This is a genomic window from Burkholderia sp. Leaf177 (assembly GCF_001424345.1).
In the GTDB taxonomy this organism is placed as follows: Bacteria; Pseudomonadota; Gammaproteobacteria; order Burkholderiales; family Burkholderiaceae; genus Caballeronia.
The window spans coordinates 229,798-691,170 of sequence record NZ_LMPF01000021.1 but is presented as its reverse complement, the minus strand read 5'-3'; the positions used below and the strand labels follow the sequence as shown (position 1 = coordinate 691,170).

General features: G+C 59.1%; 393 protein-coding genes, 1 tRNA gene and 13 pseudogenes (2 of these 407 cut by a window edge). 242 read left to right on the top strand and 165 right to left on the bottom strand.

The window, feature by feature from the left end:
- From ASG35_RS18525 to ASG35_RS18515, 3 genes are all read right to left on the bottom strand, one after another.
- Nucleotides 1-43: the 5' portion of a ParA family protein gene (locus ASG35_RS18525; RefSeq protein ID WP_056360481.1), read on the bottom strand. The gene continues 1,154 nt to the left of window position 1, outside the view; only the first 43 of its 1,197 coding nucleotides appear in the window; it begins with the start codon at nt 41-43; its stop codon lies beyond the left edge, outside the window.
- A gap of 283 nt (nt 44-326) precedes the next feature.
- Nucleotides 327-2,195: a phage integrase family protein gene (locus ASG35_RS18520; protein WP_056360478.1), complete on the bottom strand. Its 1,869-nt coding sequence runs from the start codon at nt 2,193-2,195 to the stop codon at nt 327-329.
- Nucleotides 2,196-2,366: 171 nt separating this feature from the next.
- Nucleotides 2,367-3,221: an SDR family oxidoreductase gene (locus tag ASG35_RS18515; RefSeq protein WP_056360475.1), complete on the bottom strand. Its 855-nt coding sequence runs from the start codon at nt 3,219-3,221 to the stop codon at nt 2,367-2,369.
- Nucleotides 3,222-3,325: 104 nt separating this feature from the next.
- On the opposite strand from ASG35_RS18515, the gene ASG35_RS18510 reads away from it, so the two are divergent.
- From ASG35_RS18510 to ASG35_RS18495, 4 genes are all read left to right on the top strand, one after another.
- A complete protein-coding gene (locus ASG35_RS18510) occupies nt 3,326-3,739 on the top strand; it encodes a winged helix-turn-helix transcriptional regulator (protein WP_082508441.1) in 414 nt (137 codons plus the stop codon).
- 74 nt (nt 3,740-3,813) lie between these two features.
- Nucleotides 3,814-4,269, top strand: coding sequence for an antitoxin Xre/MbcA/ParS toxin-binding domain-containing protein (locus ASG35_RS18505; RefSeq protein ID WP_056360471.1), 456 nt, complete (start codon nt 3,814-3,816; stop codon nt 4,267-4,269).
- On the top strand, nt 4,266-4,736 hold the full coding sequence (locus tag ASG35_RS18500; protein WP_156393233.1) for an RES family NAD+ phosphorylase: 471 nt from the start codon (nt 4,266-4,268) through the stop codon (nt 4,734-4,736). The genes ASG35_RS18505 and ASG35_RS18500 overlap by 4 nt, the downstream gene beginning before the upstream one ends.
- Before the next feature lie 111 nt (nt 4,737-4,847).
- Nucleotides 4,848-5,612: an IclR family transcriptional regulator gene (locus ASG35_RS18495; RefSeq protein WP_056360464.1), complete on the top strand. Its 765-nt coding sequence runs from the start codon at nt 4,848-4,850 to the stop codon at nt 5,610-5,612.
- Here ASG35_RS18495 and ASG35_RS18490 read toward each other — a convergent pair.
- The 9 genes from ASG35_RS18490 to ASG35_RS18450 all read right to left on the bottom strand — a co-directional run bounded on the left by ASG35_RS18490 (nt 5,600) and on the right by ASG35_RS18450 (nt 13,348).
- A complete protein-coding gene (locus ASG35_RS18490) occupies nt 5,600-6,424 on the bottom strand; it encodes a citryl-CoA lyase (protein ID WP_056360461.1) in 825 nt (274 codons plus the stop codon). The genes ASG35_RS18495 and ASG35_RS18490 overlap by 13 nt on opposite strands.
- A 1-nt stretch (nt 6,425) precedes the next feature.
- Nucleotides 6,426-7,625 carry a CaiB/BaiF CoA transferase family protein gene (locus ASG35_RS18485; RefSeq protein ID WP_056360458.1) on the bottom strand — a complete coding sequence of 400 codons (1,200 nt, stop codon included), beginning with the start codon at nt 7,623-7,625 and terminating at the stop codon, nt 6,426-6,428.
- A 52-nt stretch (nt 7,626-7,677) separates the two neighbouring features.
- Nucleotides 7,678-9,111 carry an MFS transporter gene (locus tag ASG35_RS18480; protein ID WP_056360455.1) on the bottom strand — a complete coding sequence of 478 codons (1,434 nt, stop codon included), beginning with the start codon at nt 9,109-9,111 and terminating at the stop codon, nt 7,678-7,680.
- A gap of 139 nt (nt 9,112-9,250) precedes the next feature.
- Nucleotides 9,251-9,586, bottom strand: a complete 336-nt coding sequence (locus ASG35_RS18475; protein ID WP_442854848.1) for a c-type cytochrome — start codon at nt 9,584-9,586, stop codon at nt 9,251-9,253.
- A 27-nt stretch (nt 9,587-9,613) separates the two neighbouring features.
- On the bottom strand, nt 9,614-9,937 hold the full coding sequence (locus ASG35_RS18470) for a ribbon-helix-helix domain-containing protein (RefSeq protein WP_056360950.1): 324 nt from the start codon (nt 9,935-9,937) through the stop codon (nt 9,614-9,616).
- Nucleotides 9,938-10,000: 63 nt separating this feature from the next.
- A complete protein-coding gene (locus tag ASG35_RS18465) occupies nt 10,001-11,569 on the bottom strand; it encodes a GMC family oxidoreductase (RefSeq protein ID WP_056360452.1) in 1,569 nt (522 codons plus the stop codon).
- A gap of 38 nt (nt 11,570-11,607) precedes the next feature.
- Nucleotides 11,608-12,228, bottom strand: a complete 621-nt coding sequence (locus ASG35_RS18460; protein WP_056360449.1) for a twin-arginine translocation signal domain-containing protein — start codon at nt 12,226-12,228, stop codon at nt 11,608-11,610.
- Between the two features lie 40 nt (nt 12,229-12,268).
- Entirely contained in the window at nt 12,269-12,664 is a 396-nt protein-coding gene (locus ASG35_RS18455) for a VOC family protein (protein WP_056360446.1), read from the bottom strand.
- Nucleotides 12,665-12,838: 174 nt separating this feature from the next.
- Nucleotides 12,839-13,348, bottom strand: a complete 510-nt coding sequence (locus ASG35_RS18450) for a DUF1993 domain-containing protein (protein WP_056360442.1) — start codon at nt 13,346-13,348, stop codon at nt 12,839-12,841.
- 246 nt (nt 13,349-13,594) lie between these two features.
- Here ASG35_RS18450 and ASG35_RS18445 point away from each other — a divergent pair, with 246 nt between their 5' ends.
- From ASG35_RS18445 to ASG35_RS18380, 15 genes are all read left to right on the top strand, one after another.
- On the top strand, nt 13,595-14,311 hold the full coding sequence (locus tag ASG35_RS18445; RefSeq protein ID WP_056360439.1) for a GntR family transcriptional regulator: 717 nt from the start codon (nt 13,595-13,597) through the stop codon (nt 14,309-14,311).
- 362 nt (nt 14,312-14,673) lie between these two features.
- Nucleotides 14,674-16,431, top strand: a complete 1,758-nt coding sequence (gene oxc / locus ASG35_RS18440) for an oxalyl-CoA decarboxylase (RefSeq protein ID WP_056360436.1) — start codon at nt 14,674-14,676, stop codon at nt 16,429-16,431.
- Nucleotides 16,432-16,454: 23 nt separating this feature from the next.
- Nucleotides 16,455-17,705, top strand: a complete 1,251-nt coding sequence (gene frc, locus ASG35_RS18435) for a formyl-CoA transferase (RefSeq protein WP_056360433.1) — start codon at nt 16,455-16,457, stop codon at nt 17,703-17,705.
- 239 nt (nt 17,706-17,944) lie between these two features.
- On the top strand, nt 17,945-18,184 hold the full coding sequence (locus tag ASG35_RS18430; protein WP_056360430.1) for a hypothetical protein: 240 nt from the start codon (nt 17,945-17,947) through the stop codon (nt 18,182-18,184).
- A gap of 281 nt (nt 18,185-18,465) precedes the next feature.
- A complete protein-coding gene (frc, locus tag ASG35_RS18425) occupies nt 18,466-19,713 on the top strand; it encodes a formyl-CoA transferase (RefSeq protein ID WP_056360427.1) in 1,248 nt (415 codons plus the stop codon).
- 87 nt (nt 19,714-19,800) lie between these two features.
- Nucleotides 19,801-20,580 (top strand): fumarylacetoacetate hydrolase family protein, encoded by a 780-nt coding sequence (locus tag ASG35_RS18420; RefSeq protein ID WP_056360424.1) that lies wholly within the window; start codon nt 19,801-19,803, stop codon nt 20,578-20,580.
- 1 nt (nt 20,581) lies between these two features.
- Nucleotides 20,582-22,129, top strand: a complete 1,548-nt coding sequence (locus tag ASG35_RS18415; RefSeq protein ID WP_056360420.1) for a Re/Si-specific NAD(P)(+) transhydrogenase subunit alpha — start codon at nt 20,582-20,584, stop codon at nt 22,127-22,129.
- A gap of 11 nt (nt 22,130-22,140) precedes the next feature.
- The gene (gene pntB, locus ASG35_RS18410; protein ID WP_056360418.1) at nt 22,141-23,535 is read left to right on the top strand and encodes a Re/Si-specific NAD(P)(+) transhydrogenase subunit beta; all 1,395 of its coding nucleotides are present in this window, start codon (nt 22,141-22,143) and stop codon (nt 23,533-23,535) included.
- Nucleotides 23,536-23,553: 18 nt separating this feature from the next.
- Complete coding sequence (pyk, locus tag ASG35_RS18405; RefSeq protein ID WP_056360415.1) at nt 23,554-24,966, top strand: pyruvate kinase; 1,413 nt, start codon at nt 23,554-23,556, stop codon at nt 24,964-24,966.
- 364 nt (nt 24,967-25,330) lie between these two features.
- Nucleotides 25,331-26,338 (top strand): 2-dehydropantoate 2-reductase, encoded by a 1,008-nt coding sequence (locus ASG35_RS18400; protein ID WP_056360412.1) that lies wholly within the window; start codon nt 25,331-25,333, stop codon nt 26,336-26,338.
- Nucleotides 26,339-26,441: 103 nt separating this feature from the next.
- Nucleotides 26,442-26,795, top strand: a complete 354-nt coding sequence (locus ASG35_RS18395; RefSeq protein ID WP_056360948.1) for a DUF1428 domain-containing protein — start codon at nt 26,442-26,444, stop codon at nt 26,793-26,795.
- A gap of 58 nt (nt 26,796-26,853) precedes the next feature.
- Nucleotides 26,854-27,609 (top strand): AAA family ATPase, encoded by a 756-nt coding sequence (locus ASG35_RS18390; RefSeq protein ID WP_056360409.1) that lies wholly within the window; start codon nt 26,854-26,856, stop codon nt 27,607-27,609.
- 237 nt (nt 27,610-27,846) lie between these two features.
- Nucleotides 27,847-28,110: a hypothetical protein gene (locus tag ASG35_RS30840; RefSeq protein ID WP_327019651.1), complete on the top strand. Its 264-nt coding sequence runs from the start codon at nt 27,847-27,849 to the stop codon at nt 28,108-28,110.
- A gap of 16 nt (nt 28,111-28,126) precedes the next feature.
- Entirely contained in the window at nt 28,127-28,306 is a 180-nt protein-coding gene (locus ASG35_RS31460) for a hypothetical protein (RefSeq protein WP_156393231.1), read from the top strand.
- A 127-nt stretch (nt 28,307-28,433) separates the two neighbouring features.
- Entirely contained in the window at nt 28,434-28,913 is a 480-nt protein-coding gene (locus ASG35_RS18380; RefSeq protein ID WP_056360944.1) for a ferritin-like domain-containing protein, read from the top strand.
- 4 nt (nt 28,914-28,917) lie between these two features.
- Here the strand turns inward: ASG35_RS18380 and ASG35_RS18375 are convergent, their stop codons facing one another.
- Nucleotides 28,918-30,069, bottom strand: a complete 1,152-nt coding sequence (locus ASG35_RS18375) for an epoxide hydrolase family protein (RefSeq protein ID WP_056360403.1) — start codon at nt 30,067-30,069, stop codon at nt 28,918-28,920.
- Between the two features lie 112 nt (nt 30,070-30,181).
- Here ASG35_RS18375 and ASG35_RS18370 point away from each other — a divergent pair, with 112 nt between their 5' ends.
- The gene (locus ASG35_RS18370; RefSeq protein ID WP_056360400.1) at nt 30,182-30,586 is read left to right on the top strand and encodes a GFA family protein; all 405 of its coding nucleotides are present in this window, start codon (nt 30,182-30,184) and stop codon (nt 30,584-30,586) included.
- Nucleotides 30,587-30,682: 96 nt separating this feature from the next.
- Nucleotides 30,683-31,081, top strand: coding sequence for an FKBP-type peptidyl-prolyl cis-trans isomerase (locus ASG35_RS18365; RefSeq protein WP_056360399.1), 399 nt, complete (start codon nt 30,683-30,685; stop codon nt 31,079-31,081).
- Nucleotides 31,082-31,171: 90 nt separating this feature from the next.
- Here ASG35_RS18365 and ASG35_RS18360 read toward each other — a convergent pair whose 3' ends face one another.
- Complete coding sequence (locus ASG35_RS18360) at nt 31,172-31,900, bottom strand: GntR family transcriptional regulator (protein ID WP_056360395.1); 729 nt, start codon at nt 31,898-31,900, stop codon at nt 31,172-31,174.
- A gap of 156 nt (nt 31,901-32,056) precedes the next feature.
- On the opposite strand from ASG35_RS18360, the gene ASG35_RS18355 reads away from it, so the two are divergent.
- The 5 genes from ASG35_RS18355 to ASG35_RS18335 all read left to right on the top strand — a co-directional run bounded on the left by ASG35_RS18355 (nt 32,057) and on the right by ASG35_RS18335 (nt 39,846).
- Entirely contained in the window at nt 32,057-33,277 is a 1,221-nt protein-coding gene (locus ASG35_RS18355) for a pyridoxal-phosphate-dependent aminotransferase family protein (protein ID WP_056360940.1), read from the top strand.
- Nucleotides 33,278-33,290: 13 nt separating this feature from the next.
- Nucleotides 33,291-36,314 carry an FAD-binding and (Fe-S)-binding domain-containing protein gene (locus ASG35_RS18350; protein WP_056360392.1) on the top strand — a complete coding sequence of 1,008 codons (3,024 nt, stop codon included), beginning with the start codon at nt 33,291-33,293 and terminating at the stop codon, nt 36,312-36,314.
- A 191-nt stretch (nt 36,315-36,505) separates the two neighbouring features.
- Nucleotides 36,506-37,798 (top strand): MFS transporter, encoded by a 1,293-nt coding sequence (locus ASG35_RS18345; RefSeq protein ID WP_056360937.1) that lies wholly within the window; start codon nt 36,506-36,508, stop codon nt 37,796-37,798.
- Between the two features lie 13 nt (nt 37,799-37,811).
- Complete coding sequence (locus ASG35_RS18340; RefSeq protein WP_235527586.1) at nt 37,812-38,594, top strand: enoyl-CoA hydratase/isomerase family protein; 783 nt, start codon at nt 37,812-37,814, stop codon at nt 38,592-38,594.
- 64 nt (nt 38,595-38,658) lie between these two features.
- Nucleotides 38,659-39,846: a CaiB/BaiF CoA transferase family protein gene (locus ASG35_RS18335; RefSeq protein ID WP_056360934.1), complete on the top strand. Its 1,188-nt coding sequence runs from the start codon at nt 38,659-38,661 to the stop codon at nt 39,844-39,846.
- 45 nt (nt 39,847-39,891) lie between these two features.
- On the opposite strand, the gene ASG35_RS18330 is transcribed toward ASG35_RS18335, so the two are convergent.
- Nucleotides 39,892-40,521: a LysE family translocator gene (locus ASG35_RS18330; RefSeq protein ID WP_056360386.1), complete on the bottom strand. Its 630-nt coding sequence runs from the start codon at nt 40,519-40,521 to the stop codon at nt 39,892-39,894.
- Between the two features lie 246 nt (nt 40,522-40,767).
- Between ASG35_RS18330 and ASG35_RS18325 the strand changes: the two genes are divergently transcribed.
- Nucleotides 40,768-41,028 carry a type II toxin-antitoxin system Phd/YefM family antitoxin gene (locus tag ASG35_RS18325; RefSeq protein ID WP_056360383.1) on the top strand — a complete coding sequence of 87 codons (261 nt, stop codon included), beginning with the start codon at nt 40,768-40,770 and terminating at the stop codon, nt 41,026-41,028.
- Complete coding sequence (locus tag ASG35_RS18320; RefSeq protein ID WP_056360380.1) at nt 41,025-41,288, top strand: Txe/YoeB family addiction module toxin; 264 nt, start codon at nt 41,025-41,027, stop codon at nt 41,286-41,288. The genes ASG35_RS18325 and ASG35_RS18320 overlap by 4 nt, the downstream gene beginning before the upstream one ends.
- Before the next feature lie 16 nt (nt 41,289-41,304).
- Here ASG35_RS18320 and ASG35_RS18315 read toward each other — a convergent pair whose 3' ends face one another.
- The gene (locus tag ASG35_RS18315) at nt 41,305-41,895 is read right to left on the bottom strand and encodes an NUDIX domain-containing protein (RefSeq protein WP_442854845.1); all 591 of its coding nucleotides are present in this window, start codon (nt 41,893-41,895) and stop codon (nt 41,305-41,307) included.
- Nucleotides 41,896-41,986: 91 nt separating this feature from the next.
- Here ASG35_RS18315 and ASG35_RS18310 point away from each other — a divergent pair, with 91 nt between their 5' ends.
- Nucleotides 41,987-42,742: a DeoR/GlpR family DNA-binding transcription regulator gene (locus ASG35_RS18310; protein WP_056360377.1), complete on the top strand. Its 756-nt coding sequence runs from the start codon at nt 41,987-41,989 to the stop codon at nt 42,740-42,742.
- Here the strand turns inward: ASG35_RS18310 and ASG35_RS18305 are convergent.
- On the bottom strand, nt 42,739-43,428 hold the full coding sequence (locus ASG35_RS18305; RefSeq protein ID WP_082508440.1) for a nucleoside 2-deoxyribosyltransferase: 690 nt from the start codon (nt 43,426-43,428) through the stop codon (nt 42,739-42,741). The genes ASG35_RS18310 and ASG35_RS18305 overlap by 4 nt on opposite strands.
- Nucleotides 43,429-43,894: 466 nt before the next feature.
- Between ASG35_RS18305 and ASG35_RS18300 the strand changes: the two genes are divergently transcribed.
- Nucleotides 43,895-44,938, top strand: a complete 1,044-nt coding sequence (locus ASG35_RS18300) for a GGDEF domain-containing protein (protein WP_327019650.1) — start codon at nt 43,895-43,897, stop codon at nt 44,936-44,938.
- An 18-nt stretch (nt 44,939-44,956) separates the two neighbouring features.
- Here the strand turns inward: ASG35_RS18300 and ASG35_RS18295 are convergent, their stop codons facing one another.
- Nucleotides 44,957-45,244, bottom strand: a complete 288-nt coding sequence (locus ASG35_RS18295) for a hypothetical protein (protein WP_056360371.1) — start codon at nt 45,242-45,244, stop codon at nt 44,957-44,959.
- 273 nt (nt 45,245-45,517) lie between these two features.
- On the opposite strand from ASG35_RS18295, the gene ASG35_RS18290 reads away from it, so the two are divergent.
- The gene (locus ASG35_RS18290; protein WP_056360368.1) at nt 45,518-46,168 is read left to right on the top strand and encodes a YukJ family protein; all 651 of its coding nucleotides are present in this window, start codon (nt 45,518-45,520) and stop codon (nt 46,166-46,168) included.
- Here ASG35_RS18290 and ASG35_RS18285 read toward each other — a convergent pair.
- Nucleotides 46,165-46,506 carry a zinc ribbon domain-containing protein YjdM gene (locus ASG35_RS18285; RefSeq protein WP_056360365.1) on the bottom strand — a complete coding sequence of 114 codons (342 nt, stop codon included), beginning with the start codon at nt 46,504-46,506 and terminating at the stop codon, nt 46,165-46,167. The two genes, ASG35_RS18290 and ASG35_RS18285, sit on opposite strands and share 4 nt — an antisense overlap.
- Nucleotides 46,507-46,596: 90 nt before the next feature.
- A complete protein-coding gene (locus ASG35_RS18280) occupies nt 46,597-47,781 on the bottom strand; it encodes an alpha-hydroxy acid oxidase (protein ID WP_056360362.1) in 1,185 nt (394 codons plus the stop codon).
- Between the two features lie 71 nt (nt 47,782-47,852).
- Here ASG35_RS18280 and ASG35_RS18275 point away from each other — a divergent pair, with 71 nt between their 5' ends.
- Nucleotides 47,853-48,680 carry an IclR family transcriptional regulator gene (locus ASG35_RS18275; RefSeq protein ID WP_056360357.1) on the top strand — a complete coding sequence of 276 codons (828 nt, stop codon included), beginning with the start codon at nt 47,853-47,855 and terminating at the stop codon, nt 48,678-48,680.
- A gap of 9 nt (nt 48,681-48,689) precedes the next feature.
- Here ASG35_RS18275 and dapA read toward each other — a convergent pair whose 3' ends face one another.
- The 5 genes from dapA to ASG35_RS18250 form a co-directional block, all read right to left on the bottom strand.
- The gene (gene dapA, locus ASG35_RS18270; protein ID WP_056360354.1) at nt 48,690-49,595 is read right to left on the bottom strand and encodes a 4-hydroxy-tetrahydrodipicolinate synthase; all 906 of its coding nucleotides are present in this window, start codon (nt 49,593-49,595) and stop codon (nt 48,690-48,692) included.
- A gap of 26 nt (nt 49,596-49,621) precedes the next feature.
- Nucleotides 49,622-51,382 carry an ABC transporter permease subunit gene (locus tag ASG35_RS18265; RefSeq protein ID WP_056360923.1) on the bottom strand — a complete coding sequence of 587 codons (1,761 nt, stop codon included), beginning with the start codon at nt 51,380-51,382 and terminating at the stop codon, nt 49,622-49,624.
- Nucleotides 51,383-51,427: 45 nt separating this feature from the next.
- Nucleotides 51,428-52,525 (bottom strand): ABC transporter ATP-binding protein, encoded by a 1,098-nt coding sequence (locus tag ASG35_RS18260; protein ID WP_056360350.1) that lies wholly within the window; start codon nt 52,523-52,525, stop codon nt 51,428-51,430.
- Between the two features lie 43 nt (nt 52,526-52,568).
- On the bottom strand, nt 52,569-53,675 hold the full coding sequence (locus tag ASG35_RS18255) for an ABC transporter substrate-binding protein (protein WP_056360347.1): 1,107 nt from the start codon (nt 53,673-53,675) through the stop codon (nt 52,569-52,571).
- Between the two features lie 90 nt (nt 53,676-53,765).
- A complete protein-coding gene (locus ASG35_RS18250; RefSeq protein WP_056360344.1) occupies nt 53,766-55,193 on the bottom strand; it encodes an FAD-binding oxidoreductase in 1,428 nt (475 codons plus the stop codon).
- Nucleotides 55,194-55,902: 709 nt separating this feature from the next.
- On the opposite strand from ASG35_RS18250, the gene rpoD reads away from it, so the two are divergent.
- Entirely contained in the window at nt 55,903-57,801 is a 1,899-nt protein-coding gene (gene rpoD, locus ASG35_RS18245; protein ID WP_235527584.1) for an RNA polymerase sigma factor RpoD, read from the top strand.
- Nucleotides 57,802-57,961: 160 nt separating this feature from the next.
- Here rpoD and ASG35_RS18240 read toward each other — a convergent pair whose 3' ends face one another.
- Nucleotides 57,962-59,518, bottom strand: coding sequence for an acid phosphatase (locus tag ASG35_RS18240; protein ID WP_056360339.1), 1,557 nt, complete (start codon nt 59,516-59,518; stop codon nt 57,962-57,964).
- Nucleotides 59,519-59,731: 213 nt separating this feature from the next.
- Between ASG35_RS18240 and ASG35_RS18235 the strand changes: the two genes are divergently transcribed.
- Both ASG35_RS18235 and ASG35_RS18230 read left to right on the top strand, forming a co-directional pair.
- Nucleotides 59,732-61,000: a cytochrome-c peroxidase gene (locus ASG35_RS18235; protein ID WP_056360336.1), complete on the top strand. Its 1,269-nt coding sequence runs from the start codon at nt 59,732-59,734 to the stop codon at nt 60,998-61,000.
- Nucleotides 61,001-61,133: 133 nt separating this feature from the next.
- Nucleotides 61,134-61,595: an Lrp/AsnC family transcriptional regulator gene (locus ASG35_RS18230; RefSeq protein ID WP_056360333.1), complete on the top strand. Its 462-nt coding sequence runs from the start codon at nt 61,134-61,136 to the stop codon at nt 61,593-61,595.
- Here ASG35_RS18230 and ASG35_RS18225 read toward each other — a convergent pair.
- Together ASG35_RS18225 and ASG35_RS18220 are read right to left on the bottom strand one after the other, a co-directional pair.
- Entirely contained in the window at nt 61,592-63,274 is a 1,683-nt protein-coding gene (locus ASG35_RS18225; RefSeq protein WP_056360331.1) for a S10 family peptidase, read from the bottom strand. The genes ASG35_RS18230 and ASG35_RS18225 overlap by 4 nt on opposite strands.
- An 88-nt stretch (nt 63,275-63,362) precedes the next feature.
- Entirely contained in the window at nt 63,363-64,286 is a 924-nt protein-coding gene (locus tag ASG35_RS18220) for a LysR substrate-binding domain-containing protein (protein WP_056360328.1), read from the bottom strand.
- 137 nt (nt 64,287-64,423) lie between these two features.
- Between ASG35_RS18220 and ASG35_RS18215 the strand changes: the two genes are divergently transcribed.
- From ASG35_RS18215 to ASG35_RS18160, 12 genes are all read left to right on the top strand, one after another.
- A complete protein-coding gene (locus tag ASG35_RS18215; protein WP_056360326.1) occupies nt 64,424-65,503 on the top strand; it encodes an ABC transporter substrate-binding protein in 1,080 nt (359 codons plus the stop codon).
- A gap of 30 nt (nt 65,504-65,533) precedes the next feature.
- The gene (locus ASG35_RS18210; RefSeq protein ID WP_056360323.1) at nt 65,534-66,613 is read left to right on the top strand and encodes an ABC transporter ATP-binding protein; all 1,080 of its coding nucleotides are present in this window, start codon (nt 65,534-65,536) and stop codon (nt 66,611-66,613) included.
- On the top strand, nt 66,600-67,472 hold the full coding sequence (locus ASG35_RS18205) for an ABC transporter permease (RefSeq protein ID WP_056360320.1): 873 nt from the start codon (nt 66,600-66,602) through the stop codon (nt 67,470-67,472). The genes ASG35_RS18210 and ASG35_RS18205 overlap by 14 nt, the downstream gene beginning before the upstream one ends.
- 13 nt (nt 67,473-67,485) lie before the next feature.
- On the top strand, nt 67,486-68,283 hold the full coding sequence (locus ASG35_RS18200; RefSeq protein ID WP_056360317.1) for an ABC transporter permease: 798 nt from the start codon (nt 67,486-67,488) through the stop codon (nt 68,281-68,283).
- On the top strand, nt 68,280-69,422 hold the full coding sequence (locus ASG35_RS18195) for an NAD(P)/FAD-dependent oxidoreductase (protein WP_056360313.1): 1,143 nt from the start codon (nt 68,280-68,282) through the stop codon (nt 69,420-69,422). The genes ASG35_RS18200 and ASG35_RS18195 overlap by 4 nt, the downstream gene beginning before the upstream one ends.
- A 54-nt stretch (nt 69,423-69,476) precedes the next feature.
- Nucleotides 69,477-69,836 (top strand): (2Fe-2S)-binding protein, encoded by a 360-nt coding sequence (locus ASG35_RS18190; protein WP_056360311.1) that lies wholly within the window; start codon nt 69,477-69,479, stop codon nt 69,834-69,836.
- Nucleotides 69,826-71,220, top strand: coding sequence for an FAD/NAD(P)-dependent oxidoreductase (locus ASG35_RS18185; protein ID WP_056360308.1), 1,395 nt, complete (start codon nt 69,826-69,828; stop codon nt 71,218-71,220). The genes ASG35_RS18190 and ASG35_RS18185 overlap by 11 nt, the downstream gene beginning before the upstream one ends.
- The gene (locus ASG35_RS18180; RefSeq protein ID WP_056360305.1) at nt 71,213-72,364 is read left to right on the top strand and encodes an NAD(P)/FAD-dependent oxidoreductase; all 1,152 of its coding nucleotides are present in this window, start codon (nt 71,213-71,215) and stop codon (nt 72,362-72,364) included. Before ASG35_RS18185 ends, ASG35_RS18180 begins: the two co-directional genes overlap by 8 nt.
- Nucleotides 72,365-72,397: 33 nt before the next feature.
- On the top strand, nt 72,398-72,754 hold the full coding sequence (locus ASG35_RS18175) for a RidA family protein (RefSeq protein ID WP_056360302.1): 357 nt from the start codon (nt 72,398-72,400) through the stop codon (nt 72,752-72,754).
- A 168-nt stretch (nt 72,755-72,922) separates the two neighbouring features.
- The gene (locus ASG35_RS18170) at nt 72,923-73,975 is read left to right on the top strand and encodes a phytoene/squalene synthase family protein (RefSeq protein WP_056360299.1); all 1,053 of its coding nucleotides are present in this window, start codon (nt 72,923-72,925) and stop codon (nt 73,973-73,975) included.
- Between the two features lie 136 nt (nt 73,976-74,111).
- Nucleotides 74,112-74,804 carry a YceH family protein gene (locus tag ASG35_RS18165; protein WP_056360297.1) on the top strand — a complete coding sequence of 231 codons (693 nt, stop codon included), beginning with the start codon at nt 74,112-74,114 and terminating at the stop codon, nt 74,802-74,804.
- 1,239 nt (nt 74,805-76,043) lie between these two features.
- Nucleotides 76,044-77,627 carry a hypothetical protein gene (locus tag ASG35_RS18160; protein ID WP_056360294.1) on the top strand — a complete coding sequence of 528 codons (1,584 nt, stop codon included), beginning with the start codon at nt 76,044-76,046 and terminating at the stop codon, nt 77,625-77,627.
- A gap of 582 nt (nt 77,628-78,209) precedes the next feature.
- On the opposite strand, the gene ASG35_RS18155 is transcribed toward ASG35_RS18160, so the two are convergent.
- A complete protein-coding gene (locus ASG35_RS18155; RefSeq protein ID WP_082508465.1) occupies nt 78,210-79,085 on the bottom strand; it encodes an ATP-grasp fold amidoligase family protein in 876 nt (291 codons plus the stop codon).
- Nucleotides 79,086-79,224: 139 nt separating this feature from the next.
- Nucleotides 79,225-80,196, bottom strand: a complete 972-nt coding sequence (locus ASG35_RS18150) for a helix-turn-helix domain-containing protein (protein WP_156393230.1) — start codon at nt 80,194-80,196, stop codon at nt 79,225-79,227.
- A 1,063-nt stretch (nt 80,197-81,259) separates the two neighbouring features.
- Here ASG35_RS18150 and ASG35_RS18145 point away from each other — a divergent pair.
- The 7 genes from ASG35_RS18145 (at nt 81,260) to ASG35_RS18115 (ending at nt 91,054) form a co-directional block, all read left to right on the top strand.
- A complete protein-coding gene (locus ASG35_RS18145; RefSeq protein ID WP_056360291.1) occupies nt 81,260-81,994 on the top strand; it encodes a Crp/Fnr family transcriptional regulator in 735 nt (244 codons plus the stop codon).
- 324 nt (nt 81,995-82,318) lie between these two features.
- Nucleotides 82,319-84,637, top strand: a complete 2,319-nt coding sequence (locus ASG35_RS18140; RefSeq protein ID WP_235527583.1) for a polysaccharide biosynthesis tyrosine autokinase — start codon at nt 82,319-82,321, stop codon at nt 84,635-84,637.
- 62 nt (nt 84,638-84,699) lie between these two features.
- Nucleotides 84,700-85,824: a glycosyltransferase family 4 protein gene (locus tag ASG35_RS18135; RefSeq protein WP_056360288.1), complete on the top strand. Its 1,125-nt coding sequence runs from the start codon at nt 84,700-84,702 to the stop codon at nt 85,822-85,824.
- A gap of 30 nt (nt 85,825-85,854) precedes the next feature.
- Nucleotides 85,855-87,318: a hypothetical protein gene (locus ASG35_RS18130; RefSeq protein ID WP_056360285.1), complete on the top strand. Its 1,464-nt coding sequence runs from the start codon at nt 85,855-85,857 to the stop codon at nt 87,316-87,318.
- A 38-nt stretch (nt 87,319-87,356) separates the two neighbouring features.
- Nucleotides 87,357-88,367 (top strand): glycosyltransferase family 2 protein, encoded by a 1,011-nt coding sequence (locus tag ASG35_RS18125; RefSeq protein WP_056360283.1) that lies wholly within the window; start codon nt 87,357-87,359, stop codon nt 88,365-88,367.
- A gap of 40 nt (nt 88,368-88,407) precedes the next feature.
- Complete coding sequence (locus ASG35_RS18120; RefSeq protein ID WP_056360280.1) at nt 88,408-89,718, top strand: lipopolysaccharide biosynthesis protein; 1,311 nt, start codon at nt 88,408-88,410, stop codon at nt 89,716-89,718.
- A 148-nt stretch (nt 89,719-89,866) separates the two neighbouring features.
- Nucleotides 89,867-91,054, top strand: coding sequence for a glycosyltransferase family 4 protein (locus ASG35_RS18115; RefSeq protein WP_056360276.1), 1,188 nt, complete (start codon nt 89,867-89,869; stop codon nt 91,052-91,054).
- Nucleotides 91,055-91,092: 38 nt separating this feature from the next.
- Here the strand turns inward: ASG35_RS18115 and ASG35_RS18110 are convergent, their stop codons facing one another.
- Both ASG35_RS18110 and ASG35_RS18105 read right to left on the bottom strand, forming a co-directional pair.
- A complete protein-coding gene (locus tag ASG35_RS18110; protein WP_056360273.1) occupies nt 91,093-91,683 on the bottom strand; it encodes a phosphatase PAP2 family protein in 591 nt (196 codons plus the stop codon).
- Between the two features lie 55 nt (nt 91,684-91,738).
- The gene (locus tag ASG35_RS18105; RefSeq protein ID WP_056360270.1) at nt 91,739-92,947 is read right to left on the bottom strand and encodes an O-antigen ligase family protein; all 1,209 of its coding nucleotides are present in this window, start codon (nt 92,945-92,947) and stop codon (nt 91,739-91,741) included.
- Nucleotides 92,948-94,188: 1,241 nt separating this feature from the next.
- Between ASG35_RS18105 and ASG35_RS18100 the strand changes: the two genes are divergently transcribed.
- The 3 genes from ASG35_RS18100 to ASG35_RS18090 all read left to right on the top strand — a co-directional run bounded on the left by ASG35_RS18100 (nt 94,189) and on the right by ASG35_RS18090 (nt 98,889).
- Nucleotides 94,189-95,703: a mannose-1-phosphate guanylyltransferase/mannose-6-phosphate isomerase gene (locus tag ASG35_RS18100; RefSeq protein ID WP_056360915.1), complete on the top strand. Its 1,515-nt coding sequence runs from the start codon at nt 94,189-94,191 to the stop codon at nt 95,701-95,703.
- A gap of 30 nt (nt 95,704-95,733) precedes the next feature.
- Nucleotides 95,734-97,110: an undecaprenyl-phosphate glucose phosphotransferase gene (locus ASG35_RS18095; protein ID WP_056360266.1), complete on the top strand. Its 1,377-nt coding sequence runs from the start codon at nt 95,734-95,736 to the stop codon at nt 97,108-97,110.
- 282 nt (nt 97,111-97,392) lie between these two features.
- Nucleotides 97,393-98,889 (top strand): SulP family inorganic anion transporter, encoded by a 1,497-nt coding sequence (locus ASG35_RS18090; protein WP_056360263.1) that lies wholly within the window; start codon nt 97,393-97,395, stop codon nt 98,887-98,889.
- 20 nt (nt 98,890-98,909) lie between these two features.
- Here ASG35_RS18090 and ASG35_RS18085 read toward each other — a convergent pair whose 3' ends face one another.
- From ASG35_RS18085 to ASG35_RS18065, 5 genes are all read right to left on the bottom strand, one after another.
- Nucleotides 98,910-102,086, bottom strand: a complete 3,177-nt coding sequence (locus tag ASG35_RS18085) for an EAL domain-containing protein (RefSeq protein ID WP_056360913.1) — start codon at nt 102,084-102,086, stop codon at nt 98,910-98,912.
- Between the two features lie 245 nt (nt 102,087-102,331).
- Complete coding sequence (gene speG / locus ASG35_RS18080; RefSeq protein WP_156393229.1) at nt 102,332-102,865, bottom strand: spermidine N1-acetyltransferase; 534 nt, start codon at nt 102,863-102,865, stop codon at nt 102,332-102,334.
- Between the two features lie 81 nt (nt 102,866-102,946).
- On the bottom strand, nt 102,947-103,567 hold the full coding sequence (locus ASG35_RS18075) for a hypothetical protein (protein ID WP_156393228.1): 621 nt from the start codon (nt 103,565-103,567) through the stop codon (nt 102,947-102,949).
- Nucleotides 103,568-103,571: 4 nt separating this feature from the next.
- The gene (locus tag ASG35_RS18070; protein ID WP_056360258.1) at nt 103,572-104,966 is read right to left on the bottom strand and encodes a selenium-binding family protein; all 1,395 of its coding nucleotides are present in this window, start codon (nt 104,964-104,966) and stop codon (nt 103,572-103,574) included.
- Nucleotides 104,967-105,090: 124 nt separating this feature from the next.
- Nucleotides 105,091-105,981 carry a LysR family transcriptional regulator gene (locus ASG35_RS18065; RefSeq protein WP_056360255.1) on the bottom strand — a complete coding sequence of 297 codons (891 nt, stop codon included), beginning with the start codon at nt 105,979-105,981 and terminating at the stop codon, nt 105,091-105,093.
- Between the two features lie 128 nt (nt 105,982-106,109).
- Between ASG35_RS18065 and ASG35_RS18060 the strand changes: the two genes are divergently transcribed.
- The 3 genes from ASG35_RS18060 (at nt 106,110) to ASG35_RS18050 (ending at nt 109,341) form a co-directional block, all read left to right on the top strand.
- On the top strand, nt 106,110-106,853 hold the full coding sequence (locus ASG35_RS18060) for an SDR family oxidoreductase (protein ID WP_056360907.1): 744 nt from the start codon (nt 106,110-106,112) through the stop codon (nt 106,851-106,853).
- A gap of 129 nt (nt 106,854-106,982) precedes the next feature.
- A complete protein-coding gene (locus tag ASG35_RS18055) occupies nt 106,983-107,786 on the top strand; it encodes an alpha/beta fold hydrolase (protein ID WP_056360252.1) in 804 nt (267 codons plus the stop codon).
- A gap of 13 nt (nt 107,787-107,799) precedes the next feature.
- On the top strand, nt 107,800-109,341 hold the full coding sequence (locus ASG35_RS18050) for a hybrid sensor histidine kinase/response regulator (RefSeq protein WP_056360248.1): 1,542 nt from the start codon (nt 107,800-107,802) through the stop codon (nt 109,339-109,341).
- 90 nt (nt 109,342-109,431) lie between these two features.
- Here the strand turns inward: ASG35_RS18050 and ASG35_RS18045 are convergent, their stop codons facing one another.
- On the bottom strand, nt 109,432-110,976 hold the full coding sequence (locus tag ASG35_RS18045) for a methyl-accepting chemotaxis protein (RefSeq protein WP_056360904.1): 1,545 nt from the start codon (nt 110,974-110,976) through the stop codon (nt 109,432-109,434).
- Nucleotides 110,977-111,440: 464 nt separating this feature from the next.
- Between ASG35_RS18045 and ASG35_RS18040 the strand changes: the two genes are divergently transcribed.
- Both ASG35_RS18040 and ASG35_RS18035 read left to right on the top strand, forming a co-directional pair.
- On the top strand, nt 111,441-112,397 hold the full coding sequence (locus ASG35_RS18040) for a DMT family transporter (protein WP_056360901.1): 957 nt from the start codon (nt 111,441-111,443) through the stop codon (nt 112,395-112,397).
- Between the two features lie 44 nt (nt 112,398-112,441).
- A complete protein-coding gene (locus ASG35_RS18035; protein ID WP_056360244.1) occupies nt 112,442-112,663 on the top strand; it encodes a hypothetical protein in 222 nt (73 codons plus the stop codon).
- On the opposite strand, the gene ASG35_RS18030 is transcribed toward ASG35_RS18035, so the two are convergent.
- From ASG35_RS18030 to ASG35_RS18020, 3 genes are read right to left on the bottom strand one after another with little or no spacing between them, the layout of a single operon-like run.
- Nucleotides 112,664-114,121 carry an efflux transporter outer membrane subunit gene (locus tag ASG35_RS18030; RefSeq protein ID WP_056360898.1) on the bottom strand — a complete coding sequence of 486 codons (1,458 nt, stop codon included), beginning with the start codon at nt 114,119-114,121 and terminating at the stop codon, nt 112,664-112,666.
- A gap of 22 nt (nt 114,122-114,143) precedes the next feature.
- Nucleotides 114,144-115,748, bottom strand: coding sequence for a DHA2 family efflux MFS transporter permease subunit (locus tag ASG35_RS18025; RefSeq protein WP_056360240.1), 1,605 nt, complete (start codon nt 115,746-115,748; stop codon nt 114,144-114,146).
- On the bottom strand, nt 115,741-116,880 hold the full coding sequence (locus tag ASG35_RS18020; RefSeq protein WP_056360235.1) for an HlyD family secretion protein: 1,140 nt from the start codon (nt 116,878-116,880) through the stop codon (nt 115,741-115,743). The genes ASG35_RS18025 and ASG35_RS18020 overlap by 8 nt, the downstream gene beginning before the upstream one ends.
- A gap of 99 nt (nt 116,881-116,979) precedes the next feature.
- Between ASG35_RS18020 and ASG35_RS18015 the strand changes: the two genes are divergently transcribed.
- Entirely contained in the window at nt 116,980-117,783 is an 804-nt protein-coding gene (locus ASG35_RS18015; protein WP_056360233.1) for a CerR family C-terminal domain-containing protein, read from the top strand.
- A 45-nt stretch (nt 117,784-117,828) separates the two neighbouring features.
- On the opposite strand, the gene ASG35_RS18010 is transcribed toward ASG35_RS18015, so the two are convergent.
- From ASG35_RS18010 to ASG35_RS18000, 3 genes are all read right to left on the bottom strand, one after another.
- Nucleotides 117,829-118,884 carry a class I SAM-dependent methyltransferase gene (locus tag ASG35_RS18010; RefSeq protein ID WP_056360230.1) on the bottom strand — a complete coding sequence of 352 codons (1,056 nt, stop codon included), beginning with the start codon at nt 118,882-118,884 and terminating at the stop codon, nt 117,829-117,831.
- 248 nt (nt 118,885-119,132) lie between these two features.
- Nucleotides 119,133-120,407 (bottom strand): MFS transporter, encoded by a 1,275-nt coding sequence (locus tag ASG35_RS18005; RefSeq protein WP_056360226.1) that lies wholly within the window; start codon nt 120,405-120,407, stop codon nt 119,133-119,135.
- A 22-nt stretch (nt 120,408-120,429) separates the two neighbouring features.
- Complete coding sequence (locus tag ASG35_RS18000; protein ID WP_056360223.1) at nt 120,430-121,614, bottom strand: M20 aminoacylase family protein; 1,185 nt, start codon at nt 121,612-121,614, stop codon at nt 120,430-120,432.
- A 117-nt stretch (nt 121,615-121,731) separates the two neighbouring features.
- Between ASG35_RS18000 and ASG35_RS17995 the strand changes: the two genes are divergently transcribed.
- Nucleotides 121,732-122,694 carry a LysR family transcriptional regulator gene (locus ASG35_RS17995; RefSeq protein ID WP_056360220.1) on the top strand — a complete coding sequence of 321 codons (963 nt, stop codon included), beginning with the start codon at nt 121,732-121,734 and terminating at the stop codon, nt 122,692-122,694.
- Here ASG35_RS17995 and ASG35_RS30835 read toward each other — a convergent pair.
- Together ASG35_RS30835 and ASG35_RS17990 are read right to left on the bottom strand one after the other, a co-directional pair.
- Nucleotides 122,691-122,789 (bottom strand): annotated as a pseudogene (locus ASG35_RS30835) (carboxymuconolactone decarboxylase family protein); the annotation flags it as partial. The gene ASG35_RS17995 and the pseudogene ASG35_RS30835 sit on opposite strands and share 4 nt — an antisense overlap.
- 56 nt (nt 122,790-122,845) lie before the next feature.
- Nucleotides 122,846-123,733 (bottom strand): LysR family transcriptional regulator, encoded by an 888-nt coding sequence (locus ASG35_RS17990; protein ID WP_056360217.1) that lies wholly within the window; start codon nt 123,731-123,733, stop codon nt 122,846-122,848.
- A 124-nt stretch (nt 123,734-123,857) separates the two neighbouring features.
- On the opposite strand from ASG35_RS17990, the gene ASG35_RS17985 reads away from it, so the two are divergent.
- Nucleotides 123,858-124,928: an NAD(P)H-dependent flavin oxidoreductase gene (locus ASG35_RS17985; protein ID WP_056360214.1), complete on the top strand. Its 1,071-nt coding sequence runs from the start codon at nt 123,858-123,860 to the stop codon at nt 124,926-124,928.
- Nucleotides 124,929-124,931: 3 nt separating this feature from the next.
- On the opposite strand, the gene ASG35_RS17980 is transcribed toward ASG35_RS17985, so the two are convergent.
- The gene (locus tag ASG35_RS17980) at nt 124,932-126,329 is read right to left on the bottom strand and encodes an aminotransferase-like domain-containing protein (RefSeq protein WP_056360210.1); all 1,398 of its coding nucleotides are present in this window, start codon (nt 126,327-126,329) and stop codon (nt 124,932-124,934) included.
- A 108-nt stretch (nt 126,330-126,437) separates the two neighbouring features.
- Between ASG35_RS17980 and ASG35_RS17975 the strand changes: the two genes are divergently transcribed.
- A complete protein-coding gene (locus ASG35_RS17975) occupies nt 126,438-127,334 on the top strand; it encodes a DMT family transporter (RefSeq protein WP_056360208.1) in 897 nt (298 codons plus the stop codon).
- Between the two features lie 9 nt (nt 127,335-127,343).
- Here the strand turns inward: ASG35_RS17975 and ASG35_RS17970 are convergent, their stop codons facing one another.
- The gene (locus ASG35_RS17970) at nt 127,344-128,330 is read right to left on the bottom strand and encodes a zinc-dependent alcohol dehydrogenase family protein (protein ID WP_056360896.1); all 987 of its coding nucleotides are present in this window, start codon (nt 128,328-128,330) and stop codon (nt 127,344-127,346) included.
- A gap of 110 nt (nt 128,331-128,440) precedes the next feature.
- Between ASG35_RS17970 and ASG35_RS17965 the strand changes: the two genes are divergently transcribed.
- The gene (locus ASG35_RS17965; protein ID WP_056360205.1) at nt 128,441-129,295 is read left to right on the top strand and encodes a LysR family transcriptional regulator; all 855 of its coding nucleotides are present in this window, start codon (nt 128,441-128,443) and stop codon (nt 129,293-129,295) included.
- A 463-nt stretch (nt 129,296-129,758) separates the two neighbouring features.
- Entirely contained in the window at nt 129,759-130,049 is a 291-nt protein-coding gene (locus ASG35_RS17960; protein WP_056360894.1) for an H-NS histone family protein, read from the top strand.
- Nucleotides 130,050-130,288: 239 nt separating this feature from the next.
- On the opposite strand, the gene ASG35_RS17955 is transcribed toward ASG35_RS17960, so the two are convergent.
- Nucleotides 130,289-131,059 (bottom strand): hypothetical protein, encoded by a 771-nt coding sequence (locus tag ASG35_RS17955; RefSeq protein WP_056360202.1) that lies wholly within the window; start codon nt 131,057-131,059, stop codon nt 130,289-130,291.
- 2 nt (nt 131,060-131,061) lie between these two features.
- Nucleotides 131,062-131,664 (bottom strand): nitroreductase family protein, encoded by a 603-nt coding sequence (locus tag ASG35_RS17950; RefSeq protein ID WP_056360891.1) that lies wholly within the window; start codon nt 131,662-131,664, stop codon nt 131,062-131,064.
- Nucleotides 131,665-131,807: 143 nt separating this feature from the next.
- Here ASG35_RS17950 and ASG35_RS17945 point away from each other — a divergent pair, with 143 nt between their 5' ends.
- Nucleotides 131,808-132,455 carry a 4'-phosphopantetheinyl transferase family protein gene (locus ASG35_RS17945; RefSeq protein WP_056360198.1) on the top strand — a complete coding sequence of 216 codons (648 nt, stop codon included), beginning with the start codon at nt 131,808-131,810 and terminating at the stop codon, nt 132,453-132,455.
- Between the two features lie 38 nt (nt 132,456-132,493).
- On the top strand, nt 132,494-132,985 hold the full coding sequence (locus ASG35_RS17940) for a GAF domain-containing protein (RefSeq protein ID WP_056360195.1): 492 nt from the start codon (nt 132,494-132,496) through the stop codon (nt 132,983-132,985).
- Between the two features lie 19 nt (nt 132,986-133,004).
- Here ASG35_RS17940 and ASG35_RS17935 read toward each other — a convergent pair whose 3' ends face one another.
- The 6 genes from ASG35_RS17935 to ASG35_RS17910 form a co-directional block, all read right to left on the bottom strand.
- Nucleotides 133,005-134,054: a HoxN/HupN/NixA family nickel/cobalt transporter gene (locus tag ASG35_RS17935; protein ID WP_056360192.1), complete on the bottom strand. Its 1,050-nt coding sequence runs from the start codon at nt 134,052-134,054 to the stop codon at nt 133,005-133,007.
- A 125-nt stretch (nt 134,055-134,179) separates the two neighbouring features.
- Nucleotides 134,180-135,475 carry an L-fuconate dehydratase gene (locus ASG35_RS17930; RefSeq protein ID WP_056360189.1) on the bottom strand — a complete coding sequence of 432 codons (1,296 nt, stop codon included), beginning with the start codon at nt 135,473-135,475 and terminating at the stop codon, nt 134,180-134,182.
- 162 nt (nt 135,476-135,637) lie between these two features.
- A complete protein-coding gene (locus ASG35_RS17925; RefSeq protein ID WP_056360186.1) occupies nt 135,638-135,940 on the bottom strand; it encodes a 4Fe-4S binding protein in 303 nt (100 codons plus the stop codon).
- Complete coding sequence (locus ASG35_RS17920; protein ID WP_056360182.1) at nt 135,937-136,254, bottom strand: hypothetical protein; 318 nt, start codon at nt 136,252-136,254, stop codon at nt 135,937-135,939. Before ASG35_RS17920 ends, ASG35_RS17925 begins: the two co-directional genes overlap by 4 nt.
- Before the next feature lie 11 nt (nt 136,255-136,265).
- Nucleotides 136,266-136,841, bottom strand: coding sequence for an RNA polymerase sigma factor (locus ASG35_RS17915; protein ID WP_056360179.1), 576 nt, complete (start codon nt 136,839-136,841; stop codon nt 136,266-136,268).
- 146 nt (nt 136,842-136,987) lie between these two features.
- Nucleotides 136,988-137,947 carry an SDR family NAD(P)-dependent oxidoreductase gene (locus ASG35_RS17910; RefSeq protein ID WP_056360177.1) on the bottom strand — a complete coding sequence of 320 codons (960 nt, stop codon included), beginning with the start codon at nt 137,945-137,947 and terminating at the stop codon, nt 136,988-136,990.
- A 98-nt stretch (nt 137,948-138,045) separates the two neighbouring features.
- Between ASG35_RS17910 and ASG35_RS17905 the strand changes: the two genes are divergently transcribed.
- On the top strand, nt 138,046-138,942 hold the full coding sequence (locus tag ASG35_RS17905) for a LysR family transcriptional regulator (RefSeq protein WP_056360173.1): 897 nt from the start codon (nt 138,046-138,048) through the stop codon (nt 138,940-138,942).
- 29 nt (nt 138,943-138,971) lie between these two features.
- Here the strand turns inward: ASG35_RS17905 and ASG35_RS17900 are convergent, their stop codons facing one another.
- The 4 genes from ASG35_RS17900 to ASG35_RS17885 form a co-directional block, all read right to left on the bottom strand.
- Nucleotides 138,972-139,736, bottom strand: a complete 765-nt coding sequence (locus tag ASG35_RS17900) for a hypothetical protein (protein WP_056360170.1) — start codon at nt 139,734-139,736, stop codon at nt 138,972-138,974.
- Between the two features lie 517 nt (nt 139,737-140,253).
- On the bottom strand, nt 140,254-141,117 hold the full coding sequence (locus tag ASG35_RS17895) for a cytochrome c oxidase assembly protein (protein ID WP_056360166.1): 864 nt from the start codon (nt 141,115-141,117) through the stop codon (nt 140,254-140,256).
- Nucleotides 141,118-141,420: 303 nt separating this feature from the next.
- Nucleotides 141,421-142,908 (bottom strand): monocarboxylate uptake permease MctP, encoded by a 1,488-nt coding sequence (mctP, locus tag ASG35_RS17890; protein ID WP_056360163.1) that lies wholly within the window; start codon nt 142,906-142,908, stop codon nt 141,421-141,423.
- Nucleotides 142,908-143,111 carry a DUF3311 domain-containing protein gene (locus ASG35_RS17885; protein ID WP_056360160.1) on the bottom strand — a complete coding sequence of 68 codons (204 nt, stop codon included), beginning with the start codon at nt 143,109-143,111 and terminating at the stop codon, nt 142,908-142,910. Before ASG35_RS17885 ends, mctP begins: the two co-directional genes overlap by 1 nt.
- Before the next feature lie 283 nt (nt 143,112-143,394).
- Here ASG35_RS17885 and ASG35_RS17880 point away from each other — a divergent pair, with 283 nt between their 5' ends.
- From ASG35_RS17880 to ASG35_RS17860, 5 genes are all read left to right on the top strand, one after another.
- Entirely contained in the window at nt 143,395-144,810 is a 1,416-nt protein-coding gene (locus tag ASG35_RS17880) for a cache domain-containing protein (protein WP_056360157.1), read from the top strand.
- The gene (locus ASG35_RS17875; RefSeq protein ID WP_056360153.1) at nt 144,807-145,457 is read left to right on the top strand and encodes a response regulator; all 651 of its coding nucleotides are present in this window, start codon (nt 144,807-144,809) and stop codon (nt 145,455-145,457) included. Before ASG35_RS17880 ends, ASG35_RS17875 begins: the two co-directional genes overlap by 4 nt.
- A 267-nt stretch (nt 145,458-145,724) precedes the next feature.
- Nucleotides 145,725-146,654, top strand: coding sequence for a LysR family transcriptional regulator (locus ASG35_RS17870; RefSeq protein ID WP_056360149.1), 930 nt, complete (start codon nt 145,725-145,727; stop codon nt 146,652-146,654).
- A 199-nt stretch (nt 146,655-146,853) separates the two neighbouring features.
- The gene (locus ASG35_RS17865) at nt 146,854-148,056 is read left to right on the top strand and encodes an NAD-dependent formate dehydrogenase (RefSeq protein WP_056360146.1); all 1,203 of its coding nucleotides are present in this window, start codon (nt 146,854-146,856) and stop codon (nt 148,054-148,056) included.
- A 58-nt stretch (nt 148,057-148,114) separates the two neighbouring features.
- Nucleotides 148,115-148,621 carry an HPP family protein gene (locus tag ASG35_RS17860; protein ID WP_056360143.1) on the top strand — a complete coding sequence of 169 codons (507 nt, stop codon included), beginning with the start codon at nt 148,115-148,117 and terminating at the stop codon, nt 148,619-148,621.
- 53 nt (nt 148,622-148,674) lie between these two features.
- Here the strand turns inward: ASG35_RS17860 and ASG35_RS17855 are convergent, their stop codons facing one another.
- Nucleotides 148,675-149,463, bottom strand: coding sequence for an aldolase (locus tag ASG35_RS17855; protein ID WP_056360139.1), 789 nt, complete (start codon nt 149,461-149,463; stop codon nt 148,675-148,677).
- Between the two features lie 81 nt (nt 149,464-149,544).
- Nucleotides 149,545-150,462 carry a LysR family transcriptional regulator gene (locus tag ASG35_RS17850; protein ID WP_056360137.1) on the bottom strand — a complete coding sequence of 306 codons (918 nt, stop codon included), beginning with the start codon at nt 150,460-150,462 and terminating at the stop codon, nt 149,545-149,547.
- 108 nt (nt 150,463-150,570) lie between these two features.
- On the opposite strand from ASG35_RS17850, the gene ASG35_RS17845 reads away from it, so the two are divergent.
- Nucleotides 150,571-151,491 (top strand): DMT family transporter, encoded by a 921-nt coding sequence (locus tag ASG35_RS17845; protein ID WP_056360135.1) that lies wholly within the window; start codon nt 150,571-150,573, stop codon nt 151,489-151,491.
- Nucleotides 151,492-151,493: 2 nt separating this feature from the next.
- Here ASG35_RS17845 and ASG35_RS17840 read toward each other — a convergent pair whose 3' ends face one another.
- Entirely contained in the window at nt 151,494-152,378 is an 885-nt protein-coding gene (locus ASG35_RS17840) for a LysR family transcriptional regulator (RefSeq protein ID WP_056360132.1), read from the bottom strand.
- A 123-nt stretch (nt 152,379-152,501) separates the two neighbouring features.
- On the opposite strand from ASG35_RS17840, the gene ASG35_RS17835 reads away from it, so the two are divergent.
- From ASG35_RS17835 to ASG35_RS17815, 5 genes are all read left to right on the top strand, one after another.
- Nucleotides 152,502-153,350, top strand: a complete 849-nt coding sequence (locus ASG35_RS17835; RefSeq protein WP_056360129.1) for a transporter substrate-binding domain-containing protein — start codon at nt 152,502-152,504, stop codon at nt 153,348-153,350.
- 13 nt (nt 153,351-153,363) lie between these two features.
- On the top strand, nt 153,364-154,047 hold the full coding sequence (locus ASG35_RS17830) for an amino acid ABC transporter permease (RefSeq protein WP_056360126.1): 684 nt from the start codon (nt 153,364-153,366) through the stop codon (nt 154,045-154,047).
- On the top strand, nt 154,037-154,699 hold the full coding sequence (locus tag ASG35_RS17825) for an amino acid ABC transporter permease (protein WP_056360123.1): 663 nt from the start codon (nt 154,037-154,039) through the stop codon (nt 154,697-154,699). Before ASG35_RS17830 ends, ASG35_RS17825 begins: the two co-directional genes overlap by 11 nt.
- Nucleotides 154,700-154,759: 60 nt before the next feature.
- Nucleotides 154,760-155,725 (top strand): agmatinase, encoded by a 966-nt coding sequence (locus ASG35_RS17820; protein ID WP_056360121.1) that lies wholly within the window; start codon nt 154,760-154,762, stop codon nt 155,723-155,725.
- Nucleotides 155,726-155,794: 69 nt separating this feature from the next.
- Nucleotides 155,795-156,202, top strand: coding sequence for a RidA family protein (locus ASG35_RS17815; protein WP_056360118.1), 408 nt, complete (start codon nt 155,795-155,797; stop codon nt 156,200-156,202).
- A gap of 57 nt (nt 156,203-156,259) precedes the next feature.
- Here ASG35_RS17815 and ASG35_RS17810 read toward each other — a convergent pair whose 3' ends face one another.
- Nucleotides 156,260-157,129 (bottom strand): DMT family transporter, encoded by an 870-nt coding sequence (locus ASG35_RS17810; RefSeq protein ID WP_056360114.1) that lies wholly within the window; start codon nt 157,127-157,129, stop codon nt 156,260-156,262.
- Here ASG35_RS17810 and ASG35_RS31455 point away from each other — a divergent pair.
- Nucleotides 157,128-157,283: a hypothetical protein gene (locus ASG35_RS31455; protein WP_156393225.1), complete on the top strand. Its 156-nt coding sequence runs from the start codon at nt 157,128-157,130 to the stop codon at nt 157,281-157,283. The genes ASG35_RS17810 and ASG35_RS31455 overlap by 2 nt on opposite strands.
- A 253-nt stretch (nt 157,284-157,536) precedes the next feature.
- Here ASG35_RS31455 and ASG35_RS17805 read toward each other — a convergent pair whose 3' ends face one another.
- Genes ASG35_RS17805 through ASG35_RS17795 form a run of 3 tightly spaced genes read right to left on the bottom strand, consistent with a single transcriptional unit; the run spans nt 157,537 to nt 160,474 of the window.
- Nucleotides 157,537-158,790 (bottom strand): MFS transporter, encoded by a 1,254-nt coding sequence (locus ASG35_RS17805; protein WP_056360111.1) that lies wholly within the window; start codon nt 158,788-158,790, stop codon nt 157,537-157,539.
- A gap of 52 nt (nt 158,791-158,842) precedes the next feature.
- Nucleotides 158,843-159,658 carry a siderophore-interacting protein gene (locus ASG35_RS17800; RefSeq protein ID WP_056360108.1) on the bottom strand — a complete coding sequence of 272 codons (816 nt, stop codon included), beginning with the start codon at nt 159,656-159,658 and terminating at the stop codon, nt 158,843-158,845.
- 27 nt (nt 159,659-159,685) lie between these two features.
- On the bottom strand, nt 159,686-160,474 hold the full coding sequence (locus tag ASG35_RS17795) for a PadR family transcriptional regulator (protein ID WP_056360104.1): 789 nt from the start codon (nt 160,472-160,474) through the stop codon (nt 159,686-159,688).
- Nucleotides 160,475-160,679: 205 nt separating this feature from the next.
- On the opposite strand from ASG35_RS17795, the gene ASG35_RS17790 reads away from it, so the two are divergent.
- Nucleotides 160,680-161,675: an ABC transporter substrate-binding protein gene (locus ASG35_RS17790; RefSeq protein WP_156393224.1), complete on the top strand. Its 996-nt coding sequence runs from the start codon at nt 160,680-160,682 to the stop codon at nt 161,673-161,675.
- 53 nt (nt 161,676-161,728) lie between these two features.
- Here the strand turns inward: ASG35_RS17790 and ASG35_RS17785 are convergent, their stop codons facing one another.
- From ASG35_RS17785 to ASG35_RS17775, 3 genes are all read right to left on the bottom strand, one after another.
- Nucleotides 161,729-162,538 carry a class II aldolase/adducin family protein gene (locus ASG35_RS17785; RefSeq protein ID WP_056360099.1) on the bottom strand — a complete coding sequence of 270 codons (810 nt, stop codon included), beginning with the start codon at nt 162,536-162,538 and terminating at the stop codon, nt 161,729-161,731.
- 135 nt (nt 162,539-162,673) lie between these two features.
- Nucleotides 162,674-164,716, bottom strand: a complete 2,043-nt coding sequence (locus ASG35_RS17780; RefSeq protein WP_056360096.1) for a 2Fe-2S iron-sulfur cluster-binding protein — start codon at nt 164,714-164,716, stop codon at nt 162,674-162,676.
- 51 nt (nt 164,717-164,767) lie between these two features.
- Nucleotides 164,768-165,424, bottom strand: a complete 657-nt coding sequence (locus ASG35_RS17775) for a glutathione S-transferase family protein (protein ID WP_056360094.1) — start codon at nt 165,422-165,424, stop codon at nt 164,768-164,770.
- Between the two features lie 115 nt (nt 165,425-165,539).
- On the opposite strand from ASG35_RS17775, the gene ASG35_RS17770 reads away from it, so the two are divergent.
- Both ASG35_RS17770 and ASG35_RS17765 read left to right on the top strand, forming a co-directional pair.
- On the top strand, nt 165,540-166,451 hold the full coding sequence (locus ASG35_RS17770; protein WP_056360091.1) for a LysR family transcriptional regulator: 912 nt from the start codon (nt 165,540-165,542) through the stop codon (nt 166,449-166,451).
- Between the two features lie 111 nt (nt 166,452-166,562).
- The gene (locus ASG35_RS17765) at nt 166,563-166,943 is read left to right on the top strand and encodes a DUF1090 domain-containing protein (protein ID WP_082508438.1); all 381 of its coding nucleotides are present in this window, start codon (nt 166,563-166,565) and stop codon (nt 166,941-166,943) included.
- Between the two features lie 37 nt (nt 166,944-166,980).
- On the opposite strand, the gene ASG35_RS17760 is transcribed toward ASG35_RS17765, so the two are convergent.
- A complete protein-coding gene (locus tag ASG35_RS17760; protein WP_056360087.1) occupies nt 166,981-168,294 on the bottom strand; it encodes a leucine-rich repeat-containing protein kinase family protein in 1,314 nt (437 codons plus the stop codon).
- A 52-nt stretch (nt 168,295-168,346) separates the two neighbouring features.
- Nucleotides 168,347-169,258 (bottom strand): LysR family transcriptional regulator, encoded by a 912-nt coding sequence (locus ASG35_RS17755; protein ID WP_056360084.1) that lies wholly within the window; start codon nt 169,256-169,258, stop codon nt 168,347-168,349.
- Between the two features lie 148 nt (nt 169,259-169,406).
- Here ASG35_RS17755 and ASG35_RS17750 point away from each other — a divergent pair, with 148 nt between their 5' ends.
- Entirely contained in the window at nt 169,407-170,285 is an 879-nt protein-coding gene (locus tag ASG35_RS17750; protein WP_056360079.1) for an NmrA family NAD(P)-binding protein, read from the top strand.
- On the opposite strand, the gene ASG35_RS17745 is transcribed toward ASG35_RS17750, so the two are convergent.
- On the bottom strand, nt 170,286-171,182 hold the full coding sequence (locus ASG35_RS17745) for a LysR substrate-binding domain-containing protein (RefSeq protein WP_056360076.1): 897 nt from the start codon (nt 171,180-171,182) through the stop codon (nt 170,286-170,288). It abuts the gene before it with no gap.
- Between the two features lie 105 nt (nt 171,183-171,287).
- On the opposite strand from ASG35_RS17745, the gene ASG35_RS17740 reads away from it, so the two are divergent.
- Nucleotides 171,288-172,340, top strand: a complete 1,053-nt coding sequence (locus ASG35_RS17740; RefSeq protein ID WP_056360074.1) for an NAD(P)-dependent alcohol dehydrogenase — start codon at nt 171,288-171,290, stop codon at nt 172,338-172,340.
- A 111-nt stretch (nt 172,341-172,451) separates the two neighbouring features.
- Here ASG35_RS17740 and ASG35_RS32750 read toward each other — a convergent pair.
- From ASG35_RS32750 to ASG35_RS31450, 10 genes and pseudogenes are all read right to left on the bottom strand, one after another.
- A pseudogene (locus tag ASG35_RS32750) lies at nt 172,452-173,551 on the bottom strand (CMD domain protein).
- On the bottom strand, nt 173,548-174,855 hold the full coding sequence (locus tag ASG35_RS17725; protein WP_056360065.1) for an acyl-CoA thioesterase/BAAT N-terminal domain-containing protein: 1,308 nt from the start codon (nt 174,853-174,855) through the stop codon (nt 173,548-173,550). Before ASG35_RS17725 ends, ASG35_RS32750 begins: the two are co-directional and overlap by 4 nt.
- Nucleotides 174,856-174,862: 7 nt before the next feature.
- Nucleotides 174,863-176,410: an ABC transporter substrate-binding protein gene (locus ASG35_RS17720; RefSeq protein ID WP_056360886.1), complete on the bottom strand. Its 1,548-nt coding sequence runs from the start codon at nt 176,408-176,410 to the stop codon at nt 174,863-174,865.
- A 70-nt stretch (nt 176,411-176,480) separates the two neighbouring features.
- The gene (locus ASG35_RS17715) at nt 176,481-177,476 is read right to left on the bottom strand and encodes an ABC transporter ATP-binding protein (RefSeq protein ID WP_056360063.1); all 996 of its coding nucleotides are present in this window, start codon (nt 177,474-177,476) and stop codon (nt 176,481-176,483) included.
- A complete protein-coding gene (locus ASG35_RS17710; RefSeq protein WP_056360060.1) occupies nt 177,473-178,510 on the bottom strand; it encodes an ABC transporter ATP-binding protein in 1,038 nt (345 codons plus the stop codon). The genes ASG35_RS17715 and ASG35_RS17710 overlap by 4 nt, the downstream gene beginning before the upstream one ends.
- The gene (locus ASG35_RS17705) at nt 178,507-179,424 is read right to left on the bottom strand and encodes an ABC transporter permease (protein ID WP_056360058.1); all 918 of its coding nucleotides are present in this window, start codon (nt 179,422-179,424) and stop codon (nt 178,507-178,509) included. The genes ASG35_RS17710 and ASG35_RS17705 overlap by 4 nt, the downstream gene beginning before the upstream one ends.
- Complete coding sequence (locus tag ASG35_RS17700) at nt 179,421-180,395, bottom strand: ABC transporter permease (RefSeq protein WP_056360055.1); 975 nt, start codon at nt 180,393-180,395, stop codon at nt 179,421-179,423. The genes ASG35_RS17705 and ASG35_RS17700 overlap by 4 nt, the downstream gene beginning before the upstream one ends.
- Nucleotides 180,392-181,870, bottom strand: a complete 1,479-nt coding sequence (locus tag ASG35_RS17695) for a flavin-containing monooxygenase (protein WP_056360051.1) — start codon at nt 181,868-181,870, stop codon at nt 180,392-180,394. The genes ASG35_RS17700 and ASG35_RS17695 overlap by 4 nt, the downstream gene beginning before the upstream one ends.
- The gene (locus tag ASG35_RS17690; RefSeq protein WP_056360049.1) at nt 181,867-182,856 is read right to left on the bottom strand and encodes a LysR family transcriptional regulator; all 990 of its coding nucleotides are present in this window, start codon (nt 182,854-182,856) and stop codon (nt 181,867-181,869) included. The genes ASG35_RS17695 and ASG35_RS17690 overlap by 4 nt, the downstream gene beginning before the upstream one ends.
- 136 nt (nt 182,857-182,992) lie before the next feature.
- A pseudogene (locus tag ASG35_RS31450) lies at nt 182,993-183,122 on the bottom strand (manganese catalase family protein); the annotation flags it as partial.
- A 177-nt stretch (nt 183,123-183,299) separates the two neighbouring features.
- Here ASG35_RS31450 and ASG35_RS17685 point away from each other — a divergent pair.
- Nucleotides 183,300-185,204, top strand: a complete 1,905-nt coding sequence (locus tag ASG35_RS17685) for an AAA family ATPase (protein ID WP_056360046.1) — start codon at nt 183,300-183,302, stop codon at nt 185,202-185,204.
- Between the two features lie 35 nt (nt 185,205-185,239).
- Here ASG35_RS17685 and ASG35_RS17680 read toward each other — a convergent pair whose 3' ends face one another.
- Nucleotides 185,240-186,253, bottom strand: a complete 1,014-nt coding sequence (locus tag ASG35_RS17680; protein WP_056360041.1) for a hypothetical protein — start codon at nt 186,251-186,253, stop codon at nt 185,240-185,242.
- Between the two features lie 440 nt (nt 186,254-186,693).
- On the opposite strand from ASG35_RS17680, the gene ASG35_RS17670 reads away from it, so the two are divergent.
- On the top strand, nt 186,694-187,101 hold the full coding sequence (locus tag ASG35_RS17670) for a hypothetical protein (protein ID WP_156393223.1): 408 nt from the start codon (nt 186,694-186,696) through the stop codon (nt 187,099-187,101).
- Nucleotides 187,102-187,918: 817 nt separating this feature from the next.
- Here the strand turns inward: ASG35_RS17670 and ASG35_RS17665 are convergent.
- Nucleotides 187,919-189,145, bottom strand: coding sequence for an MFS transporter (locus ASG35_RS17665; RefSeq protein WP_056360031.1), 1,227 nt, complete (start codon nt 189,143-189,145; stop codon nt 187,919-187,921).
- Between the two features lie 139 nt (nt 189,146-189,284).
- Between ASG35_RS17665 and ASG35_RS17660 the strand changes: the two genes are divergently transcribed.
- Together ASG35_RS17660 and ASG35_RS17655 are read left to right on the top strand one after the other, a co-directional pair.
- The gene (locus ASG35_RS17660) at nt 189,285-189,731 is read left to right on the top strand and encodes a winged helix-turn-helix transcriptional regulator (protein ID WP_056360028.1); all 447 of its coding nucleotides are present in this window, start codon (nt 189,285-189,287) and stop codon (nt 189,729-189,731) included.
- A 170-nt stretch (nt 189,732-189,901) separates the two neighbouring features.
- Nucleotides 189,902-190,120 carry a hypothetical protein gene (locus ASG35_RS17655; RefSeq protein WP_056360025.1) on the top strand — a complete coding sequence of 73 codons (219 nt, stop codon included), beginning with the start codon at nt 189,902-189,904 and terminating at the stop codon, nt 190,118-190,120.
- Here the strand turns inward: ASG35_RS17655 and ASG35_RS17650 are convergent.
- From ASG35_RS17650 to ASG35_RS17640, 3 genes are all read right to left on the bottom strand, one after another.
- Nucleotides 190,117-190,464, bottom strand: a complete 348-nt coding sequence (locus ASG35_RS17650; RefSeq protein ID WP_056360022.1) for a chaperone modulator CbpM — start codon at nt 190,462-190,464, stop codon at nt 190,117-190,119. The genes ASG35_RS17655 and ASG35_RS17650 overlap by 4 nt on opposite strands.
- Before the next feature lie 6 nt (nt 190,465-190,470).
- Nucleotides 190,471-191,400, bottom strand: coding sequence for a DnaJ C-terminal domain-containing protein (locus ASG35_RS17645; protein ID WP_056360019.1), 930 nt, complete (start codon nt 191,398-191,400; stop codon nt 190,471-190,473).
- Nucleotides 191,401-191,508: 108 nt separating this feature from the next.
- Nucleotides 191,509-192,186 carry a TetR/AcrR family transcriptional regulator gene (locus ASG35_RS17640; protein ID WP_156393222.1) on the bottom strand — a complete coding sequence of 226 codons (678 nt, stop codon included), beginning with the start codon at nt 192,184-192,186 and terminating at the stop codon, nt 191,509-191,511.
- A gap of 145 nt (nt 192,187-192,331) precedes the next feature.
- Here ASG35_RS17640 and ASG35_RS17635 point away from each other — a divergent pair, with 145 nt between their 5' ends.
- From ASG35_RS17635 to ASG35_RS30820, 7 genes are all read left to right on the top strand, one after another.
- Nucleotides 192,332-193,456, top strand: a complete 1,125-nt coding sequence (locus ASG35_RS17635; protein ID WP_162244418.1) for an HlyD family secretion protein — start codon at nt 192,332-192,334, stop codon at nt 193,454-193,456.
- A 2-nt stretch (nt 193,457-193,458) separates the two neighbouring features.
- Nucleotides 193,459-194,988 (top strand): DHA2 family efflux MFS transporter permease subunit, encoded by a 1,530-nt coding sequence (locus tag ASG35_RS17630; RefSeq protein ID WP_056360010.1) that lies wholly within the window; start codon nt 193,459-193,461, stop codon nt 194,986-194,988.
- Nucleotides 194,978-196,528 carry an efflux transporter outer membrane subunit gene (locus ASG35_RS17625; RefSeq protein ID WP_056360006.1) on the top strand — a complete coding sequence of 517 codons (1,551 nt, stop codon included), beginning with the start codon at nt 194,978-194,980 and terminating at the stop codon, nt 196,526-196,528. The genes ASG35_RS17630 and ASG35_RS17625 overlap by 11 nt, the downstream gene beginning before the upstream one ends.
- A gap of 290 nt (nt 196,529-196,818) precedes the next feature.
- Nucleotides 196,819-199,023 carry an OsmC domain/YcaO domain-containing protein gene (locus ASG35_RS17620; RefSeq protein ID WP_056360004.1) on the top strand — a complete coding sequence of 735 codons (2,205 nt, stop codon included), beginning with the start codon at nt 196,819-196,821 and terminating at the stop codon, nt 199,021-199,023.
- Nucleotides 199,024-200,394: 1,371 nt separating this feature from the next.
- Complete coding sequence (locus tag ASG35_RS17610) at nt 200,395-201,744, top strand: reverse transcriptase family protein (RefSeq protein WP_056359998.1); 1,350 nt, start codon at nt 200,395-200,397, stop codon at nt 201,742-201,744.
- A 306-nt stretch (nt 201,745-202,050) separates the two neighbouring features.
- Nucleotides 202,051-203,205 (top strand): CC0125/CC1285 family lipoprotein, encoded by a 1,155-nt coding sequence (locus tag ASG35_RS17605; protein ID WP_056359995.1) that lies wholly within the window; start codon nt 202,051-202,053, stop codon nt 203,203-203,205.
- A gap of 434 nt (nt 203,206-203,639) precedes the next feature.
- Entirely contained in the window at nt 203,640-204,110 is a 471-nt protein-coding gene (locus ASG35_RS30820) for a ribonuclease (RefSeq protein WP_082508436.1), read from the top strand.
- A 94-nt stretch (nt 204,111-204,204) separates the two neighbouring features.
- On the opposite strand, the gene ASG35_RS31950 is transcribed toward ASG35_RS30820, so the two are convergent.
- Complete coding sequence (locus ASG35_RS31950) at nt 204,205-204,345, bottom strand: hypothetical protein (protein WP_200945745.1); 141 nt, start codon at nt 204,343-204,345, stop codon at nt 204,205-204,207.
- A 744-nt stretch (nt 204,346-205,089) separates the two neighbouring features.
- Between ASG35_RS31950 and ASG35_RS17595 the strand changes: the two genes are divergently transcribed.
- Nucleotides 205,090-206,769, top strand: coding sequence for an ABC-F family ATP-binding cassette domain-containing protein (locus ASG35_RS17595; RefSeq protein WP_056359989.1), 1,680 nt, complete (start codon nt 205,090-205,092; stop codon nt 206,767-206,769).
- 84 nt (nt 206,770-206,853) lie between these two features.
- Here ASG35_RS17595 and ASG35_RS17590 read toward each other — a convergent pair whose 3' ends face one another.
- On the bottom strand, nt 206,854-207,285 hold the full coding sequence (locus ASG35_RS17590) for a winged helix-turn-helix transcriptional regulator (RefSeq protein ID WP_200945744.1): 432 nt from the start codon (nt 207,283-207,285) through the stop codon (nt 206,854-206,856).
- A 106-nt stretch (nt 207,286-207,391) separates the two neighbouring features.
- On the opposite strand from ASG35_RS17590, the gene ASG35_RS17585 reads away from it, so the two are divergent.
- The 6 genes from ASG35_RS17585 to ASG35_RS17565 all read left to right on the top strand — a co-directional run bounded on the left by ASG35_RS17585 (nt 207,392) and on the right by ASG35_RS17565 (nt 212,644).
- Nucleotides 207,392-208,165 carry an SDR family oxidoreductase gene (locus ASG35_RS17585; protein WP_056359985.1) on the top strand — a complete coding sequence of 258 codons (774 nt, stop codon included), beginning with the start codon at nt 207,392-207,394 and terminating at the stop codon, nt 208,163-208,165.
- Nucleotides 208,166-208,314: 149 nt separating this feature from the next.
- Entirely contained in the window at nt 208,315-208,956 is a 642-nt protein-coding gene (locus tag ASG35_RS17580) for a glutathione S-transferase family protein (protein ID WP_056359983.1), read from the top strand.
- A gap of 58 nt (nt 208,957-209,014) precedes the next feature.
- Nucleotides 209,015-209,638 (top strand): FMN-dependent NADH-azoreductase, encoded by a 624-nt coding sequence (locus ASG35_RS17575; protein WP_056359980.1) that lies wholly within the window; start codon nt 209,015-209,017, stop codon nt 209,636-209,638.
- A gap of 274 nt (nt 209,639-209,912) precedes the next feature.
- The gene (locus ASG35_RS17570) at nt 209,913-211,598 is read left to right on the top strand and encodes an arylsulfatase (RefSeq protein ID WP_056359978.1); all 1,686 of its coding nucleotides are present in this window, start codon (nt 209,913-209,915) and stop codon (nt 211,596-211,598) included.
- 93 nt (nt 211,599-211,691) lie between these two features.
- The gene (locus ASG35_RS31440; protein WP_156393220.1) at nt 211,692-211,868 is read left to right on the top strand and encodes a hypothetical protein; all 177 of its coding nucleotides are present in this window, start codon (nt 211,692-211,694) and stop codon (nt 211,866-211,868) included.
- 11 nt (nt 211,869-211,879) lie between these two features.
- Nucleotides 211,880-212,644: a bestrophin-like domain gene (locus ASG35_RS17565; RefSeq protein WP_056360884.1), complete on the top strand. Its 765-nt coding sequence runs from the start codon at nt 211,880-211,882 to the stop codon at nt 212,642-212,644.
- Between the two features lie 65 nt (nt 212,645-212,709).
- Here the strand turns inward: ASG35_RS17565 and ASG35_RS17560 are convergent, their stop codons facing one another.
- The gene (locus ASG35_RS17560; RefSeq protein WP_056359975.1) at nt 212,710-213,486 is read right to left on the bottom strand and encodes an AraC family transcriptional regulator; all 777 of its coding nucleotides are present in this window, start codon (nt 213,484-213,486) and stop codon (nt 212,710-212,712) included.
- Between the two features lie 96 nt (nt 213,487-213,582).
- Here ASG35_RS17560 and ASG35_RS17555 point away from each other — a divergent pair, with 96 nt between their 5' ends.
- From ASG35_RS17555 to ASG35_RS17545, 3 genes are read left to right on the top strand one after another with little or no spacing between them, the layout of a single operon-like run.
- Nucleotides 213,583-213,843 carry a hypothetical protein gene (locus ASG35_RS17555; RefSeq protein WP_056359972.1) on the top strand — a complete coding sequence of 87 codons (261 nt, stop codon included), beginning with the start codon at nt 213,583-213,585 and terminating at the stop codon, nt 213,841-213,843.
- A 10-nt stretch (nt 213,844-213,853) separates the two neighbouring features.
- Complete coding sequence (locus tag ASG35_RS17550) at nt 213,854-214,813, top strand: quinone oxidoreductase family protein (protein ID WP_056359970.1); 960 nt, start codon at nt 213,854-213,856, stop codon at nt 214,811-214,813.
- A gap of 60 nt (nt 214,814-214,873) precedes the next feature.
- Nucleotides 214,874-215,389: a MarR family winged helix-turn-helix transcriptional regulator gene (locus tag ASG35_RS17545; RefSeq protein ID WP_082508435.1), complete on the top strand. Its 516-nt coding sequence runs from the start codon at nt 214,874-214,876 to the stop codon at nt 215,387-215,389.
- A 42-nt stretch (nt 215,390-215,431) separates the two neighbouring features.
- Here ASG35_RS17545 and ASG35_RS17540 read toward each other — a convergent pair whose 3' ends face one another.
- From ASG35_RS17540 to ASG35_RS17500, 9 genes and pseudogenes are all read right to left on the bottom strand, one after another.
- Nucleotides 215,432-216,016 carry a hypothetical protein gene (locus ASG35_RS17540; protein WP_056359967.1) on the bottom strand — a complete coding sequence of 195 codons (585 nt, stop codon included), beginning with the start codon at nt 216,014-216,016 and terminating at the stop codon, nt 215,432-215,434.
- Nucleotides 216,013-217,125 (bottom strand): PAAR domain-containing protein, encoded by a 1,113-nt coding sequence (locus ASG35_RS17535; protein WP_082508434.1) that lies wholly within the window; start codon nt 217,123-217,125, stop codon nt 216,013-216,015. Before ASG35_RS17535 ends, ASG35_RS17540 begins: the two co-directional genes overlap by 4 nt.
- Nucleotides 217,118-217,273, bottom strand: a complete 156-nt coding sequence (locus ASG35_RS31435) for a hypothetical protein (protein WP_156393219.1) — start codon at nt 217,271-217,273, stop codon at nt 217,118-217,120. The genes ASG35_RS17535 and ASG35_RS31435 overlap by 8 nt, the downstream gene beginning before the upstream one ends.
- A gap of 370 nt (nt 217,274-217,643) precedes the next feature.
- Nucleotides 217,644-218,561: pseudogene (locus tag ASG35_RS17525) on the bottom strand (molybdopterin cofactor-binding domain-containing protein); the annotation flags it as partial.
- 23 nt (nt 218,562-218,584) lie between these two features.
- Nucleotides 218,585-219,901 carry an MFS transporter gene (locus ASG35_RS17520; RefSeq protein ID WP_056359957.1) on the bottom strand — a complete coding sequence of 439 codons (1,317 nt, stop codon included), beginning with the start codon at nt 219,899-219,901 and terminating at the stop codon, nt 218,585-218,587.
- A 200-nt stretch (nt 219,902-220,101) separates the two neighbouring features.
- Entirely contained in the window at nt 220,102-220,740 is a 639-nt protein-coding gene (locus tag ASG35_RS17515; protein WP_056359954.1) for an N-carbamoylsarcosine amidohydrolase, read from the bottom strand.
- A gap of 34 nt (nt 220,741-220,774) precedes the next feature.
- Nucleotides 220,775-221,809, bottom strand: a complete 1,035-nt coding sequence (locus ASG35_RS17510; protein ID WP_056359952.1) for a hypothetical protein — start codon at nt 221,807-221,809, stop codon at nt 220,775-220,777.
- A gap of 9 nt (nt 221,810-221,818) precedes the next feature.
- Nucleotides 221,819-222,646, bottom strand: coding sequence for an alpha/beta fold hydrolase (locus ASG35_RS17505; RefSeq protein WP_056359949.1), 828 nt, complete (start codon nt 222,644-222,646; stop codon nt 221,819-221,821).
- 53 nt (nt 222,647-222,699) lie between these two features.
- Nucleotides 222,700-223,452, bottom strand: a complete 753-nt coding sequence (locus ASG35_RS17500) for a maleate cis-trans isomerase family protein (protein WP_056360878.1) — start codon at nt 223,450-223,452, stop codon at nt 222,700-222,702.
- 308 nt (nt 223,453-223,760) lie between these two features.
- On the opposite strand from ASG35_RS17500, the gene ASG35_RS17495 reads away from it, so the two are divergent.
- From ASG35_RS17495 to ASG35_RS17465, 7 genes are all read left to right on the top strand, one after another.
- Nucleotides 223,761-224,921: an FAD-dependent monooxygenase gene (locus ASG35_RS17495; protein WP_056359946.1), complete on the top strand. Its 1,161-nt coding sequence runs from the start codon at nt 223,761-223,763 to the stop codon at nt 224,919-224,921.
- 15 nt (nt 224,922-224,936) lie between these two features.
- A complete protein-coding gene (locus ASG35_RS17490) occupies nt 224,937-225,443 on the top strand; it encodes a (2Fe-2S)-binding protein (RefSeq protein ID WP_056359943.1) in 507 nt (168 codons plus the stop codon).
- Between the two features lie 75 nt (nt 225,444-225,518).
- On the top strand, nt 225,519-228,203 hold the full coding sequence (locus ASG35_RS17485; RefSeq protein WP_235527603.1) for a cytochrome c: 2,685 nt from the start codon (nt 225,519-225,521) through the stop codon (nt 228,201-228,203).
- A gap of 375 nt (nt 228,204-228,578) precedes the next feature.
- Nucleotides 228,579-230,501, top strand: coding sequence for an ABC transporter permease (locus tag ASG35_RS17480; protein ID WP_056359940.1), 1,923 nt, complete (start codon nt 228,579-228,581; stop codon nt 230,499-230,501).
- Nucleotides 230,498-231,286 (top strand): ABC transporter ATP-binding protein, encoded by a 789-nt coding sequence (locus tag ASG35_RS17475; RefSeq protein WP_056359937.1) that lies wholly within the window; start codon nt 230,498-230,500, stop codon nt 231,284-231,286. The genes ASG35_RS17480 and ASG35_RS17475 overlap by 4 nt, the downstream gene beginning before the upstream one ends.
- Nucleotides 231,283-231,993, top strand: a complete 711-nt coding sequence (locus tag ASG35_RS17470) for an ABC transporter ATP-binding protein (protein WP_056359933.1) — start codon at nt 231,283-231,285, stop codon at nt 231,991-231,993. Before ASG35_RS17475 ends, ASG35_RS17470 begins: the two co-directional genes overlap by 4 nt.
- A gap of 39 nt (nt 231,994-232,032) precedes the next feature.
- Nucleotides 232,033-233,253 (top strand): ABC transporter substrate-binding protein, encoded by a 1,221-nt coding sequence (locus tag ASG35_RS17465; protein WP_056359930.1) that lies wholly within the window; start codon nt 232,033-232,035, stop codon nt 233,251-233,253.
- Nucleotides 233,254-233,334: 81 nt separating this feature from the next.
- Here ASG35_RS17465 and ASG35_RS17460 read toward each other — a convergent pair whose 3' ends face one another.
- The 3 genes from ASG35_RS17460 to ASG35_RS17450 all read right to left on the bottom strand — a co-directional run bounded on the left by ASG35_RS17460 (nt 233,335) and on the right by ASG35_RS17450 (nt 235,758).
- The gene (locus ASG35_RS17460) at nt 233,335-233,523 is read right to left on the bottom strand and encodes a hypothetical protein (protein ID WP_056359927.1); all 189 of its coding nucleotides are present in this window, start codon (nt 233,521-233,523) and stop codon (nt 233,335-233,337) included.
- A gap of 155 nt (nt 233,524-233,678) precedes the next feature.
- Nucleotides 233,679-234,881: an N-methyl-L-tryptophan oxidase gene (solA, locus tag ASG35_RS17455; RefSeq protein WP_056359924.1), complete on the bottom strand. Its 1,203-nt coding sequence runs from the start codon at nt 234,879-234,881 to the stop codon at nt 233,679-233,681.
- A 67-nt stretch (nt 234,882-234,948) separates the two neighbouring features.
- The gene (locus tag ASG35_RS17450) at nt 234,949-235,758 is read right to left on the bottom strand and encodes a hypothetical protein (RefSeq protein ID WP_056359921.1); all 810 of its coding nucleotides are present in this window, start codon (nt 235,756-235,758) and stop codon (nt 234,949-234,951) included.
- A 219-nt stretch (nt 235,759-235,977) separates the two neighbouring features.
- Between ASG35_RS17450 and ASG35_RS17445 the strand changes: the two genes are divergently transcribed.
- Together ASG35_RS17445 and ASG35_RS17440 are read left to right on the top strand one after the other, a co-directional pair.
- Complete coding sequence (locus ASG35_RS17445; RefSeq protein ID WP_056360873.1) at nt 235,978-236,739, top strand: SDR family oxidoreductase; 762 nt, start codon at nt 235,978-235,980, stop codon at nt 236,737-236,739.
- A gap of 60 nt (nt 236,740-236,799) precedes the next feature.
- Nucleotides 236,800-237,183, top strand: coding sequence for a hypothetical protein (locus tag ASG35_RS17440; protein ID WP_056359918.1), 384 nt, complete (start codon nt 236,800-236,802; stop codon nt 237,181-237,183).
- Between the two features lie 93 nt (nt 237,184-237,276).
- Here ASG35_RS17440 and ASG35_RS17435 read toward each other — a convergent pair whose 3' ends face one another.
- From ASG35_RS17435 to ASG35_RS17415, 5 genes are all read right to left on the bottom strand, one after another.
- Complete coding sequence (locus tag ASG35_RS17435) at nt 237,277-238,389, bottom strand: porin (protein ID WP_056359915.1); 1,113 nt, start codon at nt 238,387-238,389, stop codon at nt 237,277-237,279.
- A gap of 167 nt (nt 238,390-238,556) precedes the next feature.
- Nucleotides 238,557-239,141: a DUF2894 domain-containing protein gene (locus ASG35_RS17430; RefSeq protein WP_056359913.1), complete on the bottom strand. Its 585-nt coding sequence runs from the start codon at nt 239,139-239,141 to the stop codon at nt 238,557-238,559.
- A complete protein-coding gene (locus ASG35_RS17425) occupies nt 239,138-239,782 on the bottom strand; it encodes an OmpA family protein (protein WP_056359911.1) in 645 nt (214 codons plus the stop codon). Before ASG35_RS17425 ends, ASG35_RS17430 begins: the two co-directional genes overlap by 4 nt.
- Nucleotides 239,779-241,875, bottom strand: coding sequence for a DUF802 domain-containing protein (locus ASG35_RS17420; protein ID WP_056359907.1), 2,097 nt, complete (start codon nt 241,873-241,875; stop codon nt 239,779-239,781). The genes ASG35_RS17425 and ASG35_RS17420 overlap by 4 nt, the downstream gene beginning before the upstream one ends.
- Nucleotides 241,876-241,885: 10 nt before the next feature.
- On the bottom strand, nt 241,886-242,641 hold the full coding sequence (locus tag ASG35_RS17415) for a DUF3348 domain-containing protein (protein WP_056359903.1): 756 nt from the start codon (nt 242,639-242,641) through the stop codon (nt 241,886-241,888).
- 394 nt (nt 242,642-243,035) lie between these two features.
- On the opposite strand from ASG35_RS17415, the gene ASG35_RS17410 reads away from it, so the two are divergent.
- Both ASG35_RS17410 and ASG35_RS17405 read left to right on the top strand, forming a co-directional pair.
- On the top strand, nt 243,036-243,314 hold the full coding sequence (locus ASG35_RS17410) for a type II toxin-antitoxin system RelE/ParE family toxin (protein WP_056359900.1): 279 nt from the start codon (nt 243,036-243,038) through the stop codon (nt 243,312-243,314).
- A gap of 117 nt (nt 243,315-243,431) precedes the next feature.
- Nucleotides 243,432-243,740 carry a HigA family addiction module antitoxin gene (locus ASG35_RS17405; RefSeq protein WP_056359897.1) on the top strand — a complete coding sequence of 103 codons (309 nt, stop codon included), beginning with the start codon at nt 243,432-243,434 and terminating at the stop codon, nt 243,738-243,740.
- Between the two features lie 6 nt (nt 243,741-243,746).
- Here ASG35_RS17405 and ASG35_RS17400 read toward each other — a convergent pair whose 3' ends face one another.
- Nucleotides 243,747-246,125 (bottom strand): DNA polymerase II, encoded by a 2,379-nt coding sequence (locus ASG35_RS17400; protein WP_056359893.1) that lies wholly within the window; start codon nt 246,123-246,125, stop codon nt 243,747-243,749.
- A gap of 180 nt (nt 246,126-246,305) precedes the next feature.
- Here ASG35_RS17400 and ASG35_RS30815 point away from each other — a divergent pair.
- Together ASG35_RS30815 and ASG35_RS30810 are read left to right on the top strand one after the other, a co-directional pair.
- A pseudogene (locus ASG35_RS30815) lies at nt 246,306-246,398 on the top strand (glutathione S-transferase N-terminal domain-containing protein); the annotation flags it as partial.
- A pseudogene (locus ASG35_RS30810) lies at nt 246,389-246,796 on the top strand (DUF899 family protein); the annotation flags it as partial. The pseudogenes ASG35_RS30815 and ASG35_RS30810, both read left to right, overlap by 10 nt.
- A 14-nt stretch (nt 246,797-246,810) precedes the next feature.
- Here the strand turns inward: ASG35_RS30810 and ASG35_RS17390 are convergent.
- Nucleotides 246,811-247,002: a YqaE/Pmp3 family membrane protein gene (locus tag ASG35_RS17390; RefSeq protein ID WP_056359886.1), complete on the bottom strand. Its 192-nt coding sequence runs from the start codon at nt 247,000-247,002 to the stop codon at nt 246,811-246,813.
- A gap of 275 nt (nt 247,003-247,277) precedes the next feature.
- Between ASG35_RS17390 and ASG35_RS17385 the strand changes: the two genes are divergently transcribed.
- The 4 genes from ASG35_RS17385 to ASG35_RS17370 are packed head-to-tail and all read left to right on the top strand — an operon-like array spanning nt 247,278 to nt 252,466.
- Entirely contained in the window at nt 247,278-248,933 is a 1,656-nt protein-coding gene (locus tag ASG35_RS17385) for an ABC transporter substrate-binding protein (RefSeq protein ID WP_056359883.1), read from the top strand.
- A gap of 1 nt (nt 248,934) precedes the next feature.
- Nucleotides 248,935-249,864: an ABC transporter permease gene (locus ASG35_RS17380; RefSeq protein WP_056359879.1), complete on the top strand. Its 930-nt coding sequence runs from the start codon at nt 248,935-248,937 to the stop codon at nt 249,862-249,864.
- Nucleotides 249,861-250,718 (top strand): ABC transporter permease, encoded by an 858-nt coding sequence (locus tag ASG35_RS17375; protein WP_056359877.1) that lies wholly within the window; start codon nt 249,861-249,863, stop codon nt 250,716-250,718. Before ASG35_RS17380 ends, ASG35_RS17375 begins: the two co-directional genes overlap by 4 nt.
- Complete coding sequence (locus tag ASG35_RS17370) at nt 250,715-252,466, top strand: dipeptide ABC transporter ATP-binding protein (RefSeq protein WP_056359874.1); 1,752 nt, start codon at nt 250,715-250,717, stop codon at nt 252,464-252,466. Before ASG35_RS17375 ends, ASG35_RS17370 begins: the two co-directional genes overlap by 4 nt.
- An 8-nt stretch (nt 252,467-252,474) precedes the next feature.
- On the opposite strand, the gene ASG35_RS17365 is transcribed toward ASG35_RS17370, so the two are convergent.
- Nucleotides 252,475-253,830: an LLM class flavin-dependent oxidoreductase gene (locus ASG35_RS17365; protein WP_056359872.1), complete on the bottom strand. Its 1,356-nt coding sequence runs from the start codon at nt 253,828-253,830 to the stop codon at nt 252,475-252,477.
- Between the two features lie 297 nt (nt 253,831-254,127).
- On the opposite strand from ASG35_RS17365, the gene ASG35_RS17360 reads away from it, so the two are divergent.
- Together ASG35_RS17360 and ASG35_RS17355 are read left to right on the top strand one after the other, a co-directional pair.
- On the top strand, nt 254,128-254,343 hold the full coding sequence (locus ASG35_RS17360; RefSeq protein ID WP_056359869.1) for a TOBE domain-containing protein: 216 nt from the start codon (nt 254,128-254,130) through the stop codon (nt 254,341-254,343).
- A gap of 26 nt (nt 254,344-254,369) precedes the next feature.
- Nucleotides 254,370-255,653: an acyl-CoA dehydrogenase family protein gene (locus ASG35_RS17355; RefSeq protein ID WP_082508432.1), complete on the top strand. Its 1,284-nt coding sequence runs from the start codon at nt 254,370-254,372 to the stop codon at nt 255,651-255,653.
- Nucleotides 255,654-255,763: 110 nt separating this feature from the next.
- Here the strand turns inward: ASG35_RS17355 and ASG35_RS17350 are convergent, their stop codons facing one another.
- The 3 genes from ASG35_RS17350 to ASG35_RS17345 form a co-directional block, all read right to left on the bottom strand.
- Complete coding sequence (locus tag ASG35_RS17350; protein WP_031356584.1) at nt 255,764-255,967, bottom strand: cold-shock protein; 204 nt, start codon at nt 255,965-255,967, stop codon at nt 255,764-255,766.
- A 312-nt stretch (nt 255,968-256,279) separates the two neighbouring features.
- Nucleotides 256,280-256,645, bottom strand: a complete 366-nt coding sequence (locus tag ASG35_RS31430; RefSeq protein WP_156393217.1) for a hypothetical protein — start codon at nt 256,643-256,645, stop codon at nt 256,280-256,282.
- A gap of 343 nt (nt 256,646-256,988) precedes the next feature.
- On the bottom strand, nt 256,989-258,479 hold the full coding sequence (locus tag ASG35_RS17345; protein WP_162244417.1) for an FAD/NAD(P)-binding protein: 1,491 nt from the start codon (nt 258,477-258,479) through the stop codon (nt 256,989-256,991).
- A 1,294-nt stretch (nt 258,480-259,773) separates the two neighbouring features.
- Between ASG35_RS17345 and ASG35_RS17340 the strand changes: the two genes are divergently transcribed.
- The 5 genes from ASG35_RS17340 to ASG35_RS17320 all read left to right on the top strand — a co-directional run bounded on the left by ASG35_RS17340 (nt 259,774) and on the right by ASG35_RS17320 (nt 263,581).
- Nucleotides 259,774-260,067 (top strand): HU family DNA-binding protein, encoded by a 294-nt coding sequence (locus ASG35_RS17340; protein ID WP_268761130.1) that lies wholly within the window; start codon nt 259,774-259,776, stop codon nt 260,065-260,067.
- Nucleotides 260,068-260,394: 327 nt separating this feature from the next.
- Nucleotides 260,395-261,276: an RNA polymerase sigma-70 factor gene (locus ASG35_RS17335; RefSeq protein ID WP_056359860.1), complete on the top strand. Its 882-nt coding sequence runs from the start codon at nt 260,395-260,397 to the stop codon at nt 261,274-261,276.
- 149 nt (nt 261,277-261,425) lie between these two features.
- Nucleotides 261,426-261,905, top strand: coding sequence for a carboxymuconolactone decarboxylase family protein (locus tag ASG35_RS17330; protein ID WP_056359858.1), 480 nt, complete (start codon nt 261,426-261,428; stop codon nt 261,903-261,905).
- A gap of 253 nt (nt 261,906-262,158) precedes the next feature.
- Complete coding sequence (locus tag ASG35_RS17325) at nt 262,159-263,181, top strand: LysR family transcriptional regulator (protein ID WP_200945750.1); 1,023 nt, start codon at nt 262,159-262,161, stop codon at nt 263,179-263,181.
- The gene (locus ASG35_RS17320) at nt 263,159-263,581 is read left to right on the top strand and encodes a DUF3331 domain-containing protein (RefSeq protein WP_235527580.1); all 423 of its coding nucleotides are present in this window, start codon (nt 263,159-263,161) and stop codon (nt 263,579-263,581) included. Before ASG35_RS17325 ends, ASG35_RS17320 begins: the two co-directional genes overlap by 23 nt.
- Here the strand turns inward: ASG35_RS17320 and ASG35_RS17315 are convergent.
- On the bottom strand, nt 263,578-264,156 hold the full coding sequence (locus tag ASG35_RS17315; protein WP_082508429.1) for a TetR/AcrR family transcriptional regulator: 579 nt from the start codon (nt 264,154-264,156) through the stop codon (nt 263,578-263,580). The genes ASG35_RS17320 and ASG35_RS17315 overlap by 4 nt on opposite strands.
- A gap of 106 nt (nt 264,157-264,262) precedes the next feature.
- On the opposite strand from ASG35_RS17315, the gene ASG35_RS17310 reads away from it, so the two are divergent.
- The 3 genes from ASG35_RS17310 to ASG35_RS17300 all read left to right on the top strand — a co-directional run bounded on the left by ASG35_RS17310 (nt 264,263) and on the right by ASG35_RS17300 (nt 267,245).
- The gene (locus tag ASG35_RS17310; RefSeq protein ID WP_056359852.1) at nt 264,263-265,003 is read left to right on the top strand and encodes an SDR family NAD(P)-dependent oxidoreductase; all 741 of its coding nucleotides are present in this window, start codon (nt 264,263-264,265) and stop codon (nt 265,001-265,003) included.
- Between the two features lie 103 nt (nt 265,004-265,106).
- Nucleotides 265,107-265,832 carry a FadR/GntR family transcriptional regulator gene (locus ASG35_RS17305; RefSeq protein ID WP_056359849.1) on the top strand — a complete coding sequence of 242 codons (726 nt, stop codon included), beginning with the start codon at nt 265,107-265,109 and terminating at the stop codon, nt 265,830-265,832.
- On the top strand, nt 265,833-267,245 hold the full coding sequence (locus tag ASG35_RS17300; RefSeq protein WP_056359846.1) for an FAD-binding oxidoreductase: 1,413 nt from the start codon (nt 265,833-265,835) through the stop codon (nt 267,243-267,245). It abuts the gene before it with no gap.
- Nucleotides 267,246-267,273: 28 nt separating this feature from the next.
- Here ASG35_RS17300 and ASG35_RS17295 read toward each other — a convergent pair whose 3' ends face one another.
- Nucleotides 267,274-268,266: a 2-dehydropantoate 2-reductase gene (locus ASG35_RS17295; protein ID WP_156393216.1), complete on the bottom strand. Its 993-nt coding sequence runs from the start codon at nt 268,264-268,266 to the stop codon at nt 267,274-267,276.
- A gap of 143 nt (nt 268,267-268,409) precedes the next feature.
- Here ASG35_RS17295 and ASG35_RS17290 point away from each other — a divergent pair, with 143 nt between their 5' ends.
- The 6 genes from ASG35_RS17290 to ASG35_RS17265 all read left to right on the top strand — a co-directional run bounded on the left by ASG35_RS17290 (nt 268,410) and on the right by ASG35_RS17265 (nt 275,548).
- Nucleotides 268,410-268,862: a MarR family winged helix-turn-helix transcriptional regulator gene (locus ASG35_RS17290; RefSeq protein WP_056359841.1), complete on the top strand. Its 453-nt coding sequence runs from the start codon at nt 268,410-268,412 to the stop codon at nt 268,860-268,862.
- 265 nt (nt 268,863-269,127) lie between these two features.
- Nucleotides 269,128-270,474: a glycerophosphodiester phosphodiesterase family protein gene (locus ASG35_RS17285; protein WP_056359839.1), complete on the top strand. Its 1,347-nt coding sequence runs from the start codon at nt 269,128-269,130 to the stop codon at nt 270,472-270,474.
- 394 nt (nt 270,475-270,868) lie between these two features.
- Nucleotides 270,869-271,393, top strand: a complete 525-nt coding sequence (locus tag ASG35_RS17280) for a Csu type fimbrial protein (RefSeq protein WP_056359837.1) — start codon at nt 270,869-270,871, stop codon at nt 271,391-271,393.
- A gap of 17 nt (nt 271,394-271,410) precedes the next feature.
- The gene (locus ASG35_RS17275; RefSeq protein ID WP_056360867.1) at nt 271,411-272,136 is read left to right on the top strand and encodes a fimbrial biogenesis chaperone; all 726 of its coding nucleotides are present in this window, start codon (nt 271,411-271,413) and stop codon (nt 272,134-272,136) included.
- 200 nt (nt 272,137-272,336) lie between these two features.
- Entirely contained in the window at nt 272,337-274,589 is a 2,253-nt protein-coding gene (locus ASG35_RS17270) for a fimbria/pilus outer membrane usher protein (RefSeq protein WP_056359834.1), read from the top strand.
- Entirely contained in the window at nt 274,586-275,548 is a 963-nt protein-coding gene (locus tag ASG35_RS17265) for a Csu type fimbrial protein (RefSeq protein WP_082508426.1), read from the top strand. Before ASG35_RS17270 ends, ASG35_RS17265 begins: the two co-directional genes overlap by 4 nt.
- A 29-nt stretch (nt 275,549-275,577) precedes the next feature.
- Here ASG35_RS17265 and ASG35_RS17260 read toward each other — a convergent pair whose 3' ends face one another.
- Complete coding sequence (locus tag ASG35_RS17260; protein ID WP_056359828.1) at nt 275,578-275,877, bottom strand: hypothetical protein; 300 nt, start codon at nt 275,875-275,877, stop codon at nt 275,578-275,580.
- A gap of 230 nt (nt 275,878-276,107) precedes the next feature.
- Here ASG35_RS17260 and ASG35_RS17250 point away from each other — a divergent pair, with 230 nt between their 5' ends.
- The 3 genes from ASG35_RS17250 to ASG35_RS17240 all read left to right on the top strand — a co-directional run bounded on the left by ASG35_RS17250 (nt 276,108) and on the right by ASG35_RS17240 (nt 280,313).
- Nucleotides 276,108-277,025, top strand: a complete 918-nt coding sequence (locus ASG35_RS17250) for a LysR substrate-binding domain-containing protein (RefSeq protein WP_056359822.1) — start codon at nt 276,108-276,110, stop codon at nt 277,023-277,025.
- 245 nt (nt 277,026-277,270) lie between these two features.
- Entirely contained in the window at nt 277,271-278,698 is a 1,428-nt protein-coding gene (locus ASG35_RS17245) for a gamma-aminobutyraldehyde dehydrogenase (protein ID WP_156393215.1), read from the top strand.
- Nucleotides 278,699-278,795: 97 nt separating this feature from the next.
- Nucleotides 278,796-280,313 (top strand): amino acid permease, encoded by a 1,518-nt coding sequence (locus ASG35_RS17240; protein ID WP_056359816.1) that lies wholly within the window; start codon nt 278,796-278,798, stop codon nt 280,311-280,313.
- Here ASG35_RS17240 and ASG35_RS17235 read toward each other — a convergent pair.
- From ASG35_RS17235 to ASG35_RS17225, 3 genes are read right to left on the bottom strand one after another with little or no spacing between them, the layout of a single operon-like run.
- Nucleotides 280,310-281,071 (bottom strand): alpha/beta fold hydrolase, encoded by a 762-nt coding sequence (locus ASG35_RS17235; protein ID WP_056360864.1) that lies wholly within the window; start codon nt 281,069-281,071, stop codon nt 280,310-280,312. The genes ASG35_RS17240 and ASG35_RS17235 overlap by 4 nt on opposite strands.
- On the bottom strand, nt 281,068-282,102 hold the full coding sequence (locus ASG35_RS17230) for a M14 family zinc carboxypeptidase (RefSeq protein WP_056359813.1): 1,035 nt from the start codon (nt 282,100-282,102) through the stop codon (nt 281,068-281,070). Before ASG35_RS17230 ends, ASG35_RS17235 begins: the two co-directional genes overlap by 4 nt.
- A 56-nt stretch (nt 282,103-282,158) precedes the next feature.
- A complete protein-coding gene (locus tag ASG35_RS17225) occupies nt 282,159-282,611 on the bottom strand; it encodes a hypothetical protein (RefSeq protein ID WP_056359810.1) in 453 nt (150 codons plus the stop codon).
- 180 nt (nt 282,612-282,791) lie between these two features.
- Here ASG35_RS17225 and ASG35_RS17220 point away from each other — a divergent pair, with 180 nt between their 5' ends.
- On the top strand, nt 282,792-283,859 hold the full coding sequence (locus tag ASG35_RS17220) for an SDR family oxidoreductase (RefSeq protein WP_056359807.1): 1,068 nt from the start codon (nt 282,792-282,794) through the stop codon (nt 283,857-283,859).
- 68 nt (nt 283,860-283,927) lie between these two features.
- Here the strand turns inward: ASG35_RS17220 and ASG35_RS17215 are convergent, their stop codons facing one another.
- Nucleotides 283,928-286,246, bottom strand: a complete 2,319-nt coding sequence (locus ASG35_RS17215) for an FdhF/YdeP family oxidoreductase (RefSeq protein WP_056360862.1) — start codon at nt 286,244-286,246, stop codon at nt 283,928-283,930.
- A gap of 136 nt (nt 286,247-286,382) precedes the next feature.
- Between ASG35_RS17215 and ASG35_RS17210 the strand changes: the two genes are divergently transcribed.
- Complete coding sequence (locus tag ASG35_RS17210; RefSeq protein WP_056359804.1) at nt 286,383-287,816, top strand: aminotransferase-like domain-containing protein; 1,434 nt, start codon at nt 286,383-286,385, stop codon at nt 287,814-287,816.
- A complete protein-coding gene (locus ASG35_RS17205; protein WP_056359801.1) occupies nt 287,806-288,090 on the top strand; it encodes a helix-turn-helix domain-containing protein in 285 nt (94 codons plus the stop codon). The genes ASG35_RS17210 and ASG35_RS17205 overlap by 11 nt, the downstream gene beginning before the upstream one ends.
- Nucleotides 288,091-288,134: 44 nt before the next feature.
- Here ASG35_RS17205 and pncA read toward each other — a convergent pair whose 3' ends face one another.
- Nucleotides 288,135-288,851 (bottom strand): bifunctional nicotinamidase/pyrazinamidase, encoded by a 717-nt coding sequence (pncA, locus tag ASG35_RS17200; RefSeq protein ID WP_056359798.1) that lies wholly within the window; start codon nt 288,849-288,851, stop codon nt 288,135-288,137.
- Nucleotides 288,852-289,024: 173 nt separating this feature from the next.
- Between pncA and ASG35_RS17195 the strand changes: the two genes are divergently transcribed.
- Nucleotides 289,025-289,447 (top strand): GNAT family N-acetyltransferase, encoded by a 423-nt coding sequence (locus ASG35_RS17195; RefSeq protein WP_056359795.1) that lies wholly within the window; start codon nt 289,025-289,027, stop codon nt 289,445-289,447.
- A 49-nt stretch (nt 289,448-289,496) separates the two neighbouring features.
- On the opposite strand, the gene ASG35_RS17190 is transcribed toward ASG35_RS17195, so the two are convergent.
- Both ASG35_RS17190 and ASG35_RS17185 read right to left on the bottom strand, forming a co-directional pair.
- Nucleotides 289,497-290,711 carry a YeeE/YedE family protein gene (locus tag ASG35_RS17190; RefSeq protein WP_056359792.1) on the bottom strand — a complete coding sequence of 405 codons (1,215 nt, stop codon included), beginning with the start codon at nt 290,709-290,711 and terminating at the stop codon, nt 289,497-289,499.
- A gap of 119 nt (nt 290,712-290,830) precedes the next feature.
- Nucleotides 290,831-292,150: an Nramp family divalent metal transporter gene (locus tag ASG35_RS17185; RefSeq protein WP_056359787.1), complete on the bottom strand. Its 1,320-nt coding sequence runs from the start codon at nt 292,148-292,150 to the stop codon at nt 290,831-290,833.
- Between the two features lie 252 nt (nt 292,151-292,402).
- On the opposite strand from ASG35_RS17185, the gene ASG35_RS17180 reads away from it, so the two are divergent.
- The 9 genes from ASG35_RS17180 to ASG35_RS17140 all read left to right on the top strand — a co-directional run bounded on the left by ASG35_RS17180 (nt 292,403) and on the right by ASG35_RS17140 (nt 303,425).
- Nucleotides 292,403-293,377, top strand: a complete 975-nt coding sequence (locus ASG35_RS17180; RefSeq protein WP_442854847.1) for a YVTN family beta-propeller repeat protein — start codon at nt 292,403-292,405, stop codon at nt 293,375-293,377.
- A 39-nt stretch (nt 293,378-293,416) separates the two neighbouring features.
- A complete protein-coding gene (locus ASG35_RS17175) occupies nt 293,417-294,397 on the top strand; it encodes a sterol desaturase family protein (protein ID WP_056359781.1) in 981 nt (326 codons plus the stop codon).
- 290 nt (nt 294,398-294,687) lie between these two features.
- Complete coding sequence (locus ASG35_RS17170; RefSeq protein WP_056359778.1) at nt 294,688-294,783, top strand: potassium-transporting ATPase subunit F; 96 nt, start codon at nt 294,688-294,690, stop codon at nt 294,781-294,783.
- The gene (gene kdpA / locus ASG35_RS17165; protein ID WP_056359776.1) at nt 294,780-296,588 is read left to right on the top strand and encodes a potassium-transporting ATPase subunit KdpA; all 1,809 of its coding nucleotides are present in this window, start codon (nt 294,780-294,782) and stop codon (nt 296,586-296,588) included. The genes ASG35_RS17170 and kdpA overlap by 4 nt, the downstream gene beginning before the upstream one ends.
- Before the next feature lie 120 nt (nt 296,589-296,708).
- Entirely contained in the window at nt 296,709-298,766 is a 2,058-nt protein-coding gene (gene kdpB / locus ASG35_RS17160; RefSeq protein WP_056360859.1) for a potassium-transporting ATPase subunit KdpB, read from the top strand.
- Between the two features lie 85 nt (nt 298,767-298,851).
- A complete protein-coding gene (gene kdpC / locus ASG35_RS17155; protein ID WP_056359773.1) occupies nt 298,852-299,433 on the top strand; it encodes a potassium-transporting ATPase subunit KdpC in 582 nt (193 codons plus the stop codon).
- Entirely contained in the window at nt 299,433-302,228 is a 2,796-nt protein-coding gene (locus tag ASG35_RS17150; RefSeq protein ID WP_056359769.1) for a sensor histidine kinase, read from the top strand. Before kdpC ends, ASG35_RS17150 begins: the two co-directional genes overlap by 1 nt.
- Nucleotides 302,225-302,923: a two-component system response regulator KdpE gene (gene kdpE / locus ASG35_RS17145; RefSeq protein ID WP_056359765.1), complete on the top strand. Its 699-nt coding sequence runs from the start codon at nt 302,225-302,227 to the stop codon at nt 302,921-302,923. The genes ASG35_RS17150 and kdpE overlap by 4 nt, the downstream gene beginning before the upstream one ends.
- A gap of 157 nt (nt 302,924-303,080) precedes the next feature.
- Nucleotides 303,081-303,425, top strand: a complete 345-nt coding sequence (locus ASG35_RS17140) for a hypothetical protein (protein WP_442854844.1) — start codon at nt 303,081-303,083, stop codon at nt 303,423-303,425.
- Between the two features lie 13 nt (nt 303,426-303,438).
- Here ASG35_RS17140 and ASG35_RS17135 read toward each other — a convergent pair whose 3' ends face one another.
- Complete coding sequence (locus tag ASG35_RS17135; RefSeq protein WP_235527577.1) at nt 303,439-303,795, bottom strand: beta-xylosidase; 357 nt, start codon at nt 303,793-303,795, stop codon at nt 303,439-303,441.
- A gap of 232 nt (nt 303,796-304,027) precedes the next feature.
- On the opposite strand from ASG35_RS17135, the gene fdnG reads away from it, so the two are divergent.
- From fdnG to ASG35_RS17060, 13 genes are all read left to right on the top strand, one after another.
- Nucleotides 304,028-307,096, top strand: a complete 3,069-nt coding sequence (gene fdnG / locus ASG35_RS17125) for a formate dehydrogenase-N subunit alpha (protein WP_082508460.1) — start codon at nt 304,028-304,030, stop codon at nt 307,094-307,096.
- A 9-nt stretch (nt 307,097-307,105) separates the two neighbouring features.
- Entirely contained in the window at nt 307,106-308,029 is a 924-nt protein-coding gene (gene fdxH, locus ASG35_RS17120) for a formate dehydrogenase subunit beta (protein ID WP_056359759.1), read from the top strand.
- The gene (locus ASG35_RS17115; RefSeq protein WP_056359756.1) at nt 308,016-308,672 is read left to right on the top strand and encodes a formate dehydrogenase subunit gamma; all 657 of its coding nucleotides are present in this window, start codon (nt 308,016-308,018) and stop codon (nt 308,670-308,672) included. The genes fdxH and ASG35_RS17115 overlap by 14 nt, the downstream gene beginning before the upstream one ends.
- A 100-nt stretch (nt 308,673-308,772) precedes the next feature.
- Nucleotides 308,773-309,768 carry a formate dehydrogenase accessory protein FdhE gene (fdhE, locus tag ASG35_RS17110; RefSeq protein ID WP_056359754.1) on the top strand — a complete coding sequence of 332 codons (996 nt, stop codon included), beginning with the start codon at nt 308,773-308,775 and terminating at the stop codon, nt 309,766-309,768.
- 13 nt (nt 309,769-309,781) lie between these two features.
- Nucleotides 309,782-311,212, top strand: a complete 1,431-nt coding sequence (gene selA, locus ASG35_RS17105; RefSeq protein ID WP_082508423.1) for an L-seryl-tRNA(Sec) selenium transferase — start codon at nt 309,782-309,784, stop codon at nt 311,210-311,212.
- Complete coding sequence (gene selB / locus ASG35_RS17100; protein WP_056359750.1) at nt 311,209-313,122, top strand: selenocysteine-specific translation elongation factor; 1,914 nt, start codon at nt 311,209-311,211, stop codon at nt 313,120-313,122. Before selA ends, selB begins: the two co-directional genes overlap by 4 nt.
- 39 nt (nt 313,123-313,161) lie before the next feature.
- Nucleotides 313,162-313,257 (top strand) — tRNA-Sec (locus ASG35_RS17095).
- Between the two features lie 298 nt (nt 313,258-313,555).
- A complete protein-coding gene (locus tag ASG35_RS17090) occupies nt 313,556-314,287 on the top strand; it encodes a hypothetical protein (RefSeq protein WP_056359749.1) in 732 nt (243 codons plus the stop codon).
- A gap of 202 nt (nt 314,288-314,489) precedes the next feature.
- Entirely contained in the window at nt 314,490-315,107 is a 618-nt protein-coding gene (locus ASG35_RS17080) for a hypothetical protein (RefSeq protein ID WP_156393214.1), read from the top strand.
- Between the two features lie 273 nt (nt 315,108-315,380).
- A complete protein-coding gene (locus ASG35_RS17075) occupies nt 315,381-316,043 on the top strand; it encodes a response regulator (protein WP_056359740.1) in 663 nt (220 codons plus the stop codon).
- Complete coding sequence (locus ASG35_RS17070) at nt 316,040-317,416, top strand: ATP-binding protein (protein ID WP_056359736.1); 1,377 nt, start codon at nt 316,040-316,042, stop codon at nt 317,414-317,416. Before ASG35_RS17075 ends, ASG35_RS17070 begins: the two co-directional genes overlap by 4 nt.
- A gap of 229 nt (nt 317,417-317,645) precedes the next feature.
- Nucleotides 317,646-318,413: a DUF4118 domain-containing protein gene (locus ASG35_RS17065; protein ID WP_056360845.1), complete on the top strand. Its 768-nt coding sequence runs from the start codon at nt 317,646-317,648 to the stop codon at nt 318,411-318,413.
- Complete coding sequence (locus ASG35_RS17060) at nt 318,413-319,288, top strand: alpha/beta hydrolase (protein ID WP_156393249.1); 876 nt, start codon at nt 318,413-318,415, stop codon at nt 319,286-319,288. Before ASG35_RS17065 ends, ASG35_RS17060 begins: the two co-directional genes overlap by 1 nt.
- 15 nt (nt 319,289-319,303) lie before the next feature.
- Here ASG35_RS17060 and ASG35_RS17055 read toward each other — a convergent pair whose 3' ends face one another.
- Genes ASG35_RS17055 through ASG35_RS17045 form a run of 3 tightly spaced genes read right to left on the bottom strand, consistent with a single transcriptional unit; the run spans nt 319,304 to nt 325,221 of the window.
- Nucleotides 319,304-320,752, bottom strand: coding sequence for an efflux transporter outer membrane subunit (locus ASG35_RS17055; protein ID WP_056359728.1), 1,449 nt, complete (start codon nt 320,750-320,752; stop codon nt 319,304-319,306).
- An 11-nt stretch (nt 320,753-320,763) separates the two neighbouring features.
- On the bottom strand, nt 320,764-321,954 hold the full coding sequence (locus tag ASG35_RS17050) for an efflux RND transporter periplasmic adaptor subunit (protein WP_056359725.1): 1,191 nt from the start codon (nt 321,952-321,954) through the stop codon (nt 320,764-320,766).
- A gap of 57 nt (nt 321,955-322,011) precedes the next feature.
- On the bottom strand, nt 322,012-325,221 hold the full coding sequence (locus ASG35_RS17045; protein ID WP_056360842.1) for an efflux RND transporter permease subunit: 3,210 nt from the start codon (nt 325,219-325,221) through the stop codon (nt 322,012-322,014).
- A gap of 276 nt (nt 325,222-325,497) precedes the next feature.
- On the opposite strand from ASG35_RS17045, the gene ASG35_RS17040 reads away from it, so the two are divergent.
- The 8 genes from ASG35_RS17040 (at nt 325,498) to ASG35_RS31425 (ending at nt 333,286) form a co-directional block, all read left to right on the top strand.
- On the top strand, nt 325,498-325,779 hold the full coding sequence (locus tag ASG35_RS17040) for a DUF4148 domain-containing protein (RefSeq protein ID WP_056359722.1): 282 nt from the start codon (nt 325,498-325,500) through the stop codon (nt 325,777-325,779).
- A gap of 132 nt (nt 325,780-325,911) precedes the next feature.
- On the top strand, nt 325,912-326,589 hold the full coding sequence (locus ASG35_RS17035) for a heavy metal response regulator transcription factor (RefSeq protein WP_056359718.1): 678 nt from the start codon (nt 325,912-325,914) through the stop codon (nt 326,587-326,589).
- Nucleotides 326,589-328,031 (top strand): heavy metal sensor histidine kinase, encoded by a 1,443-nt coding sequence (locus ASG35_RS17030; protein WP_056359714.1) that lies wholly within the window; start codon nt 326,589-326,591, stop codon nt 328,029-328,031. Before ASG35_RS17035 ends, ASG35_RS17030 begins: the two co-directional genes overlap by 1 nt.
- Nucleotides 328,032-328,570: 539 nt before the next feature.
- On the top strand, nt 328,571-329,167 hold the full coding sequence (locus ASG35_RS17025) for an undecaprenyl-diphosphatase (RefSeq protein WP_056359711.1): 597 nt from the start codon (nt 328,571-328,573) through the stop codon (nt 329,165-329,167).
- Nucleotides 329,168-329,425: 258 nt separating this feature from the next.
- Complete coding sequence (locus tag ASG35_RS17020; RefSeq protein ID WP_056360839.1) at nt 329,426-330,223, top strand: COG4705 family protein; 798 nt, start codon at nt 329,426-329,428, stop codon at nt 330,221-330,223.
- 44 nt (nt 330,224-330,267) lie between these two features.
- Nucleotides 330,268-330,672: a hypothetical protein gene (locus ASG35_RS17015; RefSeq protein ID WP_056360836.1), complete on the top strand. Its 405-nt coding sequence runs from the start codon at nt 330,268-330,270 to the stop codon at nt 330,670-330,672.
- A 260-nt stretch (nt 330,673-330,932) separates the two neighbouring features.
- A complete protein-coding gene (locus ASG35_RS17010) occupies nt 330,933-333,137 on the top strand; it encodes a TonB-dependent siderophore receptor (RefSeq protein WP_082508458.1) in 2,205 nt (734 codons plus the stop codon).
- Nucleotides 333,138-333,139: 2 nt separating this feature from the next.
- Nucleotides 333,140-333,286, top strand: a complete 147-nt coding sequence (locus ASG35_RS31425) for a hypothetical protein (protein WP_156393213.1) — start codon at nt 333,140-333,142, stop codon at nt 333,284-333,286.
- Nucleotides 333,287-333,552: 266 nt separating this feature from the next.
- On the opposite strand, the gene ASG35_RS31420 is transcribed toward ASG35_RS31425, so the two are convergent.
- Nucleotides 333,553-333,711, bottom strand: a complete 159-nt coding sequence (locus ASG35_RS31420; RefSeq protein ID WP_156393212.1) for a hypothetical protein — start codon at nt 333,709-333,711, stop codon at nt 333,553-333,555.
- A gap of 343 nt (nt 333,712-334,054) precedes the next feature.
- Between ASG35_RS31420 and ASG35_RS17005 the strand changes: the two genes are divergently transcribed.
- Both ASG35_RS17005 and ASG35_RS17000 read left to right on the top strand, forming a co-directional pair.
- Nucleotides 334,055-335,062, top strand: a complete 1,008-nt coding sequence (locus tag ASG35_RS17005) for a YncE family protein (protein ID WP_056359707.1) — start codon at nt 334,055-334,057, stop codon at nt 335,060-335,062.
- A 182-nt stretch (nt 335,063-335,244) separates the two neighbouring features.
- Nucleotides 335,245-336,033 (top strand): COG4705 family protein, encoded by a 789-nt coding sequence (locus ASG35_RS17000; protein WP_056359704.1) that lies wholly within the window; start codon nt 335,245-335,247, stop codon nt 336,031-336,033.
- 131 nt (nt 336,034-336,164) lie between these two features.
- Here the strand turns inward: ASG35_RS17000 and ASG35_RS16995 are convergent, their stop codons facing one another.
- Nucleotides 336,165-337,010: an oxidoreductase gene (locus tag ASG35_RS16995; protein ID WP_056360833.1), complete on the bottom strand. Its 846-nt coding sequence runs from the start codon at nt 337,008-337,010 to the stop codon at nt 336,165-336,167.
- Between the two features lie 175 nt (nt 337,011-337,185).
- Here ASG35_RS16995 and ASG35_RS16990 point away from each other — a divergent pair, with 175 nt between their 5' ends.
- Together ASG35_RS16990 and ASG35_RS16985 are read left to right on the top strand one after the other, a co-directional pair.
- The gene (locus tag ASG35_RS16990; RefSeq protein WP_056359701.1) at nt 337,186-338,136 is read left to right on the top strand and encodes an AraC family transcriptional regulator; all 951 of its coding nucleotides are present in this window, start codon (nt 337,186-337,188) and stop codon (nt 338,134-338,136) included.
- Nucleotides 338,137-338,198: 62 nt separating this feature from the next.
- On the top strand, nt 338,199-339,929 hold the full coding sequence (locus ASG35_RS16985) for an IlvD/Edd family dehydratase (protein ID WP_056359698.1): 1,731 nt from the start codon (nt 338,199-338,201) through the stop codon (nt 339,927-339,929).
- Between the two features lie 7 nt (nt 339,930-339,936).
- Here ASG35_RS16985 and ASG35_RS16980 read toward each other — a convergent pair whose 3' ends face one another.
- The gene (locus ASG35_RS16980) at nt 339,937-340,767 is read right to left on the bottom strand and encodes an SDR family oxidoreductase (protein WP_056359694.1); all 831 of its coding nucleotides are present in this window, start codon (nt 340,765-340,767) and stop codon (nt 339,937-339,939) included.
- Between the two features lie 112 nt (nt 340,768-340,879).
- On the opposite strand from ASG35_RS16980, the gene ASG35_RS16975 reads away from it, so the two are divergent.
- The 11 genes and pseudogenes from ASG35_RS16975 (at nt 340,880) to ASG35_RS32715 (ending at nt 348,247) form a co-directional block, all read left to right on the top strand.
- Entirely contained in the window at nt 340,880-341,779 is a 900-nt protein-coding gene (locus tag ASG35_RS16975; protein WP_056359691.1) for a LysR family transcriptional regulator, read from the top strand.
- Nucleotides 341,780-342,347: 568 nt separating this feature from the next.
- Nucleotides 342,348-343,712, top strand: coding sequence for an esterase/lipase family protein (locus tag ASG35_RS16970; RefSeq protein ID WP_156393211.1), 1,365 nt, complete (start codon nt 342,348-342,350; stop codon nt 343,710-343,712).
- Between the two features lie 35 nt (nt 343,713-343,747).
- Nucleotides 343,748-344,536, top strand: a pseudogene (locus ASG35_RS32745) (T6SS immunity protein Tli4 family protein); the annotation flags it as partial.
- A 5-nt stretch (nt 344,537-344,541) separates the two neighbouring features.
- Nucleotides 344,542-344,895 carry a T6SS immunity protein Tli4 family protein gene (locus ASG35_RS32740; RefSeq protein ID WP_056359680.1) on the top strand — a complete coding sequence of 118 codons (354 nt, stop codon included), beginning with the start codon at nt 344,542-344,544 and terminating at the stop codon, nt 344,893-344,895.
- Complete coding sequence (locus tag ASG35_RS32735; protein ID WP_162244416.1) at nt 344,873-345,004, top strand: T6SS immunity protein Tli4 family protein; 132 nt, start codon at nt 344,873-344,875, stop codon at nt 345,002-345,004. Before ASG35_RS32740 ends, ASG35_RS32735 begins: the two co-directional genes overlap by 23 nt.
- Nucleotides 345,005-345,132: 128 nt before the next feature.
- Nucleotides 345,133-345,465, top strand: a complete 333-nt coding sequence (locus ASG35_RS16955) for a hypothetical protein (RefSeq protein WP_056359678.1) — start codon at nt 345,133-345,135, stop codon at nt 345,463-345,465.
- A gap of 35 nt (nt 345,466-345,500) precedes the next feature.
- Nucleotides 345,501-346,086, top strand: a pseudogene (locus ASG35_RS32730) (hypothetical protein); the annotation flags it as partial.
- Nucleotides 346,087-346,090: 4 nt separating this feature from the next.
- Nucleotides 346,091-346,619, top strand: a pseudogene (locus ASG35_RS32725) (T6SS immunity protein Tli4 family protein).
- Between the two features lie 129 nt (nt 346,620-346,748).
- Entirely contained in the window at nt 346,749-347,078 is a 330-nt protein-coding gene (locus ASG35_RS16940; RefSeq protein WP_056359668.1) for a hypothetical protein, read from the top strand.
- Nucleotides 347,075-347,699: pseudogene (locus ASG35_RS32720) on the top strand (hypothetical protein); the annotation flags it as partial. The gene ASG35_RS16940 and the pseudogene ASG35_RS32720, both read left to right, overlap by 4 nt.
- Before the next feature lie 11 nt (nt 347,700-347,710).
- The gene (locus tag ASG35_RS32715) at nt 347,711-348,247 is read left to right on the top strand and encodes a T6SS immunity protein Tli4 family protein (protein ID WP_442854846.1); all 537 of its coding nucleotides are present in this window, start codon (nt 347,711-347,713) and stop codon (nt 348,245-348,247) included.
- A 145-nt stretch (nt 348,248-348,392) separates the two neighbouring features.
- Here the strand turns inward: ASG35_RS32715 and ASG35_RS16930 are convergent, their stop codons facing one another.
- The 9 genes from ASG35_RS16930 to ASG35_RS16890 form a co-directional block, all read right to left on the bottom strand.
- On the bottom strand, nt 348,393-348,581 hold the full coding sequence (locus tag ASG35_RS16930; RefSeq protein WP_235527576.1) for a hypothetical protein: 189 nt from the start codon (nt 348,579-348,581) through the stop codon (nt 348,393-348,395).
- A gap of 207 nt (nt 348,582-348,788) precedes the next feature.
- The gene (locus tag ASG35_RS16925) at nt 348,789-349,682 is read right to left on the bottom strand and encodes a ribokinase (protein WP_056359657.1); all 894 of its coding nucleotides are present in this window, start codon (nt 349,680-349,682) and stop codon (nt 348,789-348,791) included.
- A complete protein-coding gene (locus ASG35_RS16920) occupies nt 349,679-350,524 on the bottom strand; it encodes a BtpA/SgcQ family protein (protein ID WP_056359654.1) in 846 nt (281 codons plus the stop codon). The genes ASG35_RS16925 and ASG35_RS16920 overlap by 4 nt, the downstream gene beginning before the upstream one ends.
- A gap of 30 nt (nt 350,525-350,554) precedes the next feature.
- Nucleotides 350,555-351,199: a TenA family protein gene (locus ASG35_RS16915; protein WP_235527575.1), complete on the bottom strand. Its 645-nt coding sequence runs from the start codon at nt 351,197-351,199 to the stop codon at nt 350,555-350,557.
- A 135-nt stretch (nt 351,200-351,334) separates the two neighbouring features.
- Entirely contained in the window at nt 351,335-352,324 is a 990-nt protein-coding gene (locus tag ASG35_RS16910; protein ID WP_235527574.1) for a LacI family DNA-binding transcriptional regulator, read from the bottom strand.
- A gap of 111 nt (nt 352,325-352,435) precedes the next feature.
- On the bottom strand, nt 352,436-353,899 hold the full coding sequence (locus ASG35_RS16905; protein WP_056359650.1) for an efflux transporter outer membrane subunit: 1,464 nt from the start codon (nt 353,897-353,899) through the stop codon (nt 352,436-352,438).
- On the bottom strand, nt 353,896-357,225 hold the full coding sequence (locus ASG35_RS16900; RefSeq protein WP_056359648.1) for an efflux RND transporter permease subunit: 3,330 nt from the start codon (nt 357,223-357,225) through the stop codon (nt 353,896-353,898). Before ASG35_RS16900 ends, ASG35_RS16905 begins: the two co-directional genes overlap by 4 nt.
- On the bottom strand, nt 357,222-360,356 hold the full coding sequence (locus ASG35_RS16895) for an efflux RND transporter permease subunit (RefSeq protein ID WP_056359645.1): 3,135 nt from the start codon (nt 360,354-360,356) through the stop codon (nt 357,222-357,224). The genes ASG35_RS16900 and ASG35_RS16895 overlap by 4 nt, the downstream gene beginning before the upstream one ends.
- An 18-nt stretch (nt 360,357-360,374) precedes the next feature.
- A complete protein-coding gene (locus ASG35_RS16890) occupies nt 360,375-361,649 on the bottom strand; it encodes an efflux RND transporter periplasmic adaptor subunit (protein ID WP_056359643.1) in 1,275 nt (424 codons plus the stop codon).
- Nucleotides 361,650-361,801: 152 nt separating this feature from the next.
- Between ASG35_RS16890 and ASG35_RS32140 the strand changes: the two genes are divergently transcribed.
- Together ASG35_RS32140 and ASG35_RS16880 are read left to right on the top strand one after the other, a co-directional pair.
- Nucleotides 361,802-362,341, top strand: a complete 540-nt coding sequence (locus tag ASG35_RS32140; protein WP_235527573.1) for a type II toxin-antitoxin system CcdA family antitoxin — start codon at nt 361,802-361,804, stop codon at nt 362,339-362,341.
- Nucleotides 362,341-362,661, top strand: a complete 321-nt coding sequence (locus ASG35_RS16880; protein WP_056359640.1) for a CcdB family protein — start codon at nt 362,341-362,343, stop codon at nt 362,659-362,661. Before ASG35_RS32140 ends, ASG35_RS16880 begins: the two co-directional genes overlap by 1 nt.
- Before the next feature lie 46 nt (nt 362,662-362,707).
- Here the strand turns inward: ASG35_RS16880 and ASG35_RS16875 are convergent, their stop codons facing one another.
- Nucleotides 362,708-363,859, bottom strand: a complete 1,152-nt coding sequence (locus ASG35_RS16875) for a peptidyl-alpha-hydroxyglycine alpha-amidating lyase family protein (RefSeq protein WP_056359637.1) — start codon at nt 363,857-363,859, stop codon at nt 362,708-362,710.
- Nucleotides 363,860-364,014: 155 nt separating this feature from the next.
- Here ASG35_RS16875 and ASG35_RS16870 point away from each other — a divergent pair, with 155 nt between their 5' ends.
- The 3 genes from ASG35_RS16870 (at nt 364,015) to ASG35_RS16860 (ending at nt 369,630) form a co-directional block, all read left to right on the top strand.
- The gene (locus tag ASG35_RS16870) at nt 364,015-366,396 is read left to right on the top strand and encodes a penicillin-binding protein 1A (RefSeq protein ID WP_056360823.1); all 2,382 of its coding nucleotides are present in this window, start codon (nt 364,015-364,017) and stop codon (nt 366,394-366,396) included.
- Nucleotides 366,397-366,469: 73 nt separating this feature from the next.
- On the top strand, nt 366,470-367,372 hold the full coding sequence (locus tag ASG35_RS16865) for a ketopantoate reductase family protein (RefSeq protein WP_056359634.1): 903 nt from the start codon (nt 366,470-366,472) through the stop codon (nt 367,370-367,372).
- Nucleotides 367,373-367,554: 182 nt separating this feature from the next.
- A complete protein-coding gene (locus ASG35_RS16860) occupies nt 367,555-369,630 on the top strand; it encodes a putative bifunctional diguanylate cyclase/phosphodiesterase (RefSeq protein ID WP_056359630.1) in 2,076 nt (691 codons plus the stop codon).
- A 17-nt stretch (nt 369,631-369,647) separates the two neighbouring features.
- On the opposite strand, the gene ASG35_RS16855 is transcribed toward ASG35_RS16860, so the two are convergent.
- Nucleotides 369,648-370,805 carry a porin gene (locus tag ASG35_RS16855; RefSeq protein WP_056360820.1) on the bottom strand — a complete coding sequence of 386 codons (1,158 nt, stop codon included), beginning with the start codon at nt 370,803-370,805 and terminating at the stop codon, nt 369,648-369,650.
- A 211-nt stretch (nt 370,806-371,016) separates the two neighbouring features.
- On the opposite strand from ASG35_RS16855, the gene ASG35_RS16850 reads away from it, so the two are divergent.
- The 3 genes from ASG35_RS16850 (at nt 371,017) to ASG35_RS16845 (ending at nt 373,201) form a co-directional block, all read left to right on the top strand.
- A complete protein-coding gene (locus ASG35_RS16850; RefSeq protein ID WP_056359626.1) occupies nt 371,017-371,820 on the top strand; it encodes an exodeoxyribonuclease III in 804 nt (267 codons plus the stop codon).
- Between the two features lie 311 nt (nt 371,821-372,131).
- On the top strand, nt 372,132-372,380 hold the full coding sequence (locus tag ASG35_RS31415; RefSeq protein WP_156393206.1) for a hypothetical protein: 249 nt from the start codon (nt 372,132-372,134) through the stop codon (nt 372,378-372,380).
- A gap of 86 nt (nt 372,381-372,466) precedes the next feature.
- Nucleotides 372,467-373,201 (top strand): Crp/Fnr family transcriptional regulator, encoded by a 735-nt coding sequence (locus ASG35_RS16845; protein ID WP_056359623.1) that lies wholly within the window; start codon nt 372,467-372,469, stop codon nt 373,199-373,201.
- A gap of 24 nt (nt 373,202-373,225) precedes the next feature.
- Here ASG35_RS16845 and ASG35_RS16840 read toward each other — a convergent pair whose 3' ends face one another.
- Nucleotides 373,226-373,636, bottom strand: a complete 411-nt coding sequence (locus tag ASG35_RS16840) for a cupin domain-containing protein (protein ID WP_056360816.1) — start codon at nt 373,634-373,636, stop codon at nt 373,226-373,228.
- 14 nt (nt 373,637-373,650) lie between these two features.
- The gene (locus ASG35_RS16835; RefSeq protein WP_056359622.1) at nt 373,651-373,962 is read right to left on the bottom strand and encodes a hypothetical protein; all 312 of its coding nucleotides are present in this window, start codon (nt 373,960-373,962) and stop codon (nt 373,651-373,653) included.
- A 252-nt stretch (nt 373,963-374,214) separates the two neighbouring features.
- On the opposite strand from ASG35_RS16835, the gene ASG35_RS16830 reads away from it, so the two are divergent.
- Nucleotides 374,215-374,631, top strand: a complete 417-nt coding sequence (locus tag ASG35_RS16830; protein ID WP_056359619.1) for a response regulator transcription factor — start codon at nt 374,215-374,217, stop codon at nt 374,629-374,631.
- Complete coding sequence (locus tag ASG35_RS16825) at nt 374,628-376,868, top strand: PAS domain-containing sensor histidine kinase (RefSeq protein WP_056359615.1); 2,241 nt, start codon at nt 374,628-374,630, stop codon at nt 376,866-376,868. The genes ASG35_RS16830 and ASG35_RS16825 overlap by 4 nt, the downstream gene beginning before the upstream one ends.
- A 7-nt stretch (nt 376,869-376,875) precedes the next feature.
- Here the strand turns inward: ASG35_RS16825 and ASG35_RS16820 are convergent, their stop codons facing one another.
- Entirely contained in the window at nt 376,876-377,529 is a 654-nt protein-coding gene (locus tag ASG35_RS16820) for a response regulator transcription factor (protein WP_056360813.1), read from the bottom strand.
- A 335-nt stretch (nt 377,530-377,864) separates the two neighbouring features.
- Here ASG35_RS16820 and ASG35_RS16815 point away from each other — a divergent pair, with 335 nt between their 5' ends.
- The 4 genes from ASG35_RS16815 to ASG35_RS16800 all read left to right on the top strand — a co-directional run bounded on the left by ASG35_RS16815 (nt 377,865) and on the right by ASG35_RS16800 (nt 382,538).
- Nucleotides 377,865-378,410, top strand: coding sequence for an RNA polymerase sigma factor (locus tag ASG35_RS16815; RefSeq protein WP_056360810.1), 546 nt, complete (start codon nt 377,865-377,867; stop codon nt 378,408-378,410).
- A gap of 98 nt (nt 378,411-378,508) precedes the next feature.
- Nucleotides 378,509-379,303, top strand: coding sequence for an alpha/beta hydrolase (locus ASG35_RS16810; RefSeq protein WP_056359612.1), 795 nt, complete (start codon nt 378,509-378,511; stop codon nt 379,301-379,303).
- A 178-nt stretch (nt 379,304-379,481) separates the two neighbouring features.
- Nucleotides 379,482-380,687, top strand: coding sequence for a multidrug effflux MFS transporter (locus ASG35_RS16805; RefSeq protein WP_056359608.1), 1,206 nt, complete (start codon nt 379,482-379,484; stop codon nt 380,685-380,687).
- A gap of 54 nt (nt 380,688-380,741) precedes the next feature.
- Nucleotides 380,742-382,538 (top strand): ABC transporter transmembrane domain-containing protein, encoded by a 1,797-nt coding sequence (locus ASG35_RS16800; RefSeq protein WP_056359606.1) that lies wholly within the window; start codon nt 380,742-380,744, stop codon nt 382,536-382,538.
- A 23-nt stretch (nt 382,539-382,561) separates the two neighbouring features.
- Here ASG35_RS16800 and ASG35_RS16795 read toward each other — a convergent pair whose 3' ends face one another.
- Nucleotides 382,562-383,293 carry a hypothetical protein gene (locus ASG35_RS16795; protein WP_156393205.1) on the bottom strand — a complete coding sequence of 244 codons (732 nt, stop codon included), beginning with the start codon at nt 383,291-383,293 and terminating at the stop codon, nt 382,562-382,564.
- 121 nt (nt 383,294-383,414) lie between these two features.
- On the bottom strand, nt 383,415-384,749 hold the full coding sequence (locus ASG35_RS16790) for a cellulase family glycosylhydrolase (protein WP_056359597.1): 1,335 nt from the start codon (nt 384,747-384,749) through the stop codon (nt 383,415-383,417).
- A 1,172-nt stretch (nt 384,750-385,921) separates the two neighbouring features.
- Here ASG35_RS16790 and ASG35_RS16785 point away from each other — a divergent pair.
- Nucleotides 385,922-386,248 (top strand): superinfection immunity protein, encoded by a 327-nt coding sequence (locus ASG35_RS16785; protein ID WP_056360807.1) that lies wholly within the window; start codon nt 385,922-385,924, stop codon nt 386,246-386,248.
- Between the two features lie 17 nt (nt 386,249-386,265).
- Here ASG35_RS16785 and ASG35_RS16780 read toward each other — a convergent pair whose 3' ends face one another.
- The 4 genes from ASG35_RS16780 to ASG35_RS16765 form a co-directional block, all read right to left on the bottom strand.
- Nucleotides 386,266-387,189, bottom strand: a complete 924-nt coding sequence (locus tag ASG35_RS16780) for an ABC transporter permease (protein ID WP_056359594.1) — start codon at nt 387,187-387,189, stop codon at nt 386,266-386,268.
- Nucleotide 387,190: 1 nt separating this feature from the next.
- Complete coding sequence (locus tag ASG35_RS16775) at nt 387,191-388,105, bottom strand: ABC transporter permease (protein WP_056359593.1); 915 nt, start codon at nt 388,103-388,105, stop codon at nt 387,191-387,193.
- A 69-nt stretch (nt 388,106-388,174) separates the two neighbouring features.
- The gene (locus ASG35_RS16770) at nt 388,175-389,491 is read right to left on the bottom strand and encodes an ABC transporter substrate-binding protein (RefSeq protein ID WP_056359590.1); all 1,317 of its coding nucleotides are present in this window, start codon (nt 389,489-389,491) and stop codon (nt 388,175-388,177) included.
- Between the two features lie 73 nt (nt 389,492-389,564).
- On the bottom strand, nt 389,565-390,623 hold the full coding sequence (locus ASG35_RS16765) for an ABC transporter ATP-binding protein (RefSeq protein WP_056359587.1): 1,059 nt from the start codon (nt 390,621-390,623) through the stop codon (nt 389,565-389,567).
- 366 nt (nt 390,624-390,989) lie between these two features.
- Between ASG35_RS16765 and ASG35_RS16755 the strand changes: the two genes are divergently transcribed.
- The 3 genes from ASG35_RS16755 to ASG35_RS16745 are packed head-to-tail and all read left to right on the top strand — an operon-like array spanning nt 390,990 to nt 393,290.
- Nucleotides 390,990-391,967 (top strand): polysaccharide deacetylase family protein, encoded by a 978-nt coding sequence (locus ASG35_RS16755; RefSeq protein ID WP_056360804.1) that lies wholly within the window; start codon nt 390,990-390,992, stop codon nt 391,965-391,967.
- A complete protein-coding gene (locus tag ASG35_RS16750) occupies nt 391,964-392,674 on the top strand; it encodes a GntR family transcriptional regulator (RefSeq protein ID WP_056359581.1) in 711 nt (236 codons plus the stop codon). Before ASG35_RS16755 ends, ASG35_RS16750 begins: the two co-directional genes overlap by 4 nt.
- Nucleotides 392,675-392,699: 25 nt before the next feature.
- Complete coding sequence (locus ASG35_RS16745) at nt 392,700-393,290, top strand: flavin reductase family protein (protein ID WP_056359578.1); 591 nt, start codon at nt 392,700-392,702, stop codon at nt 393,288-393,290.
- A 15-nt stretch (nt 393,291-393,305) separates the two neighbouring features.
- Here ASG35_RS16745 and ASG35_RS16740 read toward each other — a convergent pair whose 3' ends face one another.
- The 3 genes from ASG35_RS16740 to ASG35_RS16730 form a co-directional block, all read right to left on the bottom strand.
- Complete coding sequence (locus ASG35_RS16740; protein ID WP_056359575.1) at nt 393,306-394,052, bottom strand: YoaK family protein; 747 nt, start codon at nt 394,050-394,052, stop codon at nt 393,306-393,308.
- A 66-nt stretch (nt 394,053-394,118) separates the two neighbouring features.
- Complete coding sequence (gene fnr, locus ASG35_RS16735; protein WP_056359572.1) at nt 394,119-394,979, bottom strand: fumarate/nitrate reduction transcriptional regulator Fnr; 861 nt, start codon at nt 394,977-394,979, stop codon at nt 394,119-394,121.
- Between the two features lie 270 nt (nt 394,980-395,249).
- The gene (locus ASG35_RS16730) at nt 395,250-395,897 is read right to left on the bottom strand and encodes a response regulator (RefSeq protein WP_056359571.1); all 648 of its coding nucleotides are present in this window, start codon (nt 395,895-395,897) and stop codon (nt 395,250-395,252) included.
- Between the two features lie 595 nt (nt 395,898-396,492).
- On the opposite strand from ASG35_RS16730, the gene ASG35_RS16725 reads away from it, so the two are divergent.
- From ASG35_RS16725 to ASG35_RS16715, 3 genes are all read left to right on the top strand, one after another.
- Complete coding sequence (locus tag ASG35_RS16725; protein ID WP_327019648.1) at nt 396,493-396,936, top strand: carboxymuconolactone decarboxylase family protein; 444 nt, start codon at nt 396,493-396,495, stop codon at nt 396,934-396,936.
- 78 nt (nt 396,937-397,014) lie between these two features.
- Nucleotides 397,015-397,860 (top strand): helix-turn-helix domain-containing protein, encoded by an 846-nt coding sequence (locus tag ASG35_RS16720; RefSeq protein ID WP_056359566.1) that lies wholly within the window; start codon nt 397,015-397,017, stop codon nt 397,858-397,860.
- 107 nt (nt 397,861-397,967) lie between these two features.
- Nucleotides 397,968-398,258 carry a hypothetical protein gene (locus ASG35_RS16715; RefSeq protein ID WP_056359563.1) on the top strand — a complete coding sequence of 97 codons (291 nt, stop codon included), beginning with the start codon at nt 397,968-397,970 and terminating at the stop codon, nt 398,256-398,258.
- Nucleotides 398,259-398,289: 31 nt separating this feature from the next.
- Here the strand turns inward: ASG35_RS16715 and ASG35_RS16710 are convergent, their stop codons facing one another.
- Nucleotides 398,290-400,026 carry a cyclic peptide export ABC transporter gene (locus ASG35_RS16710; RefSeq protein WP_056359560.1) on the bottom strand — a complete coding sequence of 579 codons (1,737 nt, stop codon included), beginning with the start codon at nt 400,024-400,026 and terminating at the stop codon, nt 398,290-398,292.
- A 218-nt stretch (nt 400,027-400,244) separates the two neighbouring features.
- Between ASG35_RS16710 and ASG35_RS16705 the strand changes: the two genes are divergently transcribed.
- The 9 genes from ASG35_RS16705 to ASG35_RS16665 all read left to right on the top strand — a co-directional run bounded on the left by ASG35_RS16705 (nt 400,245) and on the right by ASG35_RS16665 (nt 423,490).
- Nucleotides 400,245-409,832: a non-ribosomal peptide synthetase gene (locus ASG35_RS16705; RefSeq protein WP_056359557.1), complete on the top strand. Its 9,588-nt coding sequence runs from the start codon at nt 400,245-400,247 to the stop codon at nt 409,830-409,832.
- Between the two features lie 22 nt (nt 409,833-409,854).
- Nucleotides 409,855-414,807 carry a non-ribosomal peptide synthetase gene (locus ASG35_RS16700; RefSeq protein ID WP_056360801.1) on the top strand — a complete coding sequence of 1,651 codons (4,953 nt, stop codon included), beginning with the start codon at nt 409,855-409,857 and terminating at the stop codon, nt 414,805-414,807.
- Between the two features lie 65 nt (nt 414,808-414,872).
- Complete coding sequence (locus tag ASG35_RS16695; protein ID WP_056359553.1) at nt 414,873-416,246, top strand: lysine N(6)-hydroxylase/L-ornithine N(5)-oxygenase family protein; 1,374 nt, start codon at nt 414,873-414,875, stop codon at nt 416,244-416,246.
- 49 nt (nt 416,247-416,295) lie between these two features.
- A complete protein-coding gene (locus ASG35_RS16690; protein ID WP_056359550.1) occupies nt 416,296-418,545 on the top strand; it encodes a TonB-dependent siderophore receptor in 2,250 nt (749 codons plus the stop codon).
- Between the two features lie 99 nt (nt 418,546-418,644).
- Nucleotides 418,645-419,487 (top strand): formyltransferase family protein, encoded by an 843-nt coding sequence (locus tag ASG35_RS16685; RefSeq protein WP_056360798.1) that lies wholly within the window; start codon nt 418,645-418,647, stop codon nt 419,485-419,487.
- A 143-nt stretch (nt 419,488-419,630) separates the two neighbouring features.
- Entirely contained in the window at nt 419,631-420,509 is an 879-nt protein-coding gene (locus ASG35_RS16680; protein WP_235527602.1) for a GNAT family N-acetyltransferase, read from the top strand.
- Between the two features lie 81 nt (nt 420,510-420,590).
- Nucleotides 420,591-420,983 (top strand): carboxymuconolactone decarboxylase family protein, encoded by a 393-nt coding sequence (locus ASG35_RS16675; RefSeq protein WP_056359547.1) that lies wholly within the window; start codon nt 420,591-420,593, stop codon nt 420,981-420,983.
- 317 nt (nt 420,984-421,300) lie between these two features.
- Nucleotides 421,301-422,518, top strand: a complete 1,218-nt coding sequence (locus tag ASG35_RS16670; RefSeq protein ID WP_056359544.1) for an acyl-CoA dehydrogenase family protein — start codon at nt 421,301-421,303, stop codon at nt 422,516-422,518.
- Between the two features lie 24 nt (nt 422,519-422,542).
- Complete coding sequence (locus tag ASG35_RS16665) at nt 422,543-423,490, top strand: TauD/TfdA dioxygenase family protein (protein ID WP_056359542.1); 948 nt, start codon at nt 422,543-422,545, stop codon at nt 423,488-423,490.
- A 57-nt stretch (nt 423,491-423,547) separates the two neighbouring features.
- Here the strand turns inward: ASG35_RS16665 and ASG35_RS16660 are convergent, their stop codons facing one another.
- The 6 genes from ASG35_RS16660 to ASG35_RS16635 form a co-directional block, all read right to left on the bottom strand.
- Entirely contained in the window at nt 423,548-424,330 is a 783-nt protein-coding gene (locus ASG35_RS16660) for an ABC transporter ATP-binding protein (RefSeq protein ID WP_056359539.1), read from the bottom strand.
- A gap of 39 nt (nt 424,331-424,369) precedes the next feature.
- Nucleotides 424,370-425,185 (bottom strand): ABC transporter permease, encoded by an 816-nt coding sequence (locus ASG35_RS16655; protein ID WP_056359536.1) that lies wholly within the window; start codon nt 425,183-425,185, stop codon nt 424,370-424,372.
- Between the two features lie 12 nt (nt 425,186-425,197).
- On the bottom strand, nt 425,198-426,034 hold the full coding sequence (locus tag ASG35_RS16650; protein ID WP_056359534.1) for an ABC transporter permease: 837 nt from the start codon (nt 426,032-426,034) through the stop codon (nt 425,198-425,200).
- 67 nt (nt 426,035-426,101) lie between these two features.
- Complete coding sequence (locus ASG35_RS16645) at nt 426,102-427,169, bottom strand: ABC transporter substrate-binding protein (protein ID WP_056359531.1); 1,068 nt, start codon at nt 427,167-427,169, stop codon at nt 426,102-426,104.
- 60 nt (nt 427,170-427,229) lie between these two features.
- Nucleotides 427,230-428,147 (bottom strand): TauD/TfdA dioxygenase family protein, encoded by a 918-nt coding sequence (locus ASG35_RS16640; RefSeq protein WP_056359528.1) that lies wholly within the window; start codon nt 428,145-428,147, stop codon nt 427,230-427,232.
- Nucleotides 428,148-428,299: 152 nt separating this feature from the next.
- Entirely contained in the window at nt 428,300-429,664 is a 1,365-nt protein-coding gene (locus tag ASG35_RS16635) for an LLM class flavin-dependent oxidoreductase (protein ID WP_056359525.1), read from the bottom strand.
- Between the two features lie 678 nt (nt 429,665-430,342).
- Here ASG35_RS16635 and ASG35_RS32710 point away from each other — a divergent pair.
- The 10 genes and pseudogenes from ASG35_RS32710 to ASG35_RS16570 form a co-directional block, all read left to right on the top strand.
- A pseudogene (locus tag ASG35_RS32710) lies at nt 430,343-430,629 on the top strand (contractile injection system protein, VgrG/Pvc8 family); the annotation flags it as partial.
- A gap of 17 nt (nt 430,630-430,646) precedes the next feature.
- Nucleotides 430,647-432,647 (top strand): type VI secretion system tip protein VgrG, encoded by a 2,001-nt coding sequence (locus ASG35_RS32705; protein ID WP_082508420.1) that lies wholly within the window; start codon nt 430,647-430,649, stop codon nt 432,645-432,647.
- On the top strand, nt 432,644-433,630 hold the full coding sequence (locus tag ASG35_RS16620; protein WP_156393203.1) for a hypothetical protein: 987 nt from the start codon (nt 432,644-432,646) through the stop codon (nt 433,628-433,630). Before ASG35_RS32705 ends, ASG35_RS16620 begins: the two co-directional genes overlap by 4 nt.
- A pseudogene (locus ASG35_RS32700) lies at nt 433,581-436,180 on the top strand (T6SS effector BTH_I2691 family protein); the annotation flags it as partial. The gene ASG35_RS16620 and the pseudogene ASG35_RS32700, both read left to right, overlap by 50 nt.
- Before the next feature lie 640 nt (nt 436,181-436,820).
- Nucleotides 436,821-437,759, top strand: coding sequence for a DUF6708 domain-containing protein (locus tag ASG35_RS16605; protein WP_235527572.1), 939 nt, complete (start codon nt 436,821-436,823; stop codon nt 437,757-437,759).
- Nucleotides 437,760-438,851: 1,092 nt separating this feature from the next.
- A pseudogene (locus ASG35_RS32695) lies at nt 438,852-439,766 on the top strand (DUF6708 domain-containing protein); the annotation flags it as partial.
- Nucleotides 439,767-439,885: 119 nt separating this feature from the next.
- Nucleotides 439,886-440,827, top strand: a complete 942-nt coding sequence (locus tag ASG35_RS16585) for a DUF6708 domain-containing protein (RefSeq protein ID WP_056359495.1) — start codon at nt 439,886-439,888, stop codon at nt 440,825-440,827.
- Between the two features lie 83 nt (nt 440,828-440,910).
- Nucleotides 440,911-441,168 carry a PAAR domain-containing protein gene (locus ASG35_RS16580; RefSeq protein WP_056359492.1) on the top strand — a complete coding sequence of 86 codons (258 nt, stop codon included), beginning with the start codon at nt 440,911-440,913 and terminating at the stop codon, nt 441,166-441,168.
- Complete coding sequence (locus ASG35_RS16575; protein WP_056359489.1) at nt 441,168-442,439, top strand: hypothetical protein; 1,272 nt, start codon at nt 441,168-441,170, stop codon at nt 442,437-442,439. The genes ASG35_RS16580 and ASG35_RS16575 overlap by 1 nt, the downstream gene beginning before the upstream one ends.
- Nucleotides 442,440-442,548: 109 nt before the next feature.
- Nucleotides 442,549-446,064: an ImcF-related family protein gene (locus ASG35_RS16570; protein ID WP_162244413.1), complete on the top strand. Its 3,516-nt coding sequence runs from the start codon at nt 442,549-442,551 to the stop codon at nt 446,062-446,064.
- 14 nt (nt 446,065-446,078) lie between these two features.
- Here the strand turns inward: ASG35_RS16570 and ASG35_RS16565 are convergent, their stop codons facing one another.
- The gene (locus tag ASG35_RS16565) at nt 446,079-448,343 is read right to left on the bottom strand and encodes a heavy metal translocating P-type ATPase (protein WP_056359486.1); all 2,265 of its coding nucleotides are present in this window, start codon (nt 448,341-448,343) and stop codon (nt 446,079-446,081) included.
- Nucleotides 448,344-448,421: 78 nt separating this feature from the next.
- Here ASG35_RS16565 and cadR point away from each other — a divergent pair, with 78 nt between their 5' ends.
- From cadR to ASG35_RS16530, 7 genes are all read left to right on the top strand, one after another.
- Nucleotides 448,422-448,853, top strand: coding sequence for a Cd(II)/Pb(II)-responsive transcriptional regulator (gene cadR / locus ASG35_RS16560; protein ID WP_056359483.1), 432 nt, complete (start codon nt 448,422-448,424; stop codon nt 448,851-448,853).
- A gap of 205 nt (nt 448,854-449,058) precedes the next feature.
- A complete protein-coding gene (locus ASG35_RS16555) occupies nt 449,059-450,027 on the top strand; it encodes an ABC transporter substrate-binding protein (RefSeq protein WP_056360792.1) in 969 nt (322 codons plus the stop codon).
- A gap of 12 nt (nt 450,028-450,039) precedes the next feature.
- Complete coding sequence (locus ASG35_RS16550; protein WP_056359481.1) at nt 450,040-451,554, top strand: sugar ABC transporter ATP-binding protein; 1,515 nt, start codon at nt 450,040-450,042, stop codon at nt 451,552-451,554.
- The gene (locus ASG35_RS16545) at nt 451,551-452,588 is read left to right on the top strand and encodes an ABC transporter permease (RefSeq protein WP_056359478.1); all 1,038 of its coding nucleotides are present in this window, start codon (nt 451,551-451,553) and stop codon (nt 452,586-452,588) included. The genes ASG35_RS16550 and ASG35_RS16545 overlap by 4 nt, the downstream gene beginning before the upstream one ends.
- Nucleotides 452,585-453,673, top strand: a complete 1,089-nt coding sequence (gene yjfF / locus ASG35_RS16540) for a galactofuranose ABC transporter, permease protein YjfF (protein WP_056359475.1) — start codon at nt 452,585-452,587, stop codon at nt 453,671-453,673. The genes ASG35_RS16545 and yjfF overlap by 4 nt, the downstream gene beginning before the upstream one ends.
- An 88-nt stretch (nt 453,674-453,761) precedes the next feature.
- A complete protein-coding gene (locus tag ASG35_RS16535) occupies nt 453,762-455,504 on the top strand; it encodes an IlvD/Edd family dehydratase (protein WP_056359473.1) in 1,743 nt (580 codons plus the stop codon).
- A 63-nt stretch (nt 455,505-455,567) separates the two neighbouring features.
- Nucleotides 455,568-456,497: a Gfo/Idh/MocA family protein gene (locus ASG35_RS16530; RefSeq protein WP_056359470.1), complete on the top strand. Its 930-nt coding sequence runs from the start codon at nt 455,568-455,570 to the stop codon at nt 456,495-456,497.
- 440 nt (nt 456,498-456,937) lie between these two features.
- Here ASG35_RS16530 and araH read toward each other — a convergent pair whose 3' ends face one another.
- The 3 genes from araH to ASG35_RS16515 all read right to left on the bottom strand — a co-directional run bounded on the left by araH (nt 456,938) and on the right by ASG35_RS16515 (nt 460,590).
- Nucleotides 456,938-457,942 carry an L-arabinose ABC transporter permease AraH gene (gene araH / locus ASG35_RS16525; RefSeq protein ID WP_056359467.1) on the bottom strand — a complete coding sequence of 335 codons (1,005 nt, stop codon included), beginning with the start codon at nt 457,940-457,942 and terminating at the stop codon, nt 456,938-456,940.
- Nucleotides 457,943-457,993: 51 nt separating this feature from the next.
- Nucleotides 457,994-459,502, bottom strand: a complete 1,509-nt coding sequence (araG, locus tag ASG35_RS16520; protein WP_056359464.1) for an L-arabinose ABC transporter ATP-binding protein AraG — start codon at nt 459,500-459,502, stop codon at nt 457,994-457,996.
- Between the two features lie 83 nt (nt 459,503-459,585).
- The gene (locus ASG35_RS16515) at nt 459,586-460,590 is read right to left on the bottom strand and encodes an arabinose ABC transporter substrate-binding protein (protein WP_156393248.1); all 1,005 of its coding nucleotides are present in this window, start codon (nt 460,588-460,590) and stop codon (nt 459,586-459,588) included.
- A gap of 437 nt (nt 460,591-461,027) precedes the next feature.
- On the opposite strand from ASG35_RS16515, the gene ASG35_RS16510 reads away from it, so the two are divergent.
- Nucleotides 461,028-461,373 carry the 5' portion of a LysR family transcriptional regulator gene (locus ASG35_RS16510; protein ID WP_056359460.1) on the top strand. The gene runs 626 nt beyond the window's last position, so 346 of the gene's 972 nt are visible here — the first part of the coding sequence; its start codon is at nt 461,028-461,030; its stop codon lies off the right edge, out of view.

Genomic DNA, 461,373 nt, shown 5'->3' with positions numbered 1-461,373 from the left:
CCGGCGTCACCTCGATAGGTGGCGTCGAAAGGTTGATATCCATGTGTTTCTTCCCGGTGGTGCTGGTTCTACCAAAAACGTGGATTCTTTCTCAAAAGGTAGAACCGACGGTAACCGAAGACTAAGAGGTATACGGAGTAAACGCAAGTAAACTTTGCCGCAGCCGAATTGCCGCAAAGGCACGCGGGTAATGGGCTCGGGGCAAAAACCTGAGAAACGACTTGAGGGATAACGGGTTGTAGAACCCGTTTTAGGTCTGCGGAATGAGCTCGGCGCCGGGGGTTTGGGCCGGATTCCTAGGGAGGAAAGTGTATTACGGGTTCAGTTCAAGAAGAGGACTTCAGATAAAGCCGCGTCGTCGAAATGTGGGCATGACCCAAACGGATGCGAACTTCTTGGCAGCTCTCTCCCTGTTTAAGAGTGTGATGAGAATGCGTATGGCGGATCCAGTGCGTGCTTGGATTGCGGAAACCACTTTGTGGACCGAAGAAGCCGCGGTTCCAATTTGCCTTTGATCCACGCAACAACTGGCGAAATACCTGCCCGAGCCCATCTGCGGTGAGAGCTTGGCCCGTGCGGAAATTCGCGAGAAGGGGAGTATTGGGAGCGCAAGCGGCCGGATTCCCGGGCAGATCCCGCGCCTGCAGGAAGGCGATAAGCAATGCCATCACGGAATCGGGAATAGAAATGCGGCGGCCCGGGCGGCCTTTGCCCGCGACCCAAAGTTGCCAATGTTTGCTTCCGGAACCACTCCGTGTCGTACGAACCAGTTGCCCCGTAGTGCAGTCGGCCAACTCCGCTCGTCTAAGCCCGGTCGCGTACGCCAGTTGCAACGCCAGAAAATTTCGTAATTCTTGGCGCGAATACCGGGCGCGCGTGTTCGTCTGAACGACCGTGTTCCATTGACGAAGACTCAGAGAACGGCCAGCAACATCGATTCGCGGACCCGTTGCAACCTTCGCGCAGCCCGAGAAAGGGTTGCTTTCTAGGTAGCTTCGATCCACCAGCCATTCGCACATCGCGCGCAGGATTGCCCGCGCCGTTTCCCGGCTGCGATCGGAGAGGCCGCCAATAAACGGGCGCCAATCCGGATGGGTTCGCTCGATTTTCGCGCTACCGACCCACTGCACGGCCGGTTGCGGATCGTTTAAGAACGCCTCGATGTACTCGGCGCAATCGTTGTGATCCAACGATGAAAGCGCTTTTTCCTTCGCGTAAATTGCCCAAAGAAGCAGCCGCTCGGCCTCACGCCTGTAGGCACGAACCGTGTGCGGGCTATGCTGATGGCCCGCAAGCCACGCATTGAGCGCCTGCAAATCTGTATTGAAATCGCCGTCCGGAGCGGATCGCTTTGCGCGATTGATGCCTGCCGAGCCATTTAGTCCAGTCGGAACGTCGAGCGCTTCGAGCGGCACGATCCCCATTTCCCGCGGCCGGGCAAGCGCCGGGTCACTACTGTCCAAGTGTCGGCGGGGAGTGACCGCCCGTTGCGACAAAGTGTGACCTAGCGAATCTGCATGAAGCGAAAGCCAGTCGATAACCCGCCGCGCCGCCTTCGGCCCGACTCGCTCCACACCGCTATGCCAGCGATGCCCACGGCGTTCGATAAAACCCAGCAAATCCGCGAGTGTATATATATGTGCTCGGTGCAGCCGGCTAGCGATCGCGGGTTCAAGCCAGCTCGATACCAGGTGATCGGGCTGCGGCGCCTGGACCAGACTGGCTTCCATCCGCGCGAGCGCGTCCGCCTGACGGCGGCGAAGCCGTGCATTCCTCGATATGCGCCGATCCAGCGGCGCATTTTCTCGCGAGTATTCCGCCCGATAAAGCTCCAGCAATTCGGCTTCGCTATGAAACCCGTTCGGATCGATCGCCTCGCGATACGCCTCAAGCGTGGGCGTGGTGCTCGCGCCCACGCGTGCGGGGATGCTGCCGGGTCGGAGGCGTAGCAGATGCGTGGCTTCGACATCGCGGGTACGGCGGGCAGCGCTTGAAAGCGTGTCGCGCAATAGTCCGATGAGGCGTCGCGTCGCGCGGACGTCGGTGGTGGTATCACCGTAAGTGGCATGCAGCTGTTCGACCGACACGCCGTCCAGATACCCGCGATACAACGCGAAGTGCTGCCGCGTAAGTCGTTTTATCGACGCGCGGTTTTCGGCGTTGTGAATGACTGGCGGTGTGGCGGCTGCCGACATGGCGTATTTATGCTTTGATTTCAATAGCTTGAAGGGAGGCTACCAGCGGTACGGCCGTTTGACAACAAAAAACGCTACATCTGATAAGTATACGAGGCAGCCTAAGCGCGCATAACTTTGCGCTAATGTATGAGCGCGGCCTTCATCTCGACCGCGCTCATTTCAGGATGATTACTTTGCAAGTGCCGCAGCAATGACAGCAGCCAGCGGTGTCGTTGGACGGCCGAGGAGCTTACTCAGTTGATGGTTGTCATCGAAGAGCGCGCCTTTTGCCGCGCCGGTTCCCGAGTCAGCGATCAGATCAGCAACCGGTTCGGGCAAACCGACACCAACCAAAGCCGCTTTGTACTCGGCCTCGGACATGTCCCGATACACCACGGCCTTACCCGACTGACGCGCCACTTCGGCGGCAAAATCGGTGAGCGTATAGGCCGTGTCGCCAGCCAGTTCATAGATGCGACCTGCGTGCTCACCTTCGGTCAACACGGCGGCGGCCGCTTCGGCATAATCCGCACGCGCTGCCGATGAAATCAATCCATCGCCCGAATCGCCTAGAACGGCGCCGTGTTCAAGCACCGCCGCCAGGCTTCCCGTGTAGTTTTCCGTGTACCAGCCGTTGCGCAGAACGACAAACGGCACGGTCGAATCGCGCAGCGCCGCTTCCGTTTCGCGATGTTCGCCCGCAAGGCCGAGCGGCGAGGTATCGACGTGAAGCACGCTTGTGTAGGCAATCAGTTCCACGCCGGCGCGGCGCGCCGCATCGATCGCCGCGCGATGTTGAACTCCGCGCTTGCCAACTTCGCTCGATGAAACCAGCAGCAACTTCTTGACGCCGGCGAACGCGGCGTCAAGCGTGGCGGGATCATCGTAGTCCGCGCGCCGGACCTGAACGCCGCGGCCGGCGAGATCGGATGCTTTTTCCGGACTACGCGCCGCAGCGACGATCTGCGCGGCTGGCACGGTTTTCAACAATGCTTCGATGACAAGACGGCCGAGTTGGCCGGTGGCGCCAGTGACTGCGATCATGAGAGACCTCCTTGAGTGATGGAAAGCGGCGTGGGAAACAACCGAATCCGCAAGGTATCGGATAAACTAACTTTTCGTAAGTACGTACGCGAAGGTAAGTATCCATGAACTCGAATGTTGAAATGACCGCTGACGCAATGCCTTTGTCCGAACTCGTTCGGCGCGGCGAGTTGCTCTCCGCGGATTGTCCGTCGCGCGAAGTCCTCAAGCACGTGACCAGCCGATGGGGCGTGCTCGTACTCATGGTGCTGATGGACGAAAAAACTTGCCGTTTCAGCGATCTGCGTCGGAAGGTGGATGGCGTGAGCGAAAAGATGCTCGCGCAGACATTGCAATGGCTTGCCGCCGATGGTTTTGTGGTGCGGACTTCGTACGACGTATTGCCGCCGCACGTGGACTATCGGCTGACGACGTTGGGCAAGGAAGTCGCGCAGCAGGTGAGTGCGCTGGCCGATTGGATCGAGATCAATCTTTCGCGGATCATGAGCGCGCGAAACTCGCCGGAACACGCCGCTTGACAATTCGGACGCCTCTCGCGTTGTATCGGCAAAATGCCTATAATGAACGTGCAAATTGCCAAACAGGATTCGCCATGACCGCCGTCGTTTTCAAACCCACCGGGTCCGTCAATCCAAAGCGGGCCGAATTCGCGTTGCTCACCGAGTTGCTCGATGCGTCTATCCACTCCGGACTCGATCTGGCGGAACTCGCGGCCGAGCGCGTTGCGGTCGATGTCATCGACCGGTTGTCGGCTCACGGATTGAAGGCGGACGAACTGAACTTCATCATTCCGCGGCGAACGCTGACGCATCGCAGGCAGAATCAGGAACGTCTCTCGACCGATGAATCCGATAAAGCTATCCGTCTCGCCAAGATCGTTGCGCAGGCCGATACGGCTTTTGACAATCAGGACAAGTCGATGCAATGGCTCAGGAGCCGGCAACATCGCTTTGGCGGAAAAACGGCGCTCGACATGGCTTCCACGGAACACGGCGCGCGGCTCGTTGAAGAAGCGCTGGTGCAACTCGACGAAGGGTATTTCGGCTGATGGAGCTTTGGCGTATCAGCAACTATGCCGATCTGCGAGGCATCGGCGGACTGCGCGCGCCGGGGCGCTGGCACTTCGCGGGGCAGCCTGTCGTATATCTCGCTGAACATCCGGCTTCGGCGCTGCTCGAAATCCTCGTTCATCAGGAGCTGGGGCACTCGGAACAAGTCCCGGACTCCTATCAGTTGCTGCGTATCGAAGTTCCTGAGGACATCGGGATTGCGGAACTGCTTGAATCCGATACCCTCGAAAACTGGCGTGCCGATCTGCAATGGACGCAGTCGGCAGGAACGGAATGGCTTGCCAGCGGCGCGACTGCGTTATTGAAAGTGCCCAGCGCCATCTTGCCCGCGACGAACTTCTTGCTGAACCCGGCGCATCCGGATGCGGCTCGTCTTGAGATTGCTGAAACCATGCAAGTGAGTCACGACCAGCGGATTTTGCGGCTGATAAATCGGCCATTCTGAAAAGCAACTAACTGTCTGCCTGTTTAACGCCTGGCAAGACTGCTACAAACCCAATTAGCCCGACTGGCATCGCGTAAAATTTCCTCTTCGATCCAACCACGACACGTCACCATGCCTACGCCCGCCGATAACCCACGCCCGAAAGAAAGTGAAGGCGTTGCTGTCATCGACCGTGCGTGCGCGATTCTTTTCGCTTTCCGTCCCGACGACGACGCCCTCACGCTCGCCGAACTCGCGTCCCGCACAGGTCTATACAAAAGCACCTTGTTGCGGCTTGCCGGCGCGTTGATCCAGCACCGCTTGCTGTTGCGTCTCGACGATGGCCGCTATCAACTCGGTCCATCCACTTTCATGCTTGGCGCCGTTTATCAACGAAGCCTGAATCTCGGCGACATCGTCGTGCCGCTCATGCGCGAACTCGCCGAGATCAGCGGCGAAAGCGTGTCGTTTTACGTTCGCGATGACGCGGTGCGCGTCTGCCTGCATCGCGTGGATTCGACGCACGCCGTGCGTTATCACGTGCGCGAAGGCGATGTGCTGCCGCTGGAAAGCGGTTCCGGCGGCATGGCGTTGCTGGCGTTTGGCGGAAAAGAGGGCGAAGTATTCGAGCAGATCCGCGAGGACTTCTATTACGTATCGATGGGCGAACGCGACCGCGAAACCGCGGGTGTATCGATGCCCGTCTTCGGTGTGCGCCAAAGCTTACGCGGCGTGATCACGCTAGCGGGACCGAGCTCGCGTATCGACCAGGCGTTCGTGGACACGAATCTCGGCGCGTTGTTCGATTGCGCGGCGCGAGCAACCGATGCGCTCGGCGGCGACGCGCGCGCGCTGCGTCAGGCGCAACGGCGCGCGGCAGAAGCTCACGTCAAATGACGCTCGGATTTGCCCGTGTACTTGTAAGCCATTTGCCGCGGCATCGGACCTTTGTTGCGTTCATTCCGGCCGCGCTGCTCCCAGGCGTGCGACAAAATCCCGACCGCCCGCGATAAACAAAACACTCCGCGAGCAAGCTCGGGCGCGAATCCCAGCTCCGCATAAATGACCGCGGTCGCGCCGTCGATGTTCATCGGCACCGGCTTGTTCTTGCGCGCCTTCAACAACGCTTCGATACCCCGCGCAACCGCCGCATATTTTCCGCCGATCACGCCTTGCTCGACACTGGCATCGACCAACGCGAGCAGCTTCGTGGCGCGCGGATCGACGGGATGAAACCGATGGCCGAAACCCGGCAGATATTTTCCGCGTTCGCTGATAAATTCATCGACGCCTTGCGCGACGGCATCGGTCAGCGAAACGCTCGAAGTTTCGAGCGCGACGATCGAATCATAAAGTTCAACCGCTTGCTGACCCGCGCCGCCGTGCACGTCGTCGAGTGCATTGATTGCCGATGCCATTGCGCCGTTCAGCGGCAAACCGCAGCTTGTGGCCATGCGCGAAATGGCGATGGACGGCGCGTGCGGTCCGTGATCGACCGACGCTACCAATGCTGCTTCGAACAGGCTCGCCTGATTTTTATCGGGCAATTCGCCGCGCAACATCAGCCAGATCATTTGTGGAAAACTGATCGAACCGATCAGTTCCTGAATCGGAAAACCACGCACGTTGATCGAACCTGGATGGATATCGATGATCGATGTGCTCCAGTAATCCGCGGCAAGCGTGCCGGCATCAAAATCCTGCGTCATGTCAGATCACTCCTTCTGCGCGTAATTGGTCGATTTCCGCGGCGTCGAAACCGAGTACGGAAAGATGCTCGCGCGTGTCCGCCGATAAAACCGGTGCGGGCGATGTGGGCGCGGTGTCGGCGTCGGCGAAACGAAAACCCGCGCGCGTGACGCGTTGCCGGGTCGCGGCGTCATCGCCGTTGAATTCGTGCACAAATTCGCGCGAAACCATATGCGGATGCGCGAGGATTTCCGGCACCGACATTACGCGTCCGGCCGGCACGCCGGCATCGATAAATTTCGCGTCCCAGTTGATCGCGCTGTCCGATGCCAACGCAGCTTCGATCTCCGCCTTCAACGCCGCGCGATTCACCTTGCGCGCGTTGCGCTCGGAAAAACGCGGGTCATCGGCGAGATCCGGGCGACCGATCGAACGGCACAGACTTAAGAATTGCTTGGTTTCGTTCGCGGCGATATTGAGCAAGCCATCGCCGGTCTTGAACGTGCCGGAAGGCGCGGCTGTGAAGTTTTCGTTGCCCATGGGCGAGGGTGTCACGCCCGCGTTCAAATAGTTCGATACGACCCAGCCCATGGTTGAAAGCGTGGCTTCGAGCATGGATACATCGAGCATCCGGCCGCGGCCGTTCGCACGCGCATCGACCAGCGCGGCGCAAATTCCGAATGCCGCCGTCAGTCCGCCGACTGTATCGGACACGGGATAACCGACGCGCAACGGCGCGCTTTCGGAATCGCCGGTGACGCTCATCACGCCCGAAATGCCCTGGATGATCTGATCGTAAGCGGGACGTTTCGATAATTCGCCATCCTTACCAAATCCGGAGATAGCGCAATAGACGAGCTTCGGATTGATTTCACTGAGCGCTTCGTAACCCAATTCGAGCCGCGTCATGACGCCGGGCCGGAAATTTTCGACCAGAACGTCAGCGGTCTTCACGAGCGAGCGCAGGATTTCCTTGCCGCGCGCGTCCTTGAGATTCAGCGTGATCGATTGTTTGCCTGCGTTCACGGCAACGAACGAAGCGCCCATGTCACGCGCCGAGGCTTCCTTATCGGCGCCGAGTCTTCGCGCAAGATCGCCGCCCTCGGGATGTTCGACCTTGATGACCTCGGCGCCGAGCAACGCGAGTTGATACGCGCAAAACGGTCCGGCCAGCACATTCGATAAATCCAGGACCCGTACGCCAGCTAACGGAAGCGTCATGTCAAACCCTCTTGTTTAAAGCTGCCAAAATCGAAACACACAACGCCGCACATCAATGCGAGATCTCGTCCAGATTGCGATTGTTGGTACGCGGTCCGAAGATGCCGATGGCGCCCATCACCATGACCATCGACGCGCTGATCAGTGCGAACACGCCGGTCACGTCGAAGTGACGCAACGCGAACGCAATCATGAAGCCGGAAAACATCGCGGAAAGACGCGAGATGGAATAGACAAGACCGACGGCGCGCGCCCGCAACCGGGTCGGGAAAAGCTCGGTCTGATACGCGTGATAACCGACCGAAAGCAGCGTGCCGCACAACGTGATCAATACGCCGAGAATCATCAGCATGACGGGCGATGTTTGCGTCGCGAACAAACTGCCGAACACGGCAATGCCGAGCGCGGACAACACAATCAACGTCTTGCGTTCTATACGATCCGCGATCGCCATACCAATCAGCGGTCCGAACGGATTCGAGATCGCGATCACAAACGAGTACAGCAAGCTATGCGTGATCGTGACGCCTTTGGAGACGAGCAGGGTCGGTACCCAAGACGCAAAACCATAAAAACCGATCGCCTGAAAAAGATTGAAGACGAGCATGGTAATCGCGCGTTTGCGATATGGCGGTTGCCAGATCTCGCGGAACGCGGCCTTGGTTGTCGCCGGTTCGATCGTCGCGACGGGCTCGGGCAGCGGGCGTCCGTATTGCGCGGCGACTTTCGTCTCGAGCGCGTGAAGCACTTGCTCGGCTTCCGCAGCGCGGCCTTGCTGCGCGAGCCAGCGCGGACTTTCCGGCACGCGCTGGCGGATTGCCCACACGACCAGCGCACCCAGCGCCCCGATGATCACGACCCAGCGCCAGCCATCCAGACCGAACGGCTTTTGCGGCACGAGCCACCATGCGAAAAACGCAACCGACGGCACCGCCGTGTACTGCACCAGATGCACGAACGCGAACGCGCGGCCCCTCAAATGTTTCGGCACGAGTTCGCTGACGTAGGTATCGATGGTCACGAGTTCCACGCCCACGCCAATGCCCGCGATCAGCCGCCACATGTTGATGGCGGGCGCGGTGGTCTGAAAAGCCATGACCAGCGTGGCAATGGAATACCAGAGCAGGGAGACGGTGAAGATGGTCTTGCGGCCGTATTTATCGGCCATTCCGGCAAGAAAGAACGTACCGATGAACAGCCCCGCGAACGATGCCGCCACGAACGCGCCAAGCCCGGAGACGCCGAAGAACGATGCAGTCGTTGTTGAATACAGGCCGCTTTTGACGAGGCCCGGGCCTACGTAGGCGGTGAAAAAGAGGTCGTAGAATTCGAACCAGCCGCCGATGGACAGCAGAAAAACAAGCGTCCACACCGAACGCGTAGCCGGCAATCGGTCGATACGCGCGTTGATCCCGGGCGCGGTTTCGCTGCCGCTGACGTCTGGTTTGCGCGATCCACGGGTCGCATCGATTGGCAGACTTGCCATTTGAACCCTCCTACGGGCGTCTCACTTATATCGTTCTATCCAACAGAACGTCGTTCTGTTTACGAGTGATGCGAGAGTAGAGCGTGAGGAGGGCACGCGAAATAGGGGTTTTACCTAGACGCCGGAAACGCGGTGCTTTTTACGACTTTGCACCAGCGAGGATCCATTCGATGACTGTATGCAGATCGGCATCGCTGATATTCGGGTTCGGCGGCATCGGGATTTCGCCCCAGACGCCAGCGCCGCCGTTTCGAACCTTGGTGAACAGCTTGTCCAGCGCGGAAGGATCGTTCTTGTATTTCTTGGCCACCGCCTGATACGCCGGCCCGACCACTTGCGTTTTCACCGCGTGACATCCAAGGCAGTTGTTCTTCTGCACTATAGCTAGAGCCGCCGCGCCGTCCGGCGCCGCGTGCGCCACTACGGACGTCAATGAAGTTGTCAATGAGGTTGCCAATGCGAACACCGCGCACATCATCCCGCTCAGCGTTTTCTTCATCGGTCAGCCCGCCACCTTGTCTGCCGCGCTGTTCGAAACGTGGCTGCGAAAGTCCATCGATGCATTTGCTCTTAGCCCTTGATATCGAAGACAGGTGACGCGAAGGAATGATGCAAAATTCGTCGTCTCGCCGAGATGCTGGGTAATTTCCTCATGCAACTTCGCGATGAGTTGATTGGTCGTCATGTCGTTGTCGGCGGCGAGATCAGACAGCGTTTGCCAGAACAGGTTTTCGAGGCGGATGGTCGTCGTCACGCCGCTGATGCGCACCGAGCGCGCGCGGCATTCATAAAGAATCGGGTCGGTTTGCGCGTAGATCCTGCACATGAACAAGCTCCTTGCAAAAAGCAACGATGGCGGAGCCGCCGGATAGCGGCTCCGTTGCAGCATCTAGATGCTTCGGCGCTTCATCTGATCCGCGATGTAATCCGATTGCCGGATCGCCAGCGTCACGATGGTGAGTGTCGGATTCTCGGCGGCGCTGGTCGTGAACTGGCTGCCATCCGAGATGAAGAGGTTGGGGATATCGAAAGTCTGGCCGTGCTTGTTGCAAACACCATCGCTTGCTTTTGCGCTCATCCGGCACGTGCCGAGATTGTGCGTGGACGGGTAGGGCGGCGTACGCAAGGTTTTCACGGCACCCGCCGCCGTGTAGATGGCTTCACCCTGTTTGAACGCGTGATCGCGCATGGCGATATCGTTCGGATGATCGTCGTAGTGAACGTTCGCCACCGGCAAGCCGACCTGATCCTTCACATCGTGATTCAGCGTGATGCGATTCGTCTCGCGCGGCATATCCTCGCCGACTATCCACATCCCGGCCGTATTTGCGTAGTTATCCATATAGTAGGTAAAGTCCGATCCCCACGCGCCCGGGTCGAAAAATGCCGCCGCGAAAGGAAGCCCGAGCGAGATGGTTTCCATCTCGTAGCCGCCCGCAAAACCGCGCTTCGGATTGAACTCGGCTTCGTCCGTGATGATGCCGGCCATCACCGTGCCTCTATAGAAATGCACCGGTTCCTTGAACACGCCGTACACGGAACCGGTGGTATGGCGCATGTAGTTGCGCCCGACCTGGCCCGAGCTGTTCGCAAGCCCGTCAGGATTCTTCGATGATTCCGAGAGCAGCAAGAGACGCGGCGTTTCTATCGAATTTCCCGCAACGCACACCACGCGAGCGCGCTGGCGTTGCTGTTTGCCATCGGCGTCCATGTAGATCACGCTGCTCGCCTTGCCGGCCGCATTCGTTTCAATCCGCATCACATGCGACTCGGGACGCACTTCCAGCCGGCCTGTTGCTTCGCCGGCGGGAATCTCGGTGTAGAGCGTGGACCATTTCGCGCCCGACTTGCAGCCTTGAAAACAAAAGCCCAACTGCATGCACTGGCCGCGTCCCGCACGCGGGCGGCTGTTGATCGCCATGTGTCCAGTGTTGCAGTTCTTGTAGCCGACCTTGGTCGCGCCGTCGTACAGGATCTTGAAGTTGTTGTTGCCCGGCAGTCCCGGAATGCCGTTCGTCCGCGTCACGCCCATCTTGTTCTCGGCGCGCGCGTAGTACGGTTGCAGATCTGAAAGCGTGATCGGCCAGTCGAGCAGATTTGCTTTATCGATGGAACCATACGTCGTGCGCGCCTTGAACTCATGTTCATGAAAACGCAGCGACGCACCCGCCCAATGCGTCGTGGTGCCGCCGACCGTCTTGCAGATCCACGCCGGCAATTCAGGGAAATCTTTTGCGACGCGCCAGTTGCCGGACGTCGTGCGTCTGTCCGTCCAGGCGAGTTGCCCGAAGGACTTCCATTCGTCGTTGATGAACGTGGCCGACGACTGGCGTTTGCCCGCTTCCAGCACCACGACTTTCACGCCCATCTGACACAGCTCGTTCGCAAGCGTCCCGCCGCCCGCGCCCGAACCGACGATCACGACAACCGAGTCGTCGTTGTAGTCGAACTTAGCCATACTTGCCTCCTCGGCAGTTTTTCGCGTTCAGGTTGGATTCAGGCGACCGGCGGACTCGCGCTTGCGGGCGGGTTCGGCAACCATGTCAGGTCGTTGAATCCGCGGCCGACGTAACCGCCCTTGCTGAACGCTTCCCCTTCATAGCCGAAGTGCGCAAACGACATGTCGTTGTTGTAGAGCGAGGTGACGCATTGCGCGCGTACGAGGAGCACGAACGGATCGGTCTGATTCGCTTCGACAATAGCCGTGCGTTGTGCATCGGAGAGCGAAGTATTGCCGGCCCATTTTCCTTGCGCCGCGTCGTTCAGTTTCGCCACGCCGTTCTTGATCACGTCCATCGTTTTCTGATCAGTGGCTTTCGCATCGACATCTTTTGCAGCGAGCGCGTAGACGGCATCGGGCAGCGTCTTGTGCGGATACAGCGTGCGCGCAAGCGTCATGATGGCGTCGGCCTGAGCCTGATCGATATGCGTCAACTCCACCGCCCACGCGCGACTCGGCGCAAGCATGGCGATGGGCGTGCCGGCGACCAGTACGCCGGACAGCACAACCGAACCTTTGAGGAAATGCCTGCGGCTTACACGCGCAGACGATGCAACGGCTGCGGAACCATGAAGGTTCTCTGCAGCGATGACGGCAATGGGGATTGCCTTGGGCATGATTGTCTCCTTTTATAGTTTGAACAACAGATGCTTCAGTTCATACGTAGTGACCCTCCCTGGATAGCACTTCGATCTTGTAGCCGTCGGGATCGGTAATGAAGAAAAAGCGCGCGGCGACAGTGCCATCGTGCGTGAGCGATTTGAGTTCGCCCGGCTGCATGCCCTGGCTCAGCAAACGATCGCGGAACGCCTCGATATCTTCCACGGCAAACGCCACGTGACCGTAGCCCGTGCCGTGCGTATAAGGCGTTGTCGTTCCTTTGTTCAATGTGAGTTCGATCTCGGCTCCGCTGTCTGGATCGCGAAGATAGACGAGCGTGAAAGTATCGAAATCAAGGCGATGCGACTCGCGCATGCCGAACGCGTTTTGATAGAACGCGATAGAACGATCCAGCGCTTGAACGCGGATCATCAAGTGGAGGAATTTGGTCATGCGCGCCTCGTGTCATAGCGTCGCTTCAGTATGCAACGTTGACACAAAAGCGGGTAATAGCGGGTTATTACGCTGCTCGAACAGCCATGTGTTTTCCCTGATGGCGCGTGCTGCTCGGGTTAAACACCTAGTCACGTATCGCCTCATGACAAGACGATACGTGAAGTCCAACAATCAATAAGCACCCATGTAATCGCGCTTGCCGATCTCGACGCCGTTATGACGCAGGATGGCGTAAGCAGTCGTCACGTGGAAGAAGAATTGCGGCAAGCCGTAATGCTGCAAATACGCGCTGCCCGCCAGCTTTTTCTCTTTGGGCGTGCCCGGACGCAGCACGATTTCCTTGTTCTCGCTGCCTTCGAATTGCGTGGCATCGAAGGAAGCAATGTGAGCCAGCGCCTTCGCAATCAGCGCCTGCAAATCGGCGAAGGTGACTTCGGTATCGGGCCACGACGGCACTTCCGCACCGGCGAGACGCGAGCTCACGCCCTTCGAAAAATCCACCGCAATCTGCACCTGACGCACAAGCGGGAACATGTCCGGGAAGAGACGCGCCTGCAACAGCGCATTCGGCTCGATGTTCTTTTCAGTTGCGTGAATTTCGGCTTTACGGAGCACCTCGGACAAAGCCGTCAGCATTTGCTTGAAGACCGGGACGGACGCGTTGTAGATGGAAATGGTCATGTTCACTCTGTGTGGATGAAGGTTGGTCCGCTATAGCGCCGGATACCGCGCGAGATTATAAGGTCACGCAGAAACAGCACACGGCTGCGGCTGATCAGCTTCATCCGCACAGGGAAAACCCGATGTCGCGTTCACATGCTAAACGGTCACAAACAGGTTTATGCTGCGTTTGTTCTTGATATACCATATTGAATATATTTAAATAACGATGCTGCGCCGAATACCAACAGGGAGACACCCACCTAAATGGCTGATACGTATGTTGGACTTCGCCCGACGCCCCTGACGCTCGCGCTCGTGCCGATCAGCGCATCGGCCTCGTTGCGCGACCAGGCGTACGCGCGACTGAAACAGGCTATCGCCGATGCGGATATCTACCGGTCGCGCGAAGAAATCCGGCTCGACGAAAAAGAGCTGACCGAAGCGCTGGGCGTGAGCCGCACGCCGGTGCGCGAAGCAATGACGCTGCTCGAACAGGAAGGTTTTCTGCGCACGGTGCCAAGACGCGGCATATATATACAGCGCAAGACCAAGCGCGAGATTGTCGACATGATCTATATGTGGGCCGCGCTCGAAAGCATGGCTGCGCGATTGGCGACGCTGCATGCATCGGAGGAAGATATTGCGGGATTGCGCCGCATGTTCGACGATTTTCGCGATGCCACGCCGGCCGACCATATAGAAGAGTATTCCGAGGCGAACCTTGCGTTTCATCAGGCGATCCTGGATCTGTCGCAATCGCAAGCGATTCTCGACACGATGAAAAACCTCTTCGTGCATGTTCGCGCGATCCGGCGAATGACGATTGCACAGAGCGACCGGGCGTCACGATCGATTGTGGACCACATGCATATTATTGAAGCGCTCGAGCAGCGGGACACTGAGCGTGTTGAACAGCTCGTCCGGCAGCACTCGGTGGAACTCGCATTGTTCGTGGAGACGAATTGCGATTTCCTCGACTGAAGAATCACGCGCTACGTTAAGTTAAAGAAGCCCGTCGGCTGTTAGCGCGTCCTTTCATTAGTAATCCGTAAGTTTCTGCGCAACCGTTTGCGCCGGTTTTTTCGTGGCTTTAGGCGGGCGCGTAACGAACGGGTTTTTCGCGTATCGAAGCAATCAAGTTCGACCGGCTACGAAATCGCAATGTCCCGGCAACTTGGTGCGACGCAAACATAAAACCGCGAGAACCCGCGCTGGATATTCCTCGAAGTATTTGCGGCACCGCAGCAACCAGGTATCGAAACAAAAAGACGCTTGACTAATACTGTGTGTGGAATATTGTATATCACGAACTACACAAACACCCCGCCAAAGGAGGAGACGTCATGGCCGAAGTAGTAAGCAACCCGCAGAGCGCCACTGCAAGCGATACGCAAGTAGAAAAGAAGGCGGAAACGACGGACGGTTTCCATCTCGTCATCGATGCACTCAAGCTGAACGACATTCACACCATTTTCGGTCTGGTGGGCATTCCCATCACCGACCTCGCGCGCCTCGCGCAAGCCGAGGGCATGCGCTTCATCGGATTTCGTCATGAGCAGCATGCGGGCAACGCGGCCGCCATCGCCGGTTACATGACGAAGAAACCGGGCATCTGCCTCACGGTTTCGGCGCCGGGTTTCCTGAACGGCCTGACCGCGCTCGCCAACGCGACCACGAATTGCTTCCCGATGATCCTGATCAGCGGCTCGAGCGAACGCGAGATAGTCGACTTGCAGCAGGGCGACTATGAGGAAATGGACCAGTTGAACGCGGCCAAGCCGTACGCGAAGGCCGCGTATCGCGTGCTGCATGCAGAGGATATCGGCGTGGGCATTGCACGGGCCATTCGCGCAGCCGTGTCCGGTCGTCCTGGCGGCGTTTATCTGGACTTGCCGGCCAAGCTGCTCGCGCAAACCATCGACGCCGTGAAGGCGCAGCAATCGCTGATCAAGGTTGTCGATGCCGCTCCGAGCCAGATTCCCGCGCCGGATTCCGTGAAGCGTGCAATCGATGTATTGAAGGGCGCGAAGCGTCCGCTGATCCTGCTCGGCAAGGGCGCGGCCTACGCGCAAGCCGACGCGGAAATCCGCGCATTCGTGGAAAAGAGCGGCATTCCGTATCTGCCGATGTCCATGGCGAAAGGCTTGCTGCCCGATACACATGAGCAATCGGCATCGGCGGCTCGCTCGTTCGTGCTGCAGGAAGCGGACGTCGTGGTGCTGATCGGCGCACGGCTGAACTGGCTGTTGTCGCACGGCAAGGGCAAGACGTGGGGCGCGGTACCGAAGAAGTTCATCCAGATCGACATTTCGCCGACGGAAATCGACAGCAACGTGGCGATCGCCGCGCCGGTGATCGGCGATATCGGTTCGTGCGTGTCGGCCTTGCTGAACGAAATCCAGTCGGGCGGTTTCACGAAGCCGAGCGTTGAATGGACGGGCGCGATCACGGAACGCAAGAGCAAGAACCTCGCGAAGATGGCCGCGACGCTCGAACAGAATCCGTCGCCGATGAACTTCCACAGCGCCCTGCGCGCAATTCGCGACGTCCTGAAGACGCGGCCGGACATCAACGTGGTCAACGAAGGCGCGAACACGCTGGACTACGCGCGCAGCATCATCGACATGTACGAGCCGCGCAAGCGTTTCGATTCCGGCACGTGGGGAATCATGGGCATCGGCATGGGCTTCGCGATCGGCGCGGCCGTGACCAGCGGCAAGCCGGTGGTCGCAATCGAAGGCGACAGCGCGTTCGGCTTCAGCGGCATGGAACTCGAAACCATTTGCCGATACGACCTGCCCGTTGTCACCATCGTGTTCAACAACAACGGCGTGTATCGCGGCACGGACGTGAACCCGACTGGCGGCAAGGACGTTGCGCCGACCGTGTTCGTGAAGGGCGCGCGCTACGACAAGATGATCGAGGCATTCGGCGGCGTGGGCTTCAACGCCGAGACGCCGGAAGAACTGACGAAAGCGCTGCTGGAAGGCATTGCGTCAGGCAAGCCGACGCTGATCAACGCCGTGATCGATGAAGCCGCGGGCACGGAAAGCGGCCGTCTGACGAACCTCAACCCGCAAAGCGCGGCGATGAAAAAGTAAAGCGAAGCTAAAGGAGACATGACATGAGCAAACCACTCGACGGCATCAAGATCATCGACTTCACGCACGTTCAGGCGGGCCCGGCGTGCACGCAATTGCTGGCGTGGTTCGGCGCGGACGTGATCAAGGTCGAACGCCCGGGTTCGGGCGACGTGACGCGTAATCAGTTGCGCGATATTCCCGATGCCGATGCGCTGTACTTCACCATGTTGAACAGCAACAAGAAGTCGCTGACGCTCGACACGAAAAAGCCGGAAGGCAAGGAAGTGCTGGAGAAGCTGATTCGCGAATCCGATGTTCTGGTCGAGAACTTCGGTCCGGGCGCGCTGGACCGGATGGGTTTTTCGTGGGAACGGCTGAATGAACTGAATCCGGAGATGATCGTGGCATCGGTGAAAGGCTTCAGCGATGGTCACCATTACGACGACCTGAAGGTCTACGAAAACGTCGCGCAATGCGCGGGCGGCGCGGCGTCGACCACGGGCTTCTGGGACGGTCCTCCGACCATCAGCGCGGCCGCTTTGGGCGACAGCAACACGGGTATGCATCTGGCCATCGGCATTTTGACGGCGCTGATCGGCCGCGATAAAACCGGCAAAGGCCAGAAGGTCGCGGTATCGATGCAGGACAGCGTGCTGAACTTGTGCCGCGTGAAACTGCGCGACCAGCAGCGCCTGGATCGCGTCGGGTATCTGGAAGAGTATCCGCAATATCCGCATGGCGAATTCAGCGACGTAGTTCCGCGTGGAGGCAATGCAGGCGGTGGCGGTCAGCCGGGCTGGATCCTGAAGTGCAAGGGCTGGGAAACCGATCCGAACGCGTACATCTACTTCACGATCCAGGGTCACGCATGGGCGCCGATTTGCAAGGCGCTCGGCAAGCCGGAATGGATCGACGACCCGGCGTACAAGACGGCTGAAGCACGTCAACCGCATATCTTCGATATCTTCGCGACCATCGAAGAATGGCTCGCCGATAAAACCAAGTTCGAAGCCGTGGATATCCTGCGCAAGTTCGATATTCCTTGCGCGCCGGTCCTGACCATGAAGGAACTTGCGAACGATCCGTCGTTGCGCGCAAGCGGTACGATCGTGGAAGTGCCGCACAGCGTTCGCGGCTCGTACCTGACGGTTGGCAGCCCGATCAAGTTCTCGGACTTGAAGCCGGAAGTGACGGCGTCGCCGCTGTTGGGCGAGCATACGGAAGAGGTTTTGGCGAGCCTTGGTTACAGTCAGCAGGAAATCTTCAACCTGAAAGAGATTCAAGCAGTCTGATCGTTTATCACTGTAGTTGAAGCACCGGGGTCTCTTTCTTCGAGACCCCGCGCAATGCGGCGTCACAAAGCGGGCGCCGCGTTGCATTGAATCACCGCCCTTCCAGATTTGGCGAATCTTGACTGATTACAAGTCGGTCAACGCCACAGCCGTCGACACCCTTACGGAAGTATTACGCGCCCTTGCGTCAGCGGCGCCCGTTCGTCTTTTTATCGTGAAGCTCTTTCAGGAGGTTCCAAATGCACGTCGAAGTCCTTGGGCAATACCGGCTCGAACTGTCCGCCATGCAGCTGATCCACAACGGCGGCTGGGCGGCCTATCTCGCCATTCGCACCGTCGATGAAAGCCAGCAGTCGCAAACGGGCTTGCTGCCATACCAGCACGTGGTCGATGAAGCCGTGTTCGAAAGCGAAGCCGCAGCAATCGCGGGCGCCCGCCGCGCGGCGATGGCCATGCTGAGCTCGACGGCCAGCAGGTAAACCCTTGCCTTTAATGATTGGTGATCCTGAATGAATCCAATAATTCGCCGACTCAGCGTTTGCATAAAACAAATGCGCGGAGCCAGACGAAATTAGTAGCAAAAGCGGTTGCAGAAATACTATGTTCAAAATACGATATATCAGAAGGAGCGAACCAAAGTAGTTCGTTCGGCGCAAATCCTCGCTGACCCATGAGCGATCGACGGTACAAGCCGGCATAAGCCCGGCAGCCCGAATAGCGCCACGCCACGCAGACAAAGATCAATTTAGGGAGACGCACAATGGGCAAGGCATTGGAGGGTGTGAAGATCCTCGACTTCACGCACGTGCAGTCGGGGCCGACCTGCACGCAGTTGCTGGCGTGGTTCGGCGCGGACGTGATCAAGGTGGAGCGGGCAGGCGTTGGCGATGTGACGCGGGACCAGCTTCGCGACATCCCCGAGGCGGACAGCCTGTATTTCACGATGCTGAACCACAACAAGCGTTCGGTCACCATCGATACAAAAAATCCCGAAGGCAAGCAGGTTCTCGAAGAACTGATCCAGGTCTGCGACGTGATGGTCGAGAACTTCGCGCCGGGCGCGCTCGACCGGATGGGATTCACGTGGGAACGCGTGCAGGAACTGAATCCGCGGATGATCGTGGCGTCGGTGAAAGGCTTCGGCCCCGGTCCGTACGAGGATTGCAAGGTCTACGAGAACGTTGCGCAATGCGTGGGCGGCGCGGCATCGACTACAGGTTTCGATGACGGTCCGCCCGTTGTCACCGGCGCGCAGATTGGCGATTCGGGCACGGGCTTGCATCTCGCGCTCGGCATTGTCACGGCGCTTTTCCAGCGTCACACGACTGGTCGCGGCCAGTACGTTCTCTCCGCCATGCAGGACAGCGTGCTCAACCTGTGCCGCGTGAAGCTGCGCGATCAGCAGCGGCTCGAGCGCACGGGCGTGATGAAAGAATATCCGCAATATCCCAATGGCGAATTCGGCGAGGCCGTGCCGCGCGCGGGGAATGCGTCGGGCGGCGGTCAGCCGGGCTGGATCCTCAAATGCAAGGGCTGGGAAACCGACCCGAATGCGTACATCTATTTCATTACGCAAGCGCCCGTGTGGACAAAGATCTGCAACGTGATCGGCAAGGAAGAATGGGCGACCGATCCGAACTACGCGACCGCCGCCGCGCGCCTTCCTCATTTGAAGGACATCTTCGCCGAGATCGAGCGCTGGACCATGACCAAGACCAAGTTCCAGGCCATGGACATCCTGAACAAATACGACATTCCGTGCGGCCCGATTTTATCGATGAAAGAAATCGCCGATGAACCGTCGTTGCGCGAAACCGGGACCATCGTGGAAGTCGATCATCCGGTGCGCGGCAAATATCTGACCGTTGGCAATCCTATCAAGTTGTCCGATAGCCCGACCGAGGTCACGCGTTCCCCGCTGCTCGGTGAACACACCGACGAAGTGATGGCCGAACTCGGCTATCAGCCTGAACAGATTGCACATTTGCGAGCCGTCGGCGCTATTTGAGAAGCCGGCTCGCGCAAAAAGATGACGCGACGCGGCCGGATGCGGCCGGCGTCAGCGCGCCCCATAAAAACTTGCAGGAGACAAACGATGAAAACGTGGATACGGTTTCGGAACGCGCATGGCCAGACGGGTTTCGGCGTTCTGGAGAACCATCGCATCACGCAATACGACGGCGAAATGTTCGGGACACCGACGCCTGGCGCGAAGCTCCTGAGCCTGGAAGACGTCACGCTGCTGAGCCCGTGCGTGCCGACAAAAGTCGTCGCGCTCTGGAACAACTTTCACGCGTTGTCGGAGAAGCTGGGAAAGGCCGCGCCTTCCCATCCGCTATTTCTTATCAAGCCGCCGACATCCGTGATCGGACACGGCGAACCCATCCGGCGTCCGAAAGCGTACAGCGGCAAGATTGCGTACGAAGGCGAGCTTGCAATCGTGATCGGCAAGCGCTGCAGCAATGTATCGGCGGAAGAAGCCGACGACTACATCTTCGGCTACAGCTGTATCAACGACGTCACCGCCGCCGAACTCCTCAATGAAGATCCCAACTTCGCGCAATGGTGCAGGTCGAAAGGGTTCGATACGTTCAGCTGCATCGGCCCCGCGATCCAGCGCGACTTTGACTGGCGCAACGCGCATGTCGTGACGCGTCTGGACGGCGTCGAGCGTCAGAACTACCCGCTCTCGGACATGATCTATTCGCCCGCGCAGCAGGTCAGCCTGATCTCGCAGGACATGACGCTCGAACCCGGCGACGTGATCGCGTGCGGCACGTCCATTGGCGTGGGATCGATCAAGGACGGCGCGACGGTGGAAGTGTCCATCGGCGGAATTGGCGTGTTGTCGAACGTTTTATCGGGCGGAGTCTGACATGCCGATGACCATTGCAGTACCGCGCGAAATCCGCTCGGGCGAGCGCCGTGTTGCGGCGACACCTGAAACCGTTGGCCAGTTGCTGAAGCTCGGTTTCTCGGTGAATGTGGAAACACAAGCGGGCCTCGCGGCATCGTTCGATGACGATTCGTATCGCGCGGCGGGCGCTCAGATCGTAAGTGATACCTACGCGTTGTGGTCCAGCGCCGACATCGTGATCAAGGTCCGTGCGCCCGAGCCGGATGAAGCCGCGTTGCTCAGGAAAGGCGCGACGCTGATCAGCTTCATCTGGCCTGCGCAAAACGCGGCGCTGCTCGCGCAGCTTGCAGCGGCTGGCGCTAACGTCATGGCGATGGATTCTGTGCCGCGCATCTCGCGCGCGCAGAAGCTCGACGCGTTGAGCTCGATGGCGAACATGGCGGGTTATCGCGCGGTCATCGAGGCGGCGCAGCATTTCGGGCGCGTGTTTACCGGACAGATCACCGCCGCCGGCAAGATGCCGCCCGCGAAAGTCCTGGTGATCGGCGCGGGCGTTGCGGGTCTTGCGGCGATCGGCGCGGCGCGTGGTCTGGGCGCGATCGTGCGAGCCTTCGACACCCGCGCCGAAGTCGAGCAGCAAGTCGAAAGCATGGGCGCCGTGTTCCTAACCGTCGATATTGAAGAGGAAGGTAGCGGCGGCGGTGGTTACGCGAAACAGATGAGTGCGGAGTTCATCGCGGCGGAGATGGCGCTGTTCGCGGCGCAGGCAAAGGAAGTCGACATCATCATCACGACCGCGCTGATCCCTGGCAAACCCGCACCGAAGCTGATCACGGCCGAGATGGTCGGGATGATGCGCGCGGGTAGCGTGATCGTGGATATGGCGGCCGAGCAGGGCGGCAATTGCGAACTCACGCAGCCGGGTGAAGTGGCGCGGGTTCACGGTGTATCGATAGTCGGTTACACCGATCTCGCAAGCCGCATGGCAACGCAATCGAGCCAGCTGTACGGCACCAACATCCGCCATTTGCTGACGGACCTGACGCCGCAGAAGGATGGCATTGCGAAGATCAATATGGACGACGACGTGATGCGCGGCGCCACGGTCGTGCATGAAGGCGTCGTGAGCTGGCCGCCGCCGCCACCGAAAACGGCTGCCATCGCGCCGCACAAACCGGCGGCTGCGACGCCTGCCGCGACGGAAATCAAGCAAGAACCGCGCAATCCTCTTATATCCGTAGCTATCCTGATCGTTGCCGCCTTGGCGCTGCTCGCACTCGGCGCGGTCGCGCCGCCTGCATTCGTCGCGCATCTGACTGTGTTCGTGCTGGCGGTGTTCGTGGGTTATCAGGTGGTCTGGAACGTGACGCCGGCGTTGCACACGCCGCTGATGAGCGTGACCAATGCAATCAGCGGAATTATCGTGATCGGCGCGCTGCTGCAACTCGGCACGTCCGACACGCTCGTGACGGTACTCGGCGGCATCGCGTTGCTGGTTGCCACGATCAACATTGCGGGCGGGTTCCTTGTAACTCATCGCATGTTGAAGATGTTTCAGCGCAACTAAGGAGAAAAAACATGCTGAACGGAATTGGCAACATTGCGTATCTGGGCGCGGCCGTGCTCTTCATTTTGAGCTTGCGCGGACTGAGTCATCCGAGCACCGCGCGGCGCGGCAACATCTATGGCGTGGTTGGCATGTTGATCGCGGTCGTGGCGACCTTGCTCATTGCGCAAGGCGCGGGGCTTGCGGTCGTTCTGGCAGCGGCCGTTGTTGGCGCGGCCATCGGCGCCGTTCTCGCGCGGCGTGTCGAGATGACACAAATGCCGCAGCTCGTGGCGGTGCTGCACAGCTTTGTCGGATTGGCGGCGGTGTTGATCGGCTTCACGAACTATCTGATGCCGATGGGCGATATCGCCGGTGCCGAGCTGACCATCCATCTTTGCGAAATCTACCTGGGCGTGTTCATCGGCACGATCACGTTCACCGGGTCCATTGTCGCGTTCCTGAAACTGCAAGGCACGATCAGCGGCAAGCCGCTCGTCTTGCCCGCGCGGCATATGCTGAACCTCGCGGTGCTGGTCGCGTGCGTGGCGCTCGGCTACCGGTTCATGACGGCCAACGTGGTCGCCGACGGCATCACCGCGTTGCTCATCATGATCGTGCTTGCGGCCGCGCTCGGCGTGCATCTCGTGATGGCGATCGGCGGCGCGGACATGCCCGTGGTCGTATCGATGCTCAACAGCTATTCCGGATGGGCCGCCGCCGCTACAGGTTTCATGTTGAGCAACGATCTGCTGATCACGACCGGCGCACTGGTCGGCTCGAGCGGCGCGATCCTGAGCTACATCATGTGCCGCGCGATGAACCGCAGTTTCTTGTCGGTGATCCTCGGCGGCTTTGGCGCGGCCAGCGGAACGAGCACGGCGGACGTGGGCGGCGAAGTGGTGGCGACGAGCATCGATGAAGTCTGCACCATCCTGCGCGATGCGTCCGAAGTCATTATCGTGCCAGGTTACGGCATGGCCGTGGCGCAGGCGCAAACGACCATCAGCGATATCACGCGCAAGCTCGAAGCGCTCGGCGTGCGCGTGCGCTTCGGCATTCATCCGGTCGCGGGACGTTTGCCGGGACACATGAACGTGCTGCTCGCCGAGGCGAAGGTGCCGTATGACATCGTGCTCGAAATGGACGAGATCAACGAGGACTTCCACACGACCGACGTCGTGCTCGTGATCGGCGCGAACGACATCGTGAATCCGGGCGCGCTCGAAGATCCGGGCAGCCCGATTGCCGGCATGCCCGTGCTCGAAGTATGGAAGGCGCGCACGGTCGTTGTGTCCAAGCGCGGCATGGCGACGGGTTACGCCGGCGTGGACAACCCGCTCTTCTACAAGGACAACACACGCATGCTTTTCGGCGATGCCAAGACCAGCGTCGACGCCTTGCTGCGTCAGCTGTCCGCCGCCTGATAAAACGACTGGAACCTCATGATCCGCTTACGCAAAGCCAAGATCGTCGCGACGCTCGGTCCCGCGACATCCGATATCGATACGATCACGCAGCTTTTCAACGCCGGCGCGGACGTGTTCCGCCTGAATTTCAGCCATGGTTCGCACGAGGATCACAAGCGCCGTTACGACCTCGTGCGCGAAGTGGAGCGCGCTTCGGGCCGGCCAATATCGATACTCGCCGACATGCAAGGCCCGAAGCTGCGCGTAGGTCCGTTTGCAGCGGGCAAGGTGACGCTGGCCGAAGGCGCGGAGTTTTCGCTGGACAGCAACCCGGAACCCGGCGATGTGAACCGCGTGTACCTTCCGCATCCCGAGCTGTTCGAGGTCGTGGCCGCCGGTCAGTCGCTGCTGCTCGACGACGGCAAGTTGCGCCTCGAAGTCCTCGACAACAACGGCAAGCGCATTCGAACGCGCGTGAAGCACGGCGGCGTTTTATCGGACAGAAAGGGCGTGAACGTGCCCAACACCATCCTGCCGATTCCCGTGCTGACGCAAAAGGATCGCATCGACCTGGAGTTCGCGTTGTCGCTCGGCGCGGACTGGATCGCGCTTTCGTTCGTGCAGCGCCCGGAAGATCTCATCGATGCCCGCGAGTTGATCGGCGAACGCGCCGGCCTGATGGTCAAGCTGGAAAAACCGGCGGCGCTGGATCGTCTGGATGAAATCGTCCAGGCGTCCGATTCCGTGATGGTCGCGCGCGGCGACCTGGGCGTCGAGCTTCCACCCGAGCGCGTGCCGGGCGTGCAGAAACGCATCTTGCGATCGTGCCGCAGCCATGGAAAACCCGTGATCATCGCTACGCAAATGCTGGAGTCGATGATCGCCGCGCCCGTGCCTACGCGCGCGGAAGCGTCGGACGTGGCGACCGCAATCTACGATGGCGCCGACGCCGTCATGCTTTCCGCGGAATCGGCGAGCGGCGCTTTCCCGGTTCAGGCGGTCGCGATGATGGACCGCATCATCAAGGAGGTGGAGCACGATCCGTTGTACAGAAGTCTGATCGATGCACAACACGAGCTGCCGCTGAACACGCCCGGCGATGCAATCTGCGCCGCTTTGCGCGATGTTGCCCAGACCATCGATGCCGTAGTCGCCGTGACGTACACAACGTCGGGACACACAAGCTTGCGCGCCGCGCGCCAGCGTCCGGCCGCGCCCATCTTGAGCATCACGCCGAAGCTCGCGACCGCGCGGCGTCTCGCGCTGGTCTGGGGCGTGCATTCCACGGTGAGTCCGGACATCGGCTCCGTGGATGAGATGGTCAGCGCCGCGTGCGGAACCGCTGCACGGCAAGGCTTCGCCGCATCCGGTGATCAAGTTGCCATCGCTGCCGGCATGCCGTTCGGTGAATCCGGCACGACCAACTTGCTGCGCATCGCACGCGTTTAATTGTTTTAATTAATTAAGCACCAAACCCACGCGCGTTGAAAAATTCGACGTGATTGACCACGCACGTCTACAGTTTATTAGGCATGCCAAATACATAAGCATTAGCTTATTCAACGCATAAGAAACTTTGTCTTTCGTTAATGGATGAACGTTGCCATCATGGCTTCAGCCTGAAGTATTCGAGGACATCGCCAAAGCACTCATAAGGATGCCGGCGCGCGACGTGGAGACCGTCGCTGATTGCACGGCATGAACCCGGAATCCGCGGCTTCGCAAGACGCGCTGAATATTCGCATCGCCTGAAGCCGGATTCACGGTTCCATCCGGCCCGACAGAATTCGTTATTTAAAACAGGAAGAGTCCGATGAAAATCTGTGTATATGGCGCCGGCGCGATCGGCGCGTACCTGGGCGCGCAACTCGCTTTGGCGGGAGCGGATGTCAGCTTCGTTGCGCGTGGTCCGCATCTCGCGGCCATGCAATCGAAAGGCGTGCGACTTCAGATCGATGGCACCGAGAAAACCGTCAAGGTCCGATGTTCGTCCGATCCACGCGAACTCGGCGTGCAGGACTACGTGATTATCGCGTTGAAGGCGCATTCGGTGCCGGGCGTGGTCGGCGCAATGCAACCATTGCTCGGTCCCGACACCGCGATCGTGACCGCGGTCAACGGTATTCCCTATTGGTATTTCTACAAGCACGGCGGCGAGTTCGCGAATACGACGCTCGACAGCATCGACCCGGGCGGCAAGCAGTGGAAACAACTCGGGCCCGAACGCGCGATCGGCTGCGTGGTTTACCCTGCCGCGGAAATCACGGAACCCGGCGTGATACGTCATGTATATGGCAAGAAATTTCCCATCGGCGAACCAAGCGGAGAGCGCACGGAACGCGTTCAGAAGCTGAGCGATATCATGGTCGCAGCCGGACTGGATGCGCCGATCCGCGACAATATCCGCGATGAAATCTGGCTCAAGCTGTGGGGCAATCTCTGCTTCAACCCCATCAGCGCGCTGACCCACGCAACGCTCGACGTGATCACGAGCAACACCGCAACGCGCGATGTTTCGCGGACCATGATGCTGGAGGCGAAGTCCATCGCGGAACGTTTCGGCGTGCATTTTCGTGTCGATGTGGAAAAGCGTATCGATGGCGCGGGCGCGGTCGGCGCGCACAAGACGTCCATGCTTCAGGATCTCGAAGCGAATCGTCCGATGGAAATCGATCCGCTGTTGACGGTCGTGCAGGAGATGGGCCGGCTGGTCGGGCAGGCGACGCCGACTATCGATACCGTGCTTGCGCTGATCAAACTTCGCGAACAGATCGCGCAGCACGTTCCGGCTCCGGCGCCAGAACCCGCACCCGTCAGCTGATGTCGATTTCCCGCTGGTTCGCTCGTCGTTGAGTCAGGAGGCGCATGGCGCTGCCGTGCGCGTTTCCCTGATGAACGATGAACGAACGGACAGGAGATGCGTGATGACTTATATCGATGGATTTGTGGCGGCCGTGCCCGTTGCCAACCGCGAGGCGTTCCGGCAACACGCGCAAATGGCGGCGGGCGTTTTCAAGGAACACGGCGCGTTGAAGGTCGTCGAGTGCTGGGGAGACGACGTTCCCGAAGGCACGCTGACTTCGTTTTCAATGGCCGTCAAACGTAATGACGACGAGGCGGTCGTGTTCTCGTGGATCGTCTGGCCTTCGCGCGAGGCTCGCGACAAGGGCATGGACGCGGTGATGGCCGATCCGCGCGTGCAACCTGAGAAGAACCCCATGCCCTTCGATGGCAAACGCATGATCTACGGCGGTTTCGAGGTGATCGTGGAAGCGTGAACGGCGGCCATGCAGCGAAGCGTTAAGATGGCGCTTCGCCAAAAGTCGAAGCACGCGCATGATCTCCAGCCAGTACATCAGCCGCATCACCTTGCAGCGGGAAAAAGTCGAATTGTTCGATGTGTATCCGTTCTCGCTGCCTGCCGTCCGTTCGCTCGAGACGCTCGAGCTGCATCCGAAGGTGACGTTTTTCGTCGGCGAAAACGGCTCTGGAAAATCGACGTTGCTTGAAGCGATTGCCGTTTCCATGGGTTTCAACGCGGAAGGCGGAACGAAAAATTTCCGCTTCGATACCCGCTCGTCCCATTCCGCGCTCGATGAATACCTCCGCATCGCCAAAGGCTTCAAGAAGCCGAAGGACGGATTTTTCCTGCGAGCGGAAAGTTTCTTCAACGTCGCGACGGAAATCGAAAATCTCGATGCCGGAGGCGGTTTCGGTCCGCCAGTCATCAGTTATTACGGCGGCCAGTCGCTGCATGAGCGCTCACACGGCGAAGCGTTTCTGGCGTTGCTGATGAACCGCTTTGGTGGCAAGGGGCTTTATCTGTTGGATGAGCCCGAGTCCGCGCTTTCGCCGCAACGTCAGCTTGCCGCGCTCGCTCGCATTCACGATCTTGCAAACGATGACTCGCAATTCGTCATTGCAACGCATTCGCCGATTCTGATGGCGTACCCCGATGCGTGGATTTATCAGTTCACCGCCGACGGCGTCACGCGCGTCGATTACGACGATACCGAGCACGTCCAGGTGATGCGCGCGTTCATGGCGAATCCAGAGCGGATGATCCGCACGCTGCTGGACGATGAAGCCTGACTAAAGGCATCGGCAAAGATGACCCAAAATTCTCCGTGGCTTGGAAAATAGCGCTGCCCGGGCGACGTTTTGATAGGTCAAACGCGACGCCGCATGTGGGACATAAGGCCTCACGCGCCGGTCAAACCCGCCGAAGACGCCCGCTCAGCAAGCCTCACAAATCATTAGAAGAATAGTTCGAGGCTTGCGGCGCTGGCTGGCGTGATGTTTGCGGTAAAAAGCGCACTATCGCTCTTCATGGCCGCCATGCTCCGCTTCGCACTGACATCAATCTCCATTTTCGCCCTGCTTTCCGGCAGCGCCGCTTTCGCGGCCACTCGCGACGAACAAACGGCGGCTTGCAAAGGCGACGCCATTCGATTTTGTGCATCGGAGATTCCAAACGAGGAAAAAATCACGTCATGCATGAAGGCGAATTTCAGCAAGCTCAGCCCGAAATGCAAGGCGATGTTCAAGCAGCCCGCGTCCGATAAACGCAAGAAACCGGTCAAACCGGCATAAACCAAGGGGCAGCAAAATGCTGATACAAACCTTTGAAACTGTGCTGACGTGGGCCGCCATGTGCGGTTTGCACGTATTGCTGTTGACGCCTGCCGAGCTTGCGCACGCGTTCGGGGCGCTGCTCGGTGTGATTGTTGGCATCGCACTGCCGCTGGGTATCGCGGTAAATGCGCATCGGCAAATCGAAAAGTTCTGAACGCGTTTGAACGCCGCATTTTGTTGCAGCGCGCAAGGCCGCGCACTTGCTCCTCGCGCCGTTTGAGGCGCACCATGAAAAACGCTGTCGTCCCGAGCGAAACCCGTGTGCGCACTTGGAGGCGAAGATGCCGGATATCAATCAGGAAAGTGTCGTCGTGATCCTGAATCAGATTCTCGAATCGGAACTCGCTGGCGTAGTCCGATACACCCACTATTCATTCCTCGTGTTCGGCTTTGGCCGCATCCCGATTGTCGCGTGGCTCAGGGAACAAGCCGCCGAATCGCTCCTTCACGCGCAACAGGCCGGCGAGTGGATCACGACGCTCGGCGCGTATCCATCGCTTGAAATAGGGCCGCTGCTCGATTCCCATACCTTCGATATCGGCTCGATTCTTCGCGAATCGCTCGAAAGCGAAAAGGTCGCGCTGGGTCATTACCGCACGTTGCTGCGCGAGGTTGAAAGCCGTTCCATCGCGCTCGAGGAATACGCGCGGCAGATGATCCACGTTGAAGAACTGCACGCCGGCGAGGTCGACAAGATGCTGCGCCGTCCGGGCGCCGTTTCCACGTTGCCGGCCCCGGGCCTCGCGAAGGATCTGCTTTAACCGATCACCGCAGCGGCCGGAAAAACGCCCGGAGTTCTTCCGCGAGCTCGTGCGGCGTTTCCATCGCGGCGAAGTGGCCGCCTCGTGGCATGGTGGTCCATCGCTGCACGTTGTAGACGCGCTCGATCCACGAGCGTGGCGGCATCGGCAATTCGTGCGGATAGATCGCGATTCCGGTTGGCGGCACCACACGTTGTCCGCTTGTGAATTGCACGGGCCGCCGCCGGCTTTCCAGATACATGCGAAACGATGATCCGATCGTGCCGGTGAACCAGTAGATCGAGATATTGGTGAGCAATGCATCGAGTGAAATCGCATGTTCGATGTCACCGCCGTTATCGCTCCAGCTGTTGAATTTTTCAGCGATCCACGCCGCCAGACCCGCTGGCGAATCGTTCAGGCCGAACGCGAGCGTTTGCGGTTTGGTCCCTTGTATGTGCCCGTATCCGCCTTCGGCGTCGGCCCAGGCTTTGGCTTTCTCGAGGAATTGCGTTTCTTCCGGCGAGGGCGGCGGTTCACCGCCATCGAGCGGTGGCCTGTACGAACCCGGAATGTAATTCAGATGGAGCCCCGCGACGTTTTCCGGATTCTGGAACGCCAGCCAGGTGGAAACGGCCGCGCCCCAGTCGCCGCCTTGCACGCCGAAACGTTCGTAGCCCAGACCTTTCATGAGTGTGGCCCACAAGCGCGCGACTTCCGACGGTCCCGTGCCGGGCGTTTCCGGCGCGGACGAAAACCCATATCCGGGCAACGATGGCACCACGACATCGAACGCGTCGCGCGGATCTCCGCCGTGACTGGCGGGATCGGCGAGCAAGGGAATGATCGCCTCCATTTCAATAAACGATCCCGGCCAGCCATGCGTGAGGATCAGCGGCAAGGGCGCCGGACCTTGTCCCCGCGCGTGCACGAAGTGGATGGTTTTATCGGCTATACGGGAGGTGAATTGCGGCAGCGTATTGAGCCGCGATTCCTGCGCGCGCCAGTCGAATCCGTTTTGCCAGTAATCGACAAGACGCTTCAGGAACGTCTCGTCCGTTCCTTCGCTCCAGCCCGAATCCGTCACGCATTGCGGCCAGCGCACGCGCGAGAGGCGTTCTTGAAGGTCGCGCAGAGCGGTATCGGGAATCGCGATCTGGAAGGGCGTGACGTTCATGAATGGCACCGTTCAAGGGTTTTATTGCCACCGATGCTACTGCAGTTCCGCCAGAGCCGTTCCCGCCCGGGCGCCTGTACACTTGCCGGGCGCCATTTCCTGGGAGGACGCGATGCTCAAGACTTACACAGGCAGTTGCCATTGCGGCGTGGTTCGATTCGAAGCCGATATCGACCTGAGCCTCGGCACCAACAAATGCAATTGTTCGATCTGCACGAAAACGCGCAACTGGAACGCGATCATCAAACCCGACGCCTTCCGCCTGCTTTCCGGCGAAGAGGACACGACCGACTATCAGTTCGGTCACAAGGTCGGACATCACCTGTTTTGCCGCCACTGCGGCGTGCGTTCATTTGCCCGGGGATATGTCGAGGAAATCGGCGGCCATTATGTGTCGGTGCAACTGGCTTCACTCGATAACGCCGACCCCATCGAGCTCATTGAAGCGCCGGTGCGTGTCGCCGACGGCCGTCACGACAACTGGGGCGAGCCGCCAGCCGAATCGCGGCATCTCTGAGCGCGGCCGTGCTCGTGCTATGGTAAGCGGCCCGGTTTCGCGAGGTTCGAAGAAATCGGGCACACCAGCTCACCTACGAAATAATCCGGACGTTTTATGAAAAAAGTATCGCTTTTGCTTTCGATGGTTTTGCTCGCTTCATCGGCTTATGCCGCCGCCGCGACCGAAACGCTGCCTTCCGGCGTGACGGTAACGGAACTCAAGGCCGGCACGGGCGCGCAGCCGACTGCCGCCGATACGGTCACGGTCAACTATCGCGGCACGCTCGCGGACGGCACCGAGTTCGACTCGTCGTACAAACGCGGCACGCCGGCATCGTTCCCGTTGGGACGCGTCGTTCCGTGCTGGACGCAAGGCTTACAAAAGATGAAGGTCGGCGAGAAAGCCAAGCTGGTTTGCCCGCCGGCAACGGCTTATGGCGATCGCGGCGTCGGCGCTATTCCGCCGAACAGCACGCTGACGTTTGAAGTGGAACTGCTGAAGATCGGCAACTGATAAGCGTGTGAGTCGAGGGCGCTGGAAGGCGGCGAAACACTCAAGCCGCCGTCCGGCGCTCTCTTTTTTTCGCGCGTTGCCGCGGTTCAATCAACCCGGCAACGTCCCGCCTTCGGATATCGGCTTCACGGTTGTCATGGTCCGTTCAGCGAGAACCGCGTCGCGCTTGGCCATCAAATGCGCGCGCATGATTTCAGCCATGCGTTTTCCATCGCGTGATTCGAGCGCCGCGATCATGGCTTCATGGTCCCGAATTGCGCTGTCCCACTTCTTCGTTTGAAAGTTCGAACGGAAGCGCAACGCCTGCAACCGCCGGTTCACCGAAATGTACGTCTGCCGCAAGGCGGAGTTGCGCGCGGCGTCGTTGATCTTGTCGTGGATGGCCTGATTGCGGCTGTAATAGCCCGAAAGATCGTTCTGTTCGCGGCACGCGAGCATGGCGTAATGCAGCGCCTTGATCTCGCTGAGTTCGGCGGGCGTCATGCGTTCGCAAGCGAGTTCGCCCGAAAACGCTTCGAGTCCGCCCATCAATTCGAACGTCTCGCGAATTTCCGCGTCGCTCATTTGCGATACCGACGCGCCGCGGTTCGGCAGGATATCGATCAAACCTTCCGACGCCAGCACCTTCAGCGCCTCGCGCAACGGCGTGCGCGAGATCCCGAGCGTCTCGCACAAGGTCCGTTCGTTGAGCTTCATGCCCGGCGCAAGCATTCCTTCCACGATGAAATTGCGCAGGTGGTCGACCACCGTATCGTGCAGCCGTTGCCGCTCGACCTTCGGCAAGGTGAACTCGCGATCATGGGCGTGATCATTTTGCATGCAATACCTCTAGCGATTCTGTTGACGCGATTTTACCGCGACGCAACTAAAAAACCGTGGGACGGGTTTTCACCTAAGCAAAACGAGCATTTATCGCTTTCAGTCAACGCATCGGTGCGCTAGAGTATTTTGCATGCAAAATTCAAAGGACGCATCATGTTGAAGCTCGATTTCCATCCCGCCGGTCGCCATTTCCTGCAGATTCCCGGTCCGAGCCCCGTGCCCGACCGCATCTTGCGTGCAATGAGTTATCCGACCATCGACCATCGCGGGCCGGAATTCGGTGCGTTGGGGCTGAAGGTGCTCGAAGGCATCAGATCGATCTTCAAGACTGCGCAGCCCGTGGTGATCTACCCGGCGTCGGGCACGGGCGCCTGGGAGGCGGCGCTGTGCAACACGCTCAGTCCCGGCGATACGGTCCTGATGTTCGAGACCGGCCACTTCGCGACCCTCTGGAAAAAGATGGCCGAGAACCTCGGTTTGAAGCCCGAGTTTCTGGGTTTGCCGGGCACGGAAGGCTGGCGGCGCGGCGTCCAGGCGGACATGATCGAAGCGCGTCTGCGCGAGGATACGGAACACAAGATCAAGGCGGTTTGCGTGGTGCACAACGAGACATCGACGGGCGTCACGTCGGACATTGCTTCCGTGCGCCGCGCTATCGATGCAGCCGGTCACCCCGCGCTTTTTCTCGTCGATACGATTTCAGGGCTTGCGTCGGCGGATTATCGGCATGACGAATGGGGCGTCGATGTCACCGTGTCCGGCTCGCAAAAAGGCCTGATGCTGCCGCCGGGGATCAGCTTCAACGCGGTATCGAAGAAGGCGATCGAGGCGAGCAAGTCGGCGAAGTTGCCCCGCGCGTTCTGGGCGTGGGACGAGATCATCGAGATGAACAAGAGCGGTTATTGGCCGTACACGCCGAACACGAATCTGCTCTATGGCTTGTCGGAAGCGCTTGAAATGATCGGCGACGAAGGGCTGGACAACGTCTTCGCGCGGCATCAGCGCCTGGCCGCCGCTTGCCGCGCGGCGGTAAACGCGTGGGGCCTCGAAATCCAATGCGCCGATCCCGCTGTGTATTCGCCTGTTCTCACGGGCGTGATGACGCCTGAAGGCGTTGACGCCGACGCGCTCCGCAAGCTGATCTACGAAAAGTTCGATATGTCGCTGGGTACGGGCCTCGGAAAGTTGAAGGGCCGGATGTTCCGCATCGGGCATCTTGGCGATTGCAACGACTTGACGTTGATGGCGACGCTGACCGGATGCGAAATGGGCCTCAAGCTGGCGGGCGTGAAGCTCGCCGGAAGCGGCGTCCTCGCGGCGATGGATTATCTGACCAGCAACGTCGCGGCGCCTGCGCTGAAAGCGGCGGCCTGAAGACACTGAAACGATGCTGACCCGATCCCCCGAAGCACTCGTCCAGCCGATCCACCTGATGCCGGCATCGGCCAGGGCCGCGCTTTCTCCGCTCGCCGCACGTCTTCGCAGCGAGATGAAGGGCGATGTGTTATTCGATCGTGCCGCGCGCGGACGCTACGCGACGGATGCATCGATCTACCAGATCACGCCGATGGGTGTAGTCGTGCCGCGCGATCAGGCCGACTTGCTGCTCGCGCTGGACATTGCACGCGACGCAAAAGTGCCCGTGCTCGCACGCGGCGCGGGGACGAGCCAGTGCGGGCAGACGATCGGCGAAGCGCTGGTTATCGACACGAGCAAGTGGCTCAACAACATAGTCGATTTCAATGCCGATGCACGCACGGTGACGGTCGAGCCCGGCGTGGTGCTGGACCATTTGAACGCGTGGCTGAAGCCGCATGGCTTGTGGTTCCCGGTGGACGTATCGACGAGCGCGCAGTGCACGATCGGCGGCATGGCGGGCAACAACTCGTGCGGTTCCCGTTCCATGGAATACGGGATCATGGTCCACAACGTGGCTTCCATCGACGCTGTTCTTGCCGATGGTCACCAAGCGACGTTCGGCGCCTTGCATTCCATGTCAGCCGACGCGCGCACACGTTCATTGGTCGAAGGCGTGCAACGCATCGCGCAACGTGAACGCGATGAAATCCGCGAGCAGGTGCCGAAGGTCTTGCGACGCGTGGCGGGCTACAACATCGATCTCTTCGATTGCCAAAGTCCTTTGGCTTTCAGCGCCGATGGCGAACCGAATCTCGCGCAGTTGCTGGTCGGCTCCGAAGGCACGCTTGCGTTTAGCCGACGCCTCACGCTCAAGCTCTGGCCGCTGCCGGAACACAAGACGCTGGGCGTGGTGAACTTCCCGACGTTCTACGACGCAATGGACATGACGCAGCATATCGTCAAGCTGGGTCCGGTTGCGGTGGAACTCGTCGATCGCACGATGATCGATCTTTCGATGTCCAATCCGGCGTTCCGCCCGGTCATCGAAAAGGCGCTGGTCGGACAGCCGCAAGCGGTCTTGCTGGTCGAGTTCGCAGGCGCCGATAAAGCCGTTCAACTCGCGAAGCTCGCACAACTGGTCGCGCTGATGGGCGATCTCGGTTTGCCCGGTTCCGTTGTCGAAATGCCCGACGCCTCGCAGCAAAAGTCCTTGTGGGAAGTGCGAAAGGCCGGGCTCAACATCATGATGAGCATGAAGGGCGATGGCAAGCCGGTATCGTTCATTGAAGATTGCGCCGTGCCGCTCGAACATCTGGCGCAATACACGACGCGTCTGACTGAAGTCTTTCACAAGCACCATACCGAGGGAACGTGGTACGCGCATGCGAGCGTCGGCACGCTGCACGTGCGGCCCATTCTGGATATGCGTCGCGACGGTGCGCAGAAAATGCGTGCGATTGCGGAAGAAGCCTCGGCATTGGTGCGCGAATATAAAGGTGCATATTCGGGTGAACACGGCGATGGTTTGTGTCGCGGCGAATGGGTCGCGTGGCAATACGGACCCCGAATCAATCAGGCGTTTCGCGAGATCAAGGCGCTCTTCGATCCCTACAATCGCATGAGTCCGGATCGCATCGTGAATCCGCCAAAAATGGACGATGCAGGCAACTTCCGTTTTCCGCCTTCATACCGTGAAAGGGCGCTCGAAACGCAACTCGACTGGTCGCAATGGAACGTGACGCGCGATCCGCTCACGGGCGCGGAAACGCTGGCCGGCACCGGCGATGATCGTACCGGCGGTCTCGCGAAAGCGGTGGAGATGTGCAACAACAACGGCCATTGCCGCAAGTTCGACGCTGGCACGATGTGCCCGAGTTATCGAATCACGAAGGACGAGCAGCACGTCACACGCGGTCGCGCAAATACGTTGCGGCTCGCGATCAGCGGACAGCTTGGCGAAGAAGGGCTCGCGAGTCAGGACGTGAAGGACGTGCTCGATCTGTGTGTGTCGTGCAAGGGCTGCAAGCGCGATTGCCCGACCGGCGTAGACATGGCGAAGATCAAGATTGAAGCGCGCGCCGCATGGACCGCGAAAAACGGCCTGCGCTGGCGCGATCGACTGGTTGGATTCATGCCGCGGTATGCGCCGTATGCGAGCCGCGTGCCTTCGTTGTTCGGCTCGGTGGAGCGTTTGCCGCGCGTTGCGAGTTGGGTCAAGGCACGTCTCGGCCTTGCGCCTGAGCGTGCATTCCCGAAGTTCGTTGCGCCGTTTTTATCGACGGCTGAACAACCGTTGCCGGGTTCGGTGCATGGCAAGGAAGTGCTGCTTTTCGTCGATACCTTCAACAACTATATGGAACCCGAAAACGCGCGCGCGGCGAAGCGCGTGCTCGAGGCTGCAGGTTACGCGGTTCACCTGAACCTGAAAGATGGCGAACGGCCGCTTTGTTGCGGACGCACGTTCTTGTCAGCCGGGAAAGTAGATGAAGCGAAAGCCGAAGCGCGCCGTACTTTGGACACGCTGCGCCCATTCATTGAGCGTGGTGTTCCTGTCGTTGGACTCGAACCGTCATGCCTGCTTTCATTCCGCGATGAGTTTCTCGACTACGGCTACGGCGACGAAGCGCGCAAACTCGCGGAGACATCGTTTCTCTTCGAAGAATTTCTGGTACGCGAGAAAGAGGCGGGACGTCTAAGGCTTTCGTTGAAACCGCTCGTGCATCCCAAGGCGCTCGTTCACGGACATTGTCATCAGAAAGCCTTCGACGTGTTTCGCCCCGTGCAAGCCGTGCTCGGCTGGATTCCATCGCTCGAGGTAAAGGTGATCGAGTCGTCCTGTTGCGGAATGGCAGGCAGCTTCGGTTACGAAGCCGAGCACTACGAAGCATCTAAAGCGATGGCCGAATTGTCGCTCTTGCCGGCCATACGAAAAGCGGAAGACGCATTGATAGTCGCCGATGGCACCAGTTGCCGGCATCAAATAGCGGATGGAACGAACGCAAACGCAATGCATGTCGCGCGCGTTCTCGAGTCCGCGCTAAAAGAATTCTAAAAGCTCTACACCCACAGCGGACATGTTCAAAAATTCGCGCACTGGAGACAAGCATGACACGACCGCGCAAGCCCAGGATTCGCAGCAACGCTGCCACGCCGATCAGGTAAGGGTTTATCGAAGTTCCGGATGCAGTTCGCTTCGGGCGCCCTTGCGGCGTCATGTTGAAGCACGCACTAATCAAGGAGACGATGATGTTCCGTCGAGCTACGACGCGCGTTTTGTTATTGCTGTGCGCCATGTATTTCATCACGTATGTGGACCGTGTCAACGTCAGTACCGCCGCCTCGCAATTCGGCTCGGAACTGCATTTGTCGCATACGCAGATTGGTTTTGTGTTCTCCGCGTTCGCTTATCCGTATCTCGTGTTCCAGATCATCGGCGGATGGGTGGGCGACCGGTTCGGGCCGCGCCGCACGCTTGCCGTGTGCGCCGTGATATGGGCGGGCGCAACGGTGATGACGGGCCTGTCGGGTGGCTTCGTTTCCCTGATCATCGCGCGCCTTTTGCTTGGACTCGGCGAAGGCGCGACGTTCCCGACCGCCACGCGCGCCATGTCGAACTGGATGCCCGCCGATAAACGCGGCTTCGCGCAGGGCATCACGCACGCGGCATCGCGGATTGGCAATGCGGTCGCGCCGCCGCTGATCGTTTGGCTGATGATCGCGACAAGCTGGCGCGGGGCGTTCATCGTGACGGGTATCGTGAGCTTTCTATGGGCGATTGTCTGGATCTTCTATTTCCGCGACAACCCTCGCGAACATCACGCCATTACCGACGCCGAATGCGAGACACTTTCATCGTTCTCCGGCGTAAAGCAAAGAACGCCGGTACCGTGGCGCGCGCTCCTTGGACGCATGGCCCCGGTCACCGCCGTGTACTTTTGCTACGGCTGGGTCTTGTGGCTGTTTCTCGGCTGGATCCCGCAGTATTTCCTGCACAACTATCACATGCAGCTAGGCAAATCCGCGCTCTTCGCATCCGGCGTTTTCTTTGCGGGCGTGCTCGGCGACTGGCTGGGTGGATCGGTGACGGATCGCATCTTGCGGCGTAGTAAAAACCTCCGCCTCGCACGCAACGTGATGGTCGGCGTGTGCATGTTCCTGACGCTGCTGTCGCTTGCGCCCATCATGCTGGTATCGAACATGTCGATCACGTTGGCCGCGCTGTGCCTGAGCGGCGGTTTCTTCTTTAACGAAATGACGATCGGGCCGATGTGGGCCGTGCCCATGGATATTGCGCCGAAACACGCCGGCACCGCCAGCGGCATCATGAACTCGGGGTCTGCATTGGCGGCGATCATCAGTCCGGTCGTCGGCGGATTCCTGATCGACCGGACGGGGAACTGGAACCTGCCTTTCACGGTATCGATGGTACTGATGGCGGTCGGTATTGTGCTGTCGTTCACCATGCGGCCGGATCGCGTCCTGGACGATGTGCCCGCGGGCGCGGAGAACGCCGAGCCGTTGCGCAAGTACGTTTAGAACAGGAGACGATGTGACTGAAGCTTCAATCCGCGTGGAACGCGAGGAAAGCATCGCCACGGTCGTGATTGATCGGCCGGAGAAACTCAACGCGATGACCAAGCCGCTCTGGCAAGCGCTGGGCGAAACCATCGACACGCTTTCCGCCGATGACGCCATCCGCTGCATCGTCCTTCGCGGTGCGGGCGAGAAGGCGTTTTCGCCGGGCAACGACATCGCGGAGTTCCGCACCGATCGATCCAACGTCGAGCAAGCGCGTGCCTATGGCGCGATCATGCATCGCACGTTGAGTGCGCTCGACAGATGCAGGCATCCGATCGTCGCGATGATTCACGGAATCTGCGTGGGTGGTGGCCTTGAGATTGCCGCCATGTGCGACCTGCGCATTTGCGGTGAATCGAGTCGTTTCGGTGTGCCGATCAAAAATCTCGGCCTCGTGATGGCGCATGCAGAACTCGACGCGCTCGTGAAGCTCGCCGGTCCCGCCGTCGCGCTGGAAATCTTGCTCGAAGGCCGGATTTTCGATGCGCACGAGGCGTTCACCAAAGGCCTTGTCACGCGCGTGGTCCCCGACGATCAGGTCACGTCCGAGACGTTGTCAACGGCACGCCGTATTGCCGATGGCGCTCCGCTTGTCGCGCGCTGGCACAAGCAGTTCGTCAAGCGTGCGATGAACCCCGCGCCGCTCACCGATGCAGAGCGGGACGAAGGTTTTGAATGCTTCGGCACGGAGGACTTTCGTACCGGCTATCAGGCTTTCCTCGATAAGGTCAAACCGGAATTCAAGGGACGTTGAGATGAGCGTTGAGATGAACGAACTCGAAACATCCGACAGCAAAAACGCCGGCCCGCTTGCCGGCATGCGCGTGATCGAACTCGCGCACATCATGTCCGGACCCATTTGCGGCATGATGCTCGCCGACATGGGCGCGGACGTCATCAAGGTCGAAAAGATTCCCGGTGGCGACGACTGCCGCCGCTTCGCGCCCATTCTCGAGGGAGGCGAATCGGCATCGTTCATGATCGTGAATCGCAACAAACGCGGCGTTGCGATCAACTTGAAGACCGATGGCGGGCGGGAAGTGCTGCGCAAGATGCTCGCAACCGCCGACGTGGTCACGGAGAATTACCGGCGCGGCACGATGGAAAAACTCGGCATGGGTTACGAGGCGCTCAAGGCGGAAAATCCCGGCTTGATCTATTGCGCGATATCGGGCTTTGGACGCAGCGGTCCCATGGCCGACAAGGGCGGCTTCGACCTGATCGCGCAAGGCATGAGCGGACTGATGAGCATGACCGGCGAACCGGGGCAAGCGCCGATCAAGGCCGGCTCGCCCGTCACCGATATCAACGCCGGTATTCTCGCCGCGCTCGGCATTTGCGCGGCGTATGCGGGCAGGCACAAAACCGGCGTGGGACAGATGGTCGATACATCGCTGTTCGAGGCCGGCTTGCAGCAAATGTACTGGGCGTTCGCCAATTATTTCGCCGATGGCACCGTGCTGCCAAAAGCGGGCTCGGCAAATCCGACGAGCGCGCCTTATCAGGCGTTCCGCACGAAGGATGGCTGGGTCAATATTGGCGGAGCAAATCAGAGCAACTACGAACGTCTGGTCGGCGTTCTGGATATTCCGGGGCTTGCTGACGACGAACGCTTCAGGACCAACGCCGGGCGCATGAAGCATCGTGGCGTGTTGGTGGAGATTCTGACGAATCGGTTGGTCGAACACACTACGAACGAATGGCTCGAAGTGTTCGATACCATCGGCCTGCCTTCCGGTCCGGTGCTCGGCGTGCCGGAAGCGGTCGCGCACGAACAGGCTTTGGCGCGTGGGATGATCGTGGAAACGACGCATCCGGTATCGGGCCGAATGCGTGGCCTGGGTCTGCCGATTCATTTCTCCGATGGTCGCACGCAATCGCCCGTGCCGGCGCCGCTCCTGGGACAACATACGGTGGACGTGCTGCGTGAATATGGTTTCTCCGATGAACGCATCGGCGCGCTAAAGGATGAGGGCGCGATTCTGGTTAGCGATGTGACGACCTGATCTACGTTCACTAAACAGGCGGACGGTCCTATCGTTTAAAAGCATTTATTCGATCGACAAGCGCAGCGCAAACGCCAGCAATGCCGCTGAAAAAGTCCATCGCTGCACGACCTGCGCGCGCGGATGACTGCGCAACCAGCCGGATATTCGCGTGGCGCCGAACGCGAGGGTCGTATCGAACGCGGCGCCCATCGCGACCAGCACCACGCCGAGTTCGACAACTTGCGACCAGACCGCGCCTGCATCGGGATGAATGAATTGCGGCAGCAGCACGGAACAAAACAGCAGCGCCTTTGGGTTGAGCAAGCTGCTCATCATGCCTTTAAAGAATGCCGAGCGCAGCGTATAAGACGTGCCTGATGCGGCGTTGTTGGTATCCAGTCCGAATGCGGGTGAGCGAAAAATCTGGACCCCGATATAGGCCAGATACAGCGAGCCGGCGATACGCACGCCGTCATAAAGCCACGGCGCGCTGCGCAGCAACGCTGCGACACCGAGCGCCGACAACGTCACGTGGAGTGTGCGCGCGGCTGCAAGACCCGCAGCGGTCGACAAACCATGTCTAAGCCCGCGTGACGCGCTCATCTGCAAGACGATCGCCATGTCGGGCCCGGGCAACGCGTAGACCACTGCGAGCGCACCGATAAACACCATAAGCAATTGCAGCGAAACCATGATCAGCCCCTGTGTTCGAAGCAGTTATGGTGACGCTGATTGACTAGCGGTTTCCTGCTAAGTGGACGCTGTTTAACGGCAGCATTAGTGGAAAACGCTCCAGATAACCGACCTGAAGTTCGCGAAGAATCGCCGAGCGCCGAGCGCATACGTTGAAGGCCTTTATGTACAGGTAGTTGTACATGTTCAGGCGGGATATGCTAGACTGGCGCACTTCGTAGTGAAGGGTAATAACCAGGAGGACATATGCGCACGATCCCTTTTACCGACGCTCGCGCCAACCTTAAGCAGGTAATCGACAACGTGGTCAATGACGTTGACGTTACGCTTATCACACGCCGCGATGCACCCAATGCAATAGTGATGTCACAGGAGCATTACGACAGTTTGATGGAAACCGTTTATCTCTTGCGCTCGCCGGCGAATGTTGCTCATCTCGAACGGTCTATCAAGCAATTGCGTGCGGGCAAGGTCAAGCCACACAAGCTCGATGAAGCAGACACATGAGCGCGTTGAATATCATGTGGACTGCCGAGGCGTGGGAAGACTATATCTATTGGCAAGGGCAAGACAAGAAGACGCTTAAACGAATCAACCAGCTAGTCAAAGACGCCCAGCGAACGCCGTTCGAAGGTGTTGGCAAACCGGAGCCGCTGAAGGCTAACTTGACTGGGTTCTGGTCGCGACGTATCGACGAAACCAATCGTCTTGTCTATGAACTCGCGGACGCACAGATCAATATCATCTCGTGCCGCTATCACTATTGATTAGCGCTTTGAACCCCTAAATCATCACCCGATTCAGCGCCACGAACTGAAGCAGCATGATTGTCTTGGCATCGACAATTTCACCGCGCCGCACGGCATCGAGCGCATCGTCGAGAGGCCATTCCATAACCTCGAGATCCTCCCCTTCCGCCTCCACGCCGCCGCCGTGCCCCACGCGCGAAGACGCATCGTATTCAGCAATGAAAAAGTGCAGCTTCTCCGTCACTGAACCCGGGCTCATATACGCCTCGAAAACTTTCTCGACGTTTTCTACGTGATAACCCGTTTCCTCTTCCGCTTCCGCGCGAATGCGTTCTTCGGGCGAGGCGTTATCGAGCAGGCCCGCGGCCGCTTCGATCATCATGCCGTCGTGCCCATTCACGAACGCAGGCAAGCGAAATTGCCGCGTCAGCACGACTGTCTTTTGCTCTCGATTAAAAAGCAGGATCGTCGCACCATTCCCACGGTCATACGTTTCGCGGCTTTGACGCTGCCACACGCCGTCGCTACGCAGGAAGTCGAAGGTGGTTTTCTTCAGGACGTACCAATCGTTAGAGAGGACGGCCGTGTCGATAATGCGGACTCTGTCTTTCGTGCTGGTCACCATTTATTGGCCCCGGTATCGCGGAAAAGAGTGTTCATGTTATCGTGCAGTTTCGTGCAATATCAAGATATTTCGTGCAATCGGGTTCATAGACATGCTGACGTCTCAACGAAAGAAAGCGATCCTCGACGCGTTGGCGCGCGACGGACACGTGCTTGCCAAGCAACTTAGCGAAACCTTCGAGGTGTCGGAGGACACGGTCCGGCGCGATCTGCGCGAACTGGCCGGCGAAGGGCTTTTGCAGCGGGTGCACGGCGGCGCGTTGCCGGCATCGAGCGCGGTGGCGCCGTTTACGGAGCGGCGAGAGATCGAGTCATCGGCGAAGCGCGCCATAGCCGGCGCCGCTGCGGCCATGATCGGAAAAGGTCAGGTCGTCATAATCGATGGCGGTACAACGTCCGCCGAACTGGTCCGTCAAATTCCGCGCGATTTGCAGGCAACGATCGTGACGCATAGCCCGAGCGTGGCTGTCGGTCTGATCGATCATCCAATGATCGAAGTGCTTGTAATCGGTGGCCGGCTATTCAAGCATTCCATTGTCACGGTCGGGGCAGCCGCGATCGAAGCCATGTCGCATATCCAGGCGGATATTTATTTCATGGGCGTCACCGGCGTGCATCCCACGGCGGGATTGAGTACCGGCGATTACGAAGAGGCGTATGTGAAACGCGCGCTTGCTGCGCGGGCGGCGGAGACGGTTGTGCTGGCGTCATCGGACAAGATCAACGCCGCTTCGCAATACGTGATCGGTGGGCTGGCGCTTGCCCAGACGATCATCGTGGAAAAAGCGACCGATCCGGCGCTGACAAAACCGCTGGAGAAATCGGGCGTGACGATCGTGCGCGCTTAGATCAATCCCGCAGCGGCCATGGCGTCGAGGCAATCCTCCGGGCCGCCTACGACAATGCTTGCCGTGCACGCAAGCATCAGATTCAGGTTCAAGCCGAAATCCTCGACCACAAAACCCTTGGCGCAATACGATGCGCTACCTTCTTCACTTACCGATACACGCTCGATCAACGTCCGGTTTTCTCCGGTATAACTCCACACCGGCTTGCTTAATGCCACAGCAAATCCCACTTCGAATGCGGTGCCGCTATCAGGTTCGCCCACGCCACGAAAATCATTGAGATTTGCCATGACGATATCCGCCGAACGAATCAATTCCATATTCGCGCGACAAATCCATTGTGCTTTTCCACGCTGATCGAGTTCATCTGGAACCTTTCCGTCGAGCGGATACAAGCCGATGGTTCCACGCGACTGACACATCGCCTTGAGCCTTTCGCCGTGACTTGACGCGTCGCTTCGAAAAACATCGAAACCCGCAAGATAGATGCGCGGCGTAGCAGCCGCCATTTCGATAGGAAGCCGTGTGGGTGCATAGTGGCCTTCGCGAACTTTACGTCGTACGCGGTTCAACTGTTTATGAACCGATGTCACGAGCTTGCCTGTTCGCGTCGCGATTTCTTCGACGCTCAAGCCCTGGTCGATCAATTCGATCAACGACAATTGTTTCTTGGTCGGGCCGCGCATCGCTCTCCTTTTTGCCGAGTGAATTTTAAATTGCTCAAGATTATCCCACCCGCGCCGATAAGCTTGTTAAGGCGTAATCAGGCTTGCGCATCACCTTGCTTTGAGAGCTAAGTTACGCCGGATTTCCTAAGCCGGCGTTAGAGGCCATTCTCCATGGATTAACCCCGAGCGACTGGATATGAGCTAGTAAGCGGGCTTAGAATACGCGCATATGCGGTCATCCTTGCTAAAGGGAAATCTAGAGCACGCGTATCGCCGCAAATGGACAACATAAAGCCGCTGGTGTTGTGATTACTGATTGAGTCCATGACAGGCAGAAGGTGCGACGCCGACGTGGCGAAAGCAGTCGCATAGAAAAGCAACCATCCATGGATACCAAATTAGAGCCATCAGTCTGCCTCGCTGGCGATTCACAACGTGGCTGTGCTATTCCGGTCCTGACGTTCCCGACGATATTCGGGCTGCGTTGATCGGAAGTCTGTTCGGCACCTTGCCCATTTTTGCCGGCGGCGTTCTCAACACGATTGCCGTTTCCATCGCCATCACGCTGCGTGAACCCACGCCCGCGTTCATAGCCTGGGTGGTAATGGAAGTCTTGCTGTGCGGCACGCGCCTGGCGTTGCTGGTCGCGGCGCATCGGGCCGCACGGCGCGGACAGCCTACCTTTACGGACGTGTATTTGCTGCTCGGCGTGCTGTGGGGAGCGAGCGTCGGTTATGGCGCGTTCATTAGTATCCTGAGCACTGACTGGATCGCGGCGACGCTTTCCTGTTTGTCGGCGGCCGCCATGGTCGGTGGCATTTGCTTCAGGAATTTCGGCGCGCCGCGGCTCGTCGCGATCATGATTTTATTGTCGCTTGGCCCGTGCTGCATTGCTGCTGCCTTGTCCAAGGAACTGATCCTGACGCTTACGCTGATACAGATTCCGTTTTATCTGGTCGCAATGAGCATTGCTGCGTTTCGCCTTAACGGACTGCTCGTTTCCACGATGAAAGCCGAAAGGGAAAACGATCATCGTGCGCGGCATGATGCGCTGACCAGCTTGCCGAACCGTGCAGGACTGATTCACGCATCGCAGACGCGGTACAAGGCGGTGTCGGGAAATGGCAGGAAAACCGCGGTGCTTTACATCGACCTGGATGGTTTCAAACCCGTCAACGATCAATACGGTCACGAAGCCGGCGACCTGCTGCTCGTGATGATCGGCGGCCGTTTGAATGCGCTGAAAGGCCCCGACGACATGGTGTTTCGTATCGGCGGCGACGAATTCGTGGTGACCATCAGTGCGTCAGGTCATGACGATGCTGCTGCGTTTGCGGATCGGCTCATCAATGAAATGTCGTCGGCGTTTGCGCTGACATCGCATGTTTCGGTGAACGTGGGCGCGAGCATTGGCGTGGCGCTCGTGCCCGACCACGGTGCCGACGTGCTGACCGCTCTCAATGCCGCTGATAAAGCCCTGAATGTAGCCAAGGCGATGGGCAAAGCCCGGTGGAGCCTGGCGACTTGAAGCTTACTCAAAGCAGCTTCAGCGTTTTTCCTCCAGCGCCGATCCGCCGCTTAGCCACGAACAATCCACGTGCAGCAATTCCGATAAACGCCGGCAATCCGCATTACGCGGCATCGTAATTCCTGCCCGCCACAACGCCACATCCCCTTCCGTTACCCCGAGCGATTTCGCCACGCGCTGCGATGTCAGCCGCGAGCGCTTGATGGTCATGTCGAGTCTTGCGGCAAATGCGCGACCCAGGCGCGGGCTGCCGCTGGTTTCGCTGCTGTCGCTGATGTGATGGTCGGTAAGAGAGTGTGCGTTCATGAATGCGCAATGCCAAGGGCGGTTACGGTTTTCGAACGGCAACTCTAAGTGATCAAAGAGTCGTGTTAGTGACATTACATTCGCTTTAACGGCCGAAATGTTTTCAGACGCACATAACAACGAAGTTGCGGAAATGCCAAGGCCCACCAAGCATATTTCCTTGACGGTTTGATGGCAGACGCACATTTAAGCTGGATTTGTCTCGCCGCAAGTTGAAACCCGGGAACCGGCGCAAACTTTGCTGCGAAACAAAATCCAGCCACGGAGGAACTCATGTCAGTGAACTATGGCGTGCTGAAAGGCACGGTCACCGGCCATCTTCGAAACGCAGACGATGACCATTATCAAATCCTCGTCCACGGCGGCACGACGGTTTTTCGAATTGCATCGAATGTGAAATCGTCGGCGCCGCACGCGCCTTCAACCGTTCTGTTCGAGGAACTCGACACGCTGCCCGACGAATTCATCCAGAAACTGGGCGCGCTCACGCCCGGCTTCACGAAGTTGTCATCCACGCCCGGCGGTCTTGCGATCGACTATGTGCGCGGCGGTCTTGTCGATACCCAGGCGATGAAACCCGTTCCGCCCGATGAGCCCGGCGTGAACAACGACCTGAAAGACAAGCTGGAGGACGCGGTCGTTGCCGCGATGGCCATGGAAGGCTCGATTGTCTATGCGTTCGGATCACGTTGGGGACCCGAGCAGAACAAGCCGGATCAGTATTTCCATTTCGTGCCCGGCAACGGCGTTCACGATATCCACATGAACCAGGGCAACGGCGGCCAGTACGCGCGGGACAACGGCGCGTATCAGGACGGCGCGCTGATGATCGCGTATCCGGACAACACGTGGCGCGCGTTTTTCTTCGCGTTCCAATCGCAGACCTTCGATACCGACGCGAACGGCAACCCCGTGAAGACTTAAGCCTTCTTCAGATAGCACGCCTTGAGCATGAAGCTTCCGGCGTCCATCTTGCAATCGACTTCATGGTCACCGCCAACAAGCCGGATGCTTTTCACTTTCGTGCCGACCTTCAGCGTAATCGATGAACCTTTGACCTTGAGGTCCTTGATCAGCACGACGGAATCGCCGTTGGCGAGCACGTTGCCGTTCGCGTCTTTCACGACGGATGTTTCGTTTTCATCGGCGGGAACCGTGTCGGTTGCGGACCATTCGTGGGCGCAGTCGGCGCAAATGATGCGGTCTGCATCGGCGTAAGTATTTTCCATCGCACAGAGCGGGCAGGGCGGAAGTGTCGGCATGTTCCCTCAAATAATCGTAACAGTCGAAGCGATGTGCAGACGTTTTGGAATGCAAACGAGATCGCTTCGAAAGGCGGGATTATAGAGGGCTTATCGCGCGCTTCGTGCCGTGCAACGCGACGCGTGATTAGCAACATCGTTCGCATTGCCGATAAACGCCGGGCCGAGGTCCGCGAGTGTCTGGCAACCGAGCAAACGCAATGCGATCAGCATCTCGTCCATTATCAACGCGAGGACGCCTTCAACGCCGGGCAGCCCGTTTGCGGCGACGCCATACAATGGCGCGCGGCCGAGCAGTACACCGCGCGCGCCCAATGCGACCGCTTTCAACGCATCGCTGCCGCGCCGCACGCCGCCATCGATCAACACGGTCATCTCGTCGCCAACCGCATCCACGATTCGCGGCAACACTTCCACCGGCGCGAACGTGCTGCCTAATTGCCGGCCGCCATGGTTCGATACAACGATGCCATCCGCGCCATGCTTCAACGCGAGCGTTGCATCGTCGGCGCTCATCACGCCTTTCACCACCACGTTTCCGCTCCAGTGTTTGCGAACCCAGTCGAGGTCCGTCCATTCCAGGTGCAGATCCATCTGCCGGCTCAGCATGGCTGAATGACGCGATAAATCCGCGCGCTCGCCCACGCTCTTAGCAATGTTCTTCAGTTGCGGCGATCCGAAGCGCGCCATTTGCATCGACCAATGCGGATGCATCACGCAATCGGCAATGAGTTTCGGCGTCAGCTTCAACGGTAACTTGAAGCCGTTGCGCGTGTCGTGATCGCGCTTGCCGTGCACGGGGACATCGACGGTCAAAAGAAGCGTCGAAAATCCCGCAGCGCTGGCCCGCCGCATGATGTCTTCTGCAATGCCGCGATCCTGCTGCACGTAAAGCTGCATCCACAAGTCGCCTTGCGCGGCGGCGGCGCGCACGTCTTCGAGCAGTGACGTTGAAGCGGTCGATAACGCGAACGGCAAACCCGCGCGGCTCGCCGCTTGCGCGAGGAGTTCATCGGCGCGCGGCCAGAAAAGACCGTTCAAACCCGTCGGTCCGACGATCATCGGTGCGGCCGCTGCACGTCCGAAAAACTGCGTTGCGGCAGAACAGATCGACACGTCCTTGAGCACGCGCGGCTTGAAAAGCCACTGCTTGTATGCATCGATATTGCGCTTCAAAGCGTCGCCGTCTTCGGCACCGCCATCCAGATAATCAAACGCCAGACGCGACAAACGCCGGCGCGCAACGAGCCGGAATTCAGCCACCGATGAAACCATTCAAGCTCCCCGATTCGATTGCACTACAATTGTGATAATCACAATCCGATACTTTCAAGAACCAAACAAGCATGGTCAAAAGCGCTGCTGACAAGCCAAAAGAGTCAGGCGAGAAAGAGACTCAGCGCTCGTCGCTGTTTGTCGGATCAACCGAAAAAGCCTTCCAGGTCCTGCACGCGTTCGACGGTCCGAGCCGCCACATGACCCTCGTCGATATTGCCCGCGCGTCCGGACTCGATCGCAGCGCCACGCAACGCCTCGTGCATACGCTCGAAGTGCTCGGCTATCTGTATCGCGTACCGGAAACGCGCAATTACGGCATGACCACCAAGGTGCTGCAGTTCTCGTACAACTACGTGCGCGCGAACGAGCTCATCGACAAAGCCTCGCCGTATCTTCTCGACATCAGCCGCCGGCTCGGCGAAACCACCAATCTCCAGGAACTCGACGGACACGAGATCGTGTTCGTTGCGCGCTTCCCGGGGCAGCATCTGGTGAACATCGACATTGTGGTCGGCGCGCGTTTGCCGGCCATGTTCACGGCATCGGGCATCGCAATCCTGTCGCGTCTTTCCGATGACCGCGTGCGCGAGATCCTTTCGCAAACACGCCTCGACCCCGTCACGCATTACACCGAAACCAATCCCGACAAACTGCTTGAACGCGTGCGCAAAGTCGCGCGACGCGGCTACGCGGTGATCGAGAACGAAACCGTGCTCGGCGATATTTCCGTGGCTGCGCCGGTGACGGACCACGGCGGCATGGCGGTCGCCGCGATCAACATTTCCGTGCCCACGTCGCGCTGGTCTATCGAGCGCGTGGAAGCCGAACTCGCGCAGCACGTGCAGGTCGCCGCGACGTCTATTTCGAAGGCGCGGCTTTCCGGCTATAAGCGCTGATCGTTCAGATCAAAGCTTGCGTTCGAACATATCGAGTTGCTTTTCGAGTTCCGCGCGCAGATTCGCCGACAACGCCGGGTCAGCCTGAACCAGCGGCGCAAGCATGTCGGGCGCGTGGACATCGATCAGATCCATCACCGACTTCATGGGTCCCGGATTCGTTTCGGCGAACGCCATGTTCATTAACGGAATCAGCGAGCGATGTAGCGCGAGCGCGTCCTGTGTCCTGCCCTCGCGAGCCAGGTCGTAGATTTTTTTCCATGCGGTCGGCAACAGCGTCGCCGTCACCACGATGCCACCGCGTGCACCCGCCGCCACGTGCAGCGGGAACAATGTGTCCTCGCCGCTCAGCACGGCAAACGATTCATCCACGCCCGCGACCGTGCGCAGGAAATGCCACATGTCCGTGTTGCACGCCTTCATGCCGATGATCCGCTCGTGCTTCGACAACTCGTGCAGCACTTCGGGAGCGATCGCGATGCGCGTGCGGTACGGGATTTCGTAGATGAGAATCGGCAACGGAGATTCATCGGCGTAACGCAGGAAGTAGTCGCGAATGCCGCCTTGCGTCGGGTTCGTGTAATAGGGCGTGAGTACGAGCAGACCATCGGCACCTGCGGCGGCGAAATCCTTGCCGGCTTGCATTGCATCGTGATAACCAGGATCGAGCACACCGGCGATCACCGGAATCTTGGCCGCCGCTTCCTTCGCCGTGATCTCGGCCATGCGAACACGTTCCGCCCGCGAAAGCGCGCCGTATTCGCCCGTGCCGCCGAGGGGAACCACGCCGTCCACGCCCTGCTTCATCAGATAGCGCATCAAGGCGCGGGCGGCATCGGCGTTGATGGTGTCGTCGGGATTGACGGGCGTTGGAATGGCCGGGAAAACGCCACGCAGTTGTTGAGCTGAAAGCATGAGTGAGTCCTGTAAATCAAGGTTATTCAAGAAGCAAGGCTGCGTCGGCGCAAACGATCGGCGACCCAGATCAGCACTGCAATGAACGCAAACAAACACGTCGATACCGCCGCGATGACCGGCGAGATCTGCATGGTGATTTCGTCCCAGAACTGCTTGGGCAGCGTCGTGCTCAAGCCGCCCGACGAGAAAAGGGCGATGGTGAGTTCATCGAAGGAAGTTGCAAACGCGAACAGGAACGACGACATCAAACCCGCGCCGAGGATCGGGAAGGTGACGCGACGCAACGTGGCCCACGGGCGCGCGCCCATGCTTTGCGCGGCGAGGTCGAGGCGTGTGTCGTAGTTGCGCAGCACGGCCATCATGGTGATCACCACGTAGGGCACGGCAACCACCGTATGCGCCAGCACGAGTCCATACGACGACCCGATCAGCCCGATCTTCGCGAAGAAATAAAACACACCGACCGCGATGATCATGCGCGGCACGACGATTGGCGCGAGCACGAACGCGAGCATCGCGGCCTTGCCTTTCATGCCGCCACGTACGAGCAGGAACGCGGCGGGCGTGCCGATCAGCATCGAAAGAATCCCGGTGCCGATACCCACGAGCATCGAGCGCGTGATGGCCTGCATCCACAACGGCGACTCCGTGATCTGCCGATACCACTGCAGCGAAAATCCGTGCGGCGGCCATGCAAGACCGGAAGCGGAATCGAAGGAGAGCGGGATCATCAGGAACGCGGGCGCGCTCAGGAATACGAGCAGCAGGATCACGACCACGCGCAAGGTGAGGCTCGCACCTTCAGCGGCGCGCTTGCGGCGTTTCGGCAGCAAGCCGATGACCAAGTCCGTGGCGTTGCCCAGCACTGTCAGGATGACATCGCCGAGTTTGCGGCCGAATCCGCCGCCGTGTTTCGGGCCGCGCGCAGACGAGCCGCCGGCCATTGTCGACAGTCCGACCAGGCGGTCGTAGATCAGGAACACGATCAGCACGACCGCCAGCAGCAATACCGAAATCGCGCCCGCAAAACCCCAGTTCAAAGCCTGCATCACCTGGTCGATGATCAGTTGCGTGATCATCGTTTGATGACGACCGCCGAGCAGCGTCGGCGTGATGAAGAAGCCGATGGCCGTCACGAAAACCATCAACGCGCCCGCTGCGACGCCCGGCAACGACAACGGAAAGTACACCTTCCAGAACACCGTGCCGGGACGCGCGCCGAGTGTTGCGGCGGCGCTCGGCAAACGCCGGTCGATGTTCTCCATGACCGACAACATGGTCAGCACTGCGAGCGGCATCAACGCGTGGACCATGCCCACGACCACGGCGGAGAAGTTGTAAAGCAGGTTCATCGGCCGGTCGATAATTCCAAGTCCCATCAGAACCTGGTTGATCACGCCGTTGCGTCCGAGCAGCACGACCCATGCAAACGTGCGCACGAGAAAGCTGGTCCAGAACGAAAGCAGGACCCAGAACAGAAGGCGGTTCTTGCGCTCCCGTGTCAGCGATGAAATCAGATACGCGATCGGATATCCGGTCAGCACGGAAAAGAACGTGGTCCACAAAGAGACCTTCAGCGTGATCAGCAACACATCCACATATACCGACGACGCAAACAGCCGCTTGTATTCCACGAGCGTGAAGCCCGTGCCGTTATGCACGCTCAGAAGCAGCAACTGCCCGACGGGATAGACCAGCATCACGAGCAGCAGGATCACGATCGGCGCACTCATCGCGCCGGGACGCAACCACGCACGCCATCGCGCGGGACGATTCGGGAGCATCTCGGGATGCGGTTGTTCGGCAACCAGTGCGGAGCGATTCATCATTTACCCCGCGATTGCAACAGCGTCCGCAGTCAGCCACGAAAGCCCGAGCGTTTGCCCGATTTCGTACTGGCTGCCAAGCCGGTTGGTGGGAAATGCCGCGATGAGCGGCGGTGCGTCGGTGACATGCGACTGCAAATAAAACTTCGTCATGCTGCCGGTGACCATGATGTCGGTGAGCTTCGCCGACAACGTGCCGCCGTTGATGAACCCGGCCGGCGGTCCATCGTGGATCTGCAGGTTCTGCGGACGAAGCATCAGTTTCACGGGCTTGCCGTCGCGGATCACGGTGTCGTACGCCATGGCGTTCACGTTCGCGCCGCCCTGCACGCTGATCTGCACCTGATCGCCGGTGCGCCCGGTGACGACCGCATCGAGCAGATTCGATTCACCCAGGAAATCCGCAACGAAGACGCTCTTCGGCCGGAAATACAAATCGGCCGGCGAACCAAGCTGCGCGATGGAACCCGCGTTCATCAGGCAGATGCGATCGGACATGGTCATCGCCTCTTCCTGATCGTGCGTGACGTACACAATCGTGGTTCCCAGATCACGATGAATCCGCTTGATCTCCAGTTGCATCTGATCGCGCAATTTCTTGTCGAGCGCACCGAGCGGTTCGTCCATCAGGATGATCGATGGCCTGTACACCATGCAGCGCGCGAGCGCGATCCGTTGCTGCTGGCCGCCCGATAATTCCCGCGGATAACGCCCGGCGACATGCGGCAAATGCACCATCTCCAGCGCCTGCATGACCTTCTCGCGCGTGGCTTTCGCATCGGTCTTGCGCATCTGCAGCGGGAACGCCACGTTCTCCGCGACCGTCATGTGCGGGAACAGCGCGTAGTTCTGAAACACCATGCCGATGTCCCGCTCATACGGCGCGCCATACGTCACATCGACGCCATTGATGCGCACTTGCCCGTCGTCCGGTTGCGACAATCCGGCGATAAGACTCAGCAACGTAGTCTTGCCCGAACCGCTCGGTCCGAGCAGGGTCAGGAATTCGCCCTGGGCGACGTCGAGATCGATGGGAGCGAGCGCGACGAAGTCACCATAGCGCTTGCACAGTCCCGTGATTTGAAGATTCGAGGCAGACATGTTGATGGCATCCCTTGCAGTAAAACGCGGTGACTTGAATGACTTACGTCAGGATCCAGCTATTGAATTTTTCGAGCGCGACGCTTTGCTTTTCCTGCCAGAACTTCGCATCGATATGCAGGCCGTTCTTGATGTTCTCCGGGAACGTCGGGCAATTTTTAGCGATCTCCGGCTTGATGAAGTTGAACGCTTCAGGTTGCGTCACGCCGGCGGGGAAATACTCGACGAGCGCGGCCTGACGTTTCGGATCGGATGCAAACTTGATGAACTCGCGGCACGCGGCGGCGTTCGGCGTGCCCTTGAGAATCGACCAGTTGTCGCAGCCCCAGATATTCTGGTTCCACACGATCGCAACCGGCGCACCGTTCGCAATCGCTGATTGCGCGCGCGAGACCCACGTGCTGATCATGTCGACTTCGCCCGAACCGAGCATCTGTTCAACTTGCGAACCCGTCGTCCACCACACGTCCACGTGCTTCGAAATCTTGTCGAGACTCGCGATGCCTTTATCGAAGTTCACCGGATAAACCTGCGATGCCGGCACGCCGTCGCCCATCAGCGCTTCTTCGAACGTATCGAACGGATATTTGCGCAATCCGCGACGGCCCGGAAAGTCCTTCACGTTCCACATATCGGCCCACGACGACGGCGCCTTGCGACCCTTGAACGCATCCGTCCGATACGCAAGCACGGTCGTATAAACGTTCGTGCCGACGCCATACGGCGACATGTATTGGGCAGGAATCTTCGAGATCATCGGGTCGGCTTCGAGACCGTGCTTCTCCAGATATTCCTTGCCGCCGCCAGTGAGCAGAAGGATTGCCGGCTGGCTGATCTTCGCCATGTCCCAGGTGTAGCTGCCGGTCTCGACCATGCTCTTGATCTGCGCGGTCGGTTCGGCGTTGGCCTGAACGCCGACCACTTCAATGCCGGTCTTTTCCGTGAACGGCTTGTAGAAAACGGCGCCGTACGCTTTCGTATAGATGCCGCCATCGTCGCGAATCACGATGCGCTTGCTCGCCGCGCGCGACGGCGTCCAGACGAACGGGAACGCGACCGCGGCTGCGCTGGCTGCGGCAGTCTTGATGACCGTGCGGCGGCCGGGATTTTGAATCGCTTGAATCTCATCGCGTGCGGGCTGCTTTTTCATGTCGGCTCCAAGGGTGTGGATGAAAACAGAAACGCTAGGGGTGCGAACGTCCGGGCTTCTTTTTTGGCGGCCCGGATCAGCGTGGGGCGTTCAAGGAATCAAACGTCCCGGGTTGAAAAGATCGTGCGGATCGAGCGCGGTTTTCACGGCGCGCATCAAACTGAGTTCTGCCTGTGACTTGTAGTGCGCCATCTCCGGCAGTCCGGTTTGCCCCACGCCATGCTCCGCGCTGAACGTGCCGTGCAGTTCGTGCGCAACGTCGTTCACGCAGCGGCGCATGGCGTTGGCAATCGCGGCCGGATCGGGCAGTTCGCGCCAGGCATCGAAGGTGAAGAAGGGGATGAAATGCGCGTTGCCATCGCCGAGATGCGCGACTACCAAAACGTCCAGCGCAGGTACGATGGCATGCACCGCAAGCGTCGCCCTTTCTATAAACGCAGGAACCGCCGATACCGGCACCGCGCAATCCGTCGTGAGACCCACGCCGCCTTTTTTGTTCGCCTCCGAGACGCTGTGACGAATCTCCCAGAGCGTCGCGCGTTGCGTTTCGTTGCTCGCGAGGATTGCATCGTGGATCAGGCCTTGTTCGGCAGCGTGTTCGAGTGTTTGCTGAAGCAGGGCGGCCATTTCTTCGCCGCCGTTTGTATCGGCGAGTTCAACCAGCACATGCCATTCATGCAGTTCGCTTAAAGGATTACGCCGCGCAGGCACATGTTCGATAACCAGTTCCAGTTGACGGCGGTTGATCATCTCGAACGCGGAGAGGCGCGATCCGCACGCGGCCTGGAACATGCCGAGGATTTGCAACGCGGCGGCCGGATCGGTCGGCGCGAACCACGCGAGCGCGTGTTGCGTGGGCAGCGGATGCAGTTTCAGCGTGGCCGCCGTGATGATCCCGAGCGTGCCCTCCGTGCCGATGAACAAGTGCTTCAGATCGAGTCCGGTGTTGTCCTTGCGCAGCGCGCGCAGGCCGTTCCAGATGGTGCCATCGGCGAGAACGACCTCCAGGCCGAGCACGTTGTCGCGCGTGTTGCCGTAGCGCACGACGGCCGTGCCGCCGGCGTTTGTCGATAGATTTCCACCAATCTGGCACGAGCCTTCCGCGCCGAGGCTTACTGCATAAAGCCGGTTTTCTGCCGCCGCCGCGTCCTGCACCGTCTTGAGAACGCAGCCGGCTTCGACTTCCATGGAACCGTTGGCGGCGTCGATGTGACGGATGCGCCGCATGCGCGCCAGATTGACGATGACCGGCGCCGCGCCTTCGCTGCGCGGGATTGCGCCGGCGCAGAGACTGGTATTGCCGCCTTGCGGAAGCACCGGCACGCCATGCGTGGCGCAAAGCCGGACGATCGCCGCGACCTGCGCCGTGTTCGACGGCTGCACAACGGCCACGGCCGGGCCTTTGTATCGGCCGCGCCAGTCTTCTGTGAAGGGCGCGAGATCGGCTTCGCCTGTCAAGACTGCACTGGCTCCGATCTCGCTTTTCAGCGCTGCGATCAACGTGGTGACGTCGTTCATATTCCAGTCCTCAAGATAGGCGCCCGCTGTCGCTCGAATCAGCTAAAGCGCGACATCTGAGAAGCAGGATATGAAGAAAAAAATCGCATTGAAATGCCTTTAATCGCAATGCGATTACATTAGGCGTTTCTGTGGATACTTTCGTAAGGGCGTCGATGCGCTGCGGCAGGATGCCGCAGACGATGAAAAGGAATTTTTCGGGTGGTCCGACTCTAAGGACGGTGGTTTCACTCTTTCTACGGTGAGCAAGCAAAAAAAACGGGGTGCGACCAAATGAATTCAAACCTGCTAGGGCCGCTACGGCCTTGATTCGGCCCGATTCGCCCACAAATGAACTCGTACCCGATTAAATGTTGTTGTTTCTCTACGTGAATATGCCGGAAATGCCCGTTAATTGGCGCTTAACGCACCTGCAGCAATCAAGTTGCTATAGACTGTACGACCCGCGCGAATCCTGCGCTTGTTAGCGCTCCCCGCCTCCAACTGATTCAGCTTGCTCGAATCAACGCATTTGATGAGTTCAACCCGAGGTGACGATCCTGTCGGTCTTCACGGTATTGCGCGTGTCTGACCGCCTGTGCACCGGTTTGCTTTTCTCAGAGCAAGGCTATCGAGGAAATGTATGACAAGTTTTGATCCAACCGAATCTACCGCCGGAAACGGCGTTCCTGCCAAAAAATCGAAAGCCCGCCGTGGGTCTGCAGACAAAATGTCCCGTCCCATGGACGAAGGCACTGTCTCGCCCGAGCAGGCCGACGAGCGTCAGAAACAGATGCGCGCGTTGATCCAGCTGGGAAAACAGCAAGGCTACCTCACGCACGCGGAGATCAACGACCACCTGCCCGGTAACTTTGCCCAGACGTCGGCTATCGAAACCATCGTCAGCACGTTCCGCGACATGGGCGTGGCCGTCTATGAAGAAGCGCCGGACTCAGAGACGCTGCTGCTGAACGATTCCACGCCGACCGCCGTGTCGGACGAACAATCGGACGAAGAAGCGGAAGTCACGCTCGCGACCGTGGATTCGGAATTCGGCCGCACGACCGACCCGGTGCGCATGTATATGCGTGAAATGGGCAGCACGGAGTTGCTGACCCGTGCCGGCGAAATCGAGATTGCGAAGCGCATTGAAGACGGCCTTGGCGAGATGATCAAGGCGGCGTTCGCATGCCCGTCGACTGTCGTCACGCTTCTCACGACGGTGGACAAGGTCGTGGCGGGCGAATTGCGTATCGACGAACTCGTCGATGGCTTCAAGGACGTGAGCACGCTCGACGAAGCTGCCGTGGACGAATCCGACGCGGAAATCGATGAAGCCGAGCTCGCGTCTGAAAGCGACGACGAAGAAGGCGAAACCGAAGACGAACAAGCTACGCGCGCAAATGCAACGCGCCTGAAGCACTTGCTGCGCGATTGCCTGCCGCTGTTCGTGAACGTGCGCGATCAGTTCGACGCATTCCACGCGGCCTACAGCGCCGACGACGCGCGCACGGGCGACTGGCCGACCGTGCAGGAACACATCCAGAACGAACTGGCTACCGTGCGTTTCACCGCGCGTACCATCGACCGGTTGTGCGCCGAAGTGCATGAGCAGGTCGAGCAGGTTCGCGCTATCGAGCGTCGTATCCTGAAGATCGCCGTGGATCTGGCTGGCATGCCGCGCGAGAAGTTCGTCGAAGTGTTCCCGGGTCACGAGACCGATCTCGAGTGGACCATGCGTCACGCTTCGGCATCGAATTCGTATGGCAAGGCGCTCGAGCGCGCGCTGCCTGCCATTCAGGCCGAACAGCAAAAGCTGATCGAAATCGAAGCGCAACTGATGCTGCCGCTTTCGCAGCTGAAGGCGCTGAACAAGCAGATGACTTCCGCCGAGCACAAGATGCGTCAGGCCAAGCGCGAGATGACGGAAGCGAACTTGCGTCTGGTGATCTCGATTGCGAAGAAGTACGTGAATCGCGGCATGCATTTCCTGGATCTGATCCAGGAAGGCAACATCGGCTTGATGAAGGCCGTGGACAAGTTCGAATATCGGCGCGGCTGGAAGTTCTCGACTTACGCCACGTGGTGGGTTCGCCAGGCCGTGACGCGTTCGCTCGCCGATCAGGGCCGGACCATTCGTGTGCCGGTGCACATGATCGAAACCATCAACAAGCTGAACCGTGTGTCGCGTGAAATCCTGCAGCAGACCGGGCAGGAAGCGCATCCGTCGGTGCTGGCGGTTCGCCTGGACTTGTCGGAAGAGAAGGTTCGCAGCATTCTGAAAATCGCGCGTCAGCCGGTTTCGCTCGAAACGCCTTTGGGCGAAGACGGCGACACCACGCTGGGCGATATGGTTGAGGATTCGGCGACCGAATCCCCGGCCGACGCCGCCATGCACGCCGATATGCGTCTTGCGATCAAGGATGCGCTCGATTCACTGTCGCCGCGTGAGGCGAAGGTGCTGAGAATGCGCTTTGGTATCGACACGGTTTCCGACCATACGCTGGAAGAAGTCGGCAAGCAGTTCGACGTCACGCGTGAGCGGATTCGCCAGATTGAAAGCAAGGCGATGCGCAAGCTCGTGCACCCGAGCCGGTCGGAAAAGTTGAGGTCGTTCCTCGCGCACTAAGTGTAGTTTCAGATGTAAATGTCCGCAGTGGCAGGTCCGGATTTCCGGGTCGCCAACTGCGGATTTTTTTTGGGCCTCGCAAACGGCGGCGACAAATCAAAGAAAAAGCGCGATGGGCTTGCGAGCCACATCGCGCTTTTATTCATCGGGCTTGGTGCTATCAGAAGTCCAATGCCGCCGTCAGGTCACCCATCGGTTTGCCGCCGGCGGCCACCATTGCCGCGTCGCGCGCCGTCAGGCCCGGCAACTTCGGCAACGAATAACGTGCGGTGATCAGGCGCAGGATCGATGTCGTATCGTATTGCGTGTGATCGACAAAACCCTTCTTCGCGAACGGCGAAATCACGAGCGCCGGAATGCGCGTGCCCGGACCCCAGCGATCGCCCTTCGGCGGCGCCACGTGATCCCAGAAACCGCCGTTTTCATCGTATGTCACGACCACGATCATGTTCTTCCACTGCGGGCTCGCCTGCAGATGCTGGATCACGTTCGCGATGTGCGCATCGCCGGACGCCACGTCCGTGTAACCCGCGTGCTCGTTCAAGTTGCCCTGCGGCTTGTAGAACGCAACGGACGGCAGCGTGCCGGCATCGATCGCCTTGATGAACTCCGAACCGTCCGTGCCGCCATCGAGCAGATGCTGCGTGCGATTCGCGGTGCCCGGCGCCAGATCGGCAAAGTAGTTGAACGGCTGATGATGCGTCTGGAAGTTCGGCACCGAGTTCGTGGAGCCGCTGATCTTGGTCCGATCGGCCAGCGCCGCGCCCCACGAACCGCCGTACCACGCCCACGATACATTCGCCGTATTCAACAGATCGCCGATATGCGTCTGCGTTTGCGGCGGCAGCGTGGTCGCAACCGCAGGATCGGCGAGCGCCGAATTCCCGCCCGTCGGCGGCGTGTTGCCGCTCGGCTGATAGGGCGGCTGCATTGTGTTGATGGCGAAGAAGTCAGGCGTCAGGTTGCCCGAATTCACGAACTTCGGAATGCCTGTGACAGCCGATACCGGCGAAGCCGCCGTCACTTTCAGCGACACACCATCTGCGTTCACCGATGAAATCGATCCCGCCGCCACGCTCTTGTCCGCGTTCGGATAGATCGGCGTGCACGCGCAGATGAGCCACTGGTGGTTCAGGAACGAGCCGCCGAATGCGCCCATGAAGAAGTTATCGGCGAGCGTGTATTGCTGGGCGATCTTGTAGAGCGGCAGCTTGTCGGCGTTGGTGTTGTAGTGACCCATGACAAAACCGCCCGAATCGGCCCACGCGGCGAACTTGTCGTTCTTGCCGCCATTGATCTGCATCTGGTTTTCATAGAAACGGTGATACAGGTCACGCGTGGTCAGCGACAAAGGCGTGTTGAAACCCGCGGGGTCATCGATGGCAAACGGCGCGTTCGGCAAGTTCGCCGTCATGGCTTGCGTGACCGCGGGCGTGACGCCGGTGGCGGTCAGGCCATTCCAGATGGGCGGCAATACCGGCAGCACGCTGCCGTCGCGGTCGAGCTGCTGCGCGCTCGCGGCGGTGACGCCTTGCAAGCCATTCGCGCCCGGGAAGTTGCCATAGAGGTTGTCGAAGCTGCGGTTTTCCGCGTAGATCACGACAATGTTTTGCACCGATGTCAGGTCGGCTTTCTTGTCGTCATTGCCGCCGCATGCGTATAGGCCGAATGCGATCGACGCCGTGAGCGGCACGGCGCGGACGAGTTTCTTGTTCATCGATAGGTCTCTGTCGTTGGGGAACCGGCGGGCGTTTGTAAGTTTGTGCCGGTGCCGCAGTGTCCCAACTGGATTTGACAGGAACATTTAATATCGCTTTCATTAAGTAAGACTGTGTCAGGTTTCGACGGAAATAACGAAGGGCGTTTGTCATGTCACGCGAGTGACACATGAACGTCATACGCTTCGCCTTCTTCCTGAAGCCTTATGCACATGTCATCCATCGTTTCGTTGTCGCTGTCTCTTGCCGCGTTGTGCGTCTCAGCGTTTGTACTGAGCGGTTGCGATTCGCACGCGGCGTCTGCCGTGCCGCAAGCCGGGTCTTACAGTGCAAGCGAAGCGAAATCTCGCGCGCAGGTTTTTGCGCAGGTCAAGCTGATGACATCGGTGGGCGAAAAAATGTTCATGGACCCGTCGCTTTCGGGGTCGGGAAAGCTTGCGTGCGCGTCCTGTCATAGCCCGAGTCATGCGTTCGGTCCGCCGAACGGCTTGTCCGTGCAACTGGGCGGAAGCGACATGCACAGGCCGGGATTTCGCGCGGTTCCATCGCTGAGATATCTTCAGTCGGTGCCCCAATTCACGCAGCATTTCCACGACTCGGACGACGAAGGCGACGAAAGCGTCGATGCCGGCCCGACCGGCGGCCTGACGTGGGACGGCCGCGTGGATCACGGCGCGGATCAGGCGCGCATACCGCTGACGTCATCGTTTGAAATGGGCAGCACGCCGGCGCAAGTCGTGGCGGCGGTCAAGGCCGCGCCGTACGCAGGCGAGTTCCGCGAGGCGTTCGGCGCAGGCGTGTTCGATCACGAGGGCCTGGCGTTCGACGCCATCCTGCGTTCGCTCGAAGCCTTCGAGCAGACGCCGCAAAAGTTCTATCCGTACACGAGCAAGTTCGATGCGTTCCTTGCGGGCAAGGCGAAACTGAACGAAGCGGAACTGCGCGGCCTGGAGCTTTTCAACGATGAAAAGAAGGGCAACTGCGCCGCATGCCATATCAGCCAGCGCGCGAAGGATGGATCGCCGCCGCAGTTCAGCGACTTCGGATTGATTGCCGTTGGCGTGCCGCGTAATCGCGCGTTGCCTGTCAACAAGGATCCGAAGTTTTTCGATCTCGGCGCATGCGGCCCCGAGCGCAAGGATCTGAAGGGCGAGTCGGAATATTGCGGCATCTTCAGGACGCCGTCGCTGAGAAACGTCGCGACGCGCAAGGCGTTCTTTCACAACGGCATTTATCACTCGCTCGATGAAGTCGTGCGCTTCTACGTTCAACGCGACACCAACCCGGAGAAGTTCTATCCGGCAGTCCACGGCAAGGTTCAGAAGTTCGACGACCTGCCGAAGCGCTACTGGTCGAACGTCAATACGGAAGCGCCGTTCGACCGCAAGCCGGGCGATCAACCCGCGATGAACGAAACTGAAATCAAGGATGTGGTCGCGTTTTTGAACACGCTGACCGATGGGTATGAAGCAACGAAATGATCAAGCCTCGGGCCTCGCTGCAACGTTCTACCGACTTTCCGGCGTGACACTTCCTTGACGTGTTCCGCCGGAAAAACCATAAATCCGCGCGGAATGCACTACCATTCGAATCCTTCTTGAAGGATAACGACGAATGGAACTCGATAAAATCGACCGCGCAATCCTGATCGCGTTACAAGCGGATGGCCGTGCCACGAACGCGAGTATCGCCAATCGCGTCGGCTTGAGCGAAACGCCGTGCGCCCGGCGGCTCAAGCGGCTGGAAGCGGATGGATATATAGAAGGGTATCGAGCAATCCTTTCGCGCTCGGCTTTGGGGCTCGGCCTGATCGCGTTCGTGCAAGTGCGCTTCAGCATGCACGACCGGAAGATATCCGACCGTTTCGAGCGCGAGATTCAGGCGATTCCACGCATTGTCTCGTGCCACAACATCTCGGGCACGGCGGATTATCTGTTGCAAGTCGTGGCGCGTGATCTCGACGATTACGGCCTTTTCATGCGCGATGTCCTGCGCGTGCTGCCGGGTGTATCGGCGGTGGAATCGACCTTGTCCTTGCGCGAAGTAAAACGCGATGCCGGCTTGCCGCTGCTTTAGGGGCTCGCGGTGTTATCGGCTTTATAAAAGCGAGTGAGATCCGCTTTCAACGCGTGAAGCGACGCGTCGTCCAGATAGATCATGTGGCCCGTCGGGTAATACGCGCGCTGGATGTTCGGCTGCAAGGACTTGTCCAGGTTCATGTGCGACAGGTCGTATTCCGTCTGGAAAAACGGCGTCGCCAAATCGAAATAACCATTGAGCGACAGCACGCGAAGGCGCGGGTTTTGCCGCATCGCCGCTGCAAGGTCGCCTGCCGCGTAAGGTTGCGACAACTGCTCGCCCCACGAAGCGCGATGCTTCCAGTTCCACTGCGACAACGCGCTGTCGTTGAATACGCGATACGCATCGGGCGCGTCGAAATGCAGATCCTGCACGAGATGCTGATGCAGCGCGGCATCGAAGGCGCTCGACACGCTCGTCACCGAAGCGTCGTAGTCGGGACGCTCCGCGGCGTCGTCGTAATCGATGCCTTCGAAGCGCGCGTCGTATCGGCCGAGACTGCGGGACTCGCCGCGCAGCAATTGCTTACGAAAGCGCGACGGCCAGATTTCCAGCCGCGTCTGTTTCACGTATTCCGCGCTGAGACCGGTGTACCCGGCGACGCGCGCCGCGATTGCATCGCGTTCGGAATCGGGCAAGGCATCGCCTTTGGCCAAAGCTTGTGCATACGGACCTGCGGCAAACGCGCGGACTTCGGCGAGATAAGCCTGCAGCTCGGGCGGTTTCGGCACGAGCTTGTCGTGATACCAGGCGATGGCCGCGTACGTGGGCAAATAGCTCACGGCTTCCAGATCGGTCCCTGGCGCGCGCGTGGCCGAGTTCAGCACCGACGACATCAGCACCACGCCGTTCAGCGCAATGTTGTTCTGACTCAATTTATACGCAAGCATGGCGGCGCGCGCCGTTCCATACGACTCGCCGAGCAGATATTTGGGCGAGTTCCAGCGTTGATTCACGGTGAGGTATCGCTCGATAAAACGCTCGAACGCGCCGAGGTCTTCATCGACGCCCCAGAACTGCTTGCCCGTCGCGCGGCCGACAATGCGTGAAAAGCCGGCGCCGGGAGCATCGATGAAAACGAGATCGGTCGTATCGATCAGACTGTCCGGGTTATCCGCGAGCACATAGGGAGCGGGTGGCGTGATGGCCGGACTCGACGTGTGCGCGCGTTTCGGCCCGAACGATCCCATCAGCAGGAACATGGTGCCGGCGCCCGGGCCGCCATTGAAAAGAAACGTGATGGGGCGCGCGGCGGCGTGTTTTGCGTCAGACGTGTACGCCACGTAAAAGATGCTGGCTTCGGCCTGCCCCGCGTTGTTGCAAAAGAGCAGATTGCCGGCCGTGGCGGTGTAGTCGACCTTCTTGCCGTCGAGCTTGATGGAATGCCGCGTGACCGATTGCGTTTCGGGCGGAACGGGGATGACGTTGTCTGCTTTGACGCCGCTTGCCGCATCGCTTGCTGGCGAAGCATGGGCGGCGCGTGGACGTTCCGGGCGAGGCGCATTTGCAGCCGATCCCGACGCTGGCCGAGGACTCGCCGTCTGCGCAGGTTCTTCTCCCTGCACGGCGCTTGCGGCATCGTCCTGCGCTTCAGCGGCGAATGCGCTGCTTGCAAAACTGCCTGCAACACCGATCGCGATCAGTCCGCGTGCCAAGCTGCTGAAACGAGCGTGCATCTTTATCCCCGGCTGTCGCTTTGTTCGATGTTATCGCGCGCTGATTACGTTCCGCATTCGCGGGTGACGACCCGTGAATACACGAAGATCACGCCCGCTTCACACGCTGCGGTTTGTCCGCTGCCGCCAGCTGCTCGTCGTGCGTAAGCCTCAGCATATCGACGAAATCCATCGTCAGACGCGCTCTTGGCTGATGCGGTGGAAACAGCAGATACATGGGAAACATCACCGCCGGCGAGAACGGGCGAATGGCAATTTCAGGCCCGGCGAAATCTTGCGCCACGAGCGGATGCGCGAGCGTCACGCCCATTCCGCACCGGACCATCTCGCAGCAGATCGCCGCGTATTGCGCTTCGATTGCAAGCACTCGCTCGACGCCCGCGCGTGTGAAGGCTTCGTCCATTAGTGCGCGTGTGCCGTCGCCATGACATAGCGAAACAAACGGCTCGCCCGCGAAATCCTTCGGTTTGAGCGACGCTTTTTTAGCCAGCCGATGACCCGCCGGCAGCACGCATACCGCCGCGACCCTTGATAACAACTCAACCTCGCAATTGGACGCCTCGCTCGAATAGATCGCCACGCCGAGATCGCAGAACTGCGAACTGGTCCAGTGATTGACGGTCCCCGATGTATTCACGTGCAGGGATACGGTCACCTCGGGATATTTGGCCTGGAAGCGCTGGATTGCATGTGGCACGAGCGTCATTCCGGCGGACGGCATTGCTGCAATGCGCAATCGCCCAGTGCCGAGATTCTTGATTTGCGCTGCAGCATTGGTCAGCCCTTGAAGGCCGACATACGCGCGCTCCACCTCGCGAAAAAACGAGTTACCTTCGCTCGTGGGAATCAGCCGCACGCCGCTGCGAAGGAACAACTGCAGGCCGGTCTCGCGTTCGAGTTGCGTGATCAGGCGGCTGATATTGGGCTGCGACGTGAACAGTTCCTTTGCTGCGGCGGTCATGGAACCCGCGAGCATGACGGCCCGGAACGCCTCGATATGCTTAAGATTCATGTCAGGCAACCCATATCATTCTTGTATGGGTAGTTATTTTATTCGTATTGGACGATATGCCTCGTGGCGAACAAAATAAATTCGTTTACCCCACATCCGCTGAACGTCCGACCCCGCACTGTCTGGAGAAAACGCACATGAAAGAACTGCAGCACGTCCGTCGCTCGTCGTCTTCCCGTTTATCTCTGCGAAAGTGCGCGCTTGCACTGGGCGTTGCAGGCGCACTCGGCGCCCCAATGCTCGCGCAGGCCGAGACGACTTTGTATGTCGCGAATGTCGGTGGCTCGAACGAGACCATGTATCGGCAGAAAATCATTCCGCCGTTCGAGAAGGCGCATGACGTGAAGATCGTGTACGTCGCGGGCAATTCCAGCGATACGCTCGCCAAGCTGCAGGCGCAAAAGGGTCATCAGCAGATCAACGTCGCCGTGATGGACGACGGCCCCATGTATCAGGCAATGCAAGCGGGGTTGTGCGGAAAAATCGATGAAGCGCCGGTCATGAAGGACCTGTACCCGCTTGCGCGTCTTGGACCAACGTCCGTAGGTGTAGGCATGGTGGCAACCGGTATTGGTTATAACGCCGATGCCTTCAAGAAAATGGGCTTGCCCGCGCCGGATTCCTGGAGTGTCCTCACCGATAAACGCCTGAAAGGCAAGCTCGGCGTTCCGCCGATCACGAATACCTACGGGCTGCATACGCTCGTGATGCTGGCGCGCATGAATGGCGGCGGCGAGAAGAACATCGATCCGGGTTTCAATACGATCACAAAACAGGTCGCGCCCGACGTGCTTTCGTGGGCGCCCACGCCGGGCGAGATGGACGGCCTGATGCAAAGCGGCGACGTGATCCTCGCGCCGTACGGCAGCGGCCGCGCGGTCGCGTTGCAGAACACGGGTTTCCCGCTCAAGTTCTTCTATCCGAAAGAAGGCGGCGTAGCGCTGCAGGTCGCTGCCTGTTCGGTCGCGGAAAATGCGCAGCCGGCTTTGTCGCAGCAGTTCATTCAATATTTGCTGAGCCCGGAAGTGCAGGCGATCCAGGCGCAGGCGATTGGTCTCGGTCCGGTCAACAAGACAGTGCAGCTGGCCCCTGGAGTCGCGGCGCGTGTGCCGTATGGTCCCGAGCAGATCGCCAAGCTGATCGCGGTGGACTGGACGACGATCAACCAGCACCGCACGGAATGGACGGATCGCTGGAATCGCACTGTCGAACGCTGAAAATAACTTCATAAGCAGACAAGAACCCCCATGAGCTTTCTGACACTCAAAGGCATCTCGAAGCGCTACGGCGACTTCACGGCAATCGAGCAGATCGACCTCGAGGTTGAACGCGGTGAGTTCTTGTCGTTGCTCGGTCCGTCCGGTTGCGGCAAGACCACGACCTTGCAGATGGTGGCAGGTTTCGTCACGCCGACCAGCGGCACCATCATGCTCGATGGCCGCGACATCACGCACGAACGCCCGGAGAAGCGCGGCATGGGCGTGGTCTTTCAAAGCTACGCGTTGTTCCCGCACATGACGGTGGACGGCAACGTCGGCTTCGGCCTGGAAATGCGCAACATGAAGCGCGCGGCGCGTGCCGAGCGCGTGGCCGAGGCGCTGGAACTCGTGCGTCTTACCGGACTCGGCGGGCGTTATCCGAAGGAATTGTCGGGTGGACAACGGCAGCGCGTGGCGATTGCCCGCGCGCTTGCAATGCGTCCCGAACTGCTGCTTCTCGACGAACCCATGTCCAACCTCGACGCAAAGCTGCGCGAGGAAATGCATATTGAACTGAGAGGAATCCAGAAGCGTCTCGGCATCACGACGATCCTCGTCACGCACGATCAGGTCGAAGCCATGACCATGAGCGATCGCATCGCGGTGATGCATCGTGGAACCATTGCGCAGTTGAGCACGCCGTTCGAAGCATACGAGCGGCCGGAGACGCCGTTTGCATCGGCGTTCCTCGGCAAGACCAACCTGCTTCCGGGCGAAGTGTTGCGACGCAACGGCCGTTGCGCGGAAGTCGATGTTGCCGGCACCACGCTCAAGGTGCCGCACGAAGGCCGCCATGTGCAGGGCAAGGTGAACGTGTATATCCGGCCGGAGAAGGTGCATCTGGCATATGGCGGCGCAGGAGATGCACGCGCGACCGGCCGCATTACCACGCGCGTGTTCACCGGCAACCAATGGCTTTTGCTTATCGATACAGCGCTTGGACAAGTCAGCGTCGCGCAGCCGAACAACGGCGCGCCGCCGCCGAACGAAGGCGAGCAGGTCGGCCTCATGTGGTCGGACGACGACTTGCGCGTCCTGCAAAAGGAGGCGCTCGATGGCCACGCTTGACGACGATCGCGCCGGCGCCGCGCCCTGGATCTTGTCGGCGCCCGCGTTGCTGCTGTTCTGCGGCCTGCTGCTGGTGCCGCTGCTCTTGACCTTCGTGTTGTCCTTCCATGTCTTCAGCGATACAGCCGGCACGCTTGCCGCCTACACGTGGCGCAACTACTTCGAGGTAATCACCGATCCGTACTACGGCGCAATTTTTGGCCGTACCGCAGGGCTTGCGTTCGCGGTGACGTTCTTCTGCATCCTGCTGGGCGTGCCGGAAACCATCGTGCTCGCTCGCATGAAGCGGCCCTGGCAATCCATCTGCCTGTTGATCGTGCTCGGGCCGTTGCTGATATCCGTGGTCGTGCGCACGCTGGGCTGGCAGATCCTGCTCGGAAACAACGGTGTCCTGAACAATGCGCTCCAGGCGCTGCACATTACGTCCGAACCCATCCGGCTCGTCTTCACGATGACCGGCGTCATCATCGCGCTTACCCACGTGCTCGTGCCGTTCATGGTGATGTCGGTTTGGGCCACGCTTCAGAAGCTCGATCCGCAAGTGGAATGGGCGGGTCTTTCCATGGGCGCATCGCCGTTTCGCGTGTTTCGTCGCGTGGTGCTGCCGCAGATCCTGCCCGGCATTTTGTCGGGATCGATCATCGTGTTCGCGTTGTCGGCATCGGCGTTCGCAACGCCTGCGCTGATCGGCGGGCGCCGGCTGAAAGTGGTCGCGACCGCCGCCTACGATGAATTCCTCGGCACGCTGAACTGGCCGCTCGGCGCGACCATTGCGGTGTTGCTGCTGATTGCGAACGTGGCGATCGTGATGGGCTGCAGCCGGCTCGCCGAGCGCCGCTTCAAACACATCTTCGACTGAACCGGGAGACGTCATGAAACAAAACGGATTCCTGGGGCTGCTGTTCAATGCGCTGTTCCTGACGTTCATTGCCGCGCCGCTGGTCGTGGTGATCGCGGTTGCGTTCACGGACAAAGGCTTTATCTCGCTGCCTTTCGATGGCGCTTCGCTGCGCTGGTTCAAGGCGATTCTCGAGAACGATCAGATCCTCGATGCATTTTTTCTCTCGCTGAAACTCGCGCTGGTTGCATCGACGATCGGCGTGGCGCTTGCCGTCCCGGCGGCGCTTGCGATCGCGCGTTATCGATTTCCCGGCCGTGGCGCGCTCACCGGTTTTTTCCTCTCGCCGATGATGATTCCCGCCGTTGTGCTCGGCATCGCGTTCCTGCGTTTCCTGAGTTTGCTCGGGCTCGGCGGATCGTTCTGGGCGCTCTGCGCCACGCACGTGATCATTGTGTTGCCGTATGCGCTGAGGCTTGCGTTGTCGTCGGCAATCGGACTGGATCGCGATGCCGAGCGCGCGGCTTTGTCTTGCGGAGCGAGCCGCTTCACGGCTTTCCGCCGCGTCGTCCTGCCGATGATCCGCACCGGCGTTGCCGGCGGCTGGGTGCTCTCGTTCATCCAGAGTTTCGATGAACTCACCATGACCATTTTCGTCGCAACGCCCGGCACGACCACGCTGCCAGTTGCAATGTACAACCAGATCGCCCAGACAATCGATCCGCTGGTCGCGTCTGTCTCGACCGTAATGATCGTGGGTACGGTCATCCTGATGCTCGTGCTGGACCGCATGGTCGGTCTGGACCGCGTCCTGATAGGAGAAACACGATGAAAGGCAATGCAGTCGACAGTCCCGACGTGCTGGTGGTCGGAGGCGGGCTGGTGGGAACCGCGGTCGCCTACGGACTTGCGTGTGAAGGTTTGAAGGTCACGGTGCTGGATCAGGGCGACGGTGGTTTTCGTGCATCGCGTGGCAACTTCGGGCTCGTGTGGGTGCAGGGCAAGGGTTTCGGCCTGTCGCCCTACGCACGCTGGTCGCGCAGTTCATCGCAACTCTGGCCGGGCCTCGCCAGGTCGCTGCTCGAAGAGACGGGGATCGATGTATCGCTGAAACAGCCAGGCGGTTTCCACCTTTGTTTTTCTGACGATGAACTCGCCGAACGCGAAAAGCGCCTGTCCACATTGCAGGCTGAAGTCGGCGGCGATTACCCGTTTCAGTTGCTCGATGCAAAAGAGTTGCGCGAGCGCTTGCCCGCCGTGGGCCCTGAAGTGATCGGCGCGAGCTACACGCCCATGGATGGTCACGTGAATCCGCTCAAGCTGCTGCGCGCACTTCATGAGGCGATGCAACGCCGCGGCGTGAAGCTCGTGAGCGGCGAGGAGATCGGACGGATCGTGCCGGATTCGCACGGCTTCGCGGTGCATGGCAAGAACGCTGTGTGGCGTGCGCCGCGCGTGGTGTTGTCGGCGGGTCTCGGTAACCGCGCGCTCAGCACGCAGGTCGGTCTGCATGCGCCGGTTGCGCCGAACCGCGGCCAGGTTCTTGTCAGCGAGCGCGTCGCGCCCTTTCTGCATTATCCGACCATCAACGTGCGCCAGACCGATGAAGGTTCGGTGCAATTCGGCGACTCCATGGAAGAGGTCGGCTACAACGACTTCACCACGACGGACGTGCTCGCGACCATTGCGCGCCGTGGCGTGCGCAGTTTTCCCATGCTGAAGAACGTGCGGTTGGTACGCACATGGGCCGCGCTGCGCGTCTATAGCCCCGACGGTTTTCCGATCTACGAACAATCGTTGCAATACCCTGGCGCGTTTGTCGTCACGTGCCATAGCGGCGTCACGCTCGCCGCCGCGCATGCGAAACGCGTCGCGCCATGGGTCGCCGGCGGCGCGATTCCCGAGGAGCTTCCCGCGTTTCGGGGGGGACGGTTTCTCGAACCGAGCTACGTTCCCGCCAATGCCCATTAGCCGCGTGCTGACAGCTAAAACAGCCCATCCAGAACACCGACATTTCGCATCGATATGACATCCAAACCGCTATTCAGGGTGCTTGCACCGGTCGCGCCCGCCGTGGCCGACGACATCGTTCAGATCTGGTTCAACGACGAGCCGCTCGAGGTGCCCGGCGGCCGCTCCGTCGCCGCCGCATTACTCGCGGCAGGCGTGCAGCGTTTTCGCGCGACGCCGGTATCGGGCGCACCGCGCGCACCGTATTGCATGATGGGCGCGTGCTTCGAATGCCTGGTCGAAATCGATGGCGTGCCGAGCCGGCAAAGTTGTCTCGTCTCCGTGCGTGACGGCATGCGTATTCACTCGCAAGAAGGCGCGAGCGATCTCCCGCCAATGTCGTACGAGACTAAGGAGAGCGTTCATGGCCGCTGAATCCATCGATGTCGCCGTGATCGGCGCAGGTCCTGCAGGCCTCGCGGCGGCGACGCAAGCGGCGCGCGCGGGTTTGTCCGTGGTCGTGCTCGACGAACAGGAATCGGTCGGCGGGCAGATTTATCGCGCGATAGAACGCAGCGACGCACAGCGCCGCGAGATCCTAGGTCCGGACTATCAGGCAGGCAGCGCGCTTGCCACGGCGTTCGCCCGTTCCGGCGCGCGTTACGTGCCGAACGCGTCCGTCTGGCAGGTGACGCGCGAGAAGACAGTGCATTACCTGAAGGACGGAAAGGTCGCCAGCTTCGAGGCAAAACGCGTGGTGCTGGCAACCGGCGCGCTTGAACGGCCGTTCCCGATTCCCGGCTGGACCTTGCCTGGCGTTTTGACCGCGGGCGCGGCGCAGATCCTGCTGAAAAGCGCGGGCGAAGTGCCGAGCGAACCGCCGGTTCTCGTTGGCTGCGGACCGCTGTTGTATTTGCTCGGCTGGCAATACGTGCGCGCGGGCGTTCCGATCCGCGCGCTTGTCGATACAACCCGCCACGAGGATCGCTGGCGCGCGAAACGTCACATGGTGTCGGCATTGCGCGCGTGGCCGTACTTGAGCAAAGGCCTGCAATTGATGCGTACGTTACGCGATGCCGGCGTGCCCATGCACGAAGCCGCGGACGATCTGCGCGTGGAAGGCGCGATAGGCGAAAACGGCGCCGAGCGCGCCAACGCGCTGACGTTCTCGGTGCGCGGCGTGTCGCATCGGATCGAGGCAAAGGTGATTCTGCTGCATCAGGGCGTGGTGCCGAATACGCAATTCTCGTTGTCGCTGCGGGCATCGCACAAATGGGACGACGCGCAACTCTGCTTCACGCCAGTCACCAACAAATGGGGCGAACTCGATGTCCCGGGCATCTTTGTCGCGGGCGATGGCGGTGGTATTGGCGGCGCGCAGGCGGCGGAAATGCAGGGCGAAGTGACGGCGTTGGCGATTGCCGCGCAACTTCATGCAATCGACAACAAGACCCGCGATCAAAGCGCCTTGCCGCGTTTGCGGCGGCTTGCCGAAGTGATGCGCATCCGGCCGTTCCTCGACAGCCTTTATCGTCCCCGCGATGAAAACCGCGTGCCGAAAGACGAGGTCATCGTGTGCCGTTGCGAAGAGGTGACGGCGGGACAACTCAGGCAGTTCGTGGAACTCGGTTGTCTCGGACCGAATCAGGCAAAGTCTTTCGGCCGATGCGGCATGGGTCCGTGCCAGGGGCGCATGTGTGGCCTGACGGTGACCGAAGTCATCGCCAGCGCGCGTAGCGTGACCCCTGAAACGGTTGGCTACTACCGAATCCGTCCGCCGATCAAACCACTTACGCTCGGAGAACTCGCCGGTGACTAAGCCCGCAGCCAACGAGTCGGACGTGCTGGTGATCGGCGGCGGCTTGCATGGATCGAGCAGTGCGTTCCATCTCGCGCGCCGTGGGGCGAGCGTGACGGTGCTGGAAGCGGATTACATCGGGCGGCATGCATCGGGCGTGAACGCGGGCGGCGTGCGCACGCTCGGCCGTCCGGTGCCCGAGATTCCGCTGGCGCTGATGTCGCGCGAGATCTGGCACAACATTGTGGAGACAGTCGGCGATGACGCCGGTTTCGTCGCGTCGGGCCAGTTGAAGATCGCGGAAACCGAAGCCGAACTCGATGAATGCCGCGAACGCGTGGCGCTGCTGGAGTCGCATGGCTTCACGCATGAAAAGATCATCGATCGCGAGACGCTGCTTGAACTCGAACCGGCCATCACGCCGCACGTGACCGGCGGTATCTGGGTCGAGCGCGATGGCTACGCGTTGCCGTTTCGCGCGACGACCGCGTTCCGGATCGCGGCTGAACGAAACGGTGCGGTGTTTCACGAAGGCACGCCCGTGACGCGCATCGAGCAGCAAGGCGAACGGTGGATCGCGCATACGCCGCGTGGTGATTTTTCTGCGGCGCAACTCGTTGTCACGGCGGGCGCGTGGGCCGGCGAACTCGCGGCGCAAGTGGGCGAACCGGTTCCGGTTCATCCCGAAGGGCTGATGTTGATGGTCACGCATCGCGCGGCGCCGTTTTGTCGCGCGACGCTGGGCGCAACCGGCAGGCCGTTGTCGTTCAAGCAATTCGATAACGGCACGGTCGTGATCGGCGGGAAGCTGATTGGTATCGCGGATCTGGCGGGACGGCATGGCGAAGTCGATTTCGTGCGGCTGGTGAAGAGCGCGAATACCGTGGTCGATCTGTTTCCGCATCTGCGTCATCTCGGCATCAATCGCGCTTGGGCCGGCGTGGAGGCGTTCACCGGCGACTCGCTTCCCGTTATTTCGCGCAGCAAGCGCGCTTCGAACCTGACGTACTCGTTCGGATATTGCGGCAGTGGTTTTCAGTTGGGGCCGGGCTGCGGCAAGCTGGTGTCCGAGCTGGTGCTGGACGGCGTGGCGTCGTTGCCGCTGGATGCATTTGCCATCGACCGGTTCAAAGGTTTTAATGGCGCCCCGGCTGCGGTAAGTTGAACGCAGCCATTTTCAATTTCATAAAGGAACACCATGAGCGATATTGTCAGGATCGAAACCAATCAACGCATGAGCCGGGTTGTGAAAGCAGCGGGGCTGGTGTTTATCGGCGGGCAGACATCGAATGACCGCACGCCCGACGTAAAGCTGCAAACGCAGCAAGTGCTCGCGAAGATCGATGGATTTCTCGCGCAGGCCGGTATCGACAAGACGCGGCTTATATCCGCGCAAATCTGGCTCGCCGATATTGCCCGCGACTTCGCCGGCATGAACGAAGTGTGGGACGCGTGGGTCGCGCCAGGCTGCGCGCCGACGCGTGCGACGGTCGAGTCGAAGCTCGCCGCGCCCGACTTGCTGGTCGAGATTACCGTGACCGCGTTGGGCGAATAAAGCTTCCGGCGGCTGCGTTTAACGCGCAGAGACGATGATGGTTCGCATGTGGGCGAGGGCTTCATAGCGCATGCCGGCCGATGGATTGGCGGGATCAGGAACGCGGGCCGGAACGCAGATACAATTCGGCAGCGCCTGAATTGTCCAACATCGACCAGATTCCATCCAATGCGTAATCCATCCCGGGCCGTGCTTCTCGGCCCGCTCCTGAAGGGCGTCTCGCGGTCCTTCTACCTCACCCTGCGTGTACTGCCTGCCGGGATGCGCGATCCCATCGGGCTTGCCTACTTGCTGGCGCGGGCTGCGGACACGATCGCCGATACCTCGCTGATCTCGCCGAAACAGCGGCTGGAATTATTGTTATCGCTGCGAAACCTGGTGAACGGTGCGCCCGATGACGGCACGCTGACTCAACGTCTTGCGCAAGAAGTCGCGGGCCAGCAAAGCCTCTCCGACGAAAAAGTGCTGCTCGAATCAATCGACGGCGCATTGACCGTGCTGTCTCAGTTGAACGATCCGGACCACAACGCGGTGCGCGGGATCGTAACCACGCTCACGCAGGGGATGGAATTCGACCTGCACACATTCCCGGACGAATCGTCGGGCCGGATTGCCGCACTCAATACGCTCGAAGAACTCGATACCTATACATATCTGGTCGCGGGTTGCGTCGGCGAATTCTGGACCCGGATGACTTATGCGCACATGCCGGGCACGTTGAAGGGCGCGCCTGAAATGGCCTTGGCGAACGGTGTTCGTTTCGGCAAAGCGCTGCAAATGACCAACGTGCTGCGCGATTGCAGCAAGGACTTGCGCATTGGCCGTTGTTATCTTCCGGTGCCAATGCTCGATAAATATGGATTGAAGCCCGAGGATCTGCTCGCGCCGGGCGCGTCGCTTCGTGCGCAACCGTTGTTGTTCGAGCTGTTGCGCCTGACGCTGGATCACTATCGCGCGGCAATCGACTATACGTTTTCCATTCCCGCATTGTCGGTCCGGCTCAGGCTTTCTTGTCTGTGGCCGGTTTTGATCGGGCTGGAAACGCTCGTGCTGCTCGTCAATAACGATGACTGGCTCGACCCCGCGAAAATTTCGAAGATCGGCCGCAACAAGGTGTACAGGATCGTTGCTGGTTCAACACTGCTTGAGCCATCTAATGGCATGCTGCGCGCGTGGACCGACCGGCTGATCGCACGTATTGAAGCGCGCTTGAACCGCTGATGATTCAGCCGATGCAGGCGCCGGTTCCTGGGGCGGCGCAGGGCGGATATCATATGGATCGTCGTTCTCACACGAAGACGCTTCGCCCGGCTCGCGCCGGACCAGAATTCAAGTAGCAGCACCGGCTCTGTCACGCATGAACTCCACTCCAGATATCCCCTCACGTCCCGCAATGCGTTCCCTGACTCTCCTGGAGGCGCGCGTGCTGGGCGTGCTTGTCGAAAAGCAGCACACGGTGCCGGACGCTTATCCCCTATCCGTCAATGCACTGACACTCGGTTGCAATCAGAAGACCGCCCGGTCGCCGGTGATGAACGTGACGGAGGCCGACGTGCTCACGGCTATCGACGAACTCAAGCGCCTGAGCCTCGTGTTCGAAGGTAGCAGCAGCCGTGTGCCGCGCTTCGAGCACAACATCACGCGTTCGCTGGGCGTTCCGAGTCAGGCAGCGGCATTGTTGACCACGTTGATTTTGCGCGGGCCGCAAACGCCTGCCGAGTTGCGCCTGAACGCTGCGCGTTTGCATGGTTTCGCCGATATATCGTCGGTGGAAGCCTTCCTCGATGAACTCGCTGCAAGCGAACCGCCACGCGTAATCAAGTTGCCGCGCACGCCTGGAGAGCGCGAAAGCCGATGGGCGCATTTGTTGTGTGGCGAAGTTGCGGTGAGCGACGTGCCGGCTGGCGCAATGATCGATGATTCGGTTTCTTTCAACGACTTCGATATGTTGAAGGCGGAGCAGAAGCGGTTAGCCGAAGAAGTGTCGCGTTTGCGTGTGCTGGTCGAGAGGATGGCGGGAGAGCTTGGCATCAAGACCGACGGGGAATAATCGAACGGGAGAGGCGCGCTCGCGCGCCTCGTTTGCGGTACGCATCCCGACAACAATCAGGATTCCGATATTAATCCCTTGTTGGAAAGATCGGATCCGATCGGAAAAAACGGCGCGCGTCGCGTGAATTCGGTCCAAACGAAGGGATTCTTTGAGGAAAGTCCGGATTCGCTTGCGAACGCCTTCATCAAGAAAATGGATGTACTCGGAATAGCCGGCCGGCAATTCGACGTGGCATGTACGTGCTAATTGTCAGGTTGTTTAGTGGAAGCAGCGTTCCGGCAACTAATGTGTAAAGAAATCTGCTCGAAAAAGACTAATTAATCTGTTTGGAAAATGTACGGGAAATGCAATTTTGCCGGCAGTATCAGGGAAACTTGTTAGAGCAATATTGACTCTTCGAGATTTCAAAATCGGTAATATGCGCGCAATAGTAATAATTAATATTATATGAAGAATAATCCGGCCGACGCCGCACCAGCTCTGAGGTTGGGAAGGCTAAGAGAAGATTTTCCTCGAATGATACTGAGATGCCGACTTATTCATCTGGATAAATCAGCCGTCTAATAACATCATACGAATAATATTTACCGTTTCTCCCAGATCGCGACTCCCTCGCACAAACAATTCCGAATTTAATACCGTAATTCACCCCAAATTATCCACCGACCGATAATTCTTGCTGAAATCATCCTATTAATGTCGGCTCAGTTTGAGTAAATTTTCTTGCGTCGCAACAGGCCATGGGAAGAATTTCGCTATTTAACTGAATATTACTGATTCGTTTGTGGTCTACCGCACATTCCGGGTACATTTACATCCGTGGTCAGCAGGAAAGGTAGACTTTGCCGAATCGCTAAAGTAAGCGGCATACTCGGTTAAACGTTTGCGTAATAAACGATACAGCTAAGAATAGCGACTGCTCGACAGTCGCTACACCGGGGTCGGGGTTCGCACGTTAGTGTTCCGAATGCACGACGAGGTTTGCGGTCACACAAGTGACCGCATGGCCAGGTACGCCTTCGCGCTCGTGTTTCCAGGTTGCAAGCCGTCCTAATCGTTTAGAGCGCCATCCGACACTGAGCACGGAATGGGTCAAAAATTCATTGGGTTAGTTAGATATACGAAGTAAATAAAGCGCTTCGGGTGCACTGCTCCCAACAGCATTCGTGTGTCGAAAACTAAAAATCATTTGCTTATTTTCTGTCGGGCTTTTTCTCGACAGCGGACAAACTCGCCATGATCAAACGACGTCAATTTCTTGGTTGCCTTACCGCGGTCGGCGGAAGCTATCTCCTCAGCGCATGCGGTGGTGGTTCAAGCGATGGAATCGGCAACGCCGGTGCGGTCGCTAACAGTGCAACGAACGGTGCCGCAGTTGGAAGTGCAATAGCGAACGCTGCGACCACGGCATCTGCCAGCGGTGCGAGCTTACCTTCGGCATCCTCAATAATCGATAGCTCCGGCAACGTCTGGACGCTCTCAGGAGGAGTGGTCTACAAGAACGGTTCGGTTGCAGGCGTCAACTACAACGCCGCGTTGGTGCTTTGGTATAACGGCACCATCTATCACCAGAACACCGGGGGCCAGTTTTACTCGTGGAACGGTTCCGGATGGTCAGCCTGTCTCGATCCGCGCACTGCCGGCACTTCTGCAGATGGCGCAACCATTCCGTCGGGGTCGGTGCTCATCGACAAGCAAGGGCGCAAGTGGACGGTGAGCGGCGGTGTCATCTATAGAGATGGCACAGTCGTTGGCGTCAACTACAACGTGGCTCTGCTGCTTTGGTACGGCGGCGTGATGTGGCACAAGAACACCGGCGGCCAGTTCTATGTATGGACCGACGCCGCTGGCTGGCTGGCATCGTCGGACCCGCGCACGCCCGTCGCCGCTACCGCCGGCAGCTTCTTCGGCGTGAACGGTCACTGGGACTATACCTATACCCCGGCGCAGATCATCTCTATTCTCAAGAGCATGGGTTGCAAGAGTTATCGCGTTGGATGTAGCGACGACCCGAAGCAGATTGCCGCCGTGGCAAAACTCGCGGCTGCATTCCAGTCGGCTGGCATGACGTTGCTGGTGCTGATCAATCAGGGCATGACCGACGCCAATGGCAATGTGCTGGCGGGCGAAAGCGTTGCGTACAACCAGGGGTACATGGTCGGATCGACGGTGGCGAATGCGCTCAAGCAGTACGGCGTGACAATGTACGAATGCGGCAACGAACTGACGCGGCAAAACTCCACAATCCTGAACTTCACCGAAGCCGGCACCAAGGCTGTCGACTTCAACAACGCGAACTGGCCTGCCATGCGTGGCGTGATGCGCGGCATGATAGACGGTGTCAAGTCGGTGCAGTCGAACTCAAAGTGCGGCATCAACTTCTGTGTCGCCGACGTCGGTGCGGCCGATGCGTTGTGGGAAGGCACGCAGCCGGACGGAAGCCGCGGTTATCCGAAGGTTCGCTGGGATATCACCACGTGGCATAACTATGAAGTGTATGGCGACATCTTCAATATCAGTACGGACGGCGCGGGCCCCGGCTTCGATTTGCCGACGTATTGCAAGGCGCGCTACGGTGTGCCGTTCATGATCACGGAGTGGAACACGGGTCCTGAGCAAACGCAGGCTTATCGGGCGAACTACATCACGTCGCAGTTGGGCAACTTCTATGCGGCGAGAAAGACGCACAACATTCTTTCGGTGATGTATTACGTACTCGATAGCGGCAACAGCACGTACGGAATCATGATCAACGGTGCTCCGCTCAGTGCGCCTTATGCAGCGTTCACGGGATTCACGGCGTCGCACGCGGATGTATAAAGGGGATGTTTCGGCGTAGTTGATTGTTCGAAGTCCAGGGGAGCCGGGAGAGCGTTGCGCTCTCCCGGCTCTTTGCATTTGCAGATTGCGGGGAACGAATCAGGTGCCCTTGCCGATAGGTTTCCGTGCTCGTTTCTTGCTGGACTTACCCTCGAAGCCACTCGTACATCTCGTACATCTCGTAAGAAGATTGAGTGCAATACTTCGATCAATCGCTGTAAAGTGGTGGCTGTTGGACCACGTTGGAATTGGCCGCTTTTGCTACACGTTCCCGCCTTCACCCGTTACGCTACTCAAGATCATTAGACAAGCATGAGCGCGCAGAAGAATCCGATCAAATTTACCAATGCCAAGACATTCTTCGGCATGGTCGTCATGATTTTTCTGCTGATCGTAACCGCTGTGTGGCTCAGCTTAGGTGGGATCTTTACGCGTAAAGGCAGGGAGTGTTTCAGGAGTATCTTTGGGAGCAAATGATAGCGAGCTTACTGCTCTCACAACGATAATCTGATGATTAGGCATCCTGTACTAATTGCAAAGCTTTCCAGTTTTTACAGGTGCGCTAAGCGAAGCTACTGCGCTTCATGACAGCAAACGGCCCCACTCGTAATCCACCTTATCTGGCGTGAACGGCAAAACGCCGGCTCCTGGCGTGAAGGTCAGCTCGCCGAAATAGACGTCATTGTCGGGTGCGTACAGATCGACGCGAACGTAGTCGAAGTCCTCTGCAAGAATGGCTGCAGTGTCCAGGATCGCTTTCAGGTTTTCGGGCGCGGGGCTGGGCGAATCGCTGCGTTTGTAATAGCCGATCGCAATATCCAGGTGTTTCCAGTCGACGTCGTACACGTCCCCGTGCGTGTTGCTCCCGAACCGGTCCGAGATCACGAGTATGTACATGGTCGGCCGTCCCGTGTTGCCGCCGAAACAATGCAGCTTGTAATCAGCAGGGATCTGACCACTTTGGTCGAGAAGAAGCTTTTCGAAAAAAATCCGCCGCTCGATCTTCGTGTAATGACGCTCTCGTCCGACCTTATAGAAGTCCGTAGCCAGCCAGCGTTCAGCAAGCACCTGCAATTTTTTGAACGACGTCTGGGATTTATCTCTGACCACTTCTACAAAGCTGCTGCCGTGATTGGCCTTCATCACGAAAGAGTTCGGCAGTGCATCGAAGACTGATTGCGTAAAGCTGTCGGGCGCCGATATCAACGGAACCAGATGCTCTTCGCCGAGCTTCGTCCTTACGTAATCGCGAACCGTCAACTTGTCCGTCAGATCTGCATAGCGCGCGTCGGGTTTCAGACTGCGCTGCAAAATCTTTTCATTGAACGTCACTGGATGCAGCAGCTTGGGAAAGCGGCCAATGAACTTGCGATGCATCAGTGTGAGGAAAAGCCCGTCGGGCAACATCGACTTCGCGCCTTCCTTGATCTTCCTGCTCATCGAAGCCGAAGATTGCATCGTGGCGGGCTTCTTCAATGGCGAATCCGCAGCCGTCAAAGCCGTTGGATTCGAAGCCACGATCTCCTTCAGCGGCAACGCCGAGGAATTGCCCTGATTCGGCGCGGTACTCCAATCGCCGAACTGACCTGTTTTAGTTTTACGCATGCTTTCCACTCGTGCTAAGTGCAACCAGATCGCGTTGTAGCGATTCGGAGTCCGGCGGCAAGGTTCTGCCGGTCGAGTCACGTCCATCGGTTGCATTAAGGGATTGCGCTCCCGATCGTATTTGCCCGCGCGACCGGAAGTGCATGGGTGAAACGCCGAAGCGCTGCCTGAACAAACGTCCCAGCCGATTTCCATCGCCCATGCCGCAACGTCTCGCGATCTTGTCGATAGGTAAATCGGTGTCCATCAACAACGTGCAAACGATCTCGAAGCGCGTTCGGATCAAATATTCCAGCGGCGTTACGCCAAACTCGGACTTGAAGCGGCGTAGATAATTGCGCTTGCTCATGGCAGCGGATTCGGCCGCTTGCGCCACCGAGATCGGCTTGCTGTAATTTTCCTTGATCCACCGGGCCGACTCGTGAATCTTCTCGGTGGTCGTCCGCGCGTTCAGGTCGTCGAGATCAGGCTTCGTACGCTGAATGGCGTGCGGTTGCAAAACGCGTGCGATTCTCCGCGCGGTATCGGCGCTGAGGTCGCGTTCAATTTGTGCAAGCGCCATGTCGGCGGGCGTCGTGGTGGTTGACCAGTCTGCGACCGGTGCGTCCTTGAACCAAAAGATCGGCACTGGGGATCGCGCCAGGTTCTTTGGATCAAAGACGGAGTTTGCGCCCGGCTGGCTTCGCAGGGACGCGTCGCGGCCAGGGCGGGACATCCATGACAAGAGGCGGTCGTCGGGGCCTCCTGCAGGGTCTGTATCGCGGCACGCTACGAAGAACGCATGGAAGTCCATCAGCGCATAGGTCTCGAGCTTCTGCGTCCAGATGGAGATGCTGGAAGAGCTCGTAACAAACCCGCCAGCTTCCGACAACACCGACAGCCGATAAGACGGCTCACCGCCGCCGGCTTGCTCGAATTCGTTTGCCAGGCGGAAGGCCTCACCGATCGCCCCGGCGTTCGTCACGGAGCATTCGTTTGAGATCAGCAGCCCGATGTGTCGTTTATTAACTTTAGATTCATCCCGGTGATGTATGTCGCTAGGCCGATAAAAGTCCGTCAACGTGTCCACTATTTATTCCTCCAAAGCTGCAAGCATGACTTTGTGCAGCACAGCGTAACTCCGCGCAATAACCAACTGATCGATTGGCGGAGTGGTCCTAATGAATGGCGAATGCAGCGGCGTGATTAAGAAATAATTACTCTTGATCAACGGAATTGCTTGTACATTAACAATCCACGGAAAGAATTTCCGATCTGTATTATTAATATAGAAACGAATTCAGGCAGAGAAGCGGAACTACAGGCTTTGCGTAGCGCTATGCGGAGCAAGACTTTAGCTAATTTCGTTCCTGCTCAAGCTGGTGCATCCAGCTACCTGCCGGATGTATCAGAAGACCAGAAAATTAGAAAAGATTCTATATATACAATCTCTGTTACACATATTGCAGATCGCAACAATTCTTTCTTTCCCTATGAAACCCGTAAAGCGTTCAGCATAATCGGCCAATAGTTCTAGATTTTAAGCCTTGACCAATTTCATTCGTTTTCCCCGGTCTATGCTTCAACGCAACATGAAAGGGAACTGCGCTTTTATTCCTCAGAAGATTGAGAGGATTTAAACACTGCCTTTCTGAACGCGCTTTCGACGCCTGGATCAGCCTCCAGCATGCAGTGCGCCGCGGCGAATCCATGAATCCAACCTGACACACGTCGAAAGCCACGGATAACCCGGCGGTAAATTTGGCGGGTTCGGGGTCTGCGTTTTTATCAAATCGGAACTGTTGTCCGCGATCCGGGTGTTTAGCCGCTCGCAGCGTATGACGTATTTATCCCGATGCCTTCAGAGCCAAGCATGTTGAGTTGGCGCAAAACCTGCGAATGCATGTCGACATGCGCCAGCGGTATCGCTGCGATCCGAGCGTGATTCCGTCGGGTCTTGAACGGCGTGATGAAGTGAGTCATCGCAATTGCCGAGTAACGAGCGGATCACGAGCGGATCATGAGTCGATCACAACAGGGCACTGTAAATGCTAAGAGCCGAGGACGAAGGGCACACGAATCATTTGCTTAACGCACTACCTACTCGCGAGTGGCAGGCGTTGCATCCGTTCCTGGAATCCGTTTCGCTTCGGGAAGGTCAGGTGCTGTGCGAAAGCGGGCAAGCAATAGAGCACGTTTACTTTCCGGTGACGGCAGTCGTATCGCTGATCTACCGGATGGAAGACGGATCGTCGAACCAGGTGGCATCGGTCGGTGCGGAAGGAATGATCGGCGTGCCGGTCTTAACCGGCGGCAAGACAATGCCGATGAGCGTTCAGGTGCAGTTCGAAGGTATTGCATATCGGATGAATGCAACCGCTTTGCAACAGCAGTTCACGAGCTCGGACGGGTTGCGAAGGTTGCTGCTGCTGTACATGCAGGCGTTGCTCGTGCAAGTCGCCCAGACGGCGATCTGCAACCGGTATCACTCGGTCTGCGAGCAAGTATGCCGATGGCTGCTGCTCGAAACAGACCGGATGCCGGGCAATGAGGTTCAGGTGAGCCATCAATTGATTGCCGAAATGCTGGGCGTGCGGCGCGAAGGTATCAGTGCGGCGGTCGGCAAGTTGCAAGACGCGGGCGTGGTTTATACGAGTCGCAGGTCCATCACCGTCAATGATCGGGAAGGGCTTCATGCTCACGCGTGTGCGTGCTACGGAATTGTGGCGCGCGAGTTCAGCAGGCTGTTGCCGCGGGTGCCGGCCAGGGAAGAAGTCGCATGACGGCAGCGGTATGTTTTCGTCGTGGACTTACCGCAAAGCGGGCCGAGAACGATTTATCAAGTTGAGGGCAGATGTACATACGTTTTGGAGTACAGATCGTGGAGCGTTCTGTGAAATGGCTCGAAAATTTCCAGGCAGGTCAGCGGAGAATCCGCTCGGCGTTTCCTTAGGCGATTACTTCGCCGCGGACTGGCTCGCTGCTTGAACGTAGCAGGTCGTCCCTTTCATCACTTTTAGCGGGCCGTTAAGTTTTGCGGCACTACCCGACAGCGGCACCTTCGCCGCACGGTCGCGACATACATTGGACATCGAAGGAATACGCCGGTGGATTACTACCCTTCAAATTCGCTTAATCCCTCTGCAGGCCACGAGCGCGGGCAACTCAGCGCCAAGGACATGCTCAACCTGATGCGGGATCACATCTGGGAAATCCTGGTCGCAACCGTAGTCGTCGTCGCGCTTGCGGTGGCCTACATCTTCATTGCGCCTCCCGTCTATTCCGCAGATGTACTCATTCGCGTCGACGCGCCGGAGCAGAACCAGCTCGGAATCGCGCTTCAGAATCAGGAGACGTTGCCGCCTCCGGCGCCCGCGCCGAGCGCTGAAATGGCCGTGATGCGCAGCCGTTCCGTGCTCGAACCGGTTATCGAAAAGTATCGCTTCGATGTCTCGGTCACGCCGCACACGTTCCCATTACTTGGCGATATTGCGGACAAGTTTGCTACGCCGGGTGAACCATCGGCGCCCTGGCTTGGACTCAAGTCATTCGCATGGGGCGGCGAGCGCGTTCAGGTCGGAAGCCTCGACGTTCCGCAAAGCCTGGAAGAAGAAAAGCTTAAGCTCATCGCGCTCGATGGTGGCCGTTATGAACTGCGCGGTCCGTCGAACGAATTGCTGGTGAGCGGCATGGTGGGTGTGCCCGAGAATGCAAACGGCGTATCCATTCTGATGAAGCAACTCGTTGCGCGTCCGGGTACGTCGTTCGAGGTGATCCGCTGGAACGATCTCGATGCCGTCAAGCGTTTCGCCGATACGATCAAAGTCAGCGACAAAGTGAAGGACTCGGGCCTGATTGAAATTGAATATGCGGACAAGAGCCCCGCGAAGGCGACGGAAGTCACCAACGCGCTGGCAGCGCAATATTTGGCTGCAGCGGTTGCAAGCCGTCAATCCAACGACACCAAGACGCTCGCGTTCATCAACGGTGAATTGCCGCGCCTGCTGACCGACTTGCGTAAGTCGGAGGAAGCGTTAAAGAGCTACCGCTCGACCGCTAATTCCATGCAGCCGACCGCTGAAGCGCAGTCGTTCCTCCAGGGTGGTATCGACTTCGATCGCCAGATCGCGACCTTGCAACTGCAACGCACGCAACTGCTGGAGCGCTTCACGCCGACGAGCCGCTGGGTTCAGAACGTCGATACTCAGCTTGCTCAGTTGAACAAGGCCAAGGGCGAGTTCGACGGACGCTTCCGCAGCATGCCTTCGTCGGAACGTCAGAGCGTGGATCTGATTCGCGCGCAGAAGGTTGCTGAAACGATCTATCTCGGGATGGTCCAGAAGGCCGAGCAACTGACCGTGCGGCGTGCAAGCACGTCGGGCGGCGCGCACGTGGTTGATTCCGCCGTGCGGCCGCATCGTCCGGTCAAGCCGAATCGTCCTGCCGTGCTGGGCGGCGGTGTGGTGCTGGGTCTGCTCACGGGCGTGTTCCTCGTATTCATGCGTCGCCACGTGATGATCGGCGTGACCGACCCGCGTTTTGTCGAACGCCGTTTGAGCGTGCCGGTCCTCGGCGAAGTGCTGTTCAGTCATCAACAGATGCGTCTCGATCCAAGCAGCGCAGGTGTGCCGAAGAAGGCGCTGCCTCCGGCCATGAAGCCTGGGCTGCCGTTCCCGCGCGCTGAACCGGTAGGCGACTTCAGCGATGGCGGTACGCTGGACAGCATGGGCAGCAGGGTGCTTGCCGCACGCTTCCCGCATGACCCGTCCGTTGAAGCGCTGCGTGCCGTACGCACGGCGCTGACACGCGATCTGGCCCATGCGCCCAACAACATTGTGATGGTCACCGGCCCGACGCCTTCAGCGGGCAAGAGCTTCGTTGCGGCGAACCTCGCCGTGCTGCATGCGGAAACGGGCTCGCGAGTTCTCCTGATCGATGCCGATATGCGTCGCGGCCATCTCGCGTCGTTTTTCAAACAACGCAATCGCGGCGGCCTGGCCGAGGTGCTTTCGGGCCGCCTGCCTGTGCGTAACGCGTTGCGCTCGGTCGGCGTGGAAGGCGTGTCGTTCCTTTCTTGCGGCGTGCGTCCGACCAATCCGGCGGCCTTGCTCATGCAGTCCGGCTTCAAGGAGTTGCTGGACAGGCTTAGCAAGCAGTTCGATCTCGTGATTGTCGATACACCGCCGTTCCTCGCCGTGACCGATGCCTCGATCATCGCGAGCGAAGCAGGTTCCTCGTTGCTCGTGCTGCGTTCGGGCATGCAAAGCGAAGAAGAGATCTCGGATACGGTCAGGAAGCTCGCGCGTGCCGAAGGGCGTATTGCGGGTGCTGTGTTCAACGGAATACCGCTTAAACGAAGCAACCGCGGTTATGGCTATGCCACGAACTATGCAAGCGACCACGGTGATGTGGAAACGGTTCACTGAGTTCGCTGGATCCACAGCGCGCCCACGCCGGGTGCGCGCTACATCGTTCAAGGAAAGGTGCAATGGCCATAGCAATCAACGGAAAGTTCACGTCGCAGAGAATCACCGGCGTACAGCGAGTTGCGTATGAATTGACGCGCGCCATGCAAATGCGCGCGATTCCGGGCAAGGAGCTCGAAGTCTTCGTTCCGCAAGACGCGGTGTCGCCCGGGACCTCGCTCAAGCGTCAGCGGCGCTTTCCATGGTTTCGCGGCAATCTGTGGGAACAGATCACGTTGCCGATTGCTTCGAGAAAAACCACGCTCGTCAACCTGTGCAATACGAATCCGCTTTTCAAACGCCGGCAGATCGTGATGGTTCACGACATGGCCGTTTTCGATGTACCCGAAGCGTTCTCCAAGAAATTCGTGCTTTGGTACAAGCTCAGATTTTCGATACTGCCGCGTCTTCAGCCGCTGATCCTGACCATCTCCACGTTCTCGCAAGAGCGCATTTGTCTCCACCTCAAGCTCGACAAATCGCGCGTGGTCGTGTTGCCTCCCGGCGCGGATCATCTTGACCGGATTACTTCCGAGCCGGCGATCATCGATCGTTTGAAGCTCACCAAGGATTCGTATTGCGTGATCGTGGGCAGTCTCGATCCGCGCAAGAACCTTCAGCGTGCGCTCGAAGCCATCAAGAAGCTGGGGCATCTGCCTAACCTCAAGTTCGTGATAGCAGGCGGCAAGAACACGAAGGTATTCAAGGCCGCGAGCAGCGCCGCGCTGGACGCGGCGACCGAAGACGAACGTGTGATCTGGGCCGGGTTCGTGTCCGACGGTGAATTGAAATCGCTTTACGAAAGTGCTGCCTGTCTGATCTTTCCGTCGCTATATGAAGGCTTTGGATTACCCCCGCTCGAGGCCATGTATTGCGGCTGTCCGGTGATTGCGTCCACGCACGCTTCGATTCCCGAGGCTTGTGGACAAGCGGTCATGTATTGCGATGCAACCTCCTCCGATGACATCGCGGAGAAGATCACCGTCATGATGAGCGACAGCGAATTGCGTCAGCATTATCGTCAGATCGGTCTCGAACACGCGCAGCAATTCCGTTGGGATCGCGCGGCGCGAGACCTGCTGAGAATCCTGCAGGACGATGCCGGTCAGCGACCGTTCAATCTCACGCCGCGTACGTCTGCAGGCTGAGCTCCATGAATCCGCATTTTTGGTGGCCTAATGTTTGACCCGCGGTACAAGCGCGGAAGACGGCGCGCGTTGCAGACGCTCGCAGCGGTGGCGACCGCGCCGTTTCACGCGATGGCCGCAACATCGGTTGCCGCAACAGCGGTCGCCGTTCCTGATTCAGGCACTACTGGCACGCGCCGGATGACGCAATTGATCGGCAGCAACGGTTGGGCTGGCGATCCGCGAGACATTGCAATGTGGCGGCAAATGGGTATTTCCTGGGGACGCGACGTAGCGGGTCCCGGGCAGCCCGATTCCCCGCACGATGCAATGCGCGTCGACCGGACGGGTCCGCGTTATGACAGCGACCTGTCGCCAGTGCTCCTAAGCAATAACCGCAATGGTTTCCGGTCGCTCTTGTTGCTCGCTTATACGCCAGGATGGAACGCGACTGTCACCGACGATTCGAAATCCGCGCCCGTCGATGTCGACGCGTGGACGCAATACGTTGAAGCAGTGGTTCGCAAGTACTCGGCCCCGCCATACAACGTGCGCTATTTCCAGATCTGGAACGAGGCAGCAGGACGTCTGTCGGGCGGTCTGCATCAGGCGACGTTCTGGCACGGACCGAGCGCGAACGGCGACAAGGACGGTGTGTACGACCGCGCCATGCAGGACTACGTCGAACGCATTCACATACCAGCGGCGCGGATCATACGCAAGTATCGCTGCTACATCGTGTATGGCGGCTGGCCGGATCAGGGCGGCGTCGAGACGTACATCAAGTGGCTCGAATACAAGAGTCCGGTGGTCAATGCGCGCATGCTCGACTGGGTCGATTACATCGACATTCATTACATGAAGGTTGCCGAGCTGGACCTGTTGTATGAGCGTTATGTACGCAACGGTCCTGCGCGGGGACTCTGGCAGACGGAAATTGGCGACCGCTACATGGAGGATCCGCACTACATTGCGCGGTACTTCTTCGACTTCGCTGTGTGGGCGCTGGACCGTAACTGGAATGACCCGGACAAGTACGTATCCATGGTTTATCACTGGGATGGCGTCGAACCTTTCCGTCTTACGCAACGCGGAAATCCGCGGACGTACACGGTCTCGGGCCGTGCGTTGATCGTCTTGAACCGGACAGTGCCGGGCGCGCTGCAACGCGTGCCGGCGCAACTGAAGCTCGGCCCCGACGTTGCGGGGAGCGCCGTGTATTCGAATAAGGACCTCGTGTTCCAGGTCGCGGCGCCGAGCGGCTGGCGGACGATCTCGGTGCCGGGGTTGAAGGCGCCTGTGTCGAGCCGTGCGGATGTAAGGTTTATCGATGCCCTCACGGGTCAGGCCGCGCCCGCGAGCGACGTGGCGCTTACATGGGGAAAGGACAGCGGCGGCGACACGTTGAATATCCGCTTCAAGGTTCCTGAAAACGTGAACGGCGCGCGGAAGAAACCGCCGGAAGTGCCAGTGCATCTTGCGTATGTGGTCGTCACCACGCGGCAGGTCGCCTGAGCTTGCCGATCGAAATCAATAGCCCGTACAGAGGCATCATGAAACACGTGACCATCGTCATCTGCAATTACAACTACGAGCGTTTCATTACGCAAGCGATCGAGTCGGCGCTTGGCCAGGACTATCCGGCAACACGCGTGGTCGTCGTCGACGACGGCTCGACCGATAGCTCGCGCGCGATCATCGCGAGTTACGGATCGCGCATCAAGGCGGTGTTCAAGGAGAACGGCGGACAGGTTTCCGCCTACAATTGCGCGGTCGAGATCATCGATACCGACTACGCCATCCTGCTCGATTCGGATGACCTGCTTTACCCAACAGCGGTATCGGAAGTCATGGCTGCATTCGACGCCGGCGATTACACGAAGGTGCAATTCCGCCTGGACGTGATCGGTCCGGAAGGCGAGCCGACCGGCACTCATGTGCCGCATTCGGAGCCGCCGGCGGATTGCGGCAGCCTGCTGAGACGAGGCTGGCTGTATCCGTCGCCGCCGGCTTCGGGAAATGCTTATCGCGTCAGTGCGCTGCGCGAGATATTTCCGGTGCCGCAATCGAGCGTCAACAGGTACGGCGCCGACTTCTATGCGATCTACGGTGTTGCCTTACTTGGCCCGGTCGCGACGATTTCAAAATCGTTAGGCGCTTATCGCGTGCATAACGCAAGCGCGCCCAGCGTGTCGTTCGCAAATTCGGAAAGCCTGACGAAGGCGCCCAAGGCGCTGAACATGCGCTGGACGACGCTCAAGGAAATTGCACGCGCACGTCTGAACGTGGAATTGCCGGCGACGTTTCATGATTTTTCGCACGAGAAGGCGCACTTCTGCTCGGGTGTCTATCACGCGCCACTGGCCGCGCGCTGGCACTGGATGACGCGCGAATCGCACGGTTATATCCATTCGATTGTGGCGAACCCGTTTTGGGGCGTTAAGAAAAAAGTGGGCACGCTGGTTCTCTCGAGCTTGTGCCTCTTGCCGTATGCGCCGTTGTCGGACTATGCGGTTCGTTATATCGCGAATCCGTTGGCACGCCGCCGCGTGGCCGCACGCTAATACGTGCTTGGTGCCACGCTGATTAAAGGAAAGGAGCGGAATGGATAAGAAAGAAAACGCCAAGATTCTGGTGTTCGTTTATGGCGGATACGTGATGAGGTACTTGTACCTCATCGTCGTCATTCCGTTCTATGGACGTGTGCTTGGCGTCACTGAATACGGCCGCGTGCTGGCGGCCATGTCGCTCATGAATGTGATCTGGATGCTTTCGAGCTACGGCTTCACGTTCGTGGGCATGCGCGACGTCGCCAAGTCGCACGAGGCGAGTCACCACAACGCGGTCTTCTCCTTGCATTCGAGCGCGCGGGTCTTCACGTGTGCAATAGGCATTGCGGTAGGTGTCATCGCCACGCTGTCTTCGCCGGCGCTCGCCGAGCGTCCCGCGATGGGGTTGCTTGCGACCGCGCTCGGCATAGTGTCTGCATTGAATCTTGGCTGGCTGTTTCAAGGGCGTCAGCGCTTTCGTACGCCGATCATTCTTGAGGTCGTGGGCTTTGCATTAAGCCTCGTCCTGATCCTCTCGATAGTAAAAGGCCCCGCGGATTCGGTCTGGGTTGTCGCAAGCCTGCTGATTGCCGGAGCGATTTCTGCGGCGATCTCTTATGGCTTGACGTTTGCGCATATCGGATTTCCGCGTTTCAAGCTTGAGGGCATTGTCCCGCTGATTCGCGGCTCGACCATGCTGTTCTGCTATTCGACGGGCTCGGCAGTGCTGACGGCGTCATCGACGTATTTGCTGACGCTGCTGTCCACGCCGCCGCAAGTCGGTTATTTCGGTGCGGCTGAACGCTTCGCGACGATTGGCCTGAGCTTGATGGGTCCGGCAGCGCAAGTGTTCATTCCGACCATTTCGCGTCAGCTCGCCCAGGGCGACAACGACGGCGCACGCGTCACGAGCCGTCGAGGCGCGACCTTGTTGATGGGTTACGGCCTGCTTGCAATGTGCGGCGCACTGACCTTGTCGCCGTTCATCCTGCCATTGATTCTCGGCGCCGCATTCGCGCCCAGCGCGCACGTGCTGCAATGCCTGGCCGTGATGTTCCCGTTCGCAGCGTTCAATCAATTCGTCGCGTTCTATGTATTCGTGCCGCGCAAGAAGGATCGCTTGCTCGCGATCGCAGGACTTGCTTCCGGTGTGGCCAATCTCGGGGCCGCCTTGTTTCTGGCGCCGCGTTACGGCGCTATCGGCATGGCGTTTGCACGCGTGATTGGTGAAGCCACACTTTCCGTCATGTTGATGGGCTTGATGGTTCGTTCGGATATGACGGGACTTCTGCCGGGTTCGGCTCGAGCCCTTGCAATGTTCCGTACTGCCTTCGGTCCGCGCACGCCTGTCAGCGGCAAGGAATAAGTCACATGTCCAATTCCAGCGCCGGGCGTTTTGCACTATTCACCCGGCGTGAGGCTCCGCCGGGCGCCGTCTTCAGCATGCTTTGCATGACCCAAATCGAGCGGCGCATCCACGGGCGCTTTCGGCCTTAAACGTACAGGAGGTAGAAGTGAAAGTTGCTATTGTTCACGACTGGCTGGTGGTGTCGGGCGGCGCTGAAAAAGTGCTCCAGCACATTATTGAATGCTATCCGCAAGCCGACGTGTTTGCGCTTGTCGACTTCCTGGAAGATCGCGCTTGTCTGCGAGGCAAGTCCGTCAAGACATCGTTTATTCAGAAGCTGCCGTTCGCGAAAAAGCGCTATCGCGGATATTTGCCGCTGATGCCGCTCGCAATCGAGCAACTCGATTTATCCGGCTACGATCTCGTCATATCGAGTTCGCACGCGGTCGCCAAAGGGGTGCTGACGGGCCCCGACCAGATGCATGTCAGCTACGTGCATTCGCCGATTCGCTATGCATGGGATCTGCAGCATCAGTACCTGCGCGAGTCGGGCCTGGCGAACGGTTTGAAGTCGGTAATGGCGCGCGTTTTGTTGCACTATATTCGCGGCTGGGATGCACGCTCGGCTAACGGCGTGGACCACATCCTTGCGAACTCGCAATTCATCGCGAGGCGTATCAAGAAAGCATATCAACGCGATGCAACCGTGCTTTATCCTCCCGTTGATTTCAAGGGCATGACCTTGAACACCGAGAAGGATGACTTCTATGTGACCGCATCGCGCATGGTTCCGTACAAGCGCATCGACCTGATCGTGAAGGCGTTCTCGCAAACGCCTGAGCGCAAGCTCGTGGTGATTGGCGACGGTCCGGAGATGAAACGCATTCGTGCGGTTGCCGGCAGCAACGTGACCATCCTGGGCTATCAATCGTTCGAGGTGCTTCTCGATCATTTGCGTCGCGCGCGCGCGTTCGTCTTCGCGGCCGAAGAAGATTTCGGTATCTCGATTGTGGAAGCGCAGGCTTGCGGTACGCCTGTGATTGCTTACGGCAAGGGCGGCGCGCTGGAGTCGGTCATCGGCTTGCCGCGCGAACGTCCGACCGGTGTGTTCTTCCGTGAACAGACGACTGAATCTTTACTCGATGCAGTCAGCCAGTTCGAAGCCAACGCACATCTGTTCGATCCACGGCAATGCCGCAGAAATGCCGAGCAGTTTTCGGCGGAGAACTTCAAGGCGAAGCTAGTTGATTTTATCGATGCAAAGCTGCCCCGCGCGCGTCCAGACGTGCCGTTCCTTTATCCGGTCAAGGACGTCAAGCCGGCTGAAGAGCATTCTTTGGTGGACTACGGTTGATGCCATGATTGCGACGCCGCGAAGGCGTCGCATCTTGGCTAGAAGAAACGCGCGATGTTCGCTGCAAAGCGATTATGAAGCCCGGTGGAGTGGGCATCGATCAGCCGTTCGAACGGCGCCGTATGTCCATAAGTCAGCACCGAAACAAACAATAAAACCGCCGTCGCGCCGATGGGACTGAAGCGCACGGTTCCCGCACGCCACGCGCTTCGCAAAACCACCGCCGCAACCAGTGCGCCGAGCACCCATCCAATCGCCACTTCCGATAACGAATGCGAATGGTCCTGGACGCGCGCAAGTCCCGTCAGCGCGCCTAGCAACAAGCCCCCAATAACACCGAGAACCGGTGGCAGACGCCAGCTTCGAAACAGCAACGCGAACGCCACGGTCCATACCGAGGTCGACAGCATTGCGTGTCCGCTGATCACGCGAAAGTCCATGGCAGGAAACGCGATGTCCCAGCCAGCGTAAAGAATCTTGGTCGCGCCAACGAGCGCCATGCCGAGTGCAAGCGCCAGCACCCAGCGCATTGCCAGCCTCAGGTCCGACTTCGCAAACCAGACGGTGCAGATGAACGCTGCGGGCAGCGTCATGGCTGCATCGCCGATGTTGGTAAACACTGGCCACATAAAAAGAATTGTCCTTGTATCAACGGGCCGCCTCGCTGAGGAGTCGGCCCGTTCCTTACATTGAATAGCGTGCGGGTGGACGCCATGCCAGCAACAACGACACGACGAGCGAAAGAATCAACACGTTCGAGGGCGACACCAGCCGGTGCTCGGTCGCAGCCATGACAAGCAGGCAAATAGCCGATAACTCGACGAATCTGTAGGCGGTGAAATTCACTCCTCGCTCGGCGATTGCCGAAACCGCTGCGCCATCCTTGGCCCACTGAATGAGCCGCCAGTAGAAAGCGAGCATGAGCGTGAGACCCACTATGCCAGTTTCGGCAAGGAAGTTCAGATACGAATTGTGAGCATGTGAATCGCTATGTTCCACGGTGATCCCCGAAGGAATGCCGACCAGCCCGAAATACGACGTCACCGTATGGATCTGATCGTCGAACGAACCGAATCCAAGGCCGATGATCGGGCTTTGCTCGAAGTAGGTAAGCGCGCGCGGCCACAGCCATTCATAACGGATGTTGAGGTTGGCGACCTTCGCATCCGCGTTCGCGATAGTGAAGGTGTAGCCCATGTAGTTCACCGTGGGATCGGTGTTGTGAATGGCCATCGCGATCGAGCCGGCAAGAAGCACCACGATGAGCGTAGCCAGGCACCAGCGCTTGCGGTTGAAAAACAGATAAGGCAGGACCGCCATTGCGCCGAGCAAGGAACCCCGGCTATAGGTGGAGAAAAGCATCAGCAGGTTGAACCCGAGCATGGCGAGCAGCAGTTTGCTGCGTTGCTGGAGATAGCAGGCAAGGCCGAGACAGAACAGCATTGCGAGGAACCCGCCTGCTGCATTACGCGCGATGAAGTAGCTGCCAAAGCTCAGGTCGGGGTTCGTGAAGATGCCAAGCAACCCGCTTTGCGTGATGTAGTACAGATACAAAGGAACGTTGATGACAATGGCGAACAGGTAGAACGTACGCAAGACCTTGTTCAGATCCCATCGATGAATGTAGAGGCAGCCTGCAAGGATGGGTGCATACGAAATGAAGAAGTTGCCATCGCGCCGGTAGAACTCGAAGGTGACCAGGGCGATCGGGTCGTAGAGCAAGGTCGAGATCACGGCGAAAGCAGTGAAGGCGACGAGCGGCGTTATGAACCGCGGATAGTTTCTGCCGAAGAAGCGCCAGCCGCACAGGAAGATTGGCAGCAAGCCAACTGCGCTGAGAGGCACGAGATTCGTGACGGTAAGGAATAACGCAAGGAGCGTTACGTAAGCCATTGCGGGTCCTATTGTGTAGACGGCGCACGGCCGTTCTTGGATGACCAGTCAAGCACGACCGGTCAGATTGCGTGGTCAAATGAGTGGAGAGCGCGGGCGCATGCGTCGCGCGATCACGCGGGATTTTACCGGTCCTTGGTGTCTCGTGGGACCAGCCAATTTAAATGTGGGGTCTTAGCAAGATCTGTTCGAGCCGCTTAGGTCGGATACGTTCAGCTCAACGACGAACTAGGGCGTATTACACAGATGTTTTGGCGGACAACAGAGAGATCAGCACGCTTTGCTCCGATTTGCGCAGGCGCTAAACGACACATTACTTAGCGGGACCTTTCGTTTCCGCCGCCACCCTATTTTAAATTCATTTAGTTGAAAACAATTGCTACTGAAAGTAACTTAATGCATCTGAATTAATCGTCAAGTTCGACAGGTAATTCAGAGAAGATTTTATTTACACCCTGTCACATTATCAGCAATGCTGACGTATTAAGCCGTCCTGGGTTCGAGTGAGCTTGCATCGGCCACAACGGCGACTTGAGGATCCGCGCCAAAACCTCAACGCTTTACGCCAGGAAAACCCTAATGCAATTTACTCTGCATATGATTCGGTCATCGAGAATGTTTTCCCCGGCCGCCGGTTCGCTTGGCAACATACCGCGTGACCTGAGATAGCCCTGCGAGAGGTGTACCGATGTCTGGTCCTTGCAAGCTTCATGTTCGACTCCACCGCACTTCGCAAATTCAGTTGTCCCGGTTTTCCTTCTTCGCCGCAGGCCCTTGTCGTGCAACACTTTCGAGACGCCCAGGCGAGGAGTTTGCTGCTTTGAATCCGTAGTCTTCGATGCAGGACTTAAGTTAACTTAGCAAGTTTGAAGGGACCTCCGGTTCATTCTTTAGACCATAAGCGTGGCCTTGGTTGTTCGAGCCGCGCTGCCAAAAGTTTCAGGCGCATCCGGCGCAGCCGCAGTCTTGCAAGTCGGGCCGCGCACGTACCGGCTCGGCGAAGATTCAAGCGAACGGCATTCCGGCGAACGCGTTTAGCCGACAACAACGGCACGATCCAAGTCGATCAAGCCAGGAGACTCATGACCTGCTGATTCGCATTTTCGAATGCGGGACGGAAATTGTCCGCGGCCGAAAAGATGACGAATTGCGGGGAAGTTATTTACGCGTTTTCATCGCGCAGAAATATTGGGCGCGCAGAGAAATGCCCGGCAACGGGCTCAAGCACAAGGAATATGAAAATGGACAAGCTAAAGTTGGGTATCGACGATGCCGCCGGCGCAACCGTTGCAGACGGCGCCGCAACCGATTGCCGCCGTCTCGTACAAGTGATACTTGCGGGCGGTTCCGGCACGCGTTTGTGGCCCGTTTCGCGTGAACATTTTCCAAAGCAGTTGATCGGCGTGATCGGCAACGAGTCCTTGTTGCAGGCTACCGTCATGCGCATGAAAGGCTTCCCGGCAAGCTGGGAAGTTGCAGCAGATCCGGTCATTGTTTGCGGCGAGGATCATCGCTTCGCAACGGGCGAACAGGTTCGTGCAAGCGGCGTGACCGCGCGTATCGTGGTCGAGCCCGCACGTCGCGACACGGCACCGGCGCTTACGCTCGCTGCATTGGCCGCTGTTGCCGACGGCGATGACGCCATCCTCGTGGCCATGCCCGCGGATCACGCCATCGCTGACCTGCCCGCGCTTCACGGTGCAATCGAAATCGCCGCACGTCACGCGCAAGCCGGCGAGATTGCAACGCTGGGCATTCCGCCCACGCGCGCCGATACCGGCTTCGGCTACATCCGCCTCGGTGCATCGCTCGAAAACGGCGCACATGCAATCGAGCGTTTTGTCGAGAAGCCTGCCGCCGAACTCGCAGCGCAGTATGTTGCGTCGGGCAGCTACTGGTGGAACAGCGGTATCTTCATCGTGCGTGCATCGGTATGGCTTGCAGCGCTCGAAAAGCTCCAGCCGGAAATGCACGCTGCATGCGTGGCATCGTACGAACAAGCAACGCGCACCGACGAATACGTCCGCCCCAACGCAGCTACCTTCGCAACGTCGCCGTCGGATTCCATCGACTATGCGGTGATGGAGCATCTCGGCAAGCCGGGCTCGCCGTTCAAGGGCGTGGTCGTGCCGCTCGAAGCAGGCTGGTCGGATCTCGGCTCGTGGGACGCCGTGTGCGATGCACTGGAGAAGGACGAAGACGGCAACGCGGGAAGCGGCCGCGTGCTGTTTGAAGGCGCGACTGCGAGTTATGCGCGTTCGGAAGGCGGCAGGCTGGTTGCGTGCGTCGGGACGAACAACATCATTGTTGTCGAGACCGACGACGCCGTGCTCGTGGCTGACCGTTCACGCGTGCAGGACATCAAGGGCCTCGTGTCGCGCATCAAGCTGTCGAAATCACCTGAAGCGGACATGCACAGGAAGGTGCGCCGTCCGTGGGGTTTCTACGATTCCATCGACAACGGTCCGCGTTTCCAGGTCAAGCGCATCGTAGTGAATCCGGGCGCACGACTGTCGCTGCAGATGCATCATCACCGTGCCGAACATTGGGTCGTCGTCACCGGAACGGCGCTCGTCACGCGCGGCGAAGAAGAGATTCTCCTGAGCGAAAACGAATCGGTCTACATCCCGCTGGGCGTGAAGCATCGGCTTGAAAACCCGGGCCGCGTGCCGCTCGAAATCATCGAAGTGCAGTCGGGCACGTACCTCGGCGAAGACGACATCGTCAGGTTCGACGACAAGTACGGCCGTAGCTAAGTGAGAAGCCAATCGCTCGGGGAGAAGAACATGCGCGGAATAAGCAAGCTGCTGGCGAGGCTATTCGACGTTTCGATGATCGTGGGCGGTGCGCTCATCGCATCGCAGATTCGTTTCGACGATGTCTCGCAACGTAGTTTCTATCTGGCATTCGTGGCCTTTGCCGCCGCGTTTTCGCTTGCCGTATTTCCGGCATTCGGCGTGTACGATTCCTGGCGAGGTCGCTCGAAAAGCGCGCTCGCCGGACAAGTCGCGCTGAGCTGGTTGATCGTGCAAGCATGCGCAATGGCGCTGATGTTCTCGCTGCATCGCATCGACTTCGTCTCGCGGCTCTGGTTCGTGTACTGGACCGGAATTGCGGGCGCCGCGATGATCGCGGGACGCATGGTGACGCATACCGTGCTCGGGCGCGTTCGCAATGCAGGGCTGAACTTGTCGCAGGTTGCGGTTGCGGGCATTGGAGATCATTGCGACGCGATCATTCGCAAGATCGACACAGCGCCTGCTGCCGGCTTCCGTGCAACGGCTGCGTATAACGTGCAGGCGGGGACGAAGACGAACACTCGCGTACCGGTGTATGAAGACCACGCTGCGTTCGCCAACTATGTCCGCACGCAAAACGTGTCAGAGGTCTGGCTCGCGTTGCCGTTGACCGAGGAACGTACCATCCTGAAGCTCGTCGATGAGTTCCGCGATGACCTGATCAATATCCGCTTCATGCCGGACGTGCGCACGCTTTCGCTGTTCGAAGGCAGTGTGACGAGCTTGCTCGGTGTGCCGACGATCAACCTTGCTGCGTCGCCGCTGCCGCCGAATGCGCTGATGCAAAAGGAGATCTTCGACCGTATCTTCGCGGCTGGTGCGTTGCTCGCGGTTTCGCCAATCCTGATTGCCTGTGCGATTGCCGTGAAGCTCAGCTCGCGCGGTCCCGTGTTCTTCACGCAACGCCGCAAGGGCGCCGATGGTCAGGTCTTCAACATCTACAAGTTCCGCTCCATGCGTTTGCATGTGCAGAAAGAAGGTGTTGTGGAGCAGGCCACACGCGGCGATCCACGCATCACGCGCGTTGGTGCGTTTCTTCGGCGCACGAGCCTCGATGAACTGCCGCAGTTCTTTAATGTGTTGCGCGGCGACATGTCGGTGGTGGGTCCGCGACCGCATGCGTTGGAGCATGACGATCTCTATCAGAAGGTTGTTTCGGGTTATATCCATCGATACCGGATCAAGCCGGGCATCACCGGTTGGGCTCAGGTCAACGGCTTTCGCGGCGAGACGGATCGCATCGAGAAGATGGAAGGACGCGTGGCGCATGATTTGTACTATCTCGGCAACTGGTCTTTCGGCCTTGATATGAAGATCATTGCGGCAACGGTGTTCAAGGGGCTTCGGCACTCGAACGCTTACTAAGTTTCAAACATGTGAATAATGGGGCAGCGCGCGCTGCCCCTTTTTTCGTCTTCATCATGCTCGATCTCCGTCGTGCCCGTGCTGTTCAAAACGTCTGCTGCGAGTGTTGTAAAATTCGCGCTCGAATAGCTTCTTCTCTGTCCTCCTCACACCTTCATCGCTCGATCAGACCCATGTAGTCGCAGGCATTGTCCAAAAGTCATCTCGGCAACCGGTAGAGAACCGTGCGTTCCCTCTGCTGGCGCTGATCCCGTCTTGCTGTCCGCACAATCCACGCACCACATGAAACCAGGCTCTTTTCAGCGGCAAGCCCGCTCAATCCACGATATAAAAAGCAACGTACTTGCAGGCCTTACGTCGTCATTCGCGCTTGTTCCCGAATGCATCGCGTTCGCGCTGGTGGCGCAAGTGAACCCGTTGATGGGTTTGTACGGCGCATTCATGATCTGCACGATCACAGCGCTGTTCGGTGGACGTCCCGGCATGATTTCCGGCGCCGCGGGATCCATGGCCGTGGTGATCGTCGCGCTGGTGATTCAGCACGGCGCGCAATACCTGTTGGCCACCGTCGTGTTGAGTGGCCTAATCATGGCAGTGTTCGGCCTGCTCAAGCTCGGCAAGCTGATTCGAATGGTCCCGCATCCGGTCATGCTGGGCTTTGTGAATGGCCTTGCAATCATCATTGCCATGGCCCAGCTCGAGCATTTCAAGCACGCTACGACCCATGGCGTGCAATGGCTGCACGGGACCGAGTTATATGTCATGTGCGGCCTCGTTGCGCTGACGATTGCGATTGTTTATTTGCTGCCGCGTCTGACGAAAGCGATACCGCCGGCGTTAGCCGCAATCGTGGGTATTGGCCTGCTGTGCCAACTCCTGCACATACCCACGCGCACGCTCGGCAACATGGCGCATGTTGCAGGGAGCTTGCCCATATTCCGGATTCCAGGCGTGCCCATGACGCTCGAGACGCTCGGTATCGTGCTGCCGTATGCGGTGCTGATGGCGATTGTCGGCTTGCTTGAAACCTTGCTGACGCTCAATCTCACCGACGAAATCACCAGTACCCAAGGTCAGCCCAATCGCGAATGCCTGGCGCTCGGCGTAGCGAACGTGGTGTCCGGTATTTTCGGTGGAATGGGCGGCTGCGCGATGATCGGCCAGACCATGATCAATCTTGGTTCCGGTGGGCGGTCGCGTCTCTCGGGCGTGGTCAGCGGCGTCATGATCTTGCTGTTCATCCTGTTCCTGTCACCGTTGATCGAGCGTATTCCGCTGGCGGCGCTGGCTGGCGTGATGCTCGTGGTGGCGCAGCAGACCTTTGCGTGGGGATCATTGCGCGTGCTCGGCAAGGTGCCGCGCAGCGACGCGGTCGTGATCATCGCGGTCACCGTCATCACCGTATTCACGGACCTCGCGATTGCGGTGTTGTGCGGTATCGTGATTACCGCGCTGAATTTCGCCTGGCAGCACGCACGCGACATTCACGCCGATATCACCGCGAGCTCGTCCGGTGACAAGACGTATGTTCCACGCGGCACGTTGTTTTTCGCATCGACTACACGCTTTCACGAACTGTTCGATCCGCTCAAAGACCCGAACCGGATCGTCATTGATTGTGGTTATCTGCATCTTGCCGATCATTCGGCCATAGCGGCGCTCGAAGCGTTGAACAGGCGTTATGAGAAAGCGGGCAAGCAACTCACTTTCGTCAATTTGTCGGCGCGCAATCAGCGGCTGTTGCAACGAGTGGGATTCAAATTTGCAAGCCCGGCATAAAACTGCTCCGTACACGCCTCTCAAACAAGCGCTTGTTCATCCGCCCATGCCCAAAGCAGCGATGGTTCCATCGGCCGGGCAAACAGAAATCCCTGAAGTTCATCGCAGCCAATGCCGCGCAGTATCTGCGCCTCGCGTTCGGTTTCCACGCCTTCCGCCACGACCTTCAACCCGAGTTCATGACCGAGTTCGATGATCGATTTGATCACGGCAAGGTCACCGGGTGCGTCGAGCATGTCGTGCACGAACGCACGATCGATCTTGATGCGGTCAAGCGGGAAACGGTTCAAATAGCTCAAGCTCGAATAGCCGGTGCCGAAGTCATCGAGGGAAAGCTTCACGCCCAATGCGCGCAATCCGGCGATGGCGTCGAGATAGTTTTCGGCGCTGTCCATCAGCACGGTTTCCGTGATCTCGAGTTCGAGCAAAGTGGGGTCCACATCGTTTGCACTGAGCGCGTGACGCAAGGTCTCGACCACGTCTGTATCGCGTAACTGGATAGCCGAGAGGTTGATCGATACCTTCACGTTCATGGCGTCTTCGTCGCGCCATTGCGCAATCTGACGGCACGCTTCTTCAATCACCCATGCGCCTATCGAGATGATCAGGCCGGTCTCCTCAGCAATCTGAATGAAGCGCGCGGGCTCGACCGATCCAAGCTCGGCGCTGGTCCATCGGAGCAGGCCTTCAACGCCCGCGAGCGCGCCGGTTTGTGCATCCAGACACGGCTGGTAGGCGAGACGGAGTTCGTTGCGTTCTATGGCGGAGCGCAAGCACGTTTCAAGCGATAACCGCATGCGTGTGCGCTCGGCCATGTCGGGCGAAAAGAAGCGCACGAGATTGCGGCCGTCGGCCTTCGCCTGGTACATGGCGGCGTCGGCGTTTTGCATCAGCGTGCTGATGTCGTGTCCGTCGGCGGGATACATTGCCACGCCAATGCTGCTCGATACCTGCAGCGTCAATCCGCCAATCTGATGCGGTTCGCGCAAGAGCGGAATGAGCCTTTCATCGATAATCTGCGCCGCTTCCGCAGCACTGCATACGCCGCTGAGCGCCACGGTGAACTCGTCACCGCCGAGACGGCTGACGCTGTCGCCCGATCTGACCGCGGCCAGCAAGCGGCGCGATACGGAGCGCAGCAAGCCGTCGCCAACATGATGTCCCAGCGAATCGTTGATGTTCTTGAAGCGGTCGAGGTCGATGAACAACACTGCCGCGCACTCGCCGTTGCGCTCGGACTTGTGCAACTCGGTGTCGAGACGCTTTGAAAACAGCGCGCGGTTCGGCAGTTCGGTGAGCACGTCGTGTTCGGCGAGAAACTGGATGCGGGCTTCGCTGCGTTTGCGCTCGGTCACATCGATCAGCGTGCAGATGTAATGCGAGACGTTGCCGCGTTTATCGCGCACCGCGCTCACGATCAGCCATGCCGGATATTCGCCGCCATGCGGGCGCCGGACTTGCGCTTCGCCATGCCAGTTGCTGGAACGCCCGACCGCCGTGGCGACGCTCGATGCCTCGTCCGCGCCAGCAAGTCCGATCGAGATGAAGTCGGGTTGTTTGCGCAGGACGTCGTCGGCGCCATATCCCGTCGCGCGAAAAAACGAGGGATTTGCCGTGAGCAATCGGTAGTCGCTGTCGAGTATGAGAATGGCTTCCGACGACGCCTCGAATACCTTTGCCCACAGCTCCAGGCGCTGCTCCATGAGCTTGATCTGGTCGATGGGCGTAAACGCGGTGAGCACCGCATCCTGACCCTGGAACACGAGGCGCCGTGCGGAGAGCATGGCCCAAGTGGGTTCATCGGTTGCACGCCAGCGCACTTCGAACTGATCGACAGCGCCGCGATCGGACAACTGCTGGAAAAAACGCGCGCGCACGGCGGAATCCAGTCCGCGCGCCCATGGGTCGGACACGCTATGGTTCAGCCAGAACAGCGCGGGTTTGTTGGCGTGAAGAATCTCGTGCCCGGGAATGGCGGTGACCACCATGGGCACCGGCGTGGCTTCGACCAGCGCGTGCTGCGCCTCGGATGCGCGCGCGGTTGCGGCGAGTTCCTTTTGTACATCGCGTTCGTGATCGAGCTGTTCGAGCATCTCGTTGAAGCCGATCACCAGCTGCCCGATTTCATCCTGGCTCGGCCAGCTCGCGCGTAACGAGTGATCGCCGGTGCGGCGAACGGTATCCATGACGCGTGCGAGATGGCGCAGCGGCCGCGATATTTGTTGCGCCACGAAGAAGACCATCACCAGGATGCCGCACAGCAGGAACAGCGCCGTGCCCAGATGCAGCCACATGCGCGAGAACAAGCCGCTTACGCGGGCCCGCAGCAGGCCGGTCAGTTCCGTGCCTGTCTTGCGCCATGAATCCCGCGCCAGCTCCACCACGGCCTGTTGTGCTTCATCGGCGGACTTCAGCAGCGCCGGGTCCGCGGACGCACCCAGGTCCACCGTTGCACGCGCAACTTCGCGATAGGTTTCGATAGCCTCGAGCATCTTGCTGACCGCGGGCGTAAGCGACACCGTCAAACCATGATTGGCGGCGGTTGCTTCCGCGAAGTCGGATTTGAATCCTTGCAGCACGGCGTCGAGCTGGCCTTCGAGCACGAGATAGCGGGTGCGCATCTGCTCGGCCTTCGCAGGCGTTCCCGGCGTGTCGCGCAACTGCACGCCAATCCCATTGATGGATTCGAGCAGCGCGGGATAACGCAGCACGGAAAGCGACATTGCGTAATAACTGTCGAGATCGGGATCGAGAATGAGGTTCGACTGGTTGCCCACGCGCGTGATGAGCTCGCGGCAGGCGGTGAGCGCGTCGGCAACGGACAGGGGCGTTGGCGGCGCCTCCTGCGCGAGTGCCTTCAGCGTTTCGCGCACGCGATCGTTGAGCGCGGCGCTTTGCATGTTCGCGCCGTAAAGCTGCTCGGCGGCCGCGAGACGTGCTATGTCCTGTTGCAGCGTGGCGTCAGGCACATGCGTGCCGGCGCCGATCAGCGTGACATCGACGAGCGCATCGCGCACGGTATGCAAGTAGGCGTTGCCGACGAGTTCCTTGTCGGAGAAATCGATGGCAATGTACTTCTCGTGAATCAGGATGCCGCTGATGAAAACCACCGCGCTCAAGTCGAGCAGGTAGATGAGCAGGAGTTTTCGGCCGACTCGCAAGCGGGCCAGCATCCGGAAGAACAGGTTCCGTTTCATGGTGTGCAGCCGTGTCGGATCATGGGCCATGCTACTTGCGGCAACGAGCCACGATCAACAATCAAACATGAATGCTGGCTCGCTTGCCAATAGACGACGGGTTCGAACGGAAGCGCGTCTGGACGCGATAATGCCACGCCTATTAAGCGGATTATCGGCTTGGGACCTGGTTACTTTAGCGTCTGCTTAAAATTCACTTTCGCGGTGCACAAATTCTTTGCGATGGTGCGTGAGAGACGCGACGATCACTTTCCCGAGTTGAGAAATTCGTGCTGGAAAATGCACATGCGATAGGCGTTGTGATATTTGCCGTTGCCAAAAAACTCTTCGATCAACTCCGCTTCCTGCCTGAAGCCGCATTTCTCATAGACGTGGATGGCAGCCGTGTTCGACACATCCACAATCAGATAAAGCTTGCGCATGTTGAGTACCGAGAATGCGTAGTCGGTTGCAAGCAGCGTTGCGCTGGTTGCATAGCCCTGGCCTTGTGCGCTCGGCGCAATGATGATTTGAAACTCGCCACGCCTGTGGATGTAATCGAGCTCGATCAATTCCGCGAGTCCTATTGGCTCGCCGGATTTATCGACGGCAACAAAGCGGCGCTCGCGCAAGTCATGCACGTGCCGGTCATAAAGCTGCGAGAGTTCCGAGAATGTTTCGTAGGGCTCTTCGAACCAGTAACGCATGATCTTCGCGTTGTTGTTCAGGCCATGAACGAAGTGAAGATCAGTGCGTTCGAGCGGCCTGAGCATGAGCTGATTGTTTTCTTCGATGATCATTATTGTTACTCCGTGAACAATGGGTCCTGAAAAGCAGGAGGCAATATAACCCACTGATCGAGCACGGCCGTGTCACGAACGTCAGGCCGTCGCGATCAACAACACGCCTGTGCCTGCGAGCCCGGCGGTCCAGAGCTTGTCGAAGTTGATCCAGCCGCGTCTCAACACGCCAACGCCGAACCAGTCATAAACCAGCAACGCAATCGCGCCGGTCACGAGCAACGTGGTCAGCGTATGCAAGCCGACCGCTGCAATTGAAACCATCAATGGTCCGGACGAGTGAGCCGGCATTGCGCTGCATAACGGGATCAGCACGGGGATCAGCATCAACCCGGCGCCGTGCGCGGTCGCCATCAGGAACGACCAGAGAACGAGGCCGATGAACCCCGTGGTCATGCCAACCCGCACGCGGTGCCTGTGGCCGAATTTGAGGTGATAGACGGCCCACGCAATCAGCAAGCCTCCGCTCGCAATCCTGATTGCATGACCATTGAAGACAAAGCCCGTGGCGAGCACCAGACCCGCGACCACGCCGATGGACAGCGCGTGCCCCAACGCCATGGGCGGAATGGCCCATAACACCGCCCGCCGGCTGCGCCTGTGCAGACCGAGCGCCACGGCGAAGAGCCATCCCATGGCCGGATTGATGCCGTGAAACAATCCGAGCCCGGCGATGGCAAACCATTCCCAGGCCACGTTCACGAACTCACGGATAACAATACGAGTCCGACGAGCAATCGCCGCCTTCGAGCCTCACCTGATGCGGCCGGTGCGTAGAAGGCCACTCCACCAAAAAGCGCGGATCGAATTCAATGCCACCCTCGGGCGCCGCGTCGAGCTTCACCATCCATCCCTTCAGGCCTTCGGGATAAAATTGTTCATCGATCGCACCGTACAGCGAGTTGGTGAAATACACGCGGCGGCCGTCGCGGCTGACTTCCACCATTTGCGGTCCACCGTTGAGCTTGCGGCCGTTTGCCTTCGGATGCGATTCGCGCGACACGATCCCGCCAATGCGCACCGTTCCCGTGAGCCTCGGCTCGAATGGATCGGAGACATCGTATTGACGCAGGTCGCCCGTACCCCAGCAGGCGACGTAGAGAAAACGATCGTCCATCGACAAATCGATGTCGGTCACCAGCGGCGGCACCGCGCCAAAGCCCTTGAGCATGGGCGGAAGCAGATCGGCGTCGGCGGGCTCGGCCGGAATCTCGATGATCTTCTTGACCGCCCACTTGTCGCCATCGCGATACCACGTCCAGATGGACGACGACAAATCCTTCAGGCTGATCACCGAGTTGACGAAGCCGTATGCGCGGGTTGGATCATGTGCCGGGCGCAGTTCGAAGACGAGCTGGTTCTCTTCGCCGAAATCGATTTCCTGTTTGTGCTTGCGTGTATGCAAGTCCCAGAAGTGCAGCTTGTGCCCGTACTTGCCGCCTAGCAGCACTTCCGGCACGAGGCCGTTTTCGAACGTGGCGGGCAATCCCCATTCGCTCGTGACCAGCGTGTCGTGTCCGAGATGCCACCAAACGTCGTACGCGAGTTGTTGCGGTCCGCGATCGATTTCCCATTGACCGCGTATGTCGAAGGTTTCGTGATCCATGAGGAAAATCCCGCCCGGCGCTTCGCCTTGCGCGTTACTGAGCGCTGCAACGTAAATTCCTTCTGGACCGCAATGGACCGTATGCGGCCGCGTATAACCCGCTTTTTCGGCGACCTCCGCAGGTTCCAGCACGCGCACGATCTTCGGATTGCGCGGGTCGGCCTTGGTATCGAGGATATGGATTCTCGATGACCGCAAACCCGGCACGACAAGATAACGTCGTTCTGCATGCGCGTGCGGCGCGTTGGGACAGAGACACGAACTGCATGCATTCCAGCCGAAATGATGCAGCTCGTCGCCGGTATTGGGCATGCTGACGTTGTTGAGCAATTGCGAATACGTCGCGGACGCGGGATCCACGTCGATGACCGCGATGGCATCGGGAACCTGCTGCGTGGGGTCGAAACTCGCGACGTAAGCAAGCGTTTCAGGCGGCGCTTTCATCGCCATGCGTGGGGAAGGGTAGAAGCTCGGATCCGGTGTCCAGTTTGCCATGGTATTTCTCCAGGGAATTGCTAGGCCGTTCGTTTATCCGCAGACTCGCTGAGCTAACTCAGGGCACCTAATATACGCCGGTTCGTAAGCTCGACGAATGGTTTTGCGAACGGTCTTCCGATGGTCAGAACGCCGCTTCGAAAATATCCCTGAGCCATTGCGCGAAAACCCGCACCCTCGAAGACAACTGCCGGTTCTGCGGATAAAGCACGCTCACTGGCATGGGCGGCGGCGGAAAGCCCGCGAGCAAGACCTTGAGTTTTCCCTCCGACAATTCCGCCTCGACCCGATATCGCGGCACCTGGACCATTCCCAGTCCCGCCACCGCGGCGCCGGTGTAAAGATCCGCTCCGCTCACCGATACCACCGCCGGCAACTGCATCTCGACCACGCGTTCGCCGCAGGTAAATTCCAGCGGCAGAACGCGACCCGATCCGCTCGATACATAATTCACCGCCCGATGCGCGCTCAGGCTTTCGAGCGTCTGCGGCTCGCCGAATTGCGCAAGATACGCGGGACTTGCAACCGTCACTTGCTCCATCAGCGCGACGCGGCGTCCGACCATCGACGAGTCCTGCAGCGTGCCCGCGCGCAGCACGCAATCAATGCCCTCGCGCACGAGATCGACCAGCCTGTCGTCCTCGCCGATCTGCAGCTCGATATCCGGATACATCGCGATAAAACCGGGCAGCGCGGGCACCACGAAATTCTTCGCAAGCGTTCCCTGCACGTTCACGCGCAGCAGTCCCTTCGGCGCGACATTGCGGAACGATCCCTCGGCTTCTTCCATGTCGGCAATCAGGCGCACGCAGCGCCGGTAGAACGCCTCGCCGTCGTGCGTGAGACGCACGGTACGCGTCGTACGCTCGAGCAGACGCGTGCCGAGCCGTTGCTCCATGCGCTTGATGAGGTTGGTCACGGTGGCGCGCGGAATCTGCAGATCGTCGGCCGCTTGCGTAAAGCTGCTGCGCTCGGCGATACGAATAAACACCTGCATTTCCTGAAACCGGTCCATTGTTCGGCGCCTTATTGTTAAAGCAAGTGGAACGATATTACCAAAAAACGGGTAATTATCGATTGGCGTTAATGATCGATAATTCAATCACGCGCTATCCACTTTCAACGCAACGAACGGAGCGAATCATGAATGCAATCAAGAACGGCCAGGTAGCCATTGTCACGGGTGCATCGCGGGGTATCGGTGCAGAAGTGGCGCGGCGTCTCGCGGATGATGGTCTTGCCGTCGCCATCAATTACGCGTCGAGTTCGAGCGAAGCCGACGCGCTCGTCGCGGAATTGACCGCGAAGGGCACGAAAGCCATCGCGATCAAGGCGGATGTATCGAAGGCGGACGATGTCCACGCCATGTTCGATGCCACCGAACAGCAGCTCGGCAAGGTCGACGTGCTGGTGAACAACGCCGGCGTGCTGAAGACGGTGCCGCTTGCCGAAACGTCCGACGCGCTTTACGACCAGACCTTCGGCATCAACGTTCGGGGCACCTTCAACACGCTGCGCGAAGCGGCGGCGCGCATGAACGACGGCGGCCGTATCGTGAATTTTTCGAGCACCACGCTCGCGCTGAACATGCCCGGCTACGCCATTTACAACGCGACAAAGGCCGCCGTTGAAGCCTTCACGCACGTGTTTGCCAAGGAATTGCGCGGCCGCGATATCCGCGTGAATGCCGTCGCGCCGGGTCCGATCGCGACCTCGCTTTTCCTCGATGGAAAAACCGAAGAGCAGATCGAGACCTTTGCCAAGATGCCGCCGCTGCAACGGCTCGGTCAGCCGGAAGACATTGCGTCGATCGTTTCTTTCCTTGCCGGCACGGATTCGGGCTGGGTCAACGGGCAAGTTCTGCGCGGCAACGGCGGTATCGCCTGAACCCGAAAGTTCGCCTGGAAGTGAATATTGGCGGCTGTCGCCTACTTAAAGACAGATAAGTCGCTGCCCGGTAGAAATTGGCCGGCCCAAAGTGTGAAACAATGGGCCCGGAAATTTATCGAGCAGCGTATGACCGTCCAAATTCGCAACAACGTCCATGTGCAAGGCTCCGGCCCTGCAACAGTCATCTTCGCGCACGGCTTCGGGTGCGATCAAAATATGTGGCGGCATTTCGCCCCGAAATTCGGCGAGCAATATCAGACAATCTTGTTCGATCTGGTCGGCGGCGGCGATTCCGACCTGGCATCGTACGACCGGACAAAATACAGTTCCCTCCACGGCTACGCGAACGACGTGCTGGAGATCATCGAAGAGTTCGCCGCCCGGCCCGTCATCTATGTCGGGCATTCCGTGAGCGCAATGATCGGCATGCTCGCGGCAATCAAGGCGCCGCACCGGTTTGCAGCGAATGTGATGATCGCGCCGTCTCCTTCGTTCATCAACGACGGAGCTTATATAGGCGGCTTCACGCGCGCCGATATCGACGAACTTCTGCAGACTCTGGAAAGCAATTACCTCGGCTGGTCCAGCACCATGGCGCCTGCCATCATGGGCGCGCCCAACGGTCCCGAACTGGGCGAGGAACTCACCAACAGTTTTTGCCGCACGAATCCGGAAATCGCCAAGCATTTCGCGCGCGTCACTTTTCTCGCCGATCATCGGGCGGACCTGGCGAACGTCACCACGCCCACGCTGATCATTCAGTCGGACGACGACATACTTGCACCCGTGAACGTCGGGCACTACATGCATGAACATATTGCCAACAGCAGCTTGAGCCTGGTCAAAAATGTGGGCCATTGTCCGCATCTGACCGTGCCGGGCCAGAGCCAGCACGCGACCGAGGCTTTTTTGAACTCCCTCGGGCTGTGAGACGAACCGATACATGGCAACACTCAATTCGATAGCGGATGCTTACGATCGAGCGCCGTGCGGTCTTGTCACTACCACGGTCGAGGGAACCATCGTCCGCGCCAATGCGACTTTTTGCGAATGGTGCGGATATGAAGCCGATGCGTTGATCAACGTGCGTCGAATTCAGGACTTGCTTACTGTTGGCGGAAAGGTTTTTCATCAGACACATTGGGCGCCTCTGCTCTTGATGCAGCGTTCGGTATCGGAAGTGAAACTCGATATCCGCCATAGCGCCGGCCACAAAGTGCCAATGCTGATCAACGCCGTGCGCCGGGGCAACGGCGATTCCCAGTTCGATGACTTCGCGTTTGTCATCGTCACCGACCGGAACAAGTACGAACAAGAACTCTTGTCAACGCGGCTGAAAGCGGAAGAAGCGCTCGAAGCGAAACATCAGGCCGAGCTGACGCTTCAGGCAATCGATCGCCGTAAAGACGAGTTCCTCGCGACGCTCGCGCATGAGTTGCGCAATCCTCTGGCGCCCATTCAGGCAGTGGTCGAGCTCCTTCGGAACAAGGAGTTCCACGATCCGCAAGTGATCTGGTCGCGCGGCGTCCTTGAACGGCAGGTGACGCAGCTTGCAAGGCTCGTGGACGATTTACTGGAAGTGTCCCGCGTCGCTGAAGGCAAGCTCGAACTGCGGCGGGAACGGGTCGATCTGAACGCTGTGATCCGGCAGTCCATTGAAGGATCGCGCGGACTTATCGATGCTTCGTCGCACGTGCTCACGCTGACGTTACCCAGCAGTCCGATTTTCCTCGATGCCGATTCCGCGCGGCTGACGCAGATTGTCCAGAATCTCGTCAACAACGCGGCGAAATACACGCCCACCGGCGGAGCCATCGAGGTCGCGGTGACTCGCGAAGGTGATGAAGCGGTCATCGCCGTGCGAGATAACGGAATCGGAATCTCGCACGAGCATTTGCCGACCATCTTCGGAATCTTTGCTCAACTGGTGCCCGGACTTTCACGCGCACAAGGCGGTCTCGGCATTGGATTGTCCCTGGTGCGCTCGCTGGTCGAGCGCCACGCCGGCACTGTTTCCGCTGCCAGTAAAGGGATCGGTCAGGGAAGCGAGTTTGTGGTCCGCCTTCCCATCACGCTCGATCAAGCCGATACCTCACTCGCCAAGACAACCGGAAAAGTAGCCGTCGATAAATCGCGTCGCATCCTGGTTATCGACGACAACGAGGACGCCGCGCTGAGTCTCGCCATGCTGCTGGAGATAGACGGCCATGACGTCCGGACGGCTCACACTGGCGGTTCTGGAATGGATCTCATGCGGCAGTGGCCGGCTGAAGTCATTCTTCTGGATATTGGTCTGCCCGACATCAACGGGTATGACCTGGCAAGGCAGATCCGGCAACATCCCGATGGCGACAGCGCGTTGCTGATCGCGCTGACCGGCTGGAGTCAGGAGCAAGACAAGCTCGATGCCGTTGCTGCAGGCTTCGACTTCCATCTTACGAAGCCTGTCGATTATCCAAACTTGCTGGGTATTTTGAATCGATAGCCGGATATGTCCGGTTCCATATTGCGAAGCGCGATCCGGGCCTGCTGAACGCGTTCGCAAGTTTTCCGCAGCGAAACGCAACCGCTCACGCTAAACCCGGAACACCGCCACCGCCACGTCCAGCTGTTGCGCCTGCTGCTCAAGTGACGCCGCCGCAGCCGCCGCTTCCTCCACCAGCGCTGCGTTCTGCTGCGTCACTTCATCCATTTGCGCGACGGCGCGGTTGATTAGTTCGATCCCGCCCGTTTGTTCCGACGAAGCCGCGCTGATCTCGCCGATGATGTCCGACACACGCTTCACCGCCGCAACGACTTCGCCCATGGTCTGCCCGGCTTGCCCCGCGAGCGCGTTGCCCGTCTGAACCTTGTCCGCCGATGCGCTGATCAATTCCTTGATCTCCTTCGCCGCCGCCGCGCTGCGTTGCGCGAGGCTGCGGACCTCGCCCGCGACCACGGCAAATCCGCGTCCTTCTTCGCCCGCGCGCGCCGCTTCCACGGCCGCGTTCAGCGCCAGGATATTCGTCTGGAACGCGATCCCCTCGATCACCCCGATGATGTCCGCAATGCGTGTGGAACTCGTTGCAATGTCGTCCATGGTGTGCACGAACTTGCCCACCACGTTGCCGCCGCGCACGGCGGTGGTCGATGCATCCACTGCCAGCTCGCTCGCCTGCCGCGCGTTGTCGGCGTTCTGCCTCACGGTCGCGGTCAATTGCTCCATGCTCGATGCCGTCTGCTGCAACGAAGCGGCCTGTTCCTCAGTACGTTGCGACAAGTCGATATTGCCCGCAGCAATTTCCCGCGCGCCGTGCGAGATCGCGCCCGTACCGCCGCGCACTTGCGTGACCGTGCCAACAAGCCCTTGCTGCATGCGCCTGAGCGCCGCGAACAAGCGGCCCATTTCGTTATCGCGCGATGTATCGATAGTCGCCGTCAAATTCCCCGCCGCAATCTGTTCGAAGTGGTGAATCGCCGATTCGATGGGCTTCATCACGGCCGCGCTCAACGCTCCCCGCGCGATAAACCCGAGCACCAGCGCAAGCGCCGCGACCACGGCCGCGCCTGTCGCCATCGCGTGGAACTGTTGCTGTGCCTGTTCATAACGCGCTTGCTGACGCGCGATCTGCAATGCTTCCAGTGCGGACATCGCGTGATCGTAGGTTGCGTACAAACCATCCGCCGTCTGAACCTGCAGCGTCCGGAAGGTCGTGAAATCGTTTTGCGCGAGGGCATCGAATTCGAGGTTCAGCGCCTTCGCGATCAACGCGGCACGCGCGGTCTTCGCGGCTTGCGCGAGCGGTTCCTCTTGCGCGTCGCGCGGCTTGGCGAGATAGGCGTCGAACTCGGCGTCGCTGATCTTGAGCGTCTTGCGCGCGTTCGGCAACATGTCGTCGCTGGCCTTGCCGAGCATGAACAGCGTCTCGTAGTTGCCGAGCGCGAGCCGCACTTGCAAGAGCCGCTGCGAACTCGTCTTGAGATGCGTGATGGCGGCGGTATCGGTTGCGACCATCTGTTCGAGCGCCTGGTTGCTCTGGCGCAGGCAGGCGGCCGCGGCAAGCAGCACTGCGACGAGCGCAAGCGTGTACCCGGCGATAGTGATCGTGAGACCGCGACGTATCGTGAAGTTGTTGAACATGGCGATGAACGCGCGGGCCCGGGCAAGCGCGCCGCACGCATGGTTCCTCAGGTATCGTTTAGTTTTATTGAATAAACGGAACGCGCGCTTGATTAACGCAATGCGCCCCGTAGCGCGATTCTTGCGGATTGCGCGTATTGGCGACATCGGGAAATATGCGCCTTCAGATCTGCCGCGTTCATGCCGATAACCGGTGATGGTCAGTGAAGCGTTCACACAAAAAACGAATGCAACGCGAATGAAACCGCAAGAAGCGATAGCAATTTTTCTCACATACCGGTGAGAATTGCTCGTTTGAAGCCCTTCGATTCCGTGTCTACGATGACAGCGTGAATCGCCGATTCGCGGCTGGTCCGTGACATTTCGCCTTGGCATGAAACTTCATGCGCAAGGGCATCGATATGATGGCTTCGCCTTCCGCTCAACAGACGCGACGCCCTCGCCGCCATATATCCGATGATCCGATGAACCCGACCAACATCGTTCAACTGCTTGTTCTCGCTGCCCTCTGGGGCGGATCGTTTCTATTCATTCGCGTTGGCGTGACCGACTTCGGCGTAGCGCCGCTGATGGCGTTGCGTGTGGGTATCGGCGCGCTGTTTCTGCTGGTGCTGCTGTTCTTGCGACGGCCCGCGCGCGAAGCGGTGAGCACCATGCGCAAGCACGCGGGATCGCTGCTGGTGGTGGGCATCCTCAACTCAGCCGCGCCGTTCTGCCTGTTCGCCTTCGCGGAACTCACGCTGTCGGCCGGAGTGACGTCGGTGATCAACGCAACCACGCCGCTGTGGGGTGCGATCGTTGCGTATCTGTGGTTGAAAGACCGCTTGAGCACGATGCGCGTTGCTGGCCTGGCGATCGGTTTTGCCGGCGTCCTTGCGCTGGTATGGAACCAGATCGCGACGCCACAAGAAGCAGGTATGTCGCCGGCAACGACTGCGCTGGCCGCAGTGGCGGCCTTGGGCGCAACGTTGCTTTATGGCATTGCGGCCAGTTATACGAAGCGGCGTCTTACGGGCGTCGACTCACTCACGGTTGCGGCTGGCACCATGACGGGCGCGACCATCGTGCTGTTGCCATTCGCGATTTTCTGGTGGCCCGCTGGGCCGGTTTCATCGGTTGCATGGGGCTCGGTGATCGCGCTCGGCGTTGCGTGCACGGGTGTCGCTTACATGCTGTTTTTCCACCTGATCTCAGTGGTCGGCCCGGCGCGTGCGATCACCGTGACCTTCGTGATCCCGGTCTTCGGCATTCTCTGGGGCGCCATGTTTCTCGGCGAGCAGGTATCGGCGGGAATGGTGGGCGCGTGCGTGATCATCCTGATCGGTACGGCGCTCGCTACAGGCGTTGTAAAGAAGCTGCCGTTTGCACGCGCGGCGAATGCAAAACCCGCGGACGTCATCACATTGCGCGATAAAACCTGATCCACGCAATTGCGCCGTCCGCTTTTTTCGGAGGAGGTGATGTCATGAACCCGATCTGGTATGAAATTCCGGCAGTGATCGTTGTTCTTGCGTTCGTTGGCATTGTGCTGATTCGGGCGTTCACCGCGCCCGTATCGAGCGACGCGGATCGCGTCGATATGCTGATGCGCCGGCAGTTCCCCGGCGCATCAAATGGTAGCCCGTCCAGCACGTTCGCGGGCGACAGCGTGCCGCCGAACAATGCGCAGCAAACGCAGCGCAGTTGATCAGCCGTCGAGTCGCCAGCCGAGCCCAAGGCTCTTCTGCAGCGACACGAAATCCTTCAGCAATTCTGCTTGTCCCGCGACCACGTTTTGCTGGGCGCTGAACTGGGTGCGTTGTGTATCGAGCAGATCGATAAGACTCGACGCCCCAGCCCGATATCGCTGCCGCGTAAGCGTAGCCGACCGGTCCGCCGATGCCTGCACCTTCTGCAGCGTGACCAGATGCTCGCGCTGATGCCCGTAACGCGACAACGATGCATTCGCGTCCTGCAACGCGCCGAGCACGGCTTTGGTGTATTTGGCATCGGCTTCATCACGCGAAGCCTCCGCGCTATGAACGCTCGACAAAGTGCGTCCGAAGTCGAGAATATTCCACTGCAGATACGGCACGCCGAGCCAGCTGAAACTGTTCTTGCGCACAAGATGGCCCGGATCGGCGGCGCTGAAACCAATATCACCGAGCAAGGTCACTTTCGGGAAAAAATCGGCTTCCTGCTCGCCAATCTGTGCATTGCTCGACGCCAGCCTGCGTTCGGCGGCGCGTATGTCGGGCCGCTGCTGCAACATCGAACCGGGATCGCCGACTTGAACGGAAGCGGGAAGCAAAGGCATCTCACGCAATGCCGACAACTCTTGGTCCAGCGCGCCCGGCGCCCGGCCCGTCAGCACCGCGAGCTGGTCGAGCGACTCGGTCACTTGCTGATCGAGCGGCGTGAGCGTCGCCCGCGTGTTCTCGACTTGCGTGGTCAGGCGTTCCACATCCACGTCCGCCGCCGTGCCGCCCGCCCGGCGTTGCTGCGTGAGCGTGAGCATTTGCTGCTCGAGCTCGGCGCTTTGCTGCGCCAGTTGCAGGCGATGTTGCTCATCGCGTAGATCGATATACGCCTGGGCCACTTCGGCGGCGAGCGAAACCTGGGTGTCGGCGAGATCGGCATCTACCGCATCCGCTTCCGCCGATGCCGCTTCCACCGCGCGCCGCGTGCCGCCGAACAAGTCGATTTCCCACGATGCATCGAAGCCGGCGGTGTAGAGCTGAAGCGGACCGCGGCCGGACGATCCCGGCGAACCGTCTTGCGAAGACGCGAGCGAACTCAGGTCGGGCGAACGCGTGCGCAGCGCGGCGGCGTCGAAGGACGCCGTCGGCATGCCGTTCGCCTGCGAATGCTGCAACTGCGCGCGGGCTTCACGCAGACGCGCCTGGGCAGCATGCACGTCGGGGTTGTGGGCGAGCGCGGCATCGATAAGTGCATTCAGTTGCGGGTCGTCGAGCGCGAGCCACCATTGGTTCGGCGCGCGCGTGGTCACCATGCCGGTTGCGGGCGTGCGTACAAAACCTGCCGCGTGTGCGGCGTCGGGCGCGACGTGTGGCGCGCCGGCATAGTCGGGACCCACGGTGCAGGCGGACAGTGCGGCAACGGCCAGCATCGTCAATAAAACAGGAGGCGTGGAGCGAGAGAACATCGTCAGTATCATTTTTGAGGCATCAATGGCCGGCGGAGGACGACACGGGACCGCGCGGCGTCTTCAGCAACAGCGCGAGCGGTATGCACGCGAGCAGCGCAAGGCCGAGCAAGTAGAAAGTTTCCGAATACGTGATCACCGTGGCCTGCATGTGGATCTGCGCTGCGATCTGCCCGATCGCGCGCATCTTTGCGTACGCCATGTCGCCGGTTTGCGAGAACCAGCTCGCCGCACTCGATGCAACGCGATCCTGTCCGATCACCGAGTTTGCCGTCAGCGATTCGCGGATCATCGCGGTATGGAACGTCGTGCGCCGATCGATCACCGTGCCGATGATTGCAAGCCCCACCGACCCGCCCAGGTTGCGGGCCATGTTGTAGAGGCCGGCGGCGTCGCCTGAATCTTCCCGCGAGACAGCCGCCATGGACGCCTGGTTCAGCGGCATCATGGCGAGGATCTGCGCGAAGCCGCGTATCAGTTGCGACCAGAAGAAATCGTGGCCGACGCTTTGCGCGGTGAGGTCGATGTCCAGCATGCAGCTCCACGCAAACATCAACAATCCGATGATCACGAGCACGCGAAAGTCGAGTCTGCCGAGTATGCGCGGGAGTATGGGCATGATGAGGAAAGCGGGCACGCCGGAGATCAGCATGATCGCGCCCGATTGTTGCGCGTTGTATCCGGACACGATGCCGAGAAACTGCGGCAGCAAATACGACACGCCATAAAGTCCCGCGCCGACCGCAAACACAATGATGATGACGCTTGCATAACGCGGGTTGCTCATCAGGCTCAGCCGCATGATGGGTTTCTTCGCGGTGAACTGCGAGATGGCAATCAGCAGGAAGCCTGCGAGCGTCACACAAGTCAGCGAGACGATCAGGCTCGATTCGAACCAGCGCTCCCGCTGGCCTTCTTCGAGCACGACAGTCAGCGAACTCAAGCCAATGGTGAGCCCGACAATGCCGACCCAGTCGGCCTTGAGGAACGTGCTCCAGTTAGGCCCGTCCGAAGGCAGCCCGACAATCAGCAACGTGATCAACGCAATACACACCGGCAGGTTGATGAAGAAGCACCACGACCAGCTGATGTTCTCCGCCAGCCAGCCGCCGAGCACCGGACCAAGCAACGGCCCGAGCAGCACGATCAGGCCGAACATGGTCATGCCGACGGGCATCTGCGAGCGCGGCAATCTCGTGCGGATGATGGTCTGCGCGGTCGGGATCATCGCGCCGCCGGCGAAACCCTGGCCTATGCGCCCGGCGATCATCATGGGCAGGCTGTGGGACCAGCCGCACATCATCGAAAAAAGGATGAAGAGCGTTGCGTTGGCGAGCAGGAAATTGCGCAGGCCGAAGACGCGGGTGAGCCATGCAGCGAGCGGGATCATCACGATTTCGGACATCAGGTAGCCTGTGGAAATCCACGTGCCTTCCGTGCCCGTTGCGCCAATCTCGCCCTGGATCTGCGGCAGCGCCGAGTTCGTGATCGAGATGTCCAGTGTCGCCATCAACGCGCCGAGCGACCCCGCGGCGACCGCAAGCCAGTCCGCGCCGCTGGCACGTTCAGCCTCCGGCGCGGCGGGTGCAGCGGGCGCAGCAGGCGCCGTGCTGGTTGCTTCAGCCATGATTGTTCTCGGCTTCGATGCGCTTGTCGCCTTCGCGCGAAGAACGGGTATCCACGTCCGCCGTCACCGACAAACCCGGCAACAGCACGCTGCGCGTCTCAGGACCCGTATTGATGCGAATCCGCACCGGCACGCGCTGCACGATCTTCGTGAAGTTGCCGGTCGCGTTCTCAGGCGGCAGCAGCGCGAACTGCGCACCTGTGCCCGGCGCGAAGCTGTCCACCACGCCATGCAGATCCGTGCCGGACAGCGCATCCACATGCAGCGTTACCGGCTGCCCGATACGCATATGGCCCACCTGCGTTTCCTTGAAATTGGCGACCAGATAGGTGCTTTGAATGGGCACCACGCTCATCATCCGCGTGCCGGGCTGGACATATTGGCCGACCCGCACCGAGCGATCGCCGACCTTGCCCGGCAAGGCGCTTCGCACGATGGTGTCCTGCATGTCGAGTTGCGCCTGTTTCGCGCTTGCTTGCGCGGCTTCGAGCTGGGCGCGCGCCTGGGCGATTTGCGCTGTAGTGGAAGCAATCTGCGTTTCGGCCGATTTGACCGCGGCCGTATTGGCCGCAAGCGTTGCGTTGGCCTGATCGCGGGTATTCGTAAGTTGCGCGAGACGCTCGCTGGTCTCCGCGCCGGTCGCGGTAAGCGGCGCATAACGCTGGACTTCATCGCGTGCATGCTGGGCGCTGAAACGTGCGACCTGCTCCTGCGCCTTCGCCTGATCGATATTCGCGTGCTGCTGCAGGATATCGGCTTGCGCCTTCTGGATATCCGCCGTGCGCGCCGCGATGGTCGCCTCGGCCTGATCGAGCGAAGCCTGGTACTGGCGCGTGTCGAGCCGAACAAGCGGGTCGCCCGCCTTCACGGTCGCGTTGTCACCCACGTACACGTCCGTCACATAACCGCTGACTTTCGGCGCAACGGTCACGCTGTCGGCCTGCAGATAAGCGTCGTCGGTGCTTTCCATGAAGCGTCCAACTGTCCACCAGCGCGCAAGCCAGATTCCGCCGGCGACGATAACCACGAGTCCGAGCGCTATCAGGATCAGGCGTCGTCGGGAACGGGGCGCTGGAACGGCGGAGTCTTGCGGGAGGCGATCCTGCGGAGGTGATCCGGCTGTTGTTGACATCGTTTTCTTAGATCCAAATTATTCCAATCGGAAGAATTATTCCAGTTGGAAGAATTGTGTCAAGTGATATATTTTGCACCTGAATGTTGGGAGGCTGGAATGAACGACACAAAACGGCTGCGTCGTCCGTCAGAAGGCGGTTACGTACGTGGAGACGAAACACGGCTGCGAATTATTGTGGCGGCGATCGAATCTTTTGGAGAACACGGGTTCGATGGCGCATCGACACGCGAGATCGCCGCGCGCGCGGGCGTGAACGCGCCGGCGCTGCAGTATTACTTCGAGAATAAAGAGGGCGTGTATCGCGCGTGCGCCGAATATATGGCCGATGAAGCCGCTGCCAGTTTCGAGCCTGTCGTTGCGCACGCGAATCAGGTGCTGGAAAACAACGCGGCCATGCCCACGTTGATCGATGCTTTCATTCGCATTCAGGAAGCCATTGCCGACCGGATGTTCGCAAAAGGCTGTGGCACCACGAATCACCGGCTGTTTTTTGCGCGCGAACAAGTGGGCCACGAGCCGACTATCGCAACCGAGATCTTGACGCGTCGCGTGCGTCAGCCATTGAACGATGTCGCCTCGCGACTCATGGCGCGCATCACCGGCACCACGCCTGATGACCCCGAAACCCTGATCCGGATGATCAGCCTGAACGGTCAGATGCTGATGTTTCACGTAGCGCCGCGCACCACGCTCGCGTTGCTTGGCTGGAAGGAGATCGACCTGGAAAAGGGCGAGTTTCTCAAGGCGATCGTGTGCGAGCAAACACGCACTCTGCTTGAAAAATGGGCGCGCGAGACCGCAGCGAATGAACGCAAGAGCGCGCTGAAACTGGCCGTCAAGCGGGCCGTGCGAAAGCGGCCGGCAAGCGCCTCAGCGAAGAAGAACGCCAAGCCGGCTTGACCCGGCAGCCGACGCGCCTTGGCTTATTTCTCAGCTCGTTTCCGCTCAGCGCCGCGCCTCGAAAACGAGGTTGAATGGCGTTGCCGTGGCGCGGCGGAATTGCCGGAAACCTCCTGCCGTCACGATTTCCCTGATCCGCCGCTCGCCCGCCTGCGCGCCCAAGCACATGGCGCCTGGCTGCGCCCTCGAGGCTGGCGTGCATATCAAGGTGGATGCCGAATAAAAGATCCGGCCGACCGGGTTCAGGTTGCCTTCGAGTTCATCGTTGGCAAACGGCTCGACGATCATCCACGTCCCGTCATTTCGCAGGGTATCGAATACATGACGCGATGCCGCGAGCGGATCGCCCATATCGTGCAGACAATCGAACATGGTGACGAGGTCGTAGTCCCGGCCGGGATAATCCGTGGATGAAGCGACTTCGAAGCTCACGTGATCGCCGACACCCGCGCTCTTCGCCGCGTCTCTTGCATACGCAATTGAAGGCTCGTGGTAGTCGTATCCAACGAAGGTGGATTTTGGAAAAGCCTGCGCCATGATGGTGGTCGATGCGCCATGTCCGCAGCCGATATCCGCGATACGCGCGCCGTCATTCAGCTTCGCCGCAACTCCACCGAGCGCCGGGATCCAGTCATTCACAAGATAGGCCGCGTAGCCCGGACGAAAGAAGCGTTCGGTGCCATGAAAAAGCGATGTGTCGTGTTCGTGCCAGCCTACGCCGAGCCCTGTCTTGAACGACTTGACCATCTTTGGAATGATCTTGAACTGCGCGACGGCGATCTGGAATGCGCCGGGAATGAAGGCCGGGCTGCCTTCCTGCGCGAGCGCGAACGATTGTTCCTCGCTCAGGCTGAAGCGCCCCGACGCGGGATCGTAATCGACATAACCGCTCGCCGCCTGGGCGCTGAGCCACTCGCGCACATAGCGCGCGTCGGTCTCGGTTTCCCGGGCGAGTTCTTCCGGAAGCAAGGGCTTTGCAGCAAGTGCTTTATAAAGTCCAAGCTGATCGCCGACAACGACGGTCGCCGCGTGCATCACGGCACCCAGGTCATGCACGAAACCGCCCATGAATGCATCGAGTCTTGCTTGATCCACAGCCATGATGCGCTCCTTTAAAAGCACTTCGTTTCATCGCCCGTGCGATCCGCATCTTGCGAAAATTATAGGACGCTGACAGGGAGCTTGCGGCCTTTATGCATGCGTGATCGTTGCGGGGAAGCTCGTGGCTGTTAATGTGTTGGCGATATAAAACCGCGTGGTTTTATCGATTGACGCGAAGCAAACTCTTGAACGAAAAAGGCCGAACGCGCTGCGCGTCCGGCCTTTCTTTGACGTTGCTACGCAGACGATCAGCTCAGTTCGCGGCCGCCGGTTTCGTCGAGTTTGGAAACGGCGATCAACGAGATCACCACGCACACGATCATGTACCACGCCGGCGCCATGGTGTTGCCGGTGATCTTGATCAACCAGGCGACCACGAGTTGCGCGCTCCCGCCGAATACCGATACCGCCACCGCATACGCACTCGCAAGATATCCCGCGCGCAGATGCTTGGGGAAGTTCTCCGGCATCAGCGAATAGGCGGGGGCCGAACCCATCGTGTAGAAGAGCATCAGCAACACGATCAGGCTCATCACCACGGGCAACGAAGGGAACTGATTCATCAGCCAGAAGCACGGGTAAAGCAGCGCGATCAGCGCAACGCGGCCGACCAGGATCAACGGCTTGCGCCGCTGCATCTTGTCCGATAACGCGCCCCATACCGGGCACAACGCCAGAGATGCAATCGCCGCGCTGATCGACACCAGCATGGAAAGCTTGGCCGGCACCTTGAGGTACTGGATCATGTACGTGGGAATAAAGTACATGAGAACGTAGGTCGCGACCGTCATGCCCATGATCGCGAACACGGTCAGGATCCACTTGCGAACCATTCCGGGCTCGAACGCGGACGCGCGGGTCTTCGCCGGCTTCGGCGGCTCTTCCACAATATGGCGACGCAGATAAACGCCCACCGGCATGATCAGCGTGCCGATCAGGAAGGGCACGCGCCAGCCCCAGTCGAGCAGTTGCTCGGCGCTCAATTGATACGTGAGCAACGCCGCGATGCCGGAACCCATCAGCGCCGCAGCGCCCTGGCTTGCAAGCTGCCAGCTTGCGCGAAACCCGCGTCCCTTGGCCGATCCTGTTTCGAGCAGCGTAGCCGTGGCAGCGCCGAATTCGCCGCCTTGCGCGAAGCCCTGCAACAAGCGTGCGAAGATGATCAGCGCGGGCGCAGCCAGGCCGATGCTTGCGTAAGTCGGCGCAAGACCAATGATCGCCGAGCCGACCGCCATCAGGAAAATGGTCAGCGTGAGGGCGGCGCGGCGGCCGCGTTTATCGGCGTAATGTCCGAGTACGAAACCGCCGACCGGACGCGCCACGAAACCGATCGCGAACGCGGACAATGCAAGCAGCGTCGATACCACCGGATCGTGCGCCGGAAAAAACAGCTTGGCGATGGTCAGCGCGAAAAAGCTGTAGACGGTGAAATCGAAGAACTCGAGCAAGTTGCCGATGATCGCCGCGATCACGATCTTGCTTTGCGATACGGCTCTGGCAGGTTGAACTGTAGTGGTCGCCATGGGGAACCCGTAGATGGTTTTCTTATCGCGAGAGGAAGCGTTCGACCAGACGGGTCCAGTACGCAGCGCCGACGGTCAGGTTGTCATCGTTGAAATCGTAGGACGCGTTGTGAAGCATCGGCGCGCCTTCACCGTTGCCCAGACGCAGGAAACAGCCCGGCTTTTGCTGCAGGTAATACGCGAAGTCCTCGCTGCCAGCAATGGGCCCGAAGTTATCGACCACGCGTTCCTCGCCAACCAGTTCACGCGCCACTTCAAGCGCCAGTTGCGTCTCCGCTTCGCTGTTGATCACGACCGGATAACCCGGCACATAGTCAATATCGATCTTCGCGCCGTAGCCGCTTGCGTGTGCGTCGGCGAGTGCGCGGATGCGGGTTTCCAACTGGCGGCGCACGGTGGCATCGAAGGAACGAACGCTGATTTGCAGACGCGCCGATTCCGGAATCACGTTCGCCGCGTGACCCGCGTTGAACGCGCCGACGGTGACAACGGCCGTTTGCATGGGGTCGATACTGCGCGCGACCACCGTCTGCAAGGCCATGACCAGAGCCGAGCCGATCATGACCGGATCGATGGAAAGTTGCGGACGTGCCGCATGACCGCCGCGGCCATGCACCGTGATGTTGACCGTATCCGACGCCGCCATGAACGGCCCGCTGCGGAACATGAACGTGCCGGTCGGATAGCCCGGATGATTGTGCAGCCCGAAGATCGCTTCGCACGGGAACCGTTCGAACAGACCATCTTCGATCATGCGTTTCGCACCACTGTCCGCGCCGATTTCCTCGGCTGGCTGGAACACGAGATGCACGGTGCCATTGAAGGCGCGCGTGCGCGCCAGATGGCGCGCGGCGCCCAGGACCATGGTCGTGTGTCCGTCGTGACCGCATGCGTGCATCAGGCCCGCGTTGCTGCTTGCATACGGCAAGCCGGTTTCTTCGGCAATAGGCAGCGCGTCCATGTCGGCGCGTACGGCGACTGCGCGCGTGCCGGAACCCGCCGTAAGCGACGCCACCATGCCCGTTCCGCCCAGACCGCGCGTGACCTTGTAGCCCCACGTTTCCAGCTTTTGCGCCACGAAGTCCGAGGTCTGGAATTCCTTGTACGCAAGCTCCGGATTCTGATGCAGGTGATGGCGGATGATGCTGAGTTCATCGCGCAGATCGCTCGTGTCTTCGAGTAAGCAAAAACCCTTGGTATCTTCCATGGTCTGTGGCGCCTGTATTTGGAGAAACGGAATGGGGCAGTATTCCGCTGCAAAATCCACCAATCAATGACGTTCCTTGACCGATAATGTTGACTCAAATGTCAACGATACTCGCTAATGTCCATCGATATTTCGTCGGCGCGCGAGAGCGTATTGAGCGCTCGAAGCCTGCGGTATCTGCATGAGGTCGAAGCGCACGGCGGCGTGCGCGCGGCGGCCGACGCGCTCGGCATCAATCCATCCGTGATCAGCCGGCAAATCGGGCAACTGGAGCGGGAATACGGCGTCGTGTTGCTCGAGCGAAGCGGGCGGCGCGCGGTGCTTACCGAGATTGGTTTGAGCCTCGTCGAACACTTTCGCGAAAGCACGCGTCGCGACGCCGACATGCTCGCGCAACTCGAAGACTTCAAGAGCCTGCGACGCGGGAGATTGGGAATAGGCGTGGGCGAGGGGTTTATAGAGAACTTGCTGGCCACCGTGCTTGAGCGGTTCAGCTTGCAGTTTCCTGACATCGAGGTGGAATTTCGCAGCGGCGCAACGTCCGAAATCATTTCGATGGTGCGCAACGACGACGTCGATCTCGGCCTGTGCGCGGGTGGCGGCAGCGATCCCGCGATTCGCGCGCGGATCTTTCGCGCGGCGCCGTTTTGCGCGCTCGTCAGTCCGCGTCACGCGCTTGCAGGCGAGCGCCGGATACGCTTCGAACAACTGCGCGACCAGCGTTTGATCTTCATGCCTGAGCGGTTCGGCGTGCAGCAATATCTGGAAGCCATCATCCGCGCCGAACGGCTGACGGTAACGCCATCGTACAGATGCGATCTGTTTTCCGCGGCTCAGGCAATCGCGGCAGCGGGATTGGGCGTGGCGTTCATGTCCACCGACGCAGCGCGTCAATATCTCGATGCAGGACGCCTTGTCGCGCTCGAAATCGAGCATCCGATTGCGCGCGAATTCAGCAGCCAGGTCATACGCCGGGTGGGACGGCGTCTGTCGCCGGCGGCCGAATTTTTATGGCGGCAACTCGTGGAAGCAATGCAACGACGCTGGGCGGCATCGAGTCGAGGAACCGGCGCAGCTTAGGCAATGTCGTGCGAGTGGAATACTTCTTTTGCAGCAAACAGGCCGTTGAGCGCCGCCGGAAAGCCCGCATAAACTGCCATCTGCATAATGATCTCCTTTCGTGCATGGCTTCGCTTGGAGCACGCTCTAAGTCAAGCGCCTTGAAACGGCTTCAGGCGGACACGAGCGCCGGCTCGACCACCGGACGCGCGATAGCAAGGAAGGCATTCATGGCGCTGCTTGCATACACGTCGCGGCGGCGCACGAACACGGTATCCACGAACGCATCCTCGGGCGCGAGATCATGCAAGGTGACACGCCCTTCACGCGATGCTGCCATGACAACGCCCTTCGGCAAAAGCGTCAGACCTACGCCCGCTGCAACGCATCCGAGCATGGCATCGAGTGAACCGAATTCGAGCGGCGTGCCGACCTGCAGGCCGAGCCGCGTCAGCACGCTTTCAAGCCGCGTCCGATACGAACATCCTTGCCGGAACACGATGGTTTTCACCACGCCCATTTGCGCGAGATCGTTGGTGGATCGGATGCGACGCGCGGTAACCAGCACCATCTCTTCGCTGAAGATGGTTTCCGCATGCAGGTCTTCATGCGTGATTGGACCGGCAACAAACGCGCCGTCGAGCCGATACTGCAAGACATCATCCACGAGACTCGAGGTGGTGCCCGTTCGCATGACGAGTTCGACCTTTGGGAAGCCGAGCGTGAACTGCGTGAGGACGTCCGGCATACGCAACGCCGCGGTGGTTTCGAGCGTGCCCAGCACCAGCGGTCCGCTTGCAACGCCTTCGTCCCGGACTGCTGTCCGGGCATCGTCCAGCAAGCGCGCCATCTGTCTGGAGAAAGGCAATAACCTGCGTCCAGCAGCGGTCAACTCAACGCCGCGATGATGCCGATGAAACAGCGCCGCGCCGAGTTCTTCCTCGAGCACACGAATGCGCGCGGTCACGTTCGACTGAACGGTATGAAGTTCGAGCGCCGCGCGATTCATGCTGCCGTTTCGTGCGACCGACTCGAAAATGCGCAGATCGGCGGCGTCCATGATGACTCCAGGTATCGGAAGAAGTGATAGCAATTATCACATCAAAGCGCCGCTCGCCCGATCAAAGCTTGCTAAGCTTGACGGCACTGAATCATCAAGCATTGAAGCGGATAAAGGAACGAACATGGGCACCTGGCGCGATCGTCGAATCATCGATTTGTTTGGCATTGAAGCTCCTATCATTCTCGCTCCCATGGCGGGGCCGGGTACACCGGAACTTGCCATTGCGGTGGGCGAAGCGGGCGGTCTTGCGTCGTTGCCTTGCGCGCTGTTGAGCGTCGAGCAGGCGCGTGACGCACTCACATTGATCCGCACGAAAACCCGTGCGCCGCTCAACCTCAATTTCTTCTGCCACACGCCGCCAGCTGCCGACGCCGCGCGTCATCTCGCCTGGCGGGCACGGCTCGCTCCGTATTACATCGAACACGGTATCGATCCTGAAGTTACGCCGGCGGGCGCAGTTCGCCGTCCGTTCGATAACGATTTCTGCGCGCTTGTAGAAGCGTTCAAACCGGAGGTCGTGAGTTTTCATTTCGGACTCCCGGAGAAAACGCTGTTCGATCGCGTCCGGGCGACGGGCGCGAAGATCATTGCGTCGGCTACCACGGTGGCTGAAGCACGATGGCTCGAAGCGCATGGCTGCGACGCGATCATTGCAATGGGATTCGAAGCGGGCGGGCATCGCGGCACGTTCCTGAATCACGACATGGCAACGCAGGTCGGGACCTTCGCGCTCGTGCCGCAAGTTGCGGACGCGGTGTCGGTGCCGGTGATCGCGGCCGGCGGGATTGCAGATGCACGAGGGATTGTTGCTGCGTTGGCGCTGGGGGCGTCGGCGGTGCAGATCGGGACGGCTTATCTGTTCTGTCCTGAAGCGAAGGTACCGGAGTTGCATCGCGTCGCGCTGCGCGAATCGAGCGATGATTCCACCGCCTTGACCAATGTATTCACCGGACGGCCGGCTCGCGGCATCATGAACCGCGTGATGCGCGAAGTCGGGCCGTTGTCGGACGTGGCGCCGGCGTTTCCGCTTGCATCGGCTGCGCTCGCGCCGCTGAAGGCAAAGGCCGAGGAAGCAGGCAAGGGCGACTTTACGAGCCTCTGGTCGGGACAGGCGGCGCGCCTCGCGCGTGAGATGCCTGCGGGCGATCTGACGCGCGCGTTGATTGCAGAAACGCTGGAACGCTTGCGTTGAGCGTTATCCGCGCATCGTCCGTTCGAGCACCTTGTAGATGCGCGGATCCGTGCATTGCGCCACGTTGAAGCGAAGGAAACGGCTGGCGGATTGCGTCACGCTGAACGCATTGCCTGGCGCAAGAACCACGTTCTCCATCAACGCGCGCCGCGCGACGTCCGCTGCATCGATTCCTTCCGGCAATGCAGACCAGAGAAACATTCCGCCGCGCGGTTCTATCCATGGCTCTATGCCGAGCGTCTGTAGCCGCGCGCTGACGGGTCCCGTCGAACGGGACAAGCGTTCTCGCAGTGTTTCCATGTGCTTGCGATACGTGCCGTCCTTCAGCACGCTCAGCACGAGTTCGGACGAAAGGCGTCCGCTCCCGAACGACGTCGCGATCTTCAGGTCGATCAAACTTTCGATCCAGTCATGGCGTGCCGCGATAAACCCGCAACGCACAGCCGCCGAAAGGCTCTTTGAAAAGCTGCCGATATGCACGACCCGGTCGAGGCCGTCGAACGCGGCGAGGCGCGGCGACGGCTCGTGCTCGAAGTCGCCGAAGATATCGTCTTCGATGATCGTCAGCCCGGCCTGATCGGCGAGCTTCAGCAAACGATGCGCGACAACCGGCGAAAGCGTCGCGCCGGTCGGATTGTGCAGCGCAGAGTTCGTGATGTAGAGACGCGGCCGATGTTCGGCAAGCGCCTGCGCGAAGAGCGTCATGTCGGGTCCCGAAGGCGTGTACGGAACGCCGACGAGCTTCACGCGATGCGCCCGCAGAAGCGCGAGAAAGTTGAAATAACACGGGTCATCGACAAGAACGGTATCGCCCGGTTCCAGCAAGAAACGGCACATGAGATCGATGGCCTGCGTGCCGGATTCGGTGAGCATGATCTGGTCGGGCGCAGCTTCAATACCTCGATCCGCCATGCGCCGCGCCAGCAATTGCCGAAGCGCGGGGAGTCCTCGCGACGTGCTGTAATCGGCGAGCAGGGACACGTCCGCGCGCGCGGCGGCGCGCAACGCCCGGCGTATTCCCGCTTCCGGCATCCACGATCCGGGCAGCCAGCCGCAGCCGGCCTTGATGGTGTCATCGGCGGAATCGAGCGATTGCCGCGATACCCAGAACGGATCGACCGCCCGGTCCAGAAGCGGACCCAGCTCGGTCAGGGACAACGGCGGCAAGTGGCTCGTGACGTAAAACCCGGATCCGCGCCGCGACTGGATCACGCCTTCGGCCGCAAGCCGGTCGTACGCCTCGACCACGGTGGACTTGGAGACCTGCAACGTGTCGGCGAGGCCGCGGATGGACGGCACTTTGGCGCCTGCTGCGAGCGTGCGGTTGGAAATGCGTTGCTGAACCGCCTGCATCACCCGTTCGACGAGCGTGCCCGATTCCGCTTGGAGTGTGTCTTCCATGTGTACTGGTTTCCGGCCAAGACAGTTTTGCAGAACTGTAGTGCACTGTCTCTGGAAAAGCCATGCCTCGGCAATCGATACTGCAGGCTAGAAACCAAAGGTATAAAAATGAGCGAGACGGACAAGACGGCGAGCGGATGGATGAACGGCTTTCTCGGGATGCTGATTTTCAGCGGTTCGCTTCCCGCCACGCGGCTCGCGGTCGCGAGTTTCGACCCGGTTTTCCTGACCGTGGCACGTGCTTGCATCGCGGGCGCGCTCGGCCTTTTCCTGTTGCTGATCTTCCGCGAAAAACGGCCGGAACGCAGCGACCTGATACCGCTGGGCGTGGTTGCATTCGGCGTGGTCATCGGATTTCCGTTGCTGACCGCGCTCGCGCTCAAGCACATCACGGCGGCACATTCGGTGGTTTTTGTCGCCGTTTTGCCGCTGACAACCGCAATCTTCGGCGTGCTGCGCGGCGGCGAGCGTCCGCGCCCTGCGTTCTGGATTTTTTCGGGGTTGGGCGCGGCGCTCGTTGCAGGATTTGCGCTGATGCAGGGCGGCGGTGCCACGTCCATCGGCGATATTCTGATGATCGGCGCCGTGATCGTCTGCGGTCTCGGCTACGCGGAAGGTGCGAAGCTTTCGCGCAAGCTCGGCGGCTGGCAGGTGATTTCGTGGGCGCTGGTGATGTCGCTGCCCGTCATGATTCCGGCCGCGCTCGCCACCTTGCCGGCGTCCTGGGACGGCATCGGCGAACCGGCCTGGATGGGACTTGCTTACGTGTCCTTGTTCAGCATGCTGATCGGCTTTGTGTTCTGGTATCGCGGGCTCGCTTTGAGCGGCATTGCCGCCGTCGGCCAATTGCAATTGCTTCAGCCGTTTTTCGGGCTGGTGCTCGCGGCAACGCTGCTTCATGAACCGGTCGGCTGGTCGATGGTCGCCGTTGCCACGGCCGTGGTGCTTTGCGTGGTCGGCGCGAAGCGTTTTGCACGGCCGGTGACGTTGGCGGCCGCGCGGTAAGGAAGCGCCTCAAGAAATTTCGATCACGAGTTTTCCGCTGGCGGCGCCTTCGGTCATCGACTGATATGCGGCTTCGGCGCTTTTCAGGTCGAACGAGCCCGGATCCAGTTTCGGCACGAGCTTTCCGTCTTCTACGAGCGCGGTCGCGGCTCGGAGGATTTCGCCGTGATGCTCGCGGTGCTTGCCCGTTAAAAGCGGCGCAAGCGTGAACACGCCGGAATAGCTTGCTTCGCGGAACGACAACGGCGCGAGCGCATGCGTTCCCCAGCCGAGCGCGCTCACCACATGCCCGAATTGTTTGACCGCCGAAAACGACGCGTCGAGCGTGGCGCCGCCGACGGTGTCCGCGACCACATCGAAACCCTCGCCGTTCGTATGCGCGTTCACATACTGCTCGACGGAAAACTTCTGGTAGTCGATGCCAGTTGCCCCATACCGCGCCATCGACGCAACGTCTGCCTCGCTGACCGTGGCGAAAACCCGAGCGCCCAGCGCCTTGGCAAGCTGAACCGAAACGTGTCCCACGCCGCCCGCGCCGCCTTGCACCAATACGGTTTGCCCGGCCTGAACGCGCGCGCGATCGACGATTCCCTGATACGACGTGATGAAACTCAGCGGTAGCGCAGCCGCTTCTTTCATCGAAAGATTCGATGGTTTCAGCGCAATCAACCGTGCATCGACAGCGGCGAACTGGGCGAGCGAGCCCTGAATCCCCGCGACGCCGCCGGTCATTCCATAGACTTCATCGCCAGTCTTGAACTGCGTCACGCCTTCGCCGACAGCTTCGATCACCCCGGCCATATCGATACCCAGAACCAGCGGCAACGGATGCTTTGCATGCGCGGCGCTGCCGGCGCGGATCTTCGTATCGAGCGGATTCAGCCCGGCTGCCATGATGCGCACCAGCAATTCGCCCGTCTGCGGAACAGGCCGCGAAAGCGTGGTCAGTTCGAGCGGTCCGTTGTAGCGGTGCAAAACCAGAGCCTGCATGTCCATGATGTTTTCTCCGAGACGAATTGAATTTGCTTGATTCATCTTCGTCCATGCGAGAAATTACGACAATCGATGAAATTGCACGCCAGCTAAACATTTATGCATGAGGAAAAATGGACTGGAGCGACGTACGGATTTTTCTCGCGATTGCCCGCACCGGTTCGCTCAGCGCGGCTGCAAGGCAGGCGGGCCAGACGCAACCGACCATGGGGCGTCGCCTTCGCGCGCTCGAGGAAGCAACGGGGCAGGTCCTGTTCCAGCGCACCGCCGATGGTTTTATCCTCACCGACGAAGGCTCCGCGGTGCTTGCACATGCCGAGCGCATGGAGGAGGATGCGCTCGCGTTCGAGCGTTCGCTTGCGGGCAAGGAACGGCAACTGACGGGCGTGTTGCGGGTATCGTCGTCGGACTGGTTTGGCGTACATGTCCTGACGCCGGTGTTCGCCGAGTTCCTGAAGATGCACCCGGGAGTCAGTATTGAACTCGTCACGGACTCGCGCCGGTTGAGTCTCGCGCGGCGCGAAGCCGACCTGTTGTTTCGCATTACGCCTTTCGACGAGGCCGACGTCATTCAGCGAAAGTTTATCCATATGGATTACGCGCTCTACGGTCTGGTCGGCGGTCCTCCGCCCCGCGCCGGCGATGGTAAGGGCTACGGCCTTGTCACCATGGACAGCGCGTTTGGCACGCTGCCCGATGTCGCCTGGGTGCGGCGCATGTTGCCGAATGCCCACGTGGCGTTTGGCAGCAACAATCGCGATGCCCAGGCGCGGATGTGCGCACAGGGCGCGGGTCTCGCCGTTCTGCCGTGTCCTCTCGGCGATGCCACTCCGGGCATTGATCGGATCGACCTGGGTGAGGCGCCGCCGGGACGGGACGTGTGGTTTGGCTATCATCGCGACCTGCGCCGCCTTGCCAGATTGCGCGCATTGCTCGATTTGATTATCGAAAGGCTGGCGAATTCGTGAGTGCGATGGCGAACGCTGATTATCCAAATCAGTGAAATAAGTCCTTAGTCTCCGGGGATTAACGAAACCCTTTTAGCGCGGCGTTGATAAGGGATTAACCGAAAGCCGGTTCTTATGTTTTAATAGCAACACTGCGAAGCCATTCTGCGCGTCGTCGAATAAAAACGCGTACACTTGGCTCCGCTGCAACGAAGAGGCGCAAAGCCGTCACGCGGCTTCCCGACTTCTTCCTCTGCCGGTACTTCCCGACTCATGCATGAACGCAGGTTTGCTGCTAATCGGGGCTGGAACGTGCCGGTCCAAGCTGGCGAATCCTGTTTATCCGCGTCGTATTGAAACGTATTGAAAGACTGCAACGGACGAGTCCGGCAATCCTTGAAGCAGTTTCGGAACAGCACACTCCCGTGCTGCGCCAAAGAACACCAAGTGCTTTTGAACAACAATTTTTATAATGCAAAGTGAAATGCCCACCCTCAAAGAACTGCTTGCGCAGCGCGAAGCGCTGCAGGATCAATTGGAAGTAGCGCGGCAACGTCAGGCTGAAATCGTTCTCGCGGAAATAGTCGCAAAGATGGGCGAATACAAGATTTCGCTGTCCGAGTTGATGGGACACAACGTTCAGGTAAAGGCGCCAGTAGCGTCTACCGCGCCCAAATATCGCGACACCACGACTGGCGCTACCTGGTCAGGCCGCGGACGCGCGCCGCATTGGATCGCCGATAAAAATCGTGCGGATTTTTTGGTAGGCGCTTAAGCGCGTTGTCTATTGCGAGCGAAGAGTCGTTGCTTTTTTATAAGTGACTCTTGCAACGCAGGGCCACGAACGGTTCTTCAACGCTGTTGTTTTAATTATGCGCGAATGCTTCGAAACATTGCGCGGTGCTTATGTGAGCGCTAGGCGCTGACGCGTGGAATCTGCGTCAGCAAAACAAGTGTTTGATTGCGTCGAAGAAGCCGTACGACGCTTTGCATATGCGAGCCGTCTCACTCCGCTTATCGGCCGTTCTCGTTGCGCTTGCTCCATCCGAAAGCGTGGATGGTGTTCAACGGCGCCGAGCTGCAAATCGATGCACAAAGTTGTCCCGGCATCGGCAAATCAAACACATACCAAGGCTCGAGCGCGGGGATTTCATCGGCGCTTCCGGGGTTGTCGATCGCTGCGCGATAACCCGCCGCACTCAGCAAGCTGTTGTCACGTGCCCGCTGCTTGCCGAACGGCAACGCGCTGGCGGTATTGGATAACGAGTCGTCTGGGTTCGATCCGAACGATGGCAACGACGTCCCGAGTCCAACATGTGTTGCGCTTATTCCGAGCATGATCCACACGCCGGCGTAGCCGATATCCGCGCACAGAACTTCGTTGCGTCCCGCGGCTTGCGCAAGCAAACGGCCTTTGGCGTCGTCGCGCAAATCGACGGCATCCGGCTTGCAGCCGAGCAGGCGCGCCATGGCCAGCCTCAGCACGGCGCGGCTGGATATATAGCGGTATCGCAACGCAGGACTCGGCAGCAACGCCGCGCGGCGCGTCTCGTCCAGCGTGAGCCATGTGGCGGCGTCGTGCGCGCTGATGCGCTGCCATTGGCTTCGAAAACGGGACACGAAGACCTCGCCGGGCGGCGGCACGCAGGGCTCCATCGACAAAGTCTCGTTCATGCGCAATGGAACGAATTGCGGCGGCGGACCGTGATCGACGCGTCTCAAAAGCGGCTCGGAATCACGAGTCCGGTCCATGCGCGATATTTCGGCTAAAGCAGAGCTTGCCATGGTCAGTCCGTTTGGACGCTCGCCTCGAACCATTCGGTGACGAAGGCGTTGCTGGCGGGGCGAACGACCACGCGCGTGCCTTCGGACGGCGTGCCGACGAACAGGAATCCGAGCAGACGGTCGGAGTCCGAGAGGCCGAGCGCGCGGTGCATTCCGGGCTCGTAACTATCCGCGCCGGTTGCCCAGAAGCCGCCGAAACCCATCGCATGGACGGCGTTCAGCATGTTCATGGCGGCAGCTCCGACAGCGAGCAACTGTTCCACTTCGGGCACCTTGGTTCGTGTAGTAACCGATGCCACCAGCGCAATCACCACCGGCGCCGCCAGCGCGCGGCCGCGGCGGTGTTCGTGCGCCGAACGTGGTTCGCGAGGCGAGCGGGAGGAGGCGAGATCAACGAGAATTTCGCCCAGGTTATGGCGCGCATTTCCGCGAATCAAAACGAAACGCCACGGGCGCAAGCCGCCGTGATCGGGCGCGCGCAAAGCTGCATCGAAAATCTGGTGAAGCTGTGCGTCGTCAGGCGCGGGCTCCGCGAGCGGCCAGTGAGACTGGCGCGTCATCAATACCTGCAATGCGTCTGCGCCAGCACGAGTCATGGTTTCCATAGGAATTTCCAGGCCTTCCAAAGGCATCCATGATGGACAAATTTCGCTCTAATTGCAAATGATTCTCAATACCGTGATTTTGTCACGATAACGATTTATACTTCCGGCTTCGTTTTGACGCCTCTTTCTGCACCTTCATACCGATGCCCGTTCGTCTCGCCAACCTTGGCCGCTGGCCCTCCGATATCGAGTTATGGCGTGTGGATGTGGACGTTCATAAACAGACGCGCGACTTCGAACGTTTTCTCAGCCCGGACGAATGTGATCGGATGACGCGTTACAAGCGAACTGCCGATCAAGTGCGGTTTGCGGCGGCACGATCGAGTCTCCGCGAGATTCTCGGTGAACGCGTAGCGCGCGATCCGGCGGAACTCGAATTCAAAATTGGCGCTCATGGACGGCCATGGCTGGCGGGTTATCCGCACGTGTCCTTCAACGTGTCGCATTCGGGCGAGCGCGTTTTGATCGCTGTTTCAGTGTTGCGGACAGTCGGCGTGGATATCGAAGAAATCAATTTTGCGCTCGACTGGCGCGCGCTTTCAGACACGGTATGCGTGAAAGACGAAGCCTCGCAAATGGTCAGCCTGCATGATTTTTATCGATGCTGGACCGCCAAGGAAGCGTTGCTGAAAGCAACTGGCGCGGGCATTGGTGTTGGCGACGGCCTGAAGTCTATCGATCTTGCAAACGGCCGGATTCCATCGGGATTCGACTTCGTCCGGCTCGATGATTTCGATGGCTATGCTGCAGCCTTGGCATTCGGCGTCGATGCCAGTGCATGCACGCTGTGATATGTTGAAACGCTCAATACCAATCACCGCGCATCTTCATGTCACTCACAATCCAGCACACGACCGGTTCCAAAGCCGAGCAATATCAGGAACTCCTTGCACAAGCCCGCTCGCTTCTAAGCGATGAAACCGATCGCATCGCCAATGCGGCGAATTTTTCCGCGCTGGTTTATCACACGCTGCCCGACTTGAACTGGAGCGGCTTTTATTTCTTCGATGGCAAAGAACTCGTCGTCGGTCCGTTCCAGGGAAAACCGGCTTGCGTTCGCATCGCGCTCGGCAAGGGTGTATGTGGAACCGCCGCGCAAACGCGCGAGACGCAGGTCGTTCGCGATGTTCACGCGTTTCCCGGACATATTGCGTGTGACTCGGCGTCTCAATCTGAGGTCGTGGTGCCGTTGATCGCGCAGGACGGGTCGCTAGTTGGCGTCTGGGACGTGGACAGTCCCGTTGTGAATCGCTTCGATGCCGACGATGCCCGCGGCATGGAAGCGCTCTGCAAGGTGTTCATGGAACTGGCCTGGGCCTGAATGTCTGCTCGAGCGCTGGTTACGTCTCGAGCTCATCGAAACGCTTCCACCGATACACGGCCGCCGAGATCAGCCAGCTTGCCGCGAACACCCCGACGATCACATAACCGATCATGCCGAAGTTATCGTTGAGACCGCCGATCGCATTCCAGAACCATCCGCCCAGTTGCAGCTTGTCGGCAAGCAGCCCCAATCCTTCTATGCTTCCGACCAGCAGCGCAACGACCACGGAAATGGTGGTGATGGTGATGTTGTAGTAGAGCTTGCGGATCGGCTTGACGAAGGCCCAGCCGTACGCGCCGAGCATCAGGATGCTGTCGGTTGTATCGATCAGCGTCATGCCTGCAGTGAACAGCACCGGGAACACAATGATCGACCAGATCGGCAAGCCTTGCGACGCGCCTGCTGCCGAAATGCCGAGCAGGCCGACTTCGGTGGCGGTGTCGAACCCGAGACCGAAAAGGAAGCCAAGCAGGTACATGTGGCGGCTTTTCGTGATCAGGCGAAAAAGCGGCCTGAAGATACGCGCGAAAAAACCGCGGTTCGCGAGCAGCAAGTCGAAGTCTTCATCCACATACGGTTCGCCGCGACGCACGCGCCGGAAAGCGCCGATCACCGCGCGCAAGATCACCAAATTCATGATCGCGATGGCGAACAGGAAGAACGTGGAAACCAGCGTGCCGATCAGCCCGCCGATCTCCTTGAATTCGGCCATGCGTGTTTGCAGCGCCATGGCCGTTGCGGCGATTGCGATGGACGCCAGCACGACAACCGTGGAGTGTCCCAGCGAGAACATCAAGCCTACGGTGACAGGGCGCTTGCCGTCCTGCATGAGCTTGCGCGTGACGTTGTCGATAGCGGCAATATGGTCCGCGTCGACCGCGTGACGCAAGCCGAACGAATAGGCAAGCAAGCTGGTTCCGAGCAGCAGCGGATAGTTATGGAATGCGACGAAAGCCCAGATCCAGGCGCCGACGTTGAAGGCAATCAGTAAGGCATAAAGGCTGATGATCTTTTGGCGCGTGTGGCCTTGTTCGTCGCCGAAGACTGCCTTTATCAGTGCTCGCATTGATTTTCCGTCTTTAGATTTTTGGGCGCCGGACCGAGCAAGAGACCTGACTGATCACGATAGCGCTCGAATGATAGCGTGCCAAAATTCCAAAGCCGCCAATAGCGGTAGCCTCTATGGGGACTTTATGCCCAGCCGGCGCCATCGGGGAAATGGAAGCGTTCGAGCGAATCCGCCTGCATCTCGATGCTGTAGCCGGCCGTTTCTGGCGGCATGTATCGGCCATTGCGGATCACGACGGGGCTGACAAAATGCTCATGCAAATGATCGACATATTCGAGCACGCGATTATCGAGCGATGCCGACACGCAGACATAATCGAACATGGAAATATGCTGGACGTATTCGCACAAACCAACGCCGCCCGCATGCGGACATACCGGCACGCCGAACTTCGCGGCCATCAGCAATACGATGATCACTTCGTTCAGGCCGCCTAGCCGGCAACTGTCGATCTGGCAAAAATCGATGGCCTGCGCCTGCAGCAATTGCTTGAACATCACGCGGTTCTGGCAATGCTCGCCGGTTGCAACGCCTATGGGCGCTATCCGGCGGCGGATCGATGCGTGGCCGAGAATATCGTCGGGACTCGTGGGTTCTTCGATCCACCATGGATCGAACTGGGCCAGGCGGCGCATGTTGGCGACGGCTTCATCCACGTCCCAAACCTGGTTGGCGTCCATCATCAGTTTTCGATCTGCGCCGATTTCGTCTCGAAGAATGCGCGCGCGGCGAATGTCTTCTTCTATGTTGCCACCGACCTTCTGCTTGAAATGCGTCCATCCCTGGGCCACGCCTTCGCGCGCGAGGCGGCGGATTTTATCGTCGTCGTAGCCAAGCCATCCTGCCGATGTAGTGTAAGCCGGATAACCTTCAGCACGCATTTCCTGTTCGCGTTCGGCGCGTGTTGCCGAGTGGCGGCGCAATATTGCCAGGGCTTCCTCGGGCGTCAGCGCGTCCGTCACGTAGCGAAAATCGAGGCAGCGCACGAGCTCTTCCGGGCTCATGTCGACCAGCATTTTCCACACCGGCTTCTGTACGGATTTCGCCCACAGGTCCCATACCGCGTTGACGACCGCGGCCGTCGCAAGATGAATCGCGCCTTTGTCCGGGCCGATCCAGCGCAACTGACTGTCCGATGTAAAGGCGCGCCAGAAGGCGCCCATGTTCGCGGTGATATCTTCGAGGTTCTTGCCAACGATCAGCGGCGCAAGCGCATTCACCGCGGCCACGCAGATCTCGTTGCCGCGTCCTATGGTGAACGTGAGGCCGTGGCCTGCGAGCTTGCCGAGTGAATCGGTTTCGAGGATGACGTAAGTGGCGGAATAGTCCGGCGCGGCATTCATTGCGTCGGAGCCGTCAAGCGATCGCGAGGTTGGAAAGCGGATGTCCCTGACGGACAGATTCGTGATCGTGGTCATCTGAACACCTCCGTGCAATGGCAGATTCAACTCGGTACAAACCCGGCTAAGCGCACAGCGATCCGCCGCTCTCCAAGTCTGATTGCGGCATGCTAGCACGGGGTACAGAAGCGTTATCAAAGGCCATTACGCACTACGGGGCATGTGCGGTGCATCGAACGTTCAGGTCTTTCTTGCGAGGGTGATTGCATGCTCGGGGCAAGCGGTCACGCATAAACCGCATGCGCGGCACGCGTCCTCGTTAGGCGTGTACGCGACCTTCATTCCATGCACACGCAGTTTGAGTTTGTTCAGCGGACTCATGGACGCGTAGTCCGTCGTATCGATTCGACGAATCACGAATACGTCTTCCGGACACACCACGGCGCAATCAGCCTTGCCTTCACAGCGTTTCAGATTCACGACCGGCACGATGACACCGGGCGCCTGCTTGCAATTCGCCGAAGACGCAAGTGCGGTGCTCATACCGTGTCCGCCTCGCGCGGCTTGCGAGCGCCGCACCGCCGGTTTTTGAATTGCTCGCGCTCCTCGGGTGTCATCTGTTCCCAACGCCGCCACTGCCGGCGACCGCGCCAGCCTCCGCCATGCCCCCTGAAGCCGCCGAACAGGATCCGGCTCAACACCATCAAGCCCAGCGCATGCGGAAAATCAATCGCCCGGGCGCCGATGAACAATGCCGGGATGACCCAGTTCCACAAGGTCATGACAAGCCACGCTAAAGCGGCGACCGCGACTAACGCAAGCACCACCTTGGCCAAGATTTTCAGTCTGAAACTCATTTACTTTCTCCTCAAATATCCAGATCGTCATAAACCGGCTGCAAGCGTGTACGCAGATGCAAAATTGCATAACGCTTGCGCGCAAGTAGCGTGTTGATGCTCACGCCTGTTTCCAGCGCCAGTTCTTTAAAGCTGCGCCCATCCAGCTCGTGAGCCACAAAAACGTCGCGCTGATTACCGGGAAGTTCATCGATAGCTTCTTGCAACGTCGTCAGCAACACCGTGCGCGCATAGTCCGCCTCGGGACCGCCGTTCTGCGCAGGAAGCGCGAGATCGAGCCGATAGTCCTCGTCGGCTTCATCGTCGATTTCGCTGAGCGGCTGCTCTCTCTTCTTGCGAAACCGGTCGATGATTCGATTACGCGCGACCCGGAACAGCCATGCGCTGACTTGTTCGATAGGCTCGGGAAGGCGATACGCCTGGACGAACTCGTGCAGCACATCCTGCAGGATGTCTTCGGCGTCACTGGGATCGCGCACGCGACGCCGGATGAAATTTCCGAGCTTCGAGCGCTCACGCAAGACGGTTGCGGTGATCTCGTTATCGCTTTCGATGATGATCGGGCCTTGCGGCTTCGTCGGTTGCATACATCTGATGACGATCTACAAACGGGAATATTGTGGCCGAAATGAAAAAAGCGGCGGCGTGGGCGCTTGAGCGGGAAAGATAAGCGGCGCTTATTGCGAATACGCTGAGTCAATCAATACTGTCGCAATCACGAACGAACGGTTGTCTACAGACATTTCAACGCGGCCAAGGTCGTCTTGACTGCTTCGTTCCACGGCGTGTGCGGTTCTTCGCCGAGCACGCTCAGCAACGACGCATTGTTCATGTGAACAGGCTCTTTCCACAAATAACGCATTTCCAGAAGCTCGCGGAACGTCTCTGAAAATGGTGCGATAGCGGGTAATGCCCACCACGGAAACGCGCGCACCTTGATATTCGGTCGGCCTGTCGCGTGTCTGATTGCACCGATCATTCGGGTGCCATCGGCGTCCCAATGTCCGAGCATCTGATACGAAGCAAAGTCGGCAAGCGCTTGTTCCCGTTCAACCAGCCGCACCATGGTTCGCGCGACGTCGGGGACATACGCCCATTGATGCCCGATGCCGCGCTTGCCCGGATAAAACATGCTTTGCACCGGCTTGCCTGGCTTTACCAAAGCGCTCGACAACCAGCTGTTTCCCGTGCTTCCAGGCCCGAAGAAATCGCCGGCGCGCACGACCAGACTACGCACGCCATTCTTGCTTGCGTCCTTCAAGTGACGCTCCAGCTCAACGCGAATCGCCCCTTTGCGGGTGACCGGATGTTGTGGCGACGTTTCGCTCAGCAACGGAAGCGTGTCGGGGCCATAGTTATAAACGGTGCCCGGCAAAAGAATTCGCGCGCCCGACGCCCGCGCTGCTGCAATGGTGTTATCGATCATGGGAAGTACCAGCGCCGCCCAATTGCGATACCCGGGCGGATTGACCGCATGAACGATGAGCTGCACGCCGCTCGCCGCCGCGACGACGTCATCGCGGTTCATTGCATCGCCTTGCCGCCATTCAAAACGTTCGTCACGTGTAGTCAGGTTCGCGGGCTGACGGTGCAGCGCGCGCACTCGCCAGCCTTCTTTCGCGAGCTGCCGCGCCACTTCTCCGCCAATACCGCCTGTTGCGCCCAACACCAATGCAATCCGGGCTTCACTCATGTTCGACTCCTGTTGTGTTCATCGATTGACGATCATTCTTGCGCGAATCATGGTTAAATGAAATTGTCGAAATCCGTAGACCTGATATACATTTTTGTATGAAAGAAAACGCACTGAGCTGGGACTTTTATAGAACGTTTCTCGAGGTGCTGCGTGAAGGTTCCTTGTCGGGCGCCGCGCGGTCGCTCGGGCTCACGCAGCCAACAATCGGCCGTCACGTGGATGCACTTGAAGAGACGCTCGGTTATGCGCTTTTTGTCCGCACGCAACAGGGTCTAAGCCCAACGCAGCAGGCGCTTGCATTACGCCCCTACGCGGAGGCGCTGGAGTCGACTAGCACGGCGCTGTTACGCGCCGCATCGAGTCAGGGGAGCGGGGTGCGTGGCACTATCCGCATTACCGCGAGCGACGTAATCACGGTCGAAGTCTTGCCCGCTATCGTTACGGAACTGCATGCGGCTTATCCCGAACTGGTTATCGAACTGATGTCGTCGAACCGGATAGAGGATCTGTTGCAACGTGAGGCGGATATTGCGGTGCGTATGCAGCGGCCTAGTCAGGGCGTGCTGATCGCGCGTCGCGTTGGCGATATCGAACTAGGCATGTACGCGCACAAGGACTATCTGGCGCGGCGCGGCAAGCCTGCGCGAATAGACGATTTAGCGGATCATGCGTTAATAGGATTCGATAAGGAAACTGCTTTTATTCGCAGCATGAAAACGCAGTTGCCCGACATTCGCCGTGAATTACTGGCGTTACGCACGGACAGCGACCTTGCATCGCTCGCCATGCTGAGGGCGGGTTTCGGCATTGGTTTTTGTCAGGTTGGTCTTGCGCGACGCAACCCGGATCTCGTGCGGTTGTTCCCCAGGCGGATATCGCTCAGGCTCGACACATGGCTTGCCATGCACGAAGACCTGCGCGACAACCCGAGTTGCAAGGCCGCGTTTGCGGCCTTGGCGAAGGGACTGGATAAATACGTGCGCGGGACTTAGTACCGTTGATGCGTCCCACGCACGATGGCTTACTTCGATCCAGCCAGCACGAACGCGTCGCTGCGATCGGCGAGAGGCGCTGCCGCGAGTATTGAGTTGTCGATGACGGCGAGCACGCCAGTCAGCGTCTTGTTCGGCGTCAGGCAGGGCGCGGCGCCAAATGTGACGGTCGCATCGTAGACATTCTTCGTACCGTGCGGCGTTGCGGTGCCCGTGAATATGCAACCGCTCGTGCCACGACCGGATACCGCGCCGTTAGCTGTGATCGTAACCGACACAGATTCACCGCCTTTGACCGATCCCGCCGCGCCGGTGTATGTCCCTGCAATGGCCGCAAGACTCGGCGCCTGGTCGTAGACGGTGCTGTATTGAGTCGTGAAACTGACTGGCGTGCTGCCTGAAGCCACTGGCGTGATCGTTCCGTTCAAGCTGGTTTGCGCTGCCAAAGAAAAGGCGATGTTGTCGGGCGTCACGCTGTTCTGGCCAATGACGTAATTACGTGCATCCGCCGATACGAGCGGACCATTCGCACGGCTCGCGGTCCCCTGGACAAGACCTAAGGTGTTGGTCGTCTGATTGACGTAGACGAAGTAATAGACGCCGGTATCGAGCACTACGCCGTTGATTATGTCGCCGGCATTATCGGTGCCGCTATAAAAGCCCTGAGCGACGCCGCCGGATGTATCGGGCTGGACGAAATTCGATCCGCCGCTATTGTCGCTACCACCACCGCCGCCGCCGCATGCGGAAAGCGTAAGGGCTGCCAATGCGCAGCCAAGCAATTTCATTTTCATTTTCTGGTCTTCTCGAATAGGTGCGCTAGCAACCGGTTACTGATTCTTATCAATTATTTTTCGGCTGCTAGATTTACCATAAATCGAGTGCGGTTTCCTCAAATGGAGCGAAGAAAATGCTTGAGTGTTGCGTGGATTTTACGGGGCGACTCTTAGTTGCTCACGGTTCAAGCGGCTGTTCTAACGGCACAGTCTCAAGGGCGCGTCGCGGCCCGCGATAAAAAGCGTAGTTACGCCGAGCGAGTCAAGGCGAACCGCTCATTGACGGAGCAGCCAGTCGCCATACGGCCAGAACATCAACGTGGTCGAATGCCACATGAAGTCATCGGTAAGGTTCTTGGCGAGCATGCCCGCAACCAGCGCAATTCCTGCGCGGAACAGGTAGTGATAGGCCCATGTCTTGGGGCCGTTTTAATGACGCAGTGCGTGGACACGCTAGCTGGACGAATAAAGGCAGCAACCTTTTAGCGGTTCAATTTATAACTAATCGACTACCAGCTGAAATAAAACAGCTTTCCTACTTAGCGAGGCCAGGCGCAGGCGACTGAGGTTTCAGTCTGGATTTCGGCTGCGCGCGCTGCGGCAATTCGGAAAGTCGCATGAGGTGACGCAGCGCCATCATTGCGCCAATTGCTTCCAGCACGGCTGCAGGAACCCACATGATGAGTCCGCCGAGACTCTGGTCCAGCGCGGCTGGAACCGACGTGAACGCACGGCCGCACAAAGTAAAGATCGGATAGAGGTCGTGACTCGAGAACGTGATGATCGCGCCAACCAGAATCTGCGGCGCCATTGTTATCACAGGCGAAAGCACGCGCAAGCCAGGCCGCGTGCGGCTAGGCGGATGCGGACGATGATCGAGCAGCATCCACCAGTACAGCGGGCCGCTTATGGCGACCGACCAGTTCATGAAGGTATAGATCCGCCAATCGAGCATTGCAACGAACTGCACCGATGGAATCAGCCAGAACACTACCGAGATGACAAACGCCGCCGATATGAAAGTCGGGTTCAGCACAATGGCTGCAAACAGGCGCGCGGGCCGGCGATATTGCCAGCGACGCAACACGCTGCGCCAGCGCAAGGGCAGCCCGGCCCTGAGCGCGCTGCCCGGGTACGAGGCCATCAGGATCAGCGGCGCAAGGTGATGCAGTACGAGATGCTGGAGCCTGTGCACGAAGAATTCGTGCTCGGCGTAATAGTCGAGCCGCGTATGCAGCGCGATATAAAAAAGCGCCAGGCCTATCCAGAAAGCACCTTGTCGGGTACGGCTGATTCGAATGCGGCGTGATCCGCGAGCGAACAGAATTGCGGTCCCAACGAAAATTGCCACGAGCCCAAAAGATGGTTCCCAAGGGACGAGCAGATCGAATAGAGACATGGCGGCTTGAACAATGTAAGGAAGCGCAGGCGTGCATGGACGCTCGTCTTGGCGAGGCGAATGTTAGCAGTTGCCTGAAGAAGGCGCTGTCGCCAAGACATTCGCGCGGACCTGAAAGCCCGGCTTGGATAAGGGCGATGAAAGTGCGATGGACCAGGCGGAAAAGGCCAGAAGGTAAAAGACGCGGTATTTTTTCTTTTAATTTGACCGCGTCGATTTGTCGCTTGGGCTTAGCGCTTTAATTCCCTAAATGAGGCGCCGATGCTAGAGCCGATCCAAACTCGGCGCCCAATACAAACCGCCTTAAGCAGCCGTGCGTGTTGCGGATGCAATTCGCGCCGGAAAAATCGCAGAGAGCACGAGCGTCACGACAATGTTGACTGCCAATGCAAGCACGCCGATATAAACCGGATACGTCGTAGCGCCCAGATGCAACGCGTAGATGGGCTTGAGTCCTTGCATGAATACCATCGTGGTACCGAGTCCAATCCCTGCCAGCCAGCCGATGAACAATGCCGGCAGCTTGAGCCATCGCGTATAAAGCGAGAACACAACTGCGGGGAATGTCTGCAAGATCCATACGCCGCCAAGCAATTGCAGGTCGATGGCAAATTGCGTCGGCAGGAAAATGATGAATATCAGCGCGCCGAGTTTCACCGCAAGCGATACCACTTTCGCATTGGTCGCTTCCTGAGCAGGCGTAATGTTCGGCTGGATCAGCGGCTTCCACAAATTGCGTGTGAACAGGTTGGCCGATCCAATCGACATGATGGCCGCGGGCACCAGCGCACTGATCGCAATGGCCGCCGCTGCAAAGCCGACGAACCATGACGGAAACAGCTTGAGGAACAGCGCCGGCACGACATCTGTTGGCGAAGTAACCTTTACGCCAGCCGCGATCGCCATGTAGCCCAGCAATGCAATCAGCCCGAGGAGGAGCGTATAAGCCGGCAGCGCAATTGCATTCTGCTTGATGGTCTTGGCGCTCTTCGAGCTAAGCACGCCCGTCAGCGTATGCGGATACATGAACGCTGCCATGGCCGATCCAAACGCTAGCGACGCATAAGCCGTGAACTGGCTTGCCTTGAGCGTAATGCCTGTTGCGCCGCCCTTGGCTGCAAAGAAGTGATCGGCTGCATCGAATACGGATGCGTAACCGCCGAGCTTGCTTGGAATCAGCCAGATCGCCGCAATCACCACGATATAAATCATGATGTCCTTGACGAAGGCGATCATGGCCGGCGCGCGCAGGCCGCTCGCATACGTGTACACCGCAAGGATGATGAACGCGACCACCAGCGGCGCTTCACCGGTCACACCAAGGCTCTTGATCACCACTTGCATGCCGACGAGTTGCAACGCGATGTACGGCATCGTAGCGATAATTCCGGTCAGCGCAATAGCAGCAGCAAACCAGCGCCCGCCGTAAATGCCTTGCACAAAATCAGCAGCCGTAATGTGATTATTCTTCTGGCAAATCGACCAGAGCTTGGGCATCACTGCAAATACAAACGGGTACACGATGATCGTGTAAGGCAGCGCGAAAAACCCATACGCGCCCACCGCATAAACGAGCGCGGGCACCGCAATGACGGTGTACGCGGTATAGAAGTCGCCGCCTACCAGGAACCACGAAATGACCGCGCCGAATTGGCGGCCGCCAAGGCCCCATTCGTGCAATTGGGTCAGGTCGCCGGCTTTCCAGCGTGCCGCGAAAAATCCCAGCACCGTGACCAGCGCAAAGAATCCCAGGAATACGAGACCGGAGGTCCAGTTGAATGTCGTCGGCATTATCGGACCCACTTGTAGATGACGTAAAGGATCAGCGACGTCAGCGGCACCCACAGCAACTGGTACCAATAGAAGAAGGGGAATCCGGCAAACGACGGTCGCGCGTCGTTATAGAAGGGGAGCCACAATAACGCGACGTAGGGGATCAACAGCAACAGCCGGCCGGCCGCGCGTTTTCCGGGGGAAACGCTTTCTGAACTCATGGATATCTCCTGGAACCAGTCTCTTTTCGAACTGGAGCCGGAGTATTGGCGCAATTTCCCGCGTCGACTTCCGTAGTAATACGTAGACGCGTCGACCATTGGCGGCCATGGTCTTGCAAGGCTTGGGGCGCGCGTGTCCTTAGGGCGTCAAGAGCGGAATCACCCTACGTAATACTACGCAGGCCGCAAGTATCTTAGGCGCTCTTCTAACAGCGAGATGGCACAATCCGGGACTAAATGGCCGAACGCCTGAATAAGTCCGGCGTCCTAGCGGGAAAATTCAATGCGACTCTCTTTGCACGGGATGAAGCGAAAATGGCTGATTCTCGCCCTCTTGCCATTCATCGGAGCAATGGCAACGATTGCCGTCGCCGTGGCGTTCCAGGCCAGGGCTTTATCGAATTCCGAGCAGCGCGAAATTGCAGCGGCTTACCGCAGCAGCAAGGAAGTCGAGCTTAAAAATTACGTCGCGCTTGCGGAAAGCGCGGTTGCGCCGCTATACAACTCGGGTCGTGACGACGCCGCCACGCGCGCTCAAGCGCTGGCTATATTAGCGAAACTCGAGTTTGGCAGCGACGGCTATTTTTTCGTCTACGACCTGCAAGGCAATTTGCTGATGCATCCGCGTCTGGCGCAACTCGTAGGCACGAACCTGTGGTCCATGCACGATCCGCACGGCGCGCTTACCATTCAGTCTCTATTGGCGAAAGCAAAAAGCGGCGGCGGTTTTGTCGAGTATCTATGGGAACGTCCGTCGACTCACAAAATGGAATCGAAGCTTGGTTACGTGGTGACGTTCGAGCGATGGGGGTGGATGGTCGGCACCGGTATTTATCTCGACGACGTCAATACGGCGTTGTCGCAAACCGGGCGCCAGGCGTCGTCGAACATACGCCACACGCTGTTCCTGATCGGATTGATCGGCGCGCTGGGCATGGGGTTTATCGGCGCGTGCGGCGTTGCAATGAATGTCACCGATCACCGCAGTTCGGACGCGCAACTGAAGATCATGGCGCGTCAGGTGGTCGAGTCGCAAGAGGCGGAACGCGGCCGGCTGTCGCGCGAACTTCACGACGGCATTAGCCAGATGCTGGTCTCCATTAAATTGCTGCTCGAGTCGGCGTTGGCGCTCAGGCCCGCTCATGCCAACCGCGATGATCCTAGCGGACCACCCATACATAACGCGCTGGCGCAGACCAACCGGACATTAGCGGAAATCCGGCAGATCTCTCACGACCTGCGTCCGGCCATGCTCGACGATTTCGGTCTGGGCGCCGCTTTGCGGCAACTGGCGCTCGAATTCAACGAAGCAGGCAATACACCGCATACGAACGTCACGGTCGACGCCGCGAAGAGCGACGCACAACCTTTGCCTGACGCCGTGAACACTGCGCTATTTCGTGTCGCGCAGGAAGCGTTGACCAACATCCAGCGCCATGCGCACGCGGCCAACGCGCGGATAACACTGGCTTGCGCCACGGGACGCGTTGTATTGACGGTGACCGATGACGGTATCGGGTTTGGTTCCGGCGCGGTCCAGTCGGACCCGCGCCAAGGCATCGGGCTGCGCAACATGCGTGAACGTGTCGAGTCGCTCAACGGTTCCTTCACGATCGAATCGCGACCGGGATGGACCGGCCTGACCGCAGCGATTCCGGTCGACTATCCTTCAACCGCATTGAGCGACTCGAGCATATGACAGGCACTATCGACATCTTGCTGGTCGACGACCATCAACTCGTGCGCGACGGGCTCAGGCTTCGTCTGGACGCCATTGACGGCTTCAGAGTAGTGGGCGAAGCGAGCAGCATGCCGGAGGCGCTCAGGGTCATCGAGCGGGTCGCGCCGCGTCTCGTGTTGACTGATCTCAGCATGAAGGGCGGCAGCGGCGTGGCGCTCACGCGCGAGATACGGCAACGTCATCCCGCCATGCACGTACTGGTTTTATCGATGCACAACAACGCCGAATACATGGCCGAAGCGCGCGCGGCCGGCGCAAGCGGATACGTGCTAAAGGACGCCCCGGCTACCGAGATCATTGCAGCGATTCACATCATTCTTGGCGGCGGCGCCTATTTCAACGAACAGTTGAAACAGGCCGCAAGTGTTACCGTCAGAAGCACCGCGCGGGACCGTGGCGGCTACCGCCAGATCGAGAAGCTGACGCCGCGCGAGCAGGAGTTGCTGCGCGACCTTGCGAACGGTTTGTCGAACAAGCAGATTGCAACGCTGCATGGGTTGTCGGTCAGGACGGTGGAGACACACCGGATGTCGATCAAACGCAAACTGGATATTGAAGGTCAAGCGGAACTGATCAAGTTCGCGGTGGAATTTTTCAGCGCTTGAGGCAAGCTTCATTTGTGACGATAGTGGACTTTCCTTTCGGCCATCGATATATTTAACAGGATATAACGATGGAGCGTCGGTGTGGTTAATAGCGCGCAGGAAGCAGTCGGCGAAATATTCGTTCTCAAGTCCACGCCAGCGATTTTCCGCACGTCATCTACAAGGCGGGCAATCCCGGCGCTTTCTAAGAGGACCTGCTTGTCTGAACCACGTCGATGCAAGGACATGTGAAAGATCTCGACGAATAACAGTCAACCAAGGAAAGCGATGTTCATTCGTCAGCTCGAGTATCTCGTCACGTTGGCAAGGGAGAAGCATTTCGCGCGGGCAGCGGAGGTGTGCCATGTATCGCAGCCGGCGTTGTCATCGGCTATTCGCACTCTCGAAACAGAACTGGGCCTTGTCATTGTCGAGCGCACGCGGCGGTTCGTGGGTTTCACCGAAGACGGCGAGCGTGTGCTCGGATGGGCGAGACAAACGCTGGCGTCGCTTCAGAACATGCGCCACGATGCCTCCGCCGCGCAGGTCAAACTCATCGGGACCCTGCGCATAGGGGCGATTCCGACCATTATTCCGATCACCGCTCGCATGCTTGCGCCGTGCATGCGCGAGCATCCGGATATGCGCTACGAGGTTCGATCGCTGAGTTCCGACGCCATACTTCGTCAGCTCGACGAGTATGAACTCGACGTTGGCCTGACCTATCTCGACGATCAGGTGCAAGCCGGTTTCAGCGTGCTGCCGCTTTATCTCGAACGTTATATGCTGCTGTCTCCCGCAAGCGCGGCGCAGGACGTTAGCGCGCCCATACAGTCGTGGAGCGATGTCGGTGAATTGCCGCTGGGGCTGCTTACGTCGACCATGCAGAATCGCCAGGTGATCAATGCGGCGTTCCGGCGGGGGAACGTGCAGCCTCGCGTAGTGTTGGAGACTGATTCGCTGCTCTCTCTTTACGCTCACATCCAGCACGCCGGCCTTTACAGCGTATTTCCTCATAGCCTGCTCAGCGTGCTCCCTTCGAGTAATGCGGTGCGTGCGTCGCTCTTGCTGCCCGAGTTGACGCGCGGTATCGGCCTGATTGCGCGTAGCCGCAATGCATTGCCGCCGCTTGTTGCCGCCATGTGGCGCTCAGTCGAGCAACTCGATCTTCAACGCGACTTCGACGCACTCATGCCCGCTGCCGCGCAGACGGTCTGATCTTCTGCGATCAACGTTACAGTCCGTTCGCAGGCGTTGATAACGAACGCTTATCAAGTGATCCATCCAAACGATTGGACCCGCTATCGCGACTTGTAGACACTGAACCTTGTCGACGTACCAACCTCATGTTCGACGAGGCGGCGCGTTTCGCCAGAAGCGCCGGTGTTAATCAAATCAAAGTGGAGTGGAGACAATCATGGCCAAGGTTCTTTGCGTTTTATACGATGATCCCGTTGATGGCATGCCGAAGAAGTATGCGCGCGACGACGTACCCAATATCACGAAGTACCACGACGGCCAAAGCGCGCCGACGCCCAAGGCAATCGATTTCAAGCCGGGTCAATTGCTGGGTAGCGTGTCTGGCGAGCTGGGCCTGCGCAAGTTTCTCGAATCGCAAGGTCACACACTGGTTGTCACGTCGGACAAGGACGGCCCGAACACCACGTTCGAGCGTGAACTTGAGGATGCCGAAATTGTTATCTCCCAGCCGTTCTGGCCCGCGTATTTGACGGCCGAACGCATTGCGAAGGCGCCGAAGTTGAAGCTTGCGCTGACCGCCGGTATTGGTTCGGATCATGTCGATTTGCAAGCGGCAATCGACCGTGGCATTACCGTCGCCGAAGTGACGTTCTGCAACAGCATCAGCGTTGCCGAGCATGTCGTAATGATGATCCTGTCGCAAGTTCGTAACTACCTGCCGTCGCATGAATGGGTCAAGAAAGGCGGCTGGAATATTGCGGATTGCGTGTCGCGTGCATACGACCTGGAAGGCATGAACGTGGGTACGGTCGCGGCCGGCCGCATTGGGGCAGCCGTGCTGCGTCGCCTCAAGCCGTTCGACGTCAAGCTGCATTACACGGACCGTCATCGTTTGCCGGAAGCCGTCGAGCGCGAGCTGGGCGCTACGTGGCACCCGACGGCCGAGTCCATGGCGAAGGTCTGCGATATCGTCACCATCAACTGTCCGCTGCATCCGGAAACGGAACATCTCTTCGACGAAGCGATGATCAACAAGATGAAGCGCGGCGCCTACATCATCAACACGGCACGCGGCAAGATTGTGGATCGCGACGCCATTGTGCGCGCACTGGAAAGCGGTCAACTTGCGGGTTACGCGGGCGACGTGTGGTTCCCGCAACCGGCGCCGGCCGATCATCCGTGGCGCACCATGCCGAACCAGGGCATGACGCCACATACGTCGGGCACGACGCTTTCGGCACAAGCGCGTTACGCTGCAGGCACGCGCGAGATCCTCGAATGCTGGTTCGCCAACGAACCGATTCGCGACGAGTATCTGATCGTCGATGGCGGCCGTCTCGCCGGCGTGGGCGCTCATTCGTACAGCGCAGGCAATGCGACGAAGGGCTCCGAAGAAGCGGCCCGTTACAAGAAGGCCTGACGTATCTGGCACGCCAGGCAATCACTGCCCGGCGTGCCTGACGACGAAGCGAGACCCCATGAGCGAGCAGACTGTCAGAGCGGCGCCAGCCGTTCATCATCCAACCCACTTCAAACAGGCACTATTCGGTTTTATCGGCGGAACGTGTGCAATTGGATTGCTTGCATGGCTCGGGCATGCAACGAGCAGTCCACTGGTGATTGCGCCGTTCGGTGCGTCGAGTGTTTTGCTTTTCGGCGCGCCCGATAGTGCCTTTGCCCAGCCGCGCAATCTTGTCTTCGGGCATATGCTTTCCACTGCCGTCGGGCTTTCGATGTTCTGGATAGCGGGGCCGGGAATTTGGCAGATGGCGCTGGCCGTGGGCATTGCTATCGGACTCATGCAGCTTGGACGTTGTGTGCATCCGCCGGCGGGCGCCGACCCGCTGGTAATCATGTTGAGCGGCAATGCATCGGCCGGATTTTTCTTCGTTCCTGTATTGGCCGGTGTTAGTTTGCTTCTGGTGATCGCACTGGTATTCAACAACTTTGTGCGTGGCCACCGATGGCCCCAGAGGGGGTTGTAGTTCAACCGATGGCGGCAGCGACTCCCGCCATTTTCTTTCACTCGCGCTAAAGCCTATTGCTCGAATCCGTTCCCTTCGCTTCGCAATATGCGCAGTGCGCTGTCCAGATGCGCACGCGCGCTTTCGGCGTCTCCAAGGCGCATCTGCTCATAAGCGCGCTGCGCCACGTCATGCGGTATGGACTTGAGCGGCCGGTTGCTTGCCATGGCCTTGAGCTGTACTTCAGCCGCGCGCTCCAGATAATAGAGGTCGTCCCAAGCTTCAGCGATGCTTGCGCCGCCTACCATCACGCCGTGGTTCTTTAGAAAGAGCACGTCGGCGTCACCCATTGCCGATGCAATGCGATCACCTTCTGACGCGTCCAGCGCAAGGCCGTTGTAGTCCTCGTCCACCGCGGTACGGCCATAGAACTTCAACGCGGTTTGGCCCAGCCAGAGAAGCGGCGGCCCTTCGAGCAGGCATAGCGCAGTCGCGTTCGGCATATGCGTATGAAAAGCGGCTTTGATACGCGGTTTTGCTCGATGCAAGCGCGCATGGATAAAAAATGCCGTTGCTTCGGGTTTGCCTTCACCGTCGATTACATGCCCGTCGAAATCGCAGACAAGCAGGCGAGACGCCGTCATTTCCGCGAACGCATAACCGTAGGGATTCACGAAAAACAACTCGTCATGTCCTGGCACGACCGCCGAGAAATGATTGCAGACGCCTTCTTCGAATCCGCGCTGTGCCGCAAGCTGGAAACACGCCGCGAGTTCGATCCGTGCCTGCATGATTGCATCGGAATCGAGCCGTACACGACTGGACGACGCGCGCTGTTCGCCGAGTGAAAGCGTATGAGCCATGATGATTGCGGTGGAGTGTCGGTGATTCAAGTATATAGAAGAGAAACGATTGCTTTAGTGCATGGCTTGTCGACAGTTCACTCAAGCTCCCACACCTTTTCCCACCAGATAATCGATCAGCACGCGGACCTTCGGCGGCAAGAAACGGTTAGGCGGATAAAGCAGCCACACCGCGCCCACGTAAGCTTGCGCCGCCAAAGTCCAGTCATCGAGGACCTGAACCAGTTCCCCTCGCGCCAGCGCATCCGCGGCGGTGAACTCAGGCAAATTGGCAATGCCGAAATCCTGCATCGCAGCCTCGAGCCGGGCGCCTGCATGATTCGCTATATAGCGTCCGTGAACTTCTACTGTTTGCGTTTCGGAGCCGCGCCGGAATCGCCAGCGGTTGTCATCGGCGGTCTCGCCGAGATAAAGGCAATCATGCTGCGCCAGATCGCGCGGATGCACGGGCGTGCCGCGCGCCTTCAAATAAGCGGGCGATGCGCATATCACCCAACGTACGGAGCCGATCCGGCGTCCCGCCAAACCTGGCGGCGGTTGCTCCGTGAGCCGGACCACCAGGTCGATATCGTCATGTAGCGGATCGATCTCGTGATCGACGTACAGCAATTGCAAATCGACATCCTCATACGTGGCCAAGAATTCCGGCACGAGTGGATGAATCACCGTTTTGGCAAAAGCAGTCGGCGCGCTGAGGCTTACCTTGCCTTGCGGCCGGCCAACCAGCAAACCCGCTGCATCCACGGCGCCCGACGCCGCGCTGACAATATCGCGGCAATATCGAACCACCTGTTCGCCTGATTCAGTGACCCGCACCTTGCGTGTGGACCGTTCCAGCAGGCGCGTGGCCAACGCTTCTTCCAGGCGCTTGATCTGACGGCTTACGGTCGAAGGCGTGCTGCCAAGCTGACGCGCAGCAACCGAAAAATTGCCGCAATCGACGACACGCGCAAATACGGCCATGTCCGGCAACAAAGCAAAGATTTCTGCGGGGTTCATCGACGATTCCGGATTAATGCATCTGCGACATGAAGGCTGTGCACGCCGGCCCGATTATCACCGCAAGCGCAACGCTCGACAATACGCACTCTTCCATAGAGGTCCAATATGCCGAAGCAAGACCGCTTGCTAATACTGTCCGATGTGATGCTGCTGGTCGTCGCCGTGGTGTGGGGTACGAGCTACGGCGTCGTCAAGAATGCGCTCGTGTTTTACCCCGTGCTCGGTTTGTTGACGCTGCGATTCGGCATGACATTCCTGATGTTGTCGCCTGCATTGCGCCATTTGCGTTACGCCAACGCACGCACGCTGCGCGGCGTGTTTATCGCGGGGATGTTGCTGCTCGGCATCTTTTTATGCGAGACGTTTGGCGTGTTGCTCACGCGTGCAGCTAACGCGGCATTCCTGATCAGCTTGTGTGTGGTGCTGACGCCGTTGGTCGAATGGTTTCTGCTCAAGCGCAAGCCGGGTCGCATGGAGTGGGGCGCGGTTGCGCTTTCGCTTTTGGGCGCATGGTTGCTCGCGGACGATGGTACGTTCGTCTTCAATCCGGGCGATGCGTTAATACTCGGCGCTGCATTCTTGCGAGCGCTCAACGTTTGCGTCACCAAGCGTGTGATGCGTGATTCGGCGCTGCCGCCGTTGTCGGTGACAGCGGTGCAATCGGGTGTGGTTGCATTGGGCAGCACTGTCGTGGCGCTCGTATTCGCGCCGCAGCAGTTGCAGCATGTGCCTTCGTTCGCGGGACATTTGCCGTTCTGGACCAGCATCTTTTATCTGGTGCTTGCGTGCACGCTGTTTGCATTCTTCGCTCAAAACTACGCAATCAAGCGCAGCAGTCCCACGCGCGTTTCTTTGTTGATGGGCAGCGAGCCCGCGTTCGGCGCGCTGTTTGCGTGTCTTTGGCTTGGCGAAAGGATTTCGCTTACGGCTTGGGTCGGCGGTGGTCTGATCGTCGTGGCGTCGATGCTCGCAACCGTGCGTTGGGGGAAACCTGCAAGCGTTGGATTATCTGCGGAAAGCGCGTGATTTCAGCGATGCGCCTCGAGCAAAAGATTCAAGAACGCTTCCGCGCTGCGGGACAACGGTCGGGCTTCTTCAACGATGGCGCAGAAAGGCATTGAATAGAAGGGCGATTCGGGCAAGACCGCAAACTCATATCGCGGCGAAAGTTGCGCCGCGTAATGCTCGGGCAACAAGCCGACATAGCGGCCCGTAGCGACCATCATCGCAACGGCTTCGAGCCCGCTGACTTCGAGTCCCTGTGTGAAGCCCTGGGTCGCGAGCGCGTCTTCCACGAACGGATGCGGCCTGTATGCAAGCGGTAACGCACGCGTATTTTCATGTGCGCGGATTTCGCCTGCCGCCGCCGGCCGATAAAACACGCGATGCGTCTCCGTGAAAAGCGGGTAGTGCCGAAACGCGCGAATTCGCTTGTATGCGCCGCGAATCGCAATCTGCACGCGACGCTCGGTGAGCGCTGCGCCAAGGTCGCTGAACGTCATGACCGACAGCGACGGCCTGACCAGCGGCGCAATCCGATGCAACTCGCCAAGCGCTTCCGAGATCCGGCAACCCTCATGCGTGAGCACGTGTTCGGACGTTCCAAGCAGCAGCGGGCCGGACAAGATTCCGCGCACGGCATCGACTTCCGGCTTGATGCGCTCAAGCGCTTCTAGCGCTTGCAATGCCACCCGGAGCGCCACTTCACCGCCTTCCGTCAATTGAAATCCACCGGGACCGCGCTCGCACAGCTTCAGTCCGAGATGCGCTTCGACCTCGTTGATGTGCCGGCTGATCGACGCCTTCGACATCGATAAAGCCCGTTCCGCCGCCGCGAATCCGCTTGCCTGCGCCGCCGCGCAAAATACGCGCAGCGAACGCAGGTCGCGTTCCGTCAGATCCATTTTTTTCATCGGCGCAGGGAAATAAAAAGGTTTCGGTTTCCGGAACCATAACCGCGAAAAAATGGTTTTTCAAAACTTTTTTGACTGCCTACATTTCCCTCATGAACGCTTCTAAACGATTCGGGGAATCAAATGCACACGCTCAACCGACGCAAATTCTTAACTATCGCAGGCGGCGTTTCGCTTGCGATGGCCTTGCCATCTCTTGCGTTCGCGGAAGGCGGAACGCTTGCGGACATCCGCAAGCGGGGCAAACTCACGGTCGGCACCGAGGCGGCTTACGAGCCCTATGAGTTCGTTGAAAACGGTAAGGTAGTGGGCTACGGGCACGACATACTGGACTACATGGCGAGCAAGCTGGGCGTTACGCTCAATCAGGTCAACCTGCCGTTCCAGGGTTTGTTGCCCGGCCTGATGACACATAAGTTCGACTTCGTCGCAACGAGCGTCGGCATCAATCCGGAAAGGGCCAAACGGTTTGCGTTCTCCGAGCCGGTTGGAGTAGTCGATACACTCCTGGTCGTGCGTTCAAACGATAGCGCCATCGTAAAGGCCGAAGATGCTGCGGGACATGTGGTCGGCACGCAGATGGGTTCGTCGTCGCAACCGATTGCGCAAGCCTTCGACGCGCAGTTGAAAACCAAAGGCGCCGGTTACGCGGATATCAAACTGTTCCAGGCGTATCCCGACGTGATGGTAGCGCTGACGAACAAGACGTTGGATGTTGGCATCATGCCGTCGAACGTCGTCGCCGTGCTGATGAAGAAAGAGCCGGGGCAGTTTCGCGTCATCGGCAAGATTGGCGAGCCCAAGATGCTCGCGTGGGTCGCGAACCCGCAAGACCTCGAGATTCGTACGTTCATCAATACGTCGCTCGCGGAATTGACCAAGAGCGGCCAGCTTTCGCAGATGCAGAAGAAGTGGTTCGGCTACACCATGAACTTGCCGACCAGCGGCTATTTGCCTGAAGGTGCGGTCTGAGGCGGAGCGCTGCATGTTTGCGTTCATAAGCAGTCAGCTCGCCGTCCTCGCGCCGTTTTTCCACGATGTCATCGCGGGCGCGATCACGACGGTTTTATCCAGCGTGGCGGCGTTCGTGCTCGGCATCGCGATCGGTGCCGTGTTGCTGCTCGTGCGACAGCATGGCGGCCGCGCGCTCGCATGGCTCGTCATTCTCTATGTCAGCGTGATACGCGGCACGCCCGCGCTGATCCAGATGCTGGTCGCTTATTACGTGCTGCCCGCAGTGCTCAATTTGAATATATCGCCATTGCAAGCGGGGATTCTCGCGCTTGCATTGAACACTGCGGCATACGTTTCCGAGATCTTGCGTGGCGCATTGAACTCGCTTGGACGCGGGCAGATTCCGGCGGCGCGCGCGCTCGGCATGCCTGCGTTTCAGGTGTGGCGATACATCGTGTTTCCGCAGCTTTTTTATCGATCCATCCCGCCGCTGACCAACGAATTCACGATGCTGCTGAAGGCGTCGTCGCTGATGTCGATCATCGCCGTGCACGACCTCGCAACGGTCGCACGCGACGCCACGCTGCAAACCAATTTGCCGCTGCAGGTGTTTTCCGCAACGGCGGCCGTGTACTTCGCGATTCTGTTCGTCGCGTCGTCGGCTTCGCGTGGACTTGAACGCCGAGTGGCGAAGGTTTTACCCAATGTCCATTGATCTGGCTGTCGTTCAATCGTCCGTTCTCCCGTTACTGAAAGGGCTGAAAGTCACCGCTCAGGTTTGCGTGCTCGGCATTCCGCTCGGCATCGTGGCGGGCACCGTTGCCGCGTATTTCCGTGCCTCGGCATGGCGCGTATTGCGGGCTATAGCGCTCTCCTACGTGGAGATCGTGCGCAACGTACCGTTTCTGATACTCGTTTATCTGAGCTTCTTCGGCTTGCCGAAACTGGGTGTCACGATGCCTGCGTTCGCCATCGGCGTAGCGGCGACAGCGTTCTACACCGGTGGATACTTCTGCGAAATTCTGCGTGCCGCATTCGGCAGCCTTGCCCATGGACAGGTGCAGGCTGCTCGCTCGCTGGGGTTGTCGGGACTTCAGGTGCAGCGTCACGTGGTGTTGCCGCAGATCTTTGGTTTTCTTGCGCCGGCTACGACCAGCCTCACGATCATGATGTTCAAGGACTCGTCCATCTTTTCCGTGATGAGCCTGACGGAACTCACCTACCAAAGCAACCTGCTTACCGCCGATACCTTCGCCTACGTTGAAGTACTCGGCACCACTGCGCTCATCTACTGGCTTTGCAGCGTGCTGCTCGACATAGCCGGCCAATGGTCGGAGCGATACGCGACTCGATACCGGCGCGTCTGATACTGCGCGTCCTCCGCTGTAGAAAACTAGACAATCTCATTTAATACAGGATTCCTGATCATGAAAAAACCCCTCACCGTTTCTCCGAAGACCGGCCACAAGACGCTGCTCTATTCCGACCTGGCAATGGACCTCGATAACCTCGACGCGGATATTGCCGTGCTGGGCATGCCTTATGGATCGGCATATTCGGCCGCGGACTTTACCAACGACCAGACCAATGCACCGACCGCAATCCGTCAGGCCACCGACCGTGTGGTGCGTTCGCCGGGCCACTACGACTTCGATATCGATGGTCCGTTGCTGCAGGAGCGCACGGACATCCGCTTTGTCGATTGTGGCGACGTGATCGCCGATCTCGCTGCGCCCGGCAGTCATTACGAGCGCGTCGAACAAGTCGTGCGCAAGATTCTGGCCGCGGGCGCATTGCCTATCGTGATGGGTGGCGATCATGGCATCACCACGCCCGTGCTGCGTGCGTTCGATAGCCTCGGCCCTATCACGCTGGTTCATGTCGATGCCCACCTCGACTGGCGCGACGAAGTGAACGGCGTGCGTGACGGTCTTTCGAGCCCGATCCGGCGGGCATCGGAAATGAAGCATGTTGCGAAGATCGTGCAGATCGGACTACGCGCACAGGGCAGCGGTCGCCCAGAAGAATTCCGCGCGGCCAAGGCTTATGGCTCGGACTTGATCACAGCGTATGAACTTCACGATGTCGGTATGGACGCAGTGCTCGCGCGCATTCCGGACGGCGGCAACTATTATTTGACCATCGACGCGGATGGTCTCGATCCTTCCGTCATGCCCGCAGTTGCAGGTCCCGCGCCTGGCGGTGTGACGTTCCTGCAAGCGCGCAAACTGATACACGGGCTCGTCAAGAAAGGTCGTGTAGTGGGAATGGATATTGTCGAGATCCAGCCGGAGAAAGACGTGAACCAGATCTCTTGCGTGACGGCCGGACGGCTGATCCTGAATCTGATTGGCACCGCCATTCGCGCAGGCTATTTCGACAATCGTCGTTAAGGATCATCGCCACACGTGATTAACTTTGGCGAGATCAGCAAGTCTTGACTCAAACTTCTACGAGACATCATGGAACACATTCGCATTCGTCCGTTCAACACGAAGGTCACTTACCCCGAGCAATCGCTCGATAACGATCTTGCACAAGCCGTCGTAGCCGGCAACATGATCTTTTTGCGCGGTCAGATTGGCCAGGACATCGATACCTATGAATCGGTCGGTATCGGCGACGCCGCCGCGCAAGCGGAGAAGGCCATGTCCAATGTGAAGATGCTGCTGGAAGAAGCCGGCAGCAAGCTCGAAGACATTTGCAAGGTGACGATCTATCTGACCGATGTGCGTTATCGCGAGGCGGTGTATCGGGTGGTCGGCCGCTGGCTGAAGGGCGTGCACGCGGTATCGACTGGACTTACCGTGACGGCACTTGCACGCCCGGAATGGCTGGTCGAAGTCGATGTAATCGCGGTGAAATCTTAAGCATCGCAATTGCTGGCGACCGGATATGTTTTCCGGTCGCCAGCGAGCTACGCACAATCAGCGTCTCCTGGCGGGGGTCGCGCGAAAAACGAGAACGAGCCCGGCCAGTATCAGCGCCATTCCTGCAACGCCTGCAGGCGCGAGACGATTACCAAGGAACACGTAATCCATAAGCGCTGTGCATATCGGCACGAGATAAAAGAGGCTTGTCACGTTCACCAGATTCCCCGCTTGAACGAGACGGTAAAACAGCAACTGAGCAATCACCGATATCACGATGCCCAGCCAGAACAACGGCAGGAGCGTTCCCGCGTTCACGGCAATGCTCAACGGCTGCAACGGCAAGAACAAGACGCATAACGCAAGGCTGACGGCGTTCTGCAAGGGCAATACATCGATAGGCGCCTGCTTCAGCCGCTTCTGCAGGATGGCGCCGAACGTCATGCACCCGAGCGACGCAAACGCGAACAACATTCCCGTCGCCGGGAAGTGCCCGATTTCTCCCGCGCCCTCTACGACCAGGAACAAGCCACTCAACGCGAGCAAAAGGCCGCCCGCGCGCTGCATCGTCAAGCCTCGTTCAACAAGCAACAACGTCAATACCGGTTGCACGCCGAGGATGGTGGCCAGAATGCCGGGCGTCATTCCGCGGTCGAGAGCAAGCAGATAGCAGATGGAATAACCGCCGGTGAGAAAACCGCCGGTAAGCGCAACTTGAAGCCTTGTTCCAGGCGCGGGCAACCATCGGCCACGCCATGCGCCGAGGCACGCGAGCACCGCTGATGCCAGCGCAAAACGCAAGACTAGAAAAGGTAAAGCAGGAGCGTGCTGAAGCCCTGTTTCCGAAACGATCGCCCCGCTGCTCCAGAGCAATACGAAAAGCGCTGTCGAGCCATAGGCCGCGAAAGCGGTTTTTAAAAAGACCATGATTCATTCACCTGTCGAGGGGAAAGATGACCAGGCAAACGCGGTCACGCCGCTAAAGCACGCAGGTGCAGCGGTCGAGCCGTTTGCCGGAAGTAGGTGGCTGTTGATCAGCCGCGAACGTGCGTACGCGGAGGCGCAACTGCGCCAGCGGTAACGGCGTTCGGAGGAGATGCGGGAGGTGAAACGACAGGTGGAGAAACAGAAGCAGCAGATGGACGATCGGCGCACACGCAGCTGGACATCGAGTCGGACTCGATATCAGCAAAGCAAATGTGCGCGGACTTCGTCATTGCGTTGAATCAGCATTTCGTTGCGTTGTGCACGTGAGATTACCGGTTCCGCGCGTGTTCTGCAACGCTTAATGGGGCGGTTTCGCGGACCACTGAACAAGCGGGTCCGCGCCACTTTCATGCTTCTCCAAGCGGTTCGGCTGCAACTGCGCCTTGCATCGGCTTCTCGGAAAAAGACCTCACACGGCTGACCCATATCGCCGCCGCGACGACGAATACGGTTGCGAGCCATCCATTGACGCCATAGCCCTGGATGGTTCCGTTAGCGCCATTCGACAACAGCAATCCCCCGAGCCATGCGCCGCAGCCGCTGCCGAGCGCTTGCAGCGCGCTGTTCGTGCTGAGAAACGCGCCGCGGTTTGCGGGTTCCGGAACTGTCGTAAGCAAAGCCTGCATGGGGACCATACGGCCGGAAACGGTCACCATGAACACCGGGAAAAACAGCAGCAGCGCGATATACGGCAACGCAGGCAAATGCGTGACGAACAGGATTGGCAGCAGCGATACAGCGACCATCACGCGGAACATGTGGCGGCTGCCGTATCGATCGGACAGGCGGCCGATAAACCGTGAAGTGAAGAACGTTGCCGCGCCACCGCCCATATAAAGCCATGACAATTGCGCAGGCGGCACGCCATGATTGGCGACCAGCACGGGCGAGATGAACGGGATCACCAGCATTTGCGATCCCATGACAACGAAGGTCATGGCGAACGCGCTCATGTACCGAGGGTTGGTCAAAAGCCGCCAGAGCGATGGCAACACGCTTCGCAATGGCGGCTGTTGTCTTCCCAGATGCACTGCAAGCCCGGGTACGACGCGCATGCAGCCGAGCCAGATCAGCACGGATAGCACGGTCAGCAAGATGAACGGCGTGTACCACCCGAAATGCGCGCCGAGCAGAATGCCCGCCGGAACACCCGCCACCGCCGCCAGCGAAAACGCCGTCATGATGGTGCCCGTCGCGGCTCCGCGCCTTGCAATGGGAATGACATCGCTGACAATGGCCATCACGACCGAGCCCAACATGCCGCCAGTGATGCCCGCGAATGCCCGCGCGACCAGCAAGATCGGGAAAGTCGGTGCAAATGCGCAGGCAAGATTCGACAAAGCAAACAATGCATACACGCCCAACAACAAACGACGCCGGTCGAACCGGTCGATATACGTGGCGCCAAGCAGCCCGGAAAGTCCCGAGCACCACGAATACGCCGATACCGCGGTGGCGAACGCAGTGGGTGAAATCTGGAAGCTGCGCATGATTTGCGGGCCGAGCGGCATCATCACCATGAAGTCCATGATGATGGTGAACTGCGTCAGCGCAAGCAGCCACAGCAGACGCCGCTCGCGATGGGTGTCGAGACTATACATAGCCATCCTGATTGAATTTTTTCTCTAGGACGCGACGCGTGTTGTTCAAGGCCTAATCGTCGATAGACTCATGAACCGCGACCGCCCCGCGTTTCCAGTAGCTCGAGGCGCGGATCCGGGTTTTATCGATACCCCGTTCCGTGCACAAGTGCTGACGCGCTGCACGAACCACACTGGATTCAGCCGCTGCCCAGACATAACCTTCGCCTGTTGGCAGGTACATTTCGCGCAACGCGAGCAGCAACGCGCCGCCCGGGAAATCCGATTCGCTTCGGTAGCGCCATTCAGCGTACAGGTCGGCTTTGGTATCGAATTCGATTCGCGCCGACGGGTCTTCAACTTCGATCAGCGTTGCAACACGCGTTCCCGCAGGCAATTCTTCCAGACGGCGGGCGATGGCGGGAAGCGCGGTTTCATCGCCAATAAGAAGATGCCAGTCGAAGCCCGTGGGAATGGTGAACGAGCCGCGCGGACCGCCAATGCCGAGGTACTGGCCAACCTGGGCGTGTGCTGCCCAGGTCGCCGCCGGACCTGCTTCGTGCAGCGCGAATTCGATGTCCAGTTCTCGTGCTGCACGATCGAAACGGCGTGGGGTGAAATCGCGCGCGATCGGCCGTGGCTGATCTTCCGCGAAGATGGGGCCATTGGGACCGGCCATGGGAATCACGGGTTTTTCCGCGCCGGGAGCGGGGAAAAACACCTTGATGTGGTCGTCAAACGATGCGGATTCGAAGTCGTGCAGCTCCTCGCCGCTCATGGTGACACGAACGAGATGCGGCGTTACGTGCTTAACCCGCTTGACTTGAAGCAGGCGAAATTTCAGTGCGTGGCGAACGCGAACGACCGCCAGATCGGGTCTGTTTTGCATGCTGTCTTCCCTTGATTGTGATTAGGCTCAAGCCGGATCGCTCGGCGCCTTGCCTTCTATTTCAGCCGTGGCGCGCGCAAGAATGGCGGCAATTCGGCGTTGTTCTTCGACAGTGGCCTCGGTGCGCATCAGCAACGCGTGCTTCAGCGCACGCCGTGCGCGAATGAATTCCGGCAGCCACGTATTGTCGCCATCGCCGTTCTCGTCCGTGGTTTCACCGGCAAACGCGCGGCGCACCGAATCCATCTTGCGAGCAAAATGGCTGAGCTTCGCAAACATGACATCGACGCGTTCCCGGTTCGCCGCCAGATGCTCGCGGCCGGGTTCGGCAAGCGCGTAACGCTTGCGGTTTCCTTCCAGTTCGACGGTCGCGTAACCGAGTTCCTCAAGGTAAGTCAGCGCCGGATAAACCATGCCGGGACTCGGCGTGTAGAAACCGTTCGAGCGGACTTCGAGCGCCTTGATCAGCTCGTAGCCGTGGCGCGCTTGCTCGGCAAGCAGGGCGAGGAGGAGAAGCTGGAGGTCGTCGGACGTGAATTTGCGGCCGCGCGGCATGCCGTCTTCGCCTCCGCCGAATCCGCCAGGTCCGCCACCAAATCCGCCTCGGCCACCGCCGAAACCTTCAGGTCCGCCGCGGCCGAAGCCACCGGGACCGGCGTGATCGGCATGTTCCCCGCGGCCGCCGAAACGGTCGGCGCCGTGGTGACGGTGGTGACGTTGATGATGTTGGCGGCTCATTGCGTGCCAGAGCGCGTGAAGGGCCGAGCGGCCTTCGAAACCCGATAAATCGTGTGCGTGCATGTGATGACGTTTCATGTCGGAACTCCGTAGTATCGTAAAACACATCTTAAGATATATATCTTAAGATACGAAGTCAACGTGTTTTTTGGGTTTTTTGCGCGCCGGAAAAGCTGCATTGCTTAGGTCGTACAGCCTCATATCCATATGGGAATTGAATAATTCTCAACGCGGACGGGCATCGCTACTCTGGACGCTGATTTCGTCCACGAGGGATATGTATATGGCTGGTTCGGAGGTTTTTGCCGCGAGGCGTCGCGCATTGCGCTTGCTGGGAGCCGCGCCCGCTCTTGCCGCGCTTGGCGGATTGACATCGCAATCAGCGCGGGGTGCAGATGCCGCGTTGTCGTCCGTCACGCTCGTGCTGGGTGATCAGGCAGGCGGCACGCGTGCGCTCGCTGAGGCGGCGAAAGTTCTCGATGGCGCGCCGTACGCGTTCAAATGGGCCAACTTCCAGGGCGCGGCGCCGCTCTTCGAAGCGCAGCGCGCGGGCGCCGTGGATATCGCTCCGGCAGGCGATTTGCCCGTGCTGGCTGCGGCCGTTGGAGATCCCACGCTCAAGATCGTCGCAACACGCGTGGGTTCCGGATCGCAACTCGGCATTCTGGTGCCGGCGAAATCGCCGCTGCGCAATGTCGCCGACCTGAAGGGGCGCACGGTGTTCGTATCGTCGGCGCGGGGCAGCATCTCGCAGTTCCAGCTTTACGGCGCGCTCGCCGAAGCAGGGCTCTCGCGCAATGATGTATCGGTGAGATTCGTGTTGCCGGTCGATGCGTTCACGGCGTTCGCATCCGGCAGTATCGATGTATGGGCGACGTTCGATCCGTACTTCGGCACCGCCGTGCAACATGGCGCACGCGTGCTGCGCGACGGCACGGGAATCAATAGCGGATTGGGGTTCATTACGGCGTCGGGCGAGGCCGCGGCGAACCCGTTGAAACGGCTTGCGATAGCCGACGTGCTGCAGCGCTTTCAGCGCGCGGGCGATTGGGCGATTGCCAATCCGGACGAATATGCGCGCGTCTATGCATCGCTTACCCGCCTTCCACTCGATGCAGCCAAAACCATCACCGCACGTTCAGCGCTAAAGCAACGCTTCGTTGCGGACAGCGATATCGTTGCCTTGCAGAAAGTGGCGGACAGTGCGTTTCGCGATGCGATCCTGCCAAGGCGGATCGATGTACGGGCGATATCGGACACGCAGATCGCAAAGGCTTGAGACAGGTACTCTCAAGCGTGGACAATGAGTGTGTTCACGCTTGAGGCCTGGGACTAATCCAGCAAATCGGGTTCGGCCTCGACCAGTCCTTCATACAAGCTCTGGAATGAAAACAGCGCACCGCCCGGACGTCCCACGCGTTCATGTGTCGATGCGGCGACATCGTGGGGAATGGGTTGCGGCGTGCCTGCGGCCTCGGCGAGCAATTGTGTGTGACACGCGTTATCGAGCGCGAGATACCACCACGCGGCGGCTTCCACAGTAGGGCCGGCAGTCAGGATGCCGTGATTCTTCAGGATCACTGCCTTGCTCGTGCCGAGTGCGTCTGCAATGCGTGCGCCTTCCTTGGTATCGAGCACGACGCCTTGGAAATCATCGAATAGTTCGTGATCCTGATAGAACGAACACGAGTCCTGTGTCAGCGGATCGAGCTTGCGGCCAAGCGTAGACCATGCCTTGCCGTATAGCGAATGCGTATGGGCCGCCGCGACGATATCCGGGCGTGCTTCATGAATTGCTGCGTGAATGGCGAATGCGGCCTGATTGACGGGGCCCTTGCCAACCACGATTTCGCCTTCGCTGTTCACGAGCAGCAAGTCGGAAACACGCATGCGAGAAAAGTGACGGCCCAGCGGATTGACCCAGAAGTGATCGGTCCATTCCGGGTCGCGTGCGGTGATGTGCCCGGCCAGCCCTTGATCGAATCCGTATCGTGCGAACAGGCGGAACGCGCCCGCAAGTCGTTCTAATCTGTGCCGGCGTTCGGCTGCTAGCGAAGCCGGAGGAGGAACTTCGTCGAACCAGAATTTGCGGACGGGTGACGTGTGAAGCGCGAGATCGGGTGTGGCGGGAAGGGTGCTCATTGTTGAATGTCCTTTGGCGATCAGCCGGGAATCGGCTACCCGGTGGATGCTTCAAAGGCTAACATTCGCGCATTCAGGGGTTAAATATCAAATGCAGATAACCATATCGAATGTGCATGTTTGCGGAGATTGCGTTCAAGCGTCCAGCATCACGACCGAGTCTTCACCTTGACCTGTTTTGGCTGGAATCGCGCTGCAAAGCAACGCGTGTCCGGGTTCTATTTCTCCCTCGCACGGCACTGGATACGCCACCTCGCCGGATACCACTCGCGTGGAGCACGTGCCGCATACGCCCGATCTGCAATTCGATGGCACCGCCACGCCGTTCGCCTCGGCGAAGTCGAGCAAGCTTCCATCTTCCGCGGACCATTGGGCGGTTTTCTGCGAGCGCATGAAAACGACTTTCGATGAACGCTCCGGATCACGCACGGGCGGAACCGGCGCCACGGCTTCAGACCTTTCAGTTCTCTTTACGCTTGCGGGTCCGAACGCTTCAAAACGAATCCGGTCATCGGCTACGTTGAGCGCACGTAAGCCGGCGTAAAGGTCCTGCATGAAAGACGCCGGGCCGCACAGGTAGAAGTTGTAATCGCCGAACGGCAACACGCTTTTCAAGTACGCAATATCCCCGCGTCCGCCCGTCGATGAATCGCGCAGATGAACGGAAAGGTTCGGCAATGCTTTCCTTGCTGCATGGAGTTCATCGGCGAACGGGCGATCGATGGCCTGGCGCGCGCCATGGATGAAATAAACATGCTCTGGCCGAGCGCCGTCGCTCGTGTTTGCGAGCACGCTGTTCAGCATCGCGATCATCGGCGTGATGCCAATTCCCGCCGATACAAAAACGACCGGACGCGCGTTCGTTCGATCGAGTACGAACGCACCGCCTGGCGCCTTGGCCTCGATCACGGCGCCAGCCTCCACGCTGTCGTGCAACCACGTAGACGCTACGCCCTCGCGCTTCACCGTGATCCGATAATGGCGGCCGTCGTGCGCATCGGATAATGTGTAGGTCCTGATCAGCGGTGCAGCGTGGCCCGGGACGTTCAGGCGGATCGGCAAGAACTGTCCCGGCTCGAAAGCTGTAAGCGGCCCGCCATCGGCCGCTTCAAAATAGAACGACTTGATGCCGGACGTTTCGTCGCGAACTTCCGCTACCTTGAGCTTGCGCCATCCGCTTGTCGCTTTTGTCCAGCTTCCGGTCTTTTCCAGCTGCGGCGCATATTGCACGCCCGACCAGCGCAACGGCAAGGCACGACGAGTCCGCCGCACTTCACGAACCGTCCATCGAATGAGTCGTTCCGCGCCGGCGAATGATTCGAGATCCTTACCTTCCCAGATGACTTCGGCATCCACGGCGAGATACAACAGGTCGCCGCTGACGAAATCGATCACGAGCAAACCGGCGCGCGGATCGCGAAGCAGGTTGCCGATGGTGTTGAAAAACAGGTTGCCGCTGAAATCGGGTGTGGTCAGCGTGCGGTCGTCGTCAATGCGAATAAAACCCGGCTTGCCGCCGCGATGCGACACGTCCGCGCCTCGGCCGAATCCCGCATCGTCGGCAGTGTTCGCGCTTGCTATGAAAAACGTATCGGCGTTGGCGATCAGTTCGCGATCGGCGTCGTTCAAACGATCCGATATAACCGGCGTTTCATCCGCATGCGCTTGTTTGCTGAAATCGACCGGCTCGGGCGTACGGCTTTGAATGTACTTCGCGCAGTTGCCGTAGCTCTGGCTGACGGCCACGGTCATTGCATGTTCATCGATGGACGAAACCACGCCATTCACACGATTGCGCCTGCGCGTGGCCGGCTGGATGCCAAGCCCGCCGAACAATGCGCCCACTTTCCACGTGCCCGCAAGCGGATCACCTTTCAGGCTGCGGCCGGCAATGCGCAACGTGCGTTCATCGGGCGTGGAAACAAAACCCGGTTCGCCGATGCGCAACGTAGCCCAGGGTTGCCCGGTCCCGTCCACGCCGCCCAGCACCATGAACGGCTGTTCCGCGAAAAATAACCGGTGCTGCTCGGGCATGTAGTCACGAATCCCGCGCCGCGCGTTGACGTCCATGCGCTCACGTACGCCTGCCCGTTCCTGCGCCGCCAGTTCGCCAGCGTGGAAGGGCGATTCAACGGCGCTCCATCCTGCTGGAGGCGGTGCGACGAGGGTATCGGACATGATCTTTCACCCGTGGTTGGTGATTGGTTGGTAGTAGGTTATTACGTGACCTCAGACTGACTCGGCGAGCAGGCCGGCCTTGGTCACAGGCATCGGCAGGAAACGCGGCAACGCCTCAATGCGCTTCAACCACGCGCGCAAATTCGGATAGGGTTCGAGCGAAATGCCGCCCTCGGGCGCGTGCGCAATGTACGAGTACGCCGCGATATCCGCGATGGTGGGCTTTTGCCCGACCGCGAAAGGCTTATCGCGGAATTCAGGTTCGAGGATCGCGAAGAGATCCTCTGCAATCCGCTTCGCCACAGCATGATCGCGCGGCGCGCCGAATACCGTGACCAGGCGGGCGGCACATGGGCCGTATGCAATCTTGCCCGCCGCAAGCGATAACCAGCGTTGAACCGCTGCGGCATCGACAGGATCTTCGGGCAACCACGATGCATCGCCGTACTTGCGTGCGAGGTACACGAGGATGGCGTTCGAATCCGTCAGAACAATATCGCCGTCTTCGATCACCGGCACTTCGCCGAACGGATTGAGCGCAAGATGCGCGGGCTTGCGGTTATCACCCGCTTTCATGTTGAGTTCGATGGTCGTGAACGGCAGGTCGAGCAGCGTCAGGAAAAGCTTCACGCGATGTCCGTGTCCCGACAACAGCGTGGTGTGCAAACGGATCGGCTGATCTGGCTTTGGTTTGTTCGAGGCTGGCATGAGTGAAAATCCGGCGAAGTAGGTGGTGAGGGGATGTTCGTAGCATAGAACGCCACGGACGACGCGAGAAGACGGATAATCGAGGTAACACAATCCTCTTAAAGTGGACAATTGGATGACCGATCTGAGTGGAGTCAATCTCAACCGGCTGGTGGTTTTCGCGGCGGTGGTCGAGGCGGGATCGCTAACGGCCGCCGCCGACCGACTGGGAATAGCGAAGACCATGGTCAGCACGCATATGCAGCGGCTCGAGGCGGAAGTCGGCGCCAGCCTGCTCGTGCGGACCACGCGCCGCGTCAGCGTGACGGAGGCAGGCCATGCGTTTTACGCGGCCAGCCGGCAAATCCTCAACACTGCCGAAGACGCCATCTCGGCGCTCGCGCAAGGCTCCGGCGACTTGCGCGGGACCTTGCGGGTAGCAACGCCGATCGACTACGGTACGAACGTCATTGCGCCCATGCTCGCCGGCATGCGCCAAACGCATCCCGAATTGAAAGTCGAGCTGGTATCGGCGGACAGGCTGGTCGACCTCGTTGCAGAAGGTGTGGACGTCGCCATCCGGCTCGGACGGCTTGCGGACTCGAGTTACCGCGCGGTGAAAATCGGCGGCTTCCAGAAGTGGCTGGTTGCGAGTCCTGAATTTGTCGAGACATGGGGCAAGCCGGCCAAACCTGAAACGCTCGCGAAGCTGCCGTTCGTAGCCATGTCCGCATTGACGAAACCACTTGTGGTATCGGTTGAAAGCAGGCGCGGCGCCAAGCGCACGATCCGCTTCAGCGCGGGTTTTTTCGCCGATACCGCGCCAACCTGTCGCGCTGCAACGCTCGCGGGCGGTGGCGTTGCGTTTCTAACGGACTTCTCGATCGGCGGTGACGTTGCCGCAGGAAAGCTGTTGCGTTTGCTGCCGGAATGGTCAGGGCCGCCAACCGGGATTCATGCGGTATTTCCATCCACGCGACATCCGGCGCCGAAAGTGCGTGTCTTCATTGACGCACTGAAGGCTTATCTCGCGCGGGACGTTGTATAGTCGCGAGCAGTGTCATCACACACGTGCGCAACAACGTTCATACGTCGAACCAGAAAGCAATTATTCGCGGCGGTCGTTGAGCATCATTCTTCATCCTCATAAGGAAAACAAATGAAACATCTTTTTTTAGCTGCCACGCTGAGCGTGCTTGCAACGAGCGCCTTTGCTAATGCGAATAGCGAGACTTGTCAGCAGAAACAGGACAGGATCAGTCAGCAAATTGAATACGCGAAAGCGCACAACAATACGGGGCAATTGAGAGGCTTGCAGACGGCACTGGATCAGGCAAAGCAAAACTGTTCCGAAGCGTCGCTGGAAAAGAGACGGCAAAGCCGCATAACAAGCGCACAGGCCAAAGTGGATTCGCGGGAAGCCGAGTTGAAGAAGGCGCAAGACAAGGGCGATGGACCCAAGAAGATCGCTTCGCGCCAGCGCAAGCTCGATGAAGCGCGCGAAGAACTCAAGCGTGCTCAAGACCCGGTCGCTCCATAAATGACTCAAGAGCGTCGGGCTTCGAGCCGGACGCTCGTCAAGCTTTCATAAGCGCCGCCAACGCGGGAACGATCTCGTGAAACAGCGGCCGCTCATCGATTTTCTCGCTCATACACGCGTCTTTCAGCTTGCTTAGCGAAGGCTCGGCAGAGTCGCATCGATCGATCAATTCTTCCAGCAGACAACCAAACGCCCTGACTTCCAGACGCTGAAGCGATAAAGCGCGTGGCGTTTGCGGTGAATAAAACGAAGCCGCGCCAAAGTCGCCCATCAGCGCGCGGCCCTCGCCGCAATGCAGAATGTTATGTGCGTAAAGGTCGCCGTGCATGATGCCTTTATCATGCAAATGACATGCCGCCGACGCAATCCCGAAAGCAATGCTCAGCGCGGCTGATAACGTGAAGCGGATATCGCCGGCGTAGATATCGCGTGTACAGGAGTCGAGGCTCGGCGGTCCTGCGAGGTTCCTGAACGCCGGATCGATCAATTCCAGCACGAGGGCATCGGCGCCTTGTGGATGCGCGTGCACCTTGCCGAGTACCGAGATCAGATTTGGATGTTCGCGCGCATTGATGCATGCCGCCATTTCGCAACGGGGCAGACCATCGCTCGTGACTGCGCCTTTGAACAACTTGACCGCGACCGCTCGGCGCGCATTATCGGGCGATGAATACGTCGCACGATAAATCACGCCGGAAGCACCTTCGCCCAGGACATGTTGAAGCTCAAGATCGCGCCACTCGATAGAACTGATCGGCGTATGCGTCAGTGCATCGATTTCCAACGTTTCGCTTAGCGGATTGCCCGCATAAGCGAGCCACGACAGGCGCGGCATGGAGGTGAGCCAAACCGGCAACTCGTCAAGCCGGTTCGCCGCGAGCCGCAGCAATTCGAGCCGCGTGCACGCAGCGAGTTCGGGCGGTAACGTCTTCAGGCGATTGCCGGCGAGCATCAGTTTCTGAAGTTGCCCGCAGTTTCCTATTTCAGCGGGAAGCGCTTCAACGCGGTTATCGGTGAGAATAAGCCAGCGAAGCGTCTCCGGCAACGATGCACCCGCAACCTTCGCAATGCGATTCGCCTTGAACCCGATCATGCTCAGCTGTGGACACCGGCCAAGCACTTCGGGCAGTTCGGTGAACTGGTTATTCGAGCAGAAAATGATGCGGAGTTTATGCAGGCGCGGCAGATCGTCCGGAAGCGAAAACAACGCGTTGCCGGACAAATCGAGCGATTCAAGCGTGTCGGCGAGATCGAAAATCTCGCGCGGGAATTCAGTTAGCCCGCAGGACATTTTCAATTGCCGCGTATCCGCAGGCATTCCAGCGCGCAGTTGTTCGAGCGTGGTGTTCACAAGGCGAGGTCCATGGCCAGTGCTGTTGTATCGCAAGATTCTACGGGAATCGTCATGACGCATCGGCGCCCAGAATTTCGATCACGAAATCGATAAACGCGCGCACCTTCGCCGCTGGCAAATGTCGTGACGGATAAAGTGCGTAGAGCGCGAACGATTCCCCAGTCCATTCGGGCAGCAACTGCACGAGCCTGCCTTTATGAATGAGTTCCTGCACGCCGCTGGCTTTTATCCGCGCGATGCCAACGCCAGCAAGGCACGCGCCGAGCAGCGTGCCGGCGTCGGTTACGAGCAGACGCCCCGATGTTTTTGCCGGAACGATCTTCCGGCCCAATTTGTATTCCCATTCCAACGGTTCGCCCGTCAGCGAATTGCGCATCTGGATGCAAGCGTGCTGGATCAAATCAGCAGGCGTTTCGGGCCGCCCGTGCTTCCTGATGTATGACGGCGAAGCGACGGTCACGGTACGCGTATCGAGCAGCTTGCGCGCAATCAGCGACGACGATGGAGGTTGTCCAAAGCGAATGGCAATATCGAATCCGTCAGCCACCAGATCGCCGAGTTGATCTCGCGTGACCAGTTCGAGCGAAAGTTCGGGATAGCGATCCAGAAATTTCGCGAGATGCGCTGCCAGCATTCGTCGCGAAAAATATCCATCCACGTTCACGCGCAAACGACCTTGCACGGCGGCGGACGCACCGGCGGTCATGGTGACGGCGTCGCCGATACTCGCCAGCAGCGGACCAATCTCCTGATAAAGCCGGCGTCCTTCGTCTGTCAGCATTACCGACCGCGTGGTCCTGTCGAGCAGCCTCACGCCTATGCTCGTTTCCAGCCGGCCAACGGCGCGGCTGACTCCGGACGGCGACAAACCTAGCGCGTCCGCGGCGCGCGCAAAACTTCCGCCTTCCACAATCGCGGCAAGAACGCTGATGTTGGCAAGCGTACGTCCATCGAAACTCATGTTTTCACTCTATTTTGATTCGTGCTGAAAGGTCACTAATGAAGTGATGCGTGGTCGATTCCATCAATGATCGTGCGCCTCTATGATGCACTGAATCGCAGACGAATCAAGCGGTTTGCACCTTCCAACTTCATCAAAGGATCTCATCATGTACGCAATCACAGGCATTAGCGGCAAGGTCGGCGGCGCGCTCGCGCGTTCGTTGTTACTGAACAATCTTCCGGTGCGCGCCGTTGTCCGCGACGCGGGAAAAGCGCATCACTGGACTTCGCAAGGTTGCGAAAGCGCGCTCGCCGATATGGAAGACGTGGCCGCTTTGACGGCGGCGTTCAAGGGCGCAGCGGGCGTATTCATATTGCCGCCGTCGAACTTCGATCCATCGCCGGGATTTCCCGAGGCACGCGTTGTTATCGATGCAGTCACCGCCGCGCTTGAAGCCGCGCGTCCACGCAAGGTCGTGTGTTTGTCGACCATTGGCGCGCAGGCCAGCCAGTCGAACCTGCTTACGCAGCGCTCGCTGATGGAACAGGCGTTGCGCCAGCTCTCGGATAAATGTTCAATGTCGGTCACGTTCCTGAGGCCGGCGTGGTTCATGGAAAACTCGGCGTGGGATGTAGCGTCCGCACGTGATGAAGGCATTGTTCAAAGCTTCCTGCAGCCGCTCGATAAACCCATACCAATGGTTGCCACAGCGGACGTCGGCCGCGTGGCCGCAGAGTTGCTTCAGCAGGACTGGATCGGGACGCGTGCAGTGGAACTGGAAGGGCCGCATCGTGTGAGGCCGGATGATATTGCGGCGGCGTTTGCAAAAATCTTCGGACGCAGTGTCCGTGCAAAAGCCGTGCCGCGCGACACGTGGGGTGCTTTATTCAAGGCGCAAGGAATGAACGATCCAATGCCGCGTATCCAGATGCTCGATGGTTTCAACGAAGGATGGATCGAATTCGAAGGCGCTGAGGACAGCGTAGTAAAAGGCGAAGTGAACCTGGAGACGGTCTTGCGCGAACTGGTGCGTGCGGCCGGGTGATCAGTTGGAACTGGATTCCCGCGCCATATCGATGAAAGCACGCAACGCCGGCGACGTTCTCCGCTGGCGCGGGTAATACAGCATGAAGCCCGGGTAATACGGGCACCAGTCTTCGAGCACCGTAACCAGACGGCCTTGCTGAACGAGATCGGCAACGATTGCTTCCATGCTGAACCCGATACCGATGTCATCGAGCGCCGCCTGCAACGTTCGCTCCAACGTGCTCACCGTCACGCGTCCTTTTACATCGATCTCAAGCTGCGTGCCGTCCTTTTCGAATTCCCATTTATAAAGCCGGCCGCTTGGAAACCGGTGACGAATGCAATTGTGGGCGAGCAGATCGTATGGATGGTGCAAGGCTGGACGCCCTTGCAGATACGCCGGGCTCGCCACCGCGAGACTTCGCTGCGCCGGGCCGATATGAACCGCGACCATGTCTTCGGGTACGGACTGCTGGAACCGGATGCCGGCATCGAAACCGAGTCCCACGATATCGGCAAGGCTGTCGTCTTCTACTATCTCCAACGCGATATCCGGATAAGCCGTGAGAAAACGCGGCATGAGCGGCGCAACCACCAGGCGCGCCGCGACGTGCGACATGTTGAGGCGCAACGTGCCTGTTGGCGTTGCGCGATAGTTGTTCATCTCCTCGAGCGCGTCGCCGAGATCATGCAGAACCGGCTGGAGGCGTTCGAGCAGACGCTGGCCGGCGTCGGTCAGCGCGACACTGCGCGTGGTGCGGTTGATCAGGTTGACGCCCAGCCGTTCCTCCAGGCCGCGGATTGCGTAGCTCATCGCCGACGTGGAAAGCCCCAGTTCGGCGCCCGCTTTTCGAAAGCTGCCATGGCGTGCAACTGCCGCAAACGCGGAGAGATGTGAGAGGTTATCGGTGAGCATGATTGTGCGAGATTATTCAACGATTCATGCGGAAACTCAAGCTTGCGCCAAGAGATCGGCGTGTCTATTGTGCTTGTACGTTCAACAAAGTCAGACAAGGACACCATGTTTCAAGCCAGAGGATATGCAGTTCACAGCGCGACCACGCCACTCGTTCCGTTCAGCTTTACGCGCCGCGATACCGGGCCGAACGACGTTCGCATCGAAATTCTGTTCGCCGGGATCTGCCATTCGGACCTGCATCAGGCGCGCAACGACTGGAGCAATTCCTTATATCCGATGGTGCCGGGACATGAAATCGTCGGACGCGTGGTCGAGGTCGGCAGCAACGTAAAGAAACTGAAGGTCGGCGATTACGCGGGCGTGGGATGTCTCGTCGATTCATGCCGGCAATGTTCGGCGTGCCGCGAGAATCTCGAACAATATTGTGAGGAAGGCCCGACGCCGACTTACAACGGGAAGGAGCGCGGCAGCGAGCAACTGACTTTTGGCGGTTATTCCGATCAGATCGTGGTCGAGGAGCGGTTTGTGGTCAAGGTGTCGCCGAACCTCGATCTGAAAGCCGTTGCGCCGCTGTTGTGCGCGGGTATCACGACCTATTCGCCGTTGCGTCACTGGAAAGTGGGGCCGGGCCAGAAAGTCGGCGTGATCGGACTTGGCGGTCTCGGGCATATGGGCGTCAAGTTCGCGAAGGCATTCGGCGCGCACGTGGTCATGATCACGACGTCGCCGGCGAAGGGACAGGACGCGAGCCGACTGGGTGCGGACGAAGTGCTGATATCGACGGATGCCGATCAGATGGCCGCGCATGCCGGCAGCTTCGATTTCCTGCTGAACACCATTCCGGTCGGGCACGATCTCAATCCTTACATGGCGTTGCTCAAGCGCGACCGGACCGTGGCTTTGGTCGGCGTCTTGACGGACACGGAACCGCTAGCGGGCGTGAGCGTGATCATCGGGCGGAAATCGGTGGCGGGTTCTGCAATCGGCGGCCTTGCCGAGACGCAGGAAATGATGGATTTCTGCGCCGAGCACGGCATTGTGAGCGACGTGGAAATGGTCCGGATTCAGGGCGTCAACCACGCGTATGAACGCTTGCTTAAGAACGACGTGAAATATCGCTTTGTAATCGATATGGCTTCGCTTGCGGAAGCTTAAAACTCACACGAAAGCCTACAGACAAAAAAACAAAGGCACGCAAACGCGTGGCCTTTGTTTTTCGGTGAGAGCTGGCGAAAGAATGCCGGCAATGATTTGCTCTCGTTTAATTCAACCCACCGGCTCACCGAGGTTGAGCATCAACCGGTTGGCCCATGCAAAAATGGCGATGGAATGAATCAGGTCGAGGATCTCGTCATCGTTCAGGCCAACGTCGCGAAGCGCCTTCAACTGCGCCGGTTCCACGTTGCCCGGTGTGAGCGTCAGATCGATTGAAGCCTGCACGATCGCCTTCTCGCGCGGCGACATTCCGGCCGTTGCTGGATCGTTGAATACCTGTTCGATCACATCGTCGCGTTTAGCCAGCTGCTCGAAGCGCTGAGCATGCACCGACGCGCAATACACGCAGCCGTTGACCCGCGATACCACCGTGGACGCCAACTCCCGCTCCGCGCGCGGCAGGCCGCCCGGCGCATACATGATGGCGTTGAAGGCGGCCGAGCGTTGGCGCAGGATCTCCGGCTGATGCACGAGGAACAAGTAATAATCGGATTCCTTCGCCTTTGGATGGCTCTCTTCGAGCACGGCCACTTGTTCGGCGGAAGCATCGGCGAGTTGCACGACATCCAGCCACGCGTCCCATCCCAGCACGCGGTTCGTAAAACCATGCGATTCAATCAGGCGGCTCATGCTGCCTCCGTTGCATTCAACGCCTGCAGCGCGCGCAATCCGGCGGCGAGGCGAATCTGGTAGGAAAGGAACGCGATCAACTGCGCAAGCGCAACCACGGCCGGCGTTGAAATGCCGGCAGCGGGCAAACGTTCGAGCGCGGTCTTGTCGCCATCGATAGGTGACTCGATCAGCGTGCGCGTAAAGACAAGCATGGCGCGCAGACGCGGCTCTTGTGTATCGATGGAACCTTGCGCAATCGCGTTGATCGCGGCGCGATCGGTATCGAGTGAAGCAAGCCGTTCTGCGTAGTGCGTCGCCAGCGCCGGCGCGTTCGACAACGTGCATGCATACAGCGCGACCAGCAAGCGATCGCTCAGCAGCAGGTCGGGCAGCGCGGGATCGAACAGCGCTTCATAGCTGCGCTGGGTTGCATCGGCGACTTTCTCGCGTTTATGCCTTGTGGCATGGGTCGGCGTGCCTGGCGTAAGACCTGCAATCCGGTCAACGATATCCGTATTCGGATCGTACGTATCTGTCATGGTTGCTCCAATGCGCGTGCGCTCACTGCGGCGTTGAGGAAGTCGAGAACTGCGCGCCACGATGCTTCGTCGGCCTGCGCGTTTGCGGCCGGCCGTCCGCCGCCCGTGCTGATGCGCCCCGATACGGGGTGCGCATACACAAGTTGCGTGGTCGGCACGAAGGGAAAGACGATGGCGTGTCCGGCTTCATCGAAGTCGAGATGGTCTACCGGGTATGCGTGCTTTTCTTGCTTCAACCTTTCCACGACCATGCGCGAATAGTCCGATGACGGCCACGATCCGTCGTCGGTGGCGGAAAGAAGCAGGACGGGCCCATCGATTTTCTCGACGCGAATCCGCGCTCGTTCTACCGCTTCCTGATCGAGCAGAGCGGTGCGAATTGCGCGCTCATGACGATGCGGCGGCGGCCCTTCATCGAAAGGTTTCCAGCTTGCAGTGCGATTGTTTTCCCACAGATGCGGCAGCGGTTTGCCATCGAGCAACCAGGCTGGACCTTCGCGGCCTGTTGCGGGATCGGCGGCATTCTGCGCGCTATGAACCACGGCGCCGGGCACATATCCGATCACCGCCTTCAGCCGGTCCGGATAGGTCGCGCCGAGCAGCAATGCAAGTTCGCCACCACGCGATTGTCCGCTGACTGCAATGAAGCCATGCGCGGGTTGCAACTCGTGATCAATCCAGTCGAGCGCGCGACGGAAGTATTCGAGCGGCGTGTTCGAGATGTAATCCGGCAGTCCCGGCGCCTTGAAGTAGCCAAGCGCGAGTGCCGCATATCCACGCGATGCATACAACGCACCGCGCGGTTCATTGATGCCGCCGCCCGATCCATTCAGCACGAGCACGACCGGATGAGGTCCTGGCGTGGCGGGAAGGAACAGCGTGCCAACGCAACCGTCCTCGCGCATTTCCCGTCTCTGAACGCCGGCTGCCATCAGCCGTTGCGTCAAGACGCCATCATCCAGGTGCTTGCCGTTAATATCGAAAACGTCGATGTGCGTGATCAATGCATCGCGTACATCCGCCGGAAACACCTCGCGCTTGCCCGCCTCGACGGGCGCTTGCGACCAGATGAGTCCCATCGGCGATACACCGCTGTAATCGCCTTCAACGGGTGCATCGCGAGAAAGGTCGATAACGCCAGACGCATCCGCCCGAAACACGGCGCGGCTCGTCCAGATTGCGCCGTCGCCGCGCGTGGTTCGCGTGCGCAACTCGATCGACGCATCCGCTTGCGCACCACTAACCAGAATGCGGCGCGGGACGTCGATCAGATCGTCGGCCGGGGTGATCGTGATATGCGTCATGCCGGCCTCAATTGCCAACGCGCGTGACCATCATCGCGGTCGTCCGGTCGCTGACCGCGGGCGTTACCTTCAGGCCTTTCCTGGCCGCCCAGATGTTCTGATAGTGGAAAAGCGGAATGATGCCTACGTCGTCGCTTACCACCTTCACCGACCCACGCAGGATCGCCTCGCGCTTGGCGGCGTCGAATTCGGCGGTGGCGGCATCGAGCGCGTGATCCACTGCCGGACTGCTATAGCGGCCCCAGTTCGATGAACCAATGCCTTTCTTTGCATCGACGGTACCGAGGATATTCACGAGCGCGTAGCTCGCTTCGCCCGTGCCGTTGCCCCAGGCGATCATGCTCATGGCGAACTCGTTCTTGTTGGCGCGGCTCGCATAACTTGCCCACGGCATGACCTCGACCTTCGTCTTCACCCCAATGCGCGTCCAGAATTGCGCGACGGCCTGCGCCGTTTCAGGCGCTTGCGGATAACGATCGTTCGGCACGCTCAGCGTCAACTGGAAGCCGTCCGGGAAACCCGCTTCCGCAAGCAGTTTCTTGGCCTGGGCCGGATCGTTGGGAATGTCCTTCACGTCGGGGTTGTAGCCGAAGGTCTTCGCCGGCATCCACTGGTTCGCGACCGTTGCCGCGCCTTGCAAGATGCGGTCCGTGATCGCGGGGCGATTAATCGCGAGGGACAACGCACGGCGTACGCGGACGTCGTGCAAAGGGTTTTTTCCCAGGGGCTTGCCGGCGTTATCGGTGATATAGGGGCTCGGGCCTTCGCGGAAACTCGGTTGCAGCAACAAGACGCGCAAGCCGGGATACGCATAAACCGAAACCTTGGGCGACTGTTTCAGGCGCGGCAAATCGGAGACGGAGACTTTGTCGATCATGTCGACATCGCCTGAAAGCAGCGCGGCCGTGCGCGCCGCCGCGTTGCTCACGTAGCGATAATTCACCGTGTCCCAAAGCGGCTTCGCGCCCCAGTACGCGTCGTTGCGTTTCATCACCACGCGATCTCCCGGCGTGTACGAAACGAACTTGTACGGTCCGGAGCCGACCATCGCGCGTCCGGCGTTGTAGTCTTCACTCGAAGACTTTTCGCCAATGTGTTTGCTGATGATATGTACCGACGTCAGATTCAAGGGCAGGTCGGGCGTCGGCGTACTCGTCTTGATGATGAGCGTGTACGGATCGGGCGCGGTGACCGAAGCAATGGTGCGCAGATAACCCGCAAACGTCGCGATGGTGCCCGGCACGTTGCGCGCGCGCTGGTATGAATAAATGACGTCGTCGGCCGTGAAGGGCGTACCGTCCTGCCACTTCACGTCATGGCGCAGCTTGAATTCCCACGTGTCGTTGCCGGTTGCTTTCCAGCTTGTTGCAAGTCCGGGCGCCAGCACGTTGTCGTGATTCTCGACCAGCAAATCCCAGAAATGCAGATCCACGGAGCGGTCGCCTGCATAGTTGTTCAACTGTGGATCGAGGGACGACAGCGGATCGGCGAACGCAATGTTGAGTGTCTGCGCGGACGCCGCCGTACTGAACAGCGCCGCGCCGGCAAGCGTCATGCTCAGCGTGGAAAGGATCAGGCGATTCACGATGCAATTCCTTTTTATAAATGTGTTCTGGATTGAAGAGTCAATGAGCGTCGTTCAGATGACAGGCGCTGACATGTTCAATGGCAATACCGCGCAAGCTCGGAACTTCGGTCTTGCAACGCGGCATGGCGTGCGGACATCGCGGATGAAAATGACAACCGGACGGCGGCGCGAGCGGACTCGGCATCTCGCCGCGAATGGCGGTGAAATGTTTCTTGCGTGCATCGATACGAGGAATTTCCGCCAGCAATGTTTGCGTGTACGGATGGTTCGGACGCCGGAATATCTCTTCCACCGGCGCGCTCTCGACAACACGCCCGAGATACATGATCACCACGCGATCGGATAACTGTTCGACCACGCCGAGATCGTGGCTGATGAAGAGGTACGTGAGGTTGAGTTGTTCGCGCAGATCCATGAAGAGGTTCAGGATCTGCGCTTGTATCGATACATCCAGCGCCGCGACCGCTTCATCGCAAACGAGCATGGTCGGATTGACGGCAAGCGCCCGCGCAATGCCAATACGCTGGCGCTGACCGCCGCTGAATTCGTGCGGATATCTGTCCGCAAGCGACGGATCGAGACCCGCGCGTTTCAATTGCGCCGCGACATATTCATCGAGGCCGGCACGCTCCACCATGCCGTGGATCAGCGGCGCCTCACCCACTATGTCGCGAACGCGCCGCCTCGGATTCAGGCTCGAATACGGATCCTGGAAGATCATCTGAATCGCGAGTCTTGCAGCGCGGAGTGCATCGGCCGACATCGATTCGCGGTCGTGGCCTTCGACCAGCACGTCGCCTTCCGTCGGCGCGATCAGGCCCGAAACAATACGGCCGAGCGTGGATTTTCCGCAACCCGATTCGCCGACCAGACCCACTACTTCGCCGGGTTGTATCACCAGATCGACGTGATCTACCGCGCGCGTGACGGCATGTGGCGCGAGGAATTTCCGATCGCGAAGCCAGCGTGCGGCGGCGTTGTCGTCGCGTTCGCCGAAGCGCTGGCTGATGCCGCGCAGTTCTATGAGGCTCATGCGGTGGCCTCCGTGGGCAGATCGGCACGACGGCCCGGATGGAAGCAGCGCACGAGATGCGTGCCATGTTCCGACGCTTTCGCGGCAGGCGACGGACCGAGCGCCGGCGGCGTGGCGCAGATGGACGTCGCGCGGGTGCAGCGCGGCGCGAACGCACAACCCGGCGGCAATGCGCGCAAGTCGGGCGTGATGCCCGCAATCTGCGCAAGCCGTCCATGGCGCGTATTGAGGCTCGGCAAACTATCGATCAATCCTGCGGTGTACGGATGCTGCGGATGATCGAGCACCGCATCGACGGTGCCTTGCTCGACAATCCGTCCGGCATACATCACGGCGATGTCATCGGCAAGACCGGCGACCACGGATAGATCATGCGTGATCCATATCAGCGACGTTCCTTGCGTGCGCACCAGCGCCTGCACCTCGGACAAGATTTGCGCCTGGATGGTGACGTCGAGCGCGGTCGTGGGTTCATCGGCGATGATCAGATCCGGCTTGTGCAGCATTGCAATCGCGATCGCCACGCGCTGGCGCATGCCGCCCGACAACTGATGCGGATACGCGCGCAGCCGCTCATCAGGACTGGCGATGCCCATTGCCGCGAGCGCTTCACTCGCTTGTTCACGCGCCGCGCCCCGGCTCACGTTCTTATGCGCGCGCACTGCTTCGATCATCTGCGCGTCGACGCGTTGCACCGGATTGAGCGTGGACATCGGGTCCTGGAACACCATCGCAATGCGGCTGCCGCGCAGACGCCGCATCTCGGCTTCCGCCAAACCGACAATGTTCCTGCCCTTGAAAAGGATCTCACCGCCAACCACGCGGCCGGGTGCATCGATCAAACCCATGATCGAAAAACCCGTCACCGATTTCCCCGATCCCGATTCCCCGACAAGACCCAGCACGCGTCCGCGTCCAAGCGTCAGCGATACATCTTCGACGGCTGGTAACTCGCCTTCGCGCGTGAAAAAACGCGTCTTCAGCCCGCGGACTTCGAGCGTGGTGTCGGAGGTATGAATGGACGAGCCGCTCATTTCACGAACCTCGGATTGAGCAACTCGCGCAGCCGGTCGCCGACCATATTGATCGATACAAGAATGGCGAGCAGCGCAAGTCCCGGATACACGCTCGTCCAGTATTCGCCCGAGAGCATGGTCTGGTAGCCGTTGGCAATCAGCAGCCCGAGCGATGGCTCCGTGATCGGCACGCCGAGGCCAAGGAACGAGAGCGTTGCTTCCAGCGTGATCGCGCGCGCGACTTGCAGCGTGCCCACGACGATCAGCGGCGGCAGGCAGTTCGGCAGCATATGAATCAGCACGATGCGCCAGTTCGGGATCGCAAGACTGCGCGCCGCTTCCACGTATTCGCGCCGCGCCTCGACCAATGCCTGCGCGCGCGCCGTGCGTGCGTAGTAGGCCCACTCGATCAGCACCAGCGTAAGCACGACGTTCGTCACGCTCTTGCCGAGGAACGCGAGCAGCATCATTGCGACGAGGATGGACGGGAAGGCGAGCAGCAAGTCGACAAGCCGCATGATGAGGCTATCGACCTTGCCGCCCGCGTACGCCGCGATCAAGCCGAACACCGTACCGACCACGCCTGCGATGATCGCCGAGCCGAGACCAACCGACAAGCTCAGGCGCAAGCCGTAGAGCATCGCCGAATAAAGATCGCGCCCCTGGCCGTCGGTGCCGAGCCAGTATGAATGCGTGCCGGCGCTGTTCATGGAGCCGGGCGGAAGGCGTGCATCGAGGACATCGAGTTGCAGCAGATCGTAGGGATTTTGCGGCGCGATGTACGGCGCGAAAATTGCCGCGAGCATCAGCAGGACCGCAACGATCAACGCGCCCAGCGCGACCGGCGAGCGCGCGAAATCCGCCACGAGTTGACGCCATGGAGAACGGCGCTTCTTAGGCGTAGCACGCGTGGTCAAAGGCGTCGTGCTCATCGCGCGCCCTCCAGCCGCACGCGCGGATCGAGGAATTTGTAGAGGATATCGACCAGCAGGTTCAGCGTGACGAACAAACACACGACCACGATCAAATACGAAAGAATCACAGGCCGGTCGAGTGCGTTGATGCTGTCGAGAATCAGCTTGCCCGCGCCCGGCCACGAGAACACGGTCTCCGTCACGACCGCGAATGCGATGGTCGAACCAAACTCCAGTCCAATCACCGTGACGAGCGGAATAAGCGTATTGCGCAAGATATGCACGAGCACCACACGCATCGGCGACAACCCCTTGGCGCGTGCAAATCGCACGTGTTCCATGGGCGTGACTTCGCGCACGCCGGCACTCGTGAGCCGCAACACGAGCGATACCTTGAAGAGCGAGAGGTTCAGTGCGGGCAAAATCAGATGGCGCAAACCGTCGATGGTGAGCCATGACCATTGCACGCCGAAGAGGCTCGCGGTCGCGCCGCGTCCGCTTGCGGGCAGCCAGCCAAGCTTCACGCTGAAGAGCATGATCAGCATGAGGCCGACCCAGAACGTGGGCAACGAGAAGCCGACAATGCTGCCCGTCATCAGCATCTTCGAAAGCGGATTGCGCGGATGCAAACCCGCAAAAAGCCCGAGCGGAATACCAATCACGAGTGCCAGCAGCAGAGCCGATACCGCCAGTTCGAGCGTCGCTGGAAGACGTTGCAGGATCAGCCGGATTGCGGGCTCGTTATAGACGAAGCTATTGCCGAGATCGCCGTGCATGGCGTTTGCGAGGAACGCGAGGTATTGCTTCCAGAGCGGTTGATCGAGACCAAGCCGCGCGATGATCCGCGCGCGGTCGACCTGATCGACATCCTGTCCTATGAGGATGTCGATAGGATTGCCGATCGCGTGCAAGCCGATGAACACAATCAGCGTCATCAGCAACACCACGAACGCCGCCTGTGCGACGCGGCGAAGCAGCCAGCCGCTCATTGGCCCTCCGCATACTGTGGCGGCGCGTTGGCGGGCGTGAATTCATCGCCGAAAAGCTCGGGCTCCGCGTACGCTTCGAGCGCCGCGTAATGCTGCTCCACGTCCTCGGCGTACAGCAAGCTCGCAATGCCTTGCGCAAGACGTTTTGCGCCCGTGCTGATCGCGGGAATGTCGCCGGAGACAGCGCCGTGCGAGAGCGTTGCCGGATAACAGAAGCAATGAATATTCGATAACCCCGGGCAATCCCCCGGCGTCTTTTCGAGGAACTCGAAAGCCGGACCGACATCGGGCGAGTCGGACAATTCGGCATCTTCGTCGCCAGGAGGCGGGGTGTATCGGTCGGCCCATGTGCGGATGAACGGCGCGAACGCAGCGAATTCCGGGCGTGCGCTCCAGTCCACTTTGAAGCCCGTCGAGACGATCAAAAAGTCGGCCGCGAACGTGCCCTTCGGCGTGTGGATGGCGAGACCATCGGCTGTTTCTTCAACCGATAAAACCGGGCTGCCGAGATTGAATCGCACATTCGGATGATGACGTGACACACGCAGAGTACTTCCTCGCGGCGGCGGCACCTGGACCGTGTTGATGTAATGGCGGATCTTCCACTTCCATTCGTCGGGAAGCGTTTGATGGCCGTGCGTGAGGCCCGGATTTCCCGCGCCCTTGCCTTTGTTCACGCGCGGCAGATCGTGACGCCTGATCAGCAGATCGACGCTTGCAGCGCCCGCTTCGAGCGCGGTGGCCGCGCTGTCCATGGCAGACGATCCACCGCCGACAACCGCCACGCGTTTGCCGCGAAGCGTGCGGAAATCAAACGTATCCGAGGAATGCGCCCAACGCGAACGCGTCAATCCATCGATAAAACCGGGTAGCGCCGGTCCGCCCAGACCATCGCGACCGGTTGCGAGCACGACGCGCCGAGCGAAGACATCGAAACGTTTTCCATGCGTGCGAACGCTCAGCACCACAAGACCGTCCGCACGCGGCGTCACGGCGTCTATGGTGTGACCGTTGCGGACATCGAGCGCAAGCACGCGGCGGTACCAGACCAGATAGTCCATCCATTGCAGCCGATCGATTTTATCGAGCGCCTGCCACGCGTCGGCGCCGAATTGCGCTTCGAACCATGCGCGAAAAGTGAGCGCGGGTAATCCGAGTGCAGGCCCGGTCAATTGCTTCGGTGAGCGTAGCGTTTCCATGCGTGCCGTCGTGGCCCATGGCCCTTCGAGTCCTTGCGGCGAGCGATCGAAGATTCGCGCGCGCACGCCCAGTAATTTCAACGCCGCCGATGCCGCCAGCCCCGCCATTCCGCCACCGATCACCGCAACGTCCAGCACTTCGTGACCATCGTGCGTCCTGCCCGTCACCCATTCGCGCGCGGGCAATTCGAGGAAGGACAGGTCTTCCGCGAGCCGCGTTTCGAGCGCCGCGAGACCTTCGATCTGATTCGATGCAACGTTGGTATCGAGGCTCACGTGGCGGGCTCTTCGGTCGGATTGAGGGTATCGTCGGCTTCGCCGTAAAGCGCCTGGAGGATCGCACCGTGCTGGCTGGCGTCGTGCAGAACGAAGTCGGGGAGGATTTCCGCGGCCGCGTGCATCAGCGAATCGGCGGCGGCCAGGGTTGCCGCGTTCGGCGGCCGGAACTCCGGCGTGATGACACCGAACAGGAACGGGATGCGGATATCGAGCGGGCGCAGCACCACGCCTTCCACGGGCAAACCGTGCGCGGTCACGGGCTCCAGCACGGCGAGCCCGAGTCCCGCGCGCACCGCGCCGAGCGCATTCAGCGACGAGTTGGTCTCGATCACGCCCGCGGTGCGCACGCCGGCCTGGGCGAATGCGGCATCCAGGCGCGGACGCAGGCGATAGGGGTTTTGCATCGTCACGAGACGGCGGCCGGCGAAATCACTTAACGCGATCCTCGGCGCTTTCGCCAGCGGATCATCGGCGCGCACGGCGGCCACGCATGCCGACTCGCCAATCCAGTGTACGAGCACGCCGCGATGCTCCAGCGGCAAACTGGAAACGCCCATATCGACCATGCCGTTCAGGACGGCATCGACAACCTGCTCGGGCGCGGCGCTGCGCAGATGCACGGACTCAAGCGTATGAGTCAGGTTGAGCAGCGCAAGGGCGTGAGGCACCAGGCCGGCAGCCAGTGCGGATGTCGCGGCAATAGTCAGCGGCGGCGGCGCGTGCAGCGCAATCTGTTCCGCGCGCGATTTGACTTGCCTGAGGCTTGCGAGCGTGCGTTCCACGTCCTGGTAAAGCTCGGACGCCTGCCGCGTAGGCGTGACTCGCGGCCCAAAACGCTGGAACAGCGGATAGCCGATTTCAGCCTCGAGTTCCTGTATGGAACGCGATACCGCCGGTTGCGATCGCCCGAGCAGGCGCCCGGCGGCGGTAACGCTTCCGGCTGACATGACTGCGGCAAACGCTTCAAGTTGGCGGATTTCCATGAGCCGGCAGGTTGGCTACCGATGAATGCGTAAAACGCATTCTTACGCCGTGACCATGCGAAATGCAAATGATCAAAAATTATATCGATAGAGCGAACCAGCGGCTTTGTTGAAGAAAAGCGGCTATCACGGACAATCGAGGAAAGTTCGGATGAATAAAAATGCCACGCCTTTTCGAACGATTTTCGGTGTGCATTTTCGCGTGTCGTGAGAAAACCGAACGCAACCTTGATACCCGGATCGTCTGTCACATTGATTAGCCGTTCGATATTGTCAGGCGCTTCCTTTGGCATGCGTCAGATACGCGGCCAACGGTCCTATAACGCATGCAATCTTCGTACATAAGCGTGCGCTCGCCAACAGGCAGGTTTCCGAGTTAATGCGAAATTGAGCAGGAACAACGCAAGCCGAGCGTATCGCTTGCGTAAATCGCTCATTGCACGATGCAAGAGAAAACACCGGCCAAAATGAAACTCCTCGAAAAATTGCTGCATATGCGGCTCAGAGCTTTTGCTGTCGCGCTTGGCCTGTGCCTGCTTGCCGCTGCGGCCCTGGCATGGATTCACAGCCACTCAAAGCATCCGAACGACGTGACACTCTCCAGCCCGGAAAAGGAGATGAGAACGGCCCCTCAGGATTGGGGACGCGTCGAGCACGGCGTGTCGGCGCTGGCGATGGACATCCGCCGAAAGGACGTCGCGATGATCGGATTGACCTCGACGGCCATCCTCGTCACGACGGTCGACGGACGAAAATATTTCGTGGCTGACCGCCATGCGACCATTGCTACAACTCTCCTGAGTGACGCGCTGAAAAACGAAGACCATGGCGAGTTCAAGCTGCTTTGGCTTCCCGATGGAGGCGTGGGTGCAAAAGGAACGAGTGCGTGGCTTCTTGCCCTCGACATACTTCAAGCGCTGATTGGATTGCTGCTCCCGGTGGCAGTCATAGCCGGGATTGTGATGTATATGCGAAAGGAGTCGCGAGGCGCGAGACTGCTTCTTGATACGCCGAAGCTGTCTTTCAAGGATGTGGTCGGCGCGCACGGAGCGAAGGCCGCGTTGTCGGATGTAACTTCATACCTGAAGAATCCCAAGTCGTTTATCTCGCTTGGCATCCGGCCGCCGTGCGGCGTGTTGTTGACTGGCTCGCCGGGAGTCGGAAAAACCATGCTCGCCAAGGCGCTTGCCGGCGAGACGGGAGCGAATTTCATATCGATCACCGGAAGCTATTTCAGCGCCAAATATTTTGGTGCTGGTGTGAAACGCGCCCAGAATCTGTTTGCTCTTGCCCGGGCAAACCGTCCTTGCATCATCTGGATTGATGAAGCCGATGGCATCGGCGCGCGCACGAACGGATCGGGGGATGCAAGCGAGTCCGAAAGCAACAGAGTCATCAATCAGGTACTTGCGGAGCTCGATGGCTTTGAAAAAAACGAAGGGGTCATTGTCATCGCAGCGACCAATTTTCCTGAACGAATGGACGATGCCATGCGTCGGCCTGGTCGTTTCGACCGGCAAATCCACGTGGCTTTGCCTGATGTCACGGATAGGCAGTCTCTATTCGAAAATTACGCCAAGCGGCTTACTCGAGTGAGCACCAGTGTGGATTTCGCAAAACTTTCGCGCTTGACCACGGGTATGTCGCCTGCATCGATTGCTTTTATAGCGAATCAGGCGGGGTTGATTGCCCGGTCCGGTAATGCCCCCGATGTAGGGCAGGCGCACTTTACCGAAGCAATCCAGGTGGCCCGTATGGGTCAATCCACCGGCGCCGAGCACGCGCTGGTCGGGACCGAACGGACCCGCATCGCAAGGCATGAAGCAGGGCACGCTATCGTCGGGGCTGTTCTTGGCATGGGCCTCGTCGAGCATGTGACGATCATGCCGCGAGGCGGTTCGCTGGGAGCCACGTATCTCAGCAAGGAATTCGACAAACGCTTGTACACCGAGCGTGAACTGAGATGCGAAATAATGCTTCTGCTCGGAGGCCGCCAAGCGGAAGTCCTGGCGTTCGGAGAGGCATCGACGGGTGCGGCGCAAGACCTCGAACATGCTTCGAGACTTGCTCTCGATGCGGTGGCGCGTCACGGCTTCGGCAAAGATGCCACGCTATTCAGTGTCTCCGCGTTACCCGCTTCATTTGCGACTGCGTCGATGGAGCGCTCAATCGAGAAAGCGACCGCGATGCTCGACGAATGCAGCGATGAGGTTCTGCGTCTCTTGCTCGACCATGCTGCAGCGGTGGACGCGCTGGAAGCCGAGCTCTTGTCCAACGAAATGGCGTCAGGCAAGCGAGTTCGGGAATTGCTGCTTACCCATAAGACAGCGATGCGAGCAGTCGCTTGACTCGTTCCGAGTAAGACTTCAAGGGCAGCAGATGGTCAGTGAAAGGTCACCGTCTCGAAATCCGCCGACGTTCCCGCCGCCTGCCGCGCGAGATCGTTGATCGCGATGGTCCGCGTGGTCGCTTCGTTCCACGGATTGGTGTAGGTCAGCGTCATGTTTGCTATGTCGATACGAACGATCGCGAACGCGTGACCGTCGCCTTGCGACCAGTCGCCATTGCGCGCGGGTTTGCCGCCAAAGACCATCGCGTAACGGCTGCCGACGCCGTCCGCATGTTGCAGCAGGTAAGCGGTGATCTGGCCGGGCGTGCTGTGTGAATCGGCGAGACGATCGTGTTCTCCAGCGTGTCCAGCAAGCAGTTCCATGACCTTGTTGGTCGGCAACGCGCCTTGCTTCGGATCCTTGTGGAAGTATTTGAACATTGCTCCGACCACCGCCGCTGCGCCCGGGTCGCCCCTGCCGAATTGATCGAGCTCGCCTGGATTCAAGCGATAAACGCTCGACGGATCTCCCGGCAGGCTTACGTTGTAACTGCCGTCGGAATTTTGGGTGACTGCGTGATGCAAGATCGCGGCGCCCCTCTGCGTATTCGAAAACGCTTTGACTACAGAAATGCCCACGCAATCGCCTTCGCTTTGTTGATTCAGATGCGTGCCTATGGGATTCGCGATCGGGCTTCCGGGCATCGACGGAATCCATTTGCCACTCTCGATCACGCTGCCTCTTGCATCGCGGCGAAGCGCATTGACGCTTGCGGCGGCGTTGAACGTTCCATCGGATAACGACGCAATGATGTTATGCGCGTCGGCCGTAAGCTCCGGTCGTGCACCGCCGTCGCGTTGCATCGCGTCCTGGAAGTTCTTCGCTGTTTGGGTGATCTGCTCGCGCGTGGTGGTGTCAGTGGAACTGTTCCGGCTTTGTTGAAGCGTCTGAACAAGCTGGCGATACGCGTTTTCGATATCGCCCGACGCCGCCTGCGCGATGCCCGCGATGCCAAAGATCAGCGCGCAGGCCAAGATTGAACGTCGGACCAGTGTGGTCAGTGTCATTATTTTCCCTTGGATGATATGGGTTCATGAGCGGGACAACAGCCTGCGCCCGATCTTTATTCCTTCTTCTCAAAGGTCCTTCACGCCCGCCGCCACACCGGCGCGCCGAATGCGGATGCATGCACGTGCTCAACTCAAGTGTTTCATAGTCAGTAGCCGAAAGATTGACGATGCAAAGCGCGTCCGGGAGAACGTCGAAGCTCAGGCGGGGTTCATCGTTGCCGCTCTCGTGTATCTCGCCCATTCGATTGGGTATCCCCTCGGCGAGGCCGGTTTGTATTGCCAATTTATGGGCGCCGTTGCTTCGAAACATCCGGCCCCTGCTCGACTGGATGCTGACAATCAAGGCAAGGTTACGCGCTGACAATATTTGTCGACCGCGACGGAATATTTCCAGGACCGAGGTGTTTCCAATAAGAGTTCTAATGATTGGGGATACCATGAGACAGTTGAATCCGACGCAATGGGATGCTTACCTTCAAGTGTTCACGGAAGCTTTTATCAGGGCGCACATAGCGGGAGGAACTGATCTGAGCCAAATCAAAATGCGCATGAAGAACGATCCCGACGCCCAAGGAAGTACATTGCTTTCCGCTGACGCCGCACTACAGCTGAAACGGGATTTTGAGGCTATGGAACGCGGTGAAGATGCTGGAAAAATCAGCTCACTGGGTGGCCCTCGATATTGGTACAACGTCCCGTTGAAACTGATCAATTTCGACCTTCGAGGGCAGCAAACAGTCGTTGCTGGTGAGTTTGAATTCCACGTTCATGTTGTCAACGATGTTCGCAAGATCGGCCATTTTCATCGGCAGAAGTCGGCCAGGCGAGCAAGAGACTTTGCCTGATCCATGCGCTGGGCGCGAAATCCAACAGGAATAAGCGTGGAAGATAGTACCTACGGTGCGCGCCCCCCAGTTGCAGCGGGAATAAAGGATTTACCTATGCATCTTCCGTTGGATACTTGCAAGCGTTAGCAAATGCTTAGTACTGGGATTCAATTCGAAAGCCCAGACTGACAGTTTCATACGGGCAACGCTGACAAAATTACGCCGGTACACGCGTGCCGAGCGACCGCTTGCTTTTGCGTGATGGCCGGATGTACGGAAGCCGCTGAGATTTCATCCTGGCGGATGGCACCGCCACATGTTGGCTCGCCCATCGCTACGATTATCAGCGCTGCGACTAAAAAAATGGGAATACGAAAGCATTTCAGCTTTCGGCAGGCTGCCGACCGTCCATCCTGATTTCCGAAGACCGCGCGTCGGCGACTTTGTTATGACCGAGCAGAATTTTCGGCTCGATAAGCAGCTTCCCGTCAACATCCGGACAGACACGATGGTTCGTGGCGTATCACCGTCCGGCGGAGGAATTGACTCGAGAGTTGGTGGCGAACCTCCGACGCGACGAGCTTCGATTCCGGGGCGAAAGACAATCGTCATGCCTTCATGCTCGTCAAGTTCGGGAAATGCATCTAAGTGAAGATGAGCGTACGGCCATCGCGTTTATTTCCCCTTTTGTCCCTTGTAACGCGAATCGCTGGAAGACTTGCCGGGCAATGAAAGTCGAAAGTTTTTGCGCGTCCAGGTCGATAACTGACCGGTACTCAAGGTTTAACTCGACGGGAATGAGCGTGCTTGCAGTGACAAAAGCCTACGTTTGTTTTTATTCCATCGCACGCAATGGCTGCGTGCGTGCTGGGTTCGTCCGCAGCGTAAGTGCCCAGAACACCAGCGCTACGGCGCTAACCGTAAAGCCCAACGCACATACGCCATTCCATCCGGCCTTCGTATAAATCCATGTCGATAAAACGGCGCCAAGTCCGCTGCCCGCCGAATAGAAAAGCATGTAGCAGCCGACCAGCCGTCCGTGCGCTTCGGACCGGGTGCTGAAAATCATGCTCTGGTTGATAACGTGTATGGCTTGTCCACCCATGTCGAGCAGGATGATTCCGGCGATCAGAAACGCTATGCTGTGCGGCATCAAGCCAATCGGAATCCAGCACGCAAGCATGCATATCAGCGCGATACCCGTGGTCCATTCCCCGAGCCCACGGTCCGCAAGATGACCCGCACGCGCCGCTGCCAGCGCACCGATTGCGCCGACGAGACCAAAACTTCCTATCTGCGTATGCGACATCGAAAATGGCAATGCGCTCAGCGGCAGAACCAAAGCGCTCCAGAAGATGCTGAACGCCGCGAACATCAGCAATCCAATTATTCCGCGGACCTGAAGCACGCGTTCCCGGGCAAGCAGGCTGAACATGGAGCGCAATAGTTTCCGGTACGTAAGCGCGACCGGCTGAACATGCGGCAATGGCAACGCTCGCGCCAGCACCACCAGCATGATGGCTGCAAACAGACTCGACATGAAATACACCCAGCGCCAACCCGCGATATCCGTCACGACGCCCGCGAGGGATCGCGCCATCAGCAGCCCGACCACCACGCCGCTTTGAGTCGCACCGACAACCCTGCCGCGTTCCGAATCGTGCGCGAGGGTCGCGGAATAGGCGATCAACCCTTGCGTCATTGCAGTGCCTGCCATACCCACGCAAACCATGCCGATCAACAATACAACCGGCGACGCCGAAATCCCGACGACGATCAGCGCGACGACAAGAAAAACGAGTTGCACGCAGATCAGGCGCTTGCGGTTCACTAGGTCGCCGAGCGGCACGACCAGCAACAACGCGAGTGCGCAGCCAACTTGCGTTGCGGTGACTACGCCGCCGACCGCCGCGTGGCTGATATTGAAGTCCGACGCAATGGCATCCAGCAGCGGTTGTGCGTAATAGACGTTCGCAACGCTCGCTGCGCAACATATTGCGAGCAGCAGTACCAATGGAGTCGGCACACGAAGAGGTAAGCGTTGCGAGCTTGCGGCATTCATCGGCGATTCCTTCTTAATCTAAACCAGTTGCGTTATGAAACTGGGTTGAGTGTAAAGGAAACTTGTTTTAAAATGCAACTAGTTTGATCGATGGCGCAAAGAGGATCGTTTTCTCGAAAGCAACGATGGAGGTAGTGTCATGGCTCGAGGTAAAGGCGTCGCGGATTCATCGTGTCCGGTGGCGCGGGCACTCGATGTTGTCGGCGACCGGTGGTCGCTGCTAATCATTCGCGACGCGTTCGATGGCATACGCCGGTTTGGAGAGTTCCAGGAGAGCCTTCTCATCGCGCGAAATATCCTGACCGACCGTCTCAAGCAGCTTGTAGAGTCGGGTCTGCTGGATTGCGTTCCGGCATCCGACGGATCGGCTTACTGGGAATATGTGCTGACGCCCAAGGGCAAGGCGTTGTTCCCCGTGATCGTCACGTTGCGGCAGTGGGGCGAGGGGAATTTATTCGGACGCGGAGAGAAGCATTCGGTGCTGATCGACCGGGCTAGTGGAAAGCCCCTGCCGAAGCTCGCGATAAAAAACGCGGATGGGAAGGCGCTTGTGGCCGAAGGGACTTTTGTAAAGAAAGTGGATTGACGCCGGCTGTTTCCAATCTTGATGGCGTTCGCCGGTCGGGAAGAACGCGGCCTTTCTTTTCGAAGTCGCTAGGCGCACGCGCGACGGCATTTTCGGCGCGATCGGCGTAGAAGTCGCACATCACACCAACACCGCGCGGAATTGAAGGCGGCTACGCGAATTTGCATCTCATGCTGCGTCTGCCCGATGGCGTGGATGACCGGCAAGTCGCAAAAGCGGCGCTCGATATGAATGTCGTCGTGCGGCCGCTGTCAGGATATTTCTTGCGGCTGCGGAACGACGTTTCCGGTTTGCTGATCGGCTATGGCGGCGTGCCGGAAGAGGAGATCGAGCCGGCGTTCGACCGGCTGACCGAAGTGTTGAGCCAATACGGCGTTCTTCCGCATTAGGGCTTGCAGGACGTTTCGAGCGTATCGCCCCGACCGTCCTGACGCGCAAGGCGGGCGCGCAACGTGTCGATCTGATCGAGCAGATCCAGCGCGAGCGCTACGCCTTGCGCATTCAGTTCCAGATCGCGCGTCAAGCGTTGCGCGGTGACGGCGCGGCGCAGCGCGCCGCCGCTGAATCGCCATTCTTCGATGCGTGCACCGCGAGGCTCGAACGCGCCTTCATTCACCCATAGCGTGAATTGCTCTTCGGACGCGCCCGTGACGCGGCACAGTTCGATCAGCGTGAACTCGACGTGTTCTTCGACAATATCGCCCTGCAGATAGACCGGATCGCTTTCTTTCATGATGGGTCACCCATAAAAATTCGCGCGCGGGTCGAATTCGAACGCCTCGCGCAAAGCGTTGTAGGCCGCTTTTTTGGCTTCGGTGTCCGCCCGGGGCAGAACGATTCCGAGCACGACGTAAAGATCGCCAGCCGGGTTGCCAGGAATGCCTCGTCCCCGAAGCCTCAAACGGCGGCCGGCCGCGGAACCGGCCGGGACCGTCATGGTCACCTGACCGGAGGGCGTTGGCACGACCACTTCGGCGCCCAATGCGGCTTCCCACGGCGCCACGGGAAGATCAAGCGTCACGTCGCGACCATCCACGCGATACCGCTCGTGCTCCTCGAGCGTGACTTCCAGGTACAGGTCGCCCGCCGGCGCGTTCCCGCTGCCGGCGCCGCCCTGGCCGGCGAGTCGCAGGCGCTGGCCATCGAGAATGCCTTTCGGTATGGATACATCGAGCGTGCGCGTTTGATACGTGACGCGGCCGTGGTCATCGACCGATGGCATTTGCAGCGTGAACGTCCGCTGTGCGCCGTTGTACGTGTCTTCCAGACTGACCGATACCCGCGCGTGGTGATCTTCGCCGCGCCAGTCGAACGACTGGGAGTGCGGCGCGTGGCGTTGACGCGCGCCGAAGAGATCGCTGAAAAAATCGTCCGTGTCCTGGGCGCCTCCCGCTCCGTGATATTCGAAGCCGTCGCTGACATCCGGGCGCGGGCGAATCTCGTCGCCGTCTTTCAGGCCCGTGCCGAGGGCATCGAAGGCGGCGCGTTTCTCGGGATCTCTCAACACCTGGTAGGCCTCGCCCACCTCCTTGAAACGCGACTCCGCGTTTGCGTCCTTGTTCAGGTCAGGGTGAAACTTGCGTGCGAGCTTGCGATGAGCGGTCTTGATCTCCGCCTCGGTCGCCGTTCGCGGAACACCCATCACGGCGTAATAATCCTTGTATTTCATGGTTTAGCCTGTTTCGTCTAATCGTTAGACCCACGCCGAAGGTGACCTGCGGCCCTTGGCCCAAGCTGTTCCGCAAATATACAAGCATGTTCCCATGCCGTCGAACGCTTACAGAAAAGGCTTCAGTGCGCCGGCGGCCATGAAGAGAGCGACCGTTTGCTTCACGTGCGTGCGAATGTCGCCACGCACGACATCCAGCGCTTCGCCCATCAGGGCGCGCATGAGCATGGGCGAAACGATTGCATCGAGGAGCTGGGTTGCGAGCGCGTGTGCGTGGCGCTTGCTCGTGGCTTGTGCGCGCGCGTCGAGGTCGCGCCCGGAATGTTCGGCGATCATCGTTGCCACGGCGTCTCTTGCACGCGACCTGCCGGCGTCGCTCGTCAGCTTTGCAAGCGATGGAAACCGCGGCGCGTCCGCGACCACCATCCTGATCAGCCCGATCACCTCGTCGCTCAACAATCGCGTGACAAGGGTCTGCGTCACCAACACTAGTCGTTGACCGAGTTCCGCCGATTGCGGCGCGTCGAACACCAGGCGCAGGCTGCGTTCGCAGTTTCGTTTGACCACTTCTGAAAACAGCGCTTCCTTGCCGCTGTACCGGCTGTAAAGCGTTGCCTTGCCCGCGCCGGCGGCCTCCGCGATGCGTTCGAGCGAAGCCCCGCCGAAACCGTGCTGAAGGAACATGGCCGTGGCGGCATCGAGGATCCGCTCTTCGACGTCGCCCGCCATTGCGTTCGACGGACGGCCTTTCTTGCGCGAGAAGATCGACCTGATCGGGCAGGACAAAGTCTCTCCATCAGCAGTTTTCGGGATGCGGCTCACAGCGGTTCCTTCGCGAATTACCTGACCCGATTATCGCAGCATTTTTTAATAGAACGATACCGTTCCGTTCTATTGTAGAATGCATCTCAATATTATTTTGGAGAGTGCAATGGCCGGAAGTGAAAGCGAAAACAGCACGCCCTCCGGCGCAGAAAAGCCCGATGGAGATCAAGCTGGAGAAAAGGGGCAGGACCAGGAAACAGCCAAGCCGATGAGCCCGGCGCGCAAGCGCATGAACGTGGTTATTGGCGGCGTGGTGCTGCTGGTTTGCGTGGCCGCAGGCGTTGCGTACTGGCTGCATAGCCGGCATTACGAAAGCACGGACGACGCTTTTATCGATAGCAATCAGAGCCAGATTGCGTCGCAGGTAAGCGGGCGGGTGATCGAACTGCTGGTGTCGGATAACCAGCACGTCGAGAAGGACCAGCCCCTGCTTCGGATCGACCGGCGCGATTATGAAGTGAAGCTCGAACAGGCCGAAGCGCAGGAAGCGAACGCGATCGCGCAGGTTGCGCAGGCGCGCGCCGACCTGCTTTACCAGACGGCGAGTCTTGCGCAGCAGACGGCGCAAGTGCGGGTTGCGGAAGCCGACCTCACGCAGGCAAAACAGGATCTCGCCCGATACACAGGAACCGATCCTGCCGCCATTACGCGTCAGCAACTGGAACAAAGCCAGGCGACGACCAAGAGCGCTTTCGCGAGGCTCGATAGCGCCAAACAGGCGGTCCAGGCGGGCGAAGCGCAGGTTGCATCGCAGAAAACGAAGATCGATGCCGCGCTGGCGTCCGTGCGGCAGAACCATGCCGATGTCGATAACGCCAGGCTGCAACTCAGTTATACGGAAGTGCTCGCGCCACAAGCCGGGAAGGTGACGCGGCGCACGGTGAACCTCGGCAATTACGTCACGCCCGGCCAGGCGCTGGTCGCCGTCGTGCCCGACGAGATGTGGGTCACCGCCAACTTCAAGGAAACGCAGCTCGTCCACATGAACGTGGGACAAGCAGTCGATGTCACCGTGGACGCCTATCCGGACCAAGTCCTCCACGCGCACGTGCAAAGCCTGCAGCGCGGAACCGGATCCGTGTTCAGCAGCCTGCCTGCAGAAAACGCGACGGGCAACTATGTGAAGGTCGTGCAACGCTTGCCCGTGAAGATCGTTTTCGATGGCGACGACTGGCGCCACCTGCCGCTCGCGCCCGGCCTCTCGGTCAGCCCGCGCGTGACGGTGCGGTAATCATGGCCACGACTCATGTTGCGTTGCCGAGGTCGGCGGCGGGGGCGTACAACCCGTGGCTGATCGCGGTCATCGTGTCGATTGCGACCTTCATGGAAGTGCTCGACACCACCATTGCGAACGTGGCGCTCCGCCATATTGCCGGCGGTCTGGGCGCGAGTCTGGACCAGAGCACGTACATCACGACCAGTTATCTCGTGAGCAACGCGATCGTGTTGCCGATCAGCGGCTGGCTCGCGAACGTGATCGGCCGCAAGCGTTTCTACATGATCTGCGTGCTGCTGTTCACGGTCAGTTCGGTGGCGTGCGGATTCGCGACTTCCTTGCCCATGATGATCGTCTTTCGCGTCCTTCAAGGTCTCGGCGGCGGCGGCTTGGCGCCCGTGGAGCAAAGCATTTTCGCCGATACCTTCACGCCCGAAAAACGCGCGATGGCGTTTGCGCTGTACGGCTTCACGGTCGTCACGGCGCCTGCTATCGGACCGATGCTGGGCGGCTGGATCACCGAAAGCTATTCGTGGCACTGGGTATTCCTGATCAACTTGCCCGTGGGCATCGTGTCGCTCGTCTTGACGTGGATGTTCGTGAGCGACAGCAAGCTCGTGCAGCAGGAACGGCGCGCGCTGCTCGATAAAGGGCTGCGCATCGACTATCTCGGGTTCTTCCTGGTCGCGGTCGGTTTCGGCTGCCTGCAGATCGTGCTCGACAAGTTCGAGCGCGAGGACGGGTTTTCGTCGACCTTTATTTGCTGGTTTGCCGCGGTGGCCTGCGTTGCGCTGATCGCGCTCGTTATTCGCGAGCTGACCGTTGCGCAGCCGATCGTGAACCTGCGGCTTTTCAAGTCGCGTGCGTTCGCCATCAGTTGCAGCGTGATGTTCGCGTTCGGTTTCATCATCAACAGTACGACGCAGATCCTGCCGCAATTCACGCAGGAACTGCTGGGCTACGACGCAACCAACGCGGGTCTCACGCTCGGGCTCGGCGGCCTCGTCACGCTGTTTTTCATGCCGATAGCCGGCGTGGTGACGGGCCGCGTGTTCCAGCCCAAATGGCTCGTCATGATGTCGCTCGCGGGCACCGGCGTTGCGTTGCTGCATACCGCCGGGCTCGATCTGAACATCGGGTTCTGGGATGTATCGCTGTCGCGGCTTTATCAGGTCATCTGGCTGCCGTTTCTGTTCATCCCGCTTTCGACCGTGCAGTTCATCGGCATTCCGCCGGAAGAAAACAACAACGCGTCGGCACTCATCAACATGATGCGCAACCTGGGCGGCAGCTTTGGCGTGTCGCTCGTGACAACGCAGCTTGCGTGGCGGGACCAGTTTCATCATGCACGGCTCGCCGAGCACATCACGCCGTATAACGGCTTTGTCAATTCGCTCGGGTCGATAGCCGGAAGAGTCGAGCAGCAGGCGTCCGTCATGAGTTACCTCGACGTGTTCATCATGCTGGGCGTCATCTCGCTCGTGCTGTGTCCCATTTGTTTGTTGTTGCCGAAGCTGCCGAAGGGGGCACAGGTCAATGCGCATTGATTATCGATGGATTCCGTTTGTAGCCTTCCTGTCCGCCTGCACGATGGGACCCAATTTCGAGCATCCCGCCTTGCAGACGCCGGCGCAATGGCCCGATGCCGCGTCCACCGCCGACGCCGTTCGTTCGGTCGCGGTGCCCGAGCCGATCGATCCGTTGTGGTGGAACAGTTTCGGCGATCCGCTTTTGACGCAACTGGTCAAGCGCGCTATCGACAGTAACCTGGATATCAAGGTCGCCGCGACGCGCGTTGCCGAGTCGCGCGCGCAACTCGGGCAAGCGAAAGCGGATGAATTTCCTACGCTCAACGGCAACGCTTCGTACACCCGCGAGTTGCAGAGCGCGGATGGCGTCATTGGTTTGCTGGGAGGCAGCGGGTCGCCATCCGCCACCGATACGAACGGGCTCGGCGGACGGCAGGGCGGCGTGCCCACGCAATCCACGGGCAGCGCGCTGCCGCCGTTCAACCTGTTCCAATATGGCTTCGATGCATCGTGGGAACTCGATCTCTGGGGCCGCGTAAGGCGCACGGCGGAAAACGCAAGCGCTACCGTCGATGCCCAGAACGAAGCGCGGCATGACGCAATCGTTTCGACGGCAGCGGAAGTCGCGCGCGACTATCTGAATCTGCGCGGAACGCAGGAGAAACTGCGCATCACGCGCGAGAATCTGGAATTCGCGCAGCGCACGGTGCAACTCACGAACGAGCGCGCGAAGCATGGACTTACAACGGACCTCGATGTCGCCAATGCACAGGCGCAGGCCGAATCGAACGCCGCCGATATCCCGCAGGAAGAACAGCAGGAAGCGAAACTGATCAACGCCATTGGCGTGTTGCTCGGCGAGTATCCGCAAGCGCTTGCGGCGGAGTTGAAGCCGGCTTCAGCGGTTCCAATGTCGCCGCCGCGCGTGCCGATCGGGCTTTCGTCGGAACTGGCGCGACGCAGGCCGGACATCCGCGAGGCCGAAGCGCAGCTGCATGCGGCAACGGCGAGTATCGGCGCGGCGAAAGCGGATTTTTTCCCGAAGATCACGCTCTCGGGGAGTGTCGCGATTCAGGCTACGCAATTCACGAATCTCGGTAGCTGGGGCGCGCGCAGCTATAGCGCGGGGCCGAGCCTTTCGATTCCCATTTTCGAGGGCGGACGTCTGCGCGCGACGCTTGCGTTGAGAGAGGCGCAGCAGCAGGAAGCGGCGATCACGTATCGCAAGACGGTGTTGTCGGCGTTCCAGGAAGTCGATGACGCGCTTACGGGTTTCGCTTCCGAGCAGCGCCGGCGTGATCGGCTCGATGCGAGTGTGCAGGCGTCCAAGCGCGCTTTGGATATAGCGAACAAGCGCTATGTGCGCGGGCTGTCGACTTATCTCGATGTGCTGACGGCGCAGAAGGCGTTGTTGACGAGCGAGCAGCAATGGGTCGACAGCACGGCGACGGTATCGACGAATCTCGTCTCGCTGTACAAGGCGCTGGGCGGCGGCTGGGATGTTGCGGACGCAGAGTATGCGAGCCAAGGCGTGATGGCTACTGCAGGGCAGGAATGAAGGCCGATCGGCTCCGAATGCATATCCGGATGACCTAGAATTTCCGCGGAACAGAGCGTCGGCGCCATTGCAAGCGCAGCATGCACCACTTCCGCAATCCCGATGCTCGGGCGTGACAGCGAAGACATGGCCTTCCGCCCGCAGGGGTCCGGCGGCTTACCAGGGATACCAGCTTGGCGATTATCGTCATCGTATCTTCGCTGCTCGCGAACGTTACGTTAGGTGCAACTGCGCTTGGCAGCGGATAATGGCGGCTACGACATCTCGAGCGCTATTTTTAGGATTCCCCCATGGAAATCAAAGTCAACTTTCTCGACAAGCTGCGTCTGGAAGCCAAATTCGATGACTTCACGGTAATAGCCGACCAGCCTATTCGCTATAAGGGCGACGGATCGGCGCCAGGTCCTTTCGACTATTTTCTGGCCTCATCGGCCTTGTGCGCAGCTTATTTCGTAAAGTTGTACTGCGTGACCCGCAATATTTCTACCGAAAATATTCGCCTGTCGCAGAACAATATTGTCGATCCGGAAAATCGCTATCAGCAGATCTTCAAGATCCAGGTCGAGTTGCCAGCGGATATCTCTGCTAAAGACCGCCAGGGTATTTTGCGCTCCATCGACCGTTGCACTGTGAAAAAAGTGGTCCAGGCCGGGCCCGAGTTCGTGATTGAAGAAGTGGAGAATCTGGATGCCGATGCCCAGTCGTTGCTGACGTTGAAACCGGCTTCTAGCGCCAGCACCTATATTGCCGGCAAAGATCTGCCGTTGGAGCAGACCATCGCCAATATGTCGGGCACTTTGGCGGCTCTGGGCATCAAGATTGAAATCGCTTCGTGGCGCAATCTCGTTCCCAATGTGTGGTCGCTGCATATACGCGACGCGCATTCGCCAATGTGCTTTACCAATGGAAAGGGAGCGACCAAGGAAAGCGCCTTGGCTTCGGCATTGGGCGAATATATAGAGCGGACGAACTGCAATCATTTCTACGCCGGCGCTTTTTGGGGTGAAGAGATTGCCAACGCGGCGTTTGTGCATTATCCAGATGAGCGCTGGTTCAAGCCTGGTCGCAAAGGTGCGTTACCGGCTGAGATTCTCGATGACTACTGTCTGCAAATCTACAACCCCGACAACGAGTTGCGTAGCTCGCATCTGATCGATACCAACTCCGGCAATACGCAGCGCGGTATTTGTTCGCTGCCGTATGTGCGGCAGTCGGATGGCGAAGTGGTGTATTTCCCCTCCAACCTGATCGAAAACCTGTACGTCAGCAATGGCATGAGCGCGGGGAATACGCTCGCCGAGGCGCAGGTGCAATGTCTATCGGAGATATTCGAACGGGCGGTAAAGCGCGAAATTCTTGAAGGTGAAATCGCATTGCCCGATGTTCCGCAGGAAGTGCTGGCGAAATATCCCGGCATTCAGGCTGGCATTCAAGGATTGGAAGAGCAGGGCTTTCCAGTGCTGGTGAAGGACGCGTCGCTGGGCGGCGTGTACCCGGTAATGTGCGTCACGTTGATGAACCCGCGGACAGGCGGCGTGTTTGCATCGTTCGGCGCGCATCCGAGTCTGGAAGTGGCACTGGAACGCAGCCTGACGGAATTGCTGCAAGGTCGCAGTTTCGAAGGCTTGAACGAATTGCCCCGGCCCACTTTTGCCAGTGAAGCCGTGACCGAGCCGAATAATTTCGTCGAGCACTTCATTGATTCCAGCGGCATTGTGTCGTGGCGTTTTTTCAGCGCCAAAGCGGATTTCGATTTTGTCGAATGGGATTTTTCAGGTCACGGTGAAAACTCCAATGCGGATGAAGCCGCGACCTTGTTCGGCATTCTGGAAGATATCGGCAAAGAGGCTTACATGGCCGTGTATGACCAACTGGGCGCCGTGGCTTGCCGGATTCTGGTGCCGGGGTATTCCGAGATTTATCCGGTAGAGGATCTGGTCTGGGATAACACAAACAAGGCGCTGTTGTTCCGTGCCGATGTCTTGAACTTGCATCGTCTGGATAATGCCGCCTTGGCAGGATTGCTCGAGCGCCTGGATAACAATGAACTGGATGAGCATTCCGATATCGCCACTTTGATTGGCATCGAATTCGATGAAAATACGGAGTGGGGACAACTTACTGTTCTCGAGTTGAAACTGCTGATCCATCTCGCCTTAAAGCAATTCGACGAGGCGCAAGAGCTCGTGGGCGCCTTTCTGCAATACAACGACAACACGGTCGAACGCGGATTGTTTTACCAGGCGTTGAATGTGGTGCTGGAGGTGCTGCTGGACGACGATCTGGAACTGGACGACTACGTGTTCAACTTCCGCCGGATGTTCGGCAATGCCCGAATGGACGCAGTCATGGGATCGGTAGACGGCAGTGTGCGGTTCCATGGTTTGACACCGACGAGTATGAGGTTGGAGGGTCTCGACAGGCACCATCGCTTGATCGACAGTTACAGGAAATTGCATAAGGCGCGAGCTAATGCCGCGGCTGTAGCGCACTAGGTTATTGAGTTGTGGCGGACATCGATTGAGCAAGAGCGGCTAGGCGCGACGTGCACCTTTGGGCGACCATTACGCAAGTCGCTTGCTCCAAATCCAGACATGCCAAATCACGTTGATGCCGCTCGCGCGTCTCATGCAACTGACGCACTTGCGCAGAGCCGCACATTGTCTGGTTTCACGCGAGTTTTGTTCGGTGCTCGATGCAGCGTTCGATGCGGAATCCGATAGTCACGAAGCCTTCAGCCGCGCGTTTGGAATGGCCCGAGTTCATTTCGACGGCGGCCGAATTGGCAGATATGGAGCGCGACTTTTATCGTCCTTTATCTTTCTAGGCAACTGACCATGCAAGTACAAATCTTAGATTTCGCTGAAACTCGCGTCGCCGCACTCGAGCATTGCGGATCGCCTGGGCTCGTCAATGAGAGCGTGCGAAAGTTTATCGAATGGCGCAAGCAGAGTGGACAATAAATAGCCGGTCCTCTTCTACTTCGATTTTTGGATACGTCGTTTGCAATTCGCGCGCGTGTGTCCAATGAGTCGTGGCAGGCCGGTCGTCTAGAACGCGGGCCTTCGCCATACTCACGCCGTTCTTCCGAAATTTCGGCAAGTAGGAAAGCCCTTCGTTTTGCTCCCCATACATGAACATCCGGAGGCAACTCAGCGAAACGAAGCGCCGCATCAAATCGCCGTTATCGGACAGCTCGACCATCGACGTGAAGATGCTTCTCACTGCGGCGGCCTGTACTTTATGCCGGAGGCCGGCCGCAAAAAGCGCGGCGGAAAAGTAACGTGCATGCCAGGTTCTTTCGATAATACTTTCCAAAAAATATTTGGTGCGCTCGTCAGGAAACTATGTGATCTGGCGGCTCAGGAAGCAGTCTTCGGGTGCGCTCGGTCGCCTCACAGGTTGCGTTCGTTGCTTGCGGACCGGGTATAGCGCTGGTGCCGGCGTCGTTGCGCTCGCTTGCGCCGGAGAGTGTGGCCTTCCGTCCGTTGAGGGAACGCGTCAGCGTGGTGACGATAGCCCGTTTTGGGCCGGTTTCTTTCGATTCTCAAAGACCGAGGTCCGCCTGGAAGAGAGCGGCCTTCCAACTGGCAGGATCGGTCAAGTCTCATGCTTCCGACGTTTTCCACAATGCACAAGTCGCAACGATCTCCGCAAGGCGGCCTTGACACACTCGACGCGCGGCGCTTATCTTCCTTGCGCGGGACGATGAGTCAAGCACATAACGGGAGAATCAGTGCATCCCGACGGTGGGGTTACCCCGCCGATGACTCGTAAGTCGCAATACATCGCAAGAGCGGCCTTGCGCATGCGCGCAACTTGGCTCTAGCCAGACTGGCACGTTGATTCATCGCTCCGCCTTCATCATGCGACTTAATTTTCACGACACGCTTGTCATTACTTGCGAAGCGATGCTCGCGGGACCACCCGAGGTGGCAAGCATCGTCGCACGCCTGATGTTGATCTTCGGCGAACACAGCCCCTGGATGGACGATGTCGCCCGGAAGGCGGCAGATCTTTTCACTCCGCGATGGAACGACACGCCCATTGATGAATTGATTCGGGTGGTGGAAGACACCCCGACGTTCGTCGCCGCATTCGGAACCCATATACGGCCCGAGGCTATCCGGATCATTCGACGCCCTCCTGTTCAGCGGCTTCCACCCCGCCGGCTTGCGCATGTCGATCTGCCTCATTTGCCGACACTGCGTGATCTCGCGGACTGGCTCGAACTCGACGGCAGCGATATGTCGTGGCTCGCAACACGTTGGCGTGTGGAACCGGGCGAGGCGGTGTCACCGCTGCATCATTATTCATATCACGCACGGGAGAAACGCGACGGGCGATATCGTTTGATCGAACGCCCCAAAGCCCTCATACGCTTTGCGCAGCACAAGATTCTGCGCGAGTTGCTGGATCGCGTACCTCCGCACGACGCTGTGCACGGGTTTCGCCGCGGGCGAAACATTGTGTCGTTCGCCGGGCCCCATGCGGACAAGGCGCTTGTGATTCGCTTCGATCTCACCGATTTTTTCGCATCGGTAACGCAAGCGCGCGTTCACGGGATGTTTCGCACGCTTGGTTATCCCATAGCAGTCGCAAGCGCGTTGACCGCGCTTGCGACCAACCGCGTACCAAGCCGCTTGTTCACCTTGGGTGAGTTAAAGGGAAAATTCGACTGGGACGCGCAACAGCGTTTGCGCGCACGTCATTTGCCACAAGGTGCATCGACATCTCCCGCGCTTGCAAACCTATGCGCGTTCCGGCTCGATACACGCCTTGCGGCGCTTGCTCATTCGGTCGACGCGGTTTATACGCGTTATGCAGATGATCTTGCGTTTTCCGGAGAGGCAAGTCTCAAGCGCGGCGCCGATCGTTTTTCTGCCCGGGTCGCAGCTATCGCTCGCGAGGAAGGCTTCAATCTTCATTTCGGCAAAACACGTGTGATGGGGCGCGGCGTTCAGCAACGGCTCGCGGGCGTGGTCGTCAACCGGCATCCGAATCTCGCGCGAGATCGTTTCGACATGCTGAAGGCAATACTCACAAACTGCGTGCAACATGGACCGGCTTCACAAAACCGCGCCGGACGCGCAGACTTTCGCGCGTCGCTCGCAGGGCAGGTCGCGCACGCGATGATGCTCAATTCGTCGCGCGGTGCGAAGCTGCGGGCAATTTTCGACCGCATCAACTGGAGTCAGGGCAATTCGGCAGGTTGAGCGGTTGTCGGGGTTGATGTCTGAAGTCGGGTATCGGGAAATCAAAGCTTCTTGTCGTGGACACGACAAGCGTGTCCATTGAGCAGGCCATCGAAGCAACAATGCAATGCCTGACGCTGTCAGCCAGTGAGCAGCCACGAACAATCACCTAACGTAGGCGCTAAAGGCCGGCTAAATAACGCCGCAGCTGCCTACGAATAACGTCAAAAGCCCGAGCGGGTTAATCGATGCCGCTCGCGAAAGTTTGTTTTAAAGACCTCATGTAATTTGCCGTTAAAGAGTCGAGAAATTTACTCGAGGTTCAGGATGAGTTCAGGGAAATTGATCGGCTTATGGTCCGGCGTCACTCCATCGCGCAATAAGTTTTCCTGGCGCAAGCTGTCCATCCTTATTGTCTTGGTGAGCCTTGCGGGGTGTCAGACGCCATATCAGCAGAAGGGGTTCACCGGCGGTTTCAGTGATCGTGTAATCGATAAACAAACAGTGCACGTCGAATTTTCCGGCAATGGACTGACCTCCCGCGAAAAGGTCGAGCGGTATTTCCTTTACAGATGTGCGGAAGTGACCGATCAGGCCGGCTATCGCTACTTTGTGGTACTCCCCAAAATTGCGATGGGCAGTTCCCAAGCCGTAATGGCCGTACGCGGCAACGGCTTTGATCATTCGATGATGCTTAAGATGAAAGGACATTCGACCACTAGAATAGTTGCCGCCGCGGGGCCGCCAGTAACACATTGGAAAGAGGATGCAACCATCCGCATGTTCAATGGCGATGCTGTCATCTCCAACTCGATCGTGGGATGGGACGCAAGGGAAGTGCTGAGTATTCTTGAGCCTTACGTAAAAAGCGCCGGTGCCATTGAAGGCGGCATGCCAAAAGCCTGGGTGTTTGGCGCTCATATGGCGAAGCGCCCTTATGCCGAACTGTTTCCGACTAGCCGATTGCCCTCAGTCGCAACCGCGCAGTTGGTGACGCCGCCGGCGGAGCGTAGTCAGAGTGATTTCAATGAGGATCAGCGCACGACAAGCGGATTTGACGCCTCGGAAACCCAGGACACTCGCGTTGGCCCAGCTGTTCAATCCCCGTTCACCACGACAATAGCGAAGAACACGCCCGCCGCTGGCCAAACCGAATTGCCTACCGTACGCCGCGACGTATCAAGCGAAGTCGAAACCATGATTGCTGCGCACGCCGATTGGGACATGCAGTGCAAGCCGGCGGGTGCTGCACCTGCTGTTACTGTGCTTGATGCATCGCGACACGGGTTGCTAGAAGTCAGGGTGGGGCAGTTCGTTGCGCAAGGAGTGAATCTGCCCAGTACTTGCTCTGGCGGCGTGGTTTATGGCACGCAAATCTTTTATACGCCGAACGCTGGATTTCATGGTATCGACAGCCTTCGTTACGCGGTAGTGACGGCCAAGGGACGATTTACCCGGGTTGTGGAAATGAAAGTTGAATGAGACGGCACGAAGGACGGAGCATGAACATCAACTCGAATCAACACAGCTAACGTGAGCTCAAGTCTTTGCTACGTTCCTTTGGAATACGGCAACGAGAGAGTTTCTTCCAATTTTTACGGCGTTAAACACGGTATGTGCTGGCGCGTGAAACATGATCGACGGTGACAATGACGTTCGGGCCATGAGAAGTCCAAACGCTGCGAAGTGCAGGGTAGTGAGATTAAGACGCTGGAAACTCGCACCGGATTACGGAAAGCCTGTTGACGCTTGAAAGCGCGTGGGCCTCTCTAAATGCGAAAGCCGGAATCTTTCCGATCACATCCGCGGGTCACCAACAACCAACCCCATACCCACGAAACGTTGATTCGCTCTGCCATAAGCGCTAACCTGATCGCTCGTGATCGAAGGCTGCGCAACCGGGAGATAACCGCATCATGAAGCGAGCTTGGGCTTTGTCTTGCACGCTCGCTCTGAGCGCGATTCTTATAGGGTGCGGTAAAGACGATTCTCGAACCACCACACAGGATCCAGCCGCACCAGCCAGCCAGACAGCAGTCCAGCCCGCGCAAACCGCAAGCGAGACACTTGCTGCATCTCACGCGCAGGGCCCAAGCGTCCTCGCCGTCGTCCCTCAATCCCAGTTGCCCGGGGAAGCTTCCGAAACCTTACGTCTAATCAAAGCGGGCGGCCCATATCCCTTTTCCGAGGATGGCGTCCTGTTCCGCAATACCGATGCTTTGCTTCCGCAGCATCCACGCGGCTATTACCACGCATACACAGTCCGTACGCCCGGCGCTGCGGATCGCGGGAAACGTCGGATTGTATGCGGAGGACTACGCCGGCAAACTAGTGACTGCTATTACACCGACGATTACTACGTCAGTTTCAAACGCATCGCTCAGTAAAGTAACCGAAGCCGCTTGGCAGAACTTCGCGGCGCATCAAATGTAAAGAAAGTCCGCTACCAGATAGCTTCTTCCGATAACGGACGACAGCGTCTTAACGGCAACGGTGTTCCCAATGGTGATGGACGCGCACCTTATGGCATTCACGATGATGGTGGTACGGCGCGGCGATCGCCGGAACGATAGTCGCGAAGGTTACGGTTGCAGCGGCAAGCGCGAGGATGAAGGTTTTCATGTGGCAACACCGATGAAGAGTTAAGAGACCGACTAAGCAATGCTTTGTTGTTCACTTGATGAGAACAACTGTGATAACGGCATTCGCGGCCAATTCTAAAGACATCCCCAAAGACATTGCTCGCTGAGCAAGGCCGAGTTGCAACTACGCGGCTACATCAATGAAGCCTGGAGCGCATGTATTCCGATACCACCAAATGAAAAGGCGCACAGAGCAAGCCGTGGCTTTCGGCGTAGGCCACGATGATGTCGAACTGATCGCCGGAACAGGAAAACCTTTGACGTTTTGGACTTATCGAAATCTCAAGTCTCGCCGTATGCGGCGCAACCGGTAATTGTTTCACTCGATTCCCTTAACGAATTTCATCATCGACCGTGCGGCACTTGTCCCGACTGCCGTGGACATCTACCGGTTGCTTTACGTTAGACAAATTGTGCTTGGGTTCCTTAAGTGCATCCGTCCGCTAACGAACAATTCGCCTTAGGTCTACATAAACGCGATGGCGAGCTGGCCCTGATTTTTCGATGCTTTTGACACGACTGGCGACAGCTGTTGGCAAAGAACCGTCAATTACCGTCTGTCCTTGGCCCGTGCGCCTTAACACCTTGCGCGCCAACGCCCGCCTCGTTTTCCCGCGCTCAGGCAACACAAATCGCAAGCATCTCTTCACCCGCGCAGCCGGAAAAGCGACAGCCCCGCGCGCTCAGTCGGCTATCATGCGTGTCCTCTTCGAAGTAGCTTCCTATGATTTCCGTCCGTAATGTCACGCTGCGTCGCGGCGTGAATGTCGTGCTCGACAGCGCGTCCGTCACCTTCACTCCCGGCGAAAAGATCGGCCTTGTGGGCCGTAATGGCGCCGGCAAGTCGTCCTTCTTCGGCCTTCTCAACGGCACGCTGCACGAGGACGGCGGCGAGTTCTCGATTCCCGCTGCATGGAAAATGGGCCAGGTCGCGCAGGATATGCCGGAGACGGGGCAGAGTGCGACGGACTTCGTGATCGACGGTGACACCGTCATGCTGGCAGCGCAGGCCGAAGTTGCCGCCGCCGAGGCCAGCGACGATGGCATGCGAATGGCGCACGCCTACATGGCCCTCCACGACGCCGGCGCACACGATGCCCCCGCGCGCGCCCAAGCGCTGATCCTGGGCCTTGGCTTCAGTGCCGCGCAGCTCAACCAGCCGGTCAACAGTTTCTCCGGCGGCTGGCGCATGCGGCTGCAACTGGCGCGCGCGCTCATGTGCCCATCGGACTTGCTGTTGCTCGACGAACCGACCAATCACCTCGACCTCGACGCACTGGTCTGGCTTGAAGCGTGGCTCAAGCGATATCAAGGCACCATGGTCGTGATCAGCCACGATCGCGAATTCCTCGACGCGGTGACGCAGGTGACGGTGCACGTCGATAACGCGAAACTCGTGCGTTACGGCGGCAACTACAGCAAGTTCGAAGAGATGCGCGCTGAGCAACTCGTGTTGCAGCAAGCATCGATGGCCAAGCAGGCGGACAAGATCGCGCACTTGCAGAAGTTCATCGACCGTTTCAAGGCGACGGCCTCTAAAGCGAAGCAGGCGCAGAGCCGGGTCAAGGCGCTCGAACGCATGGAGAAGATCGCGCCGGTGCTCGCCGACGCGGAGTTCACCTTCGAATTCAAGGAGCCGCTCAACGTCCCGAACCCGTTATTGTCGATGCTCGACGCAAGCTTCGGCTACCCCGCGCCGGCCGACGCGCCGGACGGCACGCCGCCGACGGTCATCGTGCGGGGCATCAACCGGTCCGTGCTCGCCGGGCAGCGCATCGGCATTCTCGGTGCGAACGGGCAGGGCAAGTCCACTCTGGTGAAGACAGTGGCGCACGAACTGGCGCCCATTGCCGGCGAGATCAGCGAAGGCAAGGGCCTGAATATCGGTTACTTCGCGCAGCAGGAACTCGATGTGCTGCGTCCGCTCGACACGCCGATGGAACACATGATCCGCCTTGCCAAGGACACGCCGGCGAACATGCGTGCTCCCGGCCAGAGCGGCACCGAACAATCGCTTCGCACTTTTCTCGGTACCTTTAGTTTCAGCGGCGACATGGTCCACCAGGCCGTCGGAACGATGAGCGGCGGCGAAAAAGCGCGGCTCGTGTTGTGCATGATCGTATGGCAGCGGCCCAACCTGCTGTTGCTCGATGAACCTACGAACCATCTCGACCTGGCAACGCGCGAAGCGCTCGGCATGGCGCTCAACGAATTCGAAGGCACGGTGTTGCTCGTCAGTCACGACCGGTCCCTTCTGCGCGCGGTATGCGACGAGTTCTGGCTCGTCACCAAGGGTGGCGTGGAGCCCTTCGACGGCGATCTGGACGACTACCAGCAGTTCCTGCGCGACGAAGCCCGCCGCATCCGCGATGAGGCTGCCGGAGGGCAGAAGGTCACCGCCTGAGTCAGCGTCGTGCTTCACCTGAAAGTGTTCGTCTCATAGGGCACGACTTGCCATTGAGCCCCGGTCTGTCCAATCAAGCGGGCATTATCCGGGGCGCTGGTCGAACTCCTGGCGCGCCTTCTCGACAGTCTCGAGGTTATTGGCCGCCCAGACCCAGACGCCGCAGAACGCGGCACCCAACGTGATCCCAAGGGTGGTGAGTTTGTATTCAACCTTCGGCGGCACGACCGGATACACCGTGCGTATAACCAGACCGTCGCGCTCCATCGCGCGCAAGGTCTGGGTGAGCATCTTCTGACTGATGCCATCGACCAGTTCGCTTAGCCGGCTAAAACGCAAGGGCGACTTTTCTGCGAGTACGTCGAGGATCAGCATTGTCCATTTGTCTGCAACGCGTCCAATCAGTTCTCTCACTAGCGAAGCAATTCGAGGATCGAGATCGATAGGCGGCGTCAGCGTTGCATAGTATTGCGCAGCGGCGATCTGCTCCTTCGTGAATTCGGGTACTCGCTCCATTTTTACACTCTCCATTTGGTAAGTATGTAACTTTCAGGTGCCTTCTTCCTTTCGGAGAGTATGCCGGTCAAAATATTCCCGTGCTTAACGAACAGGGAGTGATTTGATGAAAATGACCGGAAGAACTATATTGATTACAGGCGGCACAAGCGGCATTGGGCTGGAGCTGGCGCAGCAGTTGATCGCTCGCGGGAATACGGTAATTGTGACGGGGCGAAATCCGGACAGGATCGAGGCCGCACAGCAAGCCATTCCCGGACTTCATGCTATTCAAAGCGACGTCAGCGATCCGGCAAATATTCAGTCGTTGTACAAAACAATATACGACCAGTTCCCCACGTTGGACACATTGGTGAACAACGCAGGGGCGATGCGCAATATCGTGCTTGATCGTCATCACCCATTGACTGATCTGACTGCGGAAATCGATGGAAACTTGAAGGGGCCTATATGGATGGTCCAGGCTTTTCTTCCTTTGCTTTTGAAGCAGACGAACAGCCTGATTGTGAACGTGTCTTCCGGTCTGGCGTTCATACCTTTCCCCGCCGCGCCAATCTACAGCGCGTCCAAGTCCGCGCTTCATGCCTATACACAATGCTTGCGGGCTCAACTTGCCGACACTTCCGTGTCAGTGGTGGAACTGGCTCCTCCCGGCACCGAAACGCCGCTGTTCCGGGGCGAGTTTGCCGAGGAAATGAAAGGCGAAAAAGGCATGAATGTCAGCGTGCTGGCGAAGCGCGCGATCGCGGGTATTGAAGCGGGGAAATCCGAGATTCGACCAGGCGTGAGCAACGTGCTAAAAATCGCGAGCCGCGTGGCGCCGCATTTCATGTTCCGTCAAATGGTGAAACTCGGCCGTCCAAAACCGACTGGTGTTTAAAGCTGGCCGATATGTTTGCCTTCCCTATCAGTTTGAGATAAAGGAACAGAATATGCTTCCCCACCCGGGGCTCGCATCGCCGGATTAACACGCCTGTCGATGTTCTTCGAGTGAACCACGTCATTAGCCGCACTTTCAACGGAAGCTTCATGCTGAAAATCCATCACCTTGGTCACTCGCAATCGGAACGTATCGTCTGGCTTTGCGAAGAACTCGAGATCCCTTACGAGCTTGAAAAATACACGCGCGATCCGGTCACGCAACTGTCGCCACCGGAACTGAAGGCGCTGCATCCGCTCGGCGCGGCGCCGCTTATTGAAGACGATGGAATCCTGCTTGCCGAGTCCGCTGCGATCGTCGAATTCATCCTGGCCCGATATGGTCGCGGACATTTGCAGCATGGACCCGATCATCCCGATTTCGCGGACTATCTATACTGGTTCCACTTCGCCAATGGCAATCTCCAGCCGGTAATGGGCCGGTCGATGTTCATCGGGCGCTGCGGCCTGCCACCGGACCATCCGATTCAAAAAGCAGCGCAAAGCCGGCTGGACAAGGTGCTTGCGTTGATCGAAGAACGGCTCGGAGAGAACGATTATCTGGCTGGAAGCGCGTTCACCGCAGCTGACATCATGAGCGTCTTTTCGCTAACCACGATGCGCCAGTTTCATCCCGTCGATCTCAAACCTTATCCGAATATTTTGGCGTATCTTCATCGCATCGGCGAACGCGCTGCATATCAGCGCGCGATGGCTAAAGGCGATCCCGAGATGACGCCCATGTTGACGTGACCTGGCGCCGCGAATCGTCCGATACATAATTTCCCCAACTCATCTTCTGCGAGGGCCTATGCATCTCCTTCACGTGATTGGTTCACCACGCAGCGGGCGCTCGGCTTCACGACAGGTCGCCCAAGCTTTCATTGAAGTGTGGAAGGAGCGTCATCCGGATGGAGCAGTCGATGAACTGAACGTCTGGGAAATCGACCTGCCTGTTTTCGACGGGCCCGTGCTCGAAGCAAAATACGCGGGCATTGAAGGGCGTCCGCTCGATGCCGCGCAGGCCGACGCGTGGCGCGCGGTCCACACGCTTGCCGAACGTTTTCGTCAGGCAGACGTCATTCTCTTCAGCGTGCCCATGTGGAATTTCGGCATTCCGTATCGTCTGAAACATCTGATCGATGTGATATCGCAGAAGGATGTGCTGTTCACCTTCGACGAAAAGGGATTGAACGGCATGCTGGGCGGAAAGACGGTGGTTACGATTGCGGCGCGCGGCGTTGGGCTAGGAGCGGATTTTCCGCCCGATCAGTTCGACTTTCAGGCCGACTATCTGACCATGTGGTCGCGTATGGTCGGAATCACCGACGTACGTGTGATCACTGTCGAAAAAACGTTGGCAGGCCCCGAGCAAGACCACGCATCCCGTACCGACGCCAGCGAAAAAGCGCGCGAACTGGCTCTTAGTTTGTAGTCGGGATTTACGCATATCTTTTGTTTGATCGCGGACGCCCGCAGTTCATAGAACTCGTCGTCCGCCGTATCTCTCATCTTCCAGACGCTAAAAAAACAGTTGAAATTTGCCTGCCAAAACACTATTGGTGCTTTTAGGCAGAAGGTCGCGTACGGCCGCAGCGCTGTATGCGACTCTTTAATTGTCGTCGTCGAATGTGGATTTCTACTTCGGCAGTCTCACGTTTGAAGGGCGTCATTCACTTAGTGAATTGATCATTAGTTAGGGGTGCTTTATGGAATATGAAACACGCTTCCTGTCCCTGCCCAAAATGCTTTCATGGAAATCGGTCGGGCTTGTTGCTGCCAGCCTGATAAGTAGCGCTATTCCCGCACGCGCCCAAACCGAACCGCAACAAGTACCGCGTCCGAACATCGTGCTGATTGTGGGAGACGATGTTGGATGGGGTGATCTTGGCGCATACGGTGGCGGCGAGGGGCGGGGAATTCCTACGCCGAATCTTGACAGGATGGCCGATGAAGGCATGACCTTCTACGATTTCTATGGGCAACCCAGTTGCACGCCAGGACGCGCGGCCTTGCAAACCGGTCGGAACCCTAATAGAAGCGGCATGACCACCGTTGCGTTCCAGGGGCAGGGCGGAGGACTTCCAAAAGCCGAATGGACCTTGGCGTCGGTATTGAAGACGGCGCGCTACAGCACTTATTTCACGGGTAAATGGCACCTTGGCGAAGCGGATTATGCGCTTCCCAACGCGCAAGGCTACGACGACATGAAATACGTCGGTCTGTATCACCTGAATGCGTACACCTATTCAGATCCGAAGTGGTTTCCCGACATGGACCAGCAGACTCGGGATTTGTTTGTGAAGGTGACGACCGGCATGCTTTCTGGCAAGGCCGGGGAGAAGGCTCATGAAGATTTCAAGGTAAACGGGCAGTATCAGAATGAGCCCGACAAACGTATTGTCGGCATTCCATTTGTGGATCGATACATTGAAAAAGCAGCACTCGACGATATCGACGAAGCCGCGCAGCGTGGACAGCCGTTCTTCATCAACGTGAATTTCATGAAGGTTCATCAGCCGAATATGCCGGACCCGGATTACATCGGCAAGTCGTTGTCGAAATCTCGTTATGCGGACTCGCTTGTAGAGCTCGATGCGCGCGTCGGCCACATCATGGACAAGCTGCGCGAAAAAGGGCTGGACAAGAACACACTCGTATTTTTCACGACGGACAACGGTGCATGGCAGGACGTGTATCCGGATGCGGGGTACACGCCGTTTCGCGGTACGAAGGGAACGGATCGCGAAGGGGGATCGCGCGTCCCGGCCATTGCCTGGTGGCCCGGCAAGATCAAACCGCATTCGAAGAACTTCGACATTCTTGGCGGGCTCGATTGCATGGCCACTTTCGCAGCTATAGCAGGCATTGAACTGCCTAAGAACGACCGTGAAGGCAAACCCATCATTTTCGACAGCTATGACATGTCGCCGGTGCTTTTCGGTACGGGCAAGAGCAAACGCAACTCATGGTTTTACTTTACGGAAAACGAACTAACGCCAGGTGCCGTGCGGGTCGCCCAGTTCAAAGCTCAGTTCAACCTGCGTGGTGACGGAGGCGCGGACACGGGCGGCCTGGCGGTCGATTCGAACCTTGGCTGGAAGGGTCCCGAAAGTTACGTCGCTACGGTTCCGCAAGTGTTCGATCTTTACCAAGACCCGCAGGAGCGCTACGACATCTTCATGAACAGTTACACGGAGCATACGTGGACACTGGTGGCGTTCAACGCAGCCGTGAAGGACTTGATGCAAACGTACGTCAAGTACCCGCCCCGTAAGTTGCAGAGCGAGGGATATTCAGGACCGCTCACGCTCACTCAGTATGAGCGGTTCAAATACGTCCGGGACCAACTGCAGCAAAGTGGCTTCACTATTCCGATGCCGACCGGAAATTGACGGCCAGATCGTTCCGGACGATGGTCGCATGTGTTCGTCCGGAACGGTCGATGCGTTGCCGGAACATTGAAGGGAGAGGCGGAGGCTCTCGACATGCGCAATTACAACAATCAATTTTCTAAAGAGTCGGTCCCGCGAGTCATGGCGCGGTCCTCGCTCGTGCCGCCTTCAGCGCCGGAGCATTTCATCCGCTCGTTTTCCGGATCACAACGTGAAGATCAAATTCATGCGAGCCCGACGTTCAAGCAGATCGTGATCGAGGCTACCTGAAGATGGAAAGCATGGCAGCGTTTGTCGATCATCCGGCGGTCGTTCTCATTGTGCTCTTCGCGCTGTTTGTTTCCGCGGTCGCGTTCGGTGCAACTGTCCTGCGGCGTATCGCCGTGCTGTCCGAACATGAGCGCGAAGACTTCGCCATTATCCAGACGTCGACGCTGACATTGCTCGCGCTTCTCGTCGGCTTCAGCTTGTCGATGGCGGTCGGGCGATACGACCAGCGCAAGACGCTGGAGGAAGGCGAAGCCAACGCGATCGGAACCGAATATGCGCGTGCGGATCTGGCCGAAGCCACAGTCAATACGAAGATAAAAGCCGGTCTGATCAGGTACACGAAGTTGCGGCTGGCCGACTTCGGAACGCGTGACCGGGAGGAACTTGGCAGCATCGGCCGGGATACGGCAGCGCTTCAAGCCGAGCTTTGGCGACTTGCCGCGCAAGTGGCGCAAGACAAGCCAACGCCAATAGGAGCGCTGGTTGTCGCGGGAATGAACGATGTCCTCAATTCTCAGGATTACTCCGAGGCCGCGCGAATCAACCATATTCCGCTGGGCGCATGGTTTCTCATGATCTTGATTGCGCTATTCGGCTGCACGGTGCAGGGGTACGGCGCCAAGGGAAATGCGCGCAAGGGTCTGCTCATCACTGTCCTTCCTATTACGGTTGCGCTATCGCTCGCTTTGATAGCGGATATAGACAGCCCGCGAGGAGGGATCATTCGTGTAGAAGCCCAGAATCTTGCTAGGCTTCTTCAGTCATTGGAAAGGTAGGACTAGGAAGTTTTCATATGGATCTGCGGAAATTGGTCTGCGATCAAAGGACGGTTCGCGCCTGATCACTCCGCGGACTTGTATCGCCCGGGCGTGGTTCCTAAAGCCCGCCGGAACATATCGATGAACGCACTCACGTTGTCGTATCCCAGTTCCAGCGCGATAGTCGTCACCGCAACCCCATCCGCGATCAGTTCCAACGCGCGAAGCAAACGCGCCTGTTGACGCCATTGCGCGAAGCTCAAGCCCGTCTCCTCGACAAACCTGCGGCTGAGCGTTCTAGGCGCGAGACCCGCCCACGCTGCCCATTCCTCGAGACGGCGGTTATCGGATAAATCCGCAGCCAACGCGTCCGTGATCCGGATGAGCCGTGCGTCCTCGGGACGCGGAAGTACCAGCGATTCTTCCTTCGATGCCGCGAGTTCATCGATGACAACCTCAGCGATCCGCGCCTGCGTCTCGTCCAGCTCGGCACCGGGCCACGTCGCAGCGCGCCGAACCGCTTCGCGCAATAACGGCGTGGTCCGTATCGCCCGAGGTTCGAGCGGCAGATGTGCGCATCGCCGCTCGGTGATGAAAACGCTCCAGCCCGAGAACGGCCCGTACGAGCGCACCGAATGAACGCAATGCGGCGGAATCCAGATTGCGTGCACGGCGGGGACGACCCAATGCTGCTTGTCGAGTCCAACCGACATCAGGCCGCTCAACGCGCCCATGAGTTGCCCGCGCGCGTGGCTGTGCGACGGCGTGGCCCGCGCCTCGTCCTGCGTCAGTTCCGCTGCGGCGAGAAACGGGCCATCGGGCGACGTCACGAGGTCGGGTCGAATCAAATAGGAAGTCATGGCTGGATCACGGTATCGATTGGCATTTATACCGGAGACTGGCCGCTTTCGCACGCCTAAACTGGCTTCGTTCTTACTGCTTCCGGAGGCTTCGCCATGCGAGCCCAAGACATTCTCCCCGACTACGTCGATCAAGCTGACCTGGGCGGGATCACGATCCGCAAGGGAACCGTTGCCGCGTTTCTCGCGAATGCGCGCGTCTGGATAGATCCGGCAACGAGCGCAACGGCGCGCATCGAGGTCGAGACGCACATGCTCGAATCCTTGCCGGCGCTGCGTGCCACGGGTTTGTTCGAAGTACTGGATATTCGCGATACCGCCTTGCGCGCGTGGGTCGCCACAAACACTAAAGATTGAGGAAAACGCCATGAAAGCTGCAATCATCAAGGCGCCGGGCGAAGTGCCCGTCTACGCCGATTTCGGTAAACCCGCTGCTCGCGCCGGATATCGGCTGGTTGAAGTGACGGCAAGCGCGCTGAGTCACGTCGCGCGCGCGAGGGCATCGGGCACGCATTATTCGTCGTTGGCGACGTTCCCGTTCGTTGCAGGTGTGGATGGAACCGGGCGTCTGGAAAACGGCCAGCGCGTCTATTTTTTCAAGCCTGAAGCGCCGTTCGGGTCATTGGCGGAATTCAGTATTGCGCACGAGTCGAACTGCGCCGAGCTTCCCGATGCGCTCGACGATGTCAACGCCGCGGCCATTGCGATTCCGGGCATGTCGTCGTGGGCGGCGCTCGTCGAGCGGGGCGGATTCGCGGCGGGCGAGACGCTCCTGATCAACGGCGCAACCGGCACGTCCGGTCGTCTCGCGGTGCGGATCGCGAAGCATCTTGGCGCGGGGAAGATCATCGCGACCGGGCGGCGCGAGGCCGCGCTTCAATCGATGAAACTCGCCGGCGCCGACGTCACCATCTCGCTGGAACAGGACGACGAGGCTTTGAGCCGCGCCTTTGAATCGCAATGTGCAGAAGGCGTGGATGTGGTGCTGGATTATTTGTGGGGAACCAGCGCCCGTGCGTTGCTGATTGCGGCGGCCAAAGCATCGCCTGATGATCATCCCGTGCGTTTCGTGCAGATCGGTTCCATCAGCGGCGCCGATATCCAGTTGCCGGCCGCCGTCCTGCGATCGGCGGCGATCACGCTTTCGGGCAGCGGCATTGGAAGTGTTCCATTGCCTCGCCTTCTGCATGCCATGCAGGAAGTATTTAACGCGGCCGTGGCCGCCGGATTGCAGACTGAAACCGAGGTTGTGCCGCTGGCGGATATTGGTAGACATTGGAGAAATGCCGACAGTTCGCGAAGAACGGTATTCGTACCAAGGCCATAAACGCTGATTGCGGCACGATGAACATCGCCGAAGGTACAACGTGTACGCTACAATTAGCGCATGGCTAAAAAATCCCCTCCCGCTTCTGTCGTCAAGGACGTTCACGCTTCTGCGAGCGTTCGGGACGTCCCGAACGTTCACGGCGCTGACGCGTATCACTTCTCCGAGCAGATCGGCCATCTGCTTCGGCGCGCATACCAGCGGCACGTGGCGATCTTCCAGGCGGCGATTCCCGATTCCGATCTGACCGCCGCGCAGTTCGTGACATTGTGCGCGGTGAAGGAGCAGCAATCCTGCTCGCTGAACGACATCGTCAAGTCGACCGCTATCGATCAGGCGACCATTCGCGGCGTGGTCGAGCGCCTGAAGGCACGTTCGCTGATCGTCGTATCGCCTGATCCGCTCGATGGACGCAAGCTTTTGGTTCGCACTACGCCGGAAGGTCTCGCGTTGATCGATCAGAGTATTCCGTTCGCGAGGCAGGTCAGCGAGCAAACGTTCGGCGGATTGAATCCCGCCGAACGCGTGGCGATTGTTTATCTGTTGAAAGCGATGACGCGGGCGGACGAGGGTTGATGCGTGGGCGTTAAAGCGGCCTGTAACATCGCCCTTACTTCATCAAGCAAGTCCAAGCCACGCTTTCACTTTCGCCGACCAACTTAATCTCAGATCGGCTACCGGCGGTTGGTCGTTCGCGGACGTGTTGTTCGATCGATCAGGGGTAAATGATGAAGGCGCGGTATCCACTTTCGATGGAATTTGCTGCTGCCCGTCTAGCTCGCGCTGCCGTTTTAGATGCGGGAAGGATTGGGTATGCTCAATGAACGTATGCGCCGGTCCATACTCCGAGATCGATATTGAATCTGCATCCTTCGGCGCGACTGGATTTCCGTTTTCATCAACCGATACCGTTTCGATCTCAACCAACGGAATGCACCACGCGGCATTCGCTCGCCCAATACGTTTTCCGCTCTCATCAAAGCAGCGAAAAATAAAGCTGTCAGGCAAATCAGATACCGTCCACATCTCCTCGGAATGATTCCAGGAATATTTAGCTGCAATGGTGCCGGGATGAGGCAACTTAGGGTCTTGCGCGCCCGGTGGCAAATGCTTTGTCATATTCGTTGATCCAATATTTGCCGTACATCCGCAACCATATGCAGACAGCGCAGCGATGATGATTGATCGCACGGCGAAATTCATTGCGATATCTTGTCGAAGTATCTGTAGCGTGCTGGATAGCGTTTCCGTCCCTCCGCCTCACATGACGTCCCCTTACTCGACCAGTACATATTTGCGGATTCCGCAAAGTCTTCCGTCATGTTGTTCTGAGCGTATCGGGAGGGTGGTTGCCCGTCACTCGTTATGGCGTCCTGCCAGCCCTGTTTCTGAGTTGGGTCGCTCCATAATGCTTGGCTCCAAAGGTGGCCGGTTTCATGGAGCATCGTACTGTCGACGTATTCCTGCGGAAAAGTTGACACGTCTTTCCACGGATAGAAGGCAATGCCTTGGTCGATACTGGCAGTCGCTGCAGAAGAAAATGTCGGGTCGTTGAATTTCTTTTGCCAGATCGCGTCCTGCGCATTCGCTACTGGATTAATCGAAACGCGTTCAAGGTCCTTGTACTGTTGAGGCGGAATGGTTTCAAGCGCCTTAGCGATTTCTTTTTGGCTGGGTACGCCATAACCCGGAAGTGGAGTTTGCGCAGGCATATAGATATTGACCGGCCGTCCATTCACAGTTGCGACGTACCGCGATGCAGCGCCTTCTCCTCCGCCGGGAAATTCAAAGGTGGTCTGTGTGGCGAAGCCCAGGTCGACGGTGTTCACGTGTCGGTAGAACTCAGCCGGCGCGTCGATGCGAGTTCTCGAGCCGTCAAGATAGGAGCAGTCCGGCTTTGATTTCGAATCCGGTACAGGCGTCGGATAATTTTGTTCGGAATTTTCGTCTTCTGTGCATTGAGCCGACAGCGGCGCCATAGTTGCGGTAATGCCAGCACTTTCCGCCGCTCTGTTTAGGACCTTTGAATCGTGGTCCGAGTGCAAAAACACGCCTGCGTCTGCACTTGCTATAGCCCTGTTCTTCTCGCACGGGCACAGCACCAGATCGCCATCCACTACAACGTCTCGTCCCTTTTCGGACATTCCCTTACCCGACCCGAATATTTTGAACGAGCCTTTGCAGTTGCCACAAGTCGCCTCGTCTCCATGCAACGCAAGCTTTCTCCCGTTGTCGTGCATTGTCGATGAGTAAGCGATGACAAAACCGCGGGTTGTCGTCGGATCACCATGTCGGACTGCGGCTTTACGCATGGAAATTTCCCGCTTCCGGCACAGTGGTCAGCACCATCCTTTTATACGCCGCCTCGGTCGATACCCTCGTGACGCGCCGACCGCGAACTGTGCGCGAACCGATGATTGCAAAAACGTATTTTGTTTTGTTATCCGATTTTTCCGACATGCTTAAGTATCCTATGCAAATCAACGTTGCCGCTACGCGCAGAATCTCCAAGATTAACGATCTTTGATAAGGTTATTTGGGAATAATCATCGCGAATTGACGAACGTCAATAAGGCGAGAGACGCATTGTTTTGCGTCGAGAATGATCTGAACGCTAGCAGCTAGCGTCTATTGATGGCGGGGCGAGGAGCCAGCGAGTCGTACGAAGAAGCGGGGATTTTCGCCCGACAATTTCGGCGCGCGACGCGTGGTTGCGGTGCTATTAAATGCGCTGGCGCTGGCTCATCTAGAGTGGAAAGGAACGCTAGCCGTGCCAATATACCGGTGGTCCGACGCTCTGATAGTTGGGCCGTTAGTCGATCAGGGTCGCCGCTTGCGATATCGCCTTGGCGGGGTCATCGAGAGACGGCAGCGACGGCATCGGTCGCCATTTGACCTGCAACGCTCGCGCGGCGCGAATGGCCTGTTCCTCACGCTCGGCGACCACGCCAACAAAGTCGCCGATCACTACAACGCCGCGCACGCCCGGAAGCGTTTGAACCGATGCACGATCCACATCCACAAGCATCTTGCCAATGAACTCGCCGCAGTCATGTCCTGCATACGGCGGCCGCACGACCCGCCCATGCAGCATGCCCGGCACGCGCATGTCGTGCACGAAAGTGGGCGCGCCGGTTGCCTTGGCAGGCATATCGACGCGTGGCGAAGAACGTCCGACGACCCGATACGTCGAAGGATCTTTCACCGCGATGGTGGTATCGAGCGCGAGCGTCAGGCATTGGCCTCGAAGCAACGCGCCGAACGTGAGGCGGGTGTCGTCGGGCGCGATTACGCAACCGTCGTCGGTACGAAGCAGCGCGGCATCCAAATCCCACACGCGCGCCGCCAATTCGATCAACGCAAGACGCGCCTGCGCCGCCGCGAAACGCAGCGGCACGGCCGAAATCTGGATCGTCGCGCTTGCAATCGTCGGGCCCTGATTCGGCACTTCGGCCGAATCGCCCAGGATCATCCGCACGCGGGCGGCGGAGACATCGAGTTCTTCCGCGACGATCTGTCCGAGCGACGTTCGAATACCCGTTCCGAGATCCACGTGACCGTTGAACGCAAAAATGCGGTCATCGTCGAGTATGGAAACGAAAATTTCCGGCGTGTCCTGAACGTACGAAGACCCGCTGCCTGGTTGACCGGGCGCGGGTTTTACCGGCACGTTCGGCTGCCTGACAATGTTCAGGCAACCGTTGCGCGCGAGCAGTTCACCTCGGGCGGGCGTTCCTGCAATGGGCATGACGCGTTATCCAGAAAAGGCGTTTATCGATTAACAATACTCTTGGGCATCGCCAGCGCCAAGAGGCATCCGGCCAGCATCAGAATGCCGAACGTGATCAGGCCGGCGCTCATGCTGTGCGTTGCGTCCTTCATCCAGCCGAGCACGTAGGTGCTCGCAAAACCGCCGAGATTCGCGATCGAACACGCGAACGCAATGCCCGCAGCCGCCGCCGTGCCGCGCAGGAACGTGGAGGGCAACGCCCACACGACGGGCATGGCCGCGGCCACGCCGGCATTTGCAATCGACAGCAGGATCACGGTGATCGCCGTGCTGCCGCTGAAGAACGTGCTCGCAATCAAACCAAACGCCGTGCAGGCAAACGGTACGACGATATGCCAGCGGCGTTCGCGATACTTGTCCGAACTCGCGCCCGTCACGAGCATCATGACCACGGCGAGCGCATTCGGAATTGTGGTCAGCATGCCGATTTCCAGCGCGCTCTTGACGCCCGAATCGCGGATGATGCTGGGCAGCCAGAAGCTGATGGCATACGTCCCGAGCAGCACGCACAAATCGATCAAACCCAGCGCCCAAACCTTCGGGTCCGTGAATGCGTCGCGCAGACGATGACTCTTGCCCGCGTGCGATTCCTGCGCGAGATCGTGCTTCAGGCGCCGGCGTTCATCGTGATCGAGAAACCTGGCCGACTCCACGGTATTGGGCAAATAAAAGAACACCAGCACGCCGAGCACGATGGACGGCAAGGCCTCGAGCCCGAACAGCCATTGCCAGCCTTGCCAGCCGTGGATGCCATCGAAGAAAGTCAGGATCCAGCCCGACAACGGCCCGCCGATCAGACTCGACAACGGCAAACCCATCATGAAGAGCGCGATGATCTTGCTGCGCCGTGCATCGGGGAACCAGTTTGTCAGGTACAGCAGCACGCCCGGCAGGAAACCCGCTTCCGCCACGCCCAGCATGAAACGCAGCACGTAGAACTGGCCGGGCGTCTTGACGAACATCGTGAGGCCGGAAAGGATGCCCCACGTGATCATGATCCGCGCAATCCAGAGCTTCGCGCCGACCTTCTGCAAGATCAGGTTACTCGGCACTTCGAACAGGATATATCCGACAAAAAAGAGGCCGGCGCCGAGTCCGTAGACGGTATCGCTGAAATGCAGGGCGTCGAGCATCTGCAGCTTCGCCAGGCCGACATTCACGCGGTCGAGATAAGCCGAGAAATAGCACAGGCAGAAGAATGGAATGAGTCGCCACGTGAGTTTGCGATATAGCTCGCGTTCTGCCTGGGCGTCGGTATGCAGCGTGCCGCGCGCAGTGTCTGTGATCGGGGTCGACATGATGTGTCTCCTGAAAATCCGACTGAAATAAGGTGCCGATATGCGTTGCCGAATCAAGTACCGCGGATACGTTCAGAACAGGTGGTAAAGGCCGCGCGTTCCCGCAAAGTGTCTCCGTGACGAAGCGTCCCACGGGCTTTACCCGCAGGACATTTCGAAATAAAAACGAGGTGATTCAGGCGTGCTTTTTTATAACCGGCCTAACGATTTTCGATGCTCGAAAGCGCTTCATCGAGCGTCATCACGGCGGCGTATTTTTGTTGCATATCGAAGAGGTTGGCATCGTGCGGACCAATCGCGCGATCGCCGACACAATCCGAAATAACCAGCGGACGAAAGCCGTGCGACATGGCGTCGACAACGCTCGCGCGCACGCATCCGCTCGTCACCGCACCCGCGACGATCAACGTCTGAACCGCGCGCTGCGACAGCCACGGCGCGAGTTGCGTGCCGAAAAACGCGGACGGAACGGTCTTGCGTACGACGAGTTCACCAGCCGCCGGCGTGAGTTCCGGCACGATCGCGCTGTTCGGATGATCTTCGGTCAGCGTCGCCATGCCGGGGACTTTCAGCGAGAAGACGTTGTCGTCGCTGCCATCGGCGGCATAGACGATACGGCTATGCGCAACCGGCCATTGGTGGCGCCGCGCGGCCGCGAGCAAATGCGTGGTGCGCTCGATGGCCGGCGCGATATTGCCGCCGCCAAAAGTCTTCGGGTCCGCGAAGCCGACCACGAAGTCCACGATCAGCAAACCGATATTGCCTTTCACCGGCAATGGCGTGCCGAATCCTTGCTGCTTGTAGACGCCGGATTCCGCGTGGCTCTGGATGTCGCTCATTCAAATGCTCCGTTCAGTGTGTGTCAGCGGTCCATCAGCGGTCCATCACCACGCCGTCGCGGACCACGGCGTCGCCGTCGAGCATCACATCGCAATGACGCAGCGGAATGTCGATATGGCACGTCGTGGTGCGCTTGCCGCCGGCTTCGTTATTGGGCCCGAGCGAAAAGAGGAAATTGCCCTCGAACGCGCGTGCGTCCATGCCGATGGTTGCCTCGCGGTCGTAAAGACCCAGCGTCGACCAGCGCGCACGCGGTTGCAAGCCCCAGCCGATATGCGAGATCGCATAACCTTCCGGATCGTTGAACGACGCCATGTAATCGCGGAGCAGGGCGGCGTCCACGCCACCGTCGATGCGCGTTGCGTAACCGTTTTCCACCGTCAGCGTGATCGGGTCGCCGACATAGCGTTTTTGCGGCAACAAAATATCGCCGCGATCGATCACGATCTGTCCGCTCGCCTGGCCTTCGTTCGGGAACGTCAGCACGAAACCGCTTGGCCAATGATCCCAGCGGCCGGGTTCATCGACGAAACCGTACTCCGAGATCGCCGGGAATTCGCCCAGCGGACAGACCAGTTCCGTTCCCGCGCTCGACTTCACGCGCATTTCCTTCGACGCCGTGATCCGCGCCGCCGCGGCTCGCACGCGCGTGCGATCGGCTTCGGTCGGCACCATGCGCGCGAGCACTTCGGGCGGTTCGACGGCGAGCAGGATCTTCGTGCCGGTCTTGAGGATCTCGTGCTGCTCGGGCGAAAACAGCAGCGTCATCAGGTCGAGCACGAGATCGCTTTCCTTCAGCGCCGCGATGGCCGCATGATTGCCGGTCAACGGCGTGGTGCCGAGGTAAGCCAGCGAATCGCGGCTCAACGCTTTTTCGCCGTTCACGGGAAGCAGGTCGAGCCGGTTGACGATCGCGCCCATGGACTGCGTGGCGATCAGCGCGCTCGAGAGCGTCTGCGGATGCGTGGACGCGCTCGTGAGGATGGTGACGGTCTGGCCGGCCTCCAGCTTCGATAACGTCAACACCTCTTTCCACGCGGCAATCATTTCGTAATCGCTGATAGGCATGACAGCTCCTTAGATAAGTTTGGCGCCGAGGAAATCGCCGAATGCTTCGTAGAAGCCGGCTTCGTTGTCCCATGGAATCATGTGGCCGGCGTCGGGCACGCGTGTATGCAGCAAGCCGGGTGCGAGCGCTTGCATTTCCTTCACGTCTTCGTCGAGCACCACGTCGCCGCGCGCGGCCGTGATCAGCAGCGACGGCACGCGCAAGAGCGGCAGGTCAGCGTGGATATCGTCGGTATGGAAACCATCGAACGACGCGAGCATGGCGCGTTCATCGCACGTATGGAGCCATTGCGCACGCACGCGACGTTGCTCTTCGGTCCACGTCGGGCAGAACGCGAGCATGCCTTCCGCGTCGATACCCTTTACCGCCAGGCGGATCGAATCGACGTACCACGGCAGCTTGGCCGGATACGCGCGGCGGCCGGGACCGGACACGGGTGGATCGACGAGGACCGTGCGCGTCAGGCCTTCTGGTGCGCTGCGGGCAGCGCGGATTGCAATGCGCGCGCCCATGGAATGGCCAACAAGCGCATAGTGCTCAAGGCCGAGCGCTTCCGCCAGCGCAGTGACATCGGCGGCTTGCGCGTCGAGACTGTAGTCAAGCGTGGCGGACGCCTCCGATAAACCCCTGCCGCGCACATCGAGCACGTAGGTATCGAACTGGCGGCCAAGCACTTCGCCGACAAAACCCCACGTGACCGCCGGGCTCGTAATGCCGGGAATCAGGATCACGGCAGGGCGGTTGGCGCGCACGCCGTCGGCGCCGCCGTATCGGAGGAAATGCTGGCGAATGCCGTTGGCATTGACGTTCGCGCCGTAGAGCAAAGTTGAGTCCATCGCGGAGTCCGTAGATGAGTCGAAAGCTTTCAATGAAAGGTCCGGTGAGCCGATCAATAGGCGCCCGACAACAGCGCACCTGCGCCGGGCACCACGCGTTCGAGATCGAGCTCGCGCAGCATGGCGTAGGTCGTGGCGATCGCGGCCGTGATCACCGGCTTGCCCGTCATGGCTTCCACTTGCGGCACCGCAGCAAGCGATGGCATTTGCACGCACGCCGACAATACGATTGCATCGACGTCCTTGTAGTTCAGCGTCTTCACGATTTCCGGCAGGCGGCGCGGGTCGTGACGGCCGACGTCCAGATTGTCGGGAATTTCGAGCGCACGGTAATCCACGACTTCAAACCCTTCCGAGCGGATGTAATCCACCACCAGTTCGGTCAGCGGCTTCATATAAGGCGCGACCACCACGATACGCTTCGCCTTGATTACCTTCAGCGCGTCGACCAGCGCGCCTGCGCTCGTGATCACGGGGGCCGAACCGCCGTTTTCGACCGTACGTTCGTGCAGCCGCTTTTGCGAAACACGGTGATAACCGTGGCCCATCGCCATGATCGCGACGAGACACGCATAACCCAGCACGTCCACGCGCGCGTCGCTCAATTCCAGCGCGCAGCGATCCGATTCCGCATCCATTGCCGCGAGCTCTTCCTTCACCACCTTTTTCATGCGCATACGGCTGGAATGGAACGTGAAACGCTCCGGACGGATGGTCTGGCGCGCGAGCAGCATGGCCGGGATCTCGGTTTCCATCGTGGTATTCGAGCTCGGCACGATCTGGCCGATGCGGAAGTTTTTGATCATCTGTTCGACTCCGTATTTCGTGGGCTGCACGGGGCAGCGTGTCCGGTTCAGAGAATGCGTTTGGGAAAGTCTAGTGTACACGTTGGAATATAACAAGTTTCCACAAATAAATTTTAATGGTGCAGCAATGCATTATGTTGGTGAAAACCCTTATAAATCGCACCGATAAAGGGCTTTCGCGCACTCACCGAGATCACGCTAAAATTTTCTTTACCCAAAATAATGCAATGTGTACACTCGATATCAGTTCATTCAACAGGCTCGGCTGAAGGACTTTTTGCCCGAGCGCCAGACATGGAGAGATCATCATGAGCCACCCCCGTATCGCGATTGTTGGCGCGGGCCTTGGAGGAACGGCGGCCGCCGCCTTGATGCAGCGCGCCGGTTATTCAGTGCGTCTGTACGAGCAGGCGCCGTCGTTCTCGCGTCTTGGCGCGGGCATCCATCTCGGGCCGAACGTGATGAAAATCATGCGTCGCATTGGTTGCGAAGATGCACTGAACGTCATGGGATCGCATCCGGACTTCTGGTACAGCCGCGACTGGCAAAGCGGCGACGCGATCGCGCAGATTCCGCTCGGCGATTTCGCGGTGAAAGAATACGGTGCGACGTATCTGACCGTGCATCGCGGGGATTTTCATGCGCTGATGACTGAAGCCGTGGCGCCGGGCACCATCGAATTCAACAAGTGCCTGACCAATATTGAAGAAACCGATAAAGACGTGCGTCTCACGTTCGCCGATGGCAGCGTGGAGACGGCGGATATTGTGATTGGCGCCGATGGCGTGAACTCGAAGATCCGCGATCATCTGCTCGGCGCGGAACCGCCGCGTTATACCGGTTACGTGGCGCACCGCGCGGTGTTTCCGGCGTCACTGCTCGGCACCGATCCGTTCGACCTGTGCGTGAAGTGGTGGTCGGAAGATCGTCACATGATGGTGTATTACGTCACGTCCAAGCGCGACGAGATCTATTACGTGACCGGCGTGCCGCAAGCCGAGTGGCCGGCGGGACAATCGGTTGCGCCCAGCAGCCGCGACGAGATGCGCGAAGTTTTCGCGGGTTACCATCCGTCGGTGCAAAAGCTGATCGACGCCACGCCTGAAGTCACGAAGTGGCCGCTGCTGGAACGCGATCCGTTGCCGTTGTGGAGCCGTGGCCGTTTGGTCCTGCTCGGCGACGCCTGCCATCCGATGAAGCCGCACATGGCGCAGGGCGCGGCCATGGCAATCGAGGACGCAGCCATGCTGACGCGCTGCCTGGACGAGATCGGCGTGAGCGATTACACGAACGCGTTCGCGTTGTATGAAGCGAATCGCGCGGAACGGGCTTCGAAGGTGCAACTGGTATCGCACAACAATACCTGGTTGCGCACGAACGAAGATCCGGCGTGGGTCTTTGCGTATGACGTGTTCAACGAGCCGTTGAAGTCGCCCGCGGCAAAGCAGGCTTCGGTGGCGGCGGCTTAATTTCGAAGACCAGACATGAGCGTGTCCGCATCATCGGCTCCGGAATCCATGACGTTGAGCGTCAATGGTTCGCCGCGTACGCTCGAAGGCGTGACGCGCGACACGCCCTTGCTCTATGTCTTGCGCAACGACTTCGAGCTCAACGGCCCGAAGTATGGCTGCGGCCTCGGACAGTGCGGTGCTTGCACGGTCTTGCTCGACGGCGGTGCCGCGCGATCGTGCGTGGTGCCGGTGGCGGCGGCCATCGGACGGGAAACGGTCACGCTCGAAGGGCTTGGAACGCTGGATTCGCTCCATCCGATCCAGCGCGCGTTTATCGATGAACAAGCGGCGCAGTGCGGCTATTGTCTCAACGGCATGATCATGAGCACGAAGGCGTTGCTCGATCGCAATCCCGAGCCCGATGAGACCGCCATCCGCGACGCGCTTCGTTTCAACCTGTGCCGCTGCGGCACGCACATCGAGATCATGAAGGCCGTGCATCGCGCGGTGGAGTACCTGAAACGCGAAGAAGGGCGCTGAATTCATGACGCATGTAATGACGCATGTAATGACGCATGTAATGACGCGCGTAACGAGCCCCGTGTAATGGACGTCATGCGCGAACGAGATTCGAATAAACCCGTGCTGTTGCCCGAGTCGATGCGTTACGCGTGTGTGGTGCTGGACGGCGATCCAGCGTTGCAGCAGCGTGCTGCCGCGTTGCAGGCAGAAGGCGTACGTTGGGTTTGCGCGGGGAACGTGGCTGCGTTCGTGGCGGAGCGTCTCGATCTCGCGTGCGATGCCGCGCGCCGCGTAATCGATGTTTCCGCTGCAGGTTCTTCGTTGCCCGTCCCGCGCTCAGGTCTGCAGCATGAAGCGCATTACATGTGGCCGCTTTCCGCGGATACATTCACGCCATACGAGGCGATTGCGCGCATTGATGGCGACTCCATTTCGGTCTGGACGAATGCGTCGGCGAATGCGGATCTGGTGGCGCAACTCGTCAGCGCAACCGGCTTTTCCGCCGACCGCTTCGCAATCCATGCGCTCGAAAAAAGCCTTGATCCAACGCTCGCCATACATGCCGCCATAGCCGCTGTAACGTTGATGAACGAAGTTGGCGGCGCGGTGTGCATCGGCGGGTTTATGCGTGTATTGACGGCGCGCGAGGCGACGTTTTCCGTCGCGGCTTCGCTGGACGACCGAGGCGCATTGCTCGACTATGAATACGTCGCGCGAACACCAGGAATGTCCGGCGCTCAAGCCGACGCGCAAGATCCATCTCCGTATGTGTCCCGCCGCGCGAAAACGCTGATCGACGATCCCGCCAAGCTCATTCCCGGCGCGGCGCATACCTTCGCGCGTGAATCGTTCATCGATGAAATCGCGCGCGACAACGATCGCGATCCCGTGTCGTTCCGGCTCGATCATCTCGATCCGGTGGAGTACGACGGCGCGCGCGAACTGATCAACACGGTCGCCGAACGCGCCGCGTGGGGCGGCAAGCCCAGGCAACCGAACAACAATATTGCCCACGGCCGCGGTTTCGCTTTCGATGAACACAAAGACAACGCCGCCACGCCCGCCTATTCGGCATGGATCGTCGATCTCGACGTCAATCGTGCAACCGGCGACGTGGCGGTCAAGCGCGTGGTCGCGGGGCGGGCAAGCGGACGTCGCAAGCTTGGCAGCATGGCAGGTGTTCCGGCCAAGCTGATCGCCGCGGCTGCATCGCGCGCACTTGGATTGCAGCTCACCGCGCGTCCATCGCACGATGAAACACCTGGCGATCAGGCGGTATCGCATGAACTGGCGTTGGCGTCGTCCGCGGACGTTCCCGCAGAACTGACGGCCGAACACATCGATACATCACCGGCCGCCGCCGCCATTGCCAATGCGCTCTTCGACGCAACCGGCGTGCGCTTCCGCGCGCTGCCGTTCACGCCGGAACGCGTGCGCGCGGCGTTGGGCGGCTCGGCGTCGTCAATAACCGGCGCGCCAAAGCGGAACAAACGCGCGCTGAAGGCCTTGCTCGCAGCCGGCGGCCTGGGCGGCGTGATCGGCCTCGCGTGCACGCTATGGCCGCTACGCGCGCCGATAGAACCCATCGCGCGGCCATTGGCTTCCACGTGGTCCGACGCCACCATCGCACGCGGCCGCCAGGTCGCCGAGTTCGGCGATTGCGCCGTTTGCCACACTGCGCCGGGCGGCGCGGTCAATGCGGGCGGACTCGGCCTGGAAACGCCGTTCGGCATGGTCTACACGACCAACCTCACGCCCGATGTGAAGACGGGCATCGGCAACTGGTCGTTCGCTGCATTCGATCGCGCGATGCGTCAGGGCATTTCGCGCGATGGCCGTCATCTCTATCCCGCGTTCCCTTACACGGCGTTCACGAAGATGAGCGAAGCCGACATGACCGCGCTGTACGCGTATCTCATGTCGCAGCCGGCCATCGAAAACGCGCCGCCGCAAACGCGCTTGCCCTTTCCGCTGAACCAGCGCGCGCTGGTCGCGGGCTGGAACGCGCTGTATCTGAAGCAGGGCGAGTTCAAGCCGGACCCAACGCGTTCGGCGCAATGGAATCGAGGCCAGTATCTCGTCGATGGCGCCGGCCACTGCAGCGCGTGCCATTCGCCGCGCAACGCGCTCGGCGCGGAAAAGGGCGGGCGTTTGTACATGACGGGCGGAAGCGCCGAGGGCTGGGTTGCGCCGTCGCTTGTCGGCAATTCGAAAGCGCCCGTCAAGTGGACCGAACAAGCGCTTTACGATTACTTGAAGACCGGTTTCTCGCACGAGCACGGTGTGGCAGCCGGGCCGATGGCGCCTGTTGTCGCGAGTTTATCGACGCTGCCGGAAGCCGATGTCCGCGCGATGGCGCATTACGTGGCGTCGTTATCGCTCACGGTGGAAGCCGCCGAACCGACCAAGGTCGCGAAGTCCAAATCAGCGGCGGTCACGCTGCCAGGCCTCGACAGCGGCCGTCGTATTTTCGATGGCGCGTGCGCCGTTTGCCACGCAGCGACCGGCGGTGTCGGCAACTTTGGCGTGCGGCCGTTGTTGTCGCTCAATACCAGCGTAAGCGAAGCCACGCCGGACAATTTGCTGAAGGTGATTCAGAACGGTATTGATGCACCGGCCACTGACGCCCTTGGTTATATGCCCGGTTTCAGGGATTCCTTCGATGACCGCCAGATGGCCGACCTCGTCACCTATATCCGCGCGAGCTTCGCGCCGAACGAAGCGCCGTGGAAGGACCTCGAGCAGGCATCGGCGCGGGTTCGCAAGCACGCACATTGACCGCCGCTTCGCCGGCGATTCATCTCCCGACTCTTATAATCATTAACGAGATGAATCCGTCAGTGGCGTGCATCGCGGCATTGCACCAATAGCGGGACCCTCGCACCGCAAAAGAGATTGTGGCGTGTACGCTGGGTTTTAAAGGTGCAACGCAAAACCTCACGTCGCGCCGATGACTGCAAGACCGCAACGTGAAACTCCTTTCATGGAAGGCTTGAAGCTGCAAATACCTAGTACAAGTCACTACGCTTGAAACAGGCATACACATTGCATAGAAGTTTAGAATTAGAGCGTGTACGTGTATTGACGTTCTGATGAAGTGCTCCGGGAGACTAGCGCTGTCTTCCTGATGAAACCCACGCAATAGAGGCGTCGATGTTGTCGAATCTGGCTGTGCAACTCATCAACGGACTAGCGGATGCATGCGCCATGTTTCTGGTCGCGTCCGGCTTGTCGCTGATTTTTGGCGTGACGCGTATCGTCAATTTCGCGCATGGCTCGTTTTATATGCTCGGCGTGTACGTGGCCTACAGCATTGCGAGCCGCTTCGGATCCACCGTCGCCGGATTCTGGCTTTCCATGCTTGCGGCGGCGGTCGTCGTGGCCGTGATCGGCGCGCTCGTGGAAATGATCGTGCTCAGGCGTATCTATCAGGCGCCCGAGTTGTTCCACTTGCTCGCGACATTCGCGCTCGTGCTGATCTTCCGCGATGCCGCGCTTTATATCTGGGGCCCGGAAGACCTGTTCGGTCCGCGCGCGCCGTTGCTCGGCGGCGCAGTCAGCCTGCTCGGCCACTCGCTGCCAACGTACGACATTGCGTTGATCGTGATCGGTCCCATCGTGCTCGCCGTATTGTGGTTCGGGTTGACGCGCACGCGGCTCGGCACGCTCGTGCGCGCGGCAACGAGCGATCGCGAGATGCTCGGCGCGCTCGGCATCAATCAGGCGTGGCTTTTTACGGGCGTGTTTTTTATCGGCGCGTTTCTCGCGGGGCTCGGCGGGGCGTTGCAGGTGCCGCGCATGTCGGCGAATCTTTCGCTGGACCTCGATACCATCGGCAACGCATTCGTAGTCGTGGTGGTCGGCGGCATGGGTTCGATTCCCGGCGCGTTCGTGGCAGCGTTGCTGATTGCGGAGATCAAGGCGCTGTGCATCGGCATTGGCGATGTCACCATCGGCGGCGTTGTGTTTTCGCTCAGCAAGTTCACGCTCGTGGCGGAGTTCGTGGTGATGGCGATCGTGCTGGTCGTGCGGCCCTGGGGTCTGCTCGGCCGCGCGCAAACCGCGGTTCGCACCATGGCGGTCGCTGAAACGCCGCTGCGCCGAGCCGATTCGCGACTCAAGATATTCGCCGGTATTGTGCTCGCGGTTTTGTTGCTCGCGCCGTTGTTGTCTGGCGTATTTCCGTACATGCCCGTGCTGCTCGTAGAAATCCTGATCGCGGTTCTGTTTGCAACGAGCCTGCATTTCATCATGGGACCAGGCGGCATGCATTCGTTCGGCCATGCCGCGTATTTCGGACTCGGGGCCTATGGCGCAGCGCTATTCCTGAAAGTCCTCAACTTGCCGATGGAAGCCGCCGTCGTCCTCGGGCCCGTGCTCGCGGGCGTCGGCGCGCTGGTTTTCGGATGGTTCTGCGTGCGTTTGTCGGGCGTCTATCTCGCGATGCTGACACTCGCTTTTGCGCAGATCGTGTGGTCGATCGTGTATCAATGGGACGCGGTCACGGGCGGCAGCAACGGCATTCTCAATCTGTGGCCGTCGGCATGGCTGAGTTCGCCGATTGCGTATTACTACCTGACCTTGTTCTTTGCGGTGCTCGGTGTGTGGATGCTCCGGCGCATGTTGTTTTCGCCACTCGGTTACGCCATGCGCGCCTCGCGTGATTCGGTGCTGCGCGCAGAAGCCATCGGTATCGATGTAAAACGGATCCAGTGGGTCGCGTTCATTATCGCGTCGTTGTTTTGCGGACTGGCCGGGTCCTTGTACGCGTTCTCCAAGGGTTCCATCTCGCCGGAAGTGATCAGCGTGGGGCGCTCGGTCGATGGCCTCGTGATGGTGCTGCTTGGCGGCATACAGACGTTGACAGGACCGATTGTCGGCGCAGCGGTGTTCACGTGGCTGCAGGATACCGTCGCGCGGCAGACGGACTACTGGCAAGCGCTGCTCGGCGGCGCGATCCTGCTGCTGGTGATCGCGTTCCCGCAGGGAATCGTGGGTTTCGTGCAGCACAAGCTCGACTCACGCCGCAACGCCGATCATGGCGCCGCGCCGCAACCGGCCAAGGAGGCGCTATGAGCTTGCTGCGGGTATCGAATCTTGCGAGGTCCTTCGGCGGCCTCAAGGCGGTCGACGATGTTTCCTTCGACCTCGAAGCCGGCCAGCTGCTTGCGCTGATCGGACCGAACGGCGCGGGAAAATCGACGTGCTTCAACATGCTCAACGGGCAGTTGAAGCCCAGCTCGGGCTCCATCATTTTCGACGGCCACGAGATCGCCGGCAAACGTCCGCGCGACATCTGGCGTCTCGGCGTGGGCCGGACTTTTCAGATCGCGGCCACGTTCAACTCGATGACCGTTATCGAAAACGTGCAGATGGCGCTGGTCTCGCGCGATCGCGAATTGTTCAACTGGTGGAAACCGGCGCCATCGCTTCATGCGGATGAGGCTCTTGCCTTGCTCGAACAAGTCGGCATGGCGGCGCACGCGAACCGCGCCTGCGGCGTGCTTGCATACGGCGATGTCAAACGCGTCGAGCTCGCCATTGCGCTCGCCAACAAGCCCAAGCTCCTGCTGATGGACGAACCGACCGCGGGCATGGCGCCGAAGGAGCGCAACGACCTCATGGCGCTGACCAAGCAACTCGTGATCGACCACAAGCTCGGCGTGCTTTTCACGGAGCACAGCATGGACGTGGTGTTCGCTTATGCCGACAAACTCATCGTGCTCGCGCGCGGCAAGCTGATCGGCGAAGGCGATGCAGAAAGCGTCCGCAACGATCCCCGTGTGCGCGAGGTCTATTTCGGAACGGGCAAATCATTCATGCCGCGTGCGTCGCTGGCTGAAGACGGAGTCGCTCGATGACGGCCATGCTGAAAGTCTCGGGCCTGAACGCGTTTTACGGCCGCGCGCAGATTCTCTACGACGTCGGGCTGGAAGTCGGGCGCGGCGAAGTGGTGGCGCTGATGGGCCGCAACGGCGCCGGCAAATCGACGACCATGAAAGCCCTCATGGGCATGCTGCCCACGCGGCGCGGCGCGATCAGTTTCTGCGGCCAGGATATTTCCACCCTGCCGCCGTATCGAATTGCGCGTCTTGGCATGGGTTTCGTGCCGGAAGACCGGCGCGTGTTCGGCGATTTATCGGTGATGGAAAATCTCGATACCGGCCGTCAGCCGCCTCGCGAAAACGCCCCGCGATGGACGCCCGAAAAGCTCTTCAAGCTGTTTCCCAACCTCGGCGAAATGCCGAACCGTCCCGGCAGCCAGATGAGCGGCGGCGAGCAGCAGATGCTGACCGTATCGCGTACGCTGATGGGCAATCCGTATCTCGTTCTGCTCGATGAACCTTCGGAAGGCGTGGCGCCGATCATCGTCGAACAGATGGCGAACATGATTCTGGAACTGAAGCGTGAAGGGCTTTCCATTCTTCTTTCCGAGCAGAACATGCACTTTGCCGAACTGGTCAGCGACCGCGCCTACGTGCTTGAAAAAGGGCAGATTCGGTTCAGCGGCACGATCAACGAGCTCGCGCAGGACGAAGCCGTGCGGCGGGCTTATTTGAGCGTATAAAGCGATTTTCAATCAGCACCCATTCTGGAGAGAACAACTATGACCACGCGTGCTGGATCGCGCCTGCGCCTGACCGTCCTGATGCTTGCACCGCTGGCTGCTGCCCTGGCGCCGGCCATGGCGAATGCCGCCGACACCATCAAGATTGGCGAAATCAACAGCTACAAGGCGCAGCCGGCGTTCCTCGGGCCGTACAAGAACGGCTGGAACATGGCGCTGGACGAGGTCAACGCGGCGGGCGGTATCGACGGCAAGAAACTCGAAGTCATCTCGCGCGACGACAACGGTAATCCGGGCGATACGGTTCGCGTGGCGCAGGAGCTGACCACGGGCGAGCAGGTCTCGCTGCTGTTCGGCGGGTTCCTTTCGAACACGGGCCTCGCGCTCGCCGACTACGCGAAGCAGCGCAAGATTTTCTTCCTGGCTGCTGAACCGCTCACCGACAAGATCGTCTGGCAAGACGGCAATAAATATACGTACCGGCTGCGGCCATCGACCTATATGCAGGTCGCCATGCTTGTGCCCGAAGCGGCCAAGCTGCACAAGAAACGCTGGGCCGTGGTGTATCCGAACTACGAGTATGGACAGTCGGCCGTGGCCACATTCAAGCGCTTGCTGAAAGCGGCGCAGCCGGATGTCGAGTTCGTCGCCGATCAAGCCGCGCCGCTCGGCAAGCTCGACGCCGGCGCCGTCACGCAAGCACTCGCCGACGCCAAGCCCGACGCCATTTTCAACGTCGAATTTGGCGCGGATCTCGGCAAGTTCGTGCGCGAGGGGAATACGCGAGGTCTCTTCAAGGACCGTTCGGTGGTGTCGTTGCTGACCGGCGAGCCCGAGTATCTCGATCCGTTGGGCGCGGAGGCACCGGTTGGCTGGATCGTGACGGGCTACCCGTGGTATTCCATCGATACCCCCGCGAACAAGAAATTTGTCGCGGCGTATCAGGCGAAATTCCACGACTATCCGCGAGTGGGATCCGTGGTGGGTCACTCGGCGTTGATGTCGATTGCCGACGGCTTGAAGAAAGCGAAATCGACCGACTCGGAGAAGCTTTCGGAAGCGTTCAAGGGTTTGTCCGTCGATACACCTTTCGGCCCGATTTCGTATCGCGCGCAGGATCATCAGTCGACCATGGGCGCGTACGTCGGCACGACCGCGCTGAAGGACGGCAAGGGCGTGATGACGTCGTACCGGTATATCGATGGCGCCAGCGTTCAGCCGTCGGACGCCGAAGTCGCGAAGATGCGCCCGGCCGATTAAGGGTGTAGCCGCCGCAATAGCAAAAGCCGCGCTTTGAAACGAGCGCGGCTTTTTCGCCTGGACGTGGTGTAAATCGGAGTTTCAGTTTTCGTAAGAAACGCGGCGCAGATTTTCCGATCGAAGATTTTCCGCGGAACCAGCCGGCGCCTTTGCATCGGCTGGTTTGCGCTTGCCTGGCGGCTTTGACTTCACGCTCGCGCCATGCACGAACAACACGACCAGAAGTGCTGCCATAGCCCACACCGACAAGACCCACATCAACGTGCTCATTTCATCCCCGAACCGATTGGTTTTTTTAACGTTGCCAAACGACTGGCATGGATGAATTGTGAGCCTCCGGTCCGCGGAGCAATTCCCCGATAAGCGCGGCATTCTACGGCTAATTCACTGAAGAATAGCGCACGCCGATCGGCGGTGCACAAATATTACGGGGCGCTGAAACGGTCCAGCGAAAACGCGGAAAGATCGACATCGCTCTGTCCGGTAAGCGTGCGTTGCGCCACCGCCTCGCCGATACCCGCCGAATGCTTGAAGCCGTGTCCCGAGCAGGCGGAAACCACGATTACATTGGCGAGCGCCGGGTGGTCGTCGATGATGAAACCGTAGTCGGGCGTGACCGTATAGGTGCAAACGGCGGCCTTGACCAGCTCCGGCGTCACGCCCGCGAAATTTCCCGCGAGGTGCGACTGGACCATTTGCGCGACTTCTTCGTCCGAGACGGTGCGATCGATTGCATCGACGGCATCCAGCGCCGTGTATTGCTCGGTCGCGATCTTCATGCTTCCCTCGCCGGAAATGGGCGGAAATCCGTAGCAGATATCGAGTTCCGACCGACCGTGCGACAGGATGAAGGTCGGGGAAGGTTGCGGAAATATCGACGGTTCTTCGAGCTTGAACCAGAAGAGTTTTTGCCTACAGACCTTCAGCAATGCGCTGAAAGGCTCGCCCAGCAGATTCGCGGACCACATGCCGGCGCATACCACGGCCTTGTTGGCCACGACTATCCGGTCGCCGGTCTTGACGCGCACAACGCCGCCTTCGGATTCGATCGATGAAACCGTCTCGCCGGTGATTACGGCGGCGCCGAGTTTTCGCGCGGTCTCCAGTTGCGCCGCGATGCACTTCTCCGGGCGAACGAATCCGCCTTCGGGTTCGAAGTAACCGATGGCATCGTTGCGAACCGGACCAAACTGGGGAAAGCGTGCGCGAATTTGCGAGGCGTTCAGGACTTCGTGACCTATGCCGTAATTGCGCGCCAGTTCGATGGTATGTCCCGTGAAATCTTCCGCGCCATGGTGGCGTGCGGGCGCGTCGCTGGATGTCATCACGAGCACGCCGCACTGTTCGAAAAGCGCGTCGCCGCTTTCGGCTTCTAGTTCACGCCAGATCACGTGCGATCTGCGCACGAGCGGGATATAAGCGGCGCCTTCGCCGACCGCCAGGCGGGTGATGCGCGTGTCGCCGTGACTCGAACCCTGATCGTGCGGCGGCGCAAACCGGTCGATACCAATAACATCAGCGCCCGACCTGGCGAGTTGATAAAGCGTCGACGCACCCATTGCGCCGAGTCCGACGACTACGACGTCACATCGGTGTTCGTGCCGCGCTTTTTGCCCTGCTTCCTGCATTCAGCCACCTTTCTGGTTGAGGTCCAACGAAACATGATACGTGGCGTTGGATATCCAGGCAGCGCCGTCATTGCGGCTTCGAATCGATCTCTTTAGCGGTATCGGCGGCGGGAGCAAAACGGGGTTGCTCCGCGATCAGTTGATCGTCTGTAGTTGCCACCAGCCACAGCCACGCGTTCTCCGCGATATGCCGGTTATGGTCCTTCAGCGGTCCCATTGCGCTCGCCGCCTTCCAGACCACGGGGCCAACTCGGCTGCTCCTGCCCGACGGCGCACCGACCAGCATGCAGTAAGGTCCAAGCGGCAGGGAAACAAACGGCTGCGCCGGCTTCGCACGAATCCGCCAGTCGATAAACGGCGTCTCGCTGATCAGCAGCGGCGTGGGCAAACCGTAAAGCACGCTGAAGTCGTACAGCGCCAGTTGCGCACGCATCCCGGCGTAAGCGCGACGAACGTCTTCAATCACAGCCGCGCGGATCTCGTCATCGAACATGGCTTCTTCTGCATAGCGGGCAAGCGCTTCGCGCGCTTCTCGTTGATATGCGCTGAAAATGCCGAGGTCCACGCAATCCTGCACGGCGCGTTGAACGTCGGCGACAGAACCGGCTTCCGTTGGCGTGCCGAGTTGCGCTGCCCGTAAAAAGCGGGCAAGTCCTGCTTCCTGTATCAAGGGGCCATCGGTGGAAACGGTTTCTGGAACGTCTTTTTCCAGGGGAACGTAGAAGTATTTCTCGGCGGCGAAATGCGATTTCTTGCCTTCGTCGAACTTGATAACGCCGTTGGTGCAGTCGAGATATCGCGTCCCGATTCGACCGTGCTCCCAAACCCAGTTCTTGAGGAACGGACGCAGCGGATGCAGTCTTTCTTGATCGGTCATAGGACCCTCCAGGGCTCTCAGTATAGTTCGGGCTCGGATATTTCTCGTTCCTTGCACCGGTTGCCGGGCTTTTTTCAGCGAGCGTTTCGATTGGCGGATCAGCGCGCATTTCATCGAAAGAGTTTTTCTAACGCGGATCAAAAATTAATCTGCTTTGTCTTCGCGGAACACCATCGATAACCTTCTGCCTGTGATTACCACTACATGAAGGTTCGCCCGATGGATACCGTTTCGCAAGCGCCGCTGATCCTGATAACAGGTGGAAGTCGCGGAGTAGGCGCGGCAACTGCACGGCTTGCTGCCGCACAAGGCTACGATGTGGCGATCAGCTTCGCGTCCAACGAGTCCGCCGCCCGTGCGGTGGTGGCCGATGTAGAAGCGCTTGGACGCAGCGCTTTAGCCGTGCGCGCGGATAGCGCGGATCCGGAGCAGGTCGCGGAATTATTCGCCGCGATCGACCGTAAGTTCGGCCGGATCGATGTACTGGTGAACAACGCCGCGATAATCGCGCAGCAGTCCCGCCTGGAAGATCTCGGATACGAGCGCATGCAGCGCGTGTTCGCGGTCAATTCGATCGGTCCTATTCTCTGCGCACAACAAGCGGTGAAACGGATGTCGAATCGTCACAATGGGCGGGGCGGATCGGTGATCAATGTTTCGTCGGCGTCGGCCAGGCTCGGCAGTCCAAACGAATATGTCGATTACGCTGCATCGAAGGGCGCTGTCGAGACGTTCACTATTGGTTTCGCCAAAGAAGTTGCGCGCGATGGAATACGCGTCAACTGTGTTCGCCCGGGGCATATCTATACGGAGATGCATGCCAGCGGCGGCGAGCCGGGACGGGTGGATCGCGTCAAGGATTCGATCCCCATGGGAAGAGGCGGTCAGCCCGAAGAAGTTGCGCGGGCCATCCTGTGGCTGGCGAGCACCGAGGCTTCCTTTGTCACCGGCACGTTCCTCGATGTCACTGGCGGCAAGTGATCAACGTGCATTGCATATGCGTCGTAAAATCAGGGCGATCCAACTAAAGCGATACGCGCCATGAGATACCTCCTTGCATCGACCATTGCGGCGTTTGTCGTGACCACGAGTCCCGCCGCGATGGCCCAGGCGCCCAAACAGGAATGCGCCATCGGGTATGTCACGGGCGTCGGCGGCGCAGCGCAGAACATCCGCGAATACCTCGCGATGCCCGATCGCGACAGATACCGGTATCTTGCGGACAACCCGATCAATTGCCGTGTCTCCGAAGAAGGCCGCGCGTCGGCGTGCACGGGCATGACGAGCTTTCGCAACGAAAAAGTCAGCGTCTACGATGACACGGACAACGCGACGATAACCGTCGTCGCGCGCGTGGAACTCGACCAGGGGACGTACCCGGCGATCATCGTCGTGCCGAGACCGGATGTGAAATGCGAGGAGTGACCGGCGACGCCGCGCAACGCGATTGACAATAGCCGATAAAAAACGGCGCGCACTGCAGCGTGCGCGCCGTTTATCTTGATGCGAAAGACGCCATCAGAATACGTTGCGAAGTCCGATAGCAACGCCGGTCTGATTGTTGCGTCCCGGGAAGTCCGCTTGCGCGGCGCCCGTGCCACGAATGAAATCGACGGTGCCATACACTTCCGTGCGCTTCGACAGCGAGTACTCGGCGAGCAGCACGCCCGAGTAGCGCACGCCGCGCGCGAGCGTGGTGCCATCGCCGTTCAGCGCATTACGCGAGTGGTCGTAGTAACCCGCGGCTGTCAGCAGCAGCGGCGGCGTGACCTGCCATGTGGTGCCGACATAGAAGCCATCGTCTATGCGATTCGTGTTCGCCACCGGCCCCGTGAAGTTGGCGGCAGGAGAGTTTGCAGCCGCCATGAAAAGATCGACCATGCCGGTGTTGTCTTGCGCGTGCAGCCATCCCGCGTAGGCCTTGACCGTGCTGAATGCGTAGACCGCACTCACGTTGACGACCTTGAACTTCCTGTTTTGCGCGTCGCTGTTTTGCTGGTAACCGGCATCGAGCGACAGGCCGCTGAAAGTGTAGGATGCCGTCAAGCCGTACATGTTGTTCGCGCCCGTGCTGCCGGCGGTGTTGCCGAAGGCGTACATGGCTTCCACGTTCAGGCCGCCGAACTGGCCGTTGTACTTGACTGAGTTGTTCGATCGCAAGCCATAGCCGAGTGCGCCGGGCAACCAGCCGTCCTGATCGAAGTTGCCTACGGTCAGCGGATCGTAGACGTTGCCCAACTGATCGAAGAGCGGCGTGTTCTGGCGGCCGAACGTAAGGGTGCCGTATTGATTGCTCGACAGGCCAACGTAAGCCATCCGGCTAAAGAGCGTGTTCTGGCTTGCCAGTTGTCCGTTCCACACGTTGAAGCCGTTCTCGAGACGGAACACCGTGGAAAGACCGCCGCCCAGGTCCTCGGAACCTTTCAAACCCCAGCGGCTGCCGGTGATCGGGCCATTGCCCATGGATACCTGGCTGTCGTTGTTCGCATTTGCATTGGTGAGATAACGCACGCTTGTATCGACAATGCCGTACAGCGTGACCGAGCTTTGCGCGAAAGAAGATTGAGCCGCGATGGCGATGAATGCGCCGGTAATAGCGCCAGTGAATTTGTTCACCGAGTGTCTCCGCATGTTTAGTTTTTAGATAAACGCCGGCCGGTTTTGACGGCCCTGGCAACGGACGATTGTGTCGTCCGGGCGCAATCATATTTGCGTCGATTAAAAAACGGGATTGGTATTGAACGCGTATGTCTCCCGTTCGCAACATGGGATTGACTCGAGCGAATCACTTGACGCGTTTATTTCTTTTTCTTGATCAATCGTTTATTGGAAGCTGCGCCACGCGGCGTGTCCTTGTCGGCCGATACGCCGCTCGCCACCGTTAATTCTTCGAGCCACGACAGCGCGTCCGCATACGATAAAAACTGCTGCAGATATCCGGGCGACGATTCGCGCATCAACGACAACGCTCGATGCACAAGGCTGCTCGAATTAAGCGGCCCCGCGTTTCCAGGCACTCGCGCGAGCGATTGCTTGAATTGTTTTTCGGCGCTGATCGTGTTCCACGTTTGCCTGAAAAATTCCAGCGCCGCCATTTCCGGATACGAGCTGGTTGCGTGCTTGCTTGCAATGTAATCGAGCAACCCGGCGAGCGGTCCTGATTTTGAATCGCCAATGACTGTGTCACGCATTGCGTGTGCAGCAAGATCATCAGCATACGCATCGATCAACTTAACTAGCTTTTCGTCCAGAACGCGCCGCGCTTCGCCGTCATGTGCCATTGCGCGTCGCGCCATTGCTTCGATAACCCGAAACCGCACCGGATCGAACCGGTCGTCGCCGCTTTCGCGCCAGGCATCGAGCGTTGCACGGACTTTGCTCATGGCGCCTTCACCGTTGCTGCCGATGGTTTCGGAACAGGCGCGATCTCGACGCGCCGATTCTTTGCGCGCCCGGTATCGTTCGCATTCGATTCAACCGGCTGCTGCGAGCCGAACGCGGCCGCAAACAGCGAAGACGATGGCACGCCTTCATCGATCAAAGCGCGCGTCACCGTCAGCGCGCGCTGCGCCGAGAGTTCCCAGTTGTCCGCAAAACGGCGATTGCCTTCGCGCAACTGGCGGTCATCGGTAAAGCCGCTCACCATCAGGATTTGCTCGTTGGCTTGCAGATATGCCGTCAGCGGGCCGGCAAGGCTCTTCAGGATCTTCCGGCCTTCGGGCTGCAACTGGTCGGAGTTGAGCGCGAACAACACGCTGCCATTGATGCCAATGCGCCCGTTGACCAGCGTCACGCGACCCGCGGCCAGCGGTCCGGCGAGCGCCTGCTCCAGCGTCTTGCGCCGCTGCGCTTCCGCTCGATGCTGCTTGACCTCGTTATCCAGCTTGCTCGAAAGCTCCAGCTGCACGCCGATAACACCCACCAGTATCAGCATGAACGCGCCCAGCAACACCGACATCAGGTCCCCAAAGACGGCCCAAACTGGCGCTGCGGGTTCCACGCCGCCGTCGATATCCTCGCTCATGCCACTTCAGCTCCGGCAGACGTTCGCTTGCCGCCGATCTGCTGCAAGTCTTCAACAATCTGTTTCTGCGACCTCACGCTCAAGTCGATGACTTCACGCGCCTGCGCGACGTAATACGCAAGCTGTTCGTCGCTGCGCGTGAGGGATTTGTCGAGTGCGGTTTCAATGCGCTGAAGGTGTGCCACGAGCTTGTCGTTCGAATCGCCGAACAACTGCACGGCCACGCCGAACGCTTCGCCGAGGCTCGCGACCTCGACCGCACCGCCCGTGACTTGCGCCGCGATCCCCGCGAGCTTGGCCGTTTCTTGCTCGACCTTGTCGGTGAATCGCGTGCCTACGCGATCGAGCAGATCCGCCGATGTGCTGACCAGCGCATCGACGGCCGAGCGCTGCTCCGTGGATGCGTGGTTCACGGCATCGAGCAGGGTTTCGAGCGTTGCCAGCAGACGGCTGCGTTCTTCGAGCATGGCGGTATCGCGGACCATGCTGTCGGAGAGCTTGATGCGCAATTCGGCGATCATTTCAGCCGCCGCTTTTGGCGCTTCCGATGCCGCCTGCACAAGCCGCGAAATCTCGTCGATGGTCTCGCTCGCGTGCGCCTGCGTTTGCGCGGAAATATCGCGTGCGGTGTCGGCGAGCGTGTTGCAGATTTCCTGTTGCCGCGATGCGGTGCGCGCGCCGGATTGCTCCCACTCGCGGCTGAGCGTTGCCGCCACGGATTCAAGCTGACCGGTCCATGTGGCGAGGCGCGCTTCATCGAGCGATGCGAGTTTCGTCTGCAACGCCGCGTGGGATTCATCGACCTTGGTCAGCAACGTTGCCGAATGCTGCTCGAAGGTCGCGGCCGCCGCGTTCAGCGCGTGCTCGTTGTGCTGCGCCAGTTTCTCGCCGACACGTTCCTGCTGCAGCAACGCGTCGCTCCAGACCGCCGATACGCTCGCCGTCGTGGTTTCAAGCCGCGTGGAAACGCCGTCCAGAAGGCTGGCCGAACGCTGCTCGAAAGTCTCGGTAAAGCGATCGAGCGATACGCGCAAATGTTCGGACAGACCTTCGGCGGAACGCTGATGCGCGGCGAGCGACTGATGCCAGATATCGGCAACGGTCGTGGCCGTCGATTCGAAACCGTTCGACACACCATCGAGTTGCCGCTGCACCGCGGCCGCGACATTGCTGTGCAACGCCGCCGATTCGCGCGCGAGACCTGCCATGGTTGCCTCCATGACCGGCTGCAACGCGGCGCCGGCGGCGCGCGCGCTTTCGGCGACGCTTTCTTTCATGGATCGTTCCACCGATGCAGCCAGCCGCGTGTAGATTGCTTCCGTTCGTCCGTGAAACGCGTCCTGGCTCGCGGCCTGCCGTTCGTTCAACGCGAGATTCTGCTGTTCGATGGTGGTCATCATCGATTGCAAACGATCCACCAGCGTAGGCATGACTTCCGCCTGACGCTGCAGGAGCCTGAAGGTTTCCTCGCGTTGATGCGTCTGCGAGTAGATGCGCAAGGTCGTCGCGATTTTCACGTCGAGCATGTGCGCGGCCTGGATCCGTTCGCGGCGGCACAACGCGGAAAGCAATCCAAGCATGGCGGAAGTCGCCACGCCTGCTATCGACGTGCCGAACGCAAAACCCAGCCCCTTGACCGGCGCTGCAAGCGACGCGCGGATTGCCGGCAAGTCGGTCGCGCTGTCGAGCGCCATGCCCGTGCCTCGCAACGTTGCGACCATGCCGAGAAGCGTGCCGAGCATGCCGAGCAGCACCAGCAATCCCACGAGATACGGCGCCAGCGCCGGGCCGGGCAAGGCCACGCGTTCTCCCTCGATACGCAAACGAGCCGGGTTGCGCAGGCTGGCTGGCAATTGTTCGAGCCACGCGCCGAGACTTGCGGGCGGTGAATACAATCCATCGATGGCGCGCGTCAGGCCGGATGTGGCCTCGCTGTATCGTTTCAGTTCGAGCGCGCCCGCCACGTAGCAGGCGGCGATCAGCAGCGTGACGGCCAGCGCGAGCAGATTCGTGCCGATATAACCCGCGCCGATCCAGCACACGGCGGCAAGACCCGCCAGGAACACAACGAGATTGATCAGATTTCTGGACATAGCGTCCCAGTTAGCTAGTGCGAAGGGCGGCGAGCAACCCTTCGACCGGTTGAAAACGAAGATCCAGTTCCGCCAGCAGCACACTCTGCGCATCTTTGCGGAAAATTTCGAGCCATGCGCCGGCGGGATGGTCGCCGGTCAGCGTGTCCTGCTCCGCGCGACGCAGACGCTCGAAATGTTTGCCCAGCAGCGTGGGCACGGTTCCGAGCAAAGTCCGCTCGCGGGGGCTCAATGCGCGTTCCATGACGGCATCGACTTCCGCGAGGCGCTTCGTGGCCGGCGTCCTTAAGGCGAGTTTTGCCCGCAGTCGGCCGCGCAAATTGCCGATGGCGGTTTCCATCGACTGTTGCAAGGTCAAATAGCCTTGGCGGAAGACTGGATAGTCGGCGTTCGTTTCGATGTGAACCTGCCCCCCCGCGCCTGGCCGTTTCTTCGGGGCGCCGAACACGCTGTCGCTGGCGATGGTGTTTGCCAGCGCGCCGCGCACGGCCGCGTATTCGTTCTCTTCCGGGCTGCTCGAAGTTGGAACGCCTTTCGCAACGCCCACCGGATTGCCGGCCACCGAATTGCCGGCCATCGGATTGCCGGCCGCCGGCATGCCACCCAACGCCGTCGACAGCGCGATTGCATCGGTCCAGTGGAGCCATTGGCTCAGCCGGTCCGAAAGCGACTGCGCGGATTCGGTAAATTCGACGTCCGTCAGGCGCGCAAGTAAGCGAATGAGCGCCGGGCCGCTGAGAGCTGTGCGCTGAGGAGCTTGCACCATTTCGCCAAGGTCAAAAAGTCCGCTAGTTTACACGGCGGCGGGTTCGATGCCGCCGATATGTGAGCAATGGTCAAAACTGGCGTTCTGCAACGATGATATTTTGCTCGATGTTAGCGGCACAGCGGCTTGTCGGGTCTTTGCGGAGGGTAGGCGATCCAAGCGATGTTGCGAAGCGTGTCCGGTACCGCTGCTCATTGCGCACCTCGTAATGAAGGCACGGTGCCAAGTTCGAACCAAATCAAGGCGTTGGCCGACAATCAGCCGAGTTGTCCACAGCCTTGCCAACAAAAACTGGGGATAAGTTGTGCAGGCAGATTCTGCATTCCCCCCCCCCAGGTTGTTAAGTGTATTAATACATGATACACTTGATCCGTAGTAATTCGAATGGCACACCATGATCAAGTCTTTCAAGCACAAGGGTGTGCAACGCTTGTTTGAAACCGGTTCGGCAGCGGGGATTCAAGCAGCACACAAAGAACGGCTGAGCCGTCAACTAATGGCACTGAATAGAGCTAAATCTCAGCAGGACATGAATCAGCCTGGTTGGAAACTACACTCCCTTAAAGGTAACGAAGCAGGCGTGTGGTCAGTAATAGTGAACGGTAACTGGAGACTGACATTTACCTTTGAAGGAGAGGATGCGATCCTCGTCGACTACCGGGACTATCACTGAAAAACGATGGTCATGTCGGTAACCTAATTTGTGAAGTGTCAATAAGATCCGGTGCATTGGTATAAAAAGCCCGCTTTTTTTAGCAATACATTCGAAGTCACCATAGTGAAGAGAACTATGTCAAACATATTCAATCCGCCGCACCCTGCTGCAATCCTTCGGGAAGACGTGCTTCCGGCACTAAACCTGACCGTCACAGAAGCAGCGGAGCAACTCGGCGTGTCGCGTGTCACGTTGTCACGCCTTCTTAACGAGCGTGGTGGCATAACGCCTGAAATGGCTTTGCGTATCGAGCAATGGCTCGGGGTTGAGCGCGGAGGGCGGGCCGATCTGTGGCTTGGTATGCAGCTCGACTACGATCTCTGGCAGGCGCGCAAGCACACGCCGAAGTCCATCAAGCGGGCACCGGCCGAAGCTGCGGTTTAGCCTGACCTAAAACAACTCATGCTGCCGCGAAATCAGCATCTGAAAATCGCTTTGTAAAAGCGGTAGGATGGCATCGGCGATAGGCTGAAGCTGGCGCGTCAAATAATGGTCGTAATCAATTCCCGACCGCCAGGTTTCAAGCGGCTCGGGCCCGGCGCTCGTCATCAAATAACTGATCCAGCCGCCGCGTTGATATTGCAGCGGCCGTCCTTGCTCACGATTGAACTCATCGGCAATGCGCGCGGCGCGCACATGCGGCGGCACATTGCGCTCATAGGCATCGAGCGGACGGCGCAGGCGCTTTCTGTAGATCAGCAACTCATCGAGTTCACCGCTCAAAGTGCGGCGTACATAGTCGCGCACATAGTCCTCATGCGGCTCGCGTTTGAAGATGCGCGAATAGAGTTCGCGCTGAAATTGCTGCGCAAGCGGCGTCCAGTCGCTGCGAACGGTTTCGAGTCCCTTGTAGACGATTTCTTCGCTTCCATCGGGAAGCAGGCTCAAGCCCGCATAGCGCTTTTTGCTGCCTTCTTCCGCGCCGCGAATCGTAGGCATGAAGAATCGCCGATAGTGCCGCTCAAACTGCAATTCCAGCGCGCTCTCAAGCCCAAAACGTTCGCGCACATCTTCTTGCCACCAAGCGTTGACGCGTTCAACGAGCGCGCGTCCTATGCGCGCTGCTTCGTCTTCGCTATGTGCATGGCGGAGCCACACGAACGTGGAATCCGTATCGCCGTAGATCACTTCGTAGCCTTCCGCCTCGATCAGTTCGCGCGTGCGCCGCATGATCTCGTGGCCGCGCATGGTGATCGACGAAGCCAGCCGGGGATCGAAGAAACGGCAACCGGTTGAACCGAGCACGCCGTAAAACGCGTTCATGATGATCTTCAGCGCTTGCGAAAGCGGCTTGTTATTCTCGCGTTTGGCTTCGTCGCGTCCTTTCCAGACCTGGCCCACGATTGCAGGCAAGCTATGACGCGTGCGCGAAAACCGCGCGCCGAGAAAGCCGGGTACGGAATGTTCATCGCCGGGATGACGCATGCCGTCGACAAGACCCACCGGGTCGATCAAAAACGTACGAATGATCGATGGATACAGGCTTTTATAATCGAGCACCAGCACCGAATCGTAGAGGCCAGGGCGCGAATTCATCACGAAGCCGCCGGGACTTGCAGCGCCGGCGACATCGCCGAGATTGGGCGCAACGAAGCCTTGCCGATGCATCCGCGGCATATACAAATGCGTGAACGCGGCGACGGAACCGCCCATGCGGTCGGCAGGCAATCCCGTAACTGACGCGCGTTCGAGCAGGAACGGAAGCAGTTCTGTCGCCGCGAAAATACGCGTGACGAGTTCGCAATCCTTCAGGTTGTAGTGCGCAAGCGCGGGCTTGTCTTCGTCGAAGCGGCGCTGGATTTCGTCCATCCGCTGATACGGATTGTCGATGGCCTTGCCTTCGCCAAGCATCGTTTGCGCCACGTACTCAAGGCTGAACGATGCAAAGCTCCACGTAGCCGAACGCAGCGCCTCGATGCCGTCGATCAACAAGCGTCCCGCCGCGGCCGCGAAGAAATGATTCTGCTTGAGACCATGTTGCCGCCATTCCATGACGCTTGCGCCACGCCCGAGCCGCAGCGGCACGTTGTATCGTTCCGAATGTTCCTGCAAGACGCGCAAGTCGAACTGGATCACGTTCCAGCCGATGATCGCATCGGGATCGAAACGTTCGAGCCAGTCGTTGAGCTTCTCCAGAAGTTGCCCGCGCGTCTCGCAGTATTCGAGCTTGAAGTCGATACCGCCGGCGTCGCCGTTGGGCGGTCCGAGCATGTAGACCTGGCGCTCGCCGCAGCCTTCTAACGCGATCGAATAAAGCTCGGAGCGCGCGCTGGTTTCAATATCGAGCGATACGAGTTTCAGCTTCGGCCGATAACCTTGCACAGGTTTCAGCTCGGCATTGATGAGCGGAGAGAAGGGTTGAGCGTCAGCTAGCGCTTCACCGCTGAACGCGACTGGCGCCGTGATGAAACGCTCCATCATGTAGCGATCGGGCGGAAACACATCGGCTTCGTACACATCCACGCCGCCTTGTTTCAAGCGACGTTCGAGCGCGGTCAATTGCCGGTATTGCGCCGTATAAAGCCCAAGCACTGGCCGATGACTGAAATCCACCAGATCCAGCGGCCGCAACTCCGCGCGCTTTTCGCGCTGCAATACGAACTCGGCGCGCTCGCGTTGTACCGCCGGAATGAAAGCCACCGATTCTTGCGGGCGCAGCCGCAGATGGCGGGGACCCTCGTCCGTCGCCAGCCAGAATTCGACGTCCGTGCCATCCGGCGTGTCCCGCCAGTGCCGTGTCAGAATGAAACCGTGTTGGTGCCCGCTCAAATGACCGCCTTGAAAACCCGTTGCTTAGGGAGATTTTAAGGGCTGCGCACGTTCAGCGTTCGAATCGCTGATTCGCGGGATTTTTTCTTTTCGATGTCGATTTCCGCGCTCGCCGATCGTCGCAGGATCAAGCAGGTATTTTTCGTCCCTGCTCCAACTTTTGCGCCGAGGTAATCGACGATGACATTGCAACTCTACGCCCACCCATTTTCGTCTTACTGCCAGAAGGTCCTGACCGCGCTTTATGAGAACGGCACGCCGTTCGAGTATCGGCGTGTCCACCGTGCACGTCGCGATTGAGCGCATGGAATAGCGAGGCGCGCGACATCGGGCAGCGTGTTGTGCTGGCGGTGGTAGCGCGCTCGCCTATCGCGCGTCTCTTGGCCTTCAAGAAAGAACGCGGCTGGCGCGGCCTGAAGTAGTATTGCGATACCAATGGAAATTTTAGTCTCGACCATCACGCCATCGATGATGATGCCGGCCTGAATGTGTTCACTCGTCGCGATGGCGTGCTTCGCTATTTCTGGAGCGGCGAGACGGGATTTGCGACCGCTAATCCAAGACAAGATCCGCGCGGCGCGCCAGACCTGATGCCGATCTGGATCATCCTCGACACGACGTCCGAAGGCCGCGGGAGGAACTGGTATCCGACGCTGGACTACAGCGGCTGATGCGCCATAGCCGCTTATCTTCCGGCGACCGCGCGTTCGATTTTCCGGTCAGTCTTGTACTGACTTAACGCGTAGACCGACCAGATTGCGGCGGGTATCCAGCCGATTATCGTGAGTTGAAGAATCAGGCAGATGATCCCGGCGATCGGTCGGCCGATGGTAAAGAACTGAAGCCAAGGCAAGATTAACGCGAGCAAGAGACGCATGGATTTTCCTTATGGTTGGTCTGGTCAAGATGACTTACGCGAACCGATTTGGCTCGCTGTGTCAGCGGCAATATACAGTAACGCCGCGCGCGTCCTGTGTCCTACGAAGCGCGGCTCTCCTTCAAAAACGCGCATCCATATGCGTGCGCGTTTGATATCCATATAAAAATTCCTACGTTTGCGATGCGCGTCGTGCGTCCTAGCATGTGAGACCCGGTTGCTGACCGGTTCGCAGCAGCGCTTCTTCGCCCGATCCCAGACAGGAATTCAGTTAGATGAATGCACGACTTATCGCGCTTGCCGGCGCGACGACCCTTGGCCTTTCCATCGTGCTGAGTGGTTGCAGCAAATCCGAATCTGCCGCGCCTTCATCGCAAGCCTCCGCCAAGCCCGTGTCCGGCGGCGCGCTTACATGGGGCGTCACGACCGAACCCGCGTGCTTCGACCCGCATCGTTCGTCGCAGCAAAATGCGTTCTGGGTGATCCGCAATTTCATCGATTCGCTGATCAGCAAGAAGACCGACGGCACTTACGCGCCGTGGCTCGCGAAGTCGTGGAGCGTGGCCGACGATGGCAAGAGCTATACCTTCAATCTCCGCGATGACGTCAAATTCACCGATGGAACGCCGTTCAATGCGGCAGCGGTCAAGGCGAACTTCGACTACATTCTGGCCAACGTGAGCACGACGTCGGCATCGGCTTCGTTGCTGGTTCACTTCGATCACGCCGAGGTGGTGTCGCCGACAGTCGTCAAACTCGTCATGAAGCAAGCCGATTCCACGACGCTCGAATCTCTCTCAAGCGTCAAGCTCGGTTTCATCTCGCCGAAAGCGTTGGCCGAGAACAAGGACCTCTGCGGCGGCGGTCCGGGAATCGTGGGAACGGGACCGTTTGTGTTCAAGTCGTATCAGCGCGGTCAATCAGCCGTGTTCGAGCGCAATCCGGATTACCAATGGGGAGCCGGCAACGCGCAGCATCAGGGTCCGGCTTATCTGGATCGCGTGACGTATCGTTTCCTGCCGGAGGCCGCCGTGCGGACCGGCGCGCTGAGCTCGGGGCAGGTCGATTTGATCGAAGGCGTGCAGCCAACGGACATCGGCGTATTCGACAAGGTCGATGGCTTCCAGTATCTGACGGGACCGTCGGCCACGACATCGTTCACGCTCAATATCAATTACACGGTCGCGCCAGCGAGCGACGTCCGCGTGCGCCGCGCGCTGCGTGATGGCTTCGACCTCGATGGCATTGTGAAGAGCGTTTATCTCGGGACCGTGCGGCGCGCGTACTCGAACATTGGTCCGGACAACGCGGATTACGATGCGACCCTCAAGGGTTCATGGGGCAACAAGATCCCGGAAGCCAACAAGCTGCTCGATGAAGCTGGATGGACGCAGCGCGACAGCGAAGGTTTCCGCACGCAAAACGGCAAGCGTTTGTCGATTGAAGTCGGTTATCCGCAGCCTTACGTACGCGACAGCCGCGACGTTCTCATTCGCGCGGTGCAGTCCGCGCTGCGTCAGAACCTCGGTCTCGATCTTGGCCTGAAGATCACCACGGCGGGCGACTTCGCGAACCAGAAGGCGACCGGGAACTGGACTATCTATCCGAACACGGACAATCCGTCCGACGTTGCAATGGAACTCTGGGACATGCTCGGCGACCAGGGTTTTCTCTACAACGCGATCAAGAATCCGGACGCGACCATCACGAGCGATATCAATCATGCACGTCTCTTGCCCGTGGGCGAAGAGCGGCGCAAGTTGCTCGCCAAGGTCCAGACGCGGGCGGTGGACCAGGCGTTTATCGTGCCGCTGTTCGCGCCGGCGTATCACCTCGCAGCAAAATCGAACGTGCATGGGATTGGTTTCGAACCGCAACTGGATGGTCCCGCGAGTTCCTACGATGTCTGGGTGGAAAAGCAAGGAGGCTGAGATGCTTGCGAAGATTGTCACGCGGCTCGGCACAGGCGTGCTTGTATTGTGGCTTGCCGCGACCGCTGCGTTTATCGCCATACATGCGTTGCCGGGACGCATTGAGGACGTGCTCGCGGGCGACCTTGCCTACCCGGGTCTGCGCGAGACGATCGCCGCGCAGTGGGGACTGGATCGCAGTCTGCCGTGGCAATACGGGCAATTCCTGCTGCGTCTCGGCCACGCTGATCTGGGGACATCGTTCGTGATGCAACAGCCTGTTGCGGCCGTGCTGCAAAGTCAGCTTCTGCCCACGGCGCAGCTTGCAGGTTCGGCAGGTCTGCTCGCCGTTGCTTTGGCGATCCTGATTGCAACGCTGACGGCTGGAACGACCACCTCTCATGGTGCGTGGGGCAGCCGCATTGCGTCGATACTCGAACTCACCTTCACGTCCACGCCTGTTTTCTGGCTCGGCATGTTGTTGCTGATCGCGTTCTCGTTCCAGTTGCGGCTCTTTCCTGTTTCCGGTGCAAATGGATGGCGTTCGCTCGTGTTGCCTGCCGTGACGCTGGCGCTGCCTACCGCGGGAATCCTGTCGCAGGTCATGCGCGAGGCGCTCGAGGCCGCGCTCGAAAAACCGTTCGTTGTTACCGTGCGCTCGCGAGGTCTCGGCGAGCTCGCGTTGCGCTTTCGCCATGTGCTCAGGCACGCATTGTTGCCGGTCGTGACGTTAGGCGGATGGCTTATCGGCAGCTTGCTGGGAGGCGCGGTCATCACGGAAAAAATGTTCGGGCGGCCGGGCATTGGCAGCGTGACGCTGAACGCGGTGACGTCTCAGGATGTGCCGGTCGTGCTTGCTGTAGTGTTGCTCGCGGCCTTCGTGCATGTCGTGATCTCGACGCTGCTCGACGTCGCATATCTTTTCATCGATCCACGGTTGCGCAGCGAATGAGCGAACTCAATAACCTTTCCATAACGCAGCCCCGGCGCACGCTTTTTAAGGCTGCGCCGCCCAGTGTGTTGCTTGCCGCAGCTTTCCTGATCGTGCTGGCCGCGGCGATTGCTTATCCGCCGTTAGTCACGCACTTCGATCCGCTCGTCAGCGATATTGGCGAGACGCTGCAACCTCCGAGTGTGGCGCATTGGTTCGGCACGGATCGCATTGGCCGCGATGTCTTCGCCCGCGTGATCTACGGCGCGCGTTATTCCATGCTGATCGGTCTTGCAAGCATGATCGTGGCGTTAGTAATCGGGCTCGTGATCGGCATGACGGCAGGCCTCGGAAAACGCCTCGCCGACGAATCCGCATCACGCGTTTTCGACGTCCTCTCCGCATTTCCGCCCGTGTTGCTGTCGTTGTTCGTGGTGACGTTTCTCGGGCAGGGCATCGTGAATATCGCGATCGCGGTGGGCATTGCGGGGATTCCGAAATTCGGCCGCGTGCTGCGCAGCCAGACACTCGTGGTGCGTCGCGCGGACTACGTGACGCACGCGGTCAGTTACGGCTTGTCGCGCAGCCGCGTGTTCCTGCGCCATGTGCTGCCCAACGTGCTGGTCGTCGTGCCGGTGATCGCGACCATCGATATAGGCAGTGCGATCATTGCGGTATCGGCGCTGAGCTTTCTCGGTCTCGGTCCGCAACCGCCCACGCCCGAATGGGGCGTGATGCTCGCCGAGGGACGCGACGTGCTGCGCGTTGCATGGTGGCCGAGCGTCTTTCCGGGAATGGCGATCACGCTGACCGTGGTCGCATTTTCTGTCATCGGCAAGTTCCTGCAACGGAAATACGAGGTGCGTACGCGATGACCACAACGGCAAAAAAGCTCGTCGATATTCGCGGCCTCAGCGTCAGCTTTGCTGGCGCCAACGGCGGACAGCCGCTCGTGCGCGGCGTGGATCTTTCCATTCACGCGGGCGAATGTGTTGCGCTCGTGGGCGAGTCCGGTTCGGGCAAGAGCCTGACCGCGCGCAGCCTGATCGGACTGGCCGGGGCGCAAGCAGTGATCGATGCACGACAGTTCGATATCGACGGACGTCCTGCGTTGCGCTTCACCGAGCGTGAATGGCGCGGCTTGCGCGGCACGTTTGCGGGACTCGTGATGCAGGACGCGCTAGTCTCGCTCGATCCGCTGCGCACCGTCGGCGCGGAAATTGGGGAGGTGCTCGCGCATCATCGGCTCGTACGTTCACGCGGCGAGCGGCACACGCGCGTTCATGCGGTGATGAGCGACGTCGGCATCCCGGACCCCGAGCATCGCGCGAAGCAATATGCGCACGAGTTGTCGGGCGGCTTGCGTCAACGTGCGCTGATTGCATCGGCGATTGCGGCGGGCCCCGCGCTCGTGATTGCCGATGAACCCACCACGGCGCTCGATGTCACCGTGCAGGCGCAAGTGCTCGCGGTGCTTGCCGAGCGTCTTGCGCAAGGCGTGGGCGTGTTGCTGATCAGCCATGATCTTGCGGTCGTTGCGGGGATTGCCGATCGCGTGCTGGTGATGCATGACGGCGAAGTCGTCGATAGTGGCACGACGCACAGCGTGCTCAACAATCCTTCGCATCCCTACACGCGCCAGTTGCTCGCGGCGCAGCCTTCAGCTCGATCGCGAGGGCATCGGCTGAGTTCTGCGCGCATTGTTTCCGCAGCGCTCGATACGCCGGACGCGTTGCCTTTGATCGTACGCGAACCGTTGCCGCCAAGACGCGCACGTTCGGAACAAGCAGTGTTGCGTGTCGATGCCATCGGCAAGCAGTATGTGCGTCGTGGCAAACATCGTGGCGAAGCGTTCACCGCGTTGCAGGATGTGTCGTTTGCCGTGCATGGCGGCGAGGTGGTCGGCATTGTCGGCGAGTCGGGTTCGGGTAAGAGCACTTGCGCGAACATCGTGCTCGGATTGATCGCGCCAGATGCAGGCAACGTCGAGTTCCTCGATACACATTGGAACGGTCCTCGCGTGTCCGAGCGCGAACGTCGCGCGTTGCGGCCGCGCCTTCAGTACATTCCGCAGGACCCGCTGAGTTCGTTCGATCCGCGTCATAGTGTGCAGCAGTTGCTCGAGGAAGCGCTGTGGTCGAAGCAGCTGTCTAGGCCTGCGCTGCTTGCGCGAAGCGTCGAGTTGCTCGAACAGGTTGGACTGGACGCGGCGTTTCTTGTGCGTCGCCCGTTGTCGCTTTCAGGCGGGCAAAGACAGCGCGTAGCCATCGCGCGTGCGCTCGCGCCGGAACCCGCGTTGATCGTCTGCGATGAACCCGTGTCCGCGCTCGATGTTTATGTGCAAGCGCAGGTTCTCGATTTGCTCGCCGAGCTGCAGGCGCGCCTCAACACGGCGCTATTGTTCATCTCGCACGACCTCGATGTGGTGCGCCACGTCAGCGACCGCGTGCTGGTGTTCAAGGACGGGCGTGTTGTGGAAGAGGGCGATGCCGAACGCGTATTCGCCGCGCCGGAACATGCGTACACGCGGTTGCTGATGTCGGCGACGCCCGCGCTCCGGCAAGCGGAGAAGCGCGCGGCGGTGGCTGTTCCAGCGGCCGCGCTCGAACGCGAGTTGCTCTAGTCAGCGCTCTAAACCGCCACGGCTGAAGCGCGCTCGGCCGTGTACCGGTTTTCCGGAATCGCGAGGCCGAGGTGGTCACGCAGCGTGGTCCCTTCGTACTCGCGCCGGAAGACGCCGCGCTGTTGGAGAATCGGAATCACGCCATCGACAAAATCCTGCAAGCCGCCCGGCAAAGTGTCGGGCATCAGGTTGAAACCGTCGGCGGCGCCGGCTTTGAACCAGCGTTCTATGTCATCCGCTATTTGCTCAGGCGTCCCTACTATCACGCGATGCCCGCCGCCACCTGCAAGCGCGCGAATGAGCTCACGCGCCGTATAACCATGTTGGCGCGCTTGCGCGATCGTCGCGTGGAAGAACGTATGGTTGCCATTCCCTTGACCCGGCAACGTCAGGTTATCCGGCAGCTTTTCATCCAGCTTCAGGCGCTCCGGTGCGATGCCGAGCGTGCCGGCCAGCCGCGTCAGGCTATAGCTCCACGGAATCAGGTCCACGAGTTCATCGCGGCGGCGCAGCGCTTCTGCCTCGGTTGCGCCGATGATCGTCGTCAGCCCCGCGAGAACTTTCACAGCATCCGGACCACGGCCATAGGCGGCTGCGCGCGTCTTCAAGTCGCGCGCATAACCCAGCGATTCATCGAATGATTGCGAGGCCGAGAAAACCGCCTCCGCATGACGCGCGGCGAGATCGCGGCCATCGCCCGACGCGCCCGCTTGCACCAGCACCGGATAACCTTGCGGCGATCGCGGAACATTTAGCGGACCTTGCACGGCGAAGTGCGTGCCTTGATGCGCCAGTGGATGAACCCGGTCCGTATCGGCGAAAAGGCCCGTCGCCTTGTTGCCGACGATCGCGCCTTTCTCCCAGCTGTCCCAGAGCGCTTTCACGACGTTCGTGAACTCCGCCGCGCGTGCGTATCGCTCTGCGTGATTGGGCACCGCGTCGCGCCCGAAGTTGCGCGCCGAACCCAGGTCAGCGGTCGTCACCACGTTCCATCCGGCGCGGCCGCCGCTGACATGATCGAGCGTCGCGAATCGGCGCGCGATGTTATACGGCTCGTTGTAGCTGGTGGAGGCGGTGCCAATCACGCCAATACGCGATGTCGCCGCGGCAATGCTCGCGAGCAGGATGGTCGGTTCGAGCGCTGTGATCGGGCGGAAGTTGATCTGATCGGCAATGGACGCGTTATCGGCGAGAAACACGGCGTCGAATTTCGCCGCCTCAGCAATCTGCGCGACACGCACGTAATGCTTCACATCGATAAACGCGTGCGGATCAGCTTCCGCAAGTCTCCATGCCGACGGCACGAAACCCGAATGCAGGATATTGACGTTGAGATGAAGGCGGCGGGGCGGCAAGTTAGTCATGACAGTCCGTTGTTTGATCTGCAGGCCGCAAGACCTGAGCTTTGATTGACGCGTCTGCCATTTTCAAGCCGAGTGCCGCTTAGCGCGACCAATAAATCCGCTAATCGATATATCGCTTGGCACTAAGCGAAAGAAGTGCTTGGAGCGCCTGACCTGCAAATTTGCTTAAGCAAATTTGCGTCAAACCTTAGATCAAATCAATCGTTAAGCTGGCGAGTTCGCCTCGCTAGACTATTTTGTCGGCGTTGCAGTCAGCGCGCGTGGACAAGCTCATTCAACCAGTCAAGGGGTAACGCCATGGGCGTGACGGCCATCAATGTGCGCAATCAGTTCAGAGGGCACATCAAGGAGATCATTCGCGGGTCCGTGCTCTCGGAGGTGGATGTGGAAACGCCAAACGGGATCGTGACGTCGGTGATCACGACAAGGTCTATCGATGAACTCGAGCTGAAGGTCGGCACCGAAGTCGTTGCGCTTGTCAAATCCACGGAAGTGTCCATCGCGCGTCTTTGAATGGCGTTTAATTTGCGGAGAAATGAATGACGACGTCAGCATTGTCGGACGCTGCGCTTTACGCGCGGTTCGCCGAAGTATTCAAGCACATTGGCGAGGGCGCGCTAGCGCGTGAGCAAAACCGTGAGCTCGCGCGCGACGCGGTCAAGCAACTCAAGGAAAGCGGTTTTACGGCGCTGCGCGTGCCGCGAGAATACGGTGGCTCGGGCGTCAGCCTGCCGCAATACTTCCGCTTGTTGACGCGCCTGGGTGAAGCCGATTCGAACTTGCCGCAGATCATTCGCGCGCATTCAGGGTTTATTGAACAGCGGCTTGAAAGCGATGACATTGCAGCGCGCGAGAAATGGCTCGGGCGCATTGCAAAAGGCGAAACAATCGGCGCGGCTACATCGGAACGAACAGGCTCCACGCACAACAGCGTGACCGTGACCGCCGATAAAGACCCGGCGTATGTTCTGCTCAACGGCGAGAAGTACTACAGCACGGGCACGCTCTATTCGGAATGGATCAACGTGGCCGCGCACGATACGCAAAGCGATCTTCACGTGCTGGTGCGCAGCGACGCGCCGGGCGTGGCGCGCAACGACGACTGGGACGGCTTCGGCCAGCGCCTGACGGCGAGCGGCACGACCCGCTTCGACAATGTTCGCGTTTCCGTCGACCAGATTCTTTCTCGATACAAGGCCTCCGAACCTCGTCGCAATTCCTTGCTTACCGCTTTTTACCAGGCGGTCCATCTCGCGACGCTTGCCGGCATCGCCCGCGCGGTGTTGCGTGACGGCGTTGCGTTTGTCCAGGGCCGTACTCGTACTTTTGGCGTGGCCGGACAATCGAGTCCGCGTGACAATCCGCTCGTGCATCGGGTAGTGGGACGGCTTGGAAGTCTTGCGTATTCTGCTGAGGCGCTGGTCGAGGCGGTTGCCGCTGCGCTTGAACGTGTGCATCAGGCGCGTATTGCCGGGACGGTGACTACGGCGGATTACATTGCCGTCGATATTCAGGCTTATCAGGCGCAGCAGATCGTGCTCGAACAGGTGCTGGAGGCGGCGACGCTCTTATTCGAAGTTGGTGGTGCATCGGCGACGAGCGAGGCCCGCGGACTCGATCGCCACTGGCGCAATGCACGCGTGATCGCTTCGCACAATCCGGCGATTCAGCGCGAAGCCGCGGTTGGCAATTACCATTTGAACGGGACCGCGCCAGACGAGCGTTTCAGTCTGGCTCACGCTTCAGCGCATGCCTCAGGAAACATGTTTAGGCCAGGCGAAGAAACAGTGGTGCAAGACGAATTCGCCGGAACCGGCAAATGAAGAACTTTTAACTGCTTTGACTCAGCTAAGGTAAACCCGCGGTCGCCGCAATGCAGTGCATTACGACGACCGCGTGCAGATCAGCAGACTGACCTGGTTGTGCTTGAAACTCAGGCTGGAACGATGTTCGACGCCTGCTTGCCCTTCGGCCCTTGCTTCACTTCGAACGTGACTTTTTGATTCTCCTGAAGGCTCTTGAAGCCTTCTGCCTTGATTTCCGAGAAGTGTGCGAACAGGTCTTCGCCGCCGTCATCCGGCGTGATGAAGCCGAAGCCCTTTGCATCGTTAAACCATTTGACCGTACCGGTTGCCATGAGTGTGTCCAGAAAAAATTTAAAGCTAAAAAATGAAAGTAGAACCGAGGATAAAGCCAGGGCGCCGAGACGCATCGCATTGCATTGTTGTGACAAGACTTCGCCAAATGCTTAACGTGTCCGTAACGAAGATACCTTGCCGTGCAGGACGCTCTTGGAATTATCGCGATTCAATTGTACGCCGTGCCAATAATTATTGAAGCTTTCCAAACCGGAAAACCTGCAATGCAAAACGTGCCGGCGTGCAGATTTCAGCTTAACGCAAATAATCGGGTTTACTAAAGCCCTGAAAACGCTAGTCTGCGACCCGCCTTAGCTCTGGCGGGCAGTACGTGCGGCGGATGTATCCTTTTCGTACGGCTTTTCACGTTCATTTGTACGTACCGCGACGAGGCTGCGGTAATTGAGCGAGAGCTTTTCGGGCAGCATCTCGTTTGTCAGTTTGAGTGCAGTAGCGAGAGTTGGAGTTTTGGTTGATGCATGCTCAAGCCACGTTTTTGTTAGCGCGGCAATTACGAGTCCTTTAGCGGCGGTATCTTTATCCCGTGTGGGTTTATTGCAATATTGCCGGCAGACAGCTTTACCGATCAGGAAGCCCGGCTTAGGCGTTAGCCAGCCAATTATTGCAGCAGCATGACGGCGTGCGACGCATTTGTTGCGTCTTGGGAACTGAAACATTTGCGCTGTTTTTGCCGTGGAAGGTTTTTAAGCTTGTCGCTGTATATACCAATAGCGCAATGGCATCTCGACAAGACGACTAAGCTTTAATCGGTGATCGCTCGCAAATTTTATTTAGTAAGATCCGGTGCCAGGTGCAATGGCGTCGAGCGCATTGTCGGCAAGCGCGAGATTGGAATCCAACAAGCTTTCTTGTTGCCTTCGCTTCCTAGCATCGACTAGGTTTCGTAGCGGACTTGGCCCGAAAGCTACAGCTTCCCGCGCCTTCGGTTGCATGAAAATAGCGACGAAGGCGGCGGACTTGCAGCGGGAACAACATGGTGCGTGTTCCTGGCGCTCATGTTCATTGCACCGGATATGCAAGCAGGCTGCCGTCTTTCAACAGCCGCTCGAGATGGCGCGCAATGTCCGGCGCGCCGGTCATCTCGCCGAAGCTGCCCCGGGTCATCGGACCGAATGCGAAGAGGCCGGCGGACACGTTGCCATCGGCATCGCGTATGCGGCTTTGAAGATCGGTATCCAGGCCTGCTCGAACCGCATCCAGACGCGCGAGCCTGCTTTCGAGCAAGGACTTCACGAGCGGATTTCTATCGATGTCGCGCGCCGGTCCCGTGCAAAACACAACGGCGCCGAAGTCATGTTCCTCTATGCGGCCGCCCGGGCTTTTGAGCCCCACGCGAAAGCCATGCGCGTTGCGATGTATATCCCCGATACCCGCCGTCACCACGCTCATCTGCCCTGATTCAATCGCTCGTTCGATAGCTGCGTGAATCTGCGGCGCGATACGAAACCGGTGCACGTCCCAAAACGGCAGTAGCCGCTGGACAACACGGCGTTGCTCGTGCGCCGACAACGCGTTCCAGATGCGCGGAAGCTCGAAGCGAAATGCGTCCGCAGCGGGCTGCCAGCCGAGGTTCGCTTGCTTGTCGCGGGCGATGCGCTGACGCAGCTTTTTCACCAATTCACGCGCGGTTTTTGGGGGCGCGGTGTCGCCGAGGAAGTCGGCGGTATCGGCGAAAATGCCGTGCGGTTGCGCGCGCAGGCCACGGCGCGAAATGGCCGTAATGCGTCCGCGATGTTCGCGGCCGAGCAATGTGACGGCAACGTCGGCCATGGTCAGTCCGGTGCCAACGAGAAGCACCGCTGCATCGCGCGGAATGGCGTGCAACGCATCGTGCGACCACGGATGCGCGATCAGACGAGGGTCGTGTAATGCGTCTTCATCGATACGTCCCGGCGGTTGCGACGGCGTGTGTCCGAAGCAAAGTGCAACGCGTTGCGCTTCAAGTTGCGAACCATCGTCGAGCGTGACGATATAGCCCGCGTTGCTTTTGGAAAGTCCGATAGCGCTTGCCTGCCGATGACTTACGTGGACATGCGGAGCGGCTTCGGCCACCACTTGTTTCAAGGTTGCATCGACATATTCGCCGTATCGCTGCCGAGACACATAATAGTGCCCCTGCTCATCGATACTGCCTGCGTCCAGCGCTTCGTGCTCTCTGAGCCATCGCGTGGCGTGCGTCGAGTCATTGGCGAAGAGGCTCATCCGATCGCTCGGGACATTGATTCGGTGCAGCGGTTCTGTGGTGCCGTAAGCAATCCCGCGCCCCAGTTGCGCCGATGGTTCCACAATGGTGAAGTCGAGATTGACGCCGGCTGGACGCGCCTGGATGGCGTGGATTACGAATGCAAGTCCGGTGAAACCGCCGCCAATGACGATAATGTTCGCCACGTTTCCCTGATCTTGTGTTGTCGATGAATCGATCATGATGCTGAAGTCTCGTGAAGCGCCCGGGCTAAGCGGGCGAGGCCATGTTTGGGTCAGGTCGCTCATGTCGCTTGCCTCGCGCTCAAGGTCGCTTGCGTGCGACATGCATGCAGTATCGTAATGTGTCGCTACGAAAGTGGAGCACTTCGAACAAGTCCGAGCTGCATGGGTGTCGAAGGCATGCCGCTCGACGCGACGCACCAGACTTTCCGGCGTCAAGTCCCAAAGCCGTGCGCGGTTCTTGTTTGGCGAGCGTTGAATCGACCACCACATTCGCGTGGCCGATACGAATGATGCCGCGTTCTTCGATAAGCTTGGAAAATATGCATTCGCGGATGAGGCGGGTCTTCTACGAGTGTCTACAGGGAGCGAATCCATTCTCGCGCGGCGGAATGTTCAATCAGGTGTCGAGGATACCTCAGACCATGCTTGCACAAAACGCCGGGTAAAGCTTGAAATTCACTAAGCTATTCAGAATTTATTACTTTGTTCAAACCTACACATCGGTAAATTGCATCGGAATCCGAATCATATTAACCGGGTCAATTTAAACAATGCTGTCACGAGGGCACGATTCTGCGGCAGCGCATTTTCTTGACGGAGCTGCGAAGCATGTTCAAGCATCTGATTCGAGGCGACGCTCTGCTAGCGCTTCTCTTCGACCTCGGGGCGAATTTTACTTTTTTCCGCATTCGCCGCCGATAGCAAGACTGTCACTGTCGCATACCGGACAGACAGCGAGCCGTCGAAGATCGCCGAAGCGAATGGTCTGTACAACATCAGACACACAGGCCCTTCGATCTGAGTGTGAACTTGAGTGACGGCTTTTGAAATTGATTTGGATATCGAACTAAATACAATGTCACCTGTACATTGAAAGGCGGGGCGGAAACGTGACCGCGCAGCAACAATGGATGATGCGGAATTTCCTGACACGGTCCGCGCTGGAAATTCGGTTCCGCCGTGCAAATCGTTTCCTCATAGTTGAAAAAAACGCATCGCGCGAACATAACCTTACTTTGATCGAAAGCAAAAAGTAATATTCCGGCGCGTGGCCGAACGCTTGTCGTGCTAATAAGAAGGGCAACGGTTAATAACAAAAATCTAGAATTTAGCCGCTATTTCGGCGCATTTGTCCGTCAAAGCCGACAGGAACGCCGCGCTCTCGCCAAACGCGCGATAGCCGGGTTAACATTTGACGCTTTCCTTTCCGGCGCGGCGACCTTGTATAACGCCAAGCGGACGAGCGTATCGGCCCAAATCGCTTGCCCTATCAGGGCGAAACTGATTTGCCTCCAACCGCCGCGTCCGGTAAGGTGACGCTTCCACCGTGCGCTCGCATGGGCAGTGAGTCGTTCCCATCTTTGAGAAAACAGAAATGAACAAGCAAGAACTCGTTGACGCCGTGGCGTCCGCTACAGGCACCAGCAAGGCCGCGGCTGCCGAGGCTATCGATGCATTTATCTCCACCGTAACGCAAGCCGTTGTCAACGGCGACAGCGTTCAATTCGTCGGCTTCGGCACGTTCAGCACGGGTCAACGTGCAGCGCGCACGGGCCGTAACCCGAAGACCGGCGATGCCATCCAGATCGCCGCTGCCAAAACGGTCAAGTTTACCGCCGGCAAAGCGTTCAAGGATCTGGTAAACCAGTAAGCCGGTGGGCGTGTCCGGCATCGCCTTTTAGCTTCTGGACACTAATAAGCGCCGCTCCGCGGTGCTTGCGGAACAGGCCGGATCCGTCAGCGATCCGGCTGTTTCGAACATGGTCGCGTACCTGCGCCATGTATCAACTTACAATTCCATCGAGCATTCGCCTTGGCACCGCCGCCGTTGTGCGCTAGTTTTTTGTTGTCACAAAATCGGTGTGTCGAACGTCTGTTGTTATGTACACATCCATCTATCCTTCTCAAATGCGAGGATCGGCTTTCTTCTTTTCATCAGGATTGAAGTCAGCCACGTTTCGCCGGGGAACCACGCAACATGGACGATGCCACTCGCGCGTTTGACAAGCTTCGCCCGCGTTTGCAGGGCATTGCGTACCGCATGTTGGGCTCGGTGGCCGAAGCTGAAGATGTCGTTCAGGACGCCTGGTTGCGCTTGCATTCTGCCCGGCAAGACGCGATCGAGAACACCGAAGCATGGCTTGTCGCGGTCACGACTCGGTTGGCCATCGACCGGTTGCGAGCCGCTAAAGTGCAGCGGGAACATTACGCCGGCATCTGGCTGCCGGAACCTGAAATCAGCAATTCGGCCCAGTCGCCCGAGCAGATGAAAGAGCGGGCCGACGATGTATCGGTGGCCTTCCTGATGGTGCTGGAACGCCTGACGCCCGAGGCGCGCGCCGCGTTCTTGCTGCGCGAAGTATTCGATGCCGACTATGACGAAGTCGCCAGCGCCATCGGCAAGAGTGAAACCGCGTGCCGTCAGCTCGTGAGCCGCGCGAAGATCCAGTTGCGCGATGAGCGCCCGCGTTTTGCCGTCCCTCGCGAGATTCATCATCGGTTGGTGACCGCCTTTGCGCAAGCTGTCGAAGCCGGTGACTTTCACGCCATCAACGCTTTGCTTGCAGCCGATGCGCAACTCATCGGCGATGGCGGCGGCAAGGTGCCGAGCTTTGGGAAACCACTTGAAGGCGGCAGGCGCATTGCGCAGCTTTTCTTTGCCGCGAGCAGACGTTATGGACCCGCTGTGCGAGTGGAGCTTGCATTGCTCAACGGGCAGTGGGCATTGCTCCGTTTTATCAATGATGAACTGGAATCAGCGCAGTCATTCGAGACCGACGGCGAGCGCATCGTGCGTATTCTCGTTCAGCGCAATCCGGACAAGCTGGTTCGCATTGCGACGGCTTTTGGCGGTTGCTGAGATTGTTGTCATGGAGTCAACGCAGTGCGCACCTGAGCGTATCTACCGGTGCAAAAGCGTTAAACCTACGATGATTCCCGAGCGGCATGTCGCCGCCGCCAGTGCTTGTCTTTCGAGGACTGGCTGACCCATCGGATTCCGGAGTGACAATGACGAAACGTCTCAACTATATCCAGCAATCGCCTGAACTGTTCAAGACGTATCTCGAGTTCAGCACGCTCGTGAAGGACGGTTCGATCGAAAAATCGATCGGCGATCTGGTCACCATCCGCGCATCGCAAATGAATGGCTGCGGATTTTGCCTCGACATGCATGTCAAGCAAGCCAGGATTCATGGTGAGCGCGAACTGCGGCTTCATCACGTTGCAATATGGCGCGAGTCGACGCTGTTTTCTCCGCGCGAGCGGGCGGCTCTTGCGTGGACGGAAGTGCTCACGCGCCTGCCCGAGCACGGCGTACCCGATGAAATTTATGAACGTGTTCGCGGCGAGTTGTCGGAGAAGGAATTGTCCGACTTGACGTACGCGATTGTCGCGATCAACGGATGGAACCGCGTTAACGTGGCGTTCCAGACCGTGCCCGGTTCCTCCGACAAAGCTTTCGGACTCGATAAGGCCAACCTGGCATAACGCAGTTTTCAAGCGATGGTGCCGCGAGGCGTAAACGCCGCACGGCAACCTCAGCAAACGATTTTCCGTTAAGGAGATGTCCGCGTTGGATTTACTCAGGTGATGAATTTGCTTTAAACGGAGGTACAAAAAAATCCACGAGCCGGCGTCACAAAAGCGAAAGGTGGAACGTCTTGTCTGGTATGAAACCATCAAGCCACCTTCAAACTTTTCGCCGCGTGCGTCGGGGGACATGATGATGTCGATCAGTCAAATGCTCCCGCTGCAAAGTCCTGGCGACGACTCCCTGGCGTGCAGCTTCGCCACGAGTTACGCCGGCGTGGTTGCGTTTCTCGCCGTGGTGAGCGAAGGCAGTTTCGCGAAGGCGGGTGATCGGCTCGGCATTGGGCGTTCAGCAGTGAGCCGCAACGTCCAGAAGCTCGAAGCGCAACTCGACGCCCGCCTATTCGTGCGAACCACACGCAGCACATCGCTCACGCGCGAAGGCGAACTGTTTTTCCAGAACTGTCATCCCGGCGTCGAGCGCATTGTTCAGGCGCTCGAAGACATGCGCGAACTGCGCCATGGCCCACCTCGCGGGCATCTGCGTATCTCTGCCACCACTGGATTCGGCCGCAAGGTCGTCGCGCCGTTGCTGAAGGGTTTCCACGCAATATACCCGGACATAACGATCGACTTCGTGCTTAAAGATAGTCCCGCCGACTTTACGTCGGACCGTGTCGATGTAGCGTTTCGCGACGGCAAGATGGAAGACAGCCAGGTCGTCGCGAAGCAGATCATTCCCATGCAGATGCTCGTGTGTGCGTCGCCTGCGTATGTTGGTTCACATGGCTTGCCACGTACGGTAGACGATCTCCATGGTCATCGATGCATCAACTTGCGCACGGCTTCCGGGCGCGTCGCCGAATGGGAATTCAAGGTTGGCGGGCTAAGCCGCAAGCTTGTTCCAAAGGCGCTCAATACCTTCAACGACGCGGATCTCGTCCTTCAATCCGTAATTGAAGGGCAGGGGCTTGCGCAACTCGCCGCATACCAGGTGAGCGATTTATTGCGTGGCGGCCGCCTGCGCGCGTGTCTTGCTCAACATTCGCCCGATGATCGCGGCCATTACGCGTGCTATCTCAGCCGCAAACATCTGCCTGCGCGAATCCGTGTGTTTATCGACTATATGACCGAGAAAATCAGGGCGCTCGATCTGCAGTGTCCGCCGGATTCGCGACCACAGTTGCAGTGTCTCGCGATTGATAATGCTGTTGAGCATCGAGCTTATTTGTGACGGCATCCTAATGATCAAAGATATGCATCCGTGGCAACAAGTCGTGACCGTGCTTCGCCGACTGGGCGATGTTCGACCGCCAGCCAAAATCACGCGGATTCGATCCACCAGACTTCAGGCAATAGAGCAGCACGTCTTCGTGCGTGTTGTCGACCGTCCTAGCGGATCGACCGCAACGGTTGAGTGGGGCGATTCGACATCGGGCTATTACGGCGACCAGATCTGGCGCAGAGGAAAAGCAAAATGCGCCGGGATTTGCGCGGCGACTGGCGGCGCGATCGCACGGGGCGATCTGGTTTATCGTCCGCGCGGAGGACGAGACACGCCGGCCAATGCACACGCGATGATCCTTGCTTCGGTTGTCCCGCCTTTTGGTATGGCGCCGTCTGGCACAGGTTAATCGACGCGCGACAATTTATCGAATACCTCGGCCAGTAGTTGTTTAAGCCGTTTGCGTCTTGGCACCGCGTTCTCGTTTGAGTCTTCTACAATGCGGATGACTGCGAACCCTACGATTTGCGCAGCCAGCAGCGCGCCGCGCTCACGCGCTTCACGGCCACCTATTGCTTTGACCAATGGCGCGATGAAGTCGCGGTGAAGGTATTCCGAGAGTATCGGGCCAGCCGTCACGCTGCCTATGGAGGCAAGCAGCAGGCGCAATGGATCGTATCCCGATCGCCATGCTTCTTCGTCGACTTCGCCCATCAGCAAGTTCGCCGCGCGTTCCGGCAACGCGTCGATTCCTTCATGCAGCAACGCTTCGACGTCGAAAGCCTGCGATGCGATTTCCCGAAACAAGCTTTCCTTCGATCCAAAATAGCGCAGCACCATGGCCGGGTCGAGTTTCGCATCGGATGCAATTTCACGCACGCCCACGCCGTCGTAGCTGTTCTGCGAGAAGCGGATTTTTGCGGCTTCGAGGATGCGCAAACGTGATGCTTCCGAATCTCTCGTGGTTTTTTGGGAGGTCTGCACGTCAGGGTCCGGTCGTCAGTATCAATTCGGGATCTTATCAACAGCTGTTGACAAAAGCCATTTCCGAATTTAGTCTACGGTCGTTGACTTTGACCAGGAAACGGTCATGCGTTTGAACGGTAAGCTTGCAGTCATCACTGGCGGCAGCAGTGGCATCGGCTTCGAGACCGCGAGATTATTTATGGATGAAGGCGCTCGCGTTGTTTTGATTGCGCGTAACCGCGCGCGGCTGAACTCGGCACTAGAAGGTCTGGGCGAGGGCGCTATCGGCGTAACGGCGGATATTTCGCGGCCGGACGCGCTCAAGCTTGCAATTGCCAATGCTCAAAAGCAGCTAGGTGGTATCGATATCCTGTTTGCCAACGCAGGCGTGTCGGAAACACCGCCCATTGCGGAAACATCGGAGCAAGCCTTCGACGACTTTATGAATATCAACGTCAAGGGCACAATTTTCACGGTGATCCATGCGCTTCCTTTCTTGTGCGAGGGCGCTTCGATCATTCTGACGGGCTCGGTTGCGGCGCGCAAAGGTCGACCCGGCGATCCGCTTTATGCAGCGAGCAAGGGTGCGATCCGTAGTTTCGGTAGAACACTTGCGATGGATGGTGATGTGCTTGCGAGGCGCATTCGCGTGAACGTGCTCACGCCGGGCGCGACGGTCACGCCGTTGACGCAGGAAGCGACCGGGAACCCCGAAGTTCATGCGTACATTGCGGAGATGGTGCCAATGGGCCGATGGGGCGACGCACGCGAGATCGCACAAGCGGCGCTATTTCTTGCGTCGAATGCATCTTCATATATGACGGGCTCGGAGATCACAGTCGATGGCGGTCTGGCGCACGTCTGACGGTGAGGTCAGCGTTAACCCTACGTTTTAAATCCGGCATTTCCCAATCAAAAAGTTTTCATATAACATGCAAACCAGATAAATTGAGATAGAGCGGACATCGTTGACCAAGGCTCTCACCCTGACGCACCAGGTTGCGCAGCAATTGACGCGCGATATTGGAGACGGTGTTTATCCGGTCGGAACAAAACTTCCGTCCGGCAAGGATCTTGCGAGCCGCTTCGGCGTAAGCCAGTCGGTGATCCGGGAAGTCACGGAACGTCTGCGTACGCATGGTCTTATCGACAGCCGCCAGGGCGCCGGCTGTACGGTCACGGCGCGCACGCAAAGCGGCGGCTTCCAGGTTCCGCAAGCAATCGGCACTGATCGTGCGGACTTGAGTGCTGTCTACGAACTTCGTCTTGATCTCGAAGGCGCGTCCGCGGCGCTTGCTGCTGCGCGTCGCACCACGGCGGACATCGAAGCGCTGGAAAGCATTCTGAAATCCCTCGCCGATAACCTCTACACGCCCGAAACTGCTGTGGAGCTGGACATCGCATTTCATGTGGCGATCGCGCATGCCACGCATAACCGCTACTACGTCGAGTTGCTGCAGTATCTGAATCTGCAGATCCGCCAGGCGGTGCAAACGGCGCGTACGCATTCGCTTGCGCGCGAGCGGCTGCCGGACGAAGTGCATCGGGAACATGTCCGTATCTTCGATGCAATCCGCGCTGGCGACGCGTTCGCTGCGCGCTCGGCGGCGACGTCGCATTTGCAAAACGCGGCGGCACGGCTGGGCCTCGACTTGCCGAACGATGCCCCAACCTCACCCTTCGCCAATACATAGATGACCGAACTATCCTTTGCCCAACGTCTCGCCGACATGCTCGGAACCGGCGCAGTAATCACGTCCGCCGACGAAATTGCCCCGTGGCTTTCGGACTGGCGCGGCATATACAAGGGACAGGCGCAGGCAGTCGTGCGTCCATCGACAACAGATGAAGTCGCCGCGTGCCTTGCGTTATGTTCGGACGCTCGCGTGCCCGTTGTGCCTCGCGGCGGCAACACCGGTCTATGCGGCGCGGCCACGCCCGACGCAAGCCCCACGAACGTGATCCTGAGCCTCGATCGCATGAATGCGATCCGCAATATCGATATGGTCGGCAACACCATGGTCGCCGAGGCCGGATGCATTCTCGGCAACTTGCGGCGTGCAGCTGAAGAGCAGCATCGCCTGTTGCCGCTCAGCCTCGCGGCCGAAGACTCGTGTCAACTGGGCGGCAATCTTTCGACCAATGCGGGCGGTGTCAACGTAGTGCGGTATGGCATGACGCGTGAACTGGTGCTCGGGCTCGAAGCGGTGCTTCCAAATGGCGAAATCTTTCACGGACTTCGCACGCTGCGCAAGGACAATACCGGCTACGACCTGAAGCAACTGATGATCGGCGCAGAAGGCACGCTTGGCGTCATCACCGCTGCGGCCCTGCGGCTTTATCCGCGTAACGACGTGCGCGTGGTCGTGCTGGCAGCGGTGAAATCGTCGCAACAGGCGCTGGAACTGTTCGAGCTTCTTTACGAACGCGGTGGCCCACGCATGCAGGCGTTCGAATACTTCACGGCGGAGTGTCTCGACATGGTAATCGCGCACGTCGAAGGTATGCGTGCGCCATTTGCCGAGCGTCATCCGGCCTATGTGTTGATTGAACTCGCGGATACCGACGGCGAAACCGCGTTGCGCGAACTCGTTGAAACGGTCATTGGCGAAGGGCTAGAACGCGATCTTTGCATCGATGCTGCGGTATCCGAATCAATTGCGCAAGTGAACGGAATGTGGCGTTTGCGCGAGGAAATTTCGGAAGCCCAACGTGCTGACGGACCGCATCTGAAACATGATGTGTCGTTGCCGATCGAGTCGATTCCGGCGTTCCTCGAAACCGCGGGCGAGCGCGTTGCCAAACATCGCGAAGGCGTGCGTCTGATCGTTTTCGGCCATTTCGGCGATGGCAACCTGCACTACAACCTTTCGCGTCCGACCGGCGCACCTCGCGATTATTTTGCGCAACATGGCGAAGGTCTGACCGCCGAAGTGCTCGACGAAGTTGCGCGTTATGGCGGCAGTATCAGCGCGGAGCATGGCATTGGACAACTCAAGCGCGAGTATTTCAGCCGCTACAAGGATCCGCTCGAAATCCGTCTCATGAAAGAGATCCGAAAAGTCTTCGATCCGAACGACATCATGAATCCGGGCAAGATTTTCTAAGTGCCCCGCGTGATGTTGATTGAAGGGCTTATGCTCGCTTGATCAGGTTCGCATTTAATTGCCCCGCGAGTCCGTACAGCACGCTGATAAACGGCGCTGGAATGCCTGCCTTCAATCCGATCTCGTAAGGCGCGCCAAGGATTGCGTCGATCTCCAGTTGACGGCCGGCTTCGACATCTTGAAGCATCGATGTCTTGAACGCACCGAGCTTGCGCGTCATTGCGTTGCGGGCGTCGGTGGTCATGGTCAGTTCAATGCCAATCTCCTTGCCAATGCGCCGCGCTTCTTCCATGACCGATACAACCAGACTCCGGGTGAGCGGATCGTCCAGGATCATGTCGCCGGTGGACCGCGTGAGGGCGCTGATCGGGTTCATGGTCATGTTGCCCCACAGCTTCACCCAGATGTCGCGACGAATGTTGTCGGATGCAACTACATCGAACTGGGCGCGCCGCAGCAGTTCAATGGCACGAGTCGCACGCTCGGCCGTTTGCGCAGATCCCGGCCCGATAATGAGTTCATTGCCGTAGCCTTTCTTGATCACGCCGGGTTCTGCAATCGCCGATGAGATATGCACGACGCATCCCGACGCTTGCGACTGAGGCAGCGCTTCTGATACCACGCCTGCGGGATCGACAGACTCGAGCCGCTGCCCTGCAAGCGCGCCGCCGAACTCATTCAGATACCACCAGGGAACGCCATTCATCACCGACACAATGTGCGTGCCGGGTCCGACAAGCGGCTTTAGCGAAGTCGCCGCCGCGGTCAACGCAGGTCCTTTCAGGCAGATGAAAAGCAGGTCCTGCACGCCCAAAGCTGCGGGCTGGTCGGTTGCATCGACATTGACAACATAACGATCTTCGCCCTCGATCACTGCAAGGCCATTTCGTTTGATAGCGTCGAGATGCGCGCCCCGCGCAAGCAAGCCGACTGCCACGCCAGCGCGCGCAAGTCGCGCGGCAATAACGCCGCCAATTGCGCCGCCACCAACCACCGTGATCTTTGTATCTTGCGTGTTCAAGACTGTGTCTCCGAAAGCGATTCCTATCCCGAAGGCCCCGGGATTGAGCTAAGCTGATGCTATCTATTAATTGATGCGTGCGCAAGCATCGTCAAATTCAATGCGGTGCGCTTTCGTCTAAAGACAAACGCCAGAGGAGAGAAATGAACGGTACGCCCATGATTCAAAGCCTGTTTACTTACCGGCTGCACGTGCTGAAGAAACAAACCGATAAAGCCATGAACGAAGCATTTAGCGATGGAATAGCGCTGACGTTGACTGAAGCGCGCGTCTTGCTGAGCGTCGGTTCATTCGGTGCGCTGTCGGTATCGGACCTGGGCCGAGCGTCCAATCTGGATCGCAGCCAGGCAAGCCGCGCCACGGACATTCTCGAAAAAAAGGGGTTGGTGGAAAAGACATCGAACGCATCTGACGGGCGCGGTGTTGTCGTGACGCTGACCTCAAAGGGCAAGAAAACGTACACACGCGCGGCAGCCATCGCACAGGCGCAAAACGACGAGATTCTCGGGGCGCTGCTTCCAGTCGAACGCAAGGCAATGCATTCGATGCTCGCGAAACTGGTCGCGGCTCAGTGCGCGGAGGAAGTGGCTGATTAAGCTAAGAATGGCCTTCCATGAGTATCAATCTACATACAAATTGCACTGGCTTGAGATGCTCGATTGCACCTGGACCTTACGTTCGTACTTGTTGATCTGGACGTCCAGGCAGCTTGACCAGCGGGACTTCGGAATAGAAGTCACATCCGCGTCACCGACCGCTGGCAATAATCCGTAAGAATTAAAACACCTTACGGAAAACTATATGAAATACGAACGAAAGCATAAGTGCCTGCCTTTCCCGCTTAGAGGTATCGCGGTAGCGATGGTGCTCATCGGCGTAAGCGTGCTTGCTGGTTGCAATGGCAACGACGACAACGCAAACCCGCCGTCCGTCGCCGCTTTTTCCACGCTCGATGGGAAGCAGCCGATGGTGATCGGGCATCGCGGATTGCCAGGATTGCGCCCCGAAGAAACACAGCCGTCCTACGAACTCGCCGCCGATAGCGGAGCCGATGCGCTTGAAGAAGACTTGCATCTGTCGAAGGATTGCGTGCTGGTGGCACGTCACAATCCCTGGCTTTCGGATAACACCAATATCGCCGATGTTGCAAAGACCAACGCGTCGGTGGCGGCGCGCAAACGTGTTGTTCCGGGCGTAATGGTCAACGTAAAATGGGTGACTACACCCGCAACGGGTCCTTCGCAATACCTCACCGATCTGACGAATCCCGCCGATCCGAAGTCGGTGTTGAAGTCTTTGATCGTGGATGGTGAAGATCACACCAACGACTGGTCCGTGACCGACTTCACCGCGCAGGAATTGACCACGCTGATCGGCGGCACGACCTACGATGCAGCCAGCGAGCGTCCGGCTGAATTCAATGGCAAATATCCGGTGCTGACATTCCAGCAGATCATCGATATTGCCAAGGCGAAGAGTGCGTCGACCGGCCGGCCGATCTCCGTTTATCCAGAGACCAAGAACCCGACATGGAACAACGCACAGGCGATCGCGAATGGTTGCGGCGCGCCTGGCGGCCATCCGCTGGAAGACGCGTTGATCAAGATTCTCAACGACAACGGCCTGAATACGAAAACCGCTGCGGTGTTCGTGCAGAGCTTCGAGCCGGGCAGCCTGAAATATATGCGTAGTCACGGCCTGAATACGAAAGTCGTGCAACTGATCGACGGCTACGATACGGACTACAAGACGGGCGCTGTGATCTACAACGAAATCACCGACAGCCGACCGTTCGACTGGACCATTGCCGGCGATTCGCGCTGGTTCGACGCAATGCTCACGCCTGCAGGTCTCGCCGAAATCAAGACCTACGCCGACGGAATCGGTCCGTGGAAACCGCAGATCGTGCCGCTCAAGATCACGCCGTTTCCCGCGACGAACCCGGATGGCACGCCGTTCTCCGGCTCGACGACTGCGGCGACCACGCAGCCGGCTACAACGGTGATAAGCGACGCACACAAGGCCGGATTGTTCGTCCACATCTTTACGTTCCGCAACGAGAAGAAGTATCTCGCAGCGGATTATCAAGGCAACCCGAATGCGGAATACCTGAAGTTTTATAGGCTTGGAGTGGACGGCGTATTTTCAGACTTTGCAAATACGGGCGTGGCTGCACGTGCGGCCTATTTGAAGGAGCTTGGACGCTGATCAATTGAATGTTGTTGGTTTGAAGTGAGTGGCACAGCGCGCGACGGCGGATTTCAGGCCGCCGCGCGTTTTTATTGATCTTCTATTGCATGGATCTTTGAAGTGCTTTAAACCCGGCCGCCAGTCGCACCGGTTCCGCGTTGGATTTTTGTTCGTCTTAGCCAATTGAACGCTGGTCAAAGACCGCTTAGCAAGCTTCTGGCTCACAGCTAGCGGCGATCTAAATGACAAACCCTCAACTTGATCGGTATTAACCCGACCTCATAAAGTTATTCGAAACAACGTTTTGATCAATTAACTTGGAATTGTTTAATTCGATAGGTAATATGATTCTCAGCGCTGCTGCAACGCCGTATATAAATCAAGTCAGCGCAATGAGAGAGAGGTGCCAAAAATGAAGCGAAGATTCATTTCTTCCTTGCTTGCGGGCGCGCTGCTTTTTGCGCCGGTTATGCAAGTCGCAAATGCTGCCGTTTATACAAATGGTACGGCGACCGCCACGTTCACCGTGTCGCTTACGCTGCAGGCCAATTGCACCATCGCCGCAACACCCTTGAATTTCGGTACTAACGGCGTGTTGGCAGCAGCGATCAATCAGCAAACAACCCTTGCGGTCACGTGCACGAACACCACGCCGTACAACGTCGGACTCGACGGCGGCAACGTGAGCGGCTCGACCGTTGCGGCGCGCTTGCTTGCCGGGACGGCCACGGGGAACACCGCGACAACGGTCGGCTTCCAGCTGTATCAGGACGCGGGCCGCACGACCCTCTGGGGCAACACGCAAGGCACGAACACCGTAGCCGGTACGGGCACCGGGGCCGCGCAGTCCATCTCCGTGTATGGACAAGTTCCCGCGCAAGCCACGCCGAGGCCTGACCTCTATCAGACGACAGTCACCGCAACGGTCTATTTTTGATCGCCCGCGGCGGTTTCGTGGCGCGTATCAGGCGCTATGGCGCGGTCCTGTTCGCGGTTTTCTCGTGTGCGGTGCAGGCGGCCACGCTGCAGATATCGCCCGTGATGGTCGACCTGCAGTCGAGCGAGAGCGCAACGGGAATCACGTTGCGTAATCCCGGCGATAAACCCTTGTACGGGCAAGTCCGCGTGTTTCGCTGGGACCAGGCCAATCAGGACGACACGCTCACGCCGACGCAGGAACTCGTCGCCAGTCCGCCGCTGATCCAGATCGGCGCGCAGGCGGATCAGCTCGTGCGGCTCGTGCGGACAGCGTCGGCTCCGGTCGGCAGCGAGCAGAGCTATCGCATCCTGATCGACGAACTGCCGGCGCCCGATACCGCTGCCGCCGACGGCGTGACTATTCGCCTGCGCTATTCCGTGCCGGTGTTTGTCGAGCCTGCGGGCAAGGCGGCCATGCCGGTGCTGTCGTGGCATCTCGCGCGCGATCCGAAGGGCTGGGTCCTGCGCGTGGACAACACGGGCGCGAGGCGTGCGCAGATCGCGGCGGTGCAACTGGTGGACAGCGCCGGCAAGGTCCACGAGATCAACAAGGGACTCCTCGGGTACGCGCTCGCCGGGCGTGCCCGCCAGTGGTCGGTGCCGCTTCCCGCCGACACCGATCTTCGAGGCGCCGTGACGATTCGGGCTGCTGTCAATTCATTACCGCTCGAGGCAGTGGTGACGGTCGCGCCGCCGGGTTGATCGGCGGAGCAGGATCATCGCTGCGTTGTTGTCGAGAAAGACGCCGAGAACTGACATGATGCGTCCCAATTCAATCGATGAGAATACGACGCCCCACACGTCATTCACCGAGCTTCCGCATCGCGCTTGTCGCAACGGGGCTGCTTGCTTTACTGGAGTGCACGCGCGGCTTCGCGCAAGCGCAACCGCTACAAGAATCCATGGGCCGTCCCGACGCCAGCTCGAACCAGCCTCATGACGTGTATCTCGAAGTGGCGCTCAACGGCGAGCGTTCCACCTTGATCGTCCAGTTTCGCGAGCTGAACGGCCGCTTGTCGGCGCGTGGCCGCGACCTCGACAACATCGGCCTGGCGACTGGCAAGATCGGAATTGGAGAGGATGCCGAAGTACCGCTCGATTCCATTCACGGGCTGCATTACGCCTACGACGCCGCCCGTCAGCGCGTCACGCTGCAAGTGCCGGACGCGATCCGCAAGCCCTTCACGTTCGATACCCGCGCGCTCGCCCCAACGCCGCCCGCGACATCGTCACGTGGCTTCCTGATCAACTACGACGCCTACGCGCAGTCGAACACGGATGCGCAACTCGCGATCTGGAGCGAGGAGCGTTACTTCGATCCCGCCGGCGTGTTCAGCAATACCGGCGTGGCATACCTGTACAAGAACGATCATCGATACACACGCTACGACACATCGTGGAGCACGTCGAACCCTGTCGACCTCAGCACGAAGCAGATCGGCGACACGATCTCGTCTTCGCTCGCGTGGTCGCGCTCGGTTCGCCTCGGCGGTTTCCAGTGGCGCAGCAACTTCGCGTTGCGTCCCGATCTCGTCACGTTTCCCGTGCCTGCATTCGGCGGGTCCGCAGTCGTGCCTTCGTCGGTGGATCTGTATGTGAATAGCGTGCGCCAGTTCAGCGGCAACGTGCCGAGCGGTCCGTTCATTGTGAACAACGTGCCGGGGATTACCGGCGGCGGTCAGGCGACTGTCATCACGCGCGATGCGTTGGGCCGCACGATCGAGACATCCGTGCCGCTTTATGTGGATACGCGTCTGCTCGCGGCCGGCTTGTCGAGCTATTCGTTCGAAGCCGGGTTCCTGCGCCGCGCGTATGGACTCGACTCGTTTCGGTACGATCCGAAACCGGCGCTGAGCGGTTCGGCAAGACATGGCCTGAACGACTATCTCACGCTCGAAGCGCATACCGAAGCCACCAGCGGCGTGTATAACGCAGGCGCCGGCGCTCTCGTGCGCATGGGAATGGCGGGCGTGCTCAACGGGTCGCTCTCGGCGAGCACGGGGCGTCTTGCGGGCTCGCAGGCGAGCCTTGGCTATGAACTGATCGAACCGCATTTTTCCATCGATGCACAAAGCATCCGCGCCTTCGGCAACTATGGCGATCTGGCCGCGCGAGACGGCACGCCCGTGCCCACCGCGACCGATCGCGTAACCGTGGCCATTCCTTTCTTCAGCACGCAAACGTTTTCGGTAAGTTACATAGGCTTCAAATATCCACAGGCGCAGCCGTCGCAGATCGGGTCGGTGGCGTACACGCTGAACGTGGGCAATCTTGCTTCGGTGAACGTCAGCGCTTACCAGGATTTCAGGCAGCGCGATTCGCGCGGCGCATTTCTCAGCGTGAGCTTCGGGCTCGGCAACAACACGTCGGTGAACACGACTGTCGGACGGCAGAACGGGCAGTCGAACTACAACGTCAACGCAAGCCGTCCACCGAACTACGATGGCGGCTGGGGATGGGGCGTGCAGTCGGGGAACGCGGGCGCGTCGCCGTATCGGCAGGCTCAGGTGCAGTACCTCGGCACGGGCGGCGAGGTGACCGCGCTCGCGCAGCAGATTTCCGGGCGCACGACAGGGTCGCTCGATCTCTCGGGAACCGTGGTGCTCATGGACGGCGCCGTGAAACCCTCGCGCCGGATCTACGATGGCTTCGCGCTAGTGTCCACGGACGGCATCGCCGGGATCCCCGTGCTGCATGAAAACCGCCTGATCGGCGTGACGGATCGCGCGGGCCATTTGCTCGTGCCCGACCTGAACTCGTATCAGGACAACCGCGTTGGCATCGACGGCATGAAGCTTCCCGCCGACGCGCGCATTGCCACGACCACGCTGAACCTCGTGCCGCAAGCGCAATCCGGCGTGCTCGCGCATTTTGGCGTGACGCGATACAGCGCGGCGTCGGTAATTCTGCAGGGGCTGGACGGCAAAGTGCTGCCGCCGGGCGCGACCGTGCGGCATGAGGAAAGCGGCAAGGAAACCATTGTTGGATATGACGGGCTGACGTTCATAGAGGGCTTGCAAAAAGACAACCATCTCGTGGTCGATAGCGGCACATTGCATTGCCGCGTGACGTTCGCCTACAACCGTCCCGACGATGGTTCGTTGCCGACTATCGGACCACTGACTTGCCTGAGCAAGATAGGAGACATGCGATGAAGCGCATGCTCTTTCTCTTCGCCGTGGCAATCGTGCTGTCGTTTTCAATGCCGGGCAGCGCCAGCGCGCAATCGTGCACGGCGGTCGCGACAGATCTTAATTTCGGCTCGGTTAGCCCGATCAGTCGGACCGCGTTCGCCGCCACCAGCACCGTGAGCGTTACATGCACATGGCCCTCCGTCACGCTGGTTCCGAACGCGCAGATTTGCCTGAATCTCGGCGGCACGAGTCCTCGCCAGCTTGCCAACGGCACGAACACCATGCAGTACGACTTGTATCAGGACGCAGGGCACTCGGTGATTTGGGGTTCGACTTATACCGGCACCACGCCCATCTCGTTCGTGATGTCGAAGCCGGCGCTCAGCACCACGCTTACGCAGGCGGTGACGGTCTACGGACAGATATCGGCGAACCAGCCGACGGTACCGACCGCCGGCAACGCGAGCACGCTCTACACGCAGGGTTTTGGCGGCGCGCAGACATCGTTGAACGTGGGGTTTTATTTGCTGGGCACCGGTCTCCCATGTTCTACGTTGGCCACGAGCGGCACCTTCGGATTCAGCGCGAACGCGACGGTCGTCAACAACTGCAACATCAGCGCGACCAACATTGCGTTCACGCCGGCCGCATTGCTGACCTCTGCGCTGACGGCAAGCGGAGCGATCACCGCGCAATGTACGAATGGCGATGCCTACAAAATCACGCTGGACGGAGGCGTGAACGGTACGGTCGCCGCACGCAACATGCTGCGTCCGGGCGGCGCGAAGATCGGCTATCAGTTATATACGGATCAACAGTTCGCTACGCCCTGGGGCGATGGATCAGCGGGCACATCCACCGTTACCCGAACAGGTACAGGGCTCGCTCAGGTGATCACCGTCTATGGGCGCGTGCCCGCGCAAACCACGCCTGCGCCGGGAACATACACCGACACCATCACGGCGACAATCAGCTTCTGAAGCGAAGCTCGACTTTGGCAAACAATGGCTCAGAAGCCGACCATCCACACGCTCGGTGTTGACGGATTGCCAGTCCCGGCCGACGAATACAGCGCGACGGGTTTCTGCGCAGGATCGACCGTCACGAGCGCGATATCGTAAGGCTGACCGTGCAGGCACGACACGCTCGGCCGCAGAACGGGCGCCGGCTCCATGGCCGACTGAATGACGCAGCTTTCCTGCACAACGAGGCTGACAGAGATCGTGGTCAGTTCCGCCGGAACAGCATTCAATGCAAACGCGCCCATCAGGAGCGTGCCCACCGCGAGCGTCAGGGTTTTTCGCAACATATCGGGTTCGGTAAGTGGCGCTGCGAGGGATAAACGCCGGACGCGCGAATTGCAACGGATCGGCGCATATCGACGTTGCTCGTTCGTTAACGGCATTTTCCGCGGAAAACTTTAACCGCCGATGGCGTTCGGCTTTGCTTTTCCCGTTCATCGCGTTTTATCGGCTCGGCTATAGTCGGGCTAATCAGTCGGGCTGAAATACTTCGCCATCAATCCTAACCCGGACCGCCATGAGCCTGTCACTCAGAAGCGTGCGCTATTTCATCGCCGTTGCAGAAGCCGAATCGGTGACGGGCGCGACCCAGTCGCTGAACATCTCGCAATCCGTTATCACCGACGCCATCAAGGCGCTCGAAACCGAAGTCGGCGCGCAACTCTTCGTGAGGCATGCGCGCGGCATGGTCCTGACGCATGCCGGCCATCAGTTCTTGCGTCACGCGCATCAAATCCTCGCTGCGGTGCGTAACGCGCAGCAGGCCATGTCTTCGCGGCCGGACACCATGACGGGACGCCTGAACATAGGCGTCACGACCATGATGACCGGTTATTTTCTGCCATATTTGCTCGATCATTTCAGACGCGTTTTCCCGAAGGTCGTGGTGAACGTGATCGAAGACCAGCGCGATTACATCGAACATTTGCTGGTGAACGGCGAACTGGATGTGGCGGTGCTGATCGTGTCGAACGTCGAGAACACGCAGGCGATAGAAACCGAATCGCTTGTCACGGCGGCGTGGCGTTTGTGGCTGCCGGCAAATCACGCGTTGCGCGGTCTGGGCAGCATCTCTTTGCGCGAGATCGCCGATGAAGCGATGATCATGCTCAAGGTCGATGAACTCGAAGACAACACCAACGCCTACTGGCGAGCGTCGGGACTGAGGCCGAACGCGGTGATGCGCACGGCATCGGTGGAAGCGGTGCGAAGTCTCGTTGCGACGGGCGCGGGTTTGTCGATCTTGCCGGACGTGCTGTATCGCCCATGGTCTCTCGACGGCGACCGGCTCGAAGTGCGCAACATCATGGAAGAAATGCCGAAGATAGACATTGGCATTGCATGGCGCCGCGGGCTCACCCAGTCCGAAACGGCGCAGAACTTCCTGGTTGTAGCGCGCGAACATACGCGTGGACACGCGAAAGCCATCATCTGAATTTTCGATATTGAAGCCGCCGCGTTCTGTTTTTCAGAATACGACGCTCAGCCGTGATGCGTTGGCCCAAGGGTATTCCCTATCCTTTAACTCAGCGTTTGCAGCATGGCAAATGAAGGGCGCAATTCGCGCCAAGCATTCGGTTTTTCCGATGACTCCTATCTGCGATGCGGGCTGGCGGTCAAAAAAATCGCGGCCATAAAATCGGCCATCGCTTTATGAAGAGAGATCGTATGGAACAGTCGATGCAAACCAGTCTTCTGATCGGCGGCGCGTTCATAGCCGGCGAGGGCGATGTGGAAGACGTGCTGAACCCCGCAACGGGCGAGGGAATCGCGCGTGTCGCCGAGGCCTCGGTCGAGCAGATCAAGGCAGCCGTTGCCGCCGCAGGCCGGGCGTTTCCCGCATGGGCCAGGACCGTGCCGAAGGACCGCGCGAACATGTTGCTCAAGCTCGCCGACGCCATTGAAGCGCGCGCCACGGAGTTCGCGCGGCTGGAGTCGCTGAATTGCGGCAAGCCATATCTTGGTGCACTCAACGACGAGATTCCCGCCGTCGCCGACGTCTTCCGCTTTTTCGCCGGCGCGTGCCGCACGCAGCACGGACAGCTTGCAGGCGAATATTTGCCGGGCTATACCAGCATGGTGCGGCGCGATCCGCTGGGCGTGGTGGCGTCGATCGCGCCATGGAATTACCCGCTGATGATGGCTGCATGGAAGATCGCGCCCGCCGTCGCGGCAGGCAATACGGTGGTGCTCAAACCGTCCGAACAGACGCCGCTCACCACGCTCAAGCTCGCGGAACTGATGGCGGCGATCTTCCCGCCCGGCGTGATCAACGTGGTGATCGGACGCGGGGAAACGGTCGGTGCGCCGCTGATATCGCAGCCGGAAGTGCGCATGATTTCGATCACCGGCGATGTATCGACGGGACAAAAGGTCCTCGAAGCCGCGTCGCGCACGTTGAAGCGCACGCATCTGGAACTGGGCGGCAAGGCGCCGGTGATTGTTTTCGACGACGCCGATCTCGAACAGGTCGTCGAAGGCCTTCGCACCTTCGGCTACTACAACGCGGGGCAGGATTGCACGGCGGCGTGCCGCGTCTACGCGGGGCCGAAGATCTACGAAAAGCTGGTCGCGGATCTGTCGGGCGCGGTCAGCACGATCCGCTATGGCGAGCAGCATATGGAAGGTGTGGAGATGGGGCCGCTGATCTCGGAACGGCAGCGCAATCGCGTGGCGAGTTTTGTCGAGCGGGCGGCGGCGCAAAGTCATATTGAAGTTACGGCAGGCGGGAAGGCCGGTCATTCACGAGGTTTCTTTTACGAGCCGACGGTGATCGCCGGTGCGCTTCAAGCCGACGAAATAGTCCGGCGCGAGGTGTTCGGACCGGTGGTATCGGTGACGCGATTCGACGATGCAGATCAAGCGATCACGTGGGCCAACGACTCGGACTTCGGGCTTGCAAGTTCGGTATGGACGAAGGACGTCAACCGCGCCTTCAAGGTCGCGGCCGAACTGCAATACGGCTGCACGTGGATCAACACGCACTTCATGCTGGTGAGCGAGATGCCGCACGGCGGCATGAAACGCTCGGGCTACGGCAAGGACATGTCGGTGTATGCGCTCGAGGACTACACGTGCGCCCGCCACATCATGGCGAAATTCGAGTAGAGGAAAGAAGACGAAGCTGCAGCAGATTGGATTCATCGGAAACCGAGTCCCTTACCCGTTCTTCAACGTTGAAGTCAAACCGAGCAAGAGGAAAATCATGGAACCAGTCAATCAGGCCGACGCCCCCGCAGCGCTCGACCACGACGCGCGGCAACTCAAAAGCATGGGCTACACGCAGGAGCTCGCGCGGCGCATGAGCGGCTTCTCGAACTTTGCAATTTCGTTTTCGATCATCTGTATTCTTGCCGGCGGCATCACGGCGTTTCCGCAGGCATTGAGCGCTGCGGGCGGCGCATCGATCGGCATTGGCTGGCCGGTCGGCGCGCTCTTCGCCATGGTCGTGGCGGCATCCATGGCGCAGATCGCTTCGTCGTATCCCACGGCCGGTGGCCTGTATCACTGGAGTTCGATACTCGGCAACAAGGGCTGGGGATGGGCCACCGCGTGGTTCAATTTGCTGGGACTGATTTTCGTGGTGGCATCGGTGAACTTCGGTGTCTACGACCCCTTCTTCAAGACGTTGATCGCGCCGCTGTTCGGCATCAACCCCGACGCGCTGACGTTCTGGCATCAGACCGCATTCATTGCAGCCGTGACGTTGAGCCAGGCGTGGCTGAACCATAGCGGCATCAAGTTCGTCACCATCCTTACCGACCTTTCCGGTTATCTCATCTTCGCGATCGCCGTGATTTTAACGCTCGCACTGCTCGTATTTTCGAAGACGCCGTTCGACTTCGGACGGCTGGTCGACTTCAGCAACTTCACCGGTTTCGATGGCGGCGCGTGGCCGAAGCAGGGCATGCTGGCCGCGTTTTTATCGGGCTTGTTGCTGACTATTTACACCATCACCGGTTTCGATGCCTCCGCCCACACGTCCGAGGAAACGCACGACGCCGCCCGCAATGTGCCGAAGGGCATGCTGCGCGCGGTGGGCTGGTCGGCGTTGTTCGGCTACATCATGGTCTGTGCATTCCTGCTCGTGATGCCCGATATCAAGGAAGGCGTGAAGGCCGGTGGCGGCTTCTTCAACGCGCTGCTTGGCACCGTGCCTACATGGTTGCGCGTGCCGCTCGGCATCGGCATCTTCCTGTCGAACTATTTGTGCGGCCTTGCGTGCCTTACATCGTGCTCGAGGATGATGTATGCGTTCGCGCGCGATGGCGGGCTGCCGGCGTCGAACTGGCTGAAGAAGGTTAACGATACCCACCACACGCCGGGCGCGGCGATCTGGGTATCGGCCGCGTTGGCGATTGCCGCGACCCTGTATGGCGACGCGTTCGCGGTTTTGTCGACGGGCAGCGCGGTGTTCCTGTATGTCTCGTATGTGATGCCGGTCGCGGCCGGACTCGGCGCCGAAGGCAAGACGTGGGTGCGCAAGGGACCGTTCAATCTCGGCGTGTGGTCAAAGCCGATTGCGCTTCTCGCCGTTCTCGGCGGTGCGGTGCTGGTGTACGTAGGCATTCAGCCGCCTAACCAGAAAGTGCTGTACATCAGCTTGTTGCTGATCGCGGTGATGGCGATCTGCTGGTATGGACTCGGTGTGAGGAACCGCTTCGCCGGACCGCCCGAAGTCAAAAGCGAAATGAAGGCCGAAGGCGAAGTGGTCAATCCCTAACGCTGCGTCTGCAACCATCCGGCGACTGCGTTGACCGTCCACGCTGGATCGTCGTGGGGCAGGTCGTGGCCTGCCCACGGGTGTTGCTTGTGTTCGGCTTGCCATTTTTCCGCGATGCGTTCCGAGCAAACCGCTTTGACGAGATGATCCATCTTCGATGACAACATCAGCACAGGACACGCAGGCGCGTGCTCGCCGGCGTGAAAACGCGCGGCAGCCCAAAGCTGCCGCAACGCGTTTTTCGCGCTTACCGGAGCGACGCGGCGGATCGTGGTCCACACGGCGAGGTCGTCGTCGAATGTGTCTGTGCGATTGCAGGTCACGCCGTGAATGATGCTTTCACATCGGAGCGAATCGTTCCATAACGCAGCCGCGCGCAGCAACTGCGGCCACGCAGCGAATTGCAGGCGCTCATGCACCGCTGCAAATGGCCTTATGCTCGTGTTGACCAGCACCAATCGTTCGATATCCTGAGGATATTTTTGCGCCCAATCGGTCGCGACCATGCCGCCGAGCGACATTGCAAGCAACCGATACGGCGGTTTCAATCCCGCGGCGGCCGCGCGCGAGCGAACGAACGTGGTCATGGCGGCTACGTTCAGCGGCGCGGTCAGCGCGTTTTCGCGGCCGTTTCCAGGCAGGTCGAGCAGCGTGACCTGATCGCCCGACATCGCCGCTTCAAGCCGCAGATGCTCCAGGAACGTGCCCCAGTGGCGACCCTCGCGCGTGAGTCCGCGCAACAAGATCCACGCGCTCATCGCGACGACTTGCGCTGCCAGTGTTCCGTCGCGCGCTCGAGGATTGGCGCGCGCGCGTCGCCCAAAGGCATCCATCTATTCGATGCAAACGCCGCACGAGTCAGGAAATCGAAAAAGTTAGCGTGCCGGCGCAGAACCCGTTCCACGCGATGTGCCTTGACGGGATTGAACATGCCGAGACGAGAGAAAAGCTGGCGCGGGTTTTTGCGGATCCAGCGCCATGAGCCAAGTTCGAGCGTCATCGGCAGGAAAACGTTGGGCGCTGGCGTCTGGTCGTAAGCACAGTCCCACAAATCGCCGTGAAGCAGATATTGATGACTTTGCGGCTCGAAAGCGTAGCCGTGATGCGGGTACGCCTGCTCGAACATGAGCTTGAGCTGGTACATCTCGGGAAGATGCGGCATTTGCTTTTGCGTGCGCGCGTACGGAAACCAGATGCTGTCGTCCCAGCCATAACCCGAATGACAATCGAGCGCAAAGCTGAGCGGACGGTTCATCAGTTCCTGCTTGACCACGCCGAGCAGCGCTTCGCTTTCGACTTCGAGCGCGTTGTCGCGTGCCCCGCGATACCACGGCAACCAGGAACCGATCCGCTGGCCGCCTGCGAGAAAAGGCACGCGGCCTTCGGCGTTTTGCGGCGCATTGCGCATCAGGTCGACGCCGTTCGGGTTTGATCGCGTGTTCGCCCACATGCCGCCAGGATTGACGATCGGCATGAAGACGAGCCGCACCGACTGCAGCTGCTGATGCAGCAGTTCGTCCCATTCGAGCCGGCGCAAAAGCGCGCGCATGTAGTCGAGTATCAGCTGCGTGCCGATGCGCTCCAGCCCATGCACGCCGCCAAAAAATCCGATGGCGGGCGCTTGTGGATCATCCGAGCCGATAGTCGCCGTCAGAATGGGGAAAGTGCGTGCGCCCGCACGCACCTCGCCGACCGTGCGCATTTGCAGGCGCTTGGCGCCCGCAGTCAGAATGGCGTTGAGATCGTCGAGCTCCGCAAAGCTCTCGGATGCCACGCGTAAAGTGCTCATGCCACGGCCCGGTTGATTGAATCATGGGCGGCAACCGCGAGGCGCCGCCTTGGCGCTCAGGACTTGCCGGGTCTTCCCGTCTTGACCGTTTCCACGGCAGCCACGGCCGCAGTAAGCTGTTCTATATTTGCAGCCTCGAGTATGAGCAGTCCGGCGCGCAACAACTCGCCTTTTTTCACATGCACGCCATTCGCGAGGCATTTTTGTTTCAGTGCCGCGATCTTGTCGTAATCGGATTTCGGCATCGTGAAACTGTCGCGCACGACCTTTTCCTTCTTCGCGCGTTTGGGTTTTTCGTGGAAATCGGGTTCAGCCGATGCCGCCTTCGCTTTCGCTTTGACCGGCGTTTTCGCGGCCTTGGCCTGCACTTCGGTAGCCGCTTCTACAGCTTTGGCGCTTGCCTTGCGTTTGCTGACCGTAACGGGTGCCGTGGGCGTAGTTTCAATCGGCGTGGCGTTCAGGATTTCAGCGGCTTTCTTGCTCGAGCTCTTCGTATTGGATGTGTGCATGAGGTCTCCGTGTAAATAATCGTGCAAACAGTATATACGGTTTAATTGCTTGCACAAAAAGACGGTCTTCCGCGGCCAGGCGGCAAATGTTCCGGATTGCTGCCATCATTGGGAACGGTTGTTGCCTCGGTGTTGCTGTTCAAGTCAGCGCTTTCACCCTCTTTTTCATTTAAATTTCCCATGACAAATCGTGCACTTATTGTTGGAGTCAGCGGCATCGCGGGCAGTAATCTCGCGGACCGGCTTATCGATTCAGGCTGGGAAGTCTACGGACTTTCACGCGGCCGAACGCAGGTATCGTCGAAAGTCAGGCCGGTCATTGCCGACCTGACATCGGCGGAATCGGTCAAAGCGGCGCTTGAAGGAATCGACGTCACGCACGTATTTCTCACCACGTGGGCGCGCCAGGCGACCGAAAGCGAGAACATCCGCGTGAACGGCGCGATGGTGACCAACGTGCTCGATGCGCTGGGAGAGGGGCCATCGAAGCTCCAACACGTTGCGCTCGTCACGGGTCTCAAGCATTACCTCGGGCCGTTCGAAGCCTATGCAACGGGCGCCGTGCCCGAGACGCCTTTCCGCGAAAGCCAGGGCCGCCAGGACGTTGATAATTTTTACTACGAGCAGGAAGACCGGGTGTTCGCCGCGGCGAAACGGCAAGGATTTTCGTGGAGCGTGCATCGTCCGCATACGATCATTGGCTTCGCGGTCGGCAACGCCATGAACATGGGCACCACGCTCGCGGTGTACGCGACGCTCTGCAAACATGCCGGTTTGCCGTTCGTGTTCCCCGGTTCGCCAATGCAGTGGAACGGTCTCACCGACATGACCGACGCCCGCGTGCTGGCGCGACAGCTTGAATGGGCCGCGACTGCCGAAGCGGCGAAGGACGAAGACTTTAATATCGTGAATGGCGACGTGTTCCGCTGGAAATGGATGTGGTCGCGGATTGCCGAATACTTCGATGTGGAACCTGTTCCCTTCGACGGTGAAATGCGGCCGCTCGAAAGCCGGATGCAGGAGAGCGCGGCGTTATGGAAGGAGCTTGCGGGTCGCTTTAATCTGGTGGAAACCGATATTGGCAAGCTTGCGTCGTGGTGGCATACGGATGCCGACCTCGGCCGGCCGATGGAAGTTGTCACAGACATGGCCAAAAGCCGCAAGCTAGGCTTCCTCGATTTTCAGCCGACCGATGAATCGTTTTATGATCTGTTCGACCGGTTGAAAGCGGAGAGGATCATTCCTTGACATTGGCCGCATAAAAAAACCGCGCTCTGTAAAATCAGGCGCGGTTTTTTCTTGAGCTCGCGAGCAACTCAGGCCGCTTCCAGTTGCGTTGCCGCCGACGCTCTCAGCAACACGGGAATCGATTTCGACGTGGGCGTCCCCGCGCCATCGGCAACACTCGACAACGGCACGAGCGGATTGGTCTCCGGATAATAAGCGCCGAGACAACCGCGCGGAATGTCGTATGCAACGAGCAGGAAACCATCGGCACGACGCTTCACGTTGTCATCCCATACGCTCGTGATATCCACGCGCTGTCCCGCTTCGAAGCCGAGCATCTCGATGTCGAGCGCGTTCGCAAACAGCACGCGGCGCTGACCGTACACGCCGCGATACCGGTCATCGAGACCATAGATGGTCGTGTTGTACTGATCGTGCGAGCGCGTGGTCATGAGCGTCATCAAGCGCTCGCCATGCACGTGGCGCGCCCGGTGAATGGGCGAATCCAGGTCGATGGAATTCACGACGAATTGCGCCTTGCCCGTAGGCGTGTTCCACACACGTTCGCGCGATGCCACGCCGAGATGAAACCCGCCCGGATGCTTCAGGCGCTCGTTATAGTTCTCGAAGCCATCGATCACTTTCTCGATGCCGTCGCGTATCAGCGCATAGTCGTTTGCGTTGGCGAGCCAGTCCACTTTCGCGCTGCCAAGCGTTGCGTGCGCCATGCGCGCGACGATCGCAATCTCGGACAACAGATTCGCCGATGCAGGCTTGTTCATGCCATACGAGATATGCACCATGCTCATCGAATCCTCGACGCTCACGCCTTGCGGCACGCCGTTCTGCATGTCGATCTCGGTGCGGCCGAGCGTTGGCAGGATCAGCGCATCGCGGCCATGAATCAGGTGGCTGCGGTTGAGTTTCGTCGTGATATGCACGGTCAGGTCGCACGACCGCATGGCTTCCCAGACGCGCGGCGTGTCCGGCGTGGCTATCGAAAAATTCCCGCCGAGTCCAATGAACACCTTCACGTCGCCGGCGAGCATCGCTTCAATTGAACGCACGACGTCGTAGCCATGTTCGCGCGGCGGCTCGAAGTCGTAGGCGGCGCCGAGGCGATCGAGAAACTCTTGCGTCGGCCTTTCTTCGATACCCACGGTGCGGTCACCTTGCACGTTCGAATGTCCGCGCACCGGGCACAGTCCCGCGCCGAGCTTGCCGATATTGCCGCGCATCATCATCAGGTTCGACAGGATCTGCACCGTCGGCACCGAGTTCTTGTGCTGCGTGAGCCCCATGCCCCACGTTGAAATCACGGCGCGGCCGCGCACGTAGATATCGGCGAGTTGCAGCACGTCTTCCATTGGCACGCCCGATTCCGCGACGATCGCGTCCCAGTTTTCAGCGCGCAGATCGTCGGCGAAGGCATCGAAACCAACCGTATGTCCTTCGATGAAATTCACGTCGAGCACGCGTTCCGTGCCTTGTTTCAAGGCTTCGTCGTCGAGTTCGATCACGCGTTTCGCCACGCCCTTGATCAACGCAAAGTCGCCGCCAATTTTCGGGCGGATGAAAACCGAGCTGATTTTCGTGCTGCCGCCCGTGAGCATTTCAACGGGATGCTGCGGGCTCGCAAAACGTTCGAGCCCGCGTTCGCGCAACGGGTTGATCGACACGATGGTCGCGCCACGCTTCGCGCATTCACGCAATTCGCCGAGCATGCGCGGGTGATTCGTCGCCGGATTCTGGCCGAATAAAAGCAGCGTATCAGCATGTTCGAAATCCTCGAGCGTGACCGTTCCCTTGCCCACGCCAACGGTCACCGGCAAGCCGCGGCTCGTGGCTTCGTGGCACATGTTCGAGCAATCGGGAAAGTTGTTCGTGCCGTACATGCGCACGAACAATTGATACAGGAACGCGGCTTCGTTGCTCGCGCGGCCCGATGTATAAAACGCGGCGCGGTCGGGGTTATCGAGGCGATTCAAGTGATCGGCGATCAGCGCAAACGCGTCGTCCCACGAGATGGGCACATAACGGTCGCGCTCCGCGTTGTAGACGAGCGGATCGGTCAGACGTCCGTGCTGTTCCAGTTCGTAATCCGACTGCGCCATCAACGCTTGAACCGTGTGGTCTTCGAAGAATGCAGGCGTGACGCGTTTGCTCGTGGATTCGGCGGCGACGGCCTTCACGCCGTTTTCGCAGAACTCGAACGTGGACGCGTGCTCGCGATCCGGCCATGCGCAGCCGGGGCAATCGAATCCGTCAGGCTGGTTCTGGCCGAGAAGCAACCGGTAATTGCCACCCGAGACTTTCTCTTTCAGCAGATTGATGGCGACGTATTTCAGTGCGCCCCAGCCGGCGGCGGGGTGCGTGTACGGCTCGATGCGAGGTTCTGGCTTTTTCATGTCTTTCAACCGCGATGCAGGAGGCGTTTCGCCGATGGTTTCAAGGCTACTGTGTTCCATCGGATGCGCGGGGCACAGAAAAAGAGATGCACAAGGAGTACAGTTGACAATTCGTATCATTAAGGCGATTTACATCGTGATGCTTTACGAGAAGCTTGCAGCAGAGGTCGAAGAAGCCATGCGGCGCGGCGTGTTCGCGGTCGGCGAACGGGTGCCTTCCGTGCGTCAGGCGAGCGCGCAGTACGGCGTCAGCATCAAGACGGTGTTGCGCGCATACGCGCTTCTCGAAAGCCGCGGCCTGCTTGAAACCCGGCCGCAGTCCGGTTATTTCGTGCGCGAGATGCCGGCGGCCAAGGCCGAGACGCCCGCTGTTTCGCAGCCGCCTGCGGTGGCATCGACGGTCGATGTCAGCCGCCTCGTGTTATCGACCTTGCGCTCGATCCGCTCGGAGGACGCAACGCCGCTGGGTTCGCCGTATCCGGACCCGTCGCTATTTCCGTGGCGCAAGATCAACCAGTTGGCGAACGCCATCGCGCGGCGGCATTCGAGCTGGAACCTGATTGATGACTTGCCGCCCGGCAATCCCGAACTGATCCGCCAGATCGCGCGGCGATATGCGGAGAATGGCGTGCCGGTCGATCCGGACGAGATCGTGATTACAGTCGGCGCGACCGAGGCCATCAACCTGAGCTTGCAGGCCGTGGCCAAACCGGGCGACACCGTCGCGGTCGAATCGCCGACTTACTACGCAATGCTTCACGCCATCGAACGCATGGGCATGCGCGCCATCGAAGTGCCGACGCATCCCGCCGCAGGAATCGATATCGATGCGCTGGCGAATATCATCGGCGAGCATGAGATCGCTGCGTGCATGGTCATGCCGAACTTCCAGAATCCGCTGGGTTTTGTCATGTCCGACGCAAACAAGCAGCGCCTTGTCGCACTGCTTGCCGAGCACGACATTCCGGTGATAGAAAACGATGTGTATCAGGAGCTTTATTACGGCGATGCCCGGCCATCGGCACTTAAAAACTTCGATAAAAAGGGCCTCGTGCTGCATTGCGCATCGTTTTCGAAAAGTCTGACGGCGTCTTACCGGATTGGCTGGGCAATGCCTGGCCGATATCGCGGGCAAGTCGAGAAACTCAAATTCCTCAATACGCTGACTACGCCTTCAGTGCCGCAAGTCGCCGTGGCGGATTATTTGAAGCAAGGCGGATACGACCACCATTTGCGCCACGTTCGCCGGGTGTACAGGCAGCAGGCGCGGCTCATGATCGCCACGGTCTTGCGCTTTTTTCCGGCCGGTACGCAGACTTCCGAACCGATGGGCGGCTACGTTTTATGGGTTGAACTACCGGCGAATGTCGATTCCATGAAGCTCTACAAGGCAGCGCTGGATCGCGGCATCACGATTGGTCCGGGGACGATGTTTTCATCGCGCGATGCGTTTCGCCATTTCATCCGGCTCAACTACAGTTATCCTTGGAACATACAAACAGAAGCCGCGTTGAAAACGCTTGGCGAACTGGCCGCGAGCATGGCCGGCAGGAGACAGCATGAACGATGAAATCGATCCGGCGCTGATCGCGATCCTCACGCAGTTGTGGCGCGCCGCGGAAGAGTCGCCCGCGCGGGCATGGTCGCTCGCGAAGTTATCGAAGCAATCCGGCTTGCCCATGAGCAGCTTGCGCCGGCAACTCACGGCGTTATCGGATACGGGCTTGCTCGATACCACGCCAAGCGATGCAGGCGTGCCCGCGGTTGCATTGACCGATGCCGGCAAGAATCTCTGCGCGCAATTGTTCGCGCAAGGAGTGGAGCCGGATCCGGGCGAAGCTTGATTCCGCCGGCCATGCGGACACATTCGGCGACAAGTGGTTGCGGCTTAAGCCGACACCACATCGCTGGACTGAATCCGTTTCACGCCCGCCCGCTCCATGCTCTTCCAGGCGGCCGCCAAGGATCCGTTGAGGTCGATGGCGCGCGTTGCATCTTCAATCACATACGCTTTGAAGCCCGCCTTGCGGGCGTCCATCGCCGTCCATGCAACACAAAAATCGGTCGCCAGTCCGGTCACGAAAACCGTGTCGATCTGCCGCTGCTTCAGGTACGCCGACAAGCCCGTCTTGGTCTTGTGATCGGCTTCCTCGAAAGCAGAATAGCTGTCCACGTCCTTGTGATAACCCTTGCGGATGATGACTTGCGCCGTCGGCAGCTTGAGGTCCTTGTTAAGCGCGGCGTCTTCGGTGCCTTGCACGCAGTGATCCGGCCACAAGACTTGCGTGCCGTATGAAAGCTGCGCTGTCTCGAACGGTTTCTTGCCGGGATGCGCGCTTGCAAACGAAGCGTGGCCCGCCGTATGCCAGTCCTGCGTAATCACGATGTTCTCGAACTTGCCGGCGAGCGCGTTGATGATGGGGACGACGTCGGCGCCGCCCTTGACCGGAAGCGTGCCGCCATCGATAAAACAATTCTGCACGTCGACCACGATCAGCGCCGACCGGCTGCCCGGTTTGATTGCGTTGCCGGCGGCAAAGGCACTCAGGCTTCCCAGCCCGAAAAGCTGGACGAGGCCGAACGCCGCGGCCGACTTGATCAGCATCCTGCGATGGTTTTCTACCACGGCTTATCTCCTCGATGTATTCAGGAACTCAATCATAGAGTCGCCAAAACTATATAAAAGCTCAAGCGTTCGATAAGGTAATTTTCGAATCCCGCATGTTCTTATAAACTGCTACCGGACAATCAATCAAACGACGTTTTGCAGGATGAACGATGAACGTACAGATTCGGGAAATGGTACTCGACGATTACGACGCGGTAGTCGCGCTCTGGCGCGAAACGCCGGGCGTGGACATTCGTCCGGTGACTGACAGCAGGGAAGGAATAGGCCGCTTGCTGGCAAGGAACCCGGGGCTAAGCCTTGTGGCATTTAATGCAGACACGCTGGCTGGTTGCGCGCTAGCAAGTCACGACGGCCGCCGCGGTTTCCTGCAGCACGTTGTGGTCGCGCCTGCTTCGCGCGGCGAGGGTATTGCGCGCGCGATGATCGATATTTGCATCGAGCGCTTAAGGGAATATCACCTTGGATGGGTGCATCTGGATGTTGTCGCCGATAACGAATCGGCCAGCGCGTTCTGGCAAAAAGCCGGATGGCATCCCGTCGAAACGTTGACGCGGCTTTCGCGCAAACTCTAGGCCGAAGCGAAAGACGCGACGGCCCTTTAGTTCATTTTCAAATCGACACTCAGCAAGCCGTAGGTTTGAGCCGTTCCACTTCCAGCCCGAACACGGGACGCAGGCGCGTCCCGACCACGTTGCCGAAAAACGCTGCAACGAGCCACAACCAGCCGTGCAAGCTGCCCGAGACGATGCCGCTGAAATACGCGCCGATGTTGCAGCCATAAGCGAGCCGGGCGCCATATCCGAGCAGCAGTCCACCCACAATCGCCGCGATCAGCGAGCGCAACGGCAAGCGCCAGACCGGCGCATAACGCCCTGCGAGGCCTGCCGCCATCATCGCGCCGAGCACGATGCCGATATCCATTACGGAGGTCACATCGCGGGAAACGGGCGCGGCGAGCGCGGCGGCGTTCGCCTTGCTGGCCCAGTACGGCCAGCTCGCAACATCGAATCCAATTGCCGACGCCGCCTTCGCGCCCCACAACGCAAATGCCGACGTGATGCCCCACGGCCGCCCCGAAAGCGCGAGCGTGGCGAAGTTGAGCAACGCGAGCGCAATCGCGCCGGCGACGAGCGGCCAAGGTCCATGCAGCCACGGCGATGCGTGCGGCGGCTGCGTATGTGCGGCGACGAGCCGGCCATGCCGCCGTTTTTCGATCACCACCGTGATTCCCGCGATGGCCGCAAACACCGCCCAGTTGAGCGCGAGCGCGGGTCCTGCGCCGAGCGACTTGACGAGCGAAATGGCGGGTAGCGAAGGCAACGCCGTCCAGAACGGCATATGCGCCGTGGCGATAACCGAACCGGCGATAAACGCTGCGAGCGTGACGATCATGCGTGTGCTGCCGCCGCCGACGGTGTAGAGCGTGCCCGAGGCACAACCGCCGCCGAGCTGCATGCCGATACCGAATATGAACGCACCGAACACGACCGACGTTCCGGCCGGCGAAACGAGTCCGGTGACCGGCATGCCGAACAGCGACCCGGCGGCGAGCGCGGGGAAGAACAGCGCAACGCCGACCGCGAGCATGACCATTTGCGCGCGCAGGCCGGCGCCGCGGCCATCGGCAATGAACACCCGCCATGCCGATGTAAATCCGAACGCCGCGTGATAAAGCGTGACGCCCAGCAGCGCCCCGACAATATAAAGCGCGGCCTGGCGGCCATTGACGGTCTGCGCGAGATACAGCGCGCCGGCGAGAATGAGAAGCGCGGCAATGCCGAGCGGCTTGGGATCGACGCTGAATCGGCGCGATACCGGTGATGCTAGATCGGACATTCGATGCTCCGCGAAAAGTTGCAAACGAGCATTTTCTCGCGTTTGCAGAGAGCAGGGGTTAAAACCTTCGAGAACCGCACACCTATCACGATGGCGTGCCGAACGTCAGTCCTTGGCGTTCACGCATCCGGCAGACCGGGAATGCTCACGCCCGCCGCCTGAAGCAGCAAGACCATGTTAAGCGCCAGCACGCCGACGGCTGCAACAATCGACGCGGCCCTGACGAGCGTTCTGTTTTGATAATGGCCCATGACCTTCTTGTTGCATGTGAACCAGACGAGCGCGGCCATCGGGAATGGCAACGCGAGACTCAGCACGACCTGGCTCATGACAAGCGCCTGCGTTGCGTTCGTGCCAAGCCATACAACGACAAAACTTGGAATCATGGTCAGTGCGCGGCGCAGCCAGAGCGGAATGCGGAATCCGACAAACCCTTGCATGATCATCTGCCCGGCCATGGTTCCGACAACAGAACTCGAAATGCCCGACGCGATCAGCGACAAAAGAAAAATGCCGGCTGCGGCAATTCCTAAGAGCGGCGCAAGCGTGTGATAAGCCGTTTCAATCTCGGCTACTTCCGGATGCCCCGAATGAAACGCGCCGGAAGCCATGATGACCATCGCAATGTTGATCAAACCGGCAATGGTCAAGGCAATAACCACTTCCACATTGGAAAACAGAATGATCTTCTTGCGCTCGACTTCCGTGCGCGCAGGCAGGCGCCGCTGCGTCAATCCGGAATGCAGGAACAGTGCGTGAGGCATGACTGTCGCGCCGATAATGCCGACCGCAATGGTCACCGCTTGCGCGTCCTGCAAGGAAGGCGAAAAGAGATGCAAGCCGACCTGGCTCCACGCAACTGGCGTAATAAAAAGCTCCGCCAGATAAGACAAGCCGATAATTCCCACCAAGGCGCCAATGACAAGCTCGAGCGGCCGATATCCCGCTTTTTCGAACATTAGCAAGCCGTAAGTGATGACGGCCGTTACCGCCATGCCGACTAGCAGCGGCATGTGAAACAGCAAGCTAAGCCCGATAGCGCCACCTAAGAATTCCGCCAGATCGGTCGCCATGGCGGCGACTTCGCTAACCGCCCACATCAAATAGACTAGCGGCTTGGGAAAATTGTCCCGGCATAGTTCCGCCAGGTTCTTACCCGTGACTATGCCGAGCTTGGCCGAAAGCGACTGGAACAGCATTGCGATCAGGTTCGCAAGCAATACGACCCACAACAATCCATAGCCGTAGCGCGCGCCGGCCTGAATATTCGTCGCGAAGTTGCCCGGGTCCATATAAGCGACAGAGACAACCACCGCCGGTCCAGCAAAGGGAAGCAGGACTGCGAGGCCTGTGCGGCGTCCGTCGAGCACTTCCTGCATGGCAAGCGTGGTGCTTTCGCTCATCGACTGGCTAGTTTCCTTGCGCGCCCGGTCATCCATTAATCGACTCGATACGTTAGAGATAAAGGGTTCGCATATATGTGGCTGCTTGCGGCTGCTTGCGGCTGCTAACGGCGGCGAACACGCAATGCGTCAATAGCTTAATATTGCGCTCGCTAAGCGAGAATCTTTAGTGCTTAGCGAATAAATCGCCGTCATTTCAGCTATCAAAGCACAATTTTGGTCTTCCCGGACCTTATCGAATTAATTCCTTTCACTATGCGTCGAACTGCATTCATAAACCTTTCAATGATGGCGCTGGTATCCGTACTGGCCTCCAACGCTGCATTCGCCGCAATCGCTCCAGATTCGAAAGTCATCGTGCTGGATTCCGGCGAAGCGAAACTTACGCTGATCGATGAAGCCGCGCATAAAGTGGTCGGCACGCAACCCACCGGCAAGGAACCGCATCACCTGATGATCACGCCGGATGGCAATTCGCTGATCGTGGCAGATTCGGTTTCCAATGATCTGATCTTTCTCGATCCGCATAGCGGCAAGGTGCAAAAGCGTCTCGAAGATATCGAGGATCCCTATCAGCTGGGATTTTCTCCTGACCATAAATGGTTCGTCACGGCCGGCTTGCGGCTGGACCGGATCGATATCTATAAATACGATGGCCACGACCTGACGCTCGCCAAGCGTGTTCCGCTTGCGAAAACGCCTAGCCACATGACGTTTTCATCGGATGCAAAAACGGTCTTCATTACTTTGCAGGATTCCGGCGAACTCGCTGCCATCGACCTGGCGACGCAAACAGTGAAGTGGAAGATGCCGGTAGGCAACACACCGGCAGGATTGTGGATGACGCCGGGCGACAAGGAATTGCTCGTGGGAATGACTGGCGAAGACGATGTCGCGGTCGTCGACTGGCACAAGCAGCAAGTCATCAAGCGCATTCAAACGGGCAAGGGCGCGCACAATTTCCGCAACCTGGACGACGGCAAGCATGTTGCGCTGAGCAATCGCGTGGCGAGCACCATCAGCATTATCGATTACACGACGCTGCAAAAAACCGCGGATATCACCGGTCTTTTGCCCGGGCCGGATGACATGGAATTGTCGGCGGATCGCAAGACCTTGTGGGTCACGTTCCGTTTCGCGCGCCACGTCGGCGTGATTGATCTGAATACTTACAAGCTCGTCGATACCATCGCGGTCGGACGTTCGCCGCACGGGATTTATTTCGCGAATCGCGCACCCGTGTATGCGCCGAATCCGGACTAGGCCTGTGCGTAATCACTGACGAGGCAGGAGAGCATTTGCATGATCACTGAAATTCTCGCGCAACTCGACAACGCGGTGGGAAGTCTGCAGACACTGCTTTACATCGATGTCGTCCAGCCGATTTTCTTTAAAGTCGGCCTGATGGGTTACGACGAAGATACTTACGACGCGCTGTATTGGGTGATCATCGGCGCGCTCGAGGTGTTGGCGACGTTCGCGATTCTGCGGCCGCTCGAAGCGCTGCGTCCTATCGAAAAATGGCAGGACAGGAAGGCGGTTCGCTCCGACGTTTTTTATACGTGGATTGCGAAGCTCGGCATCATCAACCTTGCGTTCTTTTTCCTGCTGACGCCCGTGTTCAATCATTGGCAAAGCCTGATGGTGATCCACGGCATTCCGAATATAGATGTAGACAGCTTATGGCCGGGCGTCACCGACCAACCGGTTGTGTCGTTCGTGATCTACCTGATCGTCCTGGATTTCGCGGGGTATTGGTATCACCGTTGGCAGCATCGCTTTGGCGTGTGGTGGGAATTGCACGCGGTTCATCATAGCCAGCAGCAAATGTCGCTCTGGGCCGACGACCGCAATCATTTTCTCGATGACATTGTGCAGGCCGCTTTCTTTGCAGGCATCTCGCTTTTTATTGGCGTGGAGCCGTCGCAGTTCGTGGTGCTGGTGGCGCTCAGCAATGTGCTGCAAAGCATCCAGCATGTGAACGCCCGTTTGCCGTTCGAGCCCGTGCTTGATCGTCTGCTGGTGAGTCCTACGTTTCATCGGCGTCATCACGCGATTGGCTATGGTCACGAAGGTACACGCTATGGCTGCAATTTCGGCGTGCTGTTTCCGTGGTGGGACATGCTGTTCAAGACGGCTTCGTGGAATCGCGCGGTCGAGCCGACAGGCATCCGTGATCAGTTGCCGGCGCCCGCGGGCCGTGGACGTGACTACGGAATGGGGATGTGGGCGCAGCAGTGGCACGCGTTTGCGCGTATAGCGCAGCGGTTGCGTTCCCAATAGCTTAAGAAATCTCACGGCTTCAACCAACGCCATGCGCTAACGCACATGGCGTTTTTTATTGGCCGCGCCAAACACCAGTCCATTCGTCTTTACACGTTTTTTACACCCGCAGCAGTTCTCTTTGCCAGCCGTTTACACGCGATCAACTAACCTTCAGCACGTCCAAATCCGCTACGGGAGATCAAAACAATGGACCTGCTTTATATCGCCGGCATCATCGCTTTCTGGGCTTTGTGCGCGGCTCTTGCCATCGGTTGCGACAAGTTGCGTCGCGCTCCAGGAGGCCGCCCATGACCACCTGGATGCTCGTGCTGGCCGGCGCCTCGACACTGCTCTTGTTCGTGTACCTCGTGTACGCACTGCTGCGTGCGGAGGATCTGGAATGAACGCCAATACCTTGTTTCAAGCGGGCCTTTTCATCGTCGTATTGATCGCGCTCGCGGTTCCCGTCGGCCGATATATAACCGGCGTCCTCGACGGCTCGTCCGTAATGGTTCGCCGTATCGGCCGCCCTATTGAATCCGTGTTGTACAAGCTTGCAGGCGTCGACGCGAAAGCCGAAATGTCGTGGAAGCATTACGCCCTTGCCGTGCTTGCATTCAATGCGCTCGGCACGCTCGTTGTATTCGGATTCCTGCGCCTGCAGCAATGGTTGCCGTCGAACCCGCAAGGCTTCGGTCCGATGACACCGGATGGCGCGTTCAACACCGCGGTCAGTTTCGTCACCAACACGAACTGGCAGGACTACACGCCTGAAGCGACCGCGAGTTATCTGTCGCAGATGGTCGGTTTGTCGGTGCAGAACTTCTTGTCGGCGGCAACAGGGATTGCAGTTGTAGTTGCGTTGATCCGCGGCTTCGCGCGTCATACGGCAACGACCATCGGCAACTTCTGGGTCGATCTGACACGCATCACGCTCTACATTCTCGCGCCTATGGCAACCGTCATCGCGCTCGTGTTCGTAAGCCAGGGCGTGATCCAGAACTTCGAAGCCTACAAGGACGTCGGCACGCTTCAGACCACGACGTACCAGACGCCGAAGACGGACGCGCAAGGCAACGCGGTGAAAGACGCCAAGGGCAATGCCGTGATGGTCGACAACAAGGCCGACAAGCAGACGCTCGCAATGGGCCCGGTTGCTTCGCAAGAAGCGATCAAGATGCTTGGCACGAACGGCGGTGGTTTCTTCAACGCGAACTCGGCGCATCCGTACGAAAACCCGACGCCGTTTTCCAACTTCGTCCAGATGCTGTCGATGCTGATCATCCCGGCGGCGCTGTGCTTGGTGTTCGGAAGAATGGTCGGTGACAGGCGGCAGGGCTACGCGATTCTCGCTGCCATGACCATTGCGTTTTCAGTGGCCTGCTGGGGCGAAATCTCGTTCGAGCAAGCCGGCAATCCGCTGTTTGCATCGCTTCACGTCGATCAAAGCGCATCGCCGCTGCAAGCGGGCGGCAACGCCGAGGGCAAGGAAACGCGCTTCGGTATTGCGCAGTCGGGCATCTTCACGGTCGCGACCACGGCGGCTTCGTGCGGCGCGGTGAACAACACGCACGACTCGCTGACGCCAATGGGCGGCTTCGTTCCAATGCTGTTGATTCAACTGGGCGAGGTGATCTTCGGCGGTGTGGGTTCGGGTCTCTACGGCATGCTCGTTTTCGCGATGCTCGCGGTGTTTGTCGCCGGTTTGATGATCGGACGCACACCTGAATACATCGGCAAGAAGATCGAATCGTACGAGATGAAGATGGTTGCGATCGTGGTGCTGCTGACACCGTTCCTGGTGTTGCTCGGCGCGTCGATTGGCGTACTGACGACCGCTGGCACGGCGGGTATATCGAACCCTGGACCGCATGGCTTCTCCGAGGTTCTCTACGCCTATAGCTCGGCGGCGAACAACAACGGCAGCGCGTTTGCGGGCCTCACGGTCAGCACGCCGTTCTACAACATCACGACCGGCATTGCGATGTGGTTCGGCCGCTTCGGTTCGATCATCCCGGTGCTCGCCATTGCAGGTGCGCTGGCCGCCAAAAAGCGTATTGCGACGACGGCCGGCAGCTTGCCCACGCACGGTCCGTTGTTCGTCGTGTTGCTGCTTGGCACGGTTGTGCTGGTAGGCGCGCTGACGTATGTGCCCGCGCTCGCGCTGGGCCCGATCGTCGAGCATCTGATGATGCTTGCGGGCAAATAAGCGGTCACTGATACAGAGGAAAGTATGAACACTATTGTCAAACCGCCCGTGAAGACGCCCAACCGGGCGCCGGAGAAAAATCCGGAGCCGGCCGGCCATTCACGCTCGGCAGCACGTTCCATGTTCGATCCGGCCATTGTCATGCCGGCGATCGCCGACTCGTTCAGGAAGCTCGACCCGCGCACGCAGCTGCGCAATCCGGTGATGTTCTGCGTGTATGTGGGCAGCATCCTGACCACCGTGTTGTGGGTCGCCGCGTTATCGGGTCAGGCCGAAGCGCCTGCGGGTTTCATCCTCGCGGTGTCGCTGTGGCTGTGGTTCACGGTGCTGTTCGCGAACTTCGCCGAAGCGCTGGCTGAAGGCCGTTCCAAGGCGCAGGCGGCGTCCTTGCGCAGCGCCAAGCGCGACGTCATGGCGAAGAAGCTGGACAAGCCCGATCACAAGGGGGCAATCCAGATCACCACTGCAACTGACTTGCGCAAGGGCGATGTCGTGCTCGTGGAAACCGGCGACGTGATCCCCGCCGACGGCGAAGTGATCGACGGTGTTGCTTCCGTCGATGAATCCGCCATCACGGGTGAATCGGCACCGGTGATCCGCGAATCGGGCGGCGACTTCACGGCTGTCACGGGCGGTACACGCGTGCTGTCGGACTGGATCGTGGTGCGCGTGACCGTCAACCCGGGCGAGGCGTTCCTCGACCGCATGATCGCGATGGTCGAAGGCGCCAAGCGCCAGAAGACGCCTAACGAAATCGCGTTGACCATCTTGCTGGTCGCGCTGAGCCTGGTGCTGTTGTTCGCGACCGCGACGCTGTTGCCGTTCTCGATGTTCTCGGTAGGCGCCATGAAAGCGGGACACGTGGTGACGATTACGGCGCTTGCCGCGCTGCTCGTGTGCCTGATACCGACAACCATCGGCGGATTGTTGTCGGCCATTGGCGTGGCCGGCATGAGCCGCATGATGCAGGCGAACGTGATCGCGACGTCGGGCCGTGCGGTGGAAGCTGCCGGTGACGTGGACGTGCTGCTGCTCGACAAGACCGGCACGATCACGCTCGGCAATCGTCAGGCATCGAATTTCGTCCCGGCGCCGGGTCTTACCGAGCAGGACCTCGCCGACGCGGCACAACTCGCATCGCTTGCCGATGAAACGCCGGAAGGCCGCAGCATTGTCGTGCTCGCCAAGCAGCGCTTCAACATTCGCCAGCGTGAGATGGCGGCGCTGCAAGCTACCTTCCTCAACTTCACGGCGCAGACGCGCATGAGCGGTGTCGACTTGCCGGATCGCGAGATTCGCAAGGGCGCGGCCGAAGCGGTCAAGATGTACGTGGAGCGTCACGGTGGGCGCTATCCGCAGGAAGTATCGAATGCGGTCGATGAAATCGCGCGTCGCGGCAGCACGCCGCTGGTGGTCGCAGAACGCAGCGATGACGGCGCGCATGTTCTGGGCGTGATCGAGCTGAAAGATATTGTGAAGGGCGGTATCAAGGAGCGTTTCGCCGAGCTGCGCAAGATGGGCATCAAGACCGTGATGGTGACGGGCGATAACCGCCTGACCGCAGCTGCGATCGCGGCCGAAGCAGGCGTGGACGACTTCCTGGCAGAAGCCACGCCGGAAGCGAAGCTCGCGACCATTCGCAGCTATCAGGCTGAAGGCCGCCTTGTTGCGATGACCGGCGACGGTACGAACGACGCCCCGGCGCTTGCGCAAGCCGACGTAGCAGTCGCGATGAACACGGGTACGCAGGCGGCGAAGGAAGCCGGCAACATGGTCGATCTCGATTCGAATCCGACCAAGCTGATCGAGATCGTGGAGATCGGCAAGCAGATGCTGATGACGCGCGGTTCACTCACCACGTTTTCTATTGCGAACGACGTGGCGAAGTACTTCGCGATCATTCCGGCGGCGTTTGCATCGACGTATCCGCAGCTGCGCGTGCTCGATGTGATGCATCTGACGTCGCCATCGTCGGCCATTTTGTCGGCGGTGATCTTCAATGCGCTGATCATTGTGGTGCTGATTCCGCTGGCTTTGAAGGGCGTGAAGTATCGCCCGCTGGGCGCCGCGTCGCTGTTGCGCCGCAATCTGCTGGTGTACGGACTCGGCGGGATTTTGCTGCCGTTCCCGTTCATCAAGATCATCGACATGATTTTGACCGCGTTCGGATGGGCCTGAAATTGAAGCCACGCGGCCGGTTCGCATTCTTGCAATTGCGCGTCCGGCCGCTTCGAAGCTTGAAATTTTAACTGGATAGTTAATCATGAAAAACATCATTCGTCCTGTGATCGTGTTGTTCGCGGCGCTGACCGTCGTGACCGGGCTCGTTTATCCGGTCGTGGTGACGGCCGTGGCGCACGCTGCGTTTCCGAGTCAGTCGAACGGCAGCGTGATCGAAAAGAACGGCAAGCCGATCGGCTCCGAACTTATCGGCCAGCAATTCGATGCCCCCGGTTACTTCTGGGGCCGCTTGTCTGCAACCTCGCCGAATCCGTACAACCCGACAGCCTCGGCCGGCTCGAATCTCGGCCCGACCAACCCCGCACTCGCCGATGAAATCAAAGGCCGGATCAGTGCCCTGCATGACGCCGATCCTTCGAACACGGCGCCGGTTCCCGTTGACCTCGTGACATCATCGGGTAGCGGTCTCGATCCCGAGATCAGTCCCGCCGCCGCCGCGTACCAGATCGACCGGGTGGCGAAGGCGCGCAAGCTCTCGCACAACGACGTCGATGCGCTCGTCCAGCGCGCGACCAGCGGCCGTCAGTTCGGCATCCTCGGCGAAGCACGCGTGAACGTGCTCAAACTGAACCTTGCGCTTGACGAACTGAAGCCCGCCAGCTGATGGACCGTCCCGACCCCGACGAACTGCTCGACAAGATCCAGCGCGACGAAGAGAAGAAACAGCGCGGCAGGCTGAAGATCTTCTTCGGTGCATCGGCTGGTGTCGGGAAGACTTATGCAATGTTGCAGGCCGGACATCGGCGTCGCGATGAAGGTATCGATACTGTTGTGGGCATCGTGGAAACGCATGGGCGCAAGGAAACGCAAGCGCTCGTCGAGGGACTCGAAGCCGTACCGCTGACAACGTATGAATACCGCGGACGCCAGTTGCCCGAGTTCGATCTCGACAGCGCGCTTGGGAGGAAACCGCAACTGATCCTCGTCGATGAACTCGCGCATTCGAACGTGCAGGGCGCGAGGCATCTGAAGCGCTGGCAGGATGTGTACGAGCTGCTCGATGCCGGCATCGACGTGTACACCACGGTCAACGTGCAGCACCTTGAAAGTCTCAATGACATCGTCGGGCAGATCACGGGCATTCGCGTCTGGGAGACGGTGCCCGATCGTGTATTCGATCTCGCCGATGAAGTCACGCTTGTCGATCTGCCGGCCGAGGAGTTGCTCGACCGCTTGCGGGATGGCAAGGTTTATCTGCCGCAGCAGGCCGCTAACGCGGTAAAGAATTTCTTTCGCAAGGGCAACCTGATTGCGTTGCGCGAACTTGCGCTGCGACGCACCGCGGATCGCGTGGACGCGCAAATGCGGGAGTATCGCGCGGATCAATCCATTGGCCGGATCTGGCAGGCACGTGAACGCTTGATCGCATGCATTGGGCCGGGTCCTGAAAGCGCCGCGCTGGTCCGCGCGTCCGCGCGTCTGGCCGCGAGCCTCAAGGCCGACTGGCTCGCCGTTTATGTCGAGACACCCAAGCTGCAACGTCTGCCGGATATCTGGCGCAAACGCACGCTCGACGCTCTGAAGCTCGCGTCCGAATTGGGCGCTGAAACGGTCACGCTCGACGGTACGGATGCAGCCGCGACGCTGGTCGCTTATGCGCGCATGCGCAATGTGTCGAAGATCGTGGCTGGTGCATCTGACGCGCCCGCCTGGCGCCGCGTCTTCGATCAGCCTGTGTCCGAATCGATCATTCGTCATGCCAACGATATTGACGTGACGCTGATCGGTGCGGGCGCCGCGAAGGAAACAGGCGAACATGGCGAGCGCATGCCGAGGTTTTCAGGTGTCTTGAGCGAAGACCGCTCGCCGCCCAATGCATATTTTTATACGGTTGCCGTTGGTGTTGGTATCACCGCGGTGGCTCGGCTCTTGTCGCATCACATCGATCTGACGAACCTCGTGATGCTGTATTTGCTCGGCGTGGTCTTCGCCGCCGTGCGGCTTGGGCGCGGCCCGGGCGTGCTGCTGTCGTTCCTCAGCGTCGCCGCATTCGATTTCTTTTTTGTTCCGCCGCAACTCTCGTTTGCGGTATCGGACACGCAATATCTGCTGACTTTCTTCGTGATGCTGCTGACGTCGCTGACCATCAGCCAGCTTACTTCGAATTTGCGTCGTCAGGCGCGTGTTGCATCGTTGCGCGAACGCCGCACGGGCGCCATGTATGCAATGACGCGCGAGCTTGGCGGCGCGTTGATGACGGAACAGATCATCGAAATAGGAACGCGGCACGTTGGCGAGATATTCCAGGCGAAGGTCGCGGTCCTGCTTCCCGACAGCGCTGAAAAAGTCCGTCAGAAGGTGGACGATCCCAACCCGCAAGTGACGCTTGATGCGTCGCAGCTCGACATCGATATTGCGCAATGGGTGTACGACCAGCAGAAGCCCGCGGGACGTGGAACTGATACGCTGCCTGCAAGCAATGCGCTTTACTTGCCGCTCAAGGCGCCGATGCGCACGCGCGGTGTCCTGGCGCTGATCACCGCGAACAAGGATGAGCTTGCGGTGCCCGAGCAGCAGCGCATGATCGATACCTTTGCTTCCCAGATTGCGCTTGCGCTGGAACGTGTGCACTACGTTGAGATTGCGCAGGATGCGCTCGTGAACATGGAATCGGAGCGCATGCGCAACTCGCTCCTGTCTGCAATCTCGCACGACTTGCGCACGCCGTTGACGTCCATTGTCGGTTTTGCATCGATGCTCGAGGAACAGCGCCGCGCGCCTGACGCGGCTTCTGATAATTCCCGCGAGCTGGTGCACGCGATCCACGAAGAAGCGCTGCGCATGAGCGGCCTCGTGACAAACTTGCTGGACATGGCGCGTCTCCAGGCGGGAAGCATACGCCTCAACCGGCAATGGCTGATGCTCGAAGAAGTGGTCGGCGCGGCGCTTGCCGTGTGTCGTCGAACGCTGCTCGGCCGCCCGGTGCAAGTGCGCGTGCCGTCTGACCTTCCGCTGATTCAACTCGACGCGGTGCTGATGGAGCGCCTGCTCGCAAACCTGTTCGAGAACGCCGCAAAGTACACGCCGGCCGGTTCCGGGCTTTCTATTACAGCGGTCGCTGAGGCGCATGACCGTGAGCGTTTCGTGCGAGTTTGCGTGGATGACGATGGTCCCGGTTTGCCGCCGGGCATTCAGTCCATCCTCTTCGATAAATTCACGCGCGGGGAAAAGGAATCGGCTAAACCGGGTGTTGGTTTGGGGCTTGCGATTTGCCGGGCGATCGTTGAAGCGCATGGCGGGAAGATAGGCGCGGAAAACCGCCAGGGCAGCGATGGAAAAGTGCTCGGCGCTCGCTTCTGGTTCACGTTGCCGGCGAGTGAAACGCCGCCCTTCGAAACGCTACCCGATGAAAGCGGCATCGCGCTTCCGGATGTGGCATCGAACCCAAATCGCCCATGAGCGAACCGACGTTGACCGTCGTGCTGATAGAGGACGACAAGCAGATTCGTCGTTTCGTGCGCACGACGCTTGAGGCGCAGGGCATGAATGTTTTCGAGGCGGAAACGGGGCAACAGGGTTTGCGGGAAGCTGCGTTTCGCTTGCCGGACCTGATTGTTGTCGACCTGGGATTGCCAGATGCCGACGGCATCGATGTCATTCGTGAGTTGCGTACGTGGACCGAGCAACCTGTGATCGTGCTGTCGGCGCGCACGCACGAAGATGCGAAGGTCGCGGCGCTTGATGCAGGCGCGGACGATTACCTCACGAAACCCTTCGGCGTGTCCGAGCTTCTCGCACGTATCCGCGCACAATTGAGACGGCGCAATCGCGGCGGGCAGCAGGAGACGCCGCAGGTTCGCTTCGGGATGGTTACGGTGGATTTATCCGAGCGACGGGTCACACGCGATGATGTGCCGATACATCTCACGCCCATTGAATACCGGTTGCTGATCACTTTGGTTCGCCACGCTGGGCGCGTGATCACGCACCAGCAATTGCTACGTGAAGTGTGGGGACCTGCATACGTGGATAACCAGCATTACCTGCGCGTTTATATGGGGCATCTCAGGCACAAGCTCGAAGCCGATCCCACGCAGCCCGTGCATATTCTGACCGAGACGGGAGTGGGCTATAGGCTTGCGGGAACACAGTAGGGGTACAAGGCGCGTTGAGAAAATATTTACGCGCAGCAGCGCGAGTTCTTCGGGAAATTAACGCGGCGCCGGCTTTAATGTAAATGGCTTTAAGCGCGCTGCATTGCTTGGGCGCACCGCAAGCAAAAAAACCAGAAACAACCAAGAGTAGACAACCGTGTTGAAGCTTCATACCGCCATGCGTATCAGGGGAACGGTCAAGGTCATTTGCGTTGCGATCGTCGTAAATCAGGTGTTGACCACCTTATTTTCATACGCCGTCAGCCAGCTGGATCCGGACACGCCGACTTTGGTCACGACCATTTTCAGCTTCGTCACGTGCGGCCTGGTTAGCCTGTGGCTGCAGTCCGATGCACGCCGCGCCTATTTACTGGCGCGCGAGCGGGGCTGTATTACGCCGGTTAGCGAGACCAATCCAGCGGTCAAAATTGCATCGGATTGCCCTAAGCCTTGGCTAGTGATCTTGCATATAGAAATGAATCCGGCGGCAGTCGGTTTGTAGATTTACGACTTTATTATTTATTGCTGCCTGCGCCTGTTCCGTACAAACCGTTGTTGAAGCCGCCAGCCCCTTCTGTCTTGTTCTGCTTGCCGGCGGTCATGCCACGCGCATTGCCTTTGGCCTCTTTCGATTGCGGTTTGAGCGACTCGTGTACCGTCGATGCAGACGCATCAGGCGTGGTGCCCGCCGCCGACGTCCGGTTTTCCTGAGACGAACTTCCGTTGCCTTGAGAAATTTGCGCAAGGCTGTAGGTGCTTAGCCCAAGCAAAATGGAGCCTAGTAGAACGGCAGTCGCATGCGGTAGCAGGCGCTTGCGGAATGACGCGTTAAAGGCTGAAGTCGCAACCGCTTTGTTGATTTGCTGGGCCATGAGCGTATGAAGAGTTGAGAGATTTGCTTCATCCGCACGAACAATGCCCGCTTATTACTGAAAAACTTCATCACATTACTTATTAATTACAAAAGGCGTTGTTAAGCTTTTTGTTAACATCCACAAAAGTGCCTTCCTACCGCTTCCTGCAACGCTTAGCGCCAACCTTTCTGCGAAATTCACTTTGCGACTTTATAATCGGTTCCGTCCCCTACAAAGTCCGAGGCGAATGATGTTACAAATGTCCCGGCGACAGTTCCTGAAAGTTTCCGCAAGCACGCTTGCCGGATCGAGCTTAGCCCTGATGGGTTTCTCGCCGGCGCCTGCCTTGGCGGAAGTTCGCCAGTACAAGCTGTCGCGCACTACCGAAACCCGTAATACCTGCCCTTACTGCTCCGTCGGCTGCGGCATCCTGATGTACGGTCTGGGCGACAACGCCAAGAACGCCAAATCAAGCATCATTCATATTGAAGGCGACCCGGATCACCCGGTCAATCGCGGCACCTTGTGTCCCAAAGGCGCGAGTCTTATCGATTTCATTCACAGCCCGAGCCGGCTCAAGTATCCGGAATATCGCGCGGCGGGATCGAACGAATGGAAACGCATGTCGTGGGAAGACGCGCTCGATCGCATTGCCAAGTTGATGAAGGACGATCGCGACGCCAATTTTGTCGAGACCACGCAAGACGGCAAGAAGGTCAATCGATGGCTGACCACCGGCATGCTTGCAGCATCGGCCGGAAGCAACGAAGTGGGATATCTGACGCACAAGACTATTCGCAGTCTTGGCATGCTCGCATTCGATAATCAAGCACGTGTCTGACACGGCCCGACGGTGGCAGGTCTTGCCCCGACGTTTGGCCGTGGAGCGATGACGAACCATTGGGTCGACATCAAGAACGCGGATGTGATTCTGGTAATGGGCGGCAATGCAGCCGAGGCGCACCCGTGCGGTTTCAAATGGGTCACCGAAGCCAAGGCGCACAGGAAGGCACGGCTGATCGTGGTCGATCCGCGCTTTACGCGGACAGCTTCGGTCGCGGATTATTACGCGCAAATTCGCACGGGATCGGACATCGTGTTCCTCGGCGGCGTGATCAATTATCTGCTCACCAACGACAAGATCCAGCACGAGTACGTCAAGAACTACACGGACTTCCCGTTTATCGTCCGTGAAGATTTTGCGTTTACAGACGGTCTGTATTCCGGCTACAACGCGGAAAAGCACAGCTACGACAAATCGACCTGGGACTACGAGCGCGGCGACGACGGTTATGCCAAGGTCGATCCTACGTTGCAGCATCCGCGCTGTGTCTACAACCTGATGAAGCAGCACTACTCGCGCTATACGCCCGAGCAAGTCGAAAAGATTTGCGGCACGCCGAAGGAGAAATTCCTGAAGGTCTGCGAGATGCTGGCATCGACCGCCGTGCCCGGTCGCGCCGGGACCATTTTGTACGCGCTCGGATGGACACATCATTCGGTGGGGTCGCAGATCATCCGCACCGGCGCAATGGTGCAGCTGCTGCTGGGTAACATCGGCATTGCGGGTGGCGGCATGAATGCATTGCGCGGCCACTCGAACATCCAGGGTCTGACGGACCTGGGGCTGATGTCGAACCTGCTGCCGGGCTACATGACGTTGCCCATGGAAGGCGAGCAGGACTTCGATGAATTCATCAAGAAGCGCGCAACGCAACCGCTGCGTCCGAACCAGTTGAGCTACTGGCGCAACTATCGTGCGTTCCACGTAAGTTTCATGAAGTCCTGGTGGGGCGCCAACGCGACCGCTGAAAACAACTTCGGTTTCGACTATCTGCCCAAGCTCGACAAGTCCTACGACATGCTGCAGGTGTTCGAGTTGATGAATCAGGGCAAGATGAACGGGTACATTGCGCAGGGTTTCAACCCGCTGGCCGCGGCGCCGAACAAGTCGAAGATCGGCGCGAGTCTCGCGAAGCTGAAATGGCTCGTGATCATGGATCCGCTGGCCACCGAAACGTCCGAGTTCTGGAAGAACTTTGGCGAATTCAACGACGTGGATGCATCGAAGATCCAGACGGAAGTATTCCGTTTGCCGACCACGTGTTTCGCGGAAGAACGCGGTTCGCTCGTGAGTTCGAGCCGCGTGCTGCAATGGCATTGGCAAGGTGCGGAAGGACCAGGCGAATCGAAGAGCGATCTCGAGATCATGTCGGGTCTGTGGCTGCGCATGAGGAAGGCGTACAAGGAGCAGGGCGGTAAATATCCTGATCCTATCCTCAACATGAGCTGGCCTTATTCGGACCCGGAAAGCCCGACGCCCGAAGAAATCGCAATGGAGTTCAACGGCCGCGCGTTGGACGACGTAACCGACGTTACCGATAAAACCAAGGTCCTGGCCAAGAAGGGCGAGCAGTTGTCGAGCTTCGCGCAACTTCGCGACGACGGCAGCACGGCAAGCGGTTGCTGGATCTTCTGCGGATCGTGGACGCAGGCCGGCAACCAGATGGGCCGTCGCGACAACTCGGACCCAACGGGAATAGGCAACACGTTGAACTGGGCGTGGGCATGGCCAGCGAACCGGCGCATCTTGTACAACCGTGCTTCGTGCGATGTCAGCGGCAAACCGTTCGACATGACCCGCAAGCTGATTGCGTGGAACGGCAAGGCGTGGGCCGGTGCGGATATCCCCGACTTCAAGGCGGATGAACCGCCTGAGAACGGCATGAATCCGTTCATCATGAATCCGGAGGGCGTTGCGCGTTTCTTCTCGCGCGATGGTCTGGTGGAAGGTCCTTTCCCCGAGCATTACGAGCCGTTCGAAAATCCGCTGGGCTATAACCCGATGCATCCGGACAACAAGGCGGTCGTCAGCAATCCGGCGGCGCGCGTGTTCCCTGACGATCGGGCTGCGTTCGGCACGCACGAGAATTTCCCGCATACGGCGACCACGTATCGTCTGACCGAGCATTTCCATTACTGGACCAAGCACGCGCGCCTCAACGCAATCGTGCAGCCGCAACAGTTCGTGGAAATCGGCGAGGACCTGGCGAAGGAGGTCGGCGTGGTTGCGGGGGATCGCGTGAAAGTGTCGTCCAATCGCGGGCACATTGTGGCCGTCGCGGTCGTGACGAAGCGGATCAAACCGTTGATGATCGAAGGAAAGAAAGTACAAACAGTTGGATTGCCGCTGCATTGGGGCTTCAAGGGACTGACGAAGCCAGGCTATCTCGTCAACACGCTGACGCCTTCCGTGGGCGATGGGAATTCGCAAACACCGGAATTCAAATCGTTTCTCGTCAAGGTCGAAAAGGCATAAGGAAAAGAGATGGCACTGCAATCACTGGATATCAAACGTCTCTCTGCCACCACGCTGCCTGAGCCTCAGGTTCGCGCGCCGGTGACGGGGACTGTTGCAAAGCTTATCGATGTATCGAAGTGCATCGGCTGCAAGGCGTGTCAGACGGCGTGCATGGAATGGAACGACTTGCGCGATGAAGTGGGCGATTCCATCGGCGTGTACGACAACCCGCGTGACCTCACCGAACATTCATGGACGGTCATGCGGTTCTCGGAATACGAGAACACCGAGGGCGATCTGGAGTGGCTGATCCGCAAGGACGGCTGCATGCATTGCGAGGACCCGGGGTGTTTGAAAGCGTGTCCTTCGCCGGGCGCGATCGTTCAGTACACGAACGGCATCGTGGATTTTCACGAGGAAAATTGCATTGGTTGCGGCTACTGCGTGACGGGTTGCCCGTTCAACGTGCCGCGTATATCGAAGCAGGACAATCGCGCTTATAAATGCACGCTGTGTTCGGATCGTGTCGCAGTCGGACAGGAACCGGCCTGCGTGAAAACCTGCCCTACCGGCGCCATCATGTTCGGCACGAAAGAGGACATGAAGCAGCAGGCGGCGGACCGCGTGGTGGACCTGAAGGAACGCGGCTTTGCAAATGCAGGTCTGTACGATCCCGCAGGCGTAGGCGGCACGCATGTGATGTACGTGCTGCATCACGCCGACAAAGCCAACCTCTATCACGGCCTGCCGCAAAATCCGAAGATCAGCGCAATGGTTTATCTTTGGAAGGGCCTGGCAAAACCGTTGGCGCTCGCCGGTATCGTGGTGGCCGCGCTAGCGGGATTTTTCCACTACACGCGGGTTGGACCGAACGAGGTGTCGGAGGCGGAAGAAGCCGAAGCACAGCGTGAAGCCGCTGAAGCACGGGAGGCATCCGATGACGCACGATAAAGACGCTGTTTCGCGGGACGTGAAAGGCAATGGGCTGATCCTGCGCTACACGCCCAATGAACGCACCAACCACTGGATCACCGCCATCACGTTCATCTTGCTGGCGTTGTCCGGACTTGCCATGTTTCATCCGGCCATGTCGTGGTTATATGCGCTTTTGGGCGGCGGGCAATGGACGCGCATCTTGCATCCGTTCATTGGCTGCGTGATGTTTCTCTCGTTCCTGATCCTTGCGTTGCGTTTCTGGCACCATAATTATCTGGACAAGAGCGACGTGCAATGGATGCGCCAGATTGGCGATGTACTCAACAATCGCGAGGAGAAACTTCCCGCAATCGGCAAGTACAACGCGGGTCAGAAACTGCTGTTCTTCACCATGGTCGCGTGCCTTTTGCTGCTTCTGGCAAGCGGTATTGTGATCTGGCGGCGGTATTTCTCGTTCTATTTTCCGATCGAGATCATTCGCCTGGCGGCCGTCGTGCATGCCGCCGCCGCGTTCGTGCTGATCGTCGGAATCGTGGTGCACATCTACGCGGCTTTGTGGATCAAGGGATCGATCGGTGCAATGACGCGCGGCACCGTGACTTACGGCTGGGCGAAGAAACATCATCCGAGATGGTTCAAGGAAATCATCGGAAAGTAAGTCTGACGGTTTGCAACCTGCATCCGATGTAACCGGCCGCCGCCGTTCTCAGCTTCCAGAAAAAACGCGGCGGCTTATCAGTTTCAAGAGGTCGACAATCGTGGTCCAACGCATTCTAGAAGCGGGTGATATCGAGTCGCTCGATCAATCCGCAATACCGCGCATCCGTACGCCTGAGCGCTCCACCGTGTTCCTTGCGCGTGCGGCGCGCTTGCGTGCGCTTGCCGAACGCAGCAACCCTATAGCAGGATATTTGCGCCTGATGGCAGCGCTCGCCAATGCACAGCAGGACGTGATCCAGAATTTCAAGGCGAAGCCGCCGAGCGCCGAGCTGATTGCCAGCGCCCAAAAACATTCCATGCCGTTGATCCCCGCGTTGTCGGGCGTGCGCGACCCGGCATGGCGGGACGTGCTCGTTCGTTTGCTCGATAAACTTAAAGCCGCTGGTCCGCTGAGCCCGGCTCTGGAACAACTGATCGTCAGGCTCAAGTCGCTCGATGCCGCCACGCTCGAAGCACAAGCCGACGCAATTTTTGCGCAGCGTTTTGCCGAGGTAGATCCGGCCGCCGCGCCGTTTATTTCGGCTGCGTTGCAGGTGGTGTGGACGGATCTTGCAGCGGATACTGACAAGCGAGACGTGCCGTATATCGAAACGCTGGGTCTTTGCCCGGTCTGCGGTTCGCATCCTGTCGCAAGTACGGTGCGCATTGGCGGCGCGTACGAGAATTATCGCTTCCTGCAGTGCGGCTTGTGCGCCACCGAATGGCACATGGTCCGCTCGAAATGTTCGAATTGCGATTCGACCAAGGGAATCGCGTATCACGCACTGGGAACACCCGATGCTGATACGGAAGCCAGGGAACGGGAATCGAAGAAAGCGCCGTTGAAAGCCGAATCGTGCGACGAATGCCATACGTATAGGAAGATCGGCTTCCAGGACAAGGACTATGACTTCGAGCCTTTCGCCGACGATCTCGCCAGCCTCACGCTCGATCTGTTGATGGGCGAGGAGGGTTATCGGCGAGCCTCCCCGCATCCGTGGTTGTGGCCGGAACAAGTCGACGACAAAACCGACCAACCTGGCGAGTCCAATTAAAAAGGATCGGCTTGTGAGCGATGTAACGGGCACTGAATTGCGGGCGCTGATGGCGCATGTGCCGTCTGTGGAGCAGGTCATGGCGTCCGAAGGATTCGTGATGCTTGCCGGCGAATTCGGTCGTACGCAGGTGCTGGCTACGCTGCGAGGCGCGCTCGACGCCTGGCGTGCGGCCGCGCTTGCCGGTTGCGCGTCCGTGGGCGCACTCGATTTGCCGGCGCTGACGGCTTCGGTCGAGCAGAATCTTCGCTCGCGCAATCGCGCGAAATTTCGCACGGTGTTCAACTTGACGGGCACGGTTTTGCACACGAACCTCGGCCGTGCGTTACTGCCCGATGCCGCCGTGAGCGCTGTCGTCGCCGCGTTGACGCGCCCGGCGAACCTCGAGTTCAACCTGGAAACAGGCAAGCGCGGGGATCGCGATGATCTTATCGATGAACTCATTTGCGAGCTGACTGGCGCCGAAGCCGCGACTGTCGTCAATAACAATGCAGCGGCTGTCCTGCTGACCTTGTCGGCCCTTGCGCCGAAAAAAGAAGTGATCGTGTCGCGCGGAGAACTCGTGGAAATCGGCGGCGCGTTCCGCATCCCCGACATCATGATGCGCGCCGGTGCGAAACTGCGTGAAGTCGGAACCACGAACCGCACGCATCTGAAGGATTACGACGAAGCCATCTACCAGCGCACTGCGTTGCTGATGAAAGTGCACACGAGCAACTACGCCATCAACGGGTTCACCAAGGAGGTGACGGTCGCCGAACTGGCGCCGCTCTCGAAGGATCGTGGCGTGCCCATGGTGGTCGATCTGGGCAGCGGTACGCTGGTCGACCTCACCCAATGGGGATTGCCGCGTGAAGCCACCGTGCGCGAGACGATCACCGCCGGCGCGGACCTCGTCACGTTCAGCGGCGACAAGCTGCTCGGTGGTCCGCAGGCCGGCTTGATCGTCGGGCGGCGAGACCTGATTGCGAAGATCAAGAAACATCCGCTCAAGCGCGCGTTGCGCGTCGGCAAGCTGACGCTCGCCGCGCTCGAGCCCGTGCTGCAGCTTTATCGTGCGCCGGAGCTGCTTGCCGAGCGTCTTACCACATTGCGTTTGCTGACCCGTCCAGCCGACGCCATGCGTGCCGCCGCCGAACGCGTTCAGCCCGCGCTGCAACGCGAGGCGGGCGAGCGTTATGCGGTTGCCGTAGAGCCGATGTTCAGCCAGATCGGCAGCGGCGCGTTGCCCGTCGATCTCCTGCCGAGCTATGGCGTGGTCATCAGAATGGCCGATGGCAAACGCGGCGGACGACAACTGCTTGCGCTCGAAAAAAAGTTGCGCGAGTTGCCACGGCCGGTGATCGGCCGTGTTGCGGACGACGCATTGCGGCTCGATCTGCGTTGTCTCGAAGCCGCCGACGAAACCGGGTTCATCGCGCAACTCGCGGGTTTCGAAGGATGATCGTCGGCACGGCTGGGCATATCGATCACGGTAAGACCACGCTCGTTCGCGCGCTCTCGGGCGTGGACACGGATCGCCTGAAAGAGGAAAAGGCGCGCGGCATTTCCATCGAGCTCGGGTATGCCTATGTGCCGCTCGATAACGGCGATGTGCTTGGTCTTATCGATGTCCCGGGTCACGAAAAACTCGTGCACACCATGACGGCGGGTGCGAGCGGTATCGACTACGCGTTGCTCGTGATTGCCGCGGACGACGGGGTGATGCCGCAGACGCAGGAGCATCTCGCGATTCTGCAATTGCTCGGCGTGCGCCAGGGCGCGGTTGCCCTGACCAAAACGGATCGCGTCGACGCGCATCGTTTGCACGACGTCCACAACGAGATCAACGCGTTTCTGGCGGGAAGCGCGTTGCGCGATGCGCCCGTCTTCGATACCAACGCGACCTTGCGCGATGATCCCGGCGTCGCTGCGCTCGATGCGCATTTGCGCGCGGCAGCCGCTGCCTGGCGCATGCGCCGCGACGATGGCTTGTTTCGGCTTGCCATAGACCGCGTGTTCACGCTTGCCGGGCAGGGCACCATTGTCACTGGCACGGTAGTCGCGGGGCGCGTAACGGCGGGCGAGACCTTGCTGCTTGCGCCGAAGGGCGAGCGCGTGCGCGTGCGAAGTATTCACGCGCAGAATCGCGCCGCCGAATCCGGTCGTGCTGGCGAGCGCTGTGCGCTCAACCTCGCGGGGATCGAGAAGGACGCGATCAATCGTGGTGACTGGATTGTCGATCCGCGCCTGTCGCGGGGTTCGGAACGTATCGATGCAACGCTTACTTTATTGGCCAATGCTGCCGTCACGCTTCAGCATTGGACCCCGATTCATGTGCATCTCGGCACGCAGCATCAGGTCGCGCACGTTGCGTTGCTCGATGGCGATTCGCTGGGCCCTGAACAGACCGCGCGTGTGCAGCTCGTGTTTGAACGTCCGCTTTGCGCGTTGCCGGGCGACAGGTTTATCGTGAGGAATGCGCAGGCGAACCGGACGATTGGCGGCGGTCATGTACTCGATCCTTTCGGTCCGGCGCGCAAACGTCGCACGCCGGAACGCCTCGAATGGCTCGACGCAATCCAGACGATGCTCGACACCGGTACGCTCGACGCGCTGCTCGCTCGCGCGCCCAACGGTTTGCCGAGTTCGATGCTCGAGCAAATGAGCGGCGTGCCGGCTGCGTTGCTGAAGCTTCCCGCCGATACCCGCATAATCCCGCTATCCGGCGAGGATGCCTTGTTCATTGCAGGCGCAACATGGCGGGCGTTGACCATTCGTTTGCTTGCTGCGTTGAAGCAATTCCACGAGCGTTCGCCCGACGAACAAGGACCCGATGCTTCGCGCTTGCGCCGGATCGTTGCGCCGCAAATGGACGATGCATTGTGGCGCGCGCTGATCAACGACGCGTGCGCTGAAGGCGATATCGTTCGGAGCGGACCGTGGCTGCATCTGCCCGATCACACGGTTACTCTCGACAATACGGATCACGCGCTTGCGCTACTGTTATTGCCCGCTATCAAGTCAGGTGGTTTTAATCCGCCATGGGTACGCGATCTTGCGGGTTCTGTCGACGTATCCGAAGAGCGCGTGCGGCTGCTGCTACGCAAGCTTGCTCGGCGAGGGGAAGTTTTCCAGGTGGTGCGGGATCTTTTTTATCATCGCGATGCAATCCGGGAACTCGCGACAATCGCCGCATCGCACGCGCAAAACAACGATGCGAGACTGGCCGCAGCGCCTTTCCGCGATGCCACCGCACTCGGGCGCAAACGCGCGATCCAGGTTTTAGAATTTTTCGATCGCGTTGGGTATACTCGCTTCCACCGCGAAATGCATGTGATGCGCAAGGACAGCGACTGGCTCGAACTGCTTTGATCAGGGCACGCCGCAAAATGTACTAGATGGTTCAAAAAAGGAAGGCATTCGTATCCGGTGGTACGGCTGGGCTTCAAACCCAGTTGAGGGCGTCAGACGCTCTCAGGTCGGTTCGACTCCGGCTGCCTTCCGCCAGATTAATGCGTGACGCAATTGATGTTGCGTGCATGCGTTTTGTTGTCTTGATTCTTCGTTCCTTCCCTAGCTGCATCCTCCCGTTCAGCGTGCGCGAGAATGGCGTCAGGACGAATCATGAGTGCGTGCAGCAACGAGAATTCGCGTCGCCCTCGCGCACTTGCTATCCAACTCCGCGCCCGATCATCCCCCGCAAAAAGACAATCCACGCCTGCGCTAAACGTTTTCGGGCGCTGTGTCTGGGCTAAGTTTCCTCCAATAAGCTTGATGGCCGGTTTCTAGACCTTTCAGGCTTCGATTGGAAAATACGGCAAACAAGGCCGCGATCAACTCGGTCCGCGAATCCGCGACCCGAGAGGTCGATGCACGTGGCACCCACTGGCCGGCGGAGTTTTTTGCCGAGGGCATCGACTATACGTTCCACGCGTTTGCGGGGAATTTGGCCCACGCGCGCCGAAGTCCCGCACGCAATGAAGTTTTTGTCTGGCTATTGCGCAACGACTGGCAGTTGGTTTCATCCATGACCGGTCGAAACGGTCTTAGCATGTCCGAACGCAAACGCATGAAAAACAGCCGCAACACCGCCGCCGGGCGGCAATTCGGCGTCCAGCGCGCTTCACTCCGGATGGTGACATCGCGCGCGTTGTGCTGCGAGCCGGGCGAAGTTCAACTGGAAGAAACACCACGCGGCGTGTGTTTCGCGAGCACGCCGGATAGCGCCGGGAAGCGTTCGATAACCGCAGATGTTGTTTCAGCGGGCGCCTGGCTTTTGATCGCAGTAAGCGTAGGCGAGCTGGCCGTAGGCGTTGCAGGGCCGCTTATCGATAACACGAATGCGGGCGATACGACGCGCGCGTCTTTCTCACTGCTAGACGCACAGCAACAGGCACGCGAACTTAGTCTTACGCGTGCATGCGCGGAAAATCCGGGCTGGCGTACTCTTGATATTCCATTGCCTGGCGATTTGCGCGGCGCCGTAGCGTGCGATCACCTCACTACAGCAGTCACGGCGTTCGGCTGGCGACGGTAGCGGCTACGAGCAACGGGCTGGTATCCATTTGCCTTTCAGCGCCTCTCATGCGTAAGGCCGCGCTAATTCTACTCGCGCTCAAATCGAGTATCGTTGGTTCATGGTCCGAAAAGTCAAAGCTCGCATCAAGCTATTAGTAATCCGATCTAATGTCTGTCTAGTGTCAACGTCGTCAGAGGTAGCCTGCATGTCAGTGAGCTCATTGAAGATCAAAGACGTGGCTGTTGGCGGGGCGGCGACATTTATCGCACTCTCCAGCCCGTACATTGCCATGATGTCTGCGGGAAGTTTGCTGATGCTTAGAGGCGCGCTGTCGGATCTTTTCGCTGTCGCGGTCGCGCTGGCAATTCCAATCCATCTCGCGTGGCAGGCGCGGCGCATGACTGCCGAGATATTGCGTCAGAGCTCTCAAGCAACACTTGATGCTGTCGTTGCAAGTTGCTCTCTTGCCCAGCAGGCCGATTGTGATCTCTATGTGGAAGCGGAAACAGAACGATATTTCCGTGGCGTCTACAACGAATCGCAGATTGATCATTCAATCCGTCGCCTGGACCAGATCGATCTTCATTCCATGCCTAACGCCGCGTGCAGCACCGCACTCGATCGCGCCCGTACGAGCCTGTATGTTTTTTTCGCGGCGCTGCGGCATGCATCGAAAGAATTCTGCGACGCTCACTGCATAAACGACGGCGGCCTGCGTACGCTTCATTCAGCGTACGAAGCCTGCGCACTGAATACGGATGCTTTGCGAAAAGAGCTGTCGCGTATGAGGCCCGCCGGCATCATCGAACACAACAGCGCGCTTTCGAAGCACGCATGAGTCGCTCTTTTCGCAGGGCCCGTCGTACACACGTTATTCCTAACGCCCGTGGTTCATCTCTGGTTCGATCGGCTAACGCATTAATCTGACGCGAGACCAACGCTGGACGGCTCGCCGCAACCCAAAATAGCGGGTTGAGACCGCGTTTCCTGAAGCAGGTGTAAGTTCTCTCTTGTCGAGTTCAAACGAAAGCATGCGGGTTCGCACGCTGCGGGCTTAAGGAACCCTTAAGCAAATAATCCCGACAATGCTCGCCTGACAAGGAGAAAAACGATGCGCCTGCTGCTGGTGGAGGACGACGACATGATTGCCGAGACGGTTGTCGACTTCATGCGCCGGGCGGGTTATGCAATCGATCACGCCGCCGATGGGCGGGCGGCCGACTTGTCTCTCGCCAACGGTGTGTACGACCTCGTGCTGCTCGACCTCGGGTTGCCGAAACGCGATGGCATCGACGTGCTGAACACGTATCGGCGTGCGGGAGGGGAGGCACCAGTCATCATCATCACCGCGCGCGATGCAGTCGACGAACGCATTCGCGGCCTCGATGCAGGCGCGGACGATTACCTGATGAAACCCTTCGATATCGACGAACTCGCAGCGCGGGTTCGTGCGTTATTGCGCCGCCGCACCGGCCAGAAGCAGCCGGTCTATACGCATGGCGAACTGTCGCTGGATCCGGCTTCGCACGAAGCTTCGAAAGCGGGCGTCGCGCTGCCGCTCGTACCGCGTGAATTCGCGTTGCTCCAGGCGTTGATTGAAGAACCCACACGCGTCTTTCGCCGTCCGGAACTGGAAGAAAAGCTTTACGGCTGGGGCGAGGAAGTCGGCAGCAACACCATCGAGGTTCACGTGCACAGCCTGCGTAAAAAGATTGGCACCGACGAGATCATGACAATCCGCGGCGTGGGTTACCGCCTGAAGCGGCTCGGATGAGATCGATCCGCCGATGGTTGCTCGGCTGGCTGATTTTCGGTCTCGCCGCTGCGTGTCTGATCGCGGGTTACGGCATCTTCCATTCGGCGCGTCACGAAGCGGGCGAGCTATTCGACTATGAGTTGCGGACCGTGGCGCTGTCGCTGCCCGGGAACATTGCGACGACCCGCGGCGCCGAGCAGCGCGAGCACGATTTCAAGGGACTGGCCGACGACCGGATCGCCATCGACATATGGAGTCCGGCGGGCACGCTGATCTATCACTCGGCGAAGGAACCCGCGCTGCCGAGGCTTTCCGAGGGATTCCGGACGATCGAGCACGACGAATATCGCTGGCGGGTTTTCGGCGTGCAGCAGCCGGATCGCTATATACAGGTCGCGCAGCCCTATTCGGTGCGGGACGATCTCGCGGCGCGTCTGGCGCTGCGCACGCTCTGGCCGCTCGCGCTGCTCGTGCCGGTCACCATCGCGCTCGTGTTGTTCATCGTGGCGCGCGGCCTGGCGCCAATTGGCAGTTTGTCAGGGGCGCTCGCCAACCGCTCGATCGATTCGCTCGATCCGATGATCATCGACGAACGCGTGCCTGTCGAAATCCGTCCGCTCGTCGACGCGTTGAACGATCTGCTCGAGCGTCTCAACGTGGCGTCCAGGGCGCAGCGTACGTTCGTGGCCGATGCCGCACACGAACTGCGCACGCCGCTGACCGCGCTCAAGCTGCAATTGCAGGCCGCAAAACGTGACGCTCTGGCCAGCACTGACACGCGCGTGATCGAGCGCCTTGAAGGGCGCGTCAATCGCATCATCCATCTTGCGCAGCAACTGCTGAGCATGGCGCGCGAAGATGCCCGGCACGAGAAATCGATGATCCCCGTCAGCCTGCGGCGCATTGCAGAACAGTCGGTGTCCGACTTGTCGCTGCTGGCCGAAGCGAAGCAGATCGACTTGGGGCTCGATCTGCGAGGCCCCGTTGTTTCGGCTGAAGGGAACGACACCTGCACCGTGCTCGGCGACGAACAGGCGCTGGGAATCCTGCTCAACAATCTCATCGATAACGCCATCCGATACACCCCGGCCGGTGGCCGTGTTGATGTTGTATTGATGCGCGGCGCGAGCGGCGACTTCTCGCTAGAGGTTGCCGATACCGGCCCCGGGATTCCCGACGACGAATTAAAGCGGGTCTTCGACCGGTTCTATCGGGGTTCATCGGTCAAGGAGCAAGGCAGCGGGCTGGGACTTGCGATTGCGTCCAGCATTGCCGTGCGTCATCGCGCGGTACTCACGGCAAGTAATCGGGCCGATGGGCCTGGCCTGATCGTCACGCTAAGCCGGTTACCTGCGGCGCCGGCATGGCAAGCCAGTGCGTCGGGTTCCTGATTTCTGCAGGAGTTGCGCCGACATGGGGCGACCGGCAACGCCGCCTTGCTGTTCAATCACCTCTGGCATACGCGGATTCGAGATGCGCTGGCCGCATAAGCATCCCTTAAGCAAGGGCGCGTTACGCTCGATCGAAATTTCGACGGATATCCGTAGCTGAAGCGGGCTCTGTTTCACCACGCGTTTTCACCTCCCAATGCCGGTGAAAGTGCAACCCATACGTCTCATCATGAGAATAAGAAACGCTGGGCGCTGGGCGCCTCGGGGCGCGTCACCCTGGGTCTACTCGGTAATCGCGCTTGCGGTTGCCAGTGCCGTACGCTGGTTGATCCACCCGTTAGTCGGACCGATCATGCCGGGCACCGCCTTCTGCATTGCGGCGGCTTTGATCGAATACTGGTTTGGCATTGTTCCCGCATTCATGGTGATGGCGTTGGGGCTCGGCATTGCCGACTATCTGTTCGTACCGCCCTATGGTCAAGTGAGCGTCCTCGATCAATCCGATCTCGCATTGATCATTTCCTATCCCGTTGTCACAATCCTCGTCATTTGTTTGATCGAGCGTCTGCGGCGTGCTCAATTTCGGGCAGAGCTTCTGGGGCAGGTGTCTCAGTCACGCTATGAAATGCTGCTGCGACTGGATAACGAGCGCGCCATCGCAAGTCGTGGAAACGACGAAACACACCGGCTGTTGCGCCACTTGCCGCATTACCACCACGACATCGTATTGATCAAGGCGCTTGATCGAAAGCACGGCGCGGCGCCTGTCATCAACCAGGCAGATCCGGACGCGCCCACCGCTATCGCACCAGGATTCCTGTACGAGAAAGTCGCCGCTGAAGATGCACGGCGGCTCGGCGCGATCTCCCACGCAGGCACGTATCGCGTGCATCTGGCGGCGGCAGGCGGAGTCGAGAAAGTAGTCGATTGCGTGTGCGAGCGTTTCAATACGCATGTCGGCGATTTCATCGTCTGCCGCGTCGGGGAGCCGGTTTGATCGAAGGCAAACCGCTCTCGCTCGAAGGCGGGGACCACTCGGTCCTCCTGCTGCACGGGTTATCGAGCTCACCGCTGGAAATGCGATTCCTCGCGCGCGCACTGCATCGCGAAGGTTTTACCGTGGCCGCGCCCGTGCTTTCGGGCTATAGCGCCGGGACCATAGAGCAGCGCATGGAAGCCTGGGTAGCCGCCGCCGTCGAAGAATTCGATGCATTGAGCCGCCGTTACGCGCACGTGTCCGTGTGCGGCTTGTCCATTGGCGCAGCGCTTGCGCTGGCTTTGGCCGTCAAGCGGCCATCGGCGCAATCCGTGATCTTGCTTTCCGTCACGCTCGACTACGACGGCTGGGCCATTCCGTGGTACCGGTTTTTACTGGGCTGGGCTTATTTCACGCCGTTGCGTAGCCGATGGCGGTATCGCGAGCAGGCGCCTTTTGGCCTTCGCAACGAGGCGTTGCGTTCGAAAGTCGCGCGCGCGATGCTCAAAGGCGATCTCAGCGAAGTCGGACCCGCGACCATCTCGCTGCCCGCGTTGCACGAAGCGAGCCGGCTCGCGCGGAAGGTTCGCCGGGATCTGCAGGACGTGCGTATGGACTGCCTCATCGTCCATGCTATCGACGATGAAACCTCCAGTCCCACCAACGCCCGATTTGTCAGTTCGCATGTGGCGTCGACTTTTCTGCGCGCGATCTATCTCGACGACTCGTATCACATGATCACATCGGATAACGAACGCGAGACGGTTGCCCGTGAAGTCGTCATGTTTTTGCGGGAGAGCGAAGCGGCGGCAAGTGCAGGCGAAGGCAGCAAGCCGCCCGTGGTTTCCAAGGCGCTGGCGCGGCGCCTCAGGCAGATCGCCGCTCTGGCAAAGTGACCGTAGCAGGAAGCGTCAGCCTTTACGACCCGTCATTGGCGATTCGGAGGTTTGCCAGGTGCCACCTAACGCGCGGATCAGGCTGACGCTTGCGTCGAGCCGGCGTGCGTCGATCTGCTCGCGTGCACGCTGGTTATTCAACGCAATGGTCTGCGCCGTCACCACATCCAGATAGCTGACGGCGCCCGCTTGGAAGCGGTTCGTTGTGAGCTTCAGAGCGAGGATGGCGGCAGACGTTGCGCGTTCCTGACTGAGCGCTTCGTCCTGCAACGCATTCAATGCGGCAAGACCGTCCTCGACTTGCTGGAACGATATCAGTACGGACTGCCGATAATCCGCCACCGCGCCATCGTATTGCGCGTTCGCCTGATCGAGCGTGGCCTTGTGCCGCCCGCCGTCGAACAGTGTGCCGACTAGCTGCGGACCGAGCGCCCAGAAAAGACTCGGCGCGGTCAGCCACGGCGCAAAGAAGGAACTCTCGAGACCTGCACTCGCCGACAACACCAGATCGGGAAAGTAAGCGGCATGCGCCTCGCCAATCTGCGCATTGGCCGCGACGACCCGGCGCTCGGCTGCGGCAATGTCTGGACGGCGCTCAAGAAGTTGCGACGGCACGCCAGGCGGTATGTCCGGTAGCGTGAACGTTCGCTCGACGGGCACGATCGAAAATGTCGATGCGGATTCTCCAACGAGCGTTGCAATCGCATGTTCGAGCTGGCTGCGCTGCACCGAAATATCCGTAGCCTGCGTGCGGGTGCTTTCAAGCTGCGTTTGCGCTTGCGCCACAGCGGAGGCGTCGATAGCGCCATCGGTCAGTTGTTGCTGTAACAACATCAATGCGGCGGCGTATGCGGTGACGGTATCGTCGAGCAGCTTTTTCTGGGTATCGAGCGCGCGAAGATCGAAATAATCGGTCGCAATATCGCTTGCTACCGAAAGGCGCACGGCTTCGAGATCCGCATTGCTTGCGTCGGCATTTGCCTGGGCGTTTACCGTGGCATCCTTGACTCGGCCGAACAAGTCGGGCTCCCAGCTCGCCGTAAGTCCTGCTGAATAATCGGGAATCGTTTTGCCCGCAAGCGCCTTGCCCACGAGATTCTGCGATGTCCGGTAGCGTTGCTGTGAAGCATTTGCGGTAACGGTCGGGAAAAACCCTGCGCGCTGGAACGTGACGACCGCGCGGGCCTGCTCAAGCTGCGCGACAGCCTTTTTTACGGTCTGATTCGACACGTTCACGCGCGATTCCAGACGGTCGAGATCCGGGTCGTGGAAGACAGTCCACCATTGACCGCGCGACGCCGCGTCTTCCGGCGAAGCAACGGTCCAACCCGGAACGTTTGCATAATGGGCCGGCATGGAGACGTCCGGTTGGGTGTAGGCCGGTATGGTCGAGCAGGCGGTCAGCGCGGCGAGCGCCAGGCAACTGAACCGGCGTGAAAGTTGTGAAACTCGTGAAAGTGACATGGTCCGGACCTTCACGACGCGTTTGGCGCAATGCGCACGACTTGACCCGCGCTGATTGCATCGCCTGGATTGTTGATCACGCGATCGGTAGTGCTCAAGCCCGTGGTGACCTCGATGCTCGTGCCGAAATCGCGACCAATGCCGACCGATTTGAGCGCCGTCTCGCCGGTTGCATCGACCACGGCGACGGTGACACCATCGGGCCGGAAGAGCAGCGCGCTGACGGGCAGGTCGAGCGCAGGATGCGGGTTTTCGAGCGCGAGATGAACTTGTGCGTAGGCGCCCGGCATCAGCGCACCGTCGCGGTTGTCGACATCGACTTCCACACGCAGCGTGCGGCTGACCGGATCGATAGAACCCGTATCGCGCGCAACCTTCGCCGCAAAGCGTTTTCCCGGGAACTGCTGCACGCTCAGATAAACCGCTGTGCCGGACGTGACATACGGTGCATCGTTTTGCGGGACATCGACAAAAACGCGCAATGTGTCGGTCTGCTGTACATGAAAAAGCTCACCCGTGTTGCTTCCCAGTCCCGGCGTGCTGCCCGCGCTGACGAGCGCGCCTACGTCCACGTTGCGCGCGGTGATGACGCCACTGAACGGCGCGGTCACCTTCTCGTACGAGACCAGTTCCGACAGCCGTTTCACGTTGGCAATCGCAGATTGCAGCATCGCGCGCTTGGCATCACGGTCGCTGCTTTTGGTCTCCGCGTCCTGCTGCGATACCGACTGCGTGGTCAGCATCTGTTCCCAGCGTTTCGCGGTCGCATCGGCGTAAGCGAAGTTCGCCTGCGCGGTGGCCTGATCCGCGCGCGCTTGCGCGAGTTGCGCATCGAGTTCCGGTGTCTGGATGACTGCCAGCGTCTCGCCCGCCGAGACCTTGGCGCCAATGTCGCGCGTCCAGTGTTGAACGTGACCGCTGGTGCGCGCATAGATCGCGGCGTCGGCGAACGGCGTGACGGACCCGGGCAGCAGCAGCTCTTGCTGCGTGGGCGCGACGCTCGGCTTGATCACCGATACGACCAGGGCGCTCTGTGCGCTGGTTTGCGCGGTCAGCGCCGTGCTTGCGTGCAGCCGGGGCACGATACCCAGGATCAGCAGCGCGGCAGCGGCCACAGTCAGTGCAATGGGCAAGACATACCGGCGCCGGGCCCGATCGTTCGGCGCGACATCAGACTTGGGTGGATCGGAATGCGGGTTCATTAAAATGCCTTGTTTGCAGGTTTTTGCGGAATAGTGCGGATTGGTTAGTGATATTGATTAATGATTGAGGCGGGGCGCCGGGACGTTTGCTTTCACCGGGCTGTCGTTGCGTTTCTCGTCGCGCCGTTCGCGCCACGCGTGGACCATGCCGAAGACCACCGGCACGAATAGCAGCGTCGAGACCGTACCGATTGCCAGGCCGCCAATGACAGCACGACCCAAAGGCGCGTTCTGCTCGCCGCCGTCGCCGAGTCCGAGCGCCATCGGCAACATGCCGATAAGCATGGCAAGCGCTGTCATCAGCACCGGCCGGAAACGGCTGAAACCCGCTTCGAGCGCAACCTTTAAAGGTGGCGCGCCGCCTTGCAGCATCTCGCGAGCAGTGTTGATGACCAGGATGCTGTTCGCGGTGGCAATACCAATACACAAGATGGTTCCCGTCAACGCCGGCACGCTAAGCGTGGTGTGACTGGCAAACAGCATCCACGCTATGCCTGCAAGCGACGCGGGCAGGCCGCTGATGATGATCAGCGGGTCGAGCCAGGACTGGAAGTTGACGACCATCAGCAAATAAACGAGCACGACGGCAAATGCGAGTCCCATGCCGAGGCCCGTGAACGAGTCATGCATCGACTGCACCTGACCACGAATCACGATCGACGATCCCGCGGGCAGCTTCGCCTTTGCCTGATCCACGAGCGTGGTGACGTCCGCCGCCACGCCGGCGAGATCGCGCCCTTGCGCGGATGCGTAGATGTCGAGCACGGGCTGCACGTTGTAGTGCGAGACCACGGCTTGCTGCGAAACGCGCGACATTGTCGCGAGCGATCCCAGGATGTTCTGCGGTGCGGTCGAGTTGGCAGCCTTCGTCAACGGCAGGTTGGCGAGTGTCTGAAGCGAATGGATATCGTATTGCGGGACCTCGGCCATTAACGGATAGCTGACGCCGTTCTTTGGATCCAGCCAGAAATTCGGCGTTGTTTGTGAACTGCCCGAGAGCGCAATCAGCAGGTTCTGCGCGACGTCGTGCTGTGTCAGCCCGGCTTGCAATGCCTTGGTGCGATCGACGTCGAGGTTGATTGCCGGCTCGTCGCCTGGTTGCTGGATGCGGGCATCGACGAGACCGCGAACGCCGCGCAACTTCGCGAGCAGGTCGTTCGCGACCGCGCGATTCTCGTTGAGCTTTGCACCGACAATCTGGATATCGATAGGCGCCGGCAACCCGAAGTTCAGGATCTGGCTCACGATGTCGGCCGGCAGGAAAGCGAACGTGACGCCAGGAAAGGTGTCCGTGAGCGTATTGCGGAGCTTCGTCACGTAGTCGGCTGTCGGCTTGTGACCGGGTTTGAGCGACACCATGATGTCGGCATCTTCCGAACCAATCGGTCCCGACGACGCATATGTCAAGTTGATCCCGCTGACGGGCACGCCGATGTTGTCGAGCAACGCGGCCTGTTCGGACTTCGGGACCACCGTATTGATTTTGGCTTCGACTTCGTCCGCCATGCGCGCGGTTTGTTCGATCCGCGTGCCTGTCGGCGCACGCATGTGAAGACGGATTTCGCCGGCATCGACTGTCGGGAAAAAATCCTGTCCAGTGAACGGGAGCAAGGCAAGCGAGCCCACGCATACGAGCATGAAGATGGGCAGGAACAGACGGCGACGCTCGATTGCGCGCTCCAGCATGCGCTTGTAACCGCCGCGAAACTGTTCAAAGCGGCGCTCGAAAGCGGCTTGAAAACGGACCAGAAAACCGAAGCGGCCGTGGGTCGTTTCGTGCTCGATCGAGCGCGCCTTCATCAGGTACATCGCAAGGGTCGGAATGAGCGTGCGCGAAAAGAAGTACGACGCGATCATCGCGAACACGACCGCTTCGGCCATGGGCACGAACAGATACTTCGCCACGCCGGTCAGCAGGAACATCGGCACGAACACAATGCAGATCGAGAGTGTCGACACAAAGGTCGGTACGGCAATCTCGCCAGAGCCGTTCAAGATTGCATCGTGCAACGGCGCGCCGTTTTCGAGGTGATGAGTGATATTTTCGATGGCGACAGTTGCGTCATCCACCAGAATGCCCACTGCGAGCGCGAGACCGCCGAGCGTCATGATATTGATGGTCTCGCCAAGAATGGAAAGACCAATGAGCGAGGTCAGCACAGCCAGCGGAATGGTCACCGCGATGATCAGCGTTGCGCGCCAGCTGCCGAGAAACAGCAGGATCATCAGCGCGGTCAGGCACGCTGCAATGAGGGCTTCACGAACCACACCGGTGATAGCCGACTTCACGAACACCGATTGGTCGCCGAGCGGCGTGACCACGAGTGATTTCGGCAGGCCGGCTGTAATGCTCGGCAGCATCGCCTTGATCTGGCTGATGATGGTCAGCGTCGACGTGCTTCCGGTCTTTTCCACTTCCAGCAGCGCCGCGCGCGAACCATTGCTGCGCACAATGTTTGTTTGCGGCGCATAGCCGTCGCGCACCTGTGCGACATCGCGCACGTACACCACGCCGCCGTTGACAGTCTTGATGGGCAGGTTGTTCAGCGCCGCGACGCTTGCCGTGCTGCCGTTCATCTGCACGTTGTACTCGCGCGTTCCGATCTTCGCCGTGCCGCCCGGCAGGATCAGGTTCTGCGTGTTGACCGCGTTGACCACGTCGAGTGGAGAAAGCCCTTTTGCTTGTAGCGCGCGCGAATTGATGTCCACCATGATCTGCCGGACCTTGCCGCCAAAAGGCAAGGGCACGGCTGCGCCTTGCACCGTCGCGAGCTGGGTGCGGATAAAGCTGTTGCCGATGTCGTACAGGCTTTGCTCGGGCAGCGATTTACTTGAGAGACCGAGTTGCAGGATCGGGACTGTCGACGCGTTGTAGGTAATGATGTTCGGCGGCAGGGTTCCCGGCGGCAGCACGCGCAGGATGGAGGCGGAATTGGAAACGGCTTCGGCGATTGCGCGGTTGATGTCGGCGCCGGGATGAAAGAACACTTTCACCACGGCAACACCGTTGAGCGATTGCGATTCGACGTGCTCTATATCCTCGACGTCTGAAGTCAGCGCGCGTTCATAGTTCGATGTAATCCGGTGCGCCATGTCCTCCGCCGAAAAGCCGTTGAACGACCAGACAATGCTGACGACGGGAATATTGATGTTCGGAAAAATATCAACCGGCGTACGGATGATCGCAAGCGGACCCAGGATAAACAGAAGGATCGCAAGGACAATAAACGTATAAGGCCGGTTAAGGGCGAGTCGAACAATCCACATATCGGTTTCCTGTACGGTGAGCCGCAACAATGCAGCCTGGCTTCTTGAAGACCGAGTGTCGCCGACCCGCCTTTACCGGATACCGTCGGGAAAATTACAAATACGACATGTGGGAAAAACGATCAGGACCGAATGTTCATGAGGTTTCGCGAGTGGCTCCATTAGTTATCAATCTTGTAATGAAATGGTCGGCTCGCTGTCACTGTCCGCCTCGCACAATGCATTCAGGCTGTCTCAAGACGAGAAGCCGCAACCGACATTCAAGAGGCATCAATCATGAAACGCACAATCCAGACAATCCTGATGGCAGCAGTACTTGCCGCTCCCGCCTTGACGTTTGCACAAGGCAGCAATGGCCCGGTCACGCGCGCCCAGGTGAAGGCCGAACTCGTACAAATCGAAAACGCTGGTTACCATCCGCAGCAAAAGGGTCTGCACTATCCGGACGATATCCAGGCTGCCGAGGCCAGGTTGCAAGCTCAATCGAACATGGCGTACGGCGGTGCGGTCAACACCACGACCGACAGCAGCACGATGTCCAGCACGCACGCCGATTGAACTGATGCCTGCATATATGCGTCGTGCCGGTCCATCCAGTCTCCGATCCGCCGATAACGACTTCGTAATCGCGATCCTGAACGACTGGCGTAATATCGTTGAAATCAATCAATGCGGCGCCGAGGCGAAAACATGAGGATCCTGGTTATTGAAGACGAGCAGAAAGCGCTCGCGTATATCAAGAAGGGCCTCGAAGAAGCTGGTTACTCCGTGGATACCGCGGCGGACGGAGCCGAAGGCCTGATCCTTGCACGAGAGGAAGATTACGATGTCATCGTCCTGGACGTGATGTTGCCGACCATGGACGGATGGGCCGTACTGAAGAACCTGCGGGCCTTGAAAGCCACGCCTGTGCTGTTTTTGACCGCGCGCGACGACGTCAGCGACCGCGTTCGCGGACTCGAATTGGGTGGCGACGATTATCTCGTCAAGCCATTCGCGTTCGTGGAATTACTCGCTCGCGTGCGCACGCTCGCGCGGCGCGGACCGCCTCGCGAAAGCGACGTCATTACCGTTGCCGACCTCGAGATCGATGTCACGCGGCGCAAGGTGCGACGGGCGGGCAAGCGCATCGAACTGACGCCTCGTGAATTTGCGCTGCTGCAATTGCTCGCGCGAAAAAAGGGCGAGGTGATGAGCCGCACGCAGATTGCATCGTATGTGTGGGACATGAATTTCGACAGTGACACCAACGTCGTGGAAGTGGCGATACGCCGCCTGCGCGTGAAGATCGACGAAGAATTCGAAGTGAAGCTGATCAGCACCGTACGCGGTGTGGGCTACGTGATCGACACACGAGACGACGACTGATGTTGAGCCGTACCCGGTCTCGTTCATTGACGGCAACGCTTGCCTTGGTGTTTGCCGCGACCACGCTTGCCGTCTTTGCTCTGGTCGGCAGCTATGTTTATCTGGCGCTCGCGCATCAGGTGCGGACCCAGGATGATCTCGACATTGTGCTTGCAACGCGTCATACCCGCCGGCTTGTAGAAGAACTTGCCGATATCCGTGACCTGCGTCAGCATGACGAGCGTATCGAAAGCCAGGTTCTTGGCAACGAGGCGTTGGCGCTGGAGGTACTGGACGCGTCCGGGCACTTGCTGCTCGAGCACAATCGTCTCGAAAGGGCCGACCGGTTGTCATGGCCTTCGGAAGTCGTCGCGGCATCGCAGCAGATCACGCCTTCGGCGATCGTGGAGCGTTCCGCCTCCGACGAGACACCATTCCGCCGCCTGGCTGCAACGGCGCACCTGGCCGATGGATCGGTCGTGAAGATCATCGTCACACGCAACATGCATGACCGATGGCTGCTTCTGGACCAATACCGCGACCGGCTGCATCTCGCGGGCGCAGTCGGTGTCCTGGTCGCGTTTCTGATGAGCTATCTGCTGGTACGTCGTGCGCTCGGCCCACTCAGGGCGATCGCCCGTAGCGCGGAAAGCTTCACCGTCGACAATCTTGCTTCCCGGATAAAGGTAGGGAACGTGCCGCAGGAACTCCAGACGCTCATCGATTCATTGAACGCCATGTTCGCCGGGTTTGAGCAAGGTTTTAACCGCTTGTCCGGATTCACCGCCGATCTCGCGCATGACATGCGAACGCCGCTGGCGAATCTGCGCGGCGCGACGGAAGTTGCGCTGGCGAGGCCTCGCTCTGGCGAGGAATATCAAGCCGTGCTGGCGTCGAACCTGGAGGAATGCGACCGGCTTTCGCGCATGATAGAAAACGTGCTGTTTCTCGCTCGCGCCGAACATCCGAATTTCGCGAAGCACACACTGGAATTCAACGTCAAAGACGAACTCCTCAGGATCGCTGAGTATTTCGAAGGCATTGCCGACGATGCCGGCGTTCAACTCGATGTGACTGGCGGAGGGCGGCTTTCCGCGGATGTGGAATTGTTCCGGCGCGCCGTCAGCAATCTGCTGGCCAATGCAGTCCGTTATACGCCACGAGGAGGCACGATCACGCTCGATGCCAGGATTGTGGAAGGCATGATGCGCCTCTCGGTGATTAATCAAGGGACGCCGCTTGATCCGGCATTGATCGAGCGCGTGTTCGACCGGTTTTATCGTGCGGATCCGTCGCGCGCCAGCAGCCAGTCCACGAGAGGATCGACCGGGCTGGGCCTGGCGATCGTGAGGACCATCATGGACTTGCATGGTGGTCGCGCACACGCGGAGAGCGACCCTGGCGTGACTCGTTTCGTACTCACGTTTCCTCTTGCCGAAGTTAACAAAAGCCACATCGATTAGCGATGCGAACAAAGCGGTGCACGCTTTACGTCAATCCGAAGATAACGATTTCGTAATCAAGCTGTCAGTGTCGCGCCACTGTCCGTGGTCGAAGATGAAGTCATGTCACTTCGCTTTTGTCACTATCGACATTGAGGATACTTTTTATGAAATCGATCATTTGCGCTGCTGTCGCCGGCTCCCGCGGCGCGGACGCAGCATATGGCATGGCTGGTGTGCAAGCGCCGGCGTGCGCTCAGTGAGGGCGCGCCATGGACGCTTTTGATAGCACACATCTACCGCATGATGAGTTGATCGGCCGGCTAAGCCGTGAACTACTGCGGACTGTTGGCCTGCGTTTATCGATTGAAGTGGAAACCAATCTTGCGTCCTGCCTTGAGAGACCTGTTCGCGGCAGACCAAAAAAGCAGGCCACTATCGACAAGGATCGGTAAGCGTTGAGTATTGATTCATCGTCAAATTAGCCCAGACCGGTTTGCCCTAAGCGTCCGATAAGTTTCGGTCCGTAGCATGACATCGTCCTCCACTTTTTAATTGCAATGGATCATTTGAACTGGACCCTGTTCTTTCTTATCAACGCTTCGTCGCATGCGAATTCGCTGACCGTCGGAATTGCCGGCTTCTTCGCGATATACGCGATCTGGCTGGCGCCACTTGCACTGATCGCGGGATGGCTTCGCGGAGATAGTGAACTGCGTCACCTTTTGGTCGAGGCGGCATTGTCGACCATGGTTGCCTTGCTGGCAGCGCAAATCATTGGGGTTGCTTGGCCGCAACCACGCCCGTTCATGATGGGCATGGGGACGAATCTGATGTCGCATTCACCGGATTCTTCGTTTCCAAGCGATCATCTGACGTGCTTGTGGGGCGTAGCGTTCAGCCTGTTGCTGCATGGACGTACGCGCTTGTTAGGTTTGGCGCTTGCGTTGCTCGGCATACCAATGGCATGGGCGCGGATATATCTCGGTGTGCATTTTCCGCTAGACATTGTCGGCGCCGGTTTAGTGTCCGCTCTCAGCGCGATGGCAGTTGCAAAGGTGGGACGTCGGCCGGTTGCGTTTCTGGTGATAGTGGCTTCGCTGGTGCACAGGCAAGTGTTCAAACCGCTCATTCGCCGAGGTTGGGTAGTTCCATGATGCGCAGCATAATGCTTGGCTTCGTGCTAATTCCTGAAGCTTAAGGCTCACTTAGCAGAACGCAAATCGTCCCCGAAAATACCGCTAAGCAATGACCAGGTTTGCCGTTAGAAGGGTCTGCCTTTTTTGCATGTGTAAAGCAGAAGAGGCAGGCCAAGGTTTTTAAAAAAATGTCGCCTCATAAGTATTCCATAATATATCGACGTCTATATTAAGTTCCCGGGCACTGTACGACTGAACCCCGATATGGAACTCATCATGACGACTCGCGCAGACCTCATTGCAAACAGATCCGACCGCTTCAACAAGGTGCCTGAAGCCGCGCTTATTTTCTGGGTGATCAAGCTGCTGTCTACTACTGTAGGCGAAACAGGTGCGGATTACCTTGCCGTAAGCGTTGGGCTCGGAGCGCTTGTTACGAGCCTTCTATGCGCGGCGCTGTTGATCGCAGTACTTGTCATGCAGCTTCGGGCGCCAACCTATGTGCCATGGATCTATTGGATGACGGTGGTGCTGGTCAGTATCGTGGGCACGCAGATTACCGATGCCTTGACCGATGGACTTTCAATCAGCCTTTATATCAGCACGTCGGTTTTCGCTGTCTGTCTCGCTGCCGTCTTTTTTGCGTGGTTTCGCGCCGAGGGAACGCTGTCGATCCGTTCGATCAATACGCGTCCGCGCGAACTATTCTACTGGGCCGCCATGCTCGTAACGTTTGCGCTGGGCACCGCTGCCGGAGATCTTGCCACCGAAGCGCTGGGGCTGGGATTCGCTTTGGGGATTGTCGTTTTTGGCGGCTTGATCGCACTGACCGCATTCGCGTATTACGTCGGCGCTGGCGCGGTTTTGACATTCTGGACGGCTTATATCCTGACGCGTCCGCTTGGCGCTTCGCTTGGCGACTTCCTTTCGCAGTCGAAGACATACGGCGGTCTTGGCTGGGGCAACGTTGGCACGAGCGCTGTATTTCTATCGGTGATTATTGCGCTGGTGATTTTCGTCAGTGTCCGCCATGCATCACACGTGAGGTCGTCGCGCGCGGCCGCCGAGCTTTGATTAAAGGCACGGCTTTTTTTATAAACCTTAACGGAGAAGCAATCATGATTTCCTGGCGACATACCAAACCATTGGTCTTCGTGGTATTGGCGCTAACGGCGGTGAGTACGTTTTGCGGGGCAACACCATTCACCTTTCTGACCACGGCCCAAGCTGCACAATCGAAGCTTGGCGACTTGTCCGAGTTTCGGCGAATTGTCATAGACGCCAGCAGTTTGGTCGACAAGGGCAATCTCGTGCAGGCTCGCACGCGGATCAAGGACCTGGAGATGTCATGGGATGAAGCCGAGCGATCCTTAAAACCGCGTGCAGCGGGTGATTGGCACAAAGTGGATAAATCAATCGATCAAGCGCTTAGTGCCTTACGCGAGAAGACGCCTGATCCAGCAGCGTGCAGGCAAGCACTAACTAATTTGCTCACTGTGATGGACCAGATGAACCAAAGCTAAAGCGTAAGAGTAATTGCCGGATCGCCAGGGAAGCAATGCCGTGAAGGGCGGTACGGGTAAAGCTGGACCTTGCGGTTGTGGCGACCGCTTCCCGTAGGAAACGCATCTCCTAAGCGCCGCAGCTTACAAATCGACACCTGTAATCAAACCTTCATAAAGAAAGTTACTGACAAAATTCTTTCTAACAGTATTGAGAATCATTATCGTTAACGATACTATTCGGCGGATTGTAAACGTTCGTTTAACGAGGAATGGATTCCATGAAGGCCAAGATACGCGACCGGCTGCTCGCAAGTCATCGACCTGCAGCGGTCGCGCTTACTTTGGTGTTTGCATCGAGCGGACCAGCATTCGCCGATGAAACCACCAGCCCGCCAGCGGTTGCCGCAACGCCAGCGTCTGGCAACGACAGTGCGCTTCCCGCGGTCAAGGTCAACGCGGCGCGCGTCAGCGACAGCGAGCCCGAGCGCGGTTATCAAGGGCGGCGGGCATCGGTGGCGACACGCACCGACACACCGCTCGTGGATGTGCCGCAGGCTGTCAACGTAGTCACATCCCAATCGATTCAGGATCGTGCGCCGGACAGCCTCGCCGAAGCGCTCGAAACCGTGCCGGGCATTCGCATGGGCAACACGCTCGGCGGTACGCTCGACGCGCTGGTCAAGCGTGGTTTTGGCGATAACCGTGACAATTCGATTCTCCGCGATGGCCTGCAGTCGGTACAGCCGCGTAACTTCACGCCAACGACCGAGCGCATTGAAGTGCTGAAGGGCCCGGCGTCGATGCTCTACGGCATCCAGGACCCGGGCGGTCTGGTGAACGTCGTCACCAAGAAGCCGCAACTCGAACGCGCCAATTCGGTTTCCGGTTTCGCAAGCAGCTACGGCGGGGGCGGCGCGCAGGCGGATTTGACGGGGCCGATCGGCACTTCAGGATTGGCGTACCGGTTCATTGCCGATCACCAGAACGTGGATTACTGGCGCAACTTCGGCTACAACCGGCAGGACACCATCGCGCCCTCGATTGCATGGTTTGGACGTGACACCACCGTGCTCGTGCAATACGAGCACATGAACTATTCGGTGCCGATTGATCGCGGCACGATCATAGACACGCGTACGGGCAATCTGGTGTCGGTATCGCCGAAAGAGCGGTTCGACGAGAACTACAACATCTCTGCCGGCCGCTCCGATGCGCTCAATGTCCGCGTCGATCACAAGCTGAGTCAGGACTGGACAGTGCACGCCGGGTACGGATGGAATCGGACGTATTACAACGATCAGCAAGCGCGTGTGCTGACGCCTAATTTCACGACCGGAATACTGACGCGCCGCGTGGACTCCACGCAAAACGGCGTTCAGTCCACGCATAACTTCACATTGAATCTTGAAGGCAAGGTCACTTGGTTCGGACTAAGAAACGATATCCTGACCGGCTTCGACTACATGCGGAATTACCGCGTTCTGGCGGATCTTTATCGAGGAAAGAACAACTCCGCGTTCAACATGTATTCGCCTGTCTACGGCACGCTTCCTGCAACCTATACGTTGTCTCCGGCGGACAGCGATCAGACCGACAAGCTGATCGAGCGCGGTGCATTCATTCAGGATGCCATACATTTTGGCGACCGTTGGATTCTCCTTGGCGGCATACGCTATGACAGCTTCCAGGAATTGACAGGCAAGGGCAGGCCGTTTGTAGTCGGGTCGACACAAAGCGATAGCAAAGTCGTCCCGCACGCCGGTCTTGTCTACAAGATCACACCAGAGTGGTCCACTTACGCTAGTTACAGCGAGTCGTTCAGGCCGAACACATCGATTGCTGCGCCTATTGGAACCTTGCCGCCCGAGCAGGGACTGGCATACGAGATTGGCACGAAGCTCGAGACCAACCGCATCACCGGCACCGTCGCGCTTTTCGACATCCGCAAGAAAAATATCCAGACTACCCAGACCATAGACGGCGTCAACTTCGTGCGCAACGCAGGACACGCACGTTCGCGCGGTCTTGAGATCGATGTCAACGGTCAGATTACGGATCGATGGAGCGTGATCGCGAGCTACGCGGCAACCGAGGCGCGCTACAAGGACGATCCACTCGTGGGCGGCAATCCGCTGCCTAATACGCCCAAGCATGAAGGCGCATTCTATTTAACGCGCGATTTTGGCAACGTCGAGTTCGGACCTGCAAGCGGTCGTGTACGTGCCGGCGCCGGCGTGCGTGTCTTCAGCAGCATGGCGGTCAGCGACGGAACCGGCAAGGTTTATCAGTTGCCGTGGGGACATGTCGCGGATGCATTCGTATCGTGGAATTCGCATATCTTCGGGCAGTACATCGACTGGCAACTCAACGCGCGCAATATCTTCAACTCTACTTACTACACGGGTAGTTGCTGCACGGGCACGCCGTTCATCAACATTGGCGAGAGCCGGCAGGTTATCGTCACGGCCAAGCTGGACTTCTGATCATGAAGTGTCTTGTGATTGCGCTCGCATGCGCCATGATCGCGCCACTGACGCAAGCCGAAGTCCCGGCTTATCTCGACCATGGCGCCATTCGAACGGCAGGCGCCGAGCATGGCGACACCATTGTAGAAGGGTTCAACCGGCTTTGAGCCAGCCCGGACTAACCGGCGTATGGGGCGTTGATCTCAAACGCGAACGCGGCAGGTATGCGCATACGTGAACGTGCTTCCGGGTCGATGGAAATTTAATCGGCCAGGTTTCTCTTAACCAGGAATTAGGTTAATTAGGATCTTTAACCAATAAACTTTTCGTAGATGACGTGGGAACGTTTCACCATGCGCTGGCTTTGCTCATAGCATGTTCAATGCGAAGGCCACCTTTAGTTGCAGCCTTCACCACCCCATATTGAATCGCGTTATCTGGAATAGTATTCCTCGCCCAGACCAGAGAAGCATCCGTTGCGCTCAGCTTTCTCGGCAAGCGTCTGAGTCATCGACTGCGCGAGCAACATCGTTGCACCAATCCCACTCGCGAACAAACATGCGTAGAAAGCGAAAACTTCGGCAATCGTCATAAATTCCTCGTCTGTTTTGACATTTGAAAAATGAATCACGAGCCCTTCAAAGGTAGAACGCTAATTTGAAAGGGTGATTAACAGATATTTACGCTATCGACCGAGCGTTGATTCTGCTGATTTCAACAGGGTACGCATTCGATACTTAAGAGGATCTTACGCGCCGGAAATTCTCAAACATTCCATTCGGGCAACGGGGATCACTGACGCTCGCTAGTCAGTAGTTCACCAGGGCATCAGTTCAAGATAACAAGTTGGTAATCGCTCTGTCAGCGTCTGGTCCATATGCGACGGCGACAATAAAAACAATAAATTTCTGCTTAGCAAGACCTCAAGGGATGCCATGAAGGTCATCAAGTTGATCGCGATTATAAACAGCATCTTGTTTTCGACGTTGGTGTCAGCGGCGCCGTTGACACTTCAATCCACGACTCCATTGCCTGAGATCACCGGCGGAGACTTCGACCATTTTGCCGCTGACCTGAAGCGGCATCGGCTCTATGTTTCTGCTGAGATTTACGGTTCCATTGAAGTCTTCAATCTTCCGGACGGAAGTCATCTCGCAAGTGAAAGGTCAGTTGCTCGAACGCCTCATAAAATTGCGCTTACGGATTCTGGAGATGAGCTTTTCATTGCTGATGCGGGCTCCGCTAGCGCGCGGATCGTCGATACAAAAACATTCGCGTTGAAACAGGCCATACCGCTGGAGGCACAGCCCGACAGCGGTGTAGTCGACAGGCGAACCGGCATTTTCTATCTCGGTAACGGAGGCGCTCAGTCACATAAGGAAACTGCGTACATCAGTTTGATCTCGATGGCAAAACAGTCGGTTATCAGCCGCATCAGCGTTCCAGCGGCACAAATAAAAGCAATGGCCACCGATCCCGCCACCGAGCGTCTGTTCGTAAATTTCCGCGACAAGAATGAGGTCGGTATTGTCGATCTGCGGACGCGAAAACTGATGGGTGTCTGGCCCGTTCCGGGACCGAGCCGAAACTCTGCAATGGCATTTGATTCGCAAAGCAATCGGTTGTTCATCGGCTCCCGCAACCCGGGAAAGCTGTTCGTTCTCGATGCAAAAACTGGCGCTGTGGTTCAAGCGCTGGACATTGTCGAGACGTCGGACGAGATCATATTCGATCGTCAACACAAGCAGCTTTTTGTTGCCGGATCGAACGGCCTCGATGTCATTCGCCAGATCGATAACGATCATTACAAGATCGTCCAGCACGTCGATACCATGGGCGGCAAAACTGCAACCTACATTCCGTCGATGAAAAAGTTATACGTGGTACACACGAAAAGCGCAGACTCGGCAGAAGCCGGTCTTCAGGTGTTCAGAGTAAATTAAAGCAATGGAAAGATCGTCGCGCCCAGTGGCTTAATGGTCCCTAGGCGCGTCCATTTGCTAGCTATACCACGCCGTCTCCATTCTGCCAGCGCGTCGAATAGATTTTGTTAAGCGTGCCTTAAGCATTATTCATTGATCCTTGCCCTTGACCCGGACTCATATACTCAGGACAAGGCTTAGACATGGCAGACAACGTGCGGGAAACATTGAAACATGCGGCAAGCAAGGTGCCGCAAGTCACACTCATATTCTGGATAATCAAGATCGCGGCGACGACGCTGGGTGAAACAGGCGGCGACTGGGTGACAATGTCCCTCAACCTTGGCTACCTCATCGGCTCTGCTATTTTTGCGGCAATCTTTCTCGGACTTGTTTCGGCACAGATACGTGCTGACCGCTATCTTCCGTCCTTGTACTGGGCCACGATCATAGCCACCACAACGCTTGGTACAACCATGGCGGATTTCTTCGATCGGTCCGTTGGCTTGGGCTATCCAGGCGGTGTTTGCATCGTGTCCGCGCTACTGCTTGCGAGTTTGGGGATTTGGTACAAATCGCAGGGAACCGTTTCCGTTCAAAGCATTACGACGCCTAAAGCGGAGTGGTTTTACTGGATAACCATTCTTTTCTCCCAGACGTTGGGCACGGCCCTCGGCGACTGGGTTGCAGGCACGGATCGAGGCGGCCTGGGTCTTGGATACGAATACGGTGCGTTGATCTTCGGCATTTGTTTGGCAATCGTGGCAGGTGCTTATCTATGGACACGCGTCTCGCGCACGCTGCTTTTTTGGGCCGCTTTCATATTGACTCGTCCGCTTGGTGCCACTCTGGGTGATTTTCTCGACAAACCTATAGCCGAGGGCGGACTGCATATCAGCCGGCTTTACGCGTCCTTGATATTGCTTGTCTTCATTATTGCGAGCGTGGCCTTCCTGCCTCAACGCGCGGCAACCGCCGGCAAGAATTATTGAAAGTGCATCGAGAGCACTTGTCCGGGAAAGCCGCCAGCGTCGAGTCAGCCAATCAAATCGGCCGTTCGACAGCTTGCGGCTTGTGCAGTCAGCTACGAGTTTGCCCGATCCTCTTATTACCTCGAACAGGATTATTCAGTGTAATCGGTGGAACTCGAGACCGCTTCCCACTCGCTGATTTCATCGGCGAAAGATGTTAACTTCTCCTTGACGAGCTTCAACGCGTCATTGCCAAGCAGCAAATGCACGGGCGGATTCGGCGAAACAATAACCTTGAGCAACGCCTGCGCGGCCTTGGCCGGATCGCCCGCCTGCTTGCCGCTTTTTTCTTCACGCGCTCGGCGAATGGGTTCGAACAACGCATCGTAATCTGCAATGCTTCGACCCGCGCGCACCATCGAGCGTCCGGCCCAGTTGGTGCGAAACGATCCGGGCGCGACGGCGGTAACGTGAATGCCGAACCCCTTCAACTCCTTGGAGAGGGTCTCCGAAATGCCTTCAAGCGCGAACTTGCTTCCGCAATAGTACGAGATGCCGGGCATGGTGATGAAGCCGCCCATCGAGGTGACATTGACGATATGCCCCGCGCGGCGTACACGCATGAATGGCACGACTGCTTTGATCATGGCCACTGCACCGAACACGTTGACGTCGAACTGGCGACGCATGTCTTCGAGCGGCGACTCTTCGAGCGTGCCTTCGTGTCCGTAGCCCGCATTATTGATCAGGACATCGATACAACCAATGTCTTGCTCGATCGATCGCACGGCGGGTTCGATCGCCGCAAAATCCGTGACGTCCAACAAGAGCGGATGCGCCCGTTCTTTCGACATCGCCTTGAAGGCATTCGCGGCGATATCGTCGCGCACGGTGCCCACTACCGTGTGTCCTGCGTCAAGCGCTGCACGCGCAAAAGCAAGGCCGAAGCCCGAGCTGACGCCGGTGATGAGAAAGGTTTTTTTCGTGGTTTCAGTCATGATCGTATCCAGGTTGATGAGCTGCGTGTTCCAGAAGACAACGATCAAATAGTAGTTTCCACGCCGTCCATGCGATACGTTCGATGCTCTGAAAGCTTTGCCTAATCCTATGACCCTCTGGACTCTGGAGAGCGGCCGGTGCAAGATGGGGTTTCGCTTTTTCCGAATCCACGCCATGACCGACTCTTCCGAATCCATGGACGCCTTGCGCCGTGAGACCAATGCGCTGTTGCTCGAACTTGCGCCAATCGAAGGCTATAGCTTGTGCGCGTTGCCCGACGTCCGCTTCCTTCGATCCAACCGGCCGTTGACACGCACGCCAGTGCTTTACGATCCGGGCATCGTGATCGTGTGCCAGGGGCGCAAGCGAGGTTATCTCGGCGATGACGTCTACCTGTACGACGCGAACCAATACCTGGTCGTCTCCGTACCCCTGCCGTTTTCTATGGAAACCGAAGCAAGCGAAGAAGAGCCGCTGCTCGCCATCTACTTGCGTCTCGACTTCAGCCTCGCAGCGGAATTGATGTTGCAGCTCGAAGAGCTCGACGCCGTGTCGTCGTCCGAGCCCGCAGGCATGGCAACCACGCCGCTCGATCTTCCTTTGGCGCGCACCGTCTTGCGTCTTCTGCACGCCATGCGCGATCCGCTCGAGGCGCGGGTGATCGGTCCGTCGATTGTGCGCGAGCTTTATTTCCGGGTGTTTATCGGCAAGCAGGGTGGATCCATGCGCGCGGCGCTGAGTCGTCAGGGTCACTTCGGCAAGATCTCACGCGCGATCCGCAAGATTCATGCATCGTTCGCACAGGCGCTGACGGTGGAGGATCTTGCCGGCGAGGCCAACATGAGCATCGCGACCTTTCATGCGCACTTCAAGAGCGTTACGGATTCGTCGCCCATCCAGTACATCAAGTCGACACGGCTGCATCAGGCGCGCTTGCTGATGGCGCGCAATGGCGTGACCGCGGCGAGTGCGGCGGCGAGCGTGGGCTATGAAAGCGCATCGCAATTCAGCCGCGAATTCAAGCGGCTTTTCGGAAGCAGTCCGCATGAGGAGGTCGCGCGCATGAAGCAGAATTTCGCGATGCCCGACCCGTTGCCGTCTTCAATCTACGTGTCGTCGCATTAGCGCCTCGGTGTCGTCACGCAATACATTCCCCTTAAGAAGTAAAAAAGAAGGAGGCATAAACCATGTCAGATAAATCATCCACGGGTCTTCGCAAAGGCCTGACCAGCTACGGCGACAGCGGCTTTTCGCTCTTCCTCCGCAAGGCGTTCATCAAGGGAGCGGGCTACACGGATAGCGCGCTCGATCGCCCCGTGGTCGGCATCGTGAATACGGGCAGCGCGTACAACCCGTGCCACGGCAACGCGCCCCAACTGATCGAGGCGGTCAAGCGCGGCGTGATGCTCGCTGGCGGCCTGCCGATGGACTTCCCCACCATCAGCATCCACGAAAGTTTTTCGTCGCCGACGAGCATGTACCTGCGCAACCTGATGTCGATGGACACCGAGGAAATGCTGCGCGCACAACCCATGGACGCCGTCGTGTTGATCGGCGGCTGCGACAAGACGGTTCCGGCGCAACTGATGGGCGCGGCATCGGCGGGGTTGCCGGCCATTCAACTGATTACCGGATCGATGCTGACCGGTTCGCACCGTTCGGAGCGCGTGGGCGCGTGTACGGATTGCCGCCGCTACTGGGGCAAGTTCCGCGCGGAACAGATCGATGAACAGGAGATCGCCGACGTCAATAATCAACTGGTCGCGAGCGTGGGAACTTGTTCGGTAATGGGCACGGCGAGCACGATGGCGTGCATTGCCGAGGCTTTGGGCATGACCGTCCCCGGCGGCGCGACGCCGCCCGCCGTCACCGCCGACCGCATGCGCGTGGCCGAGCTGAGCGGCGCGCAGGCCGTGAAGATGGCGCACGAACGGCTGAGCATCGACAAGATCCTGACGCCCGATGCGTTTCATAACGCCATGCGCGTGCTGCTTGCAATTGGCGGATCGACGAACGGCATCATCCACCTGACGGCGATCGCCGGACGTTGCGGGCTCGAGGTCGATCTCAAGGCGCTCGACCGCATGGGCCGCGATACCCCGGTTCTGGTCGACCTGAAACCGTCCGGGCAGCATTACATGGAAGACTTTCACCATGCAGGCGGCATGGCGACGCTGCTGCGCGAACTCAGGCCGCTGCTCAAGCTCGACGCACTGACGGTCACGGGCCGCACGCTCGGCGAAGAGATCGAGCTGAGCGGACCGGGGTTTGCGCAAGACGTGGTGAAAACGCGCGAACGGCCGATTTATCCGCAAGGCGGCATTGCCGTGCTGGAGGGCAATCTGGCGCCGGGAGGCGCGATCATCAAGCAATCGGCGGCGCACCCTGACCTGATGGAACACACGGGCCGTGCGGTCGTGTTCGAGAACGCCGACGACATGGCGCTGCGCATCGATTCCGACGATCTCGACGTGACCGCCAGAGATATTTTGGTGCTCAAGAATATCGGTCCGAAGGGCGCGCCGGGCATGCCGGAGGCGGGTTACATTCCGATTCCGAAAAAGCTGGCGAAGGCGGGCGTCAAGGACATCGTTCGTATCTCCGATGGCCGCATGAGCGGCACCGCGTTCGGAACCATCGTGCTGCATGTCACGCCGGAAGCCGCGATCGGCGGACCGCTTGCGCACGTGCACAACGGCGACCAGATCCGGCTGAGCGTGGCCAATCGCGAGATCACGCTGCTCGTCTCCGATGAAGAACTGGCGCAGCGCGCGCTCGATGAACCCGTCGTGGTGCCAACAGCCGGACGCGGTTACCGGAAGCTGTTCCTTGAAACGGTGACGCAGGCGGACAAGGGCGTCGATTTCGATTTCCTGCGCGCGGAGCATTTCACCGGAACGACGCCGACCATCGAATGACGGTTGCTCAGCTTTCCGAGTTGGCCGAATAAGCAATATCCCGCTGCGCTTCGAGCGCCTTCAGACGGGCAGCCAGCGCCGCGCTGATCGATTCGTAGGCGGTGCCGCCGAGCGTCAGGCGCAAGGGCGGATGCGCGGCGTCGGCGGCGGCGATCATCGCGTCGACCGTCTTGCCGGCATCGCCGCGAATCGCAAAACTGTTGGTCGCGATCGCGCGCCGGACATCGCCCGCCGGCGTGTTGTCGTATTCGGGCATCGGCTTGGCATGATCGAGTCCGGCGCCGAACTGCGTGCTCGTCGGCCCCGGTTCCACGATCACGAAGTCGATGCCAAACGGCGCGACCTCCTTCGCCACCGACTCCACGAACCCTTCGATTCCCCATTTCGTCGCGTGATAAAGGCTGAAATTTGGATACGCGATCTGGCCTCCCTCCGATGAAACCTGGACGATCCGGCCGCCGCCCTGCGCGCGCAAATACGGCAACGCCGCGCGGATGACCTGGATCGAGCCGGTGAGATTGGTGGCGATCTGCCGCTCGATCTGCGCGTCGGTCACTTCCTCGCCCGCACCGAACAAGCCGTAACCGGCGTTGCTCACGATCACATCGATACGACCCGCGGTCTCGAATGCCTCGGCGATGCCGGACCGAAGTGCGGGGGTATCGGTGACATCGAGTGTCAGGATGTGAAGGCGGTCGTTGTACTGGCGCTTGAGGTCGTCGAGTGCGCCATCGCGGCGCAAGGTCGCGATAACCCGGTCGCCGCGCGCAAGCAGGCGCTCGGCGAGCAAGCGGCCGAGACCGGAAGACGTGCCGGTGATAAGCCAGGTTTTTGTCATGGTGTTCTCCCAAAAAATGATTGGTACGGACTGCCTGATGACCATGGTAGGGCTAGCTCATTGGTGAGAGAAGCCGCTATAGTTCGCATGACCCCGTGAAAAATCGACACCAATGACCAAACCCACGCTTGCAGACCTCACCGCGTTTTCCGCCGTGTCGACGCATCGAAGTTTTCGCCGTGCCGCCGACGCGCTCGGCGTGTCGCGTTCATCGCTCAGTCACGCCATGCTCGGGCTCGAACGCCAGTTGGGCGTGCGCCTGCTCAACCGAACGACGCGCAGCGTGGCGCCCACCGAAGCCGGCGAAGCGCTGCTTGCGCGCATCGCGCCGGTGCTCCGCGATCTAGATGAAGCGCTGGACCAAGTCGCCGACGCGCGCGGCAATCCGAGCGGCACGCTCAGGATCAACGCCAACGAAGGCGCGGCGCGGATCATCCTGAAAACCGTGGTGCCGCGCTTTCTCGAGCGTTATCCCGGCATGGCGCTCGATCTGGTGGCGGAAGGTCGGCTGGTGGATATCGTCGAACTGGGTTTCGATGCCGGCGTGCGGCTGGAAGAGTCGGTGCCGCGCGACATGGTGGCGGTGCGGATTGGCGGTGACCTGCGTTTCGTCGTGGTCGCGGCGCCTGCGTATCTCGCGGGACGAAAGCCGCTTGTCACGCCGGATGACCTGCTTGACCACGTTTGCATCCGGCAGCGGTTGCCGAGCGGCAAGCGGTATCGATGGGAATTTGCCAGGCGCGGGCAGGAAGTTTCAATCGATGTACCCGGCGCACTCACGCTCGATAACAACGGGCTAATGGTCGAAGCCGCGGCCGACGGACTAGGACTGGCTTACGTGCCGGAGTCCATTGCGCGGAAGTCGCTCGACGACGGCCGCCTCGCGATTGTGCTGGAAGACTGGTGCCCGTTCATTCCCGGATTGTGTTTGTACTATCCCGGGCATTGGCATGTGCCAGCCGGGTTACGGGCGTTTATCGATGTGCTCAAGGAAGCGAGCGGCGGAAGGTAGAAATCAGACGAAACGTTGGTTGCCTTTGGCAGGTGTAGCGGGTTTGATCCTCTGGTCCATTTGGTTAGCGGCCAAGTTGTGCGCCTCTAGAAATGGTAGTCGGCTTGCGACAATTTATATCAGTTCAAATCGCCTTATCTGAATAAAATATTTGCTTTTGATTGTCCAAGAGACGCCTGGTACGAATACACGCCTAAGGATAAAAACAAAACTCTTCGTCAAGTCAGGGACAAATACAAATCGCGAAGTGCATTCGAAGAAACGCTGTGAATAGCTACGTACGTTGTTCTTTTACCCCTATGACAAGATGTGAACTCAGATGCGAGTTAGCTGAATGTTTCGGACGCACTATTTAGGAATCTTTAATGGCGACAAAAGAACGACTCATCTCTGGCGTAGTCCACGACGATGGTTCGCTGCATTTCTCTTCAGTGACGTCACCTGCAGACGACAGCGTAGCGGTCTGCTACATGATTCCTGACCGCATCATCCCTGTTATTTTCATACCAGGCGTCATGGGGTCCAACCTCGCGACAGACGAAGCGATAAGTCACAATCAGTGTGGCTATTGGATAGCACCGACACAGTCAAACCATGGATGACCAAGGGGCCACTCACGCGGCGAAAAACGCTTGATCCGGCCAAGACGAAGGTCGACGCAAACGGCGCTATTCGATCAGGCACGGCGCAGTCGGTCGATGAGCTTCGGCGTCGTGGATGGGGCGAGGTCGCCGCAATAAGTTACGGCGAGTGGCTGGTCTGGCTTGAAAACGCACTCAACGATGCGCATCCGGGCACTGATCATGGACGGAAAGGGTTACGTGAGAGCTTGTGCCGGGTCGTTACGCCCGGGCTTGAACCACTCGAACATGCCGAGGTCGCGCTTTCATATAAATACCAGTTCCCTGTTCATGCGGTGGGTTATAACTGGCTGCAATCCAATGCCGTGTCTGCGGAGGTGCTGAGCGCAAAGATCGATGCCTACACGCAATACTATCGCGACAAAGGCCTACGTTGCGAAAAAGTGATTCTGGTCAGCCATTCAATGGGCGGATTAGTCGCGCGTTACTACTCCGAGGTATTGGGGCAACGCGAAAAGGTATTGGGCATCGTACATGGCGTAATGCCTGCCACGGGGGCGGCGGCCACATATAAGCGCATGAAGACCGGTACCGAAGGTCTGGCCGGGCTTGCGCTGGGACCGACTGCGGCCGCTATGACTGCGGTGGTCGGCAATGCGCCCGGCCCGTTACAGCTCTTGCCAAGTCCGGAGTACGGCATGGGGTGGTTGAAGATAAGGGATGGCGAGCGTTCCGTCGCCTTGCCACAGTTCGATCCTTATAGCGAGATCTACACCGTACGTGGCGCATGGTGGGGGCTGTGCGATGACAAGTTGCTGAATCCAGCTGATCCGCAAAAGAAAACTATTGATCAAGATTGGAATAGTTTCACCAACCTTATTAATAGCGACGTTTTAATTTTTCATAAAGCGCTTGGTGGTGCAAACGGCAAATACCACGCGAACACGTACGCCTTTTATGGCGATGACAAAAAACACAAAACATACGGCGAAGTGATTTGGGCGCAGCAAACCTCGCCACTGATCCGTGGCGACTCACTCCCGTTGAAGAGTTTGCTATCCGGTCAGGCGAGTAACGACCCCGGCACAGGGGGCCAACTAGTCAGAGCGACTATTGGCGGAAAGACGTCGTTCGGGCAATTCGTACTGGGCAGTGCTAATGAAAACGGCGATGGGACAGTACCTGTTCGATCCGGGCGAGCATCAGCCAGCATGGCTAAAGAATGTCAGTCTTTTCAGAATCTGGACCATGAAGGGGGATTTAAGCCCGACGCGACTCGCCGTTTTACATTATGGGCAATCACCAAAATCGCTCAGAACGTTAAGGGCAGCTATCTTGAGTACAAAGCGTGAACTTGTCCTACGCAAGATTAATAATCTGCGGTCTGATGACTCTCACAGCGTGTGATAACGAAACGACGCCATTGAAACAGCAGGAGAGAAGTACGGTGACTAAATTAAGTTTGGATTTTCAGACCCGCTGTATTGGTCGATATTTGATCGATATGCCTGGCAGCATGGCTGTTTCGGGTTACGCAAAGGTTCAGGACGTGGATGTTGATGTGAAGCCGATGTCACAGGAGGCTTATCAGCAGGAAATAGCACTGCGGGAAATGGACTTGAAGTCAATGAAAAGTGCCCTCGGCTATCGGTTTCTTTATCAGGACGGTGAGGCGCAAGAAAGAGGAACGAGGTTTTTTGTTCACCTTGGCAGTCGGAGCGAGCCTAGTGATACGCCTCGCGTAATCGAGGCTTATAAGTGGGATCGCAACTATAGAATCCGGCTAAAGGTCAAGGCTTGGGATTACACGCATTCTGCCTTCAGAGATGAGCCATCGATCAAGCAAATGACGGTCAAGAACAATGTTCCTGAAAAGACGCGTCTAGTGCTTAGCCTGCTTGAAAGTGTACGTGGTCGTAACGACGATGAGATACCGACTGAACCCGGTTTATGCTTTTTCGGCGGATTTCTACCGGGTAGGGCGGATGATAGCGAGGAAGTATCCATCCAATATATACCTCGAGATCACTACGACGTGACCTTCAAAGCAATGACTGACCCGAGAATTCGCGAAGAGACTACGCTATTGAAACGGGGCGGTCAAACACGCGATACCGTTAAAAGTGCAGGCGGCGAGGTCATTCGCTATGGCACGATCGATCTGCAATCGATGAAANGGCAATGACTGACCCGAGAATTCGCGAAGAGACTACGCTATTGAAACGGGGCGGTCAAACACGCGATACCGTTAAAAGTGCAGGCGGCGAGGTCATTCGCTATGGCACGATCGATCTGCAATCGATGAAAGCGGATGAGTGGCTGGTCTCTGGGAAAACAGGTGCTGGGTTATTTGGTTACGTATTTGCGCTCGAAGCCAACACGACTACCAGCACACGGCTCGCTCCGTTTTTCTCACTCGACATGAGTGTGGGAGACGCCAATAAGGATTTAAGCGGCAATAAAATCGAAAGAGCCTCATTCACCACGGCTCGCTCCGTTTTTCTCACTCGACATGAGTGTGGGAGACGCCAATAAGGATTTAAGCGGCAATAAAATCGAAAGAGCCTCATTCACCGAAGGTGAAGCCGTGGCCTTATGGGACGCTATATCCCGTACGCTCCGCCCTCGCCCTAACGGATTTTAAGGCGCGCTGAGCCGTTAAACGGGAAAGTGTTTTAACCTTGCTCCTTCAGAAGACTGCGTAGACCGCTGTGGCAGTTCCGAGTCGCAACTGTCGCCAAGCTTGCCGGACGCATTATTTAGGAATATTTAATGGCGACAAAAGAACGACTCATCTCTGCCGTAATCCACGATGACGGTTCGCTGCATTTCTCTTCGGTGATGTCACCTGCTGAAGAAAGCGTAGCGGTTTGCTACACAATTCCTGACCGCATCATCCCAGTCATTTTCATACCAGGTGTCATGGAGTCCAACCGCGCGACAGACGAAAGCGATAACTCACAATCAGGGTGGCTATTGGATAGCACTAACACAGTCCAACCATGGATGACCAAGGACGCACTCACCCGGCGAAACACGCTTGATCCGACCAAGGCGAGGATCGCTCAGTACGTGAAGGGCAGCTATCTGGAATACAAAGCGTGAACCGGCCCTACGCAAGAATAATAATCTGCGGTCTGATGACTTTCGCCGCGTGTGATAGCAAAACGACGCCATTGAAGCAGCAGGAGGGGAGTACGGTGAATGAATTGAGTTTGGATTTTAAGACCCGTTGTATCGGTCGATATTTGATCGACATGCCCATGGATACGGATGCTTCGGGTTACGCAAAGATTCAGGGCGTGGATTTCAACGTAAAGCTGATGTCAAAGGAGGCGTATCAACGGGAAATCGCACAACGCGAGCAGCAATTGAACGCGATGAAGAGTATTCACGGTTATCAATCAGTTTATGCCAGCGGTGAGGTGCGGGGTGCCGATACGCGATATTTCATTCATTTATCGGGTGCAGTTGCGGACGCAGCAAGCCGCGTGATTGAAGCCTATAAATGGGACCGGGGCTACCGTTTTAGGTTGGCAATCGAGGGTAGCGACTTCACAAATCCGGACCAGACTAACGACCCGATCGTAAAGCAAATGGCCGTAAAAAATGACGTTCCTGGAAAGACGCGTCTAGTGCTTAGCCTGCTTGAAAGTGTACGTGGTCGTAACGACGATGAGATACCGATTGAACCCGGTTTATGCTTTTTCGGCGGATTTCTACCGGNCTAGTGCTTAGCCTGCTTGAAAGTGTACGTGGTCGTAACGACGATGAGATACCGATTGAACCCGGTTTATGCTTTTTCGGCGGATTTCTACCGGGTAGAGCGGACGACAGCGAGGAAGTATCCATCCAATATATACCTCGAGATCACTACGACGTGACCTTCAAGGCAATGACTGACCCGAGAATTCGCGAAGAGACTACGCTATTGAAACGGGGCGGTCAAACACGCGATACCGTTAAAAGTGCAGGCGGCGAGGTCATTCGCGATCGATCTGCAATCGATGAAAGCGGATGAGTGGCTGGTCTCTGGGAAAACAGGTGCTGGGTTATTTGGTTACGTATTTGCGCTCGAAGCCAACACGACGACCAGCACACGGCTCGCTCCGTTTTTCTCACTCGACATGAGTGTGGGAGACGCTAATAAGGATTCAAGCGGTAACAAAATCGGAAAAGCCTCATTCACCAAAGGTGAGGCCGTGGCCTTATGGGACGCTATATCCCGTACGCTCCGTCCTCGCCCTAACGGGTTTTAAGGCGCGCTGAGCCGCTAAACCGGTAAGCGTCTTAAGCCGGTTCCGTCTGGAAACAACGTAGATCGCTTGCGGCAGTCCCGAGTCGCAACTGTTGCCAAGCTTACCGGACGCATTATTTAGGAATATTTAATGGCAAAAGAACGACTCATCTCTGCCGTAATCCACGATGACGGTTCGCTGCATTTCTCTTCGGTGATGTCACTTGCCGATGAAAGCGTAGCGGTTTGCTACACAATTCCTGACCGCATTATCCCAGTCATTTTCGTACCGGGTGTCATGGGGTCCAACCGCGCGACAGACGAAAGTGATAACTCACAATCAGCGTGGCTATTGAATAGCACTAACAGAATCCAACCATGGATGACCAAGGGCGCACTCACCCGGCGAAACACGCTTGATCCGACTAAAACGAAGATCGCTCAGAACGTGAAGGGCAGCTTTCTGGAATACAAAGCATGAGGTGGCTACATAAAGGATTAACTATCTGCGTGCTATTCACACTCGTTGCATGCAAGAACAAACCGGCACAATTGACACAACAGGAGAGAGGCACCGTGAACGAATTGAGCTCGGGGTTTAAGACCCGTTGTATCGGTCGATATTTGATCGATATGCCTGGCAGCATGGATGTTTCGGGTTACGCAAAGATACAAGACGTCGATTTCAATGTAAAGCCGATGGCGCAAGAGACTTTCCGCAAAGAGGTCGCACAACGAGAAGATAGTTTGATGGCAACCCAAAGCATCGACGCATACCCGTATCTCTACACAAACGGCGGCGAGCCCGATGGCAATATTCGATATTTCATCTATCGTGGGACCGTTCATGATGATCCCGGTAATCGGCTCATTGAAGCATACAAATGGGACCGAGGGTACCGTTTCAGGTTGGCAATCGAAGGTAGCGACTTCACGAATCCGGACCAGACGAACGACCCGATCGTAAAGCAAATGGCCGTAAAAAATGACGTTCCTGAAAAAACGCGTCTAGTGCTTAGCCTGCTTGAAAGTGTACGTGGTCGTAACGACGATGAGATACCGATTGAACCCGGTTTATGCTTTTTCGGCGGATTTCTACCGGNGACGCGTCTAGTGCTTAGCCTGCTTGAAAGTGTACGTGGTCGTAACGACGATGAGATACCGATTGAACCCGGTTTATGCTTTTTCGGCGGATTTCTACCGGGTAGGGCGGACGACAGCGAGGAAGTATCCATCCAATATATACCTCGAGATCACTACGACGTGACCTTCAAAGCAATGTCTGACCCAAGAAATCGCGAAGAGACTACGCTATTGAAACGGGGCGGTCAAACGCGCGGTACTGTTAAAAGTGCAGGCGGCGAGGTCATTCGCTATGGCACGATCGATCTGCAATCGATGAAAGCGGATGAGTGGCTGGTCTCTGGGAAAACGGGTGCTGGGTTATTTGGTTACGTATTTGCGCTCGAAGCCAACACGACGACCAGCACACGGCTCGCTCCGTTTTTCTCACTCGACATGAGTGTGGGAGACGCCAATAAGGATTTAAGCGGCAATAAAATCGAAAGAGCCTCATTCACCGAAGGTGAGGCCGTGGCCTTATGGGACGCTATATCCCGTACGCTCCGTCCCCGCCCTAACGGGTTTTAAGGCGCGCTGAGCCAATACCGGGATCGCAACACGGGGAAGACAAGCGCGTTCGCCTCCACTAGATGGGCTAAATCTACGCAGGCATTTCCCAGGGTCTTGTTTTTCTTGCAACACTCTCAAGGTTGTCAGGGAAAACGTACTCACATCACTCCCGATCCAGCCACGTATCCAGCGCCACCCGAAAAGCGACGGCGGCGATCACCGGAACGGTCAGCATCATGACAATGCCGAAGTTCTCGATTGCATCGCCATACAGGACCGTGTGATAGAGCACGACGCTCGAGACCGCGACGAGCGCGATGAAACCCGCGACCACCATCAGTATATGGCGCATGGCCTGGGACGGCTGCCAGCGTCTGGAACGTCTGGAAGTTTCGACGTCAGGTTTTAAAGGGTTTTCTGGCATGGCAAGGCGCCTGACGGTACGGACCGCATCGATGAGCGTGAAGGCTCGTAACGTGTAGATAAACCTGAATGGTACTCGCGTTTTGCAGCACTCCGTCAGCGCGCTCAGACCTGCCAGATTACCGAAAATTTTTAGCTATCCGACGATCTCGCGCATTTCTTCCATCGACGGAATGGCGCTGAAGGTTCCCGTCCGCTCGACCGTCAGCGCGGCGGCGCGTTGCCCTGCCTGTATGGCGTCATTCAACGAAGCGCCGCGCGCCAGCGCGCCGACCAGCACGCCCGAAAAAACATCGCCCGCGCCCGATGTATCGGACGCTTTCACCGGTTTCGCCGCAATACCCGATGTGCCTTCTTGCGTTGACAGCAAGCAGCCGCGGGCGCCGAGAGTCACGATAACCCACACCGGTCCCTTGGCTTGCAGCCATGCCGCCGAACGTTCTACGTCGTCGCCTTGTGCAATGTCCAGGATCTCGCCCTCGTTCGCGATAACCCCATCGCATTTCTCGAGCACTTCGGTGCTGTCCCAATGCCACGGCGCTGCGTTGATCAACACTTTTGCGCCGTGCTCGCGCGCCAGATCGGCGACGGCATTCGTACTGGCAAGCGACAAGTTGCCCTGCATCAGCACGTAGTCTCCCGCTCGCACGCCGGATAGCGACGCCGTGAGACGCTCCCCGCTGCTCGCCTGCGTGCAATCGATGGTGGTAATGATCGAGTTCTCGCCGTCGGCGGTTACGGTGAGGATCGATACGTCGGTGCTGCAGGGCAACTTGATCAGGCGCAGATCGTCGAACGTTTCTTGCAGGAGCGCGTGTTCAATCTCAGCACCGGCAGCGTCGTTGCCTATCGCCGAGACGAATACCACCTTCGCGCCCGAACGCTGCGCCGCCACGGCCTGGTTGAGCCCCTTCCCGCCGGGCGCGCGCGCGATGGACTGCGCCAGTACCGACTCGCCCGGACGCGGTGCGCGCTCGACGTTGAGCGTCACGTCCGACACCGCGTTGCCAACCACGAACACGCGTGTCATGAACGGGCCTTGTTTGCAGCAGCCATGAATTCATTCACGCGATCGCGGTCGACGTCGTTCCACCACAAGCCGTCTTTCTTGAGGAAGCTCGCAACGATGACAGCGTCGGCGATGGAAAACATATCGCTGATATTCGCCGGCGTAACGCCCGATCCAACGACCACGGGCAGCGACGTTCCCTTGCCGATCGCCGCGAGTTCATCGAGTTGCGCGGAGTCGCCTGTTCGCTGGCCCGTTGCGACGGCTGCGTCGGCATCGAAGAATTCCACGTCGCGCGCGAGTTCGGGAATCGACCGGTCGCCCGTGATGGCGTGCGCGCCGTGCTTCACGTGTACGTCCGCGAAAATCTTGATGTCCCTTGCATGCAGCCACGACCGGTAGCGCGTCGCCTGCGCGGCGGGACCTTCCACGATGCCTTCGTTGGCAACATAAGCGTTCGCCCACTGGTTCACACGAATGAACGATGCCGACGCCGCCTTCGCAATCGCAAGCGCCTGGATAGCGCCGTTAGCCAGCACGTTGATGCCGATGGGACATTTCACGGTGCGTCTTACGGCTTCGGTGACCATGGTCATTGCCGCGACCGTTTCCGGACCGATGTTGTCCGGCTTGCTGAACGGAATATCGCCGTGATTCTCGACCATCAATCCGTCCACGCCGCCTTCCACGAGCAGCCGCGCTTCATTGCACGAGAACGCGATGATGTCCTCCATCCGCTCTCCGTCGTATCGCGCGGAGCCGGGCAACGGAAGACAATGGAGCATTCCGATGACCGCTTTCTTGCGGCCAAAAAGACCCGCGATGACATTAGGTTTTTCATTCAAAACGAGCTTGTTCGACATACATTTATCCTGGTTGACATCGGTATCCGGCTATTCGTACGCAGCGCTATGAAAGCCGATTTCAAGCGAAAGGGCTTCCGAGAAGATCTCGTTCGTACGTTCGAAATCGAATTCGGCCGGAGGTATGCTGTCTATTTCGTTTTTCAGCCACGCGGCTTGATCAAGGAAAGCGGTATCGGTATGCAACAGCACCCATGCTTTGACGTTCGGGTCGGAAATGGGATTGCGCGCCGCCGCCTGGCACCACTCCGCGTACATCCATTCCGCGCACATCATGGCGGTAATGACATCGTGGTAAGACCCCTTCGCCGCAATCTCAAGCATGCCGGAATTGAACGCAACAACGCGCGCGGGCAGGGCGTCGTGGTCGGAAACCGGACGCACATCGAGTGCGTTGAATACGCCCTCGAAATAAGGAATCTGCTCCGTCGATAAAGCGTGCAGCACGCCGGCAAGCCAACGTTTCCTCGCGAGATCCGGCGCCTTCACGAGCGCATGACCGAAGATGGTAATGGCGGTTTCCACAAACAAATGTTCGTAACGAAGGTAGTTGTGGAACACCTTCTTTGCAAGTGAATCGTGCTTGATGTCTTCAACGAACGCATGCGCCTGCATCTCGTTCCAAAGGACGCGATTCTTCTCTTGCAACTGGTCTGAATGAGACTGACGTTCCATCATTTCTTTCCTTTTTTGCCGTGCCCAATTTGTTGAGCGCAGGCAAAGATCCCGTAGGTAGCAATCCTCACGTTAACTTCCGGAGGACTCGATCGCAATGTTTGCTCAGCATCTTCAACCTCTACGGTTGGACATTCAAGTTGCTCCCGGCGCCGCGACCGACGCACGGACGATCAATTCAACAGGCAGCAAAAGCTCTACGAACGCAGCGTTTTCGTCCGGCTCCGCTAACGCCAACTCGACAGCTTTTCTTCCCATCTCCCTGATCGGCTGCCGGATTGCGGTGAGCGCGGGATTGAACAGGTGCAATGGTCCGGCGTCATCGAAGACGATGAGAGACAGGCGCTGCGGAATCGCGATGCCTGCTGCCTGCAGCGCCTCCAGCAAACCAAATGCAATCTCTCCGCTTGAAACAAAAACCGCTGTGGGCGCTTCACTGGACTGAAGGATTTGCGCCGCCGCTTGCCGGCCGAACTCCGGCGAATAATCACCGAAGCACGTCATGACGACTTTCGCGCCGTTTTCCTCCGCGGCTTCGCGCAAGCCGGTCAGGCGTTCGGTCGTACTGCGCAGTTTTTCCAGTCCGCCAACGAACGCAATGCGTTTGTGGCCGACCGAGGCCAGGTACTGCCCGGCCAGCCGGCCACCGTTTTCGTTATCGCAAAACACCTTCGAGCATTCGATGCCGGGCACGTCTTCATCGATCAGGATCAGGCCCGGCGCTGCCGCCAGGGTCTCGGCGAGGTCATTCGAGTTGTGGTGTCCGCTGACAAACAAAAGGCCGCTCACGCGGTTGCGCAGCATGCGTGACACGTATTCCACTTCGCGTGCTGCGCTGTTCGATGTCGCGCTCAACAGGACGCCGTGGCCGTGCTCCTCGGCCGCCTGCTCGACGGCGGACGCCAGCGATGCGAAAAACGGGTTGGCAATGTCCGGAATGACAAGCCCAACCGTGTCCGACCGGCCCCGTCCCAGGCTTCGGGCGAGCGGATTGGGCACATACCGCAAGGTTTTGATCGCTGCATCGATCCGTTCGGAAGTCGATGCAGGCAACTTGATCCCGGCGTTGATGTAACGCGACACAGTCGATGGCGAAACGCCGGCCGCCGACGCGACTTCACTCAAGCTTGCCCCCAACTTCGTCTTAACCACCCCGACCTCTACGAAAGCGCTTTACTAAACCGCTTTCGTATTGAAATTCGTCATTAAACGGGTGTCAAGGGGATTTTCTGATCGCTACGGAGCGGTTGCAGTGCGGGCGTCGTGTAGCTGACTTTCCGACCACCCGCCGCCGAGATCGCCGATCAGTGACGCTGCATCGAGCAAACGTGATTGCTGCACGTTCAGCGCTGTTTGCTGGCTGCTCAACTGCGTTGCCTGGGCGGTTGCAACCGTCGTGTAGTCCACGGTTCCCGCCTGATACTCGTTGAAAGCGATTTCGGCGGCGCGGCTTGCGTCGCGCACGGCCGAATCGAGCGTATCGGATTGCTCGGCCAGGATGCGCAAGCCGGACAGGTCGTTTTCCACGTCCTCGAAAGCGGTCAGCACCGTACCGCGATAGTTGGCCAAGGCCGCTTGATACGCCGCCTTCGCCGCCGCGACTTCGCCACTGCGCTCGCCGCCGTCGAACAGCGTTTCGGTCGCGCTGCCGCCGAGCGACCAGACGTAGTTGGCGACGTGCAGCAAGCCGCCGAGCGGCGACTGCGTGAAGCCGTCCAGCGCCGACAGCGATACGGTTGGGTAATACGCCGCGACCGCAACGCCGATCGCCGCATTCTGCGCCGCCATCTGGCGCTCTGCCGTCGAGATGTCGGGCCGGCGCTGCAACAACGTGGATGGAACGCCGACCGGAATTGAAGGCAAGCTCGGCATTGCCGTGCTGCGGGGAATGTCGAGGTCTTCCGGGTTCTTGCCGACGAGCACGGCAATCGCATGTGCGTTCTGCGCGCGCGCGACGCCAAGCGCGATCAGGCTCGATTGCGCGTTTTCAAGCTGCGTGCGGGCGGTCAAGACATCGGACGGAGGAACGATGCCGAACGTGTCCTGATCTGCGACCACTTGCAGATAATGCTGGTACGCCTTGACCGTTTCCTGGAGCAAATCGATGTTGGCGTCGCTGGTACGCAACTGGATCACCGCCGTTGCGAGCGCAATCTGTTCGGAGAGCGTAGCGTTTGCAAGCGTCGCTTCAGTGGCCTGCGCGGTCGCGGCATTCTGCTCGATGGTACGGCGCACCGAGCCCCATAAATCCGGCGCCCAACTGACGTTGCCTTCGAGCGAACCGGAATTGCTCACCGTCTGGATATTGCCAAGGCCGCGGCTCAATATCGCGCTCGACGTACCCGTTTCGCTGCGCTGACGCGTGGCGGAACCGGTGACGCCTATGGTCGGGAAGAGGGCGGAGCGCGCGATCTTCACCTCGGCGAGCGCTTCCTGATAGTTGGCGTAATCTTGCCGCACGGTCTGGTTCGATACCGCCACGAGCGGTTCGAGTTCATCGAGCAGCGGATCGTTGAAGCCGGTCCACCACGCGCCCTTGGGACCATCGGCGTCTGGCTGAGCCTGCGTCCAGCCGGGCAATTCGTGAAAGGTCGCCGGAACGCTGACTTGCGGCCGATGGTAGTCCGGGCCGACCATGCATCCGCTCAGCAAGAGGGCCGCTGCGGCCGCCAGTGGTTTGGAGGAGATCATCATTGTCATGCCTTCGTATCAGGTTGCCCGAGGTTGTCGGCTTGTCGATTCCACGGCAGACCCGACGACCATTTGACGAGCTTGAAGCGCAGCCGGTCCAGGTACAGGTAGATCACCGGCGTGGTGTAAAGCGTGAAAACCTGGCTTACGATCAGGCCGCCCATCACGGTAATACCGAGCGGCTGTCGCAGCGACGCACCCTGGCCGATGCCAATCGCCAGCGGCACCGCGCCGAGCACTGCCGCGAAGGTCGTCATCATGATCGGCCGCAGCCGCACCACGGCGGCCGCGTGGATTGCCTCGCGCGCCGGCATGCCTTCATTGCGTTGCAACTGGATGGCGACATCGACCATCATGATGCCGTTCTTCTTGACGATACCGATCAGCAAGATGATGCCGATCAACGCGATCACCGAGAACGGCGTGCCGAAGATCAGCAACGCAAGCGTCGCGCCAATGCCCGCTGAGGGCAGCGTCGACAAGATCGTGAGCGGATGAATGGAGCTTTCATAAAGCACGCCGAGCACGATATACACCACGCCCAGCGCGGCGAGGATCAGGAGCGGGACGGTGCCCATGGACTGTGCGTAGGCTTGCGCCGCGCCCGCGAAAGCACCGTGAATGCTCGCCGGCATGCCGATCTCGCGTGCCGCGTCCTGTAAGGCAACCTGCGCCTGACTCAACGATCCGCCCGGCGGCAGGTTGAACGAGATCGTCGCGGCGACCAACCCGCTCTGGTGATTGACCTGAGTCGATGTATGGTTGCTGACGTAGCTCGCGAGCGCGGGCAGCGGCACCATGGTTTCAGCCGATGTACTGTCCGCACTGCCGCTCGAACTGCCGCCCTTGCTGTTGGAAATGCTGTTCGTGGTCGCGTTGGCCTGGGCGTTCGAGTTCAGCGAATTCGTGTTCGACGAAGCACTCGACGCTGCGCTGACCGCGCTCGCTGCCGTCACGCCCTTGACGGTTGCGCCCGGCATTTGCGTCTGCTGGCTGCCGGTCGGATTGCCCGCCGCCGTGCTCAGGAAAATCTGGTCGAGCGTTTGCGGGTATTGCCAGTATTGCGGCGCGACTTCCATCACCACGAAGTACTGATTGAGCGCGTTATAAATGGTCGATACCGTGCGCTGGCCGAACGCATCGTACAAGACGTTATCGATCTGATTGGGCGCGAAGCCGTAACGCGCCGCCGTCGCGCGATTGAAGTTCACGTAGGTCTGCAAGCCGTTTTGCTGCAGGTCCGAGTTGACATCGACCAACGCGCTGCGGTCTTTGTTGAGCGCGGTCACAAGCTTCGGAGTCCATGCAAAAAGCGCGGCGGAGTCATCGCTCGTCAGCGTGTATTGATACTCAGCCGCGGATTGCCGTCCGCCAATCCGCAGATCCTGCTGCGCCTGAACGAAGAGCCGCGCGCCGGAGACCTGATTCAGCTTCGGCCGAAGACGATTGACCACTTCTGTCGCGGTTACATGGCGCTGCGCAAGCGGCTTCAGTTCGATAAAAACATTCGCCGTGTTCAACGCCCGGCCGCCGGTGAACCCGGCAACGGATTGCACCGCCGGATCCTTCTGCACGATCTCCTGCAACTGGGCGAGTTTCTTTTCCATCGCGGGAAAGGAGATGCTCTGGTCCGCGATGATCTGCCCGATCAGAATGCCCGTGTCCTGTTCGGGAAAGAACGTCGCCGGCACGAGTTTGAAGAGAAACCCGTTAGCGACAAGCAAGCCGATCAGCAACAGGATCACCAGCAGCGAATGATCGAGTACGGCCGTGAGCGAACGCGCATAAGCATTCTTGAAACGGTCGAATTGCTTCTCGACCCAACCCGCCCATCGCGCCTTCGCGTGTCCGGCGTTCTCGCGGCTGAGCACGTACGCGCACATAGCCGGCGTGACGATGAGCGAGATCACGAGCGAGATCAGGATCGCAATGGACAGCACGACGGCGAACTCGTGAAAGAGCAATCCTACGATGCCCGGCATCAACAGGATTGGCAGGAACACGGCGATCAGCGAGAGGCTCATCGATATCACCGTGAAGCCCACTTCGGCGCTGCCTTTGAGTGCCGCTTCCTTCGGACTGAGCCCGAGTTCGAGATGACGCACGATATTTTCGAGCACTACCACGGCGTCGTCGACCACGAAACCCGTGCCTATAGTCAATGCCATCAGCGAGAGATTGTCGATGCTATAGCCGAGCAAATACATCGGCCCGAACGTTCCAACAATCGATAAAGGCAACGCAACGGCCGGCACGAGCGTGGCGCGCGGCGACTGCAAAAAAATGAACACCACGCCCACGACCAGCAGCACGGCAATGAACAAGGTCCGCTCGGTATCTCCCACCGACGACCGCACCGATTCCGAGCGGTCGATCGCGACGTTGACGTGCACGCTGCTGGGCAATGTCGCTTCAATGGAGGGCAGCACGTTGCGGATCTGCCTGACTGTGTTGACGATGTTGCTGCCGGGCATTGGATAGACGATCACCAGCACCGCGGACTTCGCGTTGAAGAGTCCGGCGTTGCGAATGTTTTCGTTCGAGTCGCGGACCTGGGCGACATCGCTTAACAACACCGGCGCGCCGTCGCGGTAAGCAATCACAAGTTGCCGATACGGCGCCGCCTTGGTGATCTGGTCATTCGATACCACCACGTAACGCTGGTCGCCCTGTTCGAGATGACCCTTGGCGCTGTCCGCGTTGGCCGCCGATATCGCCGCGCGTACGTCTTCGAGTCCGATGCCATAGCTGCTCAGCTTGCCCGGCTGCAACTCGACGCGCACCGAAGGCAACGCGCCGCCGCCGAGCGTGATCTGGCCCACGCCATTCACTTGCGAGAGCTGCTGCTGGATCACCGAATCCGCGGAGTCGTAAAGCTGCGCCTTGGTGAGCGTGTCCGAGGTCAGCGCGAGGACCATGATCGGCGAATCGGCCGGGTTGTATTGACGATACGTCGGGTTCGCGCGCAAGGTCGTCGGCAAGTCGGCGCGCGCGGCCTGGATGGCGGCCTCGACGTCGCGCGCCGCCCCGTTGATATCGCGATTCAGCGCGAACTCGACCACGATCATCGACGAACCCACGTAGCTGATCGACGTGAGTTCCTCCACGCCTGCAATCGTGCCGAGCCGCCGCTCCAGCGGTTCGGCTACCGTCGACGCCATGATGTTCGGGCTTGCGCCAGCCATGTTGGCCTGCACCACGATCACCGGGAACGCGATGTTCGGCAGCGGCGCAACCGGCAGCCGGAAGTACGCGAGCGCGCCCGCGATCAGGATCGCGATAGCCAGGAGCGTGGTCGCGACCGGGCGCCGGATGAATAAAGCCGAGATGTTCACGGCGCTTGCTCCGCCGACGCGTCAGGCACGTCAGGTACGTCGCTGCGACGCTTGCGCCGGTTCCTCACGCGCTCCGCCATCCGGTCGAAGAACAGGTAGATCACCGGCGTGGTGAACAGCGTCAGCATCTGGCTCAACGTCAATCCGCCGATGATCGCAAGCCCGAGCGGCCGCCGCAATTCCGAACCCGTGCCGGAGCCGAGCAGCATGGGCAATGCGCCGAGCATGGCGGCGAGCGTTGTCATCAGGATCGGGCGGAAGCGCAGCAACGACGCTTCGAAGATCGCATCGCGCGGAGATTTTCCGTGGTTGCGTTCGGCGTCGAGCGCGAAGTCGACCATCATGATCGCGTTCTTCTTCACAATGCCGATCAGCAACACGATCCCGATGATGCCGATCACATCGAGGTCGCTCCCCGCGATCATCAACGCAAGCAACGCGCCGATCCCGGCCGATGGCAACGTCGAAAGGATCGTCACCGGATGGATGAAGCTCTCATAAAGCACGCCCAACACGATATACACCGCCACCAGCGCGGCGATCAGCAAATACACTTCGCTCGATAACGAATCCTGGAACGCCTGCGCCGCGCCCTGCAGCGACGATGTGATCGACGGCGGCAGCTTGACCGCTTGCTCGGCATCGTGAATGCGCGCGACGGCGGTGCTCAACGACGCGCCCGGCGCAAGATTGAACGAGATGGTCACGGCCGGGAACTGCGCCAGATGGCTGATCACGAGCGGCGACTTGACGATCTGGATCTTCGCGATCGCCGAAAGCGGAACCTGGCCCGTGCTGCTCGTCTGACTCGGCAGGTAGAGGTTTCCTATTGAAGCAACGTTGGGAACCGACTCGGGCTTCGCCACCAGGATCACCCGATATTGATCCGATTGCTGGAAGATGGTCGAGACAATCCGCTGCCCCAACGCGTCGTACAGCGCGTTGTCGATGGTCGCCGGCGTGATGCCGAAGCGTGCCGCCAGTTGCCGGTTGACCTCCACGTTCACGCTCAAGCCGTCGGTGTTCATGTCGCTTTGAACGTCGGCGAGAGACGGGATCTGCTTCAGGCGGTCGACGAGTTCCGGCACGTACTTCTGGAACGCCTGCTGGCTCGGTCCGCGCAACACGAAGCTGTATTGATTCGGCGAGACGGTGGTGTCGAGCGTGAGATCCTGCTCAGGCTGCATGTAAAGCTTAATGCCCGAAACATTGGAGACTTCCTGTTGTAGGCGGCGCGCGATCTCCTGCGCCGTGTCCGAGCGTTTGTCGCGATCGCGCAGGTTGATCAGGAAACGCCCGTTGTTCAGCGTGGAGTTCGTTCCGTCGATGCCAACGTAAGACGTGAGCGACGTGACGTCGGGATCCTTGAGAATGGCGTCGGCAAGCGCGCGTTGACGCGTGACCATCGCTTTGTAGGAAACCGAATTGTCGGCCACGCTGATGCCTTCGATCACACCGATATCCTGCGTCGGAAAGAGACCCTTCGGGATCACCACGTACAGCACGCCGGTCAATACGACCGTGCCGATCGCGACCATCAGCGTGAGCATCTGATGATTCAGAACCCAGCGCAAACCACGTTCGTAGCCGGCGAGGGTTTTATCGAAAAGCCCTTCGCTGATGCGCTCGAATCGGCTCGGATGGCGTTCAGCCTGCGCGCGCAGCAGACGCGCGCAAAGCATGGGAACGACAGTCAGCGAAACCACCGCCGACAACACGATGGTCACAGCAAGCGTCACCGCGAACTCGCTGAAGAGACGCCCGATCACGCCGCCCATGAAAAGCAGCGGTATCAGCACCGCGATCAGCGAAATGGTCAGTGAGAGAATCGTGAAGCCGATCTGCCCCGCGCCTTCGAGCGCAGCTTCGAGCGGCGTCTTGCCTTCCTCCAGATATCGCACGATGTTCTCGATCATCACGATCGAATCATCGACCACGAAGCCCGTCGCGATGATCAATGCCATCAGTGAAAGGTTATCGATGGAATAGTTCAGCTGGTACATCACGGCGAGCGTGCCGATCAGCGATACCGGCACCGAGATGCTCGGAATGATGGTTGCCGGCACGTTGCGCAGGAACACGAAGATCACCGCGACCACGAGCACGATTGCGAGCAGGAGTTCGAACGCGGCGTCGGATACCGACGAGCGGATCACGCCCGTACTGTCCGATACGACCGTGACCTTCATGCCGGCCGGCAGCGTGGATTCGAGCTGCGGCAACTGCTTCATGATCTGGTTGACGGTTGCGATCACGTTCGCGCCCGGTTGGCGCTGCACGTTCAGGACGATCGCGGGCGTGCCGTTGTACCAGGCGCCGCGCTCGACGTCCTGCGGCGCTTGCGTGACCTTCGCGACGTCGCGGATGAACACCGGCGCGCCGTTCTGGTACGCAACGACCGTGTTCAGATAGTCTTTCGGATCGGAGATCTGGTCGTTGCCGTTGATGGTGTAGTCGAGATCGGGGCCATCGAAATTGCCCTTCGGCTGACTCACGTTGACGTAGCTGAGCAAGGTGCGCAGGTCGTCGATATTCAGGCCATAGGCGGCCAGCTTCTGCGGGTCCGCTTCCACGCGGATGGCGGGCACGTTGCCGCCGCCGATGGTGACCACGCCCACGCCCGATACTTCCGAAATCTTCGTGCCGAGGCGGTTGTTCGCTGCGTCCTCAAGTTGCGTGAGCGACATGGAACTGGACGTGACGGCGAGCGTCAGGATCGGCTGGTCGGCCGGATTGACCTTCGCGTAGGTCGGCGGCGCGGGCAGGCCGCTCGGCAGGAAACTGTTGGCGGCGTTGATGGCCTGCTGGACGTTCTGCTGCGCGATATCGAGATTCAGCGACAAGTCGAACTGCAGCGTGATGACCGATGCACCGTCCGAACTGTACGAGGTCATTTGCTGCAAGCCGGGAATCTCGCCCAATTGCACTTCGAGCGGGGCGGTGACCGTGGTCGCCATCACGTCCGGACTCGCGCCCGGGTAAAACGTCTGCACCTGGATAGTCGGATAGTCGACGTTGGGCAGCGAGGATACGGGCAACACACGCACCGCAATGAGGCCGACCAGCACGAGGGCGATCATCAGCAGCAGCGTGGCTACTGGCCGGAGAATAAACAGGCGGGAAATGTTCATCGGCGCATCGGTCCGATACTACGAAGCGGCTTGCGCGGAAGCCGCGGGCGCATCCGATGCGCCCGCGCCAGCGTGTTTATGCCGGCCTCGAGCGCCGTTTGCCGGCGCTGTGCCATCCGCGCTGCCCGATGCAGGCTTCGCCCCGGCGGCCTGGATTTTCGCGCCATCGCTCAGACGATCGGTGCCATCGGTCACGACGATATTGCCCGCCGCGAGCCCCGACGTGATCACCGTGTTCTTGCCGTCGCTCGGGCCGAGCGTGACCTTGTGCACCGAGACCGTGTTGTTCGCATTCACGAGATACACATAGTCGCCTGGCGCACCGCTTTGAACCGCGGGCGTGGGGACCAGCACTGCGTTCTGAAGGGTATCGACCAGCAGTTTCACGTTGACGAATTCGCTCGGGAATAGCGCTTCGTTGTCGTTCGGGAACGTCGCTCTCAGCGTCACGGTGCCCGTGCTCGTTGCCATCTGGTTGCTGACCGCGTACAGCGTGCCGGTGGCGATCTCCTTCGAGTTGTCGCTGCTATAGGCCGTGACCGGAAGGTGCGCACCGGCGTTCATGCGTTGCAGCACGTTCGCGAGCGCGTCTTGCGGCACCGTGAATTGCACGGTGGTCGGTTTCATGGTCGTGATCACCACGATCCCCGGTGACGACGATGCAGTCACGTAGTTGCCCGGATCGACCAGACGCAAGCCGACGCGCCCCGAAACCGGCGCCGTGATATGGCAATAAGCCAGATCGAGGTCGAATTGCGCGATGTTGGCGAGATCCACTTTCACCGCTGCTTCGTCCTGTTGCACGAGGAATTGCTGGTCCGCGAAAGTCTGTTCGGCGATGGATTTGCGCTCGTTGAGCTGCGTAAAACGGGCGAGGTCGGCGCGGGCCTGCGCAAGTGCGGCGCGGTCCTTGGCGAGCGTTGCCTCGGCTTGTTGTTTATCGATTTCATACTGACGCGGATCGATCTGCGCGAGGAACTGCCCTTTCTGAACGTCCTGACCTTCGTGATAGCCGACAGCGGTCAGATACCCGCTCAGTTGCGGCAGCACCGTGACGGTCGCCGTGGGCGTGACCGTGCCGAGTTCGCTCAGTATTTCCGGCATCGAACCTGTGCTTGCAGTGGCTACGCTGACGACTTGCGGCGGCGCGGCGCGCGGGGCTTTTTTTGCGCGCAGCAAGTGCACGATAACCACCGCGATCAGCGCGATGATTACCACCGCTACGACAATCCGCAGCAAATGCGGGCGTTTGCGTGTCTTTGGAGATTCGATACTTTGATCGGATGGCGTCATAAAGACCTTGGCAACATCTCAAAAATATTACGCATCGATTGAATCGAGATTACGGACTTCGATTCGTTGCGGCTTGGTGATGGCCTCAGGCGTGGTTATCACCCGATGCGTTGCTTACGTAATCAATACGATACGCATTACGAAGTAATTACTTGGAGCATGCGAAAGGCCGTCGGCATGGCTATCCGCATTTCCAGATCGTATCAATCGATGACCCGAATCTGGTTACCGGAACATTGCGTTTTGTTACCAAGAGGGAGTGGAGGGGCGTTGGTATGTGCGAGGTAATCACGTTTTGGCCGATGCAAACCGTGGTGCAAATTAATGCCCTGGATCACGTCACCTGGCAGGTTCTTGCATTGCCATACCGTTTTGCGCACGAGTCATGCAATCCGCACGAGCAACATATGTGGACTATAATGCACATACTTTCCAACATAGAGATGCACATGGGCAAAGCACTGGAAGTTCGGCCGCGCAAATCAACGAATGTCACGTTGCCACCCGAAATCCTGGATCGAGCCAAGGAGCTCGGGATAAACCTTTCGCGCGCCAGCGAGCGCGGAGTGCGTGAAGAAATTCAGGAGACGGAAGCTCGCCGCTGGGCAAACGAGAATGCCGATCTAGTCGCTGCGTACACTGCAATGGTTGACCGCGACGGGCTTCCGCTTGCGAAGCACAGAACGTTCTGATGGCACGCTTCGACTTGCATGACAATCCCGACGATGCAACCCGCCGTCTCGCGCCGTACCTGCTCGACGTGCAAAGCACACACGTCGGAATCTTGCCTACACGTATCGTGATTCCGCTTCGACCCACTTCGCATCTCGGGTTTTCCGGCAGGCCTTCTGATTTGCTGCCTGTCTTCGAGATCAGCGGTGAGAGCTATTTCCTCGACACACCTGCAATGAGTGCCGTTCCGTTAAGCGCACTCGGCAGGCGGATTGATTCTCTTTCGGATCAGCGCGAACCCATCTTGTCCGCGCTCGACCGGATCTTCGGCGCCTACTGATCAGATCAAGCGGGCTAACGCCGTGACCTGATCACAACTCAGCCGCTCAAGCATGCAAAACCAGTTTCTGCACGCGCCAGTTAAGCAGCTCGGCCACAAAAAGCGTGTTCTCCGACGGGCACGCCATCTGGTGAATCCATCCAAACTGCTTGAGCTGTTTGCCCGATTCGCCGAGCACACCTAGCAACTTTCCATCGAGCGTCATCTTGTAGATGCGGCCCGGGAACGCGTCCGCGCTATATAAAACCTGATTCGGTCCCGGCGATATACAGATCGCCCACGGCGACCCCGGCGCAAACGTTCCCGCGGCAATGGCCGCTTCATCCGGCGCATAGCCAATCGCCGCGCGAGCGCCGGGCGGCACGGGAACATCGATGGTGAATTGCCGCTGGAAATTGCCTTCGCCATCGAAAACCTGAATCCGGCGATTGCTCCGGTCTGCCACGTACACGTGGCCTTCGGCATCGAGCGCAATGCTGTGCGGCGTGTGGAACTGGCCCGGGCCCGTGCCGCGTTCACCCCACGACTTCAACCAGTTGCCGTCGCGATCCACCTTCGCCACGCGAGAGTTGATGTAGCCATCGCTGATATAGGTGTTGCCGGCGTCGTCCCAGGCGACATCGGTGACCTGGCGGAAGCGGCCCGGCTCCGACGGCAACGGCGGATTCGGATGCTTGAGCGGCCCGGTCTCTTCATCGGCGGCTTCCTGCTTGCGCCCGAACACCATCGCAACACGGCCATCCGGCGTGAACTTGATGACCATGTCCGAGCCTTTGTCGGTGACCCAGATGTTGTCTTGCCGGTCGACCTTCACGCTATGGGCGAACGACCACGCGTAAAGGTTATGGCCGATCTCGCGGATGAACTTTCCGTTCGGCGCGAATTCGAGCAGTTGCGCGGCCGCTGCGGCGTAAGCGGGTCCGGTCGTATTGCCGCGCGACAGCACGAAGATGTGGCCGTGCGAATTCAGCGCGACGCCGGAACACTCGCCGAAATAAACATCGCGCGGAAGATGCACAGGGTTTGGAATGGAATCGAAAGCAATGCTCGGGACCGTCTGATCCTGCGCGTGAGCCGAAAGCGGCATGAGCGCCAGCGCCGCGGCGGCGCCTCCCGCCAGCCTGATGAAACCTCGTCGATCAAGACCGCGTTGTTCGATTGCGCAGCATGGGCAGGACATCGAGTGATATTGGCTCATTGCGTTTGTCTCCATTTTTGAACGCAGGCCTATGCTAATCCGATTACCGCACGCGTGGCTCAGGCGGCAAGGCGTCGGCAGTTTGATAGCATTCAGCCTTCGTCAGCAGTTGGTAAGCCAGTGTGAAGCGTTCAGACCTCTCTGTGGTTCGACATATCGGTGCAAGGCTGGGCATCTGGATCAAGCCGCACGCCGAAGTTTTCATCGCGCGATTACGGCATCCCACTCGCCGCGGCGTGATCCGCACGATCGTAGCCATTCCCGCGCTCGTGCTTCTTTACGTGCTGTTGCTGATTCCCTTCACGCCGGGCATTGGCGATCTTCGTAAGGCCAAGATCGAGCAACCCGCGCAAATCTATTCCGCCGATGGCAAGCTTCTCGCCGAGTTCCGCCCGACCAATCGCGAATGGGTGCATCTCGCGAACATCTCGCCGAATGTGATCGACGCGCTTATCGCGACCGAAGATCACCGCTTTTATTCGCATCACGGCCTCGACTGGCGTCGCACGGGCGCGGCCGCGCTGCATACTTTTTCGGGCGGCCGTCAGGGCGGCTCGACGATCACGCAGCAACTCGCGCGCAATCTTTATCCCGATGAAATCGGCCGCTCGCAGACGCTCACGCGCAAGCTCAAGGAAGCGATCACGGCGTTCAAGATCGAAGCGCTCTACACCAAGAGCGAGATCCTCGAAACGTATCTGAATACGGTGCCGTTTCTGTACAACGCGTACGGCATAGAGATGGCGGCGCGTACTTACTTCGATAAATCCGCGGACCAGCTCGATGTACTCGAAAGCGCCACGCTGATTGGCATGCTCAAGGGCAATAGCTACTACAACCCGGTGATCAACCCGGAGCGCGCGATAGAGCGCCGCAATACGGTGCTCGCGCAGATGGTCAGGTTCGGGCATCTCAAGCCAGCGACTTATGAAACGCTCCGGCGCCGGCCGTTGCGTATCGACTTCGAGCGTCAGGTCGAAGCGCCCGGGCGCGCGCCGCATTTCGCGCAGCAGTTGCGCAAGTGGCTGATCGACTGGGCGGATAGCAACGACTACAACATTTACTCCGATGGACTGGTCGTGCGCACGACAATCGATTCACGCCTGCAAGCCATGGCAACGCAAGCGGTCATCTGGCAAGGCAATCAGCTTCAGCCGATCGCCAACGCCGCGTGGGGCGCGCGCAGCGGCTGCAATGGCGGGAATGCGGACGTGGTTCGCGCGTTCGTGCGCGAGACGCCGCAATATCGCGCGGCGAAAGATGCAGGACAAAACGATGCCGACGTCATCAAGCATCTCTACGCCGACCGCACTTTCATGCAGGCGTTGTGCGATAACAAAACGCGCGTGCAGGCGGCGTTCCTTGCCATCGATCCGCGCAATGGACAGGTCAAGGCGTGGGTCGGGAGCCGCGATTTCAGCACCGATCCGTTCGATCACGTCCAGCAGGCGCGCCGCCAGCCGGGTTCCACGTTCAAGCCCTTCGTGTACGGCGCGGCCTTCGCGCAAGGCTCGAAACCGGACGATACCCTCGTGGATCAAACCGTCGAGATTCCGCTTGCCGGTGGCGAGATCTGGCGTCCGGACGACGACGTTCCGCCCAGCAACCGGCCGATGACCTTGCGCGACGGTCTCGCGTATTCACGCAACCGCATCACCGCGCAACTCGTCGAGAACGTGGGGCCGAACAAGGTCGCACGGCTCGCGCGAGCGATGGGCGTGCGCGACAGCCCGCTCGACGCCGTGCCATCGCTTGCGCTCGGCACGAGTCCGGTGACGCTCAAGGAAATGGTCTCGTCCTACGGCACGATTGCCAATGGCGGAGCCCGCATCGAGCCGGCGCTGGTCACGCGTATTGAAGACCGGAAGGGCGAAGTGCTCGCGCAATTCGCACCGACTAAACCCGAGCAAGTGCTGTCGCCGGCAGCGGATCACGCGTTGCTCGATGTGATGCGTGATGTCGTGAACCGCGGCACGGGCACGGCCATCCGGAACAGGTTCGGGATTCGTGCGGACGTTGCGGGCAAGACCGGCACGACGCAGGACAACGCCGACGGCTGGTTCATCCTGATGCACCCGCAACTCGTGGCGGGCGCGTGGGTCGGTTTCAACGACAGCCGCGTGACGCTTCGCAGCGACTACTGGGGGCAGGGCGCGCATAGTGCGTTGCCTATCGTCGGCGACTTTTTCCAGCGCTCTCTGAAATTGCGGATGATCGATCCGCGCGAGCGTTTTGTGATGGAACCGCAAACCAGCTTCTTCGAGTCGATACGCAACCGCTTGCGCGACTGGTATCAACGCGTGTTTGCTTCGTCAAAGCCCACGCACGAAGCCGCGCCCAAAGCCGCGCCGGTGAAACGCAATCCGCCGCATCGGACAGCCCCGTCGCCAGTCGTGACTGCCGCGCCCACACCTCAGCAACCGCCGATCTTGCAGCCGCCCTCCGAGCCCGGCGATGTCCGCGACGAAGGCTACGCCGCGCCGCTTTCGCAACTTGCGCCGACCATCGATCCGGCGAGCGCATCGGCGTCGCCTTAGCAATTCGGGTTGTATCGCGATAGTGCAACTATGGGAAAATCGCTGATCAACTTCGACCAGGCGGCTTACGACAATGAAAGCAGCAGTGATGGGTGCAGGCGCAGTCGGCTGTTATTACGGTGGCATGCTGGCGCGCGCGGGACATGAAGTGACGCTGATCGGCCGTCCGAATCACGTCGATGCAATCGAGCGCGACGGCCTGCGCATGCAGACCCTCACGTTCGACGAACACGTTCGCGTGGCCGCAAGCACACAGCCGGGCGCGGTCGAAGGCGCATCGCTCGTGCTGTTCTGCGTGAAATCCACCGATACCGAAAGCGCCGCCGCCGAACTGAAACTGCATCTCGCGGCAGACGCGCTGGTGCTGGTCCTGCAAAATGGCGTCGATAACGCCGACCGCGTGCGCAAGGTCGTATCGCAGGAAGTGGCTGCGGCCGTGGTCTACGTGGCGGCCGGCATGGAAGGCCCTGGCCACGTGCGGCATCACGGGCGCGGTGACCTGGTGATCGAACCATCGAGTCAAAGCGAAGCGGTCGCCCGCGTGCTGATCGACTCGCAAATCCCCACCGAAATATCTTTCAATGTGCGTGGCGCGCTCTGGGCCAAACTGATCCTGAACTGCGCATACAACGCGCTTTCGGCGATCACGCAACTGCCGTATGGACGCCTCGCGGAGAGCGCGAACGTAGAGGCGTGCATGCACGACATCGTCGGCGAATGCCTGGCGGTCGCGAAGGCGGAAAACATCGAGATTCCCGGCGATGTGGACGCGTCCGTGCGCATGATCGCGGAAAAGATGCCGACGCAATATTCATCGACAGCGCAGGACGTGGCGCGTTCGAAGCCAACCGAGATCGATCATTTGAACGGGTTGATCGTGCGTCTGGGGGAGAAGCACGGGATTGCAACGCCCGCTAACCGCGTGCTGCATGCGTTGGTGAAAGCCATCGAGATGAAGTACGCCAGCGCTGTGTAAGCCACGCAATGCACTGGAAGCGCGGGTACGCGTGACTGAACGCCATGGACAGAAGCTGGAAAATAACAAATATGCGGCGGCGGATGTAAATCGCCATAAAGTCCGCGCTTCTAAAGACGTTAAAACGAACGCGCACCTGACTTTTCGTGTCGGGTTTCGTATATCGTCGATCGGAGCATTTCATGTTAGTGGGAAGTTTCGACAGCCTGCTGGTGCTGTTTTCTTTTCTGGTCGCCGTTCTGGCGTCGTACACGGCGCTCGACCTGGTTGGCCGGATCACGAGCGCCCAGCGTGTCGCTGCCCGCTGGTGGTTATGCGGCGGCGCGCTCGCGATGGGCCTCGGCGTCTGGTCGATGCACTTCGTCGGCATGCTCGCATTTCATCTGCCGATCAAGCTCGGCTTCGACTTCGGGCTGACAGTGCTGTCGCTGCTGATTGCGATTGCGTCGTCCCTGCTCGCGCTCTGGATCGCCAGCCGCGAGAATCTCCCGGCGCGGCACCTCGTCCTGGGCGCGCTCCTGCTCGGCTGCGGCATTGCCGCGATGCATTACACCGGCATGGCCGCGCTGCAAATGCAGCCGGGCATTGCCTATATATGGGCGTTGGTCGTGGCATCCATTGCTATCGCCGTCTTGGCTGCGGGCGCGGCGCTCTGGATCGCGTTCCGTCTGCGCGCCTACAGCTCGCACGTGCGCAGTTACCGGGTAGGCGCCGCGCTCGTGATGGGACTCGCCGTCATTTCGATGCACTACACCGGCATGGCCGCGGCACGCTTTCCGCTTGGCTCGATCTGCGGCGCCGCGAACAGCGGATTGCACAACGACACGCTCGCGCTGCCGATCATCGTGGTGACCATTGCTGTGCTGGCGGTCGTGCTGATCACGTCCGTGCTCGACTCAAGACTGGAAATGCAGACCGCGGCGCTTTCGGCGTCGCTGGAAGAAGCGAATGAAGAGCTTTCCTATCTCGTCCTGCACGACAACCTGACCAAGCTGCCGAACCGTGTCCTGCTGGAAGAGCGCCTGAAACTGGCGATCGATTCCGCCGGTCCTGCTGAGCAATGCTTCGCGGTGATGTTCCTCGACCTCGATGGATTCAAAAGCGTGAACGACACGTTCGGCCACGCCATCGGCGACCAGTTGCTCGTGCAGACGGCCGATCGCATTCGCGCCAACGTCCGCTTGCAGGACACCTGTGCGCGCGTGGGCGGCGACGAATTCGTGCTGATCGCCAACGTGCGCGAACCCGCCGATGCATCGATCATCGCCGACAAACTGGTTGCGGCCATCGACGATCCGTTCAGTGTTTCGGGACACGACTTGCGGGTTTCGGTGAGCATCGGCATTGCGCTGTTTCCGGCCGATGGCGCGGACGTCGAAGCGTTGCTCAAGAACGCGGACGTTGCGATGTATCACGCGAAATCCATCGGCCGAAACCAGGCGTGTTTCTTCGATGGCAAAATGAACACGCATACCGAAGATCATCTGGCGCTTTTGCAGGACCTGCGGCTGGCGCGCAAACGCCGGCAATTCGTGCTGCATTACCAGCCGAAATTCGTCGCGCCGAGCGGACCGATCACGGGTGTGGAAGCGTTGCTGCGCTGGAATCATCCAACACGCGGCCTGATCTCGCCCGACAAGTTCATCCCGATCGCCGAGCGAACCGGCCTGATCGTACAGATAGGGGAATGGGTTATCGACGAAGCGTGCCGGCAGATTTCGCAATGGCGGCGCAGCGGGCGTCCCGCGCTCACGGTGGCCGTGAATATCTCGGCGCTGCAGTTCAGCAACACGCGGCTCGTGCCGGCCGTAAAAAATGCGCTGGAGCGATACCAGCTTGCAGGCGAGGCGCTGACGCTCGAAATCACCGAATCGACGGCCATGCGCGATGTGGATGCCAGCCTCGAAATTCTCGAACGCCTGCGAGCGCTCGGCGTTCGCATTTCCATCGATGATTTCGGAACCGGCTATTCGAGTCTGCTGTATCTGAAGCGTCTGCCGGCGAGCGAGCTGAAGATCGATCGCGGGTTCGTGAGCGAACTTGTCGCCGATGGCGAAGATGCGGCAATCGTCGCGGCGATCATCGCGCTCGGGCAGACGCTGAACCTGAAGATCGTGGCGGAAGGCGTTGAAACCGGCGCGCAGCAGGATCTGCTGACGCGCCTCGGGTGCGATTCGCTGCAAGGATTCTTGCTCGGACGCCCGATGCCCGCGCTCGAATTCGAAGGCCTCGGGCGCGTGCTGCCTCAGAGCGTGTGAGCTCAGAACATAGGGCGTCAGAACGTATGGCGCAGACCCACGGTGACGGCGACTTGCGTATTCGTCGATGAAGGCGAAAGCGTGTTGATCATTGCGTGCGAAAGCACCGAGTCCGGCGGCGCGCCGTGGACGTTCTGATACACCCCTTCAAGATAGAAGTCCGTGCGTTTGCTGAGCGCGTAATCCGATTGCAGCATGGCCGTGTTCCATCCCGGCGCCGCGCCGTTGTAGGCGCCATGCGTATATGTATAAGCGCCCGACACGCTCAGCGCCGGCGTCAGCGCGTATTTCGCGTTCACCTCGTAGTTGTCGAGCCTGAGCGATCCGGCGAGCGTTCCGGCCGAGGCATCGTCGGCGCCCAGATAAGTGCCCGTGCCGAACGAGAATACGCCTGACGTGTTGTCCATCTGAGTGTGGCTCCATACCAGTCCCACCGTTGCCGGTCCGAACGTGTAATTGCCGCCGAGCGACCAGATGCGCTGTCTTTGCGCGATGAAGTTCGCACTGGCGTCGCCCGAGGTGATCGCGCCGCTGCCATTGCCCGCGTTGTTCAACTGCAGATAACCGGCGGCGAGATTGACAGGGCCCTCTGCATACGAGACGCCGAATCCGTACGAGCGGTTATCGCCGAAATTCGTCTTGTTGCTGAAGGAATACATGGTTTCGACCGTGACGCCATGGAACGTCGGGCTCGTGTATTTCACCGTATTGTTGATCACGACGGAGTTTGCGGCGAGGTTGTCGTTTTCGAACGGATGCGCGGCCATGCTGCCGCCCCATGTGTTGAATTCAGCCGTCAGCGGTCCAACGAGATCGTTCATCACGTCGAACTGGCGACCCAGCGTGACCGTGCCGTAAGGGTCGCTTTGCAAACCGACCCAGGCCTGGGAGCCGAAGCCATCGCCGGAAAAAGCCTGGGCGCCGTTATTCAGCAGAAAGCCTTGTTCCAGCTTGAAAACCGCGTGCAGGCCGCCGCCGAGATCCTCCGAACCCTTCAAGCCGAACACGGTGTTCTGCGTCGAACTGCTGACCTCCTGCCAGTTGCTATGTCCCTGCTGGTTGTTCGTATAGACCAGTCCCGTATCGATAAGACCGTAGAGCGTGACGCTGCTTTGCGCATGCGCCGAGACAGCGAAGGCGCCGGAGATCGCGGCTGCAAGAAGGGTTTTATTCATCCTCGTAAGCTCCATGAATGGCGATGATCGAGATGAGTCGAAAGCTTTTTCGTATTGGCGGCGGAAGGCTTGCGGAAACACGCCGGTCATATTGCGTCGAAAAAAAAGACCGTGCAGTGACGGGTCTCAAGATCTGGAGGACGCCGGCCGGAGGCCTGAAGATTGCGTAGGATCGTGCAATTACAGTTATTCGATACCGGGAGACGCCAGCGTGAAGATCGCAACCTTCAACATCAACGGCATCAAGTCGCGGTTGCCCGCCTTGCTCGAATGGCTGGAACGCGAGGCGCCGGATGTCGCCTGCCTGCAGGAACTCAAGGCGCAGGACGCGGCGTTTCCCATCGATGAAATTCGTGCCGCAGGATATGGCGCGATCTGGCACGGGCAACAATCGTGGAACGGCGTGGCGATCCTCGCGAAAGGCGCCGATCCGCTCGAAAGCCGCCGCGGCCTGCCGGGCGGCAAGGACGACACGCATAGCCGCTATATAGAAGCAGCGGTCGACGGCATGCTGATCGGCTGTCTTTATCTGCCCAACGGCAATCCGCAGCCGGGACCGAAGTTCGAATACAAGCTCGCGTGGTTCGAGCGGCTGATCGAATACGCGGCGACGCTGTTTGCAAGTGGCCATCCGGTGGTGCTGGCCGGCGACTTCAATGTCATTCCCACCGATGAAGACATCTACAACACGCGATCGTGGAAGAAGGACGCCTTGCTGCAGCCCGAAAGCCGCGAATGCTACGCGCGCCTGCTCGAACAAGGCTGGACGGACGCACTGCGCTCGACCCATCCGGATGAGCGCATCTATACGTTCTGGGATTACTTCCGCGAACACTGGAAAACGAACTCGGGGCTGCGCATCGACCACTTGCTGCTGAGTGCGGATCTCGCGCCGAAACTCCGTGCCGCCGGCGTGGACCGCTGGGTGCGCGACCAGCCGCATGCAAGCGATCACGCGCCGGTCTGGATCGAACTCGGCCCCAAGCGGCGTAGCAGGGCGGCGAAGAAGAATTAAGAACAACCGGGCCGCGGCAGGCGTCGCGACAATAACGTAACGTTTTTCGATCACCGTGCGGCGGACCGTTGGCTGACTGCACGAGCGCCGCCTGCCTGGGTTCCAGCGCTGTTGCCGTGTGCTGGCGGCCTCGCGTCGAACGGATACGCACGCCTGGCTTTGGTCACGGTGTATTGATGAAACAGATTTGCATCAATTTCGGCAAGGCCCTTTCTACGCCTTGTCCATCAACGTTCTGCGTCATCACGATGTCGGTTTCAACACCCTCCCGATCCGTCGAATGACCACTGGTCAAGCATTTGGCAGACAAAATGTTCATCGGAATTAATCCGACAGATCAACGCGCCAATGTTCCCGTTCGTTCAGAACTGAAACATAAATGCTTACGCTTCCAATGTGCGCTACTGCCTATCGCGATCAAGCCCATGCTGGCATTGGATTTGACCGCTCCTGGCATGGTCCTCGCTAAGTATGTGGTGCAGCGCTCATTAATGTCGAAACAAAAAGAAACAGTCGACATGGCGAGTCTGCTTCGGGGCTGGCCAGGATTCATGTTTTAGATCGATGCCGACAGATGCATCACGAAACGCGAAACCGGCCAGAACAAAAAACGGCGCACCGCGCGAAAATACAAGAGAAGAACATCATGCTGACCCTTCAGTCCGACCTGCACGGCAATCATCTGTTGGGCGCGCTGCCCGCGCATGAATGGCAAGCGCTTACGCCGCATCTGGAGCTGGTTCAGCTTCGTACGGAACAGTTGCTCTGTGATTCGGGGCAACGTATTCAGCACGTGTATTTTCCGACGACAGCCATCATCTCCCTCCTTCACACAATGGAAGACGGCGGCTCGGTGGAAATCGCGGCCATCGGACGCGAAGGCATGACGGGCGTTCCTGTGCTGACCGGCGGCGACACGATGCCAACCCGCGTTCAAGTCCAATGTCCGGGTTTCGCATATCGCATGAGCGCTTCGGCTTTGCGCGAACAGTTTGGCCGTTCCGATTTCCTGCGCCGCCTGATGCTGCTGTACATGCAGGCGCTCCTCACGCAAGTCGCGCAGACCGCGGCGTGCAACCGTCATCATTCGCTTTCGAAGCAGTTGTGCCGCTGGTTGCTGATCGAGATCGACCGCACGCCGACGGACAAGCTGCAAGTCACGCAGCAGATGATCGCCGACATGCTGGGCGTGCGCCGCGAAGGCGTGACGGAAGCGGCAGGAAAGCTGCACGATGAAGGCCTGATCCATCACAGCCGTGGTTGCATCAAGGTGCTTGATCGTGCCGGGCTCGAAGCGCGCGCGTGCGAATGTTATGGCATCGTCAAGCGCGAGTTCGACCGGATGTTGCCGCGCATTCGCCAGACCGAGGAAGTCAGCTAAAGCGACCAAGCGTGCGTCGTAATCTCAACGATGCACGGCATCGAGTTCAGGCAACAGCATCACGCTTTCCTGATCGTTGGGATCCGTGCGCGCGATCACCGTGATACACGGCTCGGTATCGCTCGGGTTGTAGGGCACATGCGGGACGTTCGCCGGGATATAGAAAAATTCACCCGCGCTGACTGTCTCGTGATGCTCCAGGTTTTCTCCGTACCACACGCCGGACTGGCCGCTAATCACATAAATTGCTGTCTCGTGCGCCTCGTGTTTATGTGCACGCGCGCGAAGCTTTGGCGGCAGCGTCGCAAGCTGCATGTGCAGATGTTTCGACCCGACGGTTTGCGCCGATATTCCCTCGGCATAAAGCAGATTCTGTTTGCCGGCGCGAGCCGAACTCGGCCGTACTTTGCGGCAGGACGGATTATTGGTAGCCATCTTCTTATCTCCGTTCATCGGCATTCTGACAAGTCGGGCTGACTCGTCAGGTGCAGGATCGACAACGACACGCGGCTGTGCGTGAGAATGAATACACGAATGTCGTAGGGAATGCTGCGCAAAAGCTGCATGGGGCCGCACACCAAAAACACTGCGGTCATTTCGCATCGCGTGGACAATTGCACGAGCGGAAGAGTCGCGAGGAGCAGAAGCATCGCGAGATCGAGCGAAAGCAAGCTGACGTTGCTGCTTTGCTTGCGAAGCTGCTGCGCATGTTTCGAGAAAAAACGCAGTGAGTCTTGCGTGAATACCAGATGTGGCGGCATGTTCGGTTTCCGTTGATCAATTGACCCGTAGCGCTGGGTCTCGTACAAGCAAACACCGGACGTGCCTTTTCTATTCCAATTAAATCGCGGAATGGCGGCCGCTTAATGGTCGTATGAAAGCGCTATGAAAGCCGACCCTATACTCATAGATGATCGTGCGCTGCGGCCTTTCTGAATATGATGGAGTCAATCGGTGGTTCGCAACCTGTGGCGACTGCTAAAGCCGACAAACCGGCCAGAGGATCCACTGTCTTGCCAAGCGACCTGATTGTTTCCATTATCGATGACGACGAATCCGTAAGGACCGCAACCTCCAGCCTGGTGCGCTCGCTTGGATGGGAGGCGCGGCTCTATGCGTCCGCGGAGTTATTCCTCGGCTCGGGCGTTGTCGCCAACACGCGCTGCATCATCTCCGACGTCCAGATGCCCGGCATGAGCGGGCTCGAACTGCAAACGAAACTCGCGGAGAAGGGCTATACCATGCCGTTTATTTTCATCTCCGCGTTTCGCTCCGACGCCGCAAGCCGGCAAGCGCTAGCCGCCGGCGCCATGTGTTTCCTGAGCAAGCCGGTAGATGGCTCCGTGGTCGCGCAATGCCTCGAGAAGCTTCGCGGCAACGGCGCGAGCGCCCAACCCGGTACGTTCCAAGGGAAAGCCAGTCGAGCATGAATGTCCGCGTCCCTGTCATTGGTCTGAAACGTCCCGACGCACGGCTGTTATGGGGACTCGCGGCGCTGGTCGCACTGAGCGTGTTCGTGATCGATGCGTTCACGCCGCTCGATATCGCCATCGCCGTACTTTACGCAGTAGTCGTGATGCTCGTCGCGGTCACCGGCAACCGGATCGCGACGTTACTTGTTGCGTGGGGTTCGGTGCTGCTGACGATCGGCGCGTTCCTGTCTTCCCACGATACGAATTTCACCGACGCTTCCATCGCGCGCTGCGCGGTCAGCCTGCTGGCGATTGCAATTGTTTCGGTGCTGGCGTTGCGCAATCTCGCCAGCACCGCGCGGCTGGTCGAGCAGGTACAACTGCTCGACATGACGCACGATGCAATCGTGGTGTACGACATGAACGACGTCATCAGTTTCTGGAATCACGGTGCAGAGGAACTGTATGGGTGGACATCGAAGGAAGCTGTCGGCAAGCGCGTGCACGAACTGACGCACACGCAAATGGCCGTTCCCCTTGCGCAGATTCGCCAGCAACTGCTGAGCACCGGGCAGTGGGACGGCGAAGCCGAACGCACGCGCCAGGACGGCACGCATGTGGTGGTATCGAGCCGCTTGCGTTTATGGCGCGATCGTCTCGGGCGGCCGCGCGCCGTGCTCGCGACGAACAACAACATCACCGCGCAAAAGCGCATGGAAGCCGAGCTGCAGCGTAAGCAAGATGAACTGCGCGCAGCCATCGATGCCATTCCCGGCATGGTCTGGACCTCTTCGAACGACGGCAAGCTCGAATTCGTGAACCGCCGATGGCAGGAAGTTGGCGTCTTCGCGGCGGACATCGGCGGCAATACACCGGATGTGTCGGCGCAACGCGATATCTGGTCGGAGATCATTCATCCCAATGACCTGCAAGGTATCGATCGCGCATGGAACGACGCGATCGCGACGGGGACATCGTTCGAATATTCAGCGCGCGTGCGTCGCCAAAACGGCGAATACAGATGGATGCATATTGGCGCGGAACCCATGCGCGACGCGCAGGACAATGTGCTGCGATGGTATGGCGTCAACACCGACATCGAGGAGCGCAAGCGCGCTGAAGAAGCGCTTGAACGCAGCGAGGCGTTGTTGTCCGAGGCGCAGCGTCTGAGCAAGACCGGCAGCATTGCCATGCGGATGGATCGCGGGGAAATGAGCTGGTCGGAAGAGGCGTATCGAATCTACGATTACCCGCTGGACTGCACGCCATCCGTGGAGTTGATCGAAGCGCGGACGCTGCCGGAAGATTTGCCGATCGTCCAGAACGTCTCGCGGCTCGCGTTGGCCGGCGAACCGGATATCGATGCCGAGCACAGACTGTGCATGCCGGACGGCAGCATCAAGCATGTTCATTTCGTGGCGCATGCGCTCGCTTGCAAAACCGGTTCGTCGGATGAACGGCAAGAGTATGTGGGCGCGCTGATCGACGTCACGGAAGCAAAGCGCACGCACGAAGCGTTGGCGCGCTCCATGTCCGAGCTCGCGCATGTGTCGCGCGTGACCACGCTGGGAGAGCTTGCCTCATCCATCGCGCATGAGGTGACGCAGCCGATCGCCGCCATTGTGACGTGCGGTGACGCCGCGCTGCGTTGGCTCAACCGGCCGCAGCCGGATCTTGGCGAGGCGGCGCAATCGATCGATCAGATGATCCGCGACGCCAAGCGTGCGGGCGACGTCGTCCGCCAGACGCGTGAAATGGCGAAGAAACGCGGCCCGAGCCAGAGCGTGCTCGATCTCAATGCGCTGATAACTGAATCGATAGAACTCGTGCGCCGCGAGCTTCAGAATCATCGCGCAACGCTTGTGACGCAGTTCGATCCGGCGTCGCTGCAGGTTTGCGCGGACCGCGTGCAGATCCAGCAAGTGCTGATCAACCTCATGATGAATGGCGCTCAGGCAATGTCGAGCAAGAATGGCGGTCCAAGGCAATTGACGATCGCGACGCGCCTGCTTCCCGGCGACACCGTGATGACAACGGTAAAGGATCAGGGAACAGGTATCGCCGACGCAGACTTGGCACATCTGTTCAGCCCGTTCTTCACTACCAAAGCCGATGGAATGGGAATGGGGTTATCAATTTGCCGCTCGATAATCGAAAACCACGGCGGCCGGATTTCGGCGCATTCGCCGGATGAGGGCGGCGCGGAACTGCGCTTCGTGTTGCCGCTTTTCAAAGCTGCCGGGCAGGCTGCCTGACGCCACGCTATTTTGGTTTGTGCACGATATCCGGGCGGATGCCGAGCGCTTCGGCTTTGCGCACCAGATCGGCAACCGATCGCGAGCCCATTTTTTTCGTCAATTGCCCGCGATGAATCTTGACGGTGATTTCGCTCAGATTCATTTCAGCGGCGATCTGCTTGTTCATCAATCCGGCCACGACATGCCCCATGACCTCCTTCTCGCGCGGCGTCAAAGACGCATAGCTGCGTGTCACGTCGGCTTTTGACAGCTCGTGCGCCAGCCGTTCGTGATCGCGTGCAAGCGCGCTCGTAACGGCGTCGAGCATGTCCTGGTCGCGGAACGGTTTCGTCAGGAAATCGACCGCGCCCGCTTTCATTGCCCGCACCGACATTTCGATGTCGCCATGACCCGTCATGAATAGAACCGGAATGCGCAGGCCGCTTCGCGCCATGTCGTCCTGAAGGGCGAGACCGCTTTCCTGGCGCAGACGTACATCGAGAATCAGGCAACTCGGGACGCTCGCTTTCGGGCAGTCGAGGAATTCCTGAGCCGACGCAAACGCTTCGACCTGAAGGCCGACCGAGCGCAGCAGATTACTCACGGCGAAGCGCATGGAATCGTCGTCATCGACGACATACACCACCGATGCGTTCGGTTTTGTTTCAGCCGTGCCCATGCCCGTCATCGTGCGCGGATCATGTATCAAGATCATCCCCCCGACAGCGGCGAAGTGCCGCAAAAAGCCCCGCCGACATTTTAGTCCTGGACGAAAGGTCGGGCGGAAATTTCGTGTCCGTTAAAAAGCGGCCAACTCATACGAAGGTGTTAGAGCGCCACCGCTTCATGTGATCGATGCATCCGTTGGTAGGGCTGGTTGCGCAGCAGCGCTTGCCTTAAATTCTAGTCACTCGCTTGAACGCAGCCCACTTCCCGTCTTCGGCGCCGTTCAGCTTATTGACCGAGGTCACGATCATGCAGAACACCCGATGTGCGGCGAAAAACGGCATCACCATCGACGTACGCGACCAGCTCATGGACCATGTTCCCAGGTTGCGCCGTTACTCGCGCGCGCTGATCAGGAACCACGATCTCGCCGATGACCTCGTACAGGACACGCTGCAACGCGCGCTGCAGCGCCTTGAACAATTTGAACGCGATACCGATTTGCGGGCGTGGCTCTTCACGATCATGCACAACCTGTTCGCGAATCAGCAGCGTCATGCGTCCATGCACGCGGTGCACATGAGCGTGGATGACGACGGTGTGCCGGAGACCGGGTTTGCGGTTTCATCGATTGCCATTGCCGCGAACCAGACTCATCGGCTCGAAGTGCGTGATCTCGATGCCGCGTTGCAAATGCTTTCCATCGAGCAGCGTCAGGTCGTGTTACTGGTCGGGCTCGAAGAGATGAGCTACACCGATGCAGCGTTCGCGTTGAACATTCCTGTTGGCACGGTGATGTCGCGTCTTTCGCGCGGCCGTGAACGGCTGCGCGAACTGATGATGGGTGGGAGCGTTGGCCATGACGTTGCAAAGGCCAGGATGGCGGCAGGATAACGAAACGAGCTTTTAGTGAAGCATCCAGCAGAGATTGATAAGCAGTCTTGATGGTCAGTAAAAGAATCTTCCCTTCTATTTATTTTTTGGAGTCTTAAATGAAACTGTTGCCTTTCGTTGGTTCGGTGTTGTCGGTCTCGGCCTGCCTGTTCATGTCGGCAAGTGCGTTCGCCCAAGATGCGAAGCCCAAGGATGTGCCCGTCAAAAACATCGTTCTCGTTCATGGCGCCTGGGTTGACGGCTCGGGCTGGAAGCCGGTCTACGACATTCTCACCAAGGACGGGTATCACGTGAGCATGGTGCAGGAACCGTTGAGCTCGCTCGACGACGATGTCGCCGCCACCAAGCGCGTGCTCGATTTGCAAGGCGGTCCGACCATTCTCGTGGCGCACAGTTATGGCGGCTCGATCATCACCGAAGCGGGCGAGCATCCGAATGTGGTGGGACTCGTTTATGTCGCGGCGCACGCGCCTGCGGTCGGCGAGGACGAAAGCGATCTGGGCAAGGGCATGCCGAGTTTTACATCGAAGCAAGCGGGCGCGATCAAGAAAACCGACGACGGTTACACGTATTTGAACCCTGCGGACTTTCCCAAGGATTTCGCCGCCGACCTGCCGCTCAAGCAAGCCGAGTTTGAATCCCACTCGCAAATCCTGACGGCCGCAAAGGTGTTCTCCCAGCCGATGAAAGTCGCCGCGTGGACCACGAAACCGAGCTGGGGCATCGTCGCCGGCGCGGACAAGATCATCAATCCGGATCTCGAACGCTGGTACTACGCGCGTGCGCACAGCCACACGACTGTGATTCCCGGCGCAAGCCACTCGGTTTATGAATCACGTCCGAAGCAGGTCGCGGCTGTCATTGAAGATGCAGCCAGACACGCTCAGCAATAAGCTGCGAACGTAGTGGATTTCGTCGGCCGTCCTGCGCGAATTCGATTTTCACTGTAACGTCGCATCTTTGCGCGGACGATTGGCGCAGTCAGCCAACGCTCGCGCCGTCAATACATCGAGATATCAACCCCGGGCCACGCAAGTGCCCCGGGATTTTCCATTGAGCAACCGGTCACCCATGAATCGACGTTTTCTGCAGCTTGCCATCGTGCTGGGCCTCATCACCGCCGTTGGCCCGTTTGCCATCGATATGTATCTTCCCGCGCTTCCGTCCATAGGCGGCGCGCTGCACGCGACTCCTGCCGAAGTGCAATTGAGTTTGATGATGTTCTTCGTCACGCTCGGAGTCTGCCAGCTCGTCTACGGACCGCTCGCCGATATGTTCGGGCGCAAGTTGCCAATCTACGTGGGCCTCGCGATCTTCACGGCAGGCAGCGTGGGCTGCGCGTTCGCGCCGGACGTGCATGTGCTGATCGGCTTTCGCGTATTGCAGGCGCTGGGCGCATGCGCGGGCATGGTCGTGCCGAGGGCGATCGTGCGCGATCTGTACACGGGACACGACGCCACGCGCCTGATGTCGCTGCTGATGCTGGTCGTGAGCGTATCGCCAATTCTCGCGCCGTTGACGGGCAGCATCATCATCGCGGCGTTCGGATGGCGCGGCGTGTTCTGGGCGCTGACAGTCGCAGGCGGAATTGCGTTCGTGCTCGCCGCCACGCAACTGGAAGAAACGCGCGAGGCGCATCATCGCGCGGACAGTTCCTGGGGCAGCGCGTTCGCGGGTTATCGGAAGCTGCTCGTGGATCCTTCATTCCTCGGACTGACGCTGGTTGGCGCGTTCGGCTTGTCGTCGTTTTTCGTTTATCTGGCGAACGCGTCGTTCGTGATCATCGATCATTATGGTTTGACGCCGACCATGTTCAGCATTTGCTTCGCGCTCAACGCAGCCGCATTTTTCGGCGTCAGCCAGTTCACCGCGCGTCTTACCGCGAAGTACGGCCTGCCGCGCGTGATTCGCGTGTCGGTCTCGGGCTTCGCAATTTCGATGGCGATTCTCGCCGTATTGTTCCTCGCCGGCGCCGACAGCCTGCCGCTGATGATGCTGTTTTTGTTCATCGGCTACGGATTTCTGGGGCTGGTGATGCCAACGTCTGCGGTGCTCTCGCTCGAACATCATGGCGCGATTGCGGGCACGGCTTCGGCACTGATGGGCGCGTTGCAATTCGTGGTCGGCGCGGTGGTCATGGCGCTCTCCGGTCTGGTCACGAACGGCGCGCCAAAACCGATGGTGGTTTGCATCGCACTGTCGGCCATCACGGCGTTCGTGATCGCTCACCTGACGTTGCGCGCCGAACATTTCCGCTTGCCGGCAGCTGCGGAATAAAGATTTTCGCCACACTGGCACAATGCAGGCGACCTTTGCTTTGCCAGGAATCCCATGTCACACGCTTCATTGTCGCCAGCAGCCGCGCCGCCTTCGCGAGCGGTCGAACCCCTGTTCGCGCTATTGCCCTTCCTGCGCCCTTACGCCGGCCGATGGGCGCTCTCGTTCCTCGCACTGATTACATCGGCGGGTGCCACGCTGACGTTGCCGGTCGCGTTCAAATATCTGATCGACCGGGGTTTCGCCGGTGGAGACCGTGCGCATATCGATCGATATTTTCTCGCGTTGTTCGTGGTGTCGCTGGTGCTGGCAGGCGCCACGGCGGCTCGTTTTTATCTCGTATCGTGGCTGGGCGAGCGGGTCACGGCCGACCTTCGGCGCGCGGTGTACGACCATATGCTCGGCATGAGTCCGCAGTTCTTCGAGACCACGCAGAGCGGGGAAGTATTGTCGCGGCTCACGGCCGACACCACGCCGATCCAGACGGTCGTCGGAACCAGCCTTTCCATGGGATTGCGCAACTTCTTCCTGCTGACCGGCGGCGTGGCGATGCTCGCGGTGACGAGTCCCATGCTGTCGGGTTACATCATCGGCACGTTGGTGGTGGTGATCGCACCCATTCTGATTTTCGGGCGGCGTGTGCGGCGGCTTTCGCGCGCCAGCCAAGACAAGATTGCCAACGCGAGCGCGCTGGCGGGCGAAGTGCTGAATGCCATGCCGACCGTGCAGTCGTACGCGCAAGAGCCGTTCGAGGCGCGGCGCTTTGGCGGCGCCGTGGAACTCGCTTTTGAAACGGCGCTCACGCGGATCCGGGCGCGGGCTTGGTTGACGGCGGTCGTGATCGTGCTGGTGTTCACCGCGATTGTCTTCGTGCTGTGGCTCGGCGCGCAGGCCGTGCTGGCCGGGCGCATGACGGCCGGCCAGTTGTCGCAGTTCATCCTTTATGCGGTGTTCACCGCCGGCGCGGTGGGCGCGCTCGCCGAGGTCTGGGGCGACCTGCAACGTGCCGCCGGCGCCACCGAGCGGCTGCTGCAATTGCTTTCGTCGCACTCGCCGGTGGTGGAGGCTGCCACGACCCATGCATTGCCGGCGCAGGGCGAAGGCATTCGTTTCGATAACGTTAGCTTCTCGTATCCGTCCCGCCTTGGCATTGCGGCGCTTTCCGGTATTACGCTGAACGTGCGTGCAGGCGAACACGTTGCGCTGGTCGGACCTTCGGGCGCGGGCAAGACCACATTGTTCCAGTTACTGCTGCGTTTCTACGATCCACAGACCGGCGGCATCCTGATCAATGGTGTTTCGACGCGCGACGTGCCGCTCGCCGAGCTGCGCAAGGAAATCGGCGTGGTGCTGCAAGAATCGGTGATCTTTTCGGGCAGCGTGCTCGATAACATCCGTTATGGCGCGCCCGATGCCACCCTCGAACAAGCCAAGCGCGCGGCCGGAATGGCGGCAGCGGCGGAGTTCATAGAAGCGTTGCCGCAAGGCTACGAGACCTTTCTCGGCGAGCGTGGCGTGCGCCTGTCCGGCGGACAGCGGCAGCGTATTGCGATTGCGCGAGCGATCCTGAAGAACCCGCCTATCCTGCTGCTCGATGAGGCAACCAGTGCGCTCGATGCCGCAAGCGAACGGCTCGTGCAGCAGGCGCTGGACAACGCCGCACAGAACCGTACGACGCTGGTCATTGCGCATCGGCTCGCGACTGTGCAGCAGGCGGACCGCATTGTCGTGTTGGAACACGGGCAGATCGTTGCCCAGGGTCGCCACGCCGACCTGCTTCTCAGCTCGCCGCTATATGCGCAGCTCGCCGCGTTGCAGTTCGGCAGTGTCGATGTGCCTTTGCATCAGTAAACGCGTTGTATCGCCGGAGACACTCACTGCGTGCCAGGACGTTTCGGCGGCGGCAGAGAAGGGTCGAGCCGGGCCGAATCCCTGACCAGACTGTCCGTCATTGCGGCCGCGACCGGGTTCGACCGATGCGACGGATCGGCACGCACAACAGGAGCAGGCACCATCAGCGCCGGATTCGGCGGTGGCAACGCGGGATCGAGCTGTGCGGATTCCCTGACGAGCTGATCCGTCATTGCCGATGTGGTCGATCTTGGATTGCGGCTGCGCGAATAGTCGCGGCTTGCATCGGCACGCGCGACTGGCGCCGGGCGCTTCTCAAGAACCGAAGCATTCTGCGTTTCGGGAGCACTTTGCGTAACCGGAGGATTCGCCGAAACCGGAGCATTCTGCGTGTTCGCCGCGGCTTGTGCCGGTGCGGGTTCGGCGTTCAGCTTTGCGGCCGGCTGCGGCGCTTGCACGGCGTTTTCCACTTGCGGCGGAGCGGGCTCTGCAGAGACGACATTTCCGATCGGCGCCTGCTTCGGGACAACGGCAATATCATTGGCGCTACTGGCCGCCGTAAGTGCGCCCGCTATGCTTCCAGCGGTCACATGTGTATCGCTGAGAACGGGGTCGGACACCTCTTCCTGCTGTGAGCCGTCCCGCGTTACATGCGTCTCCGTCGCCTCGTCGCCCTTGTGGAACACGAGATAAGCGCCCACGGCAAGCTCGGCGAGCAGCACCGTGATGATCAATGTCTTACGTGTATTCCTCATATGAAGCAACGGTTCGTTTAAGCGACGCAATTCATCCATGATAACCGCCTGCCTGTAAGAGACACCAAAAAGGCCGGGCACATTTTAAATGTGCCCGGCCAAAATAACTGCCTGATTTCGCTTAGACGTCCGGGTGAGATCCCGCGAAGTTCGCATACGCGGCATACGGCGTGAGCTGGATGGTATTCATCACCAGGCCGAATGTATCGTTGCCGCTGTCGAGCACGTAATACATAGCAGATGCAATGTTGTGCGTCTTTCTAGCGTTATAGAAATTGCCCAGTTGAGTCGTGATGTAATTCGCGCGATAAGCCGCCGATTGCTCTGGACCCGTGTTCCACTCGGTGATCATGAAAGGCACGTTATAACGCGCCTTGCAGTACGTGGGCAGATCGAAGCCAGGACCCGCGCCGTCGGAACCGATATTGAAGATGTCGCCATACACTTCGTAGTTGTGCCACGTCGTGATATCCCAGCGTACCAGCGGATAACCACGGCTTCCATCGGGCTGCGTGCCTTCCCACAACGCATCCGCTGCGGCGTAGTCAGCCACGCAGAAGTTGATGCCGCACTTGGCGTTCGACTGAACGGACTTCACGCCATCGATCATGCCGCGCATCACACCGCGCATGGCCGGCCAGTTCGCATTGTTGAAGTCGGACGTCTTGGTGCCCGCTTGCGTGAAGTCGAGAATGGTGGAGTTCTGCCGCGTCAATTCATTGCCGCATTCGTACATGGTCACGCCGTACGGTTTCAACGCGCCCGCCACGGTGGATGCGATCCAATGGCCCTGGCTATAGGCAGCGTCTTCGCTGGTGAAAACATTGCCGTAGGCGTCGGTCATGCTCTGGTTGATCAGCACGAACAGCGTCATGCCCGCTGCCTGGAATGCGGCCGCCAGTTTGGTCACTGCTGCAAGCTGCTTGGGGTCATCGCTACAACCAACACGGAAGGTCGTGACGCCAAGTCCCTTGAGGATGGAAATGATCTGAGCCGGGGTATAAGGGTCGTCCCAGTGGCCGTTCATGCCGTAGAAGTTGCCCGGCGTCGCCGCGCTCGCATGGCGCGGGTCGCTTGCTTGCAACCAACCGGCGGAATCGGTCCAGACGTAACACTGGCCCGATGTATTCGTGTGCCACATCATGCCGCCGTACCACATGAGCAAGGCTACGTTGTAGTTGTTTCCCACCACCGTGCCATCTCGGTAGATGACGCCACCGGAAACGGTCCAGACCCTGCCTTGCTTGTCGATAAGCGACGAAGCCGGTGGGATCATCGTTGCGTCGGGTGACACGTTGCTGGCTACCGCTGCGTTGACGACTGCTTTACCACTCGATGCGCTGTTGACGGTTGCGCCTGTTGCATTGCTGCTGTCGCTCGAACCGCCGCATGCGGTCAAGAGATAGCTACCGCTCAAAGCCGTGAGGCAACCTAGAAATTGACGTCTTTTTAACATGGCGAGTTGTGTCCAATGTCGAGAAAAAGTCCCGACAAAAAGAAGTTGGTAATTTCAGTTTGGAAACACGAAGCACTGTGAAAGCTGCGTACTGATATGTCTTGAATTGTTCGTAGACCTAAAAAACCGTAATGCTTTGAAGATTCCGTTTAGTCCTGGCGTGGTCACCCCCATCAGTTCGGTTTGGACTGCGAACCGAATGCCATGGTCCTGCGTCGCACCCGTGCCAAGCGAAGTGGCTGCGCGCCGCTTGAGCGCTTACAGACATGATTGCCGCGCTTACGACCCACCGGCAAACGTTTCGCTCTCAACAAACAAATGCGATCTGACCCGGCAAACTCTACCTTTTCCCTCAAAGGCAGGCGCAAATCCTACCCGGAATGTGCAGCGGGTCTCAAATGAATTAATAACTTTTCACCGAAAAAGGGCAATTCTTCTAATGTCAGACAGCATCGTAAAATTATTTCCTCATCTGAATGCTTTATTAATCTGATGAATAGAGACGGCAGGTCTAATTATTACCGGTCACTTTGACTTGTAGGGGTAAATGATGCTCGATTATGTAACAATTTTTCGTCATTATTTACCTTTAAATTTTCGGTGTGTTTGGATTCGGAAAAAAGTGACCGATTGTGCGCTTGCTGGGCCGTTGTCTGCGGTCAAAGCAGCTCGGCTAATCATTATTAGTAATCGGCTTTTATTAAGTTCCCTACGTGCATAACGCGGCGGAGCTTGGATTGGGAATGTCGGTAGGAAACGAAAAGCGGCCGCAGAAGTCGCTCACCGGGCGAAGAAATGTTGAATCAGAATGTTCATGGCATTTCGTGGCTTCGTAGAACTCGAAATAAGCGTTTTAAAAAATTCGGGAGATCAACAGCGCGTAGTCCCCAAATAACTATTTCAATTCGATTTTTAATGAGCATGGTGAAATCCGCATTGGCCATATTCGCGCGTCGAAATCAAACAATTAGCCGTTCACCCGCATTCCTCCTTGCCGCTGACGAGTAAGAACGCGATTCGATAGCGCCTGATTATTACGGCGGTTAGATTTGTGACTTGGACCTTCGTGGCGATCGGGACTATTCTGAATTTTCGTTTGGACGGATCTCCGACTGCAACGCGTGCTGATTGCATCCATATCCGCTCAGGCGATCTGTAAGGAGATTGAAAACATGATTGAGAAAACGCTGGTCCAGGCTCTTATCGCCGTTGTCGCAATGGTCGTGTATTTCACGCCGTCCATCGTTGCGGACAGGCGAGGGCGGCGCAACGTGCTGCTGCTTGCGCTAATGAACGCGTTACTCGGATGGACGATAGTCGGATGGCTTAGCGCGCTTTACTGGGCGCTGCATCGCGATAGCCCGAAGAAGGTTAACCGCATCATGCGGATGCAAATGCGCAACAAGGCGCATGCGACCGCCGATGCAATCGTCGCGCGGGCACTTGCGCGCAACGTCCCGCCAGCGAAGGCGATTCGTATCACGCGAGATACCTACTGACGCAAGGCGGGAAGCGCTCAACCTGCAAGCGCCAGCGCGCGCGAGCGGCGCCGGGCGAGCCATCGCACCAAAAGCAGCCCGACGATCATTACAGTAAGCGAGAGCATGGTTGTCATGGTGCCGAGCGCGTAGATCACGGGCGTTGTCACGGAAGTCGTCAGGCCCTGCAATTCAAGAGGCAAGGTGTTCTGGTCGCCGATTGCCTGCGACGTGCGCGCAATCTCGTCCCACGACAACGTGAAGCCGAACATGCCGACGCCGATCACCGAAGGCCCTATGATCGGCAGCACAACGTGCCTGAAGCTCTGCCACGGTGACGCACCGAGGTCGCGCGCCGCTTCCTCGTACGCAGGGTTGAATCGATTGAAGACGGCGAACATCACGAGCAAACCGAATGGCAGCGTCCACGTCAGATGCGCGCCGAGCGCGGACGTATATAGGCCCATCGACGTAGTGTAGTTATCGACGAAAGACTCGTGCCCTGACAGCGTGGCGAGATATTTGACGCCGTTGTCCAGCAGCCGGAACGTGAGCCCAATACCCAGCGAAACGATGATCGAAGGCATGATCAAACTTGCCACCGATACATAAAACACGGCGGTGTCACCGCGAAAGCGCTTGCGAAACGCAAGTCCGGCGCTCACCGAAAACAGCACCGTCAAAACCGTGACCACGGCCGCGAGCCGCACCGATCGCCCGAACGCGGCCCATATGTCGATGTCGCCAACGCCCTGCCGCAATACTTCGAACCAGTGCAGCGATACCCCGCGCATCGGGAACGTGAGGCCGCCTTCCGGGCCTTGGAACGACAAGATGAAGATGGTTATGACCGGACCGTAAAGGAACAGCACGAAAAGCGCGAACACGAGCGCGAGCCAGTAGAAACTTGCGGGCCTGCGTTCTCGATGTTTCAAACCTGGCTTGAAACCGCTGGCGGCCATGTCACAGCTCCTTGCGGATATCGACTACGCGGGTCAGCGCCCAGACAATCATCAGCACGACTGCCAGCAAAATGATCGCGTTCGCCGCGGCAGCAGGAAACTGCAGATAGCCCGTCTGCACCTGAATGATCTTTCCTACCGATGCAATCTGCTGTCCGCCCATCACGCCGACGGTCAGGAAGTCGCCCATCACGATCGTGATCACGAAGATCGAGCCAATGACGATTCCCGTCTTCGACAAGGGCAGCACCACTTCGCGAATGACTTGCCAGCCGCTCGCGCCAGCATCGCGCGCAGCTTCGAGCAACGATCGGTCGATGCGCATCATGGCGTTGAATATGGGCACGATCATGAAAAACGTGTAGAGATGCACGAACGCGAGCACGACGGAAAAATTGGAATACAGCAGCCATTCAAGCGGCCGGTCCACCATATGCGCGCTGATCAATGCCTGATTCACGAGGCCGTTGCGGCCGAGCAGCGGCATCCATGAAATCATCCGGATAACGTTGGAAGTCCAGAACGGTATGGTGCAAACGAGGAACAACACCGTTTGCATGCCCGACGAGCGCACATGGAATGCAAGAAAATACGCAATCGTGAAGCCGATCAAAAGCGTGACCGTCCAGACGATGGCGCAGAACTTGATGGTGGACCAGTACGTCTTGAAGGTCACACAAACATCGGTGGTCGATGAACATCCATCGAAGATCGCCGCATAGTTTTTCAGCGTGAACGCCGGGATGATCTGGTACTCGTTGAAGTCCCAGAAGCTCACGATCAGCGTGATGATCAGCGGCACGATGAAAAACAGCGCAAAGGTCAACGTCAGCGGCGTTGCTTGCAGCCATGCAGCGGCTCGCTTATGTTTGACCGTTGCGTCAAGTGTTTGAGCGGGAAGCTCGATCGATGCCATCGCGTGAATGTCCAGTGATTAAACAGATGCAGCCGGCTTCATGCAGTCAAAAAGCCGGCGCCGGCGCACTCAGGCCGCAATGAACTCGTTCCACTTCTGGACCATGTAGATGTTCTCGTCCATCACTGCGTTCCAGCACGCGATCGCGCCCATGCGCTGGTTGTACGAACCGCCATCGCGTGTCGAACCTGCCTTTTCGAGCAGCTGGCCATCGGGCGCCTTGATGTCCTGCGCGGCCGCCTTGCCTTCCATCCAGTAGTCCCATTCGTACGCTTGCATGTGCGACTTGGCGGTCTCCGTCACGCCCGGGTAATACCCCTGGCGCATCAGGTAGGCGCCAGCCCAGCCGTCCTGGAACCAGTTGATGAACTCGTACGCGGCGTCGAGCTTGCGGCCCTGCAACGAACGCGGCAAACCGAAGCCCGATGCCCATGACCGATACCCCTCCTTCAGCGGCTGGAACTTGCAGGCAACGCCCATCGTGCGGACCTTCGTGACAGCCGGCGACCACATCGACTGGATCACGACTTCGCCCGACGCCATCAGGTTCACGCTTTCGTTGAAGTCCTTCCAGAAAGCGCGGAACTGGCCTGCGCGTTTCGCTTCGATCAGGATCTTGATAGTCTGGTCGATCTCGGCTTTGGTCATGTTGCCTTTGTCGCCGTACTTCATGTGACCCATGGCTTCGATTGCCATCGCCGAATCCATGATGCCGATCGCGGGAATGTTGAGCAACGCCGCCTTGCCCTTGAACTCGGGATTGAGCAACTCGGACCAGCTCGTGATCGGACGCTTGATGAGGTCGGGACGAATACCGAGCGTATCGGCGTTATAGGTGGTCGGGATCAGCGTCATCCATTCGGTGGGTGTCGCGGAGAACTGCGTTGAACGGGCGCCGGTCAGGAACATCACCTTCTTGGGCGCAGTGCCCTGGTCGCCGATTTTCTTGCCATCGACTTCACCGCGCGTGAGCACGGGCGTGATCTTGTCGGCGAGCTTGATCTTCTTTGCGTCCATGCCGGCAAGCGTGCCAGCGGGAATCAGCTTCTTCAGCGAGAAATATTCGGTATCGACGATATCGAAGGAATTCGGTTGCGTGATGATGCGCTTGGCGACGTCATCGGTCGTGACCGGAATGTACTGAATCTGGATACCCGTGTCCTCCTGAAACTTCTTCGCGATATCCGAGCTTTGGTTCACAGCCGTGCCGAGATATCGCAACGTGATCTTTTCCTGCGCGTGCACATAAGGGAAACCCGCAATACCCGCAGCGGCAACAGCGCCCTTCAGCAATGCGCGGCGTGACAGCCCTTGGCCCGATCCAAGGCTGGATTCGGCGGGCTCAGTCGTGGTGATATTGGACGGATTTTCTTTTCGCTCGGTCATTGCAATCTCCCTTGGTGACGTTGTCTTTCAATGTTCTCGTTCAATGTTTTCTTCAGCGCAACGCAAAGCAGTTTTATGCTGCAAATGCATGGGCGTCCTGCTCGTCCCACCACACGACTACACGCGCGTCGGGGCCGAGGCGCTTAGGGTCGTATTCGTTATCGGGTAGCAGCGAGATGAGTTCAGGCGAACCATCGAGCGGCGCAAGCGTCATGCGCAAATGCGTGCCCTGATATTCGGTTTCGCGAACCGTGCAAGGAATCCCGCCGATACGGCTAAGTCCGCCATCGCTTCCCGGCGTCTGTACCGGCGTGATGCCGTGAGGCGCTATGCGCAAGTGGTCGGCGCGCACGGTGAACGCGTGCCCGTTCGCGCTGAGCACGTTATGGCCGCCGAGAAAACGCGCGACGAATTCGGTGCGCGGGCGGTTGAAGACTTCACGCGGCGAACCGCTTTGTTCTATGCGCCCGTGACTCATCACCACGACCATGTCGGCGAGCGCCATTGCTTCTTCCTGCGAATGCGTGACGTGCACGAACGTGATGCCGAGTTCTTTCTGCCAGCGCTTAAGTTCGGCGCGCATCTGGATGCGCAAGAACGGGTCGAGCGCGGACAAGGGTTCATCGAGCAAGAGGCAACGTGGTTCGTTCAGCAACGCGCGCGCGAGTGCGACACGCTGTTGCTGGCCACCCGATAACTGCGATGGCTTGCGTTCGGCGAAGGCGCTCATCGCAACCAGTTCGAGCAATTCGCCCGCACGCTTGCGGCGCGCGTCTTTCGCAACGCCGCGCATCTTCAAGCTGAACGCGACGTTATCGAGTGCGGACAGATGCGGGAAAAGGGCGTAGCTCTGGAAGACCATCGCGGTGCCCCGCGTGGCTGGCTGCGCGCGCGTGACGTTACGCTGGCCTATGAGGATGTCACCGTCGGTGATCGACTCGTGACCCGCGATCATTCTTAATGTCGATGTCTTGCCGCAGCCCGACGGCCCAAGCAGACAGCAATATTGGCCGCCGGGAATCCGCAAGTCGATGGAATCGACCGCAAGCGAATCGCCATATTGTTTCGACACATGCACGAGTTCAATGTCCGCGGCTTCGGTCTTGAGTACGGCTGAAGTGGACTGACTCATATTGACGGATTCATATTGGCTCACTCATATGGACGATACATATGGACGGATCATGTGGACGGATCATATGGACGAACTCATGCGATGCGTTCCTGTTCGAGGCGTGGCGATCGACGAAGGTCGGCTGACGCATTGCCAAATGCAAGACACATGCCACTTTGTTTGCATCAAGCGCGGTTTCGTGCAAACCATCGCTGCTATTGAACGTCTACGATATGGCGTGTAAATTGCACACGATTCGAAACTGATCCGTCGGCGAATAATCACCGAAAGCCGCACGATCACGGTGCGCCGCTGGTTCGCTTCGGGGCGCAATCCACCAAAAAGGTTCACACGCAGCACATGTTGTCATCGGGGTTTTTGAACATGGACATCAATCGTCACGCTGGCGCAGAAGGCGAATCGAGATTCGGTCCGCTCGCGACGCACACGCGTTTTCCGTATCGGCCGATCGCCGATACCGATTCGTTTCGATGGCCGGGAGATACCGGACTCGCCGTCTATCTCGGCTTCAACATCGAACATTTTGCGTTTGGGGAAGGTCTCGGCGCGGCGCTGGGTCCGCTCTCGCCGCAACCCGACGTGCTCAATTACAGCTGGCGCGAATACGGCAACCGCGTGGGCGTATGGCGCTGCATGGAACTCTTCGATCAGCTCGAGATGCCTTCCGGCACGCTGATCAATACCGCTCTTTATGATCATTGCCCCGAGGTCATCGACGCATGTCTTGCGCGCGGCGACGAGCTCATTGCACATGGGCATACGAACGCGCATCGCCAAAGTGATTTCGACGAAATCGCCGAGCGCGCGCTGCTGGTTCATTGCCGCGAACGCATTGCGTTGCATTCGGGCACGCCGCCATCGGGATGGCTTTCTCCGTGGATATCGGAATCGCATCTGACGCCCGATCTGATCGCGGAAACGGGCTACGGTTATACGCTCAACTGGTGCCACGATGACCGTCCCGTGCGCATGGCGACGCGCGCCGGTTCGCTCTGGTCGATTCCTTATCCGCAAGAACTCAACGACTTGCCGATGATCATCGGACGGCAACTCGACGCCTGCGCTTTCGCGGACATGATCATCGATCAGTTCGACGAGATGCTCGAGCAAGCCAACAACAGCCGGCACAAGCAGGCGCTTGTCATGGGAATCGCACTGCATCCCTATCTGGTTGGTCAGCCGTACCGGTTGCGGCATTTACGACGGGCGCTCCAACATATTGCGGCGGCGCGCGCGAACGGCGACGTCTGGATCACAACGCCCGGCGCGATCGCGCGTTACATGGACGAGATGGAACGCGCCGGGCTCGCCGGGTCATCGCGTCATCAGGTACCGGCATGACACGGAAAGAAAACCCGCCTGAGCCAGAGGCCACGCAAGACGTGGATACACGCCTGTATCAAGCGATCTTCGACGGTGTCCTCAACCATCGTCTGACGCCCGGCACCAAGCTTCCCGAGCCGGAGCTGTGCCAGTTGTTCGGCGTGGGCCGCGCAGTCGTACGGCGCGTGCTGGAGCGCCTCGCGTATGAAGGTATCGTGGCGCTCAGGCCGAACAAGGGCGCGGTCATCGCGGAGCCGACGCCTGAAGAGACGCGCGAGATCTTCGAAGCGCGGCGTTCGCTCGAACGCGTGCTCGTGGAACTCGCGGTGCAACGCGCGAGCGCGCGCGACATTGAAGCATTGCGCCGCCAGCTTGCCGACGAACACGAAGCCATGCATCGCTTCGATCAGCCATCATGGGCGCGCCTTGCCAGCGACTTCCATTTGCGGATTGCAGGGCTTGCGGGCAACTCCATCCTGCAGCGTTATCTGAGCGAACTCGTATCGCGATGCTCGCTCATTGTCGGCGTGTACGAACCGCCGGGAAACGCGCCTTGCGAACACGATGAACACGCGGCAATCGTCGATTGCATCGAAGCGCGCGATGCGCCCGGCGCGATCCGCCGCATGGAAGCGCATCTTCGCGAGCTTGAAGAGCGCATCGAAACATCGCGCATGCAAGGCGAAAAAAGCCTTGGGCAACTGCTCGGTTTGGTTCAACCCTGAACACTCGAATACTGAACAGGCCATCATGGAAATCGACTTCGAAGCCATCACGGAATATCAGCGATACAAGCTCATGGCGAGCCTGATCGTGCCGCGTCCCATCGCCCTCGTGACAACGTTGAGCGCGACCGGAACGATCAACGCCGCGCCGTTTTCGATGTTCAACATGATGGGCGAGGAGCCACCCATCGTGATGATCAGCATCAATCGTCTCGACGATGGATCGCTCAAGGACACCGCCACGAACATTGCACGCAGCCGCGAGTTCGTGGTGCATCTCAGCGACGAAGCGATGGCGGAAAAAATGCATCGCTGTGGAGAGCGGCTGCCGCCCGATGTCAGCGAGCTGGAGAAGGTCGGGCTCACGCCGGTTCCGAGTTCGCACGTCGCGCCGCCGAGAATCGCCGAGGCGCCGGTTGCGTTCGAATGTACGTTGTGGGAGACGCTCGAAACCACGAGCCGTCATATTTTCATCGGGCGGGTTCACAGGCTGCACGCGCGCGATGAACTGATCGACACCGAAACCTGGCGCGTGCGGCTACAGCACTATTTCCCGGTCGGGCGCTTCGGCGCAAGCGATTACGTGACCACGCGGGAACGTTTCACATTGGGCTGAACGCGTGCAAATCGATCAATGCCGCTGGCCGACGAGATCGTCGACCAGCGGTACGACCGCGAGCACGACGAGCATTGCGGCAAGCGGAATCGTCGCGATAAAACCGACGTGTTTGAATCCCATCGCGCCTGCAATGCCGCCAGTAAAAAACATCCCGAGCAGCGACGCAAGAAGCCTGAGCTTCGACCGGTCCGCCTTAACGGCGCGCGTGCCTTCGTTGTGCGAAGTATTCCAGTACACGAGCTTGCCAAGTTCGATCCCTATATCGGTCACGAGCCCGGTCACGTGCGTGGTGCGGATTTCAGCCTTCGATATCTTCGTGATCATGGCGTTCTGCAAGCCCATGACAAAACAAAGCAACGCGACCGTGGCCGGGACGAACAGGATCCGGTCGCCTTCGAGATTCGCGCCGATCAGCCCGAAGAGCAGCAGCAACGCAGCTTCCAGCAGCAGCGGCAACGCGTACTCGCTTTGCGCGGCTCGCCGCCTGCCCCAGTTGATCATGATCGCGGACGTCGCTGCGCCCGACATGAACGCCACGAGTGAACTCAAGCCCGCAACAACGAGACCGGCATCGCCAAGCGAAAGGTTGTCGGCAAGTGCCGACACCACGCCGGACATGTGCGACGTGTATTGGCCGACCGCGAGAAAACCGCCGGCGTTCGCGGCGCCGGCAATGAATGCAAGCCAGCGCCCGAGGCGCCGGTTGCTCTCGCCGGTGCGCTCCGGCCGCGTGAAGCTGCGCAGATAGTTCAAGGGCATGTGTTTTGCCGTCGGCAATGCAAGCCGGAACGCGACGTGACTGGACGAGACATGGCGCGCGCCGGGTCAAACTTCGGCGAGCCGCTCGCTGTCGATAATGCGAATCTGCTTGCCGTTCGTATCGACGATCCGCTCTTTCTGTAACCTGGAAAACATCCGGCTCACGGTCTCGAGCTTCAATCCGAGATAACTGCCTATCTCCCCGCGCGTCATGCGCAGATTGAACTCGGCCGCCGAATAGCCACGCACCTTCATGCGCGAGGAAAGGTTGATCAGGAACGTTGCCACACGCTGCTCGGCGGTCATGGTGCCGAGCATCATCATCAGGCCGGATTCCCTGACGATCTCGCCGCTCATCATCCGGTGAACATGCTGCTGCACGGCTCGGACCTCGTGGCAAAGGTCTTCGAGAAGGTCGAAGGGAATCACGCAGACCTTGCTGTCTTCGAGCGCGATGGCATCGCAGTTCTGTTCGCCGGTACAGACGCCGTCGAGTCCGAGCGGCTCGCCCGCGATATGAAAGCCCGTGACCTGCTCTTGCCCGTCGCGATGCGTCACGACCGTCTTGAAGCAACCCGTGCGCACGGCATAAATGCTTTTGAACGCGTCTCCCGTCCGGTAAAGCGTCTCGCCGCGCCGAACGAGGCGTGTTGAACAGATGATGGCATCGAGCCTGTCGAGTTCAGCGTCAGTCAGTGTGGGCGGCATGCAGATGGCGTGCAATGAACAGCCAGAACAGCGCGTATCGGTATGTAAAGCGGGACGTGAGGCGGGATGTGAGGCGGGATGTGAAGCGGGATGTGAAGCGGGATGTGAAGCGGGATGTGAGGCGGGATGTAAAGCGGGAACCGGCTTGGCCCGCTGTGCCGCGCGCGTGAAAGCCGTCGGCTTCGATACTGAAGATGCGCAGGCAGTCGCTGACGTCATGGCGTCTCCCGTGATTGAATTGCTTCGGTGCATTTGCGCGACGTTTGTCCGTCGTTTGTCCGTCGCTCGCGCGGATGATTCGCCGGCTATTCAATGAGCGCTTGTCGGCTTTCGCCGATGTCCCCGAAGCAAGCCGACGCTCGATGAAACCGAGTATGGTCGACTCTATCTCAAAATGAAATCAGCAAGCGGCTGCGCTTGATGTAGGTATTTGGGAGTCCGTGTAGGAAACGGACTACACGAATCGGAAACTGGGCGCTGAACCGGCCTTTACGTTTCGTGGTCGTCTTCGAAGAGCTTCTGCCGCAAGGCATAACGCACGAGCGCTGCGTCGTGAGGCATCTGCATCTTGTCGAGAATGCGGGTCTTGTAGGTGCTGATAGTCTTCGCGCTGACCGAGAGCGCCTGGGCGATCTGCGTGATGGTTTCTCCGCTCGCGATACGCCGAAACACCTCGAACTCGCGATCAGACAGACGTTGATGCGGCAGGTCGTCACAGCGGTCGGAGAGGCTGAGCGCCAGGCGTTCAGCCATGGCGAGGCTCACGTACACGCCACCCGATGCAACCTTGCTGACCGCCGTAACGAGCTCGGCGCTTGCGCTTTCCTTGGTCAGATAGCCCGATGCGCCGGCCTTGAATGCGCGCACCGCATATTGCTGCTCCGCGTGCATGGTGAGGATCAGCACGCGCAACGCCGGTTTTTCGTCCTTGATCTGCTTGAGCAACTCGACGCCGTTGCGTCCAGGCATCGACAGGTCGAGGACGAGTACATCGGCGGGGATCTCGCGGATCATCGCGATGGTCGTGGCGCCATCGCTTGCCTCGCCGGCTACCTCGACTCCGACGGCGCTGTCCAGGATATGGCGCAGGCCGTCGCGTACGAGCGTATGGTCATCGGAGATCAGAACCCGCGTCATTGCTGAAAATGTTCCTCGCTATGCGCCGCAAAAAGCTGCGGTGCGCGTTACAAAAAAAGATGCCCGCGAACGGGCGGGCATTAAGGATGCGCAAGGACACTGAGCCATGAACGCAACGCTGAATGGGTGAAGCATTAGTGCGACATTAGCACGGGCGTGGTCATGTTTTCCAATTATGTTCGCGTGACGCCGCCCAGGAATCGCTCGTGCAAGCGCGTATTTCCGCGCGGACCGCCTGGCCGGATGCGCCCCCGCGCTTGGCAAAAAGTCTACAAGTTCACAAACTGCGGCTTTTGATGTAGATCAACGGTGGCGCGGACACGCGATATCCGCCGGTGGACGCGTCGCCGCTCCGTTATTACATCGGAGGTAATTGAACATATTCCTGCACTCTCTAAGATGAGAGTCATCCACCGCCGCATCAACGTGCGACAAGGGAGATGAAACGCAAAAGCAGTTTTGTTCAAATACACCGAAGGAGTTAGGAATGCCAAGCTTTAAACTTCACACAATCGAATCAGCGCCGGAGCAGTCCCGGCCGACACTTAATGCCCTCGTCGAAAAATTTGGATTTTTGCCAAACGTCATGGCGACGATGGCCGCCAACCCTGTGTTGCTCAACGGCTTCGCGGGCAGCTTCGCCAGTTTTCATGGCGGAAGTCTGGACGAATGCGAGAAACAAACGCTGCTGCTTACGAACGCTGTCACGATCAAATGCCCATGGACGGTCGCGGCGCATTCCACCTTCGCGCTCGAAGATGGAATGGCGGAGGCGGACGTCAATGCCATCCGTGCGGGAAAACTTCCGGCTGATCCTAAGTATGCGGCGCTTTCGGGTTTGAGCCGGGCGCTCATCGAGAAGCGGGGCAATGTGAGTGAAAGCGACATAGATCGGTTCACGGCAGCGGGATATTCGCGGTTGCAGATTTTCGAGGTGATCACGAGCATCGGCATTTCGACCATGGCCGCAACCACGACCAACATGGCGGGCACGCCGGTTGAAGAGCGGTTCAAGGCTCAGGCGTGGATGCCTGCGTAAGCGCTGAAACAGGATGCGCTCGGTTCATTTCGGGTTGGGCGTATCCTGATCAGCCGGTTCACACTCTACGAGTATCCGATGAAGCCGTCGTCATCTTCGAAACCCGCCACCGAACTCGGCACACTGTTGCGTCAATGGCGAAGCACGCGCGGCAAAAGCCAGTTCGATCTTTCCCTCGATGCAGGCGTGTCGCAACGTCATGTCAGCTTTATTGAAAGCGGGCGCAGCGCGCCGAGCCGCCAAACGCTGATCACCCTTGCACAAGCGCTCGATATCCCGCTTCGCGAACGCAACGCGCTTTTGCTTGCCGCGGGGTTTGCACCTGTCTATTCGGAAAGCGCATGGAACGCGGAGGAAATGCAGAGCGTGACCAGCGCACTCGCGCGCATGTTGAAGCAGCACGAGCCGTTTCCGGCAGTCGTCATGGATCGCTATTGGGATGTCCTGCTGCCGAACGAAGCGGCGCCGCGTTTCTTCAATTGTTTTATCGATTTGTCGGCTCGTGCAAGCCCTAGAAACATGCTGCATCTGATGTTCGATCCAGCCGGCATGCGGCCGTTTATTGCGAACTGGGACGAGGTGGCGAAGAGCTTGATTCAACGCGTGCATCGGGAAGCGGTGGGGCGGGTTATCGATGACAAGACCCGCGACTTGCTTGCCTCGCTATTAGCTTACCCCGATGTCAAAACCGGCTGGACGTCCCCTGAGATGTTGAACGCCGGGCCGACGACGCGGACCATGCCGGTCATTCCCATCAGCTTCGTGATAGACGGTGCCACGCTCAATTATTTCTCGATGGTCACGACCGTCGGCACGCCGCAGACGGTCGCCGCGGAGGAGTTGAGGATCGAATCCCTGTTTCCTGCCGACGACACAACCGAGGCGCTACATCTGGACATGCTGGAACGCGTCCATGCAAAGTGATGGAACGAAAGTTTTATAAAACCTATACGCCGGGAACCCTTCCTTCGATACAAAAAATACCCTCGAAGATGAACAATAGCGTTGTCGAATAAAAAAGTGCGACAACGATGACCGATGAGCTTGGTGTTTTGATCGATGAAATCCAGCGCTACGCATGTGCTCGCGTCCACGACGTGCAGCGCGGCGCGGAAACGCCGGCGCTTGCTGCACTGATGGTGGAAAAGTTCGGCGAGGGCTTGATGAAGGCAGGTTACTTGCTGAAGGTAGAACGTATCGATGCCCTTAGGCAAGAGATCGATCGCCTGGTGCGTAAGATCGATGCGCGCTATCCGACGCACCTTCAATATAGATTCGAGGCGCGGCCGGCGGGTCTTGCCATCAACGGTACGGCGCTTTGACGTCTTGGCCTGGGCCGCAAGCGCCTCATCGTCATCCGTTCACAACAGCCGGTTCCGATCCATACGTCTCGCTCACTATGCTGCCGTTGTCGAGTTTCAGCACGCGATCGGCGATCGGGAAATAGCGGTCGTCGTGCGTGATCACGACCACAGTCTTTCCCGCACGACGCAACTCCGGCAATAATTGTTCGTAGAAAACGGCCTTGAACGCAGGGTCCTGATCGGCCGCCCATTCGTCGAAGAGATAGAAAGGCCGGTCCTCCAGATACGCGATCACCAGCGCGAGGCGCTTGCGTTGTCCGGTGGAAAGCGCGCGCGTGGAGAACGCGCCGTCCACCACTTGCACCTTGTGATCCAGCGCAAGCTTGCCGATCAGCGCATTGGCGCGCGCATCGGCGTGGGCACGCGATGGATCGTTCGGATCGACGATGCCAAGCAGTGCATCGAACAAATGGAAGTCGTTGAAAACAGCAGTAAAGCGCTCGCGATAAGCAGGGCGCTCGAGTGACCCGACCGGCCTGCCATCGATTTCAATGACACCTCCTTCAGGCTCGTAAAGGCCTGTTAGCACCTTCGCGAGCGTGGTCTTGCCGCTGCCATTCCCTCCTACGATAAACACGAGCTCGCCCGGCCTGAACGTCAGGTCGACGGGCCCGATGCGGAACATGCGTTCATCGCGTTCATGGAAATACGAGTGGGTCACGCCGCGCAACGTCAAAGTCTTGAAGGGCGCGTGGGCCGCGCTCGATGACGGCGGCGCCTGACTCGCCAGCGTGGACAGGCCGCCGAATTCGGCCATCACTTTCTCGATCCGGTCGAGCGACACGCGCGCGGCGTTGACTGTCGGCAAGTTGTTGAGCAGACCATCGAGCGGCACCAGCATGAAGAGGAACACGATCACATAACCGGCGGCGGCGGGTGCGTCGGCGCGTACGCCAAGCGACGGCCAGAAAGCGGCGGCGCCAAGGAAAACGTAGAACACGAAGATGATCCAGCCCACGCCGACAGCATAAGCACTGAACGCCCGCCGCCGAAGATCACGCACTTCGCCAATTGCCATTCCCAGTTGTCCATCGACGAACTGTTGCGCGCGCGCCTGATGCAGCTTCAGTTCCTTGGCGCCTGTAAATAAGGCGCCTAGATAGCCGAACAACTTGTCCTGCGACTTGCCGGCCGCTTCGAGCGACGCGATCGCGCGTTTGTCGCCGGTGTAATAGCCGAACGATCCGATCACGATGGCGGTGAGCGCCAGCAAGCACACCGGCAATGAAAGCCACGCAAGATAAGCGAGACATCCGCACACGATGGAACCGTGCATCACGATATTGGGCAACGCGAAGAACAACATGGAGACGTTGGTGGCGTCGTCGGTCAGGACCGATTGCACGGGCGCGGCGCCGATGCGTTCGACATCGCGCAACTCGGCGGTAGCAACACGCTTCGCCACGCGTTCGCGCAGTTGCGCCATGGTGTCCTGCGAGAGTCGGGCGAACAACACACCCGACACGATCCGCGTGGCCAGCGCGACGATCGCGCACAGTGCGAATCGCCATGCAAGTGCGCTATCCGCCGATGAAGGCTGCGACAGCGCGCGGTTCAGCGTTGCAACGAGCGTCACGCTTGCAACGCCATTCAACACACACGCAGCGATGGCGAGCGCGAATGCGCCGCGTGAACGCTTGAGTAACGAGAGGATCAGGCGCGAAGCCGGCTTGGGTGGCGCTGTCTGATTCGAAGAGGCGTCGGAACGCTCGGTGGCTGGGGTCATCAAGGTTGGCAGTCAAGAGAGGCATGGCGGCGCGGAATACGCCCCTTGCCTCATTGACGTTTGAGCGGAGCAAATCTTTAGCCGAGTGCGAAAGCCGGTCTCGTGGTTGCAAAAATAAGAGTAAATATTCTTGTGCGCAAATCGTCATCCCAATGAAGCCGCAATTCCTGTGGCCATTGAGCGGGCCGAAGCGGTCCGGCTCAGAGGACTTCACGCCTATGACGACGCATACGACCTGTTTCCCGACCGCGCTGCATTTACGTATCAGCGCATTGGCACGCCTCGCGCCCGATGCCCCCGCGATGACGTCGTTTTCGCCAATGGAAAAGCGGCTTTCGCGGGGCGAGCTGGATTGGCGCGCTGAAAACCTGGCATCGCAATTACGAGCGGCGGGCGTTGGAACAGAAGTGCGTGTCGGCGTATGTGTGGAGCGGTCTTGTGAGTTGTTCGTGGCGCTCCTGGCAGTACTAAAAGCGGGCGGCGTGTTCGTGCCGCTCGATCCGCATCATCCGGCATCGCGGCTCGACTGGATCGTGAAGGACGCCGGTCTGGTGCATGGGATCGTGGACGTTGCATCGGATGAAACAATGCGTCAGCGGTTTTCGCGATGTTTGACGGTATCGAGCGAAGATGTAGCGGCCAAAATCGGAATCGATCAGGAACCCGATCAAACAATCATCCATCCACGCGCTGCGGCGTACATGATCTACACGTCGGGCTCCACCGGCACGCCAAAGGCAGTCGTTGTAGAACACGGACCCCTTGCCGCGCATTGCGAAGCGTTGGCGGCGACGCTGCCTATAGAAGCGGATGACCGTCTGCTGCATTTTGCGTCGGTCAATTTCGATGCCGCGCACGAATGCTGGCTGGCGCCGCTTGCGGTGGGCGCGAGCATCGTCATTACAGACCCGCCGCCGTTTTCGCCCGATGCCGCGCTCGCGATGATCAATCGCGAACAGGTGAACATCGCAGCTTTTCCGCCGGCGTATCTGCGTGAGTTTGCGGCGCTTGCGGCGCGAAGCGGCGTGCCTGTTTCGTTGCGGGTGCTCGCGTTCGGCGGCGAGGCGCTGTCGCAAGACGCCTTTGATAAGGTGCGGCGCGTGTTCCCGGCGGTCCGGCTCGTGAACGGTTATGGGCCGACCGAAGCCATCATCTCGCCGATGTTATGGCCGGTCGCGCCGGGTGTCACGCCCGAGCTTTCAAGTGACGATGCGTATGCGCCATTGCCTATCGGCTGGGCTCTCGGGCCGCGTGCCGTGCATATTGGCGATGCTGACGAGTTGCTGCTCGGCGGCGCGTGTCTTGCGCGCGGATACCACGGGCGCGCGGCGCTTACGGCCGAACGTTTTCTGCCCGATGAATCCGGCGAGCCAGGCACGCGGATTTATCGAACGGGTGATCGTGCGCGCAGACGTCCGGATGGCGCGTATGACTATCTTGGACGTATCGACGATCAGGTGCAGGTGCGCGGCGTGCGCGTCGAGCCAGGTGAGATCGCCGCGTGTTTGCGCGCGCATCCGCTGGTTCGCGATGCAGCCGTGCTGGCCGATTCCGTCAATGGGCGTACCGTGCTGACTGCATGCATCGTGGCAGAGGATGAACTGGACGATGCGACGATCAAGGCATATGTCGAGCAACGGTTGCCGGATGCGTGGCAGCCGCATCAGTACACACGCCTCGATCATCTTCAGTACACGTTAAACGGCAAGCTCGATCGCGATGCGTTGAGGCTGGCGGTATCGGCGCGTGTTGCCAAAGCTGATGCGAACTTCGCTGCACCGCGTACCGATACCGAACGCTGGCTTGCGGCTTGTTGGCAACGGATCTTGAGCGACGCTTCGCCTTTCGGACTGCTGGATCGATTCTTCGACCGCGGTGGCGACTCGCTCGCGGCGATGCAGTTGCAAGCCACCATCCGCAGCGAACTCGGCATCAATCTGCGCCTCGATACGTTATTCGACGACCCTCAGCTCGATGCACTCGCAGCGCTGATCGACAGAAGCGAACGCGAATCCGGCACGGCACAGCTTGCACTGACACGCGTGTCGTCGCTGCCGGTTGGGGCGAGTTTTATCGAACGTCCGGCGTCGTTTGCGCAGCAACGATTCTGGGTGCTCGCGCAGACACAAAACGCAGGTTCGGCGTATCACATTGCCGGGCATTGGACGCTTCGTGGCGCGCTCAATACGCGTGCGCTGCAGCAGGCGCTCGATCTCGTTATCGGACGTCATGAAGCCTGGCGCACGACGCTCGTTGAAAACGACGATGGCGTTGTCATGCAGCGCATCCACGCAACGTTGCCGGTGCGTATCGGTCACGTGAATCTGAGTCATTTGAACGATACCGAGCGAAACGCGCAATCGGATCGTCTCGCGCAAGACCATGCAGCGGATCCCTTCGACCTCTCCAAAGGTCCTTTGCTGCGCGCGACGCTAGTTGAATTTGCAATCGATTCACATCGGCTGATGCTCGCGGTACATCACTCGGTCAGCGATGGCTGGAGTTCACGCTGCGCATTCGATGAACTCGCGCGAGCTTATACCGCGTTCACGGAAGGTCGCGATCCGCAATTGCCGCCGCTGCCGATTCAATACGCCGACTACGCGCATTGGCAACGGAAACTGGTCGAGGGCGCGGAAGGCGCGCGTCAAATCGAGTTCTGGTGCAAGGCGCTCGATGCCGCGCCCGAACCCCTTGCGCTGCCTTACGATCGCGCGCGGCCTGCCGAGCGTGATCATCGCGGTGCGCGGGTCGCTTTACGACTCGATATCCGGACAACGATCGCGCTCCGCGAGCTTGCGCATCGTGCTCACGCGTCGCCGTTCACCGTGCTGCTTGCGGCTTTCGATGCATGGCTTTATAGGTTGACTGGCGCTACGGATCTGGTTGTCGCGGTGCCGGTCGCGCATCGTCAGCGCGCGGAAACCGCGCCTTTGATCGGCTTGTTCCTGAATACGCTGGCGCTGCGTGCAAAGGTCGAGCCGCTCGCATCGTTCGAGGTACTGATCGATTCGGTGCGCGCGACGTCTCTGAATGCGTTCGCGCATCAGGACGTGCCCTTCGATCAGGTTCTCGACGCAATAAAACCTCCGGTGCGTCGTGGCGAAGAATGGTTGCGCGTGAAATTCGCCCAACAGTTCGACGCCGAGATCAAAGCGGAGCTTCCCGGCCTGTCCGCCGTTGCAACGCCGGGCCCCGACCTCGCTGCTCGCTTTGACTTCGCGCTCGATTTCACGGACGACTCAAGTGGTATCGAACTCGTAGCGGCGTATGCGCTGGATTGTATTGACGCGCCCACGGCAGAAGCGTGGCTCGCAAGTTTCGCCGCGCTGGTCGCGGATGCCGTGCGTAATCCAAAGAGTCCGGTAGCGCTGCTCGATTGCGCCAATCCATTCAACGGGCAGAAGGGTCGGACGTTGGCAATGCCCTGTGACGATGTGCTGTCGTTGATCGCGGCTCATGCGGTTTCCACGCCGCAACATGTGGCAGTCGCCGACGACCACACGCAGCTGACGTGTGCTGAACTCGATGATGCATCGAACCGTGTTGCGGTCGCGTTGCAACGGCGCGGCGCGGGTGTCGAACAGCCGGTGGTGGTGTGTATCGAGCGGTCGGTGCGCTTTGTCGTCGCGTTACTTGGCGTGCTGAAGTCGGGCGCATATGCCGTGCTGCTCGATCCCGCGATGCCATCCGAACGTCTCGCGGCCGCCGCCGATGCTTGCGGTGCGCAACTGGCGCTTGTCGCATCCAGTCCGTTAAAGATCGGCAATGCTCACGTGCTGGATATCGACGCTATCGAGCAGGATGAATCACAGTCGACCATGATCGTTAAACGTGCGCCGCTGCCGGATCAGGCCGCGTATCTGATCTTCACGTCGGGCTCGACGGGCACACCGAAGGGCGTTGTGGTTTCGCATCGCGCGCTTGCAGATTACGTGCAAGGCATGCTCGACGAACTCGATCTTGCGCCCAATATCTCCATGGCGATGGTCTCGACTGTCGCCGCCGACCTCGGACACACAACGCTCTTCGGCGCGCTGTGTTCAGGACGCACGTTGCATTTGTTGCCGGCATCATGCGCCTTCGATCCGGACCGGTTCGCGCAGGAAATGCGTACGCGCGAAGTTGGCGTGCTGAAGATCGTGCCGAGCCATCTTCACGCGTTGCTCGATGCTCAGCGCGCGGCCGACGTGCTGCCGTCGCACGCGTTGATAACGGGCGGGGAGATCTTGCCGTGGGCGTTGGTCGATCGGATCGCCGCGCTCAAACCCGGTTGCCGCGTGATCAACCATTATGGGCCGACCGAAACCACGGTGGGTTCGCTCGTTTGCGATACATCCGGCTTAACTCAAGCGGATTTGCGTAGTCAATCGATTCCCGTTGGCCGGCCGTTGCCGAACGCCTGTGCGTACGTGTTCGACGCGTTTGGATCGGCCGTACCGGTCGGCGGGATCGGCGAGCTTTATCTGGGCGGTCCCGGCGTTGCGCGCGGTTATCTCGGACGCGCGGCGGCTACTGCGGAAAAGTTCGTTCCGCATCCCGGTGCAACGGGTGAGCGCCTGTACAAAACGGGCGATCGCGTTCGCTTACGCGCGGACGGTTGTCTGGACTTTCTCGGGCGTCTCGACGATCAGGTGAAGATCCGCGGTTACAGGGTTGAGCCAGGCGAAGTGAGCGCGATGCTGCGAACTATCGATGGCGTCGCACAGGCCGAAACGCTTGCGGTCGAGCAGGATGGACGCTTGCGGCTTGCATGCTTCGTGACGTTGAACGAAGGCAGTGTTCAAACGGAAGCGGCTTTACGCGAAACGCTTGCGCAGCGCGTGCCCGAATACATGATTCCGGCGGTGCTTGCGGTACTGGATACGCTTCCCGTGACGCCTAACGGCAAGGTGGATCGCACGGCGCTGCGCGAGATCGCGGCCACGCCCATTCCCGTTGAAAGCATCGGCGATGCGACTCGCGGAACAACGGAAAACACGCTTGCGACTGTCTGGATAGACGTGTTGAAAATCGAGCGTGTCGGTCGCGACGATAATTTCTTCGAACTCGGTGGCGACTCGATTCTCGTGCTTCAAGTCATCGCGCGTTCGAGAAAACGTGGCGTGCGTTTCACCCCGAAGCAACTCTTCGATAATCCGACCATTGCGCAACTGGCAACCGTCGCAACCTCGACGGATGCCGCAGTCGCACCGAAACCGACTGCGCCGCCGCGTGTTGCAACCGACGTGCTTACGCCTGCGCAGCTCCGGTTTTTCGCGTTGGACATGCCGCAACGCGGACACTGGAACCAGTCCGTTCAGTTCGATACACAAACGCCATTCGATCTCGACGCTTTCGCGCGTGCGTTCGACGCACTGCTCATGCATCACGAGATCTTTAGCCAGCGTTTCGTGCAACGTCCCGGCAGTAGCGCTTGGTCGATCGTTCGAGCGGAAAAGCCTTTCGATACCTTGCCCCTCGCCGTCACCACCGCGACCGATCAATCCGATGCACTTGCGCAGTTCGATGCTTTGCAATGCACCCTCGACATCGCGAACGGCCCGCTGGTTTGCGCGCTCGTAGCGACTTTTCCTGATGGCGGCGCACAGCTTTATCTCGCGATTCATCATCTAATAATCGATGGCGTGTCGTGGCGCATCCTGCTTGAGGATCTCGACACGGCATACCGGGCCGCAACAGAACGTCGTGCGGTACGTTTGTCGCCAGCGAGTGCACGCGCACAGGACTGGGCCGCGCGCCTCGCACGCGCCGCGCGCGAACCGGGCTCTCCGTTCGCACAAGAAACGTCGTACTGGTCCGCGCTTTCATCGGCTTACGATGACTTGCCGATAGACCACCCTGAAGCATCGGCGACAAATGCCGACGCATTGGTTTTCAAGCAGACACTCGACGCCGACCTGACCCGTGCCTTACTAAGCGAAGCAAACGCTGCGTACCGGACGCAAACGATCGAGATACTCGTCGCCGCGCTCGCTCATGCGATTGGGGAGAAGACGGGACAGACATCGTGCCGTATCGAGCTTGAAGGACACGGCCGCGAGCCACTGTTCGATGACATCGATGCAAGCCGAACGCTTGGCTGGCTGACGAGCCATTACCCGGTAGCGTTACACATAGGCGAAACGCTCACCAGCACGCTCACCGAAGTGAAAGACGCTTTGCGCGCTGTGCCCAACAAGGGCGTTGGCTTCGGCGTTCTGCGTCACTACGGCGACGACGCCATTCGTCATGCGCTCGAAGCCATACCGCGGCCGCGCGTCACGTTCAACTATCTCGGTCAGTTCGATGCGCCTCGTGACGCATTGCTTACGCCACGCTTCGGCGGCGCAGGTTGCGAACGGGACCCGGCTGGGCCGCTTGGCAACACGCTTGCGATCCACGCCTATATCGATACCGACGGCGCACGTTCGCTAAAGCTGCACTGGGTCTACGCCGAAACGCAATTCGATCGGACTACGATCGAAACACTGGCGCAGCGTTTTGAAACCGCGCTCTTGGGCATCGTGGCGGCATGTGCGGCTCGCCTCGCTGTTCAAGGCGGCGGCGCAACACCGGGCGACTATCCGCTGGCGCGCGAAGCCGGTTTGAATCAGGCCACGCTCGACCGCTTGCCGCACGACTTGCGTTCCATTGACGACATCTATCCGCTCTCGCCTATGCAGCAGGGCATTCTGTTCCACTCGTTGCTCGCACCGGAACACGCGACCTATATCAACCAACTCGTTGCAACGTTGCACACGCCTGACGTCCAGCGTCTGCGCACTGCGTTCGAGGCTGCTGTACCGCGTCACGACATCTTGCGCACTAGCTTCATGACCGGCGAAGCCACGCCGATGCAGATCGTGCATCGCCAGGCGCGCATGCCCGTTGATACGCTCGACTGGCGTGGTGAAGGTGAGCTTGCGCTCGAGGCTTGGCTTGCGAACGATCGGGCGCGCGGTTTCGATTTGAGCAGACCGCCGCTGATGCGCGTGACGCTCATCCATGTGGCGGACGATGAATGGAAACTCGTCTGGACCCGCCACCATCTTCTGCTCGACGGCTGGAGTACGGCGCGTCTTTTCGCCGATATCCTGCGCGACTATATGGAGCCGCCGCGCCCGCATTTCGCGATGCCTGCAAAGGCACGCTATCGGGATTTCATCGCGTGGCTGGCGAAGAGGGATACGAACGCGGAGAAGACGGTCTGGCTTGAACGTCTTGCACTTCTCGATGAACCCGTGCTCGTCGCGAAACGCGAAGCAGATATGCAGACGGGTAATCGTTCGTGGCGCGCGACGTTCGATGCAAGCGCGACAGCCCGCGCCGTAGACACTGCGCGCAGTCTTCACATCACGCTCAACACGCTAATACAAGGAGCGTGGGCGCTTGCGTTGCAACGCGTCACGCATCAATCGTCCGTTGCGTTCGGCGCAACGGTGGCGGGGCGTCCCGATGCGCTGCCTGACGTCGATACCGTCCTCGGTCTTTTCATCAATACGTTGCCTGTCATCACCGCACCTTTGCCGCAGCGCGAAGCTGCAACATGGCTACGAGAGCTGCAGGCCACTAACGCGGCCGCCGCAGAACACGCTCATACGCCCCTCGCAGATATCCAGCAATGGGCGGGTCAAGGAGGCGGTGCGCTTTTCGACACGCTGCTCGTATTCGAAAACTATCCTGTCGATGAAGCATGGGCCGGCCGGGATGAACGCTCGCTCAAGATGCGCGATTTGCGCAACATCGAATCGACCGACTTCGCCGTTACGCTCGTGATTGAAGCGGGTGAGTCTATGATCATCGACTACGGTTACGACGCAGCGCGCATCGATGAAAAACGCGTCGCGATGTTGCATCGCGCTTTCTCCGCATGTCTTGATGCGCTCGTCGAAAATCCGCATGCGCTGCTCGGCGGCATATCGATTGCAAGCCCGGACGATATCGCCAAAGTCGCGCGCTTCAACGCGACGACCCGCATTTCGCCGGCGCAACAGCAATTGTCGCTGCATCGACAGTTCGAACTCGCTGCCAAGGTTTCGGCGCATGCGATCGCACTTGAATTCGCCGATGCGACCGGCGAACTGCATCGGATGTCTTACAGCGAACTCGACGCTGAGGCGAATCGCGTCGCTGCCGCGCTCGTGGCGAAAGGCGTGGCGCCGGATACGGTGGTGGCTTTGTGCGTGGAGCGTTCGTTCGACATGGTCGTAGCGCTCATGGGCGTGCTGAAGGCAGGCGCGGCTTATTTGCCGATCGACCCGGAATACCCCGCCGAGCGCATTGCATATGTGCTCAAGGATGCACAGCCTGCAATGGTGTTGACGCAAGCTCATCTGCGGGAGCGCATCAACACGGACGACGCACGCGTTTTTACTGTGGCCGAACTAATGCAGGACGACGCAACGCCTGCCGCGCGCGCCGATGTTCACCCACAACAACTCGCGTACCTGATCTATACGTCGGGCTCGACGGGCAAGCCCAAAGGCGCGGGCAATACGCACGGCGCGTTGTCGAACCGCATTGCGTGGATGCAACGCGCCTACACGCTTACCGATCGCGATGTTGTGCTCCACAAGACGCCGTTCGGCTTTGATGTCTCCGTCTGGGAATTCGTCTGGCCGCTGTCAGTGGGCGCAAAACTCGCGATCGCCGCGCCGGGCGATCATCGCGATCCGGCGCGCCTCGTTGCTGCTATTGAAGCACGCGGCGTGACGACCTTGCACTTTGTTCCTTCGATGCTCGCGGCGTTCATCGCGCATCTCGACGACTTCAACGCCGCCGGACGTTGCGCAAGCCTGCAACGGATTATCGCGAGCGGCGAGGCGCTTGCGCCGGAACTCGTTGCACGTGTCGCGCAGTTGCTGCCGAACGCGCGTCTGTACAACTTGTACGGTCCGACTGAAGCGGCCATAGATGTCTCGCACTGGACCTGCAGTGCAGACGATGGAAACGCCGTATCGGTGCCTATCGGTCACGCGATCGACAACCTCCAACTGCACGTTCTCGATGCTGCAATGCATCCGCTGCCTGACGGCGTTATCGGCGAGTTGTATCTGGGCGGAGCGGGGCTTGCGCGCGGGTATCTCGGGCGGCCGGCGCTTACCGCAAAGCGTTTCGTGCCTGATCCATTCGTGGCGGGCGCGCGTTTGTATCGAACCGGGGACCTTGCATGTCGCCGAAGTGATGGCGCGCTGGACTATCTCGGTCGTATCGATACACAGGTGAAGCTTCGTGGGCAACGCATTGAGCCGGGTGAAATTGAAGCGCTGCTGCGCGCTTACCCCGGCGTGCATGACGCGGTGGTTATCGTGCGCGACGAGCAACTGGTCGCGTATGTGGCGCGTGGTGCCGAAGGCTCGCTGGATCAGGCGGCGCTTCGGAATGCATTGCGGGCGCAACTGCCACCCTACATGGTGCCCGCGCGCGTGATCGAGCTTGCGGCGCTGCCGGTGACGCCGAACGGTAAATGCGATCGCAACGCGCTGCCGGTTCCGGCACGCGAAGACCATCCAGTTGAATTGCCGCGAAGCTCCACCGAGCAGGACCTGGCCGCGATCTGGCAACGTGTATTACGCGTGGAATCGGTAGGACGTGACGACGATTTCTTCGTTCTCGGCGGCCACTCGCTGCTTGCCACACAGGCCAACGCACAAGCCAATCTTCATTGGTCACTGATGCTGCCGCTACGCACGCTTTTCGATCAACGCACGCTCGCGCGTTGCGCGGCAGAGATCGATCGCGTACTCGACGAACGCGGCGATGCTCATGGACAAAATGCACTGAGCGCCATCGATGCATTGCTTGGCGAGCTCGAAGCGCAATGAAGACCGGAACCAAGGATCAACGATGACGGCACGACCGGACCTGCTTTCTCTTTCAGCACGCTTCGCGCAGTTACCAGACGCACAACGCAAGGTGTTCCTGGAAAAACTCCCCGCTACGGGAATCGACTTTCGCATGCTGCCAATCCCGCCGCGTGCCGAGCGCTCTGCCAGTGTTCCGGCGTCGTTTGCACAGACCCGGCTTTGGCTGCACGCGCGCATGATCGACGAGCCCGCTGCCTATCACATCACCGAGCGCCTGCGTCTTGACGGGACACTCGACGAACATGCGCTGCGGCGTTCGTGCGATGCACTGATCGCGCGTCACGAGGCGTTGCGTACGACGTTTGCGGAAGGCGCGGATGGCGTCATGCAGACGGTGCACGCGCCCGAACCATGCTGCTGGCAGACGTTCGACGTGAGCAACATTCCCGCAGCGCAACGCGAAGCTCGGGCACGTGAACTTGCGCTCGCCGATGAAACCCAACCCTTCGATCTCGCACACGGCCCGTTGATGCGCGCATGCCTGATTCGTCTCGATGACCGGACACATTGGCTTTCGTTGACAACGCATCACATTGTCTCGGACGGCTGGTCTGGCGATGTTGCGCTTGCGGAGCTGGCATCGTTTTACCGGTCGTATGCAAAGGGCGATGCGGTTGCGCTAGAGCCATTACCTATTCACTACGTCGATTACGCGCTATGGCAGCGACGTTGGCTCGACGCCGGCGAACGTGATCGTCAACTTGGATTCTGGCGTTCACGAATCGATCCGTCGCGTGATGTGCTGATGCTTCCCGGAGCGGCGCCGCGTCCGGCGCAACGTAGCGCGCGCGGCGCGCGCCACGTAATCAAGCTGGACACTGAGCTTGCGAAGCGCGTCGCCAGTCTTGCCCATAGTCATCGCACGACGCAATTCGCCGTCCTCCTTGCAACGCTCAATGCATTGCTCGCGCGCGCGTCCGGCGAGCAACATATTCAGATCGGCGTGCCTGCCGCAAACCGCGAACGCGCCGAGACCGCGGGATTGATCGGCTTCTTCGTGAACACGTTGACGCTCGCAACGCGCATCGATTCGAACCAAAGTTTTTCCGCGCTGATCGATGCAACCGCACGCGGTCTTGTTGATGCGCAAGCGCATCAGGACGTGCCTTTCGAGCAAGTGGTCGAAGCAACGGACGTCGCTCGCAGCGCAAGCCATCATCCGCTATTCCAGGTCATGGCCGCATATGGCGCGCGCCGTCCGTTGCTGTCTTTCGCCGATGTTTGCGTGACCGAGTTGCCCTCGGGCGCGCCGTTCGCGAAGTTCGACCTGACGCTCAATTTCGAGGTCCGCGACGATGGCTCTATCGACGCCGCTTTTCTCTATGCGCTCGATTTGTTCGAAGCCGATGCCATCGACCGCCTGGCGCAGCGTTTTATCGAATTGCTGTTGAACGCACTCGATACGCCAGATGTTCCCGTCGGCGAGCTGCAATGGCTGCCGCTTGCCGAGCGCAATCAGCTCGACGCGTGGAACCATAATCCGCCGAACGAGGCCAGCGAGTTCAAGCCCGTGCACGAACGCATAGCCGATCATGCGCGTGCGCGTCCGGATGCTCGCGGCGTGGCGGACGTGGATCGCTCGCTGACTCGCCACGAAGTGAATACACGCGCAACCCAGCTCGCGCAGCGTCTTGTCGCTGCGGGCGTTCGCGCCGAAATGCGCGTAGGAGTCGCCCTGAGCCGCTCGGTGGACTTGCCCGTTGGTTTGATCGCGGCGTTAAAATCGGGCGGTGCATTCGTGCCGCTCGACCCGAGCCATCCGCGCGAACGCCTGGCGCAAATCATCGACGATGCGCGGATTCGGCACATCGTCACCGAGCGTGCAAGCCTTCCCGCGTTGCCGATTTTGGACCACGTGCGAACCTGGCTGGTCGATAACGAGAGTCTCTTCCACGACGACAACACTGCGTTGCCGTCTGTTGCGCCGATGCAAGCGGCCTACGTGATCTATACGTCGGGATCGACGGGAAAACCCAAGGGCGTGATCGTCGATCATGGCTCGTTCGCGCTGCATTGTGCGGCGATCGCGAAGCGTTACGGTGTGACCGAGGAGGACGTGTTCCTGCTGTTCCAGTCGGTGAACTTCGACGGTTCGCACGAAGGCTGGTTTTCGCAGTACATGTCTGGCGCGGCCGTTGCCGTGACGGCGGATACGCTCTGGCCGCCCGCGGTGACGTGCAAGATGATGGTGCGCGAAGGCGTGACCATGACGTACGTCCCGCCCGGCTGCGCGACGCAACTCGCCGAGTGGGCGCTCGCGCACGGCGCGCCGCCTACGCTGCGCTCGCTGACTGTGGGCGGTGAAGCCACGTCGCGCGAAGCTTTCGCGCTGATGCGCCGTGCATTCCCGAATGCGCGCATCGTCAATGGTTACGGCCCGACTGAAACCGTCATCACGCCGATGCTGTGGATGTTCAATCCAGGCGACGATCCCACGAAGCTCGCCGACACCGCGTATCTGCCGATCGGCACGCTCGTGGGCGCGCGTACCGCGCATGTCCTCGATGCACGCATGAACACGCTGCCTGTTGGCGTTATCGGCGAGTTGTATCTGGGCGGCGAGGGCATTGGCGTTGCACGCGGTTATCTCGACCGGCCCGCGATGACGGCCGAACGTTTCGTGCCCGATCCGTTTGGCGTTCCGGGCGCGCGGCTGTATCGAACGGGCGACCTGGTGAAGCGCCGCGCTGATGGTGTGTTTGATTTCATCGGCCGCGTGGATCATCAGGTCAAGCTGCGCGGCTTGCGCATCGAGCTTGGAGAGATCGAAGCGCAACTCGCCGCGCATGACGACGTGCGCGAGGCCGTTGCGGTCGTGAACGGCAAGGGCGCGCAAGCGGCGCTGGTGGCCTACGTCGAGCTGACCGATGACGCACGCAAGCGCGCGGTACGCGCTGATGCCGCCGAGCTGGACGCACATCTTCGTCACACGTTGCCGGACTATATGGTGCCGGCGTTCATCGTGGTGCTCGATGCGTTGCCGCGCAATACGAATAGCAAGGTCGATCGTGCTGCGTTGCCCGAACCTCAGCGCGTGCAACGGGCATATGAAGCACCTTCGGATGCAACGGAGATCGCCATTGCGCGGATCTGGCGCGAAGTGCTGGGCGCGGAAACGGTCGAGCGCGTTGGACGTGCGGACCATTTCTTCAAACTCGGCGGTCACTCGCTCGCGGCGGTTCGGGTTGCGACGCGTATAGCCGAGCAGCTTGGAAGGGACGTGCCGGTGCGTGCGCTTTTCGAGGCGCCGGTTTTATCGCAGTACGTGCAACGTGTGGCGCTCTCCAGAAGTGCCGATACGTTGCCGGATGCGTCGGTCGAAAAACAACCGGAAGCCGATGCAGATGGAGTTTTTCCATTGTCGCCCGCGCAACTCGGCTTGTGGTTCTTGTGGCGTGCACAACCTGACAATGCCGCTTACAACATACCCGTCGCGTTGCGTTTGCGCGGCGAGCTTTCTGTCAAGGCATTGCGCGCAGCCATCACGCAAGCTGCCGCCCGACATCCAGCGTTGCGCACACGTCTTGTACAAAGGAAGAACGGGTTTTCAGGTCAGCGTATTGACGAAGCGGGATCCATCGAACTACGCGTGATCGATCTTTCGAACGATCCGGCACCCGTCGCGCGTGCGAATCACCTGACGGACGAAGACGCACTGGCTTCGTTCAATCTGCTTGAATCACCGCTCTGGCGCGTGCGGCTTCTGCGTCTTGCCGACGACGATCACGTGCTGTCGCTCGTGATCCATCACATCGTTTCGGATGGTCAATCAATCGATCTGTGGCTCGACGAAATCCGTTCGACGTACGTTGCTTTGAAACGCAGTGCGCCACTCGCACCGGTTGTGCCGTTACCTCCGGTTCTTCCTGTTGCCGCGCCGCGATCTCGCGTTGCATTCTGGCGCGACGCATTGCAAACGCTGGACGCGGCGTCGTCGAACATCTTGCCGGCGCCGCCGTCCGGGCGAGCATCGCAACCGCGCTGGACGGCGAGCCGCATCGCATTCGAGTTCGACGAAGCGCTCATACGCCGTGCACGCGCGATATCGGTTCAAGCACACGCAACGCTGCCCATGCTGCTGCATGCCGCGCTCAACGTGGTTTTGTATCAGATTACGGGTGCGTTCGATCAACCCATCGGCGTACTTGCATCGACCCGCGAGCATTCGAGTGACGCCGCGCGCCACGCGCTCGGGCTCTTTATCAACGCGGTCGTTGTCCGGACGAAAATCACTGAACGCGATACGCCGGCGACCATTCTCGATGCGGTACGGGACGCGGCGCTCGCAGCATACGCGCACGCAGATACGCCTTTCGCTGATGTTGTCGCCGCATCGCGCGCGCGGCGTGAAGGCATGACGAACCCGCTGTTCCAGGTGATGTTCAATTATTTGCGTCAGGCCGCGAATGCCGGGCAGGAATGGGCGGGCATTTCGCTTGAAGCGTTCAACGATGTTCGTCATCGCGTGGTCTTCGAGCTCGAGCTGGACATTGTGGAACATCGCGATGGACGCGTGACCGGCGCGTTTTCCTACGCGAACGAATTGGTCGATGCCACTTTCGCTAAGACTCTCGCGCGCGACTATCTGGATGCGGTGACGCAATTCGTCGATGCACCGAACGTTCCGTTAGGAACCGTGCATCCGCGTTTCCAATCCGCAGCGAACATCCAGGCGCCTATCCCAATCGACGCCGAAGCCGATTCAACAGCCCGCACGCTCGAACATCTCTGGCGTGATCTCTTCAACGACCAGACGCTTTCACAAAACGACAACCTCTTCGAAGCCGGCGCGACCTCGTTCGACGTCGTCCGGTTTATTGATGCAACCCGTGCCGCTGGTTTCGCATTGACCATCCGCGACGTCTTCGAAACGCCAAGCATCGCGGGCCTGGCTTCGAGGATCGCGTCGAACGTGGAGTTGCGCGAATCGTGACCGGTCAACTTAACCGCCGCGCGCCTTCTCTACGCGCCACCGCAAACCGATAAAGGACCTGAGACATGCAAAGAGACACCGTATTCGATCTGATCGGCGTCGGCTTCGGACCGTCGAATCTTTCACTGGCCGTGCGTCTTGCAGAGGAGGCCGGCACGGCGCGCCTCGCGCATTGCTTCATAGAACGGCAGCCGGAATTTGGCTGGCATCGCGGCATGCTGCTCGACGACTGCCGCATGCAGATCTCGTTCCTGAAAGATCTCGTCACGCAGCGCGATCCGAAGAGCCGCTTTACGTTCATCAACTACCTGTTCGAGCGCGGTCGCCTCAACGACTTCGTCAACCTGAAAAGCTTTTATCCGACCCGCGTCGAGTTTCATGACTATCTTCGATGGGTCGCCGATGCGTTCGAAGAGCGCCTGCATTACGGCGAAACCGTCACATCGATAGAACCGGTTCACATGTCGGGCAACCGCCACGAAATCGGAGCGCTGCGCGTTTCCTCACACGATCAGGATGGCCGCGAACGGGAACGTTTCACGCGCGCGTTGTCAGTGGGAATAGGCGGGGCGGCGCAAATTCCCGAAGCGTTTGCGGCGCTCGGAAGCCACAACGTGATCCATTCGTCGGCCTATCTGACACAGATCGATCGCGTGGTCGGCAAGGCAAGCGATGCGCCTCGCAAACGTATTGCGGTGATCGGCGGCGGCCAGAGCGCGGCGGAGGTTTTCATGGACCTGTCGCGGCGTTTTCCGCATGTCGATGCAAGCCTCGTGATTCGTTCCGGCGCGCTCAAGCCCGCCGACGACACGCCTTTCGTCAACGAGATCTTCAGCCCCGCTTATACGGACGTGGTCTACGGTCAGTCGAAAGACGGCCGGCGCTCGCTGATCGATCGTTTCCGCGATACCAATTACGCGGTCGTGGACCGGCCTTTGATTGAACAGATCTATGAGATGCTTTATCTGCAAAACGTCTCCGGCGATGTTCGTCACCGACTGCTCGCGAACACCGGCACCGAGTTGGCCGTACGCACGGCGAATGGGCAGATCGAGCTTACGTTGCGCGACAACCTGACGGGGCTTGCCCGTACCGAACGCTTCGACGCGCTCGTGCTGGCGACGGGTTACAGACGCGATACGCATATCTCCTTGCTTGACGGACTGGCGTCGCATCTCGGCGATGCACTCATGCAAGGCGACGTGGAACGCGATTACCGGCTCGCGACGCCCGAGCATTTCAAACCGCGCATTTATTTGCAAGGCTGCTGTGAAGACAGCCACGGATTGTCCGACACGCTGTTGTCCGTTCTGGCGCTGCGTTCGGATGAAATTGTCGCCTCGCTCGCCGAGCACGCGGCACGGGACCGGTCGGCCAGCCGGATTCCCGCCAATCAAAAAAACGGGATGAGCGACGGCCGCATGGCTATCGCTCTTTAATAAAACCGCGGCCATATAAAAGGCCGCATTGTGATTTGGAGCGACGGAAATGGAGTGGGCAACAGGGACGCGTCGGAATGCGATCGCGGTGGCGACAGGCATTGCATTTTACGCAGCGGCGGCAGGACACGCGCACGCTCAGGCAGCGGCTCAGGGAACGACTCAAGGAACGGTTCAGGGCGCGCAACCTCAAGGCGAGCAGCCGGACAGCAAGACACAACAAGGCGCAGCGCTGGGCGACACGTTGCCTGCGATAACGGTCAAAGGCGCAACCGAAGGCGACGGTACGGTCGGCCTCGTGGCGAAACGTAGCGTGACAGGCACGAAGACCGATACGCCGATCAACGAAATCCCGCAAACCATCAACGTGATCACTGCAGCGCAGATCGAGCAGACCGGCGCGACCAGCATCAATGAAGCGTTGCGATATACGCCCGGTTTTTCATCGTATGGCGCGGACGTTCGTTCCGACTGGTACTCGGCGTTGCGCGGCTTTACGCCGAGCGTATTCCAGGACGGGCTGCAGGTTCCGAACACGCTCAATCTGGCGAGCTGGCGCGTCGATCCCTACATGATCGATAGCATCACGATCCTGCGCGGCCCGACATCCGTGCTCTACGGGCAGGGCGATCCAGGTGCGATCGTGGACATTCAAAGCAAGCTCGCAAACGGCGAACGTGTGCGTCAGGTCGAAATGCAGATCGGCGACTATGCACGCAAGCAGATTGCCTTCGACATTGGCGACAAGATCGATAAGGACGGCACGCTGTCGTATCGCTTCGTGGGCGTGGGACGCGACGGCAATTCGCTCACCGGTCCGCATGCGGAGCAGCGCGTCGCGTTTGCGCCATCTGTCAGATGGCAGCCGAGCGCGAGCACGTCGCTCACGATTGCCGCGAGTTATTTGCAGGACTGGGGCGATGCATCGAATAACTTCCTGCCCGCCGAAGGCACCGTTCTGCCCAATTTGAACGGCAAGATTTCTCCGGACCTGTACACGGGCGACCCGACCTATTCGTACTACCGGAAGAAGGAATGGTCGGTGGGCTATCAGTTCGAGCACAAGTTCGATCCCATCTGGACCTTCCGTCAGAACGTGCGCTGGATGCATCTATCGCTCGATCAGGGCGCGGTCTGGGGGGCAGGTCTCGACGCCAGCGATCCGACCCAGCAGACCATGTCGCGTTATGCCGGTTTGTTCCAGCCGAACTACAGCCGCTTCGATATCGACAACCAGGCGCAAGCGCGTTTCGGCACGGGTCCTGTCGAACATACGGTGCTGCTTGGTTTTGAATACAACCGCCAGAATACGACCGACAGCGAATGGCTTGCGCAAGGCCCGAGCCTGAACATGTACAACCCGGTTTATACGCCGGTATCGACTGCGATATTCAGCGGCCCCGATTCTTACGGACAAACCGATACGCGCGCATCGCTGGACAGCTTCGGCGTGTATGCGCAGGACCAGATCAAATGGCAGCGCTGGGTGCTGACGCTCGGTGGCCGGCAGGACTGGAGCAATACGAAGCAGGACGATCTGGTCGCGGGTACGCAATTCAAGCAAAACGATCACGCGTTCTCGGGGCGCGCGGGGCTCGTGTTCCTCGGCGATTATGGCCTGTCGCCGTACATCAACTACGCGACTTCGTTCAATCCGACCGTTGGCGTGAAGCTGTCCGGCGGCGGACTCGCGGAACCCACGAAGGGCCGTCAGATAGAAGCAGGGCTGCGCTGGCAACCGCCGAGCAAAAACCTGATGTTGAACGCAGCGGTCTATCAGATCAACCAAACCAATGTGCTCACGCCTGATCCAACCGATCCGACCAACACGTTCTCGGTGCAAACGGGCGAGGTGCGTTCACGCGGTATCGAGCTGAGCGCGGTCGGCAAGGTGACGCGCAATGTCTCGGTGATCGCGGCGTACGTGTATCAGGACGTGAAGAACATCGAGGCGAACGACGACTCGCTCAACAAGTGGCCGGTATCGATCCCGCTGCCGCGTCAGATGGCGTCGCTCTGGGGTGACTGGACGTGGCACACAGGACCGCTCGCGGGACTGGGGCTGGGAGCAGGTATTCGCTATCAAAGCGGCCTGGCGGGCGCGTACGACAACTCGCTGTACGTGCCGAGCTACACCGTGTACGACGCCGCCATTCACTACGACACCCGCAACTGGCGCTTCGCGGTCAATGCGCAAAACATTTTCAACCGCACGTTTGTCAGCGGCTGCCAGTCGACTTCGACATGCTTCTACGGCAATCCGCGGACCGTGGTGGCGACCGCGAGGTACGACTGGTAAGCAAGACTCGATGACTATGTCTTGAGCAGCAAGCAGCGCGCGGTGCGCTTGCGCCGCGCGTTGGTATCGGATTCACTGGCGTATCTTCAATCCATCACCATGTCGAAGAAAAAACTCGTTTATATCCTGTCGCTAAGGAACGCAGCGGCCGATCGTGCAGGGCAGCAGATCGAATACAAGGGCGGCTTCAGGTACATGAGGTCACCGCTCGAATTCCTGGTGGAGCGTCTGAACAATACCGAGCTCGGCGATGAATATTCGCTCGAAGGCGTGATCTATGACGACGATGAAAACTCGGCCGCAGACCGCGAGAAGCTAAGGCACTATGGTTTCTCGTGCCAGCCAGGCAAGCAGTGGATTTATCCAGCCGACCTTCGCGCGCAGGGCACTCGTGTCAACAAACTGCTCCACGCGATTCCATCGACATATCGGCGACTTGCGAGGGGCGCGCCGGAGCGTGCGCCGCAAAAAAGCGCCTTCGAGCATCGTCTGCTCGAGAAGCTGCTGGAGCTTGAAGCGGATTTTGTCGTGCTCGACGGACTGCTCGTGATCCTCGATGAACTCGTGCGTCCAGGCGCAGTGTTTCATCGGCGGATTGCAAATATTCATCCGGGCGTGACGCGGCTCAAATCGCCTTACGAACGTCGCGGCGCATACGCAACGCTCGACGCACTGTATGGCGCCCGAGGCGAGAAAGTGATCGACTGGAACACGATGCAAACGCAAGCCGTCGCGCCGGTGAACATGACGGGCGCATCGTTTCATTATGTCGATAACGGCATCGACTCCGGCGAAGTGATCTTCGACGTGCTGAAGACGCCGATACATGCAGAAGACACCATCCTCGAACTGCGATGGAACAACTTCAATCTGAGTCTTTTCCCCGCGCTGGAAGGCGGCCTTGCCTTAATGGCGGATCGATTTTCGAAGGTCGCGCTTTGAGCGTGCTGCACGTTCATTCGCATCACCGTACACCTGCATCGCGCAACGCCGGAGACACGACCATGAACGTTTCTTTTTATCCTGAAGCCATTGATCGCGAAAGCGCGGTTGCTGACCGGACATCCGCCGAATGGCATGCAGGCATGACGCCGGACGAACTCTTGCCTGCGCTCGGCGAACTGTTCTGCGGCGAGCCATCGCGTCGAAGCGCAACGATCGCGTTGTTGTCGAAGGGATCCGATCCGCTTGCTATCGAAGCATTTGTGACGCGAGCGATTGCGGAAGGTGTCATCGATACCGCGCAGTCATTCGATGACCATCTATTGCTGACCACATCGCGCAGGACATTCTGGCAGCAACCGCGACCATGGCTCAAGTCAACGGCATCCGGCGCCATGCCGTTGAACTACACCGTGACGCAGGAGCGTAGGCACCCGTTGCGTCCACCGAATGCGAAGGGTGTTATCTACGAGCGTTATTTTCCGTTGATCGGCATGACGCTGAGCTTGCGAACGGTCGACGCGCAAGCGGATGCGGACGTCTTCAGCGAGTGGATGAACCTCGATCGCGTTGCCTACTTCTGGGATCAAAAAGGCACGCGCGCGGAGCACGCGGCGTATCTCGAGGAACGGCTGGCGGACCCGCACATGCATCCCATGATCGGCTACTTCGACGACAAACCTTTCGGGTATTTCGAGTTCTACTGGGCGAAGGAAGATCGTCTTGGCCCGTTCTACGATGCCGGTGATTTCGACCGTGGCCTGCATCTGCTGATTGGCGATGCGCAGTTTCAAAGTTCGGGAAAACTCAAGGCGTGGTGGAGCGGCGTGCTGCATTACATGTTCATAGATGAACCGCGCACGCAGCGCCTGGTTGGCGAACCGCGTGTTGATCATGTGCGCCATATTGCATACATGCACCGCATGGGGTTTTATACGCTCAAGGAATTCGACTTCCCGCACAAGCGCGCTGCGTTGACGGTGCTCGAGCGCGAGACATTCTTCAACGACTTCAAATTCTAGCTTGCGCCTTCGGCGAATCCACGCTCGACGAGATTTTATCCAGATTGGTTATATTTATATACTTAACCAGCCGGAGGATTTATGAGCCAGATGAAACCCGTTGAATATGCGGACGCCGCGCCTGAAGTGAAAGCGGTGTTTGACGACATCAAGGAAAAACGAGGTGTTCCGGACGTCAATAATTTCTGGAAATATATCGCGCAACATCCGCCTACGCTCGCCCGTACGTGGGACAGTTTGAAAGACGTGATGGCGCCCGGCGCGCTTGATCCGCTCATCAAGGAATTGCTGTATGTCGCCGTGAGCGTGACGAACAACTGCGGCTATTGCGTGGCGAGCCACACGGCCGCAGCGCGGCGCGCGGGAATGACTGACGAGATGTTCGGAGAATTGATCGCCGTGGTCGGAATGGCGAACGAGACAAACCGGCTTGCGGTCGGATATCGCGTGCCTATCGATCCTGCGTTCGAGTAAGAAGCCGCAACGGGGGAAGCAATGTCGCCATTATTCCCTCCGATACTTAGCACCAAACAAATCGATGGTTCACCTTGCGTGCATGCGCTGCTACATTCGCGCCATGTGACGCACGGTGCGCCTGCGCACACGTTTTAAATGTGCGCAGATCGAACCACAATGAAACTCAAGCATCTTGCGGCCGTGGTGACGGGCTCACTGCTGGTCATGTCGAGTCTCGCTCGTGCCAATCGAACCAGCAGCTCCGACGCTTGAGCCGTAGTTGTCTCGGATAGTCGGACCTCGCGCACATCACCCACCATACAAGGAATAAAAGCATGACTTCAGTGCAGGGAACGGCTTCGACATCTCGTCTCGATGCCGCATTGGCCGCGTTTCCGGCACTGGCGGAGAAGATCGGTGAAGACAGCGCGGCGCGCGAATCCCGGCGCGAGCTTCCTTTCGATGGCTTTGCGTTATTCCGCAAATCCGAACTCGGGTTGCTGCGAATCCCGGTTGAACGGGGCGGCCTTGGCGGCTCGCTGGAAGACCTTTTCCAGGTGATTGCCACGCTCGCCGCAAAAGAATCCAATGTCGCTCACGCATTGCGAATCCACTTCGATCTGACCGAGTCGTTGTTGCTCGCGCCAAGATCGGAGTTCAACGACAAACAAATCGGACGCGTGCTGGAAGGCGCGATTTTTGGTGGCGCTTCGACTGAGCGAGGCACATCGCGACCGGGCGAGATCGGCACTGTGTTGAAGCGTGATGGCGATCACTTTCGTGTCAGCGGAAAAAAATACTATTCGACGGGAACCGCGTTCTCCGACTTCGCACGTATCAATGTGCAGAACGAGGACAACGAACCGGTGAGCATTGTCATTCCGGTCGATCGTGAAGGTCTGCAGGTGCTGGACGATTGGGACGGCATGGGCCAGCGAATGACCGCGAGCGGTAGCCTCGTTCTGGATGACGTTCGAGTGTTTGCACACGAAGTCATGAAGCGCGGATATACCACGCTCGCCGGCAGACACGGCGGAGCACTGCGCCAGCTGCATCTGGTGGCGGTGGCGGCGGGTATCGTGCGTAACGTCGTGGCTGACGCGGAAAACTATGTGCTCAAGCATGGGCGGCCGGTGTTGCACAGTCCGGCTGAATCGGCACGTACAGATCATTTCATCCAGCAGGTCGTGGGTGACCTCGGGGCGCATAGTCATGCTATCGATGCACTCGTGCAACAGAACGCCCGTGTGCTCGATCGTTCCGCGAACGCTATCCGCAATGACAGTAACGACGCCGAGGCGCTCGTGCTGCAAGGCGCGCTTGCAACGGCCAAGACGCAGATTGTAGTGAGCAAGCTTGCGTTGCATGCCGGCGAGCGTCTGTTCGAAGCGGGTGGCGCATCGGCCACATCGCGCGTGCATAACTTCGATCGCCACTGGCGCAACTTGCGCACGATCTTCAGCCACAACCCGCTGCTGCACAAGGCACGCGTGATTGGCGACTATCAGTTGAATGGCGACACGACCCATCTGACGGAAGGGCGCGTGTTCTGAACGGTTTCATCCAGGAGATGCACGATGAGCGCAGCGCTGAACACCCAACACGATGACATCACCATCACTCCGCTATCCGCCCATATTGGTGCCGAGATTCATGGCGTCGATCTCGCGAAGCCGCTTACGCCGAAGCAGGTCGCGGCGATCCGGGCGGCGTTGCTCGAGTGGCGCGTCGTGTTCTTCCGCGAGCAGTTCCTGACGCACGAACAGCATGTCGCGTTTTCCGCGCAATTTGGGGAACTGACGCTCGGGCATCCGGTGTTCGGCCATGTCGATGGACATCGGGAAATCTATTCCATCTCGAAGTTTCGAAAGGCGACGCGCTTCGAAGGACAGTCGCTTTTGCGCCCGTGGACCGGATGGCATACCGACGTCACTGCGGCCGTCAATCCACCGTTCGCATCGATTCTTCGAGGCGTGACCATCCCGCCTTATGGCGGCGATACACAGTGGACCAACCTCGTTGTTGCCTACGAAAAGTTGTCGGCGCCGCTGCGCGGTTTTATCGACGGCTTGCGTGGCATTCACAAGTTCACCGCGCCCGCCGGGGCGAGCGGGACGAGTGAGTTCGAGGAGGCGGTGAAAGAGCGGTCGCTGGTGAGTGAACATCCGCTCGTGCGGGTGCATCCGGAAACCGGTGAGCGCGCGCTTTACGTGAGTCCGAGTTTCCTGAAAACCATTGTTGGCGTGACGCCCCGTGAAAGTCAGGCGCTTCTCGAATTGCTCTGGGAACACGTGACGCGTCCGGAGTTCACCGTGCGCTTCAGATGGCAAAAGGGCAGTGTCGCGTTCTGGGATAACCGGTCGACCGCGCATCTGGCTCCATCGGATATCTTCGATCTGGATTTCGACAGGCAGTTGTATCGGACAACACTGGTGGGCGATATTCCTGTCGGGCCGGACGGCCGCGCTTCTGTAGCGATTGAAGGTTCGCCAGTCGATGCCGCTGCGGCGGTGGAACTGAACTAGCCCGGAAAATAGGAAATAGCAGCCGGGGCTTCCTGAACCCCGGCTGCGAAGACACGCTTACGCCGCGTCCACCGGAGTATTGAAGTCCGCGAGAATATCTTCACGCAACCGCACGAACGCCGGATCACTACGGCGGCGCGGACGTTCCAGTCCAACGTGCACCACCTTGCTGATTCTTCCTGGCCGAGCCTGCATCACCACAACGCGATCCGCCAGAAATACGGCTTCGTCCACATCGTGCGTCACGAGGATCATGGTGATGCGCTCGCTTTCCCAGATACGTTGCAACTCGTTTTGCATGCGGTTGCGGGTGAGGGCATCGAGCGCACCGAAGGGCTCATCGAGCAACAGCAGCCTTGGCCGGTTCACGAGGCCGCGTGCAATCGATACCCGTTGCGCCATGCCGCCCGACAACTGATGCGGATGATGTCCTTCGTAACCCTTTAACCCGACCAGTTCGATATGCTCCGCGACGGCGCGGCGCTTCTCGTCTTTGCTACGCCCGGAGTTCCTGAGCGCCACGGCTATGTTCTGTTCGACGTTGAGCCACGGGAACAGCCTGTGATCCTGAAACACGAGGCCGCGCGCGAGATCCGTGGTGCGGATGCGTTGTTTGCCGAACTCGATATCGCCATCGAACTGATCGTCGAGCCCTGCAATCAGCCGCAACAACGTGGATTTGCCGCAGCCGCTCGCGCCCACGATCGCGACGAACTCGCCGCTGCTTACCGTGAGATCGATGCCATCGAGTACCGGCGGTACGTTGGTATCGCCCGCAAAACGCTTTGCCACGCGATTCAGGTTGAGCTCATTTGCACGCGTTTCGATAGGAGTCGGCATGATTATATGGAATCCGTATTAAATAGGTTGCGACTGGAATCAGGCCACAGGATAGTGGAACCAGCGCCTTTGCACGGCACGCGCCAGCGAGTTCAGCGCCCAGCCGGTAATGCCGATCACGATCACGCCGAAAACCACGAGGTCCATGCGGAACTGTTCGCTGCCATCGACCAGCGTATTGCCAATACCGCTGCCCGCAACCAGCAGATATTCGGCGCCGAGCGTCGCGAGCCACGAATAGATCAGCGCAAGATAAACGCCCGTAAAAATGGAGGGCAACGCTGCAGGAATGGCAATGCGCGTCACCGTTTGCCATTTGCTGTAGCGAAACACGCGGCCCACATCGAGCAATTCCGGCGATACCGCGCGAATGCCGTCGGCTGTGTGCGCAACCACCGGCACGAGCGCGGCCAGCGAAAGGAACACGACCTTGGCGAGATCGCCGAGACCGAACCAAACTGAGATCAGCGGTATCCATGCAAAAAGCGATACCTGCTTGAACGTATTGAAGCTCGGACCAACGAGGCGGTTGGCGAACGGCGACACACCGAGCAACGCACCGAGCGCAAGCCCAAGGCTTGCGCCGAGTGTAAATCCCGTCAGCTCGCGCGCAAGCGAAGCCGAGAGCGCGCGCCACAACGCGCCCGTTTTTATCTGGTCGATCGCGGTGTGCAAGACCTGCGCCGGCGAAGTCATCATGCCGTGTCCAGTCACCGCGTTGCGCGACAGATACCACCAGATCGCGAAGGCCGCGACTGGAATGACCCAACCGCGCCAGCGGCCTTGGCTCGCCGAGGCATCGGCGCCGGCGATTGCGCCCGAGCCGGATTCGAGTTCAAGAGACGTTGCGGACATATGTCACCTCGTTCATGCCGGCCGTGGCGTGGACAAACTGTTCTCCAGCCGCGTGAGCAACCGGTCTGCCGCATAACCTATTGCGCCGACGATCAGCACCGATGCCAACACAAGATCGAGTTGAAACAACTGGCGTCCGTACACGATCAGATAACCCAATCCTTCCGATGAGGCCACGAGTTCCACGACCACAAGCGTGAGCCATGCCTTCGTGAATGCAAGACGGATTCCTGTGCCGATCACGGGTACGGCCGACGGCAGAATGACGCGCGATATCGTCTGGAATGGGGAGTACTTGAAGACGCGGGCGACGTCGAGATATGCGGACGGCGTCTTGCGAAAGCCCTGCAAGGTGCTGAGGGTGACAGGCACAAGGGCCGCGTGTCCGATCAGCAAGTACTTCAGCGGCTCGCCAATCCCGACCACGATCATCAGGAACGGCAGCCAGCCGAGAACAGGCACCTGGACCACTGCGTTGAAGCTCGGAAGGATATAGGCTTCCGCCGTACGCGATAGTCCGAGCAATCCGCCCAGCAGCAAGCCAAGCACGACGCCGCCTGCAAATCCGATGGCGACCCGCGAGAGGCTTGCGCTGACATGCATCCACAATTCGCCGCTTCTGGCGAGCCCGCCGAGGGTATCGAAGACGAGCAGCGGCGAAGGCAATATCTGCGCCGAGATCCATCCGTAATGCGAGCCGAGGATCCATAACAGTGCGGCCGCAGCGGGCAACAACCACGGCAACGCAGTCCAGCTGATCGAGCCGGCGGCGAGCGCAATACGACGGTTTGTATCGGCTGATTCAGATGGACGGCCGGGAAATAAGGCGCGGGCGATGCTATTCGCCATGATCGGATTCTCCGTGGGATGCGTGCAGGAGTTGAATGCAGGAGCTAAATGCAGAAGCTAAATGCGTTTACGATTTGAGCGGCTTGCCGGAAGCATCGAAACGTGGCCAGTAGTTTTCGAGCTTCAAGGATTTCAACGCCTGGTCGAGATACTTCGGTTCGAACCAGCCATTCACACTCACGGGTTGACGGATGAGATTCAGGCGCAGCGCGTCGTCGGCAACCGATTGATAGCGCGTGACAATGAACGGATCGATCAGTGGCGAACTGCGGTCTTTCAACGCCTGGTTTGCGTACTCCGATTCCCACGATTCAACCGGCACGCCGCTCTTCGCCCATAGCGTGAATAGTGCGCTTCGATTCGGTTCCTCGGACGACCATTGCGCCGCCTGGACCACCGACGTCACGACCTTTTGAACAACGTCCGGGTGATCGTGTTCGAAATCATCGAGCACCAGCAGATGCGCCTGGCGCGTGTATTGCAAGCCGCCATCGCGCGATGCGTAGATGATTTTCGCCAGGCCCTGGCGTTGCAACTTGAAGAGCTTGAAGTCGAGGAAGACGGCGTCCACGCCCTTCGATGCCAACGCCGCTTGCGAAGCAGCGTCGTCGAGGTTGATGACGCGGAGGTCTTTCTCCGACAGGCCGTTGGCTTTCAGGACGTTATCGACGACAAGCTGAAGATTAGTACCCCGGAATATCGCGACGCGTTTGCCCTTGAGGTCCTTCACGTTCTTGATGTCGGAGTCGGGCGGCACGGCGAGATAAACGCCGGTACGTACACTCGATTCCACCAGCAGCTTGGTCTTGAGCCCGTTCGCGCGTCCGAGCACGGCGGGCAAATCGCCTTGATAGGCGAAGTCGATCTGATGGTTCGCAAGAGCCTCGTTGACAGCGGGTCCTGCGCCTTTGAAAAAGAGCCATTGCACTTTGATGCCTTCGGGCGCGAGTGCATCCTCCACACGATGCTGCAATTGCGCCGTCGCTGCGGGCGAGCCACCGAAGACCGGCGGGTCGCCATAACCCTGCGTGGCAACGCCGATTCGCACGACGGCAGGCGCCGCGGCAAAGGCGCTGGTGAATGCGGCCAGACCGAGCGTGACCAGAAAGGTGCGTAAAAAGAACCGTGTTGTCATTGATTGGAATCGATGAGGAAAGGGTAGGCCGCGCCCGGTGGAATCAGCGCGGCGGCTGACTTAATGAGCGCCACGCAGCGCGCGGCTACGCTGTCCGTCGATACCAACAGGAACGTCGCCATGCACCGTTGCACGACGGACAACGCGGCGTTCGTTTTCATCGTAATCGGCGACCGCATAGTGCTGTGTTGCGCGGTTATCCCAGATGGCGACATCGCCCTGATTCCAGCGCCAGCGCACGGTGTTTTCGAGGCGCGTGATGTGATCGTGGAAGAGCTCTTTCAAACGATCCGAATCGCGTTGCGACAAGCCCACGAACCGCTGCACGAAGTGACCAAGTACGAGACTGCGTTCGCCGGTTTCCGGATGCACGCGAACCACGGGATGCTCGGTTTCATATACCGTCGACGTAAATTGCTCACGATACGCAAGCTCGGCATCCGTGCTCGGTGCGCTGCGATTCGCGGCGTAATCGTAGGTGTTCGTGTGAACGGCGCGCAACGAATCCGCAAGCACGCGCAGTGGCTCCGGCAAACGTTCATACGCTTGCACGGTGTTGGCCCAGACCGTGTCGCCGCCAGCGGGCGGAATCACTACGCCGCGCAGGATGGAGATCTTCGGATACGCTTCGACGAAGGTCACATCCGTATGCCACGAGTTCGCGCGCGTGCCGTTCTTCGAGTCGAGTTCGAGCAGGCGGCTGGTATTGGCAAGCGACGGTACTGTTGGGTGCGCCACGGTCTCGCCAAAGAGGCTGGCGAAGGCTTCCTGTTCGGCATCGTCAAGATGCGATTGCCCGCGAAAAAAGATCACCTTGTGCTTGAGCAGCGCCGCGTTGATCGCGGCGTGCGTGGAGCTGTCGAGATCCGAGCCGAGGCGCACGCCGCGGATTTCAGCGCCAATCCGGCCGCCGACCGCATGAATGTCGAGCTCCAGAGCGGGCTCAGCTTGCACTGCAGACGTAGCAACGAGTGTCATCGGATGTTCCTTTTAAAGGTGGGAAACTTTTCTTGCCAACGGTGTTGAAAAGCCTTGGCGCCGATAAATTGAAGCATCCGCCAGCGAGCGCGGCAACGAAGCGATTGGACTAAGCTTTACATGCGAGACGTGGAATTCGATAACACCATTCGTCAAATCGACAAGGCCGCTTGCCGATTGCGTTCATGGCGATTGACGGGCCGCCTGAGTCCGAGATTTTCGCGTAAGGTATGACCTTCATAGTCGCTACGAAACAGTCCACGGCGACGCAACGCCGGCAGCACGAGTTCTATGAAATCGGTCAGACCGCCAGGTAATGTGGGCGGCATGACGTTGTAACCGTCCGCTCCATGATTGACAAAACGCTCTTCGAGTTGGTCGGCAATATCATCCGCAGTCCCAACGAGTTGCCAGTGACCGCGCGCACCGGCCACGCGTAAATAAAGCTGCCTGATGGTCAGGTTCTCGCGTCTCGCGAGATCTATGGTCAGCGCCTGGCGGCTTTTGCTCGCGTTGGTTTCGGGCAATTCGGGAATAGGGCCATCGAGCGGATAACCGGATAGATCGATACCACCCGTTAAACCCGACACGAGCGCAAGTCCGACCACGGGATCGATCAGCGACTGTAGTTCTTCGAACTTTTCCTCGGCCTCGGATCGCGTGCGTCCGACTATGGGGAATACGCCGGGCATGATCTTCAGATCGTCGGGATGACGTCCGTGCGCCGCGAGACGGCCTTTGACGTCGGCGTAAAAGTCGATGGCATCCTGCAGTGTTTGCTGGGCCGTGAAGATCACTTCCGCGGTGCGTGCGGCGAGCGCTCGGCCGGACTCGGACGAACCCGCCTGCACGAGCACCGGTTGTCCTTGCGGCGAGCGTGCCACGTTGAGCGGCCCTTTGACCTGGAAGAAGCGGCCCTTGTGATCGAGCACGTGGCGCTTGTCCGGATCGAAGAAGCGGCCCGAGGATTTATCACGCAAGAAAGCGTCGTCTTCCCAGCTGTCCCAGAGCGCGCGAACGACAGTTGCAAATTCGTCTGCGCGTTCGTAACGCTCGGCGTGATCGAAATGGGTATCGCGATTGAAGTTCTTCGCTTCGTGTTCGCTGGACGACGTCACCAGGTTCCAGCCCGCGCGTCCGCCGCTAATGTGGTCGAGCGACGCGAACTTCCGTGCAACGTGATACGGCTCGTTAAAGCTGGTGGATGCCGTGGCTACAAAGCCGATGCGTGAGGTGACTGCTGCCAGCGCGGACAGCAGGGTGATCGGTTCGAACTGCGCTATGTAACTGTGCGCCGTGCGGCTGAGGAAGTCGAGGTTGTCGCCGCGAGTGCCGACGCCATCGGCGAGAAAGATCAGGTCGAACTTCGCGGCTTCCGCGGCCTGTGCAAGCTGCACGTAATGGCGGAAATTGATACCCGCGTCGGCCTGGCTTTCAGGATGACGCCACGCAGCTATGTGATGTCCCGACGGATAAAGGAAGGCGCCGAGGCGCAGGTGACCTGTTCGTTTTGGCATGGGGCGTGGCGTTGGAGCGGATGCGGATCTCTTGCCACGTGATCGCAACGCTTGAACGGTGGCATCGAGTATGGATGCTGCAGCGGCGATTTTTCTGCATCGGCTTTAATCGCTTCGCTGTTTGCGAGTCCGATCATAAGCAGCGTCGCAACGCCGGGGAACCGAGCATTGCTTCGATCGTTTCCACCTGGGGTGATTTGCGGTTTGGGTTCCCGACATCCAACCGCGTCGCACCAAGTCAAAGAATGGTCGAACTATGCGACCCAATCTCAGAAAATTCCGAATTTTGCCGCGTCACCCCTGTCTTGCCTTCCCAGGTAGCCGACGTTAACGGATGATTCACGATCACGTCTTATTTTCGCAATGATAAGAACGATTGTTCGAATAAAAGAATCGCCGGCGCCAGTTAGTTTGCGATTCACCTGAGAGATGAAGGGCTGCAAACGATGCGGGACACTTATCAGAACGGCGACGCGTATCGCTCAAATAGAGCACGCGTAACCGGCCAACAGGCCTATCACCTCGATGTACCCAGCGCGTCGAATTCCAAAGACATTTCGGTGATTTCGTATCACGCGCGCGAGGGCATGGCATCGCCTTACGAAATCACGATTGAGTTCACCCAGCGCGTCGAATTCCAAAGACATTTCGGTGATTTCGTATCACGCGCGCGAGGGCATGGCATCGCCTTACGAAATCACGATTGAGTTCACACATCCGGATCAGCTTTCGCGTGCCGATTATCTTGGACGCGACGGACACTTTACGATCACCGCCGAAGACAGCGCGGAGCCGCGTGTTTATCGTGGCATCGTAACCCAGTTCAAGCGGATCAAGAAGACCAAAGACTTTTATCGATACACAATTGTCGTTGCATCGCAGATGGCGCGTCTTGCGCTTTTGCACCGATGCCGCGTGTTTCAGCAGCAAAGTGCGAAGCAAATCATTGAATCGATTCTGCTGAANTGTCGTTGCATCGCAGATGGCGCGTCTTGCGCTTTTGCACCGATGCCGCGTGTTTCAGCAGCAAAGTGCGAAGCAAATCATTGAATCGATTCTGCTGAACGACAAGTTCATGGATCATCAGTTCGAGTTCAAGCTGCGCCGCGATTATCCCGTGCACGATTTTCGCCTTCAGTATCAGATATCGGATCTAGATTACATCCGCCTTTTGTGCGAGCAAGAAGGGATTTATTTCTATACCGAACAAGGCAAACATGGCGACGTAGTCGTATTCGGCGACGATATCGATCATTACGTTTACACGCCTGAATTGAAGGTGCCGTATCGCGAGAACGCGGGTCTTGAAGCTGGAACTGAAGCCGTGTTCGCGCTCGAGACGCACACCGAAGTGGTGCCGCAATCGGTTCTGGTCGCCGATTACAATCCGCTTGTGGCATGGGAGCGCTTTAAGGACGAAGCGAACGTCGCCATCAACGATACGACCACGTATGGTCAGCCTTATATCTACGGCACGAATCACCTCAGCCAGGACGGCGCGCGCTGGGAAGCGCAGTTGCGTCACGAAGCGGCAATTGCGTGGCAAGTCGTGTATCACGGACAAAGCAATGTGCTCGAGTTGCGACCGGGCCGCATTCTGCGTATCGATGAACCTTTACCCGATGCACCCAGCGGGCAGGTGATTATCGAAGTAACGCATTCGGGTGGCCGGGGCGTGGCTTACAGCAACTCGTATAAAGCGATTCCGTCCGATCGCCGCTTCAGACTGAAAATCGACGAGAGCAAGTGGCCGAAAATCCACGGAGCGCTGAGTGCGCGCGTGACGTCGCCGAACAAATATCCATATGCGTATTTAACGAAAGCGGGCCACTATCCAGTGCGATTGGATATCGACTTCGACAAGTGGAATCCCGGTGGCGAAAGTGTCCCCTTGCGCATGGCCAAGCCTTTCGCCGGCGCGTTGCAAACGGGCTTCCATTTCCCGGTTCTCGATGGTACCGAAGCGGTCATCATGGCCCGCGATGGTGATCCGAACAAACTCTTTATCTCGCAGTTCCATCACAACAGCATTCAGTCCGACCTGGTTCACAACCAGGAACGATGGATGTCGCGGAACGTTATTCGCACGCAAGCGAATAACAAGATCCGGATGGAGGACTGGGAGAACGAACAGCACATCAAGATCAGTACCGAGCATTCGGGCAAGAGTCAGCTCAATCTCGGTCATATGGTCGACAGCAAGCGGCAAAAGCGTGGTGAGGGTTATGAGCTGAGGACGTCCGGGTATGGGGCGATTCGCGCGGGCAAGGGGCTGCTTGTTTCTACGGATGACCGGCCCAATGCGACCGACCAGCAACTCGCCATGCAGGAGGCCCTGAAGCGGCTGGACTACGCACACGCACGCATGGAAGGTTTGGCACAGGCGGCGAAAATCGCCCGGGCAGAGGCGGCCGACGCAAAAGAGATGCAGCAGGTCCTTCAGAACCAGATCAAAGATATACAACAGGCGGTGATGCTGCTTTCAGCAAGCTCGTCCATCGCCCTCGTGACGCCCGATGCAATCGTGCAGTCCGCCGGCACAAACATCACGATGACCTCAGGCGGAAGCACTGACGTCGGCGTGTTACGCAAGTTCACAGTCGCCGCAGGCGAAGCCATAAGTTTGTTCGCGCAACAAATGGGCATGAAGCTTTTCGCCAGCAAGGGAAAGATTCAAATTCAAGCTCAGAGCGACGAAATGGAGCTGACATCACAGCAAAACATGACAGTCACCAGTAGCGATGGTCATGTGATCGTGCAGGCGAGCAAGTCAGTCACGCTGACAGATGGCGCGGGTGCATATATCAAACTTGAACATGGCAATGTGACTATCGGAGCGCCCAACAAAGTGTCCATCAAGATGGCTAATTTCCAATGGGACGGCCCGGATAGCATCCAAGGCAAACTCCCCGCCTTTGCGGTGTGTCACGCGTCGGAGGCCTCGGCCGCCGCTGCTGGCGAAAATAGTGCGGCACTCACGTGACCATTCAAATGACGACGAGCCTTCAACAGCGGGTCGAGCGGGTTTCCGTATGTCCCGTTCCGTTAATACCTGAGAGCGGCCACCTGATTATTGATCCGGGTGCATTTGCTGGAAGCGGTGAATTAGACGCTCTGCTACCGCTGGTGTGCAGCCCGACCAATTGGACGCGGGACTTCACGGGTTTGCCTGCGATCATCGATCTTGCGCAGTGCGATCCGGGCCAGCGAGATTGGCTGTCAACAATCATCAACGCCGAGCACGAAAGCCGGCTGCGCATGCCGCTCACCCGTGCAGGCGTCTGTGCATACGTTCAAGCGTCGGTTGATACCAACTCACTGGCCGGACATCTGGCTAATCAGCTGCTTGTATTGCCGGTCGAGAAAGGCGGTAGTCGCGCTCTTCCAGGTGCGCTCTGGCGCTTCTTCGATCCCCGCGTTTTCGCCAACCTGTGCTGGATGCTCGAACCCGGAAAGCTGGAGGCACTGGTTGGGCCTGTGTCTCGATGGGTCTTTCCGTGGCTTGATAACTGGTACGAGTACAACGCTGTTGATAGCGAATTTTCAAAGCGAGATACCGCATCCGAAGTCCCGCCGCCTGAGAGGATCGGCGGGTTCACGCGGATAGATATCGACTTGTGGGACCGGACGCAGCGGATTGCAACGATCAATCAGACGTTGGCGCGTCTGGGCTTGCCGTCGGAGATTCCATGGCAGGAGAAAACGGCGACGGCCGCGCTTATTGAGTTGGCCGTGACTGAAGCGGAACGCCGGCTACATTGGAAACAGGCCGAGGATCAGATCAATTGCGCGGAGCATATCGCGCGGTATGGCGCAGCCTTCCGGGACCACCCGCGTCTTGCAGGTCACTGGGCGAAACTCGAAATGCGCGTTGAGACCATGAGTTGCTCTGAATTGATCGCACTGCTGTTGCCTGATGAATATAAGACGTGCGCGCAGTCCATTGACGCTACCCAGAACACATAAATTCCAAGGGATAAAGAATATGTCAGAGCCGAAATGCGCCTTCTGCGACAAGGTGGGCTTGTTGTTGATGCCCGCCCGTTATGCGATCGCTCCGGTTGCCATGAGCCTGCCACCGATCGCCTCGCCGTTAAAAGTGGAAGACATAACGCAAAGCGTTGGCAAGGGCAAGAAACAGGACGTGACGTTGCACGGCAGCGCGCAGTACACAACCCGGTTGCTTCGCAGCGGCTATCTGTATGTGTATGACGAGAAGCGTGACGGGATGGACGCGTACTGGATCACCGCCGACGGTTATTACATGAGCATCCCGGTGGCAGCAAGTGTCACGGAGCAAACGAAGTCGGCGATTCCTTGTTCGTATGAAGGCCACCGCGAGCTGGCGGGTTGCATCGCGATCGCAGATGCAGAGAACGCGGGCATTGTGTGGTTGGGCTATTCGGACGTGCAATGGACAAAGACTGTGATCGATGCCCACAAGGGCGCAAAGGGCAAATTGTTGCGGCAACTCCACATGCGCGAGTTCAATGCAGGCGAATGGGCGAAGACGCATAGGACATCGACCGGCAATGTGGGAGTGACGGGCCGGGGAAGCACGCCACACGCGGTTCCGATGAATGAACTTGCAAACACGGTTGCTGAATATGCGCCGGGCAAGCCTGCCACCGGTACGGCGTTCGCGCCTTTGTCGGCACCGAACTACCGGCTGCACGCAGGTAAGGCCGAAGGTGTGTTGTCGTCGTGCAGCCGGCGCAGTCCGAAGCTGACGGCGGCGATCGTCGCGTTGGCCGACCCGGCGGGCGTGGCGCAAGACCTCGCCGCGTTGATCAACTGGCATCAGGAACGCCTGCTCGATACGCGAGTGGCGAAGGATGCATATGGTAAGGGCTACGGCAGTTACGCCACGACCTATCGGAATCTGCTCCAGCTGGATAGCGCGATCAAAGCGTTGCACGCGTCGAATGACGAAAAGGTCAAGATGCAGGTCTTCATGAAGGCTGAAGCGCTGGCCAACGTCATGAAGCAAGGCAATGAGGTCCTTCGGGAGGAGCGGTTGGCTGGAGAGAGAGCGGAATCGATAGGGCAGCGCCCAACCGACATGCAAAAGATGGCAATGGAACTGTTCCCGCAGGAAGTCACGGCGCGGCAGTTGAAAGCTGACGCGATAAACCGAAATCCACCACCGGTTCGTATCGCGGCTGATCAGCACGACTCGTGGAGCGAGTATCTGACGCGAATCAAGTCAACGCCTTACGAAAAATGGGCCGATGAGTTCAAGGCCGCGTCGGATCAGCTACAGAAGGAACACATTGAAGGGTTGGCGCGAGCGCACGCGGCGTGGATGCAGAGCAACCTGCTGGCCAATACACTCGATTGCGCACACGACGGACAAGATGTGTTGAGTGGCGACGTCTACGCGGAGACCTTGCAGCGCTGCATGGTCGCGACTCAGCAAATTCCTGGCTGCGCCGATGTCTATCTCCGATGGCTCAAAGGAGATATTACGGAGAAGACTAATCTGCTACTACGCGCGATGGTGCTGCGTCAGGACGATCTCATTGCTGCAATGGCAGCGGCGCCGCTTGATTCGGCCAGCGTGCCTTGGTCCACTTTGATGGATCAGTACACAAAGCATGTGCAGGTGCTGCTCAAGCCCGAGCCCAATGCGCAATTGAAAGCGCAGGGAGCGCAGAAGGCGGCCGCCAAGGCAAAGACAGATTACGACGATCTGTTCAGCATGGTTGCAACGTCGGATGCGATGGGAGCAGGTTCGGTGTTGCTCTTCAACAATCCGGTACGTCGAAAGTTGGAGGCCGCGGAGTCCCGCATGAAAGCGGCTCAGACAAAAGCGCGTGAAGCCAGGCAAGAAACGAACGGGAAACTGCTGCCAGACTCGGTCGCAGTGTTGCTGACGCAGATTGCTACGCCTATTGCGACGGCACTACGTGAATTTAACGGCAACGCAGCGGAAAAGGCGCTGGCCCGCTGGATGGCGATCGTGGGCGTGGCATTGCGAACGCCAGCCGGAGTGATCAAGATCAGCGGCGGGGTGCGCGAGACAATCGACTTTCTGTCAAAGACGTTTGTGGCGAATCTTGGCGAAGCGGCTAAACGGAGCGGCAAGCCTTTATCCGCCGATCAAGTCACGCAACTGACGACCTATGCCAGAAGGCAGGTCGCCGGTAGTTTTGCGAGCGGCAATATTGCTTCGTTTGAGACCGCTACTTTCAGCAAAACCCGGGTGAACTCGAAGCTCGCGGTGTTCATTACAGACGATATGCACAAGGAGCTGGCGAACATCAAGGACCCGACTAAAAAGGTGGCATGGCTGGTTGCGAACGTGACCACACCCGCGACTGCGCACGAGTATGCGGTCCTGAGAATTCAAACGAAGCTACCGGTTTTTGCAGCGGTGTCCGAAGGAATACTTACGGCGGTTGATGTTGCTTGCAAGTACGCGGGCTGGAATCAGATGTTGGAAGACGAAGCGAAGGCGCTGTCATTCCAGAAGACGTGGGCGCAGGACGTTCGGGTGACGCTTGGAGGTGCGTTNCGATGTTGCTTGCAAGTACGCGGGCTGGAATCAGATGTTGGAAGACGAAGCGAAGGCGCTGTCATTCCAGAAGACGTGGGCGCAGGACGTTCGGGTGACGCTTGGAGGTGCGTTGTATGTGGGCGCGATGGGTACGGGATTGGGTAACGTTGTGAAGGCCTATGGCACGTGGCGCAATTTGTATGCGACGGGAATGGCGGAGCGCATTGCGGGCGAGCAACTGGCAGGACGCGCGGGTATTGCGTTGCGGGTGGCGGGGGCGATAACGGCGGCGGTGTCGGGGGTTGTAGCGGTCATGGATATTGTGGAGGCGGTAACGAGTTGGCGGCAGCAGAAATGGATATTGATGAACCTTCAGTTTTTTTCAGGTGCCGTCGGCATTGCAGCTGCTCGTTTTGCGTTTCTAGCCGCAGTTTCTGTAGAGGGCGGAGCAACTGTAGTTGCCGGACTCAGCTTGACCGGATGGGGCGTGTTGCTTGCAGTGGTGTTGGTCGCGCTTGCCATGGCAATTGGCTATTTCAAGGACGATTCATTCTCTCAGTGGTTGGAGCGCTGCTATTGGGGCAAGTTACCCGTGGGTCGCTATACCGATTCGGAAACTGAGAAGGCAGATTTCAGCCAGCTCATGGCGGGGGCTTGATGTTCACTACAAGCAAAAAACAGCGTCCGGTGAACGAGCAGGATCGCAAATCGCACTTGTCCATCTCCCAGCGAGGATCTGAGCCTCACGCTTCGGGAAGAGTAATTCGGATGAACTCAACCTATTTAGAGCTCGTCGATGGGATTTATTCGAACCGCGGAATGATGAGTTCAGTCGGCATATTCGCAATCGCATTATTTTCTTCGGCAGAGGGATACATTGCTTACTCGATACTCTTCGATTACTACCTGAACCCTCAATGGGATCGCGGCGAAGAATGGTCGATGTTGTTGTCTGCTGGCTTTTCGGGGCTGATCTCGGCAGTGGTTGTAGTCGGATTTATCGTCTCAAACCGCACCATCGGCGAATGGTTCCGCTACACCCACTACCCCATGCGTTTCAACCGCCAGAACCGCATGGTCTACGTATTCCGAGGTGACGACACGGTACTCGAAGCACCATGGGATGACGTGTACTTCACCTTGCGAGTGAACAGCCAGGCGTTTGGCGTACGCACACTTGGCATTTGTGGCCTCGTATTGAAAGACCCGAAAACGGTTCAGGAAATGTTTGTATTCGGCTATGCATCGAGTAGTCGCGACTATTGCCTGCGCCATTGGGAGTTCATCCGTCGCTACATGGAAGAGGGTCCGCAGGCAGTAATCGATGCACCGGGGTTTCGGTATTGCCTGCCCATTGCCGACAAACGCGAGACGCTCTACGAGGGTTGGATCGCACTCGTTTCCAGAGACGCATGGAACCCGGTTCTCAAGTGGCTGATGTTGCCGTTTCACGTGCTGTTTTTTATCGGCCGACTGGTATGCCGCGTGACGAGCAAGGTTCCACTGTGGCCAGCTGATGTGGAAGCGGCGTGCGCGATCAAACCCGGTGACGCCTATGTGCGTGATTCAAGTACGAACCCGGTGGGATATCGATGAANGTTGCCGTTTCACATGCTGTTTTTTATCGGCCGATTGGTATGCCGCGTGACGAGCAAGGTTCCACTGTGGCCAGCTGATGTGGAAGCGGCGTGCGCGATCAAACCCGGTGACGCCTATGTGCGTGATTCAAGTACGAACCCGGTGGGATATCGATGAACTCCACGCTCGCGGTGTTCATTACGGACGATATGCACAAGGAGCTAGCGAACATCAAGGACCCGACTAAAAAAGTGGCATGGCTGGTTGCGAACGTGACCACACCCGCGACTGCACACGAGTATGCGGTCCTGAGAATTCAAACGAAGCTACCGGTTTTTGCAGCGGTGTCCGAAGGAATACTTACGGCGGTCGATGTTGCTTGCAAGTACGCGGGCTGGAATCAGATGTTGGAAGACGAAGCGAAGGCGCTGTCATTCCAGAAGACGTGGGCGCAGGACGTTCGGGTGACGCTTGGAGGTGCGTTCGAAGCCAGCCGCCTGCGTCTGCGCCCGNGGAAGACGAAGCGAAGGCGCTGTCATTCCAGAAGACGTGGGCGCAGGACGTTCGGGTGACGCTTGGAGGTGCGTTGTATGTGGGCGCGATGGGTACGGGGGTGGGTAACGTTGTGAAGGCCTATGGCACGTGGCGCAATCTGTATGCGACGGGAATGGCGGAGCGCATTGCGGGCGAGCAATTGGCAGGACGCGCGGGTATTGCGTTGCGCGTGATGGGGGCGATAACAGCGGCGGTGTCGGGGGTGGCTGCGGCGATGGATCTTTCGGATGCTTATGAAAGTCGGTCGTTAGGAAAATACGAACTAGCAGGTCTTCAACTGCTCTCGGGCCTTGCAGGTATTGCAGCTGCAGTGTTTTCTATTTTGGCTGGCGGAAGCGCAGGCGGTGCGGCGGTGGTCGGAGGATTAAGCATAACTGGTTGGGGGGTGTTGTTGGCTGTTGTATTGGTCGCCCTCGCTATGGCAATTGATCACATTAGGGGAGATGCCTTTGCCCAATGGCTCGAACGTTGCTATTGGGGGGCGCTAAAGGCAGGCCGATATTCCGATCCGGATCAGGAGAAGAGTGACTTCAATAAAGTCATAACGGGGTTTTAATGTTTACCACAGCTAAAAAACTACGCCTGTTGAGCGATCAGGATCATGAATGGAATTTATCGATTTTCAATAGCACCGTTAAACCCCATGCATCGGGCAGGGTAATTCGCATGAGCTCGACATATTTAGAGCTAGTCGACGGGTATTACGCGAATCGAGGAATGCTTAGTGCAGTTGGGATATTCGGAGTAAGCATCCTCCTTATTTTTCTTGTAGTTTCGTGGTGGTCGACTTATTTCGACTTCTATCTAAACCCAAATTGGAATCGCGACGACGAAGGCCAAATGCTCTCATTTATGGGCTTCGCTACCCTTGCTATAGGCGTGTTTATAACAGGCTTAATTCTCTTCTATCGCGCGACCGGCGAATGGTTCCGCTACACCCACTACCCCATGCGTTTCAACCGCCAGAACCGTATGGTCTACGTATTCCGTGGTGACGACACCGTGCTCGTAGCACCATGGGACGACGTGTACTTCACCTTGCGAGTGAACAGTCAGGCATTCGGTGTACGCACACTTGGCATTTGTGGCCTCGTATTGAAAGACCCGAAAACGGTTCAGGAAATGTTTGTGTTCGGATATGCATCGAGCAGTCGCGACTATTGCCTGCGCCATTGGGAGTTCATCCGTCGCTACATGGAAGAAGGCCCGCAGGCAGTAATCGATGCACCAGGATTTCGATATTGCCTGCCCATTGCCGACAAACGCGAGACGCTCTACGAGGGTTGGATGGCACTCGTTTCCAGAGACGCATGGAACCCGGTTCTCAAGTGGCTGATGTTGCCGTTTCACGTGCTGTTTTTTATCGGCCGATTGGTATGCCGCGTGACGAGCAAGGTTCCACTGTGGCCAGCTGATGTGGAAGCGGCGTGCGCGATCAAACCCGGTGACGCCTATGTGCGTGATTCAAGTNTGGTATGCCGCGTGACGAGCAAGGTTCCACTGTGGCCAGCTGATGTGGAAGCGGCGTGCGCGATCAAACCCGGTGACGCCTATGTGCGTGATTCAAGTACGAACCCGGTGGGATATCGATGATGTTCACAACAAGCAAGAAGCCACGTCTACTGACTGATCAGGATCGCTTATCGAGCCTGTCGATTTTCAAGCGAACCGAAGAACCACACGCGTCGGGGCGGGTGATCAGGATGAATTCGACTTATCTCGAGTTGGTTGACGGGATCTACGCGAATCGCGGAATGATGAGTTTAATCGCTTCGTTTTCGATCGGTTTATTTGCCCTTGCGCAGATTTACACCATTTACTCGGTCATCGTCGACTATTACCTGAATCCAGAATGGGATCATCACGATGAATCATCGGTGTTGGCATCTGCCCTCTTTTCCGGCGTAATAACAGCAGCCGTGGCTACCGGATTCATCACCTTCAACCGCACCATCGGCGAATGGTTCCGCTACACCCACTACCCCATGCGTTTCAACCGCGAAAACCGCATGGTCTACGTATTCCGAGGCGACGACACGGTACTCGAAGCACCATGGGACGACGTGTACTTTACCTTGCGAGTGAACAGCCAGGCATTCGGTGTACGCACACTTGGCATCTGCGGCCTAGTATTGAAAGACCCGAAAACGGTTCAGGAAATGTTTGTCTTCGGCTATGCATCGAGTAGTCGCGACTATTGCCTGCGCCATTGGGAGTTCATCCGTCGCTACATGGAAGAGGGTCCGCAAGCAGTAATCGATGCGCCGGGGTTTCGGTATTGCCTGCCCATTGCCGACAAACGCGAGACGCTCTACGAGGGTTGGACGGCACTCGTTTCCAGAGACGCTTGGAACCCGGTTCTCAAGTGGCTGATGTTGCCGTTTCACATGCTGTTTTTTATCGGCCGATTGGTATGCCGCGTGACGAGCAAGGTTCCACTGTGGCCAGCTGATGTGGAAGCGGCGTGCAGGATCGCACCCGGTGACGCTTACATTCGCGATTCAAGTACGAACCCGGATGGATACCGGTAAGCGAAAAATTATCTTCGACATTTACGGGGCCGTTAGCAGACTCGGCCAAACCCTTCTCATCTCACTTCAGACGGAACGTAACCATGCCAAACATAATCTATGTCGGCGACGCAACCAGCCACGGCGGAGTCGTGCTCACCGGGTCCGCGCGCGTGACGCTGAACGGTCGTGGAGCCGCTCGAAAAACGGACAAGGTGTCATGTCCCCGCTGTGGCGAAAACACGATTGCAGAAGGCAACGACAAAATGCTCGATGGTCATTTGCCATTGGCGTTTCACGGCCACCGGACGCATTGCGGCGCAATCCTGCTTTCATCTAGTCAGGTCGTCGGCAGTACCTGATGGCCTACGATTTACTTCAGGTTGCACCCGCACGCGACGTTCCTCCGTTTAAACCAGCGTGGTTACTGTGGACAATACTGGCCGTTGTGCTGATAGGCGGCGGCGCGGCTTGCGTCATTCGATTTTGGCCACCCGGCGAATCCATCAATACGCCGTGGTTCTGGACGTGCGTCGTCGCGTTTCCTCTATTTTCCTGGTTGATTCCATTCTTTATCTATCTCGGCGTATTGCAAGCACCAAGACGGCGAGCAATAGACTTCAATGACGCACGACGCGCTTATCTCGCCTCTGTCGGCCGCAAAGCAGGCATCCCGTTACACGTGCTGGGCTCGGGATTTTTTTTCTCGGCGACAGAACACGAGAACACTGCCGCCGCGCTTGCCCAACGACGACTGACGCTGATCCCGCAAAGCCGTTTCCCTGAAGACACCGAAGCGGTTTCAGCACGATGGATCGTGCCCGAAGGTCGTACGTGGCTGCCTACCAATGAACTCGCGGATATGGAGCGTCACCGTGAAATGCTGCCTTATGTGTTCGATGCACTTCTTCTCCAGATCGCTCCAGAAATACGCCTGCTGCCAGAACGCACTGGCCTGAAGGTCAGGCTTTCGGTTGCAACCCTGCTCCCAACATTAGAAGTCGAAGCGGTGTGGCGCGACAAGTGGCAGGCACTTGGACTGCGTGCGGCACTAGCTGAAGTTGACTCGACGCCACCGCAGTTGATCGCCGCGGACCTCTGGATAGATGGAAAAGGCGCCGCACGCTCAGATGCAGCGAACCTGCTTTGCGTCGTCCAATTGAATTCACTGTTGAACACGGTGCCGGACAAAGGGTCGGCCGAAGCGGGTGTCATCGTGTTATTTGCTTCGTCGGCCTTGACGGCGCAAAAGCAGCTCTCCAGCACTACCCTTCTGTTTCGGCCCGAGCAGCGTGACGAAAAGAGTATCGGACAAGCACTGCGTCAAGCGATGCTATGGGGCCGCGTTCGTGGTTCAGAACTTACTGAGCATTGGATGACCGGCGGCGCTGAGACGCCGCTTAACCGGGCGCTCGCAAGCGAACTTGATGCTCAGGCTGTTGGGGTTGCCAAGACTCAAGATTTGAACGGACAGCATGACCTTGATTTCCGGCTCGGATCAGCCGGTATTGCGGCGCCTTGGCTGTGCATGGCTCTTGCCATGCAGCAGGCGCGCGAAGCAGGACAAAAACAACTAATTAGCATTGCGCACGCAGAACGGTTGACGCTTGCCGTTGTTGCACCACGGTTTTGATAGGAATGAACTGATGCGTTTGAACTTCAAGGTAATGGCTTTTTTGGCGGCAGCGGTCGCCGGCGCGCTTTTTATTATAGGAAAAGGCGACGTTATTGGCCTACTGACCATGACCCAGCGAATGCTGGGCGTATCTGTTTTAGTTATTGCGTGCCTTGGTATCGTCCTCCTGTATGTCACGGTGGGCCGAAACGCAGACCGCAACGCGGCGCGCCTGGAGGTTGGATCTGCCGAAGTCGTTGAAGCATTGCCGGAAAAAGAATTACCTCAGAAGCCGGACGCCGTCGATGAATTGCAGGCCCACTTGCGCGCGGAAAGCGGGATAGGTTGGCGCTACCGTCGATCGTGGCTGCTGCTCACGGGCGACGAGTCCGCGGTGGTGAAAGCGCTGCCGGATCTTGTCGAGCAGGGCTGGCTTGTCACGCAAGACGCGGTACTGCTTTGGAACAGAAACCCAATAGATGGTCGACCGGACCGCAACTGGCTCAAGCAGATCTATAAGATGCGTGTTCGAAGGCCAATTGATGCAGTGGTATTGGCTTTGGATGGAGACGTTGAGCCACCGTTGCAGCGTCGGGGTGTGAATGCGCATAGCGTGAATCTCGCGTCTATTGCCCACGAATTGCGTTGGTCAGCGCCAGTGTATGTGCTGGATATTGCACAGACCGACTTCCTCAACAATGGCCGTACCGAGTTGATCGGCTGCGACTTCTCGGCCGATGCCAATGAGCGATCTATTGAATCGACGTTAATCGCACTGCGCAATCGTCTTGGAGATATTGGCGTTTGGCAGCTAACGCGGGCTTTCAAAGACGTCTATGGCGCGAAATTGTCCAAGCGGCTCGACAAGCGTTGCGCGTCCCTTGCCGTAATCATTTCTTCATTGGCAGATCGTCAGTCGCGCCATCAGTCCGTGGCCGGCGCGTTCTTCGCGCCGTTTCCGGTCGCTCTCGCTGCAGGCGCAGTTGCCGATCCGAACGCACCGACAAGCGCCGACCTTCCGCTATGGACGCATCTCGCGGCGATCTCGCGCAAGCATCGCGGCAAGCGCATGGGTTTGCATCCCGTAACCGTATTTTCGACTATCGCGCTGGTGGTTATCGGCGTATGGACTGCCGGCATGCTGATCTCTGGCATGACCAACGCCCGTAATCTGATCGGTGCCCGCGACACTATCCAGGCACTTAAAACCGCACCCTCCGCAAGCGCGCGTCTGAACGCGTTGCTCGCCTTACAGCAGCAAATACGCTCGACTGAGCAACGTATTGCGCATCAGCCACCGTTGTGGACCCGCTTCGGGTTGAATCAGGACAAAGCAATCCTCGCCACGCTGTGGCCTTCATACACCACGGCGAGCAGATCGATCTTGATTGCGCCAATTCAGGAGAACCTCGAAGGCACGCTGGTGGACTTGAGCCAGATGCCTACCAACTCGCTCGATGATCACGTGAACACCGCCGCGCTCGAAGGTCATAAAGCGCTCAAGACGTATTTGATGCTGGCCGAACCACGCCGCGTCGATGCAGGTTTTCTCGCACCGCAGTTGACGCGTTACTGGACCACCAACGCGAACGTTTCTGTTGGCGCGAAGCTCGATATCGCCGAGCAACTGCTTGGGTTCTACGCGCAACATCTCAAGGCACACGACGCCTGGCGTATCGAACCGCGCGCTGAACTCGTGAATGCGTCGCGTCAAACGCTGCTGTCGGTGATTGGCGTACGCAATTCCGAAGACACGGTGTATCGAAGCGTGCTGGCCGGCGTTGGAAACAAGTATCCGGACCAGACGCTGGCGTCGCTGACAACCGGCACCGACACGCGTGGGCTGATTCGAACCACCGTGACCGTTCCGGGCGCCTACACGCGCGAGGCTTATGAAGGTTATATTGCCGCCGCGATCAGCGAAGCGGCCAAGAGCCGCGATGTAACGCGCGACTGGGTCCTCGCGAACAGCGACGTGGCCGATACCTCAAAAAGCCAGTCCGTCGATGCCCTCGAAGCAGCGCTGACTACGCAGTACTTCAACGATTACGCCGAGCACTGGCAGGCGTTCATGAACGCGCTGCAATGGCAGTCGGCATCCAACATTCCTGCTGCCATCGAGCAAATGAAACTCTTTGCCGATGCACGTCAATCGCCAATCATTGCACTCATGAAATCGCTCGATTATCAGGGCACGGCGGGCGTGTATCAGGCGTCGCTCTCGGACACGCTGGTCGCCAAAGCGCAGAATATTTTTGGCAAGAAAGACGATCCGCAAGCGGCCGCTATTGCGAAGGACGCGGGGCCGTTATCGGCATCGTTTGGCCCGGTGATGCGGCTCATGGGAGAAGTTGGCGAATCCAGCAAGACGAAGGCAACAACCTCTAGTGACGTCAGTCTGCAACGCTATATTGAACGCATCACCGCACTGCGTTTAAAGCTCCAGCAGATCAGCAGTGGCACCGACGCTGACCTTCAAACGCGTCAACTCGCGCAGGCGTTATTCCAGGGCAAAAACTCCGAACTCGCCGACACGCAGGCTTACGCGCAACTCGTCTCGGCGAGCCTTGGCGCGCAATGGTCCGGCATGGGCGATGCGCTTTTTGTCCGCCCAGTTGCCCAAGCTACGCAGATCGTTATGAAGCCCGCGCAAGCGAGCCTCAACGATATATGGAACGAGGATATCGCTGTTCACTGGAACAAGTCGTTCGCGGGCCGCTATCCGTTCGATAACACCGCGAACGACGCCTCGATTCCCGAACTTGCCCGATTCATCAGAGTGCAGGGTGGTTTGATTTCATCGTTCCTGAGCACGCAGCTTGCTGGCGTGCTGGAGTTGCGAGGCGACCAATGGGTCGAAGTCGACACGCGCGGCGGCGCATTGCAATTCGATCCCGCTTTCTTGCGCACCGTGAATATCTTGCAGCGGATTGCGGGGCATTTGATGCCGGAGGGCGAGCCGCGCTACGGGTTCGATCTCAAGCCGATTCCGACACCCGGCATTACCGACACCGTGCTGACGCTCGACGCCCAAAAGCTGCACTACTACAACCAGCGGGAAACGTGGAAGCGCTTGATGTGGCCATCGAACGACCCGCAAATCGCGGGTACGCGGCTGCAGTGGCAAACCGAAACAGCGGGCACGAGCAAGAATTTCGAGTTCGGCGGCCGATGGGCGTTTGTGCGGATGCTGGAGCGCGCGAAGATCGAACCAATCGATAGCGCCACGTTTCAACTGACGTGGCAAGCCGAGCCCGATACACGAATGGCGCGTGGGGTAACACCACTGGCGCCTGTGCGCGTAGCGGAGCGAAATAGCGACGATTGGGGTGGTTTAGCGCAGGACAACGCAACCCCGAATCGCGCCTCGCTCGATAGCCTCGTTACGCAGGCGCCGCTCGCTGTGGCGTCGCCGAATCTGACCTATCCGTTGAGTTATTTCATGCGGGTGGAGATCGGCAAAGGCCCGCTTGAATTACTTGCGCTTAGAGGACTCAAATTGCCAAGCCGTATGTTCATCGAAGGGCCGCGCGTGACGCCACAGAACAACAGCGCGAACCCGCCGCCTTTGCCAAAGGCGGCGCGGGAAGCTGCGAAGCAAGCCGTCGTGCCATTGCCCAGTGGCGGCGGAGGACCTTCCTGACCACAGAAAAAAGCCTACTTCCGCAACAATCGCAAGCCATTTCCCACCACCAGAAGGCTCGCGCCGACATCGGCGAAAACGGCCATCCACATCGTTCCCAGACCGACGAGCGTCAGCGTCAGGAACACCGCCTTGATGCCGAGCGCCAGCACAATGTTCTGCACCAGAACAGAATGCGTCGCCTTCGACAAACGCACGAACGCTGGAATCTTGCGCAGGTCGTCATCCATGAGCGCGACGTCGGCGGTTTCGATGGCGGTATCCGTTCCCATCGCGCCCATCGCAAAGCCGATATTCGCGCGCGCAAGTGCAGGTGCGTCGTTGATGCCGTCGCCTACCATGCCCACCACTGACCCATCGGCGGCGAGATCGACGATAGCCTTGAGTTTGTCATCGGGAAGCTGGTTGCCGCGCGCTTCATCAATACCGACTTTCTGCGCGATGGTCTTCGCGGTGTGCGGGTTGTCGCCCGTCAGCATGGCGGTGCGGATGCCGAGCTTGTGGAGTTCGTCGATAGCTTCGCGGCTCGTTTCCTTGACTGTATCGGCGACGGCGTAAAGCGCCAGGACCTCGCGTTCGTTGCTCAGTGCAACGACGGTTTTCCCCTCGCGTTCGAGCGCTTCGAGGCGTTGTTCAAGTGCAGGCGAACACAAGCGCAACTCTTCGACCAGCCGATGATTGCCGAGCGAATACGTGCGTCCTTCGATCACGCCACGAACACCACGCCCGGCAATGGCTTCGAATGCATCGACCGTCAGAAGCCCGACGAGATCATTCTCCGCCGACCGCGCGATCGATTGCGACACCGGATGGTCCGAGCGTGCGGCGAGGCTTGCGGCGATCCGCCGGTTTTCCGCGGGATCGAGTCCACCGATATGTTCTGCATCGGTTTGTACGGGCTTGCCGTGCGTGATGGTGCCGGTCTTGTCGAGTGCAAGCCACGCGAGTTTTCGGCCTTCTTCGAGATACACGCCGCCTTTGATCAGGATTCCTTTGCGTGCCGCCGCAGCGAGGCCGCTTACGATCGTGACAGGGGTCGATATAACCAGCGCACATGGGCACGCGATCACGAGCAGGACAAGCGCCTTATAAATCCAGTCGTGCCAGCTTCCGCCCGCGAGAAGCGGCGGGATCACCGCGACGGCCAGCGCGATCGCAAACACGATCGGCGTATAGACACGCGCAAACTGATCGACGAAACGCTGCGTCGGCGCCTTCGCGCCTTGTGCTTCCTCCACGGCATGGATGATGCGCGCGAGCGTCGTGTTTCCGGCGGCCGCCGTCACCGCGAACTCGAATGACCCTGCTTCGTTGATGGTGCCGGCGAAGACAGAATCGCCTTCGGTTTTATCGATAGGAAGGCTTTCGCCGGTGATCGGTGCCTGATTCACGGTCGAGCGGCCGGCAACTACGGTGCCATCCAGACCAATGCGCTCGCCGGGCTTGATGCGAACCACCGATCCTATGGAAACCGTCTTTGCATCGATATCGGCCCAGGTTCCATCGGCCTGGCGCACGGTCGCCTTCGCGGGCGTGAGCTGCATGAGTCCCTGAATAGCGTTGCGCGCGCGATCGAGCGATTTCGCCTCGATGAGTTCGGCAACCGTGAAGAGGACCATGACCATGGCGGCTTCCGGCCATTGCTGCAGGACCAGCGCGCCGGTCACGGCGATGCTCATCAGCGCATTGATGTTCAGGTTGCCGTTGGAAAGCGCCACCCATCCTTTCTTGTACGTGGTCACGCCGCAAGTAAGCACGGCGATAATCGCGAGCGCTGCCGGAAACCACGCGGGCGCGCCCAGCCAACTCGCCGCTTCGGAACCGATCGCGGCAACGCCTGCGAGGGCGAGCGGCCACCATGGTTTCCTCGGTTCGACAATCGATGCGTCAAGCTTGCCCGCCGAATCCGGCATCTCCGGCGTGAAACCGAGCGAGCGGATTGCGTCCGCGACGGCACTGAGTGAATCGGGCGCATGCTCGACCGTCAAAACCCGCTGCATGAGATTGAACTCCATGCTTTTGACCGATGGCATCGCGCCGAGCTTCTTGCGGATCAGCGTCTCTTCGGTCGGGCAATCCATCTGCATGATCCGGATTGGCGTGCGGATATTGCCGCCGACTTGCTGCGGACTGGAAAGATCATTCAGAGGCGCGGATGAAGCGGCCGAGCAACAGGAATCTGCGTGCGCGTGATGATGGCCGTCATGCGCATGGCCTTCATGTTCGTGGTCGTGGTGCTCGTGCTCCGCATGCGCGGCGTCTTTGGTTGTATCGGACATCGTGGCTTCCTTACTGGATTTGTGGTCTAGTAGACACCTTGAAGCCACTTCAAGGTCAAGCATTATCACGGAGGCCAGATGAAAATCGGAGAACTCGCCAAAAGCGCACGATGCACCACGGAAACAATCCGCTTCTACGAGAAAGAAGGTTTAATGCCCGACGCCGAGCGCACGGGCGGGAATTATCGGGATTATTCGGCCGTCCATGTGGAGCGCTTGCGTTTCATCAGGAATTGCCGGGCGCTCGATATGGCGCACGATGAAATCAGAGCCTTGCTGGGCTTGACAGACAAGCCGGCGGAGCAGTGCGGCGCGATCAACGCGCTCGTCGATGAACACATTTCCCACGTCGATCATCGAATTGAAGAGCTGCAGCAGTTGAAGTCCCAACTCACCAAACTTCGAAGCCAATGCGTGGCGGAACAGGCGGTGGGGGATTGCGGCATCGTTCAGGAACTGAGCACCATGGAAGTCACGCCCGCGCGCGCAAAACACTCCCATATAGGTTGAGCACAGCGCTCCGCAACACAACTCACAAACCTCTCCGTCATACCAATTCTGGTATCGCAAACTCGAAATTACTGATTGGACCGTCATGGACTCGGGCGCTACGCTTCATTGCGGTACGCCCTGAATCAATGACCGCGCGCGCCGCATGAACGGCACGGACAAGCGCGGCAGTACCGAACACAAACATAAACAATCGGAGACAACCATGAGACATGCTCGACGCGCAGCCATCGGTGCGCTGCTTGGTTCTGCGCTTTTGCTCGGCACAAGCCTGATCGCCCACGCAGACGATAAAAAGATCAACCTGGGCTTCTCGCAAGTGGGCGCCGAGAGCGCATGGCGCACGGCGAACACGGTTTCAGTCAAAAGCGCGGCCAAGGACGCCGGCATCAATCTAAAATTCTCCGATGCCCAGCAAAAACAGGAAAACCAGATCAAGGCGATTCGCTCGTATATCGCCCAGAAAGTCGATGTGATTGCGTTCTCGCCGGTGGTGGAATCGGGTTGGGAACCGGTTCTGATCGAAGCGAAAAACGCGAAGATCCCGGTGATCCTCACGGACCGCAATATCGACGTCAAGGACAAGTCCCTGTACGTCACCATGATCGGTTCGGACTTCCTGGAAGAAGGCCGGCGCGCGGGCAAATGGCTCGAAGAGCGCTACAAGAACGACGCCGGACCGATCAACATCGCCGAATTGCAGGGCACGGTGGGCTCGGCGCCTGCCAATGACCGTCGTGCCGGGCTGCTCGAAGTCATCAAGAACGATCCCAAGTTCAAGGTCATCGCTTCGCAAAGCGGCGACTTCACGCTCGCCGGCGGCAAGCAGGTCATGGAAGCCTTCATCAAGACGTACGGCAAGCAGATCAACGTGGTCTACGCGCATAACGACGACATGGCGCTCGGCGCGATCCAGGCCATGGAAGAAGCCGGCGTGAAGCCGGGCAAGGATGTGAGCGTGGTCTCGTTCGATGCCACCAAGGGCGGTTTCGAAGCCATGGTCGCGGGCAAGATCAACGTGGACGTTGAATGCAGTCCGCTGCTCGGGCCGCAACTCATGACCGCGGTGAAAGAGGTGGTGGCGGGCAAGCAATTGCCCAAGCGCATCGTCACCGACGAAACCGTGTTCCCGATGAGCGTCGCGGCGCAAATCCTGCCGCAGCGCAAATACTGAGCGGCCGGTTCCATGACCGCTTCGCCCATCCTTGAAACTATCGGTCTCTCGAAGTCGTTTCCGGGCGTCAAGGCTTTGCAGAACGTGGACTTCCGCTTGTTTCCCGGCGAGATCCATACGCTGATGGGCCAGAACGGCGCCGGCAAGTCGACGCTCATCAACTTGCTCACCGGCGTCCACGCGCACGACGCCGGCGAGATCCGGCTCGGCGGCGAGACGGTCAGTTTCGCGACGCCGCTGCACGCGGAAGCGGCGGGAATCAGGACGCTTTATCAGGAAGTGAACCTGTGCCCGAATCTATCGGTTGCTGAAAACGTGTTCGCGGGACGGCAACCGAAACGGCATGGTGCGATCGACTGGAAGAGCATCCGCGCGCGTGCCGAAGCGGCTTTGGCCGACCTGAACGTTTTTATCGATGTCAGCAAATCGCTCGACACGTACCCGATCGCCGTGCAACAGATGGTGGCGATCGCGCGCGCGGTCTCGGTGGATGCGCGCGTGCTGATCCTCGATGAACCCACCTCGAGCCTCGACGAAGGCGAAGTCGCGAGGCTCTTCGGCGTGCTGCAAAAACTCAAGCAATCGGGCATCGCGATCCTCTTCGTCACGCACTTTCTGGAACAGACTTACGCGGTCTCGGACCGGATCACGGTCATGCGCAATGGCGAACGTGAAGGCGAATATCTTGCGCGCGATCTGCCCGTGGAACTGCTTGTTTCGAAGATGGTGGGACATGAACGCATGACCGAGCGCCTGAAACGCGCCGCCGACGAACCGCCCGCGAAAAAGAGCCTCGTGCCGCCGTTTTTCAGCATGCGCGGCAGCGGCCGGCGCGGCCTGATGAATCCCATCGATATCGACGTACAGCCCGGCCAGATCCTCGGGCTGGCGGGCTTGCTCGGTTCGGGCCGCACGGAAACCGCGCGCCTGCTGTTCGGCGCGGAGCGTTCGGACGCGGGCAGCATGGCTATTGGCGGGAAGGAGGTGAAGCTTCGTTCGCCTCGCGATGCCGTGCGCCGCGGCGTTGGATATTGCCCGGAGGACAGGAAGAAGGAGGGCATCGTTGCGGAGCTTTCCATACGGGAGAACATCGTGCTTGCGCTGCAAGTGCGGCGCGGCTGGTGGCGCGTGATCGGGAAAGGCCGGCAGCGGGAGATAGCGGACGATTACATCGAGCGCCTCGGCATCAAGGCGCGCGACGCTGAACAACCCATCGGGCTTCTTTCCGGCGGCAACCAGCAGAAGGTCCTGCTCGCGCGCTGGCTTGCGACCGAACCGAAAATGCTGATCCTCGATGAACCCACGCGCGGTATCGACGTTGCGGCGAAATTCGAAATCATGGATCGCGTGCTGGCGCTTTGCGCGAAGGGCCTGGGGATTGTCTTCATCTCGTCGGAGGTGAACGAGGTCGTGCGCGTGAGTCATCGGATTGCGGTGCTGCGCGACCGGCGCAAGGTGGCGGAAGTCGAGGGGCACGCGAGTTCCGAGGATCAGGTGTATCGGCTGATTGCGGGAGGCAGCCAATGAACCGGATCAAAACGGTGTTGCAGCATCCTCTCGTATGGCCGGCTCTTACGCTCGTGTTGCTGATCTTGCTCGACCTGAGCCAGAACCCGCGCTTCCTTTCCATCTCCGTGCTCGATGGCCACTGGTTCGGCGCGCCCGTCGATATTCTCAACCGCGCGGCGCCGCTCGTGCTCGTGTCGCTCGGCATGACGCTCGTGATTGCGACGCGCGGGATCGATATATCGGTGGGCGCCGTAGTTGCAATCGCGGGCGCGGCGGCGGCCAGCATTCTCGCCGATAACCCCGCGAACGTCGCCGAAGCACTCGCCGCCGCGCTCGTGGTAGGCGTGCTTGCCGGCATGTGGAACGGCGTGCTCGTGGCGTTCGTCGGCATGCAGCCGATCATCGCGACGTTGATCCTGATGGTCGCCGGCCGGGGCGTTGCGCAGTTGCTCACGGGCGGCCAGATCATTCCCATCGGCGCGCCCGGGTATCTCGTGGTCGGCGGCGGTTATCTGGCGCGTTTGCCGTGTTCCGTCTGGGTCGCGGCCGGTGCAATCGTGGCGACGGCGTTGCTCATGAACCGCACGGCGCTCGGCATGTTCATCCGCGCAATCGGCATCAATCCGGTCGCGACGAAACTGGTCGGCTTGCGTTCGAGCGCGATCGTCTTCGGGGTCTATACGTTCTCCGGTCTTACGGCGGCTTTAGCAGGAATCCTGATCAGTTCAAACGTGCGCAGCGCCGACGGCAATAACGCGGGCCTGTTGCTCGAACTCGATGCAATCCTCGCCGTCACGCTAGGCGGCACGTCGTTGCTCGGCGGCAAGTTCAGTCTCGCGGGGACGGTCCTCGGTGCATTGATCATCCAGACGCTCACATACACCACGTATTCAATCGGCGTGCCGCCCGAGGCGACGCTCGTTGTCAAGGCGGCGGTCGTGCTGGTCGTGAGCGTGATCCAGTCCGCAAGCGCTCGCACGGTCATCGTGAAGCAGTTCAAGCGTGCCTTTCCCCATGGGCTGAAAAAGCCCTTCGCCGAGGCCGCAAAATGAGGAACTTCCTGGACCGCCTGGCCGATCCGCGTACGTTGCCGATCGTCGTCACCATCGTTTTGTTCGTCGCGCTGTTCGGGTTCGGCTCCGTGATGTACACAGGGTTTTTCTCGCTGCAAGTGCTGCTCGGCCTGCTCGTCGACAACGCGTTTCTCCTGATCGTCGCTATCGGCATGACCTTCGTGATCGTGTCGGGTGGCATCGATCTGTCGGTGGGATCGGTGGTCGCGTTGACGACCATTCTCTGCGCCGTATTCGCCGAACGCCTGCATTGGCCCATATGGATCATCGTGCCAATGGTGCTGACGCTCGGCGCGTTGTACGGTGCGGCTATGGGCGCGTTGATTCACTTCTTCCGGCTGCAGCCTTTCATTGTCACTCTGGCAGGAATGTTCCTCGCGCGTGGTGCATGTTTCTTGATCACCACGCAATCGATCACCATCAACGACCCGAGCTTTCACGCGCTGTCTGGGTTTCACATCGATATATACGGCGCCTCGCTCACGGCCGGCGGCCTGATTGCGATTGCGACGCTGGCGCTTGCCATTTTTGTCGCGCATTTCACGCGTTTCGGGCGCAACGTCTATGCGGTCGGTGGCAATGAGCGCTCGGCGTTGCTGATGGGATTGCCCGTGGCGCGAACGAAGGTCGGCGTCTATGCGTTGAGCGGATTTTGCTCGGCGCTCGGCGGCGTGGTCTTCACGCTCTACGTGCTGTCGGGATACGGCTTGCAAGGGCAGGGCATGGAACTCGATGCAATTGCCGCCACGGTCATAGGCGGAACCCTGCTCACGGGTGGCGTGGGATATGTGATCGGATCGGTGTTCGGCGTCGGCATTCTCGGGACCATCCAGACGCTGATCACGTTCGACGGCACGCTGAGTTCGTGGTGGACGCGCATCGTCATCGGCGCGCTGCTGTGCGCGTTCTGCCTGTTGCAACGCTTGATTGAACGACATGCGGCCCGGCGGAAGTCGGGAGGAACGGCGTCGGGCGAGCGGGTAAGTACGAAGCACAGGTGGCGATCGAGACGTCACGATGAGACCACCAAGGCCGATCCCGTCGCGCTGGGCTCGCGGAGCTGACACAGTTCCCAAAATCAAAAACGGTTCCGGACGCACGGCGCGTCCGGGCGAATGATGCTTTGAAATAGTAACGATCAAGGATAAATCGATGTCAGATGCAAAACGTCCACTGCGCTCCGCCCAATGGTTCGGCACTGCCGACAAGAACGGTTTCATGTACCGAAGCTGGATGAAAAACCAGGGCATTCCCGATCACGAATTCCAGGGCAAGCCGATCATCGGCATCTGCAATACGTGGTCTGAATTGACGCCATGCAACGCGCATTTCAGGAAGCTCGCGGAACACGTGAAGCGCGGCGTGTTCGAAGCGGGCGGCTTCCCGGTCGAGTTTCCCGTGTTTTCCAACGGCGAGTCCAACCTGCGCCCGACCGCGATGTTCACGCGCAATCTCGCCAGCATGGACGTTGAGGAATCGATTCGCGGCAATCCCGTCGATGCCGTCGTGCTGCTCGTCGGCTGCGATAAAACCACGCCCGCGTTGCTGATGGGCGCGGCAAGTTGCGACGTGCCCGCCATTGCGGTAAGCGGCGGTCCCATGCTCAACGGCAAACATCATGGCCGCGATATCGGCTCGGGCACTGTCGTGTGGCAGCTCAGCGAACAGGTCAAGGCGGGCAAGATCACGCTGCACGAATTCATGTCGGCGGAAGCGGGTATGTCGCGTTCGGCCGGCACCTGCAATACCATGGGCACGGCGTCGACCATGGCGTGCATGGCGGAAGCGCTCGGCGTGACGCTGCCGCATAACGCCGCCATTCCCGCCGTCGATGCAAGGCGCTACGTCCTCGCGCATATGTCGGGCATGCGCATCGTGGAGATGGCGTTGGAGGACGTGCGCTTGTCGAAGCTGCTGACCAAGGAAGCCTTCGAAAACGCGATCCGCGTGAACGCGGCGATCGGCGGATCGACGAATGCGGCGATTCACCTCAAGGCGATCGCGGGTCGTATCGGCGTGAATCTCGAACTTGATGACTGGACGCGCATCGGACGCGGCACGCCGACGCTCGTCGACCTGCAGCCTTCCGGCCGTTTCCTGATGGAAGAATTTTATTACGCGGGCGGCTTGCCGGGCGTGATTCGTCGTTTAGGTGAAGCCGGCTTGCTGCCGCATCCCGACGCGCTGACCGCGAACGGGCAGTCGTTATGGGAGAACACGAAGGAAGCGCCCATCTACAATGAAGAAGTCATCCGGCCGCTCGATAACCCGCTCGTCGCCGATGGTGGTCTGTGCATCGTGCGAGGCAACCTTGCACCGAATGGTGCCGTGGTGAAACCGTCGGCCGCAACGCCCGAATTGCTCAAGCATCGCGGACGTGCGGTCGTTTTCGAGAACTTCGATCATTACAAGGCGCGCATTGGCGATCCCGAACTCGATGTAACGAAGGACTCGGTTCTCGTGCTAAAAAATTGCGGGCCGAAGGGATATCCCGGCATGGCGGAAGTCGGCAACATGGGTTTGCCGCCGAAGCTGCTGGCAGCGGGTGTAACCGACATGGTGCGCATTTCCGATGCCCGCATGAGCGGCACGGCGTATGGCACCGTGGTGCTGCATGTGGCGCCCGAAGCGCGCGCGGGCGGTCCGCTTGCAGTGGTGAAGGACGGCGACTGGATCGAGCTCGATTGCATGGGCGGGACGTTGCAACTCGATATCAGCGAAACCGAACTCACCGCGCGTCTCGCCGACTGGGCCGAGACACAGACCGTCACGCCAGCCGATACGAGCGGGTATCGAAAACTTTATGTCGATCACGTTTTGCAAGCCGATCAGGGCTGCGATTTCGATTTTCTCGTAGGATGTCGGGGTGCCGATGTGCCGCGGCATTCGCATTAGACTTCGGGGCAATGCGGCGCGTTGCGCGCACCACATCAACGAAGATTTTTCCAAGGTCCAGACATGACAGAGCAAGTAGCAATTGGCATTGCCGGCGTCGGCAAGATTGCTCGCGATCAGCATTTACCTGCTATAGCCGGGAATTCCGGATTCAAGCTCATTGCTGGCGCGAGCCGGAATGCGCGGATCGACGGGGTCAACAATTATCAGAATGTAGAAGAGATGCTGGCGGCTGAACCGCAAATGCAGGCCGTCTCGTTGTGCGCACCGCCGCAAGTGCGGTTTTCGCAGGCGCGCGCGGCACTCGAAGCGGGCAAGCACGTGATGCTCGAAAAGCCGCCAGGCGCGAGCGTGACCGAGGTTCAGGTGCTCGCTGAGTTGGCGCAGAAAAAGCGATGCACCTTGTTTGCAACCTGGCATTCCAGGCACGCTCCCGGCGTTGAAACCGCGCGTGCCTGGCTTGCCGACAAAGCGATTACATCGGTCGAGGTATTGTGGAAAGAGGACGTGCGCCGCTGGCATCCGGGACAGGAGTGGATCTGGCAGCCGGGTGGATTAGGCGTCTTCGATCCGGGTATCAACGCGTTGTCGATCGTGACGCGCATCCTGCCACATGCGTTCTTTCTGAAGTCCGCGGAATTGTTCGTTCCGGCGAACAGGGACAACCCGATTGCCGCAAACCTGAATTTCAGCGATGCACTCGGCACGCCGATCCGTGCTGAATTCGACTGGCGTTTTGGTCCGGAAGAGCTGTGGCAGATCGAGGTGACAACTCGCGATGGCGTGTTGCATCTGGCGCAAGGCGGGAAGTTTCTGAAGATTGGCGACGAGGTTAAGGACATTGGCAAGGAGAGGGAATATCCGAGCCTTTACGATCGATTCTTCGAGCTGATTTCGAGTGGCGAGAGCGATGTAGACGTCAGTCCGCTGCAGCACGTGGCCGATGCAATGTTGCTCGGCAAGCGGCATGAGGTGGAGAAGTTCGAGGATTGACACGTGGCGCGGCGGCAGATTCGGTGGCTGTTTTGCGAAGAGCAAACCGAATCGTCTGCTGTGCGAAACCAAGGGTTTGGCCCCTCAGATTCATGAGACATCTAGAACTTGCCCGAGAACACTGGTGGCGAAGCGTGTGGATGTAAGCGTTCGGAGGGGGAGGGGTTCAAGTGTCGATGGTTGCGGCGTCGAGCGTGCTTTTCGGGTACCAGAAAGTCCGAAACTGCACGCTTGGGACACTTATGAGCCATCGGTTGAAAGGCGTTTTCTTTGCTTCGTTTCTTTTTCGCCGTCGGAAAAAGAAATGAAGTCCCGCCACGGACAGTGGCTAACAGTGCTAAAGAAATCGGCCAGAACGGAACGCGCGAAGACCTAAAACGCAGCGACCCGGCATCAATCCCGACCACACGTTTCAAACCCACCTAAGCGCCGGCCCTTCCTCAACCCACCCGCTTACTTCTCCGATACTGATCGAAGAGCACTGCCAGCAACAAGATCCCGCCCCGGATCAGATACTGATAGAACGTCGGCACATTCATAAGGCTCATGGCGTCCTGCACGGATCCCATGATCAGCACCCCGACCAGCACGCCTGAAATCGTAGCCACGCCGCCGGTCAACGAAACACCCCCGAGCACGCAAGCAGAAATAACCCCAAGCTCCAGCCCGACCGACGTCTTGGGATCTCCCAAACTCATCCGCGATGCCAGCATCACCCCGGCGAACCCAGTCACGAGCCCTTGCAGCACAAACACCGTTATCTTGATCCGCATGACCGGCAAACCAGCCAGCAACGCGGCTTCGCTATTACCGCCGACCGCCAGCACATTTTTGCCAAACACGGTCTTCTTCAGCAGAAAGCCAAAGACCACAAACCCCACGATATTCGACCAGATCGGAAACGAAATTCCGAGGAACGAACCGCCGCCAAGGTCGAAGAAACGCTCTTCGGAGATCATCACCGCGTCGCCGTTCGACGTGATATAAGCCAGCCCGCGAACCACTTCCATCATTGCGAGCGTGACGATCAGCGAGTTGATTTTCCATCGCGCGATCAGCACGCCGTTCACGAGCCCAACCGCGCCGCCGGCCAGCACACCGCCCGCTATTCCCAACGTAACGCTATGCGTGGACGTGATCAAGGTAGACGCCACCACGCCCGCAAATGCCACGATGGACGCCACCGACAAATCCACCTCGCCGAGCGCGAGCACGAACATCATGGTGACGGAGATCGAACCGATCAGCGTGACCGACAGCAACAGGCCCTGGATATTGCGCGAGCTGACAAACCCCGGCACGGTAAAGGCCAACGTCACGAACAGGATCACGAACACCATGACGATGCCCGACTTGTTGATGAGGTCCCAGGTCCGCGCGGCGCGAGCACGCGCGCCCGTGCTTTGGGCGGGATTCGACTGATTGGTGACAGGGGTTATTTGCATGATGTCTCTATCGTTCGCAGCGCATTGGTCGCTGCGGTGTTATTCGTGAAATCAGCCGGGCAGGGCGAGCTTGATGAGCTGATCGGGCGTGGCTTGCGCCTTCGGCAAGTTGCCGACGATCTTTCCTTCGCGCATCACCATCACGCGATCCGCCACGCCGATCACTTCGGCCAGATCGCTCGATACCACGATGACCGTGCGCCCGGCCTCGGCCAATCCGTACAAGAGGCCGTAGATTTCGCTGCGCGCGCCGACATCGATACCGCGCGTGGGTTCGTCCATCAGGAACACATCGATTTCTTCGGCAAGCCAGCGCGACAGGATGACCTTCTGCTGATTGCCGCCGGAAAGCGTGCCGATGGGCGTATTGCCGTTGCGCGTCTTGATGGCGAGCTTCGCGATGTAATCAGTGGTGGTCGCGGCTTCCTTGCGGCTATTCAAGATGTTGAACGGGCTGAAATGCCGGCGGCAACTCATGTTCATGTTGTCGGACACCGAAGCGATCGAAACGATGCCTTCCTGCTTGCGGTCTTCCGGACACAGCGCCACGCCCGCGCGCACCGCGTCGCGCGGCGACCTGAACTTGCGTCTGGATCCTTTCAGCACGATCTGCCCCGACACGGGTTTCACCGCGCCGTAAATCAGCTTCATCAATTCCGAACGACCGGCGCCCACGAGCCCGAAAAACCCGACTATCTCGCCCTTGCGCACGCTGAACGACGCCGGTTCCGCCAGTCCAGGACCCATCAGCGCTTGCACATCGAGTTGCACGTCGCCGATATCCCGCGCGCGATATCCGTACACATCGTGAATGGAGCGGCCGACCATGCAACTGATCAGGCGATCGCGTTCGAGTCCATCGACTTCTTCGAAAGTTTCGATACGCCGGCCATCGCGAAAAACCGTCACGCGATCGCAAAGCGCATAGACCTCGTCCATGCGATGCGTCACGTAGATGATCGCGCGCCCTTCGCTTTTCAACGCGCGGATGATCTTGAAGAGTTGCTCCGTTTCGCGCGATGAGAGTGAGCTCGTGGGTTCATCGAAGGCGATCACGCGCGCGTTGCGCATCAGCGCCTTGCCGATCTCGATCATCTGGCGCTGCCCGATCGACAAGTGCTTCACTTGCATGTTCGGATCGATCTTTTCACCCAGTCGATCCAGCTCGGAAATCGCGCGTCTGACCAGCGCTTTTTCATCGAGCAAACCGAAGCGGTTCGGCATTGCACCGAGCATCAGGTTCTCGGCCACGGTCAGCTCGGGCACGAGATGCAACTCCTGATAAATGATCGCGATACCCGCTTCGATTGCGGCCTTGGTGGTCGTGAATTGCTGCTCCACGCCATCGAGCGACAAGCTTCCGCCGCTCGTTGAGTTCACGCCCGACAGCACTTTGAGCAAGGTCGATTTGCCCGCGCCGTTCTCGCCCATCAGCCCGTGGACTTCGCCCGTGCGCACACCGAGCGAAACCGAGTCGAGCGCAAGCACGCCGGGAAAACGCACGGTGATGTTATCGAGTAAAAGATAAGGCGCGGCCGTGGCCACTGCGGTATCCATCATTGAGCGTTCCTTGGTTGAAAACTGAAGCGGGCGTCATGACGCGCATGACATGCATGACGTGCACAACGCCCTTGGCCAATCGCTCAGATACCCAGTTCTTTCCGCACGTCCTGCCAGTTGCTGCGGACCATCAGCTTGCCGGTGGTTTGTGTATCGGCGGGCGGCTGCTTGCCGTTCTTGATCCAGTCGACGAGGTTCTGCGTGCTGTCCTTGCCATGGTTCGTCGAACTCACGGCGATAGTCCCGTAGAAGCCCGTTTGCTCTTTCTTCTGGAACTCGGCAAACGCTTCGCCTGCACCGTTGATGCCCACGCCGATCACATCAGCCGATGCAATATGCAGTTGTTCGGTCGCGCGCACGGCGCCGAGCACGGTCTCTTCGTTGATCGCGTAGATCACCCATTTCTTGATGTTCGGATGCTGCGATAAAACCGGCGATGCGGCGTTGAAACCGCCTTCGTCGTCGGTGGTTTTTTGCGGGGCATCGAAGATATTTTCCTTCTTGAAACCACTTGCCAGAAGCGTTTGCGTGGCACCGTCCGTGCGTTGCTTCGCGGTCGGCAACTCGTAATCCGTGATGCGCAGCGCGCCGACTTCCTCGGGTTTCCAGCCGCGCTTTTTCATTTCATCGGAGATGGCCGTGCCGACCTGGTTGCCGATCTTGAATGCGGACATGCCGAGGTGCGGCACGTTCGGCAAAGGCTTGCCGGTCGAATCGACGAGTTGGTCATCGACCGTGACGAACTTCATGTTGTAGCGTTTTGCGCGGGCCTGGATGGCCGGTCCGAGACGCACGTCGGGCGCGCAGATCACGAAACCCTGAGCGCCTTGCGCGCCGAGGTTATCGATTGCCGACAAAACCTTTTCACCATCCGGCGTGCCGATATTCACCACCGAGAATTTTTCTTTCTGACCAAGCGCGGACGCTGCTTTCTGCTCGTTGATGAACCAAGCCTGCTCGGGCATCTTCACGAGGAACCCGACCTTGAGCGGTTCGTCGGCATGAGCGGACATTTGCGATGCGAACGGAATGCCTAGCGTGGTTGCAGCGATCGCGGACAAGGTCAGACGGCGAAGCTTGTGGTTCAGCTTGTGGTTCATGGTGTTGTCTCCTGGTTGAATTAAGGCTGCATGCGTGGGTGGCATGCAGCGAAGCGCAGGCTTGCAGCCCGTTCGCTCTTTGATGCTGTCCGGCGGTCCTGCGGGTCAATCGGTGCGCGCTGATACGAGTTTTGGTTGTTGCGTGCTTAGTAATTCGCGTGAATCGGATCGCGGCCTTTTAGAATTCGCTTACGCCTTGAAAGCGCGTCGCGAGCGCAAAAGGCCGAGTCTCAGGTCCTGAAGTTTGAGTGCATCTTAAGGAAGCAGCCGATTCCTTTCCAATCAGTTTTTTGACGATCCTGATATCAAAATGGGTATGTCGGCGGCGCTCCTACATTTTGGGATCGAACCCTACGCAATCTGGCGCCCGCCGGTCAGGATCAGCTACGATTGGCCATCGAAATAATCAGAAGCAGGCGCATTGCATGGCTCAAAACTACTCGAACGTAACCGTGCGCACGCGCCTCAAGACACGGCAATTGCTGCTTCTAGCGGCCATGGAAGAAGAGGGCAACGTGCGGCGCGCCGCCGATATGCTGGGCATGACGCAGCCGGCGGCATCGCGTTTATTGAAGGAACTGGAGGACGTGCTCGAGGTGCGGCTCTTCGACCGCACGCCCCACGGCATGCATCCCACGCTCTACGGCGAGGTGATGATCCGGCACGCCCGCATGGTGTTGTCGAATCTGAGCCAGGCGCACGATGAAATTGCGGCATTGCGCGCGGGACTCGTGGGTCAGGTGCAACTGGGCGCAATCGCCGCAGCCGCCG

Bases quoted from the DNA above. Each gene is read 5' to 3' on its own strand.
- ASG35_RS17405 (WP_056359897.1), top strand. From the start codon at position 243,432: ATGTCAAACATATTCAATCCGCCGCACCCTGCTGCAATCCTTCGGGAA.
- ASG35_RS17375 (WP_056359877.1), top strand. From the start codon at position 249,861: ATGAGCGAACTCAATAACCTTTCCATAACGCAGCCCCGGCGCACGCTT.
- ASG35_RS18345 (WP_056360937.1), top strand. From the start codon at position 36,506: ATGATGTTCCGTCGAGCTACGACGCGCGTTTTGTTATTGCTGTGCGCC.
- ASG35_RS16570 (WP_162244413.1), top strand. From the start codon at position 442,549: ATGACCCAGCGAATGCTGGGCGTATCTGTTTTAGTTATTGCGTGCCTT.
- ASG35_RS17180 (WP_442854847.1), top strand. From the start codon at position 292,403: ATGGCGCTGGTATCCGTACTGGCCTCCAACGCTGCATTCGCCGCAATC.
- ASG35_RS17605 (WP_056359995.1), top strand. From the start codon at position 202,051: ATGAGTTCAGGGAAATTGATCGGCTTATGGTCCGGCGTCACTCCATCG.
- ASG35_RS16705 (WP_056359557.1), top strand. From the start codon at position 400,245: ATGACGACGCATACGACCTGTTTCCCGACCGCGCTGCATTTACGTATC.
- ASG35_RS18310 (WP_056360377.1), top strand. From the start codon at position 41,987: ATGCTGACGTCTCAACGAAAGAAAGCGATCCTCGACGCGTTGGCGCGC.
- speG (WP_156393229.1), bottom strand. From the start codon at position 102,865: ATGATCATCGAAGAAAACAATCAGCTCATGCTCAGGCCGCTCGAACGC.
- ASG35_RS17215 (WP_056360862.1), bottom strand. From the start codon at position 286,246: ATGAAAAAGCCAGAACCTCGCATCGAGCCGTACACGCACCCCGCCGCC.
- ASG35_RS17820 (WP_056360121.1), top strand. From the start codon at position 154,760: ATGAAAAAACCCCTCACCGTTTCTCCGAAGACCGGCCACAAGACGCTG.
- selB (WP_056359750.1), top strand. From the start codon at position 311,209: ATGATCGTCGGCACGGCTGGGCATATCGATCACGGTAAGACCACGCTC.
- ASG35_RS31460 (WP_156393231.1), top strand. From the start codon at position 28,127: ATGCTGATACAAACCTTTGAAACTGTGCTGACGTGGGCCGCCATGTGC.
- ASG35_RS16670 (WP_056359544.1), top strand. From the start codon at position 421,301: ATGACTTCAGTGCAGGGAACGGCTTCGACATCTCGTCTCGATGCCGCA.
- ASG35_RS17360 (WP_056359869.1), top strand. From the start codon at position 254,128: ATGGGCGTGACGGCCATCAATGTGCGCAATCAGTTCAGAGGGCACATC.
- ASG35_RS17070 (WP_056359736.1), top strand. From the start codon at position 316,040: ATGAGATCGATCCGCCGATGGTTGCTCGGCTGGCTGATTTTCGGTCTC.
- ASG35_RS17625 (WP_056360006.1), top strand. From the start codon at position 194,978: ATGCGCATTGATTATCGATGGATTCCGTTTGTAGCCTTCCTGTCCGCC.
- ASG35_RS30840 (WP_327019651.1), top strand. From the start codon at position 27,847: ATGGCCGCCATGCTCCGCTTCGCACTGACATCAATCTCCATTTTCGCC.
- ASG35_RS17325 (WP_200945750.1), top strand. From the start codon at position 262,159: ATGCTCCCGCTGCAAAGTCCTGGCGACGACTCCCTGGCGTGCAGCTTC.
- ASG35_RS16750 (WP_056359581.1), top strand. From the start codon at position 391,964: ATGACACGGAAAGAAAACCCGCCTGAGCCAGAGGCCACGCAAGACGTG.
- ASG35_RS16990 (WP_056359701.1), top strand. From the start codon at position 337,186: ATGACCGACTCTTCCGAATCCATGGACGCCTTGCGCCGTGAGACCAAT.
- ASG35_RS18490 (WP_056360461.1), bottom strand. From the start codon at position 6,424: ATGACGCAGGATTTTGATGCCGGCACGCTTGCCGCGGATTACTGGAGC.
- ASG35_RS18160 (WP_056360294.1), top strand. From the start codon at position 76,044: ATGATCAAACGACGTCAATTTCTTGGTTGCCTTACCGCGGTCGGCGGA.
- ASG35_RS17410 (WP_056359900.1), top strand. From the start codon at position 243,036: ATGATCAAGTCTTTCAAGCACAAGGGTGTGCAACGCTTGTTTGAAACC.
- ASG35_RS17040 (WP_056359722.1), top strand. From the start codon at position 325,498: ATGAAACGCACAATCCAGACAATCCTGATGGCAGCAGTACTTGCCGCT.
- ASG35_RS18475 (WP_442854848.1), bottom strand. From the start codon at position 9,586: ATGTGCGCGGTGTTCGCATTGGCAACCTCATTGACAACTTCATTGACG.
- ASG35_RS31425 (WP_156393213.1), top strand. From the start codon at position 333,140: ATGAAGTGTCTTGTGATTGCGCTCGCATGCGCCATGATCGCGCCACTG.
- ASG35_RS17575 (WP_056359980.1), top strand. From the start codon at position 209,015: ATGCATCTCCTTCACGTGATTGGTTCACCACGCAGCGGGCGCTCGGCT.
- ASG35_RS18390 (WP_056360409.1), top strand. From the start codon at position 26,854: ATGATCTCCAGCCAGTACATCAGCCGCATCACCTTGCAGCGGGAAAAA.
- ASG35_RS16745 (WP_056359578.1), top strand. From the start codon at position 392,700: ATGGAAATCGACTTCGAAGCCATCACGGAATATCAGCGATACAAGCTC.
- ASG35_RS17435 (WP_056359915.1), bottom strand. From the start codon at position 238,389: ATGCGGAGACACTCGGTGAACAAATTCACTGGCGCTATTACCGGCGCA.
- ASG35_RS17945 (WP_056360198.1), top strand. From the start codon at position 131,808: ATGCCCGTTCGTCTCGCCAACCTTGGCCGCTGGCCCTCCGATATCGAG.
- frc (WP_056360433.1), top strand. From the start codon at position 16,455: ATGAGCAAACCACTCGACGGCATCAAGATCATCGACTTCACGCACGTT.
- ASG35_RS31440 (WP_156393220.1), top strand. From the start codon at position 211,692: ATGCGCAATTACAACAATCAATTTTCTAAAGAGTCGGTCCCGCGAGTC.
- ASG35_RS17880 (WP_056360157.1), top strand. From the start codon at position 143,395: ATGCGACTCTCTTTGCACGGGATGAAGCGAAAATGGCTGATTCTCGCC.
- ASG35_RS18035 (WP_056360244.1), top strand. From the start codon at position 112,442: ATGAACCCGATCTGGTATGAAATTCCGGCAGTGATCGTTGTTCTTGCG.
- ASG35_RS18285 (WP_056360365.1), bottom strand. From the start codon at position 46,506: ATGCCGACACTTCCGCCCTGCCCGCTCTGTGCGATGGAAAATACTTAC.
- ASG35_RS17440 (WP_056359918.1), top strand. From the start codon at position 236,800: ATGAGATACCTCCTTGCATCGACCATTGCGGCGTTTGTCGTGACCACG.
- ASG35_RS16905 (WP_056359650.1), bottom strand. From the start codon at position 353,899: ATGACAATGATGATCTCCTCCAAACCACTGGCGGCCGCAGCGGCCCTC.
- ASG35_RS18465 (WP_056360452.1), bottom strand. From the start codon at position 11,569: ATGGCTAAGTTCGACTACAACGACGACTCGGTTGTCGTGATCGTCGGT.
- ASG35_RS31420 (WP_156393212.1), bottom strand. From the start codon at position 333,711: ATGACGATTGCCGAAGTTTTCGCTTTCTACGCATGTTTGTTCGCGAGT.
- ASG35_RS30820 (WP_082508436.1), top strand. From the start codon at position 203,640: ATGAAGCGAGCTTGGGCTTTGTCTTGCACGCTCGCTCTGAGCGCGATT.
- ASG35_RS17445 (WP_056360873.1), top strand. From the start codon at position 235,978: ATGGATACCGTTTCGCAAGCGCCGCTGATCCTGATAACAGGTGGAAGT.
- ASG35_RS18130 (WP_056360285.1), top strand. From the start codon at position 85,855: ATGTTTGACCCGCGGTACAAGCGCGGAAGACGGCGCGCGTTGCAGACG.
- ASG35_RS16550 (WP_056359481.1), top strand. From the start codon at position 450,040: ATGACCGCTTCGCCCATCCTTGAAACTATCGGTCTCTCGAAGTCGTTT.
- ASG35_RS16680 (WP_235527602.1), top strand. From the start codon at position 419,631: ATGACGCCGGACGAACTCTTGCCTGCGCTCGGCGAACTGTTCTGCGGC.
- ASG35_RS18175 (WP_056360302.1), top strand. From the start codon at position 72,398: ATGAGCGATATTGTCAGGATCGAAACCAATCAACGCATGAGCCGGGTT.
- ASG35_RS17840 (WP_056360132.1), bottom strand. From the start codon at position 152,378: ATGAAAAAAATGGATCTGACGGAACGCGACCTGCGTTCGCTGCGCGTA.
- ASG35_RS18485 (WP_056360458.1), bottom strand. From the start codon at position 7,625: ATGACGCTTCCGTTAGCTGGCGTACGGGTCCTGGATTTATCGAATGTG.
- ASG35_RS16685 (WP_056360798.1), top strand. From the start codon at position 418,645: ATGTCGAAGAAAAAACTCGTTTATATCCTGTCGCTAAGGAACGCAGCG.
- ASG35_RS17650 (WP_056360022.1), bottom strand. From the start codon at position 190,464: ATGAAAGAAAGCGATCCGGTCTATCTGCAGGGCGATATTGTCGAAGAA.
- ASG35_RS17225 (WP_056359810.1), bottom strand. From the start codon at position 282,611: ATGCACACATCCAATACGAAGAGCTCGAGCAAGAAAGCCGCTGAAATC.
- ASG35_RS17720 (WP_056360886.1), bottom strand. From the start codon at position 176,410: ATGACGCTTGCCGGCGCGGCGCTGTTCAGTACGGCGGCGTCCGCGCAG.
- ASG35_RS17280 (WP_056359837.1), top strand. From the start codon at position 270,869: ATGAAGCGAAGATTCATTTCTTCCTTGCTTGCGGGCGCGCTGCTTTTT.
- ASG35_RS17870 (WP_056360149.1), top strand. From the start codon at position 145,725: ATGTTCATTCGTCAGCTCGAGTATCTCGTCACGTTGGCAAGGGAGAAG.
- ASG35_RS17630 (WP_056360010.1), top strand. From the start codon at position 193,459: ATGGCCACGACTCATGTTGCGTTGCCGAGGTCGGCGGCGGGGGCGTAC.
- ASG35_RS18295 (WP_056360371.1), bottom strand. From the start codon at position 45,244: ATGAACGCACACTCTCTTACCGACCATCACATCAGCGACAGCAGCGAA.
- ASG35_RS16585 (WP_056359495.1), top strand. From the start codon at position 439,886: ATGATGTTCACAACAAGCAAGAAGCCACGTCTACTGACTGATCAGGAT.
- ASG35_RS17185 (WP_056359787.1), bottom strand. From the start codon at position 292,150: ATGGATGACCGGGCGCGCAAGGAAACTAGCCAGTCGATGAGCGAAAGC.
- ASG35_RS16715 (WP_056359563.1), top strand. From the start codon at position 397,968: ATGACCGATGAGCTTGGTGTTTTGATCGATGAAATCCAGCGCTACGCA.
- ASG35_RS17950 (WP_056360891.1), bottom strand. From the start codon at position 131,664: ATGGAAACCATGACTCGTGCTGGCGCAGACGCATTGCAGGTATTGATG.
- ASG35_RS18225 (WP_056360331.1), bottom strand. From the start codon at position 63,274: ATGCACGCTCGTTTCAGCAGCTTGGCACGCGGACTGATCGCGATCGGT.
- ASG35_RS18065 (WP_056360255.1), bottom strand. From the start codon at position 105,981: ATGGACCGGTTTCAGGAAATGCAGGTGTTTATTCGTATCGCCGAGCGC.
- ASG35_RS17775 (WP_056360094.1), bottom strand. From the start codon at position 165,424: ATGCCAGCCTCGAACAAACCAAAGCCAGATCAGCCGATCCGTTTGCAC.
- ASG35_RS17990 (WP_056360217.1), bottom strand. From the start codon at position 123,733: ATGGACGCCGCCGATCTGCGCATTTTCGAGTCGGTCGCACGAAACGGC.
- ASG35_RS18090 (WP_056360263.1), top strand. From the start codon at position 97,393: ATGAAACCAGGCTCTTTTCAGCGGCAAGCCCGCTCAATCCACGATATA.
- ASG35_RS17745 (WP_056360076.1), bottom strand. From the start codon at position 171,182: ATGCTCACCGATAACCTCTCACATCTCTCCGCGTTTGCGGCAGTTGCA.
- ASG35_RS18010 (WP_056360230.1), bottom strand. From the start codon at position 118,884: ATGGCTGTGGATCAAGCAAGACTCGATGCATTCATGGGCGGTTTCGTG.
- ASG35_RS18240 (WP_056360339.1), bottom strand. From the start codon at position 59,518: ATGAACAAGAAACTCGTCCGCGCCGTGCCGCTCACGGCGTCGATCGCA.
- ASG35_RS16640 (WP_056359528.1), bottom strand. From the start codon at position 428,147: ATGACACTCGTTGCTACGTCTGCAGTGCAAGCTGAGCCCGCTCTGGAG.
- ASG35_RS17025 (WP_056359711.1), top strand. From the start codon at position 328,571: ATGGATCATTTGAACTGGACCCTGTTCTTTCTTATCAACGCTTCGTCG.
- ASG35_RS18460 (WP_056360449.1), bottom strand. From the start codon at position 12,228: ATGCCCAAGGCAATCCCCATTGCCGTCATCGCTGCAGAGAACCTTCAT.
- ASG35_RS18025 (WP_056360240.1), bottom strand. From the start codon at position 115,748: ATGGCTGAAGCAACCAGCACGGCGCCTGCTGCGCCCGCTGCACCCGCC.
- ASG35_RS31950 (WP_200945745.1), bottom strand. From the start codon at position 204,345: ATGAAAACCTTCATCCTCGCGCTTGCCGCTGCAACCGTAACCTTCGCG.
- ASG35_RS17505 (WP_056359949.1), bottom strand. From the start codon at position 222,646: ATGGACTCAACTTTGCTCTACGGCGCGAACGTCAATGCCAACGGCATT.
- ASG35_RS18370 (WP_056360400.1), top strand. From the start codon at position 30,182: ATGCTCAAGACTTACACAGGCAGTTGCCATTGCGGCGTGGTTCGATTC.
- ASG35_RS17780 (WP_056360096.1), bottom strand. From the start codon at position 164,716: ATGTCCGATACCCTCGTCGCACCGCCTCCAGCAGGATGGAGCGCCGTT.
- ASG35_RS16535 (WP_056359473.1), top strand. From the start codon at position 453,762: ATGTCAGATGCAAAACGTCCACTGCGCTCCGCCCAATGGTTCGGCACT.
- ASG35_RS16890 (WP_056359643.1), bottom strand. From the start codon at position 361,649: ATGACGCCATCCGATCAAAGTATCGAATCTCCAAAGACACGCAAACGC.
- ASG35_RS18215 (WP_056360326.1), top strand. From the start codon at position 64,424: ATGAAAGAACTGCAGCACGTCCGTCGCTCGTCGTCTTCCCGTTTATCT.
- ASG35_RS17470 (WP_056359933.1), top strand. From the start codon at position 231,283: ATGACGGCCATGCTGAAAGTCTCGGGCCTGAACGCGTTTTACGGCCGC.
- ASG35_RS16700 (WP_056360801.1), top strand. From the start codon at position 409,855: ATGACGGCACGACCGGACCTGCTTTCTCTTTCAGCACGCTTCGCGCAG.
- ASG35_RS17835 (WP_056360129.1), top strand. From the start codon at position 152,502: ATGCACACGCTCAACCGACGCAAATTCTTAACTATCGCAGGCGGCGTT.
- ASG35_RS18360 (WP_056360395.1), bottom strand. From the start codon at position 31,900: ATGCAAAATGATCACGCCCATGATCGCGAGTTCACCTTGCCGAAGGTC.
- solA (WP_056359924.1), bottom strand. From the start codon at position 234,881: ATGCAGGAAGCAGGGCAAAAAGCGCGGCACGAACACCGATGTGACGTC.
- ASG35_RS17380 (WP_056359879.1), top strand. From the start codon at position 248,935: ATGCTTGCGAAGATTGTCACGCGGCTCGGCACAGGCGTGCTTGTATTG.
- ASG35_RS17725 (WP_056360065.1), bottom strand. From the start codon at position 174,855: ATGACGCATATCACGATCACCCCGGCCGACGATCTGATCGACGTCCCG.
- ASG35_RS16770 (WP_056359590.1), bottom strand. From the start codon at position 389,491: ATGACCGAGCGAAAAGAAAATCCGTCCAATATCACCACGACTGAGCCC.
- ASG35_RS16920 (WP_056359654.1), bottom strand. From the start codon at position 350,524: ATGTCGAACAAGCTCGTTTTGAATGAAAAACCTAATGTCATCGCGGGT.
- ASG35_RS17830 (WP_056360126.1), top strand. From the start codon at position 153,364: ATGTTTGCGTTCATAAGCAGTCAGCTCGCCGTCCTCGCGCCGTTTTTC.
- ASG35_RS17790 (WP_156393224.1), top strand. From the start codon at position 160,680: ATGGCTGGTTCGGAGGTTTTTGCCGCGAGGCGTCGCGCATTGCGCTTG.
- ASG35_RS17475 (WP_056359937.1), top strand. From the start codon at position 230,498: ATGAGCTTGCTGCGGGTATCGAATCTTGCGAGGTCCTTCGGCGGCCTC.
- ASG35_RS17750 (WP_056360079.1), top strand. From the start codon at position 169,407: ATGTACGCAATCACAGGCATTAGCGGCAAGGTCGGCGGCGCGCTCGCG.
- ASG35_RS18100 (WP_056360915.1), top strand. From the start codon at position 94,189: ATGGACAAGCTAAAGTTGGGTATCGACGATGCCGCCGGCGCAACCGTT.
- ASG35_RS17285 (WP_056359839.1), top strand. From the start codon at position 269,128: ATGGTGCTCATCGGCGTAAGCGTGCTTGCTGGTTGCAATGGCAACGAC.
- ASG35_RS17220 (WP_056359807.1), top strand. From the start codon at position 282,792: ATGACAAATCGTGCACTTATTGTTGGAGTCAGCGGCATCGCGGGCAGT.
- ASG35_RS17540 (WP_056359967.1), bottom strand. From the start codon at position 216,016: ATGAATTTCGCCGTGCGATCAATCATCATCGCTGCGCTGTCTGCATAT.
- ASG35_RS17510 (WP_056359952.1), bottom strand. From the start codon at position 221,809: ATGCCTATCAGCGATTACGAAATGATTGCCGCGTGGAAAGAGGTGTTG.
- ASG35_RS17895 (WP_056360166.1), bottom strand. From the start codon at position 141,117: ATGTCTCTATTCGATCTGCTCGTCCCTTGGGAACCATCTTTTGGGCTC.
- ASG35_RS16775 (WP_056359593.1), bottom strand. From the start codon at position 388,105: ATGGCATCGATCGAGCTTCCCGCTCAAACACTTGACGCAACGGTCAAA.
- fnr (WP_056359572.1), bottom strand. From the start codon at position 394,979: ATGACGTCAGCGACTGCCTGCGCATCTTCAGTATCGAAGCCGACGGCT.
- ASG35_RS16800 (WP_056359606.1), top strand. From the start codon at position 380,742: ATGTCACACGCTTCATTGTCGCCAGCAGCCGCGCCGCCTTCGCGAGCG.
- ASG35_RS17465 (WP_056359930.1), top strand. From the start codon at position 232,033: ATGACCACGCGTGCTGGATCGCGCCTGCGCCTGACCGTCCTGATGCTT.
- ASG35_RS16940 (WP_056359668.1), top strand. From the start codon at position 346,749: ATGGCAAAAGAACGACTCATCTCTGCCGTAATCCACGATGACGGTTCG.
- kdpB (WP_056360859.1), top strand. From the start codon at position 296,709: ATGTTCGATCCGGCCATTGTCATGCCGGCGATCGCCGACTCGTTCAGG.
- ASG35_RS17570 (WP_056359978.1), top strand. From the start codon at position 209,913: ATGGAATATGAAACACGCTTCCTGTCCCTGCCCAAAATGCTTTCATGG.
- ASG35_RS16555 (WP_056360792.1), top strand. From the start codon at position 449,059: ATGAGACATGCTCGACGCGCAGCCATCGGTGCGCTGCTTGGTTCTGCG.
- ASG35_RS17960 (WP_056360894.1), top strand. From the start codon at position 129,759: ATGCCCACCCTCAAAGAACTGCTTGCGCAGCGCGAAGCGCTGCAGGAT.
- ASG35_RS18510 (WP_082508441.1), top strand. From the start codon at position 3,326: ATGAACTCGAATGTTGAAATGACCGCTGACGCAATGCCTTTGTCCGAA.
- ASG35_RS18110 (WP_056360273.1), bottom strand. From the start codon at position 91,683: ATGTGGCCAGTGTTTACCAACATCGGCGATGCAGCCATGACGCTGCCC.
- ASG35_RS18400 (WP_056360412.1), top strand. From the start codon at position 25,331: ATGAAAATCTGTGTATATGGCGCCGGCGCGATCGGCGCGTACCTGGGC.
- ASG35_RS17580 (WP_056359983.1), top strand. From the start codon at position 208,315: ATGCTGAAAATCCATCACCTTGGTCACTCGCAATCGGAACGTATCGTC.
- ASG35_RS17270 (WP_056359834.1), top strand. From the start codon at position 272,337: ATGGGCCGTCCCGACGCCAGCTCGAACCAGCCTCATGACGTGTATCTC.
- ASG35_RS17710 (WP_056360060.1), bottom strand. From the start codon at position 178,510: ATGAGCGGCTCGTCCATTCATACCTCCGACACCACGCTCGAAGTCCGC.
- ASG35_RS32735 (WP_162244416.1), top strand. From the start codon at position 344,873: ATGAGTGTGGGAGACGCCAATAAGGATTTAAGCGGCAATAAAATCGAA.
- ASG35_RS17030 (WP_056359714.1), top strand. From the start codon at position 326,589: ATGTTGAGCCGTACCCGGTCTCGTTCATTGACGGCAACGCTTGCCTTG.
- ASG35_RS18230 (WP_056360333.1), top strand. From the start codon at position 61,134: ATGGAACTCGATAAAATCGACCGCGCAATCCTGATCGCGTTACAAGCG.
- ASG35_RS17700 (WP_056360055.1), bottom strand. From the start codon at position 180,395: ATGAGCGGCTGGCTGCTTCGCCGCGTCGCACAGGCGGCGTTCGTGGTG.
- ASG35_RS16975 (WP_056359691.1), top strand. From the start codon at position 340,880: ATGACCAAACCCACGCTTGCAGACCTCACCGCGTTTTCCGCCGTGTCG.
- ASG35_RS18235 (WP_056360336.1), top strand. From the start codon at position 59,732: ATGTCATCCATCGTTTCGTTGTCGCTGTCTCTTGCCGCGTTGTGCGTC.
- ASG35_RS17415 (WP_056359903.1), bottom strand. From the start codon at position 242,641: ATGGTGCAAGCTCCTCAGCGCACAGCTCTCAGCGGCCCGGCGCTCATT.
- ASG35_RS16660 (WP_056359539.1), bottom strand. From the start codon at position 424,330: ATGCCGACTCCTATCGAAACGCGTGCAAATGAGCTCAACCTGAATCGC.
- ASG35_RS17260 (WP_056359828.1), bottom strand. From the start codon at position 275,877: ATGTTGCGAAAAACCCTGACGCTCGCGGTGGGCACGCTCCTGATGGGC.
- ASG35_RS16725 (WP_327019648.1), top strand. From the start codon at position 396,493: ATGGCCGCCAACCCTGTGTTGCTCAACGGCTTCGCGGGCAGCTTCGCC.
- ASG35_RS17020 (WP_056360839.1), top strand. From the start codon at position 329,426: ATGACGACTCGCGCAGACCTCATTGCAAACAGATCCGACCGCTTCAAC.
- ASG35_RS17310 (WP_056359852.1), top strand. From the start codon at position 264,263: ATGCGTTTGAACGGTAAGCTTGCAGTCATCACTGGCGGCAGCAGTGGC.
- ASG35_RS18250 (WP_056360344.1), bottom strand. From the start codon at position 55,193: ATGAACGACGTCACCACGTTGATCGCAGCGCTGAAAAGCGAGATCGGA.
- ASG35_RS18260 (WP_056360350.1), bottom strand. From the start codon at position 52,525: ATGTCTGCCTCGAATCTTCAAATCACGGGACTGTGCAAGCGCTATGGT.
- ASG35_RS17970 (WP_056360896.1), bottom strand. From the start codon at position 128,330: ATGGACATGCAGGCTCTGGTTTTGCACCGCTACAACGGACCGCTCGAA.
- ASG35_RS16825 (WP_056359615.1), top strand. From the start codon at position 374,628: ATGAATGTCCGCGTCCCTGTCATTGGTCTGAAACGTCCCGACGCACGG.
- ASG35_RS18520 (WP_056360478.1), bottom strand. From the start codon at position 2,195: ATGTCGGCAGCCGCCACACCGCCAGTCATTCACAACGCCGAAAACCGC.
- ASG35_RS17035 (WP_056359718.1), top strand. From the start codon at position 325,912: ATGAGGATCCTGGTTATTGAAGACGAGCAGAAAGCGCTCGCGTATATC.
- ASG35_RS17290 (WP_056359841.1), top strand. From the start codon at position 268,410: ATGAACGGTACGCCCATGATTCAAAGCCTGTTTACTTACCGGCTGCAC.
- ASG35_RS16575 (WP_056359489.1), top strand. From the start codon at position 441,168: ATGGCCTACGATTTACTTCAGGTTGCACCCGCACGCGACGTTCCTCCG.
- ASG35_RS17250 (WP_056359822.1), top strand. From the start codon at position 276,108: ATGAGCCTGTCACTCAGAAGCGTGCGCTATTTCATCGCCGTTGCAGAA.
- ASG35_RS17635 (WP_162244418.1), top strand. From the start codon at position 192,332: ATGGCCGGAAGTGAAAGCGAAAACAGCACGCCCTCCGGCGCAGAAAAG.
- araG (WP_056359464.1), bottom strand. From the start codon at position 459,502: ATGATGGATACCGCAGTGGCCACGGCCGCGCCTTATCTTTTACTCGAT.
- kdpA (WP_056359776.1), top strand. From the start codon at position 294,780: ATGAACGCCAATACCTTGTTTCAAGCGGGCCTTTTCATCGTCGTATTG.
- ASG35_RS16820 (WP_056360813.1), bottom strand. From the start codon at position 377,529: ATGGGCACGGCTGAAACAAAACCGAACGCATCGGTGGTGTATGTCGTC.
- ASG35_RS16635 (WP_056359525.1), bottom strand. From the start codon at position 429,664: ATGCCAAAACGAACAGGTCACCTGCGCCTCGGCGCCTTCCTTTATCCG.
- ASG35_RS18420 (WP_056360424.1), top strand. From the start codon at position 19,801: ATGAAAACGTGGATACGGTTTCGGAACGCGCATGGCCAGACGGGTTTC.
- ASG35_RS16805 (WP_056359608.1), top strand. From the start codon at position 379,482: ATGAATCGACGTTTTCTGCAGCTTGCCATCGTGCTGGGCCTCATCACC.
- ASG35_RS18220 (WP_056360328.1), bottom strand. From the start codon at position 64,286: ATGAATCTTAAGCATATCGAGGCGTTCCGGGCCGTCATGCTCGCGGGT.
- ASG35_RS16795 (WP_156393205.1), bottom strand. From the start codon at position 383,293: ATGAGGAATACACGTAAGACATTGATCATCACGGTGCTGCTCGCCGAG.
- dapA (WP_056360354.1), bottom strand. From the start codon at position 49,595: ATGCTTTCAGCTCAACAACTGCGTGGCGTTTTCCCGGCCATTCCAACG.
- ASG35_RS16835 (WP_056359622.1), bottom strand. From the start codon at position 373,962: ATGCCGCCACATCTGGTATTCACGCAAGACTCACTGCGTTTTTTCTCG.
- ASG35_RS16810 (WP_056359612.1), top strand. From the start codon at position 378,509: ATGAAACTGTTGCCTTTCGTTGGTTCGGTGTTGTCGGTCTCGGCCTGC.
- ASG35_RS18255 (WP_056360347.1), bottom strand. From the start codon at position 53,675: ATGAAAAAGCAGCCCGCACGCGATGAGATTCAAGCGATTCAAAATCCC.
- ASG35_RS17795 (WP_056360104.1), bottom strand. From the start codon at position 160,474: ATGAAACGTCATCACATGCACGCACACGATTTATCGGGTTTCGAAGGC.
- ASG35_RS17620 (WP_056360004.1), top strand. From the start codon at position 196,819: ATGGAAATCAAAGTCAACTTTCTCGACAAGCTGCGTCTGGAAGCCAAA.
- ASG35_RS17980 (WP_056360210.1), bottom strand. From the start codon at position 126,329: ATGGAAGACACACTCCAAGCGGAATCGGGCACGCTCGTCGAACGGGTG.
- ASG35_RS18415 (WP_056360420.1), top strand. From the start codon at position 20,582: ATGCCGATGACCATTGCAGTACCGCGCGAAATCCGCTCGGGCGAGCGC.
- ASG35_RS16530 (WP_056359470.1), top strand. From the start codon at position 455,568: ATGACAGAGCAAGTAGCAATTGGCATTGCCGGCGTCGGCAAGATTGCT.
- cadR (WP_056359483.1), top strand. From the start codon at position 448,422: ATGAAAATCGGAGAACTCGCCAAAAGCGCACGATGCACCACGGAAACA.
- ASG35_RS32705 (WP_082508420.1), top strand. From the start codon at position 430,647: ATGGCGCGTCTTGCGCTTTTGCACCGATGCCGCGTGTTTCAGCAGCAA.
- ASG35_RS18470 (WP_056360950.1), bottom strand. From the start codon at position 9,937: ATGTGCAGGATCTACGCGCAAACCGACCCGATTCTTTATGAATGCCGC.
- ASG35_RS18070 (WP_056360258.1), bottom strand. From the start codon at position 104,966: ATGGCAAACTGGACACCGGATCCGAGCTTCTACCCTTCCCCACGCATG.
- ASG35_RS17240 (WP_056359816.1), top strand. From the start codon at position 278,796: ATGGAACCAGTCAATCAGGCCGACGCCCCCGCAGCGCTCGACCACGAC.
- ASG35_RS32740 (WP_056359680.1), top strand. From the start codon at position 344,542: ATGACTGACCCGAGAATTCGCGAAGAGACTACGCTATTGAAACGGGGC.
- ASG35_RS17660 (WP_056360028.1), top strand. From the start codon at position 189,285: ATGGCTCGAGGTAAAGGCGTCGCGGATTCATCGTGTCCGGTGGCGCGG.
- ASG35_RS17875 (WP_056360153.1), top strand. From the start codon at position 144,807: ATGACAGGCACTATCGACATCTTGCTGGTCGACGACCATCAACTCGTG.
- ASG35_RS17265 (WP_082508426.1), top strand. From the start codon at position 274,586: ATGAAGCGCATGCTCTTTCTCTTCGCCGTGGCAATCGTGCTGTCGTTT.
- ASG35_RS17230 (WP_056359813.1), bottom strand. From the start codon at position 282,102: ATGAGCACTTTACGCGTGGCATCCGAGAGCTTTGCGGAGCTCGACGAT.
- ASG35_RS16655 (WP_056359536.1), bottom strand. From the start codon at position 425,185: ATGTCCGCAACGTCTCTTGAACTCGAATCCGGCTCGGGCGCAATCGCC.
- ASG35_RS18135 (WP_056360288.1), top strand. From the start codon at position 84,700: ATGGCCATAGCAATCAACGGAAAGTTCACGTCGCAGAGAATCACCGGC.
- ASG35_RS18395 (WP_056360948.1), top strand. From the start codon at position 26,442: ATGACTTATATCGATGGATTTGTGGCGGCCGTGCCCGTTGCCAACCGC.
- araH (WP_056359467.1), bottom strand. From the start codon at position 457,942: ATGCAAATAACCCCTGTCACCAATCAGTCGAATCCCGCCCAAAGCACG.
- ASG35_RS17860 (WP_056360143.1), top strand. From the start codon at position 148,115: ATGAGCGAGCAGACTGTCAGAGCGGCGCCAGCCGTTCATCATCCAACC.
- pntB (WP_056360418.1), top strand. From the start codon at position 22,141: ATGCTGAACGGAATTGGCAACATTGCGTATCTGGGCGCGGCCGTGCTC.
- ASG35_RS17585 (WP_056359985.1), top strand. From the start codon at position 207,392: ATGAAAATGACCGGAAGAACTATATTGATTACAGGCGGCACAAGCGGC.
- ASG35_RS17590 (WP_200945744.1), bottom strand. From the start codon at position 207,285: ATGGAGCGAGTACCCGAATTCACGAAGGAGCAGATCGCCGCTGCGCAA.
- ASG35_RS18060 (WP_056360907.1), top strand. From the start codon at position 106,110: ATGAATGCAATCAAGAACGGCCAGGTAGCCATTGTCACGGGTGCATCG.
- ASG35_RS16665 (WP_056359542.1), top strand. From the start codon at position 422,543: ATGAGCGCAGCGCTGAACACCCAACACGATGACATCACCATCACTCCG.
- ASG35_RS16675 (WP_056359547.1), top strand. From the start codon at position 420,591: ATGAGCCAGATGAAACCCGTTGAATATGCGGACGCCGCGCCTGAAGTG.
- ASG35_RS18515 (WP_056360475.1), bottom strand. From the start codon at position 3,221: ATGATCGCAGTCACTGGCGCCACCGGCCAACTCGGCCGTCTTGTCATC.
- ASG35_RS17810 (WP_056360114.1), bottom strand. From the start codon at position 157,129: ATGGTCTTTTTAAAAACCGCTTTCGCGGCCTATGGCTCGACAGCGCTT.
- ASG35_RS18055 (WP_056360252.1), top strand. From the start codon at position 106,983: ATGACCGTCCAAATTCGCAACAACGTCCATGTGCAAGGCTCCGGCCCT.
- ASG35_RS18365 (WP_056360399.1), top strand. From the start codon at position 30,683: ATGAAAAAAGTATCGCTTTTGCTTTCGATGGTTTTGCTCGCTTCATCG.
- ASG35_RS31430 (WP_156393217.1), bottom strand. From the start codon at position 256,645: ATGTTTCAGTTCCCAAGACGCAACAAATGCGTCGCACGCCGTCATGCT.
- ASG35_RS16785 (WP_056360807.1), top strand. From the start codon at position 385,922: ATGATTGAGAAAACGCTGGTCCAGGCTCTTATCGCCGTTGTCGCAATG.
- ASG35_RS17955 (WP_056360202.1), bottom strand. From the start codon at position 131,059: ATGGCAAGCTCTGCTTTAGCCGAAATATCGCGCATGGACCGGACTCGT.
- ASG35_RS17920 (WP_056360182.1), bottom strand. From the start codon at position 136,254: ATGAGTTTCAGACTGAAAATCTTGGCCAAGGTGGTGCTTGCGTTAGTC.
- ASG35_RS18105 (WP_056360270.1), bottom strand. From the start codon at position 92,947: ATGGCTTACGTAACGCTCCTTGCGTTATTCCTTACCGTCACGAATCTC.
- ASG35_RS18320 (WP_056360380.1), top strand. From the start codon at position 41,025: ATGAGCGCGTTGAATATCATGTGGACTGCCGAGGCGTGGGAAGACTAT.
- ASG35_RS17645 (WP_056360019.1), bottom strand. From the start codon at position 191,400: ATGAAATACAAGGATTATTACGCCGTGATGGGTGTTCCGCGAACGGCG.
- ASG35_RS18455 (WP_056360446.1), bottom strand. From the start codon at position 12,664: ATGACCAAATTCCTCCACTTGATGATCCGCGTTCAAGCGCTGGATCGT.
- ASG35_RS18085 (WP_056360913.1), bottom strand. From the start codon at position 102,086: ATGAAACGGAACCTGTTCTTCCGGATGCTGGCCCGCTTGCGAGTCGGC.
- ASG35_RS17460 (WP_056359927.1), bottom strand. From the start codon at position 233,523: ATGAGCACGTTGATGTGGGTCTTGTCGGTGTGGGCTATGGCAGCACTT.
- ASG35_RS17855 (WP_056360139.1), bottom strand. From the start codon at position 149,463: ATGGCTCATACGCTTTCACTCGGCGAACAGCGCGCGTCGTCCAGTCGT.
- ASG35_RS17055 (WP_056359728.1), bottom strand. From the start codon at position 320,752: ATGTCACTTTCACGAGTTTCACAACTTTCACGCCGGTTCAGTTGCCTG.
- ASG35_RS17385 (WP_056359883.1), top strand. From the start codon at position 247,278: ATGAATGCACGACTTATCGCGCTTGCCGGCGCGACGACCCTTGGCCTT.
- ASG35_RS18375 (WP_056360403.1), bottom strand. From the start codon at position 30,069: ATGAACGTCACGCCCTTCCAGATCGCGATTCCCGATACCGCTCTGCGC.
- ASG35_RS17420 (WP_056359907.1), bottom strand. From the start codon at position 241,875: ATGTCCAGAAATCTGATCAATCTCGTTGTGTTCCTGGCGGGTCTTGCC.
- ASG35_RS16690 (WP_056359550.1), top strand. From the start codon at position 416,296: ATGGAGTGGGCAACAGGGACGCGTCGGAATGCGATCGCGGTGGCGACA.
- ASG35_RS16925 (WP_056359657.1), bottom strand. From the start codon at position 349,682: ATGACACGCGTGTTCGTGGTTGGCAACGCGGTGTCGGACGTGACGCTC.
- ASG35_RS17910 (WP_056360177.1), bottom strand. From the start codon at position 137,947: ATGAGTGAAGCCCGGATTGCATTGGTGTTGGGCGCAACAGGCGGTATT.
- ASG35_RS17925 (WP_056360186.1), bottom strand. From the start codon at position 135,940: ATGAGCACCGCACTTGCGTCTTCGGCGAATTGCAAGCAGGCGCCCGGT.
- mctP (WP_056360163.1), bottom strand. From the start codon at position 142,908: ATGCCGACGACATTCAACTGGACCTCCGGTCTCGTATTCCTGGGATTC.
- ASG35_RS17205 (WP_056359801.1), top strand. From the start codon at position 287,806: ATGAACGATGAAATCGATCCGGCGCTGATCGCGATCCTCACGCAGTTG.
- ASG35_RS18480 (WP_056360455.1), bottom strand. From the start codon at position 9,111: ATGGCAAGTCTGCCAATCGATGCGACCCGTGGATCGCGCAAACCAGAC.
- ASG35_RS17010 (WP_082508458.1), top strand. From the start codon at position 330,933: ATGAAGGCCAAGATACGCGACCGGCTGCTCGCAAGTCATCGACCTGCA.
- ASG35_RS16855 (WP_056360820.1), bottom strand. From the start codon at position 370,805: ATGAATAAAACCCTTCTTGCAGCCGCGATCTCCGGCGCCTTCGCTGTC.
- ASG35_RS17740 (WP_056360074.1), top strand. From the start codon at position 171,288: ATGTTTCAAGCCAGAGGATATGCAGTTCACAGCGCGACCACGCCACTC.
- ASG35_RS16545 (WP_056359478.1), top strand. From the start codon at position 451,551: ATGAACCGGATCAAAACGGTGTTGCAGCATCCTCTCGTATGGCCGGCT.
- ASG35_RS17175 (WP_056359781.1), top strand. From the start codon at position 293,417: ATGATCACTGAAATTCTCGCGCAACTCGACAACGCGGTGGGAAGTCTG.
- ASG35_RS16840 (WP_056360816.1), bottom strand. From the start codon at position 373,636: ATGGCTACCAATAATCCGTCCTGCCGCAAAGTACGGCCGAGTTCGGCT.
- ASG35_RS17995 (WP_056360220.1), top strand. From the start codon at position 121,732: ATGTCCATCGATATTTCGTCGGCGCGCGAGAGCGTATTGAGCGCTCGA.
- ASG35_RS16605 (WP_235527572.1), top strand. From the start codon at position 436,821: ATGTTCACTACAAGCAAAAAACAGCGTCCGGTGAACGAGCAGGATCGC.
- ASG35_RS16755 (WP_056360804.1), top strand. From the start codon at position 390,990: ATGGACATCAATCGTCACGCTGGCGCAGAAGGCGAATCGAGATTCGGT.
- ASG35_RS17170 (WP_056359778.1), top strand. From the start codon at position 294,688: ATGACCACCTGGATGCTCGTGCTGGCCGGCGCCTCGACACTGCTCTTG.
- ASG35_RS17935 (WP_056360192.1), bottom strand. From the start codon at position 134,054: ATGCGAGCACTGATAAAGGCAGTCTTCGGCGACGAACAAGGCCACACG.
- ASG35_RS17975 (WP_056360208.1), top strand. From the start codon at position 126,438: ATGAGCGAGACGGACAAGACGGCGAGCGGATGGATGAACGGCTTTCTC.
- ASG35_RS18265 (WP_056360923.1), bottom strand. From the start codon at position 51,382: ATGCTCCCGAATCGTCCCGCGCGATGGCGTGCGTGGTTGCGTCCCGGC.
- ASG35_RS16565 (WP_056359486.1), bottom strand. From the start codon at position 448,343: ATGTCCGATACAACCAAAGACGCCGCGCATGCGGAGCACGAGCACCAC.
- ASG35_RS17595 (WP_056359989.1), top strand. From the start codon at position 205,090: ATGATTTCCGTCCGTAATGTCACGCTGCGTCGCGGCGTGAATGTCGTG.
- ASG35_RS18040 (WP_056360901.1), top strand. From the start codon at position 111,441: ATGAACCCGACCAACATCGTTCAACTGCTTGTTCTCGCTGCCCTCTGG.
- ASG35_RS16730 (WP_056359571.1), bottom strand. From the start codon at position 395,897: ATGACGCGGGTTCTGATCTCCGATGACCATACGCTCGTACGCGACGGC.
- ASG35_RS17985 (WP_056360214.1), top strand. From the start codon at position 123,858: ATGGGCACCTGGCGCGATCGTCGAATCATCGATTTGTTTGGCATTGAA.
- ASG35_RS16845 (WP_056359623.1), top strand. From the start codon at position 372,467: ATGCTGACCCTTCAGTCCGACCTGCACGGCAATCATCTGTTGGGCGCG.
- ASG35_RS17515 (WP_056359954.1), bottom strand. From the start codon at position 220,740: ATGAGCGACATCCAGAGCCACGCGGAATCCGGCGTCTACAAGCAGCAA.
- ASG35_RS31435 (WP_156393219.1), bottom strand. From the start codon at position 217,273: ATGTCGGAAAAATCGGATAACAAAACAAAATACGTTTTTGCAATCATC.
- ASG35_RS17135 (WP_235527577.1), bottom strand. From the start codon at position 303,795: ATGGCCCAGCAAATCAACAAAGCGGTTGCGACTTCAGCCTTTAACGCG.
- ASG35_RS17815 (WP_056360118.1), top strand. From the start codon at position 155,795: ATGGAACACATTCGCATTCGTCCGTTCAACACGAAGGTCACTTACCCC.
- ASG35_RS17610 (WP_056359998.1), top strand. From the start codon at position 200,395: ATGCGACTTAATTTTCACGACACGCTTGTCATTACTTGCGAAGCGATG.
- ASG35_RS18290 (WP_056360368.1), top strand. From the start codon at position 45,518: ATGTCAGTGAACTATGGCGTGCTGAAAGGCACGGTCACCGGCCATCTT.
- ASG35_RS17190 (WP_056359792.1), bottom strand. From the start codon at position 290,711: ATGTCCGATCTAGCATCACCGGTATCGCGCCGATTCAGCGTCGATCCC.
- ASG35_RS18505 (WP_056360471.1), top strand. From the start codon at position 3,814: ATGACCGCCGTCGTTTTCAAACCCACCGGGTCCGTCAATCCAAAGCGG.
- ASG35_RS18165 (WP_056360297.1), top strand. From the start codon at position 74,112: ATGAACTCCACTCCAGATATCCCCTCACGTCCCGCAATGCGTTCCCTG.
- ASG35_RS17900 (WP_056360170.1), bottom strand. From the start codon at position 139,736: ATGAAAATGAAATTGCTTGGCTGCGCATTGGCAGCCCTTACGCTTTCC.
- ASG35_RS16645 (WP_056359531.1), bottom strand. From the start codon at position 427,169: ATGACAACACGGTTCTTTTTACGCACCTTTCTGGTCACGCTCGGTCTG.
- ASG35_RS17825 (WP_056360123.1), top strand. From the start codon at position 154,037: ATGTCCATTGATCTGGCTGTCGTTCAATCGTCCGTTCTCCCGTTACTG.
- ASG35_RS18430 (WP_056360430.1), top strand. From the start codon at position 17,945: ATGCACGTCGAAGTCCTTGGGCAATACCGGCTCGAACTGTCCGCCATG.
- ASG35_RS18445 (WP_056360439.1), top strand. From the start codon at position 13,595: ATGGCTGATACGTATGTTGGACTTCGCCCGACGCCCCTGACGCTCGCG.
- ASG35_RS17490 (WP_056359943.1), top strand. From the start codon at position 224,937: ATGAGCGTGTCCGCATCATCGGCTCCGGAATCCATGACGTTGAGCGTC.
- ASG35_RS17655 (WP_056360025.1), top strand. From the start codon at position 189,902: ATGCTGCGTCTGCCCGATGGCGTGGATGACCGGCAAGTCGCAAAAGCG.
- ASG35_RS17430 (WP_056359913.1), bottom strand. From the start codon at position 239,141: ATGAGCAAAGTCCGTGCAACGCTCGATGCCTGGCGCGAAAGCGGCGAC.
- ASG35_RS18280 (WP_056360362.1), bottom strand. From the start codon at position 47,781: ATGGTTTCATCGGTGGCTGAATTCCGGCTCGTTGCGCGCCGGCGTTTG.
- ASG35_RS18330 (WP_056360386.1), bottom strand. From the start codon at position 40,521: ATGGTTTCGCTGCAATTGCTTATGGTGTTTATCGGTGCGCTCGCAGTG.
- ASG35_RS17000 (WP_056359704.1), top strand. From the start codon at position 335,245: ATGGCAGACAACGTGCGGGAAACATTGAAACATGCGGCAAGCAAGGTG.
- ASG35_RS16915 (WP_235527575.1), bottom strand. From the start codon at position 351,199: ATGGAACGTCAGTCTCATTCAGACCAGTTGCAAGAGAAGAATCGCGTC.
- ASG35_RS17355 (WP_082508432.1), top strand. From the start codon at position 254,370: ATGACGACGTCAGCATTGTCGGACGCTGCGCTTTACGCGCGGTTCGCC.
- ASG35_RS17755 (WP_056360084.1), bottom strand. From the start codon at position 169,258: ATGAGTTTCGATGGACGTACGCTTGCCAACATCAGCGTTCTTGCCGCG.
- ASG35_RS17115 (WP_056359756.1), top strand. From the start codon at position 308,016: ATGACGCACGATAAAGACGCTGTTTCGCGGGACGTGAAAGGCAATGGG.
- ASG35_RS17335 (WP_056359860.1), top strand. From the start codon at position 260,395: ATGGACGATGCCACTCGCGCGTTTGACAAGCTTCGCCCGCGTTTGCAG.
- ASG35_RS17690 (WP_056360049.1), bottom strand. From the start codon at position 182,856: ATGGAAATCCGCCAACTTGAAGCGTTTGCCGCAGTCATGTCAGCCGGA.
- ASG35_RS16930 (WP_235527576.1), bottom strand. From the start codon at position 348,581: ATGCGCCATATACTGATGGTGGTCGCGGGTTTCATCGCGCTCGTCGCG.
- ASG35_RS17705 (WP_056360058.1), bottom strand. From the start codon at position 179,424: ATGAGCACGACGCCTTTGACCACGCGTGCTACGCCTAAGAAGCGCCGT.
- ASG35_RS17065 (WP_056360845.1), top strand. From the start codon at position 317,646: ATGAGAATAAGAAACGCTGGGCGCTGGGCGCCTCGGGGCGCGTCACCC.
- ASG35_RS16695 (WP_056359553.1), top strand. From the start codon at position 414,873: ATGCAAAGAGACACCGTATTCGATCTGATCGGCGTCGGCTTCGGACCG.
- ASG35_RS17785 (WP_056360099.1), bottom strand. From the start codon at position 162,538: ATGAGCACCCTTCCCGCCACACCCGATCTCGCGCTTCACACGTCACCC.
- ASG35_RS17075 (WP_056359740.1), top strand. From the start codon at position 315,381: ATGCGCCTGCTGCTGGTGGAGGACGACGACATGATTGCCGAGACGGTT.
- ASG35_RS16865 (WP_056359634.1), top strand. From the start codon at position 366,470: ATGAAAGCAGCAGTGATGGGTGCAGGCGCAGTCGGCTGTTATTACGGT.
- ASG35_RS16780 (WP_056359594.1), bottom strand. From the start codon at position 387,189: ATGGCCGCCAGCGGTTTCAAGCCAGGTTTGAAACATCGAGAACGCAGG.
- ASG35_RS16980 (WP_056359694.1), bottom strand. From the start codon at position 340,767: ATGACAAAAACCTGGCTTATCACCGGCACGTCTTCCGGTCTCGGCCGC.
- ASG35_RS17235 (WP_056360864.1), bottom strand. From the start codon at position 281,071: ATGAGCGCGTGGATCTTGTTGCGCGGACTCACGCGCGAGGGTCGCCAC.
- ASG35_RS17805 (WP_056360111.1), bottom strand. From the start codon at position 158,790: ATGTATAGTCTCGACACCCATCGCGAGCGGCGTCTGCTGTGGCTGCTT.
- oxc (WP_056360436.1), top strand. From the start codon at position 14,674: ATGGCCGAAGTAGTAAGCAACCCGCAGAGCGCCACTGCAAGCGATACG.
- ASG35_RS17195 (WP_056359795.1), top strand. From the start codon at position 289,025: ATGAACGTACAGATTCGGGAAATGGTACTCGACGATTACGACGCGGTA.
- ASG35_RS16875 (WP_056359637.1), bottom strand. From the start codon at position 363,859: ATGAGCCAATATCACTCGATGTCCTGCCCATGCTGCGCAATCGAACAA.
- ASG35_RS17015 (WP_056360836.1), top strand. From the start codon at position 330,268: ATGATTTCCTGGCGACATACCAAACCATTGGTCTTCGTGGTATTGGCG.
- ASG35_RS18000 (WP_056360223.1), bottom strand. From the start codon at position 121,614: ATGGAAGATACCAAGGGTTTTTGCTTACTCGAAGACACGAGCGATCTG.
- ASG35_RS17765 (WP_082508438.1), top strand. From the start codon at position 166,563: ATGAAACATCTTTTTTTAGCTGCCACGCTGAGCGTGCTTGCAACGAGC.
- ASG35_RS18020 (WP_056360235.1), bottom strand. From the start codon at position 116,880: ATGTCAACAACAGCCGGATCACCTCCGCAGGATCGCCTCCCGCAAGAC.
- ASG35_RS17665 (WP_056360031.1), bottom strand. From the start codon at position 189,145: ATGAATGCCGCAAGCTCGCAACGCTTACCTCTTCGTGTGCCGACTCCA.
- ASG35_RS18335 (WP_056360934.1), top strand. From the start codon at position 38,659: ATGCGCGTGATCGAACTCGCGCACATCATGTCCGGACCCATTTGCGGC.
- ASG35_RS17045 (WP_056360842.1), bottom strand. From the start codon at position 325,221: ATGTGGATTGTTCGACTCGCCCTTAACCGGCCTTATACGTTTATTGTC.
- ASG35_RS18045 (WP_056360904.1), bottom strand. From the start codon at position 110,976: ATGTTCAACAACTTCACGATACGTCGCGGTCTCACGATCACTATCGCC.
- ASG35_RS18195 (WP_056360313.1), top strand. From the start codon at position 68,280: ATGAAAGGCAATGCAGTCGACAGTCCCGACGTGCTGGTGGTCGGAGGC.
- ASG35_RS17965 (WP_056360205.1), top strand. From the start codon at position 128,441: ATGGACTGGAGCGACGTACGGATTTTTCTCGCGATTGCCCGCACCGGT.
- ASG35_RS16995 (WP_056360833.1), bottom strand. From the start codon at position 337,010: ATGACTGAAACCACGAAAAAAACCTTTCTCATCACCGGCGTCAGCTCG.
- yjfF (WP_056359475.1), top strand. From the start codon at position 452,585: ATGAGGAACTTCCTGGACCGCCTGGCCGATCCGCGTACGTTGCCGATC.
- ASG35_RS18170 (WP_056360299.1), top strand. From the start codon at position 72,923: ATGCGTAATCCATCCCGGGCCGTGCTTCTCGGCCCGCTCCTGAAGGGC.
- ASG35_RS18095 (WP_056360266.1), top strand. From the start codon at position 95,734: ATGCGCGGAATAAGCAAGCTGCTGGCGAGGCTATTCGACGTTTCGATG.
- pyk (WP_056360415.1), top strand. From the start codon at position 23,554: ATGATCCGCTTACGCAAAGCCAAGATCGTCGCGACGCTCGGTCCCGCG.
- ASG35_RS18120 (WP_056360280.1), top strand. From the start codon at position 88,408: ATGGATAAGAAAGAAAACGCCAAGATTCTGGTGTTCGTTTATGGCGGA.
- ASG35_RS16985 (WP_056359698.1), top strand. From the start codon at position 338,199: ATGTCAGATAAATCATCCACGGGTCTTCGCAAAGGCCTGACCAGCTAC.
- fdxH (WP_056359759.1), top strand. From the start codon at position 307,106: ATGGCACTGCAATCACTGGATATCAAACGTCTCTCTGCCACCACGCTG.
- ASG35_RS31415 (WP_156393206.1), top strand. From the start codon at position 372,132: ATGTTCATCGGAATTAATCCGACAGATCAACGCGCCAATGTTCCCGTT.
- ASG35_RS18275 (WP_056360357.1), top strand. From the start codon at position 47,853: ATGGTCAAAAGCGCTGCTGACAAGCCAAAAGAGTCAGGCGAGAAAGAG.
- ASG35_RS17300 (WP_056359846.1), top strand. From the start codon at position 265,833: ATGACCGAACTATCCTTTGCCCAACGTCTCGCCGACATGCTCGGAACC.
- ASG35_RS17670 (WP_156393223.1), top strand. From the start codon at position 186,694: ATGAGACAGTTGAATCCGACGCAATGGGATGCTTACCTTCAAGTGTTC.
- rpoD (WP_235527584.1), top strand. From the start codon at position 55,903: ATGTCCCGTCCCATGGACGAAGGCACTGTCTCGCCCGAGCAGGCCGAC.
- ASG35_RS17500 (WP_056360878.1), bottom strand. From the start codon at position 223,452: ATGATCAAAAACTTCCGCATCGGCCAGATCGTGCCGAGCTCGAATACC.
- ASG35_RS17555 (WP_056359972.1), top strand. From the start codon at position 213,583: ATGCGAGCCCAAGACATTCTCCCCGACTACGTCGATCAAGCTGACCTG.
- kdpE (WP_056359765.1), top strand. From the start codon at position 302,225: ATGAGCGAACCGACGTTGACCGTCGTGCTGATAGAGGACGACAAGCAG.
- ASG35_RS17940 (WP_056360195.1), top strand. From the start codon at position 132,494: ATGTCACTCACAATCCAGCACACGACCGGTTCCAAAGCCGAGCAATAT.
- ASG35_RS17885 (WP_056360160.1), bottom strand. From the start codon at position 143,111: ATGAGTTCAGAAAGCGTTTCCCCCGGAAAACGCGCGGCCGGCCGGCTG.
- ASG35_RS17425 (WP_056359911.1), bottom strand. From the start codon at position 239,782: ATGAGCGAGGATATCGACGGCGGCGTGGAACCCGCAGCGCCAGTTTGG.
- ASG35_RS17865 (WP_056360146.1), top strand. From the start codon at position 146,854: ATGGCCAAGGTTCTTTGCGTTTTATACGATGATCCCGTTGATGGCATG.
- ASG35_RS17365 (WP_056359872.1), bottom strand. From the start codon at position 253,830: ATGACTAACTTGCCGCCCCGCCGCCTTCATCTCAACGTCAATATCCTG.
- ASG35_RS31455 (WP_156393225.1), top strand. From the start codon at position 157,128: ATGATTCATTCACCTGTCGAGGGGAAAGATGACCAGGCAAACGCGGTC.
- ASG35_RS16860 (WP_056359630.1), top strand. From the start codon at position 367,555: ATGTTAGTGGGAAGTTTCGACAGCCTGCTGGTGCTGTTTTCTTTTCTG.
- ASG35_RS17565 (WP_056360884.1), top strand. From the start codon at position 211,880: ATGGCAGCGTTTGTCGATCATCCGGCGGTCGTTCTCATTGTGCTCTTC.
- ASG35_RS16720 (WP_056359566.1), top strand. From the start codon at position 397,015: ATGAAGCCGTCGTCATCTTCGAAACCCGCCACCGAACTCGGCACACTG.
- kdpC (WP_056359773.1), top strand. From the start codon at position 298,852: ATGAAAAACATCATTCGTCCTGTGATCGTGTTGTTCGCGGCGCTGACC.
- ASG35_RS18325 (WP_056360383.1), top strand. From the start codon at position 40,768: ATGCGCACGATCCCTTTTACCGACGCTCGCGCCAACCTTAAGCAGGTA.
- ASG35_RS17680 (WP_056360041.1), bottom strand. From the start codon at position 186,253: ATGACACTGACCACACTGGTCCGACGTTCAATCTTGGCCTGCGCGCTG.
- ASG35_RS17350 (WP_031356584.1), bottom strand. From the start codon at position 255,967: ATGGCAACCGGTACGGTCAAATGGTTTAACGATGCAAAGGGCTTCGGC.
- ASG35_RS18450 (WP_056360442.1), bottom strand. From the start codon at position 13,348: ATGACCATTTCCATCTACAACGCGTCCGTCCCGGTCTTCAAGCAAATG.
- ASG35_RS17550 (WP_056359970.1), top strand. From the start codon at position 213,854: ATGAAAGCTGCAATCATCAAGGCGCCGGGCGAAGTGCCCGTCTACGCC.
- ASG35_RS17685 (WP_056360046.1), top strand. From the start codon at position 183,300: ATGCAAGAGAAAACACCGGCCAAAATGAAACTCCTCGAAAAATTGCTG.
- ASG35_RS17245 (WP_156393215.1), top strand. From the start codon at position 277,271: ATGCAAACCAGTCTTCTGATCGGCGGCGCGTTCATAGCCGGCGAGGGC.
- ASG35_RS16580 (WP_056359492.1), top strand. From the start codon at position 440,911: ATGCCAAACATAATCTATGTCGGCGACGCAACCAGCCACGGCGGAGTC.
- frc (WP_056360427.1), top strand. From the start codon at position 18,466: ATGGGCAAGGCATTGGAGGGTGTGAAGATCCTCGACTTCACGCACGTG.
- ASG35_RS17800 (WP_056360108.1), bottom strand. From the start codon at position 159,658: ATGCAAAACAGACCCGATCTGGCGGTCGTTCGCGTTCGCCACGCACTG.
- ASG35_RS18495 (WP_056360464.1), top strand. From the start codon at position 4,848: ATGCCTACGCCCGCCGATAACCCACGCCCGAAAGAAAGTGAAGGCGTT.
- ASG35_RS18145 (WP_056360291.1), top strand. From the start codon at position 81,260: ATGCTAAGAGCCGAGGACGAAGGGCACACGAATCATTTGCTTAACGCA.
- ASG35_RS17715 (WP_056360063.1), bottom strand. From the start codon at position 177,476: ATGAGCCTCATAGAACTGCGCGGCATCAGCCAGCGCTTCGGCGAACGC.
- ASG35_RS17495 (WP_056359946.1), top strand. From the start codon at position 223,761: ATGAGCCACCCCCGTATCGCGATTGTTGGCGCGGGCCTTGGAGGAACG.
- ASG35_RS18015 (WP_056360233.1), top strand. From the start codon at position 116,980: ATGAACGACACAAAACGGCTGCGTCGTCCGTCAGAAGGCGGTTACGTA.
- ASG35_RS17930 (WP_056360189.1), bottom strand. From the start codon at position 135,475: ATGACCACGATCACGAATCTGTCCGTCAGGGACATCCGCTTTCCAACC.
- ASG35_RS16740 (WP_056359575.1), bottom strand. From the start codon at position 394,052: ATGCCCTTGAACTATCTGCGCAGCTTCACGCGGCCGGAGCGCACCGGC.
- ASG35_RS18190 (WP_056360311.1), top strand. From the start codon at position 69,477: ATGACATCCAAACCGCTATTCAGGGTGCTTGCACCGGTCGCGCCCGCC.
- pncA (WP_056359798.1), bottom strand. From the start codon at position 288,851: ATGCTGATCAAGTCGGCCGCGGCGTTCGGCCTCGTCCAGCTTTTCGGG.
- ASG35_RS17850 (WP_056360137.1), bottom strand. From the start codon at position 150,462: ATGAACCCCGCAGAAATCTTTGCTTTGTTGCCGGACATGGCCGTATTT.
- ASG35_RS18005 (WP_056360226.1), bottom strand. From the start codon at position 120,407: ATGGCGACCACTACAGTTCAACCTGCCAGAGCCGTATCGCAAAGCAAG.
- ASG35_RS16710 (WP_056359560.1), bottom strand. From the start codon at position 400,026: ATGACCCCAGCCACCGAGCGTTCCGACGCCTCTTCGAATCAGACAGCG.
- ASG35_RS17150 (WP_056359769.1), top strand. From the start codon at position 299,433: ATGGACCGTCCCGACCCCGACGAACTGCTCGACAAGATCCAGCGCGAC.
- ASG35_RS18315 (WP_442854845.1), bottom strand. From the start codon at position 41,895: ATGGTGACCAGCACGAAAGACAGAGTCCGCATTATCGACACGGCCGTC.
- ASG35_RS17535 (WP_082508434.1), bottom strand. From the start codon at position 217,125: ATGCGTAAAGCCGCAGTCCGACATGGTGATCCGACGACAACCCGCGGT.
- ASG35_RS17915 (WP_056360179.1), bottom strand. From the start codon at position 136,841: ATGCAACCGACGAAGCCGCAAGGCCCGATCATCATCGAAAGCGATAAC.
- ASG35_RS17905 (WP_056360173.1), top strand. From the start codon at position 138,046: ATGAAAGAAAACGCACTGAGCTGGGACTTTTATAGAACGTTTCTCGAG.
- ASG35_RS17845 (WP_056360135.1), top strand. From the start codon at position 150,571: ATGCCGAAGCAAGACCGCTTGCTAATACTGTCCGATGTGATGCTGCTG.
- ASG35_RS16650 (WP_056359534.1), bottom strand. From the start codon at position 426,034: ATGGCGAATAGCATCGCCCGCGCCTTATTTCCCGGCCGTCCATCTGAA.
- ASG35_RS17480 (WP_056359940.1), top strand. From the start codon at position 228,579: ATGTTGTCGAATCTGGCTGTGCAACTCATCAACGGACTAGCGGATGCA.
- ASG35_RS17545 (WP_082508435.1), top strand. From the start codon at position 214,874: ATGGCTAAAAAATCCCCTCCCGCTTCTGTCGTCAAGGACGTTCACGCT.
- ASG35_RS16880 (WP_056359640.1), top strand. From the start codon at position 362,341: ATGGCACGCTTCGACTTGCATGACAATCCCGACGATGCAACCCGCCGT.
- ASG35_RS18205 (WP_056360320.1), top strand. From the start codon at position 66,600: ATGGCCACGCTTGACGACGATCGCGCCGGCGCCGCGCCCTGGATCTTG.
- ASG35_RS17520 (WP_056359957.1), bottom strand. From the start codon at position 219,901: ATGTCGACCCCGATCACAGACACTGCGCGCGGCACGCTGCATACCGAC.
- ASG35_RS17050 (WP_056359725.1), bottom strand. From the start codon at position 321,954: ATGAACCCGCATTCCGATCCACCCAAGTCTGATGTCGCGCCGAACGAT.
- ASG35_RS17485 (WP_235527603.1), top strand. From the start codon at position 225,519: ATGCGCGAACGAGATTCGAATAAACCCGTGCTGTTGCCCGAGTCGATG.
- ASG35_RS17345 (WP_162244417.1), bottom strand. From the start codon at position 258,479: ATGAGCGACCTGACCCAAACATGGCCTCGCCCGCTTAGCCCGGGCGCT.
- ASG35_RS17450 (WP_056359921.1), bottom strand. From the start codon at position 235,758: ATGACCGATCAAGAAAGACTGCATCCGCTGCGTCCGTTCCTCAAGAAC.
- ASG35_RS18210 (WP_056360323.1), top strand. From the start codon at position 65,534: ATGAGCTTTCTGACACTCAAAGGCATCTCGAAGCGCTACGGCGACTTC.
- ASG35_RS18305 (WP_082508440.1), bottom strand. From the start codon at position 43,428: ATGCGCGGCCCGACCAAGAAACAATTGTCGTTGATCGAATTGATCGAC.
- ASG35_RS17560 (WP_056359975.1), bottom strand. From the start codon at position 213,486: ATGACTTCCTATTTGATTCGACCCGACCTCGTGACGTCGCCCGATGGC.
- ASG35_RS18185 (WP_056360308.1), top strand. From the start codon at position 69,826: ATGGCCGCTGAATCCATCGATGTCGCCGTGATCGGCGCAGGTCCTGCA.
- ASG35_RS18355 (WP_056360940.1), top strand. From the start codon at position 32,057: ATGTTGAAGCTCGATTTCCATCCCGCCGGTCGCCATTTCCTGCAGATT.
- ASG35_RS16765 (WP_056359587.1), bottom strand. From the start codon at position 390,623: ATGAGTCAGTCCACTTCAGCCGTACTCAAGACCGAAGCCGCGGACATT.
- ASG35_RS17770 (WP_056360091.1), top strand. From the start codon at position 165,540: ATGACCGATCTGAGTGGAGTCAATCTCAACCGGCTGGTGGTTTTCGCG.
- ASG35_RS17390 (WP_056359886.1), bottom strand. From the start codon at position 247,002: ATGCGTCTCTTGCTCGCGTTAATCTTGCCTTGGCTTCAGTTCTTTACC.
- ASG35_RS16790 (WP_056359597.1), bottom strand. From the start codon at position 384,749: ATGTTAAAAAGACGTCAATTTCTAGGTTGCCTCACGGCTTTGAGCGGT.
- ASG35_RS18050 (WP_056360248.1), top strand. From the start codon at position 107,800: ATGGCAACACTCAATTCGATAGCGGATGCTTACGATCGAGCGCCGTGC.
- ASG35_RS18125 (WP_056360283.1), top strand. From the start codon at position 87,357: ATGAAACACGTGACCATCGTCATCTGCAATTACAACTACGAGCGTTTC.
- ASG35_RS18030 (WP_056360898.1), bottom strand. From the start codon at position 114,121: ATGTTCTCTCGCTCCACGCCTCCTGTTTTATTGACGATGCTGGCCGTT.
- ASG35_RS17330 (WP_056359858.1), top strand. From the start codon at position 261,426: ATGACGAAACGTCTCAACTATATCCAGCAATCGCCTGAACTGTTCAAG.
- ASG35_RS16955 (WP_056359678.1), top strand. From the start codon at position 345,133: ATGGCGACAAAAGAACGACTCATCTCTGCCGTAATCCACGATGACGGT.
- ASG35_RS18155 (WP_082508465.1), bottom strand. From the start codon at position 79,085: ATGCAATCTTCGGCTTCGATGAGCAGGAAGATCAAGGAAGGCGCGAAG.
- ASG35_RS18350 (WP_056360392.1), top strand. From the start codon at position 33,291: ATGCTGACCCGATCCCCCGAAGCACTCGTCCAGCCGATCCACCTGATG.
- ASG35_RS17005 (WP_056359707.1), top strand. From the start codon at position 334,055: ATGAAGGTCATCAAGTTGATCGCGATTATAAACAGCATCTTGTTTTCG.
- ASG35_RS17370 (WP_056359874.1), top strand. From the start codon at position 250,715: ATGACCACAACGGCAAAAAAGCTCGTCGATATTCGCGGCCTCAGCGTC.
- ASG35_RS18380 (WP_056360944.1), top strand. From the start codon at position 28,434: ATGCCGGATATCAATCAGGAAAGTGTCGTCGTGATCCTGAATCAGATT.
- ASG35_RS16895 (WP_056359645.1), bottom strand. From the start codon at position 360,356: ATGAACATTTCCCGCCTGTTTATTCTCCGGCCAGTAGCCACGCTGCTG.
- ASG35_RS18200 (WP_056360317.1), top strand. From the start codon at position 67,486: ATGAAACAAAACGGATTCCTGGGGCTGCTGTTCAATGCGCTGTTCCTG.